The 356458-nt window shown below is 50.5% G+C and carries 312 protein-coding genes, 8 tRNA genes, 1 other RNA gene, 7 pseudogenes and 1 other annotated feature; of the genes and pseudogenes, 165 read left to right on the forward strand and 163 right to left on the reverse strand.

From position 1 onward, the window contains the following. Positions 1-22: 22 nt before the first annotated feature. The 14 genes from DES37_RS12210 to DES37_RS12275 all read right to left on the reverse strand — a co-directional run bounded on the left by DES37_RS12210 (position 23) and on the right by DES37_RS12275 (position 17532). Positions 23-952, reverse strand: a complete 930-nt coding sequence (locus DES37_RS12210; protein WP_110025963.1) for a hypothetical protein — start codon at positions 950-952, stop codon at positions 23-25. Next, positions 952-3297, reverse strand: a complete 2346-nt coding sequence (locus tag DES37_RS12215; RefSeq protein ID WP_110025964.1) for a type VI secretion system Vgr family protein — start codon at positions 3295-3297, stop codon at positions 952-954. Before DES37_RS12215 ends, DES37_RS12210 begins: the two co-directional genes overlap by 1 nt. Next, on the reverse strand, positions 3294-5978 hold the full coding sequence (gene tssH, locus DES37_RS12220) for a type VI secretion system ATPase TssH (RefSeq protein WP_110025965.1): 2685 nt from the start codon (positions 5976-5978) through the stop codon (positions 3294-3296). The genes DES37_RS12215 and tssH overlap by 4 nt, the downstream gene beginning before the upstream one ends. 180 nt (positions 5979-6158) lie before the next feature. After that, positions 6159-6650: a type VI secretion system effector Hcp gene (gene hcp / locus DES37_RS12225; protein WP_110025966.1), complete on the reverse strand. Its 492-nt coding sequence runs from the start codon at positions 6648-6650 to the stop codon at positions 6159-6161. Between the two features lie 3 nt (positions 6651-6653). Further along, positions 6654-8372 carry an OmpA family protein gene (locus tag DES37_RS12230; protein WP_110025967.1) on the reverse strand — a complete coding sequence of 573 codons (1719 nt, stop codon included), beginning with the start codon at positions 8370-8372 and terminating at the stop codon, positions 6654-6656. Next, positions 8369-9058, reverse strand: coding sequence for a type VI secretion system protein TssL, short form (gene tssL, locus DES37_RS12235; protein WP_110025968.1), 690 nt, complete (start codon positions 9056-9058; stop codon positions 8369-8371). The genes DES37_RS12230 and tssL overlap by 4 nt, the downstream gene beginning before the upstream one ends. Next, positions 9055-10395 carry a type VI secretion system baseplate subunit TssK gene (gene tssK, locus DES37_RS12240; protein ID WP_110025969.1) on the reverse strand — a complete coding sequence of 447 codons (1341 nt, stop codon included), beginning with the start codon at positions 10393-10395 and terminating at the stop codon, positions 9055-9057. Before tssK ends, tssL begins: the two co-directional genes overlap by 4 nt. 15 nt (positions 10396-10410) lie before the next feature. Then, positions 10411-11958, reverse strand: a complete 1548-nt coding sequence (gene tssC, locus DES37_RS12245; RefSeq protein ID WP_110025970.1) for a type VI secretion system contractile sheath large subunit — start codon at positions 11956-11958, stop codon at positions 10411-10413. A gap of 33 nt (positions 11959-11991) precedes the next feature. Beyond that, positions 11992-12489 carry a type VI secretion system contractile sheath small subunit gene (gene tssB, locus DES37_RS12250; protein ID WP_110025971.1) on the reverse strand — a complete coding sequence of 166 codons (498 nt, stop codon included), beginning with the start codon at positions 12487-12489 and terminating at the stop codon, positions 11992-11994. 745 nt (positions 12490-13234) lie between these two features. Next, positions 13235-14170, reverse strand: coding sequence for a 5-oxoprolinase subunit PxpC (gene pxpC, locus DES37_RS12255; protein WP_110025972.1), 936 nt, complete (start codon positions 14168-14170; stop codon positions 13235-13237). Then, on the reverse strand, positions 14164-14820 hold the full coding sequence (gene pxpB, locus DES37_RS12260) for a 5-oxoprolinase subunit PxpB (RefSeq protein WP_036109390.1): 657 nt from the start codon (positions 14818-14820) through the stop codon (positions 14164-14166). Before pxpB ends, pxpC begins: the two co-directional genes overlap by 7 nt. 43 nt (positions 14821-14863) lie before the next feature. Next, complete coding sequence (locus DES37_RS12265) at positions 14864-15607, reverse strand: type 2 GTP cyclohydrolase I (protein WP_036109393.1); 744 nt, start codon at positions 15605-15607, stop codon at positions 14864-14866. Beyond that, entirely contained in the window at positions 15604-17049 is a 1446-nt protein-coding gene (phrB, locus tag DES37_RS12270; protein ID WP_110026217.1) for a deoxyribodipyrimidine photo-lyase, read from the reverse strand. Before phrB ends, DES37_RS12265 begins: the two co-directional genes overlap by 4 nt. 276 nt (positions 17050-17325) lie before the next feature. Continuing rightward, positions 17326-17532 (reverse strand): YbfA family protein, encoded by a 207-nt coding sequence (locus DES37_RS12275; RefSeq protein WP_036110692.1) that lies wholly within the window; start codon positions 17530-17532, stop codon positions 17326-17328. A gap of 326 nt (positions 17533-17858) precedes the next feature. Here DES37_RS12275 and kdpF point away from each other — a divergent pair, with 326 nt between their 5' ends. From kdpF to kdpE, 6 genes are read left to right on the forward strand one after another with little or no spacing between them, the layout of a single operon-like run. Continuing rightward, on the forward strand, positions 17859-17924 hold the full coding sequence (gene kdpF, locus DES37_RS26195) for a K(+)-transporting ATPase subunit F (RefSeq protein WP_369792620.1): 66 nt from the start codon (positions 17859-17861) through the stop codon (positions 17922-17924). Continuing rightward, positions 17924-19606 carry a potassium-transporting ATPase subunit KdpA gene (kdpA, locus tag DES37_RS12285; protein WP_425451712.1) on the forward strand — a complete coding sequence of 561 codons (1683 nt, stop codon included), beginning with the start codon at positions 17924-17926 and terminating at the stop codon, positions 19604-19606. The genes kdpF and kdpA overlap by 1 nt, the downstream gene beginning before the upstream one ends. 11 nt (positions 19607-19617) lie before the next feature. Then, a complete protein-coding gene (gene kdpB, locus DES37_RS12290; protein WP_036109398.1) occupies positions 19618-21666 on the forward strand; it encodes a potassium-transporting ATPase subunit KdpB in 2049 nt (682 codons plus the stop codon). A gap of 7 nt (positions 21667-21673) precedes the next feature. Next, positions 21674-22252 carry a potassium-transporting ATPase subunit KdpC gene (kdpC, locus tag DES37_RS12295; protein WP_036110695.1) on the forward strand — a complete coding sequence of 193 codons (579 nt, stop codon included), beginning with the start codon at positions 21674-21676 and terminating at the stop codon, positions 22250-22252. A gap of 13 nt (positions 22253-22265) precedes the next feature. Further along, positions 22266-24950 (forward strand): two-component system sensor histidine kinase KdpD, encoded by a 2685-nt coding sequence (gene kdpD / locus DES37_RS12300; RefSeq protein WP_110025974.1) that lies wholly within the window; start codon positions 22266-22268, stop codon positions 24948-24950. Further along, entirely contained in the window at positions 24947-25627 is a 681-nt protein-coding gene (gene kdpE / locus DES37_RS12305; RefSeq protein WP_036109402.1) for a two-component system response regulator KdpE, read from the forward strand. Before kdpD ends, kdpE begins: the two co-directional genes overlap by 4 nt. Positions 25628-25814: 187 nt before the next feature. Here the strand turns inward: kdpE and pgm are convergent, their stop codons facing one another. Together pgm and seqA are read right to left on the reverse strand one after the other, a co-directional pair. Continuing rightward, positions 25815-27458 (reverse strand): phosphoglucomutase (alpha-D-glucose-1,6-bisphosphate-dependent), encoded by a 1644-nt coding sequence (gene pgm / locus DES37_RS12310; protein WP_110025975.1) that lies wholly within the window; start codon positions 27456-27458, stop codon positions 25815-25817. A gap of 24 nt (positions 27459-27482) precedes the next feature. Beyond that, positions 27483-28034, reverse strand: a complete 552-nt coding sequence (gene seqA, locus DES37_RS12315; RefSeq protein WP_036109404.1) for a replication initiation negative regulator SeqA — start codon at positions 28032-28034, stop codon at positions 27483-27485. Between the two features lie 185 nt (positions 28035-28219). Here seqA and ybfF point away from each other — a divergent pair, with 185 nt between their 5' ends. The 4 genes from ybfF (at position 28220) to fur (ending at position 30840) form a co-directional block, all read left to right on the forward strand. Then, a complete protein-coding gene (gene ybfF, locus DES37_RS12320; RefSeq protein ID WP_036109408.1) occupies positions 28220-28996 on the forward strand; it encodes an esterase in 777 nt (258 codons plus the stop codon). 131 nt (positions 28997-29127) lie between these two features. Next, positions 29128-29418, forward strand: a complete 291-nt coding sequence (gene ybfE / locus DES37_RS12325) for a LexA regulated protein (protein WP_036110697.1) — start codon at positions 29128-29130, stop codon at positions 29416-29418. A 156-nt stretch (positions 29419-29574) separates the two neighbouring features. Beyond that, a complete protein-coding gene (gene fldA, locus DES37_RS12330; protein WP_072006970.1) occupies positions 29575-30105 on the forward strand; it encodes a flavodoxin FldA in 531 nt (176 codons plus the stop codon). A 285-nt stretch (positions 30106-30390) separates the two neighbouring features. Continuing rightward, on the forward strand, positions 30391-30840 hold the full coding sequence (gene fur / locus DES37_RS12335) for a ferric iron uptake transcriptional regulator (protein WP_036109411.1): 450 nt from the start codon (positions 30391-30393) through the stop codon (positions 30838-30840). Positions 30841-30971: 131 nt separating this feature from the next. Here fur and DES37_RS12340 read toward each other — a convergent pair whose 3' ends face one another. The 6 genes from DES37_RS12340 to nagE form a co-directional block, all read right to left on the reverse strand. Then, positions 30972-33626, reverse strand: a complete 2655-nt coding sequence (locus tag DES37_RS12340) for a beta-N-acetylhexosaminidase (protein ID WP_110025977.1) — start codon at positions 33624-33626, stop codon at positions 30972-30974. Positions 33627-33717: 91 nt separating this feature from the next. Then, a complete protein-coding gene (chiP, locus tag DES37_RS12345; protein WP_110025978.1) occupies positions 33718-35115 on the reverse strand; it encodes a chitoporin ChiP in 1398 nt (465 codons plus the stop codon). A gap of 393 nt (positions 35116-35508) precedes the next feature. Continuing rightward, positions 35509-36513, reverse strand: coding sequence for a LacI family DNA-binding transcriptional regulator (locus tag DES37_RS12350; protein WP_110025979.1), 1005 nt, complete (start codon positions 36511-36513; stop codon positions 35509-35511). 161 nt (positions 36514-36674) lie between these two features. Then, positions 36675-38549, reverse strand: a complete 1875-nt coding sequence (locus tag DES37_RS12355) for a beta-glucoside-specific PTS transporter subunit IIABC (RefSeq protein WP_110025980.1) — start codon at positions 38547-38549, stop codon at positions 36675-36677. Between the two features lie 283 nt (positions 38550-38832). Further along, positions 38833-40500 (reverse strand): glutamine--tRNA ligase, encoded by a 1668-nt coding sequence (gene glnS / locus DES37_RS12360; RefSeq protein WP_036109428.1) that lies wholly within the window; start codon positions 40498-40500, stop codon positions 38833-38835. 176 nt (positions 40501-40676) lie between these two features. After that, positions 40677-42701 carry an N-acetylglucosamine-specific PTS transporter subunit IIBC gene (gene nagE / locus DES37_RS12365; protein ID WP_110025981.1) on the reverse strand — a complete coding sequence of 675 codons (2025 nt, stop codon included), beginning with the start codon at positions 42699-42701 and terminating at the stop codon, positions 40677-40679. A gap of 327 nt (positions 42702-43028) precedes the next feature. Between nagE and nagB the strand changes: the two genes are divergently transcribed. The 12 genes from nagB (at position 43029) to DES37_RS12425 (ending at position 50280) form a co-directional block, all read left to right on the forward strand. After that, entirely contained in the window at positions 43029-43829 is an 801-nt protein-coding gene (nagB, locus tag DES37_RS12370) for a glucosamine-6-phosphate deaminase (RefSeq protein WP_110025982.1), read from the forward strand. A 26-nt stretch (positions 43830-43855) separates the two neighbouring features. Next, the gene (nagA, locus tag DES37_RS12375) at positions 43856-45004 is read left to right on the forward strand and encodes an N-acetylglucosamine-6-phosphate deacetylase (RefSeq protein WP_036109431.1); all 1149 of its coding nucleotides are present in this window, start codon (positions 43856-43858) and stop codon (positions 45002-45004) included. Positions 45005-45011: 7 nt separating this feature from the next. After that, positions 45012-46232: a DNA-binding transcriptional regulator NagC gene (gene nagC / locus DES37_RS12380; RefSeq protein ID WP_110025983.1), complete on the forward strand. Its 1221-nt coding sequence runs from the start codon at positions 45012-45014 to the stop codon at positions 46230-46232. 62 nt (positions 46233-46294) lie between these two features. Beyond that, complete coding sequence (locus DES37_RS12385) at positions 46295-47047, forward strand: HAD-IIA family hydrolase (RefSeq protein ID WP_036109435.1); 753 nt, start codon at positions 46295-46297, stop codon at positions 47045-47047. A gap of 311 nt (positions 47048-47358) precedes the next feature. Next, positions 47359-49023, forward strand: a complete 1665-nt coding sequence (asnB, locus tag DES37_RS12390) for an asparagine synthase B (RefSeq protein ID WP_036109437.1) — start codon at positions 47359-47361, stop codon at positions 49021-49023. Positions 49024-49604: 581 nt separating this feature from the next. Then, positions 49605-49681, forward strand: a tRNA-Met gene (locus DES37_RS12395). Positions 49682-49689: 8 nt separating this feature from the next. Continuing rightward, a tRNA-Leu gene (locus DES37_RS12400) sits at positions 49690-49774 on the forward strand. A 20-nt stretch (positions 49775-49794) separates the two neighbouring features. Then, positions 49795-49869, forward strand: a tRNA-Gln gene (locus DES37_RS12405). Between the two features lie 38 nt (positions 49870-49907). After that, positions 49908-49982: transfer RNA gene (locus tag DES37_RS12410), tRNA-Gln, on the forward strand. Between the two features lie 34 nt (positions 49983-50016). Continuing rightward, positions 50017-50093, forward strand: a tRNA-Met gene (locus DES37_RS12415). 6 nt (positions 50094-50099) lie between these two features. Next, positions 50100-50173, forward strand: a tRNA-Gln gene (locus DES37_RS12420). Positions 50174-50206: 33 nt separating this feature from the next. Then, positions 50207-50280, forward strand: a tRNA-Gln gene (locus DES37_RS12425). A 166-nt stretch (positions 50281-50446) separates the two neighbouring features. On the opposite strand, the gene ubiF is transcribed toward DES37_RS12425, so the two are convergent. After that, on the reverse strand, positions 50447-51622 hold the full coding sequence (gene ubiF / locus DES37_RS12430) for a 3-demethoxyubiquinol 3-hydroxylase (RefSeq protein ID WP_110025984.1): 1176 nt from the start codon (positions 51620-51622) through the stop codon (positions 50447-50449). A 144-nt stretch (positions 51623-51766) separates the two neighbouring features. Between ubiF and miaB the strand changes: the two genes are divergently transcribed. The 9 genes from miaB to DES37_RS12475 all read left to right on the forward strand — a co-directional run bounded on the left by miaB (position 51767) and on the right by DES37_RS12475 (position 60992). Beyond that, the gene (miaB, locus tag DES37_RS12435) at positions 51767-53191 is read left to right on the forward strand and encodes a tRNA (N6-isopentenyl adenosine(37)-C2)-methylthiotransferase MiaB (RefSeq protein ID WP_036109443.1); all 1425 of its coding nucleotides are present in this window, start codon (positions 51767-51769) and stop codon (positions 53189-53191) included. 170 nt (positions 53192-53361) lie between these two features. Continuing rightward, positions 53362-54423 (forward strand): PhoH family protein, encoded by a 1062-nt coding sequence (locus tag DES37_RS12440; RefSeq protein WP_170123769.1) that lies wholly within the window; start codon positions 53362-53364, stop codon positions 54421-54423. After that, positions 54420-54887, forward strand: coding sequence for an rRNA maturation RNase YbeY (gene ybeY, locus DES37_RS12445; protein WP_110025986.1), 468 nt, complete (start codon positions 54420-54422; stop codon positions 54885-54887). The genes DES37_RS12440 and ybeY overlap by 4 nt, the downstream gene beginning before the upstream one ends. Positions 54888-54989: 102 nt before the next feature. After that, positions 54990-55868, forward strand: a complete 879-nt coding sequence (gene corC / locus DES37_RS12450) for a CNNM family magnesium/cobalt transport protein CorC (RefSeq protein ID WP_036109461.1) — start codon at positions 54990-54992, stop codon at positions 55866-55868. A 3-nt stretch (positions 55869-55871) separates the two neighbouring features. Continuing rightward, positions 55872-57407 (forward strand): apolipoprotein N-acyltransferase, encoded by a 1536-nt coding sequence (lnt, locus tag DES37_RS12455; protein WP_110025987.1) that lies wholly within the window; start codon positions 55872-55874, stop codon positions 57405-57407. Between the two features lie 387 nt (positions 57408-57794). Beyond that, entirely contained in the window at positions 57795-58694 is a 900-nt protein-coding gene (locus DES37_RS12460; RefSeq protein ID WP_110025988.1) for a glutamate/aspartate ABC transporter substrate-binding protein, read from the forward strand. A 158-nt stretch (positions 58695-58852) separates the two neighbouring features. Then, the gene (locus DES37_RS12465) at positions 58853-59593 is read left to right on the forward strand and encodes an amino acid ABC transporter permease (RefSeq protein WP_036109470.1); all 741 of its coding nucleotides are present in this window, start codon (positions 58853-58855) and stop codon (positions 59591-59593) included. Further along, positions 59593-60267: a glutamate/aspartate ABC transporter permease GltK gene (gene gltK / locus DES37_RS12470; RefSeq protein WP_036109473.1), complete on the forward strand. Its 675-nt coding sequence runs from the start codon at positions 59593-59595 to the stop codon at positions 60265-60267. The genes DES37_RS12465 and gltK overlap by 1 nt, the downstream gene beginning before the upstream one ends. Then, the gene (locus DES37_RS12475; RefSeq protein WP_036109476.1) at positions 60267-60992 is read left to right on the forward strand and encodes an amino acid ABC transporter ATP-binding protein; all 726 of its coding nucleotides are present in this window, start codon (positions 60267-60269) and stop codon (positions 60990-60992) included. Before gltK ends, DES37_RS12475 begins: the two co-directional genes overlap by 1 nt. Before the next feature lie 194 nt (positions 60993-61186). Here DES37_RS12475 and DES37_RS12480 read toward each other — a convergent pair whose 3' ends face one another. Beyond that, positions 61187-61669, reverse strand: coding sequence for a zinc ribbon-containing protein (locus DES37_RS12480; RefSeq protein ID WP_110025989.1), 483 nt, complete (start codon positions 61667-61669; stop codon positions 61187-61189). A 235-nt stretch (positions 61670-61904) separates the two neighbouring features. On the opposite strand from DES37_RS12480, the gene leuS reads away from it, so the two are divergent. From leuS to nadD, 4 genes are read left to right on the forward strand one after another with little or no spacing between them, the layout of a single operon-like run. After that, on the forward strand, positions 61905-64487 hold the full coding sequence (gene leuS, locus DES37_RS12485; RefSeq protein ID WP_110025990.1) for a leucine--tRNA ligase: 2583 nt from the start codon (positions 61905-61907) through the stop codon (positions 64485-64487). 14 nt (positions 64488-64501) lie between these two features. Beyond that, on the forward strand, positions 64502-65101 hold the full coding sequence (gene lptE / locus DES37_RS12490; RefSeq protein WP_110025991.1) for an LPS assembly lipoprotein LptE: 600 nt from the start codon (positions 64502-64504) through the stop codon (positions 65099-65101). After that, a complete protein-coding gene (gene holA / locus DES37_RS12495) occupies positions 65101-66132 on the forward strand; it encodes a DNA polymerase III subunit delta (protein WP_110025992.1) in 1032 nt (343 codons plus the stop codon). The genes lptE and holA overlap by 1 nt, the downstream gene beginning before the upstream one ends. Continuing rightward, positions 66125-66781, forward strand: a complete 657-nt coding sequence (gene nadD / locus DES37_RS12500; RefSeq protein WP_110025993.1) for a nicotinate-nucleotide adenylyltransferase — start codon at positions 66125-66127, stop codon at positions 66779-66781. Before holA ends, nadD begins: the two co-directional genes overlap by 8 nt. On the opposite strand, the gene cobD is transcribed toward nadD, so the two are convergent. Continuing rightward, complete coding sequence (cobD, locus tag DES37_RS12505; RefSeq protein ID WP_110025994.1) at positions 66767-67855, reverse strand: threonine-phosphate decarboxylase CobD; 1089 nt, start codon at positions 67853-67855, stop codon at positions 66767-66769. The two genes, nadD and cobD, sit on opposite strands and share 15 nt — an antisense overlap. Before the next feature lie 92 nt (positions 67856-67947). Here cobD and DES37_RS12510 point away from each other — a divergent pair, with 92 nt between their 5' ends. The 11 genes from DES37_RS12510 to lipA all read left to right on the forward strand — a co-directional run bounded on the left by DES37_RS12510 (position 67948) and on the right by lipA (position 78709). Next, on the forward strand, positions 67948-68553 hold the full coding sequence (locus DES37_RS12510; protein WP_110025995.1) for an adenosylcobalamin/alpha-ribazole phosphatase: 606 nt from the start codon (positions 67948-67950) through the stop codon (positions 68551-68553). A 249-nt stretch (positions 68554-68802) separates the two neighbouring features. Then, entirely contained in the window at positions 68803-69120 is a 318-nt protein-coding gene (gene rsfS / locus DES37_RS12515; RefSeq protein WP_036109500.1) for a ribosome silencing factor, read from the forward strand. A gap of 2 nt (positions 69121-69122) precedes the next feature. Further along, entirely contained in the window at positions 69123-69593 is a 471-nt protein-coding gene (gene rlmH / locus DES37_RS12520; RefSeq protein WP_064599627.1) for a 23S rRNA (pseudouridine(1915)-N(3))-methyltransferase RlmH, read from the forward strand. A gap of 24 nt (positions 69594-69617) precedes the next feature. Then, a complete protein-coding gene (gene mrdA, locus DES37_RS12525; RefSeq protein WP_036109504.1) occupies positions 69618-71522 on the forward strand; it encodes a peptidoglycan DD-transpeptidase MrdA in 1905 nt (634 codons plus the stop codon). Between the two features lie 3 nt (positions 71523-71525). Continuing rightward, a complete protein-coding gene (mrdB, locus tag DES37_RS12530) occupies positions 71526-72638 on the forward strand; it encodes a peptidoglycan glycosyltransferase MrdB (RefSeq protein WP_036109534.1) in 1113 nt (370 codons plus the stop codon). Between the two features lie 10 nt (positions 72639-72648). After that, the gene (gene rlpA, locus DES37_RS12535; protein ID WP_110025996.1) at positions 72649-73863 is read left to right on the forward strand and encodes an endolytic peptidoglycan transglycosylase RlpA; all 1215 of its coding nucleotides are present in this window, start codon (positions 72649-72651) and stop codon (positions 73861-73863) included. A gap of 138 nt (positions 73864-74001) precedes the next feature. Next, on the forward strand, positions 74002-75213 hold the full coding sequence (gene dacA, locus DES37_RS12540) for a D-alanyl-D-alanine carboxypeptidase DacA (protein ID WP_110025997.1): 1212 nt from the start codon (positions 74002-74004) through the stop codon (positions 75211-75213). 101 nt (positions 75214-75314) lie between these two features. Further along, positions 75315-75578 carry a DUF493 family protein YbeD gene (gene ybeD, locus DES37_RS12545; protein WP_036109542.1) on the forward strand — a complete coding sequence of 88 codons (264 nt, stop codon included), beginning with the start codon at positions 75315-75317 and terminating at the stop codon, positions 75576-75578. Positions 75579-75634: 56 nt separating this feature from the next. After that, the gene (gene lipB, locus DES37_RS12550; protein WP_369792613.1) at positions 75635-76321 is read left to right on the forward strand and encodes a lipoyl(octanoyl) transferase LipB; all 687 of its coding nucleotides are present in this window, start codon (positions 75635-75637) and stop codon (positions 76319-76321) included. Positions 76322-76581: 260 nt separating this feature from the next. Next, entirely contained in the window at positions 76582-77559 is a 978-nt protein-coding gene (locus DES37_RS12555) for a YbeF family transcriptional regulator (protein WP_036109549.1), read from the forward strand. A 184-nt stretch (positions 77560-77743) separates the two neighbouring features. Then, positions 77744-78709 carry a lipoyl synthase gene (lipA, locus tag DES37_RS12560; RefSeq protein ID WP_036109550.1) on the forward strand — a complete coding sequence of 322 codons (966 nt, stop codon included), beginning with the start codon at positions 77744-77746 and terminating at the stop codon, positions 78707-78709. A gap of 120 nt (positions 78710-78829) precedes the next feature. On the opposite strand, the gene tatE is transcribed toward lipA, so the two are convergent. Both tatE and DES37_RS12570 read right to left on the reverse strand, forming a co-directional pair. Next, entirely contained in the window at positions 78830-79045 is a 216-nt protein-coding gene (gene tatE / locus DES37_RS12565) for a twin-arginine translocase subunit TatE (protein WP_036109553.1), read from the reverse strand. 143 nt (positions 79046-79188) lie between these two features. After that, positions 79189-79983, reverse strand: a complete 795-nt coding sequence (locus tag DES37_RS12570) for a deaminated glutathione amidase (RefSeq protein WP_110025998.1) — start codon at positions 79981-79983, stop codon at positions 79189-79191. A 74-nt stretch (positions 79984-80057) separates the two neighbouring features. Here DES37_RS12570 and crcB point away from each other — a divergent pair, with 74 nt between their 5' ends. Next, positions 80058-80459 (forward strand): fluoride efflux transporter CrcB, encoded by a 402-nt coding sequence (gene crcB, locus DES37_RS12575; RefSeq protein WP_110025999.1) that lies wholly within the window; start codon positions 80058-80060, stop codon positions 80457-80459. Positions 80460-80754: 295 nt separating this feature from the next. On the opposite strand, the gene cspE is transcribed toward crcB, so the two are convergent. After that, positions 80755-80964, reverse strand: a complete 210-nt coding sequence (gene cspE, locus DES37_RS12580; protein WP_002439184.1) for a transcription antiterminator/RNA stability regulator CspE — start codon at positions 80962-80964, stop codon at positions 80755-80757. A gap of 183 nt (positions 80965-81147) precedes the next feature. Further along, complete coding sequence (gene pagP / locus DES37_RS12585; RefSeq protein ID WP_425451713.1) at positions 81148-81759, reverse strand: lipid IV(A) palmitoyltransferase PagP; 612 nt, start codon at positions 81757-81759, stop codon at positions 81148-81150. Positions 81760-82416: 657 nt separating this feature from the next. On the opposite strand from pagP, the gene dcuC reads away from it, so the two are divergent. The 3 genes from dcuC (at position 82417) to DES37_RS12600 (ending at position 86664) form a co-directional block, all read left to right on the forward strand. Next, a complete protein-coding gene (gene dcuC / locus DES37_RS12590) occupies positions 82417-83793 on the forward strand; it encodes an anaerobic C4-dicarboxylate transporter DcuC (protein ID WP_110026000.1) in 1377 nt (458 codons plus the stop codon). Positions 83794-84020: 227 nt separating this feature from the next. Further along, the gene (locus tag DES37_RS12595) at positions 84021-84827 is read left to right on the forward strand and encodes a ribonuclease T2 family protein (protein WP_110026001.1); all 807 of its coding nucleotides are present in this window, start codon (positions 84021-84023) and stop codon (positions 84825-84827) included. 460 nt (positions 84828-85287) lie between these two features. After that, positions 85288-86664, forward strand: a complete 1377-nt coding sequence (locus tag DES37_RS12600; protein WP_036109576.1) for a GntP family permease — start codon at positions 85288-85290, stop codon at positions 86662-86664. Positions 86665-86775: 111 nt separating this feature from the next. Here DES37_RS12600 and ahpF read toward each other — a convergent pair whose 3' ends face one another. Beyond that, complete coding sequence (gene ahpF, locus DES37_RS12605; protein ID WP_110026002.1) at positions 86776-88341, reverse strand: alkyl hydroperoxide reductase subunit F; 1566 nt, start codon at positions 88339-88341, stop codon at positions 86776-86778. A 132-nt stretch (positions 88342-88473) separates the two neighbouring features. After that, positions 88474-89037: an alkyl hydroperoxide reductase subunit C gene (gene ahpC, locus DES37_RS12610; protein ID WP_036109581.1), complete on the reverse strand. Its 564-nt coding sequence runs from the start codon at positions 89035-89037 to the stop codon at positions 88474-88476. A gap of 846 nt (positions 89038-89883) precedes the next feature. On the opposite strand from ahpC, the gene DES37_RS12615 reads away from it, so the two are divergent. Beyond that, complete coding sequence (locus DES37_RS12615) at positions 89884-91302, forward strand: sugar porter family MFS transporter (protein WP_110026003.1); 1419 nt, start codon at positions 89884-89886, stop codon at positions 91300-91302. Positions 91303-91372: 70 nt separating this feature from the next. Here the strand turns inward: DES37_RS12615 and DES37_RS12620 are convergent, their stop codons facing one another. Next, positions 91373-92536, reverse strand: coding sequence for a pyridoxal phosphate-dependent aminotransferase (locus tag DES37_RS12620; RefSeq protein WP_110026004.1), 1164 nt, complete (start codon positions 92534-92536; stop codon positions 91373-91375). Between the two features lie 141 nt (positions 92537-92677). On the opposite strand from DES37_RS12620, the gene DES37_RS12625 reads away from it, so the two are divergent. From DES37_RS12625 to DES37_RS12635, 3 genes are read left to right on the forward strand one after another with little or no spacing between them, the layout of a single operon-like run. After that, positions 92678-93292 (forward strand): methylthioribulose 1-phosphate dehydratase, encoded by a 615-nt coding sequence (locus DES37_RS12625; protein ID WP_110026005.1) that lies wholly within the window; start codon positions 92678-92680, stop codon positions 93290-93292. Further along, positions 93289-93969, forward strand: coding sequence for an acireductone synthase (mtnC, locus tag DES37_RS12630; protein WP_110026006.1), 681 nt, complete (start codon positions 93289-93291; stop codon positions 93967-93969). The genes DES37_RS12625 and mtnC overlap by 4 nt, the downstream gene beginning before the upstream one ends. A gap of 5 nt (positions 93970-93974) precedes the next feature. Then, positions 93975-94517, forward strand: a complete 543-nt coding sequence (locus DES37_RS12635; protein WP_110026007.1) for a 1,2-dihydroxy-3-keto-5-methylthiopentene dioxygenase — start codon at positions 93975-93977, stop codon at positions 94515-94517. A 46-nt stretch (positions 94518-94563) separates the two neighbouring features. On the opposite strand, the gene mtnA is transcribed toward DES37_RS12635, so the two are convergent. Then, complete coding sequence (gene mtnA / locus DES37_RS12640) at positions 94564-95589, reverse strand: S-methyl-5-thioribose-1-phosphate isomerase (protein ID WP_110026008.1); 1026 nt, start codon at positions 95587-95589, stop codon at positions 94564-94566. 117 nt (positions 95590-95706) lie between these two features. Here mtnA and mtnK point away from each other — a divergent pair, with 117 nt between their 5' ends. Further along, positions 95707-96906, forward strand: a complete 1200-nt coding sequence (gene mtnK / locus DES37_RS12645) for an S-methyl-5-thioribose kinase (RefSeq protein ID WP_110026009.1) — start codon at positions 95707-95709, stop codon at positions 96904-96906. 146 nt (positions 96907-97052) lie between these two features. Here mtnK and DES37_RS12650 read toward each other — a convergent pair whose 3' ends face one another. The 4 genes from DES37_RS12650 to DES37_RS12665 form a co-directional block, all read right to left on the reverse strand. Next, the gene (locus DES37_RS12650) at positions 97053-98291 is read right to left on the reverse strand and encodes an LVIVD repeat-containing protein (protein WP_110026010.1); all 1239 of its coding nucleotides are present in this window, start codon (positions 98289-98291) and stop codon (positions 97053-97055) included. An 11-nt stretch (positions 98292-98302) separates the two neighbouring features. After that, positions 98303-99373: a sugar ABC transporter substrate-binding protein gene (locus DES37_RS12655; protein WP_036109609.1), complete on the reverse strand. Its 1071-nt coding sequence runs from the start codon at positions 99371-99373 to the stop codon at positions 98303-98305. Between the two features lie 77 nt (positions 99374-99450). Next, complete coding sequence (locus tag DES37_RS12660; RefSeq protein ID WP_036109613.1) at positions 99451-100446, reverse strand: ABC transporter permease; 996 nt, start codon at positions 100444-100446, stop codon at positions 99451-99453. Further along, complete coding sequence (locus tag DES37_RS12665; protein WP_036109616.1) at positions 100443-101951, reverse strand: sugar ABC transporter ATP-binding protein; 1509 nt, start codon at positions 101949-101951, stop codon at positions 100443-100445. Before DES37_RS12665 ends, DES37_RS12660 begins: the two co-directional genes overlap by 4 nt. Positions 101952-102319: 368 nt before the next feature. Here DES37_RS12665 and DES37_RS12670 point away from each other — a divergent pair, with 368 nt between their 5' ends. Further along, positions 102320-103408 carry an oxidoreductase gene (locus DES37_RS12670; RefSeq protein ID WP_110026011.1) on the forward strand — a complete coding sequence of 363 codons (1089 nt, stop codon included), beginning with the start codon at positions 102320-102322 and terminating at the stop codon, positions 103406-103408. Between the two features lie 36 nt (positions 103409-103444). Here the strand turns inward: DES37_RS12670 and DES37_RS12675 are convergent, their stop codons facing one another. From DES37_RS12675 to cstA, 3 genes are read right to left on the reverse strand one after another with little or no spacing between them, the layout of a single operon-like run. Continuing rightward, complete coding sequence (locus tag DES37_RS12675; RefSeq protein ID WP_110026012.1) at positions 103445-104470, reverse strand: CobW family GTP-binding protein; 1026 nt, start codon at positions 104468-104470, stop codon at positions 103445-103447. A gap of 12 nt (positions 104471-104482) precedes the next feature. Continuing rightward, complete coding sequence (locus DES37_RS12680) at positions 104483-104680, reverse strand: YbdD/YjiX family protein (protein ID WP_036109624.1); 198 nt, start codon at positions 104678-104680, stop codon at positions 104483-104485. A 55-nt stretch (positions 104681-104735) separates the two neighbouring features. Further along, positions 104736-106841 (reverse strand): pyruvate/proton symporter CstA, encoded by a 2106-nt coding sequence (cstA, locus tag DES37_RS12685; protein WP_110026013.1) that lies wholly within the window; start codon positions 106839-106841, stop codon positions 104736-104738. A 295-nt stretch (positions 106842-107136) separates the two neighbouring features. Here cstA and fepB point away from each other — a divergent pair, with 295 nt between their 5' ends. From fepB to DES37_RS12725, 9 genes are all read left to right on the forward strand, one after another. Further along, positions 107137-108054 carry a Fe2+-enterobactin ABC transporter substrate-binding protein gene (gene fepB, locus DES37_RS12690; protein WP_110026218.1) on the forward strand — a complete coding sequence of 306 codons (918 nt, stop codon included), beginning with the start codon at positions 107137-107139 and terminating at the stop codon, positions 108052-108054. 337 nt (positions 108055-108391) lie between these two features. Then, positions 108392-110605 (forward strand): TonB-dependent siderophore receptor, encoded by a 2214-nt coding sequence (locus DES37_RS12695; RefSeq protein WP_110026014.1) that lies wholly within the window; start codon positions 108392-108394, stop codon positions 110603-110605. 231 nt (positions 110606-110836) lie between these two features. Next, on the forward strand, positions 110837-111007 hold the full coding sequence (locus DES37_RS25645; RefSeq protein ID WP_160173970.1) for a hypothetical protein: 171 nt from the start codon (positions 110837-110839) through the stop codon (positions 111005-111007). A 328-nt stretch (positions 111008-111335) separates the two neighbouring features. Continuing rightward, the gene (locus tag DES37_RS12700; RefSeq protein WP_051691374.1) at positions 111336-111602 is read left to right on the forward strand and encodes a hypothetical protein; all 267 of its coding nucleotides are present in this window, start codon (positions 111336-111338) and stop codon (positions 111600-111602) included. A gap of 135 nt (positions 111603-111737) precedes the next feature. Then, positions 111738-113606, forward strand: coding sequence for a putative nucleotidyltransferase substrate binding domain-containing protein (locus DES37_RS12705; RefSeq protein WP_110026015.1), 1869 nt, complete (start codon positions 111738-111740; stop codon positions 113604-113606). Then, on the forward strand, positions 113603-114316 hold the full coding sequence (locus DES37_RS12710; protein ID WP_110026016.1) for an exonuclease domain-containing protein: 714 nt from the start codon (positions 113603-113605) through the stop codon (positions 114314-114316). The genes DES37_RS12705 and DES37_RS12710 overlap by 4 nt, the downstream gene beginning before the upstream one ends. Positions 114317-114512: 196 nt before the next feature. Further along, entirely contained in the window at positions 114513-115235 is a 723-nt protein-coding gene (locus DES37_RS12715) for a nucleoside recognition domain-containing protein (protein WP_110026017.1), read from the forward strand. Position 115236: 1 nt separating this feature from the next. After that, entirely contained in the window at positions 115237-115698 is a 462-nt protein-coding gene (locus tag DES37_RS12720; RefSeq protein WP_036109644.1) for a YjiG family protein, read from the forward strand. Between the two features lie 17 nt (positions 115699-115715). Further along, positions 115716-116846, forward strand: a complete 1131-nt coding sequence (locus DES37_RS12725; RefSeq protein ID WP_110026018.1) for a M20 family metallopeptidase — start codon at positions 115716-115718, stop codon at positions 116844-116846. 326 nt (positions 116847-117172) lie between these two features. Here DES37_RS12725 and DES37_RS12730 read toward each other — a convergent pair whose 3' ends face one another. From DES37_RS12730 to hycA, 15 genes are all read right to left on the reverse strand, one after another. Further along, positions 117173-118855, reverse strand: coding sequence for a methyl-accepting chemotaxis protein (locus tag DES37_RS12730; RefSeq protein WP_036109651.1), 1683 nt, complete (start codon positions 118853-118855; stop codon positions 117173-117175). A 151-nt stretch (positions 118856-119006) separates the two neighbouring features. After that, positions 119007-119924: a bestrophin family protein gene (locus DES37_RS12735; protein ID WP_110026019.1), complete on the reverse strand. Its 918-nt coding sequence runs from the start codon at positions 119922-119924 to the stop codon at positions 119007-119009. 523 nt (positions 119925-120447) lie between these two features. After that, on the reverse strand, positions 120448-121473 hold the full coding sequence (locus tag DES37_RS12740; RefSeq protein ID WP_036109657.1) for a HoxN/HupN/NixA family nickel/cobalt transporter: 1026 nt from the start codon (positions 121471-121473) through the stop codon (positions 120448-120450). Positions 121474-121486: 13 nt separating this feature from the next. Beyond that, positions 121487-123718 carry a carbamoyltransferase HypF gene (hypF, locus tag DES37_RS12745; RefSeq protein ID WP_110026020.1) on the reverse strand — a complete coding sequence of 744 codons (2232 nt, stop codon included), beginning with the start codon at positions 123716-123718 and terminating at the stop codon, positions 121487-121489. A gap of 46 nt (positions 123719-123764) precedes the next feature. Next, the gene (gene fdhF / locus DES37_RS12750) at positions 123765-125912 is read right to left on the reverse strand and encodes a formate dehydrogenase subunit alpha (protein WP_036109663.1); all 2148 of its coding nucleotides are present in this window, start codon (positions 125910-125912) and stop codon (positions 123765-123767) included. Between the two features lie 37 nt (positions 125913-125949). Further along, complete coding sequence (hydN, locus tag DES37_RS12755) at positions 125950-126495, reverse strand: electron transport protein HydN (protein ID WP_036109666.1); 546 nt, start codon at positions 126493-126495, stop codon at positions 125950-125952. 161 nt (positions 126496-126656) lie between these two features. Next, on the reverse strand, positions 126657-127124 hold the full coding sequence (gene hycI, locus DES37_RS12760; RefSeq protein WP_036109669.1) for a hydrogenase maturation peptidase HycI: 468 nt from the start codon (positions 127122-127124) through the stop codon (positions 126657-126659). Next, complete coding sequence (locus DES37_RS12765; protein ID WP_036109672.1) at positions 127117-127527, reverse strand: formate hydrogenlyase maturation HycH family protein; 411 nt, start codon at positions 127525-127527, stop codon at positions 127117-127119. Before DES37_RS12765 ends, hycI begins: the two co-directional genes overlap by 8 nt. Further along, entirely contained in the window at positions 127527-128291 is a 765-nt protein-coding gene (locus DES37_RS12770; protein WP_110026021.1) for an NADH-quinone oxidoreductase subunit B family protein, read from the reverse strand. The genes DES37_RS12765 and DES37_RS12770 overlap by 1 nt, the downstream gene beginning before the upstream one ends. After that, a complete protein-coding gene (locus DES37_RS12775; protein WP_036109678.1) occupies positions 128291-128833 on the reverse strand; it encodes a formate hydrogenlyase complex iron-sulfur subunit in 543 nt (180 codons plus the stop codon). The genes DES37_RS12770 and DES37_RS12775 overlap by 1 nt, the downstream gene beginning before the upstream one ends. Positions 128834-128874: 41 nt before the next feature. Beyond that, positions 128875-130584 (reverse strand): hydrogenase large subunit, encoded by a 1710-nt coding sequence (locus tag DES37_RS12780; RefSeq protein ID WP_036109681.1) that lies wholly within the window; start codon positions 130582-130584, stop codon positions 128875-128877. 17 nt (positions 130585-130601) lie between these two features. Further along, on the reverse strand, positions 130602-131528 hold the full coding sequence (locus DES37_RS12785; protein ID WP_110026022.1) for a respiratory chain complex I subunit 1 family protein: 927 nt from the start codon (positions 131526-131528) through the stop codon (positions 130602-130604). 2 nt (positions 131529-131530) lie between these two features. Continuing rightward, the gene (gene hycC, locus DES37_RS12790) at positions 131531-133360 is read right to left on the reverse strand and encodes a formate hydrogenlyase subunit 3 (RefSeq protein WP_110026023.1); all 1830 of its coding nucleotides are present in this window, start codon (positions 133358-133360) and stop codon (positions 131531-131533) included. Beyond that, positions 133357-133965 carry a 4Fe-4S dicluster domain-containing protein gene (locus DES37_RS12795; protein ID WP_036109689.1) on the reverse strand — a complete coding sequence of 203 codons (609 nt, stop codon included), beginning with the start codon at positions 133963-133965 and terminating at the stop codon, positions 133357-133359. The genes hycC and DES37_RS12795 overlap by 4 nt, the downstream gene beginning before the upstream one ends. An 86-nt stretch (positions 133966-134051) precedes the next feature. Beyond that, positions 134052-134519 carry a formate hydrogenlyase regulator HycA gene (gene hycA, locus DES37_RS12800; protein ID WP_110026024.1) on the reverse strand — a complete coding sequence of 156 codons (468 nt, stop codon included), beginning with the start codon at positions 134517-134519 and terminating at the stop codon, positions 134052-134054. Positions 134520-134745: 226 nt separating this feature from the next. On the opposite strand from hycA, the gene hypA reads away from it, so the two are divergent. The 6 genes from hypA to flhA all read left to right on the forward strand — a co-directional run bounded on the left by hypA (position 134746) and on the right by flhA (position 140578). Continuing rightward, the gene (hypA, locus tag DES37_RS12805) at positions 134746-135090 is read left to right on the forward strand and encodes a hydrogenase maturation nickel metallochaperone HypA (RefSeq protein WP_036109693.1); all 345 of its coding nucleotides are present in this window, start codon (positions 134746-134748) and stop codon (positions 135088-135090) included. 9 nt (positions 135091-135099) lie between these two features. After that, positions 135100-135984, forward strand: a complete 885-nt coding sequence (gene hypB, locus DES37_RS12810) for a hydrogenase nickel incorporation protein HypB (RefSeq protein ID WP_036109696.1) — start codon at positions 135100-135102, stop codon at positions 135982-135984. Then, the gene (locus tag DES37_RS12815; RefSeq protein WP_036109698.1) at positions 135975-136250 is read left to right on the forward strand and encodes a HypC/HybG/HupF family hydrogenase formation chaperone; all 276 of its coding nucleotides are present in this window, start codon (positions 135975-135977) and stop codon (positions 136248-136250) included. Before hypB ends, DES37_RS12815 begins: the two co-directional genes overlap by 10 nt. A gap of 1 nt (position 136251) precedes the next feature. Next, entirely contained in the window at positions 136252-137373 is a 1122-nt protein-coding gene (hypD, locus tag DES37_RS12820) for a hydrogenase formation protein HypD (RefSeq protein ID WP_036109701.1), read from the forward strand. Then, complete coding sequence (gene hypE, locus DES37_RS12825) at positions 137370-138380, forward strand: hydrogenase expression/formation protein HypE (RefSeq protein ID WP_110026025.1); 1011 nt, start codon at positions 137370-137372, stop codon at positions 138378-138380. The genes hypD and hypE overlap by 4 nt, the downstream gene beginning before the upstream one ends. Positions 138381-138490: 110 nt before the next feature. Then, positions 138491-140578, forward strand: coding sequence for a formate hydrogenlyase transcriptional activator FlhA (gene flhA / locus DES37_RS12830; protein ID WP_110026026.1), 2088 nt, complete (start codon positions 138491-138493; stop codon positions 140576-140578). A 69-nt stretch (positions 140579-140647) separates the two neighbouring features. On the opposite strand, the gene DES37_RS12835 is transcribed toward flhA, so the two are convergent. From DES37_RS12835 to DES37_RS12850, 4 genes are all read right to left on the reverse strand, one after another. Then, entirely contained in the window at positions 140648-141127 is a 480-nt protein-coding gene (locus DES37_RS12835; protein WP_110026027.1) for a FidL-like protein, read from the reverse strand. Next, on the reverse strand, positions 141127-141936 hold the full coding sequence (locus tag DES37_RS12840) for a winged helix-turn-helix domain-containing protein (RefSeq protein WP_110026028.1): 810 nt from the start codon (positions 141934-141936) through the stop codon (positions 141127-141129). Before DES37_RS12840 ends, DES37_RS12835 begins: the two co-directional genes overlap by 1 nt. A gap of 235 nt (positions 141937-142171) precedes the next feature. Beyond that, positions 142172-142837 carry a hypothetical protein gene (locus tag DES37_RS12845; protein WP_110026029.1) on the reverse strand — a complete coding sequence of 222 codons (666 nt, stop codon included), beginning with the start codon at positions 142835-142837 and terminating at the stop codon, positions 142172-142174. Positions 142838-143828: 991 nt separating this feature from the next. Next, the gene (locus DES37_RS12850; RefSeq protein ID WP_110026030.1) at positions 143829-145883 is read right to left on the reverse strand and encodes a putative bifunctional diguanylate cyclase/phosphodiesterase; all 2055 of its coding nucleotides are present in this window, start codon (positions 145881-145883) and stop codon (positions 143829-143831) included. 514 nt (positions 145884-146397) lie between these two features. On the opposite strand from DES37_RS12850, the gene DES37_RS12860 reads away from it, so the two are divergent. The 3 genes from DES37_RS12860 (at position 146398) to DES37_RS12870 (ending at position 150493) form a co-directional block, all read left to right on the forward strand. Then, positions 146398-147549 carry a mandelate racemase/muconate lactonizing enzyme family protein gene (locus DES37_RS12860; protein ID WP_110026032.1) on the forward strand — a complete coding sequence of 384 codons (1152 nt, stop codon included), beginning with the start codon at positions 146398-146400 and terminating at the stop codon, positions 147547-147549. Further along, positions 147542-148822, forward strand: a complete 1281-nt coding sequence (locus DES37_RS12865; RefSeq protein WP_110026033.1) for an MFS transporter — start codon at positions 147542-147544, stop codon at positions 148820-148822. The genes DES37_RS12860 and DES37_RS12865 overlap by 8 nt, the downstream gene beginning before the upstream one ends. A gap of 801 nt (positions 148823-149623) precedes the next feature. Further along, positions 149624-150493 carry a transcriptional regulator gene (locus tag DES37_RS12870; protein ID WP_110026034.1) on the forward strand — a complete coding sequence of 290 codons (870 nt, stop codon included), beginning with the start codon at positions 149624-149626 and terminating at the stop codon, positions 150491-150493. 142 nt (positions 150494-150635) lie between these two features. On the opposite strand, the gene DES37_RS12875 is transcribed toward DES37_RS12870, so the two are convergent. Further along, positions 150636-152234 carry an APC family permease gene (locus DES37_RS12875; protein WP_110026035.1) on the reverse strand — a complete coding sequence of 533 codons (1599 nt, stop codon included), beginning with the start codon at positions 152232-152234 and terminating at the stop codon, positions 150636-150638. Between the two features lie 454 nt (positions 152235-152688). Continuing rightward, a complete protein-coding gene (locus DES37_RS12880; RefSeq protein WP_036109734.1) occupies positions 152689-153981 on the reverse strand; it encodes a citrate synthase in 1293 nt (430 codons plus the stop codon). Positions 153982-154438: 457 nt separating this feature from the next. On the opposite strand from DES37_RS12880, the gene DES37_RS12885 reads away from it, so the two are divergent. From DES37_RS12885 to DES37_RS12915, 7 genes are all read left to right on the forward strand, one after another. After that, positions 154439-155095 carry an EAL domain-containing protein gene (locus tag DES37_RS12885; protein ID WP_110026038.1) on the forward strand — a complete coding sequence of 219 codons (657 nt, stop codon included), beginning with the start codon at positions 154439-154441 and terminating at the stop codon, positions 155093-155095. A 325-nt stretch (positions 155096-155420) separates the two neighbouring features. Continuing rightward, on the forward strand, positions 155421-155906 hold the full coding sequence (locus tag DES37_RS12890) for a Csu type fimbrial protein (protein WP_110026040.1): 486 nt from the start codon (positions 155421-155423) through the stop codon (positions 155904-155906). A gap of 45 nt (positions 155907-155951) precedes the next feature. Then, positions 155952-156677, forward strand: coding sequence for a fimbrial biogenesis chaperone (locus DES37_RS12895; RefSeq protein WP_170123770.1), 726 nt, complete (start codon positions 155952-155954; stop codon positions 156675-156677). Between the two features lie 10 nt (positions 156678-156687). Continuing rightward, the gene (locus DES37_RS12900; RefSeq protein WP_245930061.1) at positions 156688-158913 is read left to right on the forward strand and encodes a fimbria/pilus outer membrane usher protein; all 2226 of its coding nucleotides are present in this window, start codon (positions 156688-156690) and stop codon (positions 158911-158913) included. Next, positions 158904-159875: a Csu type fimbrial protein gene (locus DES37_RS12905; RefSeq protein ID WP_110026045.1), complete on the forward strand. Its 972-nt coding sequence runs from the start codon at positions 158904-158906 to the stop codon at positions 159873-159875. Before DES37_RS12900 ends, DES37_RS12905 begins: the two co-directional genes overlap by 10 nt. 35 nt (positions 159876-159910) lie before the next feature. Beyond that, a complete protein-coding gene (locus tag DES37_RS12910) occupies positions 159911-160690 on the forward strand; it encodes a winged helix-turn-helix domain-containing protein (RefSeq protein WP_110026046.1) in 780 nt (259 codons plus the stop codon). Further along, positions 160687-161178 carry a hypothetical protein gene (locus DES37_RS12915; protein WP_110026048.1) on the forward strand — a complete coding sequence of 164 codons (492 nt, stop codon included), beginning with the start codon at positions 160687-160689 and terminating at the stop codon, positions 161176-161178. The genes DES37_RS12910 and DES37_RS12915 overlap by 4 nt, the downstream gene beginning before the upstream one ends. Here DES37_RS12915 and DES37_RS12920 read toward each other — a convergent pair. Then, positions 161148-162047 (reverse strand): helix-turn-helix transcriptional regulator, encoded by a 900-nt coding sequence (locus DES37_RS12920; protein ID WP_110026050.1) that lies wholly within the window; start codon positions 162045-162047, stop codon positions 161148-161150. The two genes, DES37_RS12915 and DES37_RS12920, sit on opposite strands and share 31 nt — an antisense overlap. Before the next feature lie 133 nt (positions 162048-162180). On the opposite strand from DES37_RS12920, the gene DES37_RS12925 reads away from it, so the two are divergent. The 8 genes from DES37_RS12925 (at position 162181) to DES37_RS12960 (ending at position 170519) form a co-directional block, all read left to right on the forward strand. Then, positions 162181-163518, forward strand: coding sequence for a glycoside-pentoside-hexuronide (GPH):cation symporter (locus DES37_RS12925; RefSeq protein ID WP_110026052.1), 1338 nt, complete (start codon positions 162181-162183; stop codon positions 163516-163518). 10 nt (positions 163519-163528) lie between these two features. Then, the gene (locus tag DES37_RS12930) at positions 163529-164845 is read left to right on the forward strand and encodes a glycoside hydrolase family 30 protein (protein ID WP_245930064.1); all 1317 of its coding nucleotides are present in this window, start codon (positions 163529-163531) and stop codon (positions 164843-164845) included. A 93-nt stretch (positions 164846-164938) separates the two neighbouring features. Next, positions 164939-165730: a histidinol-phosphatase gene (hisN, locus tag DES37_RS12935; RefSeq protein WP_110026055.1), complete on the forward strand. Its 792-nt coding sequence runs from the start codon at positions 164939-164941 to the stop codon at positions 165728-165730. Positions 165731-165913: 183 nt separating this feature from the next. Then, positions 165914-166123, forward strand: coding sequence for a YdgH/BhsA/McbA-like domain containing protein (locus DES37_RS12940; RefSeq protein ID WP_036109758.1), 210 nt, complete (start codon positions 165914-165916; stop codon positions 166121-166123). A gap of 78 nt (positions 166124-166201) precedes the next feature. Beyond that, the gene (locus DES37_RS12945; RefSeq protein ID WP_036109760.1) at positions 166202-166390 is read left to right on the forward strand and encodes a hypothetical protein; all 189 of its coding nucleotides are present in this window, start codon (positions 166202-166204) and stop codon (positions 166388-166390) included. 313 nt (positions 166391-166703) lie between these two features. Next, positions 166704-167441, forward strand: a complete 738-nt coding sequence (locus DES37_RS12950) for a GntR family transcriptional regulator (protein ID WP_110026057.1) — start codon at positions 166704-166706, stop codon at positions 167439-167441. Positions 167442-167574: 133 nt separating this feature from the next. Further along, on the forward strand, positions 167575-169182 hold the full coding sequence (locus DES37_RS12955) for a PTS transporter subunit EIIC (protein WP_110026059.1): 1608 nt from the start codon (positions 167575-167577) through the stop codon (positions 169180-169182). Positions 169183-169193: 11 nt separating this feature from the next. Further along, positions 169194-170519: a 6-phospho-alpha-glucosidase gene (locus DES37_RS12960; protein ID WP_110026061.1), complete on the forward strand. Its 1326-nt coding sequence runs from the start codon at positions 169194-169196 to the stop codon at positions 170517-170519. A gap of 65 nt (positions 170520-170584) precedes the next feature. On the opposite strand, the gene DES37_RS12965 is transcribed toward DES37_RS12960, so the two are convergent. Continuing rightward, entirely contained in the window at positions 170585-170776 is a 192-nt protein-coding gene (locus DES37_RS12965; protein WP_036109762.1) for a DUF1127 domain-containing protein, read from the reverse strand. A 180-nt stretch (positions 170777-170956) separates the two neighbouring features. Between DES37_RS12965 and DES37_RS12975 the strand changes: the two genes are divergently transcribed. Next, complete coding sequence (locus tag DES37_RS12975) at positions 170957-172405, forward strand: aminotransferase-like domain-containing protein (protein WP_110026064.1); 1449 nt, start codon at positions 170957-170959, stop codon at positions 172403-172405. 52 nt (positions 172406-172457) lie between these two features. Here DES37_RS12975 and DES37_RS12980 read toward each other — a convergent pair whose 3' ends face one another. Beyond that, positions 172458-173207 (reverse strand): SDR family oxidoreductase, encoded by a 750-nt coding sequence (locus tag DES37_RS12980; RefSeq protein ID WP_110026066.1) that lies wholly within the window; start codon positions 173205-173207, stop codon positions 172458-172460. Between the two features lie 161 nt (positions 173208-173368). On the opposite strand from DES37_RS12980, the gene DES37_RS12985 reads away from it, so the two are divergent. Continuing rightward, positions 173369-174310, forward strand: coding sequence for a LysR family transcriptional regulator (locus DES37_RS12985; protein ID WP_110026220.1), 942 nt, complete (start codon positions 173369-173371; stop codon positions 174308-174310). 18 nt (positions 174311-174328) lie between these two features. On the opposite strand, the gene yajD is transcribed toward DES37_RS12985, so the two are convergent. Beyond that, positions 174329-174676 carry an HNH nuclease YajD gene (gene yajD, locus DES37_RS12990; RefSeq protein ID WP_036109773.1) on the reverse strand — a complete coding sequence of 116 codons (348 nt, stop codon included), beginning with the start codon at positions 174674-174676 and terminating at the stop codon, positions 174329-174331. 35 nt (positions 174677-174711) lie between these two features. Then, positions 174712-175413 (reverse strand): class I SAM-dependent methyltransferase, encoded by a 702-nt coding sequence (locus tag DES37_RS12995; RefSeq protein ID WP_110026068.1) that lies wholly within the window; start codon positions 175411-175413, stop codon positions 174712-174714. A 247-nt stretch (positions 175414-175660) separates the two neighbouring features. On the opposite strand from DES37_RS12995, the pseudogene tnpA reads away from it, so the two are divergent. Further along, positions 175661-175852: pseudogene (gene tnpA / locus DES37_RS13005) on the forward strand (IS200/IS605 family transposase); the annotation flags it as partial. Between the two features lie 210 nt (positions 175853-176062). Here the strand turns inward: tnpA and DES37_RS13010 are convergent. Both DES37_RS13010 and DES37_RS13015 read right to left on the reverse strand, forming a co-directional pair. Then, on the reverse strand, positions 176063-176776 hold the full coding sequence (locus DES37_RS13010) for an SDR family oxidoreductase (protein WP_110026069.1): 714 nt from the start codon (positions 176774-176776) through the stop codon (positions 176063-176065). 17 nt (positions 176777-176793) lie between these two features. Beyond that, positions 176794-177540 (reverse strand): SDR family NAD(P)-dependent oxidoreductase, encoded by a 747-nt coding sequence (locus DES37_RS13015; RefSeq protein WP_110026071.1) that lies wholly within the window; start codon positions 177538-177540, stop codon positions 176794-176796. 163 nt (positions 177541-177703) lie between these two features. Here DES37_RS13015 and DES37_RS13020 point away from each other — a divergent pair, with 163 nt between their 5' ends. Beyond that, on the forward strand, positions 177704-178630 hold the full coding sequence (locus tag DES37_RS13020; protein ID WP_245930066.1) for an AraC family transcriptional regulator: 927 nt from the start codon (positions 177704-177706) through the stop codon (positions 178628-178630). Positions 178631-178813: 183 nt separating this feature from the next. Here DES37_RS13020 and DES37_RS13025 read toward each other — a convergent pair whose 3' ends face one another. Further along, positions 178814-179716 (reverse strand): LysR family transcriptional regulator, encoded by a 903-nt coding sequence (locus tag DES37_RS13025; protein WP_110026073.1) that lies wholly within the window; start codon positions 179714-179716, stop codon positions 178814-178816. Between the two features lie 93 nt (positions 179717-179809). On the opposite strand from DES37_RS13025, the gene DES37_RS13030 reads away from it, so the two are divergent. After that, positions 179810-180826 (forward strand): NADP-dependent oxidoreductase, encoded by a 1017-nt coding sequence (locus DES37_RS13030; RefSeq protein ID WP_064599460.1) that lies wholly within the window; start codon positions 179810-179812, stop codon positions 180824-180826. 60 nt (positions 180827-180886) lie between these two features. On the opposite strand, the gene DES37_RS13035 is transcribed toward DES37_RS13030, so the two are convergent. After that, positions 180887-181900 carry an aldo/keto reductase gene (locus DES37_RS13035; protein ID WP_110026075.1) on the reverse strand — a complete coding sequence of 338 codons (1014 nt, stop codon included), beginning with the start codon at positions 181898-181900 and terminating at the stop codon, positions 180887-180889. 102 nt (positions 181901-182002) lie between these two features. Here DES37_RS13035 and DES37_RS13040 point away from each other — a divergent pair, with 102 nt between their 5' ends. Next, a complete protein-coding gene (locus DES37_RS13040; RefSeq protein ID WP_197499284.1) occupies positions 182003-182884 on the forward strand; it encodes a LysR family transcriptional regulator in 882 nt (293 codons plus the stop codon). A gap of 150 nt (positions 182885-183034) precedes the next feature. Here the strand turns inward: DES37_RS13040 and DES37_RS13045 are convergent, their stop codons facing one another. Further along, positions 183035-183844, reverse strand: a complete 810-nt coding sequence (locus DES37_RS13045; RefSeq protein WP_110026076.1) for an AraC family transcriptional regulator — start codon at positions 183842-183844, stop codon at positions 183035-183037. 77 nt (positions 183845-183921) lie between these two features. On the opposite strand from DES37_RS13045, the gene DES37_RS13050 reads away from it, so the two are divergent. The 4 genes from DES37_RS13050 (at position 183922) to DES37_RS13065 (ending at position 187502) form a co-directional block, all read left to right on the forward strand. Further along, positions 183922-185961: an FUSC family protein gene (locus tag DES37_RS13050; RefSeq protein WP_110026077.1), complete on the forward strand. Its 2040-nt coding sequence runs from the start codon at positions 183922-183924 to the stop codon at positions 185959-185961. Continuing rightward, positions 185951-186166 carry a DUF1656 domain-containing protein gene (locus tag DES37_RS13055; protein WP_110026079.1) on the forward strand — a complete coding sequence of 72 codons (216 nt, stop codon included), beginning with the start codon at positions 185951-185953 and terminating at the stop codon, positions 186164-186166. The genes DES37_RS13050 and DES37_RS13055 overlap by 11 nt, the downstream gene beginning before the upstream one ends. Next, positions 186163-187026 (forward strand): HlyD family secretion protein, encoded by an 864-nt coding sequence (locus tag DES37_RS13060; RefSeq protein ID WP_110026080.1) that lies wholly within the window; start codon positions 186163-186165, stop codon positions 187024-187026. Before DES37_RS13055 ends, DES37_RS13060 begins: the two co-directional genes overlap by 4 nt. Positions 187027-187142: 116 nt before the next feature. Further along, entirely contained in the window at positions 187143-187502 is a 360-nt protein-coding gene (locus DES37_RS13065) for a helix-turn-helix domain-containing protein (RefSeq protein ID WP_110026082.1), read from the forward strand. 30 nt (positions 187503-187532) lie between these two features. Here DES37_RS13065 and DES37_RS25890 read toward each other — a convergent pair. Then, positions 187533-187679: pseudogene (locus DES37_RS25890) on the reverse strand (type I toxin-antitoxin system Hok family toxin); the annotation flags it as partial. Beyond that, a pseudogene (locus tag DES37_RS26200) lies at positions 187648-187803 on the reverse strand (hypothetical protein); the annotation flags it as partial. The pseudogenes DES37_RS26200 and DES37_RS25890, both read right to left, overlap by 32 nt. A 446-nt stretch (positions 187804-188249) precedes the next feature. On the opposite strand from DES37_RS26200, the gene DES37_RS13075 reads away from it, so the two are divergent. Continuing rightward, on the forward strand, positions 188250-189365 hold the full coding sequence (locus DES37_RS13075) for a lactonase family protein (protein WP_110026085.1): 1116 nt from the start codon (positions 188250-188252) through the stop codon (positions 189363-189365). Between the two features lie 160 nt (positions 189366-189525). On the opposite strand, the pseudogene DES37_RS13080 reads toward DES37_RS13075, so the two are convergent. Further along, a pseudogene (locus tag DES37_RS13080) lies at positions 189526-189848 on the reverse strand (beta/alpha barrel domain-containing protein); the annotation flags it as partial. An 86-nt stretch (positions 189849-189934) separates the two neighbouring features. Here DES37_RS13080 and DES37_RS13085 point away from each other — a divergent pair. Beyond that, a complete protein-coding gene (locus DES37_RS13085) occupies positions 189935-190189 on the forward strand; it encodes a YrhK family protein (RefSeq protein ID WP_110026087.1) in 255 nt (84 codons plus the stop codon). A gap of 57 nt (positions 190190-190246) precedes the next feature. Beyond that, complete coding sequence (locus tag DES37_RS13090; protein WP_110026088.1) at positions 190247-190699, forward strand: acyltransferase; 453 nt, start codon at positions 190247-190249, stop codon at positions 190697-190699. A gap of 64 nt (positions 190700-190763) precedes the next feature. Here the strand turns inward: DES37_RS13090 and DES37_RS13095 are convergent, their stop codons facing one another. Next, the gene (locus tag DES37_RS13095) at positions 190764-191267 is read right to left on the reverse strand and encodes a DUF1543 domain-containing protein (protein WP_110026090.1); all 504 of its coding nucleotides are present in this window, start codon (positions 191265-191267) and stop codon (positions 190764-190766) included. Positions 191268-191628: 361 nt separating this feature from the next. Here DES37_RS13095 and DES37_RS13100 point away from each other — a divergent pair, with 361 nt between their 5' ends. The 5 genes from DES37_RS13100 to DES37_RS13120 all read left to right on the forward strand — a co-directional run bounded on the left by DES37_RS13100 (position 191629) and on the right by DES37_RS13120 (position 196581). After that, on the forward strand, positions 191629-192717 hold the full coding sequence (locus tag DES37_RS13100; protein WP_211320556.1) for a mechanosensitive ion channel family protein: 1089 nt from the start codon (positions 191629-191631) through the stop codon (positions 192715-192717). 321 nt (positions 192718-193038) lie between these two features. Next, positions 193039-193521 (forward strand): Hcp family type VI secretion system effector, encoded by a 483-nt coding sequence (locus DES37_RS13105; protein WP_110026093.1) that lies wholly within the window; start codon positions 193039-193041, stop codon positions 193519-193521. 20 nt (positions 193522-193541) lie between these two features. Next, positions 193542-194480 carry a transcriptional regulator gene (locus DES37_RS13110; RefSeq protein WP_110026095.1) on the forward strand — a complete coding sequence of 313 codons (939 nt, stop codon included), beginning with the start codon at positions 193542-193544 and terminating at the stop codon, positions 194478-194480. Positions 194481-194895: 415 nt separating this feature from the next. After that, positions 194896-196098: a flagellin lysine-N-methylase gene (fliB, locus tag DES37_RS13115; protein ID WP_110026096.1), complete on the forward strand. Its 1203-nt coding sequence runs from the start codon at positions 194896-194898 to the stop codon at positions 196096-196098. Positions 196099-196185: 87 nt separating this feature from the next. After that, a complete protein-coding gene (locus tag DES37_RS13120; protein ID WP_036109843.1) occupies positions 196186-196581 on the forward strand; it encodes a VOC family protein in 396 nt (131 codons plus the stop codon). Positions 196582-196725: 144 nt separating this feature from the next. Here the strand turns inward: DES37_RS13120 and DES37_RS13125 are convergent, their stop codons facing one another. From DES37_RS13125 to DES37_RS13190, 14 genes are all read right to left on the reverse strand, one after another. Further along, a complete protein-coding gene (locus DES37_RS13125) occupies positions 196726-198300 on the reverse strand; it encodes a methyl-accepting chemotaxis protein (RefSeq protein WP_110026098.1) in 1575 nt (524 codons plus the stop codon). Positions 198301-198754: 454 nt separating this feature from the next. Continuing rightward, entirely contained in the window at positions 198755-199294 is a 540-nt protein-coding gene (locus tag DES37_RS13130; RefSeq protein ID WP_110026100.1) for a YqhG/Tai3 family protein, read from the reverse strand. A 183-nt stretch (positions 199295-199477) separates the two neighbouring features. Next, positions 199478-201127, reverse strand: a complete 1650-nt coding sequence (locus tag DES37_RS13135; RefSeq protein ID WP_235234506.1) for a sigma 54-interacting transcriptional regulator — start codon at positions 201125-201127, stop codon at positions 199478-199480. A 176-nt stretch (positions 201128-201303) separates the two neighbouring features. Continuing rightward, positions 201304-201933, reverse strand: a complete 630-nt coding sequence (locus tag DES37_RS13140; protein WP_110026101.1) for a Fe-only nitrogenase accessory AnfO family protein — start codon at positions 201931-201933, stop codon at positions 201304-201306. A 17-nt stretch (positions 201934-201950) separates the two neighbouring features. Next, positions 201951-202454: a pyridoxamine 5'-phosphate oxidase family protein gene (locus DES37_RS13145; RefSeq protein ID WP_245930068.1), complete on the reverse strand. Its 504-nt coding sequence runs from the start codon at positions 202452-202454 to the stop codon at positions 201951-201953. After that, a complete protein-coding gene (locus DES37_RS13150) occupies positions 202451-202885 on the reverse strand; it encodes a hypothetical protein (RefSeq protein WP_036109866.1) in 435 nt (144 codons plus the stop codon). The genes DES37_RS13145 and DES37_RS13150 overlap by 4 nt, the downstream gene beginning before the upstream one ends. A 76-nt stretch (positions 202886-202961) precedes the next feature. Next, on the reverse strand, positions 202962-204350 hold the full coding sequence (gene anfK, locus DES37_RS13155) for a Fe-only nitrogenase subunit beta (protein WP_036109868.1): 1389 nt from the start codon (positions 204348-204350) through the stop codon (positions 202962-202964). Positions 204351-204363: 13 nt separating this feature from the next. After that, positions 204364-204708, reverse strand: a complete 345-nt coding sequence (gene anfG / locus DES37_RS13160) for a Fe-only nitrogenase subunit delta (RefSeq protein WP_110026103.1) — start codon at positions 204706-204708, stop codon at positions 204364-204366. Next, the gene (gene anfD / locus DES37_RS13165; protein WP_036109876.1) at positions 204705-206276 is read right to left on the reverse strand and encodes a nitrogenase iron-iron protein, alpha chain; all 1572 of its coding nucleotides are present in this window, start codon (positions 206274-206276) and stop codon (positions 204705-204707) included. Before anfD ends, anfG begins: the two co-directional genes overlap by 4 nt. 129 nt (positions 206277-206405) lie before the next feature. Then, complete coding sequence (gene nifH / locus DES37_RS13170) at positions 206406-207233, reverse strand: nitrogenase iron protein (RefSeq protein ID WP_036109879.1); 828 nt, start codon at positions 207231-207233, stop codon at positions 206406-206408. Between the two features lie 332 nt (positions 207234-207565). Then, positions 207566-208081, reverse strand: a complete 516-nt coding sequence (locus DES37_RS13175) for a NifB/NifX family molybdenum-iron cluster-binding protein (protein WP_170123771.1) — start codon at positions 208079-208081, stop codon at positions 207566-207568. A 126-nt stretch (positions 208082-208207) separates the two neighbouring features. After that, positions 208208-208489 carry a DUF134 domain-containing protein gene (locus DES37_RS13180; RefSeq protein ID WP_036109882.1) on the reverse strand — a complete coding sequence of 94 codons (282 nt, stop codon included), beginning with the start codon at positions 208487-208489 and terminating at the stop codon, positions 208208-208210. 73 nt (positions 208490-208562) lie between these two features. Continuing rightward, complete coding sequence (locus DES37_RS13185) at positions 208563-209948, reverse strand: sigma-54-dependent transcriptional regulator (protein ID WP_036109885.1); 1386 nt, start codon at positions 209946-209948, stop codon at positions 208563-208565. Further along, positions 209938-211683, reverse strand: a complete 1746-nt coding sequence (locus DES37_RS13190) for an ATP-binding protein (protein ID WP_110026106.1) — start codon at positions 211681-211683, stop codon at positions 209938-209940. Before DES37_RS13190 ends, DES37_RS13185 begins: the two co-directional genes overlap by 11 nt. A 249-nt stretch (positions 211684-211932) precedes the next feature. Between DES37_RS13190 and DES37_RS13195 the strand changes: the two genes are divergently transcribed. Then, positions 211933-212376: a hypothetical protein gene (locus DES37_RS13195; RefSeq protein WP_036109888.1), complete on the forward strand. Its 444-nt coding sequence runs from the start codon at positions 211933-211935 to the stop codon at positions 212374-212376. A gap of 9 nt (positions 212377-212385) precedes the next feature. On the opposite strand, the gene DES37_RS13200 is transcribed toward DES37_RS13195, so the two are convergent. After that, the gene (locus DES37_RS13200; protein ID WP_146211512.1) at positions 212386-213579 is read right to left on the reverse strand and encodes a sulfurtransferase; all 1194 of its coding nucleotides are present in this window, start codon (positions 213577-213579) and stop codon (positions 212386-212388) included. 15 nt (positions 213580-213594) lie between these two features. After that, positions 213595-214545, reverse strand: a complete 951-nt coding sequence (locus DES37_RS13205; protein WP_110026110.1) for a LysR family transcriptional regulator — start codon at positions 214543-214545, stop codon at positions 213595-213597. 100 nt (positions 214546-214645) lie between these two features. Here DES37_RS13205 and DES37_RS13210 point away from each other — a divergent pair, with 100 nt between their 5' ends. Then, positions 214646-215713, forward strand: coding sequence for an SDR family oxidoreductase (locus DES37_RS13210; RefSeq protein WP_110026111.1), 1068 nt, complete (start codon positions 214646-214648; stop codon positions 215711-215713). A 60-nt stretch (positions 215714-215773) separates the two neighbouring features. Here the strand turns inward: DES37_RS13210 and DES37_RS13215 are convergent, their stop codons facing one another. Beyond that, the gene (locus DES37_RS13215) at positions 215774-216076 is read right to left on the reverse strand and encodes a hypothetical protein (protein WP_245930070.1); all 303 of its coding nucleotides are present in this window, start codon (positions 216074-216076) and stop codon (positions 215774-215776) included. A gap of 148 nt (positions 216077-216224) precedes the next feature. Here DES37_RS13215 and DES37_RS13220 point away from each other — a divergent pair, with 148 nt between their 5' ends. Further along, positions 216225-217880: a sensor domain-containing diguanylate cyclase gene (locus DES37_RS13220; RefSeq protein WP_110026113.1), complete on the forward strand. Its 1656-nt coding sequence runs from the start codon at positions 216225-216227 to the stop codon at positions 217878-217880. Between the two features lie 23 nt (positions 217881-217903). Here the strand turns inward: DES37_RS13220 and ybiX are convergent, their stop codons facing one another. From ybiX to DES37_RS13250, 4 genes are all read right to left on the reverse strand, one after another. Further along, positions 217904-218581 (reverse strand): PKHD-type hydroxylase YbiX, encoded by a 678-nt coding sequence (ybiX, locus tag DES37_RS13225; RefSeq protein ID WP_110026115.1) that lies wholly within the window; start codon positions 218579-218581, stop codon positions 217904-217906. A 47-nt stretch (positions 218582-218628) separates the two neighbouring features. Beyond that, complete coding sequence (locus tag DES37_RS13230; protein ID WP_110026117.1) at positions 218629-220914, reverse strand: catecholate siderophore receptor Fiu; 2286 nt, start codon at positions 220912-220914, stop codon at positions 218629-218631. A gap of 600 nt (positions 220915-221514) precedes the next feature. Beyond that, complete coding sequence (locus DES37_RS13240) at positions 221515-222093, reverse strand: sugar O-acetyltransferase (protein ID WP_245930072.1); 579 nt, start codon at positions 222091-222093, stop codon at positions 221515-221517. A gap of 193 nt (positions 222094-222286) precedes the next feature. Continuing rightward, the gene (locus DES37_RS13250; protein ID WP_110026119.1) at positions 222287-223759 is read right to left on the reverse strand and encodes an MFS transporter; all 1473 of its coding nucleotides are present in this window, start codon (positions 223757-223759) and stop codon (positions 222287-222289) included. A gap of 295 nt (positions 223760-224054) precedes the next feature. Between DES37_RS13250 and DES37_RS13255 the strand changes: the two genes are divergently transcribed. The 4 genes from DES37_RS13255 (at position 224055) to DES37_RS13270 (ending at position 228616) form a co-directional block, all read left to right on the forward strand. Next, positions 224055-225284 carry an MFS transporter gene (locus DES37_RS13255; RefSeq protein WP_110026120.1) on the forward strand — a complete coding sequence of 410 codons (1230 nt, stop codon included), beginning with the start codon at positions 224055-224057 and terminating at the stop codon, positions 225282-225284. Between the two features lie 26 nt (positions 225285-225310). Next, on the forward strand, positions 225311-226375 hold the full coding sequence (locus DES37_RS13260; RefSeq protein WP_110026122.1) for a sugar phosphate isomerase/epimerase family protein: 1065 nt from the start codon (positions 225311-225313) through the stop codon (positions 226373-226375). A gap of 1 nt (position 226376) precedes the next feature. Then, the gene (locus DES37_RS13265; RefSeq protein WP_110026123.1) at positions 226377-227528 is read left to right on the forward strand and encodes a Gfo/Idh/MocA family protein; all 1152 of its coding nucleotides are present in this window, start codon (positions 226377-226379) and stop codon (positions 227526-227528) included. A 104-nt stretch (positions 227529-227632) separates the two neighbouring features. Further along, on the forward strand, positions 227633-228616 hold the full coding sequence (locus tag DES37_RS13270; RefSeq protein ID WP_110026125.1) for a LacI family DNA-binding transcriptional regulator: 984 nt from the start codon (positions 227633-227635) through the stop codon (positions 228614-228616). A gap of 5 nt (positions 228617-228621) precedes the next feature. Here DES37_RS13270 and DES37_RS13275 read toward each other — a convergent pair whose 3' ends face one another. Next, complete coding sequence (locus DES37_RS13275; protein WP_245930074.1) at positions 228622-229470, reverse strand: sugar phosphate isomerase/epimerase family protein; 849 nt, start codon at positions 229468-229470, stop codon at positions 228622-228624. A 331-nt stretch (positions 229471-229801) separates the two neighbouring features. On the opposite strand from DES37_RS13275, the gene DES37_RS13280 reads away from it, so the two are divergent. Then, entirely contained in the window at positions 229802-231106 is a 1305-nt protein-coding gene (locus tag DES37_RS13280; RefSeq protein WP_110026127.1) for a DUF2254 domain-containing protein, read from the forward strand. Here the strand turns inward: DES37_RS13280 and nudI are convergent. The 6 genes from nudI to DES37_RS13310 form a co-directional block, all read right to left on the reverse strand. Further along, the gene (gene nudI, locus DES37_RS13285; protein WP_110026129.1) at positions 231101-231526 is read right to left on the reverse strand and encodes a nucleoside triphosphatase NudI; all 426 of its coding nucleotides are present in this window, start codon (positions 231524-231526) and stop codon (positions 231101-231103) included. The two genes, DES37_RS13280 and nudI, sit on opposite strands and share 6 nt — an antisense overlap. 176 nt (positions 231527-231702) lie before the next feature. Further along, positions 231703-233001: an MFS transporter gene (locus DES37_RS13290; RefSeq protein ID WP_051691389.1), complete on the reverse strand. Its 1299-nt coding sequence runs from the start codon at positions 232999-233001 to the stop codon at positions 231703-231705. 510 nt (positions 233002-233511) lie between these two features. Further along, a tRNA-Arg gene (locus DES37_RS13295) sits at positions 233512-233588 on the reverse strand. 218 nt (positions 233589-233806) lie between these two features. After that, complete coding sequence (locus DES37_RS13300) at positions 233807-234466, reverse strand: methionine ABC transporter permease (protein ID WP_036109924.1); 660 nt, start codon at positions 234464-234466, stop codon at positions 233807-233809. Continuing rightward, positions 234459-235472 (reverse strand): virulence-associated ABC transporter ATP-binding protein SfbB, encoded by a 1014-nt coding sequence (gene sfbB, locus DES37_RS13305; protein WP_110026230.1) that lies wholly within the window; start codon positions 235470-235472, stop codon positions 234459-234461. The genes DES37_RS13300 and sfbB overlap by 8 nt, the downstream gene beginning before the upstream one ends. 60 nt (positions 235473-235532) lie before the next feature. After that, positions 235533-236378 (reverse strand): MetQ/NlpA family ABC transporter substrate-binding protein, encoded by an 846-nt coding sequence (locus DES37_RS13310; RefSeq protein WP_110026130.1) that lies wholly within the window; start codon positions 236376-236378, stop codon positions 235533-235535. A 335-nt stretch (positions 236379-236713) separates the two neighbouring features. Between DES37_RS13310 and folD the strand changes: the two genes are divergently transcribed. Beyond that, positions 236714-237580, forward strand: a complete 867-nt coding sequence (gene folD, locus DES37_RS13315) for a bifunctional methylenetetrahydrofolate dehydrogenase/methenyltetrahydrofolate cyclohydrolase FolD (RefSeq protein ID WP_036109930.1) — start codon at positions 236714-236716, stop codon at positions 237578-237580. After that, positions 237580-237792: a ribosome-associated protein YbcJ gene (ybcJ, locus tag DES37_RS13320; protein ID WP_036109935.1), complete on the forward strand. Its 213-nt coding sequence runs from the start codon at positions 237580-237582 to the stop codon at positions 237790-237792. The genes folD and ybcJ overlap by 1 nt, the downstream gene beginning before the upstream one ends. Positions 237793-237899: 107 nt before the next feature. On the opposite strand, the gene cysS is transcribed toward ybcJ, so the two are convergent. Further along, the gene (gene cysS, locus DES37_RS13325) at positions 237900-239285 is read right to left on the reverse strand and encodes a cysteine--tRNA ligase (protein WP_110026132.1); all 1386 of its coding nucleotides are present in this window, start codon (positions 239283-239285) and stop codon (positions 237900-237902) included. 175 nt (positions 239286-239460) lie between these two features. Between cysS and ppiB the strand changes: the two genes are divergently transcribed. From ppiB to purK, 4 genes are all read left to right on the forward strand, one after another. Next, a complete protein-coding gene (gene ppiB, locus DES37_RS13330; RefSeq protein ID WP_036110784.1) occupies positions 239461-239955 on the forward strand; it encodes a peptidylprolyl isomerase B in 495 nt (164 codons plus the stop codon). Between the two features lie 2 nt (positions 239956-239957). Then, the gene (lpxH, locus tag DES37_RS13335; protein WP_110026134.1) at positions 239958-240680 is read left to right on the forward strand and encodes a UDP-2,3-diacylglucosamine diphosphatase; all 723 of its coding nucleotides are present in this window, start codon (positions 239958-239960) and stop codon (positions 240678-240680) included. A 136-nt stretch (positions 240681-240816) separates the two neighbouring features. Next, positions 240817-241326, forward strand: a complete 510-nt coding sequence (gene purE / locus DES37_RS13340) for a 5-(carboxyamino)imidazole ribonucleotide mutase (protein WP_036109945.1) — start codon at positions 240817-240819, stop codon at positions 241324-241326. Then, entirely contained in the window at positions 241323-242390 is a 1068-nt protein-coding gene (gene purK, locus DES37_RS13345) for a 5-(carboxyamino)imidazole ribonucleotide synthase (RefSeq protein WP_110026135.1), read from the forward strand. Before purE ends, purK begins: the two co-directional genes overlap by 4 nt. A 112-nt stretch (positions 242391-242502) precedes the next feature. Here purK and DES37_RS13350 read toward each other — a convergent pair whose 3' ends face one another. From DES37_RS13350 to ybbA, 3 genes are all read right to left on the reverse strand, one after another. After that, complete coding sequence (locus tag DES37_RS13350) at positions 242503-243657, reverse strand: porin (protein WP_110026137.1); 1155 nt, start codon at positions 243655-243657, stop codon at positions 242503-242505. A gap of 262 nt (positions 243658-243919) precedes the next feature. Next, on the reverse strand, positions 243920-246334 hold the full coding sequence (gene ybbP / locus DES37_RS13355; RefSeq protein WP_110026139.1) for a putative ABC transporter permease subunit YbbP: 2415 nt from the start codon (positions 246332-246334) through the stop codon (positions 243920-243922). Next, entirely contained in the window at positions 246331-247017 is a 687-nt protein-coding gene (ybbA, locus tag DES37_RS13360; protein WP_036109956.1) for a putative ABC transporter ATP-binding protein YbbA, read from the reverse strand. The genes ybbP and ybbA overlap by 4 nt, the downstream gene beginning before the upstream one ends. Between ybbA and tesA the strand changes: the two genes are divergently transcribed. The 5 genes from tesA (at position 246988) to DES37_RS13385 (ending at position 250803) form a co-directional block, all read left to right on the forward strand. Next, positions 246988-247617, forward strand: coding sequence for a multifunctional acyl-CoA thioesterase I/protease I/lysophospholipase L1 (gene tesA / locus DES37_RS13365; protein ID WP_036109960.1), 630 nt, complete (start codon positions 246988-246990; stop codon positions 247615-247617). The two genes, ybbA and tesA, sit on opposite strands and share 30 nt — an antisense overlap. Further along, positions 247607-248416 carry an SDR family oxidoreductase gene (locus DES37_RS13370; RefSeq protein WP_110026141.1) on the forward strand — a complete coding sequence of 270 codons (810 nt, stop codon included), beginning with the start codon at positions 247607-247609 and terminating at the stop codon, positions 248414-248416. The genes tesA and DES37_RS13370 overlap by 11 nt, the downstream gene beginning before the upstream one ends. 58 nt (positions 248417-248474) lie before the next feature. Next, positions 248475-249329, forward strand: a complete 855-nt coding sequence (locus DES37_RS13375; protein ID WP_036109962.1) for a co-chaperone YbbN — start codon at positions 248475-248477, stop codon at positions 249327-249329. A 98-nt stretch (positions 249330-249427) separates the two neighbouring features. Next, positions 249428-250345, forward strand: a complete 918-nt coding sequence (locus DES37_RS13380) for an SPFH domain-containing protein (protein ID WP_036109966.1) — start codon at positions 249428-249430, stop codon at positions 250343-250345. After that, the gene (locus tag DES37_RS13385; protein WP_036109969.1) at positions 250342-250803 is read left to right on the forward strand and encodes an NfeD family protein; all 462 of its coding nucleotides are present in this window, start codon (positions 250342-250344) and stop codon (positions 250801-250803) included. Before DES37_RS13380 ends, DES37_RS13385 begins: the two co-directional genes overlap by 4 nt. A gap of 33 nt (positions 250804-250836) precedes the next feature. Here the strand turns inward: DES37_RS13385 and cueR are convergent, their stop codons facing one another. Then, positions 250837-251253 carry a Cu(I)-responsive transcriptional regulator gene (gene cueR, locus DES37_RS13390; RefSeq protein WP_110026142.1) on the reverse strand — a complete coding sequence of 139 codons (417 nt, stop codon included), beginning with the start codon at positions 251251-251253 and terminating at the stop codon, positions 250837-250839. Between the two features lie 145 nt (positions 251254-251398). On the opposite strand from cueR, the gene copA reads away from it, so the two are divergent. After that, on the forward strand, positions 251399-253897 hold the full coding sequence (copA, locus tag DES37_RS13395; protein ID WP_110026144.1) for a copper-exporting P-type ATPase CopA: 2499 nt from the start codon (positions 251399-251401) through the stop codon (positions 253895-253897). On the opposite strand, the gene DES37_RS26045 is transcribed toward copA, so the two are convergent. Beyond that, positions 253882-254010 carry a hypothetical protein gene (locus tag DES37_RS26045; protein WP_281271480.1) on the reverse strand — a complete coding sequence of 43 codons (129 nt, stop codon included), beginning with the start codon at positions 254008-254010 and terminating at the stop codon, positions 253882-253884. The two genes, copA and DES37_RS26045, sit on opposite strands and share 16 nt — an antisense overlap. Here DES37_RS26045 and DES37_RS13400 point away from each other — a divergent pair. The 3 genes from DES37_RS13400 (at position 254004) to DES37_RS13410 (ending at position 256818) form a co-directional block, all read left to right on the forward strand. After that, positions 254004-254816 carry a TraB/GumN family protein gene (locus DES37_RS13400; protein ID WP_110026146.1) on the forward strand — a complete coding sequence of 271 codons (813 nt, stop codon included), beginning with the start codon at positions 254004-254006 and terminating at the stop codon, positions 254814-254816. The genes DES37_RS26045 and DES37_RS13400 overlap by 7 nt on opposite strands. Before the next feature lie 185 nt (positions 254817-255001). Continuing rightward, complete coding sequence (ybaK, locus tag DES37_RS13405; protein ID WP_110026148.1) at positions 255002-255481, forward strand: Cys-tRNA(Pro)/Cys-tRNA(Cys) deacylase YbaK; 480 nt, start codon at positions 255002-255004, stop codon at positions 255479-255481. A 107-nt stretch (positions 255482-255588) separates the two neighbouring features. Further along, positions 255589-256818 carry an MFS transporter gene (locus DES37_RS13410; RefSeq protein WP_036109982.1) on the forward strand — a complete coding sequence of 410 codons (1230 nt, stop codon included), beginning with the start codon at positions 255589-255591 and terminating at the stop codon, positions 256816-256818. Between the two features lie 245 nt (positions 256819-257063). On the opposite strand, the gene DES37_RS13415 is transcribed toward DES37_RS13410, so the two are convergent. From DES37_RS13415 to DES37_RS13455, 9 genes are all read right to left on the reverse strand, one after another. After that, positions 257064-258368 carry an inosine/guanosine kinase gene (locus DES37_RS13415; RefSeq protein ID WP_110026150.1) on the reverse strand — a complete coding sequence of 435 codons (1305 nt, stop codon included), beginning with the start codon at positions 258366-258368 and terminating at the stop codon, positions 257064-257066. Positions 258369-258431: 63 nt separating this feature from the next. Next, on the reverse strand, positions 258432-259394 hold the full coding sequence (gene hemH, locus DES37_RS13420) for a ferrochelatase (RefSeq protein WP_110026152.1): 963 nt from the start codon (positions 259392-259394) through the stop codon (positions 258432-258434). Positions 259395-259534: 140 nt separating this feature from the next. Further along, positions 259535-260179 (reverse strand): adenylate kinase, encoded by a 645-nt coding sequence (adk, locus tag DES37_RS13425; protein ID WP_036109989.1) that lies wholly within the window; start codon positions 260177-260179, stop codon positions 259535-259537. Between the two features lie 193 nt (positions 260180-260372). Further along, complete coding sequence (gene htpG / locus DES37_RS13430) at positions 260373-262247, reverse strand: molecular chaperone HtpG (RefSeq protein ID WP_036109991.1); 1875 nt, start codon at positions 262245-262247, stop codon at positions 260373-260375. A gap of 115 nt (positions 262248-262362) precedes the next feature. Next, a complete protein-coding gene (recR, locus tag DES37_RS13435; protein WP_036109994.1) occupies positions 262363-262968 on the reverse strand; it encodes a recombination mediator RecR in 606 nt (201 codons plus the stop codon). After that, entirely contained in the window at positions 262968-263297 is a 330-nt protein-coding gene (locus DES37_RS13440) for a YbaB/EbfC family nucleoid-associated protein (protein ID WP_036109998.1), read from the reverse strand. The genes recR and DES37_RS13440 overlap by 1 nt, the downstream gene beginning before the upstream one ends. Positions 263298-263379: 82 nt before the next feature. Continuing rightward, complete coding sequence (gene dnaX, locus DES37_RS13445; RefSeq protein ID WP_036110001.1) at positions 263380-265347, reverse strand: DNA polymerase III subunit gamma/tau; 1968 nt, start codon at positions 265345-265347, stop codon at positions 263380-263382. Beyond that, positions 263983-264047 (reverse strand) — a sequence feature (DnaX frameshifting element). (Overlaps the previous gene by 65 nt.) A 90-nt stretch (positions 265348-265437) precedes the next feature. Beyond that, positions 265438-265989: an adenine phosphoribosyltransferase gene (gene apt, locus DES37_RS13450; protein ID WP_036110004.1), complete on the reverse strand. Its 552-nt coding sequence runs from the start codon at positions 265987-265989 to the stop codon at positions 265438-265440. 146 nt (positions 265990-266135) lie between these two features. Further along, complete coding sequence (locus tag DES37_RS13455; RefSeq protein WP_036110007.1) at positions 266136-266513, reverse strand: DUF454 family protein; 378 nt, start codon at positions 266511-266513, stop codon at positions 266136-266138. A 50-nt stretch (positions 266514-266563) separates the two neighbouring features. Between DES37_RS13455 and priC the strand changes: the two genes are divergently transcribed. Together priC and rsmS are read left to right on the forward strand one after the other, a co-directional pair. After that, positions 266564-267091, forward strand: a complete 528-nt coding sequence (gene priC / locus DES37_RS13460) for a primosomal replication protein PriC (RefSeq protein ID WP_110026154.1) — start codon at positions 266564-266566, stop codon at positions 267089-267091. A gap of 68 nt (positions 267092-267159) precedes the next feature. Next, positions 267160-267306 (forward strand): pleiotropic regulatory protein RsmS, encoded by a 147-nt coding sequence (rsmS, locus tag DES37_RS13465; protein ID WP_072006964.1) that lies wholly within the window; start codon positions 267160-267162, stop codon positions 267304-267306. A 33-nt stretch (positions 267307-267339) separates the two neighbouring features. Here rsmS and mscK read toward each other — a convergent pair whose 3' ends face one another. After that, the gene (gene mscK, locus DES37_RS13470) at positions 267340-270699 is read right to left on the reverse strand and encodes a mechanosensitive channel MscK (RefSeq protein ID WP_110026156.1); all 3360 of its coding nucleotides are present in this window, start codon (positions 270697-270699) and stop codon (positions 267340-267342) included. 209 nt (positions 270700-270908) lie between these two features. Next, positions 270909-271556 (reverse strand): multidrug efflux transporter transcriptional repressor AcrR, encoded by a 648-nt coding sequence (gene acrR, locus DES37_RS13475; RefSeq protein WP_036110028.1) that lies wholly within the window; start codon positions 271554-271556, stop codon positions 270909-270911. A gap of 149 nt (positions 271557-271705) precedes the next feature. On the opposite strand from acrR, the gene DES37_RS13480 reads away from it, so the two are divergent. The 5 genes from DES37_RS13480 to DES37_RS13500 all read left to right on the forward strand — a co-directional run bounded on the left by DES37_RS13480 (position 271706) and on the right by DES37_RS13500 (position 278302). Next, positions 271706-272890 carry an efflux RND transporter periplasmic adaptor subunit gene (locus tag DES37_RS13480; RefSeq protein ID WP_110026157.1) on the forward strand — a complete coding sequence of 395 codons (1185 nt, stop codon included), beginning with the start codon at positions 271706-271708 and terminating at the stop codon, positions 272888-272890. A gap of 33 nt (positions 272891-272923) precedes the next feature. Next, positions 272924-276073 carry a multidrug efflux RND transporter permease subunit AcrB gene (acrB, locus tag DES37_RS13485; protein WP_110026159.1) on the forward strand — a complete coding sequence of 1050 codons (3150 nt, stop codon included), beginning with the start codon at positions 272924-272926 and terminating at the stop codon, positions 276071-276073. A gap of 883 nt (positions 276074-276956) precedes the next feature. Further along, positions 276957-277331: an Hha toxicity modulator TomB gene (gene tomB, locus DES37_RS13490; protein ID WP_036110039.1), complete on the forward strand. Its 375-nt coding sequence runs from the start codon at positions 276957-276959 to the stop codon at positions 277329-277331. 25 nt (positions 277332-277356) lie between these two features. Beyond that, the gene (locus DES37_RS13495) at positions 277357-277578 is read left to right on the forward strand and encodes an HHA domain-containing protein (protein ID WP_036110043.1); all 222 of its coding nucleotides are present in this window, start codon (positions 277357-277359) and stop codon (positions 277576-277578) included. Positions 277579-277837: 259 nt separating this feature from the next. Further along, a complete protein-coding gene (locus DES37_RS13500) occupies positions 277838-278302 on the forward strand; it encodes a YlaC family protein (RefSeq protein ID WP_110026161.1) in 465 nt (154 codons plus the stop codon). Between the two features lie 49 nt (positions 278303-278351). Here the strand turns inward: DES37_RS13500 and DES37_RS13505 are convergent, their stop codons facing one another. Further along, the gene (locus DES37_RS13505; RefSeq protein WP_110026167.1) at positions 278352-279425 is read right to left on the reverse strand and encodes a LacI family DNA-binding transcriptional regulator; all 1074 of its coding nucleotides are present in this window, start codon (positions 279423-279425) and stop codon (positions 278352-278354) included. A 266-nt stretch (positions 279426-279691) separates the two neighbouring features. On the opposite strand from DES37_RS13505, the gene DES37_RS13510 reads away from it, so the two are divergent. Continuing rightward, positions 279692-280951 carry a maltoporin gene (locus DES37_RS13510; protein ID WP_036110051.1) on the forward strand — a complete coding sequence of 420 codons (1260 nt, stop codon included), beginning with the start codon at positions 279692-279694 and terminating at the stop codon, positions 280949-280951. Positions 280952-281130: 179 nt separating this feature from the next. Here DES37_RS13510 and DES37_RS13515 read toward each other — a convergent pair whose 3' ends face one another. From DES37_RS13515 to DES37_RS13540, 6 genes are all read right to left on the reverse strand, one after another. Next, on the reverse strand, positions 281131-281439 hold the full coding sequence (locus tag DES37_RS13515) for a PTS sugar transporter subunit IIB (RefSeq protein WP_036110054.1): 309 nt from the start codon (positions 281437-281439) through the stop codon (positions 281131-281133). A 122-nt stretch (positions 281440-281561) separates the two neighbouring features. Next, positions 281562-283619: a beta-galactosidase gene (locus DES37_RS13520; RefSeq protein WP_110026169.1), complete on the reverse strand. Its 2058-nt coding sequence runs from the start codon at positions 283617-283619 to the stop codon at positions 281562-281564. A 27-nt stretch (positions 283620-283646) separates the two neighbouring features. Then, entirely contained in the window at positions 283647-284849 is a 1203-nt protein-coding gene (locus DES37_RS13525) for a glycoside hydrolase family 53 protein (RefSeq protein WP_110026171.1), read from the reverse strand. 5 nt (positions 284850-284854) lie between these two features. Continuing rightward, the gene (locus tag DES37_RS13530) at positions 284855-285703 is read right to left on the reverse strand and encodes a sugar ABC transporter permease (RefSeq protein ID WP_036110063.1); all 849 of its coding nucleotides are present in this window, start codon (positions 285701-285703) and stop codon (positions 284855-284857) included. A 12-nt stretch (positions 285704-285715) separates the two neighbouring features. After that, positions 285716-287023, reverse strand: coding sequence for a carbohydrate ABC transporter permease (locus tag DES37_RS13535; protein WP_036110066.1), 1308 nt, complete (start codon positions 287021-287023; stop codon positions 285716-285718). Positions 287024-287084: 61 nt separating this feature from the next. After that, on the reverse strand, positions 287085-288320 hold the full coding sequence (locus tag DES37_RS13540; RefSeq protein ID WP_036110069.1) for an extracellular solute-binding protein: 1236 nt from the start codon (positions 288318-288320) through the stop codon (positions 287085-287087). Positions 288321-288668: 348 nt separating this feature from the next. Between DES37_RS13540 and DES37_RS13545 the strand changes: the two genes are divergently transcribed. Further along, the gene (locus tag DES37_RS13545; protein WP_110026172.1) at positions 288669-289817 is read left to right on the forward strand and encodes an ABC transporter ATP-binding protein; all 1149 of its coding nucleotides are present in this window, start codon (positions 288669-288671) and stop codon (positions 289815-289817) included. A 10-nt stretch (positions 289818-289827) separates the two neighbouring features. Here the strand turns inward: DES37_RS13545 and DES37_RS13550 are convergent, their stop codons facing one another. After that, a complete protein-coding gene (locus DES37_RS13550; RefSeq protein WP_110026174.1) occupies positions 289828-290304 on the reverse strand; it encodes a helix-turn-helix domain-containing protein in 477 nt (158 codons plus the stop codon). 221 nt (positions 290305-290525) lie between these two features. Here DES37_RS13550 and DES37_RS13555 point away from each other — a divergent pair, with 221 nt between their 5' ends. Further along, positions 290526-291071, forward strand: coding sequence for a flavin reductase family protein (locus DES37_RS13555; RefSeq protein ID WP_110026175.1), 546 nt, complete (start codon positions 290526-290528; stop codon positions 291069-291071). Positions 291072-291134: 63 nt separating this feature from the next. Here the strand turns inward: DES37_RS13555 and DES37_RS13560 are convergent, their stop codons facing one another. The 3 genes from DES37_RS13560 to yczE all read right to left on the reverse strand — a co-directional run bounded on the left by DES37_RS13560 (position 291135) and on the right by yczE (position 296110). Next, positions 291135-294248 carry a beta-galactosidase gene (locus DES37_RS13560; RefSeq protein WP_110026177.1) on the reverse strand — a complete coding sequence of 1038 codons (3114 nt, stop codon included), beginning with the start codon at positions 294246-294248 and terminating at the stop codon, positions 291135-291137. A 106-nt stretch (positions 294249-294354) separates the two neighbouring features. Beyond that, positions 294355-295428 (reverse strand): LacI family DNA-binding transcriptional regulator, encoded by a 1074-nt coding sequence (locus DES37_RS13565; protein WP_110026179.1) that lies wholly within the window; start codon positions 295426-295428, stop codon positions 294355-294357. Positions 295429-295462: 34 nt separating this feature from the next. After that, complete coding sequence (gene yczE / locus DES37_RS13570; protein WP_110026181.1) at positions 295463-296110, reverse strand: membrane protein YczE; 648 nt, start codon at positions 296108-296110, stop codon at positions 295463-295465. An 88-nt stretch (positions 296111-296198) separates the two neighbouring features. Here yczE and yczR point away from each other — a divergent pair, with 88 nt between their 5' ends. Continuing rightward, positions 296199-297626 (forward strand): MocR-like transcription factor YczR, encoded by a 1428-nt coding sequence (gene yczR / locus DES37_RS13575; RefSeq protein ID WP_110026182.1) that lies wholly within the window; start codon positions 296199-296201, stop codon positions 297624-297626. Between the two features lie 295 nt (positions 297627-297921). On the opposite strand, the gene DES37_RS13580 is transcribed toward yczR, so the two are convergent. From DES37_RS13580 to DES37_RS13590, 3 genes and pseudogenes are all read right to left on the reverse strand, one after another. Beyond that, on the reverse strand, positions 297922-298140 hold the full coding sequence (locus DES37_RS13580; RefSeq protein ID WP_036110090.1) for a hypothetical protein: 219 nt from the start codon (positions 298138-298140) through the stop codon (positions 297922-297924). Continuing rightward, positions 298140-298388, reverse strand: a complete 249-nt coding sequence (locus DES37_RS13585; RefSeq protein ID WP_036110092.1) for a hypothetical protein — start codon at positions 298386-298388, stop codon at positions 298140-298142. Before DES37_RS13585 ends, DES37_RS13580 begins: the two co-directional genes overlap by 1 nt. 255 nt (positions 298389-298643) lie before the next feature. Beyond that, positions 298644-299433: pseudogene (locus tag DES37_RS13590) on the reverse strand (IS3 family transposase); the annotation flags it as partial. Between the two features lie 203 nt (positions 299434-299636). Here DES37_RS13590 and DES37_RS26205 point away from each other — a divergent pair. The 4 genes and pseudogenes from DES37_RS26205 to DES37_RS13605 all read left to right on the forward strand — a co-directional run. Then, positions 299637-299786 (forward strand): annotated as a pseudogene (locus DES37_RS26205) (PAAR domain-containing protein); the annotation flags it as partial. 21 nt (positions 299787-299807) lie between these two features. Next, positions 299808-301337, forward strand: a complete 1530-nt coding sequence (locus DES37_RS13595; RefSeq protein WP_245930076.1) for an S-type pyocin domain-containing protein — start codon at positions 299808-299810, stop codon at positions 301335-301337. Further along, complete coding sequence (locus tag DES37_RS13600) at positions 301337-301804, forward strand: DUF6392 family protein (RefSeq protein ID WP_110026185.1); 468 nt, start codon at positions 301337-301339, stop codon at positions 301802-301804. The genes DES37_RS13595 and DES37_RS13600 overlap by 1 nt, the downstream gene beginning before the upstream one ends. A gap of 383 nt (positions 301805-302187) precedes the next feature. After that, positions 302188-302762: pseudogene (locus tag DES37_RS13605) on the forward strand (recombinase family protein). A 379-nt stretch (positions 302763-303141) separates the two neighbouring features. Here the strand turns inward: DES37_RS13605 and DES37_RS13610 are convergent. After that, the gene (locus tag DES37_RS13610) at positions 303142-303798 is read right to left on the reverse strand and encodes a hypothetical protein (RefSeq protein ID WP_110026187.1); all 657 of its coding nucleotides are present in this window, start codon (positions 303796-303798) and stop codon (positions 303142-303144) included. A gap of 443 nt (positions 303799-304241) precedes the next feature. Between DES37_RS13610 and DES37_RS13615 the strand changes: the two genes are divergently transcribed. Beyond that, the gene (locus DES37_RS13615; RefSeq protein WP_211320555.1) at positions 304242-305216 is read left to right on the forward strand and encodes a VirK/YbjX family protein; all 975 of its coding nucleotides are present in this window, start codon (positions 304242-304244) and stop codon (positions 305214-305216) included. Positions 305217-305374: 158 nt separating this feature from the next. Here DES37_RS13615 and ffs read toward each other — a convergent pair. Then, an RNA gene (gene ffs, locus DES37_RS13620) (signal recognition particle sRNA small type) lies at positions 305375-305471 on the reverse strand. Between the two features lie 169 nt (positions 305472-305640). Here ffs and DES37_RS13625 point away from each other — a divergent pair. Further along, positions 305641-305952 (forward strand): MGMT family protein, encoded by a 312-nt coding sequence (locus DES37_RS13625; RefSeq protein WP_036110098.1) that lies wholly within the window; start codon positions 305641-305643, stop codon positions 305950-305952. 87 nt (positions 305953-306039) lie between these two features. On the opposite strand, the gene DES37_RS13630 is transcribed toward DES37_RS13625, so the two are convergent. Beyond that, entirely contained in the window at positions 306040-306606 is a 567-nt protein-coding gene (locus DES37_RS13630; RefSeq protein WP_110026189.1) for a YbaY family lipoprotein, read from the reverse strand. A gap of 333 nt (positions 306607-306939) precedes the next feature. On the opposite strand from DES37_RS13630, the gene tesB reads away from it, so the two are divergent. Beyond that, entirely contained in the window at positions 306940-307800 is an 861-nt protein-coding gene (tesB, locus tag DES37_RS13635) for an acyl-CoA thioesterase II (RefSeq protein WP_036110100.1), read from the forward strand. A 92-nt stretch (positions 307801-307892) separates the two neighbouring features. On the opposite strand, the gene amtB is transcribed toward tesB, so the two are convergent. The 5 genes from amtB to DES37_RS13660 form a co-directional block, all read right to left on the reverse strand. Then, positions 307893-309179, reverse strand: a complete 1287-nt coding sequence (gene amtB / locus DES37_RS13640; protein ID WP_036110803.1) for an ammonium transporter AmtB — start codon at positions 309177-309179, stop codon at positions 307893-307895. 30 nt (positions 309180-309209) lie between these two features. Continuing rightward, positions 309210-309548, reverse strand: a complete 339-nt coding sequence (gene glnK, locus DES37_RS13645; RefSeq protein ID WP_002891893.1) for a P-II family nitrogen regulator — start codon at positions 309546-309548, stop codon at positions 309210-309212. Between the two features lie 252 nt (positions 309549-309800). After that, positions 309801-311585, reverse strand: a complete 1785-nt coding sequence (locus DES37_RS13650; RefSeq protein ID WP_110026190.1) for a SmdB family multidrug efflux ABC transporter permease/ATP-binding protein — start codon at positions 311583-311585, stop codon at positions 309801-309803. After that, positions 311578-313347 (reverse strand): SmdA family multidrug ABC transporter permease/ATP-binding protein, encoded by a 1770-nt coding sequence (locus tag DES37_RS13655; protein ID WP_110026192.1) that lies wholly within the window; start codon positions 313345-313347, stop codon positions 311578-311580. Before DES37_RS13655 ends, DES37_RS13650 begins: the two co-directional genes overlap by 8 nt. Positions 313348-313419: 72 nt before the next feature. After that, on the reverse strand, positions 313420-313875 hold the full coding sequence (locus DES37_RS13660; RefSeq protein ID WP_036110805.1) for an Lrp/AsnC family transcriptional regulator: 456 nt from the start codon (positions 313873-313875) through the stop codon (positions 313420-313422). Positions 313876-313990: 115 nt separating this feature from the next. On the opposite strand from DES37_RS13660, the gene DES37_RS13665 reads away from it, so the two are divergent. Further along, positions 313991-315034, forward strand: a complete 1044-nt coding sequence (locus tag DES37_RS13665) for a PLP-dependent cysteine synthase family protein (protein WP_110026194.1) — start codon at positions 313991-313993, stop codon at positions 315032-315034. Positions 315035-315070: 36 nt separating this feature from the next. On the opposite strand, the gene DES37_RS26050 is transcribed toward DES37_RS13665, so the two are convergent. Further along, complete coding sequence (locus DES37_RS26050) at positions 315071-315199, reverse strand: hypothetical protein (protein WP_281271481.1); 129 nt, start codon at positions 315197-315199, stop codon at positions 315071-315073. 13 nt (positions 315200-315212) lie between these two features. On the opposite strand from DES37_RS26050, the gene queC reads away from it, so the two are divergent. Beyond that, entirely contained in the window at positions 315213-315908 is a 696-nt protein-coding gene (gene queC, locus DES37_RS13670; protein ID WP_036110113.1) for a 7-cyano-7-deazaguanine synthase QueC, read from the forward strand. Between the two features lie 41 nt (positions 315909-315949). Here the strand turns inward: queC and DES37_RS13675 are convergent, their stop codons facing one another. The 8 genes from DES37_RS13675 to tig all read right to left on the reverse strand — a co-directional run bounded on the left by DES37_RS13675 (position 315950) and on the right by tig (position 325705). Further along, a complete protein-coding gene (locus tag DES37_RS13675; protein WP_036110810.1) occupies positions 315950-316348 on the reverse strand; it encodes an acyl-CoA thioesterase in 399 nt (132 codons plus the stop codon). A gap of 99 nt (positions 316349-316447) precedes the next feature. Beyond that, positions 316448-316756, reverse strand: coding sequence for a ComEA family DNA-binding protein (locus DES37_RS13680; protein ID WP_036110116.1), 309 nt, complete (start codon positions 316754-316756; stop codon positions 316448-316450). A gap of 144 nt (positions 316757-316900) precedes the next feature. Continuing rightward, a complete protein-coding gene (gene ppiD / locus DES37_RS13685) occupies positions 316901-318775 on the reverse strand; it encodes a peptidylprolyl isomerase (RefSeq protein ID WP_110026196.1) in 1875 nt (624 codons plus the stop codon). A gap of 226 nt (positions 318776-319001) precedes the next feature. Next, complete coding sequence (gene hupB / locus DES37_RS13690) at positions 319002-319310, reverse strand: nucleoid-associated protein HU-beta (RefSeq protein ID WP_226568746.1); 309 nt, start codon at positions 319308-319310, stop codon at positions 319002-319004. 197 nt (positions 319311-319507) lie between these two features. After that, the gene (lon, locus tag DES37_RS13695; protein ID WP_036110124.1) at positions 319508-321862 is read right to left on the reverse strand and encodes an endopeptidase La; all 2355 of its coding nucleotides are present in this window, start codon (positions 321860-321862) and stop codon (positions 319508-319510) included. 218 nt (positions 321863-322080) lie between these two features. Further along, on the reverse strand, positions 322081-323355 hold the full coding sequence (gene clpX / locus DES37_RS13700; RefSeq protein ID WP_036110127.1) for an ATP-dependent protease ATP-binding subunit ClpX: 1275 nt from the start codon (positions 323353-323355) through the stop codon (positions 322081-322083). Between the two features lie 130 nt (positions 323356-323485). After that, a complete protein-coding gene (gene clpP, locus DES37_RS13705) occupies positions 323486-324109 on the reverse strand; it encodes an ATP-dependent Clp endopeptidase proteolytic subunit ClpP (protein ID WP_036110130.1) in 624 nt (207 codons plus the stop codon). Positions 324110-324406: 297 nt separating this feature from the next. Then, the gene (gene tig, locus DES37_RS13710; protein ID WP_036110133.1) at positions 324407-325705 is read right to left on the reverse strand and encodes a trigger factor; all 1299 of its coding nucleotides are present in this window, start codon (positions 325703-325705) and stop codon (positions 324407-324409) included. A gap of 48 nt (positions 325706-325753) precedes the next feature. Here tig and DES37_RS25650 point away from each other — a divergent pair, with 48 nt between their 5' ends. Then, complete coding sequence (locus DES37_RS25650; protein ID WP_170123772.1) at positions 325754-326008, forward strand: hypothetical protein; 255 nt, start codon at positions 325754-325756, stop codon at positions 326006-326008. A gap of 211 nt (positions 326009-326219) precedes the next feature. Here DES37_RS25650 and bolA read toward each other — a convergent pair whose 3' ends face one another. Together bolA and DES37_RS25505 are read right to left on the reverse strand one after the other, a co-directional pair. Next, a complete protein-coding gene (gene bolA, locus DES37_RS13715) occupies positions 326220-326534 on the reverse strand; it encodes a transcriptional regulator BolA (protein ID WP_110026197.1) in 315 nt (104 codons plus the stop codon). Positions 326535-326596: 62 nt separating this feature from the next. Next, positions 326597-326836 carry a hypothetical protein gene (locus DES37_RS25505; RefSeq protein WP_146211513.1) on the reverse strand — a complete coding sequence of 80 codons (240 nt, stop codon included), beginning with the start codon at positions 326834-326836 and terminating at the stop codon, positions 326597-326599. Between DES37_RS25505 and DES37_RS13720 the strand changes: the two genes are divergently transcribed. The 8 genes from DES37_RS13720 to DES37_RS13755 all read left to right on the forward strand — a co-directional run bounded on the left by DES37_RS13720 (position 326835) and on the right by DES37_RS13755 (position 335769). Continuing rightward, entirely contained in the window at positions 326835-327413 is a 579-nt protein-coding gene (locus DES37_RS13720) for a lipoprotein (protein ID WP_036110140.1), read from the forward strand. The two genes, DES37_RS25505 and DES37_RS13720, sit on opposite strands and share 2 nt — an antisense overlap. Positions 327414-327462: 49 nt before the next feature. Then, the gene (ampG, locus tag DES37_RS13725) at positions 327463-328938 is read left to right on the forward strand and encodes a muropeptide MFS transporter AmpG (protein ID WP_036110143.1); all 1476 of its coding nucleotides are present in this window, start codon (positions 327463-327465) and stop codon (positions 328936-328938) included. Positions 328939-329435: 497 nt separating this feature from the next. Further along, a complete protein-coding gene (gene cyoA / locus DES37_RS13730; RefSeq protein WP_036110148.1) occupies positions 329436-330401 on the forward strand; it encodes a cytochrome o ubiquinol oxidase subunit II in 966 nt (321 codons plus the stop codon). A gap of 5 nt (positions 330402-330406) precedes the next feature. After that, a complete protein-coding gene (cyoB, locus tag DES37_RS13735; RefSeq protein ID WP_036110151.1) occupies positions 330407-332398 on the forward strand; it encodes a cytochrome o ubiquinol oxidase subunit I in 1992 nt (663 codons plus the stop codon). Then, positions 332388-332996 (forward strand): cytochrome o ubiquinol oxidase subunit III, encoded by a 609-nt coding sequence (locus tag DES37_RS13740; RefSeq protein ID WP_036110154.1) that lies wholly within the window; start codon positions 332388-332390, stop codon positions 332994-332996. Before cyoB ends, DES37_RS13740 begins: the two co-directional genes overlap by 11 nt. Continuing rightward, positions 332996-333325 carry a cytochrome o ubiquinol oxidase subunit IV gene (locus DES37_RS13745; protein WP_036110157.1) on the forward strand — a complete coding sequence of 110 codons (330 nt, stop codon included), beginning with the start codon at positions 332996-332998 and terminating at the stop codon, positions 333323-333325. The genes DES37_RS13740 and DES37_RS13745 overlap by 1 nt, the downstream gene beginning before the upstream one ends. Before the next feature lie 11 nt (positions 333326-333336). Continuing rightward, positions 333337-334224, forward strand: a complete 888-nt coding sequence (cyoE, locus tag DES37_RS13750; RefSeq protein WP_036110160.1) for a heme o synthase — start codon at positions 333337-333339, stop codon at positions 334222-334224. Between the two features lie 180 nt (positions 334225-334404). After that, positions 334405-335769 (forward strand): MFS transporter, encoded by a 1365-nt coding sequence (locus DES37_RS13755; protein ID WP_036110162.1) that lies wholly within the window; start codon positions 334405-334407, stop codon positions 335767-335769. 44 nt (positions 335770-335813) lie between these two features. On the opposite strand, the gene DES37_RS13760 is transcribed toward DES37_RS13755, so the two are convergent. Continuing rightward, positions 335814-336305, reverse strand: coding sequence for a YajQ family cyclic di-GMP-binding protein (locus tag DES37_RS13760; protein ID WP_036110164.1), 492 nt, complete (start codon positions 336303-336305; stop codon positions 335814-335816). Positions 336306-336613: 308 nt separating this feature from the next. Here DES37_RS13760 and panE point away from each other — a divergent pair, with 308 nt between their 5' ends. Together panE and yajL are read left to right on the forward strand one after the other, a co-directional pair. Further along, complete coding sequence (panE, locus tag DES37_RS13765; RefSeq protein WP_036110167.1) at positions 336614-337528, forward strand: 2-dehydropantoate 2-reductase; 915 nt, start codon at positions 336614-336616, stop codon at positions 337526-337528. Beyond that, on the forward strand, positions 337488-338078 hold the full coding sequence (gene yajL, locus DES37_RS13770; RefSeq protein ID WP_110026199.1) for a protein deglycase YajL: 591 nt from the start codon (positions 337488-337490) through the stop codon (positions 338076-338078). Before panE ends, yajL begins: the two co-directional genes overlap by 41 nt. A gap of 105 nt (positions 338079-338183) precedes the next feature. Here the strand turns inward: yajL and DES37_RS13775 are convergent, their stop codons facing one another. The 3 genes from DES37_RS13775 to DES37_RS13785 all read right to left on the reverse strand — a co-directional run bounded on the left by DES37_RS13775 (position 338184) and on the right by DES37_RS13785 (position 340891). Next, the gene (locus DES37_RS13775) at positions 338184-339302 is read right to left on the reverse strand and encodes an NADH:flavin oxidoreductase/NADH oxidase (protein WP_110026235.1); all 1119 of its coding nucleotides are present in this window, start codon (positions 339300-339302) and stop codon (positions 338184-338186) included. A gap of 74 nt (positions 339303-339376) precedes the next feature. Beyond that, positions 339377-340372 (reverse strand): zinc-binding dehydrogenase, encoded by a 996-nt coding sequence (locus DES37_RS13780; RefSeq protein ID WP_245930078.1) that lies wholly within the window; start codon positions 340370-340372, stop codon positions 339377-339379. A gap of 18 nt (positions 340373-340390) precedes the next feature. Continuing rightward, complete coding sequence (locus tag DES37_RS13785; RefSeq protein ID WP_110026201.1) at positions 340391-340891, reverse strand: lactoylglutathione lyase family protein; 501 nt, start codon at positions 340889-340891, stop codon at positions 340391-340393. A 92-nt stretch (positions 340892-340983) separates the two neighbouring features. On the opposite strand from DES37_RS13785, the gene DES37_RS13790 reads away from it, so the two are divergent. Further along, positions 340984-341874 (forward strand): LysR family transcriptional regulator, encoded by an 891-nt coding sequence (locus DES37_RS13790; RefSeq protein ID WP_110026203.1) that lies wholly within the window; start codon positions 340984-340986, stop codon positions 341872-341874. Between the two features lie 52 nt (positions 341875-341926). Here DES37_RS13790 and malZ read toward each other — a convergent pair whose 3' ends face one another. From malZ to phoB, 5 genes are all read right to left on the reverse strand, one after another. After that, entirely contained in the window at positions 341927-343744 is a 1818-nt protein-coding gene (gene malZ, locus DES37_RS13795; protein ID WP_110026205.1) for a maltodextrin glucosidase, read from the reverse strand. 164 nt (positions 343745-343908) lie between these two features. Then, the gene (gene proY, locus DES37_RS13800) at positions 343909-345294 is read right to left on the reverse strand and encodes a proline-specific permease ProY (RefSeq protein ID WP_036110193.1); all 1386 of its coding nucleotides are present in this window, start codon (positions 345292-345294) and stop codon (positions 343909-343911) included. Positions 345295-345363: 69 nt separating this feature from the next. Further along, a complete protein-coding gene (gene brnQ, locus DES37_RS13805) occupies positions 345364-346683 on the reverse strand; it encodes a branched-chain amino acid transporter carrier protein BrnQ (protein WP_110026207.1) in 1320 nt (439 codons plus the stop codon). Positions 346684-347163: 480 nt separating this feature from the next. Further along, the gene (gene phoR / locus DES37_RS13810) at positions 347164-348474 is read right to left on the reverse strand and encodes a phosphate regulon sensor histidine kinase PhoR (RefSeq protein ID WP_110026208.1); all 1311 of its coding nucleotides are present in this window, start codon (positions 348472-348474) and stop codon (positions 347164-347166) included. A 22-nt stretch (positions 348475-348496) separates the two neighbouring features. After that, complete coding sequence (gene phoB / locus DES37_RS13815) at positions 348497-349186, reverse strand: phosphate response regulator transcription factor PhoB (RefSeq protein WP_036110201.1); 690 nt, start codon at positions 349184-349186, stop codon at positions 348497-348499. Positions 349187-349438: 252 nt separating this feature from the next. Here phoB and sbcD point away from each other — a divergent pair, with 252 nt between their 5' ends. Then, a complete protein-coding gene (gene sbcD, locus DES37_RS13820) occupies positions 349439-350647 on the forward strand; it encodes an exonuclease subunit SbcD (RefSeq protein WP_110026210.1) in 1209 nt (402 codons plus the stop codon). Further along, complete coding sequence (gene sbcC, locus DES37_RS13825; protein WP_110026212.1) at positions 350644-353802, forward strand: exonuclease subunit SbcC; 3159 nt, start codon at positions 350644-350646, stop codon at positions 353800-353802. Before sbcD ends, sbcC begins: the two co-directional genes overlap by 4 nt. A 247-nt stretch (positions 353803-354049) precedes the next feature. Here sbcC and mak read toward each other — a convergent pair whose 3' ends face one another. Then, on the reverse strand, positions 354050-354961 hold the full coding sequence (gene mak, locus DES37_RS13830; RefSeq protein WP_110026213.1) for a fructokinase: 912 nt from the start codon (positions 354959-354961) through the stop codon (positions 354050-354052). 126 nt (positions 354962-355087) lie between these two features. Between mak and rdgC the strand changes: the two genes are divergently transcribed. Next, complete coding sequence (gene rdgC / locus DES37_RS13835) at positions 355088-356005, forward strand: recombination-associated protein RdgC (RefSeq protein WP_110026215.1); 918 nt, start codon at positions 355088-355090, stop codon at positions 356003-356005. Positions 356006-356458 lie beyond the last annotated feature (453 nt).

A 356458-nucleotide genomic window follows, 5' to 3' on the forward strand; every position in this document is an offset into this window, starting at 1 on the left:
AGCCTGGCGTGCTGCGAGTGCATTACGGGCAATCTGTTCTTTGATATTCATCGCCGGAACTCCTTTCCGTTAAAGGCCCGGCAGGATGCAGGGCCTGCCAGGCTGAATCGTCAATGTTTTCTATCACCTGGGTGAAATACAGCCCGGGGTTATCAGCTACTTGCTGTAACAACGTCTGTATAGCGGGATGTTGCGTCATATCAACGCCCAGAATCAGGTTATTGAGCGCCAGAAAAAAACGGTCGTTAAAATGATGAAGTTTGCTTTCCCCTGAGGTTATCCAGGCATCGGTTGCCAGGGATACCGCATTTTCTGAAAGCACTGCGCACTGTTTTTCCCACTCAGACAACAAAAGCCGTATTGGGTGAATATTGTTTAATACCAGCTCCGCTCGCCAGCTAAGACGGCTACCATTACTCTGTTGCTCACCCCGTAATGTGATTAACTTTCCAGTGACAGACGCTATGTGCCACGCGTTAACAGGTGCGAGCAGCGATGCCAGCAACGCAGGCTCAGCAACCATACTCAACAGCTCAAGCCTGAATGGTTCATAAACAGGCACAACACTGTCAGTTGTTAGCCTTGTACACAATTCGGCCAGCCAGTTTGCCATTTCTTTCGGGGGAAGCGGTGAACTTAACCACCCACAGATATAGCGCTTCTCATGCAGCACTTCATTGCGTGAATATATTTCACTGTTCTGAACCAGAATGGCATCACAGGACGCCTGCGGTGGTGCCAGTAACAATAGCTGAGGGCAATGTTCAGGTGACCAGGCAAGGTCGTGCCTGGGAACAATAGAAAAAGCCTCACGCCCGGCTGTTTGATAGAGATTATCCACATTCACCGGGCTCCAGGGAGCCACTGGTTTGATGGGGTCGAGTAACAGATAACGATACTCATCGTACCGGGCATTGAGACTATCCGGCAGCGACATGTCCGGAGCATTCATCAGCGGTTATTCTCCACGCAGGTTGCAGTTGGCGGTACACTCACCGGCGATGGGCTATAACTCTGCGCGACTTCCCTGTGCCAACTGGTGCATTTAATGTTCAGATCTCCGGGTGTCATTAACGTGATACCTGAAGGCTCTATTACCAAAGCAGTCTTCCCGCTGGACAGAGTCAGTTTATTACTTGACTGGAGTGTTATTTCGCCATCTTTACTGGTGAGATTCATCGCGTTAAGCGAGGTCAAGGACATTTCCCCACCCTGCGCCTGAATATCCACTTTGCCTTGATTCGCGAATATTTTAATACCCAACGTTTTAGCAAACAGGCTGACCATTTCTCCGGCAGCAACCGTGAATTTTTTAAATACGCTGAAGTCGCTATTTTCTCCGGAGGTTTGAATGAAATTTTGCCCACTACTGATCTGAATGCTTTGTGGCGAGACTTGTGCAATTCCGTCTGGCGCACTCAACAGCAATGCGGACATCTGCAGGTCTTTTAATGAAGATTCGAGCAAATCCTTTTGCGCACGGAGTTGTGCCAGCTCGGCCTGAGCAACAGACACAGCTTCACTTAATGACTGCGCCAGCCCATGTGCCTGCCTGAGGGTACCTAAAGCAGCATCCATTGCCAGTACATTCCCTTGAGCTTTAATCTGCGCGTCAGCAGTGATAAATAACCCGGCCTGAGCACGTATTGCCCCCCAGCAGTCGGTACGCAACTCAAACCCCTCACCGCGCTGCTGTTTCTCGCTATCCACCAGGTGGCCCAGGTTTAACTGGCTTTTGCCACCGTATTCAGTGGAGATTTTGATATGTTCCTGGCCGCGGTTATCCTCCAGGCGGATTTTATTGTTCGCCGGGGTGCGTAACACATTCCGGCGATAATTACGGATGGTGACCAGATCCGGGTGTATTGAGTCATGCAGCACACCGGCAATGTAGGGGCGGTCGGGGTTACCATCTTCAAACCCTATTGCCACCTCGGTTCCGGCCAGTAAAGGTAAGTGCAGGCCGAAGGTATCTCCACCATAAGGCCGGGACTGGCGTAGCCACATACTTTCCGAGCCCAGTTCCCAGTCATCCCGGTCAAACAACATGTTGACCCGATAACGCCCGAACTTATCAATATGCCCGTAAGGGTCGTTTTTCGTTGTGCTGGTCACCCTGGCGGGTAACGTCCCGGCCATTACTGGCCGGCAACCCCGTGGTGGGCGAAAACTGTAATCAGGGTTAGTTGGTATCGCGCCAAAACTCACCTGCAGGCTCTTATCACGCCGCGCATGGCTGGTGATGGAGGTAATCGCCACCCCGCGAGCGAAGGCTTCCGTCACTTCATGGCCGCCGGTTACCTTCAGTACCTGCCCCGGGCACAGCGTGGCACAGCTGGACACCCCGGAAAGCGTTGCCAGCCCGTTCAGGTAGCGTTCATGGCGCATTCGGGCGTAAAACACTCCATTTTCAGGTGGAGGGTTGTGCTCATAAATACTACCGGGAACGCGGTAGTTGTCGGCATAGTGGTACGCTTCACCATAAGTGCCTGGGTCATCACGGGCAACATCCACCCGGATATTCATATCCTCTACGGCTTCCCGGTAGTTGTAATCCCGCAGGCTGACCGCTTTTTCCACTACCTGGTACCGGCTCTCCAGCCCCCACACGGACTCTTCCCCCCGGTCAAGTTGCCCGGAAACCGGAACCGAAGGGAGTACAGGGCCCGTTTCGTAACCCTGCCGGCTGTCGTAGAACTCCGCAACATCAATTTTCAGGCGCGTGTCAGTGGTGAAGCGAAACCAGATCCCCACTTCGCCAAGCAAACGAGTAATAAACTGCAAGTCGTCCTCGTTGTACTGCATTACCTGTTCACGACGTGGGTACGTTTTGGTCAGTGAAAAGAGAAAGTCCTGCCCACGCATTTTATGGCGCTCACGCAGGATTTTCTCCACAATTTGCGGAACTGACATATCCTGGTAAATCGCGTTATGACGAGTCCGGCAAAGCAGCGCCAGTCGGGGTTGCAACGTCACCGCATAGTGTGTTTCGTCTTTAGATGTGCTCAGGCGTTCAAACCCGGTGACCACCCCCTGAATGACTCGCACTGGCTGGCGAACTTTAATACCGTAGCCCTGATCTACAGGCGCTTGTAGCGTCAGGGAACCCGTTTTCATCAGCATACTTTCCCGGCCAATGCTGTGATCAGTACTGGTAAACTCAATGCGGTAACTGAATGGCTCACTCAGCGCCTCACGGCCTTCAAAAGCCAGGACATCCGGCTGTGACTGGCAATCTTTAATCTTCAGTAAATGGTGGCTGTGGCTGAACAGCACCTGAGAAGGATTGCTGCTCATTTCGCACCTCTACTACAAGTAGTGGGGGTATCAGCATTGCCAGCAGGCGCGCCAAATGCCAGAGTAACCCCTTCAGACTCATTCCAACCCAGTGCCAGGCTCTGGGGCAGTTGTTTCTCCGCCAGGTAAGCCAGCAGTTGCTGGCTCAGTACCGGCAAAATTTGCTGGTTAAGCAGGCTGTCGATATTGCGCGCACCAGTATCAGGTAACAGACAGGCACTGGTTAATGCGCTATACAGGCTGTTTTCTATTTGTGTTTTCAGCCCATAATGGCGCTGCAAACGCTGGCTCACCTGCGCCAGTTTCATTTCGACGATAGCGCGCATAGCCGCAGGCGATAACGGGCGATAAATAACTGTCTGGAAACGCGCCAACAGCGCAGGCTGGAAATGGTCACGCAATAACGGACGCAGTAATTCATATAAATCGGCATCGGTGGCTGTGGGCTGGTCGTCGTGCATTTGCATCAGCAAGTCGCCACCCAGATTAGATGTCATCAATATCACTGTATTGCGGAAGTCTATTTCACGGCCTTCCCCATCGCGCATAAAACCACGGTCAAAAACTTGATAGAACAGGTTTACTACATCCTTGTGTGCTTTTTCGACTTCATCCAGCAACACCACACTGTAGGGGCGTTTACGCACTGCTTCAGTCAGAATACCTCCCTGCCCGTACCCCACATAACCTGGTGGTGAGCCTTTTAACTGGGAAACCGTGTGGGGTTCCTGGTATTCAGATAAATTAATGGTAATCAGTGATTTCTCACCACCGTACAACGCGCTGGACAGCGCCAGTGCGGTTTCTGTCTTACCGGTACCACTCGGGCCAACCAGCAGAAAAACGCCCTGAGGGCCATTTTCAGGCGTAAGCCCGGTTTTAGCAGCCCGCAACCTCCGGGCGATGGCATTCAACGCGGCTTCCTGACCAACCACGCGCTTGCCAATTTTATGCTCCAGGCTTAACAACTCAGTTTGTTCGTCTTTCATCAACGAAGAGAGCGGTACTCCCGTCCAGTCTGCAATAACATTGGCCACCGTGCGGGGTTCAACATCCGGGTAGATAAGCGCCTGCTCCTGTTGAATCAGGCGCAATTGCTTAAGCAGGGAGGCTCTCTTTGCTGAACCGGTTGTGTGTTTTTTGCAAGCCAGAATCTGTTCAATCAAAGCCTGTTCCTGGCCGTATTGCGCTTCCAGTTCATCCAGCGCGACCACCAGGTTAATTTCTTCTTGTTCAAGTGCAGTAATGCGTTCATCAGACACCTCACCTCCCGCATCAATATCAGCCTGAAGTGCCTGGCGCTCCATTTCGAGCGATGTAATGTGCGAACGGTAGCTGGTTATAGCCTCTGGTAACGTATCCAGGCTCATGCGAACACGAGCCGCGGCAGTATCCAGCAAATCAACCGCTTTATCCGGTAACTGGCGCCCGGTCAGGTAGCGGCGCGATAAAGCCACCGCTGTACGCACGGCATCATCCGTAATATGAACACCGTGGTGTTGCGCATAACGGGACTTAAGGCCCCTGAGCATCAGGCAGGCGGTGTCATCATCAGGCTCATCAACTTTCACCATTTGGAAACGGCGCTCCAGCGCAGCGTCACGTTCGAAATAGCATTTATATTCGCTCCAGGTCGTAGCAGCGATAGTACGCAACTCGCCTCTTGCCAGAGCAGGCTTAAGCAGATTAGCGGCATCTGCACCACCAGCCTGGTTCCCTGCGCCAATAATGGTGTGAGCTTCATCGATAAACAGCAGTACGGGTTCTGATGATTGTTGTACCGCATCAATAATATTTTTCAGCCGTTGTTCAAATTCCCCTTTCACCCCGGCACCGGCCTGTAACAGGCCAAGATCCAGAGTGCGCAGGGTGACAGGCTTAAGGGATTCAGGGACATTCCCCTGTGCAATGCGCAGGGCCAACCCTTCAACTAACGCTGTTTTCCCGACACCAGGCTCACCGACCAGGATAGGGTTGTTTTTACGCCGCCTCGAAAGAATATCTATCATTTGGCGAATTTCAGTATCGCGCCCAAATACCGGGTCGATATCCCCTTTGCGGGCTTTGGCAGTCACATCAACGGTAAATTTTTCCAGTGTATTTTGTAATGTGTTGCTCAGTGTTGCCGTATTGTCTTGCTGGCTTTCCGAACGGCCCACCAGGGTGACATTATCAAGCAGTGAATGGGACAGTTCGTCATTCTGCTGGGCATCAAGTCGCTCGTCAGATTGCGTGTCCAGGAGTGAACGCAGGCGGTCTAACTGAATTTGTCTCAAGGTCATCAACGGCCACAAACCATCACATGACACCAGACGAGGTTTGCTAACCAGAGCCATCAGCAAGTGAACGCTGCGAATTTGCTCTTCCCCAGCCAGTGAGGCTCGCAACCAGGCTTCCTGCAACAACGCCAGAAGCTCATCTGATAACCCTGGCCGGATATGGACCTTACGGGGTAACGCATCCAGCCAGTTCATTAAGTCCTGCCACAGCGCGTCCATATCCCACTCGTAACGGCGCCCCAGTACCGTCAGATCCCCCTCGCCTTGTTCAAATAGCTTTAATAGCCAGTGTTCAGGATGAATTTTTGCGTGAGCCCGGGTTTGGCACAGAGAGGCGGCACTTTCCAGTGCACGGGCACAGTAAGGGTTGAGACGACGTAACAGGTTCGCTGAATTTTCCATATTCTTTCACTCGCTGTCAGAGACCTTCAGGCACGCTACCGCCCATCGCTTTTCCTTGCTATCAGGAACCTAAGCGCATCAGGTCTGGTTTGGGGTTTTTGGTATTTTTTGCTGAACACCCGCTTAACGGACGCTCAGCGAAAAGAAAAGCGGGCAGCCGAAACTGCCCGCCCAGGTAACTTATGCTGTGGCGCGCTCATTCCATGAGTCGGAATGAATGATGTTGCCGTCTTTGTAAGTCCAGGTGATCTTTTCGTAACGCAGTTCAATGCGTTCCAGGTGGTTGTGTTTCTCGTAAGATGGGTCTTTGATGTCATGCATGACCGGGTTTACCTTCACCACTTTCACGTTCTCAAGTTTGGTGTTGAAGTACTCCACTTCCTGGCCCGCATCGTTGATTTTGTACCACTTGAATTCAGCTGACTGCAGCGTCTGGCCAGTGGTCACCGCCTTGTATAAATACGGGCTGGCGGAATCAATTTCTTTGGTGAACAAAAAAGGCGTGTGGATACGGGTGCCAGTCAGCTTCCCGGTGTTGTTATCGGTCGGGATATACAGGTTGTGCTCCTGCGCCACCACTTCAATGCTACCCTCGCGGTCCTGAACATCTACCGAACCTTTGATATCAGCACCGCCATCGTCTTTCAGCCAAAGATAAACAGGAATTGCCATTTGTTACTCCATTTCGTTTCGTGATACGCCACCATCCTGTGATGGCGCAGAGGATAAACCTGCTACCAGACAGGCATTCGCCTGTGGAACCAGGTTGATTTCGACACGGCGGTTAAGCGCACGGCCTTCCGCTGTATCGTTAGTTGCGACAGGGCGGCTTGCACCATGCCCCAGAACCGCAAAACAGTTTTCCGGTATTTCGCCGGTATCGCGCATCCAGTCACGCACCGACTCAGCCCGTTTCAGTGACAACGCCTGGTTGAGTGGCGTGCTCCCGGTGTTATCGGTGTGCCCGGTTATGCGAATCAGCCACCCCGGACGGGCTTTAACCCCAACCAGCGCATTCACCAGAACTTTTGTGGAGCCTGGTTTCAGTTCAGATTTCCCGGCATCAAACAAGGACATGCTATCGAGGTGAATAATATTGGGTTGGCGTGTTTCCGGCGTTGTGGAAACAACAGGTTGCACCGGTGCAACATAAGACTGGATAGCGGCCATAACCGGTGCACGCAAATGCTCCCCCCGGTACAACCCCAGGCTCAGGTGCAGTGGGCTACCGTTACGGGCCCAGCTATTCAGTTGGGTTGCGTGCAGGCGCAGCACATTGACCGCTGGCGCCTTCTGCCCGCTATCTGCCGGGCCAATATGGTGGTAATGCTGTAAATCGAAACTGATGCGTTGCAGTAATTGCTGGTTGTTCCAGGCACTGCTGGCTAAAGCCGCGCCGATGCTCAGCGTGAACAGCACAAAACCGTAGCGCAACATACGTTCTCTGGGGGTTATCCCCTCACCCTCTGGCAGCAGCGGTAGAATAAAATCAGGCAACAGTGGCATTACCATGCTGCCAGGTCCGGCAGGGTGCCAGCCAGCGACGCTATTTAATGCTGTATGCCGGTGTAACCATTCAGCCCAGACTGACCTGGGTAAACATCCCGCCAGAACCGGGCTTATTCCCCAAACCACCGCGGTGGGTTTAATGGGCGGCATATCTGGTTTTGTATCTATAAACACGGCCTGGACATAGTGGCTGAACCAGTTTGCCAGGCTGCTCATCAACACCGTGGGCTCAACCGACGCGGGTTCCTGCGTATTAAGCCTGAGCCAGTCGGTCACTGTTTCCGGTACAGATGGACTATTCCATACACGGATAAGCCCCTCCGGTGTTGCAGATTGCCAGTGCATATCCTTCACCATTGCACTGCCCACCAGGCTACTGAGCAATAACGGCACCGCCTGCCCGGTAATACGGTGTAACTGGCTTATTTGCCAACGCAAGGCGAGCAACTGGCTGGTGAGCGTTTCCTGGTCCCCATGCTGTTGTGGGCAAATGCAGACCATTACCGAAAGCTGCCGGCCCCAGCCGGGGCGTTGAGACAACAGTTCGCGGGTAACTACTGCCAGGTCATGAGGGTTGTCGACTCTTATCCAACAGCCCTGGCTCACAGTGAGAACGGGTGATGTATCTGGCCAGTTGCCTGGCAAATCACCACAAACCAACACGACAGGCTGGCGGTATGCCACGCCGGGCAAGTCAGAAAACCAGGCAAAAGCGCCTGTGTTTTCCCGGCGGCTTAGCACCCCCACCCATACCGCGGCACTTCCCCAAATAACAACCACCGCCAATACAGCAGTAAAACGCGAGACAGGCAGTAACCCGAGGCAGAGCACACTGATTAATAGTGCGGCCCATAACGCCAGCAGTCGCTGTTGTGTGGGTGTCATTGAGCCACCTCAGGCAGCCGGGTTGCCAGAACCAGGTCCAGCCACAGGTCCAGCCCCAGCCACAACACAACCAGCATGAACACAGCCAGGCCGATGCGAGCAGGCCATGAGGAAAAACAACGCATTACCCCCACGTCATTGAACCTTTCGTCCAAAACGGGTTGCGCGGTTGAGCAGGTGATACCGCCAACTCTGTCATTAAGCGCATTGACCAGTTTGTTACGCTCCGGGTCATCCAGTGAACGATAACTGCCCAAAAAACCTAACATCAAAACCCGGTGGAAGCAGACCAAAACCGCCGGGTCCGGCGCAGGCTCACGCAACACTGCGCGCATGCGGTCGCAAAGGGTATCTCCCGCATTCATCGTGCCCAAAAAATGCCCTTCAAGAGGAATGCTGTACCACTGCACGCAGGCATCATCCTGAACACCACGGCTTTTAACCGTTTCATCCAGTAGCGCGCATTGTGCAGTGAGAATGTGCTGGCAGCTCACTTCATCCAGTTGTGTTGCTTGCAGCGCCTGTTGCGCCCCGGTAATGTTCTCGACACAGCGCTCCCACAATATCGCCCCTTCGCCGGACTTAAATTCAGGGCTGTGGCGTAAGCTGATAACCTGCAGCCAGATACTATGCAAAAGTGCATCTATATCAACAGGTTTGGTAACTTCGAATATTTGTTCACTCATGTTCTCAGTACCGCGTAAAGTTCAAGTTCAGGTTCGCCCAGCATGCCCGGGGTGTAGAACATGCAACTGCCGCTTTCCAGCATTTCTTTTGCCGCCGGATGAGACAAATCAAGGGAGAAGTACTGGTTTTCCAGGCGCAAGGGGATAGCCGCCGGGACATGGTGCAACGGCTTGAGTGGAATACCCTGACGAGACGCATTCACCAGGCTGGTGACAAAGTCCGGGCTACCAACGCGGCATTGCAGAGGAAACTGCTCCTGCAACCGCGCTGCAGGTATGGGCGAGCGTACCGAAAGGTAGTAGTCGGCCCCGTCGCGCAACCGAGGGTCGTGCAGCCGCGCCGACCACAGGCGCAGGCGTGTGTCACAAGTCAGTTCAATAGACACGACCCGTGATGGCAGGCTGGCCTCTAATAGATCACTCAACAAATTAAATAATGGCGGGAAGACGTCGTTCAGTGCGTCATGGCGGTAGTGAGGAATGGCAGTAACCTGGTGCTCCAGAGAAAATGTCAGCAAACTACCGGCAAGCCGGGCAAGCTCAGGATACAGGCGTTCCACGGGTGACTGTGGGTGGTACTGGAATTGCCCGAGTACCGGTTCCGCACTGTTAAGTGCATTAAGTAACCAGAACAAAGACACATCTGCGACAGCAAAATCTGCCATACGCTCATTGCTTTCACGCCGCATGGCCATCAGCCGGGCAAGCCGCGCACGTAATTGGGTCATCAGTTGTTCCAGGTGAACCACCAGCCATGGGCTGCTGTGCACACTGAGTAACGGCGGAAGGAAAGTCTCGTCCACTCGCCATACTCCCTGTGAATCCTGAATCAGGCGGGCCACAGGGCAGGTATGGAAATCGCCATTTTCCTGGTGAGCAAAGCGCAGGCTCAGCTCTGGCTGGAGTATGGCAATCTGGCGGTCATCGTCCCCATAGTGATTACGTACATCACTCCAGGCCTGGCGAAAGCGTATTGGGCGAGCGGCGACTTCTTCAGGTTTGAGGCAATTGCCACCATTGGCACGCATCCGTGGTAATGCGAGAAGCACTGTCGTTTCATGAGGTTCGCCATCCAGAGGTAACGTGGGTGGCAATGCATCCGCGTTGTTGGTATCTATCAATGTGCCGTCCTGGAAACGGACATGTAAGTGGCGAGCCTGGATATGGCCCAGTTTCAGTGCATCGGCTTCAAACGAAACCTCAACCACCCCCCACGGGTGGTTGAGCCCCATTCTGGCAATACATTCGGCAGACCAGGCTGCATACGCAGCCTGTTGTTGGAAATGCTGGGGAGAGAGCATAATTCCTCGCCCCCATAACGGTTGTTCCGCTTTCATCGGCTTCCTGCCTTGTTAAGATTTCGCCTTTGGCATCCGGGAAACCAGCGACAGGTTGACATCCATGCCTTCGACCTGGAAATGGGGCACCGCATACAGTTTCACACTGAAGAACCCCGGGTTATCACTGATATCTTCGACAACCACTTTCGCATCACGCAGTGGATGAGAAGCCTGCAACTCATCGCCCGGATCAGTCATTTCTGTTACCAGCCCACTCACCCAGGTATTCAGTTCCAGTTCCAGTAAACGGCGATCTTTCGTGGTACCGATGTTTTCACGCTGAATCAGCTTCAGGTAATGCGCGATGCGCGACAGCAAGAAAATGTAGGGCAACCGCGCATTAATACGGCTATTCGCTGTTGCATCAGCCGTGTCATACAGCGCAGGTTTTTGGGTGGAGTTTGCCGAAAAGAAACACGCGTAATCGCGGTTTTTGTAATACGAAAGTGGAATAAAACCGAGGTTGGCAAATTCGAACTCGCGGGTTTCAGGGATCATCACCTCAGAAGGGATCTTCACCTGGTTGCCCGTCCCCAGATCATACAAATGGATTGGCAGATCCTGGACTGCGCCACCCGCCTGTGGACCACGGATTTGTACACACCAGCCATTATTGATAAAGCTGCGCACCATATTGGCAGCAAAGGCAAATGACGCATTGGTCCACAAATACTTATCGTGATCCGGCCCTTTCACTTCTTCAACATAGTTAAAGCTACGTACTGGTACTGTGTCCGGGCCATAAGGCAGGCGGCCAAGTACTCGTGGCATCACCAGGCCAAGGTAACGGGAATCGTCCGTTTCACGGAAAGATTTCCATTTGATGTATTCCGCACGGTCAAAATAGTTGCCAATATCTTTAATGGCCGCGACTTCTTCCATTGAGTCTTTCAGGAAAAATGCCGGGCCTGCCGAGCCAATGAAAGGCATATGCGCTGCCGCAGACACTTTTGAAATATTGCGCAGCAGTGCAACGTCCTGAGCGGATGCATCAAATTCATACGCAGAAATGAATGCCGCTATCGGCTCACCACCCGGTGTATCGTATTCAGCAACATAAGTCTGCAAATACAGGCCACTCTGAATAATTTCTGGCGCATCTTCAAAATCCTGGCGCAGGTCATCTTTGGATAAATCCAGGAGTTCAATTTTGACGTTCTGGCGAAAGTCTGTTTTATCCACCAGAGATTTAACGCCACGCCACAAGGATTCCACTGACTGGAAGTTTTCGTGGTGCATCACGGCATCCAGTTGGCGGCTGATTTGCCAGTCCAGCTCCGCTATATGGTGATCGATCAGGTGTTTATCCAGTTTTTCCACACGGGCCCCGGCTTTACTCAGGCACTCAAGGAAAACCTGCATGCCCGCAGTCAGGCGTTCATCGGCCGTAGCGTCAGACATCACCTGTGCATCCTGCCAGATATCCAGCGCGCTCAGTTCTGAAACCGGGTTAAGATTAATTTTCTCAAACAACGAGGTATACACACTGCCTGTTTGAGGGCGTTCCAGCACCACACTATCCCCAGTGGTTGCGCTTTCAGTATTTACAGCCATCAGCATTCCTTATTTAGTCCGTTAAAATTGTTACTGGTGTTATGCCTGTTTTGGCGCCAGCGCAGATAACTCGTTACGCAGCTCAGCGCTCAGGGAAGGGTCAAGCAGGATTTTTTCCAGCTCCTTACGAAAAGACTGGTTATCCAGCAGGTTGGCTTTCAGGTCACGGAGCAGGTTCCGCATAGCCAGCATTGCTTTGAGCTGAGGGATTTGCCGGGCAACCTGTTCGGGAGAAAAATCATTCATGTCACGGAAGGTCAGGCTGACATTTTCTTCGCTGCCATCACCCGCCAGCGTATTCTCGACGGCCATACTCACAGAGGGTGAATAGTCAGCGAGCACGCTATTAAAGTTATTTTTATTAATATTAACTTTATTCCGCTCAGATAATGCCAGCGTCTCCTTGCCATTACTAAAATCACCAGAAACTAATAATTTTAAAGGTAATTCTGTTTTCTTCTGTGCTCCTCCGGTGTGCAGATCCAGTTTCAAGTTAATGCGTGCTTTCGGTATTTCCCTTTGGAAGCTATCGCTCATATCCCCTCTCTCATTAGTGAATGTTTTATTGGCGCAAGCCGGGCTTTTGCCCTGACATACAATAATAGACAGGTGAGAATATTTAAATACGTTAATTTTACGAGGTTAAATATAAATATGGTGCATTGTTGTTTTATGCGTATATAAGAGAACACAGATCCAGATGTGGCAGCAGATGAAAGTTAGTTTAAAAATCACAAAAATAGTATATAACACTAATAAAATACAAATAACAAGAAATAAATTCTAAAAATAAACACATTTCCAATTTTAAAAACCACAACACAGAGCGTAACAGGTAGAAAATTCAGAGTAATAGTTGAGATAAAAACGAATAAAAACCACCATTCATCAGTAAAAGCAGGCTAATTAAATAAAAGCAGTAATGGGGTAAACACAAGTACCAATAGACAAAACCTTTGTATAAATAAAAATACTTCACTTACCTGCACTACCGATTAAAAAATAACAATGGCCAGTGTCGGGGTATAAAACGCCAGAACAATATAAGAATCACACTCAAAGAATAAATAAGAACGTAAAAATAAAAAAAGAAACAACATCTAATATCCACAGGGTTTATTTTTCAGGAAACATTCACCACCATTCAGAAATATTAAAAACCGACTTTCCAAAAGAAATACCCATACGCCACCCCCACACATCCAGTACAACAGCCGCCTTCAGGAATAAAAAAGCCGCCCGGCAATAAGCTCAGGCGGCCATGTAACTCTATTGGTATGAGTTAGGGAGTCTCTTGTTCCAGATACCTTGCCAGTTGCTCAAAGTAGCGCTCTTGCTCAACCCAGGCACGGTGGGCTTCTTCATGAGTACACTGCATAAAATGCAGGGGTTCGCCAAGGCGTAACTGCGCCAGGTGATACCTGTCTGCTTCAATCACACAGGCGATACGCGGGTAGCCCCCTGTGGTTTGGGCGTCAGCCATCAGCACAATTGGCTGCCCATTTGGTGGCACCTGCACCACTCCAGGAATCAACCCGTGAGAGAGCAATTCCTGGTCAGATTCACGCTCCAGGCTGTTTCCCACCAGCCGGTACCCCATGCGGTTACTTTGTGCCGAGAGTTGCCAGCCATTACGCCAAAAATCCTGCCTGGCCGCCAGGGTAAAATCCGTATATTCAGGGCCAGGCAATGCCCGTACCCGATTATTCCACAGCAGTTGTTTAACGCCACGGGAACGCGTCACGACGCGTTCTGGCTCACCTGCCAGTAAGTTGTCTCCATCACGAACCAGCCGCCCGTCAAGCCCACCAAAACCGCCTTTAAGGTCGGTACTACGGGAACCCATAACATCAGGAACAGCAATGCCGCCACTGACGGCAAGATAACTGCGCATACCTCTCCTGGGCTGGCGTAACTGAAGCTGCTCACCGGGCTTTACTGGAAAACACCACCCCGTCCACATTGGTTTTCCCGCAAGCGTTGCTTCACACCCGGCTCCGGTCAGCGCTATCCAGCCAGGGGCGGTAAACTCAGCCACAAAATTGCCCAGAGTCACCTCCAGGCCAGCAGCGTATTGATCATTGCCAACCAGTAAGTTAGCTGTACGTAATGCAGGAAGATCCAGTGCACCGCACAGACTCACGCCCAGTTGCCGGAAGCCAGAGCGGCCGCCATCCTGAACAGAGGTATGTATCCCGGCATGGTGTATTTTCAACATACACCCTCCTTTTGCGGAATAAAACGCACGCGGTCACCCGGCATCAGTAACGCAGGTGGCTCGCGATGCGGGTCAAAGAGTACCAGAGACGTTCGGCCAATCAGGTTCCAGCCGCCAGGGGTTTCAAGAGGGTAAATCCCAGTGTGTTCACCACCGATTCCTACTGTGCCTGCAGGCACATTCAGCCGGGGCTCAGCTCTTCTCGGGATTGCCAGTTCATGAGGCAGTTCACCCAGGTAAGCAAACCCCGGCTGAAACCCCATAAAATACACCACATATTCCACGCTACTATGGCGCTCCACTACTTGTGAGGGAGTCATGCCACAATGGCGGGCGACTTCGCCGAGATCTGGCCCCTGTTGCCCACCATACACGACCGGGAAATCCACGCGCCTGGATTCAGGAGTCCAGGCTTCACTCTCTTCCCACCAGCGTTGTAACCGTTCAATAGCATCCAGCGCATTGCTGTTGGCAACACGCAGAATCACCGTGATATTGTTCATCCCTGCTATCGCTTCCAGAACCTCTGGCATTCCTTGCAGGCGCTGCATCAGTCCCCATATCCGTTGCTGGCTTTCCAGGCTTACTGGTGGCTCCAGAGATAAAACGACGCAATTCTCACCCAGTAAATAACACCGCGCTCGCTGCACTCCCGCCTCCTGTGGTACTGCTGACCCATGTATCAGAGAGAACTCATGCCGGGTTGTCTATATCCACAAACATCACATCCAGCCCATACTGCGCAGCTAACCATTCACCCAACGCTTTTATCCCATAACGTTCAGTTGCATGGTGCCCTGCGGCAAAGAAATGGATACCCTGTTCGCGGGCCGAGTGAATCGTCTGTTCAGACACTTCACCTGTAATAAATGCATCCACACCAAACTGGGCAGCACTATCAATGAAGCCTTGCCCACCACCTGTACACCAGGCGACACGCGTAATTTTTTCCGGGCCATTGTCACCACACCAAAGCGGTTTGCGGCCTAAGCGTGCTTCCAGCCAGGATGCGTACTCCGCCCCGGAAACCGGGATTGCGACTTCCCCCCAGGGCACCAGCGGTTCAATCACACCTTTTACAGTAATCCCCAGCAATTGAGCTAACTGGCTGTTATTTCCCAGCGCTTCATGAGCATCAAGGGGTAAATGCCAGCCATAAAGATTAATGTCATTAACCAGCAAGGTTTTCAATCGTTTCTGCTTCATACCCCGAATAACGGGCGATTCACCTTTCCAGAAATAACCATGATGAACAATCACCGCGTCAGCTCCCAGCCTTACTGCTTCGTCGAGTAGCGCCTGGCTTGCGGTAACCCCTGTGACAATCTTTTGCACTTCTGGCTGGCCTTCAACCTGTAATCCATTAGGGGCATAGTCATTAAAAGTTGCGGCATTCAACTTCTGATTAATTACTTGTTCCAGTTCAATATTATTCATTGTTCATCCTTCATTTTTTCTCTTGCGGCTTCCCAGGCAGCCAGCGTATGTAAACGTGCCGTTTTATGGTCCACAACCGGGCGGGGGTAATCAAGAGCAACACCCTGCTTATCTGCCCATTTCCACGGGTTATGAATTGCACTGGCAGGAACCAGACTGAGTTCCGGCAGCCACTGGCGAATGAAAGCCCCCTGAACATCAAAACGGGTACTTTGGGTTTCAGGGTTAAAAATACGAAAATACGGGGCTGCATCTGTTCCCGTGGAGGCGGCCCACTGCCAGCCACCGTTGTTGGCAGCAAAATCGCCATCCAGAAGCTGCTCCATAAACCAGCGTTCGCCCTCCCGCCAGTCAATCAGTAAATCTTTGGTGAGGAAGCTGGCGGTAATCATCCGTAACCGGTTATGCATCCAGCCAGTCGTGTTTAACTGCCGCATTGCGGCATCCACAATGGGGTAGCCGGTTTTTCCCTGCTGCCATGCAGCAAGTAATGCTTTGTCATGTGACCAGGTGACGTTATCCGTCCAGCCAATAAATGGCCGGTGCTGGCACAACGCAGGCCAGGCAACCAGTAAGTGGCGATAGAACTCACGCCAGATAAGCTCATTCAGCCACACAGCTGCGCCACCTTCGAGCTCCATGGCATGCGGGTGCTCCGCCAGCAATCGCTGAAAACACTGGCGTGGTGATAATGCACCTGTTGCCAGCCAGGGGGAAAGCATGCTGGTTCCATCCTGTGCCGGGAAATCACGCTGTTGCTGGTAATCCTGAACCTGCTGCTGGCAGAACGTACGCAGCTTTTGTAATGCCGCTTTTTCGCCAGGGGGAAATTGTGCTGTATCAACTGGTTGCAGTGGGTAATCAAACTCGACAGGTGTGTCATCACTGATTGCCGGACCACGCGCCCGAGGTGCAGGAACACACTGCGGTGGCATTTCACGCAGGCGGCGCAAGAATGCTTTGCTGAATGGCGTAAAGACACGAAACATCTCGTTATTGCCTGTCAGCACACTGCCTGGTGGTAGTAAAACGCTGTCATCAAACCCCTGGCATGTGACCTTACCAGACAGAAGCTGTTCAGCCTGCCCATCGCGGCGCCTTTCATTCAGTTCATATTGATAGTTATAAAACAAGTGCGACACACTTTGTGCTTCGCAGAAGGCCGCCAGTTTACTGACCGAATCAGCAAAATCAGCCGCACGAAGGTAATACAAAGGGATCCCTTTTTCTCCCAGGGAACGACGCAGCAAGACTACCTGCTCACGAATAAACCACGCCTGGCGTGCAGCCATACTATGGCTGCGCCATTGCACAGGGGTGGCGATAAACAGGGCGATAACCTTAGCATCATCCTTGTTGCATGCAGCAGCCAAAGCCAGGTTATCGGTAATACGTAAGTCCTGGCGAAACCAGACTAAATGGACAGTTTGTTGAGTGGGCATCATGAAGACACTTTGCCCCCAACAGTAAAGAACAGGCATGCCAGCAAAGGCCGCTGTTGCTCAAAATGCAAAGCGGGTACCGGCCGTAAGTGATGACTTAACCACAAGTGTCTGACTGGGGCTGGGCCTTTTTTTTCTCGCATATCCACTCCTTATCACTTTTACCTGTAAGTTTAGCCAGGTATTTTGGCACTGGGAATGGATATAAAAATGCCATGGAGAAAAACGCCATGGCAGGGAATATTAAAAGAATAATGAAGCGCGGTGGAATAAAACTCAGTAAAAGTCACCTGCAGCTGACTCTGCATGGGCCAGCCACACAGGTTTGTCACTGGTTTTCATCCATACGCGGTGCAGATAACTATAGAAACGTGCACGGTCTTTCCAGAACAACATCACCGGTAATGCTAACGTACCGATGATAATGACACCGGCCCTGCGCAGGAGAATGCGGTGCAGAGGCCAGGATTGGTATAGCGACATAATGTTCTCCCCCTTTTGGACCAGCTCAATGTGCTGGTAAGCAAAATAATGTTCTCTGCTGTAAATCATACCGGGCATGATGAAATTTTACCACTCATCCGACCACATAAATGGTGATTTTTTCACCTGAAATAGAGAATGCCCGTAATTTAGTTACATTAATGTTAATTTAATACTAAACATTAGTTAATTTATGGGTATATTTTTATACTTTTTTTACACCCTCACTGTTTTTTTTGCGAAATTTTTCCAGCCATTTGCTTACCGTAAGCCCCAATAACCTCATAACCGGAGTGAACGTGATGGGCTTTTCCCTGGTTGCCGGCATGGTGCTGGTCTTTCTGCTACTCGGCTATCTGATCTACGCCTTATTACATGCGGAGAAATTCTGATGAGTAATGGGACTCTGCTCATCGTCAGCTATCTGCTGGTGCTGATATTACTTGCCCGCCCACTGGGGCACGGCCTGCGTTATCTTATTGAAGGCACTCTGCCACACTGGATGCAACGCCCGGAACAGGGTATCTGGTTGATTACCGGGATAACGCAAAAAGAGATGGGATGGCGTGAATATTTAAGTGCCATTCTGATATTTAATCTGACGGGGATTGCCCTGTTATTTACTCTGCTCGTATTACAAAACTATTTGCCACTCAACCCACAGCATATCGCTGGAATGACATGGGACCTGGCACTCAATACTGCTATCAGTTTTGTCACCAATACCAACTGGCAGGCATACAGTGGCGAAACGTCGCTGAGTTATTTCAGCCAAATGGCGGGGTTAGGTGTACAAAACTTTTTGTCTGCCGCCACCGGTATTGCCGTTGCGTTCGCACTGATCCGCGGACTCACACGGCAGAACGCGCAAACACTGGGAAATGCCTGGGTCGACATCACCCGAATTACCCTGTGGGTACTACTGCCAATAGCGCTGGTGATGGCACTCTTTTTTATCCAACAGGGCGTACTGCAAAATTTTGCGCCGGCACAACCCTTTATCACCCTTGAAGGGCAACATCACCTGTTACCTGGGGGGCCAGTTGCTTCTCAGGAAGCGATTAAAATGCTGGGTACAAACGGCGGCGGGTTCTTTAATGCCAACTCGGCTCACCCCTTCGAAAACCCCACAGCCCTGACTAATTTCATACAAATGCTGGCTATTTTTTTACTGCCCGCCGCACTGTGTTTTGCATTTGGTGAAGTCGCACGAGATAACCGCCAGGGCCACACATTGTTGTGGGCGATGGGGCTTATTTTTGTCTTGTGTGCGGCTGTTGTTATGTGGGCCGAAACCCAGGGGAACCCACACCTTGCTGCACTTGGCGCCAACAGCACCGCCAATATGGAAGGCAAAGAAAGCCGCTTTGGCATTTTAGCCACCAGCCTGTTTGCCGTGATTACAACCGCAGCCTCTTGCGGCGCTGTCAATGGCATGCACGACTCATTTACGGCGCTGGGTGGCATGGTTCCTATGTGGTTAATCCAGTTGGGTGAAGTGGTTTTCGGCGGTGTCGGCTCAGGCCTGTACGGCATGATTTTGTTTGTGATCCTGGCGGTTTTTATTGCCGGTTTGATGATTGGGCGCACACCAGAATACTTAGGCAAGCGTATTACTCTTGCTGAAATGAAGTGGACAGCACTGGCTATTCTGGTTACGCCGGCACTGGTTTTACTGGGTACGGCACTGGCAACCCTTACCCCCTACGGACACGAGGCCATTCTGAACCCTGGCGCTCACGGTTTCAGCGAGGTGTTGTATGCCGTGTCTTCCGCTGCAAATAACAACGGCAGTGCCTTCGCGGGGTTAAATGCCAGCACACCATTCTGGAATCTGCTACTGGCATTTTGCATGTTTATTGGCCGCTTTGCCGTCATTGCCGCAGTCATGGGTATCGCAGGCTCTCTGGCCAGTAAACCTGCCCAAACAGCACAAAACGGCACGCTCTCCACCTGTGGACCTCTGTTTGTCGGTCTGCTGGTCGGCACGGTCATCCTGGTCGGTGCCCTTACGTTCGTTCCGGCACTGGCTCTTGGGCCGGTGGTGGACAGCTTAAACCCATTGTCTCATTAACGGAGCGCATAATGACACGTAAAACACAGGCTCTGTTCGACCCAACACTGGGCCGCCAGGCAATCATTGATTCCATACTCAAACTTAATCCTGCCAGGTTGTGGTACAACCCGGTGATGTTTGTGGTATGGGTCGGCAGTGTCCTGACGACATTGCTGGGCCTTGCCATGCTGGCAGGGATCACTCACGGAGAAACCGGTTTTACTCTTGCTATCAGTGTCTGGCTGTGGATAACGCTGCTGTTCGCGAATTTTGCGGAAGCCCTGGCTGAAGGCAGAAGTAAAGCGCAGGCAAGTGCCCTCAGAGGCGTCAAAAAGACCAGCCAGGCAAAACGCCTGCCTGAGCCACATTATGGTAGCCATCCAGAAACTGTTCCGGCAGAAACACTACGTAAAGGCGACATTGTACTGGTTGAGGCGGGTGACATTATTCCGTGTGATGGCGAAGTCGTGGAAGGTGGCGCCTCGGTAGATGAAAGCGCCATTACCGGTGAGTCTGCGCCAGTCATTCGTGAATCTGGTGGGGATTTTGCCTCAGTCACGGGCGGTACGCGTATCCTGTCTGACTGGCTGGTCATTCGCTGCAGCGTCAACCCTGGCGAAACATTTCTCGACCGAATGATAGCCATGGTAGAAAACGCCAGTCGCCAGAAGACCCCGAATGAGATAGCCCTTTCCGTGTTGCTCTCTGCTCTGACGATTATCTTTCTGCTGGCAACAGCCACACTCTGGCCTTTTACCGCCTGGCTGGGTCATGCTGTCAGCATTCCGGTACTGGTGGCACTACTGGTTTGCCTGATTCCCACCACTATAGGCGGCTTGCTATCAGCGATTGGTGTGGCAGGAATGAGCCGCATGCTCAGCGCCAATGTTATCGCCACCAGTGGCCGGGCGGTTGAAGCCGCAGGTGATGTTGATGTTTTACTGCTGGATAAAACCGGTACGATTACATTGGGTAATCGCCAGGCTGCCCGTTTTATGCCTGCACCAGGGGTTGACGAGCAACGCCTGGCCGATGCAGCTCAACTGGCATCACTGGCCGACGAAACACCGGAAGGCCGCAGCATCGTGGTGTTAGCGAAAAAACGCTTTAATTTACGCGAGCGGGATGTCAGCCAACTCAACGCGACTTTTGTGCCGTTCACCGCTCAGACCCGCATGAGCGGTATTAACCTGGAAAACCGCATTATTCGTAAGGGTTCCGTTGACGCCGTTCGCCGCCATATTGAGGCAAACAAAGGCCGTTTCCCGTCACAGACAGATAAACAAGTTGAAGAAGTCGCACGGTCAGGCGGTACACCACTGGTTGTCGCGGAAGGTGCTCAGGTATTAGGTGTTATTGAGCTGAAGGATATTGTGAAAGGCGGTATCAAGGCCCGTTTTGCTCAATTGCGCCAGATGGGAATTAAAACCGTGATGATAACCGGTGATAACCGGCTAACCGCTGCGGCAATTGCAGCTGAAGCGGGCGTGGACGATTTCCTGGCAGAAGCCACACCTGAAGCTAAACTGGCTCTGATCCGCCAGTATCAATCAGAAGGACGACTGGTTGCGATGACAGGTGACGGCACTAACGATGCCCCGGCGCTCGCCCAGGCGGATGTTGCAGTGGCAATGAATACCGGAACCCAGGCAGCAAAAGAAGCGGGCAACATGGTGGATCTGGATTCCAGCCCAACCAAACTGATAGAAGTTGTGCATATTGGCAAACAAATGCTGATGACCCGGGGTTCTCTCACCACTTTCAGTATTTCCAATGATGTTGCGAAATATTTTGCCATTATTCCGGCCGCGTTCGCGGCGAACTGGCCACAACTGAACGCGCTGAATATCATGCACCTGCACTCACCCAATTCAGCCATTCTCAGTGCGGTTATCTTCAATGCGTTAATCATTGTTTTCCTTATCCCGCTGGCCTTGCGTGGCACGCATTATAAACCCCTTGGCGCATCTGCCATGTTACGCCGTAATTTACTGATTTATGGACTGGGCGGGTTAATCGTACCCTTTATTGGTATCAAGCTTATCGACCTGCTGCTCAGTGCCACAGGCTTGTTTTGAGGTGAATATGTCTGCGTTACGTTCTGCTATTTCGCTGTTCCTTGTACTGACAGTACTGACTGGCGGTGCCTACCCACTTATTACCACAGTGCTTGGGCAATGGTGGTTTCCATGGCAGGCCATGGGTTCACGTATTGAAGTACAAGGGCAGGTTCGGGGCTCTGCACTGATAGGGCAGGAATTTACTCAGGCCGGGTATTTTCACGGGCGGCCTTCTGCTACTGCGGAGTTTCCTTATAACCCGATGGCCTCCGGCGGGAGTAATCTTGCAGTCGGTAACCCAATGTTAACACAAGAGTTAACCAGGCGAGCACAGTCACTCAGGCGCGATAACCCGCAATCCACAGGCCCTATTCCCGTCGCTTTACTGACCGCGTCGGGCAGCGGCCTTGACGGGCAACTTCCTCCTGAGGCTGCTTTGTGGCAAATTCCACGTATTGCTGCTGTGCGCCATATTCCGAAAAGTGTATTAACTACTCTGGTGGAACAGGCAACGCACTATCCAGTACCCGGTTTTATTGGTGAGCCTGTTGTGAATGTGTTATCGCTGAACCTGGCTCTGGCAAGTTACCCGGCGTCAAATTAATTAAGGAATATCCATGCACCAGGAACCACTGCGCCCTGACCCGGACCGCTTAATTGCACAAGTTAGTCTCCCAGAACGGGGCAAACTACGCATTTTCTTCGGCGCCTGTGCAGGCGTAGGTAAAACCTGGGCAATGTTGCAGGAAGCGCGCCGGTTGTATGAACAAGGGCTGGATGTGATTGTTGGTGTTGTGGAAACCCACGGGCGCGAAGAAACAGCCAGGCTCACAGAAGGCCTGGTTTTTCTGCCGCCCAGGCGGCATGGGCACAGAGGACGTGTGCTGGAAGAATTCGACCTGGACGGTGCACTGGCGCGCCACCCGGCCCTGGTACTGGTTGATGAGCTTGCCCACAGTAATGCGCCAGGCTCACGCCACCCCCGGCGCTGGCAGGATGTCGAAGAATTGCTGGATGCCGGTATTGATGTCTTCACTACACTGAATGTACAGCACCTGGAAAGCCTGAATGACATAGTTGGTGCAGTAACTGGTATTCAGGTGAGAGAAACCGTCCCCGACCCTATTTTTGATAATGCCAGTGATGTGGTTTTGGTTGATCTCCCGGCAGAAGATTTACGCCAGCGTTTACGTGAGGGCAAAGTTTATATTCCAGGACAGGCGGAGCGCGCCATTGAGCATTTTTTCCGTACTGGTAACCTGATAGCGCTTCGGGAACTGGCTTTACGCCGTACCGCCGACCGGGTAGATGGGCAAATGCAGGACTGGCGAGGGAGCCAGCAGCCAGGCAAAGTCTGGCACACCCGTGATGCTATTTTACTGTGTATTGGCACCCGTAGTGGTAATGAAAAACTGGTACGTACCGCCGCCAGAATGGCTGCCAGGATGGGGTGCTCCTGGCATGCGGTGTATGTCGAAACGCCACGCTTACACCGGCTGAATGAATCCAGGCGTAGAGCCATTCTCTCTGCACTGAGCCTGGCGCAAGAATTAGGCGCAACCACGGCAACACTCTCTGCCCCTCAGGAAATCAATGCCATCGTGCGTTATGCCCGGGAGCATAATCTGGGCAAGGTTGTCACTGGCCGCCGCCAGGGTAAACGCCTCTGGCCTGCACGTTCCTTTGCCGACAAACTGGCGCAGCATGGCCCTGACCTGGATCTTATTGTGGTCGCCATGGATGACCGCCCTGACCCTACCGGCAACATGCCCGATACACGCCGTTTTTTTGAAAAATGGCGTGTGCAGCTACTGGGGTGCGTTGTCGCGGCGCTATTTTGTTTTGTGATTACGCTCTTTGCCAGCCAGTGGTTACTGGGCCTGGACGCCGCCAACATGGTGATGATTTACCTGTTTGGTGTCGTCGTCGTCGCATTGTTATACGGGCGCGGCCCTTCAGTGTTCGCCACCGTAATCAACGTGGCCTGTTTTGACCTGTTTTTCATTGAGCCCCGAGGCACCCTTGCAGTATCCGATGTCCAGTACCTGCTCACTTTCTCTGTCATGATGGCCGTCGGGTTATTAATTGGCACCCTGACAGCAGGTGTGCGCTACCAGGCTCGCGTGGCCCGCCACCGGGAGCAGCGCACTCATTATCTGTATGAAATCTCGCGCGCCCTTGCAGTAACCCGTAACACGCAAGAAATAGCACTCACCAGCCAGCAGTTTATCCGCCAGAGTTTCCAGGCCGATGCACAATTATTACTCCCTGACAGCCAGGGGCAACTGCGGCCAGTCAGTGATAAAGCCGCACCTGTATGGTGGGATGACGCGATTGCTCGCTGGAGCTTTGATAACGGGCACCCTGCCGGTGCCGGTACCGACACACTGCCAGGCGTACTCTGGCAGATTCACCCGCTTCGCACGCAAGGGAAAACATTGGGGCTGATGGTTATCATGCCTGATAATTTGCGCCAGCTAATGATCCCCGAGCAAAAGCGTTTACTCGAAACAGCACTGCTGTTGGTTACCTCGGCGCTGGATCACCTGAATCTGATGGTCAGTGAAGAACAGGCGCGGGTTACCGGTGAGCGGGAACGCATTCGTAACACCCTACTGGCAGCACTTTCCCATGATTTGCGTACACCGTTAACCGTGCTGTTTGGCCAGGCAGAAATTTTAACTCTCGACCTGGCCTCTGAAGGTTCGCAACATGCTCCGCAGGCGAATGAAATTCGCCAGCAAGTGCTTAATACCACCCGGCTGGTGAATAACTTGCTGGATATGGCGCGGATCCAGTCTGGTGGGTTTAATTTGCACCGTGCCTGGATCCCTGTTGAAGAGTTAATTGGCGGAGCACTTCAGCAACTGGATCCAGTAACAGGTGGGCGCGAAATCCACCTTAACCTGCCCGACCCTTTACTGTTAATTCATATAGACGGAACATTGTTCGAACGTGTGCTGATTAATCTGCTGGAAAATGCCGTGAAATACGCAGGGCATCAGGCACAGGTTGGGATTGCTGTTCGCAGTGATGAATCCATCATTGACCTGGAAGTTTGGGATACCGGCCCCGGTATTCCTCCCGGCCAGGAGAGAACGATTTTTGAAAAATTTGCCCGCGGGGCCAAAGAATCAGCCATTCCTGGTGTCGGGTTGGGTCTGGCAATCTGCCAGGCGATTGTTGATGTCCATGGCGGTGAGATTTATGCTGAAAACCGTGCTGAAGGTGGTGCCAGTTTTCATATCCGCCTGCCCTACCTTCCCCCTCCGGGGCTCGATGAAACAGATGAGGTAATGTGACTACTATTGTTGTTGTCGAAGATGAACAGGCAATTCGCCGTTTTCTGCGCAATGCGCTGGAAGAAGATAGTGTGCGTATTTTCGAAGCGGAAACATTGCAACGCGGGCTCATTGAAACGGCGACACGTAAGCCTGACCTGGTTATTCTCGATCTTGGCTTGCCAGATGGCGACGGGCTGGATTTTATTCGCGATGTACGCCAGTGGAGCCAAATCCCCATTATTGTGCTTTCCGCACGCAGTGATGAGCAGGATAAAATCGCCGCGCTGGATGCCGGAGCAGATGACTACCTGAGTAAACCCTTTGGCATTGGTGAACTCCAGGCTCGTTTACGGGTAGCTCTGCGCCGCACCTCTGGAAATGAAGAGAACGTCAGCCTGTACACCTTTGGCGATATCCAGGTTGATCTCGCAGCACGGCGTATTTGCCGGAATGAAGCTGATATTCACCTGACACCAATTGAATTTCGCCTGCTGGCTGTATTATTGCGCCATCATGGAAAAGTACTGACGCAACGCCAGTTACTTAACCAGGTGTGGGGACCAAATGCTGTCGAGCACAGCCACTACCTGCGTATTTATATGGGGCATTTGCGCCAAAAACTGGAAACTGACCCCGCACGCCCACGCCATCTGTTAACTGAAACCGGTATCGGTTACCGTTTTATGCTGAATTAACCCAATACTGAACCAGCCATAAAAAAAGAGCGCCACTGGCGCTCTTTAAGTCTGATGACAAACCTCATGTCTGCACAGAACAAGAGGGTGCCACCCAATAAAAAACCAGGAAAATCAATTTATTGATTTTCGGCTGCTAACTAAAAAGAAGGAAACAGCAACCGGCTGTTTCTCTTTCTTCCTGGCATTATTTAGCACTGCTCAGTACTGCACTCACAATTTCCACGGCTTCGGTTTCTATCTGTTTACGGTGCTCCGCGCCCAGGAAACTTTCACAGTAAATTTTATAAGCATCTTCCGTACCAGACGGACGCGCGGCAAACCAACCGTTTTTGGTCATGACTTTCAGGCCGCCAATAGCTGCGCCATTGCCGGGAGCTGTAGTCACACGGGCGGTGATTTCATCTCCGGCAAGGGTACTGGCACTGACCATTTCCGGTGACAAACGAGACAACGCCGCTTTTTGTGCAGATGTTGCAGCCGCCTGCAGGCGGTTATAGCTCGGTGCACCGAAACGTGCAGCCAGCTCATCATAATGTTGCTGCGGGTTTTTACCGGTCACAGCTGTAATTTCCGCGGCCAGCAGGCACATGATGATCCCGTCTTTATCGGTTGACCATGGCGTACCATCAAAACGCAGGAACGATGCCCCGGCGCTCTCTTCCCCACCAAAGCCAAAACTGCCATCAAACAGGCCATCAACAAACCATTTGAACCCAACCGGCACTTCCACCAGCTTACGGCCCAGGGCATCCACTACCCGGTCAATCATGGCTGAAGAAACCAGGGTTTTACCCACAGCAACATCACTGCCCCATTGCGGGCGATGCTGGAATAAATAATTAATGGCGACAGCAAGATAATGGTTTGGATTCATTAACCCAACCGGGGTAACAATACCGTGACGGTCATAATCCGGGTCATTCGCAAATGCCAGGTCAAATTTATCACGCAGAGCCAGCAGACCTGCCATGGCGCATTCAGAAGAACAGTCCATGCGGATCACACCGTCTTTATCCAGGTGCATAAAGCGGAACGTTTGATCAACCTGGTCATTAACCAGCGTCAGATCCAGCTTGTAATGATCTGCAATGCGCTTCCAGTATTCAATACCGGAACCGCCGAGCGGATCCACACCCAGTTTCAGCCCCGCTTTTTGAATGGCAGCCATATCAATGATATCGGCCAGGCCTTCAATGTACGCCTGAACAAGGTCGACTTCCTGAACATGCCCACCAGCCAGCGCGTCATCAAGCGACACACGCTTAATACCCGCAAGGCCGGCTGCCATTAACGCATTGGCACGTTCTTCAATAACTTTTGTTACACCGGTGTCTGCCGGGCCACCATTAGGCGGATTATATTTGATACCACCATCTTCTGGTGGGTTATGCGATGGCGTAATAACAATACCATCAGCCAGCGGACCACCCTGCTTGTTATGAACCAGAATCGCATTGGAAACAGCAGGCGTCGGCGTGAAACCGTTATCCTGCTGAACAATCACATCCACACCATTGGCAGCCAGCACTTCCAGAACAGAAATAAATGCCGGCTCAGAAAGCGCATGGGTATCTTTACCGACATAACATGGCCCGGTAATACCATTCTGGGCACGGTTCTCGGCAATCGCCTGAGCGATAGCAAGAATATGGCTTTCATTGAAACTATGGCGACCGGCACTACCCCGGTGGCCTGACGTACCAAACTTCACCGCGTGCTCTGGATTACCTGACTCAGGTTTCAGTACATAATACTGAGCGGTCAGTTGAGCGACATTAATCAAATCACTCTGCTGCGCAGGTTGCCCTGCTCGAGGATGGTTAGCCATTGCTGGTCCTTTTTGTCACAAGCGTTAAATGGTGCCGCAAACCTTTTCAATCAACTCTGCCGGGAACTGCATCGACTGCATAATATGCTCGACCATGCTACGTTTGCGGCCCGTATTGGTATTCGTGATCACCCAATATGGGGTATCGGGAACTTGCTTAGGTTTAGTCTGATTACCATTCTTCAATAAGGTTTGCTCATTAATAGCGAAATACACCCGGGTGCGCCCGTGTAAAGACTCCGTAGCCTGAGCAAATGTGGAAGAATCCAGGGAGTAGAGCGTTGAAAGCACCAGCATAAAGCGGTTAACCGCTTTCTTTTGCTCTGCATATTCATCTGACAGGAGTAATTCACGCATTGCCCGTACTTTATCTTTCGGTTTTTCTGGCGCTTTTTCAGTACGGGGAACAGGAACACTGCTGTTTGTTGAAACTGTAGAAGAGGACAGCGCAACAGATTGCTGACCAGAAGAGAGTTTCAGCATACGCCGCAAAATGTCTGACGCGCTTTCACCAATATGCAGTGTGTGGCTCGCGATGTAGCGATACAGCTCGTCATCAACTTCAATCGTTTTCATTTTAATCCAGTTACATATCTTTTCTGAATACAAATCATTGGGATTATAGAGTCAAAACCCAATGGCGAATAGCATCAACCCGGGATGGTGTCAAAAGTCAGAATTAACTGTAACCCTTGCAGCCGGATGGCAGAATAGCCAACATAATACCCTATTCCTGAGACAGCGAAAAAAAGAAGTTTTCTATGAAATTACACGCTCGCCTGCAATCTGCTCAACAAATGACTAACAATCCACCGGTTGTGCTCATCCATGGATTATTCGGTACGCTGGACAATTTAGGCGTTCTGGCAAGGGACCTGGTTAAGGACCACGACGTACTGCAAATAGACTTACGCAACCACGGCCTGTCTGCACGCAGTGACACTATGACCTGGCCTGCCATGGCGCAGGATGTACTGGACACGCTGGACGAACAGCACATAGACCGGGCGATATTCATCGGCCATTCAATGGGTGGCAAAACCGCAATGGCGGTGACACAACAGGCACCGGGACGGGTTGAAAAACTGGTCGCTATTGATATTGCCCCCGTCGATTATCACGTTCGCCGCCATGATACTATTTTTGCCGCTATAGACGCCGTTAATGCAGCCGGTGTAACTACCCGGCAGGATGCAGCGGCAATCATGCGCAACATCCTCGATGAAGAAGGGGTTATTCAGTTTTTGCTGAAATCCTTTGTTAATGGCGAGTGGCGTTTTAATGTCCCGGTACTCAAAGCGCAATACAGCAATATTGTTGGATGGGAAACCGTCACACCATGGCCGCATCCGGCACTCTTTATCAGCGGCGGGCTGTCGCCTTATATTCAGGAACAGTATCGTGAAACACTGCTTGCTCAATTCCCCTGTGCCAAAGCCTGGGTCGTTGCAGGTGCAGGTCATTGGGTTCATGCAGAAAAACCAGAGGCAGTCATTCGCGCGATTCGCCGTTTTCTTAGCCCTTCGGACGAAAACTGATTAAAAAGCCGCCGACTGGCTGGCAAATGTGGCTTTCGCGTTGGCGCGTCATGTAGCCTGATGTATCATGGCGCGCTGTAATGCGCCCGAGCACGTTGCTCAAGCCACCTGTTTTCCTCACTATTCTAATCATGGCAAAAGAACAAACGGACCGTACGACATTAGATCTGTTCGCGGATGAACGCCGTCCGGGTCGCCCGAAAACAAATCCACTGTCACGTCACGAACAATTGCGTATTAACAAACGCAACCAGCTTAAACGCGATAAGGTTCGTGGGCTTAAGCGTGTGGAATTAAAACTGAATGCCGATGCGGTAGATGCGCTGAATGAGCTGGCGCAGGTGCGAAACATGAGCCGTAGCGAACTTATTGAAGAGATGCTGATGGCTCAGTTAGATAACACAAAACCAGGTCATATATAATCCACGCATTCCCGGCAGTTTTTCCTTTTCATGTAGCAGTGTGTGCACCCGGTAATGATAGCTGTTTCCGCACTGGAAGCTGTTCTGCTATCATTGCCTTATCTGTGGACAAACTCACGCCACCATAACATTAAGTTTCAAGAGGTTATTAAACTCATGGCGATCGTAGGCATTTTTTTCGGCAGCGACACCGGCAACACTGAAAACATTGCAAAAATCATTCAAAAACAGCTTGGTAAAGATGTTGCTGAAGTGCACGACATAGCCAAGAGCAGCAAAGAAGACATTGAAGCCTTCGATATTCTGCTGCTTGGTATCCCAACCTGGTATTACGGTGAAGCACAGTGTGACTGGGATGATTTTTTCCCTACACTGGAAGAAATTGATTTTACGGGTAAATTGGTAGCCCTGTTCGGTTGTGGTGATCAGGAAGATTACGCCGAATATTTTTGTGACGCACTCGGCACAATGCGCGACATCGTCGAACCACGTGGTGCGGTTATCGTCGGTCACTGGCCAACTGCCGGGTATCATTTTGAAGCGTCGAAAGGTTTGGCGGATGACGACCATTTTGTCGGCCTGGCTATCGATGAAGACCGTCAGCCTGAGCTGACAGCTGAACGTGTTGAAAAATGGGTTAAGCAAGTTTCCGAAGAAATGCAGCTCGATAGCATTATTAATGCCTGATAGTTCACCGGCGCAATCATATTGCGCCGGATTGATAGGTAAAACCGATAAAAATAATTGCTACATTTTTTTAACTTTTTTGCGTTAGCGCTGTACAATGATCCAGTTGACAGCATGTATTTTTGGTAAATTTGCCAGTGCTGTCAGATTATTATTTTTCAATTTTGCTGGAGACTTGCGGTTTTCTTTAGGGAGTGTCAAACCTATAATGAGACGCATTAACTTTAGCGTATTACGTCGTACGCCCATTCACGGGCACTTTGCAAGCAACAGGACATATTCCGCATGACTGACAACAACACCGCATTAAAGAAGGCAGGCCTGAAAGTCACGCTTCCCCGGTTAAAAATCCTGGAAGTGTTGCAGGAGCCGGACAATCACCATGTCAGCGCGGAAGATTTATACAAGCGACTGATTGACATGGGAGAGGAGATTGGTCTTGCTACCGTGTATCGCGTGCTCAACCAATTTGATGACGCCGGAATAGTTACACGCCATAACTTCGAAGGTGGTAAATCCGTTTTCGAACTGACGCAGCAGCACCATCATGACCACCTGATTTGCCTTGACTGCGGTAAAGTTATCGAGTTCAGCGATGATTCGATTGAAGCTCGCCAGCGTGAAATTGCTTCCAGCCATGGTATCCGCCTGACAAACCACAGCCTGTACCTTTATGGTCATTGTGCTGAAGGCGATTGCCGTGATGATGAAAATGCGCACGAAGGCACCAAATAATCGGGTGTACCCGTAAGCCGGTGCAATGTGACACCAAAAAAAAGCCAGGTTTAGAACCTGGCTTTTTTTATCTGTTATGGCCTTATGCCGCGCCGCTTGCAGGGCACTCCTGCCCCGCAAGCAACCCCGTGTCACTCAACAATCACCACCCTGCTGGTACGGTTGCCATCCGGGCTCACAGCACGCACCTGTACGTTACCACTGACAACCGGCCGGGCGTCATTGCGCCAAACCTGCCACTGCTCCCCGCCATCAACGGAGTATTCAACCCTGAGCCCTGGCAGGCTGACATTAGTGGCCAGTTTCCCGTCAACAATCCGGGCACCAGGTACCGGAACACGCCAGGCAATACCGGCGGCATCCAGTTTCGCCAACTCACGCTGGCCTAACACATTGGCAAACCGCTGCCAGTCTTTTGCCAAAGCAGCCGTATCGACATAGTGGGTTTCTCCGCCTTTATACTCCCGCCCGGGCTGCCAGTCCTGTTCCCAGGAAGCCTTGTGCCAGGCACGCTCCGCTACTGAAATAATACGCGGGAATAAACGGTATTCCATTTCTTCATCAGTGCGAACAACTTCACTCCAGACTTGCGCCGACAAACCATGAGCCCCGGGCCATAACTTCGCCGAACCGGCACTGAACGCATTGCCATCACGGTCTACCGAAGTTTCTGCATTTTGCGGCAAGTTATCTGGTGCAAAGCTAAACACTTTACGTTCATCGGTAAACCGGGTTCCCCAGTAATAGCCCGGCTCCATTGGGTCTACTTCATACGGGAAGTCAAAGTAAACATAATCCGGGTTGGAAATCGTGACTTCATAGCCTTTATTGGCCCAGTCACTCACCGCATCTGAACCACCCCAGTACAGGGTATCCCAGAAGTTAATCCCGGTGCGTTTAGTTGCAAAGGCCGACGCGCCTGACGCATCTCTCAGGCCATCTTGCCAGGCCTGCATTTTCTCAATGCCATGGGCATCAACCAGTTTACTCACTTCTACCGCAAACCAGCTTGGCAAATGCGCCATATCTTCAACTGCGCCAGATGCCACCAGCGCCTGGCACACTTCGGATTTCGCCCAGGGTTTATCTTGCTGGCTCATATCCACCTGCCCTTTTCCTGCCTCCGGGCTGGCTTTATCCGTGTACCCGGCCCCCATGTAGATATTTTTCGCTTCATCTGCGCCAAAATGCCAGGTTGTCAGCGGCAAACCCGCTTCTTTATGCATCTGGAGAATTTCACTCATTACTTTATCAACAAAGCGGCGAGATGAATCCAGGCACGGGTTCAGATAACTGGCCTTGTCATAGAACTGAACCGTCGTGGTACGCGATGTATCGGTCGGGTCGAGCAAACGGTATTCATTCGCTGCATCAGGCTTACCCTCTTTCATCAGCCTGTCATAACGTGCTTCCATTGACACTACAGCAGCCCGGGCATGCGCTGGCATATCAATTTCCGGAATCACCTCAATATGGCGGGCTTTAGCGTATTCGAGTATTTCAATGTAATCCGCCCGAGTAAAATAACCGCTGCCATTATTGTTACTGTCCGGGCCTGATCCTAATTGTGGTAACAAACACTGTCTTTCAGTTAAATCATGGCAACGCTTCCCGCCCACTTCAGTCAGTTCCGGCAAGCCGGGGATTTCAATACGCCAGCCCTCATCATCGCTCAGATGAAAGTGGAATTTATTCAGCTTATAAGCTGCCATTTGATCAAGCGCGCGTAAAATAGCGGCTTTAGAGTGGAAATTACGCCCAACATCAATGAACATGCCGCGGTAATCAAAGCGCGGTGCATCACTGGCATCCAGAGTTGCAATCGTTTTCGCACCACTTACCGGCACCAGCGATAAAATTGACTGTAATCCATAAAAGACCCCAGTTTGATCAAACCCGGTGACCACCGCTTCACCTTCTTTAATCGTAAGCCGATAGGCACCGCTACGGGCATCGTCGCCAGTAAAGGTTTTCGGTGCAATCGATGTGCGCACCGGGTAACCACTGCCGGTTTTGATACCCAACTGCTTAAAGCGCGCCTCAATCACCTCAGCAGATGGCCGCAACAAAACAGCCAGGTCGAGTGCCACGCCATTACTCAGAACAGCATCTTTCTTATGCACTTTAATCTGTTTGGGGGTTGGAATAATGGCGCCACGCAGAGACTGTGCAGCAAGCCGTGATACATCACTGTTTTTTTCAAAACGGGTATCAGCCGTCATTAAAATGTTGTTGTCATCCGGTGTGCGTTTCCAGTTGTCACCAATTGGTGCCACGAACTGAGTTAAATCCTCGGTATCGGTACTGGCGATAACCTGAGGTTGTGCGCCGGGAGCGGTGACATACCAACGCGGGATGACATCGGTCATAAATAACTGCCAGTATTCATTCACAATGGGAATATCAACAGATTGCCCGGCGGCAAAACCAGTAAATTTCTCTGTTGGTTCAAGCTTATGCAGGTCGCCAGTAATATGTGTGATAGTGAATGCCGGGTTATCCGTACGCAGGATCTGGCGAATGCTGGGGAAATATATGGCCCAGTCATGTGATGTCACGGCCCGGTGACTGTGGTTGGTCAGTGTAATAACCGCTTTGTTGCAGGATGCCCAGTCAGCCCCCAGCGCAGCGCAATCCACACCATTTAATGCCGCATGGTTGTCCAGAACCTGGTATTTGACGCCAAACTCACTTAATTGCCCGACCGTTTTCTGGTCGGCACCCGCCTGGCCTGACAGCATTCCGAATACCAGAGCAGCCAGGACAGATTTATTTAAACGTTTCATTTTTCATCCTCTGAGTTGCGCCTGCTGGCTTCGCGAATCCCCAGCAGTGCCAAAAATTACCCGACGGAAACCTGAACAGCCTCAGGTTGCTTTAGAAAACAGTGAAAGGGGCAATCACCATAAATTTCACATCCCGCTCATCCTGGAAAATATTGCCGTACCCGCCGCCATAGCTCGGGATATCAGAGTGGTTGTCGTATTGGGTGAAATGAAGTTTGAACAGCGTACCTTGTACCCGCCCGCTCTGAATGGTATATGCAGCATCCAGGCTATAAGCAGACTCTTTCAGGCGATAACCAGCATCGTAGTAGCCATCTGTTGTGGGTAAGCTGGAAGGTTTGGCATCCCAGGCATAAACATAAGACGCCCCAATGGACCAGCCGGGTAAATTCCAGTTCACCAGGTCGTACATTGCCCCAACAAATACTGCCTTCTCGCCATTGGCGTTAAAATCGGAGCGGTTATCCCACCAAATATCAAGGCGACCGTTGGAGGAAGCATAGGTTGGTGTCATACGTTGCAGGAAATAGCCCTGCTGCCCTTCCGCTTTGACCCAGGTGCCTTCCAGGCGCAAATCTACCTTGCCCACCTGGTAGCCAAAAGTTAATGCCTGCAACCATGCCATGCCGTCATAAATATCATTGACGCCACCGCCGGAAACCTTGTCGCGCGTACCATAGAATTGATAGCTGGTGGATAGCGGGCTGCCAGCCACATCAAATTTGTAACTGGTTTTACCGAAGTACTGGTCAACATACCCCTGGGCCTGGCCGAAAGCTGCTTCGAGCACCAAGTTATTTTTGAAATCAAATTTCGCGCCAACGGAGTGAAGGTAGTCAACACGGGTTCGCCGGTCATTCTGGTAGAATTTATCCATCTCGATATGCCATGGCGATTTATACTCATTGCTCCACATATATGAGAAGCTGAGTGCCCCGGCATCTGCGAAATCGAATTGAGCCCCAGCCTCTGCACCCTGATAAGTACCCGGCATAAAGCTCCAGTGTGGAGCAAGCAAGGTTTGCCCGGTGGGCTGGAGATACCCGGCGCGCGCCCACACCGGCCCGTGTTTAAACTTTGCTGCCGCTTTATACAGGCTGATGCCGCTCTTATCGCCCCGCCAGTCTTCCTGGTAAGCTTTATTGCTTGATGAAAAAGCGATTTCATTGGGGTGCCCACTTTCATGGGACTCCGCCATTTCAATTGCGGTAAAAACCGCAAGATCCAGGCCAAACATATCGGCAAAATAACCAGACTGAAAATCAAGGTTTGCGCTCCACGTTGCGTGTGACAGATTGGTTTTATACTCGTCTGCCACCACATCTTTGCGGTCACGCTCTCGTTGCCAGTAATAAATCCCTCCAGCCAGGGTGGAGTCATCGATAAACCCCGCAGCATGGGCAGTGAAACTCCCTCCCCAACCAGAAAAAGCCGTAGCGCAGGCGATTGCCAGCGCCACTGTACTGCGTTTGCCCACAGACTTACGCATAGTTATTCCTCTTTGACGTAAAACCCCGAAAACGGGAAAAATAAAATGACTAATCAACAGGGTGCGGTACTCAGGCACTGCCTCAGGTTATTTTTCGCGATGCGAATTATCAATGCGATTTACACAAAAAATCATGTAATTATGACCACAAGCACATATTTAATTATATTTTGTTACAATAGGAAAAGAGCACAACGGCGCTCAATTTACGACCGAATTTATTTGAAATATAGATATAAAACAACACATTAATTAAAATACAAAAAGAAAAAACCTGAAGAGAAACACGAGCTGAATCGAAGAAAGCAAATTTTCATGCTCTTTGATGATGGTAGTTATTTTCTTTCGAAAATTTACTAAATACAGCCAGAAAAAGGAAAACAATCGGGCGGGTTAATTGAGGTTTTTTACCGAGTCGCGAATGACCAATTCACCGGGTAAACTCACACAAGTTTTATCGGTATGCGGGGAGATACCTAACAAACGTTCAACAGCCAGTTTGACCATGTCAACCAGGGGGATCTTAATGGTGGTAAGCGCCGGAGAAACAAAACCGCCAATGCGCGAATCATCAAACCCGGCAACTGAAATATCGCCAGGTACCGCAATTCCCGCCTCTTGCAGCGCTTTCATAGCACCTAATGCCATATCATCATTACCCGCGAGGATCATGCTGAAGGGTATTGCCTGCTCAATCAGTTGCCGGGCAGCGGCATAACCACTTTCCATACTCCAGTCACCGGGCACTGCCAGTGCAGGAACAGGAGTAAGACCTTGTGCAGATAACTCATCTAAATACGCCTGATAACGCATGTTATTGGTAGGAGACCCCTTTCTGCCGCTTATCCAGGCGATGTTGCGGTGCCCCATATCCAGAATGAATGCCATCATCATTCGGGCACACTGATAGTGCAGAACGCTGATAGCACACTCTGGGTGGCGTGCTAATGTGCGGTTGAGAACAATAACAGGAACCGGGCTGGTATCAATAATCGCATCCAGTTCATCAGGAGTGAGGTACTGCGGGTAAACCATAATACCGGCACATTTCATGCGTACCAGGTAATCAATCGCCGCCGTTTCATCTTCTGCAGAGTGCTTACCATCGGCAAAAATAAGCTGATGCTGATATTGTTCGCTCCAGGTTGCAGCACCATAAATCAGCGTTGAGAAGTAAGGGCCATTGTACAAAGCATTGGTCATTACAAAACCCACTAAACGTGTTTTCTGCGTTGCCAGTTGCTGGGCCAACAAATTAGGCCGGTAACCCGTTTCTTCAATGGCTTTAAACACCAGGCGTTTAATTTCATCACTGACGATGTCTTTACCATTCAGCACCCGGGACACGGTAGATTTAGATACCCCCGCAGCTTTAGCGACATCCAGCATTTTTACCATTGAAAAACGACTCCCCGAATTATCTACGGCCTGAAAGGCAGATTAGCCTGCACTCTGAACCCCAACAGATATATTCAGAGCTACACGACTGTAATGGGTTTCGCGTGCCGTTTCAATTTTGAGGCAACAAGAGCGGGGCCAGTAATGCTGGCCCCGAGTATTTAAGCAACAGAAAATAAAGGGTTGCCGCTATCAACCTTTCCCGATTGCTGGTGAAATACCAAAGCATGCTCATCGCTGTTCACCACCAGTACCGGCGTCGTAATGTCATAGCCTGCTTCAATAACCTTTTCTTTATCGAACTGAATCAACGGGGTACCGGCAGTCACGTAATCCCCGATTTTCACCAGCGTGGTGAAATGTGCCCCCTGGAGCTTCACTGTATCAAGGCCCACATGAATGAGCAGTTCGGCACCATTTGCGCACAGCATCCCGACTGCATGTTGTGAGTCAATTACCGAAGCCACTTCCCCATCGCAGGGAGCAATAATAACGCCGTTGTCAGGTAAAATAGCGATACCATCGCCCAGCAGTTTGCTGGCAAAGGTTTCATCGTTAACCTCGCTCAGAGAAACCAGTTTCCCTGAAACCGGGCTATTTAACACCAGTTCAGTAGGCATATTCTCTTTAGCGCGCGGTTCTGGTGTATTTTGTTTGTTTTCCGGCATTTCCGGCTCCGTAAAGCCCACCATAAACACCAGAGCAAAAGTCACCGCCACAGTCACACCAAGCCCCACCACTTCACCAATAAACGACTGGGGGTTTTCCGGGCTGATAGCATTCATAATCGTCAGCAACCCCGGGAGCCCGGCATAAGCATAGTAGTAGCTGCCAAAGAAACTGGCGACGCATGCCCCTGTAGCCCCACCGATACAACCGCAAATAAACGGTTTTTTCAGGCGCAGAGTGACACCATAAATAGAAGGTTCAGTAATCCCAAACACCCCGGTCAGCCCGGCAGACCATGCAACTGGCCGGAACGCAGCCTGGCGGGTTTTCATCGCACAGGCAAAGGCTGCAGCCATTTGCGCCACAACGGCCATCGTCTGGAATGCCTGAAAAGAGTCACGGCCATACATATCAAAGTTAGCCATAATGACAGGGGTAATCCCCCAATGGACGCCAAAAATGACAATAACCTGCCATACACCGCCGATAACCGCAGCAGCCAGCGGTGGAGCCGCATTGAACAGCCAGTTATAACCATGAGCAATACCATTCGCCAGCCCGGCCGTTACCGGGCCAATCACCACCAGCGTTACAGGAACCATCACAACAACACAAATGAGAGGTGTGAATAAAGGCGCTACTACATCAGGCAAAACACGTAATACCAGGCGTTCCAGATGTGCCAGCCCCCAAACCAGAAATAACGGCGGTAGCACCGATGAGGTATAAACCGTCTTCGCTAACGGAATACCGAGAAAAGTAAAGCCTTCGCCACTGGCAATTTTCCCGGCAATCACTGCCCAGTCCGGGTTGATTAATGCGCAACAGCACAACACGGCTATATAGGTATTGCACTTAAAATGTTTTGCTGCCGTTATGGCAATGAAAACCGGCAGAAATGCAAACGGTGTCCAGGAGATAAAATTGAGTACCCCAAAGGTACCTGTCGTATGAAAGGATACAGAGAAATAATTGATGATGATAAGCAACCCCTGCAGCAACCCGGCAGCGGCCAGCACGTAAATAACAGGTGCAAAAACCGCCGACATCGTTGCCACAACAGCATCCAGTGGGCGTTTTTTCTCAGCTGTAGCATTGGTTAGCGTGTCACTATCAACCAGCGCGGAAAAAGCCTGATACACATCGGCGACATGTGTACCAATAACCACCTGAAACTGGCCCCCGCTCAGGACGACAGTAATAACACCAGTCAGGTTTTTTACCCGCTCAACAGCCGATTCAGGAACTTCCTTTAACACCAAACGTAACCGAGTTGCGCAACGGGAGAAGCTCACCAGGTTCGCTTCACCACCAACTTCAGTGAGAATATTGTTTGCCAGCGCGCTGTAATCTCTGATAGTGCCCATAGCTGATCCTTTGTTTGTTTGCTCTCTGCAACCGGTTTCAGACTGACTGAACATGCACTTCCTCTGCAACCGGTTTCAGAAAGAATTGCGGCAATTCTCACAGAATCAGGTTATGGATAAATCCGTTGCTTTTATGGTGTTAATCGCTGCGTGGAATGACGTGTACTGGCGGGAGCTACCAGGAATGGCGCAAAAAAATGGCTGTTGCAGGCAAAAAAAACCGTAGCCGTGAACCACGACTACGGTTAGTCTTCACCCGGTAATGCCCCGGGGATTCAATCAATTAACCGGCGATTTTCGCCCAGGTATCACGCAACCCAACAGTACGGTTGAATACCAGTTTCTCGGTTGTGCTGTAGCGGTCATCCAGGCAGAAGTAACCTTCACGCTCAAATTGCAGCGCTTTACCAGGCTGGGCTGATTTCAGGTTCATTTCTGCCACACCTTGTTTAATCACCAGGGATTCCGGGTTGACTGTTGACAGGAAATCATCAGCTCCACCAGGGTTCGCCACACTGAACAGGCGGTCATATAAACGGATTTCAACAGGTAATGCGTGTGCGGCACTTACCCAGTGAATAACACCTTTCACTTTGCGCCCGTCTGCCGGGTCTTTACTCAGGGTTTCTGCGTCATAGCTGCAGAAGATCGTGGTGATATTCCCCTCGTCGTCTTTCTCGATACGCTCAGCTTTAATCACATATGCATTACGCAAACGCACTTCTTTACCCAGCACCAGGCGTTTGTATTGCTTGTTCGCTTCTTCGCGGAAATCTGCGCGGTCGATAAAGACTTCGCCACTGAATGCCACTTCACGGCTTCCCATGTCCGGGTTATTTGGATGGTTAGCCATGGTTATCATTTCGCTCTGCCCTTGCGGGTAGTTTTCAATGACCACTTTAACGGGATCAATCACAGCCATCGCCCGTGGTGCGTGTTCGTTCAGGTCTTCACGGATACAGGCTTCGAGCGCTGCCATCTCAACCGTATTATCCTGTTTGGTAATACCGATGCGCTTACAAAACTCTCTTACTGATGCAGGGGTATAACCACGGCGACGCAGGCCTGAGATGGTCGGCATACGTGGGTCATCCCAACCTTCAACAATTTTCTCAGTGACCAGTAAATTCAGTTTACGCTTGGACATAACAGCATATTCAAGGTTCAGGCGTGAAAATTCATACTGGCGCGGGTGAGCCGGAATCGTAATGTTATCCAGCACCCAGTCGTACAAACGGCGGTTATCCTGGAATTCCAGAGTACACAAAGAATGCGTAATGCCTTCCAGCGCATCAGAGATGCAGTGGGTGAAATCGTACATCGGGTAAATGCACCATTTGTTCCCGGTCTGGTGGTGTTCTGCGAACTTAATACGGTAAATCACCGGATCACGCATTACCATAAATGGCGAAGCCATATCGATTTTGGCGCGCAGACAGGCAGTGCCTTCCTGGAACCCACCAGCACGCATTTTTTCGAATAACGCCAGGTTTTCTTCAACACCGCGTGAGCGGTAGGGGCTATTTTTCCCGGGCGCAGTCAGCGTACCGCGATATTCACGGATTTGTTCCGGAGTCAGCTCATCAACATAGGCCAGGCCTTTGTTAATTAATTCCAGCGCGTACTGGTACAACTGATCAAAGTAATCAGATGAGTAGTGCACGTCACCTGCCCACTGGAAACCTAACCACTGCACATCGTGTTTAATTGATTCAACGTATTCGATGTCTTCTTTAACCGGGTTGGTATCGTCAAAACGCAGATTACATTGCCCCTGGTAATCACGCGCAATACCGAAATTCAGGCAAATCGACTTGGCATGGCCGATATGCAAATAACCGTTGGGTTCCGGCGGAAAACGGGTGCAAATATGGTCATGCTTACCAGCAGCCAGATCTTCATCGATGATCTGGCGGATAAAATTCGTTGGGCGGGCTTCAGCCTCACTCATCACAGAGTCCTCAAAGCGTAAACATCATTTAACGGAGAATGATCTAATAAGCGGCGCGTGGAAACAACCTTTATGTTGCAATAATTCTGGATTTATTGCTCTGCGTAGTTACTGCGGGCGTAAAAAACGGCTGAAGAAAACCTTCAGCCGTTGATTTACGTATCAGGCGGGATTAATTACTTTTTAATGTCGAACAAAATAGTCTGCCCGGCAATAACCTGGCCTTCTGCTTTTAACTCCAGGCCAGCAAAGTCGTCAATATTACTGCAGACAACCGGACTAATCATGGAGCGGGCATTGGCATTCAGGTAATCGAGATCTAACTGCAGTACCGGTTGCCCGGCAGTCACAGTTTCACCTTCTTCAACAAGGCGCGTGAACCCTTTACCGTTCAGTGCGACAGTATCAATCCCCATATGTACCACCAACTCTGCACCTTCTTCCGTTTCCAGGCAGAATGCGTGGTTGGTATTGAAGATTTTCACAATAGTCCCGGCTGCTGGTGCAACCACCATGCTGTCGGTCGGTTTAATCGCCACGCCATCGCCAACGGCTTTGCTGGCAAAGGCTTCATCAGGCACCTGATCCAGAGCAACAACCGCACCGGTAACCGGTGATACCAGTGAAACCACGGTAACTGCCGTAGAAGTAGGAACAGCCTGCAATTTGGCACCACTTTGTGCGGGTGACGGAGCAGGCGCAGCTTCAACGTGCCCGATAGTTTTCATTGCGTTAGCAATTTTCTCTGCAACGAAGCCAACAATAACCTGCACACTGGTTTTATTCAGGCGAATTACACCGGTTGCGCCCAGCCGTTTCGCCATTGCTTCATTGACCAGAGAAGAGTCTTTCACATTCAGGCGTAACCGTGTAATACAGGCATCAATGGCAGTCAGGTTGTCAGAGCCCCCCACCGCAGCAATATACTGACGGGCAAGCAGAGTTGCATCCTGCTCTTTCGCAGCACCACCATTGCTGACATTCATATCTTCGCCATCGGCTTCGCTTCCGGCAACAGCCAGTTCACGGCCCGGTGTCATCAGGTTGAATTTAGTGATAGTGAAACGGAACACCACATAATAAATAGCGAAGAATACCAGCCCCTGAGGTATCAGCATGTACCAGTGGGTAGCCAGCGGGTTACGCGAGGAAAGCAGCATATCAACAAAGCCAGCACTAAAGCCAAAACCGGCAATCCAGTGCATAGTAGCGGCGATATATACAGAAATCCCGGTAAGCACTGCGTGAATCACATACAGCACAGGTGCAACGAACATGAAGGAAAATTCTAACGGTTCAGTTATCCCCGTGAAGAAGGCAGCAAACGCCCCCGCCATCATGATCCCTAACACTTTTGCTTTGTTTTCCGGGCGGGCGCAATGGTAAATAGCCAGAGCCGCGCCAGGCAAACCGAACATCATAATCGGGAAGAAACCAGCCTGGTAACGGCCAGTAATACCCGGAATCGCCTTGCCCGCTTCAATAGACTGAGCGCCACCAAGGAAATTAGGAATATCGTTGATACCCGCCACATCGAACCAGAACACAGAGTTCAGTGCATGATGCAAACCAACCGGAATCAACAAACGGTTAAAGAAGGCGTAGATCCCGGCACCCGCTGAGCCCAGTTTCTGGACATGCTCACCGAAATTAACCAGGCCACCAAAAATAATGGGCCATGTGTACATCATGACGAAAGCCACAGCAATTATCACGAAAGACGTCAGGATGGGAACCAGGCGGCGTCCGCTAAAGAAAGAGAGCGCTTTAGGCAGTTCAACACCGCTGAAGCGGTTATAGAGCTCAGCAGAAATCACCCCAACCAGGATACCAACAAACTGGTTCTCGATTTTACCGAAAGCCGCCGGAACCTTATCGACAGGAATATTTTGAATCATGGACACCGCAGCCGGTGAACATAACGTGGTCAGCACCAGAAAACCGACAAAGCCAGTCAGTGCCGCTGCACCATCTTTGTCTTTAGACATACCGTAAGCCACACCAATAGCAAACAGTACTGACATATGGTCAATGATGGCAGAACCAGATTTGATGAAGAATGCCGCCAGCGCACTTTGACTGCCCCAACCAACCGGGTCAATCCAGTAGCCAACCCCCATCAGTATTGCCGCGGCAGGCAAGGTCGCGACAGGCACCATGAGCGCGCGACCAACGCGTTGTAAATAACCTAATACACTCACATATTCCCCCTTGTAAGACCCGATAAGTCTTAGCTAACTGTCTGTTTTTATTTTGACTGAAACTGAAATACCCGCACAGCTTTAAATATTACATGCGGAGTGTGTGAAAAAATAATTCGCATCGCAAATTAATTACACTTATTTTTGATAAAAATCACCAAAAGCTTCTTATTACATCCCTTTTAACTGGCCTGAAACCAAAACTTATTTTATCATTCGAAAAATCAAGACGGATTGACCCTGTTCGCTCTTCGACTGACGGAGCATTACACTTTAGAGCAACTCAATTCGGCTTTTCTGTTTCTTTCTATCTTTATGAGGTGAACAATGAGACTGATTCCCCTGGCTACACCACAGCAAGTTGGCAAGTGGGCAGCGCGCCATATCGTTAACCGCATCAATGCATTTAAACCTACGGCTGAGCGCCCTTTTGTCCTCGGTCTGCCCACCGGAGGCACACCGCTTGAAGCCTATAAGGCACTTGTTGACATGCACAAAGCAGGCCAGGTTAGTTTTAAACATGTTGTCACATTCAATATGGACGAATATGTCGGTTTACCCAAAGAACACCCGGAAAGTTACCACAGCTTTATGTACCATAATTTCTTTGAACACGTTGATATTCCCGAAGAAAATATCAACCTGTTGAATGGTAACGCGCCTGATATTGATGCAGAATGCCGTCAATATGAAGAAAAAATTCGCGCATATGGAAAAATCCACCTTTTCATGGGCGGTGTGGGCAACGATGGGCACATTGCCTTTAATGAGCCGGCATCTTCTCTGGCGTCACGGACCAGAATCAAAACGCTGACTCACGAAACCCGTGTTGCCAATTCACGTTTCTTTGGTGGTGATGTCAGCCAGGTGCCAAAATACGCACTCACTGTTGGTGTGGGTACCCTGCTTGATGCCGAAGAAGTAATGATTCTTGTGCAAGGCCAGGTCAAAGCTCAGGCTTTGCAGGCGGCCGTTGAAGGCAATGTCAATCACATGTGGACAATCAGTTGCCTGCAACTCCATCCTAAAGCCGTTATCGTTTGTGACGAGCCGTCAACGATGGAACTGAAAGTGAAAACACTGAAATATTTCAATGAATTAGAAGCTGAAAACATTAAAGATCTTTAAGCTCGAGCTATTAACCGGGGGAAATTATGTACGCTTTAACCCAGGGCCGGATTTATACCGGCCGAGAAGTTCTCGATGGCCATGCTGTGGTCATTGCCAATGGTCTGATTGACCGTATCTGTCCTGAGTCCGAGTTGCCCGACACACTTGCCCGGCATGCGGTGAACGGCGCCATTATTTCCCCAGGTTTTATTGATGTGCAGCTCAATGGTTGTGGTGGCGTACAGTTCAACGACACAGCAGAAGCAGTCAGCGTTAAGACGCTGGAAATCATGCAGGCAGCCAACGAAAAATCCGGTTGTACCAGCTTCCTGCCTACGCTTATCACTTGCAGCGACACCCTGATGATGCAGGGGGTTAATGTGATGCGTGATTATCTGAACAAACACCAGAACCAGGCACTTGGCCTGCATCTCGAAGGCCCCTGGTTAAATATCAAGAAAAAAGGCACACATAACCCGGACTACATTCGGTTACCGGAAAGCCAACTGGTTGATTTTCTGTGCCAGAATGCCGATGTCATTGCCAAAATTACGCTCGCTCCGGAAAAAGTACCGGCAGCAGTAATTAAGCAATTAGTCAGTGCAGGTATTGTGGTTTCCGCCGGGCATTCCAATGCCACTTTGCGTGAAGCCAAAGCTGGGTTCCGTGCTGGTATCTCCTTTGCTACGCATTTATTTAACGCCATGCCATATATCACTGGGCGTGAGCCTGGCCTGGCAGGCGCAATTTTTGATGAAGAAGATGTGTGGTGTGGTGTTATTGCCGACGGCATGCATGTCGATTTTGCGAACATCCGCACGGCGAAAAAAGTGAAAAAAGACAAGTTATGTCTGGTGACTGATGCAACCGCTCCGGCAGGTGCAAACATCGACCAGTTCATTTTTGCTGGTAAAACAATATACTATCGTGACGGGCTTTGCGTAGATGAAAACGGCACACTGAGTGGTTCATCACTGACTATGATTGAGGGAGTACGCAATCTGGTTGAGCACGTTAACATTGCGCTGGATGAATCACTGCGGATGGCGACACTCTATCCGGCGCGAGCTATAGGCATGGATAAACATCTTGGGACAATTGAGCCGGGCAAAGTGGCCAATTTAACCGTGTTTACCCGTGATTATCATATTATCAAGACCATCGTTAATGGTAACGAGGTCGTTACAGAGTAAGTAAGGCATGACAACTGGCGGACAAGCGCAAATTGGCAATGTGGATTTGGTTAAACAACTGAATAGTGCGGCGGTTTACCGTCTGATTGATCAGGCAGGCCCCATCTCACGTATTCAGATAGCCGAACTCAGCCATCTGGCACCCGCCAGTGTCACCAAAATTACCCGCCAGTTACTTGAGCGCGGGTTAATTAAAGAGGTCGATCAGCAGGCATCAACCGGCGGGCGGCGTGCTATTTCTATTATTACTGAAACACGTCTGTTCCAGGCTATCGGAGTGCGGCTTGGCCGCCATGATGCCACACTGACTTTGTTTGATTTAAGTGCCCGGCCATTGGCTGAAGAGCACTTTCCTCTTCCTGAACGCACTCAGGAAACGCTGCAGGATGCGCTGCTGAATACTCTCGCCACGTTTATCAACAATAACCAGCGTAAAATCCGTGAGTTAATTGCTATCTCAGTGATACTTCCAGGGCTTGTTGAGCCAGATACAGGTGTGGTTCGCTATATGCCTCACCTCCCGGTCAACGAGTGGCCGCTGGTGTCAGTGCTGGAAAAAAAATTCAATATCACCTGTTTTGTCGGCCACGATATTCGTAGCCTGGCACTCGCCGAGCACTATTTTGGCGCAACCCGCGACTGCGATGACGCTATTTTGGTGCGTGTGCACCGGGGAACCGGGGCTGGCATTATCTCTAACGGGCAGATATTTATTGGCCGTAATGGCAACGTAGGTGAAATTGGCCATATTCAGGTCGACCCGCTTGGTGAACGTTGCCATTGCGGAAACTTTGGTTGCCTGGAAACCATTGCCGCCAACGCCGCTATTGAAAACCGGGTGCGCCAGCGCCTGGAGCAAGGCTACCCCAGCCGTTTATCCCTTGATGACTGCGATATTGCCAGTATCTGTAAAGCTGCCAACAAAGGCGACACCTTGGCGACAGAAGTGATTGAACATGTTGGGCGCCAACTGGGGAAAGCGATAGCTATTGCCATCAACCTGTTTAACCCACAAAAAGTCGTCATCGCTGGCGAGTTGGTAGAAGCAGAAAAAATACTGATGCCAACCATTCAGGCCTGTATCAACACCCAGGCATTGAATGCATTCCGGACAAAACTCCCTGTTGTTCGTTCTCAACTGAATGACCGCTCAGCGATTGGTGCGTTTGCGCTGGTTAAACGCGCCATGCTGAATGGCGCACTGCTCCAGCGTTTGTTGGAAAATTAACAGGATTTTCATCTGTTCCAGGCTATAGTTAGCCCCTTGAGAATGCTAATAAAGAGTATCGAATGACCATCCAGAACGTGATTTGCGATATTGATGGTGTGCTGATGCACGACAATGTCGCCGTGCCTGGCGCCAGTGAATTTCTGGCGCGCATAATGAATAAAGGTTTGCCGCTGGTTTTACTGACCAACTACCCTTCGCAAACAGGCCAGGATCTGGCTAACCGGTTCTCTGCAGCCGGCATTGAAGTGCCAGACTCCGTGTTTTACACCTCGGCCATGGCCACTGCAGATTTTCTGCGCCGCCAGGAAGGCAAAAAAGCCTATGTCGTGGGTGAAGGCGCATTGATTCACGAACTCTATAAAGCAGGGTTTACCATTACAGACATCAACCCGGACTTCGTCATTGTGGGTGAAACCCGGTCTTATAACTGGGAAATGATGCATAAAGCAGCCTATTTTGTGGCAAACGGCGCCCGGTTCATTGCTACTAACCCGGACACCCATGGCCGGGGGTTTTACCCTGCCTGCGGTGCACTGTGTGCTGGTATTGAGAAAATATCCGGGCGTAAACCGTTTTATGTTGGCAAACCCAGCCCGTGGATAATCCGCTCGGCGCTGAACAAAATGCAGGCGCATTCTGAGCACACGGTTATTGTCGGCGACAACCTGCGCACTGATATTCTGGCAGGCTTCCAGGCCGGGCTGGAAACTATTCTGGTCTTGTCCGGCGTTTCCAGTATGGACGACATAGATAATGTGCCTTTCCGCCCAACCTGGATTTACCCTTCCGTTGCTGAAATAGACATTCTCTGATTCTCGCCCACCACGACTTCTGACGGCGCACATGCGCCGTTTTTGTTATCTGCGCACCAAAACAGCACAATTATTGTTTATCTAACAAAACAGAGGAAATAGTGAAGATTCGTCAATATCAGAATCAATAAACATATAGAAAATCACTTTTCCGCAGCAGCAGGTTAACTTTTATTTTTTGAACCCTGAAAAGGCTTGCACCGTTATGCACATTGGGGCATTTTCTTACTTACGGAATGCGGCAAACAGGGTTTGCTGCACAATATATATAAGACAACATCACCGCCCAGTTCGGTTAAACGGAGAAGTGTATGTGTTCGATTTTTGGTGTGCTGGATATTAAAACCGACCCGGCTGAATTACGAAAAAAAGCACTGGAGTTATCCCGCCTGATGCGTCACCGTGGCCCGGACTGGTCCGGTGTTTACGCCAGTGACAAAGCAATTCTTGCCCATGAACGGCTGTCTATTGTGGACGTGAACGCTGGTGCCCAGCCACTGTATAACCCGGAACACACCCATGCTCTGGCAGTCAATGGTGAAATTTACAACCACCAGGCTCTGCGCGCTGAATACGCTGACCGCTATGCATTCCAGACGGGTTCAGACTGTGAAGTTATTCTGGCGCTGTATAAAGAAAAAGGCCCGGAATTCCTTGATGACCTGCAGGGTATGTTCGCCTTCGCTTTATACGACAGCGAACAGGATGCGTACCTGATTGGTCGCGACCATATTGGTATCATCCCGTTGTATATGGGCCATGACGAACACGGCAACTTCTATGTCGCATCAGAAATGAAAGCACTGGTACCTGTTTGCCGCACCATCAGCGAATTCCCTCCGGGAAGCTACCTGTGGAGTAAAGACGGCGAAATTCGCCAGTACTACCAGCGTGACTGGTTTGAGTTCGATGCCGTTAAAGACAACGTGACGGACAAAAACGAATTGCGCCAGGCTCTGGAAGATTCTGTAAAAAGCCATTTGATGTCCGATGTACCCTATGGCGTGCTGTTGTCTGGTGGCCTGGATTCATCTGTTATTTCTGCTATCACCAAAAAATTTGCCGCTCGCCGCGTAGAAGATCAGGAGCGTAGCGAAGCCTGGTGGCCGCAACTGCACTCATTCGCAGTTGGTCTGGAAGGCTCACCTGACCTGAAAGCAGCGCAGGAAGTTGCTGACCACCTGGGTACCGTGCACCATGAAATCCACTTCACTGTGCAGGAAGGCCTGGATGCCATTCGTGATGTTATCTATCACATTGAAACTTATGATGTCACCACCATCCGCGCCTCCACGCCGATGTACCTGATGTCACGTAAAATCAAAGCAATGGGCATCAAAATGGTGCTGTCCGGTGAAGGCTCAGATGAAGTATTTGGCGGCTACCTCTATTTCCATAAAGCGCCCAATGCCAAAGAGCTCCATGAAGAAACTGTGCGTAAATTGCAGGCACTGCATATGTTTGACTGCGCCCGAGCGAACAAAGCCATGTCTGCATGGGGTGTTGAAGCGCGTGTTCCTTTCCTGGATAAAAAATTCCTCGATGTGGCAATGCGTATCAACCCGCAAGATAAAATGTGCGGTAACGGCAAAATGGAAAAACACATTCTGCGTGAATGTTTTGAATCCTATCTGCCAGCCAGTGTGGCATGGCGCCAGAAAGAACAATTCTCCGACGGCGTTGGCTATAGCTGGATTGACACACTGAAAGAAGTTGCTGCAGAACAAATTACCGATCAGCAACTGGAAACCGCGCACTTCCGTTTCCCGTACAACACGCCAACGTCAAAAGAAGGTTACTTGTACCGTGAAATTTTTGAAGAGCTGTTCCCGGTACCAAGCGCGGCTGAATGTGTACCTGGTGGCCCGTCAGTTGCCTGCTCTTCTGCCAAAGCCATTGAATGGGATGAATCATTCAAAGCGATGAACGACCCGTCAGGCCGTGCTGTTGGTGTGCACCAGTCTGCATATAAATAACACTGCTATACAATTTCACTGCCAATGCCCGCTATATGCGGGCATTAAGGCTGATGGCAAACCTCATGTCCGCACAAAACGAGAGGTTCTCACCCAATAAAAAGTCTGAGAAATCAATTCATTGATTTTCAGCTGCTAACTAAAAAGAAGGAAAAACCACGTTTTTTCCTTCTTTTTCATCAATATGAATGCCCGCTAGTATGTGGGCATTTTTTATGCGGGCAGCAAACGCACATAAGCCATTACTATTATTTGCTGAGTCGTTCGCAAGCACCCTGCTTAATTCCTCTGTTCGTTTCCCTCACACTTTGTTTGTTATCTCACCAAACATTTCTGTAATACCGTATTCCTCAGGCGATTACCGGCAGATACGCCAAAAACTTCGCCACTGATAATGATGGCTTTTTAACCAGGAAAATCATAAAAAACGTAATATTTTGTTGATTATCACACCAAGTCGTTCGCAAGATAGTCAAACAGACATTCATAGCCACTTTTCGGGAAAAAATGTGTTGACGCTGCAAGGCCCAATACGCATAATGCGCCCCGCAACGCCGATAAGGTAACGCGAAAAAAAAGATGGCTACGTAGCTCAGCTGGTTAGAGCACAGCACTCATAATGCTGGGGTCACAGGTTCGATTCCCGTCGTAGCCACCATCTTTTTTGCGGGAGTGGCGAAATTGGTAGACGCACCAGATTTAGGTTCTGGCGCCGCAAGGTGTGCGAGTTCAAGTCTCGCCTCCCGCACCATTTCCGTTAGCGTTGTCGGATGGGGTATCGCCAAGCGGTAAGGCACCGGTTTTTGATACCGGCATTCCCTGGTTCGAATCCAGGTACCCCAGCCATTTTTTTTGCGACTCCTGCGTGGATACGCGTCAGTCGTTGGGGTATCGCCAAGCGGTAAGGCACCGGTTTTTGATACCGGCATTCCCTGGTTCGAATCCAGGTACCCCAGCCAGTCGTTTTTTGGCTGGTCAATAGCAGTACAATTTGGCTACGTAGCTCAGCTGGTTAGAGCACAGCACTCATAATGCTGGGGTCACAGGTTCGATTCCCGTCGTAGCCACCATTTTCTTGGGGTATCGCCAAGCGGTAAGGCAGCGGATTCTGATTCCGCCATCCGGGGTTCGAATCCCTGTACCCCAGCCAAATTTAAAAAGACGTTATACGTAACGCACCTGTTGGGGTATCGCCAAGCGGTAAGGCAGCGGATTCTGATTCCGCCATCCGGGGTTCGAATCCCTGTACCCCAGCCACTCAATAAAAAAAGCCCGTTTATCGGGCTTTTTTTGCATCTGTAGTTTACCGAACTATAGCTTACCGAACTGCCGTTTCCTGAATGTAGTTAACTGAACTCTGGTTTACCCATACCAGCCACAGAAAAGCCCGGCGGCAACAGCCGGGCACAGAGATCAGTTACGGCTACAAACCAATTGCATATTTCAGCACCTGTGATTTGATCTTTCCTGCATTCGCTGCCGCCATCAGGCCTAAATTCCGGGCCAACTTTACGGGCCCCAGCCGGTTAGAGAAACTGGCATAGAACAGATCCATCCCGGTTTGCATCAATATGTTATCCGGGTAGCGGCGTGCCTGGTAACGCAACAATACGTTTTTGGATGACCAGTCTTCACCATAACTGCGGGCATTAACCAGCACATCAAGTAGTGCATCGACATCCCGGTAACCAAGGTTCACGCCCTGCCCCGCCAGCGGGTGAATAGTGTGTGCTGCATCGCCAATCAGGGCCACGCCTTGTTTGACATAGCGCCACGCATGGCGCCGCACCAGCGGAAATGCTCCCCGGGCAACCGGTTCGGTCTCACCAATACGTTCGGGGAAATGGGCCCGGATTTCATTCGCCAGTTGTGCCAGCGGCATTTTATTCAGTGCCTGAATGCGTGCAGGCTTGTCATACCAGACAACTGAACCGTAATTTCCCATTAACGGTAACCACGCCCGGGGCCCGTCTGGCGTGAATTGCTGCCAGGTACGGTCTCCTGATTCCTGTGACCGCTTTACTGTAATCAGCATACAGGCCTGGTCATACTCCCAGCCATGAATACCGATACCGGCCATCTCGCGTACTTTTGAATGCGCGCCATCTGCCCCCACCACTAACCGCGCAGTGAGTACTTCACCGGAAGTGAGTACCAGTTGCTGCCCTTTCGCAACAGTGGATAGCGAACGTAATGTTGCCGGGCAGAAGCAAGTCACCGCCGGATGAGACGAAACGGCATCCCACAGTGCACGTTGTAACACAGGGTTTTCAACCATATGCCCTAAAACCGGCACACCTAATTCACCGGCGGAAAAAACCACCCGGGCATTATCCCATTCCCAGGTTTCCAGCTCGCGCCAGGGGTGGCTGCGCATGGCGGTAACAGACTGCCAGACACCAAGGCTGTTTAATAAAGCAATGGACGCAGCACTGACAGCAGAGACCCGCACATCAGGGGGTAACTCCGGGTTAAAAACAGCCGGCGTTTGCTGCTCAACCAGCGCAACGCTAAAGCCGTTTTGAGCAAGCCCCAGGGCCAGTGCCGCCCCAACCATACCGCCGCCAATAATCGCAACGTCTGTGGATAGATTCGTCATGGTTAATTATCCTTAGCACACATAGGCTAAGTGTACCGGATTTTCAATCCAGTGCGCTGTCTGTCTCTCACCTACTGGTCACAACAGCGCCAAAGCATTACAATACGCGCCCTGCATTCCTGGCGTTAACTGAGCAATGAGTCAATGACAAAAAAACTGCATATCAAAACCTGGGGCTGTCAGATGAACGAATACGATTCATCGAAGATGGCCAGTCTGCTGGAGACCACTCACGGTTTTACTCTGACCGAAGTGGCTGAAGAAGCAGATGTTCTGCTGCTGAATACCTGTTCAATTCGTGAAAAGGCACAGGAGAAGGTTTTCCATCAGTTAGGCCGCTGGAAAACATTAAAAGACAAAAACCCTGAGCTGATCATTGGTGTTGGCGGCTGCGTGGCATCGCAGGAAGGTGAACATATTCGCCAGCGTGCCCATTATGTCGATATTATTTTTGGGCCACAAACCCTGCACCGCCTGCCGGAAATGATCAAACAAGTCAGTGGCACTCGTAGCCCTGTGCTGGATATCAGCTTCCCGGAAATCGAAAAGTTTGACCGCCTGCCGGAACCCCGTGCAGAAGGGCCAACAGCATTCGTTTCTATTATGGAAGGCTGTAATAAATACTGTACTTACTGCGTAGTGCCTTATACCCGCGGTGAAGAAGTCAGCCGCCCAAGTGACGACATCCTGCTGGAAATCGCCCAGTTGGCTGCACAAGGTGTGCGTGAAGTTAACCTGTTAGGCCAGAACGTCAATGCCTACCGTGGCCCAACTTTTGATGACGGTATCTGCACATTTGCTGAGCTGCTGCGCCTGGTGGCGGCCATTGACGGGATTGACCGGATTCGCTTTACCACCAGCCACCCAATTGAGTTCACTGACGATATCATTGAAGTCTACCGAGATACGCCTGAACTGGTGAGCTTCCTGCACTTACCGGTACAAAGTGGCGCAGACCGCGTTCTGAATATGATGGGGCGCACGCATACTGCGCTGGAATACAAAGCCATCATTCGTAAACTGCGCGTGGCGCGGCCGGATATCCAAATCAGTTCCGACTTTATCGTTGGTTTCCCGGGGGAAACTGAACAGGATTTCGAACAGACCATGAAACTGATTGCTGATGTCAATTTTGACATGAGCTTCAGCTTTATCTTTTCTGCCCGCCCGGGTACACCGGCAGCCGATATGGTTGATGATGTCAGCGAAGAGGTGAAGAAACAGCGCCTGTGGATCCTGCAAGAACGGATTAACCAACAGGCAATGGCCTGGAGCCGCCGGATGCTGGGTACTACACAGCGGATTCTGGTAGAAGGCACTTCGCGCAAAAATATTATGGAACTGTCAGGGCGTACTGAAAATAACCGGGTGGTTAACTTTGAAGGGACACCGGATATGATTGGTAAGTTTGTTGATGTCGAGATTGTTGATGTCTTCCCCAACTCATTGCGCGGAAAAGTGGTGCGCACTGAAGACGAAATGGGGTTGCGTATCACCGAATCTCCGGCGTCTGTCATTGCCCGTACCCGTAAAGAAAATGAACTGGGTGTGGGTACCTGGCAACCCTGATTTCGGTCTGGCCCTCTTGTGGGGTCAGTTCCCCTTGCATTCTTCACAATCTATCCCCATATCCGCCTTAAGTGTTGTGTCCGGCCTTACGGGCAGGAATAATTTCACATGCCGCCCATGAGCGGTACATCTTCTTTGCTAACAGGCCCTGTGTGACCCAGAGGATAAGTTTGAATATCGAAACACGCGAATTAACGCTGGAGCCGGCAGACAATCAACGGCTGTTGAGCTTATGTGGCCCGTTTGATGACAACATCAAGCACCTGGAGCGCCGGTTAGGTATCGAAATTAACCGCCGCGACAACCATTTTAAACTGACCGGTGGCAGCCTGGTTATCAATGCCGCAGCAGATATTCTGCGTCATCTGTATGTTGATACCGCCCCGGTACGCGGCCAGACCAAAGACATTGATCCCGAGCATATTCACCTGGCTATCAAAGAGTTCCGGGTACTGGAACAGGCCGCAGAAAGTGTACCGGAATACGGTAAAGCCATTAATATCAAGACCAAACGCGGTGTTATTAAACCGCGCACGCCAAACCAGACGCAATATATTGCCCATATCCTTGATCATGATATTACTTTTGGTATTGGCCCTGCCGGGACGGGTAAAACCTACCTTGCTGTCGCTGCCGCAGTAGATGCCCTGGAGCGCCAGGAGATTCGCCGTATTCTGCTGACCCGCCCGGCGGTGGAAGCCGGTGAAAAACTGGGTTTCCTGCCCGGCGATTTAAGCCAGAAGGTTGACCCTTATTTGCGGCCACTGTATGACGCACTGTTTGAAATGCTTGGTTTTGAACGGGTAGAAAAGCTTATGGAGCGCAATGTTATTGAAGTTGCCCCACTGGCTTACATGCGCGGTCGTACACTCAATGATGCATTCATCATTCTTGATGAAAGCCAGAACACCACCATTGAGCAAATGAAAATGTTCCTGACGCGTATCGGTTTTAACTCCAAAGCCGTTATTACCGGGGATGTTACCCAAATAGACTTACCACGCAATACCAAATCTGGCCTGCGCCATGCAATTGAAGTGCTGTCTGAAGTTGATGAGATAAGTTTTAACTTCTTCCACAGCGAAGACGTGGTACGCCACCCGGTGGTTGCGCGTATTGTTAATGCTTATGAAGCATGGGAAGAAGCAGACCAGAAACGCAAGGCAGAACTGGCCGAAGAGCGTAAACGTGAAGCGCTGGCTGCTCAAAACAGCCTGCAGGAGCACAAATGAGCAAGGTGATAGTCGATCTCCAGTTAGCCTGTGGGAACAACCTGGGGCTGCCAGATGAAGCAGCATTCCAGCGCTGGGCCGATGCAGCTATTCTGCAATTTCAGGAAGAAGCAGAAATCACTGTCCGCCTGGTTGATGAAGCTGAAAGCCATGAGCTGAATCATACTTACCGTGGCAAAGACCGACCAACCAATGTGCTGTCATTTCCGTTTGAAGCCCCGCCGGGCATTGAAATGCCACTGCTGGGTGATTTGGTGATTTGCCGCCAGGTTGTCGAGCGCGAAGCACAGGAGCAGGAAATCACTACCGAAGCACACTGGGCGCATATGGTGGTGCATGGTTGCCTGCACTTGCTGGGTTACGATCATATCGAAGATGACGAAGCAGAAGAGATGGAAAGTCTGGAAACAGAGATAATGCTTGCTCTTGGCTATGCTGACCCGTACATTTCCGAGAAAGAATAACGGCTTTTTGCTGTTATTCTTCAATGAAGATGGTTGCCGGCCGGATGAGTTTGCTCCGGGCCGGTTATTTTTAAACTGATACAGGAACCCAAAATCACCGCCATGAGCGACGATAATTCACACAGTAGCGACACGCCTCACAGTAAAAAGGGATTCTTTTCCCTGATCCTCAGCCAGCTTTTTCATGGCGAGCCCAAAAACCGGGATGAGCTGCTGGCGCTAATTCGTGATTCTGAACAAAATGAGCTTATCGACCAGGATACGCGGGATATGCTCGAAGGGGTAATGGACATCGCCGACCAGCGAGTTCGCGATATTATGATTCCCCGCTCACAAATGGTCACCCTCAAACGAAATCAACCTCTTGATGAATGTCTGGATGTCATTATTGAATCCGCACACTCTCGTTTCCCGGTAATCAGTGAAGATAAAGATCACATCGAAGGGATTTTGATGGCAAAAGACTTGCTGCCGTTTATGCGCAGCGATGCTGAGCCATTTAGCATGGACAAAGTGTTACGAACTGCGGTGGTGGTGCCTGAGAGTAAACGTGTAGACCGTATGCTCAAAGAGTTTCGTTCTCAGCGTTACCACATGGCTATTGTTATTGATGAATTCGGCGGTGTTTCCGGCCTTGTTACTATTGAAGATATCCTCGAGCTGATTGTCGGCGAAATTGAAGACGAGTACGACGAAGAAGAAGATATCGATTTTCGCCAGTTAAGCCGTCACACCTGGACCGTGCGCGCACTGGCTTCAATTGAAGATTTTAACGACACCTTCAGCACGCAATACAGTGACGAAGAGGTGGATACAATTGGTGGTCTGGTGATGCAGGCATTTGGTCACCTGCCAGCCCGTGGCGAAACGATTGACATTGACGGTTACCAGTTCAAAGTTGCCATGGCTGACAGCCGCCGTATTATTCAGGTTCATGTCCGTATTCCGGATGACTCTCCGGCGCCTACAGTGGAAGAATAATTGATGGCATTCGCCTTTTTGTCTCGCCAGTGGCAACGACTGCTGCTGGCGTTACTTTTCGGGGCCTGCGGCACGCTGGCCTTTTCTCCTTATGATTTCTGGCCTGCGGCGATTATCTCGCTCACTGGCCTGCATTTGCTCACGCTGAACCGCCGCCCGTGGCAAAGTGCCGCCATTGGTTTTATCTGGGGTTTTGGCCTGTTTGGAACCGGGGTCAACTGGGTTTATGTCAGCATCGCTCAGTTTGGTGGCATGCCAGGCCCGGTTAATATCTTCCTGGTTATCTTGCTGGCAGCCTGGCTGTCACTATTCCCGGCGCTGTTCAGCGGCCTGCTCAGCCGCTTGTTTCCGTCAACCACATTATGGCGGCTGGTTCTGGCAAGCCCTGCGCTCTGGCAAGTCACAGAGTTTCTGCGCGGATGGGTGCTGACTGGTTTCCCCTGGCTGCAATTTGGCTACAGCCAGATAGACGGCCCACTGAAAGGCCTTGCCCCGGTCATTGGTGTAGAAGGCATTACCTTTTTGCTGGTGATGCTCACCGGTTTTCTGGCCTTCGCAATTGCACAGAAAAGCTGGCGCTCATTGGTTGCCGCATGCGTGTTATTAGCGCTGCCATGGCCTCTGCGCTACATCATCTGGTATCAGGCACAGCCTGAGCGGGCAGTTAATGTCGCACTGGTTCAGGGTAATATTCCCCAGTCAATGAAGTGGGATGAAGGCCAGTTGCTGCACAGCCTGCAAACCTATGTCGACCTGAGTTCACCCTGGGTTGGCAAAGCGCGCCTGGTTATCTGGCCGGAATCGGCAATCAGTGATCTTGAAGTTAACCAGCAACGCTTTTTACACCAACTGGATGATACTTATCAGGCACATAACACCGCGCTGGTTACCGGTATCGTAGATGCCCGCCTGAATAAACAAAACCGTTACGATACCTACAATACGGTAATTACGCTTGGGGAAGGCAACCCCTATAACTATTTCTCGCCTGACAGGTATAACAAGAACCATTTGGTTCCCTTTGGGGAGTTTGTCCCACTGGAATCCATTCTACGCCCGCTGGCACCGTTCTTTGACTTGCCCATGTCGTCATTCAGCCGCGGGCCTTATAAACAGAAGCCACTGGAAGCGAATGGTTACAAGCTTACCACCGCTATTTGCTATGAAATCATTCTTGGCGAGCAGGTACGCGACAACTTCCGCCCTGATACAGATTTTCTGCTCACCGTCTCAAATGATGCCTGGTTTGGCCATTCAATCGGCCCGTGGCAGCATTTCCAGATGGCCCGTATGCGAGCACTGGAACTGGCTCGTCCTCTTCTGAGAAGCACCAACAATGGCGTGACTGCTGTTGTTAAACCCGATGGCGATGTTCAGGCAATTGTCCCGCAGTTTACCCGCCAGGTACTGGATGCCACTGTCACACCCACTCGTGGCCTGACACCTTACGCCCGTTTCGGCAACTGGGGGGTTTGGTTGCTCTCGTTGCTGGCTGGTTTCGCCGCACTGGTCTGGAGTCTGGGCCGCCGTAAACGCTAATCCATTCCCGGCGCAGGCTTCGTTCTGCGCCGTTTTTTTATCCGTTTGTTATGCTGCTGTAACCTTTATTTTCCTTTCTGGCACGACCTTTGCTTAGACATTTCCAGAGGTAACAACTGTTTGCTGCTATAGCAGTAAACATTAATGCCAGGTTGCACCATCAGGGTTCCCAACCAGCACCACAAAGGTGCATTGGTATCTTTTTGCCTCTATTTGGTGCGTGGTGTATCGCAAAAAATACATCCGCATTACGCAATTTGTTTACATTCGCCTGGATTGAATGTTAATAAATTGAATGTATTTCCATACTAATTTTAACAACACAACTACAAACTCACGACAATGGCCCGGGTGATTACACCACGGGCTGCAATAAAGGAGTTGGATATGCAATTAGCAAAACTGGCCACAGCACTGTTAGCCGCGGGTATTTGCGTTGGTGTGGCGCATGCAGCAGATGCACCTCAGACCACACTGGACAAAATCAAAAGTAGCGGTGTGGTTGTGGTTGGTCATCGTGAATCTTCCGTACCATTCTCCTACTACAACAACGAACAGAAAGTGGTGGGTTACTCACAGGATTTTTCTAACGCCATTGTTGATGCCATCAAAACTAAGCTCAACATGCCTAACCTGACTGTGAAACTGATTCCTATCACTTCTCAAAACCGTATTCCATTGCTGCAAAATGGTACCTTCGATTTTGAATGTGGCTCCACCACAAACAACCTTGAACGCCAGAAGCAAGTGGCATTCTCCGACACTATTTTTGTTATCGGCACTCGTTTACTGGTTAAAAAAGGCAGCCCAATCAAAGATTTTGATGATCTGAAAGGGAAGAATGTCGTTGTTACTTCCGGTACAACCTCAGAAGTGCTGTTGCATAAACTGAACGACGAGAAACACCTTGGTATGCGTATCATCAGCGCTAAAGACCATGGCGACTCTTTCCGTACTCTGGAAAGCGGCCGTGCCGTTGCCTTTATGATGGATGATGCGTTACTGGCAGGCGAACGCGCTAAAGCCAAAAAACCGGGTGACTGGGTGATTGTAGGGACACCGCAGTCCAAAGAAGCTTATGGCTGTATGCTGCGCAAAAACGACCCAGAGTTTAAAAAGCTGATGGATGACACCATCGCCAAAGCTGAAACTTCAGGCGAAGCAACCAAATGGTTTGATAAGTGGTTCAAAAACCCGATTCCGCCGAAAAACCTCAACATGAATTTTGAACTGTCTGACGATATGAAAGCGTTGTTCAAAGCCCCTAATGACAAAGCGATTAACTAATTACAAAACAAAGGGGCAGGTTACCTGCCCTTGCGATTGACCACAGGGACCCGGACAGACTATACGCCGGATGGTCGTTCCCCATCGGGCGCGAAAAGAGGTCTCTCATCAATCTTGGGGGGTAGCACTGCTACCCTCATTTTTTTCGGAGTTGAAATATGTCTATAAACTGGGACTGGGGAATCTTTTTTCAGCCTGCCCCTTTCGGGAACACCACCTATCTGGGCTGGTTATGGAGTGGTTTTCAGGTCACTATCGCGTTATCAGTTTGCGCCTGGATAATCGCTTTTCTCGTCGGTTCATTCTTCGGGATTTTACGTACCGTACCACACCGTGGCATTTCAGCCATTGGTACCTGTTATGTTGAGTTATTCCGTAATGTGCCGCTTATCGTGCAATTTTTTACCTGGTACCTGGTCGTACCGGAATTGCTGCCGGAAAACATCGGCATGTGGTTTAAAGCCGAGCTGGATCCGAATATTCAGTTCTTCGTTTCGTCTATGCTGTGTCTGGGCTTGTTTACTGCCGCGCGTGTCTGCGAGCAAGTCAGAGCGGCAATTCAGTCTTTACCACGCGGGCAAAAAAACGCCGGGCTGGCCATGGGTCTTACCCTGCCACAAACCTACCGTTATGTCCTGCTACCCAATGCTTACCGCGTTATTGTTCCACCGATGACATCAGAAATGATGAACCTGGTTAAAAACTCAGCTATCGCATCCACCATTGGTTTGATGGATATGGCGGCACAGGCAGGAAAACTGCTGGATTATTCCGCACATGCATGGGAATCCTTCACTGCCATCACGCTGGCCTATGTGCTCATCAATGCCGTCATTATGCTGGTGATGAACATTGTGGAACGCAAAGTGCGTTTACCAGGTAATATGGGGAGCAAATAATGTACGAATTTGACTGGAGTTCTATTCCGCCTTCCCTGCCTTTTTTAGCAGATGGCATGATCCTGACTTTCAAAATCACCCTGACGGCGATTATTGTCGGGATTGTGTGGGGGACTATGCTGGCAGTAATGCGCCTGTCCTCTTTTAAGCCCGTCGCCTGGTTTGCCAAAACCTATGTCAACGTGTTCCGCTCAATTCCGCTGGTCATGGTGTTACTGTGGTTTTACCTGATTGTGCCCGGCTTCCTGCAGCAGGTATTGGGCTTATCACCCAAAACTGATATCCGGCTGGTCTCAGCATTAGTCGCATTCTCCATGTTTGAGGCTGCCTACTACTCGGAAATTATCCGTGCCGGGATTCAGAGCATTTCCCGCGGGCAATCCAGTGCATCACTGGCGCTGGGAATGACCCAATGGCAGACCATGCAATTAGTTATTCTGCCCCAGGCATTCCGCGCCATGGTGCCCTTGCTACTGACCCAAGGCATTGTCCTGTTCCAGGATACATCGCTGGTGTATGTGCTTAGTCTGTCTGATTTTTTCCGCACCGCATCCACTATTGGAGAACGTGACGGCACCCAGGTTGAAATGGTGCTGTTTGCCGGTGCGGTCTATTTTGTAATAAGTCTCAGTGCCTCCTTGTTGGTCGGCTGGTTGAAGAAAAGGACTGTGTGATGATCTCCCTGAAAAATATTTCTAAATGGTACGGCCACTTTCAGGTACTGACCGATTGTTCGACTGAAGTGCAAAAAGGTGAAGTTGTGGTGGTCTGCGGCCCGTCGGGTTCCGGCAAATCCACCCTGATTAAAACCGTGAATGGCCTGGAGCCTGTTCAGCAAGGTGAAATCATTGTCAATGGCACCAAAGTGAATGACAAAAAAACCAACCTGGCACAGTTACGCTCCCATGTGGGCATGGTATTCCAGCACTTTGAATTATTTCCGCACCTGTCGATTATCGATAACCTGACACTGGCACAGGTGAAAGTACTCAAGCGCGACAAAGCTTCCGCACGGGAAAAAGGCCTGAAACTGTTAGATCGTGTTGGCCTGTCTGCTCACGCCAACAAATACCCGGCACAATTGTCTGGCGGCCAGCAGCAACGTGTGGCTATCGCCCGTGCATTGTGTATGGATCCTGTCGCCATGCTGTTCGACGAACCTACGTCCGCACTGGATCCAGAAATGATCAACGAAGTGCTGGATGTGATGGTTGAGCTGGCAAAAGAAGGCATGACAATGATGGTGGTGACTCACGAAATGGGTTTTGCCCGTAAAGTGGCAACCCGGGTTATCTTTATGGATGAAGGGAAAATTGTTGAAGACTCGCCCAAAGAAGCGTTCTTTGCCAACCCGCAATCCGATCGTGCCAAAGACTTCCTGGCTAAAATCATTCACTAATTTGTAAAAATATCGCGCAGTACAGACTCAGGCTGAAAGGTTACCCTTTCAGCCTCAGATTGATGAAAAAGAAGGAAAAAGCGTGGTTTTTCCTTCTTTTTAGTTAGCGGGCGAAAATCAATGAATTGATTTTCCTGTTTTTTTATTGGGTCACATCCTCTGGCACTGTGCAGGCATGAGGTTTGTCATCAGCCTCAGGGATTAAATGGCTGGCGATGAAACTGGTTATGCCCGCATTTCGGGCAACGGGGCAATATATCCGGGGTATACACCGCCAGGTGATAATGGCAATGTTCGCACACCAGGTTGCCAAGCCCTACGACCTCGCCACTGTGGTAAACACCATGGCGGGTTAAATCCTCAAAGACTTCATGCCACTCCAGTTGCGTTTTATCAGTGATATCTGCAAGTTCCTGCCACAAACTCTCCTTAATCACACGCATAAAAACACTGTCGCTGACTTCCTGCTGGCTTTCCTGGTAACTGAGCGCGAACTCTTCTAAATCACGGCGTACCGCACGCACCAGTTCATCCATTTCCGTACGAGTGAGCTCTCCCGTTTCGCTCATATGACGCCGGGCACTCGCTACCAGCGCGTCAATATCGCGCTCCCCATTACGTAATCGCTCACTCAAGGACGAAACAAGTTCACGGTAGTATTGCGCAACTTTACTCATGGCGCTGGCCTCCTGGACTTAACGTCTTCTAATAATAGACGTTATTCTGCCAGGCCTGTGTTAGCCGCCCCACAACCGCACCAAATAATTCTCACAGGCGATGGGGCAGGAAATCATTCTTACGGGCATGGAAGTGCTGTTGTGCCGCGCCCTAATCGGCTATGCTATGCCGATCTGAAAAAAACACACACAGGCTACATTTGTAGCTTTCTATAGCACAGGACCACTCGCAGCCATGCAAGAGCAATACCGCCCGGAAGAGATAGAATCTAACGTTCAGCTTCACTGGCAAGAGAAGCGTACATTTGAAGTAACTGAAGACGAGAGCAAAGAGAAGTATTACTGCCTGTCGATGCTTCCTTATCCTTCTGGTCGACTACACATGGGTCACGTGCGCAACTACACCATTGGTGATGTGGTTGCCCGTTATCAGCGCATGCTGGGTAAAAACGTCCTGCAGCCAATTGGCTGGGATGCATTTGGTCTGCCCGCTGAAGGTGCTGCGGTCAAAAACAACACAGCGCCGGCACCCTGGACTTACGACAACATCGAATACATGAAAAACCAGCTTAAAATGCTGGGTTTTGGTTATGACTGGAGCCGTGAACTGGCAACCTGCAAACCGGAATATTACCGTTGGGAACAGCAATTCTTCACCCAGCTGTATAAAAAAGGTCTGGTTTACAAAAAAACCTCTGCGGTTAACTGGTGCCCGAACGACCAGACCGTGCTGGCTAACGAACAAGTTATTGATGGTTGTTGCTGGCGTTGTGATACCAAAGTTGAGCGTAAAGAAATCCCGCAGTGGTTTATTAAAATCACTGACTACGCCGAAGAGTTGCTTAACGACCTGGATAAGCTGGATCACTGGCCAGATACCGTTAAAACCATGCAACGTAACTGGATTGGGCGTTCCGAAGGTGTGGAAATTACCTTTGACGTTGAAAACAGCGACCAGAAGCTAACCGTCTACACCACCCGTCCGGATACCTTTATGGGTGTCACTTATCTTGCTGTAGCCGCAGGCCACCCGCTGGCGCAACAGGCTGCACAAGGTAACGCAGAAATTACTGCCTTTATTGATGAATGCCGCAATACCAAAGTAGCCGAAGCCGATATGGCGACCATGGAGAAAAAAGGCATCGCAACAGGCATTAACGCCATCCATCCACTGACTGGCGAAGCGGTTCCGGTATGGGTTGCTAACTTTGTCCTGATGGAATACGGCACTGGCGCAGTAATGGCTGTTCCGGGGCACGATCAGCGTGACTGGGAATTCGCCAGCAAATACCAACTGGCAATCAAACCAGTCATTCTGGATGCCGAAGGCAACGCGCCTGACCTGAGCCATGCAGCGCACACCGAAAAAGGCGTGCTGTTTAACTCTGGTGAGTTTGATGGTCTGGACTTCCCGGCCGCCTTTAACGCCATCGCCGACAGCCTGGCTGCAAAAGGGGTTGGTGAGCGTAAAGTTAACTACCGCCTGCGTGACTGGGGGGTTTCCCGTCAACGTTACTGGGGGGCGCCAATTCCGATGGTGACACTGGAAGACGGCACCGTGATTCCTACTCCGGAAGACCAGTTGCCGGTTATCCTGCCAGAAAACGTGGTAATGGATGGTATCACCAGCCCAATTAAAGCCGACCCTGAGTGGGCGAAAACAACGGTTAACGGCCAGCCTGCACTGCGTGAAACCGATACCTTTGATACCTTTATGGAATCCTCATGGTATTACGCTCGCTACACCTGTGCGCAATACGACAAAGGCATGCTGGACGAAAAAGCAGCAAATTACTGGCTGCCGGTTGACCTGTATGTAGGCGGTATTGAGCACGCCATCATGCACCTGCTCTACTTCCGCTTCTTCCACAAACTGTTGCGCGATGCAGGTATGGTGACCTCCAACGAACCAGCCAAACAGTTGCTGTGCCAGGGTATGGTGCTGGCAGATGCCTTCTACTACACAGGTGTAAATGGCGAGCGTAACTGGGTTTCTCCGGTTGATGCCATTACTGAACGTGATGAAAAAGGCCGTATTGTTAAAGCGACCGACGGCGCAGGCCATGAACTGGTTTACGCGGGCATGAGTAAAATGTCCAAGTCCAAAAATAACGGTATCGACCCGCAAGTCATGGTTGAACGTTATGGTGCTGACACCGTGCGTCTGTTCATGATGTTTGCTTCCCCGGCAGAAATGACGCTGGAATGGCAGGAATCTGGTGTAGAAGGGGCCAACCGCTTCCTGAAACGTGTCTGGAAACTGGTGTTTGAGCATACAGAAAAAGGAGCAGTCACTGCTCTGGATGAAGCTGCACTGTCAGAAGACCAGAAAGTACTGCGCCGCGAACTGCACAAAACCATTGCGAAAGTGACCGATGATATTGGCCGCCGTCAAACCTTTAATACCGCGATTGCGGCCATTATGGAACTGATGAACCGCCTGACCCGTGCTGCACAGGAAACTGAGCAGGACCGTGCACTGATGCAGGAAGCTCTGACTGCAGTAGTACGCATGCTGTATCCGTTTACTCCGCATATCTGCTTCAACATGTGGCAGGCTCTGGGTTGTGAAGGTGATATCGATAACGCGGCATGGCCGGTTGCTGACGAACAAGCCATGGTTGAAGACACCCGCCTGGTTGTGGTTCAGGTCAATGGCAAAGTCCGCGGCAAAATCACCGTTCCGGCAGATGCCGACCAGGAACAGGTTCAGGCCCGGGCGGCACAGGAACACCTGGTCGCCAAATACCTTGAAGGGGTAACCATTCGCAAGGTTATCTACGTGCCGGGTAAATTGCTCAACCTGGTTGTTGGTTAAACGCAGGAGGACGCGTGAGATATTTGCTCACTTTAATCTTAAGTATGGCGGTGCTGGTCACCGCCGGGTGTGGCTGGCACCTGCGGGGTACTTCCGCGGTGCCAGGCAGCATGCAGACGTTGATTCTCAATTCGGGTGACCCGAATGGCCCGCTGAGCCGTGCGGTACGCAACCAGTTACGTCTTAATAACGTAACGATTGTAGAAGCCTCTTCTGTTCGCCAGGATATTCCGTCCTTGCGCCTGAATGGCGCGGCAATACATAAAGACACCGCGTCTATTTTTCAGAATGGGCAAACTGCGGAATACCAGATGGTAATGACGGTGAGTGCAACTGTGTTGATCCCGGGGCATGATATTTACCCAATTTCAACCAAGGTCTATCGCTCATTCTTTGATAACCCGCTCACCGCACTGGCAAAAAGTGCTGAGCAGGATCTTATCGTGAAAGAAATGTACGACAAGGCAGCGGAACAACTGGTGCGCAAACTGATGTCGGTGCAGACAATGGACCAGCAGAGAAGCAGTGAAAATAGCGACACCACTGCAACGCAACCCTCTGCGGCAACGTCTCCCCGCCAGTCGGCCACGCTGACACCCGCTACTGCACAATAATGGTTAAGTTGTATCCGGAACAACTCAGTACGCAGCTCAATGACGGGCTGCGTACTGTTTGGTTATTAGTGGGCAACGATCCTCTGTTGTTGCAGGAAAGCCAGCAATCCATTCTGAACACGGCCAAAACTCAGGGCTTCGATGAGCACTACAGTGTGCAAATCGATGCTTCTACAGACTGGCCTGACTTGTTCACACGCTGCCAGTCTATGAGCCTGTTTTCCAGCCGCCAGTCTCTGGTGTTACAGTTACCGGAGAATGGCCCAAATGCAGCTATCAATGCTCAACTGGAAACACTGGCTAGCCTGTTACATGAAGATTTATTACTGATAATTCGTGGTAATAAACTCACCAAAGCGCAGGAAAATGCGGCCTGGTTTGCGGCAGTCAGTGCGCAGGCGGCGCAAGTCACCTGCCAGACTCCCGAACAGGCGCAACTCCCCCGCTGGCTTGCAGCCCGCGCCAAACAGATGAAGCTCTCGCTCGATGACGCGGCCAGTCAGTTACTCTGCTATTGTTATGAAGGTAACTTACTGGCTCTGGCACAGGCGCTTGACCGTTTAGCTCTACTCTGGCCGGACGGCAAACTAACGCTGCCCCGTGTTGAACAGGCCGTGAATGATGCCGCACACTTTACGCCCTGGCACTGGGTTGATGCATTGCTGGCAGGTAAAAGCAAACGCGCATTACATATCCTGAACCAGCTTCAGCGAGAAGGTGATGAACCGGTTATTCTGGTGCGAACTATTCAGCGCGAATTGTTGTTGATGGTCAACCTGAAGCGCCAGTCATCCCAGGTACCACTGCGTTCTTTGTTCGACCAGCATCGGGTTTGGCAAAACCGCAGGGGCCTGCTGACTGAGGCTCTGAACCGTTTACAACCTGAACAGCTGTTTCAGGCTGTAAAGTTATTAAGCCAGACTGAGCTGACGCTTAAACAGGATTTTGGTCAGGATATTTGGCCGTCACTTGCGGCTTTGTCACTGTTACTCTGCCACGGCGCATTACCCGATACCTTTATTCATGGCTGATTCTTTATCTGAACTGATAGCACTCTATGGCGGCACTTTCGACCCGGTTCATTACGGGCACATCAAGTCCGTCATTGCCATGGCAAAAGCGGCACAACTTAAGCAGGTTATCGTTCTGCCCAACAATGTGCCGCCACACCGCCCCCAACCCGATGCCAGCAGTGAACAGCGCAAAGCCATGGTGCAACTGGCGGTAGCAGGTAACCCACTGTTTACTGTGGATTGCCGTGAGCTGGAGCGGGACACCCCTTCCTGGACTGTCGCCACACTGGAAACCTTTCGCCATGAATACGGCCCGGAACAACCTCTGGCTTTTATTATTGGCCAGGATTCCCTGTTAACACTCCACAAGTGGTACCAGCACGAAAAAATTCTGTCGTTATGCCACTTGTTGGTTTGCCGCCGCCCTGGATACCCATTAACCCTGCCGGAACCAGGACGCCAGCAGTGGCTGGAAGATAACCTGGTAACAGAGGCCAGCCTGCTTCACCAGTCACCCTGTGGCTCAATTTTCCTTGCCGATACCCCTGAGTATGCAATTTCAGCAACAGAAATTCGTACACGCCTTGCCAACAACAGCCCCTGTAATGATCTGCTGCCAGACAGCGTGCTGGACTACATCCGCCGCGAGCATTTATACCAAAGCTGACATCACCTGATGCAGCGCATCCAGCAAAGACTGGTTCGCTGCACGTGACTTCACTGCAACACGATAGTAACGCGCATCGAGCCCCGGGTAGTTAGCGCAAGAACGAATTAAAATACCAGCCTGCTCCAACAGCGCCCACTGTAAATCCAGTGCCGGAACATCGCAGCGGAAAAACAGATAGTTTGCCTGCGGCTGCCATGCCTGAATGCCTGGTACTTTACTCAGCACCTGATACAACCACTGATTTTCTGTACGCACCCACTGCCATGTTTGCTGTTGGTACGCTGTTTCCTGCAACACCTGCTCACCAGCAATAGCCGCCAGGGTATTAATACTCCAGGGGGCACGCTTTGCTCGCAGGGCCGCCATAGACTCCGCGTGGCTACTCAGTGCATAGCCCAGTCGCAACCCGGGAATAGCATAAAACTTCGTCATCGAGCGCAATACCCACACCCACGGCATCTTCCCCAGTACAGGAATAAAACCCGGGTGTTGTGGGGAAAAATCGAGGAAGGCTTCATCAACAATTAACCAAATATGGTTGTCCTCACACCGCCGGGCAATGCGCTCCAGCAAAGACCAGTCAGGCAGTAACCCGGTCGGGTTATTTGGGGTGCATAAGAAGACACAATCCAGTTCAGGTGTTAACGCACCAAGAATTCCGTCATCAAGCTGCCAGCCATTGTTTTCCTGCAACCACCAGGTATGCACCTGGCACCCAACCAGAGCCAGTGCACGTTGATACTCAGCAAACCCAGGAGATACCACTAAAGCCTGTTTTGGATCCAGCGTTTTCACCAGGTCAAAAATCAACTCAGTTTCCCCGTTACCAGCCTGTATCCAGTCTGGTGGTACTGAGTGATAAGCTGCCAGCGCCTGGTGTAATGATTGATAGTCGACATCCGGATACTGCTCCAGTTTGCCCAGCGACTCCGCCAGGCGCTGGCGCACACCCAACGGCATCCCCAGCGGGTTAATGTTGGCGCTAAAATCCAAAAGGGTATCCTCATCAACGCCCAAATGCTGGGCAACCTCGCGTCGATTTCCGCCATGCTGACTGGTGAAACGGGACATAATTTTTCCTTTTATTGAAAGCGTTATCATAGCGGAAACTTGCGTGCTATTAGATAATGCGAACTGGAAAGCAATCATTGCAGGAGAGGAACATGCGTTTATGGCTGGTACGGCACGGGCAAACTGAAGCAAATACCCGGCAGCTTTTCTGCGGTAAAAGTGAATCGCCACTAACGCCGACCGGTATTGGGCAGGCATGTGTGGTTGCCAACCTGCTTCGCAATGTGCCTTTCGACCATGTGCTAATGAGTGAACGAGAACGCGCACGGCACACAGCACAACTGATCCTGCAACCGCATCACCCACAACCACGTACCAGTGCCCTGTTGAACGAAATGGATTTTGGCGCCTGGGAAATGCAACACCATAGTACGCTGATTGAACAGGATAAGCAGTATCAGGCCTGGTGTGCCGACTGGCAACATGTCACCCCACCGGAAGGGGAAAGTTTTGCCCGTTTTACAGAGCGCGTTGCGAAACTTGCCGGGGCGGCACGGTCGTTACAGGCAGATAACCTGCTGTTAGTCAGCCACCAGGGCGTGATAAGCCAGTTACTGGCGCAACTGCTGAATATGCCGCCAGCAGCCATGTGGCACTTTGCTATTGAGCAAGGCGCGTGGAGCCGTATTGACCTGAAAGGCGATTATGCAACCCTGCGTTATCTCAATAACCATGGAAACAGTACGCATAATGATTAACCAACCCGCCGTACCACGGCTTATGGGTCAATTCTGGCATTGACACCCCTTGTCAGCCTGTTATTCTCCGCAGCCAGAATTGCCTGCGCCGCCATTTCTAAATTGTTTTACAAAAATGGCGATGCATTCCAGCCCGGCCAGTGGGAAGATAGCTCGCCTGGCGTAATGCTGCTGGCCGGCCAGGTCTGAGCCATCAGCGTGGTATCATGCAGGCACCATCACACATTGTTAATCCACCAGGGGGAACACTTGCAGGGTAAAGCACTCCAGGACTTTATTGTCGACAAAATTGATGATCTGAAAGGTCAGGACATTATTGCCATTGATGTCAAAGGCAAATCCAGTATCACTGACTGCATGATTATTTGCACCGGTACATCCAGCCGCCATGTCATCTCCATTGCCGATCATGTTGTTCAGGCTTCACGTCAGGCTGGGCTGCAGCCACTGGGTGTGGAAGGTGAAAACGGTGCTGATTGGGTGGTTGTTGACTTGGGCGATGTGATTGTGCACGTTATGCAGGAAGAAAGCCGTCACCTGTATGAACTGGAAAAACTCTGGAGTTAAGTGTGAAGCTTCAGTTAGTTGCCGTCGGGACCAAAATGCCCGACTGGGTACAGACCGGTTTCAGTGAATACCTGCGTCGTTTCCCTAAAGATATGCCTTTCGAGCTGGTTGAAGTACCGGCAGGCAAACGCGGGAAAAATGCAGATATAAAACGTATTCTCGACAAAGAAGGCGAAGCCATGCTCGCCGTTGCCGGGAAAGGTAACCGAATCGTCACTCTGGATATTCCAGGTAAACCCTGGGATACGCCGCAACTGGCTGAACAACTTGAACGCTGGAAGCAGGATGGCCGCGATGTCAGCTTATTAATTGGCGGCCCCGAAGGTCTTTCTCCTGCATGTAAAGCAGCAGCAGAGCAAAGTTGGTCTCTTTCCACTCTGACACTGCCGCACCCACTGGTGCGCGTTTTAGTCGCGGAAAGTTTATACAGGGCGTGGAGTATCACCACGAATCATCCCTATCATCGTGAGTAATGCACCAGGTAGATTAAGCAGCGGATGAAATTACAGGATTCTTTTCGCGATTATACGGCTGAGTCCGCGCTTTTTGTGCGCAGGGCATTAGTGGCCTTTACCGGTATTCTGGCGCTGACTGGGGTACTGGTAGCCAACCTCTATAATCTGCAAATCGTCCGGCATGATGACTACCAAACCCGCTCGAACGAAAACCGTATCAAGCTGGTTCCCATCGCGCCGACACGCGGCATCATCTACGACAGGAACGGTACGCCACTGGCGCTTAACCGCACCATTTACCAGTTAGAAATGATGCCCGAAAAAGTAGACAGCGTGCAGGGTACGCTGGATGCGTTACGCCCGGTGGTTAACCTGACAGACGATGATATCGCCAATTTCAAGAAAGAACGCTCCCGTTCTCACCGTTTCACTTCCATTCCAGTCAAAGTTAACCTGAACGAAGAACAGGTGGCCCGTTTTGCCGTTAACCAGTACCGTTTCCCGGGTGTGGAAGTCAAAGGCTACAAACGCCGCTATTATCCCTACGGTTCAGCCCTGACTCATGTCATCGGTTATGTTTCCAAAATCAACGACCGTGATGTTGACCGTCTGGATAAAGAAGGGAAACTGGCTAACTATGCCGCAACCCATGATATCGGCAAATTGGGGATTGAACGCTATTATGAAGACCTGCTCCATGGTCAGACCGGCTATGAAGAAGTCGAGGTCAATAACCGTGGGCGCGTCATTCGCCAGTTAAAAGAAGTACCGCCTCAGGCCGGTCATGATATTTACCTGACGCTCGACTTCCAGTTACAAAGCTACATTGAAACACTGCTGGCAGGCAGCCGGGCCGCAACTATTGTCACGGACCCACGTACAGGGGCGATTCTTGCTCTTGTGTCCATGCCCAGCTATAACCCGAACCTGTTTGTTGATGGCATTTCCTCCAAAGACTACTCTGGCCTGCTGCATGACCCGGACACTCCGTTGGTTAACCGTGCAACACAAGGGATTTACCCGCCAGCCTCCACTGTAAAACCTTATGTTGCGGTATCCGCCCTGACTGCCGGTGTGATTACCCGCAGCACCAGCCTGTTTGACCCGGGGTGGTGGCAACTGCCAGGTTCTGAGAAGCGTTACCGTGACTGGAAAAAATGGGGTCACGGGCACCTTAATGTAACCAAAGCGCTTGAAGAGTCTGCAGATACCTTCTTCTACCAGGTTGCCTACGACATGGGGATAGACCGCCTCTCTGAATGGATGGGCAAATTTGGTTACGGTCACCTGACAGGTATCGACCTGGCAGAGGAACGTTCCGGCAACATGCCTACCCGCGAATGGAAACTCAAGCGGTTCAAGAAACCCTGGTACCAGGGGGATACCATCCCGGTTGGGATTGGTCAGGGTTACTGGACAGCCACCCCCATCCAGATGAACAAAGCGCTGATGACACTGATTAACAATGGCGTCATTAAAACACCGCACTTGTTGATGGATACTGTCGTAGATGGCAAAAAAGTGCCCTGGGTCCAAAAAGAAGATGGCCACATTGGTGATATCCATTCAGGCTTCTGGGAAATTGCCAGAGATGGGATGTATGGTGTGGCAAACCGCCCTAACGGTACAGCGCACCGTTATTTCGCCGGCGCACCCTATAAAATTGCAGCAAAATCCGGGACAGCGCAGGTCTTTGGCCTGAAAGCCAATGAAACCTATAACGCCCACAAAATTTCCGAGCGCCTGCGCGACCATAAACTTATGACCGCGTTTGCGCCTTATGATAATCCGCGCGTCGCGGTTTCCATTATTCTGGAAAACGGCGGTGCAGGCCCGGCGGTTGGTACCGTCGTTCGGCAAATTCTCGATCATATTATGCTAGGCGATAACAACACCGCGTTACCAACTGACTCCCCTGCCCAACACGTCGCCGGAGAGGATCAATAACCCATGACTGACAACCCGAACAAAAAGTCCCTCTGGGATAAGATACACATCGATCCCTTGCTGATGGTCACCATTCTGGCACTGTTACTGTACAGCGCCCTGGTTGTCTGGAGCGCCAGCGGGCAAGACCCGGGCATGATGGAACGCAAAATCGCCCAGATTTGTATGGGGCTGGTTATTATGATAGTGCTGGCTCAGGTGCCCCCACGGGTCTATGAAGGTTGGGCTCCCTGGCTGTATATCATCTGTATTGTGTTACTGGTCGCCGTTGACGCCTTTGGGGCAATATCCAAAGGGGCTCAACGCTGGCTGGATCTCGGCATTGTGCGTTTTCAGCCATCAGAAATTGCCAAAATTGCGGTGCCACTGATGGTGGCCCGCTTTATTAACCGCGATGTCTGCCCGCCCACACTCAAAAACACAGCTATCGCACTGGCACTTATCTTTATGCCAACCCTGCTGGTTGCTGCTCAGCCAGACCTGGGGACATCCATCCTGATTGCTGCATCCGGTATCTTCGTACTGTTCCTTTCGGGGATGAGCTGGCGCTTAATTGGTATAGCCGTAATACTGGTGGCGGCATTTATTCCCGTTTTGTGGTTCTTCCTGATGCATGATTACCAGCGCGCCCGCGTCATGATGCTTCTCAATCCAGAGAGCGACCCACTGGGTGCCGGGTATCACATTATTCAGTCTAAAATTGCGATTGGTTCCGGCGGGTTACGAGGTAAAGGTTGGCTGCATGGTACGCAATCCCAACTGGAGTTTTTACCAGAGCGCCATACTGACTTTATTTTTGCCGTACTGGCTGAAGAACTTGGCCTGGTTGGCGTGCTGGTTCTGCTAACGCTGTATTTATTGCTGATTATGCGTGGGCTGTGGATTGCCGCACACGCGCAGACCACTTTTGGCCGCGTGATGGCCGGTGGCCTGATGCTGATTTTGTTTGTTTATGTCTTTGTTAATATTGGTATGGTTAGTGGAATTCTACCGGTGGTGGGCGTCCCCCTGCCGCTGGTAAGTTATGGTGGTTCCGCGCTTATCGTACTCATGGCGGGGTTTGGTATTGTTATGTCGATACACACCCATCGAAAACTGTTATCGAAAAACGTATAAGAGGTAAGTGATGCGCAAGCAATGGCCTGGAGTTTGTGTTGCCGCACTTTTACTGGCGGCCTGTAGTGGGGAGCAACAGCAGGCAGGTGTTGAACAAGTGCCTGCCACACCAGTATGTAATGGACCAACCGTTGAGGTATCTGGCGCCGAACCGCACTATGAAACCCCATCGGCTACAGCGAACCAAAACTACCAACGGGATGGCCGGACTTTTACCATTGTCCAGGACCCATCGCGCTTCAGTCAAAGCGGGCTTGCTGCTATTTATGATGCCGAACCAAACAGTAACCTCACGGCATCCGGGGAAGTGTTCGACCCAACGCAGCTTACTGCAGCACACCCGACACTGCCAATCCCGAGTTACGCGCGGATTACCAACCTTGCCAATGGCAGAATGTTGATTGTTAAGATCAATGATCGTGGCCCTTACGATGACGGGCGGGTTGTCGCGGTATCTCGTGCCGCTGCCGACCGCCTGAATATGTCCAATAATACCCGCGTGCGTATCGACCCGATTCTGGTCGCCCAGGATGGCACAATGTCTGGCCCGGGTATGGCGTGCATTACTGTTGCCAAACAAACTTATGCCCTGCCCGCCCGCCCGGACCTCAACTCCGGGTTAGGGAGTGCATCTTCAGCTGTTCCTGCGGCACAACCGCAAAACGGCGACGTGCAGGCTATCAGTAACAGTACTCTCCAGCCGCAGAATACCAGTACACCAGCACAAAGCGGTGGTTTTCTGGCTCCGGCAGCATCACAGGCAACCACAGACACAGGCGTTACATCTGGCAGCGCAGCTACTGCTGCCGGAGCCGCCGCCACCTCACAAATGGTGACACCACCGGATCAAACACCGGCAGCCAGCACTTCGGCCACAACCGAACAACCTGCGCCAGCACCGGTTAACCCGGCCCTTGGTCTGCACAGTGATCCTGTCACTGCGCCGGGTTCCATTCAGGGGAGTGTCGCCGGGCGTAGCGCCACGGTGGCGAGCGGGGGTTATGTTGTCCAGGTGGGCGCAGTAAGTGATGCCGGGCGTGCACAACAGTGGCAGCAAAAACTGAGCCAGCAATTTAGTGTTCCCGGTCTGGTAACGCAAAATGGCGCCATCTGGCGAGTACAACTGGGGCCATTTAGCAGCCGCAGCCAGGCAATCAGCCTGCAGCAACGCCTGCTTAACGAAGCGCAACAGCAGTCATTTATTACCGCTGCGCCTGCTCAATAAGTTCTGCTGGCACCAGCTTTGTCAGTTTGCGTAAATAACATTAACAAACTCATGCGCAAAGTCTGGTGCCAGGTAAAAAACCATTTGTTATAGTAAGTCACTTTTTCTAATTCCATCACGGATGTTGCTGTTCTGACCATGAATACCACTTTCTCCGCTAATGCTGTAAAGCGTATTGCCTTTGGGGCTGCGTTAACACTGGCCGCTACTGGGTTAGCCAGGGCTGATGACCTGAACATCAAAACGATGATTCCTGGCGTACCGCAAATCGACGCTGAGTCATACATTCTTATTGATTACAACTCAGGCAAAGTACTTGCCGAACAAAATGCTGACGAGCGCCGCGACCCGGCGAGTCTGACCAAAATGATGACCAGCTATGTTATTGGTCAGGCAATGAAAGCGGGTAAGTTCGATGAAAACGCTGTAGTGACTATCGGGAAAGATGCCTGGGCAACAGGTAACCCGGTATTCAGAGGTTCATCGCTGATGTTTCTCAAACCCGGTATGCAGGTGCCGGTTTCTCAGCTGATTCGCGGGATTAATCTGCAGTCCGGGAACGACGCCTGCGTGGCGATGGCGGATTTCGTTGCGGGTAGTCAGGATGCCTTCGTTGGCCTGATGAACAGCTACGTAAATGCACTGGGTATGAAAAACACCCATTTCCAGACAGTCCATGGTCTGGATGCCGATGGTCAGTACAGCTCAGCACGTGATATGGCGTTACTGGGCCAGGCGCTGATTCGTGATGTTCCAAACGAATACTCCGTCTATAAAGAAAAAGAATTCACCTTTAATGGCATTCGCCAGATGAACCGTAATGGTTTGCTGTGGGATAAAAGCCTGAACGTGGATGGCATCAAAACCGGCCATACTGACAAAGCAGGTTATAACCTGGTTGCTTCAGCCACTGATGGCAATATGCGTCTTATCTCCGCAGTTATGGGCGGGCGGACATTCAAAGGCCGCGAAGTGGAAAGCAAAAAACTGCTAACCTGGGGCTTCCGTTTCTTTGAATCCGTTAACCCGATTAAAGCAGGTAAAGAATTCGCTTCTGAACCCGTATGGTTTGGTGACAGCGACCGCGCATCACTGGGTGTGGATAAAGACGTTTGGCTGACCATTCCTCGTGGTCGGATGAAAGATCTGAAAGCCAGTTATGTGCTGAACAACACGGAATTACATGCGCCACTGCAAAAAAATCAGGTAGTGGGTACCATTAACTTCCAGTTAGACGGTAAAACAATTGATCAGCGCCCACTGGTTGTCCTGAATGAAATTCAGGAAGGCAACTTCTTTGGCCGGATGATTGATTACATCAAACTGATGTTCCACCACTGGTTTGGTTAAAAACCGCACACTTGAAAGTGTGACGGCTGCCCCCATATACTATGTAACACTGGAACTCCCGCTCAGGCGGGAGTTCGTTTTTTATTTTTGCTGGAGCTGACATGAAAACCAAACTGAATGAACTCCTTGAGTTCCCCTGCCCCTTTACCTACAAAGTAATGGGTCTGGCTCAACCTGAACTGGTGGACAGGGTTGTTGAGGTTGTACAGCGTCATGCGCCTGGTGACTACACACCTCAAATCAAACCCAGCAGTAAAGGTAACTACCATTCCGTATCCATCACTATTACGGCAACCCATGTTGAACAGGTAGAAACGCTTTACGAAGAACTGGGCAAAATTGAAATTGTCCGTATGGTTCTGTAACCGACACGTTGTTCCCCGCCACCCGGCCTGAAGGCCGGGTATTTGTTGGTTCCGCTATGCTATACTGTCCGCCTGTATTCCTGACTCCGGAAACATCTGTCTTGTCTCAAGATACCATTCTAATCCGCCATCTTGGCCTGCAGCCTTATGAACCTGTGTCACTCGCCATGCATCAGTTTACTGATACTCGTGATGAAACTACCCCCGATGAAATTTGGCTGGTAGAACACAACCCAGTGTTTACTCAGGGCCAGGCAGGTAAAGCTGAGCACCTGTTAGCCACAGGTGATATTCCCGTTATTCAGAGCGACCGTGGCGGCCAGGTCACTTATCATGGCCCGGGCCAACAAGTGATGTATGTGCTGCTCAACCTCAAACGCCGTAAACTGGGTGTGCGTGAACTGGTAACGGTACTGGAACAATGTGTAGTCAATACCCTTGCAACCCTGGATATCGAAGCCCATGCCCGGCCCGATGCACCGGGCGTTTATGTCGGTGAAGATAAAATCTGTTCTCTTGGGCTGCGTATTCGCAAAGGGTGTTCATTTCACGGCCTGGCGCTGAACATCAATATGGATCTCACCCCTTTTTTACGCATTAACCCCTGTGGCTATGCCGGGATGAAAATGACCCAGGTCAACCAGTTTCGCCCAGGCGCACAAGTAGCAGATATTCAACCCATACTGTTGGATAATTTTTTGCGTTTGCTGGGTAACCCGCCGATTTCTGTAGCCAGCAAATAATCAGGAAAACCGAAACAAGAATGATTTTGTTTCGGTTTATTAGATTATTTAATTGAATTTTATCCTTCGCTATTTTTTTGCTTAATCGTCACTTTACGTCTACCTTTTATTCATGTTGTGCAAGCACTTAGCACAACAGCAAACTTATATAAAAAGTGCTTTGCCGTTTTGTCTTTCAAAACGGCGGTGTTTCCTTGTGCCCAAAATAGACGACGCATTTTTCAGCAAACAGACAACACATTCTAAAAATGGGAGAAAGAATGAATAATACTGGCAAGGATAATAATTTACTTTCCCGTTCAAATAGTGCCCGCCTGAGTGGTTTCCAGGCACTGCGCACTATTGATCTTAACTTATTGACGGTATTTGAAGCAGTTTACATTCACAAAGGCATTGTCAACGCAGCAAGGGCGTTGAATCTCACCCCTTCCGCCATCAGTCAGTCCATTCAAAAACTGCGAAATGTTTTTCCTGACCCGTTGTTTGTGCGTAATGGGCAGGGGATCATGCCCACCAGTTATGCCGCCCACCTGCACGAATATATCAGCCAGGGGCTTTCATCCATACTGGGCGCACTGGAGTTCAACGAAGTCAGTAATGCACAACGCACCATTACAATTGCGACCCACCCTTCCGTTGGGGCGCTGGTAATGCCAACAATTTATAAAGCGATTCACCGCCGTTGCCCCAATATCAACATTAATAATGTCCCTATTTCTCAGGCAGAAACGCAGTTAAGCCAGCTTCAGGCAGACATGGTGATAGATACCCGCCGGCCGGTAATGAGCAAAATAGGCAGTTTTCGCTTGTTTGAAGAACGAGTGGTGATAGTTTGCCGCAGTGACCACCCGGCATTAACCGACGAGGTATCATTAGATATTCTGAACCAACAGCAGCAAACCATGCTGGTGTTGCAGGATGATATCTTGCCAGACGTGCGTAATGTGGTTGAGCAGACATTCCCCGACCGGCAAATAACCTTCAGTAGTTACAATGTCCTCACACTGGCAGCCATGCTGGCGAACAGTGATCTGGTTGGTTTTATGTCTTCCGGGTTGTACCACATGTTCCGGGATAACTGGAATCTGCGAGAAATTGAGTGTGAAGGCTTTGCCGGAGGTAAATTCGAAACGCATCTGTTTTATAACAAACTCAGCCAGCATGACGAGGTGTTACGCAACTGCATGGAAACGATTCAGGGTGCATTTGTGCAAAAACACGGTGAAGCGATACTCTGACCGACAAACGCACAAAATAACAACTTATTTACACTAAAATCACGTTTTGCGTGCCCGGCAGGCTGCTTTCACAACAATATAAATGTTATACTGCCTGCCATTAATTCAAAAATAGTTGATAAATACAACATTTGATTGAATTGAAACGTTTTCACTCGATATCCGCAACTGGAATACGCACGCTATGAGTAAACCCATTGTCATGGAACGCGGTGTTAAATACCGGGATGCCGACAAAATGGCGCTAATCCCGGTGAAAAACGTCGCCACTGAACGCCAGGAGCTATTAAGAAAGCCGGAGTGGATGAAAATCAAACTCCCGGCGGACTCCACCCGTATTCAGGGTATCAAAGCTGCCATGCGTAAAAATGGCCTTCACTCTGTTTGTGAAGAAGCATCCTGCCCTAACCTTGCCGAGTGCTTCAACCACGGCACGGCAACCTTTATGATCCTCGGTGCAATTTGTACCCGTCGCTGCCCATTCTGTGACGTTGCCCATGGCCGCCCGGTTGCACCAGATGCCGGTGAAGCAGAAAAACTGGCGCGCACAATTGCCGATATGGGTCTGCGTTATGTGGTTGTCACCTCAGTTGACCGTGACGACCTGCGTGACGGTGGTGCTCAACACTTTGCTGATTGCATTGCAGCCATTCGCCGTGAAAGCCCAAATATAAAAATTGAAACACTGGTTCCCGATTTTCGTGGAAGAATGGACCGTGCGCTGGAAATTCTCACTGCCACTCCACCAGATGTTTTCAACCATAACCTGGAAAACGTTCCCCGCCTGTACCGCCAGGTACGCCCGGGTGCTGATTACAACTGGTCACTGAAATTACTCGAACGCTTCAAAGAAGCACATCCGGAAATTCCGACCAAATCAGGCCTGATGGTTGGGTTGGGTGAAACCAATGAAGAAATCATCGAGGTTATGCGTGACCTGCGCCGCCATGGTGTAACGATGCTTACTCTGGGGCAATATCTGCAGCCAAGCCGCCATCATCTGCCGGTTCAGCGTTATGTCACCCCGGAAGAGTTTGATGAAATGAAAGCCGAAGCACTGGCAATGGGCTTTACCCACGCAGCTTGTGGCCCATTTGTGCGCTCGTCTTATCATGCTGATTTGCAGGCGCGTGGCGAAGAAGTGAAATAAATCTGAGCCACCAGGCTTACAGCATAAAAAAACCGGCTTTGCCGGTTTTTTTATCTGTTTTGTAACCTCATCAGAAATAGCTGCCCCTGCACAGGCCAGTCATTTCACAGACTTACAAGATTACTCTTTGTTGTTCAGGCGCTCACGCGTTTCTTGCGCGTCATTTTTTTCGCCAGAGATAATCGCCTGGTTATTATCGTCTTCACTCATGGCTTTCTTGAACCCTTTCACCGCAGAGCCCAGGTCGCTTCCCAGGGTACGTAACTTCTTCGTACCGAAAAGCAACACGATCAATGCCCCTACAACCAGCAATTTAGTAATACTAATCTCACCCATACTTACCTTCTTAAGCTTCAGCCATACTCGCCTGTAAAGCACTATACCCCACCACAGTGCATTACCTACATAGCCCTGTGCTATTAACGGTTATTAACGCCGCGTATACAAAATAATTCTGTAACAAAGTGAATCAAACACACTCAGTTGTTACCCAGCACCGGAGGCAAAAAACGCCGGTTTGCCAGCACCGGCAACCGGGCGCGAACCTGCTCCACACGCTCCAGAGTAATTTCACTGGCAATCAACCCCGGTTGATGGCTGGCACTGGCAAGCACATTGCCCATAGGATCAATAATCTGGCTCATGCCAATATTCTTCTCTCCACACTCGCCACTTGCCACAATATAACAGGTGGTATCAAGAGCCCGCGCCGCCAGTAATGTTTGCCAGTGGTGCACTTTATTTTCACCCTTTAGCCATGCAGCTGGCACCACCAGAACATGTGCGCCAGCCAGTGCAAGGCTCATGGCCTGCTCAGGGAAACGTAAATCATAGCAGGTCATCACCCCCACCATCAGGTCGCCAACGGCAATCAATGGCGCAAGAGCCTGCCCCGGGCTGACAAACCTGGACTCCTGAACATTAAATGCATCATACAGATGTAATTTATCATAGCGCGAAGTCACCTGCCCACGGTGCAAAGCAAGCAAGGAATTTGTCACCCGCCCGGCGGCGTCAGGTATGTGCATGGTAAACACCAGTGTCAGGTCACAATTTTCTGTGAGCTGGCACATTCCCTGAATAAATGGTCCGTCAAGGGTTTGCCCGTGCCGCACAGAATAACCCGGGTCGGAGTTATCCCTTGCCTGAATAGCTTCTGGCAATACCAGTAAATTGGCGTGTTTCTCAATAGCCTCACTGACTAACAAACGGCATTGAGCTAAATTACCCTGCCAGTCTGGCATAACGGCAAACTGCCCGGCTGCAACATTCATACAAACACTCCCCGACACATTGCGTGAATCAACACTACCCCATAGCCAGCTTGCGCGGTAGACTTTCTGCTTTAATGATTAATGAGATATACCTTATGCAGATGTTATTTGCGGTATTTATTGGTGGCGGCCTTGGGAGTATTTGCCGCTGGTTGATTAGCCAACGCCTGAATCCCCTTCATCACGCCATCCCAATGGGTACGCTTTCAGCTAACTTACTTGGTGCTTTTATTATTGGTATTGCGCTGGCAAGTTTTAGCCGCCTGACCAACCTCGACCCCATGTGGAAGCTATTAATTACCACAGGTTTTTGTGGTGGTTTGACTACGTTCTCAACATTTTCATCAGAAGTGGTGTTTTTACTTCAGGACGGGCGCCTGGCCTGGGCCGCAACTAATGTCGTGGTTAACCTGGCAGGTTCGCTCATTATGACCGGGCTCGCATTTTGGCTGGTTTCAGTACTGGCAGCACGATAATTTTGGTTACCAAATAGGTGCGTTAATGTAGGCTTCATCTTTCTCTGCCAGTATCTGCCTGAATCAATCACACAGACATGGGCACCATAATGAAAGAAAGCCTGGTAAACATCAGTACACTATTGTTAAGCGCACTTATTGTCGGTTGCTTTTTAAAACTCTACTTGTTCAGTTGAAAATAAACTTTAGCCGCACCCGGCGTAACCGGGTTGCCGGGCTGGTCTGGTAAAACGCCAGATTTTGAACAAAAAAAACCCGCCTGAAGGCGGGTTTTGTCGTTCTCAGCCAGACGTTATTACAGAGCAATTACGTTAGCAGCAGAAGGGCCTTTGGCACCGTTAGTGATTTCGAACTCTACACGCTGACCTTCAGCCAGAGTTTTGAAACCATTGCTCTGGATTGCAGAGAAGTGTACGAACACGTCTTTGCTGCCATCTTCCGGAGTAATGAAACCGAATCCTTTGGACTCATTAAACCACTTAACGTTACCTTTAATCTTAGACATCAAAATTACCTTTTATGAAAAAACGACACAAATACCGTGTCGGTGTCCAGTACATCAATTGTGGTGCCGTTTGTCCAGTTGATATTTACTAAAAAGTGATAAAAATCGCTTTCTTTTTGCTTTCTGGACGATAACCCTTTGCTTTTCCGTACAATGGGCACGAAAAAAAATTCGCAGCAGCTATCAGAACTGGAAGCGTAACCAGGCAAAATAGACGTTACCATTGTTATAAGTACCCGGGATGTACGTCATCTGGAATGTTGCCGGGCCGTAGCCAACAGACGCCATAGGCAACACCACAGGAATCGGGATATAGTTCCAGTTATCTCGCGCTGTTACGCCCAGGGTATAACCCAACCCCACATGGAAACGTGAATCTGCGCTGACTGGCCGCCAGGTAGCCTCCCAGCCATACCCACCAATAGGCTCCCATTTGTTAAATGAGTCTTTAAACGCCATTAAATACAAACCGTGCCAGTTACCCTTTTCATCCCAGCGAGAAACGCCAAACCCGGCCCCCCAGGGGCGCTCATTGTATTTATCTGTTTTTTCTTTATCGTAGGCAAAACGCGCATGCCAGGTAATTGCCGGGACATACAAATCGTAGTGCTGAGGTTCGCGCCAGGTTTCAGCAATGTTCCCTGTCAGGGTGCTGAACCACCCACCGTCACTGCCACCATCATTTGCCTGCACCTGCGATGAAAACAGGCAGGGTGCCAATAAACCACATACTACGAGTAAATGCTTAATCATCTTGATCACTTTATCGCCACCAAATACTTTCCAAACAAGCACAGATTACTGGTGCTTTTATTAATAGAACCTGAACAAAGAATCGAAAAAATTATTTTTTTAAAAAGCAAGATTCACAATTCCGAAAAAAACGCCTCACACTTTCTGAGCCAATGAGTATTGAGGCCACAGCATGCCCCGCATCACAAGCCAGGCCTGGCGTACCTTGCGAGTGCTACATTGCGCCAATAAACTATTAATCGCCATTCTGATGAATACAATGGAATATATAAACTGAATATTCCTTGTTTGCGGGCCATTATAACATGCCATTTTACGCGCAGTTTATAACACAGAAAAATCCTGGTTATTTTTATTATTGAATAACAAATACCAGTAATCATTATTAATTCTTTTTTAGCCACCATGGTTTTCCAGTAAATAGATACCAACACAAAATACCCCAGGCCAGCGCATGACGAACTGGCAACATTTACAACTATTCAGCCAGCACAGCAGAGCCAGAAAACCGCAAAATATCAGATTTTATTGCTGATTTATTGATTTTTGTCAGCAAAAAAAGTGGAATGATTAGGCACATTCCTCTGCGTTACTTACATAATTTACACTGTGTTACTAAGCGTCACGGTTCTGCCTCATAGCCATAACCATGCCAGGCCATGAACCACCGTGCGCGTTTAGCCACAAACAGGGGAAACTATGCTCACTCTTTTTGAACTTGCCGTTGGCATTCTGGTCATTGTCGGCGTTGCCCGTTACATCATCAAAGGCTACTCCGCTACCGGCGTGTTGTTTGTCGGCGGCCTGATGTTACTTATCATCAGTGCCATCATGGGTCACCGTATTCTGCCTGCCAGTGAAACAGGCACTGGTTTTCTCAGCGTCGATATCGTGGAATACATCAAAATTTTGTTGATGAGCCGCGGTGGCGATCTGGGCATGATGATCATGGTGCTGTGCGGTTTTGCAGCATATATGACGCATATTGGTGCCAATGACATGGTGGTAAAGCTGGCATCCAAACCACTGCAATTCATCAACTCGCCTTATTTACTGATGGTTGCAGCTTATTTTGTCGCCTGCCTGATGTCACTGGCGGTCTCCTCCGCAACCGGGCTTGGCGTGTTGTTAATGGCAACGCTATTCCCGGTGATGGTCAATGTCGGTATCAGCCGTGGTGCCGCTGCCGCGATTTGTGCCTCTCCTGCCGCCATCATTTTGTCACCCACGTCTGGCGATGTAGTGCTTGCTGCCAAAGCGTCAGAAATGGAGCTGGTCAATTTTGCGTTTAAAACCACGCTGCCTGTTTCTATTGCGGCAATTATCTGCATGGCCATTGCGCATTTTTTCTGGCAGCGCTTTCTTGATAAAAAAGAAAACATTGCCAGCGAGCAACTGGATGTCAAAGAAATTGACACCAAAGCCCCGTCTTTCTACGCGATTCTGCCCTTCACCCCCATCATTGGGGTATTAATTTTTGACGGTAAATGGGGCCCCAGCCTGCACATCATCACCATCCTGGTCATTTGCATGCTGTTGTCCGCCATCATCGAATTTTTGCGCAGCTTCAATACCAAAACGGTTTTTGCCGGGCTGGATGTGGCCTGGCGAGGCATGGCCGACGCCTTTGCCAATGTGGTTATGCTGTTAGTAGCCGCCGGGTTATTTGCGCAAGGGCTCAGTACTATTGGGTTTATCCAGAGTCTGATATCCATAGCGACATCCTTTGGTTCCGGCAGCATTATTCTGATGCTGGTGCTGGTGGTTCTGACTATGTTAGCGGCGATGACGACAGGCTCCGGTAATGCCCCATTCTACGCATTTGTTGAGCTGATTCCTCGCCTGGCACACCAGTCAGGCATTAATCCGGCATATTTAACCATTCCGATGCTTCAGGCATCTAACCTGGGGAGAACCATTTCTCCCGTATCAGGCGTGGTGGTTGCCGTTGCCGGTATGGCGAAAATATCCCCTTTTGAAGTTGTAAAACGCACATCTGTACCTGTGCTGGTTGGCCTGATAGTGGTCATTGTCGCAACCGAAATTCTGGTTCCTGCAACCGTGGTAGCGCCTTAATTCGCACTGCCCCCGAAAGGGGGCTCAGATTGATGAAAAAGAAGGAAAAAGCGTGGTTTTCCTTCTTTTTAGTTAGCGGGCGAAAATCAATAAATTGATTTTCCTGTTTTTTTATTGGGTGACATCCTCTCGTTCTGTGCGAACATGATATTTGTCATCAGACTCAGCCCCCGAAAGGGGCTACACTGTAGCGCTAAACACAACTGCAACACATCAATGATTACCCCATGATTATCCGTACAATAACCGGCAGTTTTCTTGCCACACTGTTATCTGTTTCCGTACCGGGCTATAGCGCTCCATTACAGGCACAGCGCTATAGTGATTTTGACCACTATGTGCTGGCACTCTCATGGCAGCCCGGATTTTGCGAAACAATGCACCAAAACCAGCGTGTATTACCCAGCGAGTGCCAGAACCAGCAAGAACAGGCAGACAAAACACAGTTTCTGACAATTCACGGATTATGGCCGGATCTGCCACGCAGTATTGCCCGGCAAGGGGTGGACAGGCAGCGTTGGATGCGCTTTGGTTGTGCAACCCGCCCGGTACCCAATATGCCGGAAGCCAGGGCCAGCAGAAAATGTTCAGCACCCGATACAGGCATTTCCCCTTCACTTGCCGAACAACTGGTCAAACAGATGCCAGGCGCTGGCGGCAGCTCCTGCCTTGAGCGCTATGAATATGCAAAACACGGTGTCTGTTTTGGTTTTGCACCTGACGACTATTTTGGCGCAATGCTGCGCCTTAACAGTGAAATCCGTCATAGCGCGCCGGGTGCTTTTCTTGCCAGCCATTATGGTGAAACCGTTTCACGTGATGCGCTTAACCAGGCAATCAGCAAGGCTTACGGCGAGAAAAGCGTAAAAGCATTTCGTTTTATGTGCCACGGCAACCCGGCATGGCTGACAGAAATCCAAATCGCTATTCGGGCGGGCAGCATTAACGAACCTTTATCACCAGCCAGTTTTTCCCCCGGAGCGCACCCCGGGAACTGCCCGGCACAATTCCGCCTGGATACGGCTGGCTTCTGACACATGTTGATGCCCGTTATTTCATCAACGGGCCTCTCCTGCCCTTGCTATGGTCATGTCACAGGAATAATTACGCGCCTGCTTAAGCTGTTTTCTCACAACCCAATACCTCTGCAGGCAGTAACCTTCCCTGTTTTTGCCACAATTTAATTTCATTCACTCCCATGAAAAGCTTCATTTATTCTTCATTCCTCGGTCACCACTGGATATAACGCTATAATTAACATAAGAATTACATTTGCCAAGCAATGCGCTAACAAAGCTATTTTTTAAAAACAAGTGAGTAGATCAACAAAGCACGTATTTATGTCTAATGCTTGATACATATCTCAAAATATTAATAAACATGTCGGGAAGGCTTTAAGAGTGGCGAATGTTACCAGTATCATGTTACCGGTATCAGCACGGAACGAAGGGTCTTTCTTTTCGTACTACGCTCAAGTTTCATAGGGGTTATTCCATGACAGAATTAACACACGCATATGGTGCAGGCACCCTTCTGGGTATTGCTGCGGCTTCGGTTGTTGTCCTTTTAATACTCATTATGCGTTTTCGGGTACATGCATTTTTGGCCCTTACCCTGGTCAGTATTCTGGTGGCACTGGCAACCAAAGTGCCCTTCGACAAAGTTGTCCCCACATTGTTAAGTGGTTTTGGCAGTACGCTGGCGGGCGTTGCCTTGCTGGTGGGTCTGGGAGCCATGATTGGCCGCCTGCTGGAAGTATCTGGCGGTGCACAAGTCCTGGCCGACACCCTGATTAACAAGTTTGGCGAAAAGCGCGCACCACTGGCGGTTGGCGTCGCCTCACTGATGTTCGGTTTCCCTATCTTTTTCGATGCAGGCCTGGTCGTGATGCTGCCGATTATTTTCAGCGTGGCAAAACAGTTTGGCGGTTCAACACTGAAATATGCATTCCCGGCTGCCGGGGCTTTCGCTGTAATGCATGCGCTGGTTCCGCCTCACCCGGGCCCGGTTGCAGCCAGTGAATTACTCGGTGCCAATATTGGCCTGCTGGTTATCCTTGGCCTGGTTATTGCCATCCCGACCTGGTATATCGGTGCATATCTGTACGGGCAATATGCTGGCAAAAAATTCGACGTGAAATTGCCGTCATCATTTTTAGGTGATATTGAACGTGACGCATCGCATCAGCCGCCTTCATTTGGCATGGTGATGACGATTCTGATGTTGCCATTGATCCTTATTTTTTTAGACACGGGCCTGAATACCGCAACAGTTATTGGCTGGGTTTCAGCAGACAACACACTGGTACAAATCTTACGCATGCTGGGTAAAACACCGGTTGCACTCCTGATTACCGTGTTTTTCGCCCTGCAAGTTTTCAGCGGCAGCCGTAGCCGCCAGCACCTGGAAAAAATCTGTGATGGCGCGCTGGGTCCAATTTGCGCCATTGTTCTGGTAACCGGTGCCGGTGGGATGTTCGGTGGAGTACTGCGCGCCAGTGGTATTGGTAATGCGCTGGCCGATGTTCTGGGCAATATCGGGCTGCCAATTATTGTCGCTGCGTTTGTTGTTTCGGCAATTCTGCGCATCGCTCAGGGCTCAGCAACCGTTGCGTTAACCACCACTGCGGCACTGGTTGCGCCGATGGTGCAGGCAACACCGGGGCTCAGCCAGTTCGACCTGTGCTTTATTGTGATTGCCATCGCAGGCGGCGCTACTGTGCTGTCACATGTGAACGACTCAGGCTTCTGGCTGGTTGGCCGTTTCCTTGAAATGGATGAAAAAACCACGCTGAAAACCTGGACTGTGATGGAAACCTTACTGGGAACGATTGCTTTCCTGCTGGCTGCACTGGGTAGTGTTATTCTGTAAACCGGTATGTAAATTATTCCGCTAACTGCCAGGCATTAATTAGGTTATCGTGAAGAGAAAACAAAAAGGCTGCCAATAATGGGCAGCCTTTTTTATTTAATAAACAATCAATTATGCTGTTTTGGTACGAATCAGGTAATCAAACGAGCTCAGAGACGCTTTTGCCCCTTCGCCAGTCGCAATAATTATCTGCTTGTACGGCACGGTGGTGCAGTCGCCCGCAGCGAATACCCCTTTCACATTGGTTTCGCATTTCGCATCAATGATGATTTCACCCATGCGGTTGCGCTCAACAGCCCCTTCCAGCCAGGTGGTATTAGGCAGTAAACCAATCTGCACAAAAATCCCTGCCAGTGACAACTGGTGAACATCGCCACTATTACGGTCACGGTATTCAAGGCCGGTCACTTTGGTGCCATCGCCTTTCACTTCCGTAGTTTGCGCATTCAGAATGATATCCACGTTGCTCAGGCTGCGGACTTTATCCTGCAATACCTGGTCGGCTTTCATTTCCGGTGCGAACTCAAGCAAGGTGACATGTTCAACCACACCCGCCAGATCAATCGCCGCTTCAACACCAGAGTTACCGCCACCAATTACGGCAACACGTTTACCTTTAAACAACGGGCCATCACAGTGCGGGCAATAGGTTACGCCGCGAGTACGGTACTGGTCTTCACCAGGAACGCCCATATTGCGCCATTTGGCACCGGTTGCCACAATAATGCTACGAGCTTTCAGTGTTGCACCTGATGCCGTCTGGATCTGATGCAGTCCGCCTTCAACATCTGCCGGAATCAGTTTTGCCGCACTCTGGCTGTCAATCACATCCACATCATAATCATCAACGTGGGATTTAAGCGCGCCTGCCAGTTTTGCGCCTTCGGTTTTCGGCACAGAAATATAGTTTTCGATATCTACTGTATCGAGGATCTGGCCGCCAAAACGCTCACCCATCAACCCGGTGCGGATGCCTTTACGTGCAGAGTAAACAGCTGCTGCTGCACCTGCCGGGCCTGAGCCCACAATCAACACATCATAAGCATCGCGCTTGCTCAGCTCTTCTGCCGTGCGTTTTTCTGCACCGGTGTCCACTTTGGCGACGATTTCTGCCAGGGTCATACGCCCCTGACCAAACTCCTGACCATTCACAAATACTGCAGGAACACCCATGATATTGCGGTCAGTAATTTCATTCTGATAGGTACCGCCATCAATCGCCGTATGTTTAATACGCGGATTGAGAATAGCCATTAAATTCAGTGCCTGAACAACATCCGGGCAATTATGGCAAGAGAGCGAATAGTAAGTTTCAAACTCAAAATCACCGTCGATATCGCGGATCTGCTCAAGCAGAGCCTGCGCTTCTTTTGACGGGTGCCCACCAGTCCACAGCAATGCCAGCACCAGTGAGGTAAATTCGTGTCCCAACGGTGAACCGGCAAAACGCGGCCCTTGTTCACTGCCTGGGTTAGTAATCAGGAACGACGGTTTACGTACATTCCTTGCGTTGTCTTCTTTAACAGAAACTTTGTCAGATAATTGTGCGATTTCTGCCAGAAGCTCCTTGATTTCAGCGGACTGTGCACTGTCGTCCAGTGTAGCAATCAACTCAACAGGTTTAGTCAGACGCTCAAGGTATCCCTTAAGCTGTGTTTTCATGGTTGCGTCGAGCATGTTTATCTCCCTGGCAAGAAATTCGGGTGCCAGGCACCCGAATGCGTTTGATTCATCGCCCGTCAGTTCGGGCGATTTTTTTTGGCCAGTGCAAGTAACTGTTATGCCACTCGCACCAGTGTGGTTCGGTAATTAGATTTTACCAACCAGGTCCAGAGACGGAGCCAGAGTGGCATCGCCTTCTTTCCATTTAGCCGGGCAAACTTCACCTGGGTGAGTAGCAACGTACTGAGCCGCTTTCACTTTACGCAGCAGGTCAGAAGCGTCACGGCCGATGCCTTCAGCAGTAACTTCGATAGCCTGGATGATACCTTCCGGGTCAACGATGAAAGTACCGCGGTCAGCCAGACCTTCAGCTTCGCGCATGTTTTCGAAGTTACGGGTCAGGGTGCCGGTCGGGTCGCCGATCATCGCGTATTTGATTTTAGCGATGGTGTCAGACTCGTCGTGCCATGCTTTGTGAGTGAAGTGGGTATCAGTAGATACAGAGTAGATATCAACACCCAGTTTCTGGAATTCTTCGTAGTGGTCAGCTACGTCGCCCAGTTCAGTCGGACATACGAAGGTAAAGTCAGCCGGGTAGAAGAAGAACACGCTCCAGCGGCCTTCAACATTTTTTTCGGTAACTTCGATGAATTCACCGTTTTTAAATGCCTGGTTTTTAAAAGGTTTGATTTTGGTATTAATTAAGGACATCTATACTTCCTCCGTGTTATCGACGGGATATAAAGTAACGAATATTCGTCACTTCAGCCAATGCGTTTACGTTATCAAATCAATAAGCAATACCTACTATTCATGCTTATTGTTGCAACTTGACGTATGAACCGCCATACCAGCAGCCACACTCCGGGTACCTTAAAACAAAAAGGCCACCCGGAAGGCGGCCCGAGACTGAAATACCACTCAGTACTTCAGTGCCATAGCTGGCGTAAATGTTGCCACCCATTTTTCAGGCGTAACGACTTGCGATTACACCACCTGGTTCGCTGGCGGACAATGCCTCCGGCCTTACATCCTGCCTATGGCTGTGATTGGTTTTACATATCAAACAAGCCGAGGCTCCTTTTCTCCGGCATAACTCTGTCTCTGCATAACAGTGACGGCGTTGCCGGGCATGCACTACGTGCTCACCACTGAGCCTGTATAGTGTAGACGTAAATAACCATACATAAAACAAGGAAAATAAATCAAGAACGCGCTCACCATCCAGGTATTGTCTGTGGCAGTTACATGCAGAAAGTTTTCGTCAACACAGTATGTAACCGCTGAACAATAAAACACCAAAAACAAGAATTATCCATATTTCACAAACACTAAAAACCCGCCACCACCATTCCAAAAAGGTGAGTAAAATCGCGACATACCTTACACACCGGCAATATTTCGTGATGTAACACCTGTTTTCATTATGGAACGCACGTCACAAAACCACATGTAGCAGCATAATAATCCATATCACCGGCGGTTTAAGCCAGACGCAAACAAACGGAAATACCGTACCGTAGCCTCATAAAAACAACCCTATGCTGGAGTTACACTATGTCTTATGTCAGCGAAACAGGCGATATACTGTCCATCCAGGCACAAAAAGCACGCCGGATGAATCTGTTTGTCTCGATCTCAGCAGCCGTAGCCGGTTTGCTGTTTGGTCTGGATATCGGTGTTATATCGGGTGCTCTGCCTTTTATTACTCATCACTTCACATTATCCAGCCAGGCACAGGAATGGGTTGTCAGCAGCATGATGCTCGGTGCCGCGCTGGGGGCGCTCTTTAATGGCTGGTTATCTTTCCGTTTAGGCCGCAAATACAGCCTGATGGCGGGTGCGATTCTGTTTATTCTCGGTTCACTGGGCTCGGCCATGTCCACCAACCTGGAAATCCTCCTGATGTCCCGTGTGGTACTGGGGGTTGCAGTTGGCATTGCGTCCTACACCGCGCCACTGTACCTGTCTGAAATGGCATCTGAGAACGTGCGTGGCAAAATGATCAGCATGTACCAGTTAATGGTCACACTGGGTATTTTGCTGGCGTTCTTATCAGATACCGCACTGAGTTACAGCGGCAACTGGCGCGCCATGCTGGGTGTTCTGGCACTGCCCGCTCTCGCGTTACTGGTCATGGTAGTGTTTCTGCCCAACAGCCCGCGCTGGCTTGCGGCAAAAGGCCAGCATGGCCAGGCAGAAAAAGTGCTGCGTATGCTGCGCGATTCCTCAGAAAAAGCCCGTGAAGAACTGAACGAAATCCGCGAAAGCCTGAAAGTGAAACAAGGTGGCTGGGCTCTGTTTAAAAGCAACCATAATGTACGCCGTGCAGTGTTCCTTGGGATGTTGTTGCAGGCTATGCAGCAATTTACCGGGATGAACATCATCATGTATTACGCGCCCAAAATCTTCCAGATGGCGGGGTTCACCAGTACCGAACAACAAATGATTGCCACTGTTGTTGTCGGGTTGACCTTTATGCTTGCCACATTTATTGCCGTGTTCACGGTAGATAAATCAGGCCGCAAACCGGCACTGAAAATCGGTTTTACGGTGATGGCGCTGGGGACACTGATTCTGGGCTACTGCCTGATGCAGGTAGAAAGTGGCCACAGCTCTGGTGCGCTGTCCTGGCTGTCAGTGGGTATGACCATGATGTGCATCGCGGGTTATGCCATGAGTGCTGCGCCGGTAGTGTGGATCCTGTGTTCTGAAATTCAGCCGCTGAAATGCCGTGACTTTGGTGTGACCTGCTCCACCACCACCAACTGGGTTTCCAATATGATTATTGGGGCGACCTTCCTGACACTGCTCGACAGCATTGGGGCTGCAGGTACGTTCTGGCTGTATACCGCACTGAACGTTCTGTTCATCATTGTCACCTTTGTGCTGATTCCGGAAACCAAAAACGTCACACTGGAACATATTGAACGTAATCTGATGACCGGGAAAAAACTGCGCGATATCGGCCAGTAATAACCCGCTCATAAAAAAACCTGGCGCTGTTACCGGCGCCAGGTTTTTTATATTACTACTACTGAGACAATCAGAGTTTCACCAACCGTTCTGCCGCTGCATCCAGCGTTGCTTCCTGCTTGGCAAAACACAGGCGAATCAGTTTATGAGGGAACGGGTCCGCACAGAATACTGACAACGGTATTGCCGCAACACCATGTTCAGTGGTTAACCAGCGGCAAAAGCTCACATCATCCATATCAGAGATGGCACTGTAGTCCGCCAGTAAGAAATAGGTTCCGCTGCAGGGTAAAACTTCCAGGCGGCTGGCAGATAATGCCTGCACAAAACGGTCACGTTTCGCCTGGTAAAACGCTGGCAGTGCGCGGTAATGCTCAGGTTCAGCCTCCAGCATATCAGCAAGAGCCAGCTGTGCCGGGGTATTCACCGAAAAGGTCAGGTACTGGTGAATCTTACGGATCTCCGCACTGATGGCAGCAGGAGCCACGCAGTAGCCCACTTTCCAGCCAGTCATATGGTAAGTTTTACCAAATGACGAAACTGCCACAGCGCGCTCACGCAGTGCTTCATGAGCCAGTACGCTGGCATGGCCGTCAGGTGCAAAACAGATGTGCTCATACACTTCATCGCTCAGCACATAGATTTCCTGGTCCGCAATGGCCTGCCATAACTGGGCAAAATCGCTCTGCTGCCACACGGTTGCGGTGGGGTTATGGGGCGTATTCAGGATAACCATGCGGGTTTTCGGCGTAAGCATGTTTTTGAATGCGGCCCAGTCCACCCGGAAATGCGGCGGCTGCAACGCCAGGCGCTTCACCACGCCACCTGCCAGTTCAATGGCCGGAGCATAGCTGTCGTAACTTGGGTCAAAGCAAATCACTTCGTCCCCGGTACGCACTAATGCAGTAATGGCTGCATACAGGGCTTCTGTTGCCCCGGCGGTCACAGTGATTTCACTGTTGGCGTCGGGCTGCCAGCCATACAACTCAGCGGTTTTGCGGGAAATCGCCTCACGCAATGGCTGAGCTCCCGTCATCGGCGCATACTGGTTCGCGCCCCTGGCGACATGCCATGCAAGGCGTTCCTGTAAATAACGCGGCCCGTCAAAGTCTGGGAAGCCCTGAGACAGGTTAATGGCTTTATGCTGCTGTGCCAGAGCGCTCATCTGCGTGAAAATAGTGGTGCCTAACGATGGCAGCTTACTCTCTGGAATCAAAGGGTTACTACTATTCATTCTCTCCCCTTCCCGGTATTTTGTTGTGATGCGTGTGTTGCTGCCACTATAACACGATGTTAATATTTGGCAATCAAGACGCTTAGACGTCCAAATAATAACGTAATGCCAGAATTCACACTGCGCATAATAAGGAATGTAATGACACAACAACTGCAACTGGCTGAATTAGTCGCGGCCTGCCGCTGGCTTGGTGCCAAAGGCTGGGCTCCTGCAACTGGCGGCAACATGTCTGTGCGCCAGGACACCCAATGGTGCTGGCTTAGTGAATCCGGTAAAGATAAAGGCAGCCTGACAGAAAGCGATTTTTTGCAGGTCAGCATTGCCGACAATACAGCGCCTTCCGGGCGTACACCTTCTGCGGAAACCGGGCTGCATACCCTTATTTACCGCCTGTTTCCTGAAGCTCAGGCGGTTCTCCATGTTCATACTGTCAACGCAACTGTGTTATCCCGCCTGGTTAAAGGCAACCGCCTGACACTTCAGGGCTACGAAATGCAAAAATCCCTGCGCGGCCAGTCATCGCACCTGGATGCCCTGCAGATCCCGGTATTTGATAACGACCAGGATATCAGTGTGCTGGCGCAACGAATCCACTCGGGCACCAGCAAAGAAGACCTGCAATGGGGGTTTCTGCTGCGCGGCCATGGCCTGACCTGCTGGGGAAGAAATGTTGAAGAAGCCCGCCGCCACCTGGAAGGGCTGGAATTCTTATTTGAATGCGAAATACTGCGCCGCCGCCTGGAGGTATTATGATTAAGGCCATCGTGACGGATATAGAAGGCACAACCAGCGATATCCGCTTTGTGCATAATGTGTTGTTCCCCTATGCACGCCAGCATCTTGCCTCATTTATTGCCAGCTATGGGCAACAACCCGCAGTTGCTGCTGAACTGGATGCCGTGCGCAGCGAAATCGGCCAGCCGCAAGCCACTACCCGTGAAGTTATCAGTGCACTTCTGGCCTTTATGGATGAAGACCGCAAATCAACCCCGCTCAAAGCATTGCAGGGCATGATTTGGCAAACCGGTTATCAGCAGGGCGATTTTACCGGCCACCTCTACCCTGATGTGCTGCCAGCGCTGGAAAAATGGCAGGCTTCAGGTATCGCGTTATATGTCTATTCCTCAGGTTCAGTCGCCGCGCAGAAACTGTTGTTTGGTTACAGTGATGCAGGTGATATCACGCCGTTGTTCAGTGGGTATTTCGACACCCACGTTGGCCACAAGCGGGAAACCGCTTCTTACCAGGCTATCGCCCGTGAAACGGGTTTTGCACCAGGTGAATTACTGTTTTTATCGGATATACACCAGGAGCTCGATGCCGCACGCGAAGCGGGCTGGCAAACAGTACAACTGATTCGAGGCCCGGCAGATAACGCCAGCCAACACTCCCAGGTCGGCGATTTCAGCGCCATTAACCCAGAGGCATAATCACAATGAGCACGCTTACCATTTATTCCGAAACCGATGCCAGCCAGCCGCTTTGGCACAGCCAGGACGCAGAGGCTATCCGTGAACAACTGAATGCCGCCGGTGTGCGTTTTGAACGCTGGGAAGCCAACCAGCCACTGGGAGATGAACCGACACCGGAAACAGTGCTGACAGCCTACCAGCACGAAATTGAAAAGTTGGTTGCCGAGAAAAACTACCAAAGCTGGGATGTTATCAGCATGCGCGCCAGTCACCCGGAGAAAGCGGCGCTGCGGGAAAAATTTCTCTCTGAGCATACTCATGGCGAAGACGAAGTCCGTTTCTTCGTTGAAGGAGCGGGTTTATTCTGCCTGCACCTGAATGGCAAGGTTTACCAGGTCTTGTGTGAAAAAAATGATTTAATTTCTGTTCCCGCAGGCACACCGCACTGGTTCGATATGGGTTCACAACCCAATTTCACCGCCATTCGTATTTTTGATAACCCGGAAGGCTGGGTAGCAAAATTTACCGGCGACCCGATTGCCGATACTTACCCGCGCATTGACTGAATCCTGCACGCGGCCAGGCTGACTGGTTACCTGGCCGCACCACTCTTCAGGCCTGAGCTTTAAACACCCCGTCGCGCACCTGTTCCGGGGTAATCACACCACTGTCCAGTACCCAGCCACTAATCAGCTCTGCCGGTGTTACATCAAACGCCGGGTTGTACACCAGAGCATTCTCTGGCGCCCACTGCACCGCGCCAAAACTCCCTGCCACACCGGTTACTTCCGCGGCTGCACGCTGTTCAATGGGAATAGCCGCGCCATTTGGGCAGGATGAATCCAGCGTGGTAACCGGTGCCGCAACATAAAACGGAATACCGTGGTATTTTGCCAGCACCGCCAGGCTATAAGTGCCAATTTTATTCGCCACATCGCCATTGGCAGCAATGCGATCTGCCCCTACCCAGATGGCATCCACCTCACCTTTTGCCATCAGGCTGGCCGCCATCGAATCACAAATTAGTTGGTATGGGATATTCAGCTCACCCAGTTCCCAGGCGGTTAAGCGCCCACCCTGCAACAGCGGGCGTGTTTCATCCACCCAAACCTGCTGCACATTGCCTGCGAGAAATGCTTTGTGAATCACCCCAAGCGCAGTACCACAACCCGCTGTCGCCAGCCCACCGGTATTGCAGTGGGTTAACAGGCGGCTGCCTGGGGTAACTAACTGGCTACCGGCAATGGCAATCGCCTCGCACAGTTGCTTATCTTCTTCCACCAGCCGCCAGGCTTCATTAACCATGGCACTCACCCAGTCACTCTGGTTCAGCGCCTGCTTCATCCGGTCGAGGTTATTCATCAGGTTTACAGCGGTTGGGCGGGAAGCACGTAAGGTTTCCAGCGCCACACTCAGGCTTTTTTGATCTTCACCGTGTTCCGCCAGCAAAGCCAGCAACAGGCTGGCAGATAAACCAATCAGTGGCGCACCACGCACCCGTAAAGCATGAATATGGCCCACCAGTAAATCAACAGAGCTGGCATCCAGCCAGTTTGATTGTTGCGGCAATGCCTGCTGGTCGAGGATCCACAGTTGATTATCTGCAATGCGCAAACTGGTGGTCTGGAGATTATTCATTTTAGTTAAATCCTTGTTGCGTTGATGTGTTCTATTGTGTCAGGATGGAAAGCGGATGTATAGACGTCTGAACGGCTTATTAACCAGAATTCGAGAATTGATAAGGAAAGAAGTCACATGTCGCACTACCGCACTTTTACTGCCGATGATGCAGTTGCCTGGGCCAAACAACATGGTGGGCTGGCAAACCCGGAAAAGCTTACCCATGCTGAAGAAGTGGGCGATGGTAACCTTAATCTGGTGTTTAAGGTGTTCGACAACGAAGGAATAAGCCGCATTATTGTTAAACAGGCGTTACCTTATGTACGCTGTGTGGGGGAATCCTGGCCGTTAACCCTGGACCGTGCCCGACTGGAGGCAGAAACCCTTATTGCCCATTACCAGCACTGCCCGCAGCACACGGTCAATATTCTGCACTTTGACCAGCCACTGGCAGTGATGGTGATGGAAGATTTATCCAGTTACCGTATCTGGCGCGGCGAACTGATTCGCGGTGAGTATTACCCGCAGGCCGCCAGCCAGTTAGGTGAATACCTGGCGCAGGTTCTGTTCCACACTTCCGATTTTTACCTGCACCCGCACCAGAAAAAAGCTGAAGTCGCCCGGTTTATTAACCCGGAAATGTGTGAAATCACTGAAGATTTGTTTTTTAACGACCCGTACTGCCAGCATGAACGCAACAATTACCCCGCCGCGCTGGAAAGCGACGTTGCTGCCCTGCGTGAAGACAACGACCTGAAACTGGCTGTGAGCGCCCTTAAACACCGCTTTTTCTCCCATGCGGAAGCCCTGCTGCACGGTGACATCCACAGTGGTTCTATTTTTGTCGCTGAAGGCCGCCTCAAAGCCATTGATGCCGAATTTGGTTTCTTTGGCCCCGCTGGCTTCGACCCTGGCACAGCGATTGGCAACCTGTTGCTCAATTACTGCGGATTACCCGGTTTGCTCCCACTGCGTGAAGCCGCCGATGCCCGCGAGCAACGCCTGGCGGATATCAGCGAGTTATGGCACACCTTTACGGAACGCTTCCAGACACTGGCGCGCGAGAAAACCCGTGACCAGGCACTGGGTTGCCCCGGGTACACCAGCCAGTTCCTGAAAAAAGTGTGGCACGATGCAATTGGCTATGCCGGCACCGAATTGATTCGCCGCACCGTGGGGTTATCTCATGTGGCAGATATCGACACCATCACCGATGACGCCATGCGCCTTGCCTGCCAGCGCCAGGCTCTGGCACTGGGTAAGGCGTTGATTCTGATTGCAGATAAAATTGACAACGTGGAAGAGTTTATCGCACGGGTGCGCCAGTATAGCTGAGCCTGCTAATGGGGCAGAGAGCCACTTACAAATGGTTCTCTGCCCCTGTAATACAAACAGCCCCGTTAACCAGCACCTGCCCGCACTATGCCTTATCCACCCCAGTGAACATCACACCAGGCTGTAGCAACAATGGTGTACGCTACTCAGCCCAGGTACTCGATAATTGACAGCCCGCCGTTGTAATCAGTGCTGTAGATAATTCCCTGCGCATCCACAAACACATCACACGACTGAATAACCTGAGGCCTTCCCGGGCGGGTATCCATCATTGTTTTTGGCGCGGCAGGAACCAGTGCGCCAGTTTCTACCGGGCGATACGGGTTGCTGATATCAACAGCACGTACCCCGGCATTCTGCCAGGTGGCAAAAATCAGTGTCTCACTGACAAAGCTCCCCGGGCGGTTTTCATGCAGATTATGTGGGCCAAAATGTGCGCCCTTCGCAACATAATCCCGTTCATCCGGCACCGGGAATGTGGAAATACTCACCGGGTTTGCCGGTTCACGGATATCAAACAGCCAGATAAATTTCTCGCCATCCTGCTGGTCGTCTAACACGGCTTCGTCCAGCACCACCAGCAAATCCCGCCCCGGAAGCGGCAGGGCCGTATGGGTCCCGCCACCATACGGCGGGCTCCAGTTCCGGTGGCTGATAAGTGACGGTGCCGCCCGGTCGCTGACATCCAGCAAAGTCAGCCCGCCATCACGCCAACTACCGTAAGCCGTGTCACCATGGATAATCGCGTGGTGCAGTGCATAACGTTTCCCTTCCGGCCAGCCAGGTTGTTCGCCCGCCGCTTCGTTCATACCTGGCATCCACCAGCGCCCGGCAACTTCAGGCTTGCGTGGGTCTGCCAGGTCAATCGTCAGGAAGATATAGTCGGTGTAGCCATCCAGCAATGCTGAAACATATGCCCAGCGCCCGCCGGTATACCAGATACGGTGCACACCAATGCCATCCAGCGCAAGGAAGCTGATTTCACGCGGGTTTTCCGGCTGGGAGATATCAAAAATACGCACCCCGGCAGACCAGTCCCGGCCAGAGACTGTTTTAACCGTTTCCCCCACCTGACGGGTGTAATACACCCGCTCGTCGGCAAACCGGCTGTCGGCAAACAAGTCACGGGCATTAATCACCAGCAACAGGTCATCATGTGCCTGCAAATGGACATTCCAGGTACCAGGAGGTGCCGGAACATAACGCACCGTGCGCGGGTTTTTCGCATCGCGCACATCAACAATGGAAAACCCCTGCGACACCATATGGCCAATATAGGCATAACCACGGTGCACCATAACCTGCACACCGTCTGGTCTGCCGCCCTGGTCACTGTGGCCTGTCAGCCGCATGTTGCGGCTATATTCGGGTTCCGGCAACGACATCCCTGCACTCCTTATTTTTGCTGTTTCGCTTCAAGCGTGGCGAACCACGGCGCGATAAAGTCCTGAGACTGGCCCCAGCCTGGAATAATTTTGCTCAGAGATGCCATGTTCACATTACCCGGCTGGCTTGCCAGTAGTGCCTGAGGAATCGCCGCAGCTTTAAAATCGTAGGTAGCCGGTGTTGGCTCGCCAGCAATTTTGTTTGCAATCAGGCGAACATTCATGGCACCAATCAGTTTTGGATCAACAGCAACCGTTACTTTCCACGGGCTGTTTGCCTCGCGCATCAGTTGCAAGTCCTGGTTAGAAGCATCAATGCTGTACAGTTTGATTTCAGTGCGGCCATTCTCTTCCAGCGCTTTATAAGCGCCCTGGCTGAACGCATCCCAGGTCCCCCAGATTGCGTCAATTTTCCCTTTCGGGTATTTCGCCAGCACCGCGCCCACTTTATTGGCTGTATCACCCTGCACATCGGAAGACACTGCACCAATAGATTCCAGTTCATGAACGCCTGGGTTGTCTTTGAGCATTTTTTCGTATTCAGCCTGGCGGCGCTCCATGGGCGGGAAGCCGGCAACCCACAGTTTGATGATATTGGCTTTGCCGTTAAAGTCTTTCACCAGTTGGCCGAAGGAGAGACGAGTCAGTGAAGCATCATCCTGCTGAGTAACAGTTACGCCCGGAATATCGCCGTTTACTGCTGTATCAAAGACCGACACTTTGATCCCGCTATCCACAATACGTTTTACCAGTGTTGTGGAGTACGGGTCACGGCCCTGAGACAGAATAATCCCGTCGTATTTCTGGCTAATGGCCTGGTTTACAAAATCCTGAAAGCGCGCATCATCGCCATTGGTTAAAAACACACTCACTTTAAACCCCAGCTTCTTGCCCTGCTGAATGGCACCGGCAAGAAACTGCGAAGTATTATCATCCGAGCCCAGGTTACGAATCACGGCGATTCTTATTGGCCCGTTATGGTCTGCGATTGCCGCTGGTACTGGCGCAAGCGTGGCAGCAAAACTGGTGGCTGTACCGGCCAGCAACCCCAGGGCAATTAACGAGCACTTCAGCATTTTCATTATTGTCTGTTTCCTGTCTGTTTTAGATGATGTTATTCAATATGTTGCAGGTTTACCCTGCACAAAAACTCGCCTGATTAACGGCGCTGGATATACGTCAGGGCCAAAGCGCCTGCCAGTACCAGGCCTTTGATAATGTCCATGGCGTAGTACGGCACAGAGATCATCACCAGCCCGTTTTGCAGCACGCCAAGGATGACAGCGCCCAACAAGGTTCCCAGCGCATTGGGTTTACCGGAGCCTGCCAGGGAAAAGCCAATCCAGGCGGCAGCCACGGCGTCCATCAGGTAGCCACTGCCTGCGTTTACCTGGGCTGATCCAATGCGAGATGCCAGTAAAATCCCGCCCAACCCGGCCAGTAAAGAGGCCAGCACATAGGCCAGCACGCGGTAGCGTGTAGTGCGAATACCAGACAGCCTCGCTGCTTCCGGGTTACCGCCAATGGCATACATCCGCCGGCCGTGGGTGGTCAGTGAAAGGCCAAGCTGCGCCACTACCGTAACCACCAGCATGATGATAACGATGACCGGCACCTGCCCCAGTTGGCTGAAGCCCGCTGGGATCAGGCCTTCAGCCATATCTCCGCTCGGCAACACCATATTCTCAGTAATGGAACCGCCGTAGCTGTAAGTCATCGCCACGCCCTGAATCACGAACAGGCTGGCAAGGGTTGCCAGCATGTCGGGAATTTTCAGAACCACAATCAGGAAGGCATTAAACAGCCCAACCAGGCAGCACAACGCCAGAGTGATAACAATCGCCTGAGTGGTGTCAAAGCCGTACCAAACAAACAGGGAAATCACCAGCGCATTGGCCAGTGAAGCCGTTGAGCCGACCGATAAGTCAAATCCCCCAACAGTGAGTGACAGCGACACCCCCACGGCAATAACAGTTACAATGGCGATAGAACGCAGAATATTGATGATGTTATGCGGGTCGAGAAAGTTATCGGTTGTAATCCCAAACAACCCAATCAGAGCCACAACAGTGAGCAACATTCCCCACTTGTAGAAAAAATCAAAGAGACGCTGGCGCCCGGGGGCCTTCGCTTCAAGGGACAGGGCTTTACTCACGCAGGTGTTCCTCCAGTGGAATACATCAACAAAATTTCTTCGCTGGCCTCACGACCATCCAGTTCAGCCACAATGCGCCCATCCCAGAGCACACAAATTCGGTCACACAACCCAACCAGCTCGGCAAATTCGCCACTGGCGTAAATCACCCCTTTGCCCTGACCCGCAAGGCCGGATATCAGGGTAAACAGATCGGTTTTGGCCCGAACATCCACCCCTTTGGTTGGTTCATCAAAAATCAGTACATCGGCATTGCCTTTCAGCCACTTACCAATCGCCACTTTTTGCTGATTGCCGCCGGACAAACGGCGCAATACCTGATCTGGCCCGTTAGTGCGCACACCAAGGCGCGCAATCACCTCTTCCGCCCAACGCCAGGCAGCACCGAAACCAAACAAGCCGCCGCGGGAAAAGTGTTTATCCGCGCTGACTGACAAATTCATGGCAACCGGTTCATCAATAAAAACACCTTCTTTGCGCCGCTCTTCCGGCACCAGCGCAATACCCCGGGAAACTTCACGCGCCGGGCTTACCGGCCGCCATTTCTTACCACGCAACACCCCGTTAGCCACCTGGCAAGGTGAAGCACCGAACAAGGCTTTGCACAATTCCGTTTTGCCCGCGCCCGCCAACCCGGCAATACCCAGGATCTCGCCCTCGCGCAGGGTTAAACTGATATCGCGTAACAGATGCTCATCATTCAGCCCTTCAACCGCCAGTAATGTGCGGGCATCAGCTTCCACACCCGCCCGTTCCGGATAGAGGTTTTCCAGAGTGTGGCCCAGCATTTTCTCTACCACTTCCTCACCAGACAGCGATGCCATTGCCCCGGTTTCAACCAGGCGGCCGTCACGTAATACCGTGAGCGTGTCACAAATAGCTTTAAGCTCATGAATGCGGTGGGAAATAAACACCACACCAATTCCCTGAGCCTGAAGCCGCCGAACCACGGCAAACAGGCGATCACTTTCATGCTGGTCAAGGGGAGCGGTGGGTTCATCAAGGATCAGAAAACGGCAATGGTGAGACAGTGCGCGCGCGAGCAACACATGTTGTTTCTCAGCAAGGGAGCAATGATCAATGGGCTTTTTCACATTCAGGCTGACATCCAGTTGGGCCAGTGCCGCACGCGCCTGCTGCCAGACTGAACGCCAGTTAAACCTGTGCCCGGGCGCGGCCAGGTGGTCGAGCATGATGTTTTCACCCACACTCAAGCCTGGCACCAATGCAACGTCCACTTCCTGTTGAACCAGGTGAATGCCCAGTTTCTTTGCATCACGCGGGGTATGTAATTGCACCGGTTCGCCATCAAGGAGAATCGCCCCTTCATAGTGCGCCCAGATGCCAGACAGCACCGCCATCAGGGTTGATTTTCCGGCACCATTCGCCCCTGTCAGCGCATGGACACTTCCCCCTTTAAGGGTGAAATCCACGTTCTGCAACGCATTGAAACCACCAAAGCTGATGGAAACGCCACGCATTTCAACCTGATGAGGTTGTGCCATAAATGTCAGTCTCTACAAAATAAACCAAATAATTGAGTCTGATGACAGACCTCATGTCCGCACAGAACAAGAGGATGTCACCCGATAAAAAGCCTGGAAAATCAATTCATTGATTTTCGCCCGCTAACTAAAAAGAAGGAAAAACCACGCTTTTTCCTTCTTTTTCATCAATCTGATAATTCATGGTATTTTTCATATTGCCCCTTCCATGACAATGAATGAAATGGCATAACATAAAGCGAAATGTTATTAGCCATCTGGACATCCAGACATAATATTGGGCAGATACCATAAAACAGAGACGATTCCTTTTATCCCCACACGGAGAACGGACGAAAATCGCCTGAACACAGACAGGAACCGAATATATGCAACAGACCGACATCCGCGTTGTACCAGGCCCGGCAAATTACTGGTCCCAGCCCGGCGCACTGAATAAACTTGCCAGCCACTATTCGCATGAACAACTGGCCCATGCCGTATGGGTTTACGGTGCGAAAGCCCTGCAGGCAGCCACCCCATTTCTGCCCACTGAATTTCACCTGGATGGCGCTAAAAAATTACTCAGCGCCGGGCATTGCAGCGAAAATGAAGTCACACGGCTGGCAGATGCTGCCGGTACAGACCGCCAGGTTGTAATTGGTGTGGGTGGTGGCACGGTTCTGGATACCGCAAAAGCACTGGCCCGCCGTTTGGGTTGCCCGCTGGTTGCCATTCCGACAATCGCCGCGACTTGTGCTGCATGGACACCGCTTTCTGTGTGGTATAACGATGCAGGCCAGGCGCTGCATTTTGAAGTGTTTAACGATGCCAACCACCTGGTTCTGGTTGAGCCCCAAATCATCCTTCAGGCTCCGGCAGAATACCTGCTGGCAGGCATTGGCGATACCCTGGCGAAATGGTATGAAGCGGTTGTGCTGGCCCCCCAACCGGAAACCCTGCCGCTCAGCGTACGCATGGGTATTGCCGCCGCGGAACAAATTCGCGACGTATTACTTGAACAAAGTGAACAGGCGCTGGCAGACCAGGCTGGCGGGGAACTGACCCGCGCATTTTGTGATGTGGTGGATGCCATTATTGCTGGTGGTGGGCTGGTGGGTGGGCTGGGAGACCGTTACACCCGGGTCGCTGCCGCACATGCTTTCCACAATGGGCTGACAGTTGCCCCGCAAACCCACCGTTTTCTGCACGGCACCAAAGTTGCTTACGGGATTCTGGTGCAAAGTGCCCTGCTCGGCCAGGACGATGTCACTACGCAATTAATCACCCTGTTCCGCCAGCTCCACCTGCCTGTTTCACTGGCTGAACTGGATGTGGACATTCATAACCAGGCACAAATTGATGCGATTATTGCTCACACCCTGCGCCCGGGCGAATCCATTCATTACCTCAGCAGCGAACTGACACCAGCACACCTGCAGGCGGCACTGGAAAATATCGAAGCCAGAACCCGCTAACAGCGTCTGCTAACCATGGCGGCCTGCGTAAACTTATTACGCGCAGGCCGCCATAAAACGCAGCCTAATATCTTCCATGGGCAAATTTCTGCCAATAATCACCAGCCGTGAACAGGCTGTTTCGTTCTCATGCCAGGGCGACCCATAATCAAACCCCACCACGCTGTGTATTCCCTGTACCACCAGGCGTTCCGGCTTTCCCACAACCGCCAGTACACCTTTATAACGCAACATATCCGCCCCCCAATTTTCCACGCACCAGTTCATAAACTCACCTGCCGCATGCAAATCCAGCCAGCCGGCTTCAAGCACCAGAGACGAAATCGCGTCATCCCAGTGCCGGGTTGCTCGTGGCCGTGAAAGTGGCTGGAAGCTTACCGCTTCGCTCAGTTGTGGCCGGGCAATAAAAAAACCACGCTGCACCGTGGCGTCATCACTCAGAGTGAAGGCGGCCAGATCAAGCCATAACTCAGCCGGGCAAACGCCATTGGTCACCTGGTAAATCGTGGCGCGCGGGTTGATACGGTTAAGGCGTGCCATTACGGCATCACGCTCTTCTGGCTCCACCTGGTCACCGTGGGTGACTAAAATTCGGTCGGCAAAACCCACCTGAGAAACCGCCACCGGGTGTTCATCCAGTTGCCGGTGAATGTGTTGCGCATTCGCCAGGGTAACCACGGCATCCAGTTGCAATGACTCACGCAAGCGTTCATCCACAAAAAAGCTTTGAATAACCGGAGCCGGGTCAGCAAGCCCTGTGGTTTCCACCACCAGCCGGTCAAAACTCAACTCACCATTAGCCCGCTTATCCAGCAGTCCATGCAATGCTGCCGTAAACTCCCCACGCACATTGCAACACAGGCAACCATTGCTTAACTCCACAATACTGACGTTTTCGCGCGCTTCCAGTAACGCACCATCAATGCTCACCGGGCCAAACTCATTTTCCACAATCGCAACGGCACCCGCTTGTGGTTGCTGCAAAAAGTGGTTGAGTAAGGTGGTTTTCCCTGCGCCAAGAAATCCGGTCAACAGGGTGACGGGTACAGTTGTCGATTGCATAAATATCCTGTGTTAACAGCAGCGTGGGCCACCATTCCCGCCATAACGGGCATCCTGGCGCTCACGGAAAAATTCTTCATAACTCATCGGCGTTTGTTCAGGGTGATTAAGCCGCATATGCTGTACATAGTTGTCATAATCCGGCACCCCTACCATCAGTTTGGCTGCCTGGCCCAAATACTTTCCGGCTTTTGCCAGGGTATCAAACATGTTTCCTCCTTCCGCCTGCCGCGGCAATCAGAGGGGCGGTTGCCCGCCCTTCAGATTAATGTGCGTTACGAGCCGAATGGGTTGCTAACGGAGCTTCTGGCGGCATGGCCTCCCACGGCACTTCATTCACAGTGGGTTTATCACTCTTCAGCGCTTTCAGGCAGCAGCGCAGCGCAAACCAGGCCAGCACCACCACAACCACCATGAAAAACAGCGTCAGCCCGGCATCAAGGCGGTTGTTAAATACCAGCCGCGCCAACTGGCCTTCTGTGTATTTCGCCGGAATAGCCCCGGTGTCGAGCATGGTCTGGAATTTGTTGGCAATGGCCAGGAAACCAACTCGCGGGTCACTACTGAAGGTTTTCACCCAACCGGCAGACAGTGTGCAAATCAGCAACCAGGCAGTCGGCACCAGCACAACCCAGGCATAACGCTGGCGTTTCATTTTGAACAGCACAACCGCACATAGCAGCAGCGCCATTCCTGCCAGCATTTGGTTGGCTATTCCGAACAACGGCCAGAGCGTATTAATCCCACCCAGGGGATCAACAACCCCCTGATACAGGAAGTAACCCCATGCCAGTACACACAGGCCAGTGGCAATCAGGTTAGCCGGTAATGAGTCCGTGCGTTTAAGCCCGGGCGAAACCAGGCCCAGTAAATCCTGGAGCATAAAGCGTGCCGAGCGGGTACCTGCATCCACCGCAGTCAGGATAAACAAGGCTTCAAACAGAATAGCGAAGTGATACCAGAAGGAGACATCCATCAGGCCACCCAGCGCGCCATGGAGGATATAAGCCATACCCACCGCAAGCGTTGGAGCACCACCAGCACGGGAAACAATACTTTGCTCTCCCACTTCACTGGCAATGTTATGCAGAATATCCGGTGTTATCTGGAAGCCCCAACTGCTGACCACCTGGGCGGCCGACGTCACCACATCAACTGTGCTGTCCGGAACCAGCACCGCAAGCGGGCTGTTCATGGCAAAGTAGACACCCGGGTCAATCACACAGGCCGACACCAGCGCCATAATTGCCACGAAGGATTCCATCAACATGCCACCATAGCCAATAAAGCAGGCCTGGTTCTCATTCGCCAGCATCTTCGGCGTGGTACCAGAAGCAATCAGCGCGTGGAAACCAGACACCGCGCCACAGGCAATAGTAATAAACAGAAACGGGAACAGATCTCCGGCCCATACCGGCCCGGTGCCATCAACAAAGCGAGTCAGAGCGGGCATTTTCAGTTCAGGGCGAACCAACAAAATACCGATAGCCAGGCCAAGGATGGTGCCAATCTTGAGGAAGGTAGACAGATAATCACGAGGAGCCAGCAGCAGCCAAACGGGCAGTACTGCGGCAATAAAGCCATACACGCCCAGCATGATAGTCAGTTGCACGCCCGTGAAATCAAAGAACACCGACCATGTGGGGCTTGCAGCTACCCAGCCACCGGAGATAATGGCGAACACCAACATCACAAGACCAATAACCGACACTTCGCCAATCCGGCCAGGGCGCAGATAACGCAGGTACACACCCATAAATAGCGCCAGCGGAATGGTAAACGCAACGGTCCAGGTCCCCCACGGGCTGTGAGTCAGAGCCTTCACCACAATCATCGCCAGCACCGCGAGGATAATCACCATAATCATAAAGCAGGCGACCAGCGCGATAACCCCGGCGGTATTGCCCATTTCCGCTTTAACCAGTTCCCCCAGAGAGCGGCCATCACGGCGGGTAGAAACGAACAGCACCATAAAATCCTGTACTGCACCGGCCAGCACCACGCCCGCCAGTAACCACAGCATGCCGGGCAAATACCCCATTTGCGCGGCCAGTACCGGGCCAACCAAAGGCCCCGCTCCGGCAATTGCGGCAAAATGGTGGCCGAACAACACTTTTTTATCCGTCGGGACATAATCCAGCCCGTCGTTATGGCGCACGGCGGGCGTCATGCGGGTGGCATCGACCGACAGGACTTTATTAGCAATAAACAGCCCGTAATAACGGTAAGCAATTAAGTACACACAGGTTGCCGCCACGACAATCCATAATGCATTAATTTGCTCACCCCGATTTAACGCAATGTAGCCCAGAGCAAAGGCACCCAATAGCGCCAGTATGCCCCAAACAAGGTGTTTCCCCGTGTTATTCATAGGGTTTCCTTTTTTATTTTCACAACAGAGGTTTGACAGAGGATATGTGCGCTTATTTGACCTGCTTTGGTGGGTAAAAAACGCTGCCGGGATCATGCTTTAAGTAAAATGTTAAATAAAATGAAAAAGAATGTGATTTCGATGTAAATCACAAAACACTGTTACATCAGGACATAAGCAAAAATGCTTTCGGGGCTTGCGCCGCAAAAAAATAAAAATGAAAATGAGATTAATTTTCATTACATAGAATGGCGATATTGTGAAACAACCTGTCTTGCTTTTCTTCTCTTGCCTGATGGTGCTGCTGTCCTGCTCTGCCCAGGCCAGTGGATGGCCCCGCACATTCACTGACAGCAAAGGAGCTCATACACTGGCAAAAGCCCCGCTGCGCATTGTCTCTACCAGCGTCACGCTCACGGGCTCGTTACTGGCGCTGGATGCACCAGTCATTGCCAGTGGTACAACCAGGCCTGGCAACAAAGTGTCTGATGAACATGGTTTTTTGCGCCAGTGGGGAGACATAGCTGTTCAGCGTAATGTCCAGGCCCTTCCCCCGGGAGAGAGCAACCCGGAACTTATTGCCACCCTGCACCCGGACCTGATTCTGGTGAGTGCGACAGGCCTTGATTCAGCAATGGCTGAGTGGGATAAGCTGTCAAAAATCGCGCCAACCATAGTGATTAACTATGGTGACCAAAGCTGGCAGGAATTACTGAGCGAACTGGGGCAACTGACCGGGCACGAACAGCAAGCAAAAGCGCGTATTGCCCAGTTCAATGCGCACCTTGCAAAGGTAAAATCTGCGATTAAATTGCCGCCTCAGCCCGTAAACGCCATGGTGTGGAATGCCCACGCTTCACTGGCCAATATCTGGACAACGGTGTCCGCCCAGGGGCAGTTGCTTTCCCAGTTGGGGTTCACCCTGAGTGAACCCGGCCAGGGTCAGCGTATGGTCAGCCAGCGAGGCAAACGCCAGGATATTATTCCGTTACAAGGCGAAAACCTGGTGGTCGGGTTATCGGGGCAAACATTTTTGCTATTTGCCGCTAACCAAAAAGATGTGGCCTCGGTAAAAAGTAACCCACTACTGGCCCACCTCCCCGCAGTTGAAGCTAACCGTGTCTATGCCCTGGGTGGGGATAACTTCCGCCTGGACTATTACAGTGCCAGCCACTTACTGGACACCTTAGCGAAGTTGTTCCCCGCCAACTAATCCTTGCTAAACCTCCGGCCCTGCACCTGCTAAACGTTACGTAAACCGTGGCAGGCAGGGCCACAAATCCCTGCCAGTTATTTGATTCAGAACAATTAATATGCAATAAAAGCATAAAACAGTAAAAATAATGAAAACATTATTGATAATTATTTCTATTTGCAATAGCGTGTTGCTCGCTGCTAATTGCAGTGCCTGTAGCACTTATAAAAAATAAGGCGTCTTGCTGGCTGCCGGATTTTGCCAGACAAGCCGTTCTGCGCACTTTCACGCATTTTGCTGCCCGGTTTCCGTGGGACGGAGCCTGTACCGGCAGCGAGACGAGCAGGAACTCAACATGATTAAAAAACGCTATACACTGGCCACGCTGGTGCATCTGGGAATTTATGGTTTTGCGCTTCCGGCTTCGGCAGCCGACAGTACGACACAAGAAGACACCATTGTTGTCAGTGCAGCGGAGCAAAACCTTCAGGCCCCGGGTGTTTCCACCATTACTGCTGAAGAAATCAAAAAACACCCCGCCGCGCGCGATGTGTCAGAAATTATCCGCACCATGCCGGGTGTCAACCTGACGGGTAACTCAACCAGCGGCCAGCGTGGCAACAACCGCCAGATTGATATCCGCGGTATGGGGCCAGAAAACACACTAATCCTGATAGATGGCAAACCGGTAACCAGCCGCAACTCCGTGCGCCTGGGCTGGCGTGGTGAACGCGATACGCGTGGTGATTCTAACTGGGTTCCGGCAGAAATGATTGAGCGCATTGAAGTGATTCGTGGCCCGGCGGCTGCGCGTTACGGCAATGGTGCGGCTGGTGGTGTGGTCAATATCATCACCAAACCCAGCTCCAGTGAATGGCACGGCTCATGGAACACCTATTTCAACGTCCCACAGCATAAAGATGAAGGCGCAACCAAACGCACCAACTTCAGCCTGACCGGGCCAGTTGGTGGTGACGTAAGTTTCCGCCTGTGGGGAAACATGGCGAAGACACAGGCCGATGCCTGGGACATCAACCAGGGCCATGAAGAAAACCGCACTGGCACCTTTGCCGGTACTTACCCCGCCGGGCGTGAAGGCGTCATCGATAAAGACATTAATGGTCAGTTGCGCTGGCAGTTCGCCCCTATGCAGTCACTGACTTTCGAATCCGGTTACAGCCGCCAGGGCAACCTGTATGCAGGCGACACCCAGAACACCAATACCAGTGCGCTGGTAAAAGAAAACTATGGGAAAGAAACCAACCGCCTGTACCGCCAGACTTACTCCCTGACCTGGGCAGGAGCCTGGGATAACGGTGTATCCACCAACACCTGGGCGCAGTATGAACACACGCGCAACTCACGCCTGAGTGAAGGGCTGGCGGGCGGAACCGAAGGGTTATTCTCCAGTAACAAATTTGTCGATATCGACCTGAGCGATATCCTGCTGCACAGTGAAGTGAACATTCCGCTGAACCTGCTGGTCAACCAGACTCTGACTCTGGGTACCGAATGGAACCAACAGCGGATGAAAGATAATGCGTCGAATACCCAGGCATTGTCAGGTGGCAGCCTTGATGGTGTATCCAGCACCAACCGCAGCCCATACTCCAGTGCGGAGATCTTCTCGCTGTTTGCCGAAGACAACATGGAGCTGACTGACAGCACTATGCTGACCCCGGCGTTACGTTTTGATCATCACACCATTGTGGGGAATAACTGGAGCCCGTCACTGAACCTGTCTCAGGCACTGAGCGACGACTTTACGCTGAAACTGGGCATTGCCCGCGCGTATAAAGCACCCAGCCTGTACCAGACCAACCCGAACTACATTCTCTACAGTAAAGGCCAGGGTTGTATGGACAGCTCAACAGCCTGCTACCTGCAAGGGAATGCGGACCTGAAAGCCGAAACCAGTATCAACAAAGAAATTGGTTTAGAGTTTAAACATATGGGCTACCAGGCCGGGTTAACCTGGTTCCGTAACGATTACCGTAACAAGATTGAAGCCGGTTATTCCGCCGTTGGCAGCACAGGTTCCACCAACATCTACCAATGGGAAAACGTGCCGAAAGCGGTAGTTGAAGGGTTGGAAGGGACAGTGAATGTACCTGTTACTGATACAGTGGCATGGAACAACAACCTGACCTGGATGCTGCAGAGTAAAAACAAAGAAACTGGCGACCGCCTGTCGATTATTCCGCAGTTCACCCTTAACTCAACACTGAGCTGGCAGGTACGCAGCGATGTTTCTCTGCAAAGTACCTTCACCTGGTACGGGCGCCAGAAACCGAAGATGTATAACTACCAGGGAGAGTCGGTTTCAGGTAGTGAAAAGACCGAAGTCAGCCCCTACAGCATTATTGGCCTGAGTGGTACCTGGGATGTTAATAAAAACCTGAGCTTTACTGCCGGGGTGGATAACCTGTTTGACAAACGCCACTGGCGTTCCGGTAATGCGCAGACCACCGGTAACAGCAACACCAATTCCTATATGTATGGCGCAGGTGCTGCAACCTATAACGAATCTGGTCGTACTTTCTTTATGAGTATGAATACCCAATTCTAAGCCCTCACGGCGCCTGGTTCTCAGGCGCCGTTTTTATTCTGTTCAATTGTCATCCCCGTATTTCTCATACCTCAAGTTCAGATTACTCCCCACTCCTTTTTCAAAAAATCACCGTAAAATAACGCGTTATATGCCGTGCTGCTTGAACGCACTTGATTCCACTCACCGGCCGCACGCCATATACGCTTTGCAGAATCTGCTGTAACGCAGAACACAACAGGATGTATGAACATGAAAAAAATGATGTTAAGCGCCACTGTGTTGGCGATAGCCCTTGGTCTGAGCGGTTGCATCTGGCCTGGCCCACACCACCACCACCCGCACCATTCATCGGGGGATAACCGCGGCCCACAGATGCAGGATTACCACCACGGCAACCAGCAAGACGGCATGCGCCGCTAAACTTCGCTTACCCGGTTTTCCTTCAGGGGGAACCGGGTACACTCATCCCCCATCCCGCTATCCTTTTGATTTACCATTCGTGTGTTTTACGTACCTGCCTGCAATTTATGTGAAAAAACCTGTCTGCCTGGTTCCGCGGCGGTATAATAGTGCTTTCGGGAGTGTCTGTTGCCCGCCTTTATGTGACGGTGGTTATACCCGTTTAAAGGCGAACTTGCGTTAGCGGCATAAACCGTTAAAATTTAAGTAATTAGCAGCGTTACTCTGTACGTATTGTTCAACCCTGGTGCCAGTGCGCTCCCATTAATCACCTCAACAGGTTCTGGCTATGTCAATACCCACACACCGGCAGCTTATCGCCGTGGCTATCCGCTCTCCGGAAGAGGCTCTGCCTTTCCCGTTGGACCAAATCAAACAATCACTACTTGATGGCGTGACGGTGGAAGCACTGATGTCCACGCTTAACCAAAAAGGGATCCGCGCCTGGCGCGAAAGTGAAAGCGACCAGGGCGATGTTACTGCCTTCTGGATCCAGGGCGGTGGTGAGCAGGCGGTTCTTATTTCCTGCCAGTACGGCGATATCCCCATTCACTGAACCGGTGAAAATTCAGAAAAACGTTGCCCAGACCTGGTTATTCACTTTTTCTTTTTGCCTTCCTGCGCGTCCGGACGCAAAATAAAACAGTATTCCATTATGCAATGGATCCGTTCTGCGACAGGAAAGCCGCTTATGTCAGAGATTGTACTGCCCAGTATCAGTGAGTTTATCGCTCAAGTATCCCCCCTGAATTCATTACCCGTCAGTGCGCAGAAAACCATTGCGAGCCACTTGCGTATTCGCTACCTGGCGGCAGGAGAAACCCTGCCTTTCGATGCCAGTGAAGAAGAGCGTTGGCTGTATGTGGTGCGCACCGGGGCGCTGGAACAGCGCTGGCGGGATGGCGTATTGCGGGCACGCCTTGGCCCGGAAGATTTATTTGGCTTTACCTTTCTCGAAGGCATACCAGGCAACCCGGAAGATTGCTATAACGTGACAGCGTTGCAAAACACCCTGCTCTATCAAATTCCGCATTCTTTGTTGAAAAACCTGCTGAACAGCTACCCGGAATACGCCACCCATTTTTCGATTAACGCCCATGAGCGGCTGGGCTCAGCCATGAATGTGGTCTGGTCAAATGACGAAAAAGGGTTGTTTGTTCGCAAAGTTGCGGATGTCGCGAGCGATGTGATATCCGTCGTGCAGTCAGACACCACCATTCAGCAAACTGCCTGGAAAATGCGCGGGGTTGACCGGTGTTCCACGGCGGTGGTAATGGAAGATGGCCAGATTGTGGGCATTATTACTGACCGGGATATGTCCCTGCGGGTGGTCGCACAAGGGGTGGATGCCAGCCGCCCGGTCAAAGAGGTCATGACACCTTCCCCGGTCACTATTGGCCCGAACGAACTCATTATGCAGGCTGTCGCATTAATGATGCAGCACGGCATTCGCGGGTTGCCCGTGGTCAACCAGAACCGGCCAGTCGGGCTGTTAACCACCTCGCATCTGGTTCAGCATCACCGGGTACAGGCTATTTTCCTGATTGAAAAGATTAACCACTGCAATACGGTTGACGAACTGGCTGCGCTGGCCGTTGAACGCCAGGCGGTGTTTGAAGCGCTGGTGGAAGGCAACCTGCACAGTGAGAGCACGCATTTAGTCATGACCATGATTATGGATGCCTGCACACGCAAACTGATAAACCTGGCAATTCAGCATCTGGGCACCCCACCGTGCGAATATGCCTGGCTGGTGGCAGGCTCTCACGCCCGTAACGAAGTGCACATGATGTCAGACCAGGACAGTGCGCTGGTGCTGGCCGACACCGCAACAGAAAGCGACATTATTTGGTTCATGCACATGGCGATGTACGTCAGCAACGGGCTGGATATGTGTGGTTACCCACTGTGTACTGGCAACTATATGGCAGCCTCCCGCCGCTGGTGCCAGCCAGTGCATGTCTGGCAGGAATATTTCAAAAAATGGGTGCGCAACCCCGAATACAGCCAGTTGCTCAATGCCACAGTATTTCTGGAAACCCGGGCACTGGCAGGCAATGTTGCCTTGTGTGAAACAGTACAGCAAACGCTGCTCGATAGCATTGCAAAGAGCCCGGGCTTTTTACGCGCACTTACCCGTGATGCCGTTCAGACCAGCCCGCCACTGGGGATTTTTAATAATCTGGTGCTGGAAAAAAGTGGTTCAGACACCAAAACCCTGAATATCAAACGTTACGCACTGACGCTGATTATTGACCTGGCGCGTATTTATGCGCTGGCGGCAGGCTGTAGTGAAACTCGCACTGAAGTCCGGTTCATTGCCGCCAGGGATAAAGGCCTGTTATCACCGGACAGCTGTACTAATATTATCGACACTTTCCATTTTCTGACCCGCCAGCGCCTGTTACATCAGTGCCAACAAATTCGCCAGGGCCATCCGGCAGATAACCAGATAAACCCACAAGATTTTGGCAGTTTCGAGCGCAAACACCTCAAAGACGCGTTTCGGATAATTTCAGGTTTGCAGGATGCCGCGAAGTTGAGGTTTGTGAAAGAGTGAAGCTGCAATTACCCTGGTCCGGCACCGCTCTGGGGCTGCGCAAATTACACCGGCAACAGCAGCGCTGGCAACAAATTAGCGGGTTGCCTCCGGCATTACAGCGCCTGGTGAATACCCCCCTGCCTGGCGCAGATACCTTGTTGCACAATTATCCCTGGCTGGCGTTTGATTTTGAAACCTCCGGGATGAACGCCGAACAGGCACATATTTTGAGCATTGGTTTTGTGCCTGTTGTTGCCCGGCAAATAGCGCTGGATCAGGCACAACACCACTATGTCGCCTCTTCAGTTGAAATCAAAGAACAAACCGCCATTCTCACGCATATTACGCCGGAAATGCTGAAAAATGCGGCCGGTATCGATGAAGCAATGGAGCGGTTATTCACCCACCTGGCCGGTCATGTAGCCGTGGTACATGGCAAAATGGTCGAGGCCCGTTTTATCAACCATTACCTGGTGACGCGCTATGGGCTGGATACACTGCCCGTTATCTGGCTGGACACACTTGAAATGGGGCGTCAGCACCAACGCCTGCAACAGGATGGCAGAGAAGACTACCGCCTGGCCTCGTTACGCTCTCGCTGCGGCTTGCCTCCCTACACGGCACACAATGCGTTGAGTGATGCTGTCGCAACAGCCGAACTTGCTATGGCTCAACTGGCCTGCCGTTTTTGCAACACCCCGCCAACTATTGGCGACATTCTTGGTTAGCAACGGGGGTAACCTCAGTTTTCCCGAGGTTACTCATCGAATTACCTTTCACTTCACACCATTAAATTAAAAAAATAAAAATACTTACTTTTCATTACGTTACAAATGAAAATATTCATGACCTGTGTCATTTTGTTTCCTGGTTATCTGCCCACAATAGCGGCTCCACAACATGGAGAAAAGATAAAGGAGCCTTATGTCCGTTTCCCCCACTCAAGATGAACCTGCAGTGACCCCAGGTGCCTGGCTGGCACTGGCCTTTGCCGTGATATTTTTCTCCGGCATTGCCAGCGGTAACAGCTGGTACGGAATTTTTGATTTCACTACGTTAAACGGGGCCTTTGGCCGGGTGGTTTCTGGTGCGCAACTGAATGATGGCACGCTGACCACCAGCACTATAAGCTTTCGCGGTGTTGGCGGGCATGGTGCAATGGACGGTTTCCTGTTTGCTCTTGGTCTGATACCCGCCGTGATGTTTGCGCTGGGGATGATAAACGTCCTGGAGCACTACGGTGCATTACGCGCTGCCCGCCGTTTACTCACCCCACTGCTGCGCCCCTTGCTCGGCTTACCTGGCCATACCGGGCTGGCACTGATTGGCAGCCTGCAAAGTACTGATGTCGGGGCGTCATTAACCCGCAACCTCGCTGAACAGGGCGAAATCAGTGAGGACGAGCGTGATGTCTTCGCGATGTTTCAGTTCTCAGCAGGTGCCATGCTGACCAACTTTTTTGGTTCTGGTGCGGTGTTGTTTGCTCTGGTGGCAGCAGACGGCTCGGTAGTCGTTCCCGCCTCAATTGGTAGCTGTATTGCCGTGATGTTTATCATGAAAATTGTCGGCGCAAATGTAATGCGCCTGTGCCTGCTTACCCGCCGGGGTAAAGCCGCAACCCCACCGTTAACCAGCAAGGAGAGCTGAAATGTCGACAACCCCGCGCCCTATGGTGACAGACATTTTTATTGAAGGTGCCCGCAAAGGCTGGACAGTCGCCACTACCAGTACATTACCAAATGTGGTGATGGCGTTTATTCTTATAAAAGCACTGGAAATTACCGGAACCTTGTCTCTGATAGGCAAAGTGTTCGCACCTGTAATGGGGGTGTTCGGTTTGCCTGGTGAAGCCGCTGCGGTTCTGATTGGCGCCTGGATGTCTATGGGCGGTGCCATTGGTGTGCTTATTGGTCTGTTTGAACGCGGTATTCTGGCCGGTGAGCATATTGCGATTCTGGTGCCCGCCATCTATCTGATGGGTTCGCAGGTACAGTATCTCGGCCGTATTCTTGGGGTAATTGGTACCCGCGCGGCGCGCATACCGCTGATGATTGGCATCTCATTACTTAACGCTTTCCTCGCTATGTGGTTAATGCGCATCATTCTCTGACGATAAGGATACTGAATATGGATATGAACCATTACACCAGTCTGCTCAGCCAACTGGTCAATATTGATTGTGGCACCCAGACACCACAAGGTGTCGCAACAGTAGCAGCACGGCTTTGTGCCTGGTGGCAGGAGGCTGGCTGGTTTACCCGCACAATAGAGCTGGATGAAGCCTGTGGGCCTGGGCTGCTGGTCACTAACCGGCATGAACCTGCACACTACGACGTGCTGCTTATTGGCCATATGGACACCGTTTTCCCACCGGGCACCGCGGCTCAGCGCCCAATGAGTGAAGATAACACGCGAATCTATGGCCCCGGGGTTTCCGACATGAAAGCCGGGCTGGTCAACATCTTCTTCGCCCTGAATAACCTTTCCAAAGCAGACAACGAACGGTTGTCGATTGCCGTTGCCATGAATCCGGACGAAGAAATCGGTTCTCCCTGGTCTCATCAATGGCTGAGCGAACTGGCAAGCCGCGCCCGTGTTGTGCTGGTGTGCGAAGCTGCCCGGGCAGATGGCTCACTGGTCAAAGCGCGCAAAGGCGTGGCAACCTGGGAAATACAATTCGCCGGTGTCGCGGCGCATGCAGGGAATGAACCAGAAAAAGGGCGCAGCGCAATTACAGCACTGGCACACACGGTACTGGCGGTTAACCAACTGGCTAATTCAGATGCCGGCACAACAGTGAATGTGGGTGTTATCCGTGGAGGGGATGCGCCTAATATTGTCGCTGCCAGTGCCACTGCGGCAGTGGATGTCCGTTTCTGGGAAAACAGTGATTATGAAAGGGTGAAAGATGCTCTGCTCACACTGTGCAGCCAGCCGGGGTATAACGGCGTGTCATTGTCTGCCCATTGTCTTGCCCATAAGCCCGCCATGATGCCAGGCGAAGCAACCCAGGCGTTAATGCGCCATATTGAACAGGCTGGTGAGCAGTGTGGCGTACCCATTACCTGGCAAGCCGTTGGTGGGGGAAGTGATGCTAACTTAACCGCAGCATTGGGGATCCCAACAATAGATGGGCTGGGGCCAGTAGGCGGTGGTTTCCATTCACCCGAGGAATACCTGGAAAAGGCGTCCATTGCACCACGAATCGCGCTCTTAGAGGAAATTATCAGCAGGTTACCTTGTGGTGCACAACAGTAGAAAATACTGCTAATTCATTAATATTATCTATATGTGCTATTTTAATCTAAAAATAATTGTAATGAAAAAGTATTAGTCTACTACCAGTTTAAGTAGCCCTTGGTGACAAGCCACTTAAATCGGTTACAATACCAGCGAATAACATAAAAATTAATCCGTGAAAATTGCCCGGCCATTGGCCGGGATTTTTTTTGCCCTGCCGTGGCAGAGAACAAATAAAGTAAAACAACCACAAAATTTTGCGCAAAAATGTCTGTTCAGGCCGGGTGTATATTTAACCGGGGAACGCGCCGTATTACAGCCCCGCTCCCCGGCAATTGGCTATGTTAAAACGATTCCCAGTCCCCACCCGCGCTGACTTCTGTGCGGCTGGATTTCTTCACCGGTGAGCTGAGTGCAGCTTTAGGTGCAGAATGGCTCAGGTTTGCCTGGTGCCCAACGTTGTCTCTCTGGTCTGCAGACAGGCGGAATTTCGCTACAGAGCGCTGCAACCCTTCGGTCTGGCGCTCCAGTTCTGCTGCTGCCGTCGAAATCTCCTGAACCAGTGAGGAGTTTTGCTGGGTGACGCTATCCATCTGGGTAATCGCAATGCCCACCTGAGACACGCCTTTACTCTGCTCTTCAGAAGCATTGGCTATCTGCTTCATTATTTCGGTGACATTAGAGACAGCTTTAACGATATCCCCCATGGTGCTGCCTGCTTCATCTACCTGGCGGGAACCGTTATCCACACGCTGTACCGAATCACTGATCAGCGCTTCAATCTCTTTTGCAGCCCCGGCACTGCGCTGCGCCAGGTTGCGTACTTCGCTGGCTACCACAGCAAACCCACGCCCCTGCTCCCCGGCCCGGGCTGCTTCAACCGCTGCGTTCAGTGCCAGAATGTTAGTCTGGAAGGCAATACTGTTAATCACATTGGTGATTTCAGCAATTTTCTTCGAACTTTCGGAAATCCCCTGCATGGTACTGACCACATCCCCTACCAGGCGGCCACCTTTGCTGGCAGTTTCAGAAGCCTGCTGCGCCAGTGCACTGGCATGGTTGGCGTTTTCCGCATTGAGTTGTACGGTAGAAGTGATTTGTTCCATACTGGCTGCGGTTTCCACCAGTGCTGCGGCCTGCTGCTCAGTGCGCGAAGAAAGGTCGTTGTTGCCTGAGGCAATTTCCGTCGCCCCCTGCCAAATATTCTCCGTACCCGAACGAATGGCGCTGACGGCAACCCGCAGGCTGTCCTGCATTGCACTGAGTAATGGCACCAGTTTTCCTACACAGTTACGCCCTTCATCCACCAATGGTTGGCTCAAGTCCCCTTCGGCTATAACCCGGAAATGCTCGCGAATGCGGTCCAGCGGTTTAACCAGGAAGCGCACTAAATAGCGGTCAGTAAACAGCAACAACGCCAGGCCAATCAGCACGGCAATAATAATGATGGTTTTGGTGACCGAAGTCAGGTGAGCCACTTCTTTGCGTGTTTCATCAAGCTGAGCACCAGCGGCCTTATTGTAACTGGTTGCCGCAGCGCCAAAGGCACGGCTTAGCGCAGGTGTCACGTTATGCGCATGGTTGCGGTATTGATCCGCAGTACCAGAACGTGCCAGCTCCATTTGCGGCGCAACGCCTGCTTCATACAGTTTTTGCCATGCGTCAATCACCTTATCGGAAGTCTCTTTATCCATAGGACCTGGCGCGCCTTGTTTAAAGACAGCCAGTTGATGCGCCATGTTATCCAGCGCCTCTTTGACTGGCCCAAAATCGGCTTCTGTCGGCATTTTGCCTTCAGCTTTGTTTTCCATTAAACGGGTCAGGCGGGTAATAAAGCGGAAGTATTGATCATTACCACGGCTCAGCGCATTCATCTGATCCGCCAGTAACTGCCCTGTGGTATTCCCCTCAGTCTGCTGGTCAAGAGAGTAGACGCTGTACGCGCCCACGCCGCACCACAGCAGGCAAAAAAGCCCGAGCACCCATAACATGACGGCTCGTATAGTAAAGTTTTTAAGAAAGCCCATATTTGCACCTTGTTACTGGTTATTGATCAATAACGACTTCATAACATCTGAAGGGGTTATCGGCACCCGGTGCAGAACATGTAACTTATTTTTTTATCGTCACGATGTAATTTGGCGACTGCTCACAAATTACAGCCAAAACATAGGGAAATCAGGTCAGCCGGTGTTGTTTATCCGGATGCATTTTCTCTGGGCAATTGCTGTCCCCGGTCATCTGGCACAGCTCAATTTCAATCGTATTGCATATCGCATCCAGAGCGAGATCGTTCGCTTCCGTTCCAAAAGGTTCTTCCAGCTCTTCAGCCAAAGTATCCAGCGAAATAAAGGTATAAGAGATAAAAACGGAAACCAGCGGGGTAAAGACGTGGATCTGGTTGATCAGAGCAAAAGGTAACAACGTACAAAATGCGTAGACAGTGCGGTGCAGGATCAATGAGTAGGCAAACGGCACTGGCGTATTGGCGATGCGTTCGCAGCCGCCCAAAATACCAGAAAGCTGATTCAGATGCGCATTCAGGTTCTGGTAGAGAATATCGGAAATTTTCCCGGCGCGGCGTGCTTCTGCCACCCGCTCTCCCATGATTAACAACAACCGGTTACAGGGGGTTTGCTGGGCATTCACTAATGTGGCTACCGGCGGTTCAACAAACCGTTGTAACACCTCTTCTACCGGTTTATGGCGCAACTGGTAATTAAGGCAATAACAAAATGCCAGCAAGTCGTTTTTCAGGCTTTGCGGGTAGTGAGTGTCGCCGGGAAATAAAGTTATAACTTCGCGCATTAGTGAACGGCAATTAATCAGCAGGCTGCCCCATAATTGGCGCGCTTCGCAATAACGCGCCCATGACGCACTGTTACGGAACCCAAGAAAAATCGCAATCGCGATGCCCAATAAGCTGAACGGCGCGAGGGTTATTTTAACATGCAGGCTTTCATACCAGCTATATACCCCAAGCAATACCAGGGATAACAACAAGTTTAATAATAACCGTGAGTATATTTTAGACATCACGGAACCGTGCCACGCAAATAACCGCGTGAACCAGTGTTGGTGTGGGCGAACAATCATAATTAGTCAGTCTGTGTCAGTGTACGCGAAGCGTCTGTTTATTATATGCAGGCCAGGTAACGCTAGCACAGGGGCACGTTCAACTCTAGCCAAAAAGCTAAACGACTTATGTCAGCCAGCCACATTAAAAGAGGAAATCATGAGTAGATAAAAGGGGATTATTTGAGTGCTTTTTCCCTGCCTGCCAACCTGCAACATAATAACCAGAGACAATGCCCATACAGCAGATAACAGACCATAAATGGGTAAAAAACCATTTTTTTAGCTGACATTGTTATTTTTACGACAATTTCTTAGAGCAATTACGTGGTTTTAACCACAGAAACAGAAACACATAACCAACAGACTGGCAACATCCCCAATACTTCCTGCCACAAAAATAATCCCCTTATTTTTAAACAGGAATACCCTGATTAGGAACCCTGTACTTTGCCAGAAAGAGAATAAAAAAAGCCTGCTAAATAGCAGGCCAAGTCTGATGACTTATCGGTGAACCGCAGAAGACTCACCGCATTACTTTTCTTTAGTGGTGAACGGATAATGCATCGTAACCTTTCCAGCGGTAATTCAGCATCGACACTATCCAGCAGAAAATAAACAAGCCGACCACAACAAACCCGGCATTGCCTAAATTATCATTGAGTAAACTCACGATATTCCAGAAACCGCCCTGTAAATCCAGTTTTTCCATAACCAGGCCCAGTGCTTCCATACCGCCAATAAACAGCGCAACAATTACGGATGTAGCGGTAATCGTCATATTGTAATAGAGCTTACGTTGGGGTTTGTTAAATGCCCAACCATATGCGCCAACCATCACGAAGTTATCCAGCGTATCAATCAATGCCATCCCACTGGCAAATAGCGCCGGGAAAACCAGAATTGACCAAATCGAAATACCATTGGAAGCAGACGCCGCAGAGATACCCAGCACACCAATTTCCGTTGCGGTATCAAAGCCCAGGCCAAACAAGAAGCCAACAAGATACATCTGCCAGCTATGGGAAATTAACCGAAATGTCCGTTTAAACAACCAACTCATGATGCCGCCGCCAATCGCATCTTCCATGGCGTTGTTCACAGGCTCGCCGCGTTTCAACCGGCTAAATGCGTGCCATACCCCACGTAAAATCACCAGATTCACCAGGGCCATAGCCAGTAAGAACACGGCAGAAACCGTTGTGCCTATTACACTACCGGTTTCATGAAACCAGTCCATTTTATGCTGAAACGCTGCCGCAGTGGCTGCAATAGCAATCGTGGCAAGAATCACAATGCTGGAGTGCCCCAGCGAAAACCAGGCACCCACACCAAGTGGACGCTTCCCTTGCTGCATCATCTTGCGGGTGACATTGTCGATAGCGGCAATATGGTCAGCATCCACGGCATGGCGTAAACCATAGCACCAGGCAAGCAAACTGGCGGCCATCAGCGCCGGGCTGTGGCTGAAAGAGATAAACGCCCAGCCCCACGCGCCAAGGTTAGCTAATAACAAGGCACTGACCAGTGACACGGCGCGCCCATCCAGATGAGACATTTTCGACAACATAATAGGTTCCTGGTTATCCCTGCAACCGGGCAGCCGCAACCAGCGCCTGCCCCCATGAAAGTGCGCCGTCTCCTGCAGGAAGATCATGGGGAAACAACACACGATAATCGCCAAGCCAGTGCAGAAGGCGCTGGCGAAAAAGCCGATTGTGAAAAACGCCGCCAGCACAGACGACCGTAGAAATACCTTGTGCCCGCGCGTGCAATCGCGCCAGTTGGGCGAAGCCCTGCGCCAGAACATCATGAAACACCCAGGCTTTTTCTGGCACCGTTGCATTCAGCGCCAGAAAAGCGGGCCAGAAAGCAGCAAGCCCCAGCGTATTATTCTCCACGGGTAAGGAAATGGTGTGCCGGAAACCCGAGCACTGCAAAGCCAGTGCTTCAAGGCTACAGGCCGCTTCCCCTTCCCAGGTTTGCTGGTCTGCAACACACCCCAATGCTGCCGCTACTGCATCAAATAACCGCCCGGCAGAAGACGCCAGTGGCGCATTAATTCCCCGGGCAATCGCTTTTTCCAGCACCGACCAGGGGTGTGCCAGCAAACTGGCACAGTGCGGGTTGCTCTGCCAGCCGGGAACAAAAGCCAGGCATTGTGCGAGAAAATTACGCCATGGCTGGCGTGCGGCCAGGTCTGCGCCGGGTAATGCAACCGCTGGCAACCCACCCAGGTGGCGGCACTGGCGGTAGTCCACCAGCAAACACTCCCCACCCCACAACGCGCCATCACTGCCCATACCAATACCGTCCAGGCTGAGCCCTATCACCGGTTCGGTTTCCCGTGGCAGACCATGCTCCCCCATACATGCGGCCAGGTGCGCATGGTGGTGCAATACCGTTTGTACCGGCAGGCCCATTTCACAAGCGAGGGAATAAGCACGGTAACCTGTATGCGCATCGGCAACGATATGCCGGGGTGAAAAGCCATAGACTTCGCACATCACGCGCCAGGCCTGCCACCATTGCTTCTCCACCTGAGGGTCGTGCAGGTCACCTAAATGCTGGCTGATAACAGCCTGGTTACCACGCACCAGGCAGAAGGTATTTTTAAGGTCGCCCCCGAGGCTCGCCAGCGGTTCAACAGCGGTAAATCCAGGCGGTAGCAGTAAGGCATCGGGCACAAAGCCCCTGGCCCGGCGCAGCATCGCACCGTCTGCAGCCAGTACTGAATCATCCATCCGTTGCAGGATGTCGCGGTTATGCAGCAGGAAACCATCAGCAATATCAGCCAGGTCGCTACAGGCTTCCTCATTACTCAAAACCGGAGGCTTACCGCTCAGGTTGCCGGATGTCATCACCAGCGGGCGTTTCACACCCTGCATCAATAAATGCTGGATGGGGTTGGCTGGCACCATAACCCCCACTTCGTTCAACCCAGGCGCAATGGCGGAACACAGGTGGTTAACCTGGGTTTTATCCACCAGCACAACGGGTGCCGCCGGGGTTAACAACAGTTCCTGCGCACTGGCGCTCAGTGATGTGGCATCTGGCAGCATCACCGCCAGTGGCTTGCCCGGGCGCTGTTTGCGCTGGCGCAGGCGCATCACTGCCTGCTGGCTGGTTGCGTCACAGGCCAGGTGAAATCCGCCCAGGCCTTTAACTGCCACAATTTCACCACGCAACAAACAGGCGACAGCCTGCTGCAGTGCCTCTTCCCCTGCCAGTGCGGGTTCCCCGCTACGCTGCCAGGAGAGTTGAGGGCCACATTCCGGGCAGGCGACCGGCTGAGCATGGAAACGCCGGTCAGCCGGGTTCTGGTACTCGCTTTCACACACACTGCAGAGCGGAAAATCGGCCATAACTGTATTTGGCCGGTCATAAGGCATCGCCCGGATAATCGTGAGACGCGGGCCACAGTGTGTACAGTTGATAAAAGGATAGCGATAACGGCGTTCAAGCGGGTCGTTCATTTCAGCCAGGCAGTCCGGGCAGGTTGCCGCATCCGGGGCTATTTGCGTCACCATTGCGCCCTGTGTTTCGCTCTGGCGAATGGCAAACCCCTGCGGCTGTGCCCCCCAGTGAAAGGGTGACGGCTCAATGCTGTCAATCCGTGCCAGCGGAGGGCAATCGTGATGCAGCCCGTTAACAAACGCCTGGCTGTCGCCATACAGGCGCACCAGCACGCCAGCGCTGTCATTGCAGACATCGCCAGCCAGATTCAAACGTTGCGCCAGTTGCCAGACAAAGGGACGAAACCCCACACCCTGAACTTTGCCGCGAATGCGTAAACAAATACCGTTATCGCTCATCTTCTTATCATGCGCTGCGAGCCAGGCCCGCAGCGCATTGTCAGCCTTATGCGATAGCTTCGCGCAGGCGTGCTTTCATATCGTTGTAAGTGGTTTGTGCATAATTTTCAGCCCAGCGCTGGTCTTCAATCGCCGTCACGTTAACCGCACAATATTTGGTTTCCGGTGTTTTGGAGATAGGATCCAGGTTGTCCTGAGTCAGTTCGTTACATGCGCCAATCCACCACTGGTAGGTCATGTACACGGCCCCCGTATTGATACGCTCGTTGATATTGGCACGGCTGATAACTTTCCCGCGGCGGGAAGCCACCCAGACCAGTTGCTGGTCTTTCACGCCAAGGCGTTGCGCATCTTCCGGGTTGAGTTGTACAAAGCCAGGTTCATCTGCCAGCGTTTGCAGTGCCGCACAGTTACCGGTCATAGAACGGCAAGAGTAGTGGCCCACTTCACGCACGGTGCACAATACCAGCGGGTAGTCGTTATCCGGCACTTCAGCCGGTGCGCGCCACTGTGCAGCAAACAATTTACCTTTGCCGCTATCGGTATCGAACTTGTTACCTTTGTACAGGTACTGGGTACCCGGGTGGTCAAGCGTTGGGCAAGGCCACTGAACGTGCCCCATATCACCCATTTTTTCGTAGGTTACGCCATAGAACAGCGGGCACAACTCACGCAACTCATCCCAAATTTGCTGGTTGTTTTCATAGTGCATGGGGTAACCCATTGCTGTCGCAAGCAGGCTGATAATTTCCCAGTCACGTTTCACGTTGTACTGCGGTTCAATGGCTTTTTCGAAACGCTGGAAACCACGGTCAGCACAAGTGAAGACACCACCATGCTCACCCCAGGAGGTAGCAGGCAGCAGCACATCGGCCACTTCGGCGGTTTTAGTCAGGAAGATATCCTGCACGACAACAAAATCGAGCGCTTCAAACCCTTTACGCACCAGGCCCAGGTCGGCTTCAGTTTGCAGCGGGTCTTCGCCCATGATGTAGTAGGCTTTGATTTTCCCTTCCAGCGCCAGGTGTGGCACTTCGGTAATGCGGGTACCCACTTTGTCATCCATGATTGCCGGGTCAATATTCCAGGCTTTGGCAAACTTGGCACGCACATCGGCGTCGGTAACATCCTGGTAGCCCGGGAACTGGTTAGGCAGAACCCCCATGTCACAGGCACCCTGTACGTTGTTCTGACCACGAACCGGGCCAACACCAACATTTTCACGACCCAGGTTACCGGTCAGCAGCGCAAGGCTTGCGAGACCTTTAACCACATCAACAGCCTGGCCAAACTGAGTAACACCCATACCCCACATGATAGTGGCGGAAGGTGCCGCGGCATAAGTACGCATCGCCTGGCGAATTTGCTGCGCGCTAACCCCAGTCAGGTGTTCTACAGCTTCCGGTGCGTAGTCTTTTACCACTTCACGGTAAGCATCCAGACCTTCGGTATATTTCGCAACATACTCTTTGTCGTAGAGGTTTTCTTCCAGCAGGACATAAGCGAAGGCATTCACCAGCGCCATGTTACAACCGTTTTTAATTTGCAAATGCTGGTCAGCGATACGGGCGGTTTCAATGCGACGCGGGTCGCAAACAATAATTTTGGCGCCATTTTCTTTGGCTTTAATCACCCGGCGCGCCACGATTGGGTGTGAATCCGCACAGTTGTAACCAATTACCAGCAGGCAACGTGAATTCTCAATGTCACCAATGGAATTACTCATTGCCCCATTACCTAATGCTGCCTGCAAACCGGCAACAGACGGGCCATGGCACACACGCGCACAGCAATCGACGTTATTGGTATTGAGCACCGCACGGGCAAACTTCTGCATCACAAAGTTAGTTTCGTTACCCGTACCACGAGAAGAACCGGTGGTCATGATAGAACGCGGGCCATATTTGGCTTTGATATCACTTAAACGTTTTGCGGTGTAGCTGATAGCTTCTTCCCAGGAAACAGGCTGAAGTTTGCCACCTTTTTCATAGCGGATCATTGGCTGCTGGAGGCGTGGTGTCAGCAGTTTGGTATCGTTCAGGAAGTCCCAGCCATAGTAGCCTTTAAGGCACAATTCATTCTGGTTGGTTTTGCCATCAGCCGCTTCAGCACGGATGATTTTGTTGTTTTCAACGACAAGTTTCAGTTTGCAGCCTGCTCCGCAATAGGGGCAAACACTGGTAATCTTTTTCATCTATAACAGACCTGTTAAAAGTTGAAAGTCACTGAGATTAAAACATCAGCGATGTGGTGGTATCCAGAGCAGCACGGCGGCGTTTTTCCGCACTCATTGACTCCAGCTTATTTCTGTCGACACAAACAATTGCGTTGGTCGGGCAGGCCTCAACACAGGCAGGGCCATTTTCACGGTGAAAACACAGGTCACATTTGTGCGCTTCTGCTTTTTCAGCCTGAATATTCAGCCCGGCACCGCTGTTACGCACTACCGGTTTCACGACGACATCCATCGCGCCATAGGGGCAGGCAACAACACAGGTTTTACAACCAATGCAGCGTTCTTGCATAACATGAACAAAACCTTTATCGCGGCTGATGGCGCCGTTCGGGCAAACATTGGCACAGGGAGCATCTTCACACTGGCGGCACATGGTTGCCGTCGAAACGTTGACGCCTTTAATAACGTGAATGCGTGGTTGAAAAGTCTGTGGCGTCAGCGCAGCGCAATCCTGGTTTTCCTGGTGAGATACCACACATGCCACTTCACATGTGCGACACCCGATACATTTGCTCGCATCAGCAAGGATGAAACGGTTCATCTACTTCTCCAGCAGTAATAGTGGTTTCCGCGCTTATTAAGCACGTTTCATGCCAACTATTAATGCATTGTTATTTAACGATTTTATTTTTTATTTTTGCCAAAAAAAATGTCATCGACACAAGTGACGATGACATTTGACAACATGATGACAGCTAAAAATCAGCAGTCTGGCTCCAGTAAGGCAAAGCCGCCCTGCCCTTCCCAACTGGCAAGCCGGGCATAAACTTCATCCACGGCAGCAATCACCGGAGCCGTCATGGGGTAATAAAAACCCACGATATCGGGTTGGATACCGAGGAAAATCACCTCGCCCACATCCTCTTTGATTTGGTCAACCAAATAGTTCAGCGGCATATTATGGGTGGTCATCATAAACATTTCGGCAATATCATCCGGGTTGATAACCCGGATTTCGCCTGGGTTGAGCCCCATTTCTGTGGCATCAACCAGCAGCAGGCGGTCTGGCCGTAATTCACGAATCGCCACAACATCATTTTCCGGGGCGCTGCCGCCATCTATCAGCACCCAGTTACCCTGAGGAGCTGCACGAAAGCGCTCGGCCAGTAACGGACCGGCGCCGTCATCGCCCATCATGCTGTTGCCAACACATAACAATACGTCAGTCATGTTGCCTCCTGACCATCAGGTACACTGCCGGCTCCTGGTGAATAGCCTGCAACATTGCCAGCATTTGCTCGCTCCAGCTTTGTTGCTCCGGCGTTTGCTGGCTGCGGGCGTTATCAAACGCGTAAGCCAGCATGTCGACATGGGTACTGTCGATAACGATTTCACCATAACGCGGCACACCTTCCATTTTACGCCGCGCCTGGCTACCCGCTTCGAGTGTTGCCACCCATGCCTGGTAAGCCGGATAAGGGCACGTCAACGCGGCCTTCAGGCAGTCGATCACCCCCAGATGGTGGCCAATCGCCAGGCTGTAATACACCACTTGTTGGGCATCTGCGGGCGTATTGTCGTTTTCATCGACAAATTTGCGGCTCAACTGGCTGAACACCACGGTTTCACTCATCAGACACGCTCCCCGGCCACCAGATTTTGCAGATTGCCAACAATTTCACTCAGGCGCGGATCATTTTCGCTCGACAACCAGCTCCCCACTTTATCTTCACCCTGTGCCAGCATACGCAGGTAATCATTGGCAATCTGGCGGCCATAGCGGTAGCCCGCCAGGCGGCGCGCTTCACGCTCAATACGCACACGCAACGGCTGAACCATATCCGGGTGTAATAACTGTGCAGGCAGGTTATCCACTTCTCCCGGCAAACGGGCATGAATTTTCTGCTCCAACAACCCTAACGCCATGGCAAAACCATACAGTGTGGCTGCAGGTGTCGGCGGGCAACCTGGAATATAGACATCAACCGGCACTATTTTGTCGGTACCGCCCCAGACGCAATACAGGTCATGGAAGATGCCACCACTGTTGCCACAGGCACCGTAAGAAATACAGATTTTCGGATCCGGAGCTGATTCCCAGGCCCGCAACGCCGGTGAGCGCATCGCACGAGTAACCGCGCCAGTGAATAACAGGATGTCGGCATGACGTGGTGATGGCACAACCTTAATCCCGAAGCGTTCAGCGTCGAACAGCGGTGAAATAGTGGCGAAGATTTCAATTTCACAACCGTTGCAACCGCCGCAGTCCACCCGGTAAACATAGGCAGAGCGTTTGATTTTTTTCAGCAACGACGTTTTCATCTGCGCAATGGATTCATCCACTGTCATGGGAACCGGTATCCCGTTGGCGTCGCGTGGCCCTAACAGGTTGCTCATCAGCTGGCCTCCTTCATCTGGCGGCTGAAATCAATTTTATCTGACGGCGCAAGGCACTGCTGACGCTTGCAGTCCGGGCAGGTTTCAAAACTTTCCCGGCGTGATTCCGCGCGCGGGTCGCCCTCATGGGCTAACAAAGCAATGGCGTAATCAATCTCTTTTTGTACCGCAAAAGGCTTGCCGCATTCCCGGCAATGGCACAGGTCAAAACGCGCCTGCTGGAGGAAATCCTCTTTACGCCATACGGCAAGTTCATACTCCTGGGAGAGCTTAATTGCGGCTGTCGGGCAAACTTCTTCGCACCGGCCACAAAAAATGCAGCGCCCAAGGTTAAACTGCCAGGCTTGCTGATCAGTTGCCAGGTCAGTTTCCACACTCAGTGCGTTAGACGGGCAGGCATTGACGCAGGCTGCACAACCAATGCATTGCTGGGGGTTATGTTGTGGCTTACCCCGGAAATTTTTATCAACCTCAATCGGGCTGAGCGGGTAGCTTTGTGTTGCCACCCCGGTTTTCAACGCTTTTTTGATAAACGTAAACATCATTGCTCCTCTGCGCCCGCCAAACGCGGGCGCCAAAGACGTTATTTCAGTGGCGAGTTTTTGCGTTCAATGCTGTAACGTTCGAGCTCTTTATATGGCACAACTTTGCTCTTACGTTTACGCACATCCACTACCGTCATACGGTCCGTACAGGAGTAGCACGGGTCAAGACTGCCGATAATCAACGGTGCGTCAGACACGGTATTACCGCGCAACATGTAACGCAGAGTTGGCCAGTTGGCATAAGTCGCGGCACGGCAGCGCCAGCGATACAATTTCTGGTTGTCGCCAGTCATACTCCAGTGGATATCATCGCCACGCGGCGCTTCAGCAAAGCCTAAAGCGAAGCGGTGGGGAATATACGTGAAGCCTTCCACCATCAGCGGGCCACCCGGCAGGTTATCCAGACCGAAGTCAATCATATTCAGCGCGGTAAACACTTCGTTAATCCGCACTTTGAGGCGGGAAATAACATCGCAGCCCTGCTCGCTGTGGACTTCCATTGGCAGTAATCCATAGCCGACAAACGGGTGATCCGCACGGGTATCACGGGCATGCCCACTGGCACGCACCATTGGGCCCACGTTACTGAAGTCACGGGCGATTTGCGGGTCAAGGCGGCCAATCCCCACGGTACGCTGTTCAATATTTGGCGTGCTTAGCAGAATATCGACCAGATCCTGCACGTCACGGCGCATTTGCTGAGCCAGTTTACGTGTCTGAATCATGTCGTCTTTGAGCATGTCGCGGCGAATACCGCCAATCAGGTTCAGGCCATAGGTTTTACGCGCACCGGTCAGGATCTCGGCCATTTTCATGGAATGCTCACGCACCTTGAAGAACTGCATAAAGCCGGAATCAAAACCCACAAAGTGGCAGGCCAGCCCCAGGTTGAGCAGGTGGCTGTGCAGGCGTTCCACTTCCAGCAGAATGGCGCGGATCATCTGTGCCCTTTCCGGCACCTGAATCCCCATGGCATTTTCCACAGAGGTGGTATAGGCCGTGCTGTGTGCAAAACCGCAAATGCCACACACCCGGTCAGACAGGAATGTCACTTCGTTGTAACCCATGCGGGTTTCAGCCAGTTTTTCCATACCACGGTGGACGTAGAACAACCGGTAGTCGGCATCAATGATGTTCTCGCCATCAACAAACAGGCGGAAATGCCCTGGTTCATCCGAGGTGACATGCAGCGGGCCAATCGGCACCACATTGTTTTTCTTGTCGCCCAGTTCATTAATGAACGGGTAAGTTTCCTGATCGGTGGTCGGTGCAGGGCGCTGGCGGTAGTCCATGCTGTCTTTGCGCAGCGGATACAAATCATCCGGCCAGTCATCAGGCAGTACCAGGCGGCGCTCATCGGGCAACCCGACAGGCTGCAGGCCATACATATCGCGCACTTCACGCTCGCCCCACACCGCAGCCGGTACTCGTGGCGTTACCGCCGGGTACTCCAGTTTCACCGGGTCTACTTCAACACGAACCGTAATCCAGCAACGCACGCCCTGCTCCATCGACAGCACATAGTAGACCGCGTAGTTACCACACAACTGGCGTTCGTCATTACCAAACAACACTGACAACCATCCACCTTGTTGGTAGTAGAGATGTTCCACCACCTCAGGCAGCCGGTCGACCTTAACCGTTAATGTTATCTGGTCTTTGGTCTGCCAGGCTTCTTCCAGGATAACGCCCGGGAAAGCCTGATGTAGCGCAGCAATATACTGCTGGCCGATTTTTTCTTCTGACATGGATACACTCTCTTAAATCACGCCACCAACAAGGAGACGAACGCTAAAAAGGCAAAGCCGAACCCGGCCCAGGTAACCCGGGAGGTGGCAAGAAAACGCAAACGCGCCATGCTGTTTTCAAACAGAGCAATCACCAGCACCCCAACCACCAGTTTGACCAGCGCGATAACCACCGCCAGCGCCAGGCCAGACCAGGAGAACTGAGTCATTTGCCCCCAGGGGATAAAAACCCCAAGAAACATTTGCAGCACCACCAGTTGCTTCAGGCTGATTGCCCATTTCATGACAGCAAACCCGGCACCGCTGTATTCCGATAACGGCCCTTCCTGCAGTTCCTGTTCAGCTTCCGCCAGGTCGAACGGCAGTTTGCCCATTTCAATGAATGTGGCGAAGCCACAGGCAACCAGAGCCAGAACCAATGGAATGCTGTGGGAAACAGGCCAGTGCGCAATAATCAATGCGATATTGCCAACATTAGTGGAACCAGCCACTAACGCTGCCACCCATAAACCCAACAGCAACATGGGTTCAACCAGAACCCCGAGCATTGCCTCACGGCTGGCACCCAGGCCAGTAAACGGGCTGCCGGTATCCAGACCGGCTATGGCGAAGAAAAAGCGCACAATAGCGAACAGGTAGAGAAGCGTTATCAGGTCACCCAGTGGTGCAAGGGGAGAAGCTATTGTCACCACCGGCAACGCGGTGGCAATCGTCAGCAACACACCACACATCACAAAAGGTGTCAGGCGGAACACCCAACCAGATGCCGCAGGCGCCACGCTCTGGCGGCCCAACAGCTTAACTAAATCACGGTATTCCTGGAGCAGGCCCGGCCCACGGCGGTTATGCAGCCGGGCACGGGCAACGCGCGTCACACCAGCAATCAGGGGAGCCAGTGCAAACAGCACCAGCGCCTGAATACAGGCCAGTAACACAGTATTCATCTTCAGACTCCTCGGGTAATGACAACAACCAGCAATACAGCCAGTTCGATTAAGGCCAGGCGACGGAATACCCCCGCCACACATTCACTCTGCCAGCCCGGAAACAGACGCACCGGGTTCAACCAGTTACGCAATTTCAGTACCGGAGCAAACGCCCCTTTCACTGGCATGGCAAAACCGTGAGCCGTAATCACCATTGATTTTTCGTGGTCGTAGCCGCATACCCAGGCCATGCCTTTACTGCGGGCAGCCAGGCGGTCGCCTTTGAGCAACAACATCAGCAGGAAAGGCAGGAATGGGCAGGCCACCAGCAGCAATGTCATCATGGGTTGAGAAACGGTGGTATGTGCGGTAACCAGCGGTAATGGCACAGCCTGTTGCAGTAATGGCAACAGCCAGGGCGCAGCCACACCCGCCACCACGCAGCACAATGCCAGCCCGATAACACTGATGTTCATTAATACCGGTGCACTGCGAGACTGTTCAGCGGCGGCGGTACGCGGCGCGCCAAGGAACGTCACGCCATACACTTTCGCCATACACATCACAGCCAGCGCCCCGGTAATGGCCAGGCCAACAGCCATCAGCGGCCCAAAGAAGCGGCCAATAAACACAGGGGCATTACTCAAATGGAAGAAAGACTGGTAAATCAGCCATTCACCAGCAAAGCCGTTCAGTGGCGGTAATGCGGCCATCGCCATCAGCCCCACCAGCATGGCGAGAGAAATCGCCGGCATGCGTTTACCCATACCACCAAGCTTCTCAATATCGCGGTGGCCGGTGCGGAACCATACAGCCCCGGCACCAAGGAATAAGGTGGTTTTAAACAAGCTGTGGTTAATCAGGTGATATAAACCGCCGGTCAGCCCAAGGGCAATCAGCACGGTGTCATTCAGCGCACAGCCAATCAGCCCAACGCCAAGGCCCAGCAAAATAATGCCGATGTTTTCCAGCGCGTGGTAAGCCAGCAGGCGGTTAATGTTGTGCTCCATCAGCGCATACAGCCCACCGACAAAGGCAGTTAACATGCCCAGCAACAGCACCACAACACCCCACCAAAGCGGCAACTGGCTACCCAGTAAAGACAAAGTGAGAATGCCGTACAGGCCCACTTTCAACACCACAGCCGAAAACACTGCCGCTGCTGGCGCAGAAGCATTGGCATGGGCCTGTGGCACCCAGCCATGCAAGGGAATAATGCCTGCCAGCAGGCCAAAACCCAGCAGGCCAAGGATCCAGATAGCCGGAGTTAACGGAAATGCACTGACCGCGGGCTGTAAGTCGGCAAAATCCAGGGTGCCGTAACGCGCCCGAAGGAGCCATGCACAAACCGCCAGCAGAACAGTACCCAGGCGGCCCAGTAAGAACCACAACTTGCCAGACTGGCTGCACCCGGTAAGAAACACAGCACACAACGCCATGATTTCAGCCATCACAATCAACATGGCGAAATTAGTGGCTGTCACAGCAAGCAGTGCTGCAGCCATCAGCAAATTCAATAAGAAACCATTGCAACGGACATCTTCATGGCGGTGCCAGGCAATATTGAACACACTGACGAACAGTGACGGAATACACAGCGCAATCAGCCAGATACTGCTTAATGCAGTTAGCTGAAACGTCATATGCATAAAGCTGAACGAGCTGACAGCCTGAGGCGCAGCCCCAGTCAGCACGGCACCTGCCGCCAGGATAGCCATCAGGCTACTGGCCGCGCCACACACCCCGGCCAGCAGGCCACTGAGCGTGCGGGAAAAGGCAAAGAAAAGCGCCAGCACTGCGGTAATAATAAAACCGAGCACCGCGCCATCCATCAACGACAACGCATTCATTTAGTTGCCTCCGTCCCGGTATTGAATAAAGACAAATCACCCAAATTCGCATTCACCGTCAGCGCACGTTTACGTTTGCTGGCCAGCGCCAAATCTGCGTTGTCCACAACACGCAGTGCTTTGGTCGGGCAGGTACGTACACAGGCCGGGCCCTGCTCATCGAACTGGCATAAATCACATTTCACAGCCACCGCACGAATACCTGGCACCCAGTCCAGCATGCTGCTGACTTTGGCCGGAGCGGGCGGTGCCGGAGGCGCTTTAGATGTATTGACGTTGGCCGGAATATCCAGCGGGCGGCTGCCGGAGAACTCAATAGCGCCAAATGGGCAGGCAATACCGCACAGCTTGCAGCTCACACACAAACTTTCATTGAGCTGAACAGCGCCATCAACACGTTTAATCGCGTTGACCGGGCACACGGTCGCGCATGGCGCGTCTTCACAGTGGTGGCATAACTGCGGCGCGGATTCATTTTTATTGCGCATGACTTTCAGGCGCGGCAGCGATTGCAGCCCCTGCTGGCGATGCGTTTCAGAACAGGCAGCTTCACAGGTATGGCAACCTATGCACAGCCTGGAGTCGGCGATAACAAAACGATTCACCGGGTATGTCCTCGGGTCGATAGTCATTTTTGACGAAAACATGCCGCAAACTGTCAATTTCGACAGATGTCGACACAGGTTAAGGCTCAGGCCAGTGCGTGGCGGGCCAGTTCTTGTTTAAGCTCACTGACATTCAGTGGCGTATCATCATGTACTGCCTGGTACAGGCTGTCGTAGACACTGCCAATCTTGCCAAGGTAGTGGTCGAGCACCTGCTGGCGGTCGCGGATATTCACGGTGTTATCTATCTGTCCGGCGTTGCTCAGCTCAGCCGTGCCAATCAGTAGCCGGGTGTTATCATCACGGGTACTTAAGGCATATTCGATGGTGTGGCAGTTAAAGCCTTTAGCAGGCTCAATGTGCACAATAAAGTGGTCAAACAGCACAAAGCAGAGATCCTCGTCGGGGCTGCATCCCACTGCGTGGTACAGGTGTGCTTTTGATAACGTGACGGCCTGAATCAGGGTGTTGCAGTAGGTATGCCACTGATCCTGTAGCTGGCGATGCCGGTCGGCAATGTATTCAGCTTTTTCGCTCAGTTCCCAAATGGTCATGTTGCGTTACTCTTTTGATGGAAGTTCCCTCCATAAGCACATAACGTGCCAATTTTTAATTAATTGTTTTTTAAGTATTTATTTTAAAATCAAACCAATGAGCAGCTTTTTGACATGTCATTTTCGTCATCGTCGTCATCGCTGACGACATTTCTTTACCTGGGGGAAAATAAAACATGGCACTTTTATTGCATCGGGTGCGCAGAGTGATTCACGAGGAGCAGTTATGCACGAAATTACACTCTGCCAGCGTGCTGTCGAATTAATGGAGCAGCAGGCTCGCCAGAATAACGCACAGCGTATTACCGCTGTCTGGCTCAAGATTGGCGCGTTCTCCTGCGTGGAAACCAGCGCACTGACTTTCTGCTTCGAACTGGTGTGCCGCGGCACACTGGCAGAAGGCTGTGCCCTGCATATAGAAGAACAACAGGCTGAGTGCTGGTGCCCGCAGTGCCAGCAATATGTCACGTTATTAACCCAGCGCGTGCGCCGTTGCCCGCAGTGCCAGAGCGATAAGCTCCAGATAGTGGCCGACGACGGTATGCAGATAATGCGCCTGGAAATCGAGTAGGAGTGCTGTATGTGTACCACTTGTGGTTGCGGTGAAGGCAACCGTTATATCGAAGGCGATGAGCATAATCCCCACTCACCTTTCCGTAGTGCGCCTTTCGCGGCGTCGGCTTCTGTTGCTCATAAACTGAGTATCACCGGACTGGCACCGGAAACCACCCACTTCGCGCCAGATGAACTGACAGGCGGCGACCTGCATTATGGGCACGGTGAAGCCGGTAGCCACGCGCCAGGCCAAAGCCAGCGCCGTATGCTGGAAGTGGAAATTGACGTTCTGGACAAAAACAACCAACTGGCTCGCCAGAACCGTACCTGGTTTGCCAAACAACAACAGTTGGTTCTCAACCTGGTCTCAAGCCCGGGCTCAGGTAAAACGACCCTGCTGACTGAAACCCTGAAACGCCTGCAAGGGCGAGTGCCGTGCGCCGTTATCGAAGGTGACCAGCAAACAGTTAACGATGCCGCACGTATCCGTGAAACAGGCACACCGGCAATCCAGGTGAACACCGGTAAAGGCTGCCATCTTGATGCGCAAATGATTCACGATGCCATGCACCGCCTGCCGCTGGACAACCATGGCATTCTGTTTATTGAAAACGTGGGTAATCTGGTGTGCCCGGCAAGTTTTGATTTAGGTGAACGCCATAAAGTAGCTGTGTTGTCTGTTACCGAAGGTGAAGACAAGCCACTGAAATACCCGCACATGTTCGCCGCCGCTTCACTGATGATCCTCAATAAAGTCGATTTACTGCCATACCTGGATTTTGACGTGGAAAAATGCCTCGCTTACGCTCGTGAAGTTAACCCGGGAATTGAAATTATCTCTTTGTCAGCCACCAAAGGCGACGGCATGGAGACCTGGCTTAACTGGCTGGAGGCGCAACAATGTGCATAGGCATTCCCGGGCAAATCAGCGCCCTGCTGGATGACAACCAGGCAAAAGTTGATGTCTGTGGCATCCAGCGTGATGTCGATTTAAGCCTGGTTGGGCAACACGACGAACAGGGCCAGCCGCGCCTGGGGCAATGGGTACTGGTGCATGTTGGGTTTGCCATGAGTGTGATTGATGAGCAGGAAGCCCGGGATACTCTGGATGCCTTACAGAATATGTTTGACGTTGAGCCTGATGTAGGCGCCCTGCTGTACGGCGAGGAGCGTTAATATGCATCTGGTCGATGAGTATCGCGACCCCGAACAGGTACGCAAACTTCTGGCACACCTCGCCCAGCGGGCTCCGCTGCTGGGTGCCACGCCAGAGCATCCACTGCGCATCATGGAAGTGTGTGGCGGGCACACCCACGCCATTTTCAAATTTGGCCTGGACCAGTTGTTACCACCCAATATTGAATTTATTCATGGCCCGGGCTGCCCGGTGTGTGTGCTGCCAATGGGGCGCATTGACACCTGTATTGATATTGCCCGCCGTCCCGGAGTTATTTTTTGTACTTTTGGCGATGCCTTACGCGTACCTGGCCGCCAGGGTTCCCTGCTGGATGCCAAAACGGCTGGTGCGGATATCCGTATTGTCTATTCGCCAATGGATGCCCTGAAACTGGCTCAACAAAACCCGGGCCATAAAGTGGTGTTCTTCGGGTTGGGTTTTGAAACCACGATGCCCGCCACGGCCATCACCCTGCGCCAGGCAAAAGCAAAAAACATCAATAATTTTTATTTTTTCTGCCAGCACATCACCCTGATCCCCACGCTGCAAAAATTACTGGAGCAGCCAGATAACCAGATTGATGCGTTTCTTGCCCCCGGCCATGTCAGTATGGTTATAGGCACCCAGGCTTATAATTTCATTACGCAACAATTTAATCGCCCTTTAGTGGTTGCTGGTTTCGAACCCCTTGATCTACTGCAAGGCGTAACCATGCTGGTTGAGCAGAAAATAGCGAATCACGCATGCGTGGAAAACCAGTACAGCCGCGTGGTACCTGATGAAGGCAACAAACTGGCACAACAGGCCATCGCCGATGTGTTTGTGGTTAATGGCGACAGCGAATGGCGTGGTCTGGGCGTGATTGACGCATCCGGGGTGCATTTAACCCCCGAGTACCAGAGTTTTGACGCCGAACGGCACTTTAACCCGGTGCGCCAGTCAGTCAATGACGACCCGCGAGCCAGGTGTGGCGATGTGCTTACCGGCCGCTGTAAACCGCACCAGTGCCCGTTGTTTGGTAAAACCTGCAACCCACAAAGTGCGTTTGGCGCGCTGATGGTGTCTTCAGAAGGTGCCTGTGCTGCCTGGTATCAATATCGAGCAGAGGAACCAGTGGCATGAAAACCGTTACCCTCGCCCACGGTAGTGGTGGGCAGGCAATGCAACAACTTATCGCCCAGCTGTTTATGCACGCCTTCGACAACCCCTGGCTGGCAACCCAGGAAGATCAGGCGCGTTTACCGCTGGATGTATTAACCAAAAGCGGCGACCATCTGGCATTTTCCACTGACAGCTACGTCATCGACCCACTGTTCTTTCCCGGTGGGGATATTGGCAAACTGGCTATTTGTGGCACCGCCAACGATGTTTCAGTGAGTGGCGCAATTCCACGCTGGATTTCCTGCGGATTCATTCTCGAAGAAGGCCTGGATTATGGCACTCTGGAACGGGTGGTCACCAGTATGGCCAAAACAGCCCGGGATGCCGGTATTGCCGTAGTCACCGGGGATACCAAAGTGGTGCCGCGCGGTGCCGCAGATAAGCTGTTTATCAATACCGCCGGTATTGGCGCAGTGCCTCACCACCTGAACTGGGGCGCAAACCAGGTTGCACCGGGCGATGTTATCCTGGTCAGTGGCACACTGGGCGACCATGGCGCCACAATTCTTAACCTGCGTGAATCCCTTGGGCTGGATGGCGAGTTGCGCAGCGATTGTGCCGTGTTAACCCCGCTGATTCAGGCAGTGACTGGCCTGCAAGGCATTAAAGCCATGCGCGATGCCACCCGTGGCGGCGTGAATGCCGTTCTGCATGAATATGCGGCAGTCAGTGCCTGTGGTATGGAAATCAATGAGGCCAGCCTGCCCTTACACCCGGCGGTACGCGGCGTGTGCGAGTTACTGGGGCTGGACGCACTGAATTTTGCCAATGAAGGCAAGCTGGTTATTGTTGTGGCACGCGACAAAGCCGAGGGTGTGCTGGCGCAACTTCGTGCTCACCCCCTTGGCGCAGAAGCGGCCATTATTGGCGAGGTAGTCGAACGCAAAGGTGTGCGGGTAACCGGTTTATACGGTGTAAAACGCACCCTGGACCTTCCTCACGCGGAGCCGTTACCGCGCATTTGTTGATGGCATAAGTTTTTGGCGTTTCTTTTTTGCCATTCGTTAAGATGTACTAAAGTCACACATGAAAATAATAACAAGGTGCGCCATAAGGCGCGCCTGACTGGATGGGCACTATGTCATATACACCGATGAGCGATCTCGGGCAGCAAGGTCTGTTCGATATCACCCGGACTTTATTGCAACAGGCTGATTTGTGCGCGCTTTCTGAAGCACTCACCCAACTGGTTCGCCAGGCCGGGCTGGCAGACCAGGCGAATATTCTGCTCTGGCAGCCCCATCACCAGCGAGCCAGTTTTTATGGCACCGACGGCAAAGGCTCGCAACTGGAATACGAAGACGAAACTGCACTGGCAAACGGCCCACTGCGCCGGATATTGTCACGCCCGGAAGCGCTGCACTGCCAATACGAAGAATTTAAAGACACCTGGCCACAACTGGCACAAATGCCGTTATATCGCTCTTTTGGGCACTATGGGTTGTTACCCCTGGCGGCTGAAGGCCATATTTTCGGAGCCTGTGAATTTATTCGCCAGAACCCGCAAAACTGGAGCGAGAAAGAGTTTGCCCGCCTGCAAATATTTACCCAGGTGGCAGGTGTGGCTGCGGAACAAATTCAGCATCGCCTGACTTCCAGTTACGAATACCAGATATTGTGCCGGGAACGGGACGACTTCCGCATACTGGTTGCCATCACCAATGCCGTCTTATCAAAACTGCATCTCGATGAACTGGTCAGTGAAGCAGCAAAAGAGATCCATCACTACTTTAATATTGACTCTATCAGTGTGGTGTTGCGTAACTCGCGCAAGAACAAGGTCAGCATCTGGTCTACTCATTACGTGGACAAAGCGGCTCCGGTACATGATCAGAGTGAAGTGGATGAAGCTGGCACCTTATCTGAACGGGTGTTTAAAAGCCGCGAAATGCTGCTGGTCAACCTGAACCAGCGCGATGAACACGCGCCTTATGAACGCATGTTATTTGAAATGTGGGGCAACCAGATCCAGACACTGTGCCTGTTACCACTGATGTTCGGGCAAAATATTGTTGGTGTACTGAAGCTGGCGCAGTGTGAAGAGAAAGTATTTACCGCCAGTAATATCAAACTATTACGCCAGATTGCCGAGCGTATTGCTATTGCGGTAGACAATGCGCTGGCTTACCAGGAAATTCACCGGCTGAAAGAAAAACTGGTGGATGAAAACCTGGCACTCACTGAACAAATTAATAATGTGTCCAGTGAGTTTGGTGAAATTATTGGCCGCAGTGACGTGATGTCATCGGTTATGAAACAGGTGGAAATGGTCGCACAAAGCGACAGTACCGTGCTTATCCTTGGGGAAACCGGTACCGGCAAGGAACTGATTGCCCGTGCTATCCACAACCTGAGTGGGCGTAACAACCGGCGCATGGTAAAAATCAACTGCGCGGCCATGCCCGCTGGTTTGCTGGAAAGTGACCTGTTCGGCCATGAACGTGGCGCATTTACCGGTGCCAGCACCCAGCGTATTGGCCGCTTCGAACTGGCAGATAAAAGCTCGCTTTTTTTAGACGAAGTGGGCGATATGCCCCTGGAGTTGCAGCCCAAATTATTGCGCGTATTGCAAGAAAAAGAGTTTGAACGCCTGGGAAGCAATAAAGTTATCAACGCCGATGTCAGGCTGATAGCCGCCACCAACCGGGATTTGAAACAGATGGTTGCTGACCGGGAATTTCGCAGCGACCTCTACTACCGGCTGAATGTTTTCCCCATCCAGTTACCTCCCCTGCGTGAACGCCGTGAAGACATCCCGTTACTGGTAAAAGCCTTCACCTTCAAGATAGCACGCCGCATGGGCCGCAGTATTGACAGCATTCCGGCAGAGACACTGCGCACCCTGAGCCGTATGGACTGGCCGGGTAATGTCCGTGAACTGGAAAATGTGATTGAACGTGCAGTATTGCTGACCCGCGGCAGTGTGTTGCAACTCTCTTTGCCTGAACAGGTGACGCTGAATGACCGGGCCAGTTTTGAACTGCCGGAAGATACAGATACGCCATTACAGGGTGAAGACGAAAGCCAGCAAATTTTGCGCGTTCTGAAAGAAACTAATGGGGTGGTTGCCGGGCCACGGGGTGCTGCGCAACGCCTGGGTATTAAACGCACCACGTTGCTTTCCCGGATGAAACGGCTGGGGATAACCAAAGAGATGATTGAGTAAACCGTTCATACTTCACGGTCACCGGGCTCTGTTACCCGGTGACATCCAGCCCGTTGCACAGAGCCTGCGTTATTTCGCCTGATGCATGCACAGGGCAATTGGCGACACAACATTGCCAATAATCAGTGTTTGTGAATTCACCGGGTTAATATACAACACCAGTGAATTGCCAAGGCTCAGGCGTTTAAAAACCATCGGGAACACATTTTCTGGCAAGGTATCATGCCCCATGCGCTCCATACTGGTCACTTTCAAACGGTACTGGTTCAGTACAATATTGTCGTAGTCGAACACAGCCATGCGGGACAGTGAATACAGCTGATTCTGGTAGCGAACGTTACCCGCCAGCATAAACTGCCCGGTATTTTTCCCGGAAACATGAAAGGTAATTGTGCCATCATAAGCAAGGGGCACAGCGGAAGATGCGTCCTCATAATGCAGGCTGGCTTCGCAATTCAGTAGCACCGGGTCTGCAGTACTGGTGATTTTGACCACCGCCAGCCCACACATTGCCACCACTAACACACCCGCCAGAATCCGCGACACCATTACGGCTTCCTCCAGTTATATTTATAGGTACTGTCGCAGTAAAGCAGGTTATTCTGCCCTTGTTCCAGTGAGCATGTAGCAACAAACATTCGCCCTTCCCTGCCCAAATAAACTTGTTTCTGAACCTGGAAATAAACCACAGCAGGTTCACTCAGGCACTTTTCTTTTATCTCAGGAGCGGCCAGATTAAGGATATCCAGCGCGTTTTTTTTCATCTCCGGCGATAACTTCTGCCAGGAGTTCAACTGGCATAAGCCCAGTTTCCCTTGAGAATAAACTTTGCTGTACAGTGGTGAGACATGAACTTCCCGATAACTTTTTACTGCCAGGGTGCTCACCAGCAAAATAGCCGCAATCAGAATCAAATTAACGGCCATAGGAATAAGCGAAGAGCGTACCGAATCGGGATGAGTGGTTACGCCTGGCAGCGCTTCAGGTATGGTATCAGGCTCTTCCACTGGGGTTTCAACCCAGGGGGCAACCGAAATAGCGGAATTAAAGTAGAACCCGACACGCGGCACGGAAACAATAATGTCATCATCTTCTATCCACGCAGACAGTGTCTTGCGCAAAATACTGATGTACTGATTAAGGGAGCTGTTTGACCCGGTATGCCCTTGAGACTCCCAGACCTTATCGAGAATCTCTTCACGTTTAAAAACCTCGCCCGGGGCAGACAATAATAAAGCAAGAATACGATTAGCGGTTGGCGTCAGCGTTTTTGCTTCATCCTGATGCTGTGCGTCCTGCATCAGTAAGACGCCATTTTCCGTGTCATAGATGACGGTATTAGCGATAAGATAATTCATATGGGATTAAGTTAAGGCCGCCTTTAGTTTCCGTGTGCTCCTGTCACCAGGATTGGCATAGCATAGCATAGTTCTGTCATTATGCTGTTGTACAACCATGCAGTTAAACTGCCCTGTATCCATACAACGGGTTTACACCGCTACAGATTTACACCACATCGTGGTATTCAAATGTGGTGCCAAAACAACTCAAACCAGGCACAGGTTTAAGCAGACCTTTTCCTTTAATACACCACTAATGTGCATACTGAAATGCAGCAGCCTCCTGGCCGGAAACCCGTTGCCAGGCAACAGTGGTACGCACTTTGGTTTTCGGTTCGTGCAATTCCAGTTCAACTTTATGCAACATATTAAGAAAATACAACGTGATATAAAAATCGCTGTTCTTCGTGCAATGGATTTTATTCATGATGTTGCGCTTCTTATTTGAAACAGACTTCACATTATTACCAGTAACCCGGGCAATTTGTTTTGCGCGCATGCAAGAAAAATAGTCATTAATAAAAGCCAGTTCACAAGGAGTAAACAGTGGTTTCTGCGGGCTTAGCTCATCTGCCAGATTCAGGCCAATCGTTTCTCTGTGCATATCATTGAGCTGTACTGCCAAATCATTACGCAACTCAGTAATATTATTATCAACACAAATAAATTTATTTAATTTCTCTGGAGAAAATTCACTGACAATATTATAGAAATAACCTGAACAGAAAATCAGATCCCAGGCTTCAAGATCCAGTTTCTGGAAACGCTGTAGTTCCAGAAAAGGAGTGGCATCAACCACGACAACCATTCTGAGGTGACCAATATTTAACTGGCTCTTTCTGACAACATCCTCCACCACTTTTTTTATAGCCAGTGTAATAAAATAGTTTTCACCATCAATATGAATTTGATTGCTCATAATAGACCCTATTAAGCCTTAGTCTTGTTAATAACGCACACAATAAACGGGCTTCAGTCATGCACACTATTCAGGATTCAGGAACCAGGCTTTGCGCTCTGAAGCGTTTACTTTTACTTTTTCTTCCCACACACCAGCAGAAGAAACACGTGATATCAGTGAGGAATATAAAACCACTCATATGACTCAATGTAAAATTAAACACCTTTAAATTACTATTTTTAATTGTTTAAAACCATTTAATAACAAAAATCAAGAATAAAACGCTAAAAAAACTTAAGGCAAACGAATCAAAAAATAGAAAATCCCGAAAAAAAACGGGCAAAAAAAATCTTAAAAGAACTATTTATGTGATGCATGTAGCATTTTTAATGCATTTTAATGCATTTTAATGCATTTTAATGCTTCAATTTAACAAGATAATAACCAAAAACATTAAATACAAAACATTTTATAAACATTGTGAACATTTGGGATTTTTCACGGTGTTGATACGGCTTATTACATTTTCGCAATCATCAACAGGAATGTGGGTTGGCAGGCTATTAATTTCTACAATTACCTCAGGAAACCCACTATTTCACCGGGCTATGAATAAAGGCCTGCCGCAAGGTGCGGCCAGACCAGCAGAGATAAACAGGAATAACAAAAGTAGCAGAATAGCAAGCCAGAAATAGCTATTACACTAACCAGGATTTTGCTCACAGGCATTAATTCATTTTTATTAAATACCCATTGCATGCTGAATAAAACAGACTGGCTAAATTTTATACTCACGGTAAATGGCAGAACGACCACTCTTCACGGGTTTCAGGTATGCCAACAACATGATATCTCCTGTACGATGTTATCTTGCGTATATACAGGGCTTCAGAAATAGCTGCCGAACGCGTATTAAGCTCTGCCTTTCCCCCTTCAATACCGGGTGGTTAAGTTCCAGGAACCAATTTACTATAACGCCTGGAACCACAGTATAAGATACCTGGTGTGATTACCGCTCCTGTAACAGAGGCATAACAGACTGAGCTGGCAGTGGTTTCCCTAATAAATACCCCTGCAGTACATCACACCCCAGACCGGTAAAAAAGTCCTTTTGGGCCTTAGTCTCTACGCCTTCTGCCACTACGTTGAGTTTCAGAGAGCGGGCAAGTTCAATTATCAACGCAACAATTGCCGTGTTTTGCGAACCGGGATCTGTATCTTTAATGAACGCGCGATCAATTTTCAGCTCACTGGCTGGCAGGGCTTTCAGGTAGAGCAAATTCGCATAGCCAGTCCCGAAATCATCAATGGAGATTTTCACGCCACGCGCCTTCAATTGCGCAAGGCGGGAAGCGCTTTCTTGCGGGTTATTTATGGCAGAGGTTTCTGTTATCTCAAGTGTCAGCACATCCGGTGGCAGTTGGTATTTTTCGAGGCAAGTGAGTACTTGCGCTACCAGCTCAGGCTGTGCCAGTTGCAGAGCAGATAAATTCACCGCCACCGACCAGTGAGTGGCACCTTCACTACGCCATTGTGCTAACTGCCGGCAGGCTTCATCCAGCACCCAGTTCCCTACAGCAATAATCAAACCATACTTCTCTGCGCAAGGCAGAAAACTGTCTGGAGACAGCAAGCCTTTTTCCGGGTGTTGCCAACGAATTAAGGCTTCAAAACCAATAATGGCACCAGTGGGAGCGCAAAATTTAGGCTGGTAATAAAGGCAAAACTCCTGATTTCTGAGTGCCTGATGCAATGCCGAAATCAACTGGTTTTCCTGGATTTGCCGGTCTCCCATTCCGTGCTGGTAAAAATGAAAATTATTGCGCCCATGTTGCTTGGTGTAATACATGGCGGTGTCGGCGTTAAACATTAACTCACGCACATCGCGCCCGTCTTCCGGGTAAAGAGCGATACCCACGCTCAAACTCACCCGGGCAGATTGCTGCGCTAAACTATAAGGAGCCAGCACACTCGCCACCAACTCTTTGGCGAGCGCCGCCGCTTCAATTGCGCGTGTCACTGGCATGAATAAAACAAACTCATCGCCACCCAGGCGGGCAAGAATGCCGCGGTTCATCAGCACGCGCTTCATTCGCGCCACTACATCCACCAGCAAGAGATCCCCGGCCTGGTGGCCTAACCGGTCGTTGACCTGTTTAAAATCATCCAGATCAAGGAACATCAGGGCAAAGCGTTGGTTTTCACTACGGGCTTGTGCCAGTGCGACAGCCAGTTGTTGTTCCAGCCAGCCCCGGTTAGGTAGCCCGGTTAACCAGTCGTAATGGGCACGCTCTTCCAGCTCCGCATTCGCACGGGCTAATGAATTCACCAGTTCACTGGTTTTATTGTGCAGGCGCGCATCCAGCACTGAAGTCAGCAGAGCAATCCCCAGAATTGTCAGGCTCACAAGAGTAACCAGCAGAGCCATCCAGTTACTGTTCAGCCCATGGACGCCATGGGCGTGCCCAGGAAAATGGGCCGCCATCATTCCGGTATAGTGCATCCCGGCAATACCAACACCCATAACACAGGCGGCAGCGACCCGATACGCATGAACAGCCCGGCGGCGCAGGCGCAAATGGAAAGTTAAATACAGAGCACAACCTGCCGCGATAAAAGCAACCATAACAGAGGCCGCGACCCAGACCGGGTCCCAAATGATGGCAGGTGAGATCTCAACAGCCATCATGCCGGTATAGTGCATTGCAACAATGCCACTTCCCATCGTGATACTGCCACTGATTAACCGGTGCAACGGCAACACAGCGTGGCACACCAGATGCAAAGCAAAGAGCGATGCCGCAATGCCCATAAGTAAAGAAAGGAGTGTCAGTGGCAAGTTGTAGGCCAGCTGGACTGGCATAACCATCGCCAGCATGCCAATAAAATGCATAGCCCAGACACCAATCCCCATTGCTGTTCCACCGCTAACCAGCCACCAACGGGTAGCCCGGGTTTTTACTTCCATGACTCTGCCCGCCATATCCAGAGCAGTATAAGAAGCAACAACAGCAACCAGGAAAGAAATAGCCACAAGAACAGGATTATAGTGGGCAACCATCATACAAACATCTCAGATAAACACAGTCCAGGGCTCATATAATCCGGGTAAACACACCAGAGTAAAAACAGCGCACCGCCGGACCGGGAATACGTGCTTGTCTATGGCCAGAAATTAGCACAGCTATTGTGGCGAAAAGCCTCATAGCGAATCAACAAAAATAATGCCTGACAAAACCATATTTATTATCCGGGTTTCATTGCGTTAATTCACACAATTACTCCAACTAACCATAATGCATTAAAAACCCACCAACAGATAAGAAACATCTGATATACAAAATAAACATCAAAACGCCCCCACCAGCCATATGGATATTTTTACCGTCATTTTTCCGGCAATACCCGGTATCACTCACCTTCTGTGAGCATGCCCACAGGTTACCAGGCAAATGCCTGAACCCAGTAAAGATAAAAGAAAACATATCAACCAGATGCACAAGACGGTCTGCCAGAACAGGGGCATAGAATAAGTATGTTCTTTATTGCTTCTTTATTTACCCTATTGGGGGACAACGATGAGAATAGAAAAAATAACCCTCTCGCGTATTGCTATTCCTTTTGATTCAGGCCGGGAAAAATATGCGGATGCGCATCAGGACTATAATGCAGCCTCGCCAGCATTAAGTAAGATGGAGTCGTTGCTGGTGTGTATTGAAACCGACGATGGCTTAACTGGCTGGGGAGAAGCCTTCGGGCATTTAATTAACCCTGTCACTTTCTGTGCATTAGAGCAGTCTGTTGGGCCTTTTTTCCTTGGTAAAACACTGGAAGATAAGGCAGGCCTTGACGCACTGATGACTGAAGCAGATTACGCCTTCCATGGTTTTGGTCGGACAGGCCCGGTACGTTATGCGTTATCAGCCATAGATATTGCGCTGTGGGATTTGCTTGCCCGCAAAGCCCAACAACCACTGTGGCGTTATCTTGGCGGCCAGCGCCAGGCAATTCAGGTTTACCCAAGCCTGGTCAGTTATGGCAACGACCCGGCCCGGGTTGCAGAAAAAGCCCGGGAAGTCTGGCAGCAAGGCTATAACGCAATCAAACTCCATGAGACATCCTTTCCGGCAATAGCCGCCGCGCGCCAGGCTCTGCCAGATGATGTCGCGTTAATGGTCGATGTTAACTGCCCATGGTCCGTGGAAGAAGCCAGCCAGCAGGCAGACGCGCTGCGCGAACTGAATCTGACCTGGCTTGAAGAGCCGGTCTGGCCACCGGATGACTACGCAGGCCTGGCAGAGGTTCGCCGCCGGGGTGTTCCACTTTCTGCCGGTGAAAATGCTGCAGGTGACGCAGATTTTGAGCGACTGGTGAGCACTGGTGCCGTTGATATTCTCCAACCGAGCGTATGCAAAGTGGGCGGGATTAGTGGCATGTTAAGGGTTTTCGCCCTGGCTCAGGAGCGCCAGGTCGCGGTTGTCCCTCACTGCTTTTATTATGGTGCCGGGCTGCTGGCAACAGCGCATCTGATAAGTCTTCTGCCTGCCAATGTCCGCCTTGAAGTCCCCTGGGTTCAGTGGACACCATTGCTGTACCCCTTCCTTAATATCCAACCTGAGATGACGTTACCGGACTCACCCGGACTGGGATTTGAACCAAACCCGGAAGTTCTGGCGAATTACACTATCGCCAGTGCAACCTGCATTTTCAATGGAGGTTCCCATGTTTAAAAACCGTTATCGCGTTGTCATAGCGCTGCTGCTGTTTTTCGCAGGGATGCTCAACTATCTCGACAGAGCCGCATTGTCTGTTATGGCACCATTGATTAAGCACGACCTGAGTATGGACGACGCCCATATGGGTATTCTGTTCAGCTGTTTCTTTGTTGGGTACTGTGTGTTTTGCTTTATTGGTGGTTGGGGCGCTGACCGCCTGGGCCCACGAAAAGTCTATGCATGGGCTGCCGGGATCTGGTCACTGTTTTGTGGTGCCACCGCGCTGGTAAATGGTTTCTTTCACCTGCTTATCGTCCGGGTACTGTTCGGGATTGGCGAAGGGCCGATGGGCACCACCACCAATAAATCTATTGCGAACTGGTTCCCCAAAGCAGAAGTGGGCCGGGCCGTTGGCTTTACTAACGCAGGCCAGCCTTTAGGTGCAGCGATTGCAGCACCCATTGTGGGTTTTGTTGGCCTGTGGTACGGGTGGCGTATCTCATTTGTAGTTATTGCCTGTCTGGGTTTTGTCTGGCTTGGCGCCTGGTTATTGCTGTTCCGTGATAAACCAGAAATGCACCCTTCTGTCAGTAAAGAAGAAGCACAGTTTATTGCGGAGAACCGCCCGGCAACCAGTGTTCAGAGTAGCAATGATACGCAGCAGCATACCTTCTGGCACTACATCCTTTCCCCATCGGTGCTGGGCGTGGCGGCTGCCTTTTTCTGCTTTAACTATATCCAGTATTTCTTCCTCTCCTGGCTACCCAGTTATTTAACTGACTTCCAGCATCTGGATATCAAAAGCATGAGTATTATTGGTATCCTGCCCTGGTTAGGCGCCACTCTGGGCTTTATTGGCGGAGGTACAGTGTGCGATGCTATCTTCCGCAAAACCAATAACTTCCTGTTTTCCCGCAAGGCAGTCATCTTTATGGGGCTGGGCATTGCTGCCGTAAGTGTACTGGCTGCCGCCTGGGCACAAAGCCTGTCTGTCGCCGTCAGTTGCATCACACTGGCAACAATTTTCGCTTATATGACACCACAGGCGTGCTGGTCATTACTGCAGGATATCGTGCCAGCGGAACGCATCGGCACCACGGGTGGGTTTGTTCACCTGCTGGCTAACCTGGCCGGGATCATGTCACCCGTTGTCACCGGCTTTTTGATTCAGTACGGTGGGGGTTACCATGCTGCATTTGTGCTGGCAAGTTGCCTTGCGTTAGTGGGTATGGTGGCTCTGTTTGCGTTAGTCAGGAATAAAAATAAGTTAGCTTATTCACTAAACTGATAGCCATTATATAAATACAGGGATTCGCATTGGGTAGAGTCAGGCTCATACTGGCTCACCCATTAAACCGGTTATTTTTCATTGCATAAGCATTTTACCGTGATGTAACTCTCATTTATCCCTGCAGTAATTACACTTCTCTGGCGCATAAACTGCGGCCCATCACATAAATAAGGCCAAAAATATCATCTAATTTCGCTATTGCCGTCGAACTATAACGGTATACTCTGTCACATAAGGCGTAATTGTACGTCTGGTTATCTTCCTTTTATTTTACATAGCAAGCAGGCTGGCTTATTTGTGCAGGGAAACCTGCCCATGGTATTCGGCATCATACTCATGTAATGCATTGATAAGATGAAATTTGCATTAGAATAAGCCAGCTATTTCTTTCTCTCTGTTTATTTTACCTGCCCGGTTCCCGGCAACACTGCCTCAATCCCCCAACATCAGATAATGTTAAACACTGCTTACTATTTATGGTTATTAGCGTTTGTTAGTTACTCGCTTTATTTCATCAATCACACATTAATTATAAGAATTTTCACGTTATAAATGGCATGACACGGCATTATAAAAAACTACAATAACTGCCGTAATTTCAAAGTAATGATTAGTAGAGCAATTAATTTAACATGGCAAAACCGGCAGGCCAGTAGCAACAACTGGCAGAAAAATGCTTCTCCGCATTCATCATTTTCACTCATCAAAATGGAACCAGGCAGCCAGTGAGTATGCCGAGATGTGTAAGAGCAAAAGGCAACTGCGATAACCGAATTATTTCATCGAAAAGGATAGCTGATGATTTATCTGATTGACAAAATGCTGTATTTCCGCCCGGACGATGGCGCTATCTGGTGGAGCACTCCCAATGAAAGTAAAACCGTTCTGACCACCACAGCCAGCCGTCTGCTATGGCTTTTGCTCGAACGCCAGGGTGAATTATTAATGCGCGACGACATCATTTACCATGTCTGGGCGCGTCATGGTCTGGAAGGTTCGAACAACAGCCTGAACCAGTATATTTCAACTATTCGCCGGTCACTGAGCGCATTTGGCCTTGAAGGGGAAACCATCAAAACAGTGCCGCGTATGGGGTTTATGTTTTCCCGGGAGATTAGTGTCACTCGCCTGCCACCAGCGCCGCCGCCATCACGTAAGGACGATTTCCAGGCTTTGATTAAGGCACAGGAGCCGCTCCCCCACCCGGCCCCCCCTTCTCAGCAACCCGCCACAACGTTACCCGTTGGTCCCCACAAAAAGTTTGCGTGGTTTCAACACAAGCGTGCAATTTATACCACGGCGCTGCCACTGCTGGTTCTGTTCATCGTAGGGTGCATGGCTACCTTCATCTATTTGACCAACTCCTCCCCTCCTGCCAGTGCCAAGCGTATTGGTGTTATTGGCCAGTGCGAACTCTACAGCCTGCCACCACACCCTAATAAGGAACACCCCAATACCATTACCCTCGCAAGCCAGTTGGTTGCATTCAGTGAACTCCCTTGTCGTGAATCCGGTGTATTTTTCTTTCAGGCCGACTCCAGCGTATTTGAGAAATCTACCGGGCGTTTTTACGTTGCATCCTGCGAAAAAGAGAGAGACACACTGCAGTCCTGCGTAAATTTTATGTCTCATGATGCCAAAAATGTACTGAGCACAACGGTGCAATAAACGCAGGTGTCAGGGCCGCACAATACTTCTGAAGGGCAGATAATTCAGGCCTGAAAGCAATAAAAAACCCGCCAGGGAATTATTCCCCTGGCGGGATAACGAACCGCAGCCTTTGAATGGTTCAGGCTATCAATTTAGTGAATTACTGAGCATAACCTTCCTGGTTAATGTGCTCTGTCACCAGCGTTTCATCTTCTTCTTCAGTAATTTCTGGAACAGCCAGGCTCGCGCCGACACCCCAGTAGTAGCACACCAGGCTGATAACAGCTGACAGGATCATATCCCATGGTGAGCTGATTAACCCGGTGCCGCCAAAAGTACCAAGCCCGGAAATAACCATCATGGCAATGTAATAGACCAGTAACCACCATGCGCAACCTACATCGCGCTGATGATGCTGCCCTTTCTTCGCAAACAGTGCATACAAAACCCAGGCAACAATCAAAATAGGTAGCAGAATGATGTTAACCGACCAGCCACTCCAGTAAACCAGCATAGTACTGGCAACAAAGGCCAGTGGGCTTAACAGGTTAAACAGCGGCAGGCGGAAAGGGCGGTGTAAATGAGGCAAATGGCGGCGGAAAGCCCCGGCAGAAATAGGGCCTGGCAGATAAGTAAAGACCGTTGCGGAGGTCACCGCGCCAATCAACCCACCCCAGACCTGGAATTCAGAAGGCAAAGTCCAGGCAATAGCCAGCACCAGCGACAACCATAAGGCACCGCGCGGCACACCAGATTTTTCGTCTATTTTGCCAAACACTTTAAATAAGTGGCCATTACGCGCCCAGGCAAATAATACGCGGCTTGCCCCGGCAAGGTAGATATTCCCCGTGCCAGCAGGAGAGATAACGGCATCCACAAGGATGAGGTTAATCAGCCAGGTAATGCCAAGGCTGCGAGCCAGATCGGCATAAGGCGATTGCAAAACCTGTTTCAGCCCGTCCCAACCATGTGCACTCAACGCTTCAGATGGCACCGCACCCAGAAACGCATATTGCAGCAGCAAATAAATAACAAAACTTAAGCCAATTGCGATCATGATAGACAGCGGAACATCGCGTTGCGGGTTCTTCGCTTCACTGGCGAAATCCACCGCCTGGCGGAAACCCAGGTATGCAAAAACAATCCCTGCTCCGGTCAGTGAGGAGAAAATGCCGTGTGTACCACCAGGAGGTGGTGGTGGAACATCCAGGTTGGCGCCATGGAAATACATGAACAATGTGACAATTGTCAGCAATGGCACAATAAATTTGAAAGCAGTAACAATGGTATTAACCCGGCCAAAGACTTTCACGCTCCAGTAGTTCAGCAAGAAAAAGACGACCAACAAGCCAATCTGGACTGCAAAACCTGCCGCAGTCGGGCTGCCATCTGTATGACCCAGCGCAGGCCACCAGTAAACGGCATACTGGCGTACCGCTTCAACTTCAACCCCTGCTGTACTGGTATAAGCAAGCAATGAACTCACACCAATGACAAAACCAACCACATTTCCGTGTGAGTAGTTAGGGTAACGAACAAATCCCCCGGCGCGCGGTAATGCTGCTGATAACTCAGCAAAAACCAGGCCGATTAATAATACGATTATGGCCCCCAGGATCCATGCCCAGCCTGTCTGTGCGCCGGCATATCCCGCACTGGTGAGTGCAGCATAGAGCCACCCAGAGCCAATCATTGACCCTATCCCCAGCAGAGTGAGATCGACTAATCCCAGCCCCTTTTTTAGTCCATGTTTCACCATCTGACCTACCCCTTATTTTCAGTTCCGGCACTCACTGGCCCGGCTATCTGCACGCTTTGTTGATGTGATGTGTTGTGTAACAGGGTTAGAACAGCAGGTTGCATGCCAGCCTGGGTATCGAGGGGTAAATAAATGTGTCTTTTTATAATTGAAGTATCTCCGGGTAACAGAACGATGAAATTTGCAAACCAGCGCCGCTAATTCAGCCAGGATAAAACACCAGCAGTCCTGGTTAACAGCAGAATTTTTGCTGGCGGCAGGCAATACGCACCAACAGAGTGCATGCATAAAAACAGTGCAAAGCGGGTTGGAATTAAAGTTGGGGCTGCGTGAGGTAAGCGGAGTTGAGCCTGGTTAATCACAAACTGGTTTACACCTTTAAAGCGGTTTCCCCACTTTAAAGGTGTCTTAGATCATGGTGCTTGCTGCCTGTTGCTATGCCCGTTCAGGCACATTAACGCTGGCGGCGGGAGACGAAATCTCGCTGTGCCGGGCCGGTGTATAACTGGCGCGGGCGGTAAATCTGTAAAGGTTCATCCACGGTTTCGTGCATCTCATTCCAGTGCGCCACCCAACCCAGGGTGCGCCCCACTGCAGTTACAACCGTAAACATGGTTGATGGCAGGCCCATCGCTTTAAGAATCACCGCAGTATAAAAGTCTGCGCTTGGGAACAACTTATTCTTAATAAAGTAGCTGTCATTAAGGGCGATATCTTCCAGGGCCATGGCGACCTGTAACAGACTGTCTTCCATACCCTGCTCTTTAAGCACCTTATGGCAGGTTTCACGTAAAATCGCCGCTCGCGGATCTGAATGTGTATAACGCGAGTTACCAAAACCCAGGCGCCGGAATACCGAAGGTTGCGCCATAGCACGCTGAATAAATGCCGGTATTTCATCGATCTCGCGGATCTCTTCCAGCATGCTCATGCAGGCTTCATTGGCGCCACCATGTTGTGGCCCCCATAAAGAAGCCAGGCCTGCAGCAATACAGGCGAAGGGATTCGCACCAGACGACCCGGCGGTGCGCACAGTCGTGGTAGAAGCACACTGGCCGTGATCAGCATGGAGGATTAAAATCTGGTTCATTGCCTGCTCAAGTACCGGGTTCACCACATAAGGTTCCGCCTGCACACCAAACAACATATGCAAGAAGTTACCGGCATAAGAGAGGGAGTTACGCGGATAATTGGCCGGTTGCTCAATGCTGTACTTGTAGCTCATGGCTGCAAGCGTTGGCATTTTCGAAATCAGGCGCACTTCAGCCAGGCGGCGATGCTCCGGGTTTGAGACATCAACCACTTCATGGTAGAAAGCCGCCAGCGCCCCCACTAATGCACACATTAACGCCATTGGGTGGGAATCACGACGGAAGCCACTGCACATTCTGGCCATTTGTTCGTGTACCAGTGTATGGCGGGTAATGGTATGGCTGAACGCCTGATATTCCTCTTCTGTTGGCGCATCGCCATACAACAGGATGTAGCTCAACTCCAGGAAATCACACTGCATCGCCAACTGGTCAACGGGGTAACCGCGATGCAGCAGTATGCTTTGTTCGGTATCAATATAACTAATCGCAGATTTACACCCGGCAGTATTACTGAAACCGGGGTCGTAGCTACACAGCCCTTGTTGCCCTAACGGGCGCAGGTCCACAGCTGACTGCCCAAGGGTACCGGGTAGCACATCCAGCCCCACCGACGAATTATCGTCTGAGAAAAGGGTAAGTTGTTGTGTCATGATGTTTATCTCTTCCTGCCTGTCAAAGTATCAATAATGAGCGATGCGGCCCTGTATCAGCACCTGACCCCACCAGGGCAATATTAAATATCACCTGTATTGGGTTCTTTGATATCAACTCGTCAAACATCACATTGCCCGGTATAGCGCTGCGTCCATTGCTATATCTGCTCAGCGGGTACTGGCGAGAATGCGTCAACACCTGATTAGTCGCACTGTCTGAGCCACACTACCACTTTCAGGTAGCCCTGCGCAAAAGCGATTCCGGGAACCAGATGTGATCCTCGCTGTATTTTATGCGCTATAAGCCTTCAAATAATCAGAATTAAAAGTTTAATTAATTAAAAAATTTAGATAAAAAAACCAAAATATTAGTTAATCTATTTATAAATACCATGCAAAACAGAATTTCCTCACAATCTGCTGCTCTTATTTATATCAGCAGGGACAGGCAGCAACGATGCTCACAGGTTACAAGTTCGAATCTATTCGCCGCCTTAACAATCAGAGGATCATTGCCTGGGAGATGCTGTCAACACTGCGCCCTAATATTGACGCAGAAGTGTATTTCTCCTCCCTTTCCCAGGAAAAACGCATATCACTTTTTGCAAACCAGGTAAATTACGCACTTTATACACCATGTGCTCAGTGTTATTACATTAATGCCGATTCAGAAGTTTTCCTGTCATCAACAATGGCTGAAGTCATCGCTGGTCATAATTTTTGCCAGCCAAAATTTGCACTCGAACTCACAGACCTGTGCAATATAATGCAACTCTCATCAGTGCAAATCAGGAAATTACGCCAGCGCATTACCCAATTACAGGCAATGAACATTCAGGTATGGGCTGATGACGTCACGCCCGGTTTGATTCAGTTCCTGCTCAAGGAAAAATTCTATTTTTATGGGGTAAAAATAGATAAATATGTATTTTGGGAACTGCGCGGGCACCAAAACCACCTCAATGACCTGATCAGAACATGCCAAAAACTATGCGCTAAGGTATTGATTGAAGGCATAGAAAACTATCACGACTTTTTGTCAGCACAACTCAGCGTGGCCGATTATGGCCAGGGTTACATGTGGAAACCAGTTGCGCATTCATTTAACTTGTGAACCTCTGGTGAATAAATTCAGAAAAACACACAATTCACTGATTTTTTTATTCCCACAGAGTCAAGCATGGCTACCTCCCCCGTACCACTTATGAAACTAAAAAAAACGTAGGTATTTTTAGTTTCATTTCATTTACAACACCAGGAATACACCATAATTCTTATCTTTTTATATTCTTTTTAAAATTCGAATATTATTTTATATACCACTTAAATATTCGCACCCAGAACGGGCGACGATGGTTCTCCGGTAAGTTCAGTCAAGTTCCAGAAACACTCACCGGTGATTATCAAAGTCAGGTTTTCTTAAACAAGAATATATCGATATGAAGGTTAAAAATATTGCTTACGCCTGTGCACTGGCAGTGATTTCTTTTGCCAGCCAGGCAGATGATAATACCAGCATGCATGTTACGCTGGAGGTGATGAAATCCTGCTCACTCTCTGCCAGTGATATGGATTTTGCGCAACACAGCTCTGCTGATACCAGCGAGATAACGGCCAGCAGCGAACTCACTATTACCTGCACCAAAGGCACTCCCTGGAAGCTCACTGCAGATTCTGCAGACCAGGCAAGCGGCACATTTTACCTGCACCCATCAAGTGATATGACAGATGCCGCGAACATTGCCTACAAACTCTACAGTGACGCCAGTAAGTCAGAACAAATCACCAGTACTGACGGCCTGGAAAGTACCGGCACCGGTACCACACAAAACCAAACACTATATGGCGTAATTGAGGCCAACGCACTGACAAGCGCAGTCGCAGGCCAGTACGACGACGATGTAAACCTGTACTTAACCTATTAACCAATGAAAACCAGGACGTTCGTTCTCATTATCTGGCTGTTTCTTATGCTGGCGCTGGCACACGATGCGCTTGCTGCCACCTTACAGGTTGCTCCGGTGAATATCGGCATGACAACTGAACAGCACGCCACAGCAGTGTGGCTCACCAACACGGGCAGCCAGCAAGAAGGCGCGCAAATTCGCCTGTACCAATGGCGTCAGGTGAATGGGAAAGACATTCTTGAGCCAGCGACAACACTGGTCAGCAGCCCGGCGATAACCTCGCTGGGCGCTGGTCAAAAACAACTTATCCGGTTGATTGCACTTAAGCCTTTTACCTCAGATCAAGAGCACAGTTTTCGGCTCATTATTGATGAACTTCCCGGTGAACAAGCGAACAGAGATGCCCGCCATGCCATCCATTTTTTGCTGCGCTATTCCATCCCGGTGTTTATCGCCAGCCACTCACTTCCCCAAAACGACATCAGTAAAACAGCCACCTGCCAGTGGGATTCTGCCCGCCAGCAACTGGTGTTACACAACCAGGGTATGCGCCATATAAAACTCAGTGACCTGCAAGTCTTAAACCAGCAGGGCCGCCTGCTGCACCATGATGATGGCTTAGTCGGTTATCTGTTACCCGGCTCCTGGCGGGCTCTTTCACTGCCTGCATTGTCATTGAATCAGGCCATCACGTTGAAACTGACACTCAATGAAGTGCCTTATGAATGCCCGCTCAACCATACTGTTGCTACTTTTAACAGGGTTACAGCCGCAACTCACCTGCGCTGAAACAACGCTTGTGGGAAGTCATGTCCAATGGTTGTCCGTCACGATTAATCAGGCTCAGTCATCAGGATTATTTGCCGTGCAAGTGGCTGGCACGGAAATATGGCTTAAACAGCAGGATTTACACACCCTGGGCATTGGCGCTGTCAGGGGTAAATTACCGCAGGGGGAATGGGTTAAATTAAGTGATATCCCGGGTATTTCAGCCAGGTATGATGCTCTTAACCAGCAATTATCCCTGTCTGCCAGTATGACGGCATTATCCCGGTGCCAGTACCTGGCCTGGCAACCCCGGGTTTCGCAGACTGGCACGCCCGCTACAAATACGCTGCTGGGCAACCTGACTTTGGGGTACAGCCTGAATGCCACTCATGCGACTGGCTACCAATATGCCAGTGCGCAAACCAGCCTGGCATCATCGGGGTGGCTTCCTGGTACAATTTCCAGCAGCTTTAACAGCCGCGTGGCCGAAAACCCACAAGATACGCAGGCCAGTACTACCCGGCTTATGACCGCCTGGCAATTTGATGACAGCCAGCACCAAATTTCCCTGGTGCTGGGCGATGCCATTACTTCCGGTGTTACCTGGAGCCGCCAGGTGCGTTTTGGTGGTATTCATCTTGCCCGCAACTTTCAACTGGCCCCCCAACTCAATACGTCACCCCGTGCCGAATACAGCAGTACCGCAGTGCTGCCATCAACCGTGGATTTATATATCGACGGACTGAAACAGAGCAGCCAGCAAGTTGTGCCAGGCCAGTATATTCTCGCCACACAACCCACTTTCACGGGCAATGGCCAGGCTGACATTGTAATTACCGATATCAATGGCCAGCGCAAAGTGGTCTCCCTGGATTTATACGGGGCACCGCAAATGCTGGCCGCAGGGTTGAGCAGTGGTACGCTGGATGTGGGCTGGATGCGGCAAAATTATAGCCTTAACTCTAATGATTATGCTCCGTACCCCATGCTGGATGCCGGCTGGCGCTATGGTGCCAATAACACTCTGACTTTAGCACTGCACACCGAACAACAACGCACAGCCCATAATGCCGGAGTGGGTGCTTACTGGCTGCCATCACCCTGGCTTGGCGTGTTAAGCGCCCATGTTGCTGTCAGCCATTCCTCTGCAGCACCTGGAAAGCAATGGGGTGTTGGCTGGCAATGGAATGGCCAGGGATACGCGTTCTCTGCCAGTACCACACTGCGCGACAATACGTTTGCCGATATTGCCAGCGCCAGTGGTGTTGTGGCTGCCCGGCGCAGTGATGCAGCCTGGGCAAGCACTCAGTTAGGGCCGCTGGGGCAACTCGGCGTGGGCTGGGTACGCCAGTACGCCACAGGAAGCAATGAACAATACCTGAACGCCTCATGGTCCAAAACCTTTGCCCGCGGGGTGAATACCAACATAACCTGGACGCGGGATATTGCCGGCAGAGATTCGCAAATCAACCTCACACTGGCGATTCCATTTGGTTTTCATGACCAGCTCTCTGCCCAGAGCACTGGCAGCAGCCAGCAGTGGCGCTATCGCCACCAGGCCGATAATGACCAGGGCGGCTGGTCCTGGGATGCCGGGCAATCCAATGGCAGCCAAAAATATCACTATGCCGATGTTGGCAACCTTAACCGCTACGGTGAATGGCACCTCGGTATCAACAAAACACAGACAGAAACCAGTGGCTGGTTAACAGGCGAAGGCAGCCTGACCTTGCTCCGTGGGCACATCTACCCCATGCGCCAAAGCCACCAGGGGGTTGCGCTGGTGTCCAGTAACAGTATTCCATCGGTTCCTGTCTACCAGGAGAACCGCCTGGTTGGCAAGACAGACGATAAGGGATGGTTATTGCTAACAGAGCTGCCGGGATACCACACCAGCAAGATAACCATCGACCCGCTTAATCTGCCCGCCGCCGTTCTGACACCAGTAACTGAACGCTATGTTTCACCTGGAACCGGGCAGGTCGTGCTGGTTGATTTTGATATGAAAGAAGCGCTTTCCGTTATGGCACGCCTGGTGAATACCCACGGCGACCCGTTACCCATGGGAAGCCAGGTTCGGCTCAGGGGTAACAGTACCACCCAAAGTGTGGCTCGCGATGGCATGATTTGGCTCGAGAACCCGACACTCCCTGCAGAACTGGAAGTAACCACTAACCAACACTTGTGCCATGCCCGCCTGCCCGCCAGGCCTGCCGGGCAGTCTTATCTGCAATTAGGGAATATTCTATGTCAGTGATGGCTCACATACTGAAAGTGGCTTGCCTGTGTGCTTGCCTGATATGCCCGGCAAAAACCATGGCCGCCAGTTGCTGGATAACCCATGGTGCCAGTATTGCTTTTGGCACCATCGCAACAGACAGCGTTAACCAAACGCAAACCAGTGTGGGCTACGCATGCCAGGCAGATTATGGCGCAACCCAGTACTTTGCCGTCTGCCTGTCCAGCCAGGAAGAGCCACCGTTCATCATGACCTCTAATGGCGATGAACAGGGCCACACGTATTCATTGCAATTTAATCTGTACAACGCCAGCGACACCTCGCAAATGCTGGCATCTTCAGCAAGTGGCAACCTGATACAGCAGGTGTTTTCAGCCGGAAACAACCAGCAAACAAGCGGTACTTTTCCGTTAACTGCCCGCATGCCATCTGGCCAGAGCCCGGTGCCAGCCAGAAGTTACTTTAACTATGCACTGGGAATAAAAATCACCTGGAACACCAGTACCCAACAAAGCACATTAACGCCCTGCCAGAACGGCATCAGTAGCGGCAGTGCCACTGACAGCTCCAGTAATGCGAATGCCACCATTTCTACTGGCTGCTTTATTGAAAGTGTCAGTACGCTCGACTTCGGTACTGTCAGCGCTGACAGCATCCGTTCCGGTATACGATCCACCGCCACATTACGTACCCACTGCCCCCCGGGAACCCAGTTTTCGATAGGCCTTGATAACGGAACCCATGCCAATGGCGCCACCAGGCAATTGTGCAGCGCCAGCGGCGACTGCCTGGCTTATTCACTCTGGCAAGACAGCGCAGCCACATCCCCCTGGGGAAACAATCGTGGGGAAAATACGCTGGAAACAACCAACAGCAATGGGAACGTCCAGGATTACACCATTTATGGCGTTGTTCCCGCGCAGTCCCCCCCTGCTGCAGCGACTTACACCGATGATGTAGTCGTCACGCTCAGTTATTAAGCGGCATCCATAAAACACAGACACCGAGAAACACCATGACCTGGCTGATTGCCTCCACTGTAATTTACAACCCCGAAGATGGCGTGCTGACACATATCAGTACGCCTGATGAACAGAGTATCACGCTCACCACAACGGCTAACTTATTACTGTCTCTGCTGATTCACCACCAGGGGATTGTGGTGGAGCGCGATACCCTGCTGTATGAAATTTGGGACCAGCGGGGGCTGCGTGGTTCCAGTAGTTCGTTGAACCAGTACATCAGTATCCTGCGGAAAACACTGAGCAGTTTTGGCCTGAACTTCCCCACTATCATCACAGTGCCCAGGGTGGGTTTTATGTTCAACAGCGAGCTGGCTGTCAGCCAGCAATCAGCGTTGTTTCCCACAGAGGACCACTCACATGAACCCTGGGTTCAAAAAATGCCGGTACAAAGCCCCCCGATGCCCATAAAACAGGCACTGTGGTTGCTGCCCTGCATTGTCGCCCTGGCCAGCATACTGTTTGTGGTGTTTACCCCGGCCCCCGCCGCCATTCCAACAGCACCGGTGTACCTGTTAACACGGATTAATCAGTGCCCGGTGTACACCTTCACTAAACTGCCCGATGCCTGGCAAAAACCGATGCTGGCGCTGGCCAAAACCGTACAAAGCCTTGAGCACCTGTCCTGCCAGCAAGGCACAGTATTTTATCTGCATGCACAAGATGCGATTGTCTATGGGGAAACCGGGCAACTGGCTATGATTGAATGTTCGCTGGCGCAGCAAAGTGCCGAGGCCTGCCTGACCCACTATTTCCGTGGGTGGTCATCATGAAATTTATGAAATTGCGGCCACGCTGGCTTTACCTGAGCGTATGCACTGTAACCGTTATGCTGTCCGCAACCCTCGCTGGCTGGCATATTCGCCCTGCGCCGCTGGATTTTAGTTGCCACGGAAACCTTGTTTACCATGATACGGTGGAGAGCGCCCCGGTACGTTTTGACGGCGAAATTGTCGCTAACTTCTTACCTGGTGGTGAAGGCAGCCTGAATGTCAGTGGCAGTTTTACATACCACAATCAGCAAGTACCCGTTTCCCGCCAGGCGTTAATTGCGTGGAAGGCGTTACACAATAACCTTTACGATGTATGGGTAACCCGTGTGGTGTCTTTCAACCCTGACAGCTTCCCGGCGGGCCTGTTTGACCACACGGTTATTGGCCTGCAAGCGGGTGAGCACCAACAGTTACGCTTCAACCGCCTGCCCGGTGGCGCAACAACTATCAGTAATTTCTACTCCCCTGTTTTGGTTTGCACACAATAGACCGAATTACTCCGCCCCATCGCCGCGGTCTGGCGAATGCGCTCACGAAAACTCGCCGGGGAGTCCTTCATCACATGGCGGAACTTAAGGCAGAAATAAGCGCTGTCTGTAAAACCGCTCTGTTGAGCAATATCAGCAATATTTTTATCGGTTGTGGTCAACAGCCAGACTGCATAATTTATCTTGCGCAGCAAAATGAAGGACTTAAACGACATACTAAAATGCTGCTTAAATAAGCGTGAAAACCACGAAGCAGACCAGTTGCAGGCGGCGGCAACCTCTTCAGTGGTGACTTGATAATTCCGGCTGTGGTCTATCTGATGCAGGCGTTCCAGTAACACATCCGTATGCGCCCGCTTTGGAGCATGGCGAACTGGCGGCAAGCGTTGAAAAATAGCCAGCAGAACGCTTTGCATCAGTGACTGAAATAGTGGGTCATCGTTTCCCGCCAGGGCCATTCGCTCCGTGCACCAGCCAAATAACGAATCAATGCGCTCCGCATCCTGCTCATTCAGCACCAAAACCCGCGCATCACGATACAACTGGCTACCAGCGGTGTGGGAAAGATCATCAAGCCAGACCGACTCAAACTGCAACAAGTAGCGTAAATGATTATCTCCGGCATCCAGTTGCATATCGTGAAGCAGTAAGGCAGGAACAAACACCAGGGTATTATTTTTTATCTGGAATTGTTCATTCCCCAACGTAAAGGTCCCGGAGGAACGGCGGAACCACATAATTTCAAACATCAAATGGAAATGGGTAACCACATCCAGACCGGCAAAGTGCGGTATGTTGTCACAACGCAGTGTGAACAACTCACCCGGGCGTACCGGGATGTTTTCGTAAACGGGACGATCATCACTCATGGGGTTCAGATTTATTATACAGACCGACTTTTTTTATACATATTAATTACAGTGCTGGCAATAACCTGAACAGGTACGGCAATCACATAACGCCGTAAAAAAATAATAATCCCTCTGTTCAAAGGAGACAGTTATGTCTGCCACCCCACTTTCTGTAAAAGAGAAAATAAGTTACGGATTAGGCGACACAGGATGTAACCTTGTCTGGCAAACTGTGATGTTATTTATGGCTTATTTTTATACCGATGTGTTTGGTTTATCACCGGCACATATGGGCACCATGTTTTTAGCCGTAAGGGTAATTGATGCTGTAACGGATGTATTTATGGGCGCGATTGCTGACCGCACCCGAACCAAAATGGGTCAATTCAGACCTTATTTATTATGGTGCGCCATTCCATTTGGCGTACTGTGCACACTAACATTTTATACTCCGGACCTGGGCTATACCGGAAAATTAGTATACGCCTACGTTTCTTACACTTTGTTGTCACTCGTCTATACAGCCATTAACGTGCCGTATTGCGCCATGATAAACAACCTCTCTGGCGATTCCCGCGAGCGCGTGTCTCTTCAGTCCTGGCGCTTCGCTCTGAGCACTGCTGGCGGGCTGATAGTTTCACTGACAGCCTTGCCACTGGTTGCCTGGCTTGGCAAAGGGAATATCCAGAACGGGTATTTCTATACCATGATGGTAATGGGTGGGCTGAGTATTATTCTCTTTTTCATATGCTTTGGTTTGACTCAGGAAAAAATTCAGCCGCCTGCAACTGATGCCGCTCACAAAAACGCCGTTTTAAGTGACCTGAAAATACTGTACAGAAATAAAGACTGGCGAATCATGTTTATCTTAAATGTGGTTAACCTGGTAGCAGTATTATTTAAAGGTGGCACAACACTCTATTATGTTAATTATATTATTAAACGCCCTGAATTGGGCAGTGCATTACTGACCACCACACTTGCTGCTGGTGTGGTTGGCGCCATGCTGTCGTCCACTTTATTCAAAAATATGGACAAAATAAAAGGATTTAAACTTGCCATGGCGGTAGAGGGATTACTGTTAATAATGCTGTACTTCATTCCTTCCAGCCAGATTGCTGCCATATTTATTATGGTTGTCGTCATTAATGTCATTCAACTCGCTGCAACCCCACTTCAGTGGAGCATGTTATCAGACGTTACTGATGCGGAAGAACAACGCAGTGGTCGCCGGTTAAGTGGCATTGTGTTTTCCACCAATCTGTTCGCTATCAAGTTAGGTATAGCCATTGGTGGCGCTTGTGTTGGGTGGTTGTTGTCACTTAGCAATTACACGGGCAACAGCCCGGTGCAGCCTGGCAGCGCACTCACCATGATTCACCTGCTCTTCACCGTCTTCCCCGGTTTACTGGTGCTCAGCTTAATCCTGATTATGCGGCGCTACTCCCTCAGCGACCAGCAACTGCTTACGCTTTCCAAAACACATTAAGGACATGAATATGATAAATCTGTACTCATCCAGCGATAAATACGTCTGGCAAAACCTGCCTTACGCTGAAGACAGCACAGAGGCACCAGGACTGATACTTAGCGAAGCGCGTGAACGCAGCATTGACGGGTTTGGCGGTTGCTTTAACGAACTGGGAATGAAAGCACTGAATACGCTGGAAGAGCCACAACGTGCTGCATTACTCGATGACCTGTTTTCCCCAACAGGTGAGTGCCAGCTTACTCTGGGACGGGTTCCAGTAGGTGCCAGTGATTACGCACTTTCATGGTACAGCCTGAACGAGCATGAAGATGACTACGCAATGGAGCACTTTTCCATTGCGCGGGATAAACGCTACCTGCTGCCGTATGTGAAAGAGGCACTGAAACGCCAGCCTGGCATGAAATTATTTGCCTCGCCATGGAGCCCGCCAACCTGGCTTAAAACCCATCAGGCTTATAATTTTGGACGCCTGCGCGGCGACAGTAAAACTCAGGCCGCCTATGCGCTCTACTTTCAGAAATTTGTTGAAGCCTGGCGGTCAGAAGGTGCCACCATTCACCAGGTGCATATTCAAAATGAAGTGGCAGCAGATCAGAAATTCCCGTCCTGTGTCTGGGACGGTGAACAGTTGCGGGTATTTATTCGTGATTATCTGGGGCCACAATTTGCTGCAAACCAAATTCCTTGCGAAATCTGGCTGGGGACTATCAACGCCCCGGCTTTTATGCAGGAGCCTGGAGAAGATTATGATGACTATGCCGGGTGGGTGCTGCGTGACCCAAAAGCGGCACAGTTTATTAAAGGCGTGGGTTACCAGTGGGCCGGGAAAAATGCATTGCAGCGCACTGTAATGAGTTACCCGTCATTACGTTACTACCAAACGGAAAATGAGTGTGGTGATGGCGAGAATACCTGGCAATACGCTCATTATGTTTTTGGGCTGTTTCGCCACTATTTAATTAACGGTGCCAATGGCTATTTTTACTGGAATATGGTGCTGGAAAGCGGTGGAGAAAGCACCTGGGGCTGGCGCCAAAACTGCATGATATCCATAGACCCGGCCCAGAAAAAAGTGACTTACAACCCGGAATACCACGTGATGCGCCATTTTTCTGGCCTGATAAAACCCGGCGCCCGCCATGTACCACTTAGCGGGGCGCTGAGTGGCAATGCTGTGGCATTCGCCAACCCTGATGGCAGTATTGTCGTCAATATCAGTAACCCATACCCCCAGGAAACCCGCCTGTCACTGGCGGCCTGCGGCAGGCAGTTGACCACATGGCTACCGGGTAACTCAATTACCAGTGTGGTTGTGGGCAACTAACCCGGTACAGATCAAACAATCTGCCTGAGGTGTCAGCCAGCTTTCATATTGCCGATATATACTGGGAGCCCATTTTGATTACAGGAGGCAATCATGGCACATGCGTTACCGGACATCGCGTTCTTTCACCAACTGGCAGATGCCGCTGCACAGCAGACTCTTCCGCGTTTTCGTTCAGCCCAGGAATTGCATGTTGGCAGCAAGCCCAGGGAGGGGTTCCGGTTTGACCCCGTCACCGATGCCGACCGGGAAGCAGAACGGGTAATCCGCCAGATTATTACGGAACATTACCCGGAACACAGCATTCTCGGTGAGGAATTTGGAGCAACAGGGAGTGGCCCGTTGCAATGGGTGCTGGATCCTGTGGACGGCACACGCCCTTTCCTGTGTGGTTTACCTGTTTGGGGAACACTGATTGGGTTGTATGAACATGGCCGGGCGCGCATGGGGATGATGAGCCAGCCCTTCACCCAGGAACGGTTCTGGGCTGATGGTAATGCAGCCTGGTGGCGCAGCCCCTGTGGTGAACAGCGCCTAACTTCCCGTACCGGTATTTCACTTTCTCAGGCGATTCTACACACCACCTCACCTGAGCCCATTCCCCGCTTCCCGGCAATCCGTTTTACTGAACTGGCCGAACGTGTACTGATGACCCGTTACGGTGGTGAGTGCTACGCCATCGCCATGGTTGCCGCCGGCCATATTGATATTTGTGTCGAATATGGCCTTCAACCCTACGATATCGCCGCACTGGTTCCCCTGATTGAGCAGGCTGGCGGTGCCATTACCACTCTGGATGGCGGCAGGCCAGAACAAGGTGGCGATATCGTTGCCACCGGTTGCCCGGCACTGCACCAGACGGTGCTGGACTGCCTGAACGGATAACACCTGCGTTGCCAGCCCCAGGCTGGCAATTCTCTCCACTCGAATACCGCCCCGCCTAAAACATCAATTATTTTGAATGATATCCGCAAATTGTTTTAATTTTAATCACGCCATGGTCACCTTACTATTATCACATCAAGGCGAAATGCCTTATACAGACCAACTAACTTAAGGAATACGGCCATGAAATCTATCAAAACTTTCGTTGCAATTGCTGCTCTTTCTATGATGTCTTTCGGTACTTTCGCTCAGACCGTCAGTGCAACTGCTTCCACACTGGATGGCGCTGAAGCACAAATCGCAGCGCAGGCAAAACAAGCTGGTGCATCTTACAACATCACTGAAGCACACGTTGGCAACCAGGTACATATGACTGCCGACCTGAGCAAATAAGCCGTGCGCCCTCGGCCATTACCGCCAGTCTTACCCTGCTGGCGGCAATGGCAGCTTAACGAACAGAAGGAATACAAAATGAAAAAGACAAATCTTGTTACCGCTCTGCTGCTGGTTGCTACATTCTCTTCAGGTGCCATGGCTGCAGGCAACACGTTTTCTCGCCCGGAAGCCGGGTCAAATATCGACAACACGGTGCACCAGAACCATATTGAAGCCAGCCACGCGTTCGACAGCGAAAATCTGACTGCCGGTAATATGCTGTAATTCAGTAAATGCCGGGGCTCCGGGCAGGGTTCCACCTGCCCCGCCCTCTACCAAAGCCCTTTCAGGCATAGTTAGGCATAGTTAGCGTTGGTTATTCGCACCGACTTCCTGCTCCGCTTTTCAACAAACTCGCTGTGCTGAACAGCACTTTCTCCTGAAACGGTACTGAACACCTGCCCGATTTTTTTCTCTGTGCACGGAATACTTTCTCTGCCCGCAAAATAAATCAGTGACATATCTTTCACTAACACCAACAGCGATTGTCACTTGCCAGGCATGCCGCTATCATTCCGGCATAATGCGGGGGGCATGAATGATGATAGATAAATATTCCAGTACACCGGTTTATTTACAGCTTGAGCAATATCTTAGCGAAGAGATAGCCAGTGGGAAGTTAAAACCTGGCGATGCACTCCCGTCGGAAAATACACTGTGCGCTGAATTCTCGATTTCCCGCATGACAGCACGTAAAGCAGTGGATTACCTGGTTCGCCAGGGAAAAGTTGAACGCCGCCGTGGGCAGGGTACTTTCGTCGCCCGGCAGGAAAAAAACCTGCGTATTTCACTGCCACTGGACAGGCACCTTTCTTCCAGCGAAGCCACTCTCGGAGCAGGAAAAGAAGTCACCAACCACCTGATCTGCCTCGGGCTACAAAAAACCCCACCTTCCATTGCCGCTCAGTTACATATTCCTGCGGGTACCAATATCTGGTTTATGAAACGCCTGCGTTTAGTGGGTGATGTGCCTTTTGTCTTTGAACAATCCTGGATGCTGGCCGACCCTTTTTCCGACCTGAGTGAAACCGATCTCAACCGTTCCAAATATGCTTATATTGCCCGTAAAGGTTTTACGGTTGAACGCTCCGAGAAAGAGATTCGGGCTGAACTGCCTTCACAAGAAGTGCGCGATATGCTGGGAATCAACCGGGAAGAGCCCGTTCTTCATGCCATATCTGTTGCCACATTGCGCGGGTTTGGCCCCTTCGAAATTTCCGATATTTATTACAACCAGCAGCACTACCGCTTTACCCTGACAGCAACCCGCGACTGACCAACTAACAAAAACAGTTTGTGATCGTAAGCTTACTTTTTGTCCGCTGGGCTAGACAACTATACATACAAAACACTTATACTTATTTCTGAGCAGTGCCCCGTACCATGCACATTAATTACAGGAAAAAACAATGAACAGGACAGGTGCCTTTCTACAGGATTTAGGCAAAGCGCTGATGATGCCTATTTCTGTTATTGCGGCTGCCGGAATATTTCTTGGTCTTGCTGCTGCCCTACAAAACCCGGCCATCGTTGGTGAGCACATTATTCATGCTCAGGCCATGCAAACAGTCATTGGTTTTATCAGAAAAGTATCAGGTGCATTATTTGTTAACCTGCCTCTACTATTTTGTATTGCCACGGCAATTGGCCTGGCGAAAGATGAAAAGCCCACTGCAGCACTGGCGGCAGTTATTGGTTTTATCACTTTTCATATCGGTGTTAATTATAGTTTAACCATCCAGGGCCTGACACCAGAAACCACTTCTGCCACTGCACTTATTTCCAGCGGGATGACTCAGTCTGCTGCGGTAATGTATTCTGCTGAATTCACTCATGTGCTGGGGATATTTTCATACCAGATGAGCGTATTAGGGGGTGTGCTCGGTGGCCTGATAACCGTACTGCTGCACAACCGCTTTTACACAATTAAACTCCCTGCCGCCATTGCCTATTTTGGTGGGCGGCGCTTTGTCCCGATTATTACTGTCATCGTTTTACCGCTGGCTGGGGTAACCACGTCACTGATTTGGCCTGTTATTGCCAGCGGCATTATTTCCCTTGGGCAGTTTATTGGTGAATCGGGCCCTTTTGGAACGTTTATTTATGCTTTTACTGAACGAGTCCTGATTCCAACCGGGTTACACCACATTCTTAATGAAACTGTCCGCTTTACCCCAGTGGGTGGCATGCTTCATATAGATGGTGAAAGTATTACTGGTGCGCTGTCTATCTTTAACTATGCGCTGGCGCACCCGGGAGAGATTTCCGACACCATTACCCGCCATGCCACCCGTTTTCTGGCTCAGGGAAAAATTCCGGTGATGATGTTTGGCTTACCGGCCGCCGCACTGGCTATTTACCGTTGCGCCAGGCCTGAGCATAAGCAACGAGTCAAAGCGCTAATGATGGCTGGCGCACTGGCATCGTTTACCACCGGTATTACAGAGCCTCTGGAGTTCAGTTTTATTTTTGTTTCACCGGTATTATTTATTTTCCATGCCATCATGACTGGCTTATCTTTTGCCTGCTCTCAATTACTCCATATTATGATTGGTAATATCCAGGGCGGATTTATTGATTTTATGGTGTTCGGTGTTCTGGGTGGTAAAGCAACGCAATGGTGGTTCAGCCTGTTACTCGGTTGTATTTGGGCCCCTGTTTATTATTTCACATTCAAATGGGTTATTTTACGCCGTAATGTCAAAACCCCAGGGCGTGAAGCAGACAGTGAGGCACCTGTTGTGGTCAGCCATTCCGGCCAGGAAGATACACTGAGCGAACAAATTATCACCGGGCTTGGCGGCAGAGAAAATATTCACGAAGTGGACTGCTGCTTTACCCGGTTGCGGGTAAAAGTACACCAGGCAGATAAAGTCAGTGAAAGCCTGCTCAGGAAGACTGGCGCCAGTGGCTTTATTCGGGCAACAGAACACGATATTCAGGTTATTTACGGCCCACAGGTGGAAAGTGTTGCCACTGCCGTAAAACAACATTTATTGATACAACCAACCCAATAAGGGAATTCGTAATGAAAAAAGAATTTAATATTGTCCTGGTAGGTGGTGGTTCCACCTGGACACCCGGCCTGCTCAAAGCGTTATGTAAATTAAAATCTCGCCTGCCATTAAAAAAACTGGTGATGTTTGACATCAATGAAGAACGCCAGAAAGTGATTGGTGAGTTTGCCAAAGTTTTATTCAGTGAATCTTATCCAGAATTAGAATTTATTTACACAACGGATAAAGCAACCGCCTTTAGTGATATGGATTTTATATTCTGCCAAATGCGCACCGGTGGATATGCCATGCGGGAAAAAGATGAAAAAATCCCGCTCAGCCTGGGGGCGATTGGCCAGGAAACCTGTGGAGCCGGAGGTTTTGCTTATAGTATGCGGTCCATTGGCGACATGATTGAGCTGGTTGAACAAGTACGCCAGTATTCACCAGACGCCTGGATCCTTAACTACACTAACCCAGCGGCTATTGTTGCTGATGCCCTGAATAAGCGCTTCCCGGACGAAAAACGCCTGCTGAATATTTGTGACCAGCCGGTAAACCTGCTGCGCTCCTATGGCCGCCTGCTGGGCAGAGACCCGGCTACCTTTGACCCAGTCTATTTTGGCCTGAACCATTTTGGCTGGTTTACACATTTATATGACGAGCAAGGCCAGGATCTGGCTCCGGTACTGAAATCCTTTATTGCTGAAAATGGTTTCAAACCTGTTGATGCCGAACAGCGCGATAAATCCTGGCTGGAAACCTACTCCGCAGTCGCAGATATGTTGCGTGATTTCCCGGATTACCTGCCGAATACCTATTTGCAATATTATCTCTACCCTGAATATAAACTGAGCAAACTGGATCCCCACTATACCCGTGCTAACGAAGTGATGGACGGGCGTGAAAAACGGGTTTTTGATGAGTGCCGCCAGGCAGTAGCAGAAGGTACCACCCGTAATGTTCATGTTGTGCACAATGATGCTCATGGCGACATGATTGTCGAACTCGCTGAATCCATCGCCTTTAACCTGAAAAAGAAATTTATTGTCATGGTGCCTAACCAGGGCCTGGTAGAAAACCTTGATGACGATGTCATGGTGGAAGTCACCGCCGAGATAAGCTGCCACGGGCCAAGGCCTTATGGCGTTGGTAAAATTCCGGTCTTTTATAAAGGGCTTATCGAACAACAGTTCGCTTATGAGCGGTTAACCGTTGAGGCCTGGTTTGAAGGCTCTTACACCAAAGCATTACAGGCGCTGACATTAAACCGTACCATTGTGGATGCGAAAAAAGCCCGCCGCATATTAGATGCACTGATTGCTGAAAACAAAGCCTGGTGGCCAGAACTGCACTAAACCGGCTGCTATTCACTGGCGCAGGCATACATACTGCCCTGCGCCAGTTTGATCTTTCTCTGGTATTAACGCGGCCAGGTTTTGTCTAACGGGTCGGCAACGTCGCTGCGCGACAACCCAATATCTTTTAACTGTTCATTACTTAAGTGCTGCAACACCCGCTGCGTCTTGCGCCGTGCCCGCCAGTGTTTCCATGCATGCCAAATCAGTACAAAGCCTTTAAATGGTGCCCTGGAACGGTTTTCATAAAACTCCATGCTCTGCCTCCCCCATCTCGATGCCGTGGCTTTATCATCGCCGGGAATGCCTGCTGCAATACAGATTCAAAAATTACTTTTCTTTACCATACAGATAACTCAATATGAGATCTGCATGGTGTTTTTTGCCGCTATCTGTACTGGTTTTCTCTTCTGTATGGCATTAACCAAGGATACAGCATGACTCGTTACCAACATCTGGCGACACTGCTTGCTCAGCGTATTGAACAGGGGCTCTGGAAAAGTGGGGAAAAATTACCGTCGGTGCGCCAGCTAAGCACCGAGCACGGTGTCAGCATCAGTACAGTTCAGCAGGCCTACCAGGTACTGGAAAACCTGCAACTGATCATTCCCCAGCCCCGTTCGGGTTATTTTGTTGCACCACGTAAAGCACAACCGCCCGTCCCCGCCATGAGCCACCCGGTGCAACGGCCAGTAGATGTCACACAGTGGGATGAAATTACTACGCTACTGGATAACAACCAGGACAAAAGCATTGTGGCGCTGAGCAGTGGCTCACCCGACCTGAGCCAGCCTACCCTCAAACCGTTATGGCGAGAGCTAAGCCGCCTGGTGCAACACAACCTTGATACAGTGCTGGGTTATGATGGCATGGCTGGCAAAGTTGAATTACGTGAGCAAATCGCCCGCCTGATGGTAGACAGCGGTACACAGGCCAGTGCCGATGACATCGTCATTACCAGCGGCTGCCAGGGAGCGCTTAGTGCCGCCCTGCTGGCGGTGTGCCAGCCCGGTGATATTGTGGCGGTTGAGTCGCCTTCGTTTTACGGCACCATGCAAATGTTACGCGGATATGGCATTAAAGCCATTGAAATCCCAACAGATTCCAGTCTTGGAATAAGTATTGAAGCCCTGGAACTGGCGCTGGAACAGTGGCCCATCAAAGGTATTATTCTGGTCCCCAACTGCAATAATCCCCTGGGTTTTATCATGCCGGATGCCCGTAAGCGCGCCATTGTTTCTCTGGCGCAACGCCATGATATTGTGATTTTTGAAGACGATATTTATGGTGAACTTGCCAACGACTACCCGCGCCCACGCACCATAAAATCGTTTGATATAGACGGACGCGTGTTGCTGTGCAGTTCATTTTCCAAGACCCTGGCACCGGGTTTGCGGGTGGGCTGGATTGTGCCGGGCCGCTATCTCAACCGGGTACTGCACGCCAAATATGCCGCCATGGGCACCAATGTGCCGGCCACACAGTTGGCGGTCGCCGCGTTTATTCGCGACGGGCACTACACCCGCCATGTGCGCCGTATGCGCCGGGTTTACCAGCAAAACATGGAAAACTGGACCTGCTGGGTTCGCCAGTATTTCCCGGATGGTATCTGTGTTACCCGCCCTGAAGGTAGCTTCCTGTTATGGGTTGAGCTCCCCGAACAGGTGGATATGGTGTGTGTTTCTCGCCGCCTGGCAAAACTCAAAATTCAGGTGGCTCCGGGCTCGCTGTTCTCGGCATCGGGTAAATACCGTAACTGCCTGCGCATCAATTGTGCCCAGCCGTTAACCGAAACCAACCGGGAAGCCCTGCACCAGATTGGTAATGTGGTGTATGACGCGCTGGAGGAAGCTAACGCGCTCACACCACCAAAAGCACCGGCCTGACACACCAGGCAGTTGCACAAGGATGTGCGCAACAGCCCGGCGTTTCACTCACTTAAATTTGCGCCATGCCGCCATCAACAAACAGTTCAATGCCATTCACAAAGCTTGCTGCATCGGAGGCAAGAAAGGCCACGGCCTTGCCAATTTCTGATGCTTCACCCAGTCGGCCCAGCGGCACCTGAGCTGCCAGCGTGTCGTATAACCCCTGGCGGTATTCGTCAGGCACCAGGCCGCCAAGACCCGGAGTACGGATTGGGCCCGGGCTGACCACGTTCACGCGGATATTGCGCACTTTCAAATCCAGCACCCAGGAGCGGGCAAAATTACGCACAGCGGCTTTGCTGGCACTGTACACGCTAAAGCTGGCAGTCCCTTTCACTGAGGTGGTTGAACCGGTGAGGATGACGGACGCGCCATCCGTCAACAACGGCAGTGCTTTTTGCACGGTGAACAACACGCCACGCACGTTGGTGCCGAAGATGTCGTCAAAATGCTCTTCGGTGATTTCGCCCAAAGGCAGCATGTCGCCACCGCCTGCATTAGCGAAGAGAATATCCAGTTTCCCGGCTGTTTTCGCGATTTGCGCGTAAACCTTATCGAGGTCTGCCAGTACCGATGCATCGGCTCGAATTCCGGTAACACTGCCGCCGATATCCGCGATGGCGGAGTCAAGCACTTGCTGGCGGCGGCCAGTGATATATACCCGGGCACCTTGTGCCACCAGCTCTTTTGCTGTTGCCAGGCCAATACCACTGGTGCCACCGGTAACTAATGCAATTTTACCGTTCAGTTGTTTGCTCATTTTCATTTCCTCTATTCAGCAGTTTTATTTAGCAACCCGCCCGATGTGTGCGGTGTATGGCGCTACAGTACAGCTGGCATATTTATTGAAAAATAGCGAAAAATTAAAATGACTATTCACAGGTGTGTATAATCAGGAAAAACTGATACGTGGAGGTGAAAATGGACCAACTGGTAGCCATGCGGGTATTTGCCCGGGTTGTGGAGTCAGGTAATTTCACCCGGGCGGCAGATTCACTGAATATGCCTAACGCCACGGTCAGTAAATTGGTTCAGGAACTGGAAGCGCACCTTGGCGTTCGTTTACTGCAACGCACCACCCGCCGCGTAACAGTCACGCCAGAGGGCCATGAGTATTATGAAAAGAGCACGCGAATATTGCGCGACCTGGAAGATATCGACAGCGCATTCAGTACCGCACGCAGCAAACCACGTGGAGCGTTACGTGTTGATATCGGTAGTTCCACTGCCTGCGATGTGTTAATTCCCGCACTGCCGGATTTTCTGGCCCGTTACCCCGATATTCGCCTTGATTTAGGCGTTTCAGACCGCTCAGTGGACCTGGTTAGTGATAACGTGGACTGCGTGATTCGCGGTGGCGCACTGGAAAGCTCGTCGCTGGTTGCCCGCTATATTGGCTCCGCCACTTTCGTTACCTGCGCCACTCCATTTTACCTCAAATGCTACGGGACACCGGCTACCCCAGAGGAACTGAAAAACGGGCACCGGCTGGTGAGCTATGTATCGCCACAAAATGGCAAGGCCACACCGTTTCGCTTCGAACGCCAGGGAGAGAAAAAAGAAATTAAGATTGACCACCGTATTGGTGTTAACGAAAGCAATGCACACCTGGCGGCAGCCCTGGCCGGGATAGGGATTGTACAGACATTCCGTTATTGTGCCGGAAAGGCAATCGAAGCCGGTGTGCTGACAGAAATTCTGCAGGAGTGGCGCCCGGCACCCTATCCTTTCCATGTGGTTTACCCACAAAACCGCCACGTCACACACCGGTTACGTGTGTTTATTGAATGGCTGCTGGAAATCTTTCCGCAACGGGTGGCAGGTGCGCCTCATCAACCTGGCAATCATCAACCAGGTAAGTAGTGGCAGGCATAGCTGGCACTACTTCTTCTTGTTAAGCATCGATTTTAAATCGGCAAACGGGTTATAGGTGGCAGCACCAACGTCTTTTTGCGCATCTTCCCCTGCCACAACGCTTGTGCCGTACTGTTCCGCTTCCGTGTACTTTGAGTGTTCGTGATCATGGCAATACAGACACAATAATTCCCAGTTACTGCCATCTTCCGGGTTATTGGTATGGTCGTGATCGATATGGTGAACGGTTAATTCACGCAGGTTGGAGTACACAAACTCGCGTGAACAGCGCCCGCACACCCACGGGTAGATTTTCAGTGCTTTTTCACGGTAGCCACTTTCCAGCCGCGCGTAGTTTTTAGGGATCAGAGCCATTGCCGTATTACCTGCAGAGTAGAAATAATTTCACACTATATCCCATAACGGGAAAAAGTACCTGGCGAACAGACAGGCTGGCAGACAATGGTTGCGTGGTCCCACCAGGAATTCTTGTTTACCTGAGTAGCAAGCACCGTAAATTTTGCGCTCTGTACCTCATCAAGTAACGCCTGAAAGGGCTTCAGCGTTCGCCAGGGTTGCCCATTTCTGAGTAAGTGATAATTATCAGGATCATAACGCGCAATATCTTCAGGGTTGCGAGGGCTGCCGCACATAGAGCTAATAACAAACCGGCCTTCTGGCTTCAGTAATCTTCTCACTTCTGAAAAACAGCGTTGCCGCGCCTCATTGACCAGGCAATGAAGACAACTGCCATCAATAATCAACTCAAACATGGAGTTCTGTAACTGAGGAAGGTGGCACACATCCCCCACAAGAAACTGAGCGGCCAATTTTTCTTGTTGAAAAAGTGCACTGGCCCATTCGATTGCCGTTTCTGAGCAATCAACACCCCATACAGAGTAGCCTCGCTCAGCAAGTGATTGCGCAGCCATGGCACCATTTCCACACCCCAGTTCCAGGGCACTGGCTCCGGGAAGTGGCAAATAATGATTTAACTGCAGCCATGCGAAGACTTGTTCCTGCTGCTTTTTAGCACGAGTATACCCCTCCCCAGCCCAGGCTTGCGCCCCCTGGGTTCTCAGTGCACGGTACTGTTCTTCAAAGAGATTCACGCAGGTCTGTTTCCTGTTTTGTTAACTCAACTGAATGAATGCTAATAAGCAACATACCACAATGCCAGGTGGTGTATTAGCTGGCCAATTTCGCCAGTGCACAACCAGACCAATACTTATTACACGGCGATTCAGAAGAAAACTGTTCAGAGGTTTGTAAGTGCCTGGAACGCTGCCGCGCTGGCTGCAATATCGGCCTTAATTTGGGGATCTTTGGCAAACTTGTGTGCATTATCCTGGAAGATTGCCAACAGTACAGCTTTCGAAGCTGGTAAACAGCCTGAAAGCCGTCACAAGTCGGCGGTTGCGGAATGATTTTATCGATTTGCGGGCTGCGTACTCGAAGCCGGTGCTCTGGTCGCGCTCTTATTTTGTTGGTTCGTGCGGTGGAGCACCGCTGGAAGTGGTGAAGAAGTACATTCAGCATCAGCGTGGCTGATGAGTCTTTGCGCCCTACAGGTGCATCCAAATTCCCCTCCCGCCTTCGTCGGCGGGAGTACCCTTTGAAGTAATAGGAAGGCGGCCGTCAGATAAAGAAATGATGTTGGGTTATTATGTGAATGCTGTGCCAGAGAAAAAATGCCCACTGTGCGCCAGGCAGACGTTTGAAAGAATAACCAGCGATATTGCTGGCTCGTTTCGCCGTTTTTTACCAGGGCCAGGTGTTATTTTCATAGTCAAGGAACAGATGTTTTTTATCATTACGGTGTAGCTCAATGACATTAACCATTCCGTTGACGCTGGTTTTCACGTCAATCTCTGCTTCAACTGCGCCGTCCAGCGTGCCCATCGCTGTCGCGACCCAGCCCGGATGAACAGACAGTACAGTATGTTCACCCTGTTTCAGATCCATATAAATACAACGAGCCAGCATATTCAACGCCACTTTACTGGCACGGTAGAGCTCCAGACCTATGCCAAGTTCGGTATTGCCCGCAATGCTGCCCCGGTGTGACGACATAAAAACCAGCGTGCTGGCAGGTTTCATGAACGGCAGAAGGTGTCTGGCCAGACGGGCAGGCCCAAAGGTATTGGTCATCATTATTTGCTGGAATTCAGCATCCGACGCCTGCAACACGGACTGATGCAAGGGTCCGTAGATCCCGGCAACCGTAAAAATAATGTCAAACGCCCGTGCACCAAGGCTGTCGATAAAGGGCCTGATATGGCTCGCATCAGTTACATCAATCTCGCCGGTCGTGAGGTTATCCGGATAATCCCTTTCCAGAGCAAGCAGGGAAGATACATCAGCATCTGGTAAGTGCGTGGCAAAAACTTCCCAATCTTTTTTCAAATAAGCTTCTGTCAGCCCCAGCCCAAGCCCTTTCTCAGACCCAACAATCAAAATACGCTGTCTTTTCATTATTGCTGTGCTCCTGGTTACTGTGAGGTATAACCGCCATCTGCCATTAATATTGTTCCCGTAACAAAGCTGGCTTTAGGTGATGCAAGCCAGGTAATTGCTTCGGCAATTTCTTCCGGCTGAGCCACTCGTCCAAGTGGGTGAACATGGCCATAGCTGGACAACGTGGCACGGCTGTCTTCCACGATGTCGGAAAGAATATTCGTTTCGACGACGCCGGGTGCCACCGCATTAACCCGGATACCATACTCAGCCGCTTCCAGAGCCAGCACTTTAGTCAACTGGGCTATTGCGCCTTTAGAAGCCGAGTAAGCCGAAGTTGCTTTCATGCCAACCATGCTCACAACGGACGCCACATTGACAATCGCTCCCTGTCTGCGGGGCTGCATGACCTTCAGGCTTTCTCTACTCAGGAGAAAATATCCTCTGGCATTAATGGCCATAATGCTGTCCCACTCTTCAGCCGATGTCTCGGTAGCAAGTTTATTCAGGGTCTTACCCGCATTGTTGATGAGAATATCCACCCCACCGAATTCTGCCTGTGCGAGCTTCACAGCGTCGATAACCTTCTGCTCCTGGCTGACGTCACAAATATGAGTCACCACCTGATTTTCCCGGGCCAGAGAATGAACCTCCGGGTTAATATCCAGAGCCAGCACCTTCACTTCATGGCTCAGCATTAGCTTTACTGTCGCCCTGCCAATATCGCCAGCGGCCCCCGTAACAATCGCCACTCTGTTTTTCAAACCTAAAAAATCTGTCATGTTTACTCCTCTCCTCATTTCCTTCGAGGCAAAAAGGATATGAGAAGCAGATAAACGTAACAATGTTGATTACTGTACAAACATTATCTATTTATCTCATAATCACTTTTGACACACGGAAATAATGGAAAGAAATTATCCTTTCGTATTTACAGGAGGCGTAGTGTCCGGATTCCCCTCAATACTGACACAGAAAATGATCTCTGCCTTTCTGGCACTTGCACCGGATGAAGGCTACTCACGTACACCGATGAAGGAGGTCAAACTGTTGCGGGTAAATGAATCTATGCCTCATACACCCGTTCTTTATGAACCCTGCATAGTTATTGTTCTGCAGGGAAAGAAAACAGGCTTAATGGGCGGACAGGCGTTCATCTATGATGCCGGGCATTATCTGGTTGTCTCAGTTCCTGTTCCGTTTACCAGCCAGACAACTGCCAGCCAGGAGGAACCTCTGCTGGCCATGTCTGTATCGCTCGATGTCGCACTTATCGCCGAATTAATGATTGAAATGCGGGGAAATGACATAAGCGATAATGAGAGTGCAGGGATAATGTTTTCCACCCCGCAGGGAGGAGAGCTGTCAGATACGGTTTATCGGCTTCTGACAACACTTTCTGATGAGGAGCAAGCCAGAATTCTGGGGCCGGGTATTCTGAAAGAACTTTATTATCGTGTGCTGATTGATACTCAGGGAGCCTCAATAAGAGCGGCGCTCTCCGGAAAGGGGCATTTCAGGCAAGTTGCTGCGGCTATACGTACTATGCATACCCGGTTTATGGATAATATTGACATCAATATGCTGGCGAAAGTAGCCGGGATGAGCATTCCTTCTTTTCACCGCCATTTCAGAGCATTCACTGGCACAACACCAAAGCAGTACCTTATTTCTATCAGGTTACACCAGGCGCGTTTTTTAATGGTAAAACGAAATGTCACTGCCAGCGAAGCTTCTTTAAGGGTTGGTTATGTCAGCCCGACACAATTCAGCAGAGAATTTAGCCGGTTCTTTGGTAGCCCACCACAAAAAGAAGCGCACCGTCTACGCCATTTATTAAAGGTTAAAGCTGAGTCATACTGGCCGGAATAATTTCATGCTGATCACGATGTCGGCGCATTTAATATTAATACGATCTCAACCTGCCATTACCGGAATGGCAGGTAAGGCAATGTGAGCCCCCTCACTTCGAACCACGAAAATGCTTTGCCCGGAGGGTACCCCAATGGAGATACAACTGGGTGACTATACCTTACTCAAACCGGTATTAAGAATTCAGACATGTTCAAAAAGATGATCCAGAAATACCCGCACTGCGGGATTAGAACGCCGGCTTTCATGCCACAGTACCGAAATATTATGCCGCTCTACTGTATAGCCCGCCAGCAGAGGAACTAACTTTTTATCTTTTACCCACGAATCCGCTATAAAGCTCGCAACCATCCCTATTCCGGCACCAGCAGTAATTGCCGCTACAACGGCTTCACTGACATCAACAATAATACTGGATGAAGGCACAATTTCGATCTCCTTTTCGCCAACCCGAAACGGCCAACGAAAAATCTGCCCGGTATTCTGGTAACGCAGATTGACCGTTTTGTGCTCATTCAGATCATACGGGTGTTCCGGCGCGGGATGCCGGGCCAAATATTCAGGCGAAGCATAACAACCTATGTGATAGGGAGAAAGATGGCGTGACAACAGATTTGAATCTGCGAGTTCGCCGAGCCGGACGGCGATATCAATATTCTCATCAACGATACTTATCACATGATCACTTAACCGTAAGTCAATCTTCACTTTTGGGTAAATTGCGCAGAACTGCGGAATAACCGGCGCAATCAAATGAATACCGACCGGTAACGATGCCGCAATTCTCAATATTCCCGCTGGCTCAGCATGAGCGCGCTTTGCCAGTTGCTCAATCTCATCAGCATCGCGCAACAGCCGTAGTGCCCGCTCATGAATCTCGCGCCCTTCCGCAGTCAAAACCAGAGAGCGAGTGGTACGGATAAATAAAGTGACCCCGAGAAGCTGTTCCAGTCGTTGAACGCTCTTACTTACCGCTGAAGGTGAAATGGACAAAGAGCGTGCCGCAGCAGTGTAGCTGCCGAGAGAACCAGCACGAGCAAATGCAATAAGACCCGTAAGCCTTTCAAAACCAATTTGTTCCTTCATGGCACAATTAAAGCGAAACTGAACCCAATTATCAATCCTGGATAACAGTTATATTGTTTGTTACGAAAGTCCTTTTATTAAAGTGAGACGATAATGACTGACGTAATGAAAGCAGTACAACTGCGAGCTTTTGGCGGGCCGGAAAACCTGTTGTATGAAGATGCGCCAGTACCTGCGGTGGGAAGCGACGAAGTACTTGTACATGTACATGCAGCCGGTGTTAATCCCCCTGACTTGTATTTGCGAGACGGTTATCGGGCGCTTCCGCCTGAATGGTGGCCAAAACCAACATTTCCACTCATCCCCGGAACTGATGTATCAGGAGTCATTGCAGCAGTCGGTGAAAATGTCTCTGCATTCAGCCCAGGGGATGAGGTCTATTCAATGGTGCGTTTCCCGGAAGGGATAATGAATGGCAGCGGTGCCTACGCAGACTATGTGAGTATTCCTGCATCACAGGTCGCATTCAAACCCCACAGGCTCACACATATTCAGGCTGCTGGTGCGCCGATGTCGCTGCTTACAGTCTGGCAATTTCTTGTCGAACTGGGTCACAACGCACCAAATCCATTTCAGCCATTTCAGCATACACCTGTTTCACTGGAAGGCCGGACAGTACTGGTAAATGGTGCTGGCGGTGGCGTGGGGCATCTTGCCGTACAAATAGCTAAGTGGAAAGGGGCACGAGTTATTGCCGTTGCATCATCCCGGCATGAAGAACTTTTACGCAATCTGGGTGCAGATGAGTTCATCGATTACACCCAAAAAGCAGCGGAGACTGTAGTAAAAAATGTCGATCTCGTCCTGGATACTGTTGGTGGCCCAAACATGGAGCGCTTCCTTGGTTGCATCAAACAGGGCGGAGCATTATTTCTGGTTAATCCTTTGGGTTTTTCCGGACAGAATGAGGCCGTTGAAAAGGGTATTACCGTATCATCAACGCAAGTACGTTCTGATGGTGCGCAACTTATTGAGGCCAGTAATCTTCTGGATAAAGGAATTATCCGGGTGGTCGTTGATAGTACCTATCCCTTAGCCAGGGCATCAGATGCGCATAAGCGCGCTGAGTTGGGAAGTATTCAGGGCAAGATTGTGCTCACAAATTTTTGATTTCGCTTCACCTGCCTGCCATTCACTGATGTTATGTGAATGGCAGTGTTTCGATGCGGTTCAGGAGGCAGAGGCCTCAGGCACATTAGTGCCCATTCCTTCGGGCAGAAACGGGACAATTTCGGCCAGTTCATCCTCGCTCAGTCTGAACTCTGCTGCGCCAAGCAATCCGTCAATTTGCGCCGGACGGCGTGCACCGACTATCGCGCCGGATACAGCTGGTTGTCTCAGCACCCACGCAATTGCTACAGCCGCGGGTGTCTGACCGTGGCGTTCACCAATCCGACGGAAGGTTTCAACCAGCGCAAGGTTCCTGGTCAGGCGCGGTTCCTTAAAGTCAGGACTTCGGAATTTACGCCAGTCATCATCGGGGAGGCTGGCAATCCGCTCACGCGTCATTGCCCCACTCAACAGGCCCGATTGCAAAGTTGAATAAGCGATAATGCCGGTGTTCGTCTGCTCGCAGAATGGCAGGATGTCGGACTCTGCCTCACGCATAAGCGCCGAATAAGGCGGCTGTAGTGAGACAATATCCGTCACTGCCTGTGCTCGTTTGAGTTGCGCCACATCGAAATTGGAGACACCGATAGCACGCACCTTCCCCTGCTTACGTGCTTTGTCTACCGCAGCAAGTGCGGCCTCAATGCCGTCATCCGGTCCGCCTGCAGGAAAAGCAGGCCAGTGGATCTGATACAAGTCAATGGTTTCTGTACGCAGGCGGCGCAGGCTTTCGTCAATCTCTCTGGCCAACGAGTCTGGTGCCAGTGAATGCGAAATCTGCCGAGTTGCCGGATCCCAAACCAGACTGCCTTTTGTGAATACCAACGGACGACGCGAAGCCGGCACCCGGCGCAAAAGCTGCCCGACAATTTCCTCTGCGTGCCCCAGGCCGTAAACGGCAGCGGTATCTATCCAGTTAACTCCCCTTTCTACTGCATACTCCAGCGCAGCCAGACTTTCAGCATCATCCTGCGCTCCCCAGCCAAATTCCCAGCCCGCCCCTGCGATGGCCCAGGTTCCCAGGCCGACAGGAGAAATAGTGAAATCGGCATTGCCCAATTTGTTCTGTTGCATCGTTTAATTTCCCAATGAATTAGACAACTTCATTGTGGCACGCCATATATGAGACGATAAGCTATGTTATCTTTTATGAACTACTGAATATTTCTCATTAATATGACAATCGATCTCCATGAACTGGATGCCTTTGAAGCCGTTGCACGACACAGAAGTTTCCGCAAAGCTGCCGCTGAAAGGGGTGTATCTGCTTCAGCGCTGAGCCATGCCCTGCGCGGGCTTGAAGAACGTCTGGGTGTGCGACTACTCCATCGCACCACACGTAGCGTAACGCCAACAGAGGCAGGCCACCGTCTGCTGGCCCGGCTCGCACCTGCTCTCCGCGATGTGGCCGATGCCCTCTCCGATGTGACGGCATTACAGGCTGTACCAACAGGAACGCTTCGTCTGAATGTACCGCGCCCGGCAGCCTGGTTGGTACTGTCAGCAATATTACCGGGTTTCGTGGCGAAGTATCCCAGAGTGAAAGTCGACGTTGTGACCGACGATGGTCTGGTCGATATTGTGGATGATGGCTTCGACGCAGGCATCCGTTTCGGCGAGAGTCTGGCCGGAGATATGGTCGCTGTGCCTGTCGGTCCCTCGCAACGCTTTGTCTGCATTGCCGCACCGTCATATCTGAATGCGTATAATGCGCCAAACATACCGACAGACCTGCTGAATCATGCCTGTATTTGTCGCCGCTTTCCAGGCGGTCATTACTATAACTGGGAATTTTTGGTTGCCGGTAAGCCGCAGTCCATCGCTGTTTCTGGCCCCCTGGTATTCGACGACGATATGCTGATGGTCCAGGCTGCACGCGACGGTGCAGGTATTGCCTACCTCTATGAAGCAATGGTGAGAGAGGATTTAGCTGAAGGCAGGCTGGTTTCTTTACTGGAAGCTTTTAGTACGCCGCCAGGCCGTTTTTTTCTCTACTATTCCGGGCGAAGGCATCTGCCCACGGCGCTGCGCGCATTTGTGGATTTTATTCGTAAATAGAATTCCCCATGCCAGAGCGTTACTACGCTTTTCCAGGGTAACTCGCCCGCATGATTGACTTTGTCAACGGCCTGAACACTTATCTGCCAGGCCTCTATAACGACGATGAACATGACAAAAGATGTTAACAGTGTGTACTGATAACCTGTTTCATGGGGCATGGGTCTGGTGTGCGCTTATTTTACGCTCAGAAAAGTAATGCGCGGGGGTGCTTCCCATCACTTTGCGGAACATGGTGATAAATGCATTGACCGATTCATATCCTAACTTTATCGCCACATTTTGTACTGATACACCACTCGCCAGTTCCTGCAGGGCAATAATCAAATGCAGTTGCTGGCGCCAGCGCCCAAAAGACAGGCCCGTTTCTCGCACCATTAAACGCGCCAGAGAACGTTCACTGAGTGCCAGCCTTTTTGCCCAGTTTTTTAAAGTGCTACGGTCGTCAGGGTGACTGACCAGTGTCTCGGCCATAGTGCGGATTTTCGGGTGAGACGATACAGGCAGGCTCAGTTTCTGTTGTGGCATGGTGGCTAACTCATCAAGTGTCACCCGGGTGAGTCTGGCGACATGGCTTTCTGGTGAATAATCAACCCCCTCCTGGGTCAGGCGATCAACCAGTTCTTTGATAAGCCCGGAAATCGCCAACGTGCAGCATCGCTCAGGCAGTGCTGCGGCACCGGGTTCAATGAACAGATAATTGAGATGTGCATTCCAGGTGGCTTTCGCACTGTGCGCAATACCACCGGGGATCCAGACGGCACAATCGGGCGGCACTATCCAGATATCATTTTCAGCGCGGCAAATTACCGCACCATACAGGGCAATAATCAACTGCCCTTTGCGATGTGTATGCACCGGCACTTCTGCCGCGTAATCAACAAAATCCAGATGGCGTGCAACTGCAGGGCAAGGTGTGGAATCCGGGTCAAACAGCGTATTGGCGAGTGAGCGGGGCATACAATTGGCCACATTTAGGTATTTTTTGACAGAATAGAGTATTTAAGCATGCATGCAAGCCGGTAATAATCTCCGGCATGAACAAAACCAACGTTAGCCACTTTCATTTTTTACACGCGATAAGCCATCGTTTCCACCGTGCGACTTCCGCCACGCTATTGAATGATGCCAGCGCGTTGATCTACTCCGCAAAGAGCTTCATCGCGGCAATGCTCGCATACTATATTGCCCTGTCGATAGGCCTGGAGCGGCCATCCTGGGCAATCATCACCGTGTATATCGTTTCACAAACTTCTGTTGGCGCATCGCTAAGCCGGTGCCTTTATCGCCTGGCAGGAACTGTTGTGGGTGCTGGCATGACAGTGTTAATCGTGCCCACATTCGTGAACATGCCTGTTTTTTGCAGTGTGATACTGGCCGCCTGGATAACCTTCTGCCTCTATTTATCACTGCTGGAACGTACGCCCCGCGCCTACAGTTTTGTTCTGGCAGGCTACACCGCGAGCCTGATTGGTTTTCCCGCAGTATCCGACCCTGGTGCGATTTTTCACATCGCCATTGTACGGGTACAGGAGATAATCATTGGAATATGCTGTGCGGCGTTAATTCATCGTTATGTGTTGCCCGCACGCATCTCTGCCCTGTTTAACAGCAAACTGTCGCAAACGCTGCAGGCGGCGCGCCAACGGGTTGCGGACACCTTAGCGCGCAAGCCAGGTGCAGTTTCAGTTCCCCTGCATACATCACTGGCTTTGCAGTTTCTGCAAGGCATCAGCCATCACATTCCTTATGATTTCGCGCTCTGTGTACCAGCGCGACAAGCCAGACAAGGGATCCACGACCGCCTGGCGCGGTTAATCATTGTCAACTGTGAGTTACACGACCGCCTGGTACTGATGGCAGTGATACCAGACGATGTGCAAAGCCTGATTGATGATGTTCAGGCCTGGCTTATCGGTGATGATGGAGGGGCAGGTAACAACACGGCTGAAGCCCTCAAAACACGCAGTGAACACTTGCTGCACAGGTATGCAGCTCAGGTTCTGACGCTTGACGATGCTTTACAGGTCAGTTTTGTGCACTACCTGGCTGAAGCTATTGACCTGGTGCAGCAGTGTGGTCGTCTTTCTGATGCCATTTATGACGCGAGACCTGCGTCCAGGACAGCAGAAAAAAATACAGTGAAAGGGTACGTATTCCACCGTGACCCCCTCAGAGCGTTTCGCATGGCGTTGGGAGCTTTCTCCATTATTCTGAGTGGTTGCCTGGTCTGGATTTTTTCAGCCTGGCAGGATGGCGCCACGGCAGTCTCTCTTCTTGGGGTTTTTTGCACACTATTTGGTAGCTTCGATACGCCCGCACCGCATATTGCGAAATACGTTATCGGCTCGGTCTGGGGTGTGGTGCTTAGCCTGATTTACAGTTTCGCCCTGCTACCCCAGGTCAGTAATTTCACCGTGCTGGTAGCGGTCTTAGCGCCGGTCTATTTATTTGCCGGTTCGCTCCAGGCAAGGCCGCCAACCACTTTTATGGCGATGGGAATAACCCTGACACTTCCCATCTTGTGCGAACTGGGTGCGCATTACAGCGGAGATTTTTCCGTAGCGGTTAACACTTCCATTGCCCTTTTTGCTTCGGCCGGCTTTGCCGTGATTGGTATGAGCCTTCTGCAAACCATACAGGCAGATGCCGCGATAAAACGCCTGCTGAAACTATGCCAGCGCGATATTCGCCGTTGCGTGAAAGGCAAGCCGAATATCGACGAAACCCACTGGACCAACATGATGATTGACCGGGCGGCCTTACTGTTACCGCGTTTACAACACAGTGGGCAGTCCCCGGAATGGGCGCAGCATCGCCTGTTGCATGTGCTTCGCATGGGGCTCTGTGCAATGCGTTTACGCCGATATGATTCCCCTATGAATGCAGGAATAACCAAATTGCTCACTCTGCTTACCCGTCCGGCAGACATTGGCACCTTACTTCAGCAAATTGCCACGCTCATGGAGTACAACTTACCGGCAAAAGATAAACCATCGCGCCAGTATATTTTCTTGCTGGTTGATTTGTACTGCGCAATCCGCAATCAGAATATGGAGCCTGTCGATGATCAATGACATCAATATCGGGGGTGTTTTTATTCCGGGACTGCTGGTGATCGCCCTCTTTGCCCTGGCCTGCACACTGTTACTGATTCCGTTGTTTACCTTCAGCCGTGCTTACCGTCGCCTGCCGTTTCGTCCGTTACTCGAGCTTTCCACTTGTATTATTACTTTTTACCTGCTGTTGCAGGGCCTGACCACGTTGGGGTTACTCGCATGAAATCATTACTGTCTCTATTGGGCCGCTATGCGCTGACACTAAGCGCGGTGGCGATGGCTACCCTTATGGCTTTTATTTTCTGGAAACATTATGCGCAATTGCCCTGGACACGCGATGGCCGGGTTCGCGCGGAGGTGGTGCAGATTGCGCCGGATGTCTCCGGGCCGGTGCTTAACGTGGCTGTCCGTGATAATCAGTGGGTTAAGCGTGGCGATGTACTTTATTCCATTGACCCACACTGGCTTAACCTTGCCGTTGTCAGCGCACAGGCAGACGTTGAGGCAAAACGTCACGAGATGTTGATGCGCCAGGATGCAGCAAAGCGGCGCACGCAAATAAAAAAAATGGTTTCCGGCGAAGATTTACAGCAAACAACCAGTGCAGCCAGCATCGCTACGGCCAATTATCACGGTGCGCTGGCCGCGCTGGAACTTGCCGAGCTGAATTTGTCTCATGCCACTATTCGTTCACCGGTAACAGGCTATGTCACGCATTTGCGACTTCATTCCGGAGACTATGCCACACAGGGAGAAACTAAAATTGCTGTCATTGATGCCCGTAGTTTCTGGGTGGTTGGCTATTTCGAGGAAACCCGGTTGCGCCATATTCATGTGGGAAATACGGCACACATTTCGCTGATGGGATTTGATTCGGTTATCACAGGCCATGTAGAAAGTATTGGTCGTGGGATAGGTGATAATAATGACGAAACGGGTCAGCTTGGCCTGCCTGATGTTGAGCCGACATTTAGCTGGGTAAGGCTTGCACAACGTATTCCGGTACGGATTCATATCGATATCTTGCCCAAAGGGGTCGAACTGGTGGCGGGGTTATCAGCCAGTATATCCGTCACACCATAACGGCAGGTATTCTCCTCAACTGACGATCAACGCGAAGCAGCGATGTTGCAAGCTTTTGAATTTATCATGCAGAAGCGAATATACCTTATCAATAAATTAACTCTGATATTAATATTATGAATAGCAGAACAGAATTTATAGCAGACTTAATTACCTGGATAAATAACAATATCGAGTCGTCACTCAAACTGGATGATGTAGCTATTAAATCTGGGTATTCAAAATGGCATTTACAACGATTATTTCTTACAGAGACAGGCCAGTGCCTTGGGGCATTTATCAGAGAGAGAAAGTTAAAGCTTATTGCTGAGGAACTTATCAAGTCAGACGATTCATTGATAAACTTAGCGATACGGTTTGGTTTTGACTCGCAACAATCATTAAACAGAGCGTTCCGCCAACGATATAATATTCCGCCACATCAGTACAGGAAGAAATATTGCCATCAGTATTCAGCACCTCCGAAAGAAAGATAAAAACCAGGTTGCATAATAACCAGAAAAATATTGGTAAGCCAGCACGGCAGCGACCTCTCTGTTTCCGACCTTCACCCGGATTTCACATAAACGAGCCCGGGTCAGGCATGTGAATATTAACAACGTGATACACACGATTAATAAGCACCAGATAAGAGTATTTCGCGGCAGTTTCATGGGTTACGCCTCCTGCATAATGCACGGTAAGAAGCCATACTGATGTTGTCCAGGCATACAGTGGGCCTCGGGTTAATTGAAAAATTACTCGGGGCTTTCTGCTTTCTGCCTCACAACGCGGCACAAACCACCTGAAACGCCATAAGGCAAAAAACCTCAAGCACCACCGCCTTTATAACGCCCTTTCCTTTCACCCAGAGAAACCAACCCCAAAATTTGGGTGCCCATTCCATTTTTTATTTTTTACAACTTATTACGCATACAGGCTACGAGCCGTATATTGTTTGCAATACCGGAAACCGCAATATGCCACCAGCCAAATACTGTCCGGGTTTATCTGCACTTCCTTACCCGTCAGGTGAGCCAACGCACAAACCTGAACAAAACTTTACATTCGAGCGCGCGCTAATTCCCTGAATTAACTTACTCACTGTAAGAATGCCCTGGCGTTGTCAGGCAATCACACATAACTGTCACCGCCTGCGCGGGGTATATCTATATCCAGCTATTTCTGATTGATAACTGGCGCTTTTGCGCCAACAGACCGAGCTGATAACAGAGGAAAACTGAATGATACAAAAACTGCGCGCCATAACGCTGATGGCGGCGATGACAATGAGTGCCCCACTACTGGCACAGACCTTTGTTTATGTATCCGAAGCCGACGATGGCACCATTGCCCGCTATTCGTTAAACGACCAGACCGGTGCGCTGCAACTGCTCGGGCACACCAGTGCTGGCGGCAAAGTGATGCCGATGGCGCTGAGTGCCGACCACAAAATGCTGTATGCCGCGATTCGCAGCAAACCGCTACAACTGGTGAGCTGGCAGATTAACCCGCAAAACGGCGAACTGAATAAGGCCAGGGCAGTACCGGCAGCGGACAGTTACCCCTACATCAGCACAGACCAGCAAGGGCGTTTTCTGTTAGGCGCATCTTATGGTGGAGATGTGGTACACGTTTATCGCCTTGATGCGCACGGGGCAATCAGCACACCACCTGTTGGCAGTTATAAAACCGGCCATGCGGCACATTCGGTGATTGTTGATGCCAGTGGGCACAACGCTTACGTTGGTAACCTTGGCACTGACCGGGTGCTGCAACTGCAGTTGAGCGCAGATGGTAAGCTGAGTGCGCTGGGTACTGGCTATGTTAAAACCGCAGCAGACAACGGCCCGCGCCACTCCGTGCTGTCGCCAGATAATCGCTATCTGTATAACATTGGCGAAATGGGCGGCATCATTACGCAATTCAGGCGTGAAACTAACGGAGAGTTAGTGGAAGTATCACAAACACCTAATGCGGTGGCGGCACAGTATCACCTGCAACATGGCCGCGAACGTGGGGCCGACTATAACGACACCACACCGCGCATCTGGTCAGCGGATATTCGCATGACACCAAACGGGCACTTTTTATATGCCAGCGAGCGCACCAGCAGCACTGTTAGCGGTTACCGGGTTAGCCCACAGGATGGCAAACTCACGCTAATTGGCTCCTGGCCTGTAGAGAAACAACCGCGCGGCATGGCAATCAGTGCCGATGGGCGCTGGTTAGTAGTCAGCGGCGAAAAAAGTGCCGTCACCGGTAGCTATGCGATTGATTCACAAAGTGGTGCCCTAAAACGGGTAAGTGAAGCGCCGGCCGGGCACGATGCAAACTGGGTGACCATTGTCAGCTATTAAGAAATAAACCAGGCGCAGGGATTGCGCCTTAAGCCACTGTTATTATACCACCCACTGCTTCCCGGTAAGAAAACCACAAGAAAACTTAGGGTACCGTTCCATTTTTTATATTTTTTTCAAAATGTTAATTACCCACACTCAGGTATGTAGTTGCATTATCCCGAATGACAGTGGAAATCAGTGGCACAATGGAAAATGTTCCTAACGCCTTTCCGGGCAACGTTCCCCCTTCATCAAACCCTGTTGCCACAATAATGTCGGCACCGGCGGCTTTGGCAATACGGGTATTTTCTGGCGTTGGGTTGATGTCACGGTAGATAATAGTAATGCCCGCAGCTTTCAATTCATTAAATAAAGCCGGGATCACCCCCCGTCACCATAACCGGTCCAGACCACAACTTTGACTCCCTCCTCTTTTATTACACGCACTATTGGCGGGGTCCACTGGTCGTTTTCCGGGGTCGGGATCAGGTTAACGCCGAACATCCTGTTACACCCAGAGCCAGAAATAGCCGCAATCCCAGTGTAATTTGATTGAAACCACCAAACCAATTACACATGGGGGATGGATGCGCAAGCGAGAAGCAGAAATATATTTCGGTGCAGACCACATCATCATTAAACGCCGTTACCGGGCACTGGGGGCGTTAAACGATTTACTAATAGCGTTATGGTTTCTGATTGGCAGTATTTTCTTCTTCTATGACGCCCTGATGACTGACGGAACATGGTTATTTGTGGTTGGCAGCATGCAGTTAATGCTAAGGCCGGTAATCACCCTTGCTGAACTTATTCATGTGAAGAAGGTTTATGTAAGAGGCTAAATATCTCATACAGATTATGCACTATTCTTAAACCTCTATTAACCATCAGGGATAAGTATGAATATATTTGAAAGTGGTATTCGTGAGGTTAATCAGGGCGAAAACATCAGGGTTGTAACGCCTGTCAATATTTATGAATGTAGACTCGGCGACGATGTTTTTGTCGGGCCATTTGTCGAGATCCAAAAAGGCTGTGTTATCGGCAACAGGAGCAAAATTCAGTCTCATACCTTTATCTGTGGAAATGTCACACTGGGTGATGACTGCTTTATCGGCCATGGTGTTACTTTCGCCAATGATCTTTTCAAAACGGGTAGCCCTGATTCCTGTGCTGAAAACTGGATTAATATAGTATTAGGCGATGCAGTTACGGTGGGCAGCGGAGCAACAATTCTGACCACAGAGATTTGCAGTGGTGCGGTTATTGGCGCTGGTAGCGTAGTAACTAAACCTGTACTGGTTAAAGGTATTTATGCCGGGAACCCCGCAAAACTATTGCGATTACTTTAAGTGTTATCTACACCAACAGTTGGCTGGGAATTGGCTAAAGGCAGGCCTGGAGGCCTGCCCAAAATCAGGCACCTATCGGCTGATATCCCTGCCATTCTGGCCGATAATGTTGCCCAGTAGTACAAGGGGTGAGATGAATAAATAGCTCGCCAACCTTTTCAAGTAACAGGCAATCATCAACATCCTTCAGGTTATCTTTGTGTTGCTGTTCAGCACCGCACAACAATGTCTGTAACGCTTTCTTCCTGGCATCCGGGGCATTCCGGGCAACAAATAAGTCAAACTCATGCAGTTCTGCCAGTGTATCCGCCCTGTATCCCCCGACGTTTACGAAGAATAACTTCTCCGCAGATTGAGGCGGCTCAGTACTCAGAGTAACCGCATATCCGTCAACCCAGGTAATACGAGCATAGCCATCAATATGAATTTTATTACGGTCGCCAAACCAGGCCTTTCTCAGTGCTGGCCAGGCGTCTTTGGGGTCATTAGCCACGGCAAATTGAATGTCATGTACTTCAATATTAGATTTACCGGCGTTACCACCAACATAAAACATAAACAGATTCATTGCGTTCCTCGTTTAACATCACCATCGTTATGTATTTGACTATATAACGATTAATACTGCAATTGCTGGTGAACATTTGCTACCGGGTAATGTGTTCAGCGCTGTGGAACGCTGGCGATTCAGTTTTAAGAATCATACTCAAAAATGAAATAATTTCATAAAATTCAAACAATTAAAAAATCAGCACAATGAAGTTCAGCTTCTGAACAAGTGATTTATCTGAGTAATAAGCCAGTTGATTAAATTTTTCATAAACTTATCTGCATGATTATGTCATCCACAGATAAGTGAGAAGGCAACGGTTACTGATTTTGCAGCTCAGCTGGCAACGATTGTCGTTAGCGGAACATAAGGGAAAATGATGCAATTGATATTTAGTGAGTTATCTGACGCGCCATCATGGGTACCGGCTTTATTGCTGGTCACGCTCTCATTCGCAGTCGGTTTTCTGGCACGGTTTATACTGCTCCGGTTCATTCGCTACTGGCAAAACCGTGACAGAAAGCTCTTCAAATCACTGGAGAAGCACCTGCGTGGCTCCATGTTTCTGTTTATCCCCTTATTGTTAATCAATGTTGGGGTTCGCTATATCAATATCCCCGCAACTGCTCTTAATTTGATAACATCAACCGCAAATATATTTATTATATTGTCATTTTGTTCCGTGTTAATTCGCCTGACGAATGTCGTCCAGGATATGCTATTCATCCGCTATGACATTAATCTTTCAAACAATCTTCGAGCCCGTAAAATCCGCACGCAAATAATATATGTTAAGAAAGTTGCTATCGTACTGCTGGTGTTATTTTGCCTGTCGCTGATTTTACTCAGTTTTCCGGGAGTCAGGAAATTTGGCACGACCATTCTGGCAGGTGCCGGGGTTGCAGGGATTATCATCGGTTTTGCCCTGCAGAAATCATTGGTCAACCTGTTTGCTGGCATTCAGATAGCCTTTACCCAACCGATAAAAATTGACGATGCGGTGGTGGTTGAAAATGAATGGGGCTGGATTGAAGAAATAAACCTGACCTATGTAGTGGTGCGCATTTGGGATCTGCGCCGCCTGGTGCTGCCAATTACCTATTTTACCGAGAATGCCTTTCAGAACTGGACACGTAATAACGCACAAATATTAGGTTCTGTATTTCTTTACGTTGATTACTCGATGCCATTAGAGCCCCTGCGTAAGCATTTTGAAAAAGTGCTCAGTGAAACAAAGCTCTGGGACCAACAGACTCAGGTACTCCAGGTAACCGATACCACAGACAAAACTATGACAATCAGGTTATTGATGACTGCACAAAATTCCCCTACAGCCTGGGATTTACGCTGTTACGTACGGGAAAAAATGATTGAATTTATTCAGCAAAATTACCCACAAAGCCTCCCGCATGTGAGAGCGACACTGAGCAACACTGCAGAGTCAGTAACACAGCAATACCACAGTTAATGGCTGGGTAAATACACAGAAAAGACGGATATATCTTTTTCCTGGCATATAGCATAAACCCCAAAGCCTCTGAGTTTTCCCTTGCCACTCAGAGGTTTTCAACAATTCGATTGAGCCCTGAGAAAGGGTAAAAGTTTCAAAACGTAAATATCCCTGTATTTCACAAGAATTTATACTCCAGACAGATACTTAGCACGCTAAGCGAGTGAGATTAATCCCAGTTTTCATTATGTCATGATTAATTCATTTAAATCACCGAAATTTACTCTAGAGTTAATGGCTGACCACCCATTAATAAAGCTTGTAATATAGGAATTTTATATGTCTATTGATATGTATTTAAAGGTTGATGGTGTAACTGGCGAATCTAAAGATTCAAATCACTCCGGCTGGATTGACGTGCTGTCATTTAGCTGGGCAGCGGAACAGCCCGGTAATATGAGTGTAGGTGGTGGTGGTGGCGCGGGGAAAGTTAATTTTCAGGACCTTTCAGTACAGGCATTAATAGATAAAGCAACGCCGACTATTCTCAAGTTCTGTGCCAATGGCAAACATGTCAGTAAAGTTGAGTTATCTGTTTGCAAAGCAGGTGGTTCGCAAATTGAATATTCGCGTATTGTTCTTGAAGATGTTCTGGTTACCAAAACCAGTTTCAGTGGCGTAGGCCATACCGATACAATAATGGTGAATTACTTGTTTCAGGCTTCTCAAGTCAATCTGCACTACTGGGAACAATCGACTCAGGGCACCAAAGGTGCAGAAACCTCATCTGGCTGGGATATCAAACAGAATAAAGAACTTTAATCAACGCCGGAGATCCCGCTATGGCAGATATAACATCTGAAATAAATACTGTAGTCTCTGATACTTCGCGGTTTAAGACACAACAAATGCATATTATCATCGCATTCGTTAATGAGCTGGATAATGACACATTACATCAGTTCGAAAACGGCTCAGAACGTTCCATTATGAACAGCTATACGCAGTTACTTTCTGCCTGCAGAACGCCCGGCAGAAGGCAATATGATGAAGAATATGAACTGGAATCATTGACGGGTGTTGACCGCCGCAATATCACTATGCGAAGTAATCCTGAGTTTTTTGAGCGTTTCAGAACCTCGCCGGCTCATATGTATGGCTATGGTGGCAATATCTACCGGGATCAAACAAAAAGTTATTATGATATTGCGGGGAAAATACTGGCAGGTATTGGCGGTCTGGCAAGCTTCGGTGCAGGCACCGCTGTTATTGCGGCTTCGCAAGCAGGCTCTTCTCTTTCCGTTCTTGCGGCCCGTTATGCGTTATCTTCTTTAGGGGCAACCGGGCTGGCATCCGGAGCGATGGCTTTATTGCGCAATAACTTCTCAGATGTACAAATCGCGACTAATAAAGACTTTCTTGAAACCATAAAGTCGGTTGCCAAACTGAGAAATAAACTGAATGACTTTTTTCAGGGGCTGTATAGCAAAGTATTAAAAGATAGCGAGAAAGCAGCAAAAGCGCTGGACGATGAAATGGGTTCCCACCCGTTACGTTATTCAGCTGGTTCAGAGAACCAACTGGTGCGCACCAACCTTACCCCAATACAAAGCTTAATCACGCAAGATTTTGCCAGCGCAAATTACGATATCAGTGCCAAAATTCTGCCACAGGGCGAACATGCAGACTGGCATATCTCTGTCGCTTCTATGCGGGGTGGTGAACGGCTCCTGGACAGAACCAATATGCTGGTTCTGCAACAGGTGGTTAACCGGCTGTAACCCCATTCAGCCAGGCATTGTAAATTGTGGTTGTAAAATAGCCACTACCAGTATGACTGACAGTGGCTATTACTTATTATGCTGCAAAGTTACTTTGCTCACAGTCTTGCCTGTTCATCAAGTAATTCAATCAGATATCCGGGATACGCACAGAGGTAACTGCAATCAAAATTTTTTAGAAAATGGCTGAATGAAACAGGTATCAGAACTAACCAAAACAAGGCATTAACTTCAGAATGCAACGTATTGATAAAAAAAACCAACAGATTGATAAAACCCCCAACAGAGTTAAGCCGTCAGCAAAACTATTCAGGTTAAAACAGGCATGATTTGATTTGTGTTATGGCTATTGACGGCTGTTATTTTTGTTATCTTCGAATAACTTTTTTGTCTTCTCCTGAAGAGAACTAAATTTATGGAAGATATCGTTATTGTTGAACCAGCATTTTTCAGCCAGTTTCGTTGTGTCGGGAGCGACTGCATCGATCACTGTTGTAAAGGCTGGGATATCGAAATCGACAAATCGACAGTACAGCGTTACATGCAGAGTGACGAGCTAAAAATTCGTCAAATTGCAGTGAAAAATATCACCATAACAGAAAAAAAACCTGACAGCTGGGGGCGAATTAATTTAACCAGCAGCGGTAATTGTGCTTTTCTTGATGAAGAACGTTTGTGCAAAGTACACAAACACCTTGGTGAGAAAGCGCTAAGTACAACTTGTGCTCTTTACCCACGCATTTATTCTATCTATAAATATGAAATCCGCAGTAATCTGACTTTATCCTGTCCTGAAGCAACCAAAAGACTATTACTGACACCGCAGACCATGCTCTACAGCGAGAAAGTAAAGCAAAGCCCTCAGGTTATGGAAGGGCCAGATATCCTTCAGGAAGACCGCCTGCTCAATCTGATGAGTACCAATATTATGAGTAGTTGTGGTATGAATATAGAAGAGGGTTTCTACGGAATTATAATGCTGTTGCTTTTTCGTGATGAACAGGATGAAAGTGACCTTCAGTATGAAAATCTTTTAACCTATTTCGAAGAAGTTCAGACCAGTATCGGGAATGGACAGATAAGAAAAAATATTGATGCGTTACACAGCGATTACCAGTTGCAGTCTTCGCTGCTTATGCAATTGCAACAATATTTGAGTACCAAAAATGAAGGCCGGGGCAGTTCTGTTTTACGCCACTATTCCCAGGCGTTAATTGACCTAAAAAGTAGTATTTCAGTAGAGAATGAATGCATCAGCCCGGTACAACAGCTAAATAAGATATGGCAAGAGAAAGCGCTACCCTGGTTACAGCAGCGCCCCTACCTGTTAAGTAATTTTATTCAGTACAAGATGTATGAAGAGTTTTTCCCGGTGAAAAATGGCACTGATCCATTCACCAGTACTTATGCATTGGTATCCGAATGGTTGCTCTTGAAATGGTTAATTGCCATATCTTTTGAGACAAATAATAACTTCAATGAAGATGACATTATTAATATCATCTATAGCTATCACAGTATCACTAAGCATGATAAACATGCAGCTGATATGTTTTTATCAGAAATACAGAAAATAATACTTCGCAATAACTCGTCGTTACTTTATCTTTTGAAATAGAAATTTTCAATACGTACTTTCACGGATTTTGGTGCATTAGTATGGTAACTTCTGGTGAACGGTTTCCCAAAACGCAGGAGTTAATTTTTGAGAACGCAAAAAAGATGCATGGGCTATGTGGCAATCGTTGTCGACGATTATGACCGCGCGATTGAATACTACACCAACAAACTCGGTTTTACCCTGGTTGAAGATACACCTCAACCCGGGAAACGCTGGGTCGTTGTGACACCCAATGTGGAAAGTGACTGTAACCTGCTCCTGGCCCGCGCTTCAAATAGCAGGCAGGAAACGTTTATCGGTAACCAGTGTGGTGGGCGGGTATTCCTTTTCCTCCAGACAGACAATTTTTGGCGGGATTATGAGGCCATGAAAGCGGCGGGGGTTACCTTCTGTGAGGAACCGCGCGAGGAAGAGTACGGAACGGTCGTTGTGTTTGAAGACCTCTACGGCAACCGTTGGGACTTGTACCAGAATAACTAACTACCCGGATCGTTGTTAACAACCCCGGCCTGTTGCAGTAAACCTGGCGGCAGCCCCTGCGGTTTTTTACTTGCCTGCATATTCTGTATTTACCTGCATAGTAGTGCGATGACGGTGGAGAATATTCACCACCGTCAAATAGCCTTACACTGCGCTCAGTGCCAAATATTGGCCGGTTTTAAATACGCTTATTGATTGAGTCAGGCGTTCAGCCTGGTCCTGCAGCGCCTGGGAAGCTGCAGACGCTTCCTGCACCAGTGCGGCGTTCTGCTGGGTTACCGCTTCCATCTGCGTAATCGCCTGGTTGATTTCGCTGATGCCGCTACTCTGCTCGCTGCTGGCAATGGTAATTTCGTTCATTATACTCGCCACGCTACTCACACTATTCACCACTTCAGTAATGGTTGAGCCAGCGTGGGATACCAGGCGGCTACCTTCATCAACTTGCGCCACGGAATCTTCAATCAGCACTTTGATCTCTTTCGCTGCCGAGGCAGAGCGCTGGGCAAGGTTACGCACCTCGCTGGCAACAACCGCAAAGCCGCGCCCCTGTTCACCGGCGCGCGCAGCCTCTACTGCTGCGTTGAGTGACAGAATATTGGTCTGGAAGGCTATTGAGTCGATCACGCTAATAATATCGCCGATTTTCTTCGATGAACGCGTAATTGCCTCCATTTTATCAATCACCTGCTCCATCACTGCGCCTCCTTCTTTTGCTACGTCAGAGGTATTGGCGACCAGCTTGTTTGCTTCGTGGGCATTTTCAGCATTCTGTTTCACCGTTGATGTCATTTGCTCCATAGCCGAGGCCGTTTCTTCCAGCGAACTGGCCTGTTGTTCGGTACGGGAGGAGAGATCAATGTTGCCACTGGTGATCTGGTTGGAGGCCACTGCTATGGTGTCAGAACCAGCACGCACATCAGAAACAATGGTCAGCAGGTTATCGTTCATGCTTTTCAACGCCTGCATCAGCACCCCCGTTTCATCTTTGCTCTTCACCTCGATGTGAGTGCTGAGATCGCCAGCAGCCACTTTACCTGCAATGCTCACCGCTTTATTCAACGGTTGAACGATTGAACGCGTCAGCAAAAAGCCGAGAATAATTGAGGCGACAATAGCAATAGCTGAGAACACCAGCGTCACCATAATCGCGGTGGAACCATCATCGATTATAGAACTGCCTTCATTTTGCAACTGCTGAGATTGCGAATTAGCAAAAGCAACAGCCCCTTCGAGAAAAGCATTCTGTGTACCGGTTATCGTCTTCAGGACATAGGTACTGGCCTCATCCTGTTTCCCGGCGCGAACCAGGTCCAGCAGTTCATTTTTCTGTTGTTCAAACTTATGGCTGGCTTCGACTAAACCGGCAATTTTCTTCTTACCGACAGCCGTTACCTGAATCGCTTCGATTTTCTTCAGTGCAACATTGGTGCGTTCAGTGGCTTGCGCCAGTTGCTTCAGGCGGTTTTCATTGTTCTGCGGGCGGGTGGTATCAATAACGATACCGCGCAGGTATTTGATTTGGTCATTCACACCATCACGCACGTCAAAAGCCAGGCGCACTTTGACGTACCGGTCTTCAACAATTGAAGATATGCCGCTTTTAATGTTGTTAATCTTGCTGATGGAGGTGACCCCCACCACGACCAGTAATGCCACCACCAGGCCAAATGAGATGCCCAGCCGGATGCCGACCTTCAGGTTCTTAAAGTTAAACATAGGTTCTCCCGGTAATATAACGAGTTGATTTAAAAGTAAAAACGCAGATCAGAGATATGAATTATGTTGATGTTTTTTTTATATATTTACTTCCTTCGGCGGAGCAAACCTGACACCGCACGAGAAAGTCCTGTTGTTATCGGATGTTAAGATTTTTACTTTAATTTTTTAGAGGTTTGTCACAGAAATGAAACTGCGGGATAACGGGATCAGTAGTGCAGAACGATTCTCCACTCGCGAAAAGTAGGATGTTTTCGCGCAGAACGCGTTATCTGCTGGGAAATATGTGAACAATGGCGCTGTAGCCCAAAACAGCAGAGACTTTACTCAATTACATTTGTAATAACATTTTAATATCGACTAAAAACTAATATTGCGAGTATTGTCAGGTTGAGCACCTGAACACATCAATGAAAGCGCACATTCCCCGGATAGCCGAATAATTTACTTCCCACTATGGCCTGGCCTTATTCTTCAATCCTTCAGTTAACAACTCATTCTCGCTTCGCATCTGCTGGCGTGCGGAGGATTCATCATAAATAATGTCATCCACCACCCAGTGAGATTGCTCGTAAATCATTTTAAATGAAATCACACTATGGCCATTTTGCTCTGTTTTTTGAGATGGGAAAAGATTGAACGATACAGTAACCACGTTGTTTGGTGCTTCATTAAGCGTAAAATGTGAGTTTTCTATTGTCAGATTATCATCATGGTCCTGAGCATTAAGATAAACGTCAGCGTCGGTTCCCCAGCCACAAACCTCATCACGATAGGGTTCGCATAATTTTTCATTACGGCGCAGTAATTCATTAAAAGACTTCGAATACGTAAGCTCAGGCTGTGTTTTTTTACCTTCACCGTGAAGATATAAAAAATATTTCTGGTAGAAATCAAAAATGATTTTTTTGGGAGAATCAGGAGCATCCGTAGCAAAAGAAGCTACAGAAAAAAAGAACAGTAATACAGATAACATCCACTTTCTGTTATGCATTGCATCTCCATGTCATTTAATTGTGCCATGCCAAAATGGCATTTGATATTGAAGATTAATAAATAACTTACAGCACAGCAATCTACCATAATCCTGTTCACCAACTCCACCAATGGATGTTCGGGGAATACCCCCACGGCAGTTACGTGTTGCCATTAACACCAATGGCAACGTTAATAAAACCTACCGCAACCCCACTTCACGGTAATCTTTATAGTTAAGCTGGTAGCGTGACAGCCGTAACCCCAGCGCCCGCCGGGTCATCCCGAGGAAATCCGCAGCGCGGGATACATTCCCCTGGTATTTCGTCAGTGCTTCCACAATCAAATCGTACTCCACCCGCGCAAGCCGGGCTTCCAGCCCTTCATTTTGAATCACAATAGTGTTCATTGGTTGCAGATTGATAGGTAGATGATAACTGTGGATCATGCCTTCATCTGCCAGCAGCACCGCGCGCTCCATCACGTTTTCCAGCTCACGCACATTGCCGGGCCACTGATAGTTGAGTAACAAATTCAGTGCCGGAGTGGCAATGGTAGGCACATCCACGCCCTGCTCGCCGGCAAAGTGGTTAGTAAAATAATCGGCCAGGATCAGAATATCGCTGCCACGTTCACGCAATGGTGGAATATCAATAGGGAAAACATTAAGCCGGTAAAACAAATCTTCACGAAAAGCGCCCTGAGCGACCATTTCGGATAAGTTACGGTGAGTGGCGGCCAGGATGCGTACATTTACTTTCAGGGTTTCATTACTGCCCACTCGCTCAAAACTGCGCTCCTGCAGAACGCGCAGTAATTTCGCCTGAGCAGAAGGAGATAACTCGCCGACTTCATCAAGAAAAATGGTGCCGCCATCTGCATCTTCAAAGCGCCCGGCACGCCGGGAAATGGCACCAGTAAAAGCCCCTTTTTCATGGCCGAACAACTCACTCTCGATCACGCTTTCTGGCAAAGATGCACAGTTAAACTTCACAAACGGCCCATTGGCACAATAGCTATTATGGTGGATGGCGCTGGCAATCCGCTCTTTCCCCACCCCACTTTCCCCCAGGATCAATACCGTAGTGCGCGCACGGCTGACTTTCTCCAGCAAACGGTAAACCGCCATCATTGGCCGGGAACGCCCAATGATATCGCCGGTATCAAACAGGTTACTCCCCGAATGGTGCAACGCAGGCTGAGTGCGCAAAATACGCTGATGCGCCCGTTCCAGCAGGTGCAGTTCAACAGCCTGGGCAATAATCGCGGCAATCACTCTCAGGACTTCCAGGTCCAGGTAACGTAATTGTTCATTGTTGTACACCCGTTCAATACCGAGCGTGCCCATCACTTTTACACCACGGATAATCGGTACACAGATAAACGATAACTGGCTGTCGCGCGCTTTATTCCAGCTCCCTGTTCGGTTCAGGAACATTGGGTCATCAGCAATATTGGGCACAATAATCGGCTGGCGGGTTTCAATTACCCGCCCGGTGATACCTTCGCCCGGGGCGTACACCCCTTTTTCCACTTCTTCGGCAGATAAGCCGTAACTTTCATGGATAAAGATTTGATCACAACTGGCGTCATACAGCGTGATCATCGCGCGGATCACCTGCAAATGTTTCTGTAACAGTTCCAGCACCAGTTTGAGCGTTTGCGACAAGCTGCCGCCACTACTGACTACTTTGCTGACTTCCGAGAGTAAAGGCATCAACTCAGAACGGCATTCACCTAAACGGCAACTGAATGATAATGGCGCAAGCCCGGGCGTCTCATTCTCGCTCAGGGTGAAGACCCGTTTATTTCCGTTAAGCATTTTCATTTCCCCCCGCAACACAATAGCCATAATTCTCCTTGCTTTGGCTGTTATTCGGCTTACAGAGGTCAGTGCAAAATAAACGCCAGGTTGTCACTGGCGTAAAAATATTTAACACGCTGATTTATAATGATTTATTTATTATTCGAATAGATGTAATTTAAAAAAATGTTCCAGTCCGAACATTTTTGCCTGCCAGGTGTACATTACGGTACATTTTGTGAACGGCTGGCTGCTTTGCTTACAACCACCCGCAAGGTTCCGTCACTTTGCGTGGTGACATCCCAGGGGTAAGCAAGCTTTTCCAGCGTGCGGGAAAACCAGCGAGGCAGGTGGTCACAGGTTATTTCCAGCCGGGTAAACTGCCCTTTAAACAGAAAAGGAATCAGGATACGCCGTGAAGCATGGCCCTCCGTTTCATAGAGAGCAGCTATCAAATCTGCCTGGAACTCCCCCTGTTTTTCACCTGGCTGAATAAAGGATTTCGGTAACGCGACAACTGTTGGCGCACATTGCATCACCTGGTTATTCAGCCGCTCAAGGAAGCCTTCCGGGCGCCCGGCGCATTGCCACATGGTAAACCCCATGCCATCCAGCCAGGCTTTCACAGCTCCGGTGATTTCACTGGCAACAATATGGCGGCAACCGGGTAATGCGCGTGCGGCAGCCATTACCTGGTGGCGCACATCTTCTGGCAGCATTTCCCGGTTCACCGATAACGGCACCTGCACTATCGCCTGCCAGCCAGTATTCCGGGGTGCAAACAACCCGAGTGTTGCCGCCTGCCAAATACCGCAGGTAACCCCTTGTTTGTCGAGAAATACGGCAATATTCACTCTGCCTCCCGTGTGGGTTAAAACCCATGCTGTTTACCTTTCATACTGGTGATATCAATTCGTATAACCTGTGTTGCTTTCAGGTTGGCTTCCGGGAAAGTGAATTTTTTATCTGTAAAGCGCCCCATCAGTTGGTGCAGCATGGTCAGTTTTTCGGCGTCGTCATCAACAAAACAGGCATTCCCCAGGCCAATAACCGTGCGGTGGCGAGCTTCAAAATCGCAGGCAATGTCATCTTCAATAACGCCTTCATATTGGGAAACAGCAAAACAGACCGCACTGTTTTCTTTGAGAATACGAATTTTGGTGCCACTACGGGCCGAATGAAAATAAAGCGCAGTACCATTCCAGACATAAAAAACCGGCACCATAAAAGGCACATTCTGCTGGCTGAGTGCGATGTACATCACTCGCCCGCCACGCAGCAGTGCGTCTATTTGTTGTGGGTCGGTAATTTCGCGTTCATCGCGGCGCATCTCGCCGTGGGGATGGCCTGCCATCGGGTTTGCCACACTGTTCATGCGTGCTGCCCTCCGGGTGGGTTAACCAGTTTGCGTTGTTCTTCACGAATTACCCCGTCAAGAGCGGCGCAGACGGCAACAATGCGCCGGGCATCGTCATCGCCAGGAACACCGTGGTAATAATCATCAATGGAACACAAACCAAACAGGTCATCCAGAGCCAGAATACGGCGCTTAAGCTCCTCGCCCAGGACGACTTTTTCTTCGGCACTCATTACCAGGCTGCGGTAGTTATGGTTGAAAGGCAAAATGCCGTGCAACCCGCACAGTGCAATGAGGTAGCACTCTACCGCAACAGCGGCGACATTAAATATCAGGCTGGCCGAACGCCCCTGCTCTGCCAGGCACCGGGCGCGGAAATGGTAACCCTGAGCGTGTTCATAGCTGCGCATAAAACGTTGCGCATCGCTTTCAAACAACAGTGATTTCATCGCGGGATCCTGTAGTGAGGGCAACCAGGGTAAGCCTGGTTGCCAGGTGGATTAACGCAGTTAATAGCCAGTGCGATTACCAGACATTAAGCAGCCACTCTTTGTTTTTCTTGTATTCCATATCGGTAAACAGCGCGTTAGCCATTTGTTCAGCCAGCCAGATGGCACCGGCATAGCCCACCACCGGGTGGCGCCACAGCCCGGCACGGTCGTAGGTTGGGAAGCCAACCCGCACCATGGGGATTTGGTTATCAATGGCGGTAAAGCGCCCTTTGGAATGACCGAGGATCAAATCCAGTTTTAATCCATCCTGGGTGATGCGTTTTTCCATTTCCCACAAGTCTGCGTTGGTGATGATCTCCATGTCATGCACCACATTCTGGCGCAGGGCATCGATACGCGGGTCTTTTTCATACCCTGCGTTGTCGTCACCTAACAGCAGCAATACTGGCTTCATTTCCAGATCCAGGCAGAATTCGGCCAGACCGATAACCAGATCCGGGCTGCCATAGATCGCTACTTTTTTGTCGGCAAGGAACATGTGCACCAGGTCGGTTAATGCATCCAGCGCCACACCACGTTCGCGCACCAGTGATTCAGGAATCGCTTTGCCGGTCAGGTTTTTGACATTCTGCAAAAATGTATCGGTGTTACGAATGCCAATGGGAGACGGGCCAATAATGGTGGGGATTTCGAATTTTTCCTCCAGGTAACGAGCCGCCTTGCCGCCTTCATAGCGGTTAAGGGCCAGCGTACCGCAGGCATTCGCCGTGCCAGTCAGGTCTTCGATAGTGGTGTTGCCATGAGACACGGTGTTGCCGTATGGCATCAAGGGAGAGTCAAAATCCTCAATTTCAAACAGTACCGTGGCATCGACTTCCATTTCAGCCAGCAGGTGTTTGAGTGCGGTGACATCGCCCGGGTTTGCCCAGCCGGTTATCAGGTTCAGCTTGCCATTGGGTTCGCTTTTGGTGGCAAAATATTTCACGAAATCGCGCACTGTTACGTCGTAGCCGCTAATCATGCTGCCCACAAAGCTTGGTGTATGAATCGGGATAAGGTGTACCTCACGCCCGGCATATTTTTCTTTCAACAAACCTTCGTTAAGTTTGCGCACCACGCCGTCAACATCATCGCCAATAACCTCGGTTGAGCATGTGGTAATGATCGGGATTACTTTGACATGGGGATAACGCATCAGCAGCACGTCAACCGCCTGTTCAACCCGGTCCAGCGCACCGAAAACCGCACCATCTTCATGTACTGAGGAAGAGGCAATTTCAAAGCTCTCTTTCAGGTGCTGGGAAATAAGCAGGCGCACAAACATGACACAGCCCTGGCCACCATGGACAATGCCAATGCAGTCTTTCACACCGATGCTGACATACTGCGCACCTGCCGGCTGGCAAGTAAAAATGGGATTGATCACCCCGGTTCTGTCTTTCGCTTTCAATTCACAGGACATTTCAACCCCTCCGTTAGTAACGCTGGTCAGTCAGTTCAGCGTTCAGCGAACCGGTGATAGTCAGATAATCCATGCGCTTGTGCAGTGCCGTCATAAGCTCAGCGATGGCGGTTTTAGTCATTTCACGCAGCCAGGCGAAACGTGACCGGTATGCATCGGCCAGTACCACGGCATCCACCCAATAGCAGCGGTCAGCGGGCGTTTCCAGCACGACGGGTTCGTCGCACAGCAACTGGCGTGTTTTTTCCAGAATGCCTGCATTCTGTTTTTCCCGGTCCCAACTGCGTGAATGGAACTGCCACAGGCAGTTTTTCATGATGTAGTCCACCAGAAGTTCAACTTGCTGTTGCTGGTTCATACCGCCTCCTGGCGCGGAGCCTGGTCGTTGGCGAAATCCGGAAGTTCCCGTTCGCGCAGTGGAGTAACACTGTCGAAATTACCGCTGTATTCACGGGTATCCGGTGCATTACGCACCGCTTCGTCCAGCGTGGCATCAGACAGCATTCTGGCTGTGGCAAAACCCTGATCAGTCGGGATTTCGTCTTTGCTGATATCGCGCATGGCCAGTTGGTGAATGGGTGAATAGATGGCGTTGTATATATCACGGGCAAAACGCACCCAGCCTTCAAAGCCTTTATAAGGGCCGTTGTGGTAGGCATGGGCATTCAGGTAAGGCACCCGGATTTTTTTCGCCACTTCACCCGGGCGTTTGCCGGTAAAAATCACATCCGGTTTCAGTTTGTACATGGCTTCCAGCGATTCGAGTTCGTTAGGGTCATCAATCGCCAGAGCGCCCACTTCACAACGGGCAATGCCTTTTTCCATATCGCCCTGGTGGCCGAATTTGGTGTAAACCGACACCACTTCAACCCCCATTTCTTCATGGATAACATGCGCCCAGTGCCACAGTTTGGAGCCGCCAGGCCACAGGCACACTTTTTTGCCTTTAAGGCGCTCTCTGTACCAGTCCAGTTCAGGTTTCCAGCGCGCCACTTCGGCATCAATAATGGCCTGAGCCCGGTCTTCAATACCAAAAAACAGGCCAATTTTGCGTAATGAATCCGACAGCGGGCCAAAGCCAAAACCATCGATATCCAGGCGTGGAATGCCGTAACGCACACGCAGTTCGTTACAGATATATTCAGCTGAGCGGGCACATTCCAGCACGTTCAAGTGTGCGCGGTGCATGGCACGCAGGTCGTCATAAGAACCATTACCGGTGAAGGTGGACAGCACCTGGATGCCCATGCGGTGAAAGTAATCCGTCATCACCTCCTGGTCGCCCTGAATGTTGTACTCGCCCACATAGTTGATAACGTAATCACTGGTGATTGTGGGCTCTACTGTGCCAACCTTTTGGTTGATCCAGGCAATATTAATTTTATGGTGCCCGCCAGACTGGCTCGGGCCGGCAAAACCCGGGGAGTTACAAACAAAGATGTCGACATCCGGCCGTTCATCCATCACTTCCTGAGCGATAGCGGCAATGTCATCACCAATCAGTGCAGAAGCACAGGTTTGGTAAATGGTCATGCGTTTAATATTGGGGTGGGCATCAAAAGCTTCATTGATATTGTTCTTCAGCACCTTTTCGGCACCAAACACAATATTCTTTTCTTTCATGTCGGTGGCAAAGGTATATTTCAGCTGAAAGTTATCGTTATCGCTGATATAACGCTTGGTTTGCCAGGTATCGTACGTACAACCAACTGGCCCGTGGCTGATGTGAATCACATCTTTCATGGGCGTGCCAATAACATGCTTCGCCCCACAGTAGGCGCAGCCGCGTTCGGAAATAGTACCTGGAATAGTATTCAGGTAACCCAGTGGCAGTGCCGAGGTCAGGTCTTCACCTTCCCCTTTTTGCACGGCATGTTGTTTACGCTCGGGTATGCATTTGCTGCAATCAAACTCATGGTACGGCATGGTTATTCCCCTGTATGAAATAGTGGAATCAGGCAAACGCGAGGCAAAAAAGGTCTGTTGCAGGGCACAGCAACCTCACAGGAAATTGCCCTGCAACACCAATAACAACGCGCTAAGGTAAAAAGATAATTAATCGCTCAAGCCATATTTCACGACCATTTGTTCTAACTGGTCCATGGAAAGTGGTTGGGGAATAACCAGGTCTTCGTTTTCGATAATTTTCCGGCCAAGTTCACGGTACTCTTGAGCCTGGTTTGCATTCGGGTCGAATTCGGTGACAGTTTTTTTATTAAATTCCGCTTTCTGGACAATATTGTCGCGGGGAACAAAATGAATCATTTTCGTGCCAATTGCGGCAGTAAACTCTTCAAGGAATTCTTTTTCACCATCCACATTACGGCTATTACAAATAATCCCACCCAGGCGAACACCACTTTGCTTGGCATATTTCACCAGGCCTTTGCAAATATTATTTGCTGCGTAAATCGCCATCATTTCTCCAGAAGCAACAATATAAACTTCTTGTGCTTTACCATCACGAATTGGCATGGCGAACCCACCACATACCACGTCGCCCAGAACATCAAAGAAGATAAAATCCAGGTCATCGGTATAGGCTTTGTTGTCTTCCATCAGGTCAATTGCCGTGATAACACCACGCCCGGCGCAGCCTACACCCGGTTCCGGGCCACCGGATTCAACGCAGCGAATATCAAAGACACCTTTCTTCACCACCATTTCATTAGTGATTTTTTCTGCCCCCTGGTCGCGCAGAACATCCATTAATGTTTCCTGCGGTTTACCACCCAGTATTAAACGGGTTGAGTCAGCTTTTGGGTCGCACCCATGAATAAATATTTTCTTTCCGTGGAAATACGCCAGTGCAGCAGCTGTATTTTGTGTGGTGGTGGATTTGCCAATCCCCCCTTTACCATAAATAGCCAGTTTGCGTGTCATCAGTATCGCCTCCAAATAAAATGTGTTCTGCAATTTATTTATTACAGAGCCAGATTGAAACAACGTTACCTGATGGATATAGCAATACAGAGGCCAGCTTCACGCACTAAATTTCAGCCTGATGATTTTATTGGGTTTTATTTTTTAACGTGACGTTAATCCCAGAAAATACCCGAATAAAAGCAAGAAACAGGGAAATAAAACGTGCAGGAAAGTACAGAATTAACCGGGAATAGTTCCAAAAGGTAACGCTGAGATTATTGGGTAAAAAAACCCCGTAAAACGGGGTTAAGCAAACCAATAGCAGATATTACAGGGCTCAGGCAATTCCCTTAATCATGATGATGGTGCCCGCCACAACAACCTTTGTGAGCAATACCCGTGATATTGATTGGCGTATGTGTGGTTTGCGCGGGTTTGCCATGGCAACAGGCATGGCCTTCGCCATGGTGGCCCTGTGCATGTTCACACTGGCCGTGGTGTTCCCCATGGTGCAGTGATGGCCGGCCTTGTTCAGCGGTTGTCAGTTGCACCATTTCTGCGTTATCCGTTGCCAACAGAGCCAGTGTTGCCGGGATATCGCGCGTGGCGGCCTGCAATACGCGCATGCCTGCATCCAGTAATTTTCCCAGCATATGCTGGCCTATATTACGGACAACAATGCAGGTCACCTGTTTATCCTGCAATGTGCTGAACAATGCGCGTTTTGCTTCACAAGTGCACTCTGCAAAGGCCGGATTGGTAAATTCACCCAGCTTTTCGCCCTGGTCTGTGTAAAGCGCAAATGAGTCTGCTTTGGTGAAGTGGGGAGATAACTGCCCTTTCAGGCGGGGAATAGCAATTGTCATGGTGGAGTCCTCAGTAAGCGCGCAGGCCTGGCCATACGCCATTAATAGCATATGCCATATATAGCACCATTAATAGCATATGCCAATTACTGAAAGCTCGGTTAAACGGAGAACGCTGCCACTGAGTCAGTCGCGCTCTGCAAGATCCAGCGCCTTGCCATTTACCAGGCAGTCTGCCACTTTGGCGCGCGCACGTTTCACCAGGTTTGCCAAAGTTTGCCGTGACACCTGCATTACTGCTGCGGCTTCCAGTTGCTGCATGCCGTTAAGGTCAACCAGGCGCATTGCTTCAAATTCATCGGCACCCATTGCCACCCGTTCCAGGTTGTTCATCGGGATACCGTTAGGCTTAAAGCAACTGTTTGCCGGGCGCCCGCAGATATTACGGGGTATTTTCGGTCGGGCCATGGTTCTCTCGCAGAAACAGGTTAGTAATGGCCTGGTACTATACCGGGCCAGAGTGAGCAGATAAACAGCATGCTTATGCTGATGAAGAGCCCGGCCCGCTTTCCCCTGCACTACGGGAAATTTTCTGGTGCAGGGTTTTGCGGGTAATCCCCAACCGACGAGCCGCCTCACTTTTATTGCCTCCGGTCACTTCCAGCATACGGGCTATCGCCGCCTGCTCTATCTCTTCAAGGGACATGTCATCAAATACCAGCGGCGAAGATTCCTGGCCATCACCCGGATTGAGTGTGGGTGGCAGTACCTGCAAACCTACATAGTCGCCTATTGCCAGTACCACTGCCCGCTCTACTGCATTTTCCAGTTCACGAATATTGCCCGGCCAGCGGTATTTCAGCATGCGGTCCATCGCCTGCGGAGTAAATCCTTTGAGTTGCTTGCCGTTACGTTTGGCAAACCGGGTAAGAAAGGCATCGGCTAATAACGGGATATCTTCCACGCGCTCGCACAGTGGCGGTAGGGTAATCGACACCACATTCAGGCGGTACCACAAGTCCTGGCGAAACTCCCCGGCAGCCACCCGCTCTTGTAAATCACGGTTGGTTGCCGCTAATAACCGCACATCAATCTTCTGCGGCTGGTCTTCGCCAAGGCGCTGTACTTCACGCTCCTGAATCACCCGCAGTAATTTGACCTGCATCGGCAATGGCATTTCGCCAATTTCATCCAGAAATAACGTGCCTTTGTTGGCCGCGGCAAAACGGCCCGGACGCGCTTTTTCTGCCCCGGTAAAAGCACCTTTCGCGTGACCGAACAGCTCAGATTCCAGCAGGCTTTCACTCAGTGCGCCGCAGTTAATGGCGATAAACGGCCCGTTACGCCGGGGGCTGTTGTCATGAATCAGCCGGGCAATGCGTTCTTTACCGGTTCCTGATTCGCCGCCAATCAGCACGGTAGCTTCACTGGGGGCCACGGCCTGTACCAGGTTCATTACCTGGCGCATGGCATCACTGCGCGCCACCATGCCTTCCTGTAACTGAAGCTGGGTTGCCAGCTCATTGCGCAGTTGCTGATTTTCGCTACTGAGCGCCACATGGTCCAGTGCCCGCTCAATGGTCATTTTCAGTTCATCAAAATCGAGCGGTTTGGTGAGGTAGTCCCAGGCACCGGCTTTCATTGCTGAAACGGCTGTTTCGGTATTAGCCCAGGCGGTCATGATCAGCACGATAATTGCCGGGTTCCAGGCTTTGATTTGCGTTAAAGCTTCAATGCCATTGAGACCGGCCATACGGATATCCATCAGTACCAGGTCGAATGGGGTTTCATGGCACAGACGAATAGCGGTGGCGCCATCTTCCGCGCCCTGAACCTGGTAGCCCCACTCACTGAGTAAGGTAATCAACATGATGCGGTGCCCCGGGTCGTCATCCACCACCAGCAATGTTTCAGGGTTATTTTTCATGGTGTTCGCTCCGGTAAATCGGTAACCAAAGGGTGAAAACACTGCCTGTGCCAGGCTCGCTTTCTACAGTGATTTCACCCCGGTGTTTTTCAATAATTTGGTGAACAATGGCAAGCCCCAGCCCGGTTCCACTGGGTTTGGTGGTAAAGTACGGTGTGAAAATTTCGCTTAAATGCTGTTTGTCGATACCGCTACCGTTATCCGCGACCGAAACGGCCAGTTTGGTGCCAGCACTGGCCACCCGTACCGCCACAGAAATGGTGCCACCTTCTGGTGTCGCCTGGATGGCGTTGATAACCAGGTTCAACAGGCACTGAGCCAGGCGGTCAGCGTTATGTTCCACTGCCGGTAATGGCCCACAAGGTAAAAAGACCAGGGAGAGGTGTTTATTAGTGGCATCGCTTTGCACCAGGCGAAGTGCCCGCTCAATAACGGGAGTGATGTCGCCCGCTTGCAGCGAAAATTCACCTGGCCTTGCAAAATCCAGCAACTCCGAAACTACGCGGTTCAGCCTGTCCACCTCTTCGGATAAAGTGCGTGCAGCCAGGTGCTCGGGGGCATCAGGGGAAAATTTACCGCCCAGATAGGTTGCCAGGCCTTTAATCGAGCTGAGTGGGTTGCGAATTTCATGGGCTACACCGGCCGCCATTTCGCCCAGTGCGCTCAGGCGGGCCTGGCGTTCAACCTGCGCCTGCAGTTGCTTCATTTCTGTCATGTCGCGCAACACAAATACCGTGCCGGTAATTTGCCCGCTACCGCCACGCACTGGCGAAGCACTGATACTGACCGGGATTTTATTCCCCCCGGCGCTGTTGAGCTGATATTCCCGCTCCAGTAAGCGCCCACTATCTGCCATGGCGGTGCGTATTGCGGCCCAGTCCAGCCCTTCCACCTGTGCCAGCGGGTGTTTCTCCCAGGGCGCGGGTAAGTGCAATAAGTCAATAGCCTGGCGATTAGCGGAAATAATACGCTGCCGGGTATCGCAGGTGAGCAAAGCCAAAGGCAGGCTGGCAATTACTTCATCGGCCATCGCCCTGGTGTCGCGCAGGAGTAGCTGCGAACGCCGGTAATTATGGGCCCAGAACAGGGAGATAAACCCCGCCATACCGAGCAAAATCACCAGTACAGCCAGCAGGTAATTGTTACGCCGGGTTTGTGCAAAGGTGGTTTCAAAACTGGCCGGGTCGATACCCACGGCAACCCATTGTGGCAAGGCGTTGTCTGCCCCATCACCGTAGCCGCGCATCATGCGCATCATCCCGTTGCCGCCGCCCATCATGCCGCGCCCGCGCAAGGGGTTAAACCGCTGCCAGACCTGGAAAACCTGCCTGCCATCACTCAGTTTTATATGCCTGCGCCAGCTATCAGGCTGTTGAGGCAAGGGGCGTTGGTCTGCTGGCAATTGCTGCCCTACCAGGCTGGCATCGCTGTGCGCCAGGATATTGCCGTTATCATCGGTCATCATCAGAAAGATTACGCCAGGCTGGTGAGCCGTTTGTTCAACCAGGGTTTGCAGGCGGTTGTCCTGGCTGCCACTCATGTTCATTCGCGCCCCGGTTTCCAGCGCCCAGACAATGGCATCTGCCCGGTTATTGAGGTTTTGTTGCAGGTACACCCGCTCCTGTTGCGTACTGCGCAGGGATAACCCCAGCACGGCAAGCCCGAGCACAAGTGATAACCCCACCATCAGCCAGGGAGACAGGCCAAAAAAGCTGCGTCTGGAATCACTCCACATTGTTATCCCCCTGGCGGTGACGTAGTGAGTATTAACCCGGTCGAAGCAGTGTAACTTTTTTACCCACTCTTTTTATGATCTGGGTAAATAATTCACACGCAAATATCAGAATTTATTTTTTATTCAATAAAAACATAAAGTTAAATATTGGCACGAGGTATGCAATATGACAATCAGAACCGAAACAAAACAGATATTGCCAGGTTGCATATTGAGCACCCAGGCCTGTTGACTACCAGGAGATAAATTATGAAACGTACAACATTACGCAAACTGCAGGCGGCGATGGTCATTGCCACACTGGTTGGCGGTTTTTCACTGGCCAATGCGGCAACAGAAACGCCTCAGACCGGTAATGCCGTAATTACCGATGCTCAGGCACAACAACATTTCCAGACCATGAATACCCTGCGCCAGAAAGTTTTTGATACCCAGCAGGCACTGGATAACGAGTACAACCAGGCGAAACCTGACCAGGCAAAAATTGCCTCGCTCACCCAACAACTTGGTCAGTTAAATGCCCAGTGGTATGCCAGCCGCAGTGCATGGCATACGCAAATGATGAATGCGGGTTACGCCCGTGGCCCACGTGCCGGGAATGATGGCGACAGGGGTTACGGAATGGGTTATGGCATGGGGTATGGCATGCGTAATGGCGGTGGTTGCGGGGGTTATGGTATGCGTGGCTGGTAAACACCAGGTTTATATGCTGTGCGTGGTTTGGCGGCTCCATTCATACCAGCCGCCATCATACAGCGCGATATCCTGCCAGCCCATGGCCCTGGCATAAAATAATGCGGCACTGGCCCGCCAACCGGTACCGCAATAAAACACCACTTTTTGGCGCGGGAAAATACCTTCGCCAGCCCACAAAGCAGCCAGCGCATCTGCCCGTATCATAGTGCCATCGGGGTTAAGGAAATCCTGTACGGAGCCATTATGTTCACCGGCATGCCCCCAGTGCGCGCCCGGGATATCCCCTGCGGCTTCAATATATGTATAACCGCTGGTTTTCCCCCGGTGTTCCGCCAGACTGCGTACACTGACAAGGGTGACAGCCGACTGGCTCCGCCATGCACTCACCTGGCTTTGGTCAACAAACAGCGCAGTATCTGGCGTAAAGGCTGGCATAGTCTGAAGTGGCGCTGGCTTGTTCCCGGTGCCAGTTTCTACAGGCAGCCCGGCCTGTTGCCAGCTATGCCAGCCACCATCAAGCAGGCGTACATCTTTTACTCCGGCATACAGCAAAATCACTGCAACTCTTGCCGCCGCACAATCACTCCGGCTGTAGAGAATAACGGTGGTGTCGGGCTCAATACCTTGCTGGCGTAGCATTTCCATGAGTTGTGCATCAGGTAATTTATTCCACAGTGGGCCACCTTCCACTTCACGGGTATCAAGAAAAGATGCCCCCGGGATATGGCCTTTGGCATACTCACTGGCCGTATCAAAGCCCGCTTCCAGCAACACCCAGTTAGCCTGAGGAGCTGCAAATAATTCCGGCGATCCATGCTGTAATGCCACCAGCCAATGGGGGTAAACCAGGCTGGGAAATTTCGCCAGGGTGTGTAACCGTTCAGGAACCTTGAATGCATCATTCAGGTAATACAGGTTGTTGATGCCACACTGTTTCAGGCGCAATGCCACTTGCTCATTGCCCGGTTGAATTCCACAGAGTGCGACAGGCGTGTCGGGCCTGATATTCTGGCTACCCAGCCAGTAGCAAAGCTGGTTATTGCCCATTACTGCAAGCCAGCTGGCATTGAGGTTAACCGCACCCGGCTCATGGCCTTGTGTTCCCCCGGCTTCCTGTGGCCAGCCGTTATAGAAGGCGCTCTGGCGGGTATCAATCATCACTCCGCTATGGGCGCTGACAGAGGTAAATGGGCAATACACGGTTATCCCCTTTTTTCACTCTTTACCAGATTCACGTTGACCCGCTATTTCAGCCAGTACCGATGCACCGATATCAAGATTATTCAGTGCCGCCAACAATGCATCCACTTTAGGGAGCAGTTGTTTACGCCGCGGCCAGACCAGGTTTAGCGCCAGGCCGTCTGGCTGAATACCGGGTAATATTACACATAGCTCACCGGATTTAAGTTGCTGGCGTATCAACCAGGTAGGCATCTGGCCTATTCCCAGGCCAGCACACACCGCCTGAACCTGTGCGTCGACATCCCCCAGAGCCATACGGCAAGGTGCCTCACACCAGTCTGCATGGCCGTCTTCCGTGGTCAGTAACCAGGGTTTGGCGCTGCCATCCACACGCTCATATAAAATCGCTTTATGTTGCAGCAGCTCAGCCCGGTTAGTGGGTTGACCGTATTGCGCCAGATAACCGGGAGATGCACAAAATACCATTTTTTCCCGCCCCAGCAGGCGGCTTCCTACAGAAGCAGGTAAATCAGCCGCGTGACCGATACGCACCGCCACATCGATACCTTCTTCAAATAAATCTACAAAACGGTCTGAGAACGCCATGCTGATTTCCAGTTCAGGGTGGTGCTGGCAAAAAGGCAACAGAACAGGCATCACTCCCAGCCGCCCATAGGTTGTTGGTGCAGCAAGGCGCAACCGCCCGGCGGGGATGGTGCGCTGTGCAGCCAGCACCGCTTCGGCTTCCAGTAACTCTTCCATGATACGTGTGCAGGTCTGGTAATAGGCCTGCCCGGCATCGGTCAGTGCCAGGCTGCGTGTCGTTCGCTCCAGTAGTTGTGAACCCAGGCGGCGTTCCAGGCGGGAGACACTCTTACTGATTGCAGACCCTGTTACGTGCAGGCGCTCTGCCGCTTTGGCAAAACTGCCGCACTCTACGCTGGCAACAAAGGGAACAATATCTTTCAGGCGCTGATCATGCATGTAATTCATTCCTTAATTTCACGAATAACATGAATTAATACCAGAGATAAGAAATTAATTCTCCATTAGTCTGAACAGAGAACAATAGAGGAGAGTTTCCATGGCAAAAACCGCATTGATTGTTGGCGTGAGTGGCGTAATTGGCAGCGCCCTTGCCCAAAAACTGGTACAGGATGGCTGGCAGGTGTACGGGCTGTCCCGTGGGCGCAGTACTATTCCGGCAGGGTGCACCAGCCTGACAGCAGACCTGACCAATGCCAGTTCAGTGAAAGAAGCCCTGGCTGAAACCATACCAGATGCCGTTTTTTTCAGTGTCTGGGCGCGCCAGGCAACTGAGAAGGAAAATATCCGGGTAAACGGAGCAATGGTGAGTAATGTCATCAGTGCTCTTGGTGAGCGCCTGAGGGGAAAACATGTTGCACTGGTCACCGGGTTAAAACATTATCTGGGCCCGTTTGAAGCCTATGGTAAAGGCGAGGTGCCGGTCACTCCGTTTCGTGAAGAACAGGGCCGCCAGCCAGTGGAAAACTTTTATTATGCTCAGGAAGATGCCGTATTTGACGGTGCGAAAACCTTTGGCTACCGCTGGAGTGTTCACCGCCCGCATACCATTATTGGTTTTGCACTCGGCAATGCGATGAATATGGGCCAGACACTGGCGGTCTACGCCACATTGTGTAAAGAGAAAGGCTGGCCGTTTATTTTTCCGGGTTCAAAAGCACAGTGGAATGGTATATCCGATATGACAGATGCCAGCTTGCTGGCAGAACAACTGGAATGGGCGGCACAAAGCCCGGCCGCAGCTAATGAGGATTTCAATGCCGTTAATGGTGATGTTTTCCGCTGGAGTTGGATGTGGCCACGTATTGCCAGTTATTTTGATATTGAAGCTGCTCCGTACCCTGCACAGATGATGCCCCTTGAAGGGCGCATGCAGGAAGCGGCTGCGGCATGGCAGGAGCTGGCCCAACGCCATCACTTAGCTGAACATGATATTTCCCGCCTGGCATCCTGGTGGCACACAGATGCCGACCTTGGCCGCCCGATGGAGGTATTCACCGATATGAGCAAAAGCCGCAAAGCTGGTTTCACAGGTTACCGCTGTACTCTGGATTCTTTTGTTCAGCTGTTTGATACCCTGAAGCAACACAATATCATTCCGCGATAGCAGGAAACCGGCACCTGGCTGCATGCACCAGGTGCCGGTTAGGTTATATGTGCCGCCAGGTTAACTCTGGTGGTGGCTTTCCCGCCAGTCTTTAATCATGTCCTGTGTCACTTCTTTCTTGTAGCAAATAGGGGAATAACCACCAGGTTTACTCCATGCGCTACGCCTGCCGCACGAGCTTCCGTTGCGTGCGCTGTTGTACGGGCACGCACAGACACCCGGGTAATCAGCAATAGATTCATCAATAATTGCCTGCTTTACCTGGTCATCAGAAACGCGACTTTTCGCTGTAGCTGGCAGGCAAACAAAGCCCAGTGCCAGCAATGTGGCAACAGCAGATACCCTTGCAAAAGTGATCATCATTCCGGCCTTTTTAAGAATATTCTTAAAATAATTACATATCTGCACCTGGAAGCAACTGAAATCACTTTTTAGCCACAGTGCTACAGATTTGCTTTACGGTGCCGATAAGTTATTTCACTTAGGGAAACTTGAGCCTGGTGGGTGGAAGATGAGTACTGATATTCACGATGAGTTGTTTGCACAATCAGCCATGCCAATGGCGCTTCTGGATTTACGTGGTGTTTTCGTGCAGGTTAACCCCGCTTTCAGTGCTGTTCTTGAACGTGAAACACACCAATTAATAGGCCACTCCTTTCGTGAGTTCACTGATGTGCATGACCTGTCGCTCCATGCATTATCATTTAACCGCCTGCTTACGGGCGAAAAGAAAAGTGTCACTTATGAGCACCATTTTGTACGCAATGATGGTGAATCTTTAGTTGCTCAGGTAGATATTGGCGTGCTGACCAAACAGGGGCAACTGGTTAATTTTTATGTTTATGCCCGGGATATTTCGTCCTTCAAGAAAAAAGAAGAAAAGCTGTATGCACGCAACCAGTTTCTTGAAGCCAACCTGCAACAGCAGGAAGATTATTTCAGTATTTTCATTAACAACAGTAAAGATGCATTTATTGAGTTCAACGAATCTGAACGTGTAACCCGCATTAATACTGCGGCTAAAACGTTATTTTCTTTGGATGACTCGGTTATTAATAAGACATTGTGTGAAAAGATTTTCCTGCAAAAGCATACCAGCCCGGCAGGTTGTGCATTTCATGATGTTTTTTATACCGATGCCGGAGAAGCGCTGAGCACCCGCAAGCGGCTGTATGGGCGAAATCATAATGGGCGCACCTTCCCGGTTGAGCTGGCTATCAGCTCCTACCGGCTGGATGAGCAAGTCTTTTACTCCGTCTTTGTGCATGATATTAGTGAAAAAATAGACACACTGAAAAAGCTGATTGAAAGCAAACTGCGGCTGAATGAAATCACTGACAATATTCCGGTATTGATTGCTCACGTAGATAAACATATCAATTTTACTTTTCTCAACAAGATGTATGAAAAGTACTTCCCCTGCAAAATTGAGCAATTGCTGAACACATCAGTATTTAATTTATATGACCGCAAGTTCTTTGCCCCACAAGACTTTAAGATTAAGAAAATTTACGAAAAAATGACCTATTCATTTGAGAAAGAAATGAATATTAATGGCAAAACAGTTGTTTTTAATAACACGGTGGTTCCTGCCAGAAAGCTCAATGATGGTTTTTATTTGCTCTCCACCGATATTACGGAATTTAAAAAACTACAGGATATCTACAAATACGATGCTAACCACGACCGCCTGACCGGGCTGCCCAACCGGCGTGCAGTTGATCACTACCTGGAGAACTACCGAAATCCGTCATTCAAAAAGTTTTCTGGCATCAGCATTCTGTTTTTTGATCTCAATGATTTTAAACAAATTAATGATAACTACGGCCATGATGTGGGCGACAAAACATTGATAGCCTTTGCACGGATTGTGAATGGATTATTGCGCCGCGAGGATTTCTTTGCGCGCCTGGCTGGCGATGAATTTTTGCTGATTACTGAAGGTTTTAAAGATGCTCAGCAGGAAACAGACAGCCTGGTTGAGAAAATCCGCCAGGCTCTGGATGCCCCGATTGTCATCAATGATACCCCAATAACTTTACGCGCCAGCATTGGCGTCGCTGTGGAAAAACAGATAAAACAAATTGATATTGATAAATTAATCATCGAAGCCGATAAAAACATGTACCTGGATAAAAAACAGCACAAGGCTGGCCCCCTGGTTTAGTAGGGCCTTGCCGGCATTCGTACTTAAACCTCGGTCCAGGTGCGTAATAAGTTGTGGTACATGTTGAGTAATGACAGAAGCTCCTCGCTGTCGCCATGGCGGGCCTTCAGGCACTGAATAGTATTATCCAGCTCATATAACATGGCGCGTTGCTTTTCATCGCGCACCATTGACTGGATCCAGAGAAATGACGCCACCCTGGCACCCGATGTCACCGGGGTCACGCTGTGCAGGCTGCTTGAAGGGTACAGCACCAGATGGCCTGCGGGGAGTTTTACCCGGTGCTCACCATAGGTATCTTTAATGACCAGTTCTCCACCTTCGTAGCTCTCTGGTGCGCATAAAAACAAAGTGGCAGATAAATCTGTACGCATCCAGCCAGCACTACCATTTTGCCTGACTGCGCCATCCACATGAAAACCATAGGTTTCCCCCTGTTGATAGCGGTTGAATAATGGCGAAGACATAGCGCGGGGTAATGCAGCGGAGAAGAATTGCGGGTTGCGGTTAAGGGCCTGCCTGACAGCATTTTGCAACGCATCATACAACGCAGTTTGGGTATTAATTTGCTGGTTATGCTTAACCTGTGCCCCCTGGTTGCCTACCGTTACTCGTCCATCCACCCATTCAGCCTGGGCAAGCTGTGCACTGAAGGTGGTCAGTTCGTCTGACGTCAGGACATCAGGAATGTGGTACATCATGATGGTGTTCTCTTCTGTATGTGGGGCCGGAGCCCCACACAAGTCAGTTAAAAATGCACGTTGGCAGTCAGCAGGAATGTACGGGGTTCACCCGGGTGATAGCGATAGCCGCTCTTATTAATAGAAGCGACATAATCTTTATCGAACAGGTTATATACGTTCAGTTGCAAGTCGAGGTTGCGGTTTACCCGGTAACCCAGTTTGGCATCTGCCACCCAATAACCTTCAGTGTGGTCCGGTGTACCCACCGCGCCATCACTCCCCCGGCGCAGGCTGCCCACATAGCGCACACCTGCTCCAACAGAAACCGCGTCCGTTGCCTGGTACTGGCTCCACAGGGTGAACGCATGTTTGGGTGTATAGGCCAGGGCAGATGAACCATCCTGTGCCACGGTATCCCCTTCTTTCACAGAGGCATGCTGCTGGGTATAGCCCATGCTAACCTGCCAGTCAGGCGTAATATTGCCAATCGCAGACAGTTCATAGCCTTCTACCCGTTTCTTACCGTACTGGGAATAAGTGCCGTCATCATTGCTGGCAACTTCATTCTCGATATCGGTACGGAACAGAGCTGCGTTCAGCAACAGGTGCTTATCAAGTATTTCCCACTTGGTACCAATTTCACTGGATTTGGCTTTCTGGGGTTTAAAATCTGTACGGTTCGCGCTGTTACCACTGCCACCAGCAGCCAGGGCGAAGGTGCTGCCACCCGGTGGTTGCTGAGAAATAGCATAGTTAGCATACAGGTTGCCCTGCGAAGTCAGGCGATACAGTGCCCCTGCTTTCCAGTTAACCAGATTGCCAGATTTCGCGGTATCAACCGTGGTGACAGGCGTTCCTGTTGGCGCACCTGCCGGGCAGGCAACAGCCCGGCGCCCCGTGCCCCCACATGCTGTGGCACTGTCGTAATCCGTGTGGTAGTTATCAAGGCGGATCCCACCATTAACCTGGAAGCTGTCGGTCAGTTCCAGTGTGTCAAACGCGTAAATTCCAAACGTGTCTGTCTGCCCATTGGCATTTGCACCATTACGTGACAGGCCACCCACAGAAATACTGCTGATGGGGTGATAAATATTGACGGCTGGCGGGGTGATAGCATCCACGCCGTAGTTGGTCTGTTTCTCTCGGGTAAATTCAACCCCGGCACTGACATCATGCCCCACAAAACCGGTGTGGAATTTCGAGGTCAGGTTGGTCTGGTTTGTAAGAATACTGTTGCTGACATCTTTGGTATTAGCCAGACGCGACCATTCCCAGGTGTCGACATTGTTGCTGTCTGGCTGGGTAATATTACTCGCGCCACCCATCACTGCAGTCAGCAGGTATTTCTGCTTCACACGCGACCAGCGGGTGGTATTACGCAGCGTGGTGTTGTCAGTTAAATCATGCTCGAAACGCAGCGTGAAGCTGTCGGTTGTGGACTTATCAAAGTCAGAATCAGTACCGTAGTAATTTTTAGTGTTCACTTTCCCGGAACTATTCAGGGCGCTGGTAGCCGAAGAAGGCGCTGAGTAACCAGGCAGACCAATAGTTGGGATACCGCCATCCGGTGTATTGTTCTGGTGAACGTGCAGGTAATTAATATACAGGCGTGTTGGTGTATCCAGGCCAAATGCCAGTGATGGTGCAACGCCGTAACGCTCATTTTCGACATTATGCCGGCCAGCATCGTGGGTTTTCTCACCCATCAGGTTCAGGCGAAAGGCGCTGTTTTCCCCAAATGCCTGGTTGTAATCCAGCGTGCCACGGCGCATCCAGGCGCTGCCAATGCTGACGGACGCATCTAACCCTGAATCCAAACGGGGTTGTTTGCTGATCATATTGATGGAGCCCGAAGGTGCGCTGCGGCCATAATCAGTACCTGCCGGGCCTTTAATCACCTCTACCTGTTGGGTATTGAAGGTATCACGGGTAACACTGCCAATATCGCGAATACCATCAACATAAATGCTGTCAGAGGTATCCACTCCGCGCATATACACCGCATCACCTGTAGAAGAGCTACCGTTTTCCCCCGCGTAAAATGCTCCCACACCCGGCACATTTTTTAGTGCATCAGTCAGGTTTGTGACGCCCTGGTCCTTAATCATTTGATCCGGAATTACTGTTACTGTGCGGGTTGTATCTACCAGTGGTTGGGTAAATTTAGGGTCTGCAGATACACCGGGTAAATAAAGTGAAGGTGCCTGAGCCTGAATGACCAGAGTCTCTTCTTTTTTCTGTGCCGTGTTATCAGCGGCATGAGCGACAGATGTTGACGCACCAAGGCATAACCCGGTGAACAACGTAAGTGAATTAAAGCTGCCAAACGGCTGGTTGCGATTTTTATCCATGTGAAATAAAGGTTTTTTATTGTTATGCAGGTATCACCGGGCTCCCCGACAGCATGCTGGCAGGCTCTCATTCCATACTACATAGCCCGAACATCAAATGATAAAGATAATAATTATCATTTTGATTATCATGCTTACACATTTTCTCCATTTTGTGAATACATTTCATTACATAAATTCACATAATCAACAATTTTGAGTAAAACATGGAGAAAATATGCAGTCTGGTTGAATGAAATGTGTTGTAAAAAAGCAATACCGTAATCGTTCCCTGGATTACCTGGAGCTGTTGCTAAGGGGGAACGCCTGCCAGCAAAGGTAAGATCTGAGTGTGAAGCAGTTGGCAGTATCAAAGCGGAAGAAATGATGAATGTCGATGATGTAGCAGAAGCCATAAAAATGATGGCGGAGCTGCCCATCAGCACCAATGTACTGGAAATGACCATTATGGCCAACCAGATGCCTTATGTTGGGCGTGGCTGATTGGTAACACAGCACCAGGGCAACGCGGAGTTGTTCGTTGCTCTGGTGCATTCAGCTACCAATAATTGAACTACCGGCAGCCAGATAACCAGCAATTAAACTATCAATACCTGAAATTTAATCGGCCTTACGAATTACCCGTGCTGGATTGCCGACTGCCAGCATACCTGCCGGAATATCTTTAGTTACCACACTCCCGGCCCCAATTACGGCGCCATCACCAATGGTGACACCCGGTAATATAGTGACATTCCCGGCTATCCACACATGGTTGCCAATGGTAACAGGCAAAGTTGTACCGATATGCTCGTCTCGTTTGCCTGCATCCATAGGGTGCAATGCGGTATACAGCGACACATTCGGGCCAATGAATACGTGGTCACCAATAGTTACGAACCCCGGGTCCAGCAACGTGAAATTAAAATTGATAAACACGTGATTACCGAGTGTTGTGGTACAGCCATAATCCACACGTAACGGTTTCTCAATATGAACATCATCGCCAACTTTGGCGAAAATTTCCCGAATCAACGTGTTCTTTTGGGAAACCTCTCTGGCTCCACACTGGTTAAACTGGTCCACCCGGTCACGGGTGCAATAACGAATTTCCACCAGCTCAGCATCGTTAATCCAGTATTCCCGGCCTTCCACCATGGCCTCAAATGCAGCACCCATTGTCATCTCCCTCATTGCCATCTGTTCCACCTGACGGGCAACGCCAGGCTACGTTAGCCTTACAACGCACATGTGCGATACCTTTCCACAGTTTATTGCGCGCCGGGAGTGATTTAACAAGAGGGGCAACATAGCAGGAAACCGGTTTAGCGGTTTCCTGTATGTTTTCAGTGTGTTTATCCATGATTCAGTCAGATGAACCGGTGGTTTTTTGTTATTCAGGTTTCGCGGTACCGGGTTTCTCGGTATTGTCTGGTACGCCACCACTGGTTTTTGCCGCATCATCGTTTTTTGCTGCGCCATCGCCCTGTGCGGTTTCATCCTGATTCCCCGGTTCACCCGGCTCTGCTTCTTCTCCGGTGGCCGGTGAAGCGCCCGTTTGCTCTTCCTGCTCTTCCTGCTCTTCAGAGAGTTCAGCTTCTTCGTCTGTATTGACCATCGCAGCCTGGATATCTTCTTCTTCCAGAACCGGGTTAAGCGCAGCGCCAATTGGCGAAGTAGCCAGGCTGTCTGGCATCACCACATGGGGTAAAGGCACTTCGGTAGTCGGAACAGGGTGTAGTTTTGCCGGGCGGTTGAGCAGCGCGATAACCACTGCACAAACAGCAAAAAAGATATACAGCATATTGCTGCCAAGCGGTTGCATCACCGCACCAACTATTAGCGGCCCAATACTGGCACCAATCCCAAAGGCCATTAACAGGCAGGCTGTGAGTGAAACCCGCCGCTCCGGCATCACCTGGTCATTCGCCAGAGCAACCTGGAGTGGATACAGGGAAAACTGCATCATGCTGACGGCAAAGGCCACACCCAATAAAAACTGATAAGGCAGGGATAACAGCACACCCGGGACTAACGCAAAAATGGCATACAGCAACGCAATAATAAACAGCAGGCGCTGGCGGTCAAAACGGTCTGAGAGCCAGCTTAAAGGAAACTGGGAAACCAGACCGGCAAAAATCGTCAGGCTCATAAACATCCCCGTTTGCTCTGTGGTGAAACCTTTCTCACTGGCAAATACCGGTGCCAGGCCGTAAAACGCACCAATCGCCATGCCACTGACCAGCGTTGTCGCCAGTAATTTGGGAATAGTGCGGACAAAATACCCCAACTCCATGGGAGCCGGTGACATCGCTTTCGCATTGGTTCGGGTTGTCAGAGCAATGGGCACCAGACAAAGTGCAAAACACAATGCCACTATCAGTAACGTACTGATACCAAAGCCAGTTTGTGTTGCAAGAATCACCTGACCGCCACTCAGCCCCAGGTAAGTTGCCACCATATACAAACCAAAAATAACACCACGCTGAGAAGATTCAGCCTGATCGTTAAGCCAGCTTTCCAGCACCATGTACTGGCACATCATGCACAGGCCGATTATCAGGCGCAGGAAGATCCACAAAGGAATGAAATTAGTTAACCCATGGCCTATCACCGAGGCTGTGATTATCCCCGCGCAGGCCACGTAAGCACGGATATGCCCCACTCTGGCAATCAGGTTGTGCCCAACTTTTCCCCCCACAACCAAACCCACATAGTTTGCGGCAATAATGGCGCCAATCAGTGTGCCACTGACCTGCTCATGGGCGAGGCGTAACGAAACATAAGTGGTCAATAACCCGGAACCCAACAGCATGAGTAAGGTCGTAACATACAAGGGTAAAAACGCATTAAGAACTTTTCTCATCAGGCTCCCTGTCACTACGTCGTTGGACAATAAGCAAATATATAAAGATAGTCTCTCTATACAGATGCTGTTATCTCTACTGTAACGTTATCTTTTATTCACACCAAACCAGTTTCAAAACCCGCCATAGAGAATAAAGTCACGTCCTTCTTGATCCATCCTGCCTCGCAGCCTGCACTATTTTCACGAACGGGATAAATTTCCAGATATGTGATCCATGCAAAATAAACCTTTTTTGTAATCGATTACTTTTTACTTTTACAGTTTTGTAATCGATTACTTTAGTGAGGCTATTATGGTGTCTGCAACAAAACTTCCAGGTAACGCACTCATCACTCAGCGAATGCTGGTTCCCAGGCTGTCACTGATGATGTTCTTACAATTTTTTATTTGGGGAAGCTGGTCTGTCACTCTGGGGCTGGTAATGACCCAATACAACATGTCATTGCTGATTGGGGATGCATTTTCTGCTGGCCCAATTGCCTCCATCCTCTCGCCCTTTGTATTAGGGATGCTGGTGGATCGTTTCTTTGCTTCGCAGAAAGTATTGGCTGTTATGCACCTGGCGGGTGCGGCGATTCTGTGGTTCGTCCCTCAGGCACTTATCAGTGAAAATGGGTCATTACTGATTGGGTTACTGTTTGGTTATACTCTGTGCTACATGCCAACACTGGCACTGACCAACAACATTGCGTTTCATAGTTTGGCGAGCAGTGAAAAGAGCTTTCCCGTTGTACGTGTATTTGGCACCATCGGCTGGATTGTTGCCGGCATATTCATTGGTTTTGCCGGTATTGCATCAACCGTTTCCATCTTTTCACTCGCCGCACTGTGCTCCGTTATCCTCGCCATTTATAGCCTGACTTTGCCGAACACCCCTGCTCCGGCAAAAGGCCAGCCATTCAAAGTACGCGATTTATTCTGTGCTGATGCTTTTGCATTATTGAAAGTTCCTCATTTCTTTATTTTTTCACTCTGCGCCACGCTTATCTCTATTCCGCTGGGCACTTATTACGCTTACACCGCTTCATGGCTGTCTGATGCCGGTGTAGAAAATATCAGTACTATCATGTCGTTTGGTCAGATGTCTGAAATTTTCTTCATGCTGATTATCCCTCTGCTGTTCCGTCGTCTTGGCGTGAAATACATGCTTTTGATTGGGATGTTCGCCTGGTTCGTGCGTTACGGCCTGTTTGCTATGGGGATGAGTGAAGAAGGCCGGGCACTCATCTGGCTGGGTATTTTGCTGCACGGCGTTTGTTACGACTTCTTCTTTGTGGTCGGCTTTATTTACACAGACCGGGTTGCAGGCGAAAAAGTCAAAGGACAGGCACAAAGCATGATTGTGATGTTCACCTACGGCATTGGTATGTTGCTGGGTTCTCAAATATCCGGGGCTTTGTATAACCATTTGGTTGCAGGCCAGGTTTCAGCACAAAGCTGGGCAATGTTCTGGTGGATCCCCGCCATCGCAGCAGCAGTTATCGCACTGATTTTCCTTTTCTCTTTTAAATATCGTGATTGATACGTAGTTGATTACTGGAGGTGGTTTTGAAAACAGTAAAAGGACCAGGCATTTTCCTGGCGCAATTTATCGGCACTGATGCACCTTACAACTCACTTGAAGGGTTGGCTAAATGGGCTTCGGCACTGGGGTATAAAGCATTACAGATCCCTTGTAACCATCCGGCGATTTTTGATTTAGAAAAAGCGGCCACCAGCCAGACTTATTGTGATGAAGTTACTGGGGTTCTGGCCAAATACAATATGGTTATCAGCGAGCTGTCAACGCACCTCGAAGGGCAGTTGATTGCGGTTCATCCGGCACATGATGTGGCGTTTGATGGGTTTGCGCCTGCAGCCGTTCAGGGTGATTACACCAGGCGAACAGAGTGGGCTACTCGCCAGGTAAAACTGGCCGCTATTGCCTCGCAGAAGTTAGGGCTCACGGCTCATGCAACTTTTTCTGGCTCCCTGGCCTGGCCATACCTGTATCCGTGGCCGCCACACAATCCGCACCTTTTAGAAGAAGCGTTCAATGAACTGGCACGCCGCTGGTTACCGGTGCTTAACACTTTTGACGACAATGGCGTAGATGTTTGTTTTGAAATCCATCCGGGTGAAGATTTACACGATGGTGTTACGTTCGAACGTTTTCTCGATAAGGTGAACCAGCATATTCGGTGCAATATGTTGTATGACCCCAGCCATCTTCATCTGCAACATATTGATTATATTGACTACATTGATATTTATCATTCCCGCATTAAAGCCTTTCATGTCAAGGATGCAGAGTTCCAGGTTAATGGGCGTAGTGGAGTGTACGGTGGCTATCAACGCTGGATCGACCGGGCCGGGCGTTTTCGTTCTCTGGGAGATGGGCAAATCGACTTCAAAACTATCTTCAGCAAAATGGCGCAGTACGACTACGACGGCTGGGCTGTACTCGAATGGGAATGCTGCCTGAAAGATGCAGACACTGGCGCACGGGAAGGTGCTGAGTTTATTCGTCAGCATATTATTCCGGTAGCTGACAGAGCATTTGATGACTTTGCAGCAAGCGACAATCAACAAGCCAGTATCCTCAATCAACTGGGCCTCAACAGAGGGATTTAATATGATAGATGTCGGTATTATTGGTACTGGGTTTATTGGCCCGGCACATATTGAGGCTCTGCGCCGCCTGGGGAATATTAATGTTGTCGCAGTATGTGATGTTAGCCAGGAAGCCGCGCAGGCGCAGGCCACACAACTGAACGTGACACATGCGTACAGTGATGTTGCAGAATTCTTACGCCACCCAGGGCTACAGGCTGTTCATAACTGCACACCAAACCACCTCCACGCAGCAATAAACCGCCAGATTCTGCTGGCCGGGAAGCATGTTTTTTCCGAAAAGCCTTTATGCATGACGCTGGATGAAGCCCATGAGCTTGAAACTCTGGCACGGCAATCTGGTGTCGTACATGGTGTCAGCTTCGTATACCGGCAGTACGCCATGGTACAACAGGCGGCCAGTATGCTTCGTGACGGACAAATCGGCCGGTTATTTTCAGCCCAGGGGAGCTACCTGCAGGACTGGATGCTGGAAGAAACAGATTACAACTGGCGCGTAGAGGCTGATAAAGGTGGCCCGTCACGTGCAGTTGCAGATATAGGCTCCCACTGGTGCGACACTATTCAGTTTGTTACCGGGCGTAAGATTGTCGCCGTTATGGCAGACCTGGGAACCGTCTGGCCTACCAGAAAAGCCAGCCTGGCAGGGCACTCAACATTTAGCACTGCACAGGAAGAGCAACATTATGAAGACAAGAAAGTCACAACAGAAGATTTAGGTTTTATTCTTTTCCGATTTGATGATGGCAGTAAGGGGTGTTTTAGTGTGTCCCAGGTTGCAGCTGGCCGCAAAAATCGCCTGAGCCTGGAAGTGAGTGGCAGTTCCGCTGCACTGGCCTGGGATCAAGAAATTCCCCAGCAATTGTGGGTGGGTCATCGCCATCAGGCTAATCAGATACTGACCGACGACCCTTCTTTATTATCCCCTTCAGTGTCTTCCCGTGCACGATTCCCAGGTGGGCACATTGAAGGCTGGCCAGATGCATTTCGTGCAATGATGCAGCAATTCTACCAGGCGGTAGAAAACGGGGAGATGCCGCCGCCGGGCGAAGAAACCTTTGCAACCTTCCATGATGGTGCCCAGGTGATGGCAATTATTGATGCGATTCTTCGTAGCCACCAACAACAACGTTGGGTGAACATTCACGCCTGAGGTATGTTCCGGGCCTGCGCCTGTCAGCGCCCGGAATACTTATCCCGGTCAACCATTTATGGTAATCTGCAGATATCTGATTCTTTGCAGGAAACCATGCAACCATGTCTATCCAGAAAATCGCAAAGCTGGCGGGTGTTTCGGTCGCTACGGTTTCTCGTGTATTAAATAATAGCGATAGTGTTAAAGCTAAAAACCGCGAAAAAGTTCTGCAAGCTATCAAAGCAAGCAATTATCAGCCCAATCTTCTGGCCCGGCAGTTAAGGACAGCCCGCACATCTATGGTGCTGGTGCTGGTTTCTGATATATCCAACCCATTTTGCGCTGAATTGGTTAAAGGTATCGAAGAACAAGCTGAAAAAAATAACTACCGGATTTTATTATGTAATTCTGGCTCTGATATCCATCGTTCACGCTCCAGTCTGCAATTACTCTCAGGCAAAATGGTAGATGGAGTAATTACCATGGACGCCTTCACACAATTACCAGAGTTAACGCAACTGATTGGCAATTCCCCCTGGGTACAGTGTGCTGAATTTGCAGATTCTGGGGATATTTCATGCGTAGGAATTAACGATATTGATGCTTCGCGTGAATTAGTTCGCCATTTGGCACACTCAGGGCATCAGAAAATTGCGCTGATAAACCACGACCTGAGCTATAAATATGCCCAGCTACGTGAACAGGGCTACCACGAAGAATTGAATGCTCACAGGCTGGCATGGCATAAAATTGCCTATGCCAGCCAGCTTTCCTTCAGTGCCGGTAAGCAGGCAATGCAATCCCTGCTTGAATCAGGCAGCCGGCCTGACGCCGTTTTTGCTATTTCAGACACTCTGGCTGCTGGTGCAATGTCAGCGATTGAGCAGGCAGGTCTGCAAGTTCCGCGTGACATTGCTGTTGCTGGTTTTGACGGTACTGAACTGGCGGAGATGGTCTCTCCGCCACTAACCACCATTGTTCAGCCGTCACGCGAGATTGGTCGGGAGGCATTCCGCTTACTATTACGTAAAATTGACGCCCCTGAATCACCATCTCAGCGTGTTTTTCTCGACTGGCAACTGAGTGTCAGGGCCAGCACATCCTGATAGTCTTATTGTGAATATTTCTCGAGCTCTGCGCGCAGGTTTTTATGAGATGTGGTTATAACACTCCACACATCTTTCGGCTGGTCATGTTCAATGATAAACCATTTCACACCACTGGCTTTCGCCGCAGGCAGAATTGAATCCCAATCCAGTAGCCCTTCACCAAGTGGGGCAAAATTCATTTCATCATCACGCACACCAATGCCTGCATTGTCTTTTGCATGAATCGCGTAAATACGCCCTGGGTATCTTTTCAGGAATGACACGGGATCCTGTCCTCCCCTTGAAACCCATGCCGCATCCATTTCAAGCTTGAGGTTTTCTGAGCGAGTGTTTGTTAAAATAATATCCAGAGCGGTCATTCCCTGATATTTTTTCATTTCAAAGTTATGGTTGTGGTAACCCAATTGCATGCCATCTTTGCGTAATTTAGCGCCTAACTTATCCAGCCGGTGAGCATAATTCACCCACCCCTGATAGCTGTCTGGCCTGTCTTCAGGTTTAATCCATGGGACGATTATCATGTGATTACCGATTGCTTTATTAAATGCCACCGTAGGTTGGTAATCTTGCTCCAATGTTGCCAGTTGGATATGCGATGATGTCGGGGTAAGTTGATTCTTATCTAACACTGCTTTTAATTGCCTGGCATCCATACCGTGGTCACCAACTAATTCAACATGCCGGAATCCAGCCTTGTGAGCCGTGGCAAATTGCTCTTCTGCAGAAGGTAAGCTGCGTAACGTATACATCTGTACCGCGATTTCACTTTCAACATCCATCTGTCGGGCAAATACTGAACTGGCAAAACACAGTGAGATTAACCCTAGTAACATACTATTTTTACGCGACATTTAATGTTATCTCCATTTAAGTAATCGATTACAAATTAACAATAAAGTAATCGATTACAATTCAAATATGGATATTTTGTGATCCCGGGCACCTTTAGTGCTCAGAATACAGGTTCAGAAAACAGGCAGACATCTGGCCGGCACGTACAAGAGTCAAAACACATTAACTGCTTTTCTCATCAGGCTAGCTGCCGCCCACTTTTTCTTGCTGCTCTTGACCGTATCCACCATTCCAGAAAAACCAATGGGCATGAAGAAATTTGCTGTAATATTAATATGATTGACCTTCGCGTTACCCCACCCTGCCGGGTCGCATTGTATGAGGACGATGATGATTTCACGCTGGCAGTTTGTACTGACACAAATGTTCCATAAACTGTGGTTCAGGGCTACTCTGTTTGCCATCGCCGCCATTCTCACGGCGCTGATTTCTATTGCTGTAAAGTCATTTATTCCCCCGGCATTTTCCGGGGTAGTCGGTGCCAAAGCGGTCGATAATATTCTGAATATTCTGGCCTCCAGTATGCTGGCCGTAACGACTTTTTCACTGAGCATTGTTGTCACTGCCTATGGCTCAGCCACAACCAATGTCACGCCACGTGCAACCCGCCTGGTAGTAGAAGACACCACAACCCAAAATGTCCTCGCCACTTTTATTGGCTCGTTTCTGTTCAGCCTGGTGGGAATTATCGCGCTGAACATGGGGGCGTATGGTGAACGCGGGCGGGTAATTCTGTTTGTCGTAACGCTGGTAGTGATTGCACTGATTGTTCTGACGCTTTTGCGCTGGATTCAGCACCTGACTTCGCTGGGGCGTGTGGGGGAAACTACAGCCCGGGTGGAAGATGCAGCTTTGCGGGCGTTTCAGGCCCGGGCGCAATCCCCTTGTTTAGGTTGTTTCCCGTGGACAGAAAGTGGCGCGCAACCCGAGGGTACCCAGGCAATTTATTCACCGCAAGTGGGGTACGTTGAACATATTGATATTGGTAAGCTGGCGGCAGTGCTCACAGGTAGCCCGGCCCATGTCTACCTGGTTGCCCAACCCGGGAACTTTGTGCACCCTTCCCAGGCAGTCATGTACACCACTGAAAAATGTAGTGATGAATTGCGCCTGCGCCTGTTATCCGCGCTGAGTATTTCCGATGCGCGTTCTTTTCACCAGGACCCGCGCTTTTGTTTGTGCGTAATGGCAGAAATTGCCTGCCGGGCACTGTCACCGGCCGTGAACGACCCGGGCACCGCTATTGATGTTATTGGCCGTGCGGTGCGGGTATTGTCGGTGTGGGCTGAGCAATCAGAAAAATCAGACCAACACGCGCAGGTTCTTTATCCGCAAATTCATCTTGCCCCTTTAAGCCCGGCTAACCTGTTTGACGATATTTTTTCACCCGTGGCGCGCGATGGCGCCGCCATGCGTGAAGTGCAGTTGCGGTTGTTAAAATCACTGGCAATGCTGGCTAAAGCCTGGCCGGAACGCTACGCCAGTGTGGCACGCAAACATGCAGAAGAAGTGATGAACCATGTCACACGAGCCGGGCATATTCAGCCAGACCTGGTGTTACTGCGCAGCACTTTTGACACGCTGTTTGCCGGGCAGTTAGCCAAAGATGAGAAAACGAGTACTACCCGGTTATAACAATCCTTTTTGGGTAAAAGTTATCCGGGTTGCTTCATTCAAATCCATCTGTTTGAGATCCGCTGGCAGAACCCAGGCTATTTCCTGGAACTCTTCGTTGAACGTAATTTCTCTATTAGCACTGAAGCAATCAAATATCAGGTAAATCATATAGATTTCTTCTGTTGTGCCATCGGCATAGGTCTTTACTCTGATATCATCGCGAAAAGCCCAGGGTGTAATTTTGTTTATAATCAGTGCATCACCCAGTTCTTCCCGAATTTCACGCCGTAATGCATATTCCATGGTTTCGCCTGGCTCCATTCCACCACCAGACAATGCCCACTGACCTGGAAATACACCGCGGTCATCTGCCATTTTACATAGCAAATATGCCCCTTCGTTCTGAATGATGGGGCACACTATTGTTCTCTGCCGCATGAGTCTTTCCTGTATTGGTTTATTTTCTGCATATTACGCCCCGGCAGTAATCCCTGCAATTAACCCACTGAATTACTATTAATACAATATTCATTCTGCCATAAGAGTGGCTACTACAAACAAAGGGCAGTTCCCTGCCCCTTACCCATTTACAGATAGCATCGCGCCAGGTTTAATCAATGATGCGATGAAGACACAGGGTGTTGATTATCCGTAACTGGCGTACGCCGGTTAGCTGTTGCTGGCCTGCCATCGGGTTCTTCCCGACCGGTAATGACCATGCCCTGGGTTTCACGCCCAAATGCCACCAACACACAAATCAACACAGCAACTGCCCCGGCGACACAGGCCATCGCAAGGCCGTAATTACCCTGGTGCGTTTCAGCAATACGCGCCTGGAGAGTTGCGTTAACTGACGCCAGCAGATTACCCAGTTGGTAGACAAAACCGGGCAAGACTGCACGGGCATTGGCGGGTACCAGTTCATTCAGCCAGGTTGGCACCACACCCCAGGCACCCTGCACCATAAACTGCATCAGGAAAGCCCCTAAACCAATGGTGAAAGAACCACTGGAAAACGCCCACAGCGGTAATACTGGCAACGCCAGAAACGCCGCAATAATAATGGCTTTTTTACGGCCAATATGTTCGGAAAGCGCGCCAAATAAGATCCCGCCCATCATTGCCGCAATGTTATAGCAAATGGCAATAATGCTGACGGTATGGGGAGAGAAGCCATGCTGAACTTTCAGGAAGGTGGGGTAAAGATCCTGTGTGCCATGGCTGAAGAAGTTAAAGCACGCCATCACCACCACCAGATACAGGCAAAGTTTCCAGTGCATGCGTAAAATTGGCATCAGCGCGGTACTTTCTTTACGTGCGCGGGCAGACAGCCACACCGGGGATTCCGGTACTTTAAACCAAATGTAGGGCAGCATAAGCACAGGTAATGTGCCAATCAGGAACATACCGCGCCAGCCAACCAGGCTGTAGAAAAGGCCAAAAATAATCGAAGAGAGTAAGTAGCCACAAGGGTAGCCTGCCTGAAAGATCCCGGACATCAATCCACGGGAACGGTCAGGAATCGTTTCCATCGCCAGCGACGATGCCACGCCCCAAATCCCGCCCATCGCGATACCGTAAATCAGGCGGAAGGCCATAAAAGCACCGAATGTAGGAGACCAGGCAGAAAGTAATTCGAACAATGAAAACATAGCGACATTGAGCATCAGCACCGGTTTGCGCCCATAACGCTCCGCCAGGCGCCCAAACAGCAACGCACCAATTGGCCTTACAGCAAGGGTTAACATGATTGCCAGCGAGACTTCAGCCACACTGGAATGGAAATAGCTGGCTAAATCACTCAGTACAAAGACCAGGATAAAGAAATCGAACGCATCAAGAGTCCATGCGCCAAAACAGGCAAAAGCAACATGACGCTGCACTGGCGTCCAGGTAAGAGGTGTAAAAGACATGGGTATTTCCTTTCTGTATTTGCGCACCGCGCTGTGCTGGCGAGCGCAAGGCCAGGCAAGGAGGCAGGGAAAAACCCTTGTCGGATTGGCACTGCCAGCCCCTGTGATACCACGAAAAGCAGAATTGTTACTAATTTGTTATAGCAACAAAAATACAACAATTAATTAAAAAACTTGTTTCATATTGTAATAATAGGCTGCTTAGTATTTCTGGCTGAAAGACCCGGTTGGAGGGGGGTTTGCCGGGAGAATTTATGAGTATTGTCCCGGTACACGGGTTCTGTTTTTTGAATCAATAACCACAGTTCAGAGGGAGCAGCAAAACAACGCAGAGAAGAACAGGATGTGGCTGTAATTATTTGAAATTTTGCTTAAGTCTGGCCTTTGGCACCAATCTATTTGGCTGAACATGCACGACAAATCGATGTGATTTTTAGTGATGATGTCCCAAATATGTCCCATGGTGGGAAAATCGATGTCAGTAATTAGTAATAACTTACTGATTTTAAATGGTACGCCCTACAGGATTCGAACCTGTGACCCACGGCTTAGAAGGCCGTTGCTCTATCCAACTGAGCTAAGGGCGCATTACTGCAAGTATCTCCGGCGTAGACACCTGGAAACGCGAGGAATTATACGGTCAGGGCCTTGTGAGTCAATGGCTTTTGTTCTGGGTGCTGGCTAAATGAGCATATTACTTGCAAACGCATCACAAACAGTGAGCCACAGCCGTTAACCACCTGGCAAAAACATCACTGCGGGCTGTTGATACGCCTGGCGCTACCCACGCCAGGCCAACATACAGTTAGTGGCGATCGCGTTTATCCGCACGCTTCGCCAGCCAGTCGCCCAGAACCTGAACCACCTGGACCAGCACAATCAGCGCGACTACCGTCACCACCATAACCTGGGTTTCATAGCGGTAATAACCATAGCGAATAGCAAGGTCGCCCACACCGCCCCCGCCAACAATCCCGGCCATTGCAGAATAACCAATCAGGCTGACCAGAGTAATTGTCAGGCCGCGCAATAACCCGGCGCTGGCTTCTGGTAGCAGGACCGTGCAAATAATGCGTAACGGGCTGGCGCCGAAGGCTTCAGCCGCTTCAATAATCCCTTTATCCACCTCACGCAACGCGCTGTCTACCAGGCGCGCATAAAACGCAATGGCAGCGACAGAAAGCGGTACTGAGGCCGCGATGGGGCCAATGGTATTTCCCAACAAGAACTGGGTGAGCGGCAATAACAGCACCAGCAAAATCACAAAGGGGACGGAACGAATAATATTAACCAGTACAGACGTCACCAGGTAAACCGCCCTGTTTTGCCAGAACAAATGCCTGTCGGTAACAAAAATCAGAAACCCCAGGGGCAGGCCGCCTAAAATCGCCAGCACCGTGGAAATGCCCAGCATTTGGAAGGTTTCGCCAAACGCTAATGTTAAATCAGCCAGTAAATCATCCACGGATCACCTCCACTTGCGCAGTCCGCGCCTGAATCTGAGCGACTGCGTTTTCTACCGCCTGCGGGGTTGCAGCCGTAATTTGTACCACCAGCACACCCAGAGCACGCTCGCCAATATAATCAATTTTGCCGTGCAGAATATTTACTGCCACACCGAACTGTACTGCCACTTCCGACAACACGGGCTGCTCAGCGCTGTCGCCAATAAACTGAATTTTGAGCAGAGTACCCTGCAAGTGTTGTTGCAGGCGTTCAGGCAGAGCCAGGTTCAGCGTGTGCGCCACCAACTGGCGGGTGAATTCATGCTGTGGCCGGGCGAAAATATCGAACACATCGCCCAGTTCCACCACCTTACCCGCCGACATAACCGCCACCCGGTCGCAAATCGACTTGATAACGTTCATTTCATGGGTAATGAGCACAATAGTGATGCCAAGCTGTGCGTTAATCTCGCGCAATAATTCAAGAATATTGGCCGAAGTTTCCAGATCCAGCGCCGATGTTGGCTCATCACACAGCAAGACATCCGGGTGATTGGCAATTGCCCGGGCGATACCCACCCGCTGCTTTTGCCCGCCACTCAGTTGCACAGGAAAACGGTTAGCTTTATCGGCAAGGCCAACCAGGTGCAAAATTTCAGCCACTCTGGGCGCGATATCTGCCCGGGCCCAGCCAGCGGCCTTCAGGCTGAACGCGACATTCTGCGCCACAGTGCGCGTATGCATTAAATTAAAATGCTGAAAAATCATGCCAATTCGCTGGCGTGCTTTACGCAATGGCGCACCACGAAGTGTCGAGAGCGTAACGCCGTTGACAGTGACCCGGCCTTCACTCGGCTGTTGCAGAGCATTCAGTGTGCGCAGCAAAGTGCTTTTCCCCGCACCACTGGTACCCACAATGCCAAAGATTTCACCGGCAGCGATTTTCAGGCTCACGCCTTCAACTGCTCGCGTGTGGCGCCCCTGTCCCGCATCAAAATCTACGCAGACATTTTCAAGCTCAATCATTTGGTACCTCAGAAACACCAAAGGCAGGTCATCGCCTGCCATGGTTAATCGAATATTGAATTATTGCTGCTGTGTTTGTGCGGCTGCCGCCATCCAGTCTGGTTTTTGGAAGCTGATGAAATTATTTTTAGGATCATCAATTACAGCCCGATAAGCCGGTGACTTCACAACCGCAACAATATCTTTGGCAAAGGGCTTATCCGCATCATCACTGCGTACCGCAATGATATTCTTCAGGTTGTCATCCAGGTGCTCTTGCTCCAGTGCAGATGACAATTTCAACCCTGCGGCAATGGCAAAGTTCCCGTTAACCAGTGCACCAGTTACGCTGTCAAGGGTGCGCGGGAGTTGTGCGGCTTCCAATGGTTTAAAGACCAGGCCTTTCGGGTTTTCAGCGATATCGCGCTCAGACGCTTTGGTTGGGTCAATATTCGGTTTAATGGTCACCAGGCCTAATGATGCTAAAAACCGCAGGCCGCGCGCCAGGTTTGTCGGGTCGTTAGACAGCGTGATGATGTCGCCTTTTTTCAGTTGATCAAGGCTGGTGATTTTGTGGGAGTACAGCCCCATACCTGCGGTAGGCACAGAAATCAACTTAGTGAGTTTCAGCCCTTTATCTTCTTTGAATTTATTAAAATAGAGGGTGTGCTGGAATAAGTTGGCGTCAATACTGCCGTTTGCCAGCGCCATATTGGGTTGCACATAATCACTGAATTCGCGTACTACGACTTTGTAGCCTTTTTCTTTCAGTGAAGGTGCAATGGCTTCTTTTACCATGTCGCCATATGGGCCGGGGGCAACACCAAATACGATGGTGTGCGGGTCGCTGTTTGCCTGTGCGGCCTGGATACTACCGGCTAATAACAAGGCGCTGGTCAGTGCGCTGAACGTGAGGCGCAGTTTCATAAATATTCTCCCCCTGGATGAAATGTGTGTGTGGTCCTGACGCGCCATTCGCTGTGACGCATTCTGTAAAATTCGGAAATAGTCGGACAAATAAAATGGCATAAACCAGCCCGGCCTGTAATTGAAAAAAATTCAACTTCCTAATTTGCCGCCACTTCCGGGTGAGTAAATGGCACTCAGAGTTGTCTGTTTCCGCAGCCGAAACCACCCGAAATGCCCCGTTTTACACCTGCAAACCAAACGAAATCTGTTCTGGTGACTGACAGCGCGCCTCGCTTCTGACAAAATATACACATTCCCTTCCCTTTCTTATTACAGATGGAATTCTCACGCTGATGGCAGCAACAATTATTGATGGTAAAACGATTGCGCAGCAGGTACGGCGCGAAGTCGCGGAAAAAGTACAGGCTCGCCTGGCCGCTGGTAAACGTGCGCCTGGGCTTGCTGTTGTGCTGGTCGGGGAAAATCCGGCATCGCAAATTTATGTAGGCAGCAAACGCAAGGCCTGTGAGGAAGTCGGTTTTATCTCCCGTGCATGGGATCTGCCGGAAACCACCACTGAAGCGGAATTGCTCAGCCTTATTGATAAGCTGAATGCTGACCCGAGCATCGACGGGATTCTGGTTCAGCTCCCGCTGCCTGCAGGCATTGATAATGTCAAAGTGCTGGAGCGTATCGCGCCCGATAAAGACGTGGATGGCTTCCACCCTTATAACGTTGGCCGCCTGTGCCAGCGAGCCCCTCGCCTGCGCCCCTGCACCCCTCGCGGTATTGTTACCCTGCTTGAACGCTACAATATTGACACCTATGGCCTGAATGCTGTGGTGATTGGCGCTTCAAACATTGTTGGCCGCCCAATGAGCATGGAGTTATTGCTGGCCGGGTGTACCACTACTGTGACTCACCGCTTCACGAAAAATTTACGCCATCATGTGGAAAATGCAGACCTGCTGATCGTTGCTGTCGGTAAGCCAGGTTTTATCCCAGGTGAATGGATTAAGGAAGGCGCAATTGTGGTTGATGTGGGCATCAACCGGCTGGAAAGCGGCAAAGTAGTGGGCGATGTGGTGTTTGAAGATGCTGCCGCCCGGGCCGCTTACATTACGCCAGTGCCTGGTGGTGTGGGCCCAATGACAGTTGCGACCCTGATTCAAAATACGCTACAGGCTTGTGAAGAATACCACGATGGAGAAGTGCAATAATGGCAACGTTTTTTCTGGGTAAACACCCCCATGTTGAACTGTGTGACTTGTTAAAGCTGGAAGGCTGGGCTGAAAGTGGCGCACAGGCCAAAATTGTTATCGCCGACGGCCAGGTTCAGGTAGATGGCGCAACAGAAACCCGCAAGCGCTGCAAAATCGTTGCCGGGCAGACCGTCACTTTCGCCGGTTACAGTGTTACCGTAGAAGCCTGATTGATTTAGTGACCAGCAGTTAGCTGTTATTCACACAGCCAGGCCGGCAAATACCAAAGACAAAAAAGCGGCATAAAGCCGCTTTTTTAATTGCTAAAAACAAACTGTTATTTTCTGCGCCAGGTGGTTCCCTGCGGGCCATCTTCCAGCACAATACCCATTTCATTCAGGCGGTCACGCGCGGCATCTGCAGCAGCCCAGTCTTTTGCTTTACGGGCATCAAGGCGCTGCTGAATCAGTGCTTCAATTTCAGCCACTTCGCCGTCATCTGCCTGTGCGCCGCCTTGCAGGAAGGTTTCCGGGTCTTGCTCAAGAATCCCAAGGACAGACGCGATATCACGCAACGCTGCAGCCAGGCCATTGGCCGCGGCGATATCTTCGCCTTTCAGGCGGTTCACTTCCCGGGCCATATCAAACAGCACTGAGTAGGCTTCAGGTGTGTTGAAATCATCGTCCATTGCTTCACAGAAGCGTGCTTTGAATACTTCGCCACCTGCCGCAACAGCCGCTTTATCTGTACCGCGCAAAGCAGTGTATAAACGCTCCAGAGAAGCACGCGCCTGTTTCAGGTTCTCTTCGCTGTAATTGAGCTGGCTGCGATAATGCCCGGACATCAGGAAGTAGCGCACTGTTTCTGCATCGTAATATTTCAGTACATCACGCACGGTGAAGAAATTGCCCAGGGATTTGGACATTTTCTCACGGTCCACCATGACCATCCCGGAATGCATCCAGTAATTCACATAGTCGCCGTCGTGGGCACAGGTAGACTGGGCTATTTCGTTTTCATGGTGCGGGAACATCAGGTCCGAACCCCCGCCGTGAATATCGAAATGGCTGCCCAGGTGTTTGCAGTTCATAGCAGAACATTCGATATGCCATCCCGGTCGCCCTTCGCCCCAGGGTGACGACCAGCTCGGCTCACCCGGTTTGGACATTTTCCACAGAACAAAATCCATGGGGTTACGTTTGGCATCTGCAACATCAACCCGCGCACCTGCCTGGAGCTGTTCCAGGTCCTGGCGGGATAATAGCCCGTAAGCGGCATCAGTTACGACGGAGAACATGACATCGCCGTTATCAGCAACATAAGCATGCCCGCGCTGAATCAGTTTCTCGACGATACCGATGATTTCATGAATATGGTGCGTTGCCCGCGGCTCGCTGCTGGGGCGCTGAATATTCAGTGCATCAAAATCAGCATGCATCTCGGTTATCATCCGGTCCACCAGCGCGGTAAAACTTTCACCATTTTCCGCCGCACGTTTGATGATTTTATCGTCAATGTCAGTGATATTACGCACAAAGTTAACTTCATAGCCCAGGGAACGCAGGTAGCGCACCACCACATCAAACGCGACAAAAGTTCGCCCATGGCCAATATGACACAGGTCGTAAACAGTTATCCCACACACGTACATGCCAACTTTCCCGGCATGAATAGGTTTAAATTCTTCTTTTTGACGGCTCAGAGTATTGAAAATCTTTAACATCAGCGATTCCATGTATGTGTGTGGTAAAAAAGCAATAATCTATATTACCCCAAAAAACCTTTGTAAAGCAGCACGCATTGCAAGGTGATCGAACCTGATGAGTGTGCTATAACAACGGGCTATTGTGGCCTGCAGCGCAGGCTTAAGCACTACATGGCAGAATAGGATGCACAGCATGGTTACTTTTCATACCAATCATGGCGATATCGTTATCAAAACTTTCGACGATAAAGCGCCGGTAACAGTTAAAAACTTCCTGGACTACTGTCGCGAAGGGTTCTACAACAACACTATTTTCCACCGTGTTATCAATGGCTTTATGATTCAGGGCGGCGGTTTTGAACCGGGCATGAAGCAAAAAGACACCAAAGACACCATTCAGAACGAAGCCAATAACGGCCTGAAAAATACCCGTGGCACTCTGGCAATGGCGCGTACTCAGGCTCCACATTCCGCAACTGCACAATTCTTTATCAACGTTGTTGATAACGACTTCCTGAACTTTAGCAGCGAAAGCCTGCAAGGTTGGGGCTACTGCGTGTTTGCTGAAGTAGTGGAAGGCATGGATGTGGTTGATAAAATCAAAGCCGTTTCTACTGGCCGCAGTGGTATGCACCAGGATGTTCCGAAAGACGACGTAGTAATTGAAAGCGTGACTGTCAGCGAGTAATCGTGGCAACACTCTTTATCGCAGATTTGCATCTGTGCACAGAAGAACCGGCGATAACCGCCGGTTTTCTGCGTTTTCTGGCACAGACAGCCCCACAAGCCGACGCACTGTATATTCTCGGGGATTTATTCGAAGCCTGGATTGGCGACGATGACCCGGAGCCACTTCACCAGCAAATAGCCGATGCCATTCGCATCCTGGTTAATCAGGGTGTGCCTGTCTATTTTATTCATGGCAACCGTGATTTCTTGGTGGGCAAAGCATTTGCCCGGCGCAGCGGTATGGTATTACTGCCCCAGGAACAGTGCCTGTCACTGTACGGGCGCCCGGTCATTATCATGCACGGCGATACATTATGTACTGATGACCAGGCATACCAGGATTTTCGCCGCAAAGTTCACAAGCCCTGGATCCAGCGCCTGTTTCTTGCCCTGCCGCTGTTTATTCGCCGCCGTATCGCCCGGAAAATGCGCGCCAACAGCCAGCAGGCGAACCAACACAAGTCGCTGGCGATTATGGATGTTAACCCACAGGCAGTACAGGAAGCGTTCACCCGCCATCAGGCACAATGGCTGGTGCACGGGCATACGCATCGCCCGGCTATTCATGAGCTTGAAGCCAACGGTCAACCCGCATTACGTGCCGTTTTAGGGGCCTGGCATACAGAAGGCTCAATGATTCGTGTTAGCGCAGAAGAGATGGCACTGATCAACTTTCCGTTTTAACCCATTTCGTTATGGTTTAATGCCCATTTCATCACCACGCAACCGTTTTCCTTGCCCGTTTTACGTGCTATTCTCTGAGCCCTTCTCCGCAACAGTCTGTCGTTGTTTTTGTTTATTCACAGGAGTTTTGAGACGCATGTCTTCCACCCAAAACCCGGCGCGTATCGCCATTGTGATGGGGTCCAAAAGTGACTGGGCTACCATGCAGTTTGCCGCTGAAGTCCTGACTGCTCTGGACGTTCCTCACCATGTGGAAATTGTCTCCGCCCACCGTACTCCCGATAAGCTGTTCAGTTTTGCCGAACAGGCACAGGGTAATGGTTTCCAGGTTATTATCGCCGGTGCTGGCGGTGCAGCACACTTGCCAGGCATGATTGCCGCCAAAACCCTGGTGCCGGTACTGGGCGTGCCTGTACAAAGCGCGGCACTGAGCGGTGTAGACAGTCTGTACTCCATTGTTCAAATGCCGAAAGGGATCCCGGTAGGTACGCTGGCAATTGGCAAGGCTGGTGCCGCAAATGCCGCGTTACTGGCAGCACAAATTCTGGCCCAGCATGATACCGCTCTGCTTGCCCGCCTGGAAAACTGGCGCAAAACACAGACTGAAGAAGTGCTGAATAACCCGGACCCGCGGGAGGCTGAATAATGCAAGTTTGCGTACTGGGTAATGGCCAGCTTGGGCGTATGCTGCGCCAGGCCGGGGAGCCTCTGGGGGTCACTGTCTGGCCAGTTGGTCTGGACGCAGACCCGCAAGCCGTTCCCTGGCAGCACAGTGTTATCACCGCTGAAATTGAACGCTGGCCGGAAACCCCGTTAACCCGCGAGCTGGCAAACCATGCAGCATTTGTTAACCGCGATGTTTTTCCGGTCATTGCTGACCGCCTGACACAAAAACAGTTGTTCGATAAGTTGCAGTTACCCACCGCGCCCTGGCAATTACTCGCCTCTGAACAAGAGTGGCCCGCCGTATTTGCCCTTGCGGGTGAACTGGCGATTGTTAAACGCCGTGTGGGCGGCTATGACGGGCGTGGTCAGTGGCGTCTGTGCCCGGGTGAAACAGACAACCTGCCTGCTGAGTGCTACGGCGAGTGTATTGTTGAGAAAGGCATTAAGTTCTCTGGCGAGGTGTCACTGGTTGGCGCTCGCGCTAAAGATGGCACAAAGGTATTCTACCCTCTCACCCACAACCTGCATCAGGACGGGATCCTGCGTGCCAGTGTGGCGTTCCCTTCCGCCAGTGCTGAGCAGCAGAACCAGGCTGAGTCCATGTTGTCTGCCATTATGGATGAACTGGGTTATATCGGCGTGATGGCCATGGAATGTTTTGTCACACCTGCCGGGTTGCTGATTAACGAACTGGCTCCCCGTGTCCACAATAGTGGCCACTGGACACAAAATGGTGCCTCCATCAGCCAGTTTGAGCTGCACCTGCGTGCAATACTGGATTTACCGTTGCCGCGCCCGGTGGTCAGCGCGCCTTCAGTAATGATTAACCTGATTGGTACACCACGCAGTTGGGAATGGCTCAAATTGCCACTGGTTCACCTGCACTGGTATGAAAAAGAAGTGCGACCGGGCCGCAAGGTAGGGCATCTGAATCTCTCTGATACCGATAAAGGGCACCTTTCTGCCTCACTGGAAGCGCTGGTCCCGTTATTACCAGAAGAGTACGCCAGCGGCATTGCCTGGGCACAATTGCAGTTGCAGTAACCGTTAAAGCGGGTTCAGTGCACAGCCGTCAGTTTATCTGTTGGCGGTTAGCAGGAAGTAGCTGTAGCCTGCAGAGTAAAGACAAGCGCATAACGCGCTTGTCTTTTTTTTATCAGAAGTCGTAACGCAGACGTACCAGGTTCATATCACCCAGCGTTTTATCTGTGCTGGAGGTAAATACGTGTTCGTAATCAACCCGGAAACCATAATCCAGTTGGAAACTAACACCCAGGCCATTATCAATGCGCTGATAATTTCTGTCGTTGACGTATTCCAGGCGGTCGCCCATAAAGTATGGCTGAACGGACTGCAGGCCATACTGGCCAATCGGGAATTTGTACCCGGCAAAGTATTCAATACCCCAGGCGTCGCCAGCAAAGTAGTCATTAACAGTGTTTTTCTTGGAGACCAGGAAGTTCTGATACCAGCCACCACCGAAGGAGAACGTCCAGTTATCCGGTTTCCAGCTCAATGCTGTACCTAAAATATTCTGGTTCTGGGTTTTGCTGTCACCATTTGACGGGTCACGCATTTCTGCACGAGTCAGGTTCCACGCAGTACCCCATGTCAGGTCTTTGGTGATGTGATAATCCACACCCAGTGAGCCGCCGCCTTTACGTTTGTAACGCAGACCATTACCTGGCAAGAACTCATCGTCATTAAACAGCCACGCACCATATACATCTACGTCACCGAACGTATTTTTGTATTTCAGCATGCCGCGTGAACGGTAAGAACCATCATAGTCGCCTTTGATACCATTACCTGGTGCCTGGGCGAGCATGTCGTAATCCCAGATATCGGTTTTTGCGCCAACCACATCATAATAAATACTGTTTTGTTTACCGTAAGTCAGCGTACCCCAGGTATCACTTTTCAGACCGGTATACAGCATACGGCGGTTAGTATGATTTGCACCTTTGGCATAATGGTCATCCCAGTTAAATACCGCCGGGATATCAACGCCAAGTTCGTAATAACTTATCCAGCTAACGTCATCGAACAAATAGTAGTCAGAGGCGAAACGAAAACGTGTACCACCGTCAAAACCATTACGTTTGTAAGAACCTTTATCGCCATCACCTGTCATATTATTAAACTGAGGACGAATACTCCCGCCCACAGTGAAATTTAACCGGCTTAATGGATCTCCAGCAGTAGGATCCTGTTTTAACAACGTAATTTCTGCATGAGCAGGAACTGCCATTGCAGCCAACACCACTGCGGTGCTGACTGCCTGCGCCAGCACTGTTATTTTTTTGTTCATCTCTATTCCTTACCAATAGGTGCTAAAACCACTTTAGCAAGGAGAAGATTACCTGCTATTTATGAAATTTTATTTATTAAAATTATCAATCCGTGCTACTGAAAATAACAATATTATGAATATTTATTACAGATAATGAAAAAACAAAATAAGTATTATCATTTAGTGCGAAGGTATATAGATAATTATTAATACTCATCACAAAAAAAGAAAAACACTGAATAAAGCAGTGTTTTTCTTTCACAATTTATTTTCTTTTTATTTACCCCTGAACTTGCCGATACAGGGCTTTTCCTTTGACTAAACGCACACCCAACCAGCCACCGAATAGTGCCAAAACCAGCGCACCACATACTGGCAGAGCGAGCCATAAACGCCAGTCAGGTGACCAGGGGAAATCAAATACCCGGGTTTGTAATAAAGCCAACGCACTTTCGGCCCCCCCCGCGGCAACAATGCCCGCCACTACGCCAAGGGCAATAAACTCCCACCACAGCGACTGGCGTAACAGTTTTTTTCCCGCCCCCAAAGTACGGTAGACCAGCAATTCCTGGTGGCGCTGGCGCATGCCAACCTGCACCTGAGCCAGGAGCAGCAATACACTACACAGAGTTACCAGTACCACCATCACTTCCAGTGCCCGGCTTACCTGCTGCAAAACTGTTCCCACCTGGCTTAAAATGGCGCGGATATCCAGCAGGCTCACAGTCGGGAATTCACGGTTAAGCTGTGTCAGCAGCGCGTCCCCCCGATCCCAGCGGAAACTGGTAAGCCAGGTTTGTGGCTGGTTATTTAATTCGCCTTGTGGAAAAATGAAGTAAAAGTTAGGCCGCAGGCTTTCCCAGTCTACTTTACGTAAGCTTGATACCGTTGCCGTGAAAGTGTCTGTATCGCCGGTAAATGTCAGTTTATCTCCCAGCTTCAAATTCAGCCGTTTAGCCAGCCCTTCATCAACAGACACCTCCCCTGCCGCCGGCGGCCAGTTACCAGCGACAATCGGATTATGCGCCGGTTTTTCACGCTGCCATGTCAGGTTGAGCTCGCGGTTAAGCGCTTCATCTTTATTGCCATCGGTGGTATTGCCATTAATTCCGGTTAAACGCGCCCGGACAATGGAATAAAACCGGTCAGGGATAACCTGGTGCTCGGCCAGGAAGCTTTTCATTTCACTTAACTGTTCTGGCGCGATGTTTATCAGGAAATAATTAGGGCTTTCCGGTGGCAATTGTTGCTGCCAGCGATCCAGTAAGTCACCCCGCAAAACCAATAACAGCGCGAGCAACATAAACGACAGGGAGAAGGCTGCAATCTGGCTCAGTGTTGTCAGTGGCTGGCGCAGCAGGCGGTTCACCGCCAGGCGCAGCGATAACACCCGGGTAGTGAAACGCTTTAACACCCACAGTGCCAGCCAGCCTGCCAGGCCGCACAGCAATGCCACCACGCAGCTTCCCGCCAGAACTGACCACAGCAACATATTGTTGCCCACCAGCAATGCCAACAGTGCCACCACCACCAGCACCATAACAGGCAGATAAATAGCAAGCGGCCAGCGGCGGGCTATGGCATCGCGCCGCAGCACGCGCACGGGCTGGGTCGCCAGCAGGATATGGTACGGACGCGCCCCAACCAAAAAGGCTATCACCGCCATCCCACCCAGTGCCCAGATTAATGGCATCAACCCCGGTTCAGGCAACGTTGCAGGTAACACCGGGCGCAGTAATGCCAGCAATATGGATTCACACAATTTGCCCGCCAGCAGACCCGTACCGGCAGAGACCAGCAATAATAATGACCACTGACCAATAATCAGGCGGCGTAAGGCCTTACGCCCTGCACCAAGGGTTTTCAATACTGCGACTAAATCGTAACGTGACCGGCAGTAATGATTCATTGCCACGGTAACAGCAGCAATCGCCAGCATTAACGTCAATAATGCGGACAAAAGCAAAAACTGGCGTGAGCGCTCAAGGGATTTGCCCAGCGCGCTGTCTTCCTGCTCCGGGCTGTACCAACGGTATTCAGCCGTTAACTGTGGTAATAATGCATTCTCAAAACGGGTAATTTGCCCGGATGTACCGGCAAATTTATACAGCCAGCGCACCCGGCTGCCTGGCTGAACGGCGCCGGTCGCCGGAACATCAGCAAGGTTCATCATCAGGCGTGGTGCAAGCTGGAAAGGGTTAAATCCGGCATCAGGCTCCTGAATAACCTCGCCAGCCACCCGTAAGGTGGCATCGCCCACATCCAGTTCATCGCCCGGTTTCAGGTTGAGCAATGCCATCAGGCGGGGAGCCAGCAAAACAGTGCCAGGCGCTGGTGTAAGGCCTTCGGGGTGAGTGCTAAGTGAACCATACAGTGGGTAATGCCCGTCAACGGCTTTTACATCAGCCAGTTGTGGCGTATTGCCAGCAAAAGTCATGGTCGAGAACAACAGTTGGGTACTGACCTTAACGCCTTCTTTCTGTGCCAGCGCCAGCCAGTCATCAGGAATAGGGTGGGAGCTGCGTAATGCCCGGTCGCCTGCCAGGAAATCCCGGCTCTGAGCGCTCAGGCCCTTTTCCATTCGCTCGCCAATACTGCTCAGTGCAAAAACACAGGCAACGGCAAGGCTCAGGGCCACCCAGACAATCAACAGTGATGGCGTACGCCATTCACGCCAGAACCAGCGAGCTATCATAGCTCCTCCTGCAATTTGCCATCCCGTAGCCGTAACCGCCGGTCACACCGTGCCGCAAGCTGTAAATCATGAGTAACCAGCAGGAGTGTTGCACCACTTTCCCGGTTCAGGGTAAACAACTGGTCCGCTATACGGTCCCCGGTTTTGCGATCAAGATTGCCGGTTGGTTCATCCGCAAATAATACAGCGGGTTTGCCAATAAACGCTCTTGCCAGCGCCACGCGCTGCTGCTCACCACCAGAGAGCTGGGCAGGAAGATGATGAAGACGCTTTTCAAGCCCCAGTTCGGTTAACAACTCCCGGGCCTGAGAAAGGCTCTGCGCAGAATTTTCACCACGCAACAAAGCAGGTAACTGCACATTTTCCAGTGCAGTCAGTGTAGGTACCAACATAAATGACTGGAAGACAAAACCGACACTGGCTGCGCGCAATGCCGCCCGCGCCTCTTCATCCATCTGGTGCAGCGGTTTACCCAGCAGCCAGACCTCACCTTCAGTGCCATCATCCAGCCCGGCTAAAATTGCCAGCAGAGTTGACTTCCCTGAACCCGACTCGCCAATCAGGGCGATACTTTCCGCTGGTTTGACAATCAGCTCAACTCCGGTGAGGATGTTGAGCTCATGTTCACCCTGACCGACGGACTTACAAAGACGATGTACTTCAACACTATTTTCCGCTGGCATGTGCCCTTCCTGTTGTTGTTCCTGTTAACGTTCCGTGCCGTGGCTGCGGACACGCTATTAATTCTGGGTGACAGTCTGAGTGCAGGTTACAGAATGTCAGCAAACAGTGCCTGGCCTGCAAAACTTAATGAAAAATGGCAGGCAAAGCAGATAGATGTTGTTAATGCCAGTATCAGTGGCGACACCGCCGCTCAGGGCCTGGCCCGCTTACCTGGTTTACTGGCGCAACACCACCCGCGCTGGGTGCTTATAGAGCTTGGCGGTAATGACGGGTTGCGTGGTTTTGCTCCACAAACCATTAGTGAAACCCTGGGCAAAATCATTACACAAGTTAACGCCGCAAATGCACAACCTGTGCTAATGCAAATACGTTTGCCACCCAATTATGGCCGCCGCTACACCGAAGCGTTTCAGGCCATCTACCCACAACTGGCGGAAAAATATGCCATTCCATTGCTGCCTTTTTTTATGGAAGAGGTCTACCTGAAGCCACAGTGGATGCAGGATGATGGTATTCACCCTAACCCGGATGCTCAGCCTTTCATTGCCAACTGGATGGCAGAAAAACTGGCACCTTTGTTAGTTAAACATGAGTCATAAACAATCAGCGCTTTTAACGGGTAAAGTTATGCAAAAATCAGTATTTATCACAGGTAGCTCCAGTGGAATTGGTCTGGCCTGTGCTCATGCGCTGAAGCAACGCGGTTATCATGTTCTTGCAGGTTGCCGTAAACCTGAAGATGTCGAACGTATGTCATCTCTGGGGTTCACTGGCATTCAACTTGATGTTGATGATGAAGCCAGCGTCAGGCAGGCTGCACAAGAAGTGATTCGCCTGACAGGTAACAATCTCTATGGGCTATTTAACAATGCCGGGTTCGGGCTCTACGGGCCGTTAGAAACCATTAGCCGCTCACAACTGGAAAAACAGTTTTCCACTAACTTTTTTGGCGTGCATCAACTCACAATGTTGTTGTTACCCGCCATGAAAGCGCAGAGTGAAGGGCGAATTGTGATGACCAGTTCGGTAATGGGGTTGATTTCCACACCAGGGCGTGGCGCTTATGCGGCCAGTAAATACGCTCTGGAAGCCTGGTCTGATGCGCTGCGTATGGAGTTGCGCTACACCGGTATTCAGGTCAGCCTGATAGAACCCGGCCCAATCCATACCCGTTTTACCGATAACGTTAACCAAACCCAGGCAGATAAACCTGTCCAAAATCCGGGCATTGCCGCACGCTTTACCCTTGGCCCGGAGGCCGTTGCAGCAAAAGTGTGCCATGCTTTTGGCAGCACCAGGCCGCGACTACGCTACCCGGTAACTCTGGTCACCTGGGTGGTTGGTTTCCTGAAACGGCTGTTGCCTGGCCGCATTATGGATAAAATTTTGCGTACCTGAGTTGAAGCCCGGCGTCTCACCCCCATGTACATTAGAAAGTCCTGACTGAGAAAAAAGCATGTCCGTACAGAATATTGTTGAGATTACTGAAGCGAATTTACATACCACACTGGAACAATCAGTTACCACGCCAGTATTGTTTTACTTTTGGTCTGACCGTAGCCAACAGTGCCAGGAAATGACACCGGTGCTGAAAGGGCTGGCTGCGAAGTATAACGGCCAGTTTATTCTGGCTACTGTGGATTGCGACAACCAGCAGATGGTCGCATCGCAATTTGGGTTGCGCGCTATCCCGACGGTGTATTTGTTCCAGAACGGCCAGCCTGTGGATGGTTTCCAGGGGCCGCAGCCCGAAGAAGCCGTACGTGCGCTGCTGGATAAAGTCCTGCCACGCGAAGAAGAGGTGAAAGCGCAGGAGGCCATGGCATTAATGCAGGAAGGCAAACATGCCGAAGCCCTGCCACTGCTGGTTGATGCCTGGAAATTGTCTGAACAGAACAGCGAAATCGGCCTGTTACTGGCAGAAAACTATATTGCTCTGAACCGCTCTGATGATGCGCAAACTGTGCTGGCCACTATCCCGCTGCAGGATCAGGACACCCGCTACCAGGGGTTACAGGCGCAAATCGATCTACTGAAAAAAGCGGCCGACACCCCGGAAATCCAGTTACTGCAACAGCAGGTTGCAGAGAACCCGCAGGATGCAGAACTCGCTACCCGCCTTTCTTTGCAATTACACCAGGTGGGGCGTAATGAAGAAGCACTGGCGTTGTTGTTTGGCCACCTGAAACAGGACTTGAGTGCAGCAAATGGCGAAACCCGTAAAGTGATGCAAGAGATCCTCGCAGCCCTGGGCACCGGGAATCCACTGGCTTCACAATATCGCCGCCAGCTTTACTCGCTACTCTATTGATTATTCGGGATTACGCCGTGTAAACCCTCGAATATAGTAGCACCTCCTGTTTATTTTTTAGGGTAGACTTACCGCCACAATTAAACAGGAGGTTTTTTATGCTAATAGTGATCCCGGTTCTTATTGTTGTTGCACTGGTGATCGTCTCTGCCGGGGTGAAAATTGTCCCGCAGGGTTTTCAATGGACAGTTGAACGTTTTGGTCGTTATACCAAAACACTGATGCCTGGCCTGAACCTGGTTGTGCCGTTTATGGATCGTATTGGCCGTAAGATCAATATGATGGAGCAGGTTCTGGATATCCCTTCCCAGGAAGTTATCTCTAAAGATAACGCCAACGTCACGATAGACGCCGTTTGCTTTATTCAGGTGATTGATCCGGCGCGTGCTGCCTATGAGGTCAGCAACCTTGATCTGTCTATCATGAATCTCACCATGACAAATATTCGTACTGTGCTGGGCTCAATGGAGCTCGATGAAATGCTCTCGCAGCGTGACAGTATCAATACCCGTCTGTTACACATTGTTGATGAAGCAACCAACCCCTGGGGCGTGAAAGTAACGCGTATTGAAATTCGCGATGTTCGCCCACCAGCTGAACTGATTGCCTCCATGAACGCGCAAATGAAAGCTGAACGTACCAAGCGTGCTTACATTCTGGAAGCTGAAGGGGTTCGTCAGGCTGAAATTCTCAAAGCTGAAGGGGAAAAACAGTCTCAGATCCTGAAAGCAGAAGGTGACCGCCAGTCTGCGTTCTTGCAGGCAGAAGCGCGTGAACGTTCTGCGGAAGCAGAAGCACAGGCAACGCGTATGGTTTCTGAGGCCATTGCAGCGGGTGACATCCAGGCTGTGAACTACTTTGTGGCACAGAAATATACTGATGCTCTGCAACAGATTGGTTCCGCAGAAAACAGTAAAGTCGTGCTGATGCCACTGGATGCCAGCAGCCTGATGGGCTCTATCGCAGGTATCAGCGAGTTAATTAAAGACAGCCAGGTGCAACGGAAAATAAAATGATTCCACTGATTGCTGCACATCCGCATGCATTCTGGTTGAGTCTGGGCGGCCTGTTACTGGCCGCCGAAATGCTCGGTGCCAGTGGTTACCTGCTATGGAGTGGCATTGCCGCGCTGGTAACCGGCCTGATTGCCTGGCTCCTGCCGGTTGGCTGGGCCTGGCAGGGCACCAGTTTTGCCGTGTTGACTGTGCTGTGTGCTTTTTTATGGTGGCGTTGGCTGAACCAGAAAAACAGCGACCAGCCCGGTCAGCAACTTAACCAGCGTGGTAACCAACTGGCAGGCCAGGTCTTTGTGCTGGAAAATAACCTGGTCAACGGGCGCGGCCAGGTACGGCTCGGGGACAGCGTTTGGCCAGTAATGGCCGATACCGATTTACCTGCCGGAACGCGTGTGCGCGTAGTGCGTGTTGAAGGAATTACTTTGCGTATTGAAGCATCGGGTTCCCCTGTGGCATGAACCCTGATGCCTGTGTTTCCCTGTGCAGCAAGGTTAGCGCTGCGCAGGGGTACTGTGGTGGCAACACCCGGCAAGATTATCAATGATCGGGCAATCGGCCGTGTCATCGCCAGGGCAACTTTCCGCCAGCACCTGCAAGCGTGTTTTCATTTCCAGCAATTCCTGAATATGTAAATCGATCTCGTCAATTTTTTGCAGCGTACGCGCTTTTACATCGGCACTGTGCCGTGCAGGATCATTAAACAAATGTACCAGTTCACGGCACTCTTCCAGGGTAAACCCCACCTGGCGTGCCTGGCGCAATAATGTCAGCTCTTCCAGGTGCTTAGGGTTATAGCTCCGGTAGCCATTTTCACCACGCAGCGGCGGCGTCACCAGCCCTTTTTCTTCATAAAAACGAATTGCCTTGCTGGTTAAGCCTGTTTTTTTCGCCACATCGCTAATATTCACATCGCCTCCTTGACCTTCCCCTTAATGGAAGGTTTAACCTTAATCATAACGCAATATCATGCTGATGATTTGCGCAAGATAACTTAGTGCTTCGCTTTGCCAAAAATTGGCGTGAATGCGGGCAATTACAAACAGGAGTGGTTATATGTCTCATATTACTCTCGCACTCGATGGCCTGTCTTGCGGCCACTGTGTCAAACGTGTCAAAGAAAGTCTGGAAAAACGCAGCGATGTAGAAAGCGCCGAAGTTACGCTCAACCAGGCAGAAATCACCGGTAGCGCAAGCGCAGAGCAGTTAATTGCCACCGTGAAAGAAGCCGGGTATGAGGCTCAACTGGCCAGCCACCCAAAATCTGAGCCGCTGGCAGAGTCAAACACTCAGCCGGAAGTACTGGCAGCGGCAGATACCGAGCTTCCGGCAGACACTACCACTGATGACAGCCAGCATTTGTTAATAAGTGGCATGAGCTGTGCCAGTTGTGTTTCCCGGGTGCAAAATGCGCTGGCGCATGTGCCCGGCGTAACCCAGGCACGGGTCAACCTGGCAGAGCGCAGTGCACTGGTTCTGGGCGATGCACCTGCCAGTGCACTGATCCAGGCGGTACAACAGGCCGGGTATGATGCCGAAGCCATAGAAGATGACCAGCAGCGCCGTGAACGGCAACAACAAACAGCGCAGCATGCAATGTCACGTTTTCGCTGGCAGGCCATCCTCGCGTTGCTGGTTGGTATCCCGGTGATGGTCTGGGGCATGGTTGGCGACCACATGGTGGTCACCGATGCCAACCGCCAGCAGTGGCTGTGGATTGGCTGGCTGACACTGGCGGTCATGGTTATTGCTGGTGGTCACTTCTACCGTAGCGCCTGGAAAAGCCTGCTGAACAAAACCGCGACCATGGATACGCTGGTGGCGCTGGGAACTGGTGTTGCCTGGCTTTACTCCATTAACGTCAATCTGTGGCCCCACGCATTTCCGGACCAGGCCCGCCACCTTTACTATGAAGCCAGCACTATGATTATCGGGTTAATTAACCTGGGGCATATGCTGGAACAACGTGCCCGCCAGCGATCTTCCCATGCACTGGAGCGCCTGCTGGATTTAACCCCGCCCACCGCACGGGTGGTCACGGAAAAAGGTGAAGAAACCGTTCCGCTTGCTCAGGTCACGAAAGGGATGATCCTGCGCCTGACTACGGGTGACCGGGTACCGGTTGACGGAGAGATAACTCAGGGTGAAGCCTGGCTGGATGAAGCCATGCTCACGGGTGAACCCGTTCCCCAACATAAAAGTGCTGGCGAAGCAGTTCACGCAGGGACACTGGTACAGGATGGCAGCGTGCTGTTCCGGGCCGACGCCACCGGTAACCAGACCACTCTGGCGCGGATTATCCGTATGGTGCGCCAGGCGCAGTCCAGCAAGCCACAAATTGGGCAGATGGCGGACAAAATCGCTGCGGTATTTGTGCCAGCGGTTGTCGCGATTGCCTTGTTCAGTGCCGCCATTTGGTATTTCTTTGGCCCGGCACCACAAATTGTTTACACCCTGGTGATTGCCACTACGGTATTAATTATCGCCTGCCCTTGTGCACTGGGTCTCGCAACCCCCATGTCGATTATTGCGGGTGTTGGCCGAGCCGCTGAATTTGGCGTACTGGTTAAAGATGCCGATGCACTGCAACGTGCCAGTGAAGTCGATACTATTGTGTTTGATAAAACCGGCACCCTGACGGCAGGCAAACCCCAGGTAACGCAGATAGCCACTTTTAGCGAGTTGGATGAATCAGCAGTGCTACGGTTTGCCGCCAGCCTGGAACAAGGTGCCAGCCACCCACTGGCAAAAGCGATTGTTGATAAAGCCGGAACCCGTGCGTTACTGCCCGCCAGTAGTTTCCGCACTCTGGGTGGTAAAGGTGTGCAGGGTGAAATTGAAGGGCATCGCGTCACTCTGGGTAACCAGGCAATGATGGCAGAGTCTGGTGTAGATACCCGTCCTGCACGCGAGGCGCTGGATAACGTGGCAAGCCAGGGGGAAACACCTGTATTACTGGCTGTAGACGGCATGCTGGTGGCGTTGTTCGCCATTGCCGACCCACTGCGTGAAACCAGCAAGGCTGCACTTGAACGCCTGCATGGGATGGGATACCACCTGGTGATGCTGACAGGCGATAACCCCGTTACCGCTGGCGCTATCGCCAAACAGGCCGGTATCGATACAGTGATTGCCGGTGTGCTGCCTGATGGCAAAGCAGAGGCCATTACCCAATTGCAGCAGCAAGGCCGGCATGTAGTGATGGTTGGCGACGGCATTAACGATGCTCCTGCGCTGGCACAGGCAGATGTTGGCGTTGCCATGGGTGGCGGGAGTGATGTCGCCATCGAAACCGCTGGCATGACGTTAATGCGCCACGACCTGCAAGGGGTTGCTGATGCTATGTCGATATCCCGGGCCACCTTAAAAAATATGAAGCAAAACCTGCTGGGTGCGTTTATCTACAATGCGCTGGGGATCCCGGTTGCTGCCGGGGTGCTCTGGCCACTGACTGGAACACTGCTCAACCCGGTAGTTGCCGGGGCGGCAATGGCACTTTCTTCTATCACGGTGGTCAGTAACGCCAACCGGCTGTTACGTTACAAACCCCGGTAAAGCCAGGTAAACAGGTGGTTTGCCATCAGCCGCAACACCCCGGATAACGGGGTGTTGCTTTTTTTGCCTGCCGGGTTAGCATGGTGTTTTACCGGGACGTGAACGAATGCCATTTTTCAGCCGTTTAAAAGCATTATTGAATCAGTGGGTTAATCAGGGTTATCCCTGGCCCGCGCTTGATGTTGTTCTGCCCGGTGGCCGTTACTTACATCTGGTTGGCAGTATTCATATGGGAACGCCCAATATGGCTCCCCTGCCCGCCAAACTGCTGCGCAAACTGAGTAGCTGTGATGCATTAATTGTTGAAGCCGATATCCTGACTGGCGATTCCCCATTTAACAATGTTCCCTGGTGTGACCCACTGGCAAGCCGCCTTAGTACCGAACAACTGGCAGAAGTAGAGAAAGTGGCAAATGAAGCAGGTGTCACTATGGGGCAGTTGGATGCCCTGCCATTCTGGCAAATAGCTCTGGTACTTCAGGCACACCAGGCACAACGCCTGGGGTTACGCCCGGAATACGGCATAGACTGGCAATTACTGAATGCCGCACAGCAAAGCGGGCGCAAGATTTTAGAGCTCGAAGGTTCAGACCAGCAAATCGCCCTGCTCAATACCCTGCCAGAAGATGGCCTGCCTCTGTTACTGGATACTCTCACTCACTGGCGAACCAACGCACATTTACTGCAAGTGATGATCAGCTGGTGGCTGCAGGCACCTCCGGCAACCGGCAACACGTCGTTGCCAAACACCTTTGGCGATCAATTGTATGATGTATTAATGAATCAGCGTAATATCACCTGGAATGACTATCTGCAGCAGTTGCCTCCCGGGCGCTATGTCGTCGCAGTTGGGGCGCTGCATTTATACGGTACCGGGAATCTGCCTGAGTTATTGCAGGCAAAAAAAAACGGCCAGTAACAGGGTACTGGCCCGTCAAAGAGGAATTCAAATAGTTATTTTTATGATGAGCCCAGGGCTCATATCAGAATTGTCTCGCAGCACGAGCATAATGGCTACGGTTGTTTAGCAATCTGGTACTATTTTTTTTCCCGCCCCCATGTTTATTATCCCTGTAGTTCACTATTAACCAGACGAAACACTTTATGACTCCGGCAATTAAACTACTCGAAAAAAACAAGATATCTTTCACTCTTCACAGTTATGACCATGACCCGAATGAGACCAACTTTGGTGATGAAGTGGTACGCAAACTGGGTCTTGATGCCCGTCAGGTTTATAAAACGTTACTGGTTGCACTGAACGGCGACATGAAACATCTGGCGGTAGCAGTAACACCGGTCTCCGGGCAACTTGACCTGAAAAAAGTCGCCAAAGCGCTGGGTAGCAAAAAAGTCGAAATGGCCGACCCAATGGTGGCGCAGCGTGTCACCGGGTATTTGGTTGGCGGAATAAGCCCTTTGGGGCAGAAAAAACGCCTGCCAACGGTGATTGATGCGCCTGCCAACACCTTTGCGACGATGTACATTTCCGGGGGTAAGCGTGGGCTGGATATTGAACTGGCGCCGGCAGACCTGGCTAAATTACTGGATGCAACCTTTGCTGATATCGCGAAAGTCGATTAAACCGCGATTGCAGTAATCAGTGACTTTTAGAGGTAGCTGTTAGCCTGATAATTATTTCATCATCAGGTGAAATCAGCTACACTCTGCTTCTTTTCTCTTCACTTGTTATGGTTTTGTTACTCATGAGCCACAACCCTCAGGTGTTACCGGCAACTCCCCAGAATAATGCGAAAGCACGTACTTCATTTAGGATCCTTGGCGCTATCAGCCTTTCGCATCTGCTTAACGACATGATTCAGTCGTTAATTCTGGCTATCTACCCGTTATTACAAAACGAATTTTCCCTCAGTTTTGTGCAAATTGGCCTGATTACACTGGCCTTTCAGTTAGCTTCTTCATTGCTACAACCGGTAGTGGGTTATCTTACCGATAAATACCCTATGCCCTGGTCTCTGCCTGTTGGGATGTGTTTCACTTTATGTGGGCTGGTATTACTGGCGCTTGCTGGCAGTTTTTACACGGTTTTGCTGGCTGCGGTGCTGGTGGGTACGGGGTCATCAGTTTTCCATCCTGAGTCATCCCGTGTGGCGCGCATGGCTTCTGGTGGGCGTCATGGGCTGGCACAGTCGCTGTTCCAGGTTGGCGGTAATTTTGGCAGCTCACTGGGGCCATTACTGGCAGCGATTCTGATTGCCCCCTATGGTAAAGGCAATGTGGCGTGGTTTGTGCTGGCAGCATTACTGGCAATCATTGTACTGATTCAAATCAGCCGGTGGTATGCCCAGCAACAACGTACAGCTAAACAGCGCCCCAAAGTACACATCACCAGTACCCTGCCGCGTAATAAAGTTATCCTGGCGGTCTGTGTACTACTGTTGCTGATTTTTTCTAAGTACTTTTACCTTGCCAGTATCAGCAGTTACTTCACTTTTTATTTGATGGATAAATTCGGCCTGTCAGTTCAAAGCGCTCAGTTGCACCTCTTTGCATTCCTGTTTGCGGTAGCCGCCGGTACAGTAATTGGCGGGCCGGTAGGCGACAAAATTGGCCGTAAATATGTGATTTGGGGTTCGATACTGGGGGTGGCGCCATTCACCCTGCTGTTGCCCTGGGTTTCATTATTCTGGACCGGCGTTCTGGTCATGATTATCGGCTTTATTCTGGCTTCAGCGTTTTCGGCAATTCTGGTGTATGCCCAGGAGTTATTACCCGGGCGCATCGGTGTGGTTTCCGGGCTGTTCTTCGGGTTTGCATTTGGTATGGGCGGGCTGGGAGCGGCGGTTCTGGGGATTGTGGCGGACCACACCAGCATAGAGCTGGTTTATAAAATATGCGCTTATTTACCACTGATTGGGATTATCACGGTTTTCCTGCCTGATAACCGTGAAAAAAAGTAAAAAAACAGCAAGATAATTATTAATCAGGAAGAGCCAATATCAGGTTTTTCCTGATATAAAAAAGATAACTTAGTAATACAGGCAATTAAGTATCAGAAAAATATCAAACCTCAAAAACAGACAAATAACTTATCTATTTTTTGGCAAATGCAGGGTGAGTAATTGGTCTGGTGGTTATTATTTAACACCACAGTTACATTCTGATAAAAGCCTGGCTCCGGCCAGGCTGTACTGACAAAAACGATTTACCGCTCCCAGTATGCTTCTTCCAGGCTGTCTTCCCGCTCCGGCAAACCCCGCGTCAGGCGTGGAGAGTGCTGGTTGAGCACCTGGTAGCTGACCCGGTTGGCATATTTACACACCTGCGCCAGTGAGGAATAAGTCAGCCAGGCGCGGCTGTGTTTACTGGAATTGGGTACTTGCTGGCGGTGGTAGTTATTGGCAGTAATATCGTGCAACAAGGCTGCCAGCGCGCCATCTCCGGCACCATTAGTATTCATGATTTTTTCTGGCCCCCCCATATAAGGTGCAATATGGGAGAAAACCCGTACTGGAGAAACACAATCGTTCTGGCGCATTGCCCGGCTGAACTCGTACTGGTTAAATTCGGCTATCGCGCCCGGTAACAGCGGGTGCTGAGTTTTACGTTTGTTGTCATCTTCGGTGTAACCTGCCATGAACAGGCCAACTGGCCCGGCAGTACACAACACCAGGTCCACCCAGTCGAGCGCGCGGTTTGCTGCCAGCAGTGGGTCACGCTCGCCAGTCAGTGCTTCACCCTCTTCTTCATTCATTGCCAGGATGTCGACATTGTCGCGCAGAAAATCCTGCCACCACTGTGCCTGTTCAGTAATGACATACTTGGTTCCAAGGGTAATCACTACCGGGACATTATGTTTTTTGGCGTAAGCAATAGCCTGCATAGTGGCATCGCGCATAGGTTCATCTGGCGCACAGCGCACCAGATAAGCCGACAACACCAGTGCCGAGGCCCCGGCGATTACCGCTTCAGGGATACTTTCCGGGCGCAGGTGATTCATCATGCCAGGGCTGATGGCAAATGTCCGTTCGCCATTGTCGCTTATCAGCGTAAAACAGCGCCCGATGGCACCATCCACCCCTTGCAGATAATTCAGGTCTGTTCGGCTGGATGTATTACACAAGTAACGGTATGCGTAACTGCCGGGCGTAATGGAACTGCACATCACCCCTAACAAGACCGAGCGGTCATCAGCCAGTACTGAGTAGTTATGCATCGTGTTGCCAATCGTCCCACCAGCAAATTGATGAGTGATTAACTGATTCTGGGTAAGCTCCTGGTACAACGCTTCCGCTTTGGCATCATCAATCACCAGCGAGTGGCCCTGGCTCAGGCCATAGCGGGTAATGAAGTCATCATCAACCCGGGCTTCAATATCGACCAGCGTCTGGTCAATACCGACAATCCAGGCGTTTGTCTGGTCGCTTTCAGTTTTAACCTGAGCCAGTAACGGATCACGGGCACTGACGGGAAAATAGTGTTTGGATTTACGTTTACCAGGAAATTTCATCGTGTTTTTGCGGGGGAGAGAAAACAAGCCGGAAGTTTAGCACACCCGGCCCGTTTTCTGCGATCACCGATAATGCGCGGTGAGGGCCTCCATCATAGTGATATGCGCGGCATCATCATTCAGTGCCGGAATATAGTGGTATGTTTCTCCACCCGCTTCCAGGAAGATTTCACGGTTCTGAACAGCCACTTCTTCGAGCGTTTCCAGACAGTCAGCAGCAAACCCCGGGCACATGACCTGGATATTCTTCACGCCTTTTTGCCCCAGTTCTTTCAGGGTTTCATCTGTATACGGAGTGAGCCATGGCTCGCGCCCAAAGCGCGACTGGTAAGTCATCATGACTTTTTCTGGAGCAATGCCAAGTGCAGAAACCAGTGCCCGGGTTGTGTCACGGCAGCGTTGCGGGTAGGTATCGCCCTGGCTTGCATAACGTTGTGGGATGCCATGGTAAGACAGTAGCAGCAGTTCAGGTTCACCAAACTCGGCAAAACTGGCTTTCACCTTCCCGACCAGTGCGGAAATATACTGGGTATCATCCGCGTAATCACGAATAAAGCTGACGGCAGGAATTGACCGTTTGGTGGCGAGAATACGTGCCAGTTCATCCCAAACGGCAGCGACAGTCGAACAAGAATATTGTGGGTAAAGTGGCAGCACAATCAGGTGATCAACCCCCTGAGCCAGCAGGCTGTCAACGGCATCACACATAGCGGGCTTACCGTAGCTCATTCCCAGCGCAACAGGTGTGTCAGGTAATTGTGCCTGCAGTGCCTGAGCCTGGCGCTTACTGTAAACCATCAGCGGCGAGCCTTCTTCCATCCAGACCGACTGGTACAGCTTTGCCACCCGTGGTGAACGCACAGGCAGAATCACGCCTCGCAGCAGAGGCCACCACAACCAGCGTGGGGTATCCACCACCCGGCGGTCGCTCAAAAACTGGCGTAAATAACGTTTAACAGCGGCAGGGGTTGGGGCATCCGGTGTGCCTAAATTAACCAGTAAAATACCTGTTTTTTGCTGAGTCATTTCCATCTCTCTTACGACTAACGGCCTGATAATTGTAACCGAATGCCGTGTTTTGGAAACCAATCACAGTAACAGGGTAAAACTCGCAGATAAAGCACTGAGGGAAAAGTGCCAGCCTGGACAGGCTGGCAGCAGAATACTTAACCGAGGATGCGTTCCAGTTCAGCACGCACATCGTTCACGGACTGGGTACCGTCGACTTTGGCATAACGGGTATTACCAGACTCGGCTTCTTTGCTGTAATAACCAATCAGCGGCGCAGTCATTTGGTGGTATTCCACCAGGCGTTTACGTACGGTGTCTTCCTGGTCATCTTTACGGATGGTCAGATCTTCGCCAGTCACGTCATCTTTCCCTTCCACTTTCGGCGGATTGAATTTCACGTGATAAACGCGGCCAGAAGCGGCATGAACACGACGACCAATAATACGGTCAATGATAAGCTCATCCGGTACGTCGAATTCCAGAACATAATCAACGTTGATACCGGCTTCTTTCATGGCATCAGCCTGAGGAATTGTGCGCGGGAAACCGTCTAACAGGAAACCATTATGGCAGTCTTCCTGAGCAATGCGTTCTTTAACCAGTGCAATTACCAGTTCGTCAGTGACCAGCTTGCCTGCGTCCATCAAGTCTTTTGCTTGTTTACCAAGGGCTGAGCCGGATTTTACTGCGGCACGTAACATGTCGCCGGTAGAAATTTGTGGGATCCCGTACTTCTCCATAATGAATTGAGCCTGAGTTCCCTTACCAGCGCCAGGAGCGCCGAGCAGAATAATACGCATTGCGTAATTCCTCTTACGAATGGATTTTAATACATCAAAATGAGGCGAAAACCATACCACTAAGGCTGCATCACCACAAGAAAGCCAGCGCTACGGAAGCGATTCCGCCAGCGAATAACCTTAAAAAAAGAAAAGATATGAACGCCTGCAGAAAAAATACCGCCCGGCCAGGACTGGCAGAGCGGTATTGATATCAGGAAACCAGTAACTGGTTCATACGGCGAATGAACTGGTTCGGATCTTCCAGCGTGCCACGTTCAGCGAACATAGCCTGGTCGAGCAACAATTCAACCCACTCTTTGAAAGCGTCTTCTGAAGCAGTATCTGAAGCACGTTTAACCAGTGCATGGTCCGGGTTAAGTTCGAAAATGTATTTCACTTCCGGCACTTTCTGGCCCGCAGCGGCAAACAGTTTTGCCATCTGGGTGCTCATTTCGTCGTTATCGGTTGTGACAATAGCTGGCGTATCGGTCAGGCGGTGAGTCAGGCGCACATCTTTAACTCGTTCACCCAACAGCGCTTTTACGCGATCAACAAACGGCTCAAGGGCTTTTTCAGCTTCTTTGGTTTGTTCATCAACTTCATCTGCCAGTTTATCCAGCGACTCATCAGCTTTTGCAACAGACTGGAAGGATTTGCCATCGAACTCCGTCAGGTAGCTCATCATCCACTCATCTACACGGTCTGAAAGCAGCAACACTTCAATGCCTTTCTTGCGCAGCAGTTCCAGATGCGGGCTGCTTTTCGCGGCAGCATAGCTGTCTGCGGTGATGTAGTAGATTTTATCCTGGCCTTCTTTCATCCGGCTGACATAGTCTTCCAGAGCAATGTTTTGTACCGAAGAGTCGTTATGTGTTGAAGCAAAGCGCAGCAGTTTGGCAATAGCCTGCTGGTTCGCCTGGTCTTCTGCCGGGCCTTCTTTCAGTACCAGGCCAAACTGTTCCCAGAATGTCTGGTATTTTTCGCTCTCATTTTTCGCCATTTTCTCCAGCATTTGCAGCACGCGTTTTGTCAGTGCGTTGCGCAGGTTGCGGGTAATGGCGCTGTCCTGGAGGATCTCACGAGAAACGTTCAGTGGCAGGTCGCTGGAGTCTATCAGGCCGCGCACAAAGCGCAGATAATTCGGCATGAACTGTTCAGCATCGTCCATGATAAACACGCGCTGAACATACAATTTCAGGCCATGTTTGTGGTCACGGTTCCACATATCCCACGGAGCCTGTGAAGGGATATATAACAGGCTGGTATATTCCTGCTTACCTTCAACGCGATTATGGCTCCAGGCCAACGGGTCAGTGAAGTCATGGGCGATGTGCTTATAAAACTCAGTGTATTCTTCGTCTTTTATTTCCGCGCGGTTGCGCGTCCACAGCGCCTGTGCTTTGTTGATCTTTTCCCAGGAAACAACGGTTTCGCCGTCTTTCTCTTCCTGTTGTTCAATTTCTACCGGCAGCGCGATGTGGTCGGAATATTTGCTGATAACCGAACGAATACGCCAGTTATCCAGAAACTCATCTTCGCCTTCACGCAAATGCAGCGTGATCTCAGTACCGCGGTCGGCTTTTTCAACATCGGCGACGGTGTATTCACCTTCACCAGCAGATTCCCAGAAAACCGCTTCACTGGCAGCAGCACCAGCCGCGCGCGTGCGCACTGTTACTTTATCGGCCACGATAAAAGCAGAATAGAAACCAACACCGAACTGGCCGATTAACTGGCTGTCCTGCGCCTGGTCTGAGCCCATGGATTCCAGAAATGCCTTAGTACCGGATTTAGCAATCGTCCCGAGGTGGTCAATAACCTCATCGCGGCTCATACCAATGCCGTTATCTGAAATAGTGATGGTTCTTTTTTCTTTGTCGCAGGAAACTCGCACACGCAGTTCGCCATCACCTTCATAAAGTTCTGGTTTGGAGAGTGCACGAAAACGCAGTTTGTCTGCGGCATCGGATGCGTTGGAGATCAATTCACGCAGGAAAATTTCTTTATTTGAATAAAGAGAATGGATCATCAGGTGCAGAAGTTGTTTTACTTCCGACTGAAAGCCACGGGTCTCTTGTCCTTTCATGGTTGTGATACCTCAACAGTTCAGGCAACAAAATAAACAATTTGTGTTGAGGGAGGAGATGGGGACGGGGAAACAAGATTTCAAGCAGAAACCCTGAAACAGGGCTTCTGTTTGGTTAAAAGCTAATCTTTTGGCGGCCAATCAGAGAGTGCGACAGCGTTGTGCCATCCACCATTTCCAGTTCACCACCCACTGGTACACCATGGGCGATACGGCTGGCTTCAACACCATATTGCCCACACAGGCCGGCAATATAGTTGGCGGTTGCTTCCCCTTCCACTGTTGGGTTAGTGGCGAGAATAACTTCTGTTATTTTTTCTGACTCCAGGCGTGCTTCGAGCCTGTCCAGACCAATGTCATTCGGGCCAATGCCATCCAGCGGAGACAAATGCCCCATCAAGACAAAATAACGGCCGGAAAACTGCCCGGTTTGCTCGATAGCGTAGATATCAGCCGGGCTTTCAACGACACAAATCTGGCCATTTTCCTGGCGACGAGGGTTGGTGCAAATTGGGCAGACCTCCTGCTCGGTAAAGGTCCGGCAATCAGCACAGTGACCAATTTCCGACATCGCCCGTGTCAGTGCCTGCGCCAGGCGCATTCCCCCGCTGCGGTCACGCTGCAACAGCGTATAGGCCATACGCTGAGCAGACTTTGGCCCCACGCCAGGAAGGCACCGAAGTGCCTCCATTAACTGCGTTAACAGTGGGCTGGTTTGCATCAGAACGGCATCTTAAAGCCAGGCGGCAGTTGCATACCAGAAGATACAGACGCCATTTTTTCTTTCTGGTTTTCTTCCACCCGACGTGCGGCATCGTTGAATGCTGCAGCAACCAGGTCTTCCAGCATGTCTTTGTCGTCTTCCAGCAGGCTTGGGTCGATTTCAACACGGCGGCAGTTATGTGCACCATTAATGGTCACTTTTACCAGGCCGGCACCGGATTCGCCGGTCACTTCCATGCTGGCGATCTCTTCCTGCACTTTTTGCATTTTTTCCTGCATTTGCTGGGCTTGCTTCATCAGATTGCCCAGACCACCTTTACCGAACATACGCTTCTCTCTATAGGCTGTGGCCGCAAGCCGCCATGCGGTTTACGGCAGTTAAGGTTGACTTATGCAGGCATCCTGCACATCAAATGGGGCGGATACTATCTTCATCAAGATCGGCATCGAAGAAACGCCGAAGTGTCTGGATATTATTATCCGCCAGAATCGCCTCGCGCGCCTGGGCCAGTTTTTCTTCATAAATGGCCTGGCGCCACTCCAGTGGCGTCCGTTGCGCGAGATTATCATCTTCTGTAATGGTCAATTCAATGGGTTGACCAGTAAGAACCTGCATTGCCTGCTGCAGGCTTTGCTGGGCAGACGCTGAATTCAGGTGACGCTGGCCCGGTCGCAGGTGCAACAAAACCTGATTGCCGTCCTGCTCGCGCCATGCATTCAACGCCAGTTGCTGAACCAGTTTCGGCACATTAAGTTGTTGCACTTGTGCCGCCCATTCATCGCGCTCTACTGCTTCTTGCGCAAGCTTTACAGCCAGCTCTGGCGTTTTCTCATGCTCAAGAGCACTACGCAATGCTTTTGGTGTCGCAACGGGTTCAACTGCTGCTTCTGGCACACTTTGCGCTTTCCAGCGATATGCTTCTTCTTTGGCCGGTTTCGCCGCTGCATTTTCTGCTGCGGGGCGAGCCTGTACACGATCCGTCACTGCAGCCAGCCGCTCAAGGGCTGACGTGTTCACCGGCCGCGCTCTGCCTGACGCTGCCGGTTCACGCTTTTTTGACGGGTTATCTCCCTGCTGGCGTTGCAACTGATTGCGTGCCTGTAACACCTGGCTGACAGCACTGGAAACCTGCCCACTGGCAGGATCAGGCGCTGGCGGCACGGGTGCCTGGGGTTGAACTGGCGGCACAGAAGCCCCGGCAGGTGAAACCGGCCGGGCTGGCTCAGTTTGTGGGTAGTGGCTCAACGCCTGGCCTGGCTGACCTGAAGGTTCAGGCTGCGCGACTGGTGCCTGAGGGTGAAATGCCAGGGCCCGCAGCAGCGCCATTTCAACGCCCATCCGGCGGTCTGGCGCCCAGGGCAGTTCTTTACGCCCAATCAGCAATGTTTGGTAATAAAGCTGCACATCACCTGGTGGTATCTGGCGAGCCAGTTCGCGCAGGCGCTGCTCCTCGGCATCGTTTTCCAGAGGCGGCACTGAAGGAGAAAGCTGCAACATGGCAATACGGTGCAAGTGGCTAAGCATATCCACCAGTAACGCTTCCCACTCTACTCCGCGGGCTCCTGCTTCTGCCACCTGGCTCATCACTCGTTGCCCGTCTGCCTGTAATAAGGCATCGAGTAAATTCAGCGCCTGGAAATCATCCAGTGTGCCCAGCATAGAGCTGACAGCAAGTGTGGTGACTTTACCCTCGCCACTGGCAATTGCCTGATCTGTCAGGCTCAGTGCATCACGCAGGCTACCATCTGCTGCGCGGGATAACAGCTGTAATGCGCGGTTTTCAAATTCCACCTGCTCAGCTGTAAGAATTCGCTCAAGCTGATGGCGGATTTGTTCAACATCCAGCGCTTTAAGGTGAAATTGCAAACAGCGGGACAGAATCGTCACCGGCAATTTTTGCGGGTCAGTGGTTGCCAGCAAAAACTTCACATGCGGTGGTGGCTCTTCCAGCGTTTTCAGCAACGCATTAAAACTGTGACGGGAAAGCATGTGCACTTCGTCTATCAGGTAGACTTTGAAGCGACCACGCGTTGGGGCGTACTGAACGTTGTCCAGCAGGTCTCGTGTATCTTCAACTTTGGTGCGGGATGCGGCGTCAATCTCAATCAGGTCGACAAACCGCCCTTGCTCTATTTCCCGGCAGTTTTCGCAGACACCACAAGGTGTTGCCGTAATACCTTTTTCGCAATTCAGCCCCTTCGCCAGCAGGCGGGCAATAGAGGTTTTCCCCACGCCTCGCGTGCCCGAAAACAGCCAGGCGTGATGAATACGGCCCAATGACAGACCATTGGCCAGCGCAGTCAGGACATGCTCCTGACCCACCACATCAGCAAATGTTTGGGGGCGCCATTTACGCGCCAGTACCTGGTAACTCATCAGAGATAGGCTCGACTTCGCGGGAAGGTGAATTCAGGTTGGATAATGTAACATAAGCCCCGCCGAATGAGCGAGGCTCCGTCTCACGAATTAGTGCCCCGGGAAAGGCACCAGGCTAAATGAGGTCACGCCAACATCAGCAAGGCGTTGTTCCCCACCTAAATCAAACAGGTTAATAATAAACGCGGCATCAGTTACTTCACCGCCAAGCTGGCGAATCAGTTTTACTGTGGCATCAATAGTGCCGCCGGTTGCCAGCAAGTCATCAACCACCAGCACACGGTCGCCCGCTTTGATTGCATCAGTGTGGATTTCCAGCTTGTCAGTGCCGTATTCCAGCTCATAGGTTTCACTAAGGGTTTTACGTGGCAATTTTCCAGGCTTACGCACAGGAACAAACCCAACTCCCAGGCCCAGTGCTACAGGCGCACCAAACAAAAAGCCACGGGCTTCGGTCCCAACGACCTTGGTAATACCGGCCTGTTTGAAACGCTCAACAATCAGATCAATGCTGAGGGCAAAAGCTTTCGGATCTTCCAGCAAACTGGTGACATCACGGAACAGAATCCCCGGTTTTGGATAATCCTGAATGCTTTTAATGCTGTTTTTAAGATATTCAAGCTGCTGCGCAGTTGCGGTCATAGGTAGTTGCCTATAAAAACGGTGTTACTCACAGAACGCAAACAGGCTGATGCCTGGCTGGTTACACAATAGCCAGCGCGCCCTGTGCTCGAAAACGCTCGAATTTACTGTCTGCGGGGCGTAATTGCAACTCCTGCGACAGGCGTTTAGCTTTTTTGTTGTTTTTCATCAACAACAGGGATACGGGCGAGAAAAATAAAAAGCAGCAGCATCACCACTACTAATATTCCTCTTACCCACCAAAGCTTAACCACCCACAGCGAAATGGCAAACGTCACAGCAACCAGCGCGATAGCCCGCGGCTTTGCACCCGGCGGCATGGCCCGGTATTGCTGCCAGTGGCGTAAATAGCTGCCAAACCAGGAACGGTACAGCAGCCAGTGATGAAACCGGGGAGACGAGCGGGCAAAACACCAGGCAGCCAGAAGTACAAAAGGTGTAGTTGGCAACAACGGCAATACGACACCCAACACAGCAAGTGCTACCGATAACCAGCCGGACATGATTAAAATAAGCCTCAACATGTTCAACCTTTCCTTCTGCGCAGTGGCGTTTGTAGAGGGCCGGAGAATTTATGAAACAGGACGCCCTGCTCCGCCAGCTTGAAGACCAGTTTGCCGGGTTAGCCCGCCACCTGGCACCGTTGGCCACACACCGTTCATTGTCTGCCCGCTTTGATAAGCAGTTGTTCTTAACCAAAAGTACACAAATAAGTGATTATCTGGGCGAAGCGCAAGAAAATTTACGCCATTTGCGCACTGTTGCACAGGAAAGGAATGTGGTTCAAACCGCCTGGATTGCCGAACGGTTAGTTGCCCAGATTGCGGCATTGCAACGCGAAGCGGCAACCTGGCCTTTACGCCAGTACGATACCGCTCACAAAGGTGCGGGCGCACTGCGTAACAGTCTTCTTAAACACCAGGACTACGAAAAACGCCTGGTCGAAATGCTGCAGGCACGCGAAACTCAGTTAAACCACACCACTTTGCTCACAGAACAACAACAATTATTGCGGGAAAAAACGGCGCTGGAAGGCAGGCTTGCCCGCTGCCGCACCGCACTTGAACGTATTGAAGATGCACTGGACCGCGTTGTTCGTTAACACATTTACATTTATTGCACACAGATTAACGGTGCCGGGTTAACCTGGCCTGAACATCGGGAGATAACATGTCACTGGAAACTGCCCCTGACGATGTCAAACTGGCTGTCGATTTAATTATGCTGCTGGAAGAGAGCGGGGTAGCGCCACAAGTGGTGCTTTCTGCACTGGAAATGGTACGCAAAGATTTTGAACGCAAAGCGCAGGAAGCATAAGCCCCCTGCGCATCAAGTTACCAGGTACCTGGGTTAGTCGGCCAGTTTCGGTGTGGCGTTACCCGCTGCGTTATTTTCAATAGTACGGCTGACTTCCGTTACTGTATCGCCGCTATTGTTATACAAGTGAACATCTAACTGGTTGAAGGCTATTTCTATTCCATTTTCACGGCACAGCCTGTCAATAGCCCGGTTCAGTTCGTCTACGGTATAACTACGATCACGTAATTCGCGCACATACAGGCGCAATTCGTGATCCAGCGTACTGGCACCAAAGGTCGTGAAGAAGACCGATGGCTCTGGATCACGCATGACTTTTGGATGCTCCATTGCCGCCTGTAATAACACCGCTTTCACTTTATCAAGATCCGATCCATAAGCTACACCCAGGCTTATCACCACACGGGTAATGGTATCTGACAATGACCAGTTGATAAGCCGCTCGGTGACAAACGCTTTATTGGGGATGATCACTTCTTTACGATCAAAATCCGTAATAGTAGTGGCACGAATGCGGATCTTACTCACTGAGCCGGAAAACGATCCAATCGTAATGGTATCGCCAATACGTACCGGTCGTTCAAACAGGATTATCAGGCCGGATACAAAGTTACCGAAGATCTCCTGTAAACCAAAACCGAGGCCAACGGACAATGCCGCCGCCAGCCATTGCAGTTTGTCCCAGGATACGCCCAGCGCACCAAACACCGCCATGGTACCCACCGCGATTATCACGTAATTCAAAATGGTGGTAATGGCGTAGGAAGAGCCCTGGCGCATATTCAACCGCGACAGCACCAGCACTTCCAGTAAACCCGGTAAGTTGCGAATTAACGCCCAGGCTACCACTGTGGCAATGACTGCAAACAACAGACTGCCCAGGGTAATATTTCTGATAACCGCACTGCCCGCTTCTGTGCCACTGGAGTGCCACAAAACAATGCTGTCCAGATAAGCAAAGACAGTAATTAAGTCTGACCAAATCATCCAGAAGAACAACCCAAACAGCGCAAACATCAACAATGTTGTGATACGCAATGTCTGCTGGTTAATTTGGTCCAGGCCCAATGGCGGCTCTTCAACAGGTTCCGCGCCTTCCGCCCCTTCTTTCACCATATTCTGGCGGCGCGCCAGTGCACGCCGGTAGGCAATACGCCGCGCGGCCACACTCAGCCCACGCAGCACTGTCTGGTAAAGTAAGTTCCACAAAATGACCAGATAGACGGTATCAATCCAGCGGTTAGCCAGACGCAGTGTGGTATAGAAATAGCCCATCACTGTCAGTACCAGTAACCCGATTGGCACCAGAGCCAGTATGGATACAGTGATCAGCCTTATTGAGTGCGATTCTTTATCGCGCCAGCTGTCACGGCACATCGGCCAGACCAGCCCGGCAATCAGCAGTAAATTAAGCAGAATGATGAACTGCCCAAGGACGTCATCCATCAAATGCAGTGGAGACAACTCACCCACCACCGACCAGAACAGTAAAGGCAGTAAAGCAATGCTGATACGAATTATCTGGCGGCGATAATGGCTGGTAAGGTTTACCGGCATCATAAAGTGTTTTACTGCTACACCATCTGTATCCAGAATGCGCCAGCTCAGGCCAAAGACCAGCAAATAAACCGCCAGCTCTTTACTGAAGCTCCATATCAGCTCACTGATATTGAGTTGTAAAAACAGGATGCACCAGCCACAGGCAATGATAACCAGGCACAAAGGCAGTGCCTTGAACAAGGTAAGCAGTATGGCTTTTGGGGTATGCAACTGGCTGTCGTTACGCAGTTGGCCAACGTTGGCGCTTAGTTTTGCCAGGGTGTTATTCACCCAGCGGAAACGCCAGCGAATAATCCCTGCCAGTAACAACCATGGAAGGCTGGCAAGCAATGCAACCAGAGCAGTGGTAAGGCTCCAGTTGTTTGCAGTAATTTTCATCTGGCCAAGTTGCGTTTTGAGTGCTTCGGGGAAAGCAGTCACCCAACTCCAGTTCATGGGCTTATTACTGTTCACCCAAAAGATCTGCTGCGTTACCGTTTTCTGCAGGCGGGAAGATACGCTCATCAGTTGTTGCTGATTTATTTGCAATGCAATCGCCATCATCAACTGGTTACCCAGTTGTTTGTTTAACTGATCCAGTAAATCCTTACGGGAATCCAGAACCTGGCTCAGTGCGTCATTAACTTCATCGCTTACTTCGTCTTTATGGCCAGCTTCAATTGTCGCAATATAGTTATCGCTTTGCAGCAGTGCATCACGTTTCTGGCCGACATCAAACTGTTCAAGACGCAAGTCGGCAATCTGGTTGGTCATATCTTCAAGGTCATCGGCCCGCGGCAGAGACTGTTGCTGCTGATACAGAATGCGCGAGAGCAACAAACTCCCTTTCAGCATGGCAATTTGCTCTTTCAGGTTGTGTTCAGCCTGAACAGCACGGTCGAGCCAGTTTTTCACCCGAATATTTTGCTGGACCAGTTCGTTACCATCCTGGGTCGCTTTGATTAACCGGTCACTCAGTTGGCGGTTAATTGCCAGCTCTTGTTTTACCAACGGGTTGTTCTGAATGGCACTGGCTTCGTCCGTCGTGGCCGCTTCCTGAGCGGTTTGCTCAGTGAGTGACAGGCGTTTATGGCTGATGGCGGTCTGAATCAGTTGCAGGTCGTGCTCAAGCTTATTGATATACTGCGTGTTGTAATCACGCTGCTTTTGCAATGAATCCTGCAGAACCGTATTGCCAGAGAGACTTTTACGCTGCTCATCAATTTGTGCATTTAATAATGCCTGTTGCGCCAGTAGCAGCCCTTGCTGAGTTTGGCGTAGTTGGGTGCCATCCGGGCCATTCCCGCCCAATTCGGCCTGAATTTGCTGTAACTGTTGAGACGCATTAAACAGGGCATTCTGCACCCGCTCAGGCTGGGTCTGTAATGCAACCAACTGGCTGTTAATACTGGATAACTGCGTTTGTGCTGACTGCAGGTTATCCAGCAGACTCCCCATTTTGCTTTCAAGAGAGCGCATGGAGAGCTTATCGTAATACTTCGCCTGGTCTTCATCACTGGTGGTATTTGCCAGTGCGGCAAGGGATTCTTCCGCTTTATTCATTTTGTCCGGCGCCTGGGCAATTTGCTGGCGCAGGTCATCTGAATCCTGTTTCACCTGATCAATTTTCGCCAGGACATCCAGGGTTTTATTCAGGTCAGCAAGACTGAGCTTTTCCTGAGCAGACAAGCTCTTTTGTTTGTTAAGTGTATTAATCTGATTTTGTACATCTGTTTTTGTCGGTACATCACTGCTCGTTTGCGCACTGGCAAACGGCACAATACCGGCAAAAACGCCGCAACAAAGCAAAAGAACAACACAGGCTGCTTTTCTGACAATTCGTGTAAGTTGCATAATTTCTGGATGTGTAATAGATGAAACGTCTGGCGGAATCGCACTCAAGTTTCTATGATAAGACGCGCAGGATAGCACGCCTTCTGTCTATGGAATAGTGAATGCTGCGGTGTTACTGCCAGGCGAAGTCTGAAACTTCACCTGTAGCCGGGTTGCGTCACGAAAAGGTCATAACCCAGGCGTAGCATGGTGAAGTTTATGTGAAGAGATCAGTGTTTTTGGGGCTGCGATTGTAAACCTGTACAATGCTGGTACATTTCCAGTAACACATCGACATAGACACGGGCTTCAGCTTTTAAATCAAAGGTTTCTGGTGCAAACAACCAACTTTCCATTAACCCGCACATATAGCTACGCATTAAAATAGCGGCGCGCCTGGAGAGTAAGTTTGCTGGCAGTAACCCGGCATCCATGCACTGGATAATAGCGTTTTCAATACGCTCATATTCCTGAACATAGAGTTCGCGTTTCGCCTGATGGGCGTTAAGCATTTCGCCCACAAATTCGCATTTATGGAAAATGATTTCCATCATGGAACGGCGGCGTTCATCTTCAACCGTCGCTTCCAGAAGATAAACCAATAGCTCACGCATTACAGAAAGTGGATCGTCAGGAAATTTTGCCCGATACTCAATTTCTAAGTCATTTATTGTTGAATCGGTTAACGCCCAAATTTCATTAAAAACATCTGACTTATTTTTGAAATGCCAATAAATCGCCCCCCGGGTGACACCAGCCTCTTTGGCTATATCAGAAAGGGATGTTGACGATACGCCGTACTGTGAAAACAAGCGAATTGCTGCATCCAAAATCTGCTGCCGGGTCTCCATCGCTTGTTGTTTGGTTTTTCGTGCCATATGTCGGTGAATTTACAGGGGTAAGACTTACATACATTTTTGAATGTATGTAACATAACATGTTCTAAATAGAAACGCAGCAATGGGATTATGGACAAGCGTTAGCGTTCCATTGATCAACTTTGAAATCGGACACTCGAGGTTTACCTATGAACAAAAACAGAGGGTTAACGCCTCTGGCGATGGTTCTGATGCTTTCAGGCAGCTTAGCGCTTACAGGATGTGACAATAAACAGGATCAGCAACAAGCGGCAGGCGCGCCTGCAGTTGGTGTGGTAACGCTGAAAACTGAACCCTTGCAAATCACAACCGAACTCCCAGGCCGTACCAGTGCGTTCCGGGTTGCTGAAGTTCGCCCACAGGTCAGCGGGATCATCCTTAAGCGTAATTTTGTTGAAGGAAGTGATGTTAAAGCGGGTGAATCGCTTTACCAGATAGACCCCGCGACTTATCAGGCCACTTACGACAGTGCAAAAGGTGATTTAGCCAAAGCAGAAGCTGCGGCCAATATCGCCAGACTGACCTTAAAACGTTACCAGCCTCTGCTGGGTACCAAATATATTAGCCAACAAGACTACGACACAGCACAGTCAACCTTACAACAGGCTAATGCTTCGGTACTGGCGGCTAAAGCCGCTGTGGAAACGGCGCGCATCAACCTGGCCTACACTAAAGTCACCTCACCTATAAGTGGGCGGATTGGGAAATCCTCTGTGACAGAAGGTGCGCTGGTACAAAGTGGGCAAACCACTGCATTGTCAACGGTGCAACAGCTTGACCCTATTTATGTAGATGTCACGCAATCCAGTAACGATTTTCTGCGCCTGAAGCAAGAGCTGGAAGACGGTACGCTGAAACAAGAAAACGGCAAAGCAAAAGTCGATCTGACAACAACCGAAGGTTTCACATACCCGCAAAGTGGCACGCTGGAATTCTCTGACGTCACTGTCGACGAAACCACTGGCACCATTACTCTGCGCGCTATCTTCCCTAATCCGGACCACACATTACTCCCGGGTATGTTTGTTCGCGCACGTCTGGAAGAAGGTGTTCGCCCTGATGCACTGCTTGTTCCGCAACAAGGCGTTACGCATACACCTCGTGGTGATGCTACCGCCATGGTTGTAGATAAAGACAACAAAGTGGAAGTGCGCCAGGTAACAGCAAGCCAGGCTATTGGCGATAAATGGCTCGTTACTAAAGGGCTTCAGGCTGGAGACCGCGTGATTATCGAAGGGCTGCAGAAAGTCAGACCTGGTGCCACTGTGACTGCACAAGAAGTCACAACTGACGAGAAAGCCAGCGATAAAGCTCAGGAAAAAACGTCAGAATAAATCCGTCTTAACTAAAACAGGAGCCGTTAAGACATGGCTAAGTTTTTTATCGATCGCCCAATTTTTGCCTGGGTAATCGCAATTATCATCATGCTCGCAGGTGCACTTGCTATCCTGAAACTGCCTATAGCGCAATATCCAACGATTGCGCCTCCGGCGATTCAGGTTACAGCAAGCTACCCGGGAGCGGATGCTAAAACGGTACAGGATACAGTCACTCAGGTCATCGAACAGAATATGAACGGTATCGATGGCCTGATGTATATGTCTTCTACCAGCGATTCTTCTGGTACTGTGCAAATCACCCTGACATTTGATTCTGACACTGACCCGGATATTGCTCAGGTACAGGTGCAGAACAAACTGCAATTGGCAATGCCGCTGCTTCCGCAGGAAGTACAGCAGCAAGGTGTGAGTGTTGAAAAATCGTCCAGTAGTTTCTTGATGGTAATGGCGATGATCAGCACTGATGGCTCAATGACGCAGGATGATATTGCCGACTACGTAGGTTCAAATATTAAAGACCCTATCAGCCGTACTTCTGGCGTGGGTGATGTGCAGTTGTTTGGTGCCCAATATGCAATGCGTATATGGATGGACCCAAACAAATTGAATAACTTCCAGCTGACACCTGTGGATGTTATCAGCGCTATCACCGCACAAAACGCCCAGGTTGCTGCTGGTCAGTTAGGGGGTACACCGCCGGTTAAAGGCCAACAACTAAACGCCTCTATCATTGCGCAAACCCGTCTTAATTCTCCGGAGCAATTCGGTAATATTCTGCTGAAAGTTAATCAGGATGGGTCACAGGTTCGCCTGAAAGATGTGGCAAAAGTTGAGCTGGGTGGTGAAAGCTATGATGTTATCGCCCGCTATAATGGCAAACCAGCCGCTGGTCTGGGGATCAAGCTGGCAACCGGTGCCAACGCACTGGATACAGCTGCGGCGGTTCGCGCCACTATCGATAAACTGCAACCTTTCTTCCCGCACGGGCTGAAAGTGGTTTATCCCTACGATACAACGCCGTTTGTAAAAATCTCCATTAAAGAAGTGGTTAAAACGCTGGTAGAAGCCATTGTGCTGGTGTTCCTGGTTATGTATCTGTTCCTGCAGAACTTCCGGGCGACACTGATTCCTACCATCGCGGTACCTGTCGTCTTGCTGGGGACATTTGCCATTCTTTCCGCTTTCGGCTTCTCGATAAACACACTAACGATGTTCGCCATGGTTCTGGCGATAGGGCTATTGGTGGATGACGCCATCGTCGTGGTGGAGAACGTCGAGCGTGTTATGTCGGAAGAAGGGTTGCCGCCTAAAGAAGCTACAAGACGTTCAATGGAGCAAATACAGGGTGCACTGGTCGGTATTGCACTGGTGCTGTCTGCTGTATTTATTCCGATGGCATTTTTTGGCGGTTCCACCGGTGCCATTTACCGCCAGTTCTCCATCACTATTGTTTCGGCGATGGTTCTGTCGGTTATGGTGGCCATGATCCTGACACCAGCACTGTGTGCCACCATGCTCAAGCCGATTAAAAAAGGCGACCATGGGTCCACAAAAGGTTTCTTCGGCTGGTTCAACAATATGTTCACGAAGAGTACGCACCACTACACCAATAGTGTGGCGAATATTCTTCAGAGCACTGGCCGTTACCTGGTGCTGTATTTAGTGATTGTTGTTGGTATGGCATGGCTGTTCCTGCGCCTGCCCAGTTCATTCCTGCCTGATGAAGATCAGGGGGTATTCCTCACCATGGCGCAATTGCCAGCCGGGGCAACTCAGGAACGAACTCAGAAAGTACTGGATGAAGTCACTAACTACTACCTGACCAAAGAGAAAGACAACGTGAACTCTGTGTTCACGGTGAATGGCTTTGGTTTTGCTGGCCGTGGTCAGAATACCGGTATTGCGTTTGTTTCACTAAAAGACTGGGATGAACGCCCGGGAGAAGCGAATAAAGTTCCTGCAATTACCGCACGAGCCAGTGCTGCGTTTTCGCAGATCAAAGATGCGATGGTCTTCGCGTTTAACCTTCCGGCAATTGTGGAACTGGGGACTGCAACAGGCTTTGACTTCGAACTTATTGACCAGGGTGGCCTGGGGCACGACAAACTCATGCAGGCTCGTAACCAGTTGTTCGGCATGATTGCTCAACACCCGGATACGCTGGTAGGTGTGCGCCCTAATGGCCTGGAAGATACGCCACAGTACAAAATCGACATCGATCAGGAAAAAGCGATGGCGCTTGGGGTAACTATCAGCAACATCAACACCACGCTTGGCGCTGCCTGGGGGGGAAGTTACGTTAACGACTTCATCGACCGCGGGCGCGTGAAGAAAGTGTATGTAATGTCTGATGCCAAATACCGCATGCTGCCCAGTGATTTGAATTACTGGTATGTGCGAGGTAGCAATGGCCAAATGGTGCCATTCTCTGCGTTCGCGACTGCACGCTGGGAATACGGTTCTCCGCGCCTGGAACGTTACAATGGTTTGCCTTCAATGGAAATCTTAGGGCAGCCAGCGCCAGGTAAAAGTACTGGTGAGGCCATGGCGCTGATGGAACAACTGGCAAGTAAATTACCTGCTGGTATAGGCTATGACTGGACGGGGATGTCTTACCAGGAACGTCTGTCTGGTAACCAGGCTCCGGCACTGTATGCCATTTCACTGATTGTGGTGTTCCTGTGCCTTGCCGCTCTGTACGAAAGCTGGTCTATACCGTTCTCGGTAATGCTGGTCGTACCGTTGGGGGTTGTCGGTGCGTTGCTTGCAGCTTCTCTCCGTGGCCTGAATAACGACGTTTATTTCCAGGTAGGCTTACTTACCACTATCGGGGTATCGGCGAGGAACGCCATCCTGATTGTTGAGTTCGCCAAAGACCTTATGGAAAAAGAAGGCAAAGGTCTGGTAGAGGCGACTCTGGATGCAGTTCGTATGCGTCTGCGTCCCATCCTGATGACCTCGCTGGCATTTATCCTCGGGGTTCTGCCATTGGTGTTAAGTTCTGGTGCAGGTTCCGGTGCGCAGAACGCCGTAGGTACCGGGGTATTTGGTGGGATGATTTCGGCCACGCTGCTGGCTATCTACTTTGTTCCCATGTTCTTCGTGGTGGTTCGCCGCCGCTTTAGCCGCAAAGGTGAAGATGTGGAACACCGCCACGAGACACCGCAGTCACACTAGTTACGTACCATGTGTTCGTATCGTTAAAGGCCGCCTTGTGCGGCCTTTATTTTTAACTAACGCCTGCACGTTCTCTGATATGTCTCAGTACCTGTTCACGCCAGTATTGAGCCGGTTTAAGCCCCCTGCCCCATAAACATAGCCCCAGGTGTTTTACCATTAATGGCTGAATATCCACCAACAGGTCGCGGCTGGCAGACTTGTTATGGTACAGTCAGCCCCCATATTAGTTTGTGAGAAAGCGAATTAGCGGTATTTTTGCGCCATATTTCCCCGGTTGCGTTACTCAATATACGCCTATATTTAACGATATCGGGTGGGGTTGTTGTACAGAGCAAAGCAGTACGCAGGGCTTGATGGTGAGGCCCGAAAGCAGCAAATCAGAGCTATGTGCCATATTGGTTGTCTGTTTTACTGCTGCCGGCACAATGCACAGTACACAATGCACAGTAAATGTAGTTACCAGGCATGTTCTCGTGTATCCATTGAGGTGGAATGACGCTAAATAGCCTAATAAGAAAGCACGAAAACGTAACGTTAAATTGCCATTTGCTTTGGATGAAAAACCAGGATTATTCCGACATTATTTATAATTCACAACAAAAACATAATTACTCAAGATTTAACCTGTATATTGAGTCTGAAAGAATCAGCCACTACCCACTAAGGGTAAGCTGTTTTAAATCATCTGTTTTTCGAGAAAGCAGCGTTACGCAGGGGAATTCTCATTATTTAGAATTTTTCACACTATTAAGATGAAAATTACTTAAGTGTGACTTATAGTTAAATCATTAACCCGGTGATGTAAAACACAAGTGCTCTCTTTTGTCAGCCCCGAAGTATTGTATTTATCAGAAAATTTTCGATAATAAGGGGGTATCATATGGACGAATACTCGCCAAAAAGGCATGATATAGCGCAGCTCAAATTCCTCTGTGAATCACTTTATCATGATTGCCTCTCGAGTCTCGAGGGTAGTACCCAGACCTGGGTTAATGATCCTACATCTCCAGCCAGCCTGCAGATGAACGATCTGATTGAGCACATCGCAACCTTTGCACTTAATTACAAATTAAAGTACGAAGACGATAGTGACTTGATAGAGAAAATAGATGAATATCTGGACGACACTTTTATGTTGTTCAGCAGTTACAGCATTAATGCGAAAGATTTACAGAAGTGGCGCAGAACAGGCCTTAACCTGTTTCGGTGTTTTTCTACGGTGAGTAAAGAAAATCCCGTCAGCCATTCCTGTTAGTATGAATATTTCTTAAGGTAAAGTTATGTCTATCACCAAACCGTTAACAAAAACCGATTATTTGATGCGTTTAAGGCGTTGTCAGACCATCGACACCCTCGAAAGAGTTATTGAAAAAAATAAATATGAACTTTCTGATAGTGAGCTGGCAGTATTTTATTCAGCAGCAGATCATCGCCTTGCAGAACTGACGATGAATAAATTGTACGATAAAATCCCATCTTCAGTATGGAAGTTTGTCCGCTAAGTGACTTTCTGATTCAAACACAATTCTGAACCTGAAGATAACACACTTCTGGTTCTGTTCTGTTATGGTTCAAAAAACCGGTTTCCCGGCGGCGTGGTTACATCCGCATCTCTGCATCGCACTGGCTGTGTGAGGCTGAGTTCTGTTCAGCAATCGGCAACTGTTATGCAAATATTCCGGGAAACTGTTACTGGTTACTGAGCCCCACCCCTCTACAATCCAGAGGATATTTCCAGAATTGTTTTCTGTAGAGGCTTGTATGACGGAAATTCAGCGCCTGCTGACCAATACCATAGAGCAACTGAACCACCACGAAAAGCGGGATAACCGGCCGCGTTTTAGCATCAGCTTTATTCGCCGTTACCCAGGGTTGTTTGTTGCCATGTACGCAGGGTGGCTGGCGACACTGGTTGTTGTCGTGAAATCACCAACGCTTGAGGATTTTGTCTGGCTACATGTCGGGCTGTTTGTATTACTCAACGGTTTCTTCTTCTTTGATGTCAACCCACGTTACCGGTATGAAGATATAGACCTGCTGGATTTTCGCGTATGTTATAACGGCGAATGGTATAACACACGTGATGTACCGGGCGAATTGATCAGTAACATCCAGGCTTCCTCACAAGTCAGCAACCAGCAAAAAGATTTACTGGCTAAGATGTTGGTCAATAAAAAACGCCTGACATTTTACGATATCTACAGCCTGGATAACCAGGCGTCGTAGCCCGGCAGAGTAACTACACTGAGCTGCTCCATTCCGGGCTCCTGGCTCGCTACGAACTCAGTTGCTGTGCAAGCTGGCGCAGTGTATCGGCAATTTGCTGCAAATCACGGGTATCATCCTGTTTGGGCCCGGTGGAATTACGTACCACCAGTTTCGCAGGCAAAACAGAGGATGAACGCCCGTCCTCTTTCTGCCCCGCATTGAGTAGACGCCGCACCGCTTCTTTCCCCTGTAAATCTAAATCCAGAGAAACTGTGGTCAACGCAGGGTAAAAGAACGAGCTTTCCCAGGTATCATCATACCCAATCACCGATTTCTGCCCAGGAATGCTCAGTTGATGCTGATGGAACGCACTCAGTACGCCCAGCGCCATTTGATCATTACCGACCAGTACCGCAGAAAATGAAGGGGTTTCACGCAACATCTGGAGTGCGCCAGCGTACCCGCTACGGGCATCCCAGTCGCCATGCAGAACTGTCACGGGTTTTAGCCCATAACCGTCCAGCGTCTCGCACCAGGATTTCAAACGTAAGCGCGCTGACACGGAGTGTGCTGGCCCCGCCAGTACCGCAATCTCACGATGCCCTTGTTCATAGAGGTATTTCACACTCGCGCGGGTACCATCTGCCGGATTAAACGAAACGTTAAACACAGAGCTGAAAGGATCCACATCCAGAAACAGGCAAATGATATCATCGTTCTCAATAGCGATTGTTTCTGCATTCTCGCTTTCCAGAGGCACGTTAATTATCACTTTATCAACCCACTGAGACTTCAGTTCATTGATAGCACTTTGGATGCTTTGTTCTACGTTCTCATCAATCATGGAAATCAGTACCTGATACCCATCCTGGTTTGCGTAACGTTTCACTGCTGCTGCCACCTGCGAAGGGGCGTGTAACGCCAGTGAAGTAGTAACCAGGCCAATCGTATTACTTTGCTTCCCTACCAGTTGCTGCGCCAGACGATTAGGGACATAGCGCAGCGCCTCAATAGCTTCCTCCACTTTCCGGCGTGTAGTTTCAGATACATTGGCTGATTTATTCAAAACCCGGGAGACCGTCTGGTATGAGACGCCTGCATACCGGGCAACATCCTCTAATGTCGCACTTTTAGACTTCATCTTTCCTATTCCACGTAGGCTACTAATCAAATTGTATCAGGCGTCCGTCTGAAATACCTGTGGAAAAACCACCTCACCAACGCCAAACAAAAAAGTAAGACGCTCACATAACAAAAACATGTGAGCAACCTCACCACGTGATAACAAAACCAGTTGTTTTATTTGCGTCAAATCACATTACCGCTTGTTCCAAATTGAAAGAAATCATAATTAGGCATTTTATTACATCGATTATGTGAACGTAATACAAACAATAAGAGGGTATCATGAATACGACGCTACGCACACTCACTGTCGCGTTGACAGCTGCGCTGACTTCAACCTGGGCGATGGCAGACAACGCTATCGATTTTCACGGCTATTTACGCTCTGGTATAGGCGTCTCCAGTGATGGAGGTATGCAGGAATGGCAGAAAAACAAACTCGGCCGTTTGGGTAATGAAACAGATACATATGGCGAACTTGAACTGGGTTCAGAAGTGTATAAAAAGAATGATGTCAGCTTCTACCTGGACAGTATGGTCAGCATGGTTTCTGATGGTTCCAATGACAATGAAACCACAATTGGCGATGATGCAGAATTCGGTTTACGGCAGTTAAACCTGCAAATCAAAGGTCTGGTACCTGGCGATAAAGATGCCGTTATCTGGGGTGGCAAACGTTACTACCAACGTCACGACCTGCATATTATTGATACAAAATACTGGAACATTTCCGGAGCAGGTGCCGGGATTGAAAACTACAGCGTTGGCCCGGGTGCAGTTTCCTTCGCATGGATAAGGGGTGATGCCAATGATGTCGACTACCGCGTGGACAACGATAATGACGTCAACATCAACTACCTTGATTTACGTTATGCCGGTTTAAAACCCTGGCAGGGCTCCTGGGTGGAAGTCGGTATCGACTACGCCATGCCTAACCCAACCAACAAGCAGAAAAGCTATGGCGGGTTATATGATGCAGATAACGGTGTCATGCTGACAGGTGAAATCAGCCAGGATATGTTCGGCGGGTACAATAAGTTGGTAGTGCAGTACGCTAACAAAGGCCTGGCGCAGAATATGGTTTCGCAGGGCGGTGGCTGGTATGACATGTGGAATGACACCAGCAGCGCTACGGGCTACCGTATTATCAACACGGGCCTGATTCCGATTACTGACCGTTTCTCGATAAACCACGTGCTCACCTGGGGTTCGGCCAACAATATTACCGCCACTACAGATAAAACCCGGATGGTCTCGCTGGTTGGTCGTGCACAGTATCAATTCACTAACTACGTGCGTGGGATTGGTGAAGCGGGTGCCTTTTACCAAAAAGATACGTATAACGATGGGTCAAATTACAAGCAAAGCGGCGAGAAATACACTATTGCTCTGGCACTGGCGGATGGCCCTGAATTTATGTCGCGCCCGGAGCTGCGTATTTTTGCTTCATACCTGACGGATGGCGAAAAGCGCGATACCTTCCGCGACAATACAGCCAGCGATACCTGGAACTATGGCGTGCAGGTGGAAGCCTGGTGGTAAGCATTACCTGACAGAATCATCATCATTATATCTCTTTTTTTGATGTTATTTTCTCCGACATCATAGCCACTGCATGTTGTTTTTTTAAGGCAATCATTATTTTGATTGCCTTATTTTTTTAGATAAATAATAAAAAAGCTGGTACCTGGCCAGCTTTTTTATTATCACTTAACAACCCATCATAACTGTGAAAAATGTTTTTCCAGAAGTTGGCGCAAATTGTCTGACTGGGTACCGAAAATAGCATGAACCTCGTGACCAATAATAATCACACCAAGTGCTCCTTCACTCTGCAGAGCCTGTGAGTCAACCTGCGATAACTGCGCCACGGTAACCCGCAGGCGTGTCATGCAGGCATCAATATGGCAGATATTATCCCGGCCACCAAAGCCACTGACCAGGCGCTCAGCCTGCGCTTTATCTGTGTCATTCATTGTACATTCCACTTCATGGCGAAAATACTGGAGAAAGGATTTCAGGCTTACCATAGGCTGTTCCTTATGCTGATAATTACAGGAAAGAAATAAAAACACGCCCACTATTCAGGGCGCAGGATGGCACTATAAGAAGGGCATATTCCCGCCCCAAAAAGGCAGGCGGGAATAAATTACTAACATGCGCAGGAGAGTACCCGGCAATCCCATGCTGTGAGGTTTACCGTGCCAGAAACCGGCAACCCGGTCAGCATATCGGTATACCCTTGCGGCAGGACGAGGTTATGCTGCTTGTCGCTGTAGTTTTCCAGGAAGATGTAATTCTGTTCCCCGTCTGTGCGCTGGTGTGCGGTAACACCCGGCGGCAATGGCACAGGCAGAGGCCCGCATAAGCCTGATTCAGCAATGATATTGCCGAAAAAATCACGCTGGAAAGCCAGATCATTACGCGATGCGATATACCATGCTTTACCCCGACCAAACGCATTCACAGTGACCGCCGGCCTGCCTGCATAGAAATCTTCCCGGTAACAGGCCAGTGGCCTGGCACTTTCGGTATTAATAAGCTCACACAAGTGTCGAACACGATACGGCCCCTGCAAGCCCGCCTCATTACCGGCAATCCCCTGAATCAGGTTGCTTTCACCTTCAGCCAGGCTGTCAATTTCCTCAGCCCAAATCCCCAGCACGTTACGTAATGGGCCAGGGAACCCGCCTAAATGGCACAAGTCACTTTCGTCAACAATGCCACTCCAGTACGTAGCAACAAATTGCCCGCCCTGTTCAACAAAGGATTCCACCCGGCTGGCAAACCCATCACGAACCATGTAGAGCATCGGAGCTATAACTAACTGATACTGGGATAAATCAGCATCAGCATTGATCACGTCAACACTGATTCCCTGCTCCCAAAATGGGCGGTAATGCTCTGCAACCGTCTTCTCATATTCAAGCCCCAGGTTACGAGGCCCCTGGGCGTTATCCATTGCCCAACGGCTTTCCCAGTCGAAAATTATTGCGACATGTGCTTCAACCCGGCACCCAACCACCGGCGACAGGTGCTGAAGGATATCGCCCAGTTTGCAGACCTCGCGGCCAACACGGGTATCAATATGCCCTACGTGATCCACCACGGCGCCATGGAATTTCTCTACCGAACCCCGGCTTTTACGCCACTGGAAATATTGCACCGCATCCGCGCCATGAGCGACTGCCTGCAGTGAAGAAAGAATATGCATACCCGGTTTTTTGAGCTTACTGGTCGGCTGCCAGTTAGTCACACTGGGTGTTGACTCCATTAAAACAAAGGGCTTGCCCTGTTTTAATGTGCGCATCAGGTCATGGTACATCGCGGTATAACAGGCCAGAGTCGTCTCATCTTTATCCTGGTGCCACATGGGGTAACTATCCCAGGAAATGAAATCGATGGCCTGCGCCAGTTTCCAATAATCGTAGTCGTAGAAATATTCCATGAAGTTAGTCGTGACTGGTAATGCCGCATTTGCCGCTTTGAGCGGTGCCACTTCATTACGGCAAAAATCAACGACCTGGTCTGTAGTAAACCGCCGCCAGTCAAGGTTCAGCCCATGAACAGACTCTTCGCCCTGGGGAGCGGGAGACTCGATCTGCGACCAGTCTGTATAGGTATGGCTCCAGAACGTACTCCACCAGGCATGGTTTAGTTCATCCAGTGACGAATAGCGTTGTTGCAGCCATTCACGAAAGCGCGCCTGGCAAGCCGGACAATGGCATTCTCCACCGTATTCATTGGAAACATGCCAGCCAATAACGCCCGGGTGATGACTGTACCGCTCAGCCAGACGGGTATTTAACTGGCGAACTTTTTCACGGTATACGGGCGAAGTCAGGCAGTGGTTATGACGGCCACCATGCAGAGCTGGCACCCTGTCGCGCCCCACCCGCAATACCTGAGGGTAAGCCTGTGATAACCAGGCAGGCCGGGCACCACTGGGGGTGGCTAGAAAAACGGATATACCACTGGCATATAATTTATCCAGCACATTATCCAGCCAGCCAAACTGGTATTCACCTTCTTTTGGCTCAAGCTTCGCCCAACTGAAAATACCCACCGACATAATATTGCACTTTGCCTGTTGCATCATGGCAATATCTTTTTCCAGAATATCGGGGTAATTATCCCACTGTTCCGGATTATAGTCGGCACCATGCAATAAGGTAGCGACCTTTGAACTCAAAGGTGGAAACTTATTCATAAAAAACCCTTAGAATGAAATGAAAACTTAATTAAAAACTTTTATTGATGGCAGCACCTCGCCCTGGCAATTAAATAGCGCCTGGTTTTCACGCGCATTACCCAATTTCCAGTGGTCATTGATATATTTCATCCCAGCCTCTGTTGCCCATGTATTTCCCGGAGGCGTTATCCAGGCTGGCTCCCAATAAAATATGCCTTTGCCACGTTGTTGCGGTACATCAATCACACTTTGCATTAAATCATGTAAATAATCTGCCTGGCCCTGCAATGTTGCCGGGTAGCCTCCGGCCGTTTCTTCTTTTTGTTGAAAACTGTTCTCGGCTTTATCGCAATTTGCCAGAGTCCAGGCATATGCAGCTTCCACGACAATGACATCTTTATGGTAACGCTTGCTGATATCATCCATATTGGATTGCAGCGCGCTAATCGGGCCATTCCAGTAGGTGTACATTGATAAGCCAATGACATCAAACGGTACATCGCGTTTAGTCATTTCATCAAACCACCAGCGGAATGTGTCATTTTTGGTGCCTTCTGCCAGGTGCAACATAATTTTGACATGGTCGTCCGGCCCGAGGCTGGATTTCATCCCACTAATTGCTGCTTTTAATAGCCCGGCGAGCCGGTCAAATTCGCCGCCACCCTCTCCCCAACTTTTGCCTTCCGGCCACAATATACCGCTATTAATTTCATTACCGATTTGCACCATATCTGGTAATGCACCTGCCTGCCGGAACTGTTGCATGGTGTCACGGGTATAATCATGGATAGCCGTAACCAGTTGGTCGTAGTTCATTCCTTGCCAGGCTTTAGGCTTGAACTGTTTTCCCGGATCAGTCCAGAAATCACTATAATGAAAATCCAGCAACACTTTCATACCCAGCGCTTTTGCACGCTTTGCCAGAGCAAGAGTGGTAGCCAAATCATTGTCGCCCCCACCATAAGGATGGCCAGCGCTGTCTTTCGGATCCACCCATAACCGCAGCCGAATATAGTTAAAACCATTGGCTTTTAAAATCGCCATCGCATCTTGTTGTTGATGCTGTGCGTTATAAAACTTCGCACCCTGATGCTCCACTTCATATAAAGTAGAAACATCCGCACCTTTAATAAAATCAGTTGGTTCATTACGTAATGGTTTAATCACCACGGTTTCACTGGCATAAAGCGGTAAACTGGTTGCTGCCGCCAGTCCCCAGATAACAAAAGAAAGCACGGTCTTTTTCATAATAATTACCCTTTGGTACTCCCTGAAGTCAGGCCAGAAACAAAATACTTCTGTAATGCCAGGTACAATATGGCAACAGGCAATGCAATCAATACAGCACCTGCCGCATATGTGGTGTAACTGGCCCCCATTTTTTGTGCTACCAGGTTATATAACCCAATAGGCAAAGTGTATTTATCTGGTGTGCGTAAAATTGTACTGGAAAGGATAAAATCCCCCAATGGGCCAGTAAAAGAGAACAGCGCGACCACCGCAATAATTGGCTTTGATAACGGCATAATAATTTCCAGGAAAATGCGTAAATTACTGGCGCCATCCATTCGGGCCGATTCATCCAAATCTTTCGGTATCGCGTCCAGGTAACCTTTCATCAGCCAGGTATTCATCGGGATCATGCCAGCGACATAAATCAGTACTAACGCCAGATGGCTGTTAATCAGCCCCAGCAGCTGCGACAGCACGAAGATGGCAATTAATGCCGAGAACTGCGGGATCATTTGCAGTAACAAAAACAGCATCAACCCGTTCTGACGACCTTTAAAACGAAAACGTGAAAAAGCATACGCGGTAAAACTGACACTGATTAACGTCAGCACCATGGTCATCAGGCTTATCTTCATTGAGTTCCAGTACCATGTCAGGTAATTTACCTGGCCATTAAACAAGTCCTGATAATGCTGAAAAGAAAGATTATCTGGAATAATAGAGGTACTGAGCAGGCTGTTTCCGGCATTCAATGATGCCCCCACAGTCCAGATTAACGGATAAATAATAATCACCGAAACCACCACGACAACCAGCCAGGATAATGACAGGCGTATCCATTTTTCACGCTTAATACTTTGTGTTTTCACCCTGAATACTCCTTACGCCATCTCGTCATTTTTGAATGATTTCGTGGCACGGAATTGCCACAGTGCAACACCCACAACAAAAATCGACAAAAGAATAGTGATAGTTGCAGCAATAGCGTACTGAGACGATGACATTGTTAGTTTATAAATCCATGACACCAGAATATCTGTACCACCCGCATTAGAGCCGGCCACTGCCGGGCCACCATTGTTAAATAAGTAAATGATGTTGAAATTATTAAAGTTAAATGTGTATTGAGTAATAATAATAGGTGCAATGGAATAGAGAACCAAAGGCAAAGTAATGGTGCGTAATTTGGTAAATGTACTGGCTCCATCCATGGTTGCGGCTTCATATAAATCGTCCGGAATTGCCTGCAGCACGCCAGTTGTCATGGCAAAGACAAATGGAAAACCGAGCCAGGTTTGCATCATGATCAATGCCGTTTTAGTCCAGAATGGATCCGTCATCCAGGCTTTGGGGCTTATCCCCAGAAAAGACAGAATAGAGTTATTAATCACACCAAAAGAGTCATTAAACATCCCGGCAAAAACCAGAATCGTGACAAACCCGGGCACAGCCCACGGAAGAATGAAAATAGTCCGAATCACCGGTTTAAAGCGCAGATCTTTTTGATTCACCAAAATCGCCAGCATGACACCCACGGTGCATTGCAGCGTTGTTGCCAGCAAGGTCCACACTACCGTCCACTGCAACACATCAAAAAAAGTATTACGCCAAATTGACAGGGTAAAAATATTGATAAAGTTTTTAATTCCCACCCAGTCCACCAGTTTTGCAGGTGGGGTGTGATACAGGTTGTAATTGGTAAAAGCGATAGCAAAACCAAATAAAATCGGGAAGATAACCACAAACACTAACAGGATAAAACCTGGTGTTATCATTAAATACGGGAACCCTTCATTGAGCAGGATCTGGTACTGGCGGCGCACACTGTGTAACGGTATACCGCTATCCCGACGGCGGCCATTTACCCAGGCATCACGTAATGAAAGCAGATAAACCGCCACCCCGAAGCCAATGATCAACAGGCTTAATATTCCCTCCGCTAATAAGAAGACAGAATTATCACGGGGAACCTCTTCACCAAGTGTCCATAATCCCCACAGACCTTCACCCAAAAAATCATGGAACACGCCCAGGAAACTACTGAGTAGCACCAGAAAAATAAGCCCTTTTGCCCACTGGCGGTTATAAAACTGACCGAATCCAGGCAGGCAGGCCAGCAACAACGCTGCCCACGCATGACGACCCGGCCCGGTTGATGCGGATAAACTTTCACTGGAACTGATAATCACACCTGGCTCCTTCTGCTGTACGGGGAAGCCCCGCTCCCCCGTAACAAAACAATACCTGGAATTACTGGTTACTGGCCTGCATGGCTTCTATTTGCATTTTGATTTGTTTAACTGCGCTATCGAGCGCATCTTTTGGCGACTGCTTACCCGTCATACTCAGTTGCAGTGCCGCATTCGCAGGCCCCCAAACCTCACCCATTTCAGGAATGCCCGGCATTGCGACAGCAAACTTTGACTGTTCAGCCACAGCACTGGCACGCTCATCATTTTTAATCACCGGATCATTCATAACAGCCAGCAATGGTGGGATCTCTTTCGTCACTTCATAACGCGTTTTCACGTATTTCGGCTGGTTAATAAAGGTGATGAATTTATCGGCAAGCGTTTTATCTTTGCTCCAGGTGGAGACCACATAACCTTTCACGCCCAGAAACGCGCTCATCGGTTTACCATTTTCCAGCAGGGGTAATGGTGCCACGCCGTAATTCACACCAGCCGCTTCATAAGGCTGGAACGCCCAGGGGCCATTAATAACTGCCGCAGCTTTTTTCTCTGTGAACAAGGAATCAATTGCATTGAGGCCGTTTTCCCCAACAATGCCGCTGGGAAATAACTGTTCACTGTAGAATTTTTTTAACGTAGTGACGGCATCCACAGCACCTGGTGTGTTCAGCCCAATATCCAGGGGATTGAGCTTACCGCTGCTGTCTTTACCAAAGATATACCCGCCCATAGGGCTGACAGCACCCCAGCTATAATAGAGCTCATCGAATTTTGCCAGCAGGCCAATCTTGTTCTGTTCATGTTGCTGGCGAGAGAAGTTAAACCACTCATCCAGTGTCTTGAATGGGGTTTTTACGAGATCTTTGTTATAGATCAGTACCAGTGTTTCAACCGCTTTAGGTAAACCATACTGTGTGCCATTCATCTGGAAAGCATCTACCGATGAAGGTGTAAAACCCGCAAGTATCGATTTATCCAGCGTTAGCGGTGCCAGAAGCCCCTGCACCACCGCACCACCGAGCTGATCATTTGGAATGACCAGGACATCCGGACCAATACCTGCGGGCCCGTCGAGGCGTAATTTTTCCAGTTGCTGAGCAAATGGCATCTCGAGGACATTCACTTTCACCTGATACTGCTTTTCAAAATCACTGATAGCGACTTTGATACCGTCTGATTTCTTAATATCTTCCCAAACAGTAAGCTGCTGTGCGGCGGCGGATGCCTCAAATGCAACGAACTGGCTGCCTGCCAGCGCGGAAAGTAACAGGGCGGAGCATAGCGTAATTTTCATTATCGACCTCTTGTGAAGGTATTACATTTAAGATGTTCTGCTAACTTTTTTGTTTTTCTCGTAACTGAGTCATTTCCATAATTTAAATGCTTTTTGATGATGATACTGCTCACCATCAATGATGTTATACGTTACTCTTTGAAAATAATGCGAACCATCACTTAGTGGTTATTCTGTGATCATGATTGCAGAAATGAAACAGCAGCATACTGCCTGCTATAACTGAGATATATAGTTTCAGCATCTCAAAAAACCACCTTGCTCTTGCTTGCTTTCATGGTGTGTTATACGTACTACATTAAAACCATAAAACAGCATTAGCTGCATTCATTAAGCCAGGAGAAGTGGATGTCCAGCATACAGCTCAGAAACGTCACCAAGCGCTTTGGCAAAACCGTCACGCTGCACAATATTCAACTTGATATCGAAGACGGAGAATTTGCGGTATTCGTCGGCCCGTCAGGGTGTGGTAAATCCACGCTGTTGCGCATGATCGCGGGCCTTGAGGATATTAGTGAGGGCGAGATAATGATTGGGCCAACGGTTGTCAATGATATTGCCCCGGCCCACCGTGGGGTGGCAATGGTCTTTCAGTCCTATGCCCTGTATCCGCACATGACCGTTGCTGAAAATATGGGTTATGGGCTGAAGGTAAATAAAGTTCCCAAAGCAGAGATCCGCCATCAGGTAGAGATGGTGGCAAAAACACTGCAACTGACCCACCTGCTTGAACGCAAACCAAAACAACTTTCAGGTGGCCAGCGCCAGCGTGTCGCTATTGGCCGGGCAATTGTGCGTAACCCACAAGTGTTTATGTTCGATGAGCCTTTATCCAACCTGGATGCTGAACTGCGGGTTGAAATGCGTCTGCATATCGCCCGGTTGCATCAGGAAATGAAAACCACAATGGTGTATGTCACCCATGACCAGGTAGAGGCCATGACGCTGGCAGACAAAATTGTGGTCATGAACTATGGCAAGGTGGAACAGACAGGCTCACCAATGCACCTCTACTACAACCCGGTTAACCGGTTTGTCGCAGGGTTTATCGGGTCGCCAAAAATGAATTTTCTGCCTGCAACAGTGAAGCACTGGCAGGAAGGCGAACTGGTGGTAGACATTGCCGGGCAGCAAACGCTGACACTCGCATTGCATACACAGCAATTACATCCAGGCGATAACATCACATTGGGTATTCGCCCTGAGCATTTGCAGGTGGGTGAACAGGCGGGTTGCCAGCTTCAGTTCCAGTGCGAAGTGGTGGAACGCCTGGGGAACAATACCTGGCTGTTTGGCCAGTGTTATGGCCATGACAACTTCAAAGTACTTATTCCGTCAGATATTCATTTCAGCCCCTGGCAGAAGATAACAACGTATTTTGAAGCCCGGCAATGTATGGTCTTCGACGAAGCCGGGCTGCGTATCAGTGCTGAAATTCAGGTTCCGGATAATACCCTGCCCGCACACCAGGCAGAGGCACAGGCGATCCCCGCCTGACACTGGGCTATTATTTACGTAACAACTGCTGCAGGCGTCTTTGCCTGCGGCGCGCCAGCCAGTCGTGCAGCACAAATAACCGGCACCCACGCACCAGTAACAACCCGCCCCAAATCCCCAGAGGCCAGAGAAACCACAATACTTCGTGGCTGGTGAGCAGGTTTATTACGGCAAGCCCCCCGCAAATCACCACCCAGGTAAATAATGAACGCAGAAACCCGCTTTCTTCATCCAGCCGGGCATTGGCGGCTATAACGCGCTGGTCGGCCCCTTCTTCAGTTGGCTCACTGTGTTCATCCGCCGGGCTCATTAATTCAGCAACCGGGCACTCAAATACCGCCGCTAACGCACTCATGGTTTCAATACTTGCCTGTTCACCATTCTCAATACGCTGAATAGTGCGGACACTCAGTGCCGATAATGCCGCCAGTTGCTCCTGCGACCAGCCCCGGGCAAGGCGCAGGGCTTTAATATTGTTATGCTGCATCCTGTTTCTCCTTTGTTCTGTTGACGATAAAGACTGTCCGCCAACCCCGGCGAAAACACCACGACAGGAACCTGACAGCAACCCGACAATCACCCGCCACCCACCTGACACCCGGCAACAACGCCCTGTTTGCGGGCAACCACGCAAGTATCTGGCAAACAACCCCACGCCCGGCCAGGAAACGACTATTATCCTGTATAACAAGCCATACAGGAGGCAATATGAAAAAGTACCCTTATCCTGTTAGTGAGGTGCGCCGTTTTTTGGAGCCTGGCCCCATCGTGCTGGTCAGTTCTCACTGGCAAGGGAAAGACAATATCATGACGCTCGGCTGGCAAACTGTCATGGAGTTTTCACCTTCACTGATTGGCTGCATGATTTCCGCAGGCAATCACAGTTTTGAGATGATAAAGGCCAGCAGAGACTGTGTTATTAATCTCCCGGAAGTAGGGTTACTTGATACCGTTGCCCAAATAGGGAACTGCTCAGGGAGTAACACCGACAAATTTACCCGTTTTGGTTTGACGCCAGAGCCCGCGCAAAGTGTTGGTGCGCCAGCGGTTGCCGAGTGTTTTGCCAGCTTTGAATGCCAAATCTATGATGATGTTCTGGTAGACAGCTATAACTTTTTTATTTTCGAAGTCCTTTGCGCACGGGTAAAAAGCCTGACTGACTGGCCTCAGACCATGCACTATACCGGCGATGGCATTTTCCGCCTCGACGGTGAAACGGTAAACCGCCATCAGTGGTTCACCAAAGTGAGTTGATGGCGGTGGTTTGTTCTCACACCGTCCTGGTCTTACTCAGGCTAGTCTTACCCAGTCATAGTTTTACCCAGGCAGGGACCAGCTAAGCTGGTAACGCAGGGTTGATGTGGCGAGGATGTCATCCTGGTGCACACTCGGGCTCCAGGAGTCATCACCACCAACCCCCATATGAAACGCATCCAGATTCAGCCATACCCCTGGCTCTTCTGCCAGTAAATGCACATGGCTGGTCACACGCAGTTGTTGCAGGCTGTATCGGCCAATCCCGAAGTGGAACAACCCCTGCCACTGGTGGCCCGCGTAACGTAGCCAACGGGTGTCACAGCGCAGGCCATTTTCACTGGGGAAAATATAAGGGGTATGCAGTTCTGGCAATGGTAATGTCCAGCGCCCCTGGCAGGCAGCCAGTTTTCTGTCCAGGTAGTTTTCATAAGGACCAAGCCCGTCCCAACTGACTACAGGTGCCAGGCCCGCCAGGTGGCACACCAGGCCAATACGCGGCGGTGGTGGAATATCTGCTGCCACGTCAACCCGGACATCAAGCTGCAATTGCCCGTTGCCATCTATCTGCCAACGTTTTTCACTAATAAAACAACAGTGTTGCTGGTGTAACCAGGCATGCCGTGTTTTGATAACCACACCCTCAGGTGCTTCATAGGCTTCGCACTGTAAAACCTGCGCCTGTAAATCATAAAGCCCTGCCGCTTTCCAGCGCTCCACCCAGGCATTCGGGTCAACCCGTGCGGCTTCACTGGTGCCAATGTCGTTATCCAGTGGCGCACGCACAAACTGATCTTCAACAGGGCCGAGCAGGTGCGCTGTCTCGCCGGTAAAACACTGCACCAGTGTGCCCAGTGTGCGGTCAAACACCCAGCGGTTATCCCCGATGGTGACCTGGTACAGCCCGTTTTCCACCACCAGCTGTGGGCGCGGAAGTTGAGGCTCAGATACCGCTAACTCCGGTAACGGAAGTGAACCCGTAACTGGCCACTGTGCCCAGGCACAACGCTGCCCGGCCTGAGCCCACTGTGTATCGGCTAAATATTCAACCCAGACGCTAAACCAGCGCGGCTCACAGCCATGACGTTCAGGGAATGGCGGGACAACCAGACACTGACTGGACTCCGGAGCCAGCGCCAGTGACTCCCGCCCCTCAAGCAACACATCACCAGCTTGTGTCAGAGCCCAGCACAGGCATTCGTTATTTGTGGTTCGGAACAGATATTCGCTGGTAACCTGCAACTGCTGAGGCTGGCTGGCATCCCAGTGAAACTGGAAAAACTGCTGAGCGCGTTGTACTTCATATAATGCCGGGTGTGGGGTGCGGTCCGGAAATACCAGCCCATTCAGGCAAAACTGGCGGTCATTGGGTTTATCCCCGAAATCCCCACCGTAAGCCCACCATGGTTTGCCCTCTGGCGTATATTTTGTCAGCGCCTGGTCAACCCAGTCCCAGATAAAGCCCCCTTGCAGGCGCGGATACTGCCGGAAAGCCTGCCAGTATCGGTAGAACCCGCCCAGGCTATTTCCCATCCCATGAGCGTATTCACATAAAATCAACGGACGATGTTCGTCTGGCATCCCCACCCATTTTTTAATTGACCACTTGGGAACCTGTTCAAAAGGCTGGTCTTCATCTACGCGGGCGTACATCGGGCAAATGATATCAGTGGCCGCAGTATTGGCACCGCCACCTTCATACTGCACCGGGCGGCCGGGGTCGGTACTTTTCACCCAGCGCCATAACGCATCATGAGCCGCGCCATGGCCGGACTCATTGCCTAAAGACCAAATAATAATGCATGGATGGTTACGATCCCGCAGGACCATGCGGGTAACCCGCTCACTCATTGCAGCAAACCATACAGGGTCTTGTGCAAGGCGTGACATAGGCTGCATGCCATGGGTTTCAATATTGGCTTCGTCCACAACATACAAGCCGTACTCATCGCATAACTGATACCAGAGCGGGTGGTTGGGGTAGTGAGAACAACGAACTGCGTTAATATTGTGTTGTTTCATCAACACAATATCCTGGCGCATGGTGGCTTCGTCCATTACCTGGCCATGCTCCGGGTGGTGCTCATGGCGGTTCACACCGCGAATGAGCAGTGGCCTGCCATTTAACTTCAACAACCCTCCGGCAATGGTGACTTCGCGAAATCCTACCTCGCAGGCTTCGGCATCAATACAGTTGCCCTCGCTATCCACCAGTGCCATTACCAGGCGGTACAAATGTGGCGTTTCCGCACTCCAAAGCGCGGGCGTGGTAACAGATAAAGTAAGCCGGGCCTGTTCAGGGTAATGGCCACGTTCATCAATCACTGGGCTGCCCACGGGCTGTTTTTCGCGAGTGATACACTCCCCATGCCGCCACAGGCTGGCCTCAACCTGGTATTGCTGTGGATGGTCACCGGCCATACTCACATTCAACATTAATTCAGCACGGGTGTAGTCACTATTGAAGGTAATTTGGTGGTGATAATCCGCAATATGCGCATCGGGCTTATGCAGTAGCGTAACATCACGGAAAATCCCGCTCATGCGCCACATGTCCTGGTCTTCAAGCCAGGTACCATCGCACCAGCGCAGTACCATCACGGCAAGCCGGTTTTCGCCCGCCTGCAACCAGGGAGTCAGGTCAAACTCAGCAGGCAGGCGGCTGTCCTGGCTGTATCCCACCCAGTGCCCGTTGCACCACAGGTAAAATGCAGAATTCACGCCATCAAAAATAATGCGTGTTTGCCCGCTATCAAGCCAGCTTTGGTCCACAGTAAACACGCGCGAATAGCACCCGGTAGGGTTATCCACGGGGACTTGCGGCGGGGTTGTGGCAATAGGGTAATTCACATTGGTGTACACCGGCACATCAAACCCCGGTAGCAACTGCCAGTTTCCCGGAACCACCACCTCTATAGCTGATTCCAGTGGCCGGGCAACCCATTTTGCAGGCACCGCTTCAGGGCGAGGAAACCAGGTAAATTGCCATGCCCCGTTCAGGCTTAACCGGCCATTACCCGGTTTTTTATGCACAGCGCTCACTTCATCAGGCCAGCCCGCAAGTGGAGCATGGCTCGCCAGGCGATGCCAGTGAGTAACCGATGGATTCTCCCAGTCACGGCGTGCAACCAGGGCAGACAAAGCAGAAAGCTGTTCAGAACAAGGCGTGGCAGACATAGTTCCCTCATAAATTGCGAAGCGCTCACATTCACAATAATGTGAATTAATCTGAGCACACCGTAAACCTGAATAAAGGGAATAAGCGAAGCGGATCACATCCAGTTTACGAAGGCAATTTCGCAACCTGTTCCGCCAGCACATGTAACTGCTGTGCCAATGCTGCTGGCTGAGGCCTGCCCTTGCCAGCCTCACCAGTCGATTCACGAACCACCAGCGTAACAGGCAGGCATTGTGATGCAGGCGTTTTTTTCCCGGCCACACTGTTCAGCCAGAACACACAGGACTCACCCAACTGGCGAAAATCCTGGCGGATGGTGGTTAAAGGCGGGGTGAACCATGCGCTGTCTGCTGTATCGTCGAAACCAACCACACTTACCTCACCCGGCACGGAGATACCACGCTCAGCGCAAGCGCGCAGCACACCCAGGGCCATTTGATCATTGGCAACCAAAATACCCTGCGGCTGGTAACTGAGTAATACCTGAGCCTGCAAATAACCACTGGCCGCACTCCAGTCGCCTTCGCCCTGAGCAACGGGTTGTACACCGGCCTGTGCCAGCGTATCCACCCAACCGGCACGGCGTTGTACAGCACTGACAGAAGATAACGGCCCATGAAGTAACGCTATGCGGTTTAATGACAGCGACAAAAGATGTTTCGCCCCCAACGCAGCACCCTGTGCGGCGTCAAAAGTGACACTGGGCACCTGTGCGCTGGCTGGCACATCTAAAAAGAGTATCGGGGCATGAGCATAACGAGCCACCAGTGCCGATGCCTGGCTGGCGGACAAAGGCAAATTAACCGCTACAGCTTCCACTCGTTGTGCCAGCAGGGTGTCCAGTGCCTGGCAACACGCCTGTTCACTCAACGCCTCCAGCATGGCAATAGAGACATCCACGCCAGCCTGTGAGGCCTGGGACTTAATCGCCGCCGCTATTTGCGAAGGCGCGTGCAGGGATAAGTCTGTCGTTACCAACCCCCATATACGCCGCCTTTTCCCGGCGAGCTGCCGTGCTGCGGGATCTGGCACATAATGGAGCGCCTGCATCGCCTGTTCAACATTGTGCCGGGTACGAACCGATACATTTGCCGCCCCATTGATAACACGAGAAACGGTCTGATAAGACACGCCCGCTCGCGCCGCGACATCATATAAGGTTATCGTTTTATTGCTCATAACCGGCCTCTGAGGGTAAAAACGCTATACTACCTCAGAGCGGGCTTTTGAGATCAGAAAGTGTATTACCTTGTGATTTTTCGCCAGTTTCAACCCTGGGCTGCTGTGAACTTCGGGCTGAAAACCAGGGGAGTGTCAGTTGAATAAGTGGCCCAATACTCACGGCATACAGCACTGTGCCAATCCCCAGGCTGCCACCCATCAAGAAACCCACAAGCAGTACTGTCAATTCAATAACTGTGCGGATGCGCCGTATTGGCCAGCCCATTCGGTTATGCATGCCGGTCATCAACCCATCACGAGGGCCAGCGCCAAACCCGGCGCCAATATACAAACTGGTTGCCAGAGCATTAAGCACTATCGCAATAACCAGGCACAGGCTGCGTACCCACAAATCAGTTATTGGGGGGAAAACAGCCAGTACTGCATCGGCCACCAGCCCCAGCACCACCACATTACTGATAGTCCCCAGGCCTGGTTTCTGGCGCATCGGCCACCACAACAATAAAACTAACGCCCCCACCACAATGACGGTTTGCCCAAGCTTCAGCCCGGTCAGTTGGGCAAGCCCCATGTGGAACACATCCCACGGATCCAACCCCAGGTTGGCACGATAGAACACCGCAATTGAGATGCCATAAAACACCAGGCCTGTGTACAACTGAATTAAACGGCGCAACATAAGGATTTCCTGTTTTTTGCAGACATGTTTATACTTTGCGCAACAATGGACTTAATAATAAGGTCCAGTTTATAAAAAGTGGACTGCTATGACACAACGACAACTGCGCAGCGCCTCGTTACTGAAAATACTGGGCCAGTGGCATCATCCGGACACGCGTATTCCCGTTTACCGGCAACTGGCTGAAGGGCTTCGCTTGCTGATACTTGATGGCCGGTTGCCTTTAAACAACCGGTTACCCGGGGAACGAGAACTGGCAGATTCACTGGCACTGAGCCGCACAACCGTCGCGAATGCACTAAACCAGTTGCGTGAAGAAGGTTACCTGCAAAGCCGCCAGGGGTCGGGGTCAGTTACTCGCCTGCCTGATACTCAGGTAACCCAACAGGCCTATACGGTTCCCGGCGATACACTGGACCTTGCCACCGCGGCCCTTCCCGCCAGCCCGGCAATCCACCAGGCTTACCAGCGAGCCATTACCGGGCTGACAGAGCACCTGGGCTCAACTGGCTATGATTCACAGGGCCTGCCGCGCCTGCGAACAGCGATTGCACGGCATTACTGCCAGAGAGGCCTGGCGACCACACCAGACCAGATAATGGTGGTCAACGGCGCGGTCAGTGGGCTGGCATTACTATTGCGGTTGTTCACCGGGCCCGGAGACAGAGTGTTGGTTGACCACCCCACGTACCCAATGGCGCTGGATGCCATCCGGGGTGCTTCCTGCCGCCCGGTAGGTGTCAGCCTGCCGGCAAATGAAGGCTGGGATTGTGATGGTTTCGCCGCCACACTGGCTCAAACATCTCCCCGCCTTGCCTACCTTATCCCTGATTTTCATAACCCAACCGGGCGTTGTATGAGCCTTGCAGAGCGCCAGAGCATTGCGGCCATTGCACAACGCAGCCACACCCCGCTGGTGGTTGACGAAACCATGGCGGAATTATGGTATGACGCCCCGCCACCACCACCTTTGGCCTGTTTTGGCGATGCAGAAAACATAATTTCTCTGGGTTCTTGTGGCAAAAGCTTTTGGGGAGGTTTACGGCTGGGATGGATACGAACGTCTCCAGGGGTGATAGCCCGCCTGGTACAACAACGTAACACCCTCGATTTGGGTTCTCCGCTGCTTGAGCAACTCACTGCGGCTATTTTGATAGAAGAGGAAGAGGCGATTTTACAGGAAAAACGCCACCAACTGCAGGTACAACGCGACCAGTGCCTGGCACTGATACAGTCATATTTTCCTCACTGGCAAACCACTCCACCACCCGGTGGGTTATCGCTGTGGGTAACGCTGCCTTCCCCTGCTGCAACACGGTTTGCAGCCAGTGCAGAGAATATTGGCATTCACCTGGGGCCTGGCCCCCGGTTCGGTATTGATGGTGCTTTTGAACGTTTCTTGCGCCTGCCTTTCACGCTGGAAACGGCCAGAATGGAGATGGCACTGATGCGCCTGCTTCCGGTGTGGCAACAACTTGCTCTGGTTCGCTCACCAGCAAGCAATATGATGATTTAACCTGCACCAGCCAGCCACACAACAGCACCCAAAAGAGAACGGCGAGCCGCAAAGCTCGCCGTTTTTAATATCATCCATGATGCACATTACCTTTGAGGCAATGCCACCTTAACAAGTGGTTATGAATACTCCAGGTAATTCCGGTTGCATAAAAATGATATTTTTATGACACTATTATTTCATATAAATTTCATTTTCATGTCAGTAATATGACAATCAGCATTAAGCCCCAGTTAATATTCATGCCGGACAGTTACAATCATATATCTGTATAACATGAAAAAAAGTGGGGAAATCAATGCTGCCGTGGAACCGGAAAACCTTTTACAGAAATAACAAACCCATTATCTCTGCGTTTTATTTTTGCACCGGCGTCACACCAGTCTGAAGCTATGCGAAAAAATTCATCACTCCCCACATTCCAGTCAAGGCGAACATGCTTAACAAAACCGGAGCGCAATAATTCACATGCCTCATTATAACTGTGAGCCACACTCACATTATCGTCAGCCATTATTTCCTCTTTTTAAGAAGTTTTCTCAATGCTTTGATTTCTTTAGCATTTAATGGTTGAACTCCTTCTTCTTCTGTGTGCTGGTTATCAATATCATCTTCCTTAACCCCAGCATCAAGGCTTTCAAAAGCCATTCTCAGAAACTGCTCTGTTACCGCACCCAATGTTTCCCCATGCAGTTCAGCATAACTACGCACTTGTTCTTTAAGTTCACTGCTAATTTTTACATTTAGCACTGCGGTTTCCATATGCTTTCCTTCGAGTTTATTTAGCGCAATAATATAATTCTTATTACACGAATCGACAGGAAAAATCCATCACTATTCAGTTGCAGAAAGATGACCTGCAATTCAGGATGGAAAATAAATGTGACCAGGAACTCATTCTGTAGCAATAAATTTCATTGTTACATTGATATACTTATTTTTACTGTTGTTGTTTTTCGGGAAATGGAATGAAAAAACGGTGTATTGTGATCCTACCCACGTAATGTGGACACAGCCCTAAGCGAGGTTCTGGTTTTCAAACTGTTCCGGGCTGAGGCCACCACCGATCGTAATCACACCCGATATAATTAAATACCGTCGTCCGCATTATTTCCCGACTGATAAAGCGTTCACCATGGATGCATTCGACTTTCAGTGACTGGAAGAAGCTTTCCGCACAGGCGTTATCGTAACAGCAGCCCTTTGCACTCATGCTACCGCGCAGGTTATATCGCTTCAGTAGCGCCTGATAATCTGCTGAGCAATACTGCCCGCCACGATCCGTGTGGACGATGATATTTTCCGGACATTTACGCCGCCAGAGCGCCATCTGTAACGCATCGCAGGTCAGTTTCGCCGCCATTCGTGAGGACATCGACCAGCCAATAACGGCACGAGACCAGAGGTCAGTCACCACCGCCAGATACAGTCAGCCTTCATCCATGCGAAGGTTCGTGATGTCTCCGGACCACTTCTGGTTCGGACCACTGGCATAAAAATTCTGTTTCAGCAAGTTTTCTGACACCGGCAGGCCGTGCTCACGGTAACTGACCGGGCTGATAGCGACGTTTGAGCCAGGCATACCAGCCGCTTCGGGCAACCCGAAGCACCTGGCACATGGCTTTGACGCTGAATTCAGCCTGATGCTTTTTGATGAAGACATACTTCATTTCAGGCGCTTCGCGAAGTATGTCGCGGCCTTTTGGAGAATGACCAGCTCTTCATCCCCTTCAGCCAGTTGTCGCTTAAGGCGGGCAATTTCGACGGACATTTCCTGTTCACGTTCGGAAGATGAATGTGTATTTTTCAGCCAAATTGATTTAAGTTAAGTCACTTTTTGGATATTATGCCTGCGATATCAATATGATTTATAAGGAATAATCAAGGGTGTTCCCCTGTGATAGCAAGTCGGTACAAGGAGCGAGCTGATATGGCTATAAAAACAAACATGTGGCAGTACGTTACTGCTTCCGCAGGAAAAGGGTTCAACTCTTGGGGGAAGGGGTAACTATGGCGACCGGATATATCCTCTGTCTAAACGATAAAACAACCTGCGGAGGGACGATCATTGGTGGAAATCCTAATCGCAGATCTCATTCACGCCCTGTTGCAAGAATGGGTGATCCTGTAACTTGTGGAAAACATGAAGGTACATACAGGATCATTGGCGGGATTAGCTTCATGAAAGATACTGAGGGTAACTCTCTAAAGTTGATCGCGGGAACGCTTGATAGCTTTAGTAGTTGCCCTTGCCAGGCAAAATTCATCGTAGCGAAATACCCGGCTATGAGATATGAATCTCGAAGCGGAGGAAGCACAACTTCAGGTAGTTCATCAGGTAATAATAAAATCGTCTCCGCTATTGCCAGTGTGGTGGCAACAACTGTCGTACCTGTCTTTGCCAAATCAGTACTTCGCGGTACTGGTAATACTGATGCAGGAACAGCAGACGAACCACAAGCTAACATTGGCGAGATGAGTTTCTATCAGTCTGTTCCATCGCAGCCAGCCCCTGAGCCAGAACAGCACGCACAAGCCGCGAAGAAAAAGAAAATTTCACCACCACCAGAACCACCGAAGAAAAAATCACTGTTCGATAAAGTAGCTGGCTTCTTCTTTGGTGAAGCGGAGGCAATGCCACTTCCCCCACCTCCGGTTATTATGGGCAGTTCAGCCGAAGTCGGAATGGCAGCGTCGGCAGCAGGGGCTACAGCAAAAGCGAATCAGGACGCAGCCAAAGCCCTTACACATACCATGAAACACCTTTCAGGCCCGGAAGTCTTGAGCGGTTCGCTTGCGATGAATTTACCGTTTGTTGTTATGGGGGCGATTGTTCAGTCAAGACTCAGGGGTGACAAGAGCGATCTGCTAACACCTGAAAAATTACTGCAAGTCGCTTACAGCAAAGGAACCGTACCAACCCGAGTACGCTATAACTGGATTACTGACGATGAAACTGGGCGATTAAAAGCTGTCGGCTATCATACCAGTACTGAAAGCGGGCGTGATCAGGTTCGTGTTCGTATGCTGGAAAAACAAAGGGATGGTAGCTATGAATTTTGGGGCGACGAGAGAAGCGATAAGCCGCTGATCACATGGACACCAGAGAGTACGCCGGGATCGCAAAGTAGCTGGAATACAGGCAATAACAGCCCGCAGGCGGGTACTGTAACGATTCCGGGGCTTGAACATCCTGATATTCAGGGCGTAACTATCACCACAACGCCAGTACCGGAAGAGAAGGACTTTCGGGATTACATTCTGGTGTTTCCGGGGAACATCCACCCGCCGATCTACATCTATCTCAGTAAACCTCCGGTAGAACTGCTGGAAGTTGCTTTGTACATAGAGTTCATGGGACGCTCGCGGCAGGGAAAATATGAAGCAGATCATATGCCTTCAAGAGCCGCAGTTGAACAATTCTTAATGGATAAGTATCCTGGTCTTGATCAAAAACTAATCAGGAAAATGGCAGATCGGGTAGCTGCGATTGTTGTGCCGAAAGAAGTTCACCAGAAAATCAGTCAAACTTACGGTGGACGTAATATACCAGACCAAATTGCAGGGGATGCGAAGAATTTGAGGAATGCCCTGGATCGGAATTTTGATGCAATAAAACCTGCTCTTAAAGAGTATGGGGCTACTGAAGAACAACTTGAATCCGCCAGAGCTATGATGCACAAGCTGAATACAGAGCAAGGATTGTACTAATGACACTAAATGTTGAAGCATTGATCCGTAGTTTAGGTAAATCTTATAAAGATTTGGTTGATTCTGGATTGATAACCTATAAAAGTGACCCCAAAGGTGCATCAGGTTCACCAACGATTAGCCTTGATATGGCGAAAGAAGGTGTGTTTTTAGCTTTCCAACGTGAAGGCCGGGTGCTGAAAGAAATTACATTAAGCATTCAGCATGATACGCTGAAGAATTGGATATTCCCAAACGATCTACCCACTCCATTGCAAAAAAGTATGTCTCGCCAGTGGGTTCACGAAAACTTTGGCGAACCAGAAAACAGTATTCCGCCGAGAGTAATTATGAAGCAGGAAATCGGCAGGATTGAGCGATTCACCGTTGAAGATTTCCACATACCTATCACAATGCAAATCCGCTATGACATGGCAGATATGGTAGTTGCAGTTACTTTCTTGCCTACATCAGAACTTCGCTGGTGATCAACCGTATGCGGCTTCATGTAGGCCGCTTTTCATCTTCGCTAAAAGTAATACCCTTAAGTACAAAAAAACAATCAAACCCCAGGCATCCCGATTTTTGACAAAAAAATTAAAGGGATCGTTTACTCAGATAAAAGTACAGTCAGTATTTTTCTGCACGATTTAAAATCCTGTTCGTCTGATCAGGTCCAACCCCGCCGACCAAATGCCGTGTATTCAGATCTCAGTACTGAACTTTTCACTAACCCTACATTGCCTAAAAACGCACGGTCAAAAATCTCTTTTGGGTACTCCCTAACGATACTCGTTTTTCTCGTCTCGTTAAGTATCATTTATATGTTGTACGGGTTTAAATGATACTAATCAGCGGTGAGGACAGGAAAATGATTTTTGGTTATGCGAGAGTCTCAACAAAGGATCAGAATCTTGAGCGTCAGTTGGCAGTACTGGAACCTGTTTGTGACAAAATCGTTACAGAGAGAGAATCAGGGAAGTCCACCAGCGAAAGACTTGAACTGTTGAACCGCCTTTCACACCTCCGCGAAGGTGATACTCTTATTACTCATACAATCGACCGCCTTGCACGTAATACTCGCGATTTACTGGAAATGATTGATAGCCTCGTTGAACGTGGGATCACTGTTCAGTTCCTTGCTAACTCATGAGTTTTGATAACTCCCCACAATCACGCCTGATCCTAACCATGATGGGGGCAGTCGCCGAATTCGAGCGAAGAATGATCGTATCACGCCGCAACGAAGGGATTACCCTTGCTAAAGAAGCTCGTAAGTACAAAGGCAAGCAAAAGAACAAAGAATTGCACAGTAAAATCATTGAAATGCTTCAAGCAGGGAAGAACACACCGGACGAGATCGCAAAACTGTGCGATTGCGGTCGAGCTACCGTGTTTCGCATAAAGAAAGAGATGCTTGCCAGTACTGGTAGTATTGAGGACTGATATAGCGGAAGAGAGCAAAGGAAAGGATTGCATAGGGTATTGTTTCTCGAATCCTTTCGATATCCAAACGTTACTTTATACGAGGCTTTATAGCCTCTTCTTTATTTTATTATTAATCAATGTTTTACAATTTATTTTTTGCGTTTTATTACTACAGTAATTAACTGTCATTCACCACATTAATTGCCATTAAAGCGTGTTATTTCGGCTTAACAGGCAATGGGAATACAATCAGTAAAAACGCAAACAGAAGAATAGCCACTGCATTAAGCCTGCTCACTACTTGTTATTCAACCAGCCTGGCGGACTATACAGGTAACATGCCCACACCCGGCGGAAGTACTCCACCAGGTGTGAACAACCAGAGGCTGCGCTATGTTCAGGTATCCAGGCTAAAGGCAGATCCAGGGTCACTTTGAATACCGTCACTACCTTCAAGCTGTTCAATGTTGAAAAATTTCACCACATTGTGGCTATCCAGGCATATCAATAGCACATTCATCTTTCTGGCTGGCGTTGCTCCCCCCTGAGCCATTAGCGGGTTTTCGTGCCAGACATACATCATGATTTTATTACCGTCATCATCAAACAAGTAGTTACGAGGTTCCCCTAAGCGGGCAATAACCCCCGTTTCAGTGGAAACCCCTTTGGTGATGATTTTATTCAGATGCAGCTTACTGTCTGAACTCAAAAAGCTGTTCTGCATACCTACAGGGTAGCGATGGACCCAATGCTTCTCGACGACATCACCATTAATTAATGCCGTCAGTTGCGTTGTCTGTGCAGCTTGTTGCCCCTGTGGCCCTGCCCAGTTCTGCATCCAGACTGCTATTTGTTTACCTTGTGGTGACCAGAGCGTGCGCGACGGTACACCATACTGTTGAATCAGCCCGGTTAATGAAGTGGTCCCGTCGATAATCCCGGACTGCGTTGCCGACACAGTGTTTGCGCTAAGAGCAGGAACAGCTGGTGGTTTTGCCACACAGCCAGCCAGCCCAATTACGGCAATGACATAGAGTGTTTGTGTTATTTTCATCGTTCTTTCCCAAAAAACGGCCAGGCCTTGCTGGGTTGCCGATTGCCGGCACTGACAACCAGAGCGATTTCCTCATCGCTTGTCATTAGCGCTGTAACCCACACCCGGCAAAGAAGTGTCTCATGAATGAGACTAACAAAGCCCGCACACTGGCAATTTAAATAAAGAGCCCGCAAGCAAAAATCGCTTTCAAAGCTACCAAAGAAAATACCTAAAAATGAAGTCGTAAAGTCTCATTTTATCAATCAGTAATACGATTATTTTTTACTTTTAAACTACTTCGCCACATATAACACAGAGCGAGACCTTTCCTAACATACCCACCAAAACAGGTTTTACCAACGATTAACTTTATTCATCCCAATGAGCTTTCGTTGAAGTTCACTCCAATACACTACACAGACAATTCTTATTTGATTTATTTTTAAGCTGTTGGGGCATTTATGTCTGTGAATGAAACACCGTTACACACCGCTGATGAGCAAGGCATTGGCACCGGATCACTGGTTTTTGCTATCGCCCGCGGGTTGGTTGTTCCTCCCGCTGCTATCTGGCAGAAAAAGCGCTACCGGTTAAAATTTTTGCTGCGTTCGCTGTGGTACTGGAAACCTACCAACAGCATGCTGGCAGCTTTAGCCCGGTTACCTGAATTCCCGGCATTGCTGCGGGCACAGGTTACGCTGCCCAGTAAACCACACCGCCATTATCTGCGGCTTGGTTTGACTGCCTCACAACGCGCTCAGGCCGTTGTGGATCACTACCATTTCTTGCACCAACATACCGGAGCAACACTTTTCCAGGCACTGACAGCCAGCGAGCCGACTCTGCTGTTTAACTTCTCCGGGCGTAACGATGAAGTGTTTTCACTTAAGGCATCCACTGCCCGCACGGCAGAGCGCGAAGGTGAAAGCACGCTGTGGTTGTTTATGGGCGACGAGTTACTGGCCAGTTTAACCTTCTGTATTACTGAGCCTGCACAGTGCCCGGTACTCTTTATTGGTGGTGTTCAGGGCCCACGCCGCCAGGTTACCAATGACACGATTAAACAGGCCACCAAAGCCTGCCATGGCCTGTTCCCCAAACGTATTTTGCTGGAAGTTATCTGGCAATTATGTAGCCAGTGGCAGCCAGAACAGATCTATGGTGTGAGCGATGCCGGGCATGTATTCCGCGGCTGGCGCTACCGTTTCAGTAAGGCACGCCATCTGCATGCCAGTTATGACGAATTCTGGGAATCGGTGAGTGGGATTAAAGCCGGGCAATATCAATGGCAGCTTCCGCTATCCTTACCGAGAAAGGAACTTGAAGACATCGCCAGCAAAAAACGCGCGGAATACCGCCGCCGTTACCTGTTGCAGGATGAGATTGAGCAAAAAACGCTCGCACTGATAACAAGTGGCCCGCAAAGCAATTCATAATTCCCGGGATCACCGCCAAAAGCACGCCCAAAAGACCATAACCCGGCATCGCAGGTTGGGCGGAAGATAGTCTCAGCCTGCACACGTTATTGCGCCAGAGGTGTTTAATTAAAACCGGGAAAAAACCAGAACGTGCAGAACGCACAAATGGGTGGGGGCCCTGCCAGCTACATCCCGGCACACACGTCGCCTGCTGCGGCTGCTTCCTTCCGGACCTGACCGAGTTCACAAGTTAGTGTTGCGGGAGAACCAACAGGGCCCCCATTGAGAGCGTTGTATTCCAACGCGCGGGGCGCATTATCTCTGTTGATTCCGCTAATTGCAAGTCAACAGGGTCCGGATGACGGTTTATTGCGCAGTTGCCTCAGTTTCTTCCTTACTGGCCACCGGGTATAGTCGCATGGATGGAGAACAGGAGTAACACATGGCCTCAACAGACAATTTCGCCCAACGGGTATACCAGATAATTGCGGCAATTCCTTCCGGCAGGATAACTACTTATGGTGATGTGGCTCGTATGGCAGGTTCGCCACGTGCAGCTCGCCAGGTAGGCGGCGTGCTCAAACGGCTCCCGGAAGGTTCACGCCTGCCATGGCACCGGGTTGTGAACCGCACAGGCCAAATATCACTGACCGGCCCGGACCTCAGCCGCCAGCGCCAGGCATTACTGGCTGAAGGCGTGCAGGTATCCGGGGATGGGAGAATTGATCTGCCACGTTACCGTTGGCCTGAATAAAAGAAAACAGCGCCCAAAGGCGCTGCAAGACTAATGAAAAAGAAGGGAAAAGCGTGGTTTCCCTTCTTTTTAGTTAGCGGGCGAAAATCAATTACCGGTTTGCATTTGAGTTTGCTGCTGTTGCGGCAAGAAGTGCGTAGGTACCGGATACGCTTCAGTCACTTTTGCTGGTTGAACAGCAACTGCGGTATTTTGCAGCGGAATCAAGTGCAGGTCGGTACTGTTCACACCATTGGTGATAACCGGTTTAAAGGAATCAGACCGGAACATCAGTTTGCCGTCCACGGTGATTGCAGCACTTAATAAAATCCGCGCGTTCTGGCGGATATCGGCCAGGTCGTAAGGCAGCACATAGCTGAATGGCGCCTGGTGGCCTTCAAGATTGACCACTTTTTGTGACAAGACTTTCGCCGGAGCATCCGCACGTGAGGCATCAGACAAAGTGACTGTCAGTACTGCATTCTGTGGCAATGCAAAACGCTGGTTAATGACAACATCACCAGACAGATGAGGTTTCTGCATATCGGCCTGTGAGGCCAGGCGCGAATAGGCAAAGTCCGGGTTTGGCACTTCATAAGTATTGCGAAATTGTTGTGCACAGCCAGCCAGGACAAAAGCAGCAGCCAGACCGCAAATTACGGGTGTCAGTTTCATCGTTTTTCTCCTTCTCCTGCCACCACACCAATACAGTTAATATCGTTGTGGTGAGGGGTTGGTTTATTGCTTATCAGGGTAAGTCTGGCATATTACCTGATTTTTTGCTGCTAAAAGACTGGAAATTCAGATAATTGAACCCATCGGACCAGTTAGAAATCCAGGTTATACTTAACAATATGTGTCGCATTGTGGCTGTGCGAATCGCCTGGATTATTGGCACTTACCCGAACTCAGGGCGATTACGCTACAACGTTGTGTCGCAAAGCCGCGCATCAGGCCATATGGTCACTACACACACCGACTAAAAACTCCGCAGCCAGAGGGTGTACTATGAGTCAGGCGTTAAATAATTTGTTAGCCCTGTTAAATCTTGAAAAAATTGAAGAAGGCCTGTTTCGTGGGCAAAGTGAAGACCTTGGCCTGCGCCAGGTATTTGGCGGCCAGGTCGTTGGGCAGGCGCTGTATGCAGCAAAAGAAACTGTTCCTGCAGAACGCCTGGTGCACTCCTTTCACAGTTACTTTTTACGCCCCGGAGACAGCAAGAAAGCCATTGTTTATGATGTTGAAGTACTGCGTGATGGCAACAGCTTTAGTGCCAGGCGCGTGTCCGCCATTCAAAATGGCAAGCCCATCTTTTATATGACTGCATCATTTCAGGCACCTGAGCCTGGTTTTGAACACCAGAAAACCATGCCAGAGGCCCCGGAACCGGAGTCACTAAAATCCGAAACGGATATCGCCAAACTGTTTGAGCATATGCTCCCTCCACTGGCTAAAGAAAAATTCTTAAGCGATAAACCGCTGGAGATCCGCCCGGTAGTGTTCCATAACCCTCTGAAAGGCCATGTGGATAAACCTGAACGCCAGGTCTGGATGCGGGCGAATGGCACAATGCCGGATGATTTACGCATTCACCAGTACTTACTGGGTTATGCGTCTGACTTTAACTTTCTGCCCACTGCGTTGCAGCCACACGGAATAGGGTTTCTGGAGCACGGAATGCAGGTTGCCACTATTGATCACTCTATGTGGTTCCACCGCCCTTTCAGCCTTAACGAGTGGTTGCTCTACAGCGTGGAAAGCACATCAGCATCCAGTGCCAGAGGTTTTGTACGCGGCGAGTTCTATACGCAGGATGGGGTTTTGGTGGCTTCAACAGTGCAGGAAGGCGTTATGCGCCAGCGGGGTTAACCCACGCTATTTATCTAAAAGCAAAAAAGAGAGACAACAGTCTCTCTTTTTTATGCCCGGCTGTTACACCAGGCACTCAGCAACCAACGGGATTATGCGTTGTAAGCATTTTCACCGTGGCTGTTAACATCCAGACCTTCACGTTCCTGATCTTCCGGAACACGCAGGCCAACAGTCATATCGGCAATTTTGTAACCAATGAAGGCAACAACGCCAGACCAGACAATGGTAATCAGCACGCTTTCCAGCTGAACCATCAGCTGATGGCCCATAGTGACACCTTCTGCGAAACCAACACCACCCAGTGAAGAGGATGCGAAGATACCAGTCAGGATACAACCTACGATACCGCAAACACCGTGAACGCCGAACACATCACACGGGTCATCAACACGCAACCAGCGTTTCAGTGCAGTTACGCCCCACAGGCCAGCGATACCCGCAGCGATACCAACAATAAGCGCGCCGCCAACACCGATGTAACCACAAGCAGGCGTTACCGCAACCAGACCCGCTATAGCACCAGAGCAAGAGCCCAGCAGAGACGGTTTACCGCGAATCGCCCACTCACCGAATACCCAGGCAAGGATAGCGGCACCCGTTGCAACAACAGTGTTCAGGAAAGCCAGGCCAGCGATTTCATTCGCTGCACTTGCAGAACCGGCGTTGAAGCCGAACCAGCCAACATACAGAATCGCTGTACCAGTGAAGACCATTGGCAGGTTATGCGGTTTGAATGCTTCTTTGCCGAAGCCAACGCGTTTGCCCATCATGTAGGCACCCACCAGGCCAGCAACAGCTGCGTTGATATGCACCACTGTACCGCCTGCGAAATCCAGCGCACCGTGGCTTGCCAGCAGACCGCCACCCCATACCATATGCGCAATCGGCACATAAGACAGGGTCATCCACACAGCAACGAAGATCAATACTGCAGAGAAGCGGATACGTTCAGCCAGGGCACCAACAATCAGGCCAACGGTGATACACGCGAAGGAGCCCTGGAAGGAAACGTGGATGTACTGATAGAAAGTACCCATCAGATCGGTAATTTTGATGCCTTTCAGCATGGTCCAGTCAAAGCTACCGAAGAAATTGTTACCAGTGCTGAATGCCAGGGTATAGCCATAAACCACCCACAGCACGCACACCAGTGCGAAAGTTACAGAAACCTGAGTCAGCATAGACAGCACGTTCTTGGAACGAATCAGGCCACCGTAAAACAGTGCAATCCCAGGAATCGACATGAACAGCACCAGTGCGGTGCAAATCATCATAAAAGCGTTATCTGCTTTATCAGCTACTGCTGGTGCAGCCATTGCAAGTGATGGCAACAATGCCAGCGCCCCGAGGCCAAGTTTAATGCCAAATTTACTCATTTTATCCATCCCTTTCACCATTGCCAGGAATCAGAGGGCCGCTTCGTCGGCTTCGCCCGTACGAATACGAATAACACGTTGTAATTCAGCAACGAAAATTTTGCCGTCGCCAATTTTGCCTGTGTAGGCAGCTTTACTAATTACATCAATAACTTCGTCGAGTTGATCGTCAGCAATGGCTACGTCAATTTTCACTTTTGGGAGAAAGTTAACGCTGTATTCTGCTCCGCGGTACAACTCGGCGTGCCCTTTCTGGCGACCAAAGCCTTTTACTTCAGTCACTGTCAGCCCCTGAATGCCAATAGATGAAAGCGCTTCACGGACGTCTTCCAGTTTGAATGGTTTAATTACCACGGTAACCAGCTTCATAAATCCCCTCCAGTAAGAAATCGGTAAGTGCCGCAGCGAACAGGGATTATTAAGCAATCAACGTGCCAAAAGTATAAATCAGCAACTTTCAGCGTCTTAACGAGGTGAGAGGCGGGTTAACTGAAAAGACCGGAAACAATGTTGTCGCCAGGAACATTCCTGAAAAACAAAAACGCACCTTTTTGGTGCGTTTTTATAAAAACCACTGCACCATTAGTGCAATGGGTTAAATGTTCGCCAGATAATGGTGCATCACATAACAACGGACTCTTCGTAGCCGCTGGAGGCTAATTCTTCGCCAGCCAACTGTAACTGATACATTTGCCAGTACCGGCCACGTTTCGCCAGGAGTGCCTCGTGCCTGCCACTCTCAACCGCCTGCCCACGGTGCAGCACCAGAATGGTATCAGCCTGAGTAATAGTGGAGAGCCGGTGCGCAATCACGACCAAAGTGGTTCGCTGGCGTAGCGCACTGAGCGCATGCCCTATCGCCTGCTCGGTACCGGAATCAATATTAGCAGTCGCTTCATCCAGAATAAGTATTTCCGGGGTATCAACCAGCACCCGGGCCAGCGCCAGCAGTTGTTTTTGCCCAACCGACAACGTATTGCCCTGCTCACCTAATTGGGTATGGATACCGTCAGGCATTGAGCGCACAAGCTCAGCCAGTTGCACGGTTTCCAGCGCCTGCCAGACACGCTCTTCACTGATATCCCGCCCCAGTGTCACATTCATATATAGCGATTCGGCCATCACCACCGGGTCTTGCTGCACCATCGCCACACCTTTGCGCAGGACACTATGGCTCAGGCTCTCTAACGGGCGGCCATCGAGGCGAATCTCCCCCTGTGACAACGGGTAATAACCCATCAATAAATTTGCCAGTGTGCTCTTGCCGCTCCCGGTATGCCCTACCAAAGCGATAAAGCTTTTCGCCGGTGCCTGCAGGTTAATATCACGCAGCACATACTGGCCATCACGGTAAGCAAAAGAGAGTTCAGAAACATCAATGCGCCCGGACGCCAGTGGTTGGTTATCTGAGCCATAACGCTGCTGCTGGCAGTCCATTAACTCAAACACGCGCTCCCCGGCCACAACCGCCTGTTGCAGCATCGACTGCTGGGTTGTTAACTGAATTAAAGGCTCATTCAGCCGCCCCAGATAGCTGATAAAGGCGTACAACACCCCAACTTCAATTGCGCCATTACCGGCATAGCCGAACTGGAACAGCAGGCCGCATAGAATAAGGGCTGAAAACAGGCTCAACAAAGGGCGGAGCAGAAAACCTTCCAGCTTCAGAGTTTGCATGCGCGCGTCATAGTGCGCTTCACTGGCATCCGCCAGCTTTTTACCAAAGCGCATCTGCTGGCGAAATTGCTGGATAACGCCCATGCCATTAACCGCTTCATTAAAGCCGTCGTTGATATCCGCGAGGTAACTGCGCACCCGCCGGACAATGGGCGTACTCAGACGTTGGTAAACCAGCATAACCACCAGCACGGCAGGGAAAATAACAATAGCTACCAGCGCCATACGCCAGTTTAGCGAGAACATCGCCACCAGCATCGCGCCAATTAACGCAGCACTGCGCAATACAGTCGCCACCACCGTGACATACAAATCGCGAATAACTTCGGTATCGTTTGTCACACGGGAGATAAGTTGACCAACAGGCTGGGTGTCAAATGCACTCACTGGCTGGCGCAACGCTGCATCCATAACATCAGTGCGCAATTGCTGCACAACCCCCACGGCCGCTTCGTTAAACAACAAGGCCTGCGTGTAATGCAGCAATGCGGCCAGCCCCTGTAGCAGAATATAAGCCGCAGCCAGCCCACAGACCATCGCCAGCGGTAGCTGTTTTTCTGCAACCAGGTGGTCAATAAAATAACTGATTAAGGCCGGGCCGCTCACTTCCGCCGCTGAAGCCACCCACAGCATAATCACCGCTTTGACAATAGATTTACGCCAGGGAGAGCCATAAGCCAGGAGACGTTTTAGTGTCGGCCATAATGCAGGTTGAGATGGATTACGCATGGGCCTGCTCCCCGGTGTCATCTTCTTCATCCAGCGCAGCTTCCAGTTGCTGGTAACGGTACATATCACGATACCAGCCCTGCTGGTTCGCCAGTTCCGGGTGGCGGCCACGTTGCACCACATTCCCTTGTTGAAGAACCAGTATTTCACTGGCTTCAGTAAGCGCAGATAAACGGTGAGCACTGATAATCAGTGAGTGCCCTGAACCCCACTGCCTCAGGTTGTGCAGAATTTGCTGCTCAGTTCTGCCGTCCACCGCAGATAACGCATCATCAAGGATGAGTATTTCGGCGTTAAGCAGCAGTGCCCGTGCAATAGAAATACGCTGTTTTTGCCCACCAGAGAGCATCACCCCACGCTCACCCACTTCTGTTTCATAGCCTTGAGGCAGGCGCAGAATATCGTCATGCACACTGGCAAGTTTCGCAACTGCTTCAATTTCAGCACGGCTGGCGCCGGGCTTGCCGAGCGCGATATTGTTCGCCACCGTGTCAGAAAATAAGAAAGGTGTCTGATTGACGACAGCCAGCCGTTGGTGCCAACTGCTAAGCTGCAACTGGCGTAACGGCATGCCGTGAAACGAAATATCACCGTCATCTATGTCGAAATGGCGTTGTACCAGTGATAACAACGTGCTTTTCCCACCACCGGTAGGGCCACATAAACCGAGGATTTTCCCTGGCGCCAGCGTAAAACCAACCTGATGCAGTTGTGGGTGCTGGCTCCCCGGCCAGGTAAACGAATTGATCTGGCAAACCAGTGATCCCGGCCCTGTGGGTAATACCTGCGAGCCATCTTCCACAACAGTTTTTTCCGCCAGTAGATCACGAATACGGCTGTAGGCAGCGCTGCCACGCTCAACAATATTGAACATCCAGGCAAGCGCCAGCATCGGCCAAATCATCAGCCCCAGGTACATCGCAAAACTTGTCAGCTGCCCAAGCGTCAACATTCCCTGGCTGACCATCCATGCTCCCCCGCCAATGGCGAGCATATTCGCCGTTGCGATAGCAACATAAATAGTTGGATCAAAACGGGCATCCACCGTCGCAACCCGCATATTTTTCTCGCCCGTATCCCTGGCATCTTCAGCAAATAAGGCAGACTGGCGATCTTCAAGGCCGAAAGCTTTAATCATGCGGATACTGGTCAGACTTTCTTGTGTCCGATCATTGAGGGAGGAAAAAGCAGCCTGAGCCAATTTGAAGCGTTGGTGTAACTGTTCACCATAGCGCTTGATAACCAGCGCCATCACAGGCATTGGCAACAACGCCAGCAATGTCAGTTGCCAGCTAATCTGGGTACACATCACTACCAGCACGGCGCAGCCCATCACCAGGGAGTCCACCAGGGTCAACACCCCTTCGCCAGCAGCAAACACTACCCGGTCAACATCATTGGTTGCCCGCGCCATCAAATCACCGGTACGGTGGCGCAGATAAAATGCCGGGCTCTGGCGGCTCAGTTGCCGGTAAAAATCCGCGCGTAACTCAACTGCAAGCCGGTAAGATGCGCCAAATAATAGCACCCGCCAGACATAACGCAGCAAGTACACCACGACAGCGATAGCAGCCATCACGCCAATCCACAGCAGTAATTTGCTGAGCGTGAAATGTTCCAACGTGACGCCATCGACAATAATCCCCACCAGCTTAGGCGGAGCAAGTTGCAAAATTGCAATCACAATGAGTAGCGTCACCGCCCCCAAATAACGTCGCCATTCCCGGCGGAAGTACCAATGAAGTTGAGCAAATAATCGCACAGCAACGAGTCCTGAAACTGGCCTTCATGAGCCAGTTTGTTGTATGAAATGGTTCAAAGAGTGAACGAGTGCCTACAGTGGCAATGATGTGGTGTATTTTATCTGTTCCATGGCAAAACTCGAAGTGACATCGCTCAGCCCAGGCACATTGTTGACCAAACGCTTATAAAAATCATCAAACCGCTTCATATCTGCCACCTGAACACGCAACAAGTAATCGTATTCACCTGCCATGCGCCAAAAACCCAACACCTCAGTCATTGCAGAAACAACGGTAACAAACTGGTTATACCATTCACTGCTGTGATTCTGCGTTTTTATCAGCACAAATGCGGTGAGATTCAGCCCCAGAAGTTCCGGGTTCAGCAACGCCACTTTACCCAGAATATACCCTTCATCCTCAAGGCGTTTCAGCCGTTTCCAGCAGGGTGTTGTGGTCAGATTAACGGCATCCGCCAGCGCCTGCAAAGAGCATGTGCAATCTTCCTGCAGTAGCGCCAATAAATGACAGTCCGTTTTATCTAGCATAACCACCTCAAAGAGAAATATTTTCTCCCAATACTGAATATGACAGAGAAAATAGCAACTTTTTTTTCTCCAGGTTGCGGTACGCTGAGCACAAATTGACAAACGGGCCAGAGCCATGAATAACTGGGTAACACACGCCATTCGTGAAATTAATGCTGATTACCAGCGTTCCGCCGATACACATTTAATTCGCCTGACACTTCCTGCGTTTCCGGGAATACATATTTATCTCAAAGATGAAAGCACACACCCGACAGGCAGCCTGAAGCACCGGCTGGCACGTTCACTGTTTTTGTACGGGTTATGCAATGGCTGGATCAAAGAAGGCACCACGATAATCGAGGCCTCTTCAGGTTCCACCGCTGTTTCGGAAGCCTATTTCGCCCGTTTGCTTGGCCTGCCTTTTATTGCCGTTATGCCGGCCTGCACGGCCAAACGTAAAATTGAACAGATTACGTTCTATGGTGGCCGCTGCCATTTTGTTGACAGCCCTTGCCAGATCTATGATGCCTCAGAAACACTGGCCCGCGAGCTTAACGGCCATTATATGGACCAGTTTACTTATGCTGAGCGGGCAACAGACTGGCGTGGTAACAATAATATTGCCGACAGTATTTTCCGCCAGATGGCAAACGAACCTTACTCTGAACCTGAATATATCGTCATGAGCGCGGGTACTGGCGGGACATCAGCAACCATTGGGCGTTATCTGCGCCACCAGGGGCATCAAACCCGCCTGATGGTTGTCGACCCGGAAAACTCAGTGTTCCTGAACTACTGGCGGGATGGCGACAACCAGCGCAGGAGCGATACCGGAAGCCGTATTGAAGGAATTGGCCGCCCGCGCGTGGAACCATCGTTTATTCCCGGTGTGATTGATGACATGATGCGTGTGCCAGACTGCGCCACAATTGTCGCCATGCAATGGCTTGAAACCGTTCTCGGCCGCAAAGTGGGGGCTTCCACAGGTACCAATATGTGGGGAGTACTGAGCCTCGCGGCGCAAATGCGAGATGCCGGGCAAACAGGTTCAATTGTTACCTTACTGTGCGACAGCGGTGAGCGTTACCTGGAAAGTTACTACAACCCTGAATGGGTTGCGGCCAGCATTGGTAATCTGAGCGAAGCCCGCCAGGCTTTACAGGCCTTGTTGAAGTAACAGGCTGCCGGCTTCCATCATGCTGATGCATGCCGGTCACACCCACTGAAAACCAGCAGTGAGCGTGGTGCGGGTTTCATTTTTATACAAACCCGCACCTTCCTTGTTATGAAGCTGGTGAGCCAGCGGCAGGCGCGTTACCATACCCCATCTGTTTTCACTCATTACAAGGTTTACTATGAAACGTGCTGTTGTCGTGTTCAGTGGTGGGCAGGACTCCACTACTTGCCTGATTCAGGCACTACACCAGTATGACGAAGTGCACTGCGTCACATTTGATTACGGGCAGCGCCACCGGGCGGAAATTGATATTGCCCGTGAACTGGCACTGAAACTGGGTGCGAGAGCACACAAAGTGCTGGATGTCGGTTTGTTGAATGAACTGGCCGTTAGCAGCCTGACCCGGGACAGCATCCCGGTGCCGGATTATGACCCAAATGCCAGTGGCATCCCTAATACCTTTGTCCCAGGGCGTAATATCCTGTTTTTAACTCTGGCCGCCATTTATGCCTGGCAGGTAAAAGCTGAAGCGGTAATCACCGGCGTGTGTGAGACTGATTTCTCCGGCTACCCGGATTGCCGCGATGAATTTGTGAAAGCACTTAACCACGCGGTTAACCTGGGCATGGCCAGTGAGATTCGCTTTGAAACGCCACTGATGTGGATAGATAAAGCACAAACCTGGGCACTGGCTGATTACTGGGGCAAGCTTGATTTAATTCGCACTGAAACGCTGACCTGCTATAACGGTATTAAAGGCGATGGTTGCGGTGAATGTGCATCCTGTAACCTGCGGGCCAATGGCCTGAAACGCTACCTTGCCGATAAAACCGCTGTCATGGCGGCGATGAAGCAAAAAACAGGCCTGCGTTAAACCGGCACAGCTACTGGCATGCTGATGCATGCCAGTGCTATTCAGCCAATCATCTGCATCAGTTTCTCTTTTAACTCCCCTTCTACTGGCAGCGCTTTCTGGCTTTTCAAATCGACGCATACAAATGTAATCAGTGCATCTGCTACCACCTCGCCCCCAGGCTTAAGTGTAATAACCTGGCTCAGTACACCACTTTTCCCGTTGAGTTGTTGAAGTGCGCTGGTCACCAGTAAACGCTCCCCCAGCAAGGCCGGGCGCCGGTAGTTGATATTGATATTGACGACGACAAAGGCAATATTTTGCGCACTCATCCAGCGGAAGCTTTCTTCTTCTTCCAGGGCGGCCCAGCGGGCTTCTTCAAGGAACTCTAAATAACGCGCATTATTCACATGCTGGTAAACATCTAAATGGAACCCGCGAACAGTGATTTCGGTCTGCATAACCATAGCCTGTATGCCTTTATGTTGTTATGAGGTAAGGAGGCCACACCAACTGGTATGACCTCCTTATTGTGGCAAAAATTAACAGTTATGCAACATTCACAATGTGATGCGCTCGATATTCCGTTCAACCAGTGAGTGACCGATACCCGGTACATCACTCAGTTCGTCAACGGAGGAAAAAGCACCGTACTGCTCGCGCCATTCAACAATGGCCTGCGCTTTCTTCAGGCCAATACCACTCATGGCACTGGCTAACTCCTGAGCGCTGGCCTGGTTAATACTGACTTTTTCTGCTGTGCTGGCCGTTGCCTGAACAGATGACTCTGGTTGTGCCCAGGCTGGCGCAATCCCAACGCTCATACCCAAAGCCAGAACTAAAGCTGCAGATTTAAAACTGGTCTTCATGCCGTTTCTCCTTGTGTTTTAACAGCCCGGGAACAGTAAACCGAACAAAACTGGAGGACAAACGGTGAATGATGGAAATGGAAAGGGCCGCGAAAGCGGCCCTTGTCTGTTGCAATTTATTGCAAAAGGATGAGATCAGGTTTGTTATTGCTGCTGTTGCACAACATCACTGACTTTGATTTTCGCTTCCTTACGCAAGGTATTGAGCAGCGATTCCAGCGCAATTTGCGCATTGTTACTGGCGACCTGGCTTGCCATGGCAGTTTTTTGCGCTTCTGGCATGTCACCCGCTTCAGCGGCATCCAGAGCAATAATCAGCACATTGCCCTGCAAATCATTACTGGTGCCATAAACCGGCTGATCTTTCGCCGGTAACGGCAGCTCAAAAGCAGCGCGTGTAACCGGATCCTGACCACTGCGCGTCAGGGTTTGCTTTTCACCAAAAGCAAGGCCTGCTGCTTTCATGGCATCATCGCCTTTACCGGCTTTCAATTCAGTAAGCAGTTTGCTGGCCTGAATACGCGCCTGCTCACTGGCTTTCTGCATTTTCACCGCGGCAACCACCTGGTCTTGTACCTCTGCCAGAGGTTTCGTGCTTTCAGCTTTATGTTGTGCAATACGCACCACAAACGCACGGTCGCCATCTACAGTAATGATGTCAGAGTTGCTGCCTGGCGAACCATCCTGCCCCAGCAAGCCGCCGTTAAAGATGGCATCGGTCACCGGCTTAAAGTTCAGCTCAGCCGGAACAGAATCCTGAGTGAACCAGCCGGTTTCAACAGCTTTAACACCAGCAACCTGCTCTGCTGCTTCCAGAGACTGGTTGTCGTTACTTGCTGCATCACTGACTTTCTGTTGCAGCGCATAATAGGCATCCAGCGCTTTTTCGCCTTTCACTTTTGCTGTGATTGAGTCACGCACATCTGCCAGCGGTTTAACCACGGCTGGCTGAACGTCATCAAGACGGGCAACCAGGAAACCCACAGAAGATTTGATAACGCCTGACAGTTGCCCTTTCTGGGTCAGCCCTGCGTTTTTCAGCTCATCTGGTGTGGTTGATGGCTCCAGCCACCCCATATCACCGCCAGTACGGGCAGAAATAATATCCGTGGATTTCTCTTTCGCCAGGGTGGCAAAATCAGCACCTTTTTTCAGTGCATCCAGCACGTCCTGCGCATCTTTTTCCGTTTTAGTCTGAATCACGCTGTAGCGATCACGCTGCGGCTGAGTAAACTCGGCACGGTGTTCGTCGTAATAGGCCTGGATATCAGCGTCTGTCACGTTCGCTTGCATATCCGCAGCATCAAGTTTGATATAACTGACGCGGAATTGCTCAGGAACCCGGTAGAGTGACTGGTGCTGGTCATAATATGCTTTAACCGCATCGTCTGGCGCAGTCTGTTTATCTGCCAGCGCTTTCACATCAATAGTGGCTTCACGCACAATGCGTTTCTGAGAAACCAGTGCTGCCAGGCGGTTTTCTTCACCCGGCAGGGTGAAACCAGTACCTTCCACCGCATCAATCAACTGCTGCGTTGTCAGTTGGTGGCGCAGAATTTCTGCATAGCGTTCCGGCGTATACCGGGCATTTGCCAGCACGGTGTTAAAACGGTTGTTATCAAATTTACCGTTATTCTGGAAAGCCTGGGTGTTAAAAATATTCTGTTTAATCTGGTCATCGCTGATGCTCAACCCCAGATGTTTTGCATACTGGTCAATCAGCGCTTCATCAATCAGGCGTTGCAGAACCTGTTGACGCATTTCCTGCATATAGCCTTCATTGGCGGCCAGCACTGAATACTGGTCTCCCAGCTGTTGTTGCAAGTTGCTGCGCTGTGCAGTTACTGCATTTTCAAACTGCGCACGGTCAATCTTCTGCCCGTTAACTTTTGCGGCAAAATCGTTGCTACCGCCAATTAGGTAGCTGCTTACACCTGTCAAAACGAATGACAGGATAATTGCCCCCAGAATGATCTTGAGTACGACATTGCTGGATGCCGCACGTAACGTGTCCATCATGGTGTAACAACACTCCGCTGTAATGTGACAAAAACCTGGTGTAATAGCATGTTGCTCATGGGTAACCTTCCCAAAGCCATTACACGCGAAAGCGTATTGTGAAAGAAACTGGGGCGGTTGTCAGCCCGTATCACACAGAAAGTCATACAGAAAAGAAAAAAGGCACATCTTAGATGCGCCCTTAAGCTGTTTACTTGCCAGCGCCCCGCCCTGACGGGGGTGCTAATCAGTTAACCGCGTCTTTCAGCGCTTTACCTGCACGGAAACCCGGAACTTTTGCAGCAGCAATGGTAATTTCTGCACCTGTCTGTGGGTTACGACCCGTACGGGCAGCACGTTCACGAACGGCAAAAGTACCAAAGCCGACCAGTGCTACGTCGTCCCCGGACTGCAGGGATTCAGTAACGGAAGCAATCAAAGCGTCTAATGCACGTCCAGCCGCAGCTTTGGAAATATCAGCATTTGCGGCAATTTTGTCGATCAGTTGAGATTTATTCACTCTTCTCTTCCTCTGTTTATTTTTTTTGTATCGCACCTGAATCCTTCGAAGTACGACCGCGAAGCAGTTATATCAGGCCTGCCATGCCCTTACAACTCCCAACCCGATGTTTATTTGGTCAGGAGAAAGACATATCCCCAGCCAGCGTCCTAAAGTAGCCAGACAAAAAAAGGCTGGCAAGTGACAATTCACCTGCCAGCCCTGTTTTTCCTGGTACTCTTTGCGTCAGGTCACTATTTTGCGCTAACGACTTCCATTCCAAACGGTGAGTTTTGCAAAGCCAGAGTCAGAACTTCTTCAATGCGTTTCACCGGATGAATATCCAGATCAGCCAGAACGTTATCAGGAATTTCTTCCAGATCGCGTTTGTTCTCATCCGGGATAAGCACCGTTTTAATACCACCGCGGTGAGCTGCCAGTAACTTCTCTTTCAGCCCGCCAATAGGCAGCACCAGACCACGCAGGGTGATTTCCCCGGTCATAGCGACATCAGCACGCACCGGGTTACCTGTCAGGCAGGATACCAGTGCTGTACACATCGCGATGCCCGCACTTGGGCCATCTTTTGGTGTTGCACCTTCCGGTACATGCACATGGATATCGCGTTTCTCATAGAAATCGCTGTTGATACCCAGTTTTTCAGCCCGTGCACGCACAACAGTTAACGCAGCCTGAATGGATTCCTGCATTACTTCACCCAGTGAACCGGTATAGGTCAGTTTGCCTTTACCCGGGACACATGCGGTTTCAATGGTCAGTAAATCGCCACCAACTTCAGTCCATGCCAGACCCGTTACCTGGCCAACACGGTTTTCGTTATCGGCACGCCCGTAGTCAAAACGCTGAACCCCAAGGAAATCCTTCAGGTTATCGCCATTGATTTCAATTTTCTTCAATGACTTATCCAGCAGCAGTTGTTTCACTGCTTTGCGGCACAGTTTGGAGATTTCACGCTCTAGGCCACGCACGCCCGCTTCACGGGTGTAATAACGGATAATGCCGACAATCGCACTGTCATCAACCTTGATTTCGGTTTTCTTCAGTGCGTTACGTTCAACCTGTTTCGGTAACAGATGCTGTTTGGCAATATTCAGTTTTTCATCTTCTGTGTAGCCAGAAAGACGAATCACTTCCATACGATCCAGCAACGGTGCCGGAATGTTCATGGAGTTGGATGTAGCAACGAACATCACGTCAGACAGATCGTAATCCACTTCCAGGTAATGGTCGTTGAATGCGATATTCTGTTCCGGATCCAGAACTTCCAGCAATGCTGAAGCCGGATCACCGCGCATGTCAGAAGACATTTTGTCGATCTCATCCAACAGGAACAGTGGGTTTTTCACCCCCACTTTTGCCATTTTCTGAATCAGTTTGCCCGGCATTGAACCAATGTATGTCCGGCGATGCCCACGAATTTCAGCTTCGTCGCGCACCCCACCTAATGCCATACGCACGTATTTACGCCCGGTGGCTTTGGCAATGGACTGCCCCAGAGAGGTTTTACCTACCCCCGGCGGCCCAACCAGACAAAGGATTGGCCCTTTAATTTTATTAACGCGGCTCTGAACAGCAAGATACTCAAGAATACGGTCTTTAACCCGTTCCAGACCATAGTGGTCGGTATCCAGAATTTCCTGAGCCTGGCGCAAATCTTTTTTCACTTTGCTGCGTGAATTCCACGGAACCTGAACCATCCAGTCGATGTAACCGCGAACCACTGTCGCTTCAGCAGACATCGGCGACATCATTTTCAGTTTTTGCAACTCAGCTTCCGCTTTTTCACGCGCTTCTTTCGGCATTTTCGCCGCTTCGATTTTGCGTTTCAGCGCTTCGGTTTCGTCTGGCGCGTCATCCATTTCGCCCAGCTCTTTCTGAATGGCTTTCATTTGCTCATTCAGATAGTACTCGCGCTGGCTTTTTTCCATCTGCTTTTTGACGCGGTTACGGATACGTTTCTCAACCTGTAACAGGTCAATTTCCGATTCCATCATCGCCATCAGGTATTCGAGACGTTCGTTAATATCAGACATCTCAAGCACAGACTGCTTATCTGCCAGTTTCAACGGCATATGCGCAGCTATGGTGTCAGCCAGACGCGCCGGATCATCGATGCTGTTCAGTGAAGTCAGCACTTCCGGCGGAATTTTTTTATTCAGCTTGATATAGCCTTCAAACTGATTGATGGCGGTACGAACCAGAACTTCTTGTTCACGCTCTTCAATAACTGGCGACTCAAGGTATTCAGCCTGAGCAATGAAATGCTCGCCGTTATCAGAGAGCGTCGTGATCCGGGCGCGCTGTAAACCTTCGACCAGCACTTTTACCGTACCATCCGGCAGTTTGAGCATCTGCAGAATAGAAGCCACAGTGCCGACAGTGAAAAGGTCGTTTATACCAGGCTCATCCGTCGAGGCCTCTTTCTGCGCCACCAGCATGATTTTCTTGTCGTTATCCATCGCCGCTTCCAGGCAGCGGATAGACTTTTCCCGTCCGACAAATAACGGAATAACCATATGCGGATAGACCACCACATCGCGCAATGGCAATACGGGGATTTCTATGCGTTCAGAACGCTCAGGATTCATAGAGCTCTCTCTTAGTTTTAACCTGTTCATACCACCATGATACAGGCGATTGTTTCCGCCAGGTGATGAGGCGCTCGTGAACCCTCTTCACGGCATCACCAACAAGTAAAACAGTATATGGGGATAATTCCCGGACATTCAACGGCAGGCAGGCAGGAAAAATAAAAGGGGGATTAAATCCCCCATTTTTTGGTAACTGCTTGTTGACGAATGATTAATTATTCGCCAGATGCTTGCTGCGCTTCTGGCTTGCCATAAATCAGCAACGGTTCTGACTGCCCCGCAATAACAGATTCATCAATCACAACTTTCTCGACATCATCCATGGACGGTAAGTCATACATGGTATCGAGCAGTGCAGCTTCAACAATAGAGCGCAGGCCACGGGCACCGGTTTTACGCTGCATTGCTTTTTTGGCAATGGCGTCCAGCGCATCATCACGGAACTCCAGCTCAACACCTTCCAGGTTAAACAACGCCTGGTATTGTTTGGTCAGCGCATTCTTCGGCTCTTTGAGGATTTGGATCAACGCCTCTTCACTCAGCTCGCTCAAGGTTGCGACAACCGGCAGACGGCCAATAAATTCCGGGATCAAACCAAATTTGATTAAATCTTCTGGCTCAACCTGACCTAACAACTGGCTTTCACTGGCTTTCTGCGACTTACCTTTTACCGTCGCGCCAAACCCGATACCGGAACCTGTTTCAACACGGTTGGCAATAACTTTATCCAGCCCTGCGAATGCACCGCCACAGATAAACAGAATTTTTGAGGTATCAACCTGCAAAAATTCCTGCTGCGGATGCTTGCGCCCGCCCTGAGGTGGAACAGCTGCAACCGTACCTTCAATCAGTTTCAGCAATGCCTGCTGCACACCTTCACCAGACACATCACGAGTGATGGACGGGTTATCAGACTTACGTGAAATCTTGTCGATTTCATCGATATAAACGATGCCACGCTGCGCTTTCTGCACATCGTAGTCACATTTTTGCAGCAATTTCTGGATAATATTCTCAACGTCTTCACCCACATAACCCGCTTCGGTCAGTGTGGTTGCATCCGCCATGGTGAAAGGAACATCCAGCAGACGAGCCAGCGTCTCAGCCAACAGTGTCTTACCACTCCCGGTCGGCCCGATAAGCAGAATGTTACTTTTACCCAGCTCAACACCATTACTGGTATCGCCGTTACGCAGACGTTTGTAGTGGTTGTACACCGCTACAGACAGCACCTTTTTAGCCGGTTCCTGGCCTATGACGTAATCGTCAAGGTGGCTGCGAATTTCATGGGGTGTGGGCAGCGCACTACGCTCGCGATGCGGAGCCACTTCTTTAATCTCTTCGCGAATAATGTCGTTACATAAATCGACGCACTCATCGCAGATATACACTGACGGCCCGGCAATCAGCTTACGCACTTCATGCTGGCTTTTGCCGCAAAAAGAGCAGTACAGCAATTTGCCTGAACCGTCTTTGCGCTTATCTGTCATCAGTAAAACCTCTTTTCTGTTACTTTGTGCCGCACACGACGACGCAGTTGCCACTCTCAGGCGCAGCTGGCTACACGGGCTGAGCCACTAGAAACTTATTACAGTATAGCGGCTCAGCCACTCCTGGGCGTTAATTACGGTGAGTTAATATTGAGTCAACTAAACCGTACTCTACCGCTTCTGGCGCAGAGAGGAAACGATCGCGCTCAGTATCACGCTCAATTTGCTCCAGCGGTTTGCCTGTATGTTCTGCCATCAGCTCATTCATCCGGGCTTTAACTTTCAGGATTTCACGGGCATGGATTTCGATATCCGTTGCCTGGCCCTGATAACCACCCAGTGGTTGGTGAATCATGACACGTGAGTTAGGCAGACAGAAACGCTTACCTTTGGTGCCTGCTGTCAGCAAAAATGCGCCCATTGAAGCCGCCTGGCCCATACAAATGGTGCTGACATCAGGCTTAATAAATTTCATGGTGTCGTAAATAGACATCCCGGCGGTAATCACGCCACCTGGTGAGTTAATGTACAAATAGATGTCTTTTTCCGGGTTTTCTGCTTCGAGGAACAACATCTGCGCCACAATCAGGTTCGCCATGTGGTCTTCAACCTGACCCGTCAGGAAGATAACTCGCTCCTTAAGCAGACGGGAATAGATATCGTAAGAACGTTCACCGCGTGATGTTTGTTCCACAACCATCGGCACCAACGCCATATGGGGTGCAAATTGTTCTTTTTCGCCACTGTATGACATTTTCCGTCTCCTTTTTCGTTGTTAGAACTGACAGGTCGTACTGATTTTACTTGAGCTCACCTGGTATAACTATGTAACTATGCCCGGCTACCCAAAGGCTTTTTACAGACGGATTATCAACCAGTATTCCAACAGTTACCCACAAGAGATGGGGCCAGCCCCATTTATTTTCAAGCATAACAATCTTTCAGCGTTACGCTACCACTGAAAACAGGATTACGCACGTTTCGCACTGACAAAAAAAAGCCCGCCACCAACCGGAGACGGGCTTTAATACTGACAGATGTACCGGCAGTATTACGCCTGCTGGTTCATCAAATCATTGAAGGAAACAGCTTTATCGCTAACTTTGGCTTTTGCCAGAACAGTTTCAACAGCCTGTTCTTCCAGCGCAACGTTACGCATATTTTCCATCAACTCTTTGTTTTTACCGTAGAATTCGATCACTTCAGACGGATCTTCGTAAGCAGAAGCCATTTCTTCGATCAGAGCTTTAACACGGTCTTCGTCAGCTTTCAGCTCGTTGCTGCGAATCACTTCGCCCAACAGCAGGCCAACAACAACACGGCGTTTAGCTTGTTCTTCAAACAGTTCACGCGGCAGTTCCAGCGCTTGTTTTTCGTTACCACCGAAACGCTGAGCAGCCTGGCGACGCAGTACGTCGATTTCGCTGTCGATCAGTGCGGCAGGCACGTCAATTTCATTCGCTTTAACCAGACCGTCGATTGCCTGAGACTTAATGCGGTTACGCACAGCGCCTTTCAGTTCGCGTTCCATGTTTTTACGCACTTCAGCGCGCAGACCTTCAACAGAACCATCGTCAACGCCGAAACGTTTGATGAATTCAGGAGTCATTTCTGGCAGTTCGCGCTCTTCAACTTTTTTCAGGTTGATAGCGAATTTCGCTGCTTTACCTTTCAGGTTTTCAGCGTGGTATTCTTCCGGGAAAGTCACGTCGATAGTGAACTCTTCACCCGCTTTATGACCAACCAGCGCTTCTTCAAAGCCTGGGATCATGCGGCCCTGGCCCATAGCCAGAACGAAATCAGACGCTTTACCGCCTTCAAACTCTTCGCCGTCAACAGAGCCGGAGAAATCAACAGTAACGCGGTCTTCAGCAGCCACTTCACCATCTTTGTCTTTCCAGGTAGCCTGTTGTTTACGCAGGGTTTCCAGCATGGTGTCTACATCTGCGTCAGTCACTTCAACAACCGGTTTTTCAACTTCGATTGCTTCAATACCTTGCAGTTCGACTTCCGGATACACTTCAAACTCAACAGAGTAAGTGAAGTCTTCGCCCAGTTTGTATTCGCCCGGAACATAGTTCGGTGCGCCAGCCGGGTTAATTTTTTCTTTGATGATAGCATCAACGAAGTTGCGGCTCATCAGGTCACCCAGTACGTCCTGACGCACAGATGCGCCATAACGCTGAGCAACGATATTCATCGGTACTTTCCCTTTACGGAAGCCGTCAATACGGACTTTTTTAGCCACGTTGACCAGCTCGCTTTTCACCGCATTCTCGATGTTATCCGCAGCGATAGTGATAGTTACACGGCGGCCAAGGCCCTGAGTGGTTTCTACTGAAACTTGCATCTTGTTACCTCAAAAAATCACAGTGCTCGGTCAACTCTGGAAGCCCTAATGTATTTCGCTTCACAGAACCGGGATGGTTTCTGTATCCAGAACGCACTCCCTGTCACCAGAATCATCCCGAATACATTCCGAAAATTAAGACGCAGCATTATAGCGGCATCATCTGAGGGAGTCGAGAACCGCAACCAACGGATAACCGCACTGATTCACATTCTCGACATCCACCCGGCTGTTTACCCGAATTTCTCCGGCAAACAGGCAAAAGAAAACGGCCCTATGGCCGTTCTGACTGACAACAGCTAACAGCCCGGTTAACCAACCAGGTCTGCCAGCAGGCTGCGCAAATAAAGAAATCACTTGATTGATTTCAAGCCACTGAGCCCGGGCAAAGAGAAACGACCTGTTTCTCTGTTAATACCTGCAAAGGATCAATAAAAACAAACGGCCTGCAGGCCGTTTGTTGGCAACCGGTTATCACCATACCGGATAACCGCCATTATTGACAATAACCCTGTCAGGCCAATGTACCCGCCCCACGACAAGGAGGAGAAGGTAAAACGGTGTCCTGCAAATTTTCCCACTCAGAAACGGAGTAAGTATGCAATGCCAGTGCATGCACCTGACCGGCCAGTTCGTCGGCCAGCACTGCATAGACCAGGCGGTGGCGCGCTAACATGCGCTCAGCGGAAAACTTATCGCTGACAAGCACAACCTTAAAGTGGCTTTCTGAGCCTGCCGGCACATTATGGCGATAACTTTCATCAAGAATATCAATAAACACAGGGTCAAACGCCGCCTGTAACTTGGCTTCAATCTGTGCGCGCATCATAGTAAGTTCTCCCCGACAACAACAGGTTGCCCGTCCCTTTAAATGTTAGCCGCTTTTACCTGTTAGCGAAGCATATGGCAATAAAATTTTCCCTCAAGTCTGATTGCTCTGAATGCAGACAACAGGTCTAATAGCCGGGGTTCTGGTGCGCGAACCTCTGGTTTTTTCTTCCTTATTACAGGGAAAAAGGCCGAAGCAGCAGATAAAACAATTTTCCCTGCTGCCTGCTTCCCCCTGTCACCAGCAATGTTATGATGACGGGGACTTTTTTGGATAGAAAATGGTACTTGAGAGATAATCATGTTAAAAAAACTCTTTTTCCCGTTAATGGTGATGTTTGTCCTCGCAGGCTGCGCCACGCCGCCCAGCACCATTGATGTTACCCCGAAAATTACACTGCCTTCCCAGGATCCCAGCCTGATGGGTATCACCATCAGCATTAATGGGGCAGACCAACGTCCGGACCAGGCGCTGGCTCGAATCAACCGTGATAACCAGCTCGTCACGCTGACCGCCTCCCGTGACCTGCGTTTCCTGCTGCAGGAAGTGCTGGAGAAACAAATGTCGGCCCGCGGTTATATGGTTGGCCCGAACGGCGCAGTTGACCTGCAAATCATCGTCAACAAACTGTATGCCGATGTCTCTCAGGGTAACCTGCGTTATAAAATTGCCACTTCAGCCGATGTCTCTATCATTGCAACCGCGAAGAACGGCAATAAGATGACCCGTACTTACCGTTCCAGCTATTCCGTTGAAGGTGCCCTGCAGGCCAGCAACAAGAATATCGCGAATGCAGTTAACTCCGTGTTGAGCGACACTATCTCCGATATGTCCCAAGACACCAGCATTAATGAGTTCATCAAACAGAACGCTCACTAATCATCTATTACAGCCAGTTTGCTGCGGTAAACTGGCTGATGAGTAAGCCATGCCCACGCAATATTTACGGATATTTCAACAGCCCCGTTCTGCAATTCTGTTGATACTGGGGTTTGCTTCAGGACTGCCACTCGCACTCACCTCAGGTACACTTCAGGCCTGGATGACGGTTGAAGGTATTGATCTTAAGACCATCGGTTTTTTCTCTCTGGTCGGCCAGGCTTATGTATTCAAGTTTCTCTGGTCACCGGTCATGGACCGCTATACCCCCTCTTTCTTAGGGCGCAGGCGGGGCTGGCTGGTTATCACCCAGGTTTTTCTGGCTTTCGGCATCGCCGCTATGGGTTTTCTTGACCCTGGCAGCCAGTTACGCTGGATGGCAGCGCTCGCGGTCTTAATTGCGTTTTGTTCTGCCTCGCAAGATATCGTGTTTGATGCATGGAAAACCGATGTTCTCCCGGCCGATGAGCGTGGCGCAGGTGCGGCGATAAGTGTGCTGGGTTACCGTCTGGCTATGCTGGTGTCTGGCGGTCTGGCTTTATGGCTGGCAGACAAATGGCTCGGCTGGCATGCTATGTACTGGTTGATGGCTGCACTGCTGGTTCCCTGCATTATCGCTACGCTGCTGGCGCCAGAGCCCCAGGATTCCATCCCGGTTCCCCGTTCCCTTGAACAGGCCGTTTTACACCCTCTGAAAGACTTTTTTGGCCGTAACAACGCCTGGCTTATTTTGCTGTTAATTGTGCTCTACAAACTGGGTGATGCATTCGCCATGAGCCTGACCACCACTTTTTTGATTCGTGGGGTGGGGTTTGATGCGGGTGATGTGGGTCTGGTGAACAAAACCCTCGGCTTACTGGCCACGATTATTGGCGCGTTGCTGGGTGGGGTGCTGATGCAGAGGCTGACACTATTTCGCGCGTTGTTGATTTTCGGCATCCTGCAAGGGGCATCTAACGCGGGTTACTGGCTGCTGTCTGTCACTGATAAGCATATCTACACCATGGGTGCCGCAGTTTTTTTTGAAAACTTATGCGGCGGTATGGGTACATCCGCTTTTGTTGCCCTGCTCATGACGCTGTGTAACAAGTCATTCTCCGCCACACAATTTGCCCTGCTCTCCGCACTTTCTGCTGTTGGCCGTGTTTATGTTGGCCCACTTGCCGGCTGGTTTGTTGAACTGTACAGCTGGCCCACATTTTATCTTTTCTCCATTTTTGCAGCCATTCCGGGTATTGCTCTGCTGTTAGTGTGCAAAAAAACACTGGAGCATACCCAACAAACCGAACAGTTTTTGCCGCGAGAATTTTTCCCTGTGGCGTATGCCGTTGCACTTAAAGCATTGCTGCTGGGTTGCCTGATGTTGTTGTTCGGACTAGGGTTACTGGGTGTTCAGGCTTATGGCTGGCTGGTTTTCTTACCTGGCGCGCATATCACTGAATGGGGAGCAGTGTTGATGGCTGTTGGGTTGTTCGGGGGAGCCATTCTGGATGTAGTGGCATTGCGTAAATCAGCCCTTATTTAAAACTCAATATCAATTCAAATGATTAACGGGCTGGTATTATTTCGGCATATAATTACGTGGTGTAACAAATATGTTTATTTTTGCACCAGCTTCCCACAAAACTATATTGCTAATTTGTGCTGAATCGACAGAAATAAATTAATGTTCTACGCTTTTTTATATTTACATTTTATCGATTCAGCTAATTTTTCTTTAATATTAAGTTTTCTTAATGTCTGTAATTTGTCTTATGTATGTTAATCAGTTGTTTATTTTTTAAATTGGTTATACCATTTACCCTTACAGCGACAGGCGCATGATCTGTTTAGGTTATAACAGGTGCCACTCAGCCGCCTTTTACTGTCTCTGTCATACTTAGCAACATATGTGACATGAACAGCAGAACCCGGTAACACCTTACTGACACTAAGCCAATCATGTTTACAGTAATGTAACCATCCCGTAAAATGCCAGCACACTTTAAGCGCCACCAGATCCCGTGGAATTGAGGTCGTTAAATGAGACTCAGGAAATACAATAAAAGTCTGGGAATGCTGTCATTAGTTACAGCCACTGTATTACTCAGTGGTTGTGACTCGGCACTTCTCAACCCTAAAGGACAGATTGGCCTGGAACAACGTTCATTGATACTGACAGCCCTGGGGCTGATGTTGATTGTCGTTATTCCTGCCATCGCAATGGCAATTGGCTTTGCCTGGAAATACCGGGCATCGAACAAGGATGCTAAGTACTCGCCCAACTGGGCACACTCAAATAAGATTGAGGCAGTCGTCTGGACTATCCCCATTCTTATCATCCTGTTCCTTGCCGTACTGACATGGAAAACCACCCATTCACTTGAGCCCAGCCGCCCAATTGCCAGCGACCAGAAACCGCTGAAAATTGAGGTTATCTCAATGAACTGGAAATGGTTCTTCATTTATCCGGAACAAGGTATTGCGACAGTCAACGAGATTGCCTTCCCGGCACATCGCCCCGTTGAATTCAAGCTTACCTCTGAAGACGTGATGAACTCGTTCTTTATTCCACGTTTGGGCAGCCAGTTGTATACCATGCCAGGCATGCAAACCAAACTGAACCTGATCGCAGATGAACCTGGTACTTACGATGGTATCTCTTCCAGCTACAGCGGCAAGGGGTTCTCCGGGATGAAGTTTAAAGCGATTGCGACGCCTGACGAAGCCGGTTTCGACCAGTGGGTTGCCAAAGTTAAACAGTCATCGCTGACAATGGATGATATGGCAACGTACAAAAAGCTGGCACAGCCCAGCGAATACAATAGTGTCGAGTACTTCTCCAGCGTGAAACCTGATCTGTTCGCCGATGTGGTTAATCAGTACATGCAGTACATGTCCCACGGTGAGCACATGACGCAAGCTGAAGGTGCAGTAATGCATCATGAAGGCATGCAGGGCATGGACATGGGCGACACGGAAACCTCTCACAAGGGCGCCGAGGAATAAATACGATGTTCGGAAAACTTTCACTGGATGCAATCCCCTACCATGAACCCATTATCGTGGTTACGGTCGCAGCCATTATTATCGGTGGTTTGGCGATAGTCGCCGCCATCACTTACTTCGGTAAGTGGACCTATTTGTGGAAAGAGTGGTTCACCTCAGTCGACCACAAAAAACTGGGCGTTATGTACGTCATCATGGCAATTGTCATGCTGCTGCGTGGCTTTGCTGATGCCATCATGATGCGTAGCCAACAGGCGCTCGCCTCCGCAGGCGAAGCCGGCTTCCTGCCGCCTCACCACTACGATCAGATTTTCACCGCTCACGGTGTGATTATGATCTTCTTCGTGGCGATGCCTTTTGTTGTCGGTCTGATGAACCTGGTTGTGCCATTGCAAATCGGCGCTCGTGACGTAGCCTTCCCATTCCTTAACAACCTGAGCTTCTGGTTCACTGTTGTTGGTGTGGTGCTGGTTAACTTGTCACTGGGCGTGGGCGAATTCGCACAAACTGGCTGGCTGGCTTATCCGCCACTATCAGGAAGCGAGTATAGCCCGGGGGTTGGGGTCGATTACTGGATATGGAGCTTGCAGCTCTCTGGTATCGGGACCACGCTAACCGGGATTAACTTCTTCGTGACTATCCTGAAGATGCGCGCGCCGGGCATGGATATGTTCAAAATGCCTATCTTTACCTGGGCATCTTTGTGCACCAACGTACTGATTGTCATTTCCTTCCCGATTCTGACTGCGACTATCGCACTGTTGACGCTGGATCGTTATCTGGGCACCCATTTCTTTACCAATGATATGGGCGGCAACATGATGATGTACGTCAACCTGATTTGGGCATGGGGCCACCCGGAAGTGTACATTCTGGTGCTGCCGGTGTTCGGGGTCTTCTCCGAAGTGACCGCCACCTTTGCGAAAAAACGCATGTTCGGTTACACCTCAATGGTGTGGGCGACCGTATGTATCACCCTGCTTTCCTTTATAGTCTGGCTGCACCACTTCTTTACCATGGGCAGCGGCGCGAACGTGAACGCCTTCTTTGGTATCACCACGATGATTATCGCCATCCCGACCGGGGTTAAGATCTTCAACTGGTTGTTCACCATGTACCAGGGCCGTATCACCTTTAACTCCGCAATGCTGTGGACCGTTGGTTTTATTGTCACCTTCTCTGTTGGTGGTATGACCGGGGTTCTGCTGGCAGTGCCTGGCGCTGACTTCGTTCTGCATAACAGCCTGTTCCTGATTGCCCACTTCCATAACGTTATTATCGGTGGTGTGGTATTTGGGTGCTTCGCTGGCCTGACTTACTGGTGGCCGAAAGCCTTTGGTTTTACCCTGAATGAGAAATGGGGCAAACGCGCTTTCTGGTTCTGGATTATCGGCTTCTTTGTTGCCTTTATGCCGCTGTACGCACTGGGCTTCATGGGGATGACTCGTCGTCTGAGCCAGCACATCGACCCGGCATTCCATCCGTTACTGATGGTAGCGGCTGGCGGTGCGGCACTGATTGCTCTGGGTATTCTGTGCCAGTTGACTCAGTTCTACGTTTCTATCCGTGACCGTGAGCAAAACCGCGATCTGACGGGTGACCCGTGGGGTGGCCGTACACTGGAATGGTCAACTTCTTCTCCGGCTCCGTTCTATAACTTTGCCCACGTACCGCACGTTCATGAACGTGACGCGTTCTGGGAACTGAAAGAGAAAGGCGAAGCATATAAAAAACCTGAGCATTATGAAGAAATTCATATGCCGAAAAACAGCGGTGCGGGCATTGTTATCGCAGCATTCGCAACCGTGTTTGGTTTTGCCATGATCTGGCATATCTGGTGGCTGGCGATTGTTGGCTTTGCTGGCATGATTGTCACCTGGATTGCGAAGAGCTTCGACGAAGACGTGGATTACTACGTACCGGTTGCCGAGGTCGAAAAACTGGAAAACCAGCATTTCGAGGAACTCAACAAAGCAGGGCTGAAAAATGTCAACTGATACTCTGACTCACTCAAAAGCCCATGACCATGGGCACCACGATGCAGGGCCGAATAAAGTCTTCGGTTTCTGGATCTACCTGATGAGCGACTGCATTCTGTTCTCGTGCCTGTTTGCCACCTATGCAGTGCTGGTAAACAACACCGCAGGCGGCCCGTCCGGGAAAGACATTTTCGAACTGCCGTTTGTGCTGGTTGAAACTTTCCTGCTGTTGTTCAGCTCCATTACTTATGGCTTTGCTGTCATTGCCATGAACAAAGGTAACAAGAGCCAGGTTATGTCCTGGCTTGCCCTGACCTTCTTGTTCGGTGCTGGCTTTATCGGGATGGAGCTCTATGAGTTCCATCACCTGATTGCCGAAGGCTTTGGCCCGCAACGCAGTGGCTTCTTGTCCGCGTTCTTCACGCTGGTAGGCACCCACGGTCTGCACGTGACCTCTGGTCTCATCTGGATGGCGGTCATGATGTTCCACATTTCTCGTCGTGGGCTGACCAGTGCTAACCGTTCACGTATCATGTGCCTGAGCCTGTTCTGGCACTTCCTTGATATCGTGTGGATTTGTGTGTTCTCGGTTGTTTATCTGATGGGGGCAATGTAATGAGTCATTCAACTGATAACAGCGGCGCTCATCACGGCAGCGTAAAAACCTACCTGACCGGGTTTATTCTGTCCGTTATTCTGACCGTTATCCCCTTCTGGATGGTGATGACTGGTGCGGCATCTCATGGCGCGCTGGTTGGTGTTGTCATTGTTACCGCAGTGGTGCAGTTACTGGTTCATCTGGTGTGCTTCCTGCATATGAACACCTCTTCAGAAGAGCGCTGGAACCTGGTTGCCTTTGTCTTTACCGTGCTGATTATCGCCATTCTGGTGGTGGGCTCGATTTGGATTATGTGGAACCTTAACCACAACATGATGCTGGACTAAGAGCGGCTAAAATGATTAAGCAATACCTGCAAGTTACCAAGCCCGGCATTATTTTCGGGAACTTGATATCCGTGATCGGAGGCTTTTTACTGGCCGCAAAAGGGAATATTGATTATCCCCTGTTTGGCTTTACGCTGCTGGGTGTAAGCCTGGTGGTGGCCTCAGGTTGTGTGTTCAACAACGTGATTGACCGTGACATCGACCCTAAGATGGAACGCACCAAAAATCGCGTAATGGTAAAAGGCCTCATTTCTCCGGAAGTGGCGTTGGTTTACGGCAGTTTGCTGGGTATTGCTGGCTTCATGATGCTGTTCTTTGGCGCTAATCCGCTGGCTATGTGGCTGGCGGTAATGGGGTTCGTTGTCTATGTAGGCATTTACAGCCTGTATATGAAACGCCATTCAGTTTACGGTACCTTAATTGGCAGCCTGTCTGGTGCGGCTCCGCCAGTTATCGGTTACTGTGCTGTGACTAACGAGTTTGACACTGGCGCGTTGATCCTGCTGGCTATTTTCAGCCTGTGGCAGATGCCGCACTCTTATGCCATTGCGATTTTCCGCTTTAAAGATTACCAGGCCGCCAACATTCCGGTGTTGCCTGTAGTAAAAGGCATTTCCGTCGCGAAAAACCATATTACGCTGTATATCATTGCGTTTATGGTCGCAACGTTAATGCTCTCTTTAGGTGGTTATGCCGGGTATAAATACCTGGTAGTTGCCGCGGCAGTCAGTGTGTGGTGGCTGGGCATGGCGTTATCAGGTTATAAAACCGAAAACGACAAAGTCTGGGCGCGCAAACTGTTTGTGTTCTCCATTGTTGCAATTACCTCACTCAGCGTGATGATGTCGGTGGACTTTATGGTTCCGGACTCACACAGCCTGCTGACCTATGTCTGGTAATTTTCCCGCTTCAACACAAAAGGTGCCCCTGGCACCTTTTTTTATTCATATTATTCGTATTATTTGTAGTATCAGCCGCACGTTACGTGATCATCTTTGTAATATTTGCTAAACAAGCTGGCATTTACCCCACCGGACACCCCGCTCTACACTATGCCCGGCTTTTCTTCAGAGGTAACAATGAACGATAACAAAATGACACCGCTTGAATTGCGGGCAACCTGGGGGCTGGGTACAGTATTTTCCCTGCGTATGCTGGGCATGTTTATGGTATTGCCGGTTTTGACAACATGGGGCATGGCTCTGCAAGGTGCTAACGAAGCGCTGATAGGCCTGGCAATTGGTATTTACGGCCTGGCTCAGGCTGTGTTTCAAATTCCTTTTGGCCTGCTGTCAGACCGCATTGGCCGCAAACCGTTAATTGTTGGCGGGCTGGTTATCTTTGTCATCGGCAGCGTGATTGCCGCAACCACACACTCCATCTGGGGCGTGATATTGGGCCGGGCACTACAAGGTTCAGGCGCCATCGCCGCAGCAGTGATGGCTTTGCTGTCAGACCTGACCCGGGAACAAAACCGCACCAAAGCCATGGCATTTATTGGAGTCAGCTTCGGTGTTACCTTCGCCATTGCCATGGTTGCCGGGCCAATAGTAACGCACCATATAGGGCTTAATGGCCTGTTCTGGATGATTGCCCTGCTGGCAACCCTGGGGGTTGTTATCACGCTACTGGTTGTACCGGGCAGCAAAGACCATGTACTGAACCGTGAATCCGGCATGGTGCGTGGGTGTTTTAAACAAGTGCTCGCCAACCCCAGCCTGCTAAAACTTAACGCCGGCATTATGTGCCTGCATATTTTGCTGATGTCCACATTTGTCGCCCTGCCAGGCGAACTGGAATCCGTTGGTTTTCCCGCATCTCAGCACTGGAAACTCTACCTGGGAACCATGGTTATCGCATTTATCGGTGTGGTGCCCTTTATCATCTACGCCGAAGTAAAACGCAAAATGAAGCGTGTCTTCGTGGGTTGTGTGGCAACCCTGGTCGTTGCAGAAATCGTCCTGTGGGGCGCTGGCGAAGGTTTCTGGGAACGCGTTATCGGTGTTCAGCTGTTTTTCCTCGCTTTTAACCTGATGGAAGCCATACTGCCTTCACTTATCAGTAAAGAGTCACCCGCTGGTTATAAAGGCACAGCCATGGGCGTTTACTCCACCAGCCAGTTCCTGGGCGTAGCGCTGGGTGGCACGCTGGGTGGCTGGCTGGATGGGCACTTTGATTCACAAACCGTCTTCCTGGGTGGCGCATTAGTAGCTGTATTGTGGTTATTACTCAGCACCACGATGAAAGAGCCGCCTTACGTCAGCAGCCTGCGTATTGAATTACCAGACTACGCAATTGATGGCGATGTACTGAAAGCACGGCTGCTGGCCAAAGAGGGTGTGAAAGACGCACTGATAGTCAGTGAAGAGCGCAGTGCCTATGTGAAGATTGACAGCAAAGTCACTAACCGGGTGGAAATTGAATCCCTGGTGAAAAGCGCCTGATTCCCGGCAAACTCAGGTGGGCTGCAGCACAGCCCACCGGGTTATCAGTCACGGAAGTTATTGAACTGGAATGGCTGCCCAAGGTTACCGCCACGCACCAGTGCCATAACGGACTGCAAATCATCACGGGATTTGCCAGTAACCCGCACCTGCTCACCCTGAATTTGTGCCTGGACTTTCAGCTTACTGTCTTTAATTAATTTCACGATTTTTTTCGCCAGCGCCGCATCAATCCCCTGCTTCAGGCTGGTTTCGACACTCCAGGTTTTACCACTGTGCTCAATGGTTTCAGGTACTTCCAGTGAGCTGCCTTCAATACCACGTTTAAGCAGTTTGGCACGCAAAATATCCACCAACTGGCTCACCTGAAAATCAGACTCGCTCTCAACTTTAATGGTGTTATTTTTGTCATTGAACTCAAAACTGGCTGTTACGTTGCGAAAGTCAAAGCGCGTTGCCAGTTCGCGGGTGGCGTTTTCCACCGCATTACGTACTTCCTGAACTTCCACTTCTGAAACAATATCGAATGACGGCATGATTCTTCTCCCCTTTCTTCTGTTGCCAGCATGATACCCAGTGAAACGCACAAAACAACCCGCAAGCAGTAACTAAGCTGCCGGACAATGCTCCTGATTGCCACTGACAGGCGCTTTTACCAGCAAAAGCATACTAACAGGGGATGGTGAGGCACAGCTATTCACTGCAACATGAACATTTTCAGGTATATAATCATATCATGTGCTTTGAACTGTTCTTGATACAGGATAAACCTGTCAGGATCCGGTGTTCATGCGGCCATTAAGGGCAACATGATGTATGACGAGAAAACCTGCCAGGAGGGAAAATGAACATTACTGTACTGGGTTGTGGCGCGTTAGGTCAGGTTTGGCTGGCGGCTTTATTATCCCAGGGGCATCAGGTTCAGGGTTGGTTACGAGTGCCACAAGATACCTTTGTATTCAACCTGGTTAACCTGGATGGAAGCAAAGTTCAGCACCGTGTTCAGGCGAACTCCCTCCCCCAGCTTGCTCAGTGCGATCTCCTTCTGGTGACGCTCAAGGCATGGCAAGTTTCCAACGCAGTCAAAAGCCTGGCACCACATTTACCCCCATCCTGCCCAATTCTGCTTATTCACAATGGCATGGGTACGCTGGAAGAGCTAAGGCAGTTAGCAAACCCGTTACTAATGGGTGTCACTACTCATGCTGCCCGCAGGGATGGTAACCAGGTGATTCATGTCGCCAGCGGCACCACACATATTGGCCCTGGTAACAAACAAGGGGAAGCCTGGAGTGAAATGGCGGATGTCCTGCAACCTGTTTTGCCTGATGTCGCCTGGCATGATGTGATTCGCGCGGCCTGCTGGCGGAAACTCACGGTAAACTGCGTTATCAACCCACTGACTGCACTGTACGACTGCCCGAATGGTGGTCTGAAAGCCTTCCCTGAGCATATCAATGCTATTTGTAGTGAAGTGGCGCTGGTGATGGAACGCGAAGGGTTCCATATTTCGCAGGAAAACCTGGTAAGTTATGTAAACCAGGTTATCGACAATACCGCAGAAAATATCTCTTCCATGCTGCAGGATGTCCGTATTCAGCGCCATACAGAGATTGATTATATTACTGGCTACCTGCTGCAACGCGGGCGTGCCCACGGCATTTCTCTGCCTCACAATAGCCACCTCTACGAGCAAATCAAACGCAAGGAGAATGATTATGAGCGCCTCGGCACTGATATGCCTGGCTCCTGGAACTGAAGAAACCGAAGCAGTCACGGCAATCGACCTGCTGGTTCGCGGTGGAATTGCAGTGACTACTGCGAGTGTCGCCAGCGATGGTGATTTAACCATTACCTGTTCCCGGGGTGTAAAACTACTGGCTGATGCGCCGCTGGTTGAAGTAGCTGACAATCCCTATGATGTCATAGTCCTGCCGGGGGGCCTCGCTGGTGCAGAATGTTTCCGCGACAGCCCGTTACTGGTGGAAACAGTACGCCAGTTTCACCTGTCCGGGCGCATTGTTGCTGCTATTTGCGCTGCTGCAGGCACTGTACTGGTTCCGCATAAGATTTTCCCCATCGCAAACATGACGGGTTTCCCGGGCCTGAAAGACCGGATCCCTGAAGAACAATGGCAGGAAAAGCGCGTGGTATGGGATCCGCGCGTAAATTTGCTGACCAGCCAGGGGCCGGGCACCGCAATGGATTTTGCCCTGAAGATTATTGATTTATTGCAGGGGCCGGAAAAAGCCCGTGAAGTTGCCAGCCAGTTGGTTCTGGCCGCAGGGATTTATAACTACTATAGTTGATGGCTGAAGCACGCGGCTGAACCCGCGTGCTTTACATTACGTATTACAGGCACCAGAGACCCAGTATAAATATCCGTTTCTCAGGTGCCCATTTGTTATTGAGTATTATTGCGCAGAACCTTTACCCGGGCCTGCATAGCGTGACAGCCAGTAGCCATATTGCACCGGCAGCACAAACTGAGCTGGTTTTTCAATACCCAGTTCACTTGCCATTTGTACCGGGTAATGTGGGTTTGCCAGGTGCGCACGCCCAATCATAGCAAGGTCAATTTTCCCTTCATTGAGTACTGTTTCCACGGTTTTGGCGTCATCAAGGCACCACCCGGTCGCCACCGGCAAGCCCGTTTCATGGCCCACTTTCTCCGCTACAGGTACCATAAATGCTGGCCCCCAGGGCACATTACCCTGCGTAGTCGAAAAGCCCATTGAAACATTCAGCATATCCAGCCCGGCCGCTTTGAAAGCCTTCACCAGTGCAATAGATTCTGCCAGGTGCTGCTCATCATTGCCGTCAAACTCAACCACCCCGAAACGGGCTGTCAGTGGTAAGTTTTCTGGCCATACTTCGCGTACTGCCGCCAGCGTTTCAAGCAAGAAACGGCCACGGTTTTCAGCGCTGCCGCCATACTGGTCAGTTCGCTGGTTTGCCTGTGGGGAGAAGAAGCTTTGAGCCAGGTAGCCATGGGCAAAATGCAACTCAAGCCATTCAAACCCTGCAGCCAGAGCCCGTTTAGCGGTGGCTACAAAATCCGCTTTAACACGCTGGATATCGTCAATGCTCATTGCTTTCGGTACTTTCGGCAAATTAGCCCCAAACGCAATGGCTGAAGGTGCCAGTGTCTGCCAGGCATCTTTCTCACCGTCCGGGATATGGTCATCCCCATCCCATGGGCGGCGGGCGCTGGCTTTGCGGCCTGCATGGCCAATCTGAATGCCCGGAACAGCACCAGCCGCTTTAATGGCACGGGCAATATTCGCCATACCGCCAATTTGCCCGTCTTCCCATAAACCGGTACAACCAGGGGTGATACGGCCTTCCGGCGAAACAGCGGTAGCCTCGACAATAACCAGGCCCGCGCCACCACGCGCCATTCCTGCATAATGGCTTTCATGCCATTGTGTCGTGTAACCATCTTGCGCGCTGTACTGGCACATGGGTGGTATCGCAATACGGTTACGCAACACCACATCTTTTAGTTTGAACTCGCTAAATAACGCAGTCATATTTTTTATCCTGGTAATTTCAGAATCATACACAGCCTGCTTCGGCATTCCCGCAAGCAGTCACCTGAATCACTTCACACGCGCACCAGCGGCTTACCCGAAAATGCCCGGGCTTTCAGTTCACTGAGCAAATCAGGTAATTCACTAAATGGGCGAATGACCACTTCTTCAGCCTGCAGGCGCCCTTGAGATAAATCAGACAGCATCGCTTCTCCGGCAGAGGTCAATGCCTGCCAGTCTGCGTCATCGCCCCAGGTATGTAATGCGCCCAATGCCACTTCGTGCATAGATATCGCCATACCGAAAGCAGGCAATGGCCAGCCGGGTAACCGCCCCTGGATGCAGAGAATATGGCCGTTAGCACGTAATGCCGGCACCAGTTTTTCAGCATGTTGTTCACTGACAGCATCAATCACGCCATGAAACTGACGGGACAACGTGGCCGGTAATAACTCATCTTCACCACGCAGGTTAGGGAAACAGCGCTGAGCCCCTAACCGGGCCAGGCGCACATGGTGGCGGGGATGCGCCAGTGCCGTAACACGCCACCCGGCACGCACAGCCAGTTGAACCAAATACTGCCCTACTGCGCCCCCGGCACCACCAATTAGCAAATGCTGCCCGGCCTGCAAAGGCAACTTGCTCATTGCCTGCCAGGCAGTCAGCCCGGGGCAAGGAAAACTGGCAGCAGTTTCGAAGGACAAATTGCCCGGTATCGCCATTAATGCCCGGCTTTGTACCGGCGTAAACTGGGCATAGCTGCCATGGCGCAGTAAGCTCTGGTGCCATACCACACGCTTACCAAGCCATGCTGGCGCCACTCGTTTACCTGTGGCGACAACCACACCGGCACCGTCCACCCCAGGCACATGCCCGGGTTCCCAGGGGAGATGCCCCAGTACTTTCCAGTCAACGGGGTTGAGGCCAATCACCTTATTCGCCACCAGTACTTCGTCATCGGCCAGAGGGGATACAGCCCGGCTCACCTGAGTTAAGGATTTGGCATCATGGCCTTCACGCCATACCCATGCCTGATACTGCGCTGGCAATCCTTGTTGCATTTCACCCATTATTAATTGCCCTGTTACTTACTGGTAAGCCCCGGCTGAATAGGTTAGTTCATAGCTGTGGCTGTAGATTTCGATAATATTGCCGAAGGGATCTTCCATATACACCATACGATATGGTTTCTCGCCCGGGTAATACTCACGCACAGGCATGCGCTGTTTACCACCAACGGCAACGATTTTAGCGGCCAGCCCTTCCACATCCGGGTCCTGCACGCAGAAATGGAATACACCCGTTTTCCAGTATTCAAAGTTATTTTCCGGTTTTTCTGCGGCGTTAAACTCGAAAATTTCAACACCAACCCGGTCACCGGTAGAGAGATGAGCAATGCGGAAAGAAGACCAGCCAGCACCAAAAACATCGCTGCACATTACGCCAATAGCGCTGTCATCTTCTGTAATTGTGGTGGGTTGCATAATCAGGTACCAGCCCATCACTTCAGTGTAAAACTTCACGGCGGCGTCCAGGTCGGTTACCGACAACCCAATATGCGAAAAAGCGCGTGGATAAGTTTGACTCATGTTAATGCTCCGTAATTTATCTGCCACAAGACTACGCCCGCAAAACTATAATAAGAACCATCAACAACTAATGGTTTCTATAAGAGTTCGTAATGGTTAATCCACAATGGTTACGCTCATTTGCCGCACTGGCGCAGCAGGGAAACTTCACCCGTGCAGCTGACAGCCTGTTACTGACGCAGTCGGCTGTCAGCCAGCACGTTAAACAACTGGAGGCCGAGTATGGGCAATTGATTATTCGCCACTCCCGGCATGTTGAATTAACCCCAGCAGGACAGGTGCTGTTGCGTTTTTACGATGAAGTCAGTTGTGCTGAAAAACGCCTGAACGCGAGCCTTGCTGCCCGGAATGATGACCAGGGCGAAATCAGCGTGATAAGCCCAGGCAGTATTGGATTATCGCTGTATCCGTTGTTACTGGATTTACAGTTGCAGTGCCCGGCACTGACAGTGCGTTACCGCTTTGCGCCGGATAAAGAAGTGGTGGATGCTGTACTGAATAACCATTTCGAACTGGGCATTGTGCCATTAAAACCCGACACCCCCAGCCTGAATGCCGAGTTCTTCGCTAACGAACACCTCGAGTTGATTGTCCCGGCTGGTGTCAGTGTGCAAACCTGGCAGGATCTTGAAAAACTTGGTTTTATTAACCACCCGGATGGTGCTGTAATGGCAACCCGGTTACTCAGCCGCTGGTTTCCCGGTAACCCGGGCGTGGCCAGCCTGCCAGAAAAAGGGTTTATTAACCAAATAGGCCTGATACTTGAACCTGTCGCCCGGGGCATGGGCTTTACTGTATTACCCCGCTTTGCCCGCACGGCATTTTCCCGCCAGGACGCTATTAAGACACTGGAAATTGGCCCGGAAGTAGTTAACTCACTGTGGTTAATCTTCCGGGCAGAATGGCCGCTCTCTCGACGAGCACAACGTGCCTTGAGCGTATTACGCACCGCCTGTGAAACAAAACGGGCAACGTCTGCGTAAAGCGCCACGCTGTTTGGGTACCCGCACACCCGGGGCAACCAGCCAGAGTGACTTATTTTCCCTGCCAGACAGTGGCTGATACTCCCGGCAAAGCCAGTACCATGCCATCAATAACGCCACTACCTTCAAGGCATTGCCAGCTTTTCTCTGCCAGCAAGGCAGAGAAAGGCAGCGTACAAGTGGTTTTCTCCCCACGGTTCAGGGCCACCAGCACGCGTTCCTTTTGCCACACACGGGCAAACACCAGCACGTCACCGGCCGCAAAAACCACCTGGCAGCCACCATGGCGCAGAGCCTTACTTTTTCGGCGTATCACTGCAATACGCTGGTACAGGCTTAACAGTTCCAGGCCCTGCTGTGCTTTATCCCACGGGAAGGGTTTACGGCACATAGGGTCGTTGCTGCCATCGAGTCCCACTTCATCGCCATAATAAATGCAGGGAACGCCCGGCCAGCAAAACAACCAGATAACCGCCAGTGGCAGGCGGGCAACATCTTTTCCCAGCAATGTTTTAAACCGCGCTGTGTCATGGCTGTCGAGTTGGTTAAACATACGTAACTGCTGTTGGTGAGATAACCCGGTCCGGTAATCTTCCAGCCAGGCCGCACAGGTTTCGGCATCAATATGATTAGGGTCGTACGAGATATCCGTATTAGCCAAAAAACCCCAAACCGGGAAGCTGAACCCACGGTAATTCATCGCGCTGTGTTCAGCATCGTTGTGCAACCATTGGCGAGCGTCACCAAAGTGTTCACCAAACACAAATGCCTCCGGGTTTGCCTCACAGGAAGCCTGAGTGATACCAGCAATATGTTGCTGATTATTTTTAGCCCCTCCCGCCTCACCCAACATTTGTACAACATCCAGCCGCCAGCCATCCATATTCCAGGGTGGCTGTAGCCAGTGGCGCACCACGCTATTCTCACCCCGGTAGATTTCATCCACTACACCAGCGCTGCGGTAGTCAAGCTTGGGCAGGCTGCTGTAACCCAGCCAGTTCAGCGCCTGCCCTGATTCATCAAAGTGATACCACTCACGCCAGGGTGAATCCGCATTGTGGCAGGCACCCTGTGAATGCTGTTGGTAACGGTCAAACCAGGGGTGTGTATCTCCGGTGTGGTTAAAGACACCATCCAGAATCAGGCGCATTCCCTTATTTCTGGTTTGTTGCCGCAAACGCAGTAAAGCATTATTGCCGCCGAATGCCGTATCCACCTCGCGGTAATTTTGGGTATCGTATTTATGCACGCTGGGGGCAGTGAACACCGGGTTAAGGTACAGAGCGGTTACCCCAAGTTTTTGCAAATAAGGTAATTTTTCAGTGATGCCATCCAAATCCCCACCATAAAATGTCGACCCGCCCGCCTCGTGTGTCAGAGGCTCGTGCCAGGCTTTATGCCGGGTTTCAGTCCCGGCAGAGTGGTGCCAGTAAGTTCCGTCAGCCTCTGGTTTGCGCTGGTGGCTGCGGGAAAAACGGTCGGGGAAAATTTGGTAAAACACCTGGTCTGCGACCCAGGCGGGCCCGGTATCAGGGTAATCAAATGCGAAAGTTTCCAGCCGCGGTGGCGGGAAAGCCCCCATTCCCCGTGGCGAAAACCATTGCTGGCGGTCGGCCCATAACAATTTAAAGCTGTAGCGGCGGCGTGGCTGCCCCTGAGAAAGGCTGATTCGCCCGCGCCAGGCTACCACACCCCGGGCTGGAGCCGCACTCTGCCGTTTCATCGGCATCATCAGTTCTTCGTTATCTTCTTCATAACGGATAACAACACGCTGCGGTAAATCATTACCAGCAAGCCACAAGGTCACGACCAAATGGTTATCATGAACCGTGACAAACGGCGTAACTGGCAGGTGCCAGGCTGTTAACATAATCGCTCTCCCCTCTCTGGAATTGCGCCACCTTGCCATAATCGTTACACAGGAAACTCACCATTGGCGACTTTATTCGGGGAGGATAACGGGGGAGGAGAAAACGGAAAAGGAAACAGACTTACCCCGGGGAGAAACCAGACGCCTCCCCGGAGCAAAAAAAGCTAGTCGTTATCTGATACAAGCACAGCTTTGCGGTTATCTGCACGGCATTTAATCACCCAGCCTGCCAGCAACAGCACAATCCAGACGATACCGACATAAAGCGAAATGCGGGTTTCCGGGTGGTAGCCAATCAACCCAATAATGAAGACCAGAAATACCAGCCCGACCACTGTAGTGATTACGCCACCCGGTACTTTAAACTTCAGCGCAGCAACTTCACTGGCGGGCAAGCGGCGGCGGAAAGCTATTTGAGACAGCAGAATCATAATCCACACCCACACAGTGGCGAACGTGGCAAGGGAAGCAATCACCAGGAACACATTTTCCGGCATGATGTAGTTGAGGTACACCGCAACCAGCAGTGCCCCGGTCATCACCACAACCGTTACCCAGGGAATGCCTTTGCGCGACGTTTTCGCGAAGATTTTAGGCGCGCTACCCTGCTCCGCCATCCCATGCAGCATGCGCCCCACGCCAAAAACATCGCTGTTGATGGCAGATAGTGACGCTGTCAGCACCACAAAGTTCAGGATGCTGGCCGCAAAGGTAATCCCCATATGCTGGAATGTCAGAACAAACGGGCTGCCGTCTGTACCCACTAAATTCCACGGGTAGATGGACATAATGACAAACAGCGTACCTACATAGAACACCAGGATACGCATCGGGACCGAGTTAATAGCACGCGGGATAGATGTTTCCGGGTCTTTGGCTTCACCTGCCGTAATGCCGATGATTTCAATCCCGCCATAGGCAAACATCACCATTTGCAACGACATAATCATCCCCAGCCAGCCATTACTGAAGAACCCACCATTACTCCACAGGTTATGGACCCCGGTTGGTTCTCCACCATTGCCGATACCCCACAGAATAATCCCCACCCCGGCCACAATCATGATGATAATCGTGGCGACTTTAAAGAATGAGAACCAGAACTCCAGTTCCCCGAAAACTTTGACACTCATCAGGTTGATGGCACAAATAATCAGCACCACACTCAACACCCAGATCCAGTGCGGTACAGTCGGGAACCAGACGCCCATATAAATACCGAATGCGGTTACATCCGCAATAGCGACAATCAGTATTTCAAAACAGTAGGTCCAGCCAGTGATATACCCTGCTAACGGGCCGAGGTTTTCCTGGGCATAACGCGAAAACGAACTTGCAGAAGGGTTGTGTACCGACATCTCGCCCAGAGCACGCATTATGATGTAAGCGGCAATACCGCCAATAATGTATGCCAGCAATACACTGGGGCCTGCCATTTTTATCGCATCCGCGGAGCCGTAAAACAGGCCGGTACCTATTGCCGAGCCCAGCGCCATAAAGCGGATGTGACGCGTACTCAGACCACGTTTGAGTTTGTTCGCGTTTTCCATGTTTCTCTTACCATCTGACAAAATAAAAAACCACGGAGCAGAACCCCGTGGTTAAACAAATAATTCTGTTTAGTGAGCTGTGGATGCCACTTCACCACCAGCGACTTTATCCCAGACAACAGAGATAAGCAGCATCACAAGCGTTGGCATCAACCAGGCCAGCCCTTCTTCTGCCAACGGCAAATGGGTTGACCATGCGGGCAGAATACCGCTGAAAGGTGAGGCTTTCACGCCATCAATTAACCCAAATAACAGGCTGATTAACATGCCTGGAGCAATAATACGCGTTGGGTTACTCCACCATGAGCGGGTGAAACTCAATACAACCAGCACAATACAAGGCGGGTAGATAGCCGTAAGCACTGGCACCGAAATTTTAATCAGGTGGGTCAGCCCCAGGTTGGAAACTACCATGGAGAACAGACCAAGGATAAACACCAGAGTGCGGTATGAAACCGGCAAATACTGGGCAAAGAATTCAGCACAGGCACAAGTCAGCCCTACTGCCGTTACCATACAGGCAACAAAAATGAGTATTGCCAGCAACAGGCTGCCATAAACACCAAACGTATGCTGAACATAAGCATGGAGAATAGCCGCACCGTTTGCAGACTGAGCCACCAAAGAACTGCTGTCAGAGCCAAGGCGGAACAGGCACAGATACAACAGTGTCAGGCCGACACCAGCAATCAGACCAGCCCAAATCGTGTAACGGGTTAACAGGCGTGACTCGGTTACACCGCGAGAGCGTGCAGCATTAACAATAACAATACCGAACACCAGTGCGCCAAGGGTATCCATGGTCAGATAGCCATTAACGAACCCATTAGAAAACGCAGCATTCTGGTATGCCTCGGTTGCGTCACTCAAGCCGCCTGCGGGCCAGAAAATTGCAGCACCGCCCAGAATGATTAATGCGACGATTTTTACGGGAGCCAGAAAGTGGCCTACGGTATCCAGCAACTTCCCGGGGTAGAGGGAAATCCCAATCACCAGCGCAAAATAAATCAGGCTGTAAATCAGTAAAGGGGTGGAACCATCGCCTGCCAGCGGAGCGATCCCTACTTCAAATGACACGGTTGCTGTGCGGGGGGTTGCAAAAAATGGCCCAACAGCCAGATAACAGATAGTAGCCAGCACCAGGCCTGCATGGCGGCCAATAGGTGAACTAAGGTTATCAATACCGCCGCCGACTTTTGCCAGCGAGATAACAGTGAGAACTGGCAAACCCACTGCAGTAATAAGGAAACCAATTGCCGCAACCCAAACATGTGGGCCTGCCTGCAAACCGACCATGGGCGGGAAAATAATGTTCCCTGCGCCAACAAACAACGCAAAGGTCATAAAACCTAATGCGATGATGTCACGGGATGTTAATTGACGGGTCATATTGTACTTGTAGCCTGTGGATGTGGTTATGTTGTTTGCAAAAACGAAAACCTGAATGGCCGGAAACACACTACGCTGAACGCCCCGAAAACCGGTAACGGGTATGACTATGCTGAATAGCGGCCACAGACAGAAAATGTGAATGGCCAACAACATAGCATGTGCAGCGGGATATGCTCATGATTAACCATAATTAAGAATAGTTTTCCGGTTAATAACGCAATCCTGGTGCATTCATGCACAAACAGGGGCGCAATTAAAACGCTTATAGCGTTTAAAGGCAAGAAGCGATCCGAAAACAAGCGACTTATTCCGTGATCAAACTAATAAGCAGACATTATCGCTATTTTATCGTCATAAGAACCGCTTATAGTTCGAACAAAAAGTCGCCATCACGATGCATTTGTTTCATTCATTCTGCGAGACAAAAGAAAACAGGCCATAAATATGGCCTGCAGGAAAGTTATGTTTACAGTTGAATCAGGCCTGAGCTGCCAGCACCTTGTTACTTACCAGCAAACGCTCTGGTAATTCAAAAGAAAAGCAGCTTCCTTTGCCTGGCGCACTTTCAATACTCAGGCGGGCATCATGATGGGTAAGCGCATGTTTGACTATTGCCAGGCCAAGACCACTGCCGCCGGTCTGGCGAGAGCGAGCTTTATCTACCCGGTAAAAACGCTCTGTCAGGCGTGGCAGGTGCTCAGGAGAGATCCCCGGCCCATTATCCTGCACAGAGAAACGCGCGCCATGAGCCACTTTTTCCCATTTAACCTGAATATGTGTCCCTTCCGGGGTGTGGTTCACTGCGTTATAGACCAGGTTAGACATAGCGCTACGGAGCTGTTCTTCACTACCGTAAACCTGTAACGCCGGGTCAACCGTAAAGCTTATCTGGTGGCGCCCCTGGCTCAGGGTTTGCGCTTCACGATCCACCAGGCGCAGCATCAGCGGAACGTCAATTTTATCTGTAAGGCTCAGCGCCGGTGCCGCTTCAATACGAGATAACGTCAGCAACTGGCGAACCAAACCTTCCATACGAGAGGTTTGCTCCCGCATAGTGACCAACGCTTTTTCCCGCACCACGCCTTCCAGCGGCTGGTCCTGCATCATTTCCAGGTAGCCCTGCAACACGGTCAGTGGGGTACGCAATTCGTGGCTGACATTCGCAAAAAAGTTACGCCGGGCGCCTTCAAGCTGGTGCATCTGGGTCACATCACGCACCACCATCAACCACTGGCCGTCGGTGTAAGGCATGATACGAAATTCAAGATGGCGGCCATTATTCAGCACCTGGTTGAAAGGGCGCGCAAAATCGCGTTTTTTGATGTACTGGTTAAATTCCGGGTAGCGCAGCAAATTGACAATATTTTGCCCGTTGTCATCTGGCCACCGTAAATTAAGCAACTGAATAGCAAGGCCATTACACCAAAATATGGCACCGACCTCTGTCATCATTACCAGTGCGTCCGGCAAAGATTCCGCGCCACTGCGAAACCGCTTGATCAGGTTACCCAGTTCTTTGCGCCGCTTTTTATTGCGCATCTGCATCTGGTGAATACCATACATCAAGGGTTCCCAGCTCCCGGAACCTGTTGGTGGCGTCATACTGCGGTCAACCCACAGCCACCAGGAAAGGCGTAACAGATTCCAAAAATGCCAGACAAGCAGGCCTGTCACACTCGCCAGTAAAAACCATGGGAGATAACCAAAGAACACCCCCAGCAATAAAGCAGGTATGCAACACAACGCCAGTTCAAGTACCAGCCTTCGCCATGACAACCGTTCAAGCACGGGTCATACTCCATCCAGATAATTAAAAACGGGCTGAGAAGCGATAACCCGTACCGCGAACGGTTTGAACCATACGATCATGCCCACTGAGTTCCAGTGCCTTACGCAAACGGCGAATGTGAACATCTACCGTTCTGTCCTCAACGTAAACATTCGTTCCCCATACATGATTAAGGAGTTGTTCACGGCTGTAAACCCGTTCCGGGTGTGTCATGAAAAAATGCAGCAACTTAAATTCTGTCGGCCCCATATCCAGTGGGTTCTCACCAGTCATTACACGGTGAGAAGACGGATCCAGGCTGAGCCCCTGAATCTCAATCACTTCTTCTACTGCCATCGGAGAGATACGGCGCATCACCGCTTTAATACGCGCAACCAGTTCTTTGGGTGAAAACGGCTTGGTGATGTAATCATCTGCCCCAATTTCCAACCCTCTGACCCGGTCCTCTTCTTCACCGCGGGCCGTCAGCATGACTACCGGTATATCCCGTGTCATCGCCTCACGTTTCAGGTGCTTGATAAACTGAATCCCGGAGCCGCCCGGCAACATCCAGTCGAGTAAAATTAAATCCGGCCAGGGTTCGTTGAGCTGGTTTACCGCACTGTCATAATCTTCCGCCTCAACAGCCTGAAAACCATTTTGTTCGAGCACAAAACACACCATTTCACGAATGGGTGCTTCATCTTCCACAACCAGAATTCGTCTCGCCATAATCAGCCCTGTAAATATATACAATAATTTAACGCGGCGTCATTATGCGTCAGTTTTATGACAGTTTTATGAAAAAAATGACCATTACATGACCTGTCATATTATTTTATGACAAAGCGTTTCCTTCTGCTGCAAAGCAAGTAGTAACGCGCATTATCGCTGGAATCCGCTACGCAGCTTGCAACAACACACCTGCAACTTAATCCACCACATGTATATAATCACCACTTCGCTTTCTAACCAGGACAGGTTATGCGCATTCTTCACACTTCTGACTGGCATCTGGGGCAAAATTTCTATACCAAAAGCCGTGCTCCGGAACATGCAGCCTTTCTAAACTGGCTAACCGAAATGGTTGAACAGCACCAGGTTGACGCAGTCATTGTAGCGGGCGATATCTTCGATACAGGCTCACCGCCCAGTTACGCGCGTGAATTGTATTACCGCTTTGTCGTTCAACTCCAGGCAACCGGCTGCACACTCGTGGTGCTGGGCGGTAACCATGATTCCGTCGCCACACTGAACGAATCGCGTGAACTGTTGGGTTACCTCAATACCTGGGTTATCGCCAGTGCATCAGATACCGAAGCCCCCATTTTATTACCGCTTCGCAACGGAGAACCCGGTGCGGTACTCTGCCCGGTTCCTTTTTTACGCCCACGCGATATCCAGGTAAGCCAGTCCGGGCAAAGTGGCCAACAAAAGCAGCAAGCGCTGGTCGGGGCCATTCACCACTATTACCAGCAAGGCTACGAAGCAGCCTGTGAATTGCGCGGTAACCGCAAATTACCCATTATTGCCACCGGCCACCTGACAACCGTTGGAGCCAGCAAAAGCGATGCTGTGCGCGAAATCTATATCGGCACCCTTGATGCCTTCCCTGCCAGTGCATTTCCACCGGCTGATTATATTGCGCTGGGGCATATTCACCGCCCGCAAAAGGTCACCAGTAGTGAGCATATCCGCTACTGTGGATCGCCCATTGCACTGAGTTTTGACGAAACCAACAGCACAAAAATGGTTCTGATGGTGGATTTCTCTGAAGGTGAACTGAGCGCCGTAACGCCACTCCCGGTGCCAGTAACCCAACCATTGTTAATGCTCAAAGGCTCACTGGAAAGCATTAAACAGCAACTGGAAGCCTGGCGGGATGCCCCTTCAACGCCTGTTACCTGGCTTGATATTGAACTCACTACAGACCAGTATCTCCACGACATGCAAAAGCAGCTACAGGCACTAACCGCTGATTTACCAGTAGAAATTGTGTTATTGCGCCGCAGCCGCGAGCAACGGGAAAAAATCATCGCTAACCAACAAAAAGAAACCCTGAGCGAACTCAGTACCAGCGAAGTTTTTGAGCGCCGTCTGGCACAAGAAAATCTGGATGAAAGCCAGGCGTCACGCCTGCGTGGGTTGTTTGCAGAAACCCTGCACCGCCTGGAAGAGGAACCCGAGTCATGAGAATTCTGACACTGCGGTTAAAGAACCTCAATTCACTCAAAGGTGAATGGAAAATCGACTTTACTCAGTCGCCGTTCAACAGCAACGGTTTGTTTGCTATTACCGGGCCAACCGGCGCAGGCAAAACCACATTGCTGGATGCCATTTGCCTGGCGCTATATCACCAGACACCACGCCTCAGCACCATTTCCCAGTCCAGCAACGATTTGATGACGAGAGATACCGCAGAATGCCTTGCTGAGGTGGAATTCGAAGTTAAAGGCGTTGCCTGGCGTGCCTTCTGGAGCCAGAACCGGGCACGCAACCAGCCCGATGGCAAACTCCAGGCACCAAGAGTTGAACTGGCCCGTTGCGCAGATGGCAAAATTGTTGCCGACAAAGTGAAAGACAAGCTGGAAACCATTGCCCGCCTGACCGGGCTGGACTATGACCGGTTCACTCGCTCAATGTTGCTCTCCCAGGGGCAATTTGCCGCTTTTCTTAATGCCGATGCAAAAGCACGGGCAGAATTGCTGGAAGAACTCACCGGCACAGAAATTTATGGGCAAATCTCCGCACTGATTTTCGACACATGGAAACAACACAAACAGCAACTGGAACAGTTACAGGCTAAAGCCAGCGGCGTGCAATGCCTCACAGACGTTGAGCGGGCAGCGCTGGAAAACCAGGTTGCCACTCTGGTACAGCAGGAGCAGCAGTTACTTACGCAACAACGCCAGGTGCAGTCTGCAGTTCAGTGGTTGCAGCAATTAACGCAGCAACAGCAGCAAATCAGCCAGCTTGAGCAAAAACTGTCTCAGGCAAAACGTGAATCTGAGGCAGCAGAACCAGACCGCGCACGCCTGGCACTCGCTCTGCCCGCCGAAAAGTTACGCCCGGTATGGCAACAATGTACAGGCCAGGAGGCACGGGTTCACCACCTGGAGCAGCAACTGGCTGTGTTGTCGCAACGCCTGAGTACCGCGGGCCAGGTACGCCAGCAGGTATGGCTCTCCGCCCGGAATAAATCCACTTATATAGAAACACAGCGCCAGGCTATTACTGGCTGGCTGGGCGAACACCAGGCCGTGGGTGAATGGCAGCACGAACTGGCTGGCTGGCGCAGTCGCTTTGCCCGCTACCGGGATGACAACAAACAGCTCGCAGCCTTGCAGCAAACCCTGGCAACACAGCAAGAAAAACTGGCAGCGCAGGCGCACCCGGCACTCTCATTAACCGCAGACGAAACCATTGCACGCCTGGCAGAACACCAGCGCCACCAGGCTAAACGCGAACAACTCAGGCGGCTGGCATTTGAGTTTGCCCCGCTTCGCCAGCAGCACCAACAGTTACAACAGCAACGAAATGAGCAACAGCAACGTTATCAACAGGCTGGGGAACAGCTTGCTGAACGGCGCAAAGCCTGGGCTGAAGTTAACCAGCAGTACCAGGATGTAGTCAGGATCTGTGAGCTGGAAAGCACCATTGTTAACCTGAATGCCGAGCGGGAACGCCTGCAGGCTGGGCAACCCTGCCCATTATGTGGAGCAACAGAGCATCCGGCAGTTGCCCATTACCAGGCATTGCAACCGGGCGAAAACCAGCGGCGCAAAGCTGAACTGGAAGAGCGTAAGCGCCTTTTGGCAGAAGAAGGCGCAACGTTAAAAGGCCAGCATGATGCACTGGCCGCACAAACAGAACAGTTAACCCACCAGCAGGCCAGTGTTGAACAGTCACTGGAACGCCATCAGCAGCAATGGGCTGAATTGTGCCTGGCACTGAATCTTTCGGTAGCTCCGGGGGGCGATATCACCCAATGGTTAAGTGAAAGCGAGGCTTATCAGACTCAACTCCAGGCTCACCAGGTGTGGCTGGGGCAACAGGCACTGGTAGAGCAGACCCGGGCACAAGTCACCGAATTATCACAATCATGCGAACAACAACGCCTCGCCCTGCAAACCACACTGGCAACATGGCAACTGTCCTGGCCACAGCCAGGTGAAGTTGAAGCCTGGCTGGCTGCGCGTGAAAAAACGCGTGAACAATTCCTGCGGCAACAAGCCCTGCTGGCACAATTGAATACCGACGACGAAGCTATCAGGCAGATCCTCCAGACACTGGAAGACGATGGCAGTGATACACCACTACCAAACGAAGAAACCCAGCGACAACTGGTCCAGGGGTGGTCACGGCATAACAGCGAATGGGTGGCGTTACACAGCCAGTCTGAAGCACTTACCCAACAACTGCAGCAGGAAAAAGAGCAACTGGCACAATACCAACGCCAGTTGGATAACGCCCTGCAGGCCAGCCAGTTTGCATCAACAGACGCAATGACAGCAGCATTGCTCGATGACACTACTCGCCAGCAACTGGCCGACCGGCTGGCCGCTCTGGCCCAACAGGTACAACAGCAAACAGCACTGGCAGAACAGGCTCATCAACAGCTTGCCGCGCATAACGCGGCACGCCCGGAGCACCTTAGCGAACAGGACACCCAGAGCGAACTGGAAGCACAACTGGTGCTGGTTAACACCCAGTGGCGTGAGAATACCTCCGGCCAGGGGGCACTGCGCCAGCAACTGGAGCACGATACCCGCCAAAGGGAACAGCAACAAAGCCTGCTTATCTCCCTTGAACAACAGCAGCAATTAGCTACCGACTGGGGTGCATTGAATGAAATGATCGGCTCCAAAGAAGGTGATAAGTTCCGCAAATTTGCTCAGGGGCTGACACTGGATAACCTGGTATGGCTGGCTAACCAGCAACTGCACCGGTTACATGGCCGTTATCTGTTACAACGTAAAAATAACGAAGCGCTGGAGCTCGAGGTAGTGGATACCTGGCAGGCCGATGCAGTGCGCGATACCCGGACATTATCAGGTGGGGAAAGCTTCCTTGTCAGCCTGGCACTGGCGCTGGCATTGTCTGACCTGGTGAGCCATAAAACCCGTATTGATTCGTTATTCCTTGATGAAGGCTTTGGTACCCTGGATGCAGAAACGCTGGATACCGCCCTTGATGCACTGGATACCCTCAATGCCAGCGGCAAAATCATTGGTGTTATCAGCCATGTAGCTGCCATGAAAGAACGTATTCCGGTGCAAATCAAAGTCCGGAAAGTGAACGGGCTGGGGTACAGCAGGCTGGATAAACATTTCGCAGTGGACAGCTAGTGCACAAAAGTAAGTAATGGCTCACTTTTGTGTGGGGCGTGAGTACCGGCAATATGCAGCCGTACTCACACCTGAGATACCCTTTTGGCACTACCCCTGGTTATGCCAGAAACGACGCTAAAAGCTATGTTAAAAGCTATGAGCTATGAGCTATGAGCTATGTTAAAAGCTATATCAAAAGCCACGCCAAAAGTTATGTCAGTAATGGCTCACTTTCACACTGGCGCTGGCTTACCCGGGTTTGCGCTTATTTCTCTTGCGGCCATAACCAGGCAGCACCACGGACACCACTGGAATCACCATGTTTGGCCTTGAGAACCGGGGTGGTGCATTCGCCCCCAAATACCCAGTTATTCATTAACCCCGGCACGGTTTGGTACCAACGGTCAACATTGCTCATGCCACCGCCGAGCACAATCACATCGGGATCAAGCAAATTCACTACATGAGCCAGTGATTTAGCCAGCCTCTGCTCATAACGGCATAAAGCCTGCTCTGCCAGGGCATCACCAGCTGCTGCTCTGGCAACAATCTCACTGCCGCGAAGTGAGTGGCCACTCAGCCGCTGGTAATCGGTCGCGAAGCCTGTCCCGGAGATAAATGTCTCAATGCAGCCACGCTGGCCGCAATAGCAGGCGACATCATCCCGGTGGCGTAGCTCATCGTCATCCATCCAGGGCAGTGGATTATGCCCCCACTCACCGGCAGTCCCGTTGCCTCCCGCATGGCAGCGCCCACCAATGGCGATCCCGGCGCCGCACCCGGTGCCAATAATCACTGCGAATACCACCCCGGCACCCGCTGCCGCGCCATCAACAGCTTCAGACACCGCAAGGCAGTTGGCATCATTTGCCAGGCGAACCGGTTGCCCTAATTTTGCGGTGAGATCCTGGTCCAGAGGCTGCCCATTAAGCCAAACAGAATTGGCGTTTTTGACCAGGTGCGTTTGTGGTGACAAGGTTCCCGGAATACCAATGCCGACAGTACCCTGTTGCCCGGTATGGGCCTGAGCCTGGTTAACTAACTCAACAATGACATTCAATGTTTCCTGGTAATCACCGTGTGGGGTTGCCACCCGGTGGCGAAACAGTTGCTCACCCGCGTCACTCAAGGCTATTACTTCCGTTTTTGTCCCACCCAGATCAATGCCAATTCTCACCTGTCACTCCTTATTTTCTGGCCCAATGAACAGAGCCTATGTTGCGTATCAGGAAAAGGCAATGAAAGGCTCGCGCCAATTGGGTATCATGCCCGCTGCCTTTTTACTAACAGCCGGGGAACAAACATGCTGTGGTTCAAAAATTTAATGGTCTACCGCTTAAACCGTGACGTATCACTGCGTGCGGAAGAAATGGAACAAAAACTGGCTGATATGGCATTTCGCCCATGCGGTAGCCAGGATATGGCAAAAACAGGCTGGGTTGCACCGATGGGAGCCAAAGGTGGCGATGCATTAACTCACGCTGTAGCCGGGCAAATTATGATTTGTGCCCGCAAAGAAGAAAAGATTATCCCTTCACCTGTTATCAAGCAGTCACTGGAAGCAAAAATTAATAAACTCGAAGCCGACCAGGGGCGCAAGCTACGCAAAACAGAAAAAGACTCACTCAAAGATGAAGTACTGCAAGACTTATTGCCCAGGGCATTCAGCCGTTTCAGCCAGACTATGATGTGGATTGACAGTGTCAACGGCCTGATCATGGTAGACAGCGCCAGTGCCAAAAAAGCAGAAGACACGCTGGCATTACTGCGCAAAAGCCTCGGTTCATTACCTGTTGTGCCGCTCAGCATGGCGACCCCTATTGAACTGAGCCTCACCGAATGGTTGAAAAGCGGTGATGTGCCTCAGGGGTTCCAGTTACAGGATGAAGCCGAGCTCAAAGCCATTCTGGAAGGTGGTGGTGTAGTGCGCTGCAAAAAACAGGATTTGATGACCGATGAAATCACCGTGCACATTGATGCCGGTAAAGTGGTCACCAAACTGGCTCTGGACTGGCAACAACGTGTGCAATTTGTTATTGCGGACGACGGCTCACTGAAACGTTTAAAATTTGCCGATGAACTGCGCGAGCAAAATGACGATATCGACCGCGAAGATGTCGCACAGCGCTTCGATGCTGATTTCACGCTGATGACTGGCGAACTCTCTGCCCTGATTGCTCAACTGACCGAAGCTCTGGGTGGGGAGGCAACCAACCAGTAAGCAAACAGAAAAGCCTGTCAGAGCACGGGCTCAGGTGAGTAGCAAATCTGCCCGTTCGCCTTAGCATACAACAGCCAAAGCACTGCCCTGCAGCAGTGCTTAAGATTGATGAAAAAGAAGGAAAAAGCGTGGTTTTTCCTTCTTTTTAGTTAGCAGCCGAAAATCAATAAATTGATTTTCCTGGTTTGTTATTGGGCGACATCCTCTCGTTCTGTGCGAACATGAGGTTTGTCAGCAGACTCAAGCACTGCCCTGCGGCAGTGCTTTTTTATTGGTACATTTTTTGTCGTGGCGGGTTAAAAAACGGGAAGTGCGGTTATGCCGGCACTTCCCGTGGTTTACCTGTGGTTTTCAGAAGTTATCAGAAATGGTGCGTCAGGTTTAACAGGAAGCCTTTGTCCTGTGCGCCGTCTTCACGCCAGTGGAACGCATTCGCCCCGATATCCAGGCTGC

Source organism: Mangrovibacter plantisponsor (assembly GCF_003182475.1).
GTDB lineage: Bacteria > Pseudomonadota > Gammaproteobacteria > Enterobacterales > Enterobacteriaceae > Mangrovibacter > Mangrovibacter plantisponsor.

Bases quoted from the DNA above. Each gene is read 5' to 3' on its own strand.
- DES37_RS12210 (WP_110025963.1), bottom strand. From the start codon at position 952: ATGAATGCTCCGGACATGTCGCTGCCGGATAGTCTCAATGCCCGGTAC.
- DES37_RS12215 (WP_110025964.1), bottom strand. From the start codon at position 3,297: ATGAGCAGCAATCCTTCTCAGGTGCTGTTCAGCCACAGCCACCATTTA.
- tssH (WP_110025965.1), bottom strand. From the start codon at position 5,978: ATGGAAAATTCAGCGAACCTGTTACGTCGTCTCAACCCTTACTGTGCC.
- hcp (WP_110025966.1), bottom strand. From the start codon at position 6,650: ATGGCAATTCCTGTTTATCTTTGGCTGAAAGACGATGGCGGTGCTGAT.
- DES37_RS12230 (WP_110025967.1), bottom strand. From the start codon at position 8,372: ATGACACCCACACAACAGCGACTGCTGGCGTTATGGGCCGCACTATTA.
- tssL (WP_110025968.1), bottom strand. From the start codon at position 9,058: ATGAGTGAACAAATATTCGAAGTTACCAAACCTGTTGATATAGATGCA.
- tssK (WP_110025969.1), bottom strand. From the start codon at position 10,395: ATGAAAGCGGAACAACCGTTATGGGGGCGAGGAATTATGCTCTCTCCC.
- tssC (WP_110025970.1), bottom strand. From the start codon at position 11,958: ATGCTGATGGCTGTAAATACTGAAAGCGCAACCACTGGGGATAGTGTG.
- tssB (WP_110025971.1), bottom strand. From the start codon at position 12,489: ATGAGCGATAGCTTCCAAAGGGAAATACCGAAAGCACGCATTAACTTG.
- pxpC (WP_110025972.1), bottom strand. From the start codon at position 14,170: ATGTTGAAAATACACCATGCCGGGATACATACCTCTGTTCAGGATGGC.
- DES37_RS12265 (WP_036109393.1), bottom strand. From the start codon at position 15,607: ATGAATAATATTGAACTGGAACAAGTAATTAATCAGAAGTTGAATGCC.
- phrB (WP_110026217.1), bottom strand. From the start codon at position 17,049: ATGCCCACTCAACAAACTGTCCATTTAGTCTGGTTTCGCCAGGACTTA.
- DES37_RS12275 (WP_036110692.1), bottom strand. From the start codon at position 17,532: ATGTCGCTATACCAATCCTGGCCTCTGCACCGCATTCTCCTGCGCAGG.
- kdpA (WP_425451712.1), top strand. From the start codon at position 17,924: ATGAGTAATGGGACTCTGCTCATCGTCAGCTATCTGCTGGTGCTGATA.
- kdpB (WP_036109398.1), top strand. From the start codon at position 19,618: ATGACACGTAAAACACAGGCTCTGTTCGACCCAACACTGGGCCGCCAG.
- kdpC (WP_036110695.1), top strand. From the start codon at position 21,674: ATGTCTGCGTTACGTTCTGCTATTTCGCTGTTCCTTGTACTGACAGTA.
- kdpD (WP_110025974.1), top strand. From the start codon at position 22,266: ATGCACCAGGAACCACTGCGCCCTGACCCGGACCGCTTAATTGCACAA.
- pgm (WP_110025975.1), bottom strand. From the start codon at position 27,458: ATGGCTAACCATCCTCGAGCAGGGCAACCTGCGCAGCAGAGTGATTTG.
- seqA (WP_036109404.1), bottom strand. From the start codon at position 28,034: ATGAAAACGATTGAAGTTGATGACGAGCTGTATCGCTACATCGCGAGC.
- ybfF (WP_036109408.1), top strand. From the start codon at position 28,220: ATGAAATTACACGCTCGCCTGCAATCTGCTCAACAAATGACTAACAAT.
- ybfE (WP_036110697.1), top strand. From the start codon at position 29,128: ATGGCAAAAGAACAAACGGACCGTACGACATTAGATCTGTTCGCGGAT.
- fldA (WP_072006970.1), top strand. From the start codon at position 29,575: ATGGCGATCGTAGGCATTTTTTTCGGCAGCGACACCGGCAACACTGAA.
- fur (WP_036109411.1), top strand. From the start codon at position 30,391: ATGACTGACAACAACACCGCATTAAAGAAGGCAGGCCTGAAAGTCACG.
- DES37_RS12340 (WP_110025977.1), bottom strand. From the start codon at position 33,626: ATGAAACGTTTAAATAAATCTGTCCTGGCTGCTCTGGTATTCGGAATG.
- chiP (WP_110025978.1), bottom strand. From the start codon at position 35,115: ATGCGTAAGTCTGTGGGCAAACGCAGTACAGTGGCGCTGGCAATCGCC.
- DES37_RS12350 (WP_110025979.1), bottom strand. From the start codon at position 36,513: ATGGTAAAAATGCTGGATGTCGCTAAAGCTGCGGGGGTATCTAAATCT.
- DES37_RS12355 (WP_110025980.1), bottom strand. From the start codon at position 38,549: ATGGGCACTATCAGAGATTACAGCGCGCTGGCAAACAATATTCTCACT.
- glnS (WP_036109428.1), bottom strand. From the start codon at position 40,500: ATGAGTGAGGCTGAAGCCCGCCCAACGAATTTTATCCGCCAGATCATC.
- nagB (WP_110025982.1), top strand. From the start codon at position 43,029: ATGAGACTGATTCCCCTGGCTACACCACAGCAAGTTGGCAAGTGGGCA.
- nagA (WP_036109431.1), top strand. From the start codon at position 43,856: ATGTACGCTTTAACCCAGGGCCGGATTTATACCGGCCGAGAAGTTCTC.
- nagC (WP_110025983.1), top strand. From the start codon at position 45,012: ATGACAACTGGCGGACAAGCGCAAATTGGCAATGTGGATTTGGTTAAA.
- DES37_RS12385 (WP_036109435.1), top strand. From the start codon at position 46,295: ATGACCATCCAGAACGTGATTTGCGATATTGATGGTGTGCTGATGCAC.
- asnB (WP_036109437.1), top strand. From the start codon at position 47,359: ATGTGTTCGATTTTTGGTGTGCTGGATATTAAAACCGACCCGGCTGAA.
- ubiF (WP_110025984.1), bottom strand. From the start codon at position 51,622: ATGACGAATCTATCCACAGACGTTGCGATTATTGGCGGCGGTATGGTT.
- miaB (WP_036109443.1), top strand. From the start codon at position 51,767: ATGACAAAAAAACTGCATATCAAAACCTGGGGCTGTCAGATGAACGAA.
- ybeY (WP_110025986.1), top strand. From the start codon at position 54,420: ATGAGCAAGGTGATAGTCGATCTCCAGTTAGCCTGTGGGAACAACCTG.
- corC (WP_036109461.1), top strand. From the start codon at position 54,990: ATGAGCGACGATAATTCACACAGTAGCGACACGCCTCACAGTAAAAAG.
- lnt (WP_110025987.1), top strand. From the start codon at position 55,872: ATGGCATTCGCCTTTTTGTCTCGCCAGTGGCAACGACTGCTGCTGGCG.
- DES37_RS12460 (WP_110025988.1), top strand. From the start codon at position 57,795: ATGCAATTAGCAAAACTGGCCACAGCACTGTTAGCCGCGGGTATTTGC.
- DES37_RS12465 (WP_036109470.1), top strand. From the start codon at position 58,853: ATGTCTATAAACTGGGACTGGGGAATCTTTTTTCAGCCTGCCCCTTTC.
- gltK (WP_036109473.1), top strand. From the start codon at position 59,593: ATGTACGAATTTGACTGGAGTTCTATTCCGCCTTCCCTGCCTTTTTTA.
- DES37_RS12475 (WP_036109476.1), top strand. From the start codon at position 60,267: ATGATCTCCCTGAAAAATATTTCTAAATGGTACGGCCACTTTCAGGTA.
- DES37_RS12480 (WP_110025989.1), bottom strand. From the start codon at position 61,669: ATGAGTAAAGTTGCGCAATACTACCGTGAACTTGTTTCGTCCTTGAGT.
- leuS (WP_110025990.1), top strand. From the start codon at position 61,905: ATGCAAGAGCAATACCGCCCGGAAGAGATAGAATCTAACGTTCAGCTT.
- holA (WP_110025992.1), top strand. From the start codon at position 65,101: ATGGTTAAGTTGTATCCGGAACAACTCAGTACGCAGCTCAATGACGGG.
- nadD (WP_110025993.1), top strand. From the start codon at position 66,125: ATGGCTGATTCTTTATCTGAACTGATAGCACTCTATGGCGGCACTTTC.
- cobD (WP_110025994.1), bottom strand. From the start codon at position 67,855: ATGTCCCGTTTCACCAGTCAGCATGGCGGAAATCGACGCGAGGTTGCC.
- DES37_RS12510 (WP_110025995.1), top strand. From the start codon at position 67,948: ATGCGTTTATGGCTGGTACGGCACGGGCAAACTGAAGCAAATACCCGG.
- mrdA (WP_036109504.1), top strand. From the start codon at position 69,618: ATGAAATTACAGGATTCTTTTCGCGATTATACGGCTGAGTCCGCGCTT.
- mrdB (WP_036109534.1), top strand. From the start codon at position 71,526: ATGACTGACAACCCGAACAAAAAGTCCCTCTGGGATAAGATACACATC.
- rlpA (WP_110025996.1), top strand. From the start codon at position 72,649: ATGCGCAAGCAATGGCCTGGAGTTTGTGTTGCCGCACTTTTACTGGCG.
- dacA (WP_110025997.1), top strand. From the start codon at position 74,002: ATGAATACCACTTTCTCCGCTAATGCTGTAAAGCGTATTGCCTTTGGG.
- ybeD (WP_036109542.1), top strand. From the start codon at position 75,315: ATGAAAACCAAACTGAATGAACTCCTTGAGTTCCCCTGCCCCTTTACC.
- lipB (WP_369792613.1), top strand. From the start codon at position 75,635: ATGCTATACTGTCCGCCTGTATTCCTGACTCCGGAAACATCTGTCTTG.
- DES37_RS12555 (WP_036109549.1), top strand. From the start codon at position 76,582: ATGAATAATACTGGCAAGGATAATAATTTACTTTCCCGTTCAAATAGT.
- lipA (WP_036109550.1), top strand. From the start codon at position 77,744: ATGAGTAAACCCATTGTCATGGAACGCGGTGTTAAATACCGGGATGCC.
- tatE (WP_036109553.1), bottom strand. From the start codon at position 79,045: ATGGGTGAGATTAGTATTACTAAATTGCTGGTTGTAGGGGCATTGATC.
- DES37_RS12570 (WP_110025998.1), bottom strand. From the start codon at position 79,983: ATGAATGTTGCAGCCGGGCAGTTTGCCGTTATGCCAGACTGGCAGGGT.
- crcB (WP_110025999.1), top strand. From the start codon at position 80,058: ATGATTAATGAGATATACCTTATGCAGATGTTATTTGCGGTATTTATT.
- cspE (WP_002439184.1), bottom strand. From the start codon at position 80,964: ATGTCTAAGATTAAAGGTAACGTTAAGTGGTTTAATGAGTCCAAAGGA.
- dcuC (WP_110026000.1), top strand. From the start codon at position 82,417: ATGCTCACTCTTTTTGAACTTGCCGTTGGCATTCTGGTCATTGTCGGC.
- DES37_RS12595 (WP_110026001.1), top strand. From the start codon at position 84,021: ATGATTATCCGTACAATAACCGGCAGTTTTCTTGCCACACTGTTATCT.
- DES37_RS12600 (WP_036109576.1), top strand. From the start codon at position 85,288: ATGACAGAATTAACACACGCATATGGTGCAGGCACCCTTCTGGGTATT.
- ahpF (WP_110026002.1), bottom strand. From the start codon at position 88,341: ATGCTCGACGCAACCATGAAAACACAGCTTAAGGGATACCTTGAGCGT.
- ahpC (WP_036109581.1), bottom strand. From the start codon at position 89,037: ATGTCCTTAATTAATACCAAAATCAAACCTTTTAAAAACCAGGCATTT.
- DES37_RS12615 (WP_110026003.1), top strand. From the start codon at position 89,884: ATGTCTTATGTCAGCGAAACAGGCGATATACTGTCCATCCAGGCACAA.
- DES37_RS12620 (WP_110026004.1), bottom strand. From the start codon at position 92,536: ATGAATAGTAGTAACCCTTTGATTCCAGAGAGTAAGCTGCCATCGTTA.
- DES37_RS12625 (WP_110026005.1), top strand. From the start codon at position 92,678: ATGACACAACAACTGCAACTGGCTGAATTAGTCGCGGCCTGCCGCTGG.
- mtnC (WP_110026006.1), top strand. From the start codon at position 93,289: ATGATTAAGGCCATCGTGACGGATATAGAAGGCACAACCAGCGATATC.
- DES37_RS12635 (WP_110026007.1), top strand. From the start codon at position 93,975: ATGAGCACGCTTACCATTTATTCCGAAACCGATGCCAGCCAGCCGCTT.
- mtnA (WP_110026008.1), bottom strand. From the start codon at position 95,589: ATGAATAATCTCCAGACCACCAGTTTGCGCATTGCAGATAATCAACTG.
- mtnK (WP_110026009.1), top strand. From the start codon at position 95,707: ATGTCGCACTACCGCACTTTTACTGCCGATGATGCAGTTGCCTGGGCC.
- DES37_RS12650 (WP_110026010.1), bottom strand. From the start codon at position 98,291: ATGTCGTTGCCGGAACCCGAATATAGCCGCAACATGCGGCTGACAGGC.
- DES37_RS12655 (WP_036109609.1), bottom strand. From the start codon at position 99,373: ATGAAAATGCTGAAGTGCTCGTTAATTGCCCTGGGGTTGCTGGCCGGT.
- DES37_RS12665 (WP_036109616.1), bottom strand. From the start codon at position 101,951: ATGGCACAACCTCATCAGGTTGAAATGCGTGGCGTTTCCATCAGCTTT.
- DES37_RS12670 (WP_110026011.1), top strand. From the start codon at position 102,320: ATGCAACAGACCGACATCCGCGTTGTACCAGGCCCGGCAAATTACTGG.
- DES37_RS12675 (WP_110026012.1), bottom strand. From the start codon at position 104,470: ATGCAATCGACAACTGTACCCGTCACCCTGTTGACCGGATTTCTTGGC.
- DES37_RS12680 (WP_036109624.1), bottom strand. From the start codon at position 104,680: ATGTTTGATACCCTGGCAAAAGCCGGAAAGTATTTGGGCCAGGCAGCC.
- cstA (WP_110026013.1), bottom strand. From the start codon at position 106,841: ATGAATAACACGGGGAAACACCTTGTTTGGGGCATACTGGCGCTATTG.
- fepB (WP_110026218.1), top strand. From the start codon at position 107,137: ATGGTGCTGCTGTCCTGCTCTGCCCAGGCCAGTGGATGGCCCCGCACA.
- DES37_RS12695 (WP_110026014.1), top strand. From the start codon at position 108,392: ATGATTAAAAAACGCTATACACTGGCCACGCTGGTGCATCTGGGAATT.
- DES37_RS25645 (WP_160173970.1), top strand. From the start codon at position 110,837: ATGAAAAAAATGATGTTAAGCGCCACTGTGTTGGCGATAGCCCTTGGT.
- DES37_RS12700 (WP_051691374.1), top strand. From the start codon at position 111,336: ATGTCAATACCCACACACCGGCAGCTTATCGCCGTGGCTATCCGCTCT.
- DES37_RS12705 (WP_110026015.1), top strand. From the start codon at position 111,738: ATGTCAGAGATTGTACTGCCCAGTATCAGTGAGTTTATCGCTCAAGTA.
- DES37_RS12715 (WP_110026017.1), top strand. From the start codon at position 114,513: ATGTCCGTTTCCCCCACTCAAGATGAACCTGCAGTGACCCCAGGTGCC.
- DES37_RS12720 (WP_036109644.1), top strand. From the start codon at position 115,237: ATGTCGACAACCCCGCGCCCTATGGTGACAGACATTTTTATTGAAGGT.
- DES37_RS12725 (WP_110026018.1), top strand. From the start codon at position 115,716: ATGGATATGAACCATTACACCAGTCTGCTCAGCCAACTGGTCAATATT.
- DES37_RS12730 (WP_036109651.1), bottom strand. From the start codon at position 118,855: ATGGGCTTTCTTAAAAACTTTACTATACGAGCCGTCATGTTATGGGTG.
- DES37_RS12735 (WP_110026019.1), bottom strand. From the start codon at position 119,924: ATGATTGTTCGCCCACACCAACACTGGTTCACGCGGTTATTTGCGTGG.
- DES37_RS12740 (WP_036109657.1), bottom strand. From the start codon at position 121,473: ATGTTGTCGAAAATGTCTCATCTGGATGGGCGCGCCGTGTCACTGGTC.
- hypF (WP_110026020.1), bottom strand. From the start codon at position 123,718: ATGAGCGATAACGGTATTTGTTTACGCATTCGCGGCAAAGTTCAGGGT.
- fdhF (WP_036109663.1), bottom strand. From the start codon at position 125,912: ATGAAAAAGATTACCAGTGTTTGCCCCTATTGCGGAGCAGGCTGCAAA.
- hydN (WP_036109666.1), bottom strand. From the start codon at position 126,495: ATGAACCGTTTCATCCTTGCTGATGCGAGCAAATGTATCGGGTGTCGC.
- hycI (WP_036109669.1), bottom strand. From the start codon at position 127,124: ATGACTGACGTATTGTTATGTGTTGGCAACAGCATGATGGGCGATGAC.
- DES37_RS12765 (WP_036109672.1), bottom strand. From the start codon at position 127,527: ATGAGTGAAACCGTGGTGTTCAGCCAGTTGAGCCGCAAATTTGTCGAT.
- DES37_RS12770 (WP_110026021.1), bottom strand. From the start codon at position 128,291: ATGAGCAACCTGTTAGGGCCACGCGACGCCAACGGGATACCGGTTCCC.
- DES37_RS12775 (WP_036109678.1), bottom strand. From the start codon at position 128,833: ATGTTTACGTTTATCAAAAAAGCGTTGAAAACCGGGGTGGCAACACAA.
- DES37_RS12780 (WP_036109681.1), bottom strand. From the start codon at position 130,584: ATGTCAGAAGAAAAAATCGGCCAGCAGTATATTGCTGCGCTACATCAG.
- DES37_RS12785 (WP_110026022.1), bottom strand. From the start codon at position 131,528: ATGAATACTGTGTTACTGGCCTGTATTCAGGCGCTGGTGCTGTTTGCA.
- hycC (WP_110026023.1), bottom strand. From the start codon at position 133,360: ATGAATGCGTTGTCGTTGATGGATGGCGCGGTGCTCGGTTTTATTATT.
- hycA (WP_110026024.1), bottom strand. From the start codon at position 134,519: ATGACCATTTGGGAACTGAGCGAAAAAGCTGAATACATTGCCGACCGG.
- hypA (WP_036109693.1), top strand. From the start codon at position 134,746: ATGCACGAAATTACACTCTGCCAGCGTGCTGTCGAATTAATGGAGCAG.
- hypB (WP_036109696.1), top strand. From the start codon at position 135,100: ATGTGTACCACTTGTGGTTGCGGTGAAGGCAACCGTTATATCGAAGGC.
- DES37_RS12815 (WP_036109698.1), top strand. From the start codon at position 135,975: ATGTGCATAGGCATTCCCGGGCAAATCAGCGCCCTGCTGGATGACAAC.
- hypD (WP_036109701.1), top strand. From the start codon at position 136,252: ATGCATCTGGTCGATGAGTATCGCGACCCCGAACAGGTACGCAAACTT.
- hypE (WP_110026025.1), top strand. From the start codon at position 137,370: ATGAAAACCGTTACCCTCGCCCACGGTAGTGGTGGGCAGGCAATGCAA.
- flhA (WP_110026026.1), top strand. From the start codon at position 138,491: ATGTCATATACACCGATGAGCGATCTCGGGCAGCAAGGTCTGTTCGAT.
- DES37_RS12835 (WP_110026027.1), bottom strand. From the start codon at position 141,127: ATGGTGTCGCGGATTCTGGCGGGTGTGTTAGTGGTGGCAATGTGTGGG.
- DES37_RS12840 (WP_110026028.1), bottom strand. From the start codon at position 141,936: ATGAATTATCTTATCGCTAATACCGTCATCTATGACACGGAAAATGGC.
- DES37_RS12845 (WP_110026029.1), bottom strand. From the start codon at position 142,837: ATGAGCAATCAAATTCATATTGATGGTGAAAACTATTTTATTACACTG.
- DES37_RS12850 (WP_110026030.1), bottom strand. From the start codon at position 145,883: ATGATGGTTGCCCACTATAATCCTGTTCTTGTGGCTATTTCTTTCCTG.
- DES37_RS12860 (WP_110026032.1), top strand. From the start codon at position 146,398: ATGAGAATAGAAAAAATAACCCTCTCGCGTATTGCTATTCCTTTTGAT.
- DES37_RS12865 (WP_110026033.1), top strand. From the start codon at position 147,542: ATGTTTAAAAACCGTTATCGCGTTGTCATAGCGCTGCTGCTGTTTTTC.
- DES37_RS12870 (WP_110026034.1), top strand. From the start codon at position 149,624: ATGATTTATCTGATTGACAAAATGCTGTATTTCCGCCCGGACGATGGC.
- DES37_RS12875 (WP_110026035.1), bottom strand. From the start codon at position 152,234: ATGGTGAAACATGGACTAAAAAAGGGGCTGGGATTAGTCGATCTCACT.
- DES37_RS12885 (WP_110026038.1), top strand. From the start codon at position 154,439: ATGCTCACAGGTTACAAGTTCGAATCTATTCGCCGCCTTAACAATCAG.
- DES37_RS12890 (WP_110026040.1), top strand. From the start codon at position 155,421: ATGAAGGTTAAAAATATTGCTTACGCCTGTGCACTGGCAGTGATTTCT.
- DES37_RS12895 (WP_170123770.1), top strand. From the start codon at position 155,952: ATGCTGGCGCTGGCACACGATGCGCTTGCTGCCACCTTACAGGTTGCT.
- DES37_RS12905 (WP_110026045.1), top strand. From the start codon at position 158,904: ATGTCAGTGATGGCTCACATACTGAAAGTGGCTTGCCTGTGTGCTTGC.
- DES37_RS12910 (WP_110026046.1), top strand. From the start codon at position 159,911: ATGACCTGGCTGATTGCCTCCACTGTAATTTACAACCCCGAAGATGGC.
- DES37_RS12915 (WP_110026048.1), top strand. From the start codon at position 160,687: ATGAAATTTATGAAATTGCGGCCACGCTGGCTTTACCTGAGCGTATGC.
- DES37_RS12920 (WP_110026050.1), bottom strand. From the start codon at position 162,047: ATGAGTGATGATCGTCCCGTTTACGAAAACATCCCGGTACGCCCGGGT.
- DES37_RS12925 (WP_110026052.1), top strand. From the start codon at position 162,181: ATGTCTGCCACCCCACTTTCTGTAAAAGAGAAAATAAGTTACGGATTA.
- DES37_RS12930 (WP_245930064.1), top strand. From the start codon at position 163,529: ATGATAAATCTGTACTCATCCAGCGATAAATACGTCTGGCAAAACCTG.
- hisN (WP_110026055.1), top strand. From the start codon at position 164,939: ATGGCACATGCGTTACCGGACATCGCGTTCTTTCACCAACTGGCAGAT.
- DES37_RS12940 (WP_036109758.1), top strand. From the start codon at position 165,914: ATGAAATCTATCAAAACTTTCGTTGCAATTGCTGCTCTTTCTATGATG.
- DES37_RS12945 (WP_036109760.1), top strand. From the start codon at position 166,202: ATGAAAAAGACAAATCTTGTTACCGCTCTGCTGCTGGTTGCTACATTC.
- DES37_RS12950 (WP_110026057.1), top strand. From the start codon at position 166,704: ATGATGATAGATAAATATTCCAGTACACCGGTTTATTTACAGCTTGAG.
- DES37_RS12955 (WP_110026059.1), top strand. From the start codon at position 167,575: ATGAACAGGACAGGTGCCTTTCTACAGGATTTAGGCAAAGCGCTGATG.
- DES37_RS12960 (WP_110026061.1), top strand. From the start codon at position 169,194: ATGAAAAAAGAATTTAATATTGTCCTGGTAGGTGGTGGTTCCACCTGG.
- DES37_RS12965 (WP_036109762.1), bottom strand. From the start codon at position 170,776: ATGGAGTTTTATGAAAACCGTTCCAGGGCACCATTTAAAGGCTTTGTA.
- DES37_RS12975 (WP_110026064.1), top strand. From the start codon at position 170,957: ATGACTCGTTACCAACATCTGGCGACACTGCTTGCTCAGCGTATTGAA.
- DES37_RS12980 (WP_110026066.1), bottom strand. From the start codon at position 173,207: ATGAGCAAACAACTGAACGGTAAAATTGCATTAGTTACCGGTGGCACC.
- DES37_RS12985 (WP_110026220.1), top strand. From the start codon at position 173,369: ATGGACCAACTGGTAGCCATGCGGGTATTTGCCCGGGTTGTGGAGTCA.
- yajD (WP_036109773.1), bottom strand. From the start codon at position 174,676: ATGGCTCTGATCCCTAAAAACTACGCGCGGCTGGAAAGTGGCTACCGT.
- DES37_RS13010 (WP_110026069.1), bottom strand. From the start codon at position 176,776: ATGAAAAGACAGCGTATTTTGATTGTTGGGTCTGAGAAAGGGCTTGGG.
- DES37_RS13015 (WP_110026071.1), bottom strand. From the start codon at position 177,540: ATGACAGATTTTTTAGGTTTGAAAAACAGAGTGGCGATTGTTACGGGG.
- DES37_RS13025 (WP_110026073.1), bottom strand. From the start codon at position 179,716: ATGAAGGAACAAATTGGTTTTGAAAGGCTTACGGGTCTTATTGCATTT.
- DES37_RS13030 (WP_064599460.1), top strand. From the start codon at position 179,810: ATGACTGACGTAATGAAAGCAGTACAACTGCGAGCTTTTGGCGGGCCG.
- DES37_RS13035 (WP_110026075.1), bottom strand. From the start codon at position 181,900: ATGCAACAGAACAAATTGGGCAATGCCGATTTCACTATTTCTCCTGTC.
- DES37_RS13040 (WP_197499284.1), top strand. From the start codon at position 182,003: ATGACAATCGATCTCCATGAACTGGATGCCTTTGAAGCCGTTGCACGA.
- DES37_RS13045 (WP_110026076.1), bottom strand. From the start codon at position 183,844: ATGCCCCGCTCACTCGCCAATACGCTGTTTGACCCGGATTCCACACCT.
- DES37_RS13050 (WP_110026077.1), top strand. From the start codon at position 183,922: ATGAACAAAACCAACGTTAGCCACTTTCATTTTTTACACGCGATAAGC.
- DES37_RS13055 (WP_110026079.1), top strand. From the start codon at position 185,951: ATGATCAATGACATCAATATCGGGGGTGTTTTTATTCCGGGACTGCTG.
- DES37_RS13060 (WP_110026080.1), top strand. From the start codon at position 186,163: ATGAAATCATTACTGTCTCTATTGGGCCGCTATGCGCTGACACTAAGC.
- DES37_RS13065 (WP_110026082.1), top strand. From the start codon at position 187,143: ATGAATAGCAGAACAGAATTTATAGCAGACTTAATTACCTGGATAAAT.
- DES37_RS13075 (WP_110026085.1), top strand. From the start codon at position 188,250: ATGATACAAAAACTGCGCGCCATAACGCTGATGGCGGCGATGACAATG.
- DES37_RS13085 (WP_110026087.1), top strand. From the start codon at position 189,935: ATGCGCAAGCGAGAAGCAGAAATATATTTCGGTGCAGACCACATCATC.
- DES37_RS13090 (WP_110026088.1), top strand. From the start codon at position 190,247: ATGAATATATTTGAAAGTGGTATTCGTGAGGTTAATCAGGGCGAAAAC.
- DES37_RS13095 (WP_110026090.1), bottom strand. From the start codon at position 191,267: ATGAATCTGTTTATGTTTTATGTTGGTGGTAACGCCGGTAAATCTAAT.
- DES37_RS13100 (WP_211320556.1), top strand. From the start codon at position 191,629: ATGCAATTGATATTTAGTGAGTTATCTGACGCGCCATCATGGGTACCG.
- DES37_RS13105 (WP_110026093.1), top strand. From the start codon at position 193,039: ATGTCTATTGATATGTATTTAAAGGTTGATGGTGTAACTGGCGAATCT.
- DES37_RS13110 (WP_110026095.1), top strand. From the start codon at position 193,542: ATGGCAGATATAACATCTGAAATAAATACTGTAGTCTCTGATACTTCG.
- fliB (WP_110026096.1), top strand. From the start codon at position 194,896: ATGGAAGATATCGTTATTGTTGAACCAGCATTTTTCAGCCAGTTTCGT.
- DES37_RS13125 (WP_110026098.1), bottom strand. From the start codon at position 198,300: ATGTTTAACTTTAAGAACCTGAAGGTCGGCATCCGGCTGGGCATCTCA.
- DES37_RS13130 (WP_110026100.1), bottom strand. From the start codon at position 199,294: ATGCATAACAGAAAGTGGATGTTATCTGTATTACTGTTCTTTTTTTCT.
- DES37_RS13135 (WP_235234506.1), bottom strand. From the start codon at position 201,127: ATGGCTATTGTGTTGCGGGGGGAAATGAAAATGCTTAACGGAAATAAA.
- DES37_RS13145 (WP_245930068.1), bottom strand. From the start codon at position 202,454: ATGAACAGTGTGGCAAACCCGATGGCAGGCCATCCCCACGGCGAGATG.
- DES37_RS13150 (WP_036109866.1), bottom strand. From the start codon at position 202,885: ATGAAATCACTGTTGTTTGAAAGCGATGCGCAACGTTTTATGCGCAGC.
- anfK (WP_036109868.1), bottom strand. From the start codon at position 204,350: ATGTCCTGTGAATTGAAAGCGAAAGACAGAACCGGGGTGATCAATCCC.
- anfG (WP_110026103.1), bottom strand. From the start codon at position 204,708: ATGAACCAGCAACAGCAAGTTGAACTTCTGGTGGACTACATCATGAAA.
- anfD (WP_036109876.1), bottom strand. From the start codon at position 206,276: ATGCCGTACCATGAGTTTGATTGCAGCAAATGCATACCCGAGCGTAAA.
- nifH (WP_036109879.1), bottom strand. From the start codon at position 207,233: ATGACACGCAAACTGGCTATTTATGGTAAAGGGGGGATTGGCAAATCC.
- DES37_RS13175 (WP_170123771.1), bottom strand. From the start codon at position 208,081: ATGACAATTGCTATTCCCCGCCTGAAAGGGCAGTTATCTCCCCACTTC.
- DES37_RS13180 (WP_036109882.1), bottom strand. From the start codon at position 208,489: ATGGCCCGACCGAAAATACCCCGTAATATCTGCGGGCGCCCGGCAAAC.
- DES37_RS13185 (WP_036109885.1), bottom strand. From the start codon at position 209,948: ATGAAAAATAACCCTGAAACATTGCTGGTGGTGGATGACGACCCGGGG.
- DES37_RS13190 (WP_110026106.1), bottom strand. From the start codon at position 211,683: ATGTGGAGTGATTCCAGACGCAGCTTTTTTGGCCTGTCTCCCTGGCTG.
- DES37_RS13195 (WP_036109888.1), top strand. From the start codon at position 211,933: ATGAAACGTACAACATTACGCAAACTGCAGGCGGCGATGGTCATTGCC.
- DES37_RS13205 (WP_110026110.1), bottom strand. From the start codon at position 214,545: ATGCATGATCAGCGCCTGAAAGATATTGTTCCCTTTGTTGCCAGCGTA.
- DES37_RS13210 (WP_110026111.1), top strand. From the start codon at position 214,646: ATGGCAAAAACCGCATTGATTGTTGGCGTGAGTGGCGTAATTGGCAGC.
- DES37_RS13215 (WP_245930070.1), bottom strand. From the start codon at position 216,076: ATGATGATCACTTTTGCAAGGGTATCTGCTGTTGCCACATTGCTGGCA.
- DES37_RS13220 (WP_110026113.1), top strand. From the start codon at position 216,225: ATGAGTACTGATATTCACGATGAGTTGTTTGCACAATCAGCCATGCCA.
- ybiX (WP_110026115.1), bottom strand. From the start codon at position 218,581: ATGATGTACCACATTCCTGATGTCCTGACGTCAGACGAACTGACCACC.
- DES37_RS13230 (WP_110026117.1), bottom strand. From the start codon at position 220,914: ATGGATAAAAATCGCAACCAGCCGTTTGGCAGCTTTAATTCACTTACG.
- DES37_RS13240 (WP_245930072.1), bottom strand. From the start codon at position 222,093: ATGGCAATGAGGGAGATGACAATGGGTGCTGCATTTGAGGCCATGGTG.
- DES37_RS13250 (WP_110026119.1), bottom strand. From the start codon at position 223,759: ATGAGAAAAGTTCTTAATGCGTTTTTACCCTTGTATGTTACGACCTTA.
- DES37_RS13255 (WP_110026120.1), top strand. From the start codon at position 224,055: ATGGTGTCTGCAACAAAACTTCCAGGTAACGCACTCATCACTCAGCGA.
- DES37_RS13265 (WP_110026123.1), top strand. From the start codon at position 226,377: ATGATAGATGTCGGTATTATTGGTACTGGGTTTATTGGCCCGGCACAT.
- DES37_RS13270 (WP_110026125.1), top strand. From the start codon at position 227,633: ATGTCTATCCAGAAAATCGCAAAGCTGGCGGGTGTTTCGGTCGCTACG.
- DES37_RS13275 (WP_245930074.1), bottom strand. From the start codon at position 229,470: ATGTCGCGTAAAAATAGTATGTTACTAGGGTTAATCTCACTGTGTTTT.
- DES37_RS13280 (WP_110026127.1), top strand. From the start codon at position 229,802: ATGATTTCACGCTGGCAGTTTGTACTGACACAAATGTTCCATAAACTG.
- nudI (WP_110026129.1), bottom strand. From the start codon at position 231,526: ATGCGGCAGAGAACAATAGTGTGCCCCATCATTCAGAACGAAGGGGCA.
- DES37_RS13290 (WP_051691389.1), bottom strand. From the start codon at position 233,001: ATGTCTTTTACACCTCTTACCTGGACGCCAGTGCAGCGTCATGTTGCT.
- sfbB (WP_110026230.1), bottom strand. From the start codon at position 235,472: ATGATTGAGCTTGAAAATGTCTGCGTAGATTTTGATGCGGGACAGGGG.
- DES37_RS13310 (WP_110026130.1), bottom strand. From the start codon at position 236,378: ATGAAACTGCGCCTCACGTTCAGCGCACTGACCAGCGCCTTGTTATTA.
- folD (WP_036109930.1), top strand. From the start codon at position 236,714: ATGGCAGCAACAATTATTGATGGTAAAACGATTGCGCAGCAGGTACGG.
- ybcJ (WP_036109935.1), top strand. From the start codon at position 237,580: ATGGCAACGTTTTTTCTGGGTAAACACCCCCATGTTGAACTGTGTGAC.
- cysS (WP_110026132.1), bottom strand. From the start codon at position 239,285: ATGTTAAAGATTTTCAATACTCTGAGCCGTCAAAAAGAAGAATTTAAA.
- ppiB (WP_036110784.1), top strand. From the start codon at position 239,461: ATGGTTACTTTTCATACCAATCATGGCGATATCGTTATCAAAACTTTC.
- purE (WP_036109945.1), top strand. From the start codon at position 240,817: ATGTCTTCCACCCAAAACCCGGCGCGTATCGCCATTGTGATGGGGTCC.
- DES37_RS13350 (WP_110026137.1), bottom strand. From the start codon at position 243,657: ATGAACAAAAAAATAACAGTGCTGGCGCAGGCAGTCAGCACCGCAGTG.
- ybbP (WP_110026139.1), bottom strand. From the start codon at position 246,334: ATGATAGCTCGCTGGTTCTGGCGTGAATGGCGTACGCCATCACTGTTG.
- tesA (WP_036109960.1), top strand. From the start codon at position 246,988: ATGTACTTCAACACTATTTTCCGCTGGCATGTGCCCTTCCTGTTGTTG.
- ybbA (WP_036109956.1), bottom strand. From the start codon at position 247,017: ATGCCAGCGGAAAATAGTGTTGAAGTACATCGTCTTTGTAAGTCCGTC.
- DES37_RS13370 (WP_110026141.1), top strand. From the start codon at position 247,607: ATGAGTCATAAACAATCAGCGCTTTTAACGGGTAAAGTTATGCAAAAA.
- DES37_RS13375 (WP_036109962.1), top strand. From the start codon at position 248,475: ATGTCCGTACAGAATATTGTTGAGATTACTGAAGCGAATTTACATACC.
- DES37_RS13380 (WP_036109966.1), top strand. From the start codon at position 249,428: ATGCTAATAGTGATCCCGGTTCTTATTGTTGTTGCACTGGTGATCGTC.
- DES37_RS13385 (WP_036109969.1), top strand. From the start codon at position 250,342: ATGATTCCACTGATTGCTGCACATCCGCATGCATTCTGGTTGAGTCTG.
- copA (WP_110026144.1), top strand. From the start codon at position 251,399: ATGTCTCATATTACTCTCGCACTCGATGGCCTGTCTTGCGGCCACTGT.
- DES37_RS13400 (WP_110026146.1), top strand. From the start codon at position 254,004: ATGCCATTTTTCAGCCGTTTAAAAGCATTATTGAATCAGTGGGTTAAT.
- DES37_RS26045 (WP_281271480.1), bottom strand. From the start codon at position 254,010: ATGGCATTCGTTCACGTCCCGGTAAAACACCATGCTAACCCGGCAGGC.
- ybaK (WP_110026148.1), top strand. From the start codon at position 255,002: ATGACTCCGGCAATTAAACTACTCGAAAAAAACAAGATATCTTTCACT.
- DES37_RS13410 (WP_036109982.1), top strand. From the start codon at position 255,589: ATGGTTTTGTTACTCATGAGCCACAACCCTCAGGTGTTACCGGCAACT.
- DES37_RS13415 (WP_110026150.1), bottom strand. From the start codon at position 258,368: ATGAAATTTCCTGGTAAACGTAAATCCAAACACTATTTTCCCGTCAGT.
- hemH (WP_110026152.1), bottom strand. From the start codon at position 259,394: ATGACTCAGCAAAAAACAGGTATTTTACTGGTTAATTTAGGCACACCG.
- adk (WP_036109989.1), bottom strand. From the start codon at position 260,179: ATGCGTATTATTCTGCTCGGCGCTCCTGGCGCTGGTAAGGGAACTCAG.
- htpG (WP_036109991.1), bottom strand. From the start codon at position 262,247: ATGAAAGGACAAGAGACCCGTGGCTTTCAGTCGGAAGTAAAACAACTT.
- recR (WP_036109994.1), bottom strand. From the start codon at position 262,968: ATGCAAACCAGCCCACTGTTAACGCAGTTAATGGAGGCACTTCGGTGC.
- DES37_RS13440 (WP_036109998.1), bottom strand. From the start codon at position 263,297: ATGTTCGGTAAAGGTGGTCTGGGCAATCTGATGAAGCAAGCCCAGCAA.
- dnaX (WP_036110001.1), bottom strand. From the start codon at position 265,347: ATGAGTTACCAGGTACTGGCGCGTAAATGGCGCCCCCAAACATTTGCT.
- apt (WP_036110004.1), bottom strand. From the start codon at position 265,989: ATGACCGCAACTGCGCAGCAGCTTGAATATCTTAAAAACAGCATTAAA.
- DES37_RS13455 (WP_036110007.1), bottom strand. From the start codon at position 266,513: ATGTTGAGGCTTATTTTAATCATGTCCGGCTGGTTATCGGTAGCACTT.
- priC (WP_110026154.1), top strand. From the start codon at position 266,564: ATGAAACAGGACGCCCTGCTCCGCCAGCTTGAAGACCAGTTTGCCGGG.
- rsmS (WP_072006964.1), top strand. From the start codon at position 267,160: ATGTCACTGGAAACTGCCCCTGACGATGTCAAACTGGCTGTCGATTTA.
- mscK (WP_110026156.1), bottom strand. From the start codon at position 270,699: ATGCAACTTACACGAATTGTCAGAAAAGCAGCCTGTGTTGTTCTTTTG.
- acrR (WP_036110028.1), bottom strand. From the start codon at position 271,556: ATGGCACGAAAAACCAAACAACAAGCGATGGAGACCCGGCAGCAGATT.
- DES37_RS13480 (WP_110026157.1), top strand. From the start codon at position 271,706: ATGAACAAAAACAGAGGGTTAACGCCTCTGGCGATGGTTCTGATGCTT.
- acrB (WP_110026159.1), top strand. From the start codon at position 272,924: ATGGCTAAGTTTTTTATCGATCGCCCAATTTTTGCCTGGGTAATCGCA.
- tomB (WP_036110039.1), top strand. From the start codon at position 276,957: ATGGACGAATACTCGCCAAAAAGGCATGATATAGCGCAGCTCAAATTC.
- DES37_RS13495 (WP_036110043.1), top strand. From the start codon at position 277,357: ATGTCTATCACCAAACCGTTAACAAAAACCGATTATTTGATGCGTTTA.
- DES37_RS13500 (WP_110026161.1), top strand. From the start codon at position 277,838: ATGACGGAAATTCAGCGCCTGCTGACCAATACCATAGAGCAACTGAAC.
- DES37_RS13505 (WP_110026167.1), bottom strand. From the start codon at position 279,425: ATGAAGTCTAAAAGTGCGACATTAGAGGATGTTGCCCGGTATGCAGGC.
- DES37_RS13510 (WP_036110051.1), top strand. From the start codon at position 279,692: ATGAATACGACGCTACGCACACTCACTGTCGCGTTGACAGCTGCGCTG.
- DES37_RS13515 (WP_036110054.1), bottom strand. From the start codon at position 281,439: ATGGTAAGCCTGAAATCCTTTCTCCAGTATTTTCGCCATGAAGTGGAA.
- DES37_RS13520 (WP_110026169.1), bottom strand. From the start codon at position 283,619: ATGAATAAGTTTCCACCTTTGAGTTCAAAGGTCGCTACCTTATTGCAT.
- DES37_RS13525 (WP_110026171.1), bottom strand. From the start codon at position 284,849: ATGAAAAAGACCGTGCTTTCTTTTGTTATCTGGGGACTGGCGGCAGCA.
- DES37_RS13540 (WP_036110069.1), bottom strand. From the start codon at position 288,320: ATGAAAATTACGCTATGCTCCGCCCTGTTACTTTCCGCGCTGGCAGGC.
- DES37_RS13545 (WP_110026172.1), top strand. From the start codon at position 288,669: ATGTCCAGCATACAGCTCAGAAACGTCACCAAGCGCTTTGGCAAAACC.
- DES37_RS13550 (WP_110026174.1), bottom strand. From the start codon at position 290,304: ATGCAGCATAACAATATTAAAGCCCTGCGCCTTGCCCGGGGCTGGTCG.
- DES37_RS13555 (WP_110026175.1), top strand. From the start codon at position 290,526: ATGAAAAAGTACCCTTATCCTGTTAGTGAGGTGCGCCGTTTTTTGGAG.
- DES37_RS13560 (WP_110026177.1), bottom strand. From the start codon at position 294,248: ATGTCTGCCACGCCTTGTTCTGAACAGCTTTCTGCTTTGTCTGCCCTG.
- DES37_RS13565 (WP_110026179.1), bottom strand. From the start codon at position 295,428: ATGAGCAATAAAACGATAACCTTATATGATGTCGCGGCGCGAGCGGGC.
- yczE (WP_110026181.1), bottom strand. From the start codon at position 296,110: ATGTTGCGCCGTTTAATTCAGTTGTACACAGGCCTGGTGTTTTATGGC.
- yczR (WP_110026182.1), top strand. From the start codon at position 296,199: ATGACACAACGACAACTGCGCAGCGCCTCGTTACTGAAAATACTGGGC.
- DES37_RS13580 (WP_036110090.1), bottom strand. From the start codon at position 298,140: ATGGCTGACGATAATGTGAGTGTGGCTCACAGTTATAATGAGGCATGT.
- DES37_RS13585 (WP_036110092.1), bottom strand. From the start codon at position 298,388: ATGGAAACCGCAGTGCTAAATGTAAAAATTAGCAGTGAACTTAAAGAA.
- DES37_RS13595 (WP_245930076.1), top strand. From the start codon at position 299,808: ATGAAAGATACTGAGGGTAACTCTCTAAAGTTGATCGCGGGAACGCTT.
- DES37_RS13600 (WP_110026185.1), top strand. From the start codon at position 301,337: ATGACACTAAATGTTGAAGCATTGATCCGTAGTTTAGGTAAATCTTAT.
- DES37_RS13610 (WP_110026187.1), bottom strand. From the start codon at position 303,798: ATGAAAATAACACAAACACTCTATGTCATTGCCGTAATTGGGCTGGCT.
- DES37_RS13615 (WP_211320555.1), top strand. From the start codon at position 304,242: ATGTCTGTGAATGAAACACCGTTACACACCGCTGATGAGCAAGGCATT.
- DES37_RS13625 (WP_036110098.1), top strand. From the start codon at position 305,641: ATGGCCTCAACAGACAATTTCGCCCAACGGGTATACCAGATAATTGCG.
- DES37_RS13630 (WP_110026189.1), bottom strand. From the start codon at position 306,606: ATGAAACTGACACCCGTAATTTGCGGTCTGGCTGCTGCTTTTGTCCTG.
- tesB (WP_036110100.1), top strand. From the start codon at position 306,940: ATGAGTCAGGCGTTAAATAATTTGTTAGCCCTGTTAAATCTTGAAAAA.
- amtB (WP_036110803.1), bottom strand. From the start codon at position 309,179: ATGAGTAAATTTGGCATTAAACTTGGCCTCGGGGCGCTGGCATTGTTG.
- glnK (WP_002891893.1), bottom strand. From the start codon at position 309,548: ATGAAGCTGGTTACCGTGGTAATTAAACCATTCAAACTGGAAGACGTC.
- DES37_RS13650 (WP_110026190.1), bottom strand. From the start codon at position 311,585: ATGCGTAATCCATCTCAACCTGCATTATGGCCGACACTAAAACGTCTC.
- DES37_RS13660 (WP_036110805.1), bottom strand. From the start codon at position 313,875: ATGCTAGATAAAACGGACTGTCATTTATTGGCGCTACTGCAGGAAGAT.
- DES37_RS13665 (WP_110026194.1), top strand. From the start codon at position 313,991: ATGAATAACTGGGTAACACACGCCATTCGTGAAATTAATGCTGATTAC.
- DES37_RS26050 (WP_281271481.1), bottom strand. From the start codon at position 315,199: ATGAGTGAAAACAGATGGGGTATGGTAACGCGCCTGCCGCTGGCTCAC.
- queC (WP_036110113.1), top strand. From the start codon at position 315,213: ATGAAACGTGCTGTTGTCGTGTTCAGTGGTGGGCAGGACTCCACTACT.
- DES37_RS13675 (WP_036110810.1), bottom strand. From the start codon at position 316,348: ATGCAGACCGAAATCACTGTTCGCGGGTTCCATTTAGATGTTTACCAG.
- DES37_RS13680 (WP_036110116.1), bottom strand. From the start codon at position 316,756: ATGAAGACCAGTTTTAAATCTGCAGCTTTAGTTCTGGCTTTGGGTATG.
- ppiD (WP_110026196.1), bottom strand. From the start codon at position 318,775: ATGATGGACACGTTACGTGCGGCATCCAGCAATGTCGTACTCAAGATC.
- lon (WP_036110124.1), bottom strand. From the start codon at position 321,862: ATGAATCCTGAGCGTTCTGAACGCATAGAAATCCCCGTATTGCCATTG.
- clpX (WP_036110127.1), bottom strand. From the start codon at position 323,355: ATGACAGATAAGCGCAAAGACGGTTCAGGCAAATTGCTGTACTGCTCT.
- clpP (WP_036110130.1), bottom strand. From the start codon at position 324,109: ATGTCATACAGTGGCGAAAAAGAACAATTTGCACCCCATATGGCGTTG.
- tig (WP_036110133.1), bottom strand. From the start codon at position 325,705: ATGCAAGTTTCAGTAGAAACCACTCAGGGCCTTGGCCGCCGTGTAACT.
- DES37_RS25650 (WP_170123772.1), top strand. From the start codon at position 325,754: ATGTATTTCGCTTCACAGAACCGGGATGGTTTCTGTATCCAGAACGCA.
- bolA (WP_110026197.1), bottom strand. From the start codon at position 326,534: ATGATGCGCGCACAGATTGAAGCCAAGTTACAGGCGGCGTTTGACCCT.
- DES37_RS13720 (WP_036110140.1), top strand. From the start codon at position 326,835: ATGTTAAAAAAACTCTTTTTCCCGTTAATGGTGATGTTTGTCCTCGCA.
- DES37_RS25505 (WP_146211513.1), bottom strand. From the start codon at position 326,836: ATGATTATCTCTCAAGTACCATTTTCTATCCAAAAAAGTCCCCGTCAT.
- ampG (WP_036110143.1), top strand. From the start codon at position 327,463: ATGCCCACGCAATATTTACGGATATTTCAACAGCCCCGTTCTGCAATT.
- cyoA (WP_036110148.1), top strand. From the start codon at position 329,436: ATGAGACTCAGGAAATACAATAAAAGTCTGGGAATGCTGTCATTAGTT.
- cyoB (WP_036110151.1), top strand. From the start codon at position 330,407: ATGTTCGGAAAACTTTCACTGGATGCAATCCCCTACCATGAACCCATT.
- DES37_RS13740 (WP_036110154.1), top strand. From the start codon at position 332,388: ATGTCAACTGATACTCTGACTCACTCAAAAGCCCATGACCATGGGCAC.
- DES37_RS13745 (WP_036110157.1), top strand. From the start codon at position 332,996: ATGAGTCATTCAACTGATAACAGCGGCGCTCATCACGGCAGCGTAAAA.
- cyoE (WP_036110160.1), top strand. From the start codon at position 333,337: ATGATTAAGCAATACCTGCAAGTTACCAAGCCCGGCATTATTTTCGGG.
- DES37_RS13755 (WP_036110162.1), top strand. From the start codon at position 334,405: ATGAACGATAACAAAATGACACCGCTTGAATTGCGGGCAACCTGGGGG.
- DES37_RS13760 (WP_036110164.1), bottom strand. From the start codon at position 336,305: ATGCCGTCATTCGATATTGTTTCAGAAGTGGAAGTTCAGGAAGTACGT.
- panE (WP_036110167.1), top strand. From the start codon at position 336,614: ATGAACATTACTGTACTGGGTTGTGGCGCGTTAGGTCAGGTTTGGCTG.
- yajL (WP_110026199.1), top strand. From the start codon at position 337,488: ATGAGCGCCTCGGCACTGATATGCCTGGCTCCTGGAACTGAAGAAACC.
- DES37_RS13775 (WP_110026235.1), bottom strand. From the start codon at position 339,302: ATGACTGCGTTATTTAGCGAGTTCAAACTAAAAGATGTGGTGTTGCGT.
- DES37_RS13780 (WP_245930078.1), bottom strand. From the start codon at position 340,372: ATGGGTGAAATGCAACAAGGATTGCCAGCGCAGTATCAGGCATGGGTA.
- DES37_RS13785 (WP_110026201.1), bottom strand. From the start codon at position 340,891: ATGAGTCAAACTTATCCACGCGCTTTTTCGCATATTGGGTTGTCGGTA.
- DES37_RS13790 (WP_110026203.1), top strand. From the start codon at position 340,984: ATGGTTAATCCACAATGGTTACGCTCATTTGCCGCACTGGCGCAGCAG.
- malZ (WP_110026205.1), bottom strand. From the start codon at position 343,744: ATGTTAACAGCCTGGCACCTGCCAGTTACGCCGTTTGTCACGGTTCAT.
- proY (WP_036110193.1), bottom strand. From the start codon at position 345,294: ATGGAAAACGCGAACAAACTCAAACGTGGTCTGAGTACGCGTCACATC.
- brnQ (WP_110026207.1), bottom strand. From the start codon at position 346,683: ATGACCCGTCAATTAACATCCCGTGACATCATCGCATTAGGTTTTATG.
- phoB (WP_036110201.1), bottom strand. From the start codon at position 349,186: ATGGCGAGACGAATTCTGGTTGTGGAAGATGAAGCACCCATTCGTGAA.
- sbcD (WP_110026210.1), top strand. From the start codon at position 349,439: ATGCGCATTCTTCACACTTCTGACTGGCATCTGGGGCAAAATTTCTAT.
- sbcC (WP_110026212.1), top strand. From the start codon at position 350,644: ATGAGAATTCTGACACTGCGGTTAAAGAACCTCAATTCACTCAAAGGT.
- rdgC (WP_110026215.1), top strand. From the start codon at position 355,088: ATGCTGTGGTTCAAAAATTTAATGGTCTACCGCTTAAACCGTGACGTA.